Below are 461,373 nucleotides of genomic sequence, written 5' to 3'. Positions count from 1 at the left end.
GCTGGTGCTGTCGTCGTCCTCGACCCCGGCGACCATCACGTGCGAGCCGCGGGTCTTGTGCTTGTTGCCGGCGTTGCGGTCGTCGCTGCGCGGCGCGGCCGGCTTGGGCGGATGGTGCGGCGCGGTGGCCGGGCGCGGCAGCCGCGGCGCCGCGGCGCCCGCGTGCTGGCTGGCGCCGGCCGTGGCCGGCGGCGCCGACTCGGCTTCCGCCGCGACCTGCACGGCCTTGCGCTCGGCTTCCACGCGATCGCGCGCGTCCTGCTCGGACTTGCGCTTGCGCTCGATTTCCTCGGCGCGCGCGCGGTCCTGCTCGGCCAGCTTCTGCTGCTCGGCCAGATTGCGCTGCTTGGATTGCTCCAGCTTGCGCAGGATCTCGGCGCGCTCGTCATCCACCCGTCCGCCCGACGCCGTGCCCGCGCGCTCGGCGGCCAGATCCTCGGCCGTCTTCAAGTAGGTGCGCTTCTGCCGCACCTCGACGTTGACCGTGGTCTTGCTGCGACCGGCGCTGACCGTCACTTCCTGCAGCTTGCGCCGGTTCAGGGTGATCTTCTTCGGCGCGGCCTGGGCTTCTTCCTCGACCGGCTTGTCGGTCTTGCCGTGGGTACGGCGCAGGAAGCCGAGCAGCTTCATCTTTTCGGTGCTGGTCACGACCTGGTCGGGACCGCTGAACTTCATCCCGGCCTCGGCCAGTTGAACCAGCAGTTTATCGACCGGCGTGTTCACCAGTTCGGCCAGCTTGCGGATGGTGGTTTGCTGCGACATTCGGATCCTATGATCTGGTTGGCGCCCCCTCGCCGCGAGCGAAGGTAGCGCGGATTCTAAGCCCTGATCGGGTCAGGGCGGCATTCATCGCCGACTCATTCGCCGCGCTCCAACCGGGCGATCTCCTCGGCACGGGCGGCCAGGATGAGCGCAGCGGCGCGCTCCTGGTCCAGGTCCTCGATGCCGAACTCGAGGATTTCGTCGGCTGCCAGATCCGACAGGTCCTCGCTGGTGCGCACGCCATGGCCGGCCAGCGCGTAGGCGGTGGCCTCGTCCATGCCGTCCAACGACAACAGGTCCGCCGCCGGCACGCCGCTGTCGTCGCTTTCCTCGGCGGCCAGCGCCTCGTTGAGCAGCGCATCGCGCGCGCGCGCGCGCAGTTCCTCGACGATGTCCTCGTCGAAGCCTTCCACCGCCAGCAGCTCGCCGACCGGCACGTAGGCGATCTCCTCGACCGAGTTGAAGCCCTCGGCGACCAGGATCGCGGCGATCTCCTCGTCCACTTCCAGCTTGTCCATGAACAGCTGGCGGGCGACGGACTGCTCGGCCTCGGACTTGGCCGCGACCTGCTCGGCGGTCATCACATTGAGCTGCCAGCCGGTCAGGCGGCTGGCCAGACGCACGTTCTGGCCGCCCTTGCCGATCGCCTGGGCCAGGCGGTCTTCGGCCACCGCCAGGTCCATCGCGTGCTTCTCTTCGTCGACGATGATCGACTGCACCTCGGCCGGCGCCATCGCGTTGATGACGAAGTTGGCCGGGTTGTCGTTCCACAGCACGATGTCCACGCGCTCGCCGTTGAGCTCGTTGGACACCGCCTGCACGCGCGAGCCGCGCATGCCGATGCACGCGCCGATCGGATCGGTGCGGGTGTCGTGCGCCAGCACCGCGATCTTGGCACGGTCGCCCGGGTCGCGCGCGCAGGCCTTGATCTCGACCAGGCCCTGGCCCACTTCCGGCACTTCCAGCTTGAACAGCTCGATCATGAATTCCGGTGCGGCGCGGCTGATGAACAGCTGCGGGCCGCGCGGCTCCGAGCGCACCTCGGCCAGGTAGCCGCGCACGCGGTCGCCGGCGCGCAGCACGTCGCGCGGGATGCCCTTGTCCTTGGGAATGAAGGCCTCGGCGTTACCGCCCAGGTCGACGTAGATGTTGCCGCGCTCGGCGCGCTTGACCACGCCGGTGACCAGTTCGCCGACGCGGTCCTTCCATGCGTCCACCACCTGCTGGCGCTCGGCTTCGCGCACGCGCTGCACGATCACCTGCTTGGCCGCCTGCGCGGCGATGCGCCCGAAATCCGGGTTCTCGATCTGCTCTTCGATGTAGTCGCCGACGTCCACGCCCTCGGCCTCGTCAACCGCGTCCATCAGGCGGATCTGCCGGTCCGGCGATTCCATCACCACCTCGTCGGCCACCACTTCCCAGCGCCGGTAGGTCTCGTAATTGCCGTCCTTGTGATCGATGGCGACGCGGGTCAGCACGTCCTGATCGGGATAGCGCTTCTTCGCCGCCGACGCCAGGGCGGCCTCGATCGCGTCGAAGATCACCTCGCGCGGCACGCCTTTTTCGTTGGCCACCGCGTCGACTACCAGCAACAGTTCCTTGCTCATTCTTTCACTCCGCGCGCAGCCGTGTCGGCTGCCGGTTCATTGGATGGTTTCTTGTTTTTCTTGTTGGGTTTTGCGGTCTTGCCGGACGGCTTGGGGCGCTTGCCCGGCTTGGTCGGGGCCAGGCCCAGCGCCGCCCAGTCGGGCAGGATCCGCGCCTTGTCGATATTGTCGAAGTCCACCGCCAGCTCGGCGCCGTCGACCTCGAACACGATGCGGCCGGCGGCCGCGTCGACCTGGGCGATGCGCCCCTGCAGGCGGCGCCGGCCCTGCTGCGGCAGCTTCAGCACCACCTTGGCCGACTCGCCCTGGTGGCGCGCGAACTGCACTGCGGTGAACAGCGGGCGGTCCACGCCGGGCGAAGACACCTCCAGCGTGTAGTTGCCGCTGATCGGGTCCTCCACATCCAGTTGCGCCGACACTTCGCGGCTGACCCGCTCGCAATCGTCGATGTCGACGATGCGCCCAGGCTGTTCGGCCAGCGGCACGTCGATATACAGGCGCAGCGTGGCGCCGCCGGAGGCCGGCAGGTACTCCGCCCCCAGCAGTTCCAGGCCCAACGCGTCCACGGTCGGGCCCAGCAGATTCGCGATTTCGTTTGCCTTGTCGCTCACAGCCTGCCTTGCATCTGGATGAATGAAGAGCCGGTCCCGGTGGTTTCCGCGGACCCCGGAAACGACAAAGGGCCCGTTGGGCCCCTTGTCCGGTACGACTCCGGTCACGCTGGATTCCGGTTGCCAAGACGGGAACATGCGTCTTCGCGAAGCCCAGATTTCCCTATCGCAGGTAACCGCCGAAGTGGTTGCCGCCGTAGAAAAACATGGTAGCGGGGGCAGGATTTGAACCTGCGACCTTCGGGTTATGAGCCCGACGAGCTGCCAGACTGCTCCACCCCGCAGCAGAAGCGGAATTATGAAGAACCAGCGCGATGATTGCAAGCCCTGATTTTTCATCCGACCCGGCGGCGGTGCCGCCGGTCTTCGAGCGACATGATAACCGCAAGCCACCGATAGCGAAATACCGATCGCACCGCTCGACGCAGAAACGGCAACGCCGCCAGGATGGCGGCGTTGCCGCAAACAGCTTGAAAACAGCGCTTTCGCGCGCGATCAGGCCAGGTGCGCGAAGGCGCGCTGGCACCACGCCATCAGCGGGCTCCAGGCCAGGCCCAGCGCCAGCAAGCCGATCGCGTTGACCCCCAGCACCACGCCAAGCGCGCGGTCCTCGTTGCCCGGCAACGGCGCGCCGACCGGCTCGTCGAAGTACATCACCTTGATCACGCGCAGGTAGTAGAACGCGCCGATCACCGCGCACAGCACCGACAGGATCGCCAGGCCGGTCCACCACAGGTTGTCGGTCGGCACCGCGAGCACTGCGCCGAGCACCGCCAGCTTGGCCCAGAAACCCAGGAACGGCGGCACGCCGGCCAGCGAGGCCATGACGCACAGCACCAGCAGCGCCATCCACGGATTGCGCGCGTTCAGGCCCTTGAAGTCGTCGATGCGCTCGGCCTCGAAGCCCTTGCGCGACATCGCGATGATCGCGCCGAACGAGGCGGTGGACATCACCGCGTAGCAGATCGCGTAGAACAGCGCCGCCGCATAGCCGCGCTCGCCGCCGCCGGCCACGCCGAGCAACAGGAAGCCGATGTGCGAGACGGTCGAATACGCCAGCATGCGCTTGAGGTTGCTCTGCGCCAGCGCCATCAGGTTGCCGACCAGCAGCGACAGCGCGGCCAGGCCGCCGACCACCCAGTGCCACTGCCCGGCCAGCGAGCCCACGCCCACTTCCAGCAGCCGGTAGGCCATGCCGAACGCGGCCAGCTTCGAGGCCGAACTGATGAACAGCGCGACCGGCGCCGGCGCGCCCTGGTACACGTCGGGCAGCCACATGTGGAACGGCGCGGCGCCGAGCTTGAAGGCCACGCCGGCGATCATGAAGATGGTGCCGGTCAGCAGCAGGGTGCGCTCCTGACTGGTGCCGATCGCCTCGTGGATGCCGCTCAGGCTCAGCGTGCCGGTGGCGCCGTAGATCAACGACATGCCGTACAGCAGCAGGCCCGAGGCCAGCGAGCCGAGCACGATGTACTTCATCGCCGCCTCGGTGGCCATGCCGTTGTCGCGGTTCGACGCGACCAGCGCGTACGAGCACAGCGCCAGCAATTCCAGGCCCAGGTACACCATCAGCAGGCTGCCGGCCGAGACCAGGATCATCATGCCGACCGTGGCGAACAGCACCAGCACCGGGATCTCGCCCTGGTACAGCCGGCGCTCGCGCAGGTAGCTCCAGCCATAGATCAGGGTCAGCGCGCTGAGGCCGACGATCACCGTCTTCATCACGTCGGCGGCGGCGTCGCGCACGAACATGCCGTTGAACACCTCGCCCTGCCCGCCCACGCCGGCCAGCAGCATCGCGAACACCGCGACCAGGATCGCCACCGAGACGATATGGGTCCAGGCCTTGTTCCGCTCGCTGACGAACAGATCGAGCATCAGCAGGGCGAAGGCGCCGGCGGTCAGCACCAGCTCGGGGAGCAGGGGCGGCAGATCGACGGCGGTCAGGGGCAGCAGCGCAGGGGTGGTCATCATCAACTCTCTGGAATCATTTCGCTCGACGGCCCGATTACAGCTTGCTGGTGGCGATCTGCGCCGCCAGCTTTGCGATCGAGGGTTCCATCAGGTCGGTCAGCGGCTTCGGATACAGGCCCAGGACCAGCACGCCCACCGCGAACACGCCCAGCACCAGCGCCTCGCGGCCGTTGATGTCCTTCAGCTCGGCCACGTGCGCATTGGCCACCTCGCCGAAGAACACGCGCCGGTACAGCCACAGCGTGTAGGCGGCGGTGATCACCAGGGTGGTCGCCGCGGCGAAGGCCAGCAGCGGGTGCGCCTGGAAGCTGGCCATGATCACCATGAACTCGCCGACGAACCCGCTGGTGCCCGGCAGGCCGGCATTGGCCATGAAGAACAGCATCGCGAACGCGGCGAACCACGGCATCACGTTGGCCACGCCGCCGTAGTCGGCGATGCGGCGGGTATGCATGCGGTCGTAGAGCACGCCGACGCAGGAGAACATGGCGCCGGACACGAAGCCGTGCGAGATCATCTGCACCATCGCGCCCTGCAGGCCCAGGCGCGCGGCGTCGGTGCTGCCGAAGCCGACCAGGGCGAAGGCGACGAAGGCGCCCAGGGTGACGAAACCCATGTGCGCGATCGACGAATACGCGATCAGCTTCTTCATGTCGTCCTGCACCAGCGCGACCAGGCCGACGTAGATCACCGCGATCAGCGACAGCGCGATCACCAGCCCGGCCCATTCGTTGCTGGCGTCGGGCAGGATCGGCAGGTTGAAGCGCAGGAAGCCGTAACCGCCGATCTTCAGCGCGATCGCGGCCAGGATCACCGAACCGGCGGTCGGCGCCTCCACGTGCGCGTCCGGCAGCCAGGTATGCACCGGGAACATCGGCACCTTGACCGCGAAGGCGATCAGGAAGGCGAAGAACAGCCAGGTCTGCTCCTTGGAGCTCAGCGAGAGCTGGTACAGGTCGGCGAGCTGGAAGCTGCCGCCCTTCAGGTACAGGTAGATCAACCCGACCAGCATCAGCACCGAGCCGAGGAAGGTGTACAGGAAGAACTTGACCGCGGCGTAGATGCGGCGCGGGCCGCCCCAGATGCCGATGATCAGGAACATCGGGATCAGCATCGCCTCGAAGAACACGTAGAACAGCATCGCGTCAGTGGCGGCGAAGATGCCGACGGTGACGCCTTCCAGGATCAGGAACGCGGCCACGTACTGGTTGACACGCTTCTCGATCGAGGTCCAGGCGCCGATCAGCGCCAGCACCGTGACCAGCGTGGTCAGCACGATCAGCGCCACCGCGATGCCGTCGGCGCCGAGGTTGTAGCCGATGTCGTAGGCCGGGATCCACGCATGGGTCTCGACGAACTGCAGCGCGTCGCTGGCGTAGTCGAAGCCGGTGAGCAGCGGCAGGCTGAGGGCGAAGGTCAGCAACGCGACCAGCAGCGACGCCCAGCGCGCCGCCTTGGCGTCGCGCAACGCGAGGATCAGCGCGCCGCCGAGGATCGGCAGCCAGATCAGGAGAGTAAGCAGGGGCCAGTTCGACACGTGTTCTTATTCCGTACAGGTCAACGCCAGAAATGCATCAGCACGCCCAGCAGGGCAATGAGACCGATGATCATCGCGAAGGCGTAGTGATAGAGGAAACCGGATTGCGTGCGACGCAGCAGATTGGCCGCCAGGTCGATCACGCGCGCGGTGCCGTTGACCATGACGCCGTCCACGACATGCGTATCCACCGCACGCGACACCTTGCCGAGGCCGAGACCGGCGCCGGCGAAGCCGTTGATCCAGAGCTTGTCCAAACCGTACTTGTTCTCGAGGATCCACACCGGCAGCGAGAACGTCTTGCGCGCCTTCGCCGCCAGTGCCGGCTTCCACAGGTACAGGATCCAGGCCAGGGCGAAGCCGGCCAGGGTCAGGAAGAACGGCGGCTGGGTCAGGCCGTGCAGCGCGAACGCGACCGGGCCGCGGAACTCCTCGGCCAGCGCGCCGACGGTGTCGCGCGCCGGGTTGTAGAAGTCGATGATGCCGCTGAAGAAACCGACCGCCTGGCCCTTGATGGCCACCGCGGCATGGTGCCCGGCCCAATCGGTGCCAAACAGCATCGGGCCGATGGTGAAGAAGCCGATCGCGATCGACGGGATCGCCAGCAGCACCAGCGGCACCGTCACCACCCACGGCGACTCGTGCGGTTCGTGCGCGCCGTGGTGGCCATGGTCGTGGTCGTCGTGCGCCTGGTCGTGGTGCGCGTCGTGGGCATGGGCCTGCGCCTCGGCGTCGGTGCGCGCGCCGTCGTGGTGCGCGTGCGCCTCGTGCGCAGGCGCATCGCGGAAGCGTTCCTTGCCGTGGAAGGTCAGGAACAGCAGGCGGAAGCTGTAGAAACTGGTGACCAGCACGCCGCCGAGCACCGCCCAGTAGCCATAGGTCGCAATCCAGCTGTGCGATTCGTGCGCATGGTGCGCGGCCGCCTCGATGATCGTGTCCTTGGAGTAGAAGCCGGCGAAGAACGGGGTGCCGACCAGCGCCAGGGTGCCGATCACGCTGGTCCAGTAGGTGACCGGCATGTACTTGCGCAGGCCGCCCATCTTGCGCATGTCCTGCTCGTGGTGCATGCCGATGATCACCGAGCCGGCGGCCAGGAACAGCAGCGCCTTGAAGAAGGCGTGGGTCATCAGGTGGAACACCGCCGCCGAGTACGCCGACACGCCCAGCGCCACGGTCATGTAGCCCAGCTGCGACAGCGTCGAGTAGGCGACCACGCGCTTGATGTCGTTCTGCACGATGCCGATCAGGCCGGTGAAGAACGCGGTGGTGGCGCCGACGAACAGCACGAAGTCCAGCGCGGTCTGCGACAGCTCGAACAGCGGCGACATGCGCGCCACCATGAAGATGCCGGCGGTGACCATGGTCGCGGCATGGATCAGCGCCGAGATCGGGGTCGGGCCTTCCATCGAGTCCGGCAGCCACACGTGCAGCGGCACCTGCGCCGACTTGCCCATCGCGCCGATGAACAGGCAGATGCAGATGATCGTCGACACGTTCCACCGATGGCCCTGGAACAGCGACACCTGGGCCAGGCCCCCGACGGCCTCGTTGCCGAGCACGGCGGTGGCGTTGGCGAACACGGTGGAATAGTCCAGCGTGCCGAACCACAGCAGCACGCCGGCGATGCCAAGGATGAAGCCGAAGTCGCCGACGCGGTTGACCAGGAACGCCTTCATGTTGGCGAACACCGCGCTGGGGCGCTTGAACCAGAAACCGATCAGCAGGTACGAGACCAGGCCCACCGCTTCCCAGCCGAAGAACAGCTGCAGGAAGTTGTTGCTCATCACCAGGCTCAGCATCGAGAAGGTGAACAGCGAGATGTAGCTGAAGAAGCGCTGGTAGCCCGGATCGTCGGCCATGTAGCCGATGGTGTAGACGTGCACCAGCAGCGACACGAAGGTCACCACCACCATCATCATGGCGGTCAGCCGGTCGACCATGAAGCCGACGTGGGCCGAATAGTGGCCGACCTCGAAGAAGGTGTAGACGTTCTGGTTGAACGGCGCCGCGCCCTGCCCGACCAGCTGGTACAGGGTCCAGCACGACAGCGCGCAGCTGACCGCCACGCCGAGGATGGTGACGGACTGGGCGCCCTGGCGGCCGACCTGGCGGCCAAACAGGCCGGCGATGATGCTGCCGAGCAGCGGCGCAAGCACCACCGCGATCAGCAGACTCTTGGAGAGAGTGATGTCCATCTACGGGTCAGCCCTTCAGCGAATCGACTTCGGCCACGTTGATCGTGTGGCGGGTACGGAACAGCGTCACCAGGATCGCGAGGCCGATGGCGGCCTCGGCCGCGGCCACGGTCAGGATGAAGAACACGAACAGCTGGCCGGCGGCGTCGCCGAGTTCGCGCGAGAACGCCACGAAGTTGATGTTGACCGACAGCAGCATCAGCTCGATCGACATCAGCAGCACGATGACGTTCTTGCGGTTGAGGAAGATGCCGGCCAGGCTGATGCAGAACAGCACCGCGCCGAGCGCCAGCAGGTGACCCAGGGTGATCATGGCTGGCCCTCCTGCGGTGCCGGAGCCGGGGTGTGCAGCGTGGGCTTTTCGGCGTCCATCTTGACGATGCGCAAGCGGTCGCCGGCCTTGACCCGGGCCTGGTCGCCGGGATTCTGGGTCTTGATGCCGGTGCGCTTGCGCAGAGTCAGCATCACCGCCGCCACCACGGCCACGGTCAGGATGATCGCGGCGAACTCGAACGGCAGCAGGAACTGGGTGAACAGGGTCTTGGCCAGCCAGGTGATGTTGGAGGTGTCGGCGGCCTGCGCGGCGGCGTTGTCGGCCGGGAACGGGGTGGCGGTCCGCGCCTTGACCCCGATCAGGGTGACCATCTGCACCAGCATCGCCACCGCCACCACCAGCCCGACCGGCAGGTAGCGCACCCAGCCCTGGCGCAGCCGCGCGGTATCGATGTCGAGCATCATCACCACGAACAGGAACAGCACCATCACCGCGCCGACGTAGACCAGCACCAGGGTCACGCCGAGGAACTCGGCGCCCACCAGCAGCCACACGCAGGCGATGGAGAAGAAGGTCAGGATCAGGCACAGCACCGCATACACGGAGTTGCGCACGCTGATCACCGCGCCGGCGGAGACCGCGGCGATGGTGGCGAAGATCCAGAAAGCGATATTTACCCAATCCATGTCGGGACCTCAGCGGAAGGCGGCGTCGGCGGCGCGGCGCTCGGCGATCTCGGCCTCGAGCCGGTCTCCGATCGCCAGCAGCTGCGGCTTGGTGACGATGTTCTCGCCGCGGTTCTCGAAGTGGTACTCGAGCACGTGGGTTTCCACGATCGAGTCCACCGGACAGCTTTCCTCGCAGAAACCGCAGTAGATGCACTTGAACAGGTCGATGTCGTAGCGCGTGGTGCGGCGGGTGCCGTCCTCGCGCTTGGCCGAATCGATGGTGATCGCCAGCGCCGGGCACACCGCCTCGCACAGCTTGCAGGCGATGCAGCGTTCCTCGCCGTTGGGATAGCGGCGCAGCGCGTGCAGGCCGCGGAAGCGCACCGACTGCGGGAACTTCTCCATCGGGTACAGCACGGTGTACTTGGGACGGAACGTGTACTTCAGGGTCAGCCACAGGCCGCCGAGCAGCTCCAGCAGCAGCAGGCTCTTGAAGTAATGGGTGACTTTATTCATCGCTTACACGCCCTTGTGGATCACGCCGTAGAACACCATCAATGCCGTCACCGCGATCCACACGATCGTCAGCGGGATGAACACCTTCCAGCCCAGGCGCATGATCTGGTCGTAGCGGTAGCGCGGGAAGCTGGCGCGGAACCAGATGTAGGCGCTGGCGAAGAACAACACCTTCATCAGCAGCCACGGCCAGCCGCCGGTCCAGATCCAGTTGAGCCACGGCGACACGTCGGCAGTGACCCAGCCCTGGATCGGGCTCAGCCAGCCGCCCAGGAAGAAGATCGAGACCAGGAAGCTGACCAGGATCATGTTGGCGTATTCGGCCAGGAAGAACAGCGCGAACGCGCCGCCCGAGTATTCCACCATGTGCCCGGCGACGATTTCCGACTCGCCCTCGACCACGTCGAACGGCGCGCGGTTGGTCTCGGCCACGCCGGACACCCAGTACACGATGAACAGCGGGAACAGCGGCACCAGGAACCAGTCGAAGAAGCCGGAGTTGCCGGCCTGCGCGGCCACGATCGTGCTCAGGTTGAGGCTGCCGGCGGCGATCATGACCCCGACCAGGGCGAAGCCCATCGCGATCTCGTAGCTGACCACCTGCGCGGCCGAGCGCATCGCGCCCAGGAACGCGTACTTGGAATTGGAGGCCCAGCCGGCCAGGATGATGCCGTACACGCCCAGCGAGGTCATCGCCAGCAGGTACAGCAGGCCGGCGTTGGCGTTGGACAGCACCAGCTTGGCGTCGAACGGCACCACCGCCCAGGCCGCGAACGCCGGCGCCAGGGTGATCAGCGGCGCGATCACGAACATCGCCTTGTGCGAACTGCTGGGCTGGATGATTTCCTTGAACAGCAGCTTGAACACGTCGGCGAAGGCCTGGAAGATGCCCATGCCCACGTACATCGGCCCGTGGCGCACGTGCATCCAGCCGATCAGCTTGCGCTCCCAGACCACGTAGAACGCCACCGAGATGATCACCGGCATGGTGATCAGCAGGATCTTCAGCACGATCCACAGGACCACGCCGATCGCGCCCAGGCCGACGAACCACTGGTGCAGCGGATCGACCACGTTCAACAGCATCTCGTTCATGCAGCCACCACCGTTACCCGGCCGGCACCGATCGGCGCCGTCGCACCATGGCCGGATTCGATCCAGGCCACCCCTGCCGCGACACGCGGATCCAGCACCACCGGCAGCGTCGCGTTGCCGACGGCGTTGCCGACCTTGACCACCTGCCCGGCGGCCACGCCCAGTTGCGCGGCATGTTCGGGATGCAGGCGGATCGCCGGCGCGTCGTTGAGCGGATGCGACTGCAGCGCGGTCGCGCGGCGCACCACCGCATCGGTGCGGTAGATCGCCGGCGTCGCCGCCACTTCGATGCCGTCGCCGGCCGCGGCGGCCTGCGCCGAACCGCGCAGGCTCACGCTGCGCGGCTGCACGCCGGCGCGCAGGCCGGCCAGGTCGGTGAAGTCGAAGCCGGCCAGCTGCAATTCGCCGCCGAGCGCACGCAGCACCCGCCAGCCTTCGCGCGCCTGGTCCGGCAGCTTGCCGGCGGCACGCGCGAGCTGCTCGACGCCGTCCAGGTTGGTCAGCGTCGCGTCGATCTCCGGCAGCGCGCCGATCGGCAGGATCACATCGGCGACGTCGCGGGTGGAGGCGCAGGCGAAGTGGCTGAACGCCACCACCTTGGCCGCCCCCAGTGCGGCGCGCGCGGCGCCGGCGTCGGCGAAGTCCAGGCCCGGCTCGATGCCGTACAGCAGGTAGGCGCTGCGCGGCTCGGCGAACATGCCGGCCACGTCGCGCGCGCTCGGCAACACGCCCAGCCGGGTCAGGCCGAGCGCATTGGCGCCCTGCGGCACACGGCACAGCGCCGCGCCGGTGGCGGCGGCGAAGTCGCGCGCGGCGGCGCGCAGCACGGCGGCCTGCGGGTGGTTCTCGACCAGCGCGCCGACGATCAGCACCGCACGCCCGGCCGCGCCCTGCACCGCTTCGCGCAGCGCCGCATCGGCGAGCGCGGCGGCGAAGCCGGACGGAGCCACGATCTGCTTGCCCGCCTGGTCGAAGGCGAAATCGAAATCGACCGGATTGATCGAGTACACGCGCGCCTGGCGCTGCATCCGCGCCTTGCGGATGCGGGCGTGCAGCAGCGGCAGCTCATGCCGCAGGTTGCTGCCCAGCACCACGATCACGTCGGCCTGCTCGATCTGCGCCAGCGGCACCGCGAACGGCTCGGCCACGGCGGCGTCGGAGAAATCGCGGTTGCCGATGCGGTGATCCAGGTTGCCGCTGCCCAGCCCGTCGGCCAGGCGCGCCAGCAGGGCGCCTTCCTCGTTGGAGGTGGCCGGGTGCGCGAGCACGCCCAGCGCGTCGCCGCGGTGGTCGCCGAGGATCTGCGCGGCGGCGGCCAGGCCGTCGGCCCAGGACACTTCCTGCCACTGGCCATCGATCTTGCGCAACGGCCGGGTGGCGCGGTCGGCGGCATACAGGCCCTGGTGCGAATAGCGGTCGCGGTCGGACAGCCAGCACTCGTTGACCGCCTCGTTGTCGCGCGGCACGGTGCGCAGCACTTCGCCGCGGCGCACGTGCAGGAACAGGTTGGACCCCATCGCGTCGTGGTAGCCGAGCGATTCGCGCGCGGTCAGTTCCCACGGCCGCGCGCGGAACTGGAACACCTTGTTGGTCAGCGCGCCGACCGGGCACACGTCGATGACGTTGCCCGACAGCTCGGTGGTCAGCGGCTTGCCGTCATAGGTGCCGATCTGCAGGTTCTCGCCGCGGTACATGCCGCCCAGCTCGTAGGTGCCGGCGATGTCCGCGGTGAAGCGCACGCAGCGCGTGCACTGGATGCAGCGGGTCATCTCGGTGACGACCAGCGGACCGATGTCCTCGTCCGCCACCACGCGCTTGCGCTCGTTGAAGCGGCTGACCGAGCGGCCGTAGCCGAGCGAGACGTCCTGCAGTTCGCACTCGCCGCCCTGGTCGCAGATCGGGCAGTCCAGCGGGTGGTTGATCAGCAGGAATTCCATCACGCTGCGCTGGTACTTCAGTGCCTTCTCGCTGCGCGTGGTGACCTTCATGCCGTCCATCACCGGCGTCGCGCAGGCGGGCGACGGCTTCGGCGACTTCTCCACGTCGACCAGGCACATGCGGCAGTTGGCCGCGATCGGCAGCTTCTCGTGGTAGCAGAAGCGCGGGATCGGGATCCCGGCCTTGTCGGCGGCCTGGATGATCATCGAGCCTTTCGGCACGACCAGGGACTGGCCGTCGATCTCGACGGTCACGTGTCCCTCCGGCACCACGGCCGGGGTCACGCCAGGATTGTTGGGTTGCGCGCTCATGCGGCGGCTGCCTCCACCTTCTTGCCGTCAACCATCGAATGACCGTTGACGATGTAGTACTCGAATTCGTCCCAGAACTGGCGCAGGAAGCCCTGGATGGGCCACGCCGCCGCTTCGCCGAACGCGCAGATGGTGTGGCCCTCGATCTGGCCGGCCACCGTCTTCAACTGGTGCAGGTCTTCCATCGTGGCCTTGCCGGCGACGATGCGCTCGAGCACGCGGTGCATCCAGCCGGTGCCTTCGCGGCACGGGGTGCACTGGCCGCAGGATTCCTTGTGGAAGAACTGCGAGATGCGGCAGGCGAACTTGACGCAGCACACGCTGTCGTCGAGCACCACGATGGCGCCCGAGCCCAGGCCGGTGCCCAGCGCACGCAGGGTGTCGTAGTCCATCTGCAGGCCCTTGAGCTGCTCGGCCTTGAGCACCGGCATCGACACGCCGCCCGGGACCGCGCCCTTCAGCGTGCGGCCCGGCTTGAGGCCGCCGGCCATCTCCAGCAGCTCGTCGAAGGTGGTGCCCAGCGGCACCTCGAAGTTGCCGCCCTTGCGCACGCAGCCGGACACCGAGAAGATCTTCGGCCCGCCGTTCTTGGTCTTGCTCAGGCCCAGGAACCATTCCGGGCCGTTGCGGATGATCGCTGGCACGGAGGCGTAGGTCTCGGTGTTGTTGATCGTCGAGGGCTTGCCGTACAGGCCGAAATTGGCCGGGAACGGCGGCTTGTAGCGCGGCTGGCCCTTCTTGCCTTCCAGCGATTCCATCAGCGCGGTCTCTTCGCCGCAGATGTAGGCGCCGGCGCCCAGCGCGCCGTAGATGTCGATGTCCACGCCGCTGCCGAGCACGTTCTTGCCCAGCCAGCCGTTGCTGTAGGCATCGGCCAGGGCCTGCTCGAAGTGCTCGAACGGCTCGTGGTGGAACTCGCCGCGCAGGTAGTTGTAGCCCACCGTGCTGCCGGTGGCGTAGCAGGCGATGGCCATGCCCTCCACCACCGAATGCGGGTTGTAGCGCAGGATGTCGCGGTCCTTGCAGGTGCCCGGCTCGGACTCGTCCGAGTTGCACAGGATGTACTTCTGCGGCGCGCCCTTGGGCATGAACGACCACTTCAGGCCGGTCGGGAAACCGGCGCCGCCGCGGCCGCGCAGGTTCGACTGCTTGACCATCTCGATGACCTGCTCCGGCGCGATCTTCTCTTCGAGGATCTTGCGCAGCGCGGCGTAGCCACCGGTCTTGAGGTAGCTCTCGTACGACCACGGGGTGTCGTAGTGCAGCGTGGTGTACACCACCTGGTGCGGCAGCGGCGCGGGGCCGACCGGGCCGGTGGGAGCGTGGGGATGCTGTGCCATTGCCGTTACTCCAACCCGTCCAGCAGCGCGTCGACCTTGTCCTTGGTCAGGTGCTCGTGATAGTGGCCGTTGATCACCATCATCGGCGCGCCGGCGCAGCCGGCCAGGCATTCCTCTTCGCGCTTGAGGTAGACGCGGCCGTCGGCGGTGGACTGGCCGAGCTTGCAGCCGAGCTTCTTCTCCGCATGCGCGACCAGGTCCTCGGCGCCGTTGAGCCAGCAGCTGATGTTGGTGCAGAAGGCGACGTTGTTGCGGCCGACCTTCTCGGTCTCGAACATCGAGTAGAAGCTGGCGACCTCGTAGGCCCACACCGGCGGCAGCTCCAGGTACTTGGCCACGCCGGCGATCAGCTCGTCGGTCAGCCAGCCCTGGTTCTGCTCCTGCGCGGCGTGCAGGCCCTGCAGCACCGCCGAACGCTTGCGGTCCGGCGGGAACTTGGCCAGCCAGTGATCGATGTGCGCGCGCGTCTTGTCGCTCAGCACCAGCATCGGATCGACGTCGCGTGCCGCTTCGAAATTACCTGTCGCCTTCATCGGTCGACCTCACCAAACACCAGATCATAGGTACCAATCATCGCCACCACGTCGGCCAGCATGTGCCCGCGCACGATCGCGTCCATCGAGGACAGATGGGCGAAGCCGGGCGCGCGCAGGTGCACGCGGAACGGCTTGTTGGCGCCGTCGGAGGCCAGGTAGCAGCCGAACTCGCCCTTCGGCGCCTCGACCGCGCAGTAGGTCTCGCCGGCCGGCACGCAATAGCCTTCGCTGAACAGCTTGAAGTGATGGATCAAGGCTTCCATGTCGTCCTTCATCTCCGCGCGCCTGGGCGGGGCGACCTTGAAGTTCTCGACCATCACCGGGCCAGGGTTGGCCTTCAGCCACTTCACGCACTGCTGGATGATGCGGTTGGATTGGCGCATCTCGGCCACGCGCACCAGGTAGCGGTCGTAGCAGTCGCCGTTGCTGCCGACCGGGATGTCGAAATCGACCGCGTCGTACTTGGCGTAGGGCTGCTTCTTGCGCAGGTCCCACGCGATGCCCGAGCCGCGCAGCATCGCGCCGGTCATGCCCCAGGCATGGGCCTGCTCGGGGGGGATCACGCCGATGCCGACGGTGCGCTGCTTCCAGATGCGGTTGTCGGTGAGCAGGGTCTCGTACTCGTCGACCCGGCCCGGGAAGGTGCTGGTGAAGTCTTCCAGGAAGTCGAGCAGCGAGCCTTCGCGCGCGGCGTTGAGCCGCTTCAGCGCATTGCCCTTGTGCCAGCGCGATTCCTTGTACTTGGGCATGCGCTCCGGCAGGTCGCGGTAGACGCCGCCGGGCCGGTAGTAGGTCGCGTGCATGCGCGCGCCGGAGACCGCCTCGTAGCAGTCCATCAGCTCCTCGCGCTCGCGGAAGGCGTACAGCATCACCGCCATCGCGCCCAGGTCCAGGCCGTTGGAGCCGACCCACATCAGGTGGTTGAGGATGCGGGTGATCTCGTCGAACATGGTGCGGATGTACTGCGCGCGCTCCGGCGCCTCGATCCCCATCAGGGTCTCGATCGCGCGCACGTAGGCGTGCTCGTTGCACATCATCGACACGTAGTCGAGGCGGTCCATGTAGCCGATCGACTGGTTGAACGGCTTGGACTCGGCCAGCTTCTCGGTGCCGCGGTGCAGCAGGCCGATGTGCGGATCGGCGCGGACCACGGTCTCGCCGTCCATTTCCAGGATCAGGCGCAGCACGCCATGCGCGGCCGGATGCTGCGGGCCGAAGTTCATGGTGTAGTTGCGGATCTCCTGCCTGGCTTCGGCGGGGTTGCTGGCGAAGGCGTCATGCGCCTGCTGGTACTCGCTCACTTGGCGGGTTCCTTCTGTGCTTCGCCGGCGGCGGTCTGGTAGCGCGCGTCGTCGCGAATGACCCGCGGCACGCCCACCCGCGGCTCCACCGAGGTCACCGGCTCGTAGACCACGCGCTGCTTCTCTTCGTCGTAGCGCACTTCGACGTTGCCGATCAGCGGGAAATCCTTGCGGAACGGATGGCCGACGAAGCCATAGTCGGTGAGGATGCGGCGCAGGTCCGGATGGCCGGCGAAGACCACGCCGAACAGGTCGAACGCCTCGCGCTCGAACCAGTTCGCGCCCGGCCAGATGTCGGTGACCGAGGCCACCACCGGCAGGTCTTCGTTCGGCGCGTAGCAACGCACGCGCAGGCGCTGGTTGTGGCGGTAGGAGATCAGTTGCGCGAGCACCGCATAGCGCTGCAGCGGCGCCGGCAACGGCTGGATCTCGCCGGCGGCCTCGCCGCTGGGGAACTCGCCCCAGGCGAAGCGGCCCATGCCCTTGCCTTCGACGCCGCGGCTGAAGCCCTGCGACGACACGTCGGCGGTATCCCACTCGTCGCTGCCGTAACCCAGGTAGTCCACGCCGCACAGATCGGACAATTGCTCGAAACCGAACTCGTCGCGCAATGCCAGGCAGGTGGCGTGCCAGGCGTCGGCCGGCACTTCCAGGGTGACTTCGCCACGCGGAAGGGCCACGAACGTCTGGCTGCCGGGGAAACGGGCGCCGAGTCGGTCGCTGAAAAAAGATGCTTGCTCTGCCATGGGGGCTTGGCGTGCTCTTTGAGAAGAAAGAGGGATCAGCGCGCGATGGTCTGGGTTCGCCAGATCTTCTTCTGCAGCTGCAAGATGCCGTAGACCAGCGCTTCGGCGGTCGGCGGGCAGCCCGGGACATAGATGTCCACCGGCACGATGCGGTCGCAGCCGCGCACCACCGAGTACGAATAATGGTAGTAGCCGCCGCCGTTGGCGCAGCTGCCCATCGAGATGACCCACTTCGGGTCGGGCATCTGGTCGTAGACCTTGCGCAGCGCCGGCGCCATCTTGTTGACCAGGGTGCCGGCGACGATCATCACGTCGGACTGGCGCGGCGAGGGGCGGAACACCACGCCGTAGCGGTCCAGGTCCAGGCGCGCGGCGCCGGCGTGCATCATCTCCACCGCGCAGCAGGCCAGGCCGAAGGTCATCGGCCACATCGAGCCGGTGCGCGCCCAGTTCAGCAGCGCATCGACGCTGGTGGTCACGTAGCCCTTGTCGAGCAGCGGGTTCTCGCCTTCGGGGCGCAGGATGTCGTCGACCCGCCCTTCCGGGATCGGGTTGGTCATCAGGCGATCCAGGGTCTGAATCACTCCCATTCCAGCGCTCCCTTCTTCCACACGTAGATGAAACCGAGGAACAGCATGCCGACGAACAGGCCCATGGTGACCAGGGAGCGGGCGCCCAGGTCCATGAACACCTGCGTCCACGGCACGATGAAGATGATTTCCAGATCGAAGACGATGAACTGGATCGCGATCAGGTAGTAGCGCACGTCGAACTTCATGCGCGCGTCCTCGAAGGCTTCGAAGCCGCACTCGTAGGGCGAGAGCTTCTTCAAATCCGGACGCCGGGGACCAAGGAACCGTCCCACCGACATCAGCGCGACGCCGATGCCGGTGGCCACGATCAGAAACAGCAGGGTCGGCAGATATTCGGCCAGCACTCGCAATTCTCTCTTGACCTGTGCCCGCGCAGGCGCCGCGCAGGCATGGGATAGACGATATTCCGGGCAGGGACGGGACGTTCCTGCCCAGAAACCGTAGCCATACAATGGTGCCCAAGAGGGGACTCGAACCCCTACGACCTAAGTCGCTACCACCTCAAGGTAGTGCGTCTACCAATTCCGCCACCTGGGCTCGCGTGTCGCACGGCATCCCGCCGCGCAACGTATTGTAGCCGTCTTCAGTCTTTCTGCGACGGGGCAGGCGACTTTTGTTGTGCATTTTCCGGCGCCTGCTGCGCGGGCGGCGGCGCAGCGGCGGGCGCGGCCGCGGCCGGCGCCTGCGGGATCTGCAACTCGCCGGCGGGGGCGGCCGGCGCAGGCGCCGCGGCCTGCGACATCACGCCCAGGTTGGCATCGGCGGGGCGCGCGCTGTGACCGGCGTACCAGGCCATGAACAGGCTGATGGCGAAGAACACCACCGCCAGCCACTTGGTCGACTTGGACAGGAAGTTGGACGCGCCGCGCGATCCGAACACGGTGCCGGAGGCGCCCGCGCCGAAGCCCGAGCCCGCCGCCGCGCCGGAACCGCGCTGCATCAGGATCAGCGCGATCATCGCGATCGCCACCAACACGTAGACCACATTGAGGATGACCATCAGCATTTCGAAATCCGTCCGGACAGTACGACTTGGGTAGCGAGCGGCCGCCAGCGCGACGACCGTTCGGTCAACGGGCGGCCGCCGCGCACGCGATGGCCAGGAATTCCTCGGCGACCAGCGAGGCGCCGCCGACCAGCCCTCCATCGACATCCGGCTGCGCGAACAGCTCCGCGGCGTTGTCGGGCTTGACGCTGCCCCCGTACAGCAGCGGCAGCGAATCGGCGATTCTAGCATCGTGGGCGGCGACTTCGCCACGGATGAAGGCGTGCGCCGCCTGCGCCTGGGCAGGGCTGGCGGTGCGTCCGGTACCGATCGCCCACACCGGCTCATAGGCCAGCACGGCGTTGGCGAAGCCCTGCGCGCCGACCAGCGCCAGCACCGGCGCCAGCTGCGCGGCGATGACCGATTCAGTCTGACCGGCCTCGCGCTGTTGCAGGGTCTCGCCCACGCACAGGATCGGGAGCAGCCCGGCATGCAGCGCCGCGGCGAACTTGCGCGCGACCAGCTCACTGCTCTCGTGGTGATACTGGCGCCGCTCCGAATGCCCGACCAGGCCGTAGTCGGCGCCGACGTCGACCAACATCGCCGCCGACACCTCGCCGGTGTAGGCGCCCTTCTCGTTGCTGCTGACGTCCTGCGCGCCGAAATGCAGCGCACAGCCCTCGAAATCCTCGATCAGGTCGCCCAGGTACGGCAGCGGCGGCAGGATCACCACCTCCACCCCGCTGTCCGGCAAGCCCCTGCAGACTTCGTCGACGAGGGCGGTGGCGAACTGGCGATTGCCGTGCAGCTTCCAGTTTCCGGCTACGATCCTGCGGCGCATCGGCGCGTTCTCCGGCGAAAAGTGCCAAAAGGATAGCCGATGCGCGGTGCCGCCCGGCACCGCCGCCGCGCCCGCCCCCGTCCTGCCCCGCCTGCCGCCATCCCTGCGAGACCGCCATGCCCCAGTCCCCCGGCCATGCCCTGATCACCGGCGCTTCCAGCGGCATCGGCCGCGAGATCGCCCGCGAATACGCGCGCCGCGGCGTGCCGCTGATCCTCAGCGCGCGCCGCCAGGCGCTGCTGCAGGCGCTGGCCGAGGAGTTGCGCGCGCAGGTGCCGGTACAGATCCTGGTCGCCGACCTGGCCGACCCGGCGGCGCCGGCCGCACTGGTCGCCGAGTTGGAACGGCGCGGCCTGGCGGTGCGGATCCTGGTCAACAACGCTGGTTATGGCGTGCCGGGGCGCTTTCCCGCCAGCGACTGGGCGGTGCACGCCGCGTTCCTGCAGGTGATGGTCGGCGCGGTCTGCGAGCTGACCTGGCGCCTGCTGCCGGCGCTGCGCGCCAGCGGCCAGGGCCGCATCCTCAACGTGGCATCGTTCGCCGCGCTGGTGCCCGGCGCGGACGGACAGACCCTGTACGCGGCGGCGAAGAGCTTCATGCTGCGCTTCAGCGAATCGCTGGCGCTGGAGAACGCCGACCGCGGAGTGAAGGTCTGCGCGCTGTGCCCGGGCTTCACCTGGTCTGCGTTCCACGACGTGACCGGCACCCGCGAACAGATGAACAAGCTGCCGCGCTGGGCGTGGCTGCAGGCCGACGCGGTGGCGCGCGCCGGCATCGACGGCGCCGAGCACGGCCGCGTGCGGGTGGTGCCGGGCCTGTTCTACCACACGCTGCTGGGCCTGGTCGCGCTGCTGCCGGAGTCGGTGTTAAGGACCTTGATGGGCCGCAACAGCAAACGACTGCGGCCGCTGGACTGAGGCTACGGCTTCCACCCAGGCGGATCAGGCTCGACGTCTGGTGAAGGCGACAACATCTGGACCAGGTCCGGAAGCGACAATTCGTCGTGATAACAGGTATCGGGGATGACCGCGACCGCCAAGACAACATCCTGCGCCCCGCCCTTCCCGCTTGCGGTCTGCGCTAACAATCGTTCGACATAGTCGAGAAAATCCGCAGTATTGAGCCCGACCGTCGGCGACGTAGTCAACAGGCTGGAAAAGAACTGCTCCGAAAGCATCGTCGGCGGCGAAGGTTGCAACGAACAGACCTTCGTCCGATAGACCCAGAAACCGAGGTCGCGGGCATGGTTCTCGGAAAAGTGATGCGCCCGTTCGTGCATGCCCGCCGCAACCGGATCCGCGCGCAACCAGCGGCAGACCGAAGGCACGAGCGGCTTGTCGCGCTCGGCTGCAGCGCCTGCAGCGCTGTCCTTGAACTCGATCAATACCCAGTACCCACCTTGCTGGGCGATGAGGTCGGCCAGCAGCCTGCGATCGTTGCCATTGGTCGGTATCGACCGCGCCGCCATTCTGCGCCGCGCCGCCGCGGCCGACAACGCTTCGGCAAACATAACAAGAAAACCGGTCTCTTGCTGGCTCATCGAAGCTTGATCTCGCGCAACCGCTCCTCTAGATACCCCTGCGCAGTGATCGGCTCGGGATAGCGGCTGGGGTTGTCGGCGCTGACGCACGAGGGCAGCACGTCGATCAGGAAGTCCGGGTTCGGGTGCAGGAAGAACGGCACCGAGTAGCGCGGCTGGCGCGCCTGCTCGCCGGGCGGGTTGACCACGCGGTGCGTGGTCGAGGGATACACGTGGTTGGTCAGGCGCTGCAGCATGTCGCCGATGTTGACCACGATGGTGTCGGCGTCGGAGGTGAACGGCACCCACTCGCCCTGCTTGGACTTCACTTCCAGGCCGGCGGCGCTGGCGCCGACCAGCAGCGTGATCAGGTTGATGTCCTCGTGCGCGCCGGCGCGCACATTGGGCAGTGGCTCGCCAGAAGCGGCGTCGGCGGTGATCGGCGGGTAATGGATCGGGCGCAGGATCGCGTTGCCCGAATCGGTCTTGTCGGCGAAGTAGTGCTCGGGCAAGCCGATGTGCAGCGCCAGCGCCGCCAGCACGCGCGCGCCGAGCCGGTCCAGCGCCTGGTACAGGCCGTAGCCGTGCGCGCGGAAGCCGGGCACTTCGCTCGGCCACAGGTTCGGCGGCATCAGCGTGCGGTACCTGGAATCGTCCGCGATCTCGCGGCCGATGTGCCAGAACTCCTTCAGGTCGAAATGCTTGGAGCCCTTGGCGGTCTCCACGCCGAACGCGGTGTAGCCGCGCGCGCCGCCGCTGCCGGGCAGGTGGTACTTGCGCTTGGTTTCATCGGGCAGCGCGAAGAACGCCTTGAACACGTCGTAGGCGGCATCGATCTGCGCCTGCGCGATGCCGTGGTTGCGGATGCCGGCGAAGCCCCACTCGCGATAGGCCGCGCCCAGCTCGGCGACGAACGCGTCGCGGTCGCGGTCGAAGCGGGTGATGTCCAGGGTCGGAATTCGGCTCACGGGGCAAAGCTCCTGACGATGGTCGGCGCGGACCGCCGGAGCATTCCGGACGGCCGTCCGGCCATCTTGGCAGACCCGGTCGACTTCATGCCACAGCAAGACATACCCGCTAGAATCGCCGCCGCCTGACGCACTTGTACCAGGCGCACAACCCGGTCACGTCCCCCGCCAACGCCCCCTGTCGGCGGTGTCGTCGTGTTCCTGATCCGCACGGCACGTTCGCGCACCGCCGGCAGGAAGCGGCCGCCGCGCGCCTGTGCCCTGTGCCGGGCTTGCAAACGCGGCCGCACCGACACGCGTCTCAATCCTCCCGACCGAGCGGCCGCACCTGCCAGCACAGATGAACAAACCACTGAAGATATTACATACAGAGGCTGCAATGGAGATGGGCGGCCAGGAAATCTACATCTACCGGCACATGCACTGCATGCGCGCGTGCGGGCACCAGGTCCAGCTGCTGTGCCAGCCGGGCTCGCGTCTGGCGCCGCTGGCCCGCGCGGCCGGCTTCGAGGTCACCACCCTGCGCATGGGCGGGCCGTGGCGCCTGCTCACCGGCATCTGGAAGGTCTACCGGCTGGCGCGCCGACAACACTTCGACGTGGTCAACACCACCAGCCGCCGCGACACCCTGATCGCCGCGAGTGCGGCGCGTCTGGCCGGGGTCCCGCTGGTGGTGCGCTCCCGCCACCTGATGAGCGCGGTGAACTCGTTGCTCACCTACACCGTCCTGCCGCACCGCGTCATCACCGTCAGCCGCTTCGTCGGCACCCTGCTCGCCCACTATGGCGTGCCGGCCGTGCGCATCGGCGTAGTGCCGCCGGTCGCCCCGCCACCGCCCTGGCTGCAACACGATGCCGACCGCCTTGCGCACCTGCAGCAGGTCCGGCACGAAGTCCGCGCCGAACTGAGCTTGGACACCGACGCCATCGTGGTGGGCTGCGTGGCGGTGCTGCGCGCGCCCAAGGGCCACGCCGCCTTGTTCGAGGCGATCGCCCCGCTCTGTCGCGCCGACCCGCGCCTGCACCTGGTGGTGGTGGGCGACGGCGAACCGATGATGGGCCGACTGCGCGCGCTACGCGCGCGCCTGGGCCTGGACGCGCAGGTGCACCTGCTCGGCTACCGCGACGACGCCTGCCGGCTGATGAGCGGCTTCGACGTGTTCGCGCTGGCGACCGAGCGCGAGGCCGCCGGCACGGTATTCGTCGAGGCGGCGCAGGCGGGCCTGCCGGTGGTGGCCACGCGGGTCGGCGGCGTGCCGGAGATGGTGCTGGATGGCATCAACGCGGTGCTGGTGCCGCCGGGCGATGTGCCCGCGCTGCGCGATGCGCTGCGCGCGCTGGTCGATCATCCCGAGCGGCGCGCGGCGCTGGGCCAGGCGAGCTGGCAGTGGATGCAGGGCGCACATGCCTTCACCGAAACCAGCCAGGCGACCCGGACCGAGCATTACTACTACCAATGGTTGAAGGAAATGAGGAAATAGACCATGGCCCGCGCACATCGCGTCCCCGTTCCGACTTCGAGAGCCAGATCACGTGGCTGGCGCGGACCGGCTGGACCTCGCTGACGCTGGCGCAGTACGCCGACTTCCTGGCGGACAGGCCGGTGCCCAGAAAATCGATCCTGATCCTGAGATTTCCCCACATTTCTTCCCAGCGGATCAATCGCTCGCTGCATGAGCGCGTGGAAGAAGGTGCGCGCATGGCGCAATCTTCAAGGTGACCAAGCCAAAAAAGGTCGACGCCCATGCGCGCCAGCGAAGTATTGCAGAAGTGCCTGCACACCTCACTGTCCAGCATGCATGCATTGCGCGAACGCGCGTTGCTGCGTGCGGTTGAAGCGTTGTGACACGGACGCAGGGCGGTCTCAAGAATCAAGTGCAACACGTGATTTGAACGCTGCGATGTCCGCTTCCATTGCCTCGCTAGGCGTCTTCCAGCCAAGTGTCTGGCGAGGGCGAGTGTTCATCAGCAACGCGATGTGATTGAGGTATTCCTGGCTGACGGCGGATAGGTCCGCCCCCTTGGGCAGGAACTGGCGAAGTAGACCGTTGGTGTTCTCATTGCTTCCGCGCTGCCACGGTGCGTGCGGATCGGCGAACCAGACCTGGCTGTTCAACCGCTGCATCCGTTCCTCGTAGCAGGTCCGTTCCGCGGTCGTCGGGCAGGCTCTCACCCAGGAAGGCCGGCCGCTGCTTCATCTGCCGGGGAAACCCCTCGACCGCCGCCTGCGCCGTGCCACCGTCCATCCTGCACAGCACCACCAAGCGGGTCTTGCGTTCCACCAGTGCGCCCACGCATGAACGGTTGAACGCGCCTTCGATCAGGGCGCCCTCCCCATGCCCCGGCGCCCGGCGCTGCTTCACCGGGTCCGGGCCATGCACGATGCGCAGTTCCTCCGGCGCCCACGAGCGCACCGCCGCTGTCGTGCGCCTGCGACCTGGTGTGGGCTGGCCGCCTCTCCATGCATGGATCAGCGCCTTGTTCAGACCACCCCGCCGCTGCGTGTCGATCGCCGCAGCGATCCTCTCGTGGCTGACCCGCTGGCTGGAAGCGTCCGGATGCCTGTCCCGCCGTGCGGCCGCGATCTGCTGTGGCGACCAGCGCTCGTACACCAGGCGCTCATCGACGCACGGGAACAACGACGAACCTTCCAGGGGCCGGCGAGGGCGCACGCAGCGCGATCGGCGCGAGCGATAGGCCGCCGCCGCCGCGTGCGCACAGGACACCGGCCCTTGCAGACCACCGACCTGGCGGCTCGGCGTCGATGCACGGCGTCCCCACCGGCGACCGATCTTGCGCAAGCGCGTTCCTCGATCGCGCTCCACCTGCAGCACCGCGCGTTCCTCAACACGCAGATGACTGGACTGTTTGCCCAGCACAACCTCCTGCGCTCTGTGAGGTGTTGCACTTGGAACTTGAGTCCAAGCAGGCTGACACTGATCGACATCGCGCGCTCGTAGCCCGGCGCGGCTCGGGTGCGTGCGCCGCTCAAGGCATTCGACCGCCTGCTGGGCAATCGCACGTTGCACGTCGAGCGATCGGTCATCGATCGTGACATGGCGCACTGGGCGGCGCCCAGCCTGTGATCGTCATCGACTGGAGCGACCTGAAGCCGGACAAATCGTGGTGTCTGCTGCGTGCGGCCGTGCCGGTGGGCGGGCGCACGCTCACCTTAGCTGGACATGGTCGTCCCAGGAGCAGCAGGGGTCGCCTGGCGCAAAAAACGCTTCTTGCAGCAGCCGAGGACACTGATTCCAGCCAATGCCCGCCCGATCCTGGTCACCGATGCCAGATTGCGGACGCCGTGGTTCTGCGCCGTATCGGCCCTGGGCTGGTGTTGGGTTGGGCGACTGCGCGGGCGCACGCCAGTCAAGCCGCAGGACGTGCCGGATGAGGCAGGGCAATGGGTCGACAGCAGGCAATTGCATGTTTAGGCATCCAATCGTGCCTGCGGGTTACCGCCGATGCAGGCCAATCGCAGCGATCCGCTCGATTGCCGAGTAAATATCCCCCGGCAAAGCCGGGGGCTTTAGAGATGTGAGCCGCTCAAAGCGGCTGCGGGAGCGCTACGCGCCTCCCTTGTTAGGGCCACTGGACCGGCCAGCCTTTCGTAGACATCCGGACGCCATAATTGATGGCAATGACCGAGGTGTTTATGGGCAACAGCAAGCAGTACACGGATGAGTTCCGGGCCGAGGCGGTGAAGCAGGTGATCGAACGCGGCTTCACGGTGGTGGATGTGGCCTCCCGAATCGGGATTCCCAAGCACACGCTATACGGGTGGGTGCAGGCCGCCAGGAAGATGGCGCCGGCAGCCGGCGCTGCAGCGGCGTCGACCGACTCAGCGGAGATTCGCCGGCTCAAGGCCGAACTGAGGCGGGTAACCGAGGAGCGCGACATCCTAGAAAAAGCCGCCGCGTACTTTGCCAAGGGGTAAGGGCGAAGTACGCGTTCATGCGTGCGCACGTCCGGGAGTTTCGTCTGGCGACGATGTGCCGGGTGCTGGGCGTGCATCGCAGTGGTTACTAGGCCTGGCTGCGCAACGGCACCAGCGTCCGCGAACGCGAGGACCAGCGCTTGCTGGGCCTGATCAAGCACCACTGGCTGGCCAGCGGCGCGGTGTACGGCTATCGCAAGCTCACCCTGGATCTGCGTGAGGCCGGCGAGCGTTGCAGCCGTCACCGGGTGCGGCGCTTGATGAAGGCCGAAGGCTTGCGAGCGCAGGTTGGCTACGGCAGCAAGCCGCGTTAGCGGGGAGGTCCGGTCGGCGTGGTGGCGAATGTGCTCAACCGGGACTTCATTCCGCAGGCCCCGAACAAGGTCTGGGTCACGGACATCACCTATCTCCGCACCTACGAGGGCTGGCTGTTCTTGGCAGCGGTAATGGAGCTGTATTGGCGCCAGATCGTGGGTTGGGCAACCGCTTCGACAATGACCAGCGATCTGGTGCTGCAGGCACTGGTGGCAGCGGCGTGGCGGCGCAAGCCCGGTCCTGGCGTGATGGTGCACTCCGACCAGGGCTGGCAGTTCACCAGCAGCGATTGGCAGTCGTTCCTGAAGGCGCACCGGATGGTGCCGAGCATGAGCCGACGCGGGAACTGCCATGACAACGCCGTGGCCGAGAGCTTCTTCAGCGTCTTGAAGAAGGAACGTATCAAGCGTCGGATCTACCCGACACGCGCCATGGCGGCATCGGACGTGTTCGACTATATCGAGATGTTCTACAACCCGATCCGCCGGCATGGTTCCGCTGGCGGCGTGTCACCGGTAGAGTTTGAAAGGCGCTACGCGCAGAGCGGCGACTGAGTGTCTACGGAAATCTGGCCGGTCCAATTTACCGTGGGAGAACGGTCATAAGATCAGTTTTTTTACAGCCTCAACTCGACACTGGTAGGGCCAAAGGGGGCAGGTCAAGACGGACAAGGATTCGGCCGAGGCGGCGCAGAAAGAAGGCATTGAGCTACGTTGGTGAAACTGCAGCAGGCCAAGAAGGGGTTCGTGTTGTTGCCGCGGCGTTGGGTAGTGGAGCGCAGCTTTGGCTGGGTCAATCGCCTCCGGTGTCTGGCCCGCGACTACGAACGTCTGCCCGAGATGCTGGCAGGGCTGCACTTCGAGGTTTAGCAGTAAGCTGCCTTTGGCGAATGCCGTTAGTTTTCCCAAAAACGGTGGTTAATCGGGAAAGCAGCCGGTGCTGTCCCGATCATAGGCTAACCCGCGATCAGACTGGTCGTGGGATTATCGAGCAGGCTGGAAAAGCTCTATGAGCATTTGCTCGTTGTCGTGAACGAAGGCGAAACGGCTGCCGCCACTGTTGGGAACCTCGCGCGGCGGAGACACGACGTCGATGCCCTTTTCCCGCAACGCCGCGACCGTCGCATCGAGGTCGGCGACCTCGATTGCGAAATGGTTGATGCCACCGATTCGCAGGTTCGTCTCGGCTTGGCGACGCTCCGCGGCCATTGGCGTCGCTAGCTCGTTCTGGAACAACTCGATCTTCAGGTCGCCCCGACCTATGAAGGCGGCCTTCACCCCCGGCCAACCATAGGCATACAGGCGCTCGAAGCCGAGATTGTCGACATACCATTGCGTGCTAGCTTCGATATCCTTGACGACGATGCCGAGGTGATGAAACTTCGTGATCTCGGTCATTGGGACGGTTTGTCCGAATGTTGGTGGTGACATGAGCAGGCCGAGAACGATCCCGGCATATGAGAGTGTGCTGAATTTGGTCATGTGAGCTCTTTCCGGTAGCGCAGGTCTGTGAGGTCAGGAAGAAGTGCGGGAAGCACGTCGCGCATCGTGCAAGGTGTGCGGCCGAGCAGCTTTTCCAGTGTCTGGTCGGTGGCCGCGAAGTCGCCGCGTCGAGCGGCACGGAACACGCCGAGCAGCATGTTGGCGTAGAACGGGGGCATGCCGGCGGCGACCCGCGCGTTCCGCCACTCCTCGTCCGGGACGACCGTATGGCGCACGTAGCGCCCCGTGATCTCAGACGCAATGGCCGCCAGTTCCGCCATGGTCAGCACTTCCCCGGCGGTAAGCGGCTGCGTGGCGCCGCTCCAGTCCTCCTCGTCCGCGAGGATCGCCGCGTCCGCCTCCGCCAGGTCGGCACGTGCCGTCCAACTGACCGGGCCGTCCTCAGGCGTCAGCAACTCGCCCGCACTGAGATCGGCACCGATCATCTGTAGGCAGCTTTCGGCGTAGAAGCCGTGGCGTAGCGCTGTGTACGCCACCCCAGTCTCCGCAAGGTCCGCCTCGGTGGCCGCATGCTGATCGGCTGGCAGGAACGGCGATCCCGCCCGCGCGCCCATGTGGCTGGTGTAGAGAATGCGTCGGACGCCCGCATCGCGTGCAGCGCCGATCGCGGTGCGGTGAAGCTGTCGCGCCTCGTCACCAAGCTTGTCAGTGGAGACGATCAGAACCTGATCAGCGTTGGCAAAGGCTCGCTCCAGGCTGGCGGCGTCTGCGAAGTCGCCGGTGCGTATCCTGACACCGCGTTTAGCGAACTGGGAGGCCTTGCCCGGATCGCGGACGCTTACGGCGATCTGATCGGCCGATACGCGCCGCAGCAGACCGTCCACCACAGCCTTGCCGAGATGACCCCCGGCTCCTGTCACGACAATCATAATTCCTCCAATTGCCTAACGTTGTTAGGAAGTTCATGATATCATTGATAACAATAGTTTGCAATCGCCGATACCATCCAACGCAGAGCAATGATGTCGATGGGTATGGTTTAGTCACTGAAAAGGAGAGGCGTTCTTGAGCGAGGTAGAGGCCCCGGATCTGCGGGCGCGGGTGCTGGATGCAGCAACGCGCCTTATCGCCCGTGGAGGCATCGCTGCCTTGACGACGCGCGCCGTGGCGGCGGCTGCGTCGGTCCAAGCGCCCACTCTCTATCGGCTGTTTGGCGATAAGCAGGGGTTGCTGAACGCGGTTGCGGAGCACGGGCTCGCAGCGTTCCTCGCCGACAAGGCTGCCCTGCCGCCGCATCCCGATCCCGTGCAGAACCTCGCGAACGCTTGGGATAGCTACGTCGCCTTCGGTCTCGCCCACCCGACCGTCTTTGCGATCATGAACGAAGTTGGCGCCCCGACATCCGGATCACCAGCCATGCTGGCGGGCATTGCGATCCTGCACGAGCGGGTGGAGCGGATCGCGCGCGCAGGTCGGCTAAGGGTGCCAGTAGAGCGTGCGGTTGCGATGATCCATGCCGCTGGGGTCGGAACCGTCGCGACTCTGCTCGCAGTTCCCGAGGAGGCGCGCGACATGCACCTCTCACCTATGATGCGAGACGCCATTCTCGCATCTATCCTCATTGGCTCGTCGCAACAGGATCATACCGATCTCGCCTCATTGGCGATCGGCCTTCGCGCGCACGACACCGCCAAGCTGCTGACACCCGGGGAAGGATTGTTGCTGGCTGAGTTGCTCGACCGTCTCGCTCGATCCGATGAAGGGTAGAGAGCTTCCCGACCGGGAACGTGGAACAGGACAATCAAGGTCAAGCCACAACAGCTCCTGGAAAGCAGGAAGGATTTCCCAAAACCTGTTCCGGATTGCACTCTCTTACAAATGGCCGAGCGCAGATGGAGAAGTAGGACTCTGCCGAGAGGACTGAATGACCGCTTTCGGGCGTCCGCTTTATCGACTGCTGGACGCCGGACGGGGTGGAAAGCCTCCAGTCCGCTTCTAGAATGTGCGCCAAGAGATTGAGGCCGTAATGAAAGAGCGCGACACGCCGTAGCGCGCACCAGCGCGCGATGCGGGATTCCCGCAAGCAGAGCCGCGCAGCGCCGCAGGCACGAAGGCGTGAGCAACTGTCTTGAATGTCAAGCGCAGGCGGCTCGACGATATCCATACTCCAGACCAGTCTTGACATATGCCTCAATATGAAACATCATTAGTTACATGAAACGCGACAGCCGCCTGTCTTCCGTCCTGCATGCCCTTCTGCACATGGCCGAGCAGGATGGACCAGTCACTTCAGAAACCCTGGCGCAATGCCTGGGTACCAACCCCGTCGTCGTCCGGCGCACGATGGGGTATTTGCGAGAGGCAGGCATCGTGACGTCGGATCGAGGCCCCGCTGGTGGATGGCGCATCCATGCCGACCTGGGCTCTGTCACCCTTCGCCAGCTGCACGAAGCGCTGGGCGAGCCGGCCATGTTTGCCATCGGCAACCGCAACGAGACGCCGGAGTGCTTGGTCGAGCAGGCGGTGAATGCCGCACTCGAAGGTGCCTTCGCCGAAGCCGAGGCGCTGCTGCTGAAGCGGTTTTCGGAAATCACGCTCGCCGATCTGGCCGCTGACTTTGCGCGCCGGCATGCGGCGGTGCGAAGCCAAAGGCGTTGACCATGAACCATGACGTCATCGTCATCGGCGGGAGCTATGCGGGAATGGCCGCAGCCCTGCAACTGGTGCGTGCGCGCCGGGCCCTGCTGGTGATCGATGCGGGCGAGCGGCGCAACCGCTTCGCCGGCCATTCGCACGGGTTTCTCGGCCAGGATGGCGTCCCCCCCGGCGAGATCGCGGCGAACGCACGTCGCCAGCTCGAAACCTATCCGACGTTGACCTGGCTGGACGGCCGCGCCGAAGCCGTTTCAGGCCAAGTGGACGGCTTCACCGTCACAACCGCCGGAGGTGAACTGCACCGGGGCCGTCGCATCCTGCTGGCCGTCGGCGTGGCCGACCAGTTGCCTCCCATCGCCGGACTGGCCGAACGCTGGGGCAAGACGGTCTTCCATTGCCCGTACTGCCACGGCTACGAGATCGGCCAGGGCCGCATCGGCATCATTGGCACCGGCTCGATGTCGATCCATCAGGCCGAACTGCTCACAGACTGGGGCGACGTGACATTGCTCGCCAATGAGACCGTGGAACTGAGCCATGACGCCAGATTTACCTTGCGGCGTCGGGGCGTGACGATCGAGGAGGCGCCGATCGACAGGATCGAAGGGCGTGCCGATGTGGCGATGACCGATGGACGGCGGCTGCGCTTTGCAGGTCTGTTCACGGCAAGCCGCACCGATCCATCGGGCTCCCTAGCCGAAGCGATCGGCTGCAAGCTGGAAGAAACGCCCATCGGCACACAGGTGCGCACCGATGCCGAGAACAAGACTTCGGTGCCGGGCGTGTTTGCCTGCGGTGATGTGGCCCGAGTCCCCCATTCGGTGTCGCAGGCCGTGGGCAACGGCGCCATGGCCGGCCTCCAGTTGCACCGCTCGCTGCTCTGGCCAGACGCCGTACAGCCCCTGCAAGAGGAAGCGACCGTCCCATGATCTCGTTTTCCGGTTCGACCATCGTTTCCAGCTACGCCGAGAACGCCGCGCGGATGGTGCCCGGCCTGCGTGACTTGCCGAAGATGGCCGGTGCGCTGCTGGCCGAGCGTGCGCCGGCCAATGCGCACATCCTGGTGCTTGGTGCCGGCGGCGGGCTTGAGTTGAAGGGCCTCGCCGAGATGCAACCAAGCTGGCGCTTCGATGGCGTGGACCCGTCGGCCGAAATGCTCCGATTGGCCCGCACGACACTGGGGCCTCTCGCATCCCGTGCGTGCCTGCACGAAGGCTATATCGACATGGCTCCCATGGGACCGTTCGACGGTGCGACCTGCCTTCTGACACTGCACTTTCTTCCGCGGGCCGAACGACTAGAGACCTTGAAGCAGATGCAGGCGCGTCTCAAGGTCGGCGCGCCTCTGGTCGTCGTGCATCACAGCTTGCCCGACGAAGGCCCGGACCAGGACAAGTGGCTCCAGCGCAACGTTGCTTTCGCAGTCGCCTCTGGAATGCCTTCGGCGCAGGCCGAGAACATTCTGGCACTGAAGGGGCGACTGCCCGTGCTCTCGCCGGAGCAAGACGTTGATCTGCTTAACGAGGCCGGATTCACGCACATCGAATTGTTCTATTGCGCATTCACTTTCAAGGGCTGGGTCGCCCGCAGGCCATGAGCGATCGGGTCCACTCGGCCTTGTGGTGGCCCGCTGTCGCTCTCAGCATCGCTTCGAGCAGGTGTTGCCCCTTCTTTCCATGGCATGCCGGTTCTTGCCATGGCATTCAGAATGATCAGTAGCTTGCGCATGCAAGCCACGATGGCGACCTTCTTGGGCTTGCCTGCGGCCACCAGCCGCTGATAGCAGGCTCGGATCACAGGGTTGTGCCGCATAGCCACGATTGCCGCCATGTAGAGGGCGCTGCGCACCGTTGCTCGACCACCGCAGATCATGCGCTTGCCGCGTGACTGGCCCGAGTCCCGGTTCATTGGCGCGACGCCGACCAGTGAGGATATCCGCTTGGCCTTGAGCTGCCCCAATTCTGGAAGTTCGGAAATCAGCGCAACCGTTGTCGCTGGCCCAACGCCTTTGACGCTCTGCAGGAGCTTCGTCAGACTGGCTCGATACTTGGCGAGATGTGCTGCGATCCTCGCGTCGATGTCCTGAACCTGGCGCTTAAGGATGTTCATCATCTCAATGATCCCAGGCTGCACATCCGCGTGAGAGGCGTACTTGCGCTGACGTTCACTGACTTGCAAGCGTACAAGCTGCCTGCGGCGAGTCACCAGCGCATGCAGGCACTGCTGCGTCTCATCTGCCATCGGCTTGGTGAAACGATCCTGGTCTGGGCGTTTGTCGATCGCTTCGGCCAGCTCTGCCAGCATCAGGGCATCGACGCGATCCGTTTTTGCCAGTCTGCCCATCGCCTTTGCGAAGTCCCGTGCCTGCCTCGGATGGATCACCGCTGCTCGGAATCCTGCGGCTTGCAGAGCACAGGCGCAGGCAAATTGGTAGCGCCCAGTTGTGATATTGCCCCCGTATCCCAGTCACCGTCCTATTCGCAATAAAGCGCCTGGTCCATGGCTGGTTCCTGGCGCGCGCCGGTAGCCATAGCTTGGCAAATCGGTAATCTCCTGGCGCAGCTCAGCCAACAGGCTGGCATCGTCACGAGGTGTGCGATGACTGCGCCCGTCTGTCCAGCAGGTCACGCACAGCATAGGGCGCTGTCGCCAGCGTGATTGAATGAGATGGCCCAGCGCCGCCTCATCCCACCCTCAATTGCCGACGCAGAGCGGTTTCGTGCTGCCGCCTGCCCGGTTGGACCAGAGGATGCGAAATCCTCTCAACGATATGACAGGTTGTTCGAGGTGCCCTGAAGTCGCTCCCACAAGTGGCATCGCTTGGATCGAAAACGCTCTAGCGCAGCAGGCGGTACAGTAGGCAGAAGGTGGCGGCCTTGGCCAGGCCGACCCCGAACGCGATCAGCAGCGACTCACGCCGCGTCACGCACCGCCCCGGCCAGCGCATCCAGCGTGTGCTGGACCAGCGCCGCATCGTCGGCCTCGACGGTGACGCGCACCACCGGCTCGGTGCCCGACGGCCGCAGGAAGGCGCGGCCCCGGCCCTGCACCGCGGCCTGCGCCCACTGCAGCGCCTGCTGCACGCTGGCAGCCTCGACCGCCGCGCGGGCGCCGGTCTCTAGGCGCACGTTGACGGTCTTCTGCGGCACCTTGACCAGCCCGGCCAGCGCCTGGCGCAGGCCGACGCCGTCGCGCGCGAGCGCCTCGAGCACCTGCAAGGCGCTGACGATGCCGTCGCCGGTGCTGGCCCGGTCCAGGCACAGCAGATGGCCGGAGGCCTCGCCGCCCAGGATGCCGCCGCCCTCGACCAGCGCCTGATGCACGTAGCGGTCGCCGACCTTGGCACGCTGGAACGCGATCCCGAGGCGCGCCAGCGTCTGTTCCAGCCCGTAGTTGGTCATCAGCGTGCCAACCACCGGACCGCGCAGGCGGCCGCTGGCCTGCCAGCCACGCGCCAGCACGTACAGCAGGTCGTCGCCATCGACCGGATTGCCCTGGTCGTCGGCCATCAGCACGCGGTCGCCGTCGCCGTCGAAGGCGATGCCCAGCTGCGCGCCATGGCTGCGCACGTTGCCGGCGAGGTTGTCGATGTGCATCGAGCCGACCCCGGCGTTGATGTTGAGCCCGTCCGGCGCAGCGCCGATCGCGATCACCTCGGCGCCCAGTTCGCGGAACAGCAGCGGCGCGATGTGGTAGGTCGCGCCATGCGCGCAGTCCAGCACCACCTTCAGCCCACGCAGGTCGAAGCCGCGCGGCACGCTGGCCTTGCAGAACTCGATGTAGCGGCCGATCGCGTCGCGCGCGCGCATCGCCTTGCCCAGGTGCTCGGAATCCACCGTGGCGAACGGCGCGTCGAGCGCGGCTTCGATCGCGCTCTCGGTGGCGTCGTCAAGCTTCTCGCCCTCGGCGGAAAAGAACTTGATGCCGTTGTCGTAGTGCGGGTTGTGCGAGGCGCTGATGACGATGCCGGCGTCGGCGCCGAGCGTGCGGGTCAGGAACGCCACCGCCGGGGTCGGCATCGGCCCGAGCAACTGCACGTTGGCGCCGGTGGCGACCAGCCCGGCCTCCAGCGCCGACTCGAACATGTAGCCGGAAATGCGCGTGTCCTTGCCGATCACCACCGTCGGCCGGACGCCGCCGCCGGCACCGAGCACGCGGCCCAGCGCGTTGCCCAGGCGCATCACGAAATCGGCGGAAATCGCGCCCTGCCCGACCCGGCCGCGGATGCCGTCGGTGCCGAAGTAGGTGCGGGCGCTCATCGCTGCGGGACTCGGGACTCGGGACTCGAGACTCGGTCAAAAGCTGAGAAACTCAGGGATTGCGAGAAGCGCTCTCTCCTCGCGCAAAGTATCCGCCACGCCAGACCACGAGTCCCGAGTCCCGAGTCCCGAGTCCCGACACTCCGAGTCCCGACGATCACGCCACTACCTCCGTCTTGGCCGGTGCCGGCTGCCGCATCATCATCGCCAGCAGTTCGGACAGGCGCTCGCGCAGCGCGCGGCGGTCGCAGATCTGGTCGATGGCGCCATGCTCGAGCAGGAACTCCGAGCGTTGGAAGCCTTCCGGCAGGGTCTCGCGCACGGTCTGCTCGATCACCCGCGGGCCGGCGAAGCCGATCAGCGCGTGCGGTTCGGCGATGTTGATGTCGCCGAGCATGGCGAAGCTGGCCGAGACGCCGCCGGTGGTCGGATGGGTCAGCACCGAGACGTACGGCAGGCCGGCCTCGCGCAGGCGCCCGAGCGCGGCCGAGGTCTTGGCCATCTGCATCAGCGACAACAGGCCTTCCTGCATGCGCGCGCCGCCGCTGGCGGAGAAGCAAACGAACGGCGCGCCGATCCGCAGTGCGGTCTCGGCGGCCAGCGCGAAACGCTCGCCGACCACCGACCCCATCGAGCCGCCCATGAAGGCGAAGTCGAACGAGGCGGCGACCAGCGGCTGCGCCTTCAGCAGGCCCTGCATCGCGATCAGCGCGTCGTACTCGCCGGTGCTCTTCTGCGAGGCCTTGATGCGCTCGCCGTACTTCTTCTGGTCCTTAAACTTCAGCGCGTCGGTCGGGCCCAGACGCGCGCCGATCTCGGTCGGCGCGGTGTCCGGATCGAACAGCGCCGCCAGCCGCGCGCGCGCGCGGATCGCCATGTGGTGGCCGCACTTCGGGCACACCTCCAGGTTCTCCTCCAGTTCCGGCCGGTACAGCACGGCGCCGCAGTTCGGGCACTTCTCCCACAGGCCTTCGGGAACGCTGCGCTTCTTGCTGGGCGTGCTGTCGGTGCGGATGCCGGAGGGCATCAATTTGCTGAGCCAACTCATGCGGAATGACGATCCAGTCGCGCGGCCCGCCGGGCCGCCAAGGGGCGACAGTCTAGCGTGACGCTAGACATCGCGCCGCAATGCGACCGCGCGAGCCGCAGCGCCATGCCCTTGCCGCATCGCAACAATCCCGCCCTTGCGGCCGCGGCCCGGCGGCGCGCTCGGCCGCGACGAACAGTACCTTCCGTCAAGCCGACCGGGCGTCGCTGTGCGAGCGGACCATGCCGATGGGGCGGCGACCGGCGCCGACCAGATCGCCGCCGCCCGCAGACCCACGCGTTTTCACCCTGGGTCCAGCGCCTGCCGCAGCGGCGCCAGGAAGGCCAGCGCACGGTCGCGCACCTCTTGCAGGGTGCCCGCCTCGGCCAGCGCCGCGACCAGCGCGCTGCCGACCACCACGCCGTCGGCATCGGCGGCCATGGCCTTGGCGCTGGCGGCGTCCTTGATCCCGAACCCGGCCACCACCGGCACCGCGGAACGCGCGCGCAGCTGGCGCAGGCGATCGCCGGCGGCGCGGGTGTCGAGATGGTCGGCGCCGGTCACGCCGGCGAAACTGACGTAGTACAGGTAGCCGCGCGCCGCATCGCACAACCGGCCGATGCGGGCGTCGCTGGTGGTCGGCGAGGCCAGCACGATCAGGTCCAGGCCGGCCGCGGTGAAGATCGCCAGGGTCTCGGCCGATTCTTCCGGCGGCAGGTCGACCAGCAGCACGCCGTCCACGCCGGCGGCCACCGCCTCGTCGGCGAAGCGCGCGGTGCCGTGGATCTCGACCGGATTGAGGTACCCCATCAACACCACCGGCGTGGCCGCATCGTCGCGGCGGAACGCACTGACCGTCTGCAGCACGTAGGCCAGGCCGGCGCCGCGCGCCAGCGCGCGCTCGGAGCTGCGCTGGATGATGGGACCGTCGGCCATCGGGTCGGAGAACGGCACGCCGAGCTCGATCACGTCGGCGCCGGCCTCGACCAGCGCATGCATCGCCGGCAGCGTCGCCTGCAGCGACGGATCGCCGGCGGTGACGAACGGGATCAGCGCCTTGCGTCCGGCCTGGCGCAGCGCGTCGAAGCGCGCGGCGATGCGGTCCGAGGCGCGGCTCATGCGCAGCCCTCGACCAGTTGCACGGCGTCCCAGCGTCTCCAGTACCTCGATGTCACGGTGCCTTCTCCGGTTTCGTAGCGAACCGCGCGCCCGCGTTGCGGGTCGCGCCAGGTGAGATAGCGGTCGCCGGGACCGCCGCAGTGGTGCGGCTCGACGCCGTAGCCGGCGGGCAGGCGCGCGCGCGCCGCGGCCTCGCTGTCGCCGATGCGGACGCCGAACGGGCCGGGCGGCCCGGGGTCGGTGACGTCGGAGCGGGCGAAGCGGCCGTCCAGCACCCTCATCGCCACGTCCGCGGGCAGCAACCCGGCATGTGCTCGATCGGACCGTCGTCGTCGCGCTGCCAGGCCGCGCGCGGCGCCAGTTCGGCCAAGCGCTGGCCGATCCGCACCGCGCCGCTGCGATCCAACTCCGGTGCCGCCGCAGCCGCCGCTGCCAGCGCAGACGCGCACAGCAGCGCGATGGCGCCGCCGAGCCGGCACATGCCCTGCGCTTTCACAGCACCATGCCTTCGCGCGCGGCGATGGTGTGCACGTCCTTGTCGCCGCGGCCGGACAGGTTGCACAGCACCAGCGCGTCCTTGGGCAGCTCGCGCGCCAGCTTGATCGACTGCGCCACCGCATGGCTGGATTCCAGCGCGGCGAGGATGCCCTCGGTATGCGCCAGCAGGTGGAAGGCGGCCAGCGCCTCGTCGTCGGTGATGCCCTGGTAGACCGCACGGCCGCTGTCGGACAGGAACGCGTGCTCGGGGCCGACCCCCGGGTAGTCCAGGCCGGCGGAGAGCGAATGGGTCTGGATGATCTGGCCGTCGTCGTCGCAGATCACGTAGGTGCGGTTGCCGTGCAGCACGCCCGGACGGCCGGCGGCGATGGAGGCGGCGTGGCGGCCGCTGGCGATGCCGTCGCCGGCGGCTTCGGCGCCGTGGATCTTCACCCCGGGATCGTTGAGGAAGGCATGGAACAGGCCGATCGCGTTGCTGCCGCCGCCGACGCAGGCGCTGATCGCGTCCGGCAGGCGGCCGTAGTCTTCGAGCATCTGCGCGCGCGCCTCGCGGCCGACGATGGCGTTGAAGTCGCGCACCATGCGCGGATACGGATCCGGGCCGGCGACGGTGCCGATGATGTAGAAGGTGTCGCGCACGTTGGTCACCCAGTCGCGCATCGCCTCGTTCAGCGCGTCCTTGAGCGTGGCCGAACCGGAGGTCACCGGCACCACCCTGGCGCCGAGCAGCTGCATCCGGTAGACGTTGATCTTCTGCCGCTCGATGTCGGTGGCGCCCATGTACACCACACATTCCAGGCCCAGCCGCGCGGCCACCGTGGCGCTGGCCACGCCGTGCTGGCCGGCGCCGGTCTCGGCGATGATGCGGGTCTTGCCCATGCGGCCGGCCAGCAACGCCTGGCCGATGGTGTTGTTGATCTTGTGCGCGCCGGTGTGGTTCAGGTCCTCGCGCTTGAGCAGGATCTGCGCGCCGCCGACCTCGCGGCTGAGCCGCTCGGCGTGGTAGATCGGGCTGGGCCGGCCGACGTAGTGCTTCAGGTCCTTGTCGTACTCGGCGAGGAAGGCCGGGTCCTGGCGCGCCCGGTCGTAGGCCGCGGCCAGCTCCTGCAGCGGCCCGATCAGGGTCTCGGCGACGAAGCGGCCGCCATAGCGGCCGAAGTGGCCGCTGGCGTCGGGATAGGCGTGGAAGTCGCTGATGGGAACGGAAGACATGGCGATCGCAGGCAGCAGGATAGGTGCGCACTTTAGCGCGCGCGTCGCCCGGCAAAAACCGATAAAGTCTGCGCATACCCGTCAGGAAATCTCACATGTCCAGCCTGCGCCGCCTGCCTTCGCTGAACGCCTTGCGCGCGTTCGAGGCGGCCGCGCGGCTGCGCAGCGTCGGCCGCGCGGCGGCCGAACTGCACGTCACCCATGGCGCGGTCAGCCGCCAGATCCGGCTGCTGGAGGAGGAACTGGGGCTGGCGCTGCTGCAGCGCGAGGGCCGCGGCATTCGCCCGACCGCGGCCGGCGAGCGGCTGCGCGAGGCGGCCGGCGGCGCCTTCGCCCAGTTGCAGGACGCGGTGGCGGAACTGCGCCGCCCGGCGCGGCCCAGCGCGCTGGTGCTGGGTTGCCCGGGCAGCATCCTGGCGCGCTGGATGATCCCGCGCCTACAGGCGCTGCAGCGCGACCTGCCCGCACTGACCCTGCACCTGTCCGCGCACGAAGGCGAGTTTGGCGCCGACCTGGACGGCCTGGACGCCGCGCTGCTGCTCGGCCAGGCGCCATGGCCGGACGGCTGGCAGGTGCAGGTGCTGGCGCCGGAACGGATCGGCGCGGTGCTCAGCCCGGCCCTGCCGCACGCGCAGGCATTGGCGGCGAGCCCGCCGTCGGCGCTGTTGCGGCAACGTCTGCTGCACACCGCCTCGCGCCCACAGGCATGGCCGGCCTGGGCGCAGGCGCATGGCCTGGACCCGGCCGCGCTGCGCTACGGCACCGGCTTCGAGCACCTGTACTACCTGCTGGAAGCCGCGCTGGCCGGGATCGGCGTGGCGATCGCGCCGCAGCCGCTGGTCGCCGACGAACTGGTCAGCGGGCGCCTGCTGGCGCCATGGGGCTTCACCGACACCGGCGGGCAGTGGGCGCTGTGCGCGACCAGCGAACGCGACGATCCGCGCATCGACGCGCTGGCAGGCTGGCTGCGCATGCAACTGTGCTGAATCGCCGGGTGCCGCGGGAGCCGCCATGGCATCGCGCGGTGCGCGATGTCGCGCAGCCTGCCGGGACGCCGCGTGCCGCTGCCGGCCAGCCGATGCCGCGGCGGCGGGCTCAGCAGCCGTTGGCCAGTTCGTGGCAGTCGGCGCGGCGCACTTCCTCGACGAACTTGCGCATCTTGTGCCCGTCCTTGATGCCGGGCTGGCTCTCGATGCCACTGGAGACGTCGACGCCCCACGCCAGCGTCGCCACGATCGCGTCGAACACGTTGTCGGCGGTGATGCCCCCGGCGAGCAGGAACGGCCGGTGCAGGCCGGTGGGCAGGCGCGTCCAGTCGAAGGTCTTGCCGGAGCCGCCGCTCTCGCCGGGGGCATGGCTGTCGAACAGGAAGCCGGCGGCGTTCGGGTACTGCAGCTGCAGGGTGCGGGCGTTGACGTCGCTGCCGCCCATCGGCACCGCCTTCAGGTACGGCAGGTTGAAGCCGCGGCAGAAGCCGTCGTCCTCGTCGCCGTGGAACTGCAGCAGGGTCGGCCGCAACGTGCGCAGCACCTCGCGCACCTCGTCCTTGGGGTTGTCGCGGAACAGCGCGACCACGTCCACCATCGGCGCGGCCGCCTGCCGCATCGCGCGGGCTTCGGCCGGGGCCACCCGCCGCGGGCTGCCGTGCGCGAACACGAACCCTACCGAATCCACCCCAAGCTCGCCCGCCAGGCGGATGTCGCCGGCACGGGTCATGCCGCAGAACTTGATGCGGGTGCGATACAGCGTTCGATTCATAGGGTGACCTCGGCCGGAAGCTTGCAGATGGCGGGATAGAGGGGACCGACGAACGCCAGCCCCTGCGGTGGCGCGGTCGGGCCTGCGACGCGACGGTCGCGCCCGGCGAGCAGTTCGCCGATCCAGGGCACCGGCTTGTCGCCCGTTCCCACCATGATTAGGGAGCCTACGATATTGCGCACCATGTGATGAAGGAATGCATTGGCCTGGACCTGGACCTCGACGACCTCGCCGACCCGGGTCACCGCGATCGACTGCAGTTCGCGGCGCGCATGCAGCGCCTGGCACTGGATGCTGCGGAATGCGCTGAAGTCCTGTTCGCCCAGCAGCGCCTGCGCCGCGGCGTGCATCGCCTCGGCCTGCAGCGGCCGCCGTTCCCAGCTCAGCGTCTGCCGGTACAGCGCCGGGCGTACCTGGCGGTTGAGCAGGCGGTAGCGGTAGCGCCGCGCGCGCGCCGAGAACCGCGCATGGAAATCGTCCGCGGCCGGCACGCACCAGCGCACGCAGACCGAGGCCGGCAGCCGCGCGGTGGCGCCGAGCACCCAGCCGCGCGGCGCGCGCAGCGCGGCGCAATCGAAGTGCACCACCTGGCACTCGCCGTGCACGCCGGCGTCGGTGCGGCCGGCGCAGACCACGCTCACCGGCATGTCGGCCACCGACGACAGCGCCGCCTGCAGCGCCGCCTGCACGCTCGGCCCGCCGGATTCGCCGAGCTGCTGCCAGCCCTGGAATTGGCTGCCGTCGTATTCCACCCCCAATGCGTAACGCATCGCGCCCTACTCCGACACGACGCGCAACGCGGGCGCGAGCGTCCAGTGCCGTGCGTGACGGCCCGCGCGGACCCGCCGCGCCGCGTGCCGGCCGGCGGCCGCGGGCGGCCGCGGCAACGCCATGCAAGCTTGGCGGTCGGCCCCCCCGGCAGCACGCATCAGGCCAGCCGCGGCCTGGCAGCGCATCGGCGCGGCGGCAGGGTCGAAGGTGTGTTCGCGCATCGTCGCATTCCCTGTCGCGGCAGGGCGGCGACAGCGAAGCCGCCGCACGCCGCCCGCGCGTCTCAGCCCAGGCGTCCCAGCAACTGCACGGCCTCGGCACGCGCCGCCGGATCGCCACCGGCCGCCACTTCGGTCAGCAGAGTCCGCGCGGTTTCGTTGTCGCCCAAGTCCATGTAGGCCACGGCCAGCTCCAGGCGCTCGCGGCCGATCGGCGGATGGGTCGGCTCCCGCTCGGCGATCGGTTCGGCGGCGGCCGGCACATCCTCCTGATGCCAGGTCGGCTCGTGGCGTGCCGCAACCGCTGGCGCGACCGGGGTCGGCGCCAGCACCGGCGGCGGCTGCCGCCATGGCGCGTCGGCGTCGATCGGCGCCTGCGCCACGGGCGCAACCTCGGCCTCGGCATCGGGGCGCAATGCGAAGTGCGGATGCTCCGCTACCGGCACGTCGTCCGCGTCGTCGTGACGCGGCGCATGCCCGGCCAGCTTGCGCTCGAACGCCTGCTCCTGGTAAGCCTGCTCTTCGTACGCCTCGTCTTCGGCCACGTCGTGCGTGCGCTCGTCCAGTGGAGGCAGGTCCGGGGCATCCATGTGGCGATGCGCCACCACCGGCACCGCCGCGGCCAGCGCCGCCGTGTCGTCGTCGTGCCGCGGCAGCGGCGGCAACGGCGAGGGTTTGCGGCGGCGCGACAGCAGCAATGCGCCGACGCCCAGCACCAACAGCGCCAATCCGCCCCACAGCCACAGCGGCCAGCCGTTGGCCGCCGCCGGCGCGGGCTGCGCCGGGGCCTGGGTCTGCCCGGCCTGGGTCAGGCGCTTCTGCGCCGCGGCCAGGTCGCTGTCCTTCAACGCGATCAGTTGCTGCTGCTGGGACTTGAGCTTTTCCAGCTGCTCGACCCGCGAGCGCAGTTCCTGGACCTCGGCATCGCGTGCCGCGAGGTCTTCGCGCGCCTGCTGCAATTGTTGAGTCGCCACCATGTCTCCCTCATCGCCGGCACCGGTGCCGGACCTGGTTCCTGCGTTGTCGCGCTGCGCCGGCACCGCCGGCGCGATTTCCAGGCGTGCGCCGGCAGTCGCGGCCGGGCGGGCGGAAGCGTCCGTCGCATTCGCCACGGCCTGCTGCGCCTGTGCCGGCTGCGGCACCGGCACGCGCGCCTGACGCCATTGCGCGGCCTGCTCGCGGACGATGGCGGCGGCGGCGGCGGCATCGATGCTGGCCAATTCCTCCTGGCGTGGCGTGCGCAGCACCGCACCCTGTTTGAGCAGGTTGACGTTGCCGCGGATGAACGCATCCGGGTTGGCGCGCAGCAGCGCGAGCATGGTCTGGTCCAGCGAATGACCGTTGCCGCGCGCCAGCTGCCCGGCGATCTGCGACAAGGTCTGTCCGCGCTGCACCGGCGCCAACGCGTCGCCGGGCGCAGCCACCGGCGCCGGCACGCTGCGCACCGCTGCTGTCGGCGCATTCGGCGCGGCCGCCGGCGGCAACGGCGCGCTGCGGACGATGCGGTCGGACGGCAGCGCCGCGGCCGGTGCATCGATCGTCGGCGCATCGATCGCGGCGGCGGTGTTGGGCGCATCGACCAGCGCCGAGTATTCACGGATCAGCCGGCCCTGGCCCCAGTCGACCTCGATCAGGAAGCTCAGCGACGGCACCTGGACCGGCATGCGGCTGCTGACCCGGATCACCGCGCGGCCCTGGTTGGTCTGGGCGAACTGGAACTGAAGGTCGCCGACCAGCCCGTCGGGGCGCTGCAGCCCGACCCGGGCGAAGGTTGCGGGCGAGGCCAGCGCCACGCGCGCGTTCTCCAGTTCGCCGGGCTCGTTGGAAATCACCGGGATCTCGGCCAGGAACGGCTCGCCCGGCTTGGACAGCACGCGGATGTCGCCCAACCCCAGCGCCAGCGCGGCCTGGCTGCAGGCCAGCAACAGCACCGCGCACGTCGCGCGCCAGGCGCGGCGCAGACCGGCCGCAGGCGCGGTATGGCGACGAAGGCGATGGAAACTACGTGGTTGTAGGCGCATTACGCCTCGGCCCTTGGGTGTCGTGGCGTGCAATATATATGAAGCCGGGACCCGGGACCCGGGACCCGGAAGAGCAAAAGAGAATGGCAAGAGCCTGCATGCCTTGCCGTTGCACAAACCTGTCGCGGGGGCGCCCTCCACTCTCGCGTCAGCCCCCCCGGGTCCCCGGTTCCGAGTCCCGGCTACATCTTCAGCCTTCCTGCGCCACCAGTTCGGCCAGTTGCACCGCGTTGAGGGCGGCGCCCTTGCGGATGTTGTCGGAGACGATCCACAGGTTGAGGCCGCGCGGATGCGAGAGGTCCTCGCGGATGCGGCCGACGTAGACCGCGTCGTTGCCGGAGGCGTGGGTGACCGGGGTCGGATAGCCGCCGGCCTTGCGCTCGTCGACCACCTCCACGCCCGGCGCGGCGGCCAGCACGGCGCGCGCCTGCTCCACCGTCACCTTTCGGGTGGTCTCGATCGCCACCGCTTCGGAGTGGCCGTAGAACACCGGCACGCGCACCGCGGTCGGGTTCACCTGGATGCTGTCGTCGCCGAGGATCTTGCGCGTCTCCCAGACCAGCTTCATCTCTTCCTTGGTGAAGCCGTTGTCGAGGAAGTCGTCGATGTGCGGGATCAGGTTGAAGGCGATCTGCACCGGGAAGCGCTGCGGGTCGATGTCCTGGAAGTTGAGCAGCTGGCCGGTCTGCTTGCCCAGTTCCTCCAGCGCCGAGCGGCCGCCGCCGGACACCGACTGGTAGGTGGCCACGTTGATCCGCTCGATGTTGTACTCGCGATGCAGCGGCGCCAGCGCCACCAGCATCTGCATGGTCGAGCAGTTGGGATTGGCGACGATGCCGCGCGGACGCTGCTGCAGCGCCTGCGGGTTCACTTCCGACACCACCAGCGGCACGTCGTCGTCGTAGCGGAACGCGGAGGAATTGTCGATCACCACCGCGCCGGCGGCGGCGAACGTCGGCGCGTATTCCTTGGAGATGGCGCCGCCGGCGGAGAACAGCGCAATGTCCACACCGGTGGGGTCGAAGGTGGCCAGGTCGAGCACGGTGACGTTCTGGCCCTTGAATTCGACCTGGCCGCCGGCCGAGCGCTCGGAGGCCAGCGGATACAGGGTGGCGACGGGGAAATCGCGCTCGACGAGGATGGCCAGCATGGTTTCGCCGACGGCGCCGGTGGCGCCGACGACGGCGACGTTGAAACGACGGGGTTCGTTGCTCATGGGAGGGGGTTCGATCGGGTAGGAGAAAGGGAGAACAGCCGCACTGCCAGCTGGATTCGGGGAACCTCCCGAGCGCGCCGCTCAGGTCGCCGTAGGTTCCCTATCGTTTTTTGCCCGCGCCAATGCCGCCGCCGTTGCCGGCAGCCGCGATCGCGTCCAGGTTCAACGCATTCGGCGGACGCCCGGCGTCGGCGCCGATGCCCAGCGCGGCCAGCAGGTTGTCCACCGCCAGCGCCACCATCGCGCGGCGGGTCGCGTCGCTGGCGCTGCCGATGTGCGGGGTCAGCACCACCTTGCGCAGCGCCAGCAATTCCGGGCGCACCGCCGGCTCGCCTTCGTACACGTCCAGCCCGGCCGCGGCCAGGCGCCCGTGCGCGAGGGCATCTGCCAGCGCCGGCTCATCGACCAGGCCGCCGCGGGCGATGTTCACCAGCGTCGCGGTCGGCCGCATCTGCGCCAGCGCCGCGGCGTCGAGGATGTGGTGCGACTGCGCCGAATACGGCAGCACCAGCAGCAGGTGATCGGCGCGCGCCAGCAGTTCGTCGAAGCCGACGTAGTCGGCGGCGTGCGCGCGCTCCACCTCGGCCGGCAGGCGGCTGCGGTTGTGGTACAGCACGCGCATCGAGAAACCGGCGGCGCGGCGCGCGATGGCCTGGCCGATGCGGCCCATGCCGAGGATGCCCAGGGTGCTGCCGTGCACGTCGGCGCCGAGCATGGTCTGGAACGACCATTGCCGCCACTGCCCCTCGCGCAGCCAGCGCTCGGACTCGGTGATGCGCCGCGCCGCGGCCATCAGCAAGGCGAAGCCGAGGTCGGCGGTGGTCTCGGTGAGCACGTCGGGCGTGTTGCTGGCGACGATGCCGGCCGCGCTGAGCGCGTCCAGGTCCAGGTTGTTGTAGCCGACGTTGGCGATGGCGCGCAGGCGCGACGCGGCAGCGATCTCGGCCGCGCCGATGCGCTCGTTGAGCGTCACCAGCGCACCGTCCAGCGGCGCCAGGGCGGCGGCCAGCTGCGCCGGCGAATACTTGGTCACGTCCTGGGTGGTGGTCAGCGCGCAATGCGCGCTGAGCCGTGCGACGACGTCGTCGAACAGCGGCTGGCTGACCCACACCCGCGGCCTGGCGGACATCACGAAACTCCCTGCTGCCATCCATGGCGCGAAATGGTAATGCCGGCGACACCGGCCCGGCCATCCATGGCCGGGCGCTCGCAGGAACTGTGCGGCAATGCCGCGCATGGCACGTTCCCGTTCACCCAGGAATCCGCGGGGCGACGCTGCCGACGTCGCCGCACTGCGCGCGGTGGCGCAGCGCCTGGTCCATCAGCACCAGCGCCACCATCGCCTCGGCGATCGGGGTGGCGCGGATGCCGACGCAAGGATCGTGGCGGCCGGTGGTGACAACGTCCACCGCCTGCCCGTCCACGTCCACCGTGGCGCCGGGCAGGCGCAGGCTGGAAGTGGGCTTGAACGCCAGCGAGGCGACGATCGGCTGGCCGGTGGCGATGCCGCCGAGCACACCGCCGGCATGGTTGGACAGGAAGCCGTCCGGCGCGATCAGGTCGCGGTGCTCGGTGCCCTGCTGGGTCACCGCGGCGAAACCGTCGCCGATCTCCACGCCCTTGACCGCGTTGATGCTCATCAGCGCCGCGGCCAGTTCGCCGTCGAGCTTGCCGTAGATCGGCTCGCCCCAGCCCGGCGGCACGCCGTCGGCGACCACGGTGACCTTGGCGCCGATCGAATCGCCGGACTTGCGCAGCGCGTCCATGTAGCGTTCCAGCTCCGGCACCTGCGCCGCGTGCGGCCAGAAGAACGCATTGTCCTCCACCGCGTCCCAGGCGAAGCCCTGCGGCAGCAGCGGCCCGAGTTGGGACAGGTAGCCGCGCACGCGCACGCCGTAGCGCTGCGCCAGCCACTTCTTGGCGACGACGCCGGCGGCCACGCGCATCGTGGTCTCGCGCGCCGAGGAGCGGCCGCCGCCGCGCGGGTCGCGGATGCCGTACTTCTGCCAGTAGCTGTAGTCGGCATGGCCCGGGCGGAACTGGCGGGCGATGTCGGTGTAGTCCTTGCTGCGCTGGTCGGTGTTGCGGATCAGCAGGCCGATCGGGGTGCCGGTGGTGCGGCCCGCATAGACCCCGGACAGGATCTCGACCGCGTCGGCCTCGCGCCGCGCCGAGGTGTGGCGGCTTTTGCCGGTGGCGCGGCGCTGCAGGTCGTGGGCGAACGCGTCGGCGTCGAGCTCCAGCCCCGGCGGGCAACCGTCGATCACGCAGCCGATCGCCGGCCCGTGCGATTCGCCGAAGGTGGTGACGGTCAGCAGGGTGCCGAAGCTGTTCGCGCTCATGGCCGCCGGCTCACCGGCCCGCGGCCAGTTCGGCGATGCGCGCACGGTGCGCGACCAGTTCGCGGGCGTCCACCGCGAAGATGCCCATCTGCCCGACCTTGAACTCGACCCAGGCCAATTCCACGTCCGGCAGCAACTGCACCAGCGCGCGCTCGGATTCGCCGACCTCGCAGATCAGCAGGCCGTCCTCGCTCAGGTGCGCCGGCGCGTCGCGCAGGATCTTCAGCGCCAGGTCCAGGCCGTCGTCGCCGGCGCGCAGGCCCAGTTCCGGCTCGTGCGCGTACTCGGGCGGCAGCGCGTCGGTCTCGGCGTGGGTGACGTACGGTGGGTTGGTCACGATCAGTTCGTAGCGGCGGCCCTCCAGCCCGGCGAACAGGTCCGACCTGACCAGCGCGACGTTGTGGGCCAGCAACCGCGCCTTGTTCTCGGCGGCCAGCGCCAGCGCGTCGTCGCTGATGTCGGCCGCGTCCACCTGCCAGTTCGGGTTGTAGTGGGCCATCGCGATGGCGATGCAGCCCGAGCCGGTGCACAGGTCCAGCGCGCGATCGACGTGGCGCCCGGCCAGCCATGGCTCGAAACCGGCCTCGATCAGCTCGGCGATCGGCGAGCGCGGCACCAGCGCGCGCGCGTCGCTCTTGAAGCTGAGTCCGGCGAACCAGGCCTCGCCGGTCAGGTAGGCGGCGGGAATGCGCTCGGCGATGCGGCGCTCGAACAGCGCCAGCACCTGCGCCTTCTCCGGCGTGGTCACGCGCGCGCCGCCGTAGGCCGGGCCCAGGTCGTGCGGCAGGTGCAGCGCATGCAGCACCAGTTGCGTGGCTTCGTCCAGGGCGTTGTCGTAGCTGTGGCCAAAGCTCAGTTCGGCGGCGTTGAAACGGCTGCTGCCGTAGCGGATCAGATCGATGATCGTGTGGAGTTCGGCGGCCGCGTCGGCAGTCATGGCAACAGGCAAGGCGATTCGGCCCCCGATTATAGAGGCCCGACCGCTATCATGAGCGTTCGTTGCAAGGGAAATCAGTATGTTCAACCAAAACTTCGGCATCGTCCTGGTGGTCGCGCTGGCCGCCGGCCTGGGCTTGCTGCTGGCCCAGAAGCACGTCGGCGGCGGCGCTTCGGCGTGGCCGGACACCCGTACCGTGCGCCTATACCCGCAACCGCGCGCCCTGCCCGACTTCCACCTGCGCCAGTCCGACAGCACGCCGCTGGTCCCCGGCGAGCTGAAAGGCCACTGGACGCTGGTGTTCCTGGGTTTCACCGCATGCCCGGACGTCTGCCCGACCACCCTGGCCGAGCTGGCCCGGGCGCAGCGGCAATGGGCATCGATCCCCGACGCGCTGCGCCCGCGGGTGCTGTTCATCTCGGTCGATCCCGAGCGCGACACGCCGTCGCGGCTGGGCGCCTACGCCCACGGCTTCCACCAGGACACCCTCGCCGCCACCGCCGACGTGCCGGAGCTGGAACGCTTCGCCACTGCGCTGGGCTTCGTGTTCCAGAAGGTGCCCGGCAAGCATTTCCAAGAAAACCCCAAGGACTACAGCATGGACCACTCCGCCGCGATCGCGGTGCTCGACCCGCAAGGCCGCCAGGCCGGGCTGATCCGTCCGCCGTTCGAGCCGGCGGCGATCGCCGCCGACCTGCAGGCGCTGACCGAGGCGACCGCGCCATGAGCCTGCTGACCACGCTGACCTACGTCTTGCCGCACCGGCTGCTGTCCTCGCTGGCGCGGCGCCTGGCCTACTCGTCGCGGCCGGGGCTGAAGCAATGGCTGATCGACACCGTGATGCGCCGCTTCGGGGTGGACCTGACCGAGGCCGCCGAGCCCGATCCGCGCGCCTATCCGACCTTCAACGCCTTCTTCACCCGGGCGCTGCGGCCGGGCGCGCGCATCGCCGCTCCCGATCCGCAGGCGCTGCTGATGCCGGCCGACGGCCGCATCAGCCAGCTCGGCCCGATCCAGGACGGCCACATCTTCCAGGCCAAGGGCCAGGCGTTCACCGCCGCCGAGCTGCTCGGCGACGAAGCCGCGGCGGCGCCGTTCGCGAACGGCCTGTACGCCACCGTGTACCTGTCCCCGCGCGACTACCACCGCGTGCACATGCCCTGGACCGGCACCCTGCGCGAGACCGTGCACGTGCCGGGGCGGCTGTTCAGCGTCGGTCCGGACGCGGTGCGCGCCGTGCCGCGGCTGTTCGCGCGCAACGAGCGCCTGGTCTGCCATTTCGACACCGACTTCGGCCCGATGGCCTCGGTGATGGTCGGCGCGCTGCTGGTCTCCGGCGTCGAAACGGTGTGGAGCGGCGTGGAGATCCCGCGCTACGGCGAGCGCCTCACCCGCAAGGACTGGCGCGGCAAGGGCATCGTGCTGGAGCGGTTCGCGGAGATGGCGCGCTTCAACTATGGCTCCACCGTGATCGTGCTGCTGCCGCCAGGCGTAGCGCAGCTGGATCCGGGGCTGGCGGCGGAAACCGCGGTCCGGCTCGGTCAGGCGCTGGCCAGGCGGCTGCAGGGCTGACGCGCGGCGGCGCCACGGACGCACAGGCGCCTTCCTTGTCCTGCGGCGCGGCGCACTTCAACTACGGCTCCACGGTGATCGTGCTGCTGCGGCCAGCCGCGGCGACGCTCGATCCAGGCTGGGCGGCGGAAACGCCGGTCAGGCTCGGTGTAACGCTGGGCACACAGGCGCTCCCTCCAACGTCGCGGGTGTTGGGGCGGCAACAGCGCGCGCCGGCGGCCTTGCACTCCCGGTGCTGCCGTACCCTCACCCCTACCCCTACCCCGACGGGAGAGGGAAATCTTCGCTTTTGATCTGCGGCGCGGCGGGACCATCGCGACGCGTTGCGTGCGCCACACGCCCCCTTCTCCCGGTGGGAGAAGGGCGTACGGCCTACTTGTCGCAGCCGGTCATCTTCAGCGACTGGCCTGGCTTCAATGCATAGCCCGGCGCGCGCAGGCCGTTGGCCTTGGCCAATTGTTTGAGATCGCAGCTGTAGCGGTCGGCGATGCGGCCCAGCGTGTCGCCCTTGGCCACGCGGTAGCTGCGCGCCTGCTTGGGCTTGGGCTTGACCGGCGCCGGGCGCCCGGTGGCGACCGTGGTCGGCACGCCGGCCACCGGGGTCGCGTCGCCCACCGCCACGTTGCCGGTGGGATCGGCCACCGCCGGCGTGCTGCTGCGGATCGCCGCGTTGACGTCGGCGGTGATCAGCGCGCGCGCCAGGTCGGCGCGCGGGCCGCTGACGCAATAGCGGTTGTACAGGCCGACGATCTTGGTGGTGGCGTTGAGGGTGACCCCGGCCGGGATCCAGCCGTCCGGCTCGTAGCGCGGGTTGAGGTTGCGCAGCGCGCGCAGGTAGCCGTCGCGGGTGCCGTCGCTGCCCAGGCAGATGGTCAGCTCGTAGATCGTGGTCGACCTGGCCAGACGCAGCGTGGCCAGCTGCGCGTTGATCTTCGGGAACGCCACGCCGTACTGCTGCGGGTGCAGGAAGATCCAGGCCGCGGCGATCACCATCGGCACGTAGTCCTTGGTCTCGGCCGGGAACTGGTTGTACACCGAGGCCTCCCAGAAACTGCGCCCCTGCATCTGGTTGAACACGCGCGCGGCGCGGCCCTCGCCGCCGTTGTAGCCGGCCAGCGACAACTCGATGCTGCGGTTGAGCTCGGCCATGCGCTCGTTGATGTACACCGCGCTGGCCTCGGCGGCGCTGCGCGCGTCGTAGCGGGTGTCGAAGCCGGTGCCGTCCGGGCCCAGCCCGAAGCGGCGCCCGGTGGCCGGCATGAACTGCATCAGCCCGGCGGCGCCGACCCGCGAATTGGCGTGCACGCGGCCGTTGGACTCCTTGGCGATGATGCCGAACAGCAGCGCTTCCGGCAGCCCGCGCTTCTCCCATTCCGGCCACATGATCGCGCGCAGGTTCTGGTAGTTCTCGTAGCTGGTCATCAGCGACGGACGCATGTCGGTGAGCCAGCGGCGGATGCCGGCCTGCACCGCCGGGTTGTATTCGACCATCGCATCGAAGGCATGGCGCTGGTCGTTGAGCAGGCTCGCCGCGCGCGCGGCTTCCGGCACGTCGGCGGCCAGCGGGCGGATGTGGTCGGGGTCGGCCTGCAGCGGCGCGGCGTCATCGTCGGTCGCATCGGCATCGGCGGCCTCGCCTTGCGCGTCGGCCTTGGCCTTGAGCAGGCGCTTGTACGCGCCCAGGAAGGTGCCGACCTGGCAGCCGCGCTGCTTGATGCAGGCGTCGATGACGTCCTCGATGTCCTCCAGCGCCGCATCGCTTTCCTGGGCGCCCTTGGGGTCGCTGTTGCCGACCAGCACCATCGCGTCGTTGTAGCGTTTCTCGGCCGCGGCCAGGCGCTGGTCGAGTACGTCGATGGCGGCCTTGTCGCGGGCGGAGACGCGCTGGGCGTGGGCGGCAGGCGCGGCGCAGGCCAGCGCCAGGGCAGCCACGACGGGCCATCCATGGGTGAGACGGAACGAAAGAGGCATGATGGGACGCGACGACGGAAAGGCCGCAGGGTAGCCGCCGCTGTCACATCGCGGCAAGGTCGGGCGATCCCCGACACCGCGCCGGCAGAGCATCCGTTCATCGCCTCGTGCGGTCCGACCCCGCCCCGCCGGCGAGCGGGCGCCGGCGCGAACGCCTAGAATCGGCCCACCTCACCGCGGAGCTGTTCATGGACCCGATCCTGCTGGGCAAAGGCGTGACCGACGACGTCGCGGTGCTGCTGCAGCCGCGCCTGGGCAATCGCCACGGGCTGGTCGCCGGGGCCACCGGCACGGGTAAGACCGTGACCCTGATGACCCTGGCCGAAGGCTACTCGCGGATCGGCGTGCCGGTGTTCATGGCCGACGTGAAGGGCGACGTGGCCGGGCTGGCGGTGGCCGGCGACGGCAACGAGAAAGTGCTGCAGCGCGCCAGGGACATCGGCGTGGCCGACTACGCCCCGGCCGCCAACCCGGTGGTGTTCTGGGACCTGTACGGCCAGCTCGGGCACCCGGTGCGCACCACCGTCAGCGAAATGGGGCCGACCCTGCTGGCGCGGATCCTGGAGCTCAACGACACCCAGGCCGGGGTGCTCGACATCGTGTTCAAGCTGGCCGACGACCGCGGCCTGCTGCTGCTCGACCTGGACGACCTGCGCGCCCTGCTCGGCCTGGTGGTGGAGCAGCGCAAGGACGTCTCCACCGCCTACGGCCTGGTCAGCGCGCCGTCGGTGGCGGCGATCCAGCGCGCGCTGCTGCGCCTGGCGCAGGACGGCGGCGAAGGCTTCTTCGGCGAACCGGCGCTGGACCTGGCCGACCTGATGCGGGTCGGCAGCGACGACCGCGGCGTGATCGGCATCCTCGCCGCCGCGCAGCTGGTGCTCAAGCCGCGCCTGTACTCGACCTTCCTGCTGTGGCTGCTGTCGGAGCTGTTCGAGCGGCTGCCGGAAGTGGGCGACCTGGACAAGCCCAAGCTGGTGTTCGTGTTCGACGAGGCGCACCTGTTGTTCGACGACGCGCCGCCGGCGCTGGTGCAGCGCATCGAGCAGGTGGTGCGGCTGATCCGCTCCAAGGGCGTGGGCGTGTACTTCTGCTCGCAGTTCCCCGACGACGTGCCGGACGCCATCCTCGGCCAGCTCGGCAACCGCGTGCAGCACGCGCTGCGCGCCTACACCCCGCGCGACCAGAAGGCGGTGCGCACCGCCGCCGAGACCTTCGTGGCCAATCCCAAGCTGGACGTGGCCAAGGCCATTTCCCAGCTCGGCACCGGCGAGGCGCTGGTGTCGACGCTGCAGGACAAGGGTGTGCCGTCGCCGGTGCAGCAGACCCTGATCGCGCCACCGCGCTGCCGGATGGGCGCGATCTGCGAGGCCGAGCGCGCGCAGGTACGGGCCGGCAGCGTGGTCGGCCACCGCTACGACACCGCGGTCAACCGCGAGTCGGCAGCGGAACTGCTGGCGCGGCGGGTCGAGCAGGTGACGGAGAAGACCACGGCGCCGGCGGCGCGCACGCGCGCGCAGGACGATGCGCAGGACAGCGGCTTCGGCCAGGCGATCAAGGATGCGGTGTTCGGCACCAAGCGCCGCCAGGGCATGCTGGAGGCGATGGCCAAGCAGACCTCGCGCACCGTCGGCAACCGCATCGGCCAGCAGATCGTGCGCGGCATCTTCGGCAGCATCTTCGGCGGCAAGCACTGAGCGTGGCGGACGGCAAAGGCGGGCGCGCGCGCCGGCACGCGCCGCACGAGCACGGCCAACGCATTTCAACGCAGATCGATGCGCCCTTGTAGGAAGAGCCGACAAAAACGCGCTACCCCATCACCCCATGCAGCTTGGCGTACTGCAACAACATGATCGTCTTGCCGTCGGCGATCTCGCCGGACGCGACCATCGCCAGCGCAGTCTCCAGCGGCAGTTCCAACACCTCGATCTCCTCGCCCTCGGCGGCAATGCCGCCGCCCGCGCCGACCTTGTCGCGATCGAAATACTCGCCCACGAAGAAATACAGCCGTTCGGTGACCGAACCCGGGCTCATGAATGCCTCGAACACCTTGCGCACGTTCTCGATCCGGTAGCCGGTTTCCTCTTCGGTCTCCTTGCGGATGCAGGTCTGCGGATCGTGCTGGTCCAGCAGCCCGGCGCAGGCCTCGATGAGCATGCCGTCGGGATTGCCGTTGAGCAGCGTCGGCAAGCGGAACTGGCGGGTCAGCATCACCGTCTGCCTGGCGCGGCTGTAGAGCAGGATGGTGGCGCCGTTGCCGCGGTCGTAGGCCTCGCGCGACAGCGTCTGCCAGCTACCGTCGCTGCGCTGGAAATCGAAGGTGACCTTGCGCAGCACGTACCAGTTGTCGGACAGCACCTCGACCTTGCCGAGACGGACCCGCCGATTGCCTGTGACCGATGGATTCAAGCGACACTCCATGCGATGAGCCGACGCCGACAATCGCAGCGGATCGCCGCCAAGGAGTGTCGTCATTCGCCGTGGAACGGCCATTCTAGAGCACTTTCGATCCAAGTGATGCCACTTGTGGGAGCGACATCAGAGGGTGTTTACAAAATCAAGTCGTTAGCTTGCGAAGCAGGTTGCGGGCCGCGGTGAACCATGTCCATGCTTCGGATACGCACATCGAACGGTCGTGATGCATGATCAGGCGACGGGCGCGCTCATTCCAGGCATGGGAGCGTTCGATCACCCAGCGCTTGGCCAGCACCACCCGTCCCTTGGGCTCGGCCTGCACGGTGAACAGGTCTGGCTGGCGGTCGTCGATCCGCGTCCGACGTTGCGATTGGCAGGATGTCCGACCACCTGTGCCCGGAGCTTGTGGCACGGCGAAAGGGTCTGCGCACAGTGACCGGCATAGCCGCTGTCCACGCATAACGTCTGAATCGTCGGAGACTCGGCCATCGCCCAGGGGCACCAGTTGAAGGTCGCCAGCCACAACCGGATGCGGTTGGCGCGGCAGCACCGGGGCATGGTGCCCGCGCGATCGGGTGAAGCGGCCGAATGGCCGCCTCCCGCCTACATCGACGCCATCCAGCGACCGGCGATGCCCTCAGGCGGTCTGGCAGGACGCGGCAGCGGCGCCTTCGCCGCTCATCTCAATGAAATTATGAGTTGTTCGAGGCTCCCTATGGTAGTCAGCCCGATAGATGGCGTAGAGAATTTTGACAGGCCATGCCGTCCATGGCCATCGACCACCACCCCAAAGGGCGTCGCAGGCCAGCGCCTGCCGTGTCAGGTCCCAGCGATGACGTACCCTGGCGTCATCGCGAGCGGACCAACCGGTACTGGCGAGGATCACCGTAGGTGGGCCCTGCGTCTCGGTGTTGGCGCACAGGCGGCCCTCGCACAGCGTCACGTCGGCAGCGTTGTAGGCGCGCAGAAGCTCGGCGCGTAGTTGGTTGTCGCGTCTGTCCGGGCGGTACTGCATCAGCGGCCAGCCGCCGCCAGCGAGCAACAGCAGCAAGCTCCCCAACGTGACTGCGGCCCCCTTCCACAGCAGAAGGCGCTGCATGCGCTCGACGCGCTTGAGTTGGACAGCCAACGACGGCGCGCCCTCCCTGAGCAAACGGCCCGCGTGCTGTAGCCGCTTTTCAAAGCCGGCGACGGGCTCGTCGATGCCGTTCCGCACCTGCCGGATCAACGCATCGGGAACACGCTGCAGCGTCTCCTGCACCGAACGCGCGGCCGCGCCCGGCAAGGATTGCGCGACTTTTTCGAGGGGCTGTGCGAGTTGCCGTTGTTGCCGCTCCAGCTCGGCGCAGCGCCGCTCGAATTGCTCCATGAGCGTGGCGGCTTGGCTGGCCAGCGCCAGCGTGTCGCGCCGGTTCATCGTGCCTCCTGCATCCGGGCAACGCTCAGCGCGCGCGTGCTGTGTCGCGCCCCATTTCCTGCTGCTGCCTGTCCGCCTGCTGCTGCGCCTGCAAGGCTTGCTGCGCCGCCTGCTGCTGGTCCACCGTCGCGATGGCCTGGGCACGCAGGGCGCGGCCAGGTTCTTCATTGGCCAATGCCTGGGTCATCTGCCGGAACGTGGTGCGGTCGCCGCTCTGCGCCGCCGCCAGCATGCGGTCGAGAAAGGCGGCCGGGTCATCGTGCAAGGAGACGGGCGCTGCCGGCGCCGATTGCAGGCTTTCCCCCGACACGCGCAACGGCACATGCCAGCCCTGGTCCTGCGATGCGGCGCCGTGGGCCTTGGGGTCATGCAGTCGTTGCATGTGTTCGCTCCACGTCGGCACGCCAATGCTGTCACGGCCGGCGCCTGGCGCCAGCGGCCCGCGCAATGCCTCGATGCCGTCTTGCAGCAGCCCGCCCCAGCCGCGCGCCCCGAGCGTCATGCCGAGCCGCAGCGACGCCACGTCGTCGCGGTACCGGGCGATCATCGGCGCATGGTGCTGCGCCAATTGCCGCGCCGCCGGGTCCTCCAGCACCGCGTGGTGCGGCTTGCCCTGCTCGTCCTCCGGCAGCAAGTTGTTCATGCTGTGCGAGGCCATCACCAACCCGCTGGCCGCGCTCAGCGGGTTACGCACGTTCAGTCCACCGTGGTGGTGGTCGTAGCCGGCGCGCTGTAGCGTGGCGATCTCCTGGTGTGTGGCATAGAGGCGCACCTGGCCGTAGTGCTGGCTGGCGGCGCTGACCGGATCGCCCGCCATGACATGGTTGACGAGATCGTGGCCGCCCTCGGAAATGCGCCGGTGCAAGCTGACCGCGCCGTAGGCGTTGAAGGTCTCGCCCTCCAAGTCAAAGTGGTGCGCCGTCACTTGCGCCAGAGTGCCGCCCAGGGAGTGGCCGGCGACGGTGACTTCGGGAACCTTACCGTCTTTGCTGATCTTCTTTGCATACTCCAAGGCATGCTGAGTAAATTCGATGGCGTCAGCCGCCTGCGTGTTGTGACGAGTGGCCACCATGCCGCCATCGGCCAGCAAACCATCGCTTATCAACTCACGCCGGGGCTCGGTGCCACGGTGAGCGACGATCAGTTCGTTCGTATCCAGTCGCTGATAAAGGATGCCTTGATAGCCGGAAGGGCTATCCATGTAGCTGAGGCGTTTGTAAGAGGCTCCACCTATAGCAACGGGTTTACTTTTTTCTCCTGTCTCTGGCGGCTTGTAATAGGCATCAAATGCGAGCGCGGCATATTGTTTACTGGCCATGCTCATGGCGATTCCTTATGGGAAGAAAGAGTGACTTTGAAAATATTATGGCGCGCCGTTTCATTGAAATCATCAACACTTGTCCTGCCACTATCGGGGAAGTCATCCATGTCTACTTTTGGATAGCGACCCTTCCAAAAATAAGTCACTTTTGGCTCGGGGCTATAAATCTCTTTTTTGAACAACGCAGGCTCAAACCGCGTCTCGTCATGCTTGCCTGTCGCTTTCAACGCAATGCCGACGCCAGTCAACTCGAATCGGCACACGCCCTTGCCGTAATAATCCGCATCGACCATGCCATCGGCGTAGATCGTTCCCACATACGTCGTTTCATCGATTTTTTGAAAGTGGATGGGAATAACGTCCTCCTTCTGTTTTGTTGACATCCCTAATAAAGGTTCGTTTATCGGCGTACATTGCACGTGGTTGGTCATGTCATAGAACGCCGTCCCCGATACATGCGCAAACGGCCCCGGCGCATCCTCGATGGTCATGGTGATCCGGTACGCCTGCGTCGGTTGCGGGTTCTTGCGGTAGACCGGATCGCCATCGGCATCGGTCTGCTCGGTCTTGCCAGAAACAGCATTCATCGGATTGCACCCCGCCAACAGGAGAAGGAGAAGACAGCTGAAAACGGTGATTTTCATAGGCCGTGTCACGCCACCAGCGTGCGTTGCGCAGCTTGTTGGGCGGCGGGAATTGCTTCGGCCAACCGCTGGCATGCGTGCCGGATGGTGATGCGATGCATGAGCAGCGCGCCTATCAGGAACACAAACACCATGCCGACTTCAGGCACCCGTATGACGACAGGCAATGCAATCGGAAGCGCCGACGCCGCGATGGCCGGCAACAACATCAGCACCGTCACGCCGGTCACGCTGCGTATCGAGCGGCGCAACTGTTTCGATTGCGCGGTATGCTTGCCGCCGGATTGCAGGTGCTTCCTGACACGTACCGCCTGCGCTGCGAGCCTGGCCAACATGACTGCCACCGCAAAGTGCAGCAACGCGCTCAAGCCAGCTGCCCATTGCGCGAGCACGAGCGCGATGCCGCTTGACATACGGCAGGCCAGGACGGTGATGCAAGCGGTCAGCGAGACCGCCAGAATGACGGCGGTGAGCAAGCTGTAGACACGCTGGATCGCGTGTTCCCAATCCGTCTGTGGCAGCTCGGTTTTCTGCTCCATGATCCTTCTCCTTTGCGCCGTGTTCAGTTAGCGAATCGGACGGTTCGATGTGCGAGACGAACGAGGTTGTGGCGCTGCCCGGGACTGCGGAGCCCCATCGGAAAGCCCCTGTGGGCACACACGGGCATAGAGCAACGCGGAGTAGGAGTTGAAGCAGTAGGGATTGGTGACCGTGTATGTGCCGGTAGCAGGATTTACTGGCGCCCAGCAATCACTGGGAACGCCGATGGTGCAGAAGAGGAAGGGATTGTTGTTGTAGTAAGGGATGAACTCGTAGTAGCCGCCGGATTGCGCTGATGAGGACAACGCTATGCCAGACAACAGGAAGGCGGCGAACAGTCCGCGCTTTTTCATCTCCCATCTCCAAAGTTAGAATCAATACCTTTGTGCTACATGATTCGTCATTACAACGCCTACGCGAATCAGCAGCGTGCTTTTCATTCCCTAAAATCTCTGGAAAATCTGCTCCGTACAATTGGTGTAAACGACCTCGCAACTCATGTCATGGTTATTTTTCTGGCAATTCAATAAGCCATCTCGGCTGGTTTCTTCAGTAGATGGACCATGATAATAAGTGACGATTCCTAGTCCTTCTGTTTTTGGCTGTACAACCGAGACACACTGGTTTTGATAAGAAATAGCAACATGACATTTTTCTGAACTTATGCCATCGCATTTTTTTCGCGCGTCTTGTTCCGCCTCGGATTTTTTCAGTTTTCCTGTTGATACGCCAAGGTTTTCGCCACCATCAGTTGCAACGGCCCCCCACGTTTTTAGCCATTTCCCCAGAGGACGCGGTGGCGGAGCCGGCTGCTCTTGATAATACCCGGGGGGAATAGGAGCACAGGTCGCCATGTTGGAGGGATTGGCCCCTCCAGGAATTAGGCCGGGTGGACAACCCTGCTCTGCCCAAGCGTTCGCACAAAACAACGCCGCCGCCATCGGCAAAATCCAGTATGCCATATGCCTCATTATCACAATCCCTATAACCAACGATCACATTGATGGTCAATCGATCAGGCGTCCCGATCATGTTCCCGCCCCGCTTGTCCACGTGAGCCGGTTGGTAGAGACGATTGCGTTGAATCTGCGCCTGCAATTCTTTTTATCCCCGCTTGGGGCGGAAAGCTATTGCTTGCACCAGTATCTCTGTTTTCTGGCGCCTGCGGTGGCACATACGACCCCGGCGGCTGACCCTGCGGCCCTGGGCTCGATGCCGCACCGCCGCCAAAGGCCGAGAAGTGCATGAAGTTCCCCAGGTTGGCCTGCCACACCGTAGCACCAATCGTCGGCACCGTGATAATCAACAGCGTCATTACAACAGGAAGACTGCGAACAGTCCGCGATTTTTCATCTCTTATCTTCAAAGCTATAGTCAATACTTCTCAAAAATTTGCTCTGAGCAGGCTTTGTAAATAACTTTACATTCATTTCTTGGATTATCTTTTTCGCATGCTGATTTTGCAGCAGCAGCAGCCTCTTCCACTTTAGCATCTCCAACAATGTGTACATATCCGAGCAAGTTTGGCTTGCCATCAATCTGAGGCTCTCCTACGGCAACACATTGATTGAAGTAGGACAAACCAATCTTACAATCTTTCTCTCCGTGCTTTGAACAACGTGCCATTGCATCTCTTTCCGCGTCCTCTTTTGTTAGCTTTCCTTTCGATACACCGTAATTACGTTCCAGTCCCAGTGAGCCGATGGAAACCGAACCCCAAGTCCGAATCCATTTCCCCAAGGGGCGTGGTGCGGGAGCAGGCTGTTCTTGGTAATAGCCAGGAGGAATGGGAGCACAGGTCGCCATGTTGTAGGGATTACTCCCCCCAGGAATCATGCCAGGCGGACAACCTCGCTCTGCCCGAGCGTTCTCAGAAAGCACGCACAGAAAAATGCACAGCAATCTCAGTAGGTTCATGAAGATAGACCTCATCATCCTTGATGTTAGCTAATATTGCTATCTTTAGAGCCAGCTAAGCCACGTGTCCCTGGAGGTTGTGTACTTGCACCTTGCCCTCCCATTTTTGCTGTATGCGCATCAACACCAATGGCACCGCTGGTCGTCTTATTATCATTACTTGGTTGTTGTTGCGGCACATACGACCCCGGCGGCTGCCCCTGCGGCCCTGGGCTCGATGCCGCACCGCCGCCAAAGGCCGAGAAGTGCATGAAGTTCCCCAGGTTGGCCTGCCACACCGTAGCGCCAATCGTCGGCACCGTGATAATCAACAGGGTCATCAGCAGGCCGATGCCGCCCTGCTGCAACGCCTGCGAATTCAACCCTTCCGGGCTTGCCAGCGGCACGAACTTCACCAGCCAGAAGGCGGCCGCGGCCTTCGCCGTGAATTTCAGCACCATGCCCGAGACCACGGACAACAGCGACATCGAGAACAGCGTCCCGATGATGTAGAACAGCCAACGCTTGAAAAGATCCCTGGTCTGGTCGAAGGCCAGGAACAGAATGAAGATCGGTCCGATCCCGACCAGGAACGCCATGGTGAACTTGAACAGCAACAGCATCGCCCCGGCCACCATCGGCGGACTGGCCGTGCCCACTCCCGCCAGCAGGACGGCGCGTGCTTTCATCGCGATCGCCTCCGGATCGCTCGAGGTTACTCGCACCGCATCCAATGCGCTGAGTGCCAGTTGGGTGTAGGCCAGGTTCTGGTCGATCGCATCGGCCGAACCGGCATCGCGCTCTCCCGTGAACAGTTCGTGGATTTCCTTGTCCAGGTTGTCGGTCATGGCCGTGTGCAGCGAGACGCCGCTTATCCCCACCGTCGTGGCCAAGGTCACAATGAACACGATCCTGGCCGCCTTGGCGACGACTACCATCGCGTTCTCACGGGATTGGCCCGTCGCGATCCGGTACCCCACCAGCAGTACCCACAGCTGTGGTCACCGTCAGCGCGATCGCACTGACCCATTTCATCGCGCGCTGTGTCAACGCCAGGCCGAACTTGGCGATTTCGTTGCTGAAATAATCGTTGATCAACCGGAAGAAGATGAAATCGCCGATGTTCGTGTCCGCCAAGGGCTGCACCCAATGCAGCGTTGCGTGAAAGAGTCCGTCCATTGCCGCCTGCCTGTTTCAAGGTGAAGCGGAGAAGTGCTTGGGGGCTGTCAATTGGACAGAGCGGCCTTGAGGGCCACTGTCTGCACGATCTGCCCGAGCAAGTTGCCCTTGTTGCCCTCGAGGGCGCGCCGGGCCAGGCGCGACTGGTCGTCCTTGAGCGCGACGATGTAGGTGTCGTAGGCTTGCATCTGCGCCTGCCAGTAGTTCAGATCCATGGTGTTCTGCGTGGCGAAGCGCCGGACTTCGTTGTCGTTGGCGGCCAGCGCGCCTTGGCTGGTCCCCACGTTGTCGCGCTGCTTCTCCACCACGGTCTTGAACTGGTTGTTGCGATCGATCAGCCGTTTGAGCATCCGCACCGTTTCGTTGTATTGGGCGTTCTGCGCCATCACGATGCGCGCGCAGACCTTCAACTGCTCCTCGTTCAGTTTGCCCTGCATGTCGGGCGCGAGGGACTTGAATTGTTGCAGCAGCCCGGAGAGGCCGCTGGCGTTGGCGCCAGGACAACTGTCCTCCAGGCCATAGCCCTGTGGGCGTTCGGCGAAATTGTCGGCCATCGGGGATTGGCCAAGGTTCAAGCGCTGCAGTTTGATGAGTTGCTGCTGGTAATGCTGGAGTTGCTGCTGGTACTGCTTGGCTGTTTCGGCCCAGCGCTTCGCCTGCTCGGCGTATTCTTGAACTGCTTTGCCCATCGACGCCGGGTCGTTGACGAGCCACACGGCATTGGCGTTGCCGGCGAACAGCCCACCGGCGAGCAGCAGGCCGGCGGCAAGGCGTGCAAGTGCAGTGCAGGGGCGGCGTGAGGGCACGATCATGGCAGGTCTCGTCAGTCTTGGTCCGTGCAGAAGGACGGGGGTATAACAGGACGGGGCCAGGCAGGCGAGAGGGCTTGCCGGACGCAGGAGACGCAGGCGCGGGTGACATGGAGGCACTATTAGAAGCGAAAACCTTTGGTGGTCTTCGTTGGGACCAGGACAAGTCGGCAATCCGCATGAGCTGCGGCAACGTCTCGGGTTTTGCGTCTGCTGCGGCCATTGGTCTTATGTCCAGTGAGGCAGGCCGATGAGACTCTGGCACAGACACCGGCGATTTTCCAGTGCCCTGTCGTAGGGCTGACAGCGTGGGCGTGCCGTCGCGCGGCGTAACGGTCCCAGCCCCGGTCGATGTTTCGCCAGGGGTAGGGAAATTCTGACGCCAGATCGCGGCAATGCACTCACTGTGCGCTGCCGTGGTCCGCCATGGCCGGCTCGGCCGGCTATTTGTCGACCGACGATCGGTCCGGATCGCGTACCGTGGCAGCCGCCTGAGCCGCAGGCGAGCACCCTACAGGGCATAGGGACACGGTGATGCGTTACCTTCAATTAACGGTGATGGTGGCAGGACGGGTGGCGGCGGGAATCTCTGGCCGCGCGAGGGCGTGCTGTCCGGATATCGGGCACACCCCTAGCGCAAGCACGGGGCTCGGGGCCAGGCAACCGGATGCGGCAAATCTATCGGCGGTCGCGACGCTGCACGTATATGCCTTCACGCGCGATGGCATCCGCTACTTGCAGATCAACGATGCGACCGGCGACGTGCGGACCGCCATCGGATGGATCGACGGTACGCGGTGGGTCATGCCGATCGGGAGCGACGCCGATCGCACGACCATCTTGCCCGCAGGGTCCCGAGCCGATGGCACCACTGTCTACAATGGAGACGGCATCACGGTGCTGCTACAAACACTCCCCCAGGGGCGCACCTGGCTCGTCGTACCGAAACAGTGAGCGTGTCCCAACTGGCTCGGACAAGAGGAAGCTGATTTTGCGCGCATGGTGGCGCCGGTAGGCGCCGCCATGCGATTGGACGCGGCTGGCAAATTCCGCCTCGGCCTCCGTGGCGGTCCGGCTGGGGGGCTGGATGCGGATTGTTCCGGCGCAGATGGATACGGCGACACCCTGGTGCCGGCGCGTTTTCCCGATACGCGCCCTGATCGTATGTCGCGTGGCGGGCGGCAGACAGGTGACCACCCGAAGGGCGCAGCGATAGGCCGCAAGTTGAAGCCCCACGGATAAATCCATCGGCATTCCACGCAGGGCAGACTCAACTTCCAAGTGCAACACCCAACTGAGGTTAGGGTGTCGCGATGGGAAAACAGTACCGTCATTTGAGTCCAGAGGAGCGCGCGGTGCTGCAGGTCGAGCGTGATCAGGGAACGAGCTTGCGCGCCGTCGGTGGGCGCCTTGGGCGCAGCCCTTCGACGCTGAGCCGCGAGGTTCGGCGACTGGCCGCTCCGGTGTCCTCGGCAAACGCCGCGGCAGCGGGGTATCGGCTGCGACGGCAACGCAGCGTCAAACCGCGCCGTTTGATCGACGCAACTGCCTTGAGCAGCACCAGCAGCAGCGTGACCAGCGGAAAATTCTCCCGCGACAGCGGCTTGTGCAACGGCAGGATCAGCATCGAACGACGTCCGTGTGGATGGCCGCGCCAGCTTCGGCCATCGCCTGCGCGTGCGCGTGCGCGTGCGCAAGGCTGATGCACGCGCTAGCATCGTGCCCCGCTCCACCGCAGTGCAGTACCGACCCCGATGAGCCGCTGGCGCCCCCCTGCCGAGAAGAGCACCGCCCTGATCACCGCCGAAGGCCATGCCCGGCTCAAGGCGGAGCTGGACGAGCTATGGCGCGTGCGCCGGCCGGAGGTGGTCAAGGCGCTGGCCGCGGCGGCGGCCGAGGGCGACCGTTCGGAGAACGCCGAATACACCTACCGCAAGAAGCAGCTGGGCGAGATCGACCGCCGCGTGCGCTACCTGAGCAAGCGCCTGGAGGCGCTGCGGGTGATCGACACCGCCCCGTCCGACCCGCAGGCGGTGTTCTTCGGCGCGCTGGTCGAACTGGAGGACGCCGACAGCGGCGAGCTGCTGCGCTACCGCATCGTCGGCCCCGACGAGACCGATGCCGGCCGCGGCTGGATCAGCATCGATTCGCCGCTGGCGCGGGCGCTGCTGAAGAAACGCATCGACGACGAGATCGAGGCACGGCTGCCCGGCGGCCGCCGCAGCTTCGTGGTGGTGTCGGTGCACTACGCGATGCAGTGAGCGCGCGGCCGTGCCGCACGCGTGGCCGGCGCGACCGGCGCCGCCGCGCCGCGCACGCGCTTAACAGGCGGGCATGGATAATCGGCGCCTCTCTCCTCGCCACGGGAACGCACCATGGGTCACTGGACCACGCTCGATACCGCTCACGGTCAGGTTTGTGCCTGGCGCGCCCTGCCGCAGGGCGCGCCGCGCGGCGGCCTGGTGGTCATCCAGGAGATCTTCGGAGTCAATGCCTATATCCGCGAGGTCGCCGACTTCTACGCGGCGCAGGGCTACGAAGTGCTCGCCCCCGGCCTGTTCGACCCGGTGCAGAAGGACACGCAACTGGACTACGACCAGGACGGCGTGCGCAAGGGCCTGGAACTGGTCGGCGAACTCGGCTTCGACCGCGCGCTGGACATCGTGCAGGCCGCAGCGCAAGTGCTGGCGCCGGCCGGCAAGGTCGGCACCGTCGGCTACTGCTGGGGCGGCAGCGTTGCGCTGCTGGCGGCGCTGCGGCTGGGACTGCCGTCGGTGAGCTACTACGGCGGGCGCAACACCCAGTTCCTCGGCGAGACGCCGAAGGCGCCGGTGCTGTTCCATTTCGGCGCGCAGGACGGCAGCATTCCGCCAGAGGCGGTGCAGCAGCATCGCGAGAAGCTGCCGCAGATGCAGACCTACGTGTATCCGGCCGGACACGGCTTCGACCGCCATGTCGACCCGAACCACTACGACGCCGACAGTTCCGACAGCGCGCGCCAACGCAGCCTCGCGTTCCTCGCCGAACATCTGCGCTGAGCCGTGCCGATGGGCGATTTCGAACTCGATCCGCGGTTGCAGGCCGACAGCGCGTTCGTCGCCGACGGCCCGCTGTCGCAGGTACGGCTGCTGGACGACGCGCGCTTTCCGTGGCTGCTGCTGGTGCCGCGGGTCGCCGGCGCCAGCGAGTGGATCGACCTGGACGGCGCCCAACAGCGCCTGCTGCTGGCCGAGATCAACCAGCTCTCGCAGTTGCTGCGCCGCGAACCGGGCGTGCAGAAACTCAATCTCGGCGCACTGGGCAACAACGTGCCGCAATTGCACGTGCATGTGATCGGGCGCCACGAAGGCGACGCGGCCTGGCCCGGGCCGGCATGGGGCAGCGGCCCGGCGCAGCGGCTGCCGGCCGATGCGCTGCAGACCCGTGTCGTGGCGTGGCGGCAACGGCTACGATAGGCGCCCTTTGTAGCGGAAGCCGTGTCTCCATGAAATCCAATGTGATCGCCGCCATCGTGCTGATCGTGATCGGCCTGGTGTTCCTGGCCAACAACCTGGGCTGGACCAACCTCAGCCTGGGCCGGCTGATCGCCACCTGGTGGCCGGCGATCCTGGTCGCGGTCGGCGTCGGCATGCTGTTCGGCCGCGGCAAATAGCCGGACCGGTGCCGGCCGTCGGCGCGCGGCGGCCGCACCGTGCCTCGCCCACGCCTGCGCCGGGCAGGCTCAGGTCCTGGGCAGGGTCACGCCGGTCTGGCCCTGGTACTTGCCGCCGCGGTCCCTGTAGCTGGTCTCGCACATCTCGTCGGACTCGAAGAACAGCATCTGCGCCACGCCCTCGTTGGCGTAGATGCGCGCCGGCAGCGGCGTGGTATTGCTGAATTCCAGGGTGACGTGGCCCTCCCATTCCGGCTCCAGCGGGGTCACGTTGACGATGATGCCGCAGCGCGCATAGGTGCTCTTGCCCAGGCACACCACCAGGGTGCTGCGCGGGATGCGGAAATACTCCACCGTGCGCGCCAGGGCGAAGCTGTTGGGCGGGATGATGCACACGTCCGACTCGATGTCGACGAAGCTGCCGCTGTCGAAATGCTTGGGATCGACGATGGTCGAGTTGATGTTGGTGAACACCTTGAACTCGCGCGAGCAGCGCACGTCGTAGCCGTAGCTGGAGGTGCCGTAGCTGACGATGCGCTCGCCGTTGGCCTGCTTCACCTGACCCGGCTCGTAGGGCTCGATCATGCCGTGCTGCTCGGCCATGCGGCGGATCCAGCGGTCGCTCTTGATGCTCATTGCGTATTCCTGATGCCTGTGGCGGCAGGCCGGAACCCGCCCGCCGGAAGCGCGGCCGACCCCGGAGCGGGCCGCAGTGACCACGATTCTAGCCGGTCGCGGATCGTTCGCGGCGGCGCTCAGCGCAGCGAGGCGGCAATCGGGATCGACGCGCGCGGCCGCTTGCGCAGTTCCTCGGCCAGGCGCTGCGCGGTCGCCAGATAGGCCTGCGCGGCGGCCGAGTCCGGCGCCGCCGCCACGATCGGGGTGCCGGCGTCGCCCTGCTCGCGGATCGCGATCGCCAGCGGCAGCGAACCGAGCAGCGGCACTCCGTACTGCTGCGCCATGCGCTGGCCGCCGCCCTCGCCGAACAGATGCTCGACGTGGCCGCACCGGGAACAGATATGCACCGCCATGTTCTCGACGATGCCCAGCACCGGCACCTCGACCTTCTCGAACATCTTCAGCGCCTTCTTCGCATCCAGCGTGGCGATGTCCTGCGGCGTGGTGACGATCACCGCGCCGGCGACCGGGATCTTCTGCGCCAGGGTCAGCTGGATGTCGCCGGTGCCCGGCGGCAGATCGATCAGCAGATAGTCCAGGTCGTCCCACAGCGTATCGGTGAACAACTGGGTGAGCGCCGAGGTCGCCATCGGCCCGCGCCAGATCATCGGCGTGTCCTGGTCCACCAGCAGCCCGATCGACATCGCCTCGATGCCGAACGCGCGCATCGGCTCGATCGACTTGTCGTCGGGACTGTCCGGGCGTCCGCTCAGGCCGAGCATGGCCGGCACGCTGGGACCGTAGACATCGGCATCCAGCACCCCGACCCGTGCGCCCTGGCGCTGCAGCGCCAGCGCCAGGTTCACCGCGGTGGTGGATTTGCCCACCCCGCCCTTGCCGGAGCCGATGGCGATGACGTTGCGGATCCGCGGCGGCGGCGCGAGGTTGGGCTGCACGGCGTGGGCGGGAATGCGGGGGCGGTCGGTCATCGGAAGAGCTCGCGGGGGAACGACGCCGCACGCGGGCGCACGGCAGACAAGCAGACCGGCGGCGAGCACCGGCAATGGCGCCACCGCGGGTCGACGCGGGGCATGACTATACAAGGACAGCGCGCGGGCCATGCGCCCGTGCGGGCGGCGCTTCGGCGCAACTGGCTCCGCATGCCCCGATCACGACCGTGGCCGGGGGACGCAGGACTTCCTGCCGGCAGACGCCGATGCGAGACCGGCACGCTTCCTCCGGCCTTGACCACGGCAGCACGCCAGTCGGCTTGGCAAGGCCCATTCCCCATTATGGCGAAACTCCAACACTAAACTGGTGCGGCACCAGAGCACCGACCGGACGGCTCACCAATCGCCCCACTCTCCGTCTCATCCCACTTCCCGCCGAGAAGCCATCGACCTCCACAAACATCTATTCATCTACATGACCAATTAAAGGTTCCGAATTGGTGCAAAGCAGCGTCCCCGGCACCTGCGCTGGCGCGCAACACCACGATGCGTGGGCGTTTGCCGGCCGATCGCGATAGATCCACGACCTAGACGAAAATGATGACAGCGTCGCGCAAAATTCGTTAATCCCATGTTACGTTTAAGCCGTTCGCATGGATGCGATCCCATTTCAAGGCACACGTCGTGGCACGAGGCCCCTCGCCTTATTTTTCATTTTTCGGTTTTCGGGATAGAGGAAAGATGACTGCTCGCCATACTCGTAGTTTCAAACACAGCCGCCTGAGCGCGGCGCTGGTGACTGCCATGGTCGTGCCGGTCGCGTTCGGCGCCTTCGCGCAGGACAGCGCCGGGACCAAGGCGACCGACCTGGAGAAGGTCACCGTCACCGGTTCGCTGATTCCGCAGAGCGAGATCGAGACCGCCACGCCGGTCACCACGATCTCCGCCGAAGACATCAAGGCCCGCGGTTTCAACTCGGTGGCCGACGTGCTGCAGAAGAGCTCGTTCGCGACAGGCGGCGTGCAAGGCGGACAGAGCTCGGGCACCTTTACTCAGGGCGCGAGGACGGTCAGCCTGTTCGGCCTGCCGCCGGGCTACATCAAGTACCTGATCGACGGCCGTCCGATGTCGAACTACCCGGCGCTGTACAACGGCAGCGACACCTTCAACAACATCAGCGGCATTCCGATCGACCTGGTCGACCGCATCGAGATCCTGCCGGGCGGCCAGTCGTCGCTGTACGGCTCCGACGCAATCGCCGGCGTCATCAACGTCATCCTCAAGAAGAAGCTGGACAGCTCGGTGTTCAGCATCCGCGGCGGCGGCTACTCCGAAGGCGGCGGCAGCAACTTCCGCGCGACCTTCGCCGATGGCTGGACCTCCGCCGACGGCCGCACCTCCCTCCTCGGCGGCGTGCAGTACGAGGAGAAGGACGCGATCTGGGCCTACGACCGCGACCTGACCAAGCAGTACAACACCCAGGGTTACTCGCGCCAGCTGGTCGGCCGCGACTTCGTGGTGAGCAGCCGCACCACCAGCTACAAGTTCCTCGATCCAGCCAATTGCGCGAATGTCGCCGGGCTGTTCGGCGGCACGATGGCGCTGCAGAGCCGCCCCGGATTCGGCGACGGCCTCTACTGCGGCTCGAAGTACTCGCCAGGCTACCGGACGCTGGACTCCGATCAGAAGTCTCTCCAGGCCTATGTGCACGGCACGTTCGACCTCAACGACAACGTGCAGCTGTACGGCGACGCGCTGTACAGCCATGACCAGGTCAAGTACCACTCCGGTTCCGACTTCCTATATTGGGGCACCGCTGCGGACTTCGGCTACTACTACGATACCGGGCTGCGCCAGTTGGTGAACCTGCTGCGTTCGTTCGCGCCTGAGGAAATCGGCATCAACGGATTCGACGACACGATGAGCCGCGACAAGAGCGATTCGGTACGCGTGACCTTCGGCGCGCAAGGCACACTCGGCCAGTCGGACTGGGACTACGACGCCGGCGTCGCCTACACCCAGTACAAGCTGCAAGAACGCAGCTTCGTCCTCTTCGCAGATGCCGTCGACCAGTTCTTCATCAACAAGGTGCTCGGTCCGCAGCAAGGCGTGGTCTCCGGCTACCGCGCGTATTCGCCGAATTACGCCGCGTTCTATCAGCCGATCGCGCTCGAGGAATTCGCCAGCTTCACCGGCCACACGACCAACAAGAGCAAGACATCCGACGGCATGCTGCGCCTGCAGCTGACCAATGCCAAGTTGTTCAGCCTGCCCGGTGGCGACGCGGGCCTGGCGGTGGTCGGCGAATACGGCAAACAGAAGTGGAACTACGATCCGGCCGCTGAAATCCTCAACGGCGAAGTCTGGGGGCTGACCTCGGTGGCCGGCGGCGGCGATCGCGATCGCTACGCGTTGACCTCGGAACTGCGTCTGCCTGTGTTCAATCCGTTGACCATCACCCTTGCCGGCCGCTACGACGCGTTCAAGGCCAGCGGCCGCACCATCGACAAGCCGACCTACAGCATCGGCGTGGAATACCGTCCGATCCAATCGCTGCTGCTGCGCGGCAAGTACGGCACGGCGTTCCGCGCGCCGACGCTGTCCGACTTGTACCAGGGCCAGAGCGGTTACTACAACAGCGTCGTCGATTACTACCAGTGCGCGCAGCGCGGCTACCTGCCGGGCAATACCGACAACTGCCCGGCGCTGTACTCGAGCGCGCAATTCTCCGGCACCCAGTCGGGCAATCTGGACCTGAAGCCGATCAATGCGGACGTGTGGAGCGCCGGCTTCGTGTGGTCGCCGCTCGACCGCATGGCGCTGACCGTCGACTACCTCAACTGGGACATCAGCGACGAAGTCACGCAGCAGAGCGCAAACGGACTGAGCCTGCAGGATTACCGCTGCCGAGCGGGCATCGACGACATCAATTCCGCGCTGTGCAAGCAGGCCATGTCGCAGGTGGTCCGCGACGAATTCGACGAACTCGTCAGCATCTCCACGCCCAAGATCAACGTCTCCAACCAAAAGTTGGAAGCAGTCACCGCGTCGTTCCGCTACGGCTACGACTTGGGCCGCTGGGGCGACCTGAGCACGGTGGTCAGCTACAGCGAGAACCTGCGCCACAAGTATGTCCAGTACACCGGCGACCAACCGGTCGACCTGCTCAACGATCCGTACTGGAGCACCGACCCGAAGCGCAAGGCAGACGCCTCTGTGACCTGGGAGATCGGCGACTTCTCGACCACCTGGTACGCCAACTGGTTCGACAAGACTCCCAACTATGCGGCAACGCTGAGCGCGGCAGGCTACGACGCGCCGCGCGCCGGCAAGCTGCCGTCGCACATCACCCACAACGCCAGCGTCTCCTACTCGGCGTTCGAAGGCATGGAGCTGTCGCTGATGGTGAACAACGTGTTCAACAAGATGCCGCCCTTGGACGCCTCCTACCCGGGCAGCTCGGGCTCGCCGTACAACTCGTACAACTTCGACGTGTACGGCCGCGCGTATTACCTGGAAATGCGCTACTCGTTCGGCAAGTAACAACTCGCAAGCAGGAAAAGCCCACCCGCGCCGGTGGGCTTGTTTCTTTCATCGCTTCCTGAGCAGGTGCTGCGCGAGCCGCGGCGCCTGGCTCCAGCCGCGCTGATCGAGCGCCGCACGAGCCGGCACACGAGCGCCGTTGCGCCTGGCCACGACCACGCAGATCCGAAGCGCCCCGATGGCGCTGAACGGCACGGCCGACCAAGCCAGCGCCCGAGCGCTGCGCCAGGGCATTTTCGACGCTGATATTTGCAGCCAGCGGAGTGTTGCGGGAGCGACTCCGGGTGGCCTCGCGTGGATCGAAAGTGCTCTAGGCGCACGCAAACGCCTCCCGCAGCGCACCAAGCTGGCGCTCGAAGGCGCGGCGAAGCGGCCATCGGCCACCTTGAGGAGCGCCTTTCTACAGTCCCTACGCGTTCCCCGGGCCGGCAAGCCTCGCACTGTCGGCTACGCGGGGAGCGCATGGCGGACGGGCACTGCGCCGCGGCAGGGCTGCTCGTGGCCCTGTAACGTTACACCTTAAATGTTTCGGGTTCTTGCAAGAAAATGCCACTTTGATGTTACCTGCACCGCTCATTCATGCTACGGTCAAGAAACGTGACAGGGATTGCGCGTTCTTTGAGAACGTACCGGTTCAGGAGGAGCTGCGTACTCGACAGTACCTGGGGGAATTTCATGTCAGTCGAAGCATCGACTCCCAAGCGGAGTCTTCTGGTCGTTGCTGTATCCATGGTTCTTGCCCTGTCCTTCGGACAGGCGTTCGCGCAAAACGCGACGAGCGAAACGGAACAACTGACCGAGGCGACCGGCGCAAAGGCGCACACCCTGGACAAGGTCACGGTCACCGGTTCGCGCATCAAGCGCACCGAGGTCGAGGGTCCCTTGCCGGTCACCATCATTTCCGCCGGGCAGATCGAGCGCGAAGGCTTCAACACCGTCTTCGACGCGCTGAACACCTTGACCCAGGCCTCCGGCTCGACCCAGAACGAGCTGTTCCAGGGCGGCTTCACGCCCAACGCCAGCGTCATCAACCTGCGCGGCCTGGGTCCCGGGCGGACCCTGCTGCTGATCAACGGCCGCCGCGCCGCCGACTACCCGCTGCCGTACAACGCCCAGAGCAATTTCGCCAACTTCGGCAACATTCCCGCCGCGGCGGTGGATCGGATCGAGATCCTGGCCGGCGGCGCATCGGCCATCTACGGCTCCGATGCGGTGGCCGGCGTGATCAACGTGATCCTCAAAACCAACTACGAGGGCGACCTGGTCAAGCTGCGCGGCAGCACGCTGACCCGCGGCGGCGGCGACACCGGCGACTTCCAGTGGATCGGCGGCAAGACCGGCGACCGCTGGAGCCTGACCTACGCCTTTGAATACACCGCCGGCGAGCCGCTGTTCGCCTACCAGCGCGACTTCATGGATTCCTCGCTGGACAACCCGCTGCCGCCGGCGTTCGTCGGCATCCAGCCGGCCGGCACCATGCGGGTACGGCGCCGCACCGGTTCCAGCGCCAATTCCTACTTCGCGCCTCCCGCCGGCGCCTGCGAGCAGCTGGGCGAGGAGTGGGTGCGCTGGAACTATCGCACCGCCAGCAGCACCGGCGCCATCACCAATCTCGGCCAGGCCTGCGGCACCTTCAAGGACCCGGGCTACCAGACCATCCGCAACCAGAACAACGACCTGTCCGGTTACGCCTACGGCACCTTCGACTTCGAAGGCGGCACCCAGGGCTGGGCCAGCCTGCAGGCCTGGTCCTCCGAAGCCAAGTACACCTCCGGCACCCAGTTCTGGAACGGCCGCAGCGGCGGCGCGCTATGGTTCGACCCCGGCTTCAACGCACTGGTCGACGCGCTGCGTATCTTCACCCCGCAGGAAGCCGGCGGCGTCGAGCGCCTGATGGCCAGGAACAAGGAGAAGTCCTACGACTTCGCCGCCGGCCTGCGCGGCAAATGGGCCGACCGCTTCGATTGGGACCTGACCCTGTCGCGCGCCGAGTACGAAGTGAAGGTCAAGTACCCGCGGCTGACGGCCTCGGCGATCAACGACTACTTCCTCGGACCGCAGCTGGGCACCCGCGTGGTCGGCGGCGTCAGCTATCCGGTGTACCGCCTGAACCAGCAGCGCTACTACACCGCGCTGACCCCCGAGCAGTTCTCGGCGCTGAGCACCTCGGTCGACACCGACGCCAACTCGCACGTCAACCAGGGCAGTTTCGTCGTCTCCGGCGACCTGTTCGAGTTGCCGGCCGGCGCGCTGGGCTTCGCCGCGATCCTGGAAGCCTCGCAACAGGAGTACAAGCTCAACGCCGATCCGCGCATCCTGCCCGACTACACCGGCGCCGATCGCCCGTACAACTTCACCGGCACCGGCGGCGGCGGCAAACGCGACCGCTATGCGCTGGGCCTGGAAATGTCGATCCCGATCCTGAGCACGCTCAAGGCGCACCTGGCCGGCCGGCTGGACAAATACGACGACATCACCGCCGTGGACGACGCCAAGACGTGGAACGCCGGGCTGGAATGGCGGCCGCTGGACAACCTGCTGTTGCGTGGCTCCTACTCCACCAGCTTCCGCGCGCCGGACCTGCACTACGTGTTCGCCGATCGCAGCGGTTCGTTCAGCGGCATCTTCGACACCCGTCGCTGCCTGGAAAGCGGCCGCAGCGCCGCGCAGTGTCCGGCCTCGGACAGCACGGTCAACTACAGCGCGTTCGGCGTGCGCCAGGGCACCACCGCGCTGAGCGAGGAGACCGGCAAGTCGTGGACCGCCGGCGTGGTCTGGGACGTGATGGAGGGCCTGTCGCTCACCGCCGACTACTACGACATCCGCCTGGAGAACGTGGTCGCCGACATCAGTTCCAGCTACATCCTCGACGGCGAAGCCGGCTGCACAACCGGGCTGACCCGCAACCGCAATCCGTTCACGCTGGGCGCGCCGGGTTCGGCGTTCTGCAACGACATGCTGTCGCGGGTGAGCCGCCTGAGCGCGCCGGGCACGCCGAACGATGGCCAGATCACCGAGATCCGCCGCGGCCCGATCAACCGCGCGTTCCTCGGTACCAAGGGCATCGACGCGTCGTTGGACTACCGCCTGGACACCGATCGCCTGGGCAACTTCCGCTTCCAGGTCGGCTACTCGCACACGCTGGAGCAGATGTCGAGCGAGTTCAAGGGCGATCCGATTCTCGACTACCGCGACAACCTGACCAACTTCGACTTCCGCAGCCGCATCCGCACCACCGCGACCTGGGAGAAGAACGACTGGCAGGCGGCGCTGTTCATGCTCCGCTACGGCAGCCTGCCGAACTGGCAGGAAACCGGCCGCATCGCACCGTACTTGGTGTGGAACGCGAACGTGGGCAAGAAGCTGACCGACAAGCTGATGGTCAACTTCTACGTCAACAACGTGTTCGACAAGACCCATCCGAAGGACAGCGGCTACAACACCTACCCGTACTTCTGGCGCGCCTACAGCCCGTACGGCCGCGAAGTGGCGGCGGAGTTCCAGTACCGCTTCCGCTGAGCGGCGACGCTCCAGGCAGGCAGGCGCCCGGCGATCCGGGCGCTTGCCGGGTGCACCATCGCAAAGGATCTGTTTCATGAAGCGACTTCTCGGCATCTGTGCACTGGGCATGGCCCTGCATGGCGGCGTGGCGGCAGCCGTCCCCGCTCCGCCCCTATCCGATTTCGTCAAACGCCCCACCTACAGCGCGGCCAAGATCTCCCCCGACGGCGAGTACCTGGCGCTGACCGTGGACCGCGGCGAGCAGGACGTGCTCACCGTGCTCGGCACCCGCGACCTCAAGCCGATCAAGGTCAGCGTGCTGCCCGACAACAAGAGCGTCGGCGCATTCTATTGGGCCGGCCCCCATCGCCTGCTGTTCACCGCGGTCAAGAAGGTCGGTTCGTTCGAACGGCCGTTGGGCACCGGCGAATGGTTCGCGGTCAACGCCGACGGCACGCAACCGCGCACCTTGATCGAGTACGGCACCCAGAGCGTCACCCAGCGCGGCAAGAGCGTGGGCCGCGAAGCGTTTTCGCTGCTGGACACACTGCGCGACGACGACCTCAACGTGATCATGCAGGTGCGCTATCCGCGCTCGTCCGAGGGCGCCGGCACCGAAGTGGTGATGATCGACACGCTCAGCGGACGGCGCAAATCGCTGGGCCGCGCGCCCAAGGAGAACTGCGCGATCGCGCTGGGCGCCGACAAGCTGCCCGCGTTCGCCTCGTGCCAGAGCGACAAGGACGAAAGCACCGGCTTCGACAGCCACAGCGAGGCCTACGCGCTGAAGAACGGCAAGTGGGAACTGATCAATTCCAGCAAGGCCGACGGTGCGCGCCTGGACATCGCCTGGTCGGCCGCCGACGGCAGGATCTACGCCACCCGCGACGACGGCAAGGCGCCGGGCGCGTTCGGCACCCTGGACCCGCACAGCGGCCGCTTCACCGCGCTGTTCCAGGACCAGGTCAGCGAGGTCGCACGCACCATCAACGCCACCGACGGGTCCGACGTCGCGCTGGCGGCGGTGACCGAGGCCGGCGCGCCGCAGGTCACCCTGCTCGACCAGGATCATCCCGACGCGGCGCTGTACACTCGCCTGGCTGCGGCGTTCCCGGGCCAGTACGTGGACTTCGCCAGCGCCACCCGCAACGGCGACCGCATCCTGGTCAGCGTGCGCAGCGACCAGAATCCCGGCGAGCTGTATCTCTACGAACGCGCCAGCGGCAAGGCGCGGTTCCTGATGAAGAGCCGGCCGTGGATCGACACCGCCAAGATGGCCACGATCAAGCCGATCCGCTTCACCGCGCGCGACGGCCTGGTCATTCACGGCTACCTGACCGTCCCCGCCGGCGCGCAGGCCAGGCGGCTGCCGCTGATCGTCAACGTACACGGCGGGCCGATGGGGCCGCGCGACAGCTGGGGCTTCAATCCCGAAGCGCAGATGTTCGCCAGCCATGGCTACGCCACCTTGCAGATCAATTACCGCGGCTCCGGCGGCTTCGGCAAGGCGTTCCAGGACCGCGCCTACGGGCAGTGGGACGGCGGCATCATCAACGACATCGTCGACGGGACCCAGTACGCGATCCGGCAGGGACTGGCCGACGCGTCGCGGATCTGCATCTACGGCGGCAGCTTCGGCGGCTATGCGTCGATGATGGCGCCGGTGCGCGCGCCCGGTCTGTTCCGCTGCGCGTTCGGCTATGTCGGCATGTACGACGCCAAGATCCAGCTGCGGCTCAGCGACACCAGCAAGCACGAGAGCGGCAAGCGCTACCTGCTGCGCGCGTTCGGCAGCAGCGCGGCCGAGCAGGAACGGATGTCGCCGATCAATCACGTCGCTGCGCTGACGCTGCCGATCTATCTCGCCGCCGGCGCGCGCGACGACCGCTGCCCGCCCGAGCACACCGAAGCGCTGGCCAGGGCGCTGCAGGCCGCCGGCCATCCGCCCGCGGGTGTGATCGTGCAATCCGGCGAGGGCCACGGTTTCTACAAGGAAGAGAACAACCTCAACCTGTACGGCAAGATGCTGGCGTTCTTCGATGCCCATCTGCTCGGCGCCGCGGCGCCGGCGCCGGCCGCAGCAACGCAAGCGGTTGTCGACGCGCCCTGAGTCGAGGCGCCCCCGGCGGCAAGCCGTCGCCGCTCGAAACATGTTCCGCGTTCCCGTTGCCCTGGCGCTGCCAGGGCTTTTTTTTGATGGCGTCGGATGCGCACTCAACGCCCCAGCAGCGCCATCGCCGCATTGTGCCCGGGCGCGCCGGTCACGCCGCCGCCCGGGTGGGTGCCGGAGCCGCACAGGTACAGTCCTGGGATGGCGCCACGGTAGGCGGCCTGGCCGAGCATCGGCCGCGCACTGAACAGTTGGTTGAGGCTCAGCGCACCGTGGAAGATGTCGCCGCCGACCAGGCCGAAGCTGCGCTCCAGGTCCAGCGGGGTCAGCGCCTGCCGGCCCAGCACCGAGGCGGCGAAGCCCGGCGCGTAGCGTTCGACGGTGGCGATCATCAACTCGGCAACCTCGTCGCGATGCGCGTCCCAGCTGCGCCCGTCCGGTAGCTGCGGCGCCACGTGCTGGCAGAACAGACTGGCCACGTGCCGCCCCGGCAGCGCCAGCGAAGCGTCCAGGGTGCTCGGGATCAGCAATTCGACGATCGGCGCGCGCGACCAGCCATGCTCGCGTGCGTCGCGGTAGGCGCGGTCCATGTAGTCCAGGCTCGGCGCCAGGATGATGCCGGCGGTGAGGTGGTCTCCCGGTCCCGGCAGCGCGCGGAACTCGGGCAATCGCGACAGCGCCACGTTCATCCGGAACGTGCCCGAGCCGCAGCGCCACTGGGCCATGCGCTCGCGGACGGCGGCGGGTACATGCGCCGGGTCGAGCAGGCGCTCGTACAGCAGCTTGGGATTGACGTTGGCGACGATGCGGCGCGCGTGCAGGCGCTCGCCGTGTTCGGTGACCACGCCGACCGCGCGTCCGTCCTCGACCAGGATCTCGCGCACGCCGGTGCCGGTGCGGATCTGCGCGCCGGCGGCGCGCGCCGCCGCGGCCATCGCCTGGGTGATCGCGCCCATGCCGCCGAGCGCATGGCCCCAGGCGCCCTTGACCCCGTTGCACTGCCCGAACACGTGGTGCAGCAGCACATAGGCCGAGCCAGGCGTGTACGGGCTGGCGTAGTTGCCGACGATGCCGTCGAAGCCGAACAAGGCCTTGACCGGGTCGCTCTCGAACCAGCGCTCCAGGTACTCGGCGGCGGAGATGGTGAACAGATCCAGCAGTTCCTGGCGCAGGCCGGGATCGAGCGCATGCAGGCGGCGGCCGAGGCGGCCGGCGCGCAGCAGTTCCGGCAACGCCTGCGCCCAACCGCCATCGGTGACGTTCGGCGGCGGCTGCAGCGCCAGTGCGCGCAGCACGTCGGCCATGCGTTCCAGCCGCGCCTCGTAGGCGGGCAGGCGCGCGGCGTCGCGTGCGGAGAACTTGGCCACCTGCGCCTGGGTGAGCCCGGCTCCGGCCAGCAGGTAGCGCTCGTCCGGCAGCGGCACGAAGTTGTTGCAGCGGCGCGGCACGATGCGCAGGCCGTGCGCGGCCAGGCCGAGGTCGGCGATCACCTTCGGCTGCAGCAACGACACCGTGTACGCGGCCACCGAATTGCGGAAACCGGGATGGAACTGCTCGGTGACCGCGGCGCCACCGACCACCCCGCGCCGCTCCAGCAGCGTCACCTTCCAGCCGGCCCGCGCCAGGTAGGCGGCACAGACCAGGCCGTTGTGGCCGGCGCCGACGATCAGGGCATCGCAGGGCGATTGGCGGGTCATGGCCGGCATCATAGGCCAGTCCCGCGCCGTGGCCCGCGCCGGTCCGGCGCAGGAATCCGCAGCGCTGGACGGCACGCGCGGCGGGGTGGTGCCGGCGCGCTCGCGGCCGACCGCCGCGCCCGGCCCATGACCTTCGACACCCCTGAAACCCCGGGCGGCGGCGTACAGTCTCGCCACGGCCCGTCGGGCCATTCCGTATCCACGCTGGCTTGGAGTTTCCTTGTGACCTTTCGCAATCCCCAGATGCTGATGTTGACCCTGGCCGTGAGCGCCGCGCTGAGCGGCTGTGGCAAACAAGAGCCGGCCGCGCCGGCCGCGGACGCCGCCAAGACCGAGGCCGCCGCGCCGGCCCCTGCCGCGGCGCCGGCCGACCTGAAGCTCGACGCCAGCAAGCTGCCGGCGTACAGCGCGTTCAGCACCAACGACCTGGACCCGGGCAAGAACGCCTGCGACGATTTCGCCGGCTACGTCAACGGCAAGTGGCTGGCCGCCAACGAGATTCCCAACGACCGCAGCAGCTGGGGCGCGTTCTCGATCCTGGACGAGCGCTCGGTGGCCGCGCAGCACCAGTTGGCCGAGCAGGCTGCTGCCGCCAACGCGCAGGGCGTAGAGAAGATCGTCGGCGATTTCTGGGCCTCGGGCATGGACGAAGCCAAGGTCAACGCGCAGGGCATCGCGCCGCTGCAGGCCGACCTGACCGCGATCGACGGCCTCAAGGACGGCCCGGCGGTGGCCGAGTACCTGCGCCAGAGCGCGGCCAAGGGCGAGAACGGCCTGTTCGGCTTCCGCGCCGAAGCCGACTTCAAGAACTCGTCGATGAACATGGCCTACGCGATGCAGGCCGGCCTGGGCCTGCCCGACCGCGGCTACTACTTCGATGCCGACAAGAAGGAAAAGCTGGCCGCCTACCAGGCGCACGTGGCCAAGGTGCTGGAACTGTCCGGCGTGGCGGCGGCCGACGCGGCCAAGCAGGCCAAGGACGTGGTGGCGCTGGAAACGCGGCTGGCCAAGGTCTCCAAGTCCAGCGAGCAGCTGTCGCGCGACGTCGAACTGTCCTACAACCCGATCGCCCCGGCCGCGGCCGACAAGCTGACCCCGAACTTCCCCTGGACCACGTTCTTCGAATCGCAGGGCGTGGCGGTGCCGGAGACGTTCTCGCTGGCGATTCCGGCGTTCCACCAGGAAGTGAGCAAGGCGCTGGGCGACACCGACGCGTCGGTGTGGCGCGCCTACCTGCGCTTCCACACCGTCGACAGCGCCTCGCCGTACCTGAGCGATGCGTTCGCGCAGGAAAACTTCGCGTTCTACGGCAAGGAACTCAACGGCCAGGCCGAGATGAAGCCGCGCTGGAAGCGCGTGCTGGGCAGCATCGAGGACGGCGCCGGCGAGGCGATGGGCCAGCTGTACGTCAAGGTCGCCTTCTCCCCCGATGCCAAGGCCAAGATGCAGCAGTTGGTCGAGAACCTGCGCCAGGCGCTGAAGGCGCGCATCGAGAAGCTCACCTGGATGAGCGAGGAGACCAAGGCCAAGGCCCTGGACAAGTGGAAGACCTTCACCCCGAAGATCGGCTACCCGGACAAGTGGCGCGACTACACCGGCCTGAGCACCCAGCGCGACAATTACCTGGACAACGTGCGCGCCGCCACCGCGTTCAACTACAAGTACAACCTGAGCAAGATCGGCAAGCCGGTGGACAAGACCGAGTGGGGCATGACCCCGCAGACGGTCAACGCCTACTACAACCCGCTGCAGAACGAGATCGTGTTCCCCGCGGCCATCCTGCAGCCGCCGTTCTTCGATCCCGACGCCGACGACGCGTTCAACTACGGCGGCATCGGCGCGGTGATCGGCCACGAGATGACCCACGGCTACGACGACCAGGGCGCGCGCTTCGGGCCGACCGGCAACTTCGAGAACTGGTGGACCCCGGCCGACGCCAAGAAGTTCGCCGCGCTCACCGGCAAGCTGGTCAAGCAGTTCGACGAATACAAGGTGGATGGCAAGCCGGTCAACGGCAAGCTGACCCTGGGCGAGAACATCGCCGACCTGGGCGGCCTCACCACCGCCTACGACGCGATGAAGAAGGCCACCGAGGGCAAGGACGACCCGAAGGTGGGCGGCATGACCCGCGACCAGAACTTCTTCCTCAACTGGGCCACCGGGTGGCGCACCAAGTACACCCCGCAGAACGCCATGGTGCGCCTGGCCACCGATCCGCACGCGCCGGCGCAGTTCCGCGCGATTGGCGCGCCGTCGAACCTGCCGGCCTTCGCCGCCGCGTTCCAGTGCAAGGCCGACTCGCCGATGGTGCGTGCCGGCGACCGGCAGGTCGTGATCTGGTAAGCGCAGCGCTCCACTGCGCGGGAACAGGCCCGGCATGTCCGGGCCTTTTCTTTGCGCGCTGCGCATGCGCGCCGGACGCAGCGTCTCCCGGGAGCGGCGATCGCCGCGGCGGCGGACGCCGGCCGGAACGGCACCGCGACGATGCCGCGCGACAGCCAGGCGCGCGCATGCGCATCCGTCTGAACCGGTTAGCGAGCGCGACGCATCGGCATGGACACAGCTGCGGGCCACGGCTTGTTAAACTCCGCCGACTTCAATCCTGACCGGATTCGCTCCCGATGCCCAATGCCCGTCCGCTTGCCCTCGCTGTCGCCCTCGGCCTGATCGCCCTCGCCTCCACCGCCGATGCGGCGCCCAAGAAGAAGCGCACCGCGACCAAGGCGCCCGTGGTCAGCGCCGCCTGCACCGATTTCTACGATTACGCCAATGCCGATTGGCTGAAGAGCAATCCGCTGCCGCAGACCGGCGCGGTCACCGCCCTGAGCCAGTTGTCGGTGCGCGCGCAGCAACAGCAGCGCGACCTGCTCGACGCGTCGATGCAGGCGCCGCAGAACGCGGTGCAGAAGGCACTGGGCGACTTCTGGGCCAGCGGCCTGGACGAAGCGGCGGTGGAGAAGGATGGTTCCAATCCGATCGCGCCGCTGCTCGGCCGCATCGACGCGATCAAGAAGGCCAAGGACGTGCCCGCCTCGATCGCCGCGCTGCACCAGATCGGCATCCCGGTGGCGTTCAACTTCGGCGCCGACGTCGACCTCAAGGCCCTGGACCGGCACATCGGCTACTTCATGCAAGGCGGCATGGGCCTGCCCGACCCGGCCTTCTACACCCGCACCGACGCCGACACCGTGGCGCTGATGGGCCGCTACCGCGCCTACGTCAAGCAGATCCTGACCCTGACCGGCAGCCCGGCGTCCAGCCTCGAGGCCGACGCCCAGTCGGTGCTGCAGATCGAGACCGCGCTGGCGCGCAGCGCCAAGTCGCTGGCCGGCATCAACAACCCGTTCAACAACTATGCGCCGATCTCCACCAAGGATCTGAACAAGCAGTACCGCAACCTGCAGTTGGATGCGTTCCTGAAGGCGCAGGGCGTCAACGACGACCTGGTGTCGCTGGCCGACCCGGAGATGTTCAAGCAGCTCGACGGCATGATCGCCAGCATCAAACCCGGGCAGTGGAAGGCCTACCTGCGCTGGCGCGTCGGCGACGCGATGGCGCCGTACCTATCCAAGAGCTTCCGCGACGCCAGCTTCGCGTTCCGCGGCCGCGTGCTGGAAGGCCAGACCCTGCCCGCGCCGCGCTGGGCGCAGGTGCTGGACGCGATCAACGTCGCCGCCGGCCCGATGCTGGGCCGCGAATACGTCGACCGCTACCTCGGCGCCGACACCCGCCGTCAGGCCGAAACCGTCGCCGGCCAGCTGCGCGACACCCAGATCGCCGCGCTCAAGCGCAACACCTGGCTGAGCGAGCAGGCGCGCGCCGAGGCGCAGGCCAAGCTGGCCGCGCTGAAGATCGAAGTCGGTGCGCCGCGCCGCGACCTGGACTACAGCGTGCAACCGATGGGCCGCGGCAGCTTCGGCGGCAACATGCTGATCGCCTCCACCTGGCGCCACCGCGAAGAGATGAAGCGCATCGGCAAGGGCAACGCCGACCGCCGCTGGGACGTGCTGCCACAGCAACCGGCGCTGACCTACGACATCGCCCAGAACCGCCTGATCGTCACCGCCGCGGTGCTGCAGCCGCCGGTGTTCGTCGCCGGCGGCGATGCCGCCGCACTGTACGGCGGCTACGGCGCGCTGGTCGCGCACGAACTGACCGGTGCGATCGACAGCAAGGGCAGCCTGGTCGACGCCAAGGGCGAACTGCGCGGCTGGTGGACCCCGGAAGACAAGAGCGCGTGGACTGCATTGAGCGCGCGCGCCGCGGCGCAGTACGGCGCCTACGACTTCCCCGGCGTCAAAGGCGCCAAGGTCAACGGCCAGTTGACCCAGGAAGAGGACCTGACCGACATCGGCAGCGTCGAACTGGCCTGGCAGGCCTACGCCGCGGCCCAGCCGGCCGCCGCCGATGCTGGCAAGCAGGCGTTCTACAAGGCCTGGGCCAGCCTGTGGGCCCAGCAGCTGTCGCCCAACGAAGCGGTGCAGCGCGTCACCGCCGACGTGCACGCGCCGGGCCGCTGGCGCGCCAACGGCCCGCTGGCCAACCTGCCCGCCTTCGCCGCCACCTTCACCTGCAAGGCTGGCCAGCCGATGGTGCGCAGCGACGCCGAGCAGATCCGCGTCTGGCCGTGATGGCGGCTGCTTATAGAGTAGAGAGTGGAGGTAGATTAGAGAGTGCATGCACGACGGCGCGGGCAACCGCGCCGTCGTCGCGTGTGGCGCCAGCGATCCGCGACATACCGCAACGACCGCAAGCACGGTTCTGAAGCGTCAAGATCCCCATGGGCATCGCCTCGCCCACCATCAGGCGACGGTCCGCCCTGCGACAACCCTTGATTGTGGACTTCCGAAAAACCGGTATACGATTCCCGCCGACAGGCATAGCGCCGGCCAGGGAGCGCCATGAACCACATTCGCGCCGCGTCGCTTCCGATTTTCTTCGCCATCGCACTGTGCGCCTGCGGCGGCACCGGGAACGACATGCATTCCAAGAATTCGCAGCAACTCACGAAAGATGGCGATCCGGTCTACCGGAAGAGCCCGCATCCCACCCAGGCGTACCGGATCACGATGACCATCGAGGACGCGCCGGGGCCGTTTGGGCATATATCGGGCACCGCGTTCTATGAAATGACGAACCACAGAGACTGCACTCCCATCGAACCCATTGCGGGCGTATGGAGCAAATCAAGCGAAGGCGGCATCCCGATCCATTTCCAAAAGATCAACGAGGTCACTTATGTAGCAACGATTTATGCTGATGGCATGGTGGATGCAGACTACTATGGCAAGGGCATCTGCCTGTTTGAGCTAAACGGGGCTGGAATTACACTGAGGGCCACCGGCAAGCATGAAGAGACGAGATTTCAACCATCGCTATTCAAAAAAGAAATTTATAGCTCCACACTTAAAACCACTTATTTTTGGAAGGGCGGATACCCCAGAAGCGACGTGGGAAATTATCCTGATACAGGTGAAGATGACTTGAACAAGTATGCCGAGCAAAATCGGAGCAACTTATTTCAAATAACATTGAAAACTGAAAAGGTGAATCCATGAGCCTGACCAGCCAGCAATACGCAGTACTTACGAACGATGCATATAAAAAACCGCGCGACACAGGAGAAGACAGTAAACCGGTTGACATCGGCGGAGCCTCCTACAAGCGCCTCGAATACGTGAACCGCCCTTCCGGCTACCAAGGCATCCTCTACCAGCGCGTGGATACCCGAGAACTCATCGTCATCCACCGCGGCACCGAGTTCGATCGCCAGCCGCTGCGCGACGGCGTGTACGCCGATGGCGGCATGGTCGCGACTCGCCACAATGCACAGGCCGCGGACGCCATTGCGTTCACCCAACACGCGCTGGAGTACGCAAAGCAGCAGCACATCAAGACCGGCCAGCCCACCCCCCGACGTCACCGTCGCCGGCCACTCCCTCGGCGGCGACCTGACCCAGGTCGCCGCGCACCATTTCGGCCTGAAAGGCGAGACCTTCAATGCCTACGGCGCGGTCAGCCTGGACCGGCGCATTCCAGAGGGCGGCCACGACGTCGTCAACCACGTGATGGCCGGCGATCCGGTCAGCGCCGCCAGCAAGCACTACGGCCAGGTGCGGGTCTATGCGACTCCGCAGGAGATCGCCACGCTGTAGCAGGCCGGGTACGACAACCGCAAGCGGAGTGGACGCGCGCAACCCGCCCGGTACCGCTGGAGGCTTGGCGATGAAACCCAGCCGGGGCAATGTTTCGTTCCTCGCGCGGCATGTGGTAGACGAATCGCGCAGTGACCGGTCCTGGACTTGCCCGTGTGGCAAAGGAGGAGTAGGTTTGGAATCCCTGAACTCAACCACTCCGTTCCGGGCGGCACGCAAGCTGGGTCCATCCAACTCGTAAACGATGCACTGAAGTTCTCGTCTTTGGAGAGCATCTAGACCAGGGAGTGTCATGCAACCGCTTCGGACCGCCTCGTTTCTGATCCTACTCGCCCTCTCACTGTGCGCCTGCGGCGGCACCGGGAACCACATGCACTCCAAGAATGGCCAGGACGTCGATGCCGATGGCGACCCGATCTATCGGAAGAACCCGCACCCCACGCAGGCGTACCGGATCACAATGACCATCGAGGACGCGCCGGGGCCATTTGGACATGTGGAAGCGGCAGCGTTCTATCAGATGACCAATCATCAGCAATGCACGCCCGTTGAGCCGATCGCGGGTGTCTGGCCAAAGCAGAAAGAAGATAGTATTCCTGCCGTCCTCCAGAAGATGGATGCGACAACCTATGTTGCCACAATCTATGCAGATGGCATGGTCGATGCCGACTACTATGAAAAGGGTATTTGTCAATGGGAGCTAATGGGCGTCGGCCTTTCACTAAAGGCAACTGGGAAAAAGGAAGAAACAAACTTTTCACCAAGTCTGGACAAAAAAGAAGTTCTTGGCTCAATGACAAAAACCACTTTCTTTTGGGATGGAGGTTATCCTCGCGACGAGATGGAGAATTTTCCTGATCTTGGTAACACGGATCCAAGTAAATTCAAAGAAGAACTACGCAATCAGCTTTTCAAAATCAGTTTATCTTCCAAGAAGGAAGCGCCATGAGCCTAACTTCACAACAATATGCCGACCTCGTTAATGATGGATACTTCAAACCCGACAAAACCGGACTAAACAGTCCCGCTGTCAATATTGGCAATGCACCTTACCAACGCATCGAATATATGGATCGCCCATCCGGCTACCAAGGCATCATCTACCGGAGGATGGATACGCAAGAATTCATTGTGGTCCACCGCGGCACCGAATTCGATCGCCAGCCAATGCGCGACGGTATCTACGCCGATGGCGGTATGGTCGCCACCCGCCATAACGCGCAGGCAATCGATGCCATAGAGCTGACCCGGCATGCCATTGAGATGGCAGAACGGGAAGCTAAACGCTCCGGATACAAACCCGACGTCACCGTCGCCGGCCACTCCCTCGGCGGCGACCTGACCCAGGTCGCCGCGCACCATTTCGGCCTGAAGGGCCAGACCTTCAATGCCTACGGCGCGGTCAGCCTGGACCGGCGCATTCCAGAGGGCGGCCACGACGTCGTCAACCACGTGATGGCCGGCGATCCGGTCAGCGCCGCCAGCAAGCACTACGGCCAGGTGCGGGTCTATGCGACCCCGCAGGAGATCGCCAGGCTGAGCAAATCGGGTTATGAAAACACCCACGACTCCCTGGACGCGCGCAACCCGCTGAGCGCCGCCAAAGGCCTGGTGATGGACTCGCACCGGATGCACAACTTCCTGCCTGTCGATGGCGATGGCCAACCGGACCGCTCGGTGCTTGAAGATCCAGCCGCGCGGCAGCTTGCGCAGCAGTACGCGCCGATGATCGACAAGTACCGCAACGACGTGGAGACCATGCGCAGCGGGCTGACCCTCGGGGCACGCGGCTGGCGGGGCCTGGTCGTCGACGGCATCGACACACTGCGTGGCCCAGAAGCGCCGGGCGCCGGCCGCCGCGCAATGGACGCGCCCGGTTGGTCCGAGCAGATGCGGCAACTGCACGAGCGCCGCGAACGCGACCATGCCCCGCATGGCTGGCAGGCGCCGTTGAGAGTGCCCGGCAGCGACAGCGGCACGCAGGTGCGCGAGAACTCCACGCATGCCGCGCTGCAGAATGACCCCGGCGCCTTCCTCGACCGCATGCTGGCCGCCTCGCAGAACGGCGACCGCGACCTGTTCCGGCAGATGACCCAGGAATTGGCGAACGCCGAACCCGGCCGCGCATTGCGCAACGAGGCCATCGAGACGGTGAACCAGCAGGAACAGCAGGCGGCGCAGCAAGCGATGCAGGCACAACGGCAACAGATGGAGATGCAGCAGCAGGAAACGATGCGCATGGGCGCACGCAGCCTGTAATCGTCGACACAGCAGACGCAGGAAGCACGATGACCCCACCCGATGCCCTGTCGCTGGCGAGCAAGGCCGCCGCGCTGATGGAGCAGTTCGAGCGCCGCTGCGCCGAGCTCGAGCGGCAACAGCGGCAACTCGCACAACAGCTCGAACAGGTTGCGCAAGCGTTGCCGGGCGTCCTCGCGCGTTCGGCGCAGGAGACCTTGCAGCGCGTTCCCGACACGCTGATCCGCCAGGTGCAAACCGGTATCGACCAACCGGTCGCAGGGTTCGAGAAGCGATTGCAGCAAGCCGGCCGTTCGATCGGCGAAGGCGCCCACGCATTATCGGCGCAGCTCAAGCGCATCGAACGGCTGCAGCGCAGCCTGCTGTGGAAGACCGCCGCCATCGTACTGGGCAGCCTGCTGCTGTTGCTCGCCGGAGGTGGCTGGCTGCTCGTGCAGTATCGACAGGACATCCGCGACAACCAATTGCGTGCGCAATTGCTGCGCGCCTACAACCAGGCCGACATGACCTTGTGCAAGGACCGCTTGTGCGCCAACGTCGAGTCCAACGGCGCTGTCTACGGCGATCGTCGGCAGTATCGGCTGGTACGCCCGCGCTGAGGCCAACTGCTGGCGATAGCACGGACGAAGCCGGTTGCGAGCGCCCTGCCCGAACGCTCAGCGCACGATGCGTGGCCGCGGCGGCTTGCGCTTGCCGAACGGCGGCTGCCCGCGCCAGTAGCGGATCAGCAGCCAGCCGAACAGCATGCCGCCCAGGTGCGCGAAGTGCGCCACGCCCGGCTGCCAGCCGGTGAAACCCATCACCAGTTCCAGCGCGCCGAATACGATGACGAAGGTCCGCGCCTTCATCGGGATCGGCGGGAACAGCAGCATCACCCGTTGGTTCGGGAACAGCAGGCCGAACGCCAGCAGCAGGCCGAAGATGCCGCCGGAGGCGCCCACGGTCGGATACGGCTCGCCGCCGTTGCTCACCGTCCACCAGCCCACCAGCAACTGGCACAGGCCGGCACCGGCCACGCAGACCAGGTAATAGGTCAAAAAGCGCTTGTTGCCCCAGGTCTGCTCCAGCGGGCCGCCGAACATGTACAGCGCCAGCATGTTGAACAGCAGGTGCGAGAAGCCGCCGTGCAGGAAACCGTAGGTCAGCAGTTGCCAGATCTGGAAGTTCTGCCCGGGCGAAAACGCGTCGAACTGGCCGATCGGCCACAGCATGAATGGCGCGAACGTAGCCTCGCCCAGCAGCATCTGCAGCAGGAACAACACCACATTGCCGATCAGCAGGGCTTGGGTGACGGGCGGAAGTCTGGGAAACATGGTCGTGTCCGTGGCAACTGTCGGCCATCATAGCCGTTCGCTACTGCGGCCCCCATAACGCCGCATCGAGGTCGCGCGCCGGCGTTGGGGCCCGCTTCACCCGTCCGCCCTGCACCACCACGCCTTCGGTGCGCAACCGCTGGCACTGCTCGCGGAAACCGCACGAGCCCTCAGGGAAGGCGATGCGCCCGTCGCTGCGCAGCACCCTGTGCCAGGGCAGCGTCGCATCGGCATTGCCGCCGAGCACGCGCGCGACCAGGCGCGCGCGGCCGGGCAACCCGGCCAGGTGCGCGACTTCGCCATAGCCGCGCACCTGGCCGCGCGGGATCGCCCGGATCGTCGCCAGGATGCGTGCCTGGGCCGCCGCCGAGGTCTCGGCCGCCGCGGGACCGCGCCCGCTCATGCCGGCGCGGCCGGCGCCGGCCGCGACACCACCAGCACCCCGCCCAGCACCAGCAGCGTGCCGGCGATCTGCCACGGCCCCATCGCCTCGCCCAGCAGCAGCACGCTGAGCACGATGGTCGAGACCGGGCCGAGCATGCCGATCTGCGACGCCAGGCCCGAACCGATCCGCCGCACCGCCAGCATCGTCGCCAGCACCGGCACCACCGTGCACAGCGTGCCGTTGAGCAGCGACAGTGCATACATCGGCGTGGGCAGCCGCAGGGCATGCAGCGGGCGCAGCAGCAGGAACTGGGCGATGCACAGCACGCAGGCGATCAGGCTGGCGTAGGCGGTCAGCCGCACCGCGCCGATCCGCGCCACCATCTGGCCGCTGCCGACCAGGTACAGCGCATAGGCCAGCGCGCTGCCGAACACCAGCAGGCTGCCCCAGGCGGTGCGCGCGCCGCCGACCTGCAGGTCGTGGCCGAAGGCCAGCAGCACGCCGAGATAGCTCAGCGCCAGCGCCCACAGCTGGCGGCGCTGCGGCCGGCGCCGGAACGCCAGCACGCCGATCAACAGCACCAGGGTCGGGGTCAGATACAGGATCAGCCGCTCCAGCGTGGCGGTGATATAGGCCAGGCCGAGGAAATCCAGGTAGCTGGCCAGGTAGTAGCCGAGCACGCCGAGCGCGCCGATGCGCCAGCGGTCGCCACGCTGCAGCGGTGGCGCGCGGCGCGCGGCCCACAGCGCCATCGCCGCGAAGCATGGCAGCGCCACCAGCATGCGCAGCGCCAGCAGGGTCACCGCGTCCACGCCGTAGCGGTAGCCGAGCTTGACGATGATCGCCTTGCCGGAGAACGCGATCGCGCCCGCGGCGGCAAGCAACACGCCGCCCAGGTCGGCATGCGCCGTCGCCAACGGGGCCAGAGTCGAGCGACCGGGCGCGTTCATCGCGGACCGGCACCCAGGCGGAAACGGGCATCGTGCATGCCGCCCATTCTACGGCGGCAGTGCCCTGCCCAGTGCTGCGGGCGCTGAGGTGGAACGCGGCGGCGCGACCGACGCGCAACGCGCGTGCGGGCAGCGCGCCCCGACCGGCAACCCATCGCACGCATTCGCACCGGGATTGGCACAACTGCGACAACGGCGCCAACCCGGATCTGCAGCGAATTCGATACGGCGCCCTCGGCGCGCGCAACACCGGCGGCCACTAAGATCGACCGCCGCATCCCTGCCGACTTCTCGTAACGCACCATGATTTCGCACCGATGGGTCTTGACAGCGGGATCGTCCCTAATATCCGCCCCATGGCGTGCCATCCATCGCCCGCCAGACGCACACCACCATTGCTCATGCACGGTGCAGACAAGGAACGTCGGACATCACGGCCATGCCGAGCGCAGGCATCGCCGCGGACACATCGCCGCTCCGCGCGAGGCGAAAAGCGCGACGCGGTGCACTAGGCGCAGATGCCGCGCACGATTGCGGCGCGCGCCTGTGGCTTCGCCGCCCTCCCCCTCTCCCCACCAGATTCACTGCAGAGCATCCTATTCACATGCAAGCCAAATCCGCTACCGCATCGACAAGCACCACGCCGCGGGAGGTTTCCGCCGAAGCAGCGCCCGCATCGACCCATGAAACGACTGCGCCGCCGCCGGCCGATTCGTCCTCGCCCAGCCCCTTGCTGGGGCGCGCGCCACGCCGTACCAGCGACGCCGACACACCCGTCATCGTGCCTACCCCGCCTGCGCAAACGCCTGCGCACGCAGAACCGGCAACGACCAGCGACAGCGGCCGCCAGGCGACGGCTTCGTCCCTGGCGCATGTCCGCACCGCGCTGGAGGCGGGTGCGCAGCGGGTATCCGGCGTCGTTTCGCATGCGTCCAGCCAGATTGCTTCGGCAGTGCACAGCGGCTCTTCCAACATCGCATGGGCAGCCAAAGAACTATGGATGCTGAGCGACATGCGCACCATGCTGCAGTTGCAGGCGCATGACCCCGCATTCCTGGCGATTCTGCGCGGCATCGATCCGGAGCGGCCATCGGCCCACACCTTGGCCTCGTGCCGCGAGCAAGTGCAGCAGTTGCGCAACCTGTGCGAAACGGCGCAGGATCTGCAGTCGCATTTGCGCACCGCGATCCTGGGCGACATCGGCGCGGTGGAACAGGCGCTGGACCCGCTCGAACACGGCACGCCGGCGACGGGCCGGGCACTGAAGGCACTGGTCAATCTGGTCAACGCCTGGCCGCTGTTGGTTCCCAGCCCACTGCTCGCCAATCAGACCAAGACCTTTGCCTATTCCATCGCCACCGCCACCAAGGGCGTCCTCAGCCTGTCGATGTCGGCACTGCGCTCGACCGCGGACGGCCTGCCTTTTCCGCTGGCCGGCGGCGAACTGGGCCGGGAAGCCAACGAAATGCATTTCTATGCGGCGCTGCTCAATAGCATCTTTCTTGCCACCGAACTGCCCAAGAAATATGGCTCGGAATCGGTGCGGCAGAAGGCCCAAGCGATCGACGACAGCATCTATTTCCGCTCGGGCGCCGCCGTCGCCGCCGCCGCAGTGCTGTTGACTCCGTTCGTATGGAACAACGTCAAACAGTTCGCCAGTCGGGTCGGCGAGGGCGCCATCCGCGTGGCCGCCGCCGGCGCGGAACGGGTCGGCCTGGGCAATCGGGTACAGCCGTTGCGCGCCCGGCTCAGTCCCGCCCAAATCAGCGACGAACTGCGTGGACGCTTGAACGAGATCTGGCTGCAGCTGGAGAACGGACGCGCGGCGTTCGAGCAGAGCCGCCGCGACTTCACCGGAACCGACAGCGGGCACGAACTCACCCGAACCCTCAATTCCCAGTGCACCCACTTGCTGGAAACCTTGCACGATTGCACCTCGCGCTTCAGTAGTGCATTGGGGCTGGATGGCGACACGGCGGGCATCACCAGGCACCAGACGAAGAACTCCGATTTTTCTTCCAAACTGGCATTGACCATCCTGGGCGCCGGCGTCACCGGATCCACGGTCTTCTTCATCCAGCCCGACAAGATCGGCACCGCGGATTTGGTTGCCGATTCATTGGTGGTGACCGCGGTCATGGCGCAGTCGGCCTGGAACAAACAGGCGACCCGGCAAGACGCGATGGAACGCTTCAAGTCCATGAGCGCGGTCAGCATGGTGATGGCGCTCGCGCTGGGTGCGGACAAGATCTCCAAGGCCTTCACGCCCAACGGCCTGATCGCGTCGTCCCCGACATCGCCCTATTACGCAGGTCTGATCATGTCGCTCATGTCGATGACGATGCCCGGCCCGATGGCGCGCGGCGCGGAGATGGCGATGAACTGGGGCGGAGGAAAACTCCTGGGCCTATTCAAGGGGCCTGACGGCACCGCACTGGCCACCCGCGTCGCGGAGACTGTCGAAGAGCTGCAGGAGCATGCTGCCGGGGCACAGGCGTACCGCGAAAGCCTGAGCCCCGCCAAACGGGATCAGTTCGACGCGATGACGGGAGACAACATCCTGCAGGCGATCGACAACTCGGATGCACTGCGTGCTGCCGTGTCGCCGGCGGGGTCCAGCGTGACCATCACCGAGATCGCCGAGGAAGACACGACAACGCCCCCGCCCACCCCGGCAAGCGCAGCGCACGCGCCGACGCATACGCCCTCCACGTCGGCTTAGGGTTCGCCGAGCCTGCGCGTCGTGTGCGCCCGGGATGGCGCCGGGCGCCGCTCAGCGCATCAGCACCACTTCCTCGGCCGAGGTCGGATGGATCGCCACCGTGTCCTCCAGCTGGCGCTTGGTCACGCCCAGCTTCAGCGCCACCGCGAAACCCTGCAGGATCTCGTCGGCGCCGTCGCCGAGCAGGTGGAAACCGACCACCCGCTCGTCCTCGCCGGCGCACACCAGCTTGAACAGGCTGCGCTGCGGCGAGTCGGCCAGCGCATGCAGCATCGGCCGGAAATTGCTGCGGTACACCGTCACCGCCGCGCCGTAGCGCGCCCGCGCCTGCTCCTCGCCGAGGCCGACCTGGCCCAGCGGCGGATGCGAGAACACCACGCTGGGCACGTCGGCGTAGTCCAACCGCGCCTGCGGGCGGTCGCCGAACAGGCGATCCATCAGTTTGCGCCCGGCGGCGATCGCCACCGGGGTCAGGCCGACTCTGCCGGCCACGTCGCCGATCGCGTACACCCCCGGCACATCGGTGTTCTGGTAGTCGTCGACCAGCACCTCGCACTTGGCGCCCAGCCGCACGCCCAGCGCTTCCAGGCCGATGCCCTTGCTGTTCGGGCGCCGCCCGACCGCGAAGAACACCTGGTCGACGGCCGTGCCCGGCTGCGCGTCGGCGTCGTGCAGCTGCAAGCCGTCCCGGCCGCGCCGCAACGCACCGGCGCGGTAGCCGAAATGCAGGCGCACGCCCTGGTGGCGCAGGTTCTCGCCGAGCTGCCGGGCCAGCTCCGCATCGAAGCGCTCGAGCAGGCGCTCGCCCTGCACGAACAGCTCGACGCGGCTGCCCAATGCCTGCAACAGGCCGGCCAGTTCCACCGCGATGTAGCCGCCGCCGACGATCGCCACCCGCGCCGGCGCCTCGCACAGCTTGAAGAAATCGTCCGACACCAGGCCCAGTTCGGCGCCCTCGATCGGCGGCCGCAGCGCATGCGCGCCGGTGGCGACCACCACGTGGGCGGCGCTGACCCGCACCCCGTCGCCGCACTCGACCGTATGCGCGTCCAGCAGCCGGCCGAGGTACGGAATCAGCACCACGCCATCGGCGTCCAGACGCCGCCGGTAACTGCCGTGGATGCTGCCGATATAGCCTTGGCGATGCGCCACCAGTTCCGGCCACGACAGCGTGGAGCCGGCAATGGAGAAGCCGATGCCGCGCGCCAGATCGATGCGCGCGACCAGGTCGGCGGCCAGCCACATCGCCTTCTTCGGCACGCAGCCGACGTTGACGCAGGTGCCGCCGAGTTCGTTCGGCTCCAGCACCGCCACGCGGGCGCCGAGCCCGGCGGCGCGGAACGCGGTGGCGAGGCCGCCGGAACCGCCGCCGAGTACCAGCAGGTCGTAGTCGTAGACGGCCCCGCTCACTGAAAACGCTCCACGCGGTACGGCATGGGGTCGATCGCAGGCGTCTGCCCGCACATCGGGTCGGCCATCGGTTGTCCTGTCGCGCTGCTCATGCCGATGCCGAGCATGCCATGGCCGGCCGCAAGCCAGACGTGAGGATGGCGCGGCGAACGCCCGAGCGCCGGCGCACGCTACCGGACTCCAGGATCGGTACCCGGCGGCCGGCCTGCGCCAGCGCCAGGCCGGTGGCCTGCCCGATCGCGCCGGCACCGGCGATCAGGACATCGTCTTGCGCAGGCGCGCGCATCGCGACGGCTCAGCAGGGCTCGCGGCGGCGCAGCGGCTGCCAGCGCAGATAGCTCGCCGAGCGCCACAGCCATTCCGCCGGGCCGAAGCGGAAATGCCGCAGCCACAGCAGCGACAGCGCCACCTGCAGGGCGAACAGCGCGAACGCGAACGGGATCTGCCAGGCGCGCGGCAGGCGTTCGAAATAGCCCAGGCCATAGCCGTAGAAGAGCGTGGTGCACAGCAGCGACTGCAGCAGGTAATTGCTCAAGGCCATGCGCCCGGCCGGGGCCAGCCAGCGCAGCGCGCGCGCGGCGCGCAGCAGCCAGGCGGCGTAGCCCAGCGCCATCATGCCGCTGGCCAGCGTGGCCAGCGCGAACGCCGTCGCCAGGCGCAGGTCCAGCCGTGCCGGGTCCATCCACGGCTCCAGCCGGAAGCTCAACAGCATCAGCGCCATGCCCAGCGGCAGCACGCCCCAGCGCAGCGCCGCCAGCAGCCGCGGGAAGCGCTGCGGCTGCGCGGCCAGGCCGCTGCGCACACACCACGCGCCGAGCAGGAACATACCGAAGATGGTCGGCGCGTTGAACACCAGCAGGCCCAGCGCATCGACCAGATCGCGCGCGCGCTGCGCGGTGGCCGCGGCGTAGCTGCCATGGCCGAATACCCGCCGCTGCTCGGCCAGCGCCGCGGCGGCGCGCTGCGCCTGCACGGCCATCTCCTGCTGCCAGTGCGCGTCGGCCTGCGCCACCGAGCCCACCGCGCCCATCAGCAGCGACAGCAGCGGCGCGCACAGATAGACGGCGATCCCCATCCACGGCAGCCAGCGCGTCGGCGCCTCGCGGAAGGCGAGCAGCATGAACGCCAGCAAGGCGTAACTGACCAGGATGTCGCCGGACCACAGCAGCAGCGCGTGCAACACGCCGATCAGCAGCAGCACCGCGCTGCGGCGCAGGAAGAAGCCGCCGAACTCGCGCCGCGCCGCGTCGGCGCGCTGCGCCAGCGCCGCAAAGCCCATGCCGAACAGCAACGAGAACAAGGTGTAGAACTTGCCCTGCACCAGCAGGTACACCGCCGCGTCGGCGATGCGGTCGGCGCCGCGCAGCAGCGGATCCAGCCCGGTCATCGCCTGGTCGAGCGGACCGACGAAGCCCTCGATGTTCATCAGCAAGATGCCGAGCAGCGCGAAACCGCGCAACACATCCAGGCTGGCGATGCGTTCGGCGGGCGCGACGGGCTGCAGCACGGGAGCGGAGGAAGCCAAGGCGTGAGCACCGGCGAAAGACCGGCGATTATCCATCGCCGCGGCGCGCATGCACCAAGGCGCGTGCGCGAGGTGGGCGGCGGCGCGCGGCCGGCGCGGCGCCGCTCAGCGCCGCCGGTCCGGCCGGGCGGCGGTCACCACCGGTCCCGCGCGCCGGACCGGCGCGACGCTCAATGGTGGTGGCCGCCGTCGCCGTGCACGTGGCCGTGCTCGACCTCTTCGGGCTTGGCCTCGCGCACGTCGACGATCTCCACGTCGAAATGCAGGTCCTTGCCCGCCATCGGGTGGTTGAGGTCGACATCGACCACGCTCATGCCGACCTTCTGCACGGTCACCGCGCGCTGGCCGAAGTTGGTCTGCAGCACCACCTGGCTGCCCGGCTGCAGCCTGGTCGTGCCGAAATGCTTCTTCGGCACGCGCTGGGTCAGGCCCTGGCGGTACTCGCCGTAGGCGTCCTTGGCGGCCACGTCGACGCCGAAGCTGTCGCCGGCCTGCCGGTCCAGCATCGCACTCTCCAGGCCGGGGATGATGTTGCCGTGACCGATCAGGACCACCAGCGGATCGCGGTCCCTGGACGTCTCGATCGGCGCCTGGCCGGCTTCCGAGACGGTGTAATGGAAACGGACGACACGATCTTTTTCGATCTTCATGTGCAACTCTGCGCTGTGTCTGCCGGGGCGGACGGTGTGGACGGCTTGTCGGCCGCCGGGAGCGCCGCCATGATGGCGGCCATCTGAGGTCGCGCATTATCCCGGCTCCATGCACAACAAGCCACCCGTTGCATCGCCCGCGTGGCGCCATCGCCGCGGCTGGGCCGCCTTGCTCTGCATGGCCGCGCTGGCCGCCTGCGGCCGCCAGGAGGTGCGCTCGTGGCGGCCGCCGCCGGTGGCGGTGCGCAGCTGGCCGCAGGTGGCGCCGGCCGACCCGGCCGCGGCCAACGCGGTGCTGATGCGCGCGCTGGGCCTGGTCGGCACGCCCTACCGCTACGGCGGCAATACCCCCGCGTCCGGCTTCGACTGCAGCGGCCTGGTCGCCTACGTCTACCGCGACATGCTCGACCTGCGGTTGCCGCGCACCTCGCGCGAACTGGCCGCGGTGCAAGGCCCGCGGATCGATCCGCAGCGGCTGAGCGCCGGCGACCTGGTGTTCTTCGGCAGCAGCGGCAACGTCAGCCACGTCGGCATCTATGTCGGCGAAGGCCGTTTCGTGCACGCCCCCAGCAGCGGCGGAACGGTCCGCCTGGACCACTTGGACGGGGCCTACTGGCACGACCACTACACCGGCGCCAAGCGGGTTTTGCGCTGAAGTGTGGCTCTTATCACATTATCAATCACGAAAAATTAACGTTATTTGAACTTTCTCCCGTTGTGTACAAGGCATGATCGCCCATCGTTTTATTTTCGTGATCGAAGTGTGACGACCGAAGCCAAGACATCTCCAGGCATGACCATCGCGCCTCGCCGGGCCGCCTTCCGCCTCCTCTGCACCGCCTCGCTCTGCCTTTCGGCCGTTCCGGCCCTGGCCCAGTCGGCCACGGCCGACACCGTGGTTCCCGAAGCGATCGCGCCCGTCGCGGTGCCGGCCCTGGCGTCCGCCACCGCCGCCCCGGCACCCGCGGCCGCCAGGCCGGCCGCCGTCCAGGCACCGGCACGCAGCAAGGCCGATGCCGCCGCCACCGCCACCCTGGCCGCGTTGCTCCCGCACCTGGCCGCCAACGACACCATCCCGCTGATGGACCGCTCGGCGATGTTCGCCGGCGACATCAGCCGCCTGCTGGCCAACTACGACGTGTCCCAGACCCCGCTGCGCGAAGGCGTGGTACCCGGCGGCGACAAGGTCCAGTCAGTGCTCAAGCGCGCCATGGCGCTGCTCGGCACGCCCTACCGCTGGGGCGGCGAGGACACCGAAGGCTTCGATTGCAGCGGCCTGGTCGGCTACGTGTTCCGCACCGCACTGGGCATTGAGTTGCCGCGCGTGTCGCGCGAGATGGCGCGCGAGGCCGATGCCGAACTGATCAAGGACCGCGACGCGCTGGCGCCAGGCGACCTGGTCTTCTTCGGCCGCAGGGGCCGCGTCGACCATGTCGGCCTGTACGTCGGCGAGGGACGCTTCCTGCACGCGCCTAGCCGCGGCAAGGATGTGCGCGTGGACACACTGTCCAGCGGCTACTGGAGCGCCAAGTTCATGCAGGCGCGGCGCGTGGCGATGTAAGCCGCGCGGCGCACGCCGACAAACGAAGGCCGCTGGGGACAGCGGCCTTTTTCGTTGCTGCACGGCGCCGGCCGCATGCGCACCGTGCGGGCGGCGGGCGGCTCAGGCCTGGTAGTGGGAGATGGTGTCCTCGATGCCCTTGCTCAGGTCCATCACCTTCAGCGCGTACTCGGCCAGGCGGTGGTCCTCCGGCGTGTCCGGGCGCCACGACGGCACCGGCTTCGGCTGGCCTTCCACGCCATCCAGGGCCACGAACACGATGATGCAATGGGTGCACAGCCGCGAGTCGCCGCCCATCGGGTCGCGCGCACGCACGTCGATCGCGAAATGCATGCTGGTGCTGCCGGTATAGACCAGCTTGGCGCTGACCGTGACCATGTCGCTGATCCGGATCGGCGAGACGAAGCGGATCCCGCCCACCGCCACGGTCACGCTGTAGCGTCCGCTCCAGCCCACCGCCGCGGCATAGCCGACCTGGTCGATCCACTTCATCACCACCCCGCCGTGGACCTTGCCGCCGTAGTTGACGTCGATCGGCTCGGCCAGGAATCGGAACGTCAGTTCGCGTTGCACGCCACTCATCGGGGGCTCCAGGACAGAATAAGGAGCGCCGAGTCTGCCATGGCCTGGCCTGGTCTGGCCGGTGCCGAGCGCCTGGCGTTGCCGTGGCACTACCGCGCGTTCCCGTGCTGCGTCGGACGCCGCTCGCAGGACGGCCCCGCGCCAACGCATCGGCGGCGTCCTCGATGCGCATCACATCTTAATTTGATAATGAATATTATTCGCAATACAATCGCGCCACATTCGCGGCCCGCCGTCGCCCAGGCCGCGAACCGCCCGCCCCTACCCCCACGCTGCGCGCGTCCCGCATCGTGGCGCCGTCGCCGGCGCCACGATGCGGGCGCGCCGGCCGCTCTCCGAGTGTTCATGCCGCCATGCCATTTCCGTCCTCCCCGCCGCGCAGTTTCCCTCTGTGGTCGCTCTGCCTGCTGGCCGCTCCCGCGGTCGCCCAGCACGTCGGGGCCGCCGACGAGGAACAGCTGAAACTCCTCGACACCGTATCGGTCACCAGCACCCGCGCCAGCGGCCTCAATCCGCAGACCGTGGAGGCCGGCAGCTTCCGCGGCGCTGACATCCTCGACGTGCCGTCCACGGTCAACGTGGTCACCCGCCAGGCGCTGGACCTGCAGGCCGCCGCCGGCCTCTACGACGCGGTGCGCAACACCGCCGGGGTGACCCGCCAGCAGAACGGCGGCGACACCTGGGACCAGTTGGTGATCCGCGGCATCGCGGTGGAGAACCGCACCAACTACCGGCTCAACGGCTCGATGCCGGTCATGAACTTCTCGCAGGTGCCGCTGGAGGACAAGGAACGCGTCGAGGTGCTCAAGGGCGCCTCGGCGCTGTACTACGGGTTCACCTCGCCGGCCGGGGTGATCAACTTCGTCACCAAGCGTGCCGGCGCCACGCCGGTCACCACCTTCGGGCTGACCCTGGACCAGTACGGCACTGCGGTGGGCAGCGTCGACCTGGCGCGCCGCTTCGGCGCCGAGCAGCAGGTGGGCGTGCGCGTGAACGCCGCCGGCGGTGCGCTGGGCTCGTCCCTGGACGGGGTGGACGACGGCAGCCGCCGCTTCCTCTCGGCCGCGCTGGACTGGCGCGTCAACGACCGGCTGCTGCTCAAGGGCGACGTCGAGTACGACCATCGCCGCGTCACCGAGCAGGCCGCGGTGACCCTGCCCACTGCGGTCGGCGGCGTGATCACGCTGCCGCACCCGGTCGATCCCACCCGTCTGGTCGGCCCGGACTGGGCGGACTTCGAGGCCACCACCCGCAACGCGCTGCTGCGCGCCGACTACGCGCTGGCCGACGGCTGGGCGCTGACGCTGGAGGCCGGCCACTCGGAGATGGCGCGCGACCGCCGGCTGGCGATCTTCCGCTTCGCCAACAACGCCGGCGTGGCCAGCGGCGAAGGCGCGATCCGCGGCAACCAGCAGCACCACGTGGTGGATTCGGACCTGGCGCGCGCCGAGCTGTTCGGCAGCTTCGCCACCGGCCCGGTCGAGCACGAGCTGACGCTCGGCGCCAGCCGCACCGACAAGGGCCAGGACGCGATCTACCAGAGCAACTACACCATCGCCTCGCAGAACCTGTACGCGCCGCGGGTGATCACCGCGGTCGGCTACGGCGCGCGCCCGACCACGCCCACCACCGCCGCGCTGGACACCGAGGACACCGGCCTGTACGCGGTGGACCGCATGAAGTTCGGCCCATCCTGGCAGCTGATCGCCGGCCTGCGCCACTCGCGCTACCGCAGCGACCAGGGCAGTTCGCACTACGCCGCCAGCCAGACCACGCCGATGCTGGCCGGCATCTACAAGCTGGGCGAGCGCCTGTCGTTGTACACGTCCTACGCCGAGGGCCTGGAGGAAGGCGAGGCCGCCCCGACCGGCACCGAGAACGAGAACGAGCGCCTGGCGCCGGGCATCAGCAAGCAGAAGGAGCTCGGCGTGCGCTGGCAGGCGCCGAACGGCACCCTGGTGTCGGCCGCGCTGTTCGACATCCAGCGCCCGGGCTACTACACCAACAGCAACAACGTGTTCACCGCCGACGGCGAGCAGCGCTACACCGGCATCGAACTGTCCACCCAGGGCCAGCTCACGCGCCAGCTGGGCTGGCAGACCTCGGCGCAGTGGCTGGACCCGCGCTTCGCCGGGATCGGCGCCCAGTACGACGGCAAGCTGCCCGAGAACGCCGCGCGCCGCACCGGCAGCGCGTTCCTGACCTATGCCTTCGACGCGCTGCCCGGGCTGTCGGTCAACGGCGGCGCCTACTACACCGGCCGCCGCCCGGTGAACGACCTCGACCAGGCCTGGCTCGGCGACACCACCCTGCTGAGCCTGGGCGGGCGCTACGCCACCGCGCTGTTCGGCCGCCGCACCAGCTGGCAGCTCAACCTCGACAACCTGGCCGACAAGCGCTACTGGGCCGCCGCCGGCACCCGCCTGGCGGCCGGTGCGCCGCGCACCTTCAAGTTCACCTTCAAGGTCGACCTGTGAGGCGCGGCGGCCTTGCGCTGGCGGCCGCCCTGCTCGCCTGCGCGGGCAGCGCCGCGGCCGCCCCGCCGGCGGTCGATGCCGCGTTGCCGCGCTATGCGCCCCAGGCGGTGCAGGTGGACCCGGCGGCGGAGTACCTGAGCGCCGACGGCGCCGTGCGCATCGCCGGCGCCGAGCACGTGCACGCGATCGTGGAGGGCTTCAACGCGCTGTTCGCGCGCCACCACCCCGGCGTGCGCTTCGCCAGCGCGGGCAAGGGCACCAGCAGCGCGGTGCCGCTGCTGATGTTCGGACGCACGCTGTTCGCGCCGATGGGACGGGCGATCAACCCGATCGAGCAGGTGCCCTACCGCAAGATCGTCGGCGCCGACGCGCTGGACGTCCGGGTGGCGCACACCGCCGGCAGCAGCGCCGGCGGCCTGGCCACCACCCTGGCGGTGTACGTGAACCGGCGCAACCCGCTGGCGCAGCTGAGCATGGTGCAGCTGGCGCAGGTGCTGGGCACCGGCACCCCCGGCGGCGACCTGTCGCGCTGGGGCCAGCTCGGGCTCGACGGGGACTGGCGCGACCGCCCGATCCAGCCCTATGCCACGCCGGAGTACAGCGGCTTCGGCGACGCGCTGCAGCAGCAGGTGCTGCAGGGCCGTGCGCTCGCGCCCCGCACCCGGTACGCGGCGGACAGCGCGCGCCTGCTGCAGCGGGTGGCCGACGATCCCGACGGCATCGCCGTGGCCGCGATCGGGCTGGAGAACGCGCAGGTGCGCCAGCTGCCGCTGCTCGGCCTGCACAGCGGGCGGCCGCTGGCCGGCACGCCGCAGGAGGTGGTGGACGGCGACTACCCGCTCGGCCGCTGGCTGCACTTCTACGTGCGCCGCAGCCCGGGCCGGCCGCTGGACCCGCTGGTGCGGGAGTACCTGCGGCTGGTGCTGTCGCACGAGGGCCAGACGATCATCGCCGCGCAGCCGGACGGCTACCTGCCGCTCACCGCCGCGCAGGCCCGCCACGAACGCGAGAAACTCGACCGGACGACGCCCGCCCCATGATCGCAAGAACCCTGCTTGGCCTCGCCCTGCTGGGCGCCACGGTTGCGGCCGCGGCCGCCGAACCCCCGCCCGCCTACGTGCCGCGACCGGTCGCGGCGCCGGCCGGCGCCTCCTACCTGACCGGCGACGGCGCGGTGACCATCGTCGGCAACGACGGCCTGCAGGACGTCATCGACCGGCTCGACGCGCTGTTCGTGCGCCACCATCCGCAGGTGCGGTTCGCCACCGTGATGCGCGGCTCCTCCACCGGCATGCCGGCGCTGGCGGCCGGGGCCACCCTGTTCGCGCCGCTGACCCGCGACATGTGGCCGGGCGACCGCGCCGCGTTCCGCCAGCTGCACGGCTACGACGCCACGCCGGTGCGCATCGGCTACAACGGCTACGGCCCGCGCCCGCCGCACAAGACCCCGCCGGCGGTGTACGTGCACGCCGACAACCCGCTGGCCGGGCTGACGCTGGCGCAGGTGGCGCGGATCTTCACCGACGGCCAGGACGGCGGCGACCTCGCCACCTGGTCGCAGCTGGGACTGGACGACGGCGCCTGGGCCGACCGCCGCATCCACGCCTACGGCCTGCGCGACGACGGCGGCTTCGCCACCGGGCTGCGCATCGCGCGGCTGGGCGGGCGGCCGTTCGCGCTCAAGTACGAAGCGCTGCCGTCGCGCGAGGCGGTAATCCGCGCGGTGGCCGCCGATCGATACGGCATCGGCCTGCTCGGCTGGATCGACGCCGCGGCGGTGTCCTCGCAGGTGCGCGTGCTGCCGCTGGCACAGGCGCCGGGCGAGCCGTTCCACGGGCCGGACCACGCCTCGGTGCGCCAGGGCCGCTACCCGCTGTCCGCCGCGGTGCAGTTCTACGTCGACCGCGCGCCGGACCGGCCGCTCGACCCGCTGGTCAAGGAGTACCTGCGGCTGGCGCTGTCGCGCGAAGGCCAGGCGCTGCTGGAGGCGCAGCGCGACGCGGAGGAAGGCTACGTGCCGCTCAGCGCCGAGGACCTGGCGCGCGAACGCCAGCGGCTGGAAGCGCTGTAGCGCGGCGTGCCCGGCCCGGCGCCGCAGGCGCACGCCGCACGCGGGCCGGCGCCTGGGCGAGCATCCGCGCCTGCCGGCGCGGGCGGCCTCAGCGCACCTGGCCCGAGCGGTCCACCGGCGGCTCCTCGATCCCGACGTTGCTCGACGCGGCCTCGTACACGGCGCGGTCGAGCAAGCCGGTTTCCTTCGCCACCAGCACCGGCACCAGCATCTGCCCGGTGACGTTGGTCAGCGTGCGCATCATGTCCAGGATGCGGTCGATCGCGTACAGGTAGCCGATCACTTCCAGCGGCAGGTTGGCCGCGCTCAGCACCACCGTGGCCATCACCACCGCGGTGCCGGGCACGCCGGCGGTGCCGAAGCTGCCCAGCACCGAGGCGATCAGCACCACGAAGTACTGGTTGGCGGTCAGCGGCACCCCGGTGTACTGGGCGATGAACACCGCGCACAGCGCCGGGAAGATCGCGCCGCAGCCGTCCATCTTGATGCTCGCGCCCAGCGGCACCGCGAACGCGGCGTAGTCCTTGTCGACGCCGAGATTGTGGGTGATCGAGCGCAGCGCCACCGGCATCGCGGCGAAGCTGGAGGAGCTGACGAAGGCCACCTGCATGCCCGGCGCGGCGCCGCGGAAGAACTTCCACGGGTTCAGCCCGTGCGCCAGCAACAGGCCGCTGTAGACCACCAGGACGTGGATCGCGCAGGCCAGGTACAGCGCCAGCACGAAGTTGCCGAACGGCAGCAGCTTCTCGAAGCCGTAGCTGCCGACCAGCGAGGCGATCAGGCCGAAGGTGCCGAGCGGGGTCATCTCCAGCACGAAGCGGGTCACCTGGATCATGATGTCGCTCATCTGCGCGGTGAGCTGGCGCGCCTGCGCCACGCGCTCGCCGAGCTTGACCATCGCAAAGCCGAGCAGGCCGGCGAAGAAGATCACCGGCAGGATCGAGCCGCGCCCGGCCGCCAGCACCGTCTCGCCGGCGGCGTTGGTACGGGTGCCGATGCCGGTCAGCGCGTAGAACGGATTGGACGGCACCACGTCCAGCAGCACCTGGATCGGGCTGGGCACGTCGCGCGGCTTCCAGGCGCTGTCCACGCTCAGCCCGAAGTGGCCGGCGCCGGGCTGCAGCAGCGTGCCCACGCCCAGGCCGACGCCGACCGCCAGCGCGGCGGTGAGCACGAACCACAGGAAGGTGCGCCCGCCCAGCCTGGCCACCGATTGCTGGCCGTGCAGCGAGGAGATCGCGTTGATCACCGCAAAGAACACCAGCGGCACCGCGATCATCTTGATCAGGGTCACGTACAGGTCGCCCAGCGGCCCGAACCAGGTGTCCGCCGCCGGCCCCAGCGCCCAGCCGGCCAGCGCGCCCAGCACGAAGCCGGACACCACGCGCTGCCAGAACGGAATGCGCAACCAGGCGCTCACCAATGTCATCGATGCTGTCCAGAAAATGTCGGGCTCCCGCACCATAGCGCAAGCCGGCGCGGGCGACGACGCCATGGCTGGAAAAGCGCGATGTCATCGACGTGCCTTGTCGCAGCCAGCATAATGCGGGGCACTTCGTGCCCAGGGCCCGCTCCCCGTATGCGCCACCCCGTTCCCGCCTTCGCCGTCGCCTCCACCCTGCTGCTGGCCGCCTGCGCCAGCGCCCCGCGTGCACCGTCCGCCGCCGGCATCGCCCCGATCCAGATCCCCACCGTGGTCCATCCAGGCGGCGAGACCCCCGCCTGGTGGTACCGCAGCGGCGCGGCCAAGGCGGCCAACAACGGCGCGATGCGTGGCAAGGCCAGGAACGTGATCCTGTTCCTCGGCGACGGCATGAGCCTGACCACGGTCGCCGCCGCGCGCATCCTCGACGGCCAGCGCAAGGGCGCCTCCGGCGAGGAGAACCAACTGGCGTGGGAAGCGTTCCCGGCCACCGCGCTGAGCAAGACCTACAACGTGGATTCGCAGACGCCGGACTCGGCCGGCACCATGACCTCGATCACCACCGGGGTGAAGACCCACATGGGCGCGATCGGCGTGGCCGCCGGCAAGCGCAACGCCTGCGCCGACAGCCTCGGCAAGCGGCTGCTGACCTGGCTGGAGCTGGCCGACAGCGCCGGCCTGAACACCGGCATCGTCACCACCACCCGGCTGACCCACGCCACCCCCGCGGCGACCTACGCGCACGTGCCCGAGCGCAACTGGGAAAGCGACACCGACCTGCCGGAGAAGGCGGTGGCCGAAGGCTGCCACGACATCGCCCAGCAGATGGTGAGCGCGCGCTATGGCCGCGGCCCGCAGGTGATGCTGGCCGGTGGCCGCAGCCAGTTCACCACCGTCGAGCAGCGCGATCCGGAATACGACGACAAGGTCGGCCTGCGCCTGGACGGCCGCGACCTGGTCGGCGAATGGCGCCAGCGCCATCCGCAAGGCGCCTACGTGTGGAACCGCGGGCAGCTGGAAGCGGCGCAGGACGCGCCGGCGCTGCTCGGCCTGTTCGAACCGGACCACCTGCAGTTCGACCACGACCGCGACCAGAGCGCGGCCGGCGACCCGAGCCTGGCCGAGATGACCCGCGCCGCGATCCGCACCCTGTCGCGCGGCAAGGACGGCTACGTGCTGATGGTCGAGGGCGGCCGCATCGACCATGCCCACCACGCCGGCAACGCCTACCGCGCGCTGGACGAGACCATCGCCCTGTCGCAGGCGGTGCAGGTCGCGACGGAGGCGACCTCGGCCGAGGACACGCTGATCATCGTCACCGCCGACCATTCGCACACGCTGAGCTTCGTCGGCTATCCGCAGCGCGGCAACCCGATCCTGGGCAAGGTGCGCGGCACCAGCGGCGAGGACGCCAGCAACGGCGAGCTGGCGCTGGACGGCAACGGCCAGCCGTACGCCACGCTCAGCTACGCCAACGGCCCCGGCTACACCGGCGCCAGCAACCAGCAGCCGGCCGGCGTCAAGCGCTTCCCGCACGCGCCGAGCGGCTTCGAGCCGGCCAAGGGCCGCCCCGACCTGACCCATGTCGATACCGAGCAGCCGGATTTCATGCAGGAGGCGCTGGTGCCGACCAAGGCCGAGACCCATGGCGGCGACGACGTCGGCATCTGGGCGCGCGGTCCCGGCAGCGACGCGTTCCGCGGCAGCCTGGAGGAGAACGTGATCTACCACGTGATCGTGCAGGCCACCCCGAAGCTGCGCGGCCGCCTGTGCCAGGCCGGCGCCTGCAATGGCGACGGCGTGCCAGTGGAACTGCCGAAGCCGGAAGCGTTCATGGCCGCCGCCGCGGCCACCACCACCGCCAAGTGATCCTGGCGTGGCGGCGGCGAGCGCCGGCACGACGGGCATTGGCCACACTGGCCGCGATCTGCGCCGCGGCGTCGGCCTGGGCGCAGGGCGACGGCGCCTGCGGTGAGGCGATTCGGACGCCGGCAGGGACATATCGTGCCCGGCGGCAGGGTCGGCACCGACGCGCGCCCGGCGCTGTCGCCGCGGACACTGCGGCAAGTGAAGTGCGCTTCGAAGGCGCTGGCCTGGCCGTCCTGTCCGTGCAATGAACGGTCCTGTGACGTGCGCACCGACGGCGGCAGCCTGCCGGTGATCGTGCGGGACAAGGGCCCGGACGCGTTCGCCCAAAGCCTCACCCGCGGCATCTTCAATGGCCGCATCGGCTTCTACGATCGGCAACTGCGCGAAATGGTCGCGCCTGTCCACGATTTCGCCTGGCCGTTCGCGGACGGGATCGCGCAGGTCTGCGATGGCTGCCGCCCCGGCCCGCCCGACGGCGACGCGCGCACGCCGCTGCAGGGCGGACGCTGGTACTCCATCGACCACAGCAACCGCGCAGTGCCGCCACCCTCGCGCGGAACGTGCGGGCGGGCTGCGCGCGCCACGCCCCCGACCGAGGAGGCGGCCGCCGCCTATCCGAAACCCGACGCTTCGCCGACGGCCGGCTTGGCCCTACAGTGACGCGATGAATCTCCGTTCCGACGCTGCACCGCCATCGGCCGTGAGCGCCACCCTGCCCGATCCGGCGCCGGCCGCGGTGCTGGTCGGCTTCAGCGGCGGGCTGGATTCCAGCGTGCTGCTGCATGCGCTGGCGCAGCCGCCGCACTACCGCCGTAGCGGGCTGCGCGCGGTGCACGTGCAACACGGCCTGCACGCCGATGCCGAGGCCTGGGCCGCGCACTGCGCCGGGATCTGCGCAACGCTGGCGATCCCGCTGCAGGTGCTGCGCGTGCAGGTGCCGCGCGACAGCGGCCACGGCCTGGAGGCCGCCGCGCGGCAGGCGCGGCGTGCGGCCTTCGCCCAGCTGCTGGCCCCGGGCGAGTGGCTGGCGCTGGCCCAGCACCGCGACGACCAGGCCGAGACCTTGCTGCTGCGCGCACTGCGCGCCTCCGGCCCGGACGGGCTGGCGGCGATGCAGGGCCTGCGCAGCTTCGCCCACGGCATGCTGTGGCGTCCGCTGCTGGCCCTGCCGCGCAGCGAGCTGCATGCCTATGCGCAGCGGCACGCGCTGCGCTGGATCGAAGACCCGAGCAATGCCGACCCCGGCTTCGACCGCAACTTCCTGCGCCTGCAGGTGCTACCACTGCTGCGCCAACGCTGGCCGCACGCCGCGGCCGCGCTGGCGCGCAGCGCGCAGCTGTGCGCCGAGGCCAGCGCGCTGCTGGACGACGGCGACCAGACCGCACTGGAGGCGGTACGCGAGGCCGCGGCCGCGCCGCTGTCGCTGCCGTCCCTGCGCGCGCTGCCGGCGCCGCGCCGCGCGCGCGTGCTGCGGCGGTGGGTCGTACAGTCGGGCCTGCCGCCATTGCCCGCGGCCGGCCTGGCGGCGATCGAGCGCACGCTGCTGCACGCGCGCACCGACGCGTCCGCGCAGTTCGCCTGGCACGGCGCGACGCTGCGCAGCTGGCGCGACGCGCTGTACGCCGAGCGCGACCCGCCGCCGCTGCCCACCGGCTGGCAGGCGCACTGGGACGGGAGCGCGCCGCTGGCGCTGCCCGATGGCCGTCTCCTGCGGCTGCTCGGCGACGCGCCGCGGAGATTCGATGCGCCATTGCTGGTGCGGCTGCGCCAGGGCGGCGAACGCATCCTGCTGCCCGGACGCATGCATTCGCAGGCGCTGAAGCAAGTGCTGCAGGAGCACGCGGTGCCGCCCTGGCAGCGCGCACGCCTGCCGTTGCTGCACGACGCCACGCAACTGCTGGCCGCCGGCGAGCGCATCGTGGCCGCGCCGCTGCACGCCTGGCTGCAGATGCGGCGCGCGCGGCTGGCGCTGGACGCCGCCGCCACGCCATCGTCACCTGCCTCGCATTGACCCTGCCACCGGCGCCGCGCACACTGCCGCGATGCCCAAGAAGTCCCTAGACGATGCCTCCCCGGTCGCCCGCTTCGAGCAATCGCTCGAAGCGCTGGAAGTGCTGGTGGAGAAGATGGAGACCGGCGACCTGAGCCTGGAACAGTCGCTCAGCGCCTATGAGCGCGGCGTCGGCCTGTACCGGCAGTGCCAGCAGGCGCTGGAACAGGCTGAGCTGCGCGTGCGCCTGCTCAGCGATCCGGAGCAACCCGACATCGCCGAGCCGTTCGACCCCGCGCCGCTCCATGGCGGCTGACGCCGCGTTCGCGCGCTGGCGCCAGCGCGTGGAAGCCGGCCTGGACGCGCAGCTGCCCGCCGCCGCAGCGCCGCAGCGCCTGCACGCGGCGATGCGCCACGCCACCCTCGGCGGCGGCAAGCGCATGCGCCCACTGCTGGTCTATGCCAGCGGCGCGCTGTTCGGCGCCGACGAAGCGCGGCTGGACACGCCGGCACTGGCGGTGGAACTGATCCACGCCTATTCGCTGGTCCACGACGACCTGCCGGCCATGGACGACGACACGCTGCGCCGCGGCCGCCCCACCGTGCACGTCGTCTTCGGCGAGGCCACCGCGATCCTGGCCGGCGATGCGCTGCAGAGCCTGGCGTTCGAACTGCTGGCCAGCGCCGGCAGCGCCGATGCGGCGCTGCGCGTGCGCTGGTTGCAGACCCTGGCCGAAGCTGCTGGCGCCGCCGGCATGTGCGGCGGCCAGGCGCTGGACATCGACGCCACCGGCGCGGTGCAGCCGCTGGCCGAGCTGCAGCGCATGCATGCGTTGAAGACCGGCGCGCTGATCCGCGCCAGCGTGCGCCTGGGCGCACTCGGCGGCGGCGCCGATGCCGCCGCGCAGGCGCAGCTGGACGCCTTCGCCACCGCCCTGGGCCTGGCCTTCCAGGTGCGCGACGACATCCTCGACGTCGAGGCCAGTTCCGAGCAACTTGGCAAGACCGCCGGCAAGGACGCGGCGCATGCCAAGTCCACCTACCCGGCGCTGCTCGGCATGGACGGCGCCAAGGCCAAGCTGGGCGAACTGGCCGATGCGATGCGCGCCGGCCTGCACGGCCATGGCGCGCGCGCCGACGCGCTGGCGGCGCTGGCGCGGCTGGCGGTGGACCGCTCTCACTAGAGCATTTTCGATCCAAGTGATGCCGCTTGTGGGAGCGACTCCGGGTGGCCTGAGGCCACCCGGAGTCGCTCCCACAACACTCCGCTGGCTGCAAATACCCGAGTCGAAAATGCGCCAGCGACGCGGTGCTGCCGCGGAAACGCATCCCGCATGCAGCGCTGCCGCAGGCGCGGCTTCAGCCACGACAGGTTCTATCGGCGGCAGTGCCTGCCACGACTGCAGCCGCCCCTGCAGGTTCCATGTCTGCAACGACTTGCCTGCAGGGTGCAAGCGCGTTTCGGCCGGGGCAACCGCGCACTGCCGGCCTTGCTGCGCAGTCCAGACGCGGCGGCGGCGGCGCGCGATCGGCGGGTGGGCGAGCGCGGCACGGGCCTATCGCAGAACCCCAACACCTATCTCAACGGCAGCAGCACCGGCGCGCGCTACGCCTCCTGGTTCGACGCGTACAGCGCCAGCCACTACAGCACCGCCACGTCCAACTTCGTCAGCATCGACGCGGCGATCGACCAGAACGACGGCCAGGTCACCATCAACTGCGGCCGCAGCGACAGCGCCTATGCCAACCAGCCCTACCAGATCTACGTCTGCAACGCGTTCTGAAGCGCGCCGCCGAGCGGACCGGCACCGATTCCAAGGCCGGGACGCCGGTCCACGCGATGAGCCATTTCACCGTTGTCGCCGCACCCAGGACTATGCCTATGGCCAGAGCGCGACACCGCGCCTGGCCGCCAGCGACCCGGCGCGCGGTGAAGAACGCCGACAGCCACGAGTACTTCGCCGAGAACACCCTGGCGCAGAACTGAACCAGCGGTGAAGCGCGGCGAACGCGGCGGGGTGTCGCTGCCGCGATGCTCCCGTCAGCGCCGGCGGGCGGGCGGTGGACAGCCCGGGTCGCACGTCACGCCGGCACAGGACGCTCGTGGACAACAGCAGCGCCACGGAACATGCCGATCGATACATGCATGCCGCGATCCAGCGAAGTGCCGCGCGCGCCGCAATCGGGATAGTGGGCGACGGCAGATGGCCGTCGCGCCCCTCCCACACCATCCGGCATGCGGGCGCACCGGGCGGTTCGTGAGGTCGAGGTCGGGGCGGACGCGGCAGGGAGGCGATCGAAAGCAGGCCACCGTCGGCACGCGGCTCAGCGCCTCGGCACCGTTCTTCCACCAACTCCGGCGGGTTGGCCGCAATTTGTCGCGCGCGCTCCGGCGATGCACCCAGTTCGCACGGTCCCGGTACACCCTCGGAGCACCCTTCCAGTGCATCTTCTTGTTCTTCGGACCAAGGATGACGCGCCACGCTTCCTCCCCACGGTCGGTCGCCCTCCCGCAGTCCCTCGCGGTGGTCTGCTTGCCGGTGGACTCGCACCTCCAGCAATGCGCGCGTGCCGGCGCACATGAAAAAAGCCCGGCGAACATGCCGGGCGCTTGCACATGGCGCTCCTGCGCCTACTTGATCAGGCGCAGCGCGAACGGGTAGCGGTAGGCCACGCCTTCGTTGGCCTTGATCCCGGCCAGGATGCAGAACACCAGGTTCACCACCCACACCACCGGCATCAGCAGCCCGCCGATCACGATGACGCTGAGCACCACGCAGATCACGTAGGCGATGGCGACGGTGATCTGGAAATTCAGCGCTTCCTTGGACTGGTCGTTGAGGAACGACTTGGCCGGGTTGTCCTTGTGGATCAGCCAGACGATCAGCGGCACGATGAAGCCGGCGATGATGCCCGACAGGTGGGTGATCAAGGCGACCGTGCGGTCTTCCTGCGGGCCGCTGGCGGCCGGCGGCGGCGGCGGTGCGGTCACGTTGTCGAATTCGCTCATCGGTATTCCTTTCCTTAATGGTGGTGGGTGGGCAAGGCGCTTCGCGCGCCACTCTCGGTGGGCGGCGCGAGCCTGTCAAGTTGCCGCAACGCCGAGCCACGCCGCCGCGCCGCCGTGGCTCGGAGCGGTCCGTGCCTGTCGGAACAGACGGTCCGGCGCCACCCCCTCGCTGGCGGGCCACCGCGCACCCCGGCAACCGATCCGGCGCAGGCGCGGAACCGGACGACGGCGACCGCCGCCACGCCGCGTCAGGAGTTGCCGGCCACCGTCATCCTGCCGACCAGCACCGCGCCGATGTGCACGTGCGAGCGCACGTCGATGTCGCGGCCGACCGCTTCGATGCGCTGGAACATCTCGCGCAGGTTGCCGGCGATGGTGACCTCGTCCACCGGATAGGCGATGGCGCCGTTCTCGATCCAGAAGCCGCCGGCGCCGCGCGAATAGTCGCCGGTGACCGGGTTGACGCCATTGCCCATCAGTTCGGTGACCAGCAGGCCGCGCGGGATGCCGGCGGCGATCGATGCCAGGTCGTCCGCGTTGGCCGCCACCTGCAGGTTGTGCACGCCGCCGGCGTTGGCGGTGGTCTGCAGGCCGAGCTTGCGCGCCGAGTAGCTGCCCAGCACGTAGCGCTGCAGCACGCCGCCGGCGACCAGCGGCGCGGCGCGGGTGGCCACGCCCTCGCCGTCGAAGGCGGCCGAGCGCAGCCCGCGGCGCAGGTGCGGCAATTCGTCGATCGCGAACCAGTCCGGGAACAGGCGGCTGCCGACGCTGTCGAGCAGGAAGCTGGCGCGGCGGTACAGCGCGCCGCCGGACACCGCGCCAAGCAGGTGGCCGACCAGCGAACGCGCCATCTCCGGCGCGAACAACACCGGCACCTCGCCGGTGGGCAGCGAGCGCGGCTGCAACCGGGCCACGGTGCGCTCGGCGGCGCGGCGGCCGATCGCCGCCGGCTGCTCGAGATCCTCGCGCGCCAGCGCGCTGCTGTACCAATGGTCGCGCTGCATGCCGTCGCCGTGGCCGGCGATCAGCGAGCAACCGATCGAATGGTGGGTGCTGCGCTCGCGGCCGACGAAGCCGTGCGAGTTGGCGTACACCGACAGGCTTTGGCTGCTGCCGGTGGAGGCCCCGTCGGAATTGGCCACGCGCGGGTCGGCATCGCGGCCGGCGGCCTCGCAGGCCAGGGCCAGTTCGATCGCCTCGTCCGCCTCCAGCACCCATGGATGCCAGCGGTCCAGTTCGGGCGTCTGGCGTGCCATCAGCGCCGCGTCGGCCAGTCCGGCGGCGACATCGTCCTCGGTGTAGCGGGCGATCGCGCAGGCCTGGGCGACGGTCGCCTCCAGGCTGGATTCGTGCAGGTCGGCGGTGCTGGCGCTGCCCTTGCGCTGGCCGAAGTACACGGTGACGCCGATGCCGCGGTCGCGGGTGGCCTCGACGGTTTCCACCGCGCCCAGGCGCACGTTGACGTCCAGCCCACGGTCTTCGCTGCAGCTGACCTCGGCCTGGCTGGCGCCGAGCTCGCGGGCCCGCGCCAGCAGGCGCTGGGCGATGTCGGACAAGCGCTGCAGGCGTTCCAGGCTGTCGTCGCTGCGCAGGTCGGAGATGATCGCGTTCAATGCTTTATCCTTGTTGTGCGAGTCCCTTCGCGACAGCCCGGCCATCCATGGCCGGACTTGGGATCGTGCGATTCCTTCGCAGGAGCCCGGCCATCCATGGCCGGACTTGGGATCGTGCGATTCCTTCGCAGGAGCCCGGCCATCCATGGCCGGACTTGGGATCGTGCGATTCCTTCGCAAGAGCCCGGCCATCCATGGCCGGACTTTCTAATTTGATGTTTCAGACCGATTGAGTGGTACGACGATGCGCGGACGCGACGAAGACACCGGTGAATTCCGCGGCGAAAGCCGCAGCCAGCAGCGCCGCGAGGCGCTGGAGGTGCTGACCCTGGGCGAGAAGCTGGTGGCGCTGACCCCGGCGCAGCTGGCCAGGCTGCCGGTGCCCGAATCGCTGGTCGCGCATATCGCCGACGCCAAGCGCATCACCTCGCACATCGCGCACAAGCGGCAGCTGGCGTTCCTGGCCAAGCAGATGCGCCGCGAGGACGAGCAGACCCTGGACGCGATCCGCGAGGCGATGGACGCCAACAGCGACGGCGCGCGCCGCGAAGCGGCGGCGCTGCACCGGCTCGAGGACTGGCGCGGGCGGCTGCTCGCCGACGGCGACGCGGCACTGTCCGGGCTGCTGACCGAATACCCGGGCGCCGACCGCCAACGGCTGCGCCAGCTGATCCGCAACGCTAAGGAAGAGCGGCTGAAGAACAAGCCGCCGCATGCGTATCGGGAGTTGTTCCGGGAGTTGCGGGAGTTGATATTGGCGGAGGCGGGACGCGGGAGGCGGGACGCGGGAGGCGAAGACGCCGAAGACGACGCGCTCCAGGACGACGCGCGCGACTGAGCCGCGCCGCCGGGCAAGATGGCGCCGGGCAATGGAGAACCCGACACGGCGGCGGCACCTGCGGCGATGACGGCTGGACATTACGACGGCATCGCGACAGCGGCCACCCGCGATCGCCCCCGCTTCAGCGAATCCCGAATCTCCAATCCCGGCGTCACCGCTCCGGCTCCTAGGCCGTCCCGCCCACGGTCAGCCCGTCGATCAGCAGCGACGGCTGGCCGACGCCGACCGGCACGCTCTGCCCGTCCTTGCCGCACACGCCCACGCCTTCGTCCAGCGCCAGGTCGTGGCCGATCATGCGTACCTTCTGCATCGTCTCCGGACCGTTGCCGATCAGGGTGGCGCCCTTCACCGGCGCGGTGACCCTGCCGTCCTCGATCAGGTAGGCCTCGGTCGCCGAGAACACGTACTTGCCGCTGGTGATGTCGACCTGGCCGCCGCCGAAATTGACCGCGTACAGGCCCTTCTTCACCGAGCGGATCATCTCCTGCGGATCGTGCCGGCCGGCGAGCATGTAGGTGTTGGTCATGCGCGGCATCGGCAGGTGCGCGAACGATTCGCGGCGGCCGTTGCCGGTCGGCGCCACGCCCGTCAGCCGTGCGTTCAGCGCATCCTGCATGTAGCCCACCAGCACGCCGTCCTCGATCAACGTGGTGCAATGGGTCGGGGTGCCTTCGTCGTCCACGTTCAGCGAGCCGCGGCGGCCGTCGAGGGTGCCGTCGTCGACGATGGTCACGCCCGGCGAGGCCACGCGCTGGCCAATGCGCCCGGCATAGACGCTGGTGCCCTTGCGTGCGAAGTCGCCTTCCAGGCCATGGCCGACCGCTTCGTGCAGCAGCACCCCGGGCCAGCCGGGGCCCAGCACCACCGGCATCACCCCGGCCGGCGCCGGCACCGCCTCCAAGTTCACCAACGCCTCCCGCAGCGCTTCCCTGGCGAAGACCTCGGGGCGGCCATCGGCGAACAGCGCCTCGTAACCGTAGCGGCCGCCGCCGCCGGCATGGCCGGACTCGCGGCGCCCGTCCTGCTCGACGATGACCTGCACGTTCAGCCGCACCAGCGGGCGCACGTCGGCGGCGAACACGCCGTCGCTGCGCGCCACCAGCACCGTGTCCACGCCGCCGGACAGGCCGACCATCACCTGCTGCACGCGCGGATCGGCGGCGCGCAGGAACTGGTCCAGGCGCCGCAGCATCTCGACCTTGAGGTCGTTGCCCATGCCGTCCACCGGGTCCAGTGCCGGATACAGCGCCCGCCCGCCGCCGCGCAGCAGCGACTGCGCCGGCTGCGTGCCGCCGTGGCGGGAAATGGCCCGCGCCGATTGCGCCGCGGCCAGCAGCGCATCGCGATGGATGTCGTCGGAATAGGCGAAACCGGTCTTCTCGCCGGAAATCGCGCGCACGCCCACGCCCTGCTCGATGGAATGGGCACCGTCCTTGACGATGCCGTCCTCCACGCTCCAGCTCTCGCGCCGCGAATGCTGGAAATACAGGTCGCCGAAGTCGATGCCGGGGCCGAGCAGCGTGCCGAAGGCGCGCTCCAGGCTGGTGGCGTCGAGGCCGGCGGGAAGCAACAGGCGGGTTTCGGCGAGGCTGAGGGCGTTGTCGGTCATGGGCTCAAACATGGGGGATGGGAGCGCGCAGCGCAAGCGTGGCCGGAACCGCGCGCGCAGCGATTCAGGGACTGCCGGCAGCCGCCGACGGCGCGGGCGGGCGCGAGGATTCGCGCTCGATCACCTCCACCTTCGGGTCCTTCCACGGGCCGGTGACGCGGTAGGTGCGCGCGCCGATCGCGCCCAGCGGCTTGCCCAGCACCGCGTTGGCGGCCGCACCGACCGCCGCGCCGACCGGGCCGCCGGCGACCGCGCCGACCACGGTCAGCAAGTTGCCGGATTTGGGATTGACGTCGATGGTCTGGTCGAACTGCTGCGCGCGCAGATCGGCCTGCCCGCGCACCTTGATCTCCGCGGCGGGGCCGTCGATCAGCATCGCGTCGCTGCGCGCGACGCCGTCGCCGAACTGCACCTGGCCGTCGATACGGTTGAACGCGAAGCCCTTGGAGAAGAAGTCGCGGAAATCTAACATCAGCCGGCGCGGCAGCTGCGCCACGCTGAGCAGGCCGAGCACGCGGCCAGCGCCGGGATTGAGTTCCAGCAATTGGCCGTTGCGCGCGGCCACGTCGAGCTGGCCCTGCAGCGTGGCCAGCTGGAACCCGGCCGGGTCGCCGGGCCAGGCGGCGCGCAGCGTCAGCGTGCCGTCGCCGCCGCGCAGCTGGCCGCCGTAGTCCAGGTCCTGCATCAGTGCGCCCAGGTCCTGGCTGTCCACGCTGGCGATGAGCTGGGTCCGCGCGGTGGCGCCCTTGCCGCGCCAGTCGCCGCTGATGTCGATCTTCTGCTTGTCCGAACGCAGGTGCAGCTGGTCCACGCGCAGGCCGTCGGCCAGCTTGCGGGTGCGCAGCGAGGCCACGCCGAGATTCATCGCGCCAAAGCGCAGGTCGTCCACGTCCAGCGCCAGCGCCGGGATCGAGGCCGGGTCGATCGCCTCGGCCAGCGGCCGCACCGCCGCGGCAGCCACCGCGGGCGCGGAAGCGGTCGCCGCGTCGGCTGCGCTGGCGGCCACGGCCGCCGGGGCGGCCGCCAGCGCGGCGCGCCAGTGCACTCGCGCCAGGCGGCCGCCGAGCACGCCGCCGTCCTTGCTCGGCACACTGAGCTCGCCGGCCAGCGCCGGTCCGTCCAGGTGCACCGCCACCGTGTCGGCCTGCGGCTGCAGCCGCAGGCGGGTGTTGTCGAACACGCCGCCGAGCAGCAGCAGGTGGTCGGCGAGCACGTCGATCTGGCGCAGCGGCATCGGGTCCTCGGCGCCCGGCGCGGTCGATTTGTTCGGATCCGGGCCGCTGACCAGGCCGATCCAGTCGATCGCGTTCAGCGAGCCGGTGCGTCCGCTCACGACCAGGCCGCTGCCGGGCGGGTCCTCGGCCACGTGGTCGCTGCCCATCACCACCTTGACCCCGGTCTTGCCGTTCTGGCTGCGCGCGACCAGCGCCATCAGCTTGCCGAAGGCGACCTCGATGCGCCCGCTGCCGACCGGCAGCGGCATGGCGACCGAGGTCGCCAGCGGTGCGGCCACGCCCTTGTCCATCGGCGCCGGCAGCAGCAGTTCGGTGCCGACCAGGTCCGAGTGCAGCTGCAGGCGGGTCGGCGGCTGCGCCACGCCGGCGGCGGTCTTGGGCAGGGCCACGCCGATGTTCCACCGCGAGCGGCCCTGCACGTAGGGCTTGAGCCAGGCCATTTCCGGCGCCCGATCGAGCAGTTCGTCGGCATCCACCGACACGCTCAATGCCGCCTCGAACGCCTGCTGCGGATCGCTCACGCCGTCGCCGGCACGCAGCGCCAGCTCGCCCGGATGGCCGTCCTGCAGCACCGCCAGCTTCGGCGCCTCGAATCCGGTGTCGCGGTAGTCGGCGCTGCCGCGCACGTCGTCGAAGGCCACGTCCGAGCGGCTGTCGACGATACGCGCGCCGAGCAGTTCGATCCTGCCGCGCAGGTGATGGCCGCCGACGTCGGCGCGCAGCGGCTGCAGCAGGTCGAAGCTCACCTCGGCCGGGCCGGAGGCGCTGAGCGCGTCCAGGGTGTCGCCGTAGCGCTTGCGCAGTGGACTCTCGCGCAGCATCGCCAGCAGCTTGCCGGTCTCGGCGCGGCTGCTGGCCAGCACGCCGAGCTGGCCCTGCCTGTAGTCCGGCAGCGTCGCCGACAGCCGCTCCACCGGCACCCCGCCCATCTCGCCGCGGCCATGGACCTCGAAGCCGTTGCCGAGGAAGACGACGCCGGCGTCCACCTTCTCCACTGCCGGCCATTCGCGCTGGAAACGGACCTTGGCATCCTCCAGCCGCGCGCTGGCCTCGAAGCGGCCGTTGCGGTCGACGAACGGCCACTGCTCCAGGTCGCCGGACACCAGCACATGCCCGTCGCGCAGACGCCCGCCCTGCAACGCGGCGTCCAGCCAGTCGGTGGCCGCCTTGCTCATCTTCGAATGCACCCAGAACTTCTTCGCCGCCACCACCGGCGCGTCCTGCAGGTCGGCGGCCAGGTCGATCCACGGCCGCGAGCCGTCGCTCTGGAAGCGCAGTCCACCGCGGAGGTCGGCACCGTAATCGGCGCCCTGCACGCGCAGCGCCGGCGTCGCCACACGCACCTGGTCGCCGTCGCGGAACGCCACGATGCGCCCGGCCAGGCGGATCTCGTGGACCACGCCGAACCCGCTGGGCCAGTCGAGGCGCACCGGGCTGGCGGCGTCCAGCGCCAGCTCCGCGCCCTGCGCGTCGCCATCGAAACGGCCGCGCAGCCCGCTCACCCCGGGCGCCTGCCCGACCGGCGCGAATGCCAGTTCGGCCAGGCGTCCGCGCGCATACAGTGGCCCGCCGGCACTGCCGGTCAGCGCCACCTGGGTCAGCTGCAGTCGCGGCCGCGCGGCGTACAGCCAGGCCCGCAGGCGCGGCGGCAGGCGCTCATCGAGCGCGGCCACCGCCAGCAGCGGCGCCGCATCCAGACGCTCGCCGAGCAGCGCGAAGCGGCGCCCGCCGGCCACGGTCAGCCCGTCCAGGCGCTGCAGCGGCTGCCCGGCCTGGCCGATCTGCAACCGCGGCGCATCCAGCCGCCAGCCGCCGTCGATCTGCCGCCAGCGCGCCGCAGTGCGCAGCGTGGTGAATGCGGTCTGCGGCCGGGCGCCGCCAGCGGCCAGCGCGGCGCCGCTCAAGCGCAGGTCGCGCAGGGTCGCCTCGACGCTGACCCCGACGATCCGGTGCCGCTGCAGTTGCGCCCAGCCCTGCACCTCGCCGGCACCGCCTTCGATGCGGATCCCGGCGACGTGCAGCAGTCCCGCCCAGCCGGCCAGTTCGGCCGGGCGTGCGGCCACGTAGGCCTGGCCATCACCGCGCCGGCGGTCCAGGTCGAGCATCGCGGTGAGTGGAGGCTGCTGCCGGTCGACCCAGCCCTGCGCGCCGACGCGCAGGCGGTCGCCGTCCACGCGCAGGCGCAGGTCGATCTTCGGCAACTGCGCATCCGCGCCCAGGTCGGGCGCATACACCGCGAGCCGGCCGTCGATGACCTGCAACTCGCCCAGACCCTGCAGCGCGTCGAGCGGATCGCCGCCCTGTGCGGTGGGCAGCAGGCCCTGCACCGACCAGCTGCCGTCGGCGCCGCGCAACAGGGTCAGCGCCAACCCGCGCAGGCGCAGTTCGGTGAACGAACGGCCCGGCAGCACCCCCGCGTACATCGACACCAGCACTTCGGCCTGGCCGATGCGTACCCCGTCGCCGGCGCCGATGCGCAGGCCGTCCAGGCGCAGCAACGGACCGCGCCGGGTCCAGGCGGTTTCGACCCGGTCGAACCGGATTGGCCGCCCGGCGCGCTCGCTGAGCCACGCCTGGACCTGCTGCGGATGCCGCTCCACCAACGGCAGCGCCTGGCTCAGCACCCCGACCAGCAACGCCACGCACACCAGCCCGATCGCCACCGCATAGAACGCGCAACGGCGGGCCAGGCGCAGGCGGCGGCGCAGGGGGGGGGGCATTCAGGCGGAACTCGGGACTGGGCAAGCACAAGCGCGAGCGATGCCGGGTTTCCGTGCGCGGGGACGGTCCTTGCGCCGTTGCTTTTCCGAGTCCCGAGTCCCGAGTCCCGGCCTCACAACAACACCACGTCGAACTGTTCCTGCAGGTATTGCTCATCGGCCTGGAAGCGGATGCTCTTGCCGAGGAATTCCTCCAGCTCGGCCACCGCCGAGGATTCCTCGTCGGTGATCCGCGCCACCACCTTGCTCGAGGCGATCACCAGCAGCCGCGCCGCGTCGAACTGGCGCACCGCGCGGGTGATCTCGCGGAAGATCTCGTAGGTGACGGTCTCGGCGGTCTTGATCGAACCGCGCCCGCCGCATTCCGGGCACGGCTCGGACAGCTGCCGCTCCAGGCTCTCGACGGTGCGCTTGCGGGTCATTTCCACCAGGCCCAGCGGCGAGAACTCGTACACCGTGGTCTTGGCGTGATCGCGCAACAAGGCCTTCTCCAACGTGCGCAGCACCTGGCGGCGATGCTCGGCGTCGCCCATGTCGATGAAGTCGATGATGATGATGCCGCCCAGGTTGCGCAGCCGCAGCTGCCGCGCCACTGCCTGCGCCGCCTCCAGGTTGGTGCGGAATACCGTTTCCTCCAGGTTGCGCTGGCCCAGGAACGAGCCGGTGTTGACGTCGATGGTAGTCATCGCCTCGGTCTGGTCGATGACCAGGTAGCCGCCGGACTTCAGCGGCACCTGCTTGTCCAGCGCGCGCGCGATCTCGTCCTCGACCCCATACAGGTCGAAGATCGGGCGGTCGCCGGTATACAGCTCCAGGCGCTCGGCCAGCACCGGCATGTACTTGGCCACGAACGCCTGCAGCCGTTCGAAGGTCTCGTGCGAATCGACCTTGACCTTCTCCACGTCCTTGCGGATCAGGTCGCGCACCGCGCGCAGCGGCAGGCTCAAGTCCTCGTAGATGATGCTGGCCGGAGCGCCGTCGCGGCCGCGCCGCTCGACCACGTTCCAGACCCGCGACAGGTAGGCGACGTCCTCGGCCAGCGCCTCGGCCGGCTGGCCCTCGGCATTGGTGCGGACGATGTAGCCGAAGCCGCCGTGGCTGGCGGCGAGGTCGGCCACCAGCGTCTTCAGGCGCAGCCGCTCGGCCTCGTCCTCGATCCGCGCCGACACCCCGATCACCCGCGACTGCGGCAGCAGCACCAGATAGCGCGAGGGGATGCTGATCTGCGTGGTCAGCCGTGCGCCCTTGCTGCCGATCGGATCCTTGACCACCTGCACCACGATGTCCTGGCCGTCGCGCAGCAGTTCCACGATCGGCACCGCGGCCGAGACCGGCAGCGGCGTCGCCTCCTCGGTGTCGCCGTTGGCCACCGGCGCCGGGCGCACCACGTCGTTGGCGTGCAGGAACGCGGCGCGTTCCAGCCCGACTTCGACGAATGCCGCCTGCATCCCCGGCATGACCCGCTGCACCCGGCCCTTGTAGATGTTGCCCACCACCCCGCGGCGCCAGCCGCGCTCGATGTGCAGCTCCTGCAGCATGCCGTTCTCGATGACGGCCACCCGGGTCTCGCGCGGTGTGACGTTGACCAGGATCTCCTGCGACATCAAAGCACTCCGAAGGCGCGCAGCAATTGGGAAGTCTGGTGGAGAGGCAGGCCCGTCACCCCGGAATAGCTGCCGTCCAGGCGACTGACGAAACGCTCGGCGCCGCCCTGGATCGCATACGCGCCGGCGCACCCCATCGGTTCGCCGCTGGCCACGTAGTCGGCGATGTCCCGCGCGGACAGGACGGCGAAGCTGACCTGGGTCGGCACCAGCACCACTTGCTCGCGCGCGGCCGCGACCAGCGCCACCGCGGTGATCACCTCGTGCACACGCCCGGACAGCGCCGCCAGCATCGCCGCCGCCGCGGCGGCGTCGGCCGGCTTGCCGAACACGCGGCCGTCCAGCATCACCTCGGTATCGGCGCCGAGCACCAGCGCACCCGCCGCGGCAGCCAGCTGCGCCATGCCCGCGCGGGCCTTGTCCAGCGCCACCCGGCGCACATAGGCGTACGCCATTTCGTCGGCCGCGCGCACCTCCGGCACCTCGAGATCGAGGACCCGAAACGGCACGCCCAGGCGCGTCAGCAGTTCGTTTCTGCGGGGAGAACGGGAAGCCAGGTACAGCATGGATGAAGGATAACCCGGCGGGACGACTGAACGATCGCTAATTTCGGCGCCGTGGATTCGACCCCGGCAGGGATCACGACGCGTTCATCGTCGCGGCAACACCCTCGCCCCATCTTCAAGGAGAACATCCGATGCGTGCCCTATCCGTCCGTCCGCTGCTGCTGGCCCTGACCCTCGCCCTAGGAGGCACGATGACCGCCCATGCCCAAACCGCCGCGCCGGCCTACGCCGTGCCGGCCGACGGCACCCTGCTCAACATCGCCGCGCAGGCCGAGGCCAAGCGTGCGCCGGACGTGGCGACGCTGTCGGCAGGCGTGGTCACCCAGGCCAGCGACGGCGCCGCCGCGATGCGCCAGAACGCCGAGCAGATGACCAAGGTGCTGGCCGCGGTCCGCGCCGCCGGCATCGCCGACAGGGACGTGCAGACCAGCGGCGTCAGCCTCAACCCGCAGTACAAGTACGCAGACAACCAGGCGCCGCAGATCACCGGCTACCAGGCCAGCAATACGGTCAACCTGAAGGTGCGCGACGTCGCCAAGCTCGGCAAGGTGCTGGACGCGCTGGCCGCACAGGGCGCCAACCAGATCAACGGCCCCACCTTCGAGATCGACGATCCGGAACCACTGTACGAGCAGGCCCGCGGCGATGCGCTGAAGAAGGCCCAGGTCCGCGCGCAGGCCTACGCCAAGTCACTGAGCCTGCGCGTGCGCCGCATCGTCAGCATCTCCGAGGGCGGCGGCGGCGTGCGCCCGGTGCCGATGATGCGCGCGATGGCGATGAAGGCGGAGATGGACACCCCGGTCGCGGCCGGGCAGAGCAGCGTGTCGATCAACCTGGACGTGGTGTTCGAACTGGGCAAATAGCCACACGAGCATGCCTGGCCACGACGGCGCCTGCGGGCGCCGTCGTCGTTTCCGTCTCCTGAAAAGCCAGGGGCGTTCGCCGTGCGCTGCGGAGGCCGCCATCCAGGCCAGCGGCGTCCACTTGGCACCGAGAGAAACGGGAGCGGCCGACGCGCCCCCGACACACGTCGGCGAGCGCACCGAATGTTCGAATTACTAACACTCCATTCACAAACTGTTCATTTTTTTGATAAAATTTTCTTAAATATCAATAACATTTGGATCAAGCATTCAAATTCATTGACCGACCATTGACAGGACGACTTGCTCTATTTTTGATTCAGCCACCAGTCATTGAACGCGCGACGGTGGCGCCAGAGGTCAGGACTTTTCGTCAGCTTTTCAGGAGAAAGCGCAATGAGCTTCGGTCACTATCGGCCTGCCGTGGGGCGCAACCGCGATGCCCGCCGCCACCCTCTCAAGGTCAGCCTGTTGGCACTCGCGTTGTCGGGCGCGGCCAACCTCGCCTGCGTCGACCGCGTCCACGCACAAAGCACCACCGCCGGCATCTACGGCTCGGTTCCCCCGGGCGAGAACCTGAGCATCCTGGTCCAGAGCGACACCGGCCTGAGCCGCACCGTGCAGGTGGACGCGAGCGGCCGCTACAGCATCGGTTCCCTGCCGGTGGGGACCTATACCGTCACCCTGCAGCGCGGCGGCCAGGCGCTGGAGGCCCGCAAGGGCGTCACCCTCCGCGTGAATTCGGGAACCGACGTCTCGTTCGGTGGCGCGGACGCCACCACCCTGGAAACGGTCACGGTCACCGGCGGCGGCATCGCGCGGGTGGATATCTCCACCGTGGATGCGCGCACCGTGGTCACCGCCGAGCAGCTGGCACGCCTGCCGCTGGGGCGTTCGGCCGAATCGATCGCGCTGCTGGCGCCCGGCGTCGTTCAAGGCAGCGGCTACTTCGGCAACACGGTGTCGTTCGGCGGCGCGGGCATCTCCGAAAACGCCTACTACATCAACGGTTACGGCACGGGCAATCCCCTGACCAACCTGGGCGGCGTCGGCCTTCCCTACGGCGCGATCGACCAGCAGGAGATCTATACCGGCGGCTACAGCGCCCGCTACGGACGCTCCACCGGCGGCATCATCAGCCAGGTGGGCAAGCGCGGCACCAACGCATGGCACTTCGGTGGCCAGATGCTGTGGCGGCCGGCGGCGCTGGCCAGCGAAAACAGGAACGTCTTCTATCCGGATACCGCGCCGCCCCCCGGTTACAACTACACCGACGCGACGCGGCCCGGCACCCTCTACCGCAGCCGCAAGAACGACAAGGCGTGGAAGACGGTGTACAGCGCCTACGCGGGCGGCCCACTGATCGAGGACACGCTGTTCCTGTTCCTGTCGGCGGAACAGGAAAAGAGCGAAGGTACGTCCACCAACGCCATCAATTCCGCCATCCTCGGCCGCGGACATTACGCAACCGACGAACCCAAGGTCTACGCCAAGGTCGATTGGAACATCAACGACAGCAACATCCTGGAACTGACCGGGATCAAGAGCAACTACCGCGATGGCGGCACCTACAACGCGTTCGACTACAAAACGCTGACCGAAGGCGGCCGGATCGCCGCGCTGCCGGACACGGTCAAGGTCAACGATCGCTACTACATCGGCAAGTACACCAGCTACATCACCGACCAACTGACGTTCAGCGCCACCTACGGCAAGAGCCAGCGGGACAACCAGCGCGACAATCCCAGCACCGCGCCGTTCATCTCCGGCGCAGCCAATCAGGATCCCTCCATCACCGGCGGCACTCCCATCCGCAACAACCAGACCTCCACCCAGGCCCGCGACGGCGAGAGCAAGACCCACGGCCTGCGCATCGACCTGGAGTACGTGCTGGGCGACCACACCCTGACCGCGGGTGTGGACAACATGTATTTCAACGCCGACAACGAAGGCGTCATCACCACCGGCCCGGGCTATGTCTGGACATACGCACGCTCGGCGCGGCCGAACGCGCCCATCAGTTCCGCGCTCGGCGTAGGCGCTCCGCGTGGCAATGGTTACTACGCGTACCGCACGGTCTTCACCACGGCGACGTCGATGTCCGTGAAGCAGAACGCGTATTTCGTCGAGGACAAATGGCAGATCGACGACACGCTGCTGCTGTCGCTGGGCATTCGCAACGACACGTTCACCAACGCCAACAGTGCCGGGGAGACCTATGTCGAGAGCGGCGACCAGTGGGCGCCGCGACTGGGCCTGAGCTGGGACGTGTTCGGCGATTCCTCGTTCAAGGTGTACGGCAACCTGGGGCGCTACTTCCTGGCGTTGCCCAACAGCGTGGCGATCCGCGGCGCCTCGCCTGCGACCTTCACCCGCGAATACTTCACCTACACCGGCATCGACGCCCAGGGCAACGCGACCGGCCTGACCCCGCTCGGACCGGGTCCGGTGTCCTCGAATGGCGAATTCGGCCAGGCGCCGGACGCAAAAGGCATCGCCGCGCGCGATCTGAAGTCGATGTACCAGGACGAATTCATGCTCGGCTTCGACAAGACCCTGGGCAGCGACTGGGTGACGGGCGCGAAATTCACCTACCGCAACCTGGGCGCCGCGATCGACGACGTCTGCGATCCAGCGCGCATGGAAGACAAACTGACCGCCCTCGGCATCGATCCGTCCAGCGTCGACATCCCGGGCTGCATCATCTTCAATCCCGGCGAGACCAATACATTCAGCCTGGCCAACGTCGATGGCTCCGGCCGCACCTCGCTGCGCATGACCAAGGCCGACTGGGGCTTCGACAAGGACGCCAAGCGCAAGTATCTGGCCCTGGACCTGTACCTGCAGCACCCGTTCGACGGCACGTGGGAAGGCCGCATCGACTACACCGTGTCGCACAGCTTCGGCAACACCGAAGGCCAGGTCAAATCCGACATCGGTCAGAGCGACGTGTCCAAGACCCAGGACTGGGACGCGGCGGCGCTGATGCGGTATGCGGGCGGCGACCTGGCCAACGATCGCCGCCACCAGATCAAGCTCTACGGCAGCTACCGGATCGCTCCGGAATGGATGGCCTCGGCCAGCGTGCGCATCCTGTCCGGCACGCCGAAGTCCTGCCTGGGCTACTTCAGCGCGAACGGCACCGACGAGGACTCCACCGCCGGCGACCCGGTGGGATATGGCGCGTCCTACCACAGCTGCAACGGCCAGGCATCCCGTCCAGGCGACGCGGGACGCACCCCATGGACCAGGATCGTCGACCTGGGCCTGTCCTACCGTCCCGCATTCGCGGACGACAAGCTGTCCTTCAACCTGCAGGTATTCAACCTCTTCAACGAGCGCAAGCCGGTGCAGGTGAATTCGACCTGGGAGGATTCGCCCTACACCCTGTCCAACACCTACAACATGGGACTCTTCTACACCGCGCCCCGGTACGCCCAGGTTTCGGTGTCCTACGACTACTGAGCAATGCGCCGGCGCGGTCGCCGGCGCAAGCGCACGGCCCGGCCCGCGCCGGGCTGGGTGTTTCATGACGCATCGCCACCCTTCCCGGCCGCGCGGCGATCGCTTCCGGATCGCTTCCAGTCGCGGTCGCCGATCGGGTTTTCGCTGCGGTTTTCGCTGCGCCATGCCGCGGGGCATGGCGGCGGCGGCGTGCGCCGGGATCGTCGCTTAATCCAAAGTTCACTCTTTATTCACGATAAATATACCTAGATAGCGCCCAGCCGGTGCTGAACGCCGGCTTTATTTGCCCTTGCGGCCAAAATTTGCGTGCCCTGTCCAGGAGAAGAGAGCGTGAACAGTGATATCCAACGGCGTGCGACCCGCCGCCATGTTCTTTGCGCGTCCGTAGCCGGCGTCCTCGCCGCCACCATCGCGGTACCGGCTGCCCTCGCGCAGGAGGCATCCACGCTCGACCGCATCACCGTCACCGGCTCCAACATCCCCCGCACCAACACCGAGACCCCGTCGCCGGTCCAGGTCGTCACCCGCCAGGAAATCGACCGCACCGGCAAGACCACGGTCGCCGAATACCTGCAGACGCTGACCTCCGACGGCGCCGGCTCGATTCCCAAGACCTTCGGCAACGGCTTCGCCGGCGGCGGCGCCGGCATCTCGCTGCGCGGCCTGGGCGCCGGCTCCACGCTGGTGCTGTTGAACGGCCGCCGCATGGCCACCTACGGCCTGGCCGACGACGGCCAGAAGGTCTTCACCGACCTGAGCACCATCCCGCTGGACGCGGTCGAGCGGATCGACATCCTGAAGGACGGCGCCTCGGCCATCTACGGCTCCGACGCGATCGCCGGCGTGGTCAACATCATCCTGCGCAACGATTTCGAGGGCGCGATCCTGCGCGGCTCCTACGGCATGTCCGGCGACAGCGACGGCAACGCGCGCAAGGCCACCCTGACCGCCGGCACCGGCAATCTCGCCGACGACGGCTGGAATGCCTTCTTCAGCCTGGACGTGGGCAAGACCGACGCGATCAAGATCAGCGACCGCAAGGACCGCAAGTGGATCGGCACCGGCGACACCCGCCGCTGGGGCTACGGCAACGACGCGCAGTACCTGGGCGGCGCGTTCCTCAGCAACCGTACGCGCGGCGGCGTCGGCCCGAACGGCTCGGTGTACAACAGCGCCGGCCAGTTGGTCGCCCTGCCCGGCTGCGCCGGCCTGACCACCATCCCCGGCCAGACCGACGCCACCATCCAGGCCCAGGGCTGCCTGTGGGATCCGGCCCAGCAATATCGCGACCTGAGCCCGGAAGAGAAGTACGTCAACGTGTTCGGCCGCGCCAGCTTCGCCTTCGGCGAGGGCGGCGAGATCTACACCGAGATCGGCTACTCGAAGAAGGAGACCGTGTTCTCCAACACCCCGTCCGGTGTGTCCGGCGGCTGGGGCTATCCCGAAGGCCCGGTCAACGCCAACAGTGGCCCTCGCGCCACCGTGCTCGGCCCGACCCATCTGGACAACCCGATCCAGGGCCAGGCCTCGCGCCTGCGCTACAGCGCCTGGGACGTGGGCCCGCGCGTGACCGACAACACCAACGAGTTCAACCGCTTTCTGCTCGGCGTCAAGGGCAACTGGGGCGAGTGGAGCTACGACACCGCCTATCTGCACTCGGGCACCGATCTGGTCAACAAGCGCACCGGCTACCTGCGCTTCAGCGCCGTGCAGTGCGCCCTGGGCAACCCGGCCTGCCCGGGCGGCACATGGCGGATCGGCGACAATGCCGGGCAGAACTCGCAGGCGCTGTACGACTTCATTTCGCCGACCATCAGCGCGCGCGCCAAGTCCAGCCTGGACATGTTCGACTTCAAGGTCTCGCGCAGCCTGATCGACCTACAGGGCGGTCCGCTGGGCCTGGCGCTGGGCACCGAGTGGCGCAAGACCAGCAACAGCCTGACCCCGCAGACCTACACCGACCAGGGAGACATCATCGGCCTGGGCTACTCGGCCTACGACGGCACCCAGAACGTCTATGCCGGCTATGCCGAGTTGTCGGCGCCGGTGCTGGAGCAACTGGAATTGTCGGCGGCGGTGCGCTACGACAAGTACGAGAGTGGCGACGGCAAGGCCACACCGAAGCTGGGCGTGAAATGGACCCCGGCCGACTGGATCGCCCTGCGCGCCACCTACGCCGAGGGATTCCGTGCGCCGAACCCGGCCGAGAACGGCGACGGCGGCCTGGCCGCGTTCTCCAGCGCCCGTGATCCGGTGCGCTGCGCCGCCAGCGGCAACAATGCGCAGGAATGCGCCGCGAACCAGGTGGCGATCATCACCCGTCCCAACCCGACGCTGAAGCCAGAGGAGTCCAAGAGCTACTCGATGGGCATCGTGCTGCAGCCGACCTCGACCACCTCGCTGACCGTGGACGCGTGGCAGATCAAGCGCACCAACGAGATCGCCCAGGGCAGCACCGCCGACGCGATCGCCGCCGGCAACGTGCTGCGTGACAACAACAACATCGGTGGCGTGGCCAACAGCGGCAGCATCCTGGCGGTCAACACCGCCTACGTGAACGCCAATTCCTCGCGCGTACGCGGCATCGACACGGACATCCGCCAGACCTTCGACATCGGTCCGGGCCAGCTGGAACTGGACGCACAGTGGAGCCACCTGCTCAAGTTCGAGCGCACCGAGGGCGACACCACCGTCGATTACGTCGGCACCCACGGCAACTGCGACGTGACCAACTGCATCGGCACCCCGCAGGACCGCATCAACTTCGGCACCACCTGGAAGCAGGGCGTGTGGAGCGTCAGCGGCGTGGTCAACTACATCGACAGCATCGAGAACAAGGATCGCCGCGGCGGCGACTACCTGGCGTTCTACGCGGACGGCAGCCCGGTCGAGAAGATCGCCTCGTTCACCACCTTCGACCTGTCCGGCCGCTGGGCAATGACCGAGGCATTCGAACTCAGCGCCTCGGTGCAGAACGTGTTCGACCGGATCGCCCCGCTGGACCCGACCACCTACGGTGCGGTCAACTACAACCCGCTGCACTACAGCGGCGCGGTCGGCCGCTACTTCACGCTGGGCGCGAAGTACACGTTCAACTGACCGAACGCGTTGCAACGCAACCGAGCCCGGGCGCAAGCCCGGGCTTTTTTGTTTGACGATGACTCCAGCTCGGCATTTCGCTGGACTACGTCCAAGCCCGCCACAGCAGGTTTATCAAGGACTTAGGCGCGTCCATCATATGCCGGTGCTTTCCGAAACTTGACCCGGCTTCCTCTCGCGCCGCTCCTATGTGGCTCTTGGAACCGGCTGGTTCCGAGGAGTCATCATGGCAAAGATCAAACTTGCCAAGTCCGCAGTCGATGCGGCGCAACCCCGGGCCAAGGATGTCGAGCTACGGGATACCGTGGTGCCCGGCTTCCTGTGCAAGATTACCCCGAAGGGCCGCCGGGTGTTCATGCTCCAGTATCACCCCCGATTTCACGGACACGGATGTTAGCGCCGAAGTAAAGCGACCCACCTGGGACACGATGGCGGCCTTTTGAAGGCTGCTGATGTCGGCTCAGGAGCAAGCAGTGGAGAGACGAGTGATGGCCCGCAGGGACGAGCGTGTCAGAGCGATCGCCAAGCAGTTGGACTGCTCGCGCAATACCGCGCGCAGATACCTGCGCGATCAGGACGCGCAGCGGTATGGCCCGCGTGAGCGGCGGGTGGTCTCAACCGATCGATGCAACACCGTAGTCTGATCAGGACGGAGGTGGACATCATGAGCAGAACAGTCAGGGTTTGGCGCCATTTGTCGGCAGCGGACCGTGAACAGCTATGGACGCGCTGGCAGGCGGGCGAGCCGCCGAGTGTTATCGCCAAGGTGCTTGAGCGGGATGAAGCGTTGGTTCGGTACGTCCTTCGGCAGCGCGGTGGGTTTGCGCCGCGACCGTGCAAACGAGCGGCACGAGCACTCCAGCTGGCTGAGCGCGAGGAGATCTCGCGCGGCCTGTGCCAAGGCCGTTCCCTGCGCCAGATCGCTCAGGCCTTGGGCCGGGCGGTCTCGACCATCAGTCGGGAGATCGAGCGCAACGGAGGCTGTGAGATCTACCGCGCGACACACGCCGACGAGCGCGCCTGGTCGCAAGCCAAACGGCCCAAAGCCTGCCTGCTTGCCCGCTGCGGGGTGCTTCGCCCTGGTCGCCAGCAAGCTGGCCCGTCGCTGGGCGCCGCAGCAGATCAGCGGATGGCTTGTCCGCCGTTATCCAAACAACGACAGTATGCCGGTGTCGCACGAAACCATCTATCGAAGCCTGTTCGTTCAGAGTCGCGGGGTGCTCAAGAAGCAGCTCTTGGCCCAGTTGCGCACGCGTCGACTGGTGCGTTATCCGACCGCGCAGGGACGCCACGGGAAGAGCCGCAAGGGCGCCCGCAACCTGATGATAGATGCCCTGCCGATCAGCCAGCGTCCGGCCGAGGTGGACGACCGCGCGGTACCTGGGCACTGGGAAGGCGACCTACTGATGGGCACGGTGAACACGCAAATCGCCACGCTCGTGGAGCGGCAATCGCGCTTTGTGATGTTGATCAAGCTTCCTTCGCGCGACAGTGCCACTGTGGTGGACGCGGTCGCCAAGCATATCCGGCGGTTACCTGCTCAGCTGAAAGGTTCCCTGACCTGGGATCGCGGTGCCGAAATGCACAAGCACCAGCGCTTCACCCTGGCGACAGACGTGCAGGTCTTTTTTTGCGACCCGCATAGCCCGTGGCAGCGCGGGTCAAACGAAAACACCAATGGCTTGCTCCGCCAGTATTTCCCCAAAGGACAGGACAGTAAATATCCCCCGGCAAAGCCGGGGGCTTTAGAGATGTGAGCCGCTCAAAGCGGCTGCGGGAGCGCTACGCGCCTCCCTTGTTAGGGCCACCTGAAGGTGGCCGACTACCTCAGCAACTGCAATTGGTCCAAGCGCCGATCTTCCGCCTCTTGGTTCTGGATGTATGCCCCGATCAACCCTTCATCCCGACCTACCCTCGTAACGAAGTAACCTCGCGCCCAGAAGCTCTGCCCTACAAAGTTCCGCTTCCGCTCCCCATACACCCGCGCTAGGTGGATGGCGCTCTTGCCCTTGATATAGCCCACCACCTGCGACACCGCCTACTTCGGCGGAATCTTCAACAGCATATGGACGTGATCTGGCATCAGATGGCCCTCCTCGACCCGGCTCTCCTTCTGCTCGGCCAATCGCCGGAACACCTCTCCTAGATGCTTCCTCAGACCCACATACAGTGTCTTACGGCGACACTTCGGTATGAACACAACGTGGTACAGACACTCCCACCTGGTGTGACTTAAGCTCTCAAACTCATCCATCTCGGTTCCTCCGTCTCGTGTGCTTGGCCGCTCACGTTGCGGAGTCTCCGGGATGGACTCCCGGATACGTCAAACTTCTACTGCCTCCCCGGCAGAGCCGGGGGAACTCTCAGGTTGGTTTAGTGTTAACAGGCCCTAAATCAAGCTGTTGCATCGACCGGTTGAGACCGCCCAGCACATGTCAATGGCTACCCGCAACCGGAGGACGATTTCAAGTTTTTGGAGCAGACCTACGATACCAGCGCTTATTGCTCCGAGTGTGGGGCGGGAGCAGTACAGAACGCGCCATTTCGAGTTCGAAAGTCATTGAAGTGGGGCAGGAACGTGTTTCTGAAACTCTTCTGGGTGGATGATGCATATTTCATGCTCACGCCCAGTTGGCGGGAGCATCTTGCGCTCCTGGGTGTGAGGTCTTGGCCGGTGGAAGATACGAAGGGCAATGAACTGGAAGGCATCGTCCAGTTGAAGGCCGATACCCGTGTGCCGTTGGCCATGGATGACATGCATGGAATACAATGCGAGACGTGTGGACGTAAACGCTATCATTACCACCGCCGGGGGTTCTTTCCGGCGCCTGCCGAGCGACCGGACCTACCAATCTTCCGCAGTGAACAGTACTTTGGCGCGGGCCATCAATCGTCCAATGCAATCATCGTCAACTCCAAGGTTGCGGCAGTAATCCAATCCGCCGCTCTGAGAGTCATCGAGTTGTGGCCATGTGCACCACAGGAATGAGTGTCATCGTGGCTCCGACGGAGCATTTTATGTACACGGCATTTCTCAGGTAGGCTGGCCAAACGATCCGAGTGCCACGGTTCATGACAGTGCCGGGGCGGTGCTCGGGAGTGGCAGCAGTGGCGCCACGGATGTGGGCATTGGTGTAAGAACCAGCCAGTTCGCGCTTGCCGCCAACCCCTACGGTCTCCGGATCGCTGTTGCCAATCCCCGATCCCGGCTCTCTTGACTCGACACGCGGCATGCCACAAGGTGCGCGCTGGTCTCTCCCGACCCGACACCGCCATGTCCCTGTTCCGTGCCCTGTTCGTCCTCGTCCTGCTGACCCTCAGCGGTTGCGTCAGCGCCGGCGACCACTGGGTGGAACTGGGCGGGCACCGCTACCAGGTCGAACTGGCCCAGGACGATGCGACCCGCGCGCGCGGGCTGATGTTCCGCGACCAGATGGACGCCGACCACGGCATGCTGTTCATTCACGACCGCCAGGAACCGCAGGCGTATTGGATGAAGAACACCAAGATCGCCCTGGACATCCTGTACTTCGACAGCCAGCGCAAGCTGGTGGCGCAGCAACGCGACGTGCCGCCGTGCTCGGCCGGCAACGCCTGCCCGCCCTACCCCAGCAATGCGCCGGCGCGCTACGTGCTGGAACTCAACGCCGGCCAGGCCGCACAGCTCAAGCTGCAGGACGGCGCCGAACTGCGCTTCGGCCCGGGCATCCCCAAGGCCCGCTGAGCCGCATCGGCGTCGGGAAAAGCGCCGTCGCCGTCGCGCTGAACCCGACATCGCTGTCGGGAACCACCGGACTTGATCGCGCTGCGCTTTGCGGCCAGTCTTGGGCCATGGTCGACCGACTGACATTGCCGAGCTGGAATGCCCTGGCCGCGCTGGACGACGACGCGCTGCCGCTGCTGGCCACCGCGCTGCTGATCGCGCGCGACGAGTATCCGGAACTGGACGCGGACCACTACCACACGCTGGCGCAGAGCCATGCCGAACACCTGCGCCACGAGGTGGCGATGATCGACGCATGGCCGCTGAAGATGGCCGCGATCAATCGCCACCTGTTCGAAGAACTCGGCTACAGCGGCAACCACGACGAGTACTACGACCCGCGCAACAGCTACATGAACGAGGTGTTCGAGCGCCGCCTTGGCAATCCGATCTCGCTGGCGCTGGTGCAGATGGAAGTGGCGCGGCGGCTGGACATCCCGCTCGACGGGGTGTCCTTCCCCGGGCATTTCCTGGTGCGCCTGCCGGTGGACGACGGCCTGCTGGTGATGGACCCGTTCAACGGCGGCCGCCCGCTGGCGGTGGAGGAACTGCGCGAACGCGCGCGCCCGCACCTGGGCGGCGAGACCCCGGACGACCGCGCGCTGCTGCAGATCCTCGACCCGGCACCGCACCGCGCGATCCTGATCCGGGTGCTGCGCAACCTGCATGGCGTCTATGCCGAACGCGACGAATGGGACCGCGCCGCGCGCAGCGCCGACCGCGTGCTCAAGCTGATGCCGGACCAGCCCGAAGCGCTGCGCGACCGCGGCCTGGCCTACCTGCAGATGGACTACGTGCCCGGCGCGCGCCGCGACCTGGGCCGCTATCTGCAACTGAACCCGGAAGCCAACGACGTGCTGCCGATCCGCGAACGCCTGGTGGAACTGAGCGCGCGCGGGCAGCGGATGCATTGAGTGCCGGGATTGGGGATTGGCCCATCCCCAATCCCGGCCTTCGATCAATCCATCTCCACCATCTCGAAATCGTCCTTGGTCACGCCGCAGTCGGGGCAGGTCCAGGTCTCGGGCACGTCCTCCCAGCGGGTACCGGGGGCGATGCCTTCTTCTGGCAGGCCGTCGATTTCCTTGTAGATGAAGCCGCAGACGACGCACATCCAGGTGCGGTAGGTGGTGGCGGTGGCATCGTTCATTGGATAATCGTTGGTCTGCAGGCCAGGCGGAGCAGCATTGTCCCACCCCCGCCTGCGCACCGGAAGGCTCAGCATGAACGCATCATCGCCGCCCCGCGGCGTCTATCTGATCACGCCCGACGACGCCGATGGCGCGCACCTGCTGGCGCGCGTGGCGCCGCTGCTCGGCCACGGCCCGACCTGGTTGCAGTACCGCAACAAGCGCGCCGACGCGGCGCAGCGCCTGGCCCAGGCGACCGCACTGCAGGCGCTGTGCGTGCAGGCCGGGGTGCCGCTGATCGTCAACGACGACGTGGCCCTGGCGCAGGCGGTCGGCGCCGCCGGCGTGCACCTGGGCGAGGACGACGGCGACCTGACCGCCGCGCGCGCGGCGCTCGGCGCCGATGCGCTGATCGGCGCCTCGTGCTACGACGATCCCGCCCTGGCCCGCGCCGCCGCCGCCGCCGGCGCCAGCTACGTCGCCTTCGGCGCGTTCTTCCCCTCGCGCAGCAAGCACACCACGCGCCGTGCCGACCCCGGCCTGCTGCGCGATGCCGCGACGCTGGGCTTGCCACGGGTCGCGATCGGCGGGCTGACCCCCGACAACGGCCGCGCCCTGGTCGACGCCGGAGCCGACCTGCTGGCGGTGATCGGCGGCGTGTTCGATGCGCCCGATCCGCGTGACGCGCTGGCCGCCTACCGCGCCTGCTTCGGCTAGGGCGTTTTCGACGCTGATATTTTCAGACAGCGGAGTGTTGTGGGAGCGCCTTCAGTCGCCAATCGCTCTACCTGTAAAGCTCGTCGCGACGGAAGTCGCTCCCGCAAGTTGTATCACTTGGATCGAAAGTGCAAGGCGCAGCAACGGCACGGGCAGAACCCGGCGGTGCCGGGGCGCTCGTCCCTCATCCGTTGCCGGCGGCGCCGCTGCCGGTGGCGGTGTGACGCGCGGCGGGCGATGCCGGCGCAACCCGCCGGCGCGCCGGCTTGGCTCCTGCGCGCGATGGCCGCCCGGAGATCCTGTTACAGGACCTTGCCGCTGGCGGGACGGACCCAACGACCTGCCCGGGAATGGATGTCGCGGCGACGGCGGACAGCGCCGCCGCGCCGCGTTCAGAAATCGTAGCCGAGCGTCACCCGCGCCGAGCGCGGCGCCTGGTAGGCCACCGCCTGATTCCACAGCGGATTGACCTGACCTGGATTCAACTCGGAGAACGGATAGATGTTGATCGCGGTCTGCCGGTTGGTGACGTTGAACACGTCCAGGCGCAACGCCAGCTTGCCGTCGGCGAACTTCGGCGTGTAGGTCAGGCCCAGGTCGAGCTGCGCCACCCAGCCCAGGGTGCCGTGCGAGCCCGGTGGCGACGGCTCGCCGGTGCCGGTGTCCGGGTTGTAGCAGAAGTGGTACGTACCGCCGGTGATGCTGGCATTGGCGTAGCCGACGGGGTCGCGATCGCCGGCGTCGTAGTTGGTGCCGTAGTAGTAGCCAAGACACGGCCGCGGCGCGCCGGAGATCAGGCTCACATTCGCGGAGGTGCCCCATTCTTCGGTCAGCTGGTAGACGCCGTACGCCTTGAGCTGGTGGCGGCGGTCGTTGGACTGGTTGCCGTTGAAGTGCTCCATCAGCGCCGCATGGTCCCAGCTCTGCGTGGTCGAGGTCGCCGCCTGGCCCTGGTAGCTGCCCAGCGCGCCGCCGGTGCGCCACAGGTCCGAACGCAACTGGCCTTCGGTGGTGCCGTAGCTGTGCGACCACACATAGCTCATCCTGGTGTACCAGCGGCCGTCGAACGGGCGCTCCAGGCTGAATTCCAGCGCCGAGTAGCGGCGCTGGAATTCCGGGTAGCCGCCCTGCGCGCGAGTCACGGTCAGGGCGTGGATCTGGCCGTCGGTGCCGATCACCCGGTAGGTGTTGGTCGTGCCCGGATTGACCAGCGCCGCGCTGGCGTTCCTGGTCCAGTCGATGTCCACGCCCGCCGCCTGCGCCGCGGCCACCAGGCCAGCGTTGGAGTTGTCGAGGTTGGTGTCGTCGATGCCGTCGTTGAGCCGGCGATGGGTGCCGCGCACGCCGAGCATCCAGTCGTTGGGCAGCAGCTTGGTGAAGCCGAGGATGAGCTCGTCCTGGTTCTCGCCCTTGATGTCCTCGGCCACCGCGGTGCGCACGTCGGCGAGCCGGCCGAAGCGCGAGTTGGCCGAGACCGGCGGCGCCAGTTGGGTGGCCAGGATCGGCGTGCCGTCGGCGTTGATGCCGCTATAGGTGTAGTAGGTGCTGGTGGACACCGCCGGGGTGAACAGCCCGGCCGGCGACAGCGGCAGGCCGAGGTAGTAGCGGCCGATGTTGCCGTACACCTTCAGGCTGGAATCGCCGTTGACGTCCCAGCTGAAGCCCAGCCGCGGCGCCCACTGGTTCTTCAGTTCGATGTAGGCCTGGCCGAACGGGGTGTCGTTGGTGAAGCTGTCGTTGCGCACGCCGAGCGAGAGCATCAGCCTGTCGGTGGCCTGCCAGTGGTCTTCGAGGTAGTACGCGGTCTGCCTGGCGTCGTAGGAATACAGGTTGGTGGCGATGTCGCGGGTGACGTAGTAGCCGGTGCTGCCGTAGGTGGGATCGGCCAGGCCCGGGCTGGGCACGCCGAGGCTGCCGTCCTCGGCCACCGAGGTGCTGACCCGGCCGCCGCTCTTGAGGCCATACGGATCGGTCGTGTATCCATAGGTCCAACCATAGCCGGGGCCGGAGCTGTAGGTGCCGATGTTGAGCGCCTCGCTCTTCTGGTTGTCGATGCCGACGTCGAGGCTGTGCGTACCGAGCCGCCAGTTGAGGTTGAGCCGCAGGTTGTCCTTCTTGTATTCGCGATCCGGGTCGGTGATCGAGACCACGCGTTGCGCATTGGCGATCGGCGTGCCGCCGGTATAGGCCGGATTCTGGTTGGCGACGCCGACGAGGTAAGGGCCATTGCCGGCGTCGTAGCCGATCGCGGTGAGCTTGTTGGGCAGGCTCTCCTTGCCGTACAGCGCGGTCAAGGTGACGTTGTCGCCGAAGTAGCCGGTGTACTTGCCAAGCAACAGGGCTGGACCGAACGTGTTCTTGGCTTCCCGCCCGACATAGCCGCCGACCTCGCGGTCGACGTAGTCGTAGCCGTAGAGGTTGCCGTTGGTGCGCGCCTTGTCCTGCGCGCCGGTGAATTCCAGCAGGTGGTTGTCGCCGATCTGCCAGTCGATCTTGGCGTAGGCGCGGGTCTGCTTGTAGTCGTAGCGCGTCCACGGCGCCCCGGAGATGCCGCCGGAGGTGACGCGCGCATCGGCGACGCGGGTGCCACTGGAGTCGACCTGCTCCAGGGCCAGGAAGAAGAACAGCCGGTCCTGCACCAGCGGGCCCCCGACATAGGCGCTGTAGGTGGTCTGGTCGGCGCTGGTTTCGCTCAGCGGCATGTAGTTGCCGGCGCTGTACTTGGCATTGCCCGGGTCCCAGTACATGCTGTCCTTGCGGAAATACAGATCGCGCTGCCTGGCGCTGAGGCTGTCCGGCTGCCAGATCACCGCCGCGCCGACGTGCCATGCGTTGCTGCCGCGCTTGCCGACCTGGCTGATCACCCCGCCGTTGGAACGGCCGTACTGCGCGCCATAGCCGCCGGTGAAGATTTCCTGCTGGTCGATGGCGCCGTACGGCAGGGTCAGCCCGCCCAGGCTGCTGGCCGGATCGGTGGTGTTGAAGCCGTTGAGGTAGTATGCGTTCTCGCTCGCCGCCGAGCCGCCGAAGCTGGCCAGCGAACCGCCGAGCGCGCCGTTGTCGTAGCCGCCGCTGTTGGCGACCACGCCCGGCGCCAGCAGGGCGATGGCCTCGGCGCTGCGGCCCAGCGGCAGCACCGCCAGTTGCTCGGCGGTGACCACGGTGCGGCTGTCGACGCTGGCGACGTCGATCCGGGCCACGTTGCCGGCCACCACGTTGACCGCATCCAGCGTCTGCGCCGGGCCGCCGAAGCCGACCTCGGTGCCGGCGCCGACCACCAGGGTGATGTTCTCGCGCGTCTCCACCACCTGGCCGTCGCGCTTGAGCGTGACCGTGTAGGTGCCCAGCGGCAGGTTGCCCTGCGCGTAGCGGCCGCGTTCGTCCACCTTGACCTCGCGGCTGAAGCCGCTAGTGTTGGTGATCAGCACGCTGCGCTCGCCCGCGCCCGGCGGCACGCTGCCGACGATGCTGCCGGTGGTGGACTGCGCATACCCAGTGCCGGCGGCAAGCGCCAGCGCGAGCGCCAGGGCGCTCTTGCGGAGCGTACGATTCATGCTCTCTCCCCGAAGATGAAAAGCTGTTTGTTGGCAACCCAACGAAAAATGCAGACACAACACCAGTGGCGAGCCCCCATCGGTGGCCATCCCCTCGAACACTGTGGAAATGCGCCCGTTGCATGCCCCATCACCCTTGGCTGTCAGGTCATGCGCCCCCTTGGACGCTCCGATAGTAAGCAGCCGATCACACGGCGAAGCCGGCCGCGACGGGTAGGTGCCCGGCTGGCGGGTAGGTGCGCTGCTCCCCATGGCAGGCGACATGGCGCATGCAGGCGGCAGCCGCGACAATGGGCGGCATCGCTCCGCGCCCCGGCCGACCGGCCCGGCCAGCCTCGCCCAAGGATTCGCCCGCTCATGAACCACGCCCGCTCCCACGCCCTCTTCAGCCAGGCGCAGTCGCTGATCCCGGGCGGCGTCAACTCGCCGGTCCGCGCCTTCAAGTCGGTGGGCGGCGAACCGTTCTTCGTGCAGCGCGCCGACGGCCCGTACCTGTACGACGTGGACGGCAACCGCTACATCGACTACGTCGGCTCGTGGGGTCCGATGATCGCCGGGCACAACCACCCGGCGGTGCGCGAGGCGGTGCAGCGCGCGATCGGCGACGGCTTGTCGTTCGGCGCGCCGTGCCCGGCCGAAGTGACGATGGCGCAGACCATCACCCGGCTGGTGCCCTCGTGCGAGAGGGTGCGCATGGTCAACTCCGGGACCGAGGCCACGCTGTCGGCGGTGCGCCTGGCGCGCGGCGCCACCGGGCGCAGCCGCATCGTCAAGTTCGAAGGCTGCTACCACGGCCACGGCGACTCGTTCCTGGTCAAGGCCGGCAGCGGCATGCTGACCCTGGGCGTGCCCACCTCGCCGGGCGTGCCGGCGGGGCTGAGCGAACTCACCGCCACGCTGAGCTACAACGATGCCGACGGCGCCACCGCGCTGTTCGACCGGATCGGCGGCGAGATCGCCGCGGTCATCATCGAGCCGGTGGTCGGCAACGCCAACTGCATCCCGCCGCGCGCAGGCTACCTGCAGCACCTGCGCGATCTGTGCACGCGGCACGGCGCGCTGCTGATCTTCGACGAGGTGATGACCGGCTTCCGCGTGGCCCTGGGCGGCGCGCAGGCGCACTACGGCGTGGTCCCGGACCTGACCACGTTCGGCAAGATCATCGGCGGCGGCATGCCGGTCGGCGCCTATGGCGGCCGCGCCGACCTGATGCGGCAGATCGCCCCGTCCGGGCCGATCTACCAGGCCGGCACGCTCAGCGGCAACCCGGTGGCGATGGCCGCCGGCCTGGCGATGCTGGAGCTGGTGCAGGCGCCGGGCTTCCACCAGCGCCTGGACGCGGCCACCGCCGCGCTGTGCGCCGGGCTGGAGCAGGCCGCCGCCGCCGCCGGCGTGGCGGTCACCACCAACCAGGTCGGGGCGATGTTCGGGCTGTTCTTCACCACCGAAAAGGTGGAGACCTACGCCCAGGCCACCGCCTGCGACACCGCCGCGTTCAACCGCTTCTTCCACGCCATGCTGGAGCGCGGCGTGTTCCTGGCGCCGTCGGCGTACGAGGCCGGCTTCCTGTCCAGCGCCCACGACGACGGCGTGCTGGAGGCCACCCTGGCCGCGGCGCGCGAGGCGTTCGCCGTGGTCGCCACCAGCTGAACACAAACTGAGCACCCGGTCGCGACTTTGCTTTTGTCGCGGCCGTGTCATAAGTTAAACGTTCAAGGCCAACGGACGGCATCCAGGCGGGGGCCCGTGGAATCGGCGCGGCACACGGCTTTCCGCGATCTGCGCGGCGAGCCGGCATGCGTCGCTTCCGTCCCGTCACCCGAGCCGCCAGAGGGCGCGAGGGCGACCGCTGCAGACACTCATGGCGACATGCTCAAGCCTGTCACGCTGTTGAATCCGCGTTCCCTGCCGTCCGTGCACGACAGCCCTGCCGTGCCCGACTGGGTGCTGGCCGACAAACTGGCGCCGCCGCGCTGGCGCGTGGCCGCGGTGGCGCGCGAGGCCTTGCTGCAGCACCTGGACCGCGCCGCCGACCTGCCGCTGACGCTGTTGCTGGCGCCGCCGGGTTTCGGCAAGACCACCTTGCTCGGGCAGTGGCACCAGCGCCTGCGCGAGCGCGGCGACGCCGCGGTGGCGTGGCTGTCGCTGGACGAGGACGACGCCGATCCCGGGCGCTTCCTCGCCTACCTGGCGCTGGCCGCGCGCGGCGCCGGGATCGAACTCGGCGCGCCATTGCAGGCCGCGCTGCAGCAGCATGGCCAGGACCTGGAGGTGGCGTCCACCCTGCCCGGCCTGATCCGCGCGATCCGCGCCGCGCCGAAGCGCCTGCTGATGATCCTCGACGACGACGAACGCGGCCACGCCAGCGCGCTCGACGAGGTGGTGACGCGGCTGGTCGAACATGCCGGCGGCCAGTTGCACCTGCTGCTGGCGACGCGGCGCGCACCGGCGCTGCCGCTGGCGCGCTGGGCGTTGCAGGGCCAGCTGGAACGCATCGGCGCGCGCGAACTGGCGCTGGACGAAGCCGAGACGCTGGCGCTGCTGGGACCGCAGGTGCCGGCGGCGATGGCGCGCCAGTTGCGCCGGCAGACCGAGGGTTGGGCGGTGGCGCTGCAGCTGGCCGGGCTGTGGCTGGGCGGCGACGAACGCCGCCGCGACGACCTGGGCCGTTTTTCCGGGCGCACCGCCGAGCTGGCGGCGTATCTGGCCGAACAGGTGCTCAACGACCTGGATCCGGCGTTGCGCGCGTTGCTGCTGCAGCTCTCGCCGCTGGAACGGTTCAACGCCGCGCTCGCCGACGCGGTGCGCGAGCGCGACGACAGCGGCCGCCTGCTGGAACGGCTGGCGCACTTCCAGGGCCTGCTGGTGGCGCTGGACGGCGAGCACGAATGGTTCCGCTTCCATCCGCTGTTCGCCGACTACCTGCATCAGCAGCTGGAGCGCGACACGCCCGGGCTGGCGCCGCAGCTGCACCGGCGCGCCGCGCACTGGTTCGACGCGCACGGGCAATTGCCCGAAGCGGTGCGGCACGCGGTGCGCGGCGGCGCGATCGACAGCGCCGCCGACTGCATCGCCCGCGCCGGCACCTGGCAGTTGCTGCTGCGCCACGGCACCGCGCCGATCCGTGCGCTGCTGCGCCGCTTCCCGCGCAGCAGCATCGGCGAACGGCCGGCGTTGAACCTGACCCAGGCCTACCTGCACATGAAGCTGGGCGAGTTCGCGCACGCGCAGACCCTGCTGGAACGCTTCCGCGATTTCCCCGAACACGTGCGGGCGCCGTTCGAGCGCGACTACACGGTGGTCGTCGCGTTGCTGCGCGACCTGCTCGACCAGGTCTGCGCCAACCCGCGCGGACTGGCGCAGATCGCCGCGCAGGCGGCGGCGCTGGACGAGAACGACAGCCTGGGCCGCGGCACGCTGTGGTGCATCTGCGCCACCACCGCGCTGGGCCGCGCCGATTTCGCCGGCGCCGAGCGCTATGCGCGACTGGCCGGCAGCGCGATGCAGGCCAGCGGCAGCGAGGTCGGCGCCAGCTATGCGCTGATCCACCTGGCGCAGAGCCACTACTACCGCGGCCAGCTGGAACGGGCCGAAGCCACCTGCCGGCAGGCGCTGGCCATGGCCCAGCGCCAGCAGCAGCTCGATCCCACCTTGCAGGCGGTGGGCCAATGCCTGCTGGCGCAGCTGCAATGCGAGCACGGCCGCTACGACGAGGCCGCCGATTGCCTGCAGCCGGCGCTGGGCTTCCTCGAACAGCACGACGGCTGGCTGGACGTGTATGCCGCCGGCTACGAGACCGCGCTGGTGCTGGCGCGGCAGCACGACCGCAGCGGCCGCGCCGCGCTGGACCTGCTCGACCATATCGACCGCATCGCGCATGCGCGGCATCTGGGCCGGCTCGCCGACCTGGCGCTGGCCTGGCGGCTGCACGTGCTGCTCGACCAGCCGCCCTCGCCGGCGATCGACGTGCTGGTCGCGCGCACCGGCGGCGAGGCGCGGTTCGCGCACGCGCTGGGCCAGCCGCAGGATTGGCGCTTCCTCGCCGCGCTCGGCTTCGCCCTGGCGCGCTGGCATCGCCTGGGCGGACGCACCCGCGCCGCGCTGGCGGTGCTGCAAGGCGTGGAAGCGGCCTGCATGGCCGCCGACAACCAGGTGCACCTGGCACGGGTGCGCGCGCGCATCGCGCTGGTGCTGCACGACCGCGGCGAATCCGCCGCCGCGCTGCCGTATCTGCGCCATGCGCTGCAGCACGTGGCCAGTACCCAGGCCTGGCAATGCCTACTGGAACTGGGGGTGCCGGGCAAGGCGCTGCTGCGCATGGCGCGCCAGCAGGATCCGCAGGCGGCGCCGAACACCACGCTGGCGATGACCATCCAGGCGCTGCTCGACAAGCTGCGCCACCACCAGGACAGCGGCGCCGACCTGTTCAGCGAACGCGAGCTGGAAGTGCTGGCGCTGCTGGCGCAGGGCGACGCGAACAAGCAGATCGCGCGGCGCCTGGCGCTGTCGGAGAATACGGTCAAGTTCCACCTGAAGAACCTGTACCGCAAGCTCGAAGCCGGCACCCGCGAGGCGGCGCTGGCCAGCGCGCTGCAGCGCGGGCTGCTGCAGCGCGCGCCGCCACCGGATGCGGCATTGGATTGAGTGCGACAGCATCGCAATCGCGAACGTCGTCGCTATTTTGTGGGAGCGACTTCAGTCGCGACAGGCGTGACCGAGAAAGCCTGTCGCGACTGAAGTCGCTCCTACAGGTGGAGTCGGCGCGGAACCGGCCAGTAGGCGGATCGCCCCTGTAGGAGCGGCTTCAGCCGCGACGAACGCAGCCGGCAAGTCGGAGCAGGCCGACGCGGCGCCATCATGTTCGGAAGAATCCGCAGCGGAATCGCTAGTCGCAACCGATGGCGCGGCGCGACTCAACCGAACACGAACTTGCCCTTCATCATCGCCCAGTGCCCCGGGAACGAGCAGAAGAACGTGTAGTCGCCGCCCTTGCTCAACTTGGCGGTGGAGAACTTGACCGTATCCGACTGCCCGGCGCCGATCACCTTGGTGTGCGCGATGATCCGCGCGTCGCTCTTGGGCAGGTAGTTGTCGGCCAGGCTGGAACTGGTGCCGGCATTGGCCACCGCCTGGAAGTCCGGGGTCTTGGTCAGCACCCAGTTGTGGCCCATCACCGCGGCGGTGAGCTTGCCGCTGTGCTTGAGGGTCAGCGCCACTTCGGTGCAGTCGGCGGCGACCTTGATCTGGGTCTGGTCGAAGGACATCTGGTCGGTGCCGGTGATGGTCACCGCACAGGTCTTGGCCCAGGCCGACGGCGCGAACGCGAGCGCGGCGAGGACCAGCAGGGGAAACAGCGACTTCGCTTTCAAGACGGACTCCTTGGCAGTGGGAACGGCCCAGGGTCGCGCCACGCGCCGGCATGCGCTGCGCGCGCAGCGGCGTCCCACGACTGTCTGCCTTTGCGCAAATGTTTGTCAACGACGAACGCTCGTGCACTGCAGCATCGAACGCAGCACGCCGCGCTAGGCGTTGCGGAAGAATCCATGCAGCGGATCGTGCAGCGCCAGCGGCGGCGGCGGTACCGGCAGCGGCCCGCGCTTGCCGGCCGCCACCTGCGCGAACGCGTGCTTGAACCGCGCCATCTCCGCCGCGGTGCCGACGGTGATGCGCGAACGGTTCGGCCACAGCGCCCAGCTGCGGCCGACGAACACGCCATAGGTCGCCATCGCGTCCATGAATTCCTTGGCCGGGCGCTGCACGTCGACCATGAAGCAATTGCTTTCCGAGGCGGTGCACGCATGTCCCTGCGCGGCGAGCCAGCGCACCACGTCGTTGCGGATGGCGCTGTTGAGCGCGCGCCGCTGCGGCACCAGCGCCGGGTCGCGCAGGCTGGCCAGGCCGGCGGCGACCGCGGTCACCGGCAGGCTGTTGACGCTGTAGAACTTCAGCTTGGCCAGCAGCTCCGGCCGCGCCACCGCATAACCCAGGCGGATGCCGGCCATGCCGTAGAGCTTGGAGAAAGTGCGCAGCACGATCACGTCGTCGCCGGCGGCGACGCGATCGACCATGCTGCCGGCGCTGTCGGAGAAATGCAGGTACGCCTCGTCGACCACCAGCACGCTGCCCTTGGGCTTGTGCGCCAGCGCGTAGTCCAGGTCCTTGCGCGCGGCCACCGAGCCGGTGGGATTGTTCGGGTTGCAGATGTAGAGCACCCCGGCGTTGGCGTCGGCGGCGCACATCGCCTGCACGTCGTGCGCGTCGTCCTTGCGCAGCGGGATCTTGATCACCTTGGCGCCGTTGCGCGCGGCGGCGCGCCAGCCGGACTCGAAGGTGGGATCGGCGGTGACCAGCGACGCGCTGGGCGAAGTGAACGCCAGCATGGTGTAGTCCAGCGGCTCGGTGGAACCGGCGTAGGCCATCAGGTGATCGATACCCACGCCGAGCTGGGCGGCGAGGGTCTGCAGCAATTCCAGCTGCAGTTCGCCCAGGTAGCGGCCGCCGCTGGACGCGATCGCGGCGATCGCGCGCTGCGCGGCCGGCGACGGGCCGCCGGGATATTCGTTGGCGTTGATCAACACCGGCGCCAGGTCGGCGCTGGCCGCCTGCGCCGCGCCGGACGCGGCCTGCGCCAGCCATGGCGTGCCGAGGCCGGCCGCGGCGACCAGCGCCGACTCCTTGAGGAAGGTGCGGCGCGAACGCGACGGTTGCTGCATGACGGACTCCTTGGGAAACGTGGGAAAGAAGCTACGGACGCACCGCGACCACTTCGATCTCGATGCGATACAGCGGATTGCCCAGTGCAGCGATCTGGAACGCCGAGCGCGACGGCAGGTTGGGTTGCTCGGGCGTGCCGAAGAACTGCCGGTAGCCGTCCATGAACCCGGCGAAATCCATCTTCCCGCCCAATGCCGGGTCGCCGACCAGGAACGCCTGCATCTTGACCACGTCGCGCATGCCCAGGCCCATGCCTTCCAGCTGTGCCTTGATCTGCGCCAGCACGCTGACGGTCTGCGCCTTGGTGTCGCCGTAGACGGCGGGCGAATCCTTCGGCGCGTCCGGGTCGATCGGCCGCGGCACCGCGCCGCTGAGATAGACCGTGGTCTTGCCGGCCGGGATCTCCACCGCCGCGGAAATCGGGAAGTCGCTGTTGGGAATCTTGTGGCGCACGATCTCGGCGGCGCCGGCCAGGGCGGGCAGCCACAGCGCGGCGCACAGGCCGGCACGGAACGAGCGGGAAACGAAGCAATGGCGCATGCGGAACTCCTGGCGATCGAAAAGGGAATGAAGAACGTCGCGGCTCAATGCCGCAGCGTGCGCACCTCGTCGGCGCTGAGCCTGCCGGGATAGTCGTTGCCGAACTGGCTGCGCACGTAGTGCACCACCTCGGCGACCTGCTGGTCGTTGAGCATGGCGCCGAAGCCGGGCATGCCGCCGCGGCCGTCGAGCACCATCATCGCCACGTACGGCGCCGCGGCCACCTTGGGGTTGCCGGCCAGCGGCGGATACTCGCCGCCGCCGCGCGCGCCCTGCCCGCCGGGCATGTGGCAGCCCTGGCAGATCGCCGCGTACACGGTGGCGCCGGAAGCGGTGGCGAACGTGGCCTGCGGATACAGCGGGGTGGCATCGGAACTCTGCGCCGCGGCCGGGCCGATCGCCGGCGGCAGCATCAGCGCGAGCACGGCGGCGGCGACCGCCGCGGCGAGCATCCAGTGACGATCCAGCTTCATGCGCGGGCTCCGTTGACGACGCGGCGATGCAGGCGCTCGATCGCGTCCAGCGCCGAAGTGATGGCTCCTTCCTGCCAGGCCGGGATGTACGAGGCGTGCTCACCGGCGAGCGCGATGCGGCCGTCGATCCGGCACAGGTTCTCGTAGTGCTCGGCGCGCGCGGCGTCGCTCCACACGCCGAAGCAGCCGTGGGTGAACGGCACCCGGTGCCAGCCCACGGCGATGCCGTTGTCGAATTCGCGCGGATATTGCGGATGCAGCTGGGTGCCGTACTCCACCGCCTTGGCCACGCGTTGCTGCGGCGTCATCGAGGTGAACTCGAACGCCTCCAGCCCCCACACGTAGGCGCCGAGCAGCACGCCCTTGCCGGCGCTCTGGAAGCCGGTGCTCGGATAGCCGATCAGGGTGATCGGCAGGTCGGTGTAGCTGATGCCGCCGTAGATCGCCTCGTCCTCTTCCCAGAAACGGCGCTTGAACTGCAGCCCGACCTTCACCGAGGCCGCGTAGGGCACCTGGCCGATCGCGGCGGCCATCTTCTCGCCCACCGCGAGCGGGATGCGGCTGAGGATCGACAGCGGGATCGTGCACACGCACCAGTCGGCGGTGGCCAGCTGCGCGGCGCCGGCGCGGTCCTGGTAGGCGACGCGGACCCCGCGCGCGTCCTGGTCGATGCGGGTGACCCGGGCGTCGTAGCGGATCGCATCGCCGACCGCGCGCGCGAACGCCTTGCCGATCTGGTCCATGCCGCCGACCGGCTGGAACATCGCGGTCTGCATCTCGTAGTTGTCGCCGGCCGCCAGCGTGGTCCACAGCCGCGAGCGCAGGATATCCTGGGCGCTGAACGGTTCGGAGAACTGCGGCTTGCCGGACAGGCCGCCGCCGGGATATTTGGCGAAGCCGCGGCGTTCGCTGCTCTCGCGGCCCTTGACGTAGCCGAAGTCCTTGTCCAGCGCGCCCCAGTTGCGCAGCGACTCGAGCAGGATCTCCTGGTCCTCGCGCTGCACCTGCGCATCCAGCGCGCCCTGCCGGGTGCTCTTGGCCAGCAGTTCGGCCACGTGCCCCTTGTAGTCGGCGTCGATGTCGCGAAAGCGTTGCGGCTTGCCGCCGAAGCCGTCGCGGCTGTGCAGCAGCGCATTGAAGTTGACCTGCACGAACGGTTCCAGCGCCACCCCGAACTGCTTGCAGTAGGACAGCACCGCCTTGTGGTGGTGCGGGATGCGCCACGGCCCGGGATTGAGGTACATGCCCGCGTCGAACCCGCACTGCTGCTCGAAGCCGCCCAGTTCGGTGTAGCGGTCGCCGCCGCGCAGCGTCCAGTTGCGGCCGCCGGGACGCGCGTTGTACTCGAGCACCTGCACGCGGTAGCCGGCCTTGCGCAGTTCGTAGGCCGCGGTCAGCCCGGCCAGGCCGGCGCCGAGCACCAGCACCGAGGCGCCCTTGGCGTCGCCGTCCAGCCGCGGCACGCCGGCGAAGCGCGATTCGGCCGCCAGGCCCAGGCTGTGCATCGCCTGGTACATCATCGCGCCGCCGCCGGCCAGGCCGATCCTGGCGAGCAATTGGCGGCGGGTCATGGCTTCCCTGGGTGCTGCTTGCATCGTCGACATCGCCTCGCGGATGGCAGATCGACCTTAGCCGCCGTACCGGCGGCGCGGGCCGGGTGCGGCGGGTAGGTCGCGATGGAGCGGGTAGGACGGCGGATGGCGCTGTACTGCGCGAGCGGACGCTCCGCCGGCGGACGCACCCTCACCCCAACCCCTCTCCCGGGGGGAGAGGGACTCGAGCGGGCGCCGCGCCGCTCAGAAGCGGTAAGTCAGCTTGGCGTAGTAGCGCGCGCCGAAATAGCCGATCGGGCTGCCGGTCAGGTACGGCGAGTTGTAGTAGCTGAGGTAGTTCTTCTCGAGATAGTCGTATGCCGCCGACGGGATCTTGTCGGGATAGGTGTTGAACACGTTGTCGCCGCCGACGCTGACGGTCAGCTGTTCGGTGGGCCGGAACGTCAGTTCGACATTGGTCAGCGCCATCGTGCCGATCTTCTGCTTGTAGTACGGCGCGCCGTTGACGTCGACCACGTCGAGCTGGCTCAGCACGCTGTCGGGGAAGATGTCGCCATTCCACTCGTCGTAGGGCGCCACCAGCTGGTACTGCGGCCCGTATACCGCCTCGGTCACGCGCAGGCTGAACTTGCCGACGTTGAAGGTGGCGCCCAGGTTGACCCGGTACTTGGGCGCGTTGTTCTCCAGGTTGATCAGCGTCGCCGCGCTGTACATGGTGGCGCCGCCGAGCACCTCCGGCGCCGGCTTGGCGCTGAGCACCTCGGTCTTGTTGTAGTTGGCCGCCAGCATCCAGTCGATCGAGCCCCAGTCGAACTCGGTGATGTAGTTGGTCACCCAGTCCACGCCGCTGCTACGGGTCTTGAGCGCGTTGTTGAAGATCGCCACCGAGATGTTCTGCCGCGCGGTGGCGTCGAGCGAGCCGCCCGGCGCGGCTGGATCGATGCCGCCGAGGTAGCCGAAGTCGACCAGCGCCTGGCCCAGCGCGGCGTTGTAGGCGGCATCGGGCGTGCCGTCGCCATTGGTGTCGCCCGGCTGGCCGGCCTTGGAATACTCGAAGGTGCCCACGCCGATGCGGTCGGAGATGGTGATGCGGTAGAAGTCGAGCGTGCTGTCGAAGTTCTGCATCGGCCGGAACACGAAGCCGAGGCTGTAGTTGGTGCTGGTCTCCGGCTTCAGGCTGCCGAAGCCCAGCGCCGCGGCGGCCGCGCTGTTGGGCTGCAGGGTCGGGGTGGCGCTGGTCGGGCCGACCTGCACCGCCGAGTAGTAGCCTTCCTGCAGGGTCGGCGCGCGGAAGCCGGTGCTGGCGGTGCCGCGCACCGCGAAGCTGTCGGTGAGGTCGAAGCGGGTGGTCAGCTTGCCGACCACCTTGCTGCCGAAGTCGCTGTAGTTCTCGTAGCGCCCGGCCACGTCGAGCAGCCACTTCTCGGTCGGGTTGAACACCACGTCGGCGTAGGCGGCGTAGCTGTGGCGGCTGTAGGAACCGGTGTTGAACAGCGGGTTGTAGCCGGGGAAGGAGGACGCGCCGGCGCCGTAGTACGAGGCCGGATCGCCCGGATCGATGCCGTACTGGTCGCGGCGGTATTCGATGCCGGCGTTGAAGGTCAGCGGCTGCGACAGGCCGACGTCGAAGTCGTGCGTGGCGTTGAGGTTGGTGGTCCACTGGCTGGCCCAGAACGAGCCGTCGTAGAAATCCTCGGGCGAAGAGCCGTAGTCCTGCCACAGGCTGAAATTCATCGAGTTCAGCGTGTACACGTCCATCTCGTTCTTACCGTAGCTGCTGGAGAAATCCCAGGACCAATCGGCCAGTACGCCCTTCAGCCCGGCGGTCAACTCGTAGTCGACCTCGTCGGAGGCCTCGGACGGATTGAAGCCCAGCGGATACTTGTGGCTGACTTCGCCGCTCACCGGATCGACGTAGCCGCCGTCCTGGCTGGGACGGCGGTAGTTCTCCTCCGACTGCGCGGTCTTCTTGCCGTAGCTGCCGAAGGCGTAGAACTCCAGGGTGTCGCTCAGCACCGCGCCGGAGTTGAAGAACAGCGCCTTGCGATGCACTTCCGGCGGATTGAGCCAGGCGTTGACGTTGGGGAAGCGCCCGTTGAGGGTCATGCCCTCCACGTCGTCGGCCAGGAACTCGGCCATGCTCGGATTGACCGCCGAACAGTCGGCATAGTTGGCCACGCAGTCGGCGTAGCTGTACGAACCGAGCCGGTACACGGTCTTGCGGTTCTCGACCTCGGCGCTGAGGCTGAAATACGCTGCGTCGCTGCCGAAACCGATGTTGGCACCCCACGCATCGGTGCCGCCACCGCCGTCCTTGTAGCCCGCATAGCCGGCGTCCACCTCGCCGCCCTCGTGGTTCTTCTTGAGGATGATGTTGATGACGCCGGCGATCGCGTCCGAACCGTACAGCGCCGCGGCGCCGTCGGTCAGCACTTCGACGTGATCGATCGCGGCTGCCGGAATGAACGACAGGTCGGCCGAGGCCGCGCCGGTGGTGGTGTTGACGTTGGAGGTGATGTGGCGGCGCTTGCCGTTGACCAGCACCAGGGTGTGGTTGGGCGAGAGATTGCGCAGGCTGGCGGTCAGGGTCTGGCTCGCCATGTCGTTGCCGGTCTGGTTGGCGTTGTAGGACGGCACCTGGTTGGCGATGGCGTTGATCAGGTCCGGCGCGGCCGACTGCTTGAGCATCTCCGCGCTCACCAGTTGGATCGGCGCCGGGCTGTCGGTCACCGCCATGTTGGCCTTGCGCGTGCCGGTGGAGATGACGGTGATCGCGTCCAGTGTCTTGGCCTCGCCGGCCGGCTCCTCCGCCAGCGCCGGCAGCGCCGGCGCGCCGGCCAACAGCAGCGTCAGCGTGGCCAGCGCGTGGCCGTGACGCGCAGTGCACAGTGCCGTGCACACCGATTGCGCCAGACGATCGGATTGCAAACGCTTGCTCATGTCCAAGACCCCCGAGATGACGTGGATGTGGCGTGGATGCGCACCGGTCCCCGACCGGCGGCGCCGCGATCGCGGCGTGCAGGGACCATAGCCAGCGCGCAGCGCCGGGCGATCGGATCCGGCGGGTAGGTGCGCCGCGGGCGGGTGGGTGGGGGATGACCGGCATCGCGGCGCGGGTAGCGGCGTTCGCTGCCGCGGGTACTGGATTACTCTCGGTCGCCGCTGCTTCGGACCCGCCCCATGTTCCAGCCCTACCTTTCCTGCCTGCGCCAGGCGCCGTGGCCGCGCTGACCCATACGCGCCCCTGGCTGCTGCTGCTCGACTTCGACGGCGTGCTGGCGGCCTACTCGCGCACGGCGCGCATCGCGCACCTGGCCGCCCAGTGCGGCTGCGACCCGGCGCGGGTGCGGCAGGTGCTGTTCGCCTCCGGACTGGAAACGGCCTACGACGGTGGCGACCTCGCCACCGCCGACTATCTGCACCGGCTCGGCGCGGGCCTGGGCGCGCCGGTGAGCGAAGCCGACTGGATCGCCGCGCGCGTGGCCGGCAGCCGCGGCGATCCCGGCGTGGTCGACCGCGTGCTGGCGCTGGCCGGCAGCGTCGAGATCGGCGTGCTGACCAACAACGGCGCGCTGATGGCGCAGGCGATCGCGCAGATCGTGCCGGCGCTGTTCCCGCTGCTGCACGGACGCGTGCTGTGCAGCGGCGCACTCGGCGGACGCAAGCCGCAAGCCGAGGTCTACCGGCGCGCGCTCGACCATTTCGGCGTCGCTCCGCGGCACGCCCTGTTCATCGACGACCTGTTCGTCAACGTCCGCGGCGCCCGCGCCATCGGCATGCCCGCAGAAACCGCCAGCGGCACCCGCGCCCTGCGCCGCGCCCTGGCACGGCACGGCCTGGCATAAGCACCTCGCATACGCCAACAGATCCGCCGCAGCTGAGCTGCCACGGCGGTGCCCACGGCCATTGGCTATAGCGGTTGCGGTTGCGGTTGCGGTTGCGGTTGCGGTTGCGGTTGCTGTTGCTGTTGCTGTTGCTGTTGCTGTTGCTGTTGCTGTTGCTGTTGCTCAGGATTTTGACGTTGCTCTTCGGGGTCCCCATAGAGCGCGGCGAGGTGGACGGGTACAACCCCGCAGGGGCGCCACGCAGGATGCGTGGCGTTTTCCGCTGGCACATGGATGTGCCATCGGAAAATTCCCGTCCACCTCGCGCACCCGGAGCGCAGCGGAGGGCGCGCGTCTGGGGTGTGCTTGACTAGCCTTCGGCTGTTGTAAAGCGCTTCTTTTGGTTACTTTTCTTTGCACAAGCAAAGAAAAGTGACTCGCGCAAAGCGCGAAAGCTTTGGACTTTGGCTATTGCGAACTGACCCTACCGGTAAAGCAGTTCAACGCTTGCCGACATACTCCCGCAGCGCCACGCGCAACCGCTTCAACCCCTCCGCCAACTCCTGATCCGTGATATTCAAAGAAGGCACGAACCGCAACACATCCGGCCCAGCCTGCAACGTCAACAACCCCTGCGCGGCAGCGTGATCGAGAATCGCCCCGGCCTGCCCCGCATGCGCCTGGTTCAGCACCGCGCCCAGCATCAAGCCCCGCCCGCGCACCTGCGAAAACAGCTTGAATTCCTCGTTGAGCGCGGCCAGTCCCTGCCGCAGCGCCGCCGCCTGCCGCGACACGTTCGCCGCGATCGGCGCCGAGGCCAGCTTGCGCAGCGCCACCCGCGCCACCGCCGCGGCCAGCGGATTGCCGCCGAAGGTACTGCCGTGCGCGCCGAACTGCATGGTCTCGGCGACCTTCGGCCCGGCCAGCAGCGCGCCGATCGGGAAGCCGCCGCCAAGCGCCTTGGCCAGGGTCACGATGTCCGGGGTGACGCCGTCCTGCCAGTGCGCGAACAGGGTGCCGGTGCGGCCCATGCCGCACTGGATCTCGTCCAGCAGCAGCAGCGCGCCGTGGTGGTCGCACAGCACGCGCACCTGCGCCAGGAAGCCCGGCGCGGCCGGCATCACCCCGCCCTCGCCCTGCACCGGCTCGAGCATCACCGCGGCCACGTCGCCGGCGGCCATCGCCGTCTCCAGTTGCACGATGTCGTTGAAATCCACGTAGCGGAAGCCGCCGGGCAGCGGCTCGTAGCCTTCCTGGTACTTCGGCTGCGCGGTGGCGGTGACCGCGGCCAGGGTGCGGCCGTGGAAGCTGCCGCGGAAGGTGACGATGACCCGCCGGTCCGGCGCGCGGCCCTGGCTGGCGGCCCACTTGCGCACCAGCTTGATCGCCGCCTCGTTGGCCTCGCTGCCGGAGTTGCACAGGAACACCTTGCGCGCGAAGCGCGAGGCGGCGACCAGTTCCTCGGCCAGCCGCAACGGCGGCTCGCTGTAGAACACGTTGCTGGTGTGCCACAGCTTGCCGGCCTGCTCGAGCAGCGCGGCGGTCAGGTCCGGATCGTTGTGGCCGAGTCCGCACACGGCGATGCCGGCGGACAGGTCGATGTAGTCGCGGCCTTCGTTGTCCCACACCTTGGCGCCCTGGCCGCGCTCCAGCACCAGTTGGCGCGGGCGGTAGATCGGCAGGTAGTAGTGCCGGCCCAGGGCAATGAGATCCGCGGTGCAGGAAGCGGTCATCGAGAGGAAATCCTGCGGGAAAGCGCCCCATTATAAGGCCGCCGGGGCGACGTGCCGCATGCGGCCGGCGGCGGCGGCGCGGCGAGTTCACCACCCGGCGCGCGCCCAGCGCCGGCAACCACGCCATGGCGGCGGGCACCCCCCAGGTCGGCCGGCGCCCGGGCGCGGCGCGGCGGTGCGGCCAGGAACACGAACCCGTCGGCGACCTGGCGCCAGCCCAGGCCGCGGCGGCGCCAGCGCAGCAGCGGCGGTACCACGACGCGGTCGGGGCCATGCCCGGCAGCCGCGCCAGGTCTTGCGCCAGTTGCAGCACCGTGGCCTGGTCGAGGTCGTGCACGCCCCAGGCCAGCAGCGCGACGCCGCCGCCGGCAGCCGCCTGCGCCCGCACCACCAGCCGCGCGCCGAGCCCAGCCGCCGGCCGACGCGCGGCCAATTCGTCCGCGGTGTCCGCGCACAGGCGGTGGCCGCGCAGGTAGCGACCGAAGAAATCCTGTTCGGCCAGCGTGCGGTACGGCGCGCGCGCCGGGCCGAACGCGTGCGGCAGCACCACCGGCAACCGACGTCGCGGCAGCCGGGCAGGCGCTGCACGACCGGCGCCCAGGCGCGCCGGGCCTGGTTACGTGCAGCGGCCGGCCGCAGCCACAACTGCGCGCCCACCAACGCGATCAGTAAGACCGCGGCGACGCGGCTGCGCGGGTGCGGTCCCGCCGCCTCGTACAGGCGCGCCAGCAACGCCCAGGCGAACGGCGCGGCGGTGAGCAGATCGCGCGCGGAGAACGACGGCGCGATGGCGATGCGCGCCGCGATCCCGCTCAGCCGCACGGGAACCACGGCCGGCGTCGCCGCACCGGCGGCAGTGCGGCCGCCGCGCGCGGCGCATCCTGCCCACGGCGGCGCCGGCTCACCACACGCCGGTGTTCGGCATCGATGCCCACGGCTCGGCCGGGGCCAGCGCGGCACCCTTCTGCAGCAGCTCGATCGAGATCAGGTCCGGACTGCGCACGAAGGCCATGCGCCCATCGCGCGGCGGGCGGTTGATGACGATGCCCTGCGCCTGCAGGTGCGCGCAGATGGCATAGATGTCGTCGACCTCGAACGCCAGGTGACCGAAGTTGCGCGCGCTGCCGTAGTCTTCGTCCGAGCCCCAGTTGTAGGTCAGCTCGACTTCCGCGTCCGGATTGGCCGGCGCGCCGAAGTACACCAGGGTGAACTTGCCGGCCTCGTTCTCGATGCGCCGGGTCTCGCTCAGGCCCAGGCCCTCGGTGAAGAACTTGCTGGTCTTCTGCAGATCGTGGACGCGGATCATGGCGTGCAGGTACTTCATCGCAACAACTCCAGTGGAGGGGAAATCGGCCAGGACCTGCCCGCCACGGCGCACGGCGCCCGGTGCCGCAGCAAGGTCCCGGTGGGGCGCATAGGGTAGCGCCCGCGGCGTGCAGGCCCGGGCAAGGGCGAGCGCACGGCGTGGCCCGGCGGGAGCGGCAGACCGCGCCCGCCGCGTCCCGGGCCGGCGCTGCCCGGGACCGCACTCTAGAGCACTTTCGATCCAAGTGATGTCACTCGTGGGAGCGACTTCAGTCGCGACGCGCTTTACAGCTAGAGGCCTTCGCGACTGAAAACGTCTCGGCCGTGCACCCGATCTTCCCGGCAATCGACGCGAGCGCCGCCCACGGCGAACTGTGCTCGCCTCGATGCTCCAGCACCATCCCAACTGCCCGCTCCCGCACGTCCGGGCAATACGTCACTGCCTGCTTGCTCATGAGGCCATCCTCTCAACAGTTGGAGCCTCCTGGAATCCAGGGGCGGTTCACGATCGCGGTCGCGCCTCGCCCCAGGCCATGCCGCACCCCGCCGCGCCGCGCCGCTCACTCCAGGAACAGATCCGGCAGCAACGGCTGCGCCGGGTCCAGCGCGTAGCCGGACAGATCGATCACCCCGGCCGCCGCCAGCACCTCGTCGTCGATCAGGAACTGGCTGTGGAAACCGGCCGCCGGCCGGGTCAGCACCGCGTGCGCCGCGTCGGCCATGATCTGCGGACGGCGGCCGTTGCCCGCGCTGACGCCCGGGATCATGTTCAGCGCCTCGGTGGCGATCAGCGTGCGCGGCCACAGGGCGTTGACCGCCACCCCCTGCGGGCCGAACTCCCCGGCCAGGCCCAGGGTCACGAAACTCATGCCCATCTTCGCCAGCGTATAGCCGGTATGCGGCGCCCACCATTTCGGATCCAGCGACGGCGGCGGCGCTAGGGTCAGGAGGTGCGGATTGGCGCTGCGCAGCAGATGCGGCAGGCACGCCTGCGCGCGCAGGAAGCTGCCGCGCGCATTGACCTGCTGCATCAGGTCGAAGCGCTTCATCGGCGTGTCCAGCGCACTGCGCAGCCAGATCGCGCTGGCGTTGTTGACCAGGATGTCGATGCCGCCGAACGCCGCGACCGTGGCCGCCACCGCCGCCCGCACCTGCTGCTCCTCGCGGATGTCGCATTGCAGCGCCAGGCCGCGGCCGCCGGCCGCGTCCACCGCCGCCGCCGCGCTGTGGATGGTGCCGGGCAGCTTCGGATTGGGCACCGCCGACTTGGCCACGATCGCCACGTTGGCGCCATCGCGCGCAGCGCGCAGCGCGATCGCCAGGCCGATGCCGCGCGAGGCGCCGGTGATGAACAGGGTTTTGCCGTTTAGATTCACGGGACTCGGGACTCGGGACTCGCAACAGCTTAGCCTCGTTCTGCGGCGCGCCCTGCAAATCCGCTTTTAACAGTCCCCCGTCCCGACACACTCAGGGCTTCGGCCCCTGCCCCTCGTTGTCTTCCCACTTGAGCAGGCGCCGGGTCACCACCCGGTAGAGCGGCTTGCCGGTGGCGAACCACAGTTCGCGCATCCAGGAGTGGCGCTTGAGCAGCCGCAGCTCGACCGGGGTCAGCGCCTGCCGACAGTACATGCGCTTGTGCTTGAGCAGGTGGCGCAGGTCCTCGCGCGCCAGCAGCCGCATCCAGCGCGAACGCGGCGCGCCACGCACCGCCAGCTGGAAATCGATCAGCGCCGGGCTGCCGTCCTCCAACACCAGCCAGTTGGCTTCCTTGGCCAGGTCGTTGTGCGCCACGCCACGCCGGTGCACCTGTTGCAGTAGGCGCCGCGCGGCGCGGAAGTAGGCCAGATCGCCGCGCGGCGGGCGCTGGTACATCGCGTGCCCGCCCAGATAGCTGCGGTCCAGGAAGGTGCCGTCCCAACCGCGCAGCTGCGGCGTCGCCGCCATGCCGGACAACTGCCGCAAGGCCCGCGCCTCGCGCCGCGCCAGCCACCGCGCCGGCAACCGCAGCCACCACGGCGCGGCAGTCAGGTCGCGGCGCACGAACACGCCGTCGCCGGCCTCGCGCACCAGCAGGATGCGCCCGAAGCTGTCGGACTTGAGGATCTGGCTGGAACCGGCCGGCACGCGCGTCATCACGCCAGTTTAAGCGGAACGCCATGCTCGGCCATTTATAATCCCCCAATGAATGCATCATGGATCGACGCCACGCTGGAGTGGGTCGCAGCGCATCCCCTCCTGGCCGGCGTGGTCATCTTTGCGATCGCGTTCTGCGACGCGGTCATCGTGCTGGGGGCCATCGTGCCGGCGCTGCCGCTGCTGTTCGCGATCGGCGTGCTGATCGGCCTGGGCCAGATCTCCGGCCCGTACGCGGTGGTCAGCGCCGCCCTCGGCGCCCTGGCCGGCGATGCGCTCAGCTACTGGGTCGGCCACCGCTGGGGCCACCAACTGCGCAACTACTGGCCGTTCCGGCGCTACCCGCAGTTGCTGGACCGTGGCGAAGCGATGTTCCGCCGCAATGCCTTCAAGAGCATCCTGGTGGCGCGCTACGTCGGCGCGATCCGCCCGTTCGTGCCGGCCGTGGCCGGCATGATGAAGATGCCGCTGCGCCGCTACCTGGCCGCCAGCGGCGTCGCCGCGGCGACCTGGGCGCTGCTGTTCCTGGGGCCGGGCTGGCTGCTCGGCCAGGCCTACGACGCGGTGGCCGCGGTCGCCGGGCGCCTGTTCCTGGTGCTGGGCCTGCTGGCGCTGGCGCTGGGCCTAGTCTGGGCGATCGTGCTGTACGGCTACCGCTGGTCGGCCGGGCACATCGACGCACTGGTGGCGCGCGGCCTGGACTGGTCGCACCGGCACCCGGTGCTAGGCCGCTACGCGATCGCCGTGTTCGACCCGCAGCGGCGCGAATCGGTGCCGCTGGCGATGCTGGCGGTGATGCTGCTGGCGCTGGGCTGGGGCTGGTTCGCGCTGCTGATGGTGGTGGTCGCGCACGGCGAACCGCTGCGGCTGGACCTGGCCGTGCACGACCTGATGCTGGCGCTGCGCAACCCGCTGGCCGACTATCCGATGGCCGCGCTGGCTTCGCTTGGCGATTGGCAGGTGCTGGTGCCGGCCACCACGCTCGGCCTGGGCTACCTGGCCTGGCGCCGGCGCTGGATGGCCGCGGCGCACTGGCTGGCGGCGCTGGCGTTCGGCCTGGCCCTGACCGAACTGCTCGGCACCACCGTGCACGTGGTGCGCCCGCCGGCGGCCAGCAGCGGCTTCGGCTTTCCGTCGGTGGCGGTGACCATGGCCACGATCAGCTTCGGCTTCTTCGCGGTGCTGATCGCGCGCGAGTTGCCCGGACGCTCGCGGGTCTGGCCGTACCTGCTGTCGGGCGTGCTGGTCACGCTGATCGGCTTCGCCCGCCTGTACCTGGGCGCGCACTGGCTCAGCGACGTGGTCGGCGGCATGCTGTTCGGCATCTTCTGGCTGCTGGTGCTCGGCATCGCCTACCGGCGCCGCTTCAACCGCGCGTTCTGGATGAAGCCGCTGGCGTGGCTGTTCTACGGCGGCTTCGTCGCCGCGGCCCTGTGGTACGCGCCACGCGACCTGGAGCGCAAGCTGGCCAAGTTCGAACCGTCGCCGCCGGCGGCGATGAACCTGGCGGCGAGCGCGTGGTGGCAGGACGAATGGCGGCGGCTGCCGTCGCGGCGCAACGAGTTCGACGACGACCAGCGCTGGCCGCTGGACCTGCAGGTGGCCGGGCCGCTGGCGCCGCTGCAGCGCCGGCTCGAGGCCGCCGGTTGGCGCGTGCAGCCGCAGGCCGGCTGGCAGCAAGCGCTGCAATTGCTGGACTACAAGGCGAAGGCCGAACAGGTCCCGGTGCTGCCGGCGACGCTGGACACGCAGGTGGAAGCGCTGCTGATGCTGCGCAGCGGCCCGCGCCCGGGCGAGCTCTACGCGCTGCGCCTGTGGCCGGCAGCGGCGCGGCTGCAACCGGGCGAGGTGCCGCTGTGGCTGGGCAGCGCGCAGAGCCTGCGCTACGAACGCCACTTCAACCTGATCGGGCTGTGGCGCCCGCTGCGCGGCGCCGATCCGGCGCTCAACGCGGTCACCGCCGCACTGCATGCGCTGCCCACGCGCAAGGACATGCATCGCCCGTCGGATGTGCCGGTGCTGCTGGTGCGCAGCGAGGGCGGGGCCGCCGCCGAGGCTCGGTAGCGCCTCCAGCACCATCATGCAGCGAAGCGATGCTGCACTGATCGATTCCCTGTGCGCATCCCCAATCCCGGTCCTTAGGGGATCCACCCCAGCAACTGCTCCAAGCGCTCGTGCGGATCGTCTTGCTGCAGCAGCGACAGGCGCTGGCGCTCGTCCAGCGGCAGCAGTTCGGCCAAGCGCCAGCCGACCCAGGCGGCCTGGTCGAGCAGGCGCGGGCCGGGCAACGGATACACGGCGGCGGCCTGGTCGAGGAGGCTGTCGAGCACGGTGGACAACAACGCGTGCTGCGGCCGCAGTTCGTCGTCGCTGTCCGGCGCGCGCCAGCGCACGTCGCCCACCACCAGGCCGTTGTCGCGGACGCGGCTGCGCAGCACGTGGAAGCGGCGTTCGCCGCGCAGGCTCAACACCAATACACCATCGGCGCCGACGTCGAAATCGACGATGCGCGCCTCGGTGCCGTAGGCGGCCGGCACCGCCGGCGCGCCGGTCTCTGTGCCGTCCAGGATCAGGCACACGCCGAAACCGCCGCCGCTGCGGCCGCATTCGCGTACCAGGTCCAGGTAGCGACGCTCGAACACGCGCAGCTTGATCGATGCGCCCGGCAACAGTACCGCGTGCAGCGGAAACAGCGGCAGCGTGCTGCGCGCCTGGCTCATGCGCACGCTCCGCAGCGCGGCACGGCGCTCATTGCAACGCCGCCAGGAAACGCCGCGGCGCGCCGTCGAAGCCGCCGTTGGACATGAACACCACATGGTCGCCGGCCCGCGCCTGCGCCTGCAACGCCGCCAGCAGCGCGTCCACGTCCGCCGCGGCCCGGGCCTGGCCGCGCACCGCGGCGATCACCTTGGCGGCGTCCCAGGCCAGTTCCGGCCGCTGCAGGAACACCACCGCGTCGGCGGCGTCCAGCGCCGGCGCCAGCGCCTGCGCATGCGCACCCAGCCGCATCGAGTTGCTGCGCGGCTCCATCGCCACCACGATGCGCGCCGCGCCGAGCTTGGCGCGCAGACCTTCCAGCGTGGTCCGGATCGCGGTGGGGTGGTGCGCGAAATCGTCGTAGACGGTGATGCCCTGCGCCTGCCCGATCACTTCCAGGCGCCGCTTGACGCTGCGGAACCGCGCCAGCGCCGGCATCGCCCGCCCCGGCGCCACGCCGACCGCATGCGCCGCGGCCAGCGCCGCCAGCGCGTTCATCACGTTGTGCCGGCCGAGCAGCGGCCAGCACACCTCGCCCAGTTCCCGGCCATGGTGCAGGACCGCGAAATGGCTGCCGTCGGCAGCGAGTGCACGCGCGCTCCATTCGAACGCAGGATCGAAGCCGAAGCGCTCCAGCGGCGTCCAGCAGCCCATCGCCAGCACCTCGCGCAGATGCGCATCCTCGCCGTTGACGATCAGCCGCCCGCGCCGCGGCACGGTGCGTACCAGGTGATGGAACTGGCGCTGGATCGCGGCCACGTCGGGAAAGATGTCGGCGTGGTCGTATTCGAGATTGTTGAGGACCGCCACCAGCGGCCGGTAGTGCACGAACTTGCTGCGCTTGTCGAAGAACGCGGTGTCGTACTCGTCGGCCTCGACCACGAACAGCGGCCGCTCGGCCATGGCGATGCGGTCGCCGTCCGTGGCGGCCGCCGGGCGCGGCGGCGGCGTCAGGCAGCCATGCGTGGCGCCAGCCGCAGCGCCGCCGCCCAGCCGCGCCGACACGCCGAAATCCTCGGCCACGCCACCGATCAGGAAGCCCGGCTCGCGGCCGGCGGCCTGCAGCAACCAGGTCAAAATGCTGCTGGTGGTGGTCTTGCCGTGGGTGCCGGCCACCGCCAGCGTATCGCGCCCGGGCAGCACCCGCTCGCTCAGCCACTGCGCGCCGGAGGTGTAGGCGCGGCCGGAATCCAGCACCGCCTCGACCGCGGCGTTGCCGCGCGACAGCGCGTTGCCGACGATCACCTGCTCGCAGTCGGCGCCGATGTGCCCGGGCAGGTAGCCCTGCTTCAGCGCGATGCCGAGCTGCTCCAGTTGCGTGGACATCGGCGGGTAGATCGCCTGGTCGCTGCCTTCGACGTCATGGCCGAGTTCGCGCGCCAGCGCGGCGACACCGCCCATGAACGTACCGGCGATGCCGAGAATATGGATCTTGCTCATGCAGCGATTGTCGCCGATCCCCCGACGCGCGCAAACCGGCCGTCAGTTTCGGGCAAGCAAGCGCGCGCACGATGACGGATGGATCCCCACGGTAGCTCGTCATGATCGCATTGAGCCTTGTCCTTGCCGCCCTGCTGCAACCCGCCGCCACCGTCGCCCTGCAACAGGACGATCGCGGCCGCCCCGTCATCGAGGCGCAGATCAACGACAAGGGGCCGTTCGCGATGGTGGTCGACACCGCCGCGCAGACCAGCCTGCTGGCGCCGTCGCTGGTGCAGGAGCTTGCCCTGCGCCCGTTGGAGGGCGACATGACGATCATCGGCGCGGTCGGCATGCAGACGGCCAAGATCTATCCGGTCGAACGCTTGAACGCCGGCCTGTTCGACGAGCGCCAGTTGGAAATGCTGGCGCTGCCGAACGACAGCATCACCTCGGCCAGGGGCATCATCGGAATGGAACGCTTCGCCGGATCCAAGGTGCTGTTCGACCTGACTGCCGGCACGCTGACGATCGCGCCCTCCAGCGCGGCGGCGAGCGGGCACGCGACCGTGGCCGGCACCACCGATGGCAATGGCATGCTGCATGTGCCGCTGCGGCTGGACGGGGTGAGCGTGCAGGCGCTGGTCGATACCGGGGCCGGCCGGAGCGTGGGCAACCTTGCGCTGCTCAAGGCGCTGGGCCTGCGCCAGGACGATCCGCGCGTCAAGCCGGCAGGGGAGATCCGCGGGACGGCCGATGCGGCGACAGCCGCATGGATCGTGCAATTGGAGACGGTTGCGCTGGGGCCGGTCAGGTTCCGCGACGTGCCGCTGCTGATCTCGGACATGGGCGAGGCAGGCACGCCCTCCATGCTGCTGGGCAACGACCTGCTGGGAGTGTTGCAGGGCTATGCGGTGGACTTCCCGCGCGCCGAATTGCAGATCCGGCTGCCAGCGGCGCCGGCGCCGGCCAAGCCCTGAGCGGCCACCGGCGCGGCCAGGCGACCGACGCCGGCGCACCACACCACAGGCAAGTCTACGGTGCCCGCAAGGTGTGGAAGCAACTGCTGCGGGAAGGCTGGCAGGTGGCGCGATGCACAGTGGAACGGCTGATGCGGCGGTTGGGATTGCGTGGCGTGATCGGCGACAAGGCGGTGAAGACCACGCACAGCGAAGGCGCAGCCGTGCCCGCTGGATCGGGTGAACCGGCAGTTCCAGGCCGACCGGCCGACCGCGCTGTGGGTGAGCGACTTCAGTGTGCCGCAGCAAGCGGCGTGAGAGATGAGGGTATGGCCCCTCGCCATCGGCTTGCAGGAGCAGGTGGCAAACCACCGCAAGCGGCTTGGGTCAAAAGCCCCGGTCGTGAGCGTTGCGGAAAAGGCGCCGACAGGCGTCAGGTATGAATCCGGAAGACGAACAACCGTGAACAGCCGTTCAAGCGTCGAAAGTACTCAGATGACATCGAAACCAGGGAGTGATGTTGCTCCGGGATCAGCCTGGCAGGTGCCTGCTTATGGGTCAGGCGGTGTCCGGCGTAGAGGCTGCGTGATCCGGATTCGGGCTCTTGCGTTGAAGTGCGGGAACCTTCGGTGGCGATGGCAAGGGAAAGGCGCAAGCCCGCAAGGCGAGGCCGACAGTACCGATGCGCCACCAAGGGACGGAGCGGCTCGTAGTAGCGAAGAAGTCGCTGTAATGGCGAGGGAGCGAAGGGGCCGCGTCATCTGGTCATGGTCATGGGTCAACTGCGCAAGCAGGAGGAGCCGATGGTCATGACAAAGCGGTTCGAGATTTCCAAGCAATGGGTATGGGAAGCGTATCAACGTGTAAAGGCCAATGGCGGTTCGGCTGGCATCGATCGGGAGACGATCGGGCAGTTCGAGCGTCGCCTCGGCAACCACCTGTACGTGCTTTGGAATCGCCTCAGTTCCGGCAGCTATTTCCCGCCGCCGGTCAAAGGCGTGCCGATTGCGAAGAAGTCAGGAGGCGTGCGGATGCTCGGCGTGCCCACGGTGGCCGATCGGGTGGCGCAGTCGGTGGTCAAGGATGTTCTGGAGCCGATCCTGGAGCTGTTGTTTCATCCCGATTCCTACGGCTACCGCCCCGGGCGCTCCGCGCTCGATGCGGTGACGGTGGTGCGGCGGCGGTGCTGGGATTACGACTGGGTCATCGAGTTCGATATCAAGGGATTGTTCGACAACATCGACCACGAGTTGCTGATGCGGGCGGTCAAGAAGCATTGCCAGATTCCATGGGTGCTGCTGTACATCGAGGGTTGGCTCAAGGCTCCGATGGAGATGGCAGATGGACAGCGCGTGGAACGGTCGTGCGGCACACCGCAGGGTGGTGTCGTCAGTCCGTTGCTCGCGAACCTGTTCATGCACTATGCGTTCGACCGTTGGATTGCCACGAATTTGCGCAGCGTGCGGTTCTGTCGCTACGCCGATGATGGGGTGATCCACTGCAAGAGCTAAGCGCAGGCACAGTACGTCCTGCGTAGGTTGGCCGAGCGGTTCGGTCAATGTGGGTTGGAGTTGCATCCAGAGAAGACGCGGAGGCTCACGTCCGGTTCTGCGAGGGGCTGGGGGTGAAATTCCCCCGGCCTACTCACCCGTACGTCTGGACCTGGCAAGGTTGGCTGTACGTGGCCTTCGTCATCGACGTGTACGCGCGTCGGATCGTGGGCTGGAAGGCATCGAGTTCGATGGCGACGGACTTCGTGCTCGATGCGCTGGAGCAGGCCCTGCATGCCCGGACGCGGGTCGAAAACGAGGCACTGATCCATCACAGCGACCGCAGCGTGCAATACGTCAGCATTCGCTACAGCAAACGGCTGGCCGAGGCCAGGATCGAGCCCTCGGTGGGCAGCGTCGGTGACAGCCACGAGCGCGAAGCCTGCCCTTGGGGCACAACGCGCTGGCCGAGACGATCAACGGCCTGTACAAGGCCGAGGCGATCCACCGCAGGGCATGGCGCAACCGCGAGCAGGTGGAACTGGCCATGCTGGACTGGGTGCACTGGTACCAACACAAAAACGACTGCTGGGGCCGATCGCGCACATCCCGCCAGCAGAAGCCGAAGCGGCTTACCATCGGCAGCAAGCCGGTCAGGCCGAGGCGGCCTGACTCAAACCAAACGGCCTCCAGGAAAGCCGGGGCGGTTCACACTGCCTGCGGCAGTGCGCGAACAGATGATGTTGGCCGCGTAAAAACGTGGGGAAACCTTAGCTGCCGACCCTCCAACTGGCCCTAGGACGATCAGCAACCCTGGTTGGTCCTGGGCTTATACCGGTTTTCTGTTCCACTGCGTCTCAAACCCCGCGTACTGCCGCGTGCGCCGCGTCAAAGTCAGGGCGCTTCCCAATCGTCGATCTCCTCGCAGCCTGGCGGCGCCTCCACGCGGCTGAAGGCCGCCTGCGCAGGCGCCTGCAGGTCGCGCTGATCGGCCTGTGAGGCGCCCTGAAGCTGCAGCGCAAATTTGCGCTTGTACAGGTCGTGGAATTCCTCCTTCAACTTGAAGGTGTCCGGCGTGTGGAACTGGATCTCCCAGAGCGCGCCTTCGGGGCTGCGCAGCGTGACATTGACGGCCTTGAATGCCTGCCGGTGCTTTGCGAACAGGTTGGTCAGCTTGACCCGCACATGGTTCTGATCGTCCAGCGAGGCCAGCACGCCGCGCAGGCCGTCGGTGAAGTCCTGCCGGTCCAGTACCACGCTGTAGCGCAGCATGTCGTTCACGCTGGCCGCCGCTTCTTCCAGGGTCTTGTGTTTCAAAGCCATCTGTTGCTTGAGCTTTTCCACCAGCGAACCGCGCGACTTCAGTTGATGGTGCGTTCCCTCCAGTCGCCCACGGTGGGGCTGGGCGGCGCGCGCCAGCATGTCGGTGACCGCCGGCTCCATCTCGCGGGCGCGTGTCAGCAGGGCCTGGGCCGTACGCGCGATGTCCTCGGGCCGCACGGCGCGCAGGCGCTCGGCCGGCGACGGCGGCGGGTCGATCAGGCCCGCCTGCTGCAGCGCGTGCAGCGCGTCTTGCATGACGCCCGCCGCCATCGTCGGCATGTTCTGCAGGAGCACCTTGGTCTGCTCGGCGTCGAAGCGGCCATCGTGCATGGCCCGGGCGGTCGCCTTGCCGTACGGCACGCTGAGCACCCGCTCGGCGAACGCCCGCTCGGATCGTTCGCAGGACTCCACGATCTGGGCGAACAGCGCCGTGCCGGTGTCGGATTTCAGCGCATCGGTCCCCACCTTGATCGCGATGGTGAAGAGGTTGCGCATGCTCAACTCCGGCTCGCCGGGGATGAGCCCTGGTTGCCCCTGCGGGTACTGCGTGTGCGACAACCGGCACACCGGGTAGTTGTCGAGGATGGCGTGCAGACGTGCTTCAGCATCAGGCGCGGCCACGTAGGCCTGGGCGAGCGTTGGAAACGCCTCGGCCAGCGTGTCGGGCAAGTGCGGCGCATCGGCTGAGCCAGCCGTCGCCGACTCGAGCCCAAGCAACTGCGCGTGCAACAGTTCAGCGGCTTCACGCGCCTCGGGCATGTGCGCGCGTCCGATCGCTTCGTGCGCCTGGGCGCGCAGTCCCGCCAACACCTGGGGATCCCTGAGCTGGCCTTCGAGCATCTGGCGCAATTCGTTGCGCAGGTCGCGCTCGATGCCGTCGTAAGTACCGAACATCATGTTGCGCGCCATCGCCTCGCGCAATGGGTCGGGCTGCGCCATGAAGCGCGCCGCCAGGGTGCTGGCCGCGCCCATGACTTGGCCGCCACGCTGCAGCGACATGATCTCCGACAGCCGCCCGGCCTGGTAGTGGCCGCTGTCCGGGTCGATGGCCGGCGTGGCCGTCTTCGGCGGCTTGAAGGAGCGTGGCTGGCCGCGCCGCACCTCGCGATCGGCCATCTCGCGCGCGATCAGCGCGGCCAGCCTGGGGTAGCCCGCATACACGAACGCGTCGTCGCCGTCGGTGTCCATGTTGCGCTTGCGCAGCTCCGGGATCGGCAGTGCCCCCAGACGCCCGGGCTCCACGATGTCCTTGAGCCGCAGGCTGCCGGTGCTGAGCATGTCCGGCGGCACGGCACCGCGGTCGCGCCCGGCCGTCCAGCGCGACAACGTCTTGAGATCCTCCTTGGAGCACGCCAGGTCCATGTCCGCGAACTGCGCCGGCCAGTTCTCCGGCGGCACCACGATGAGCATGCCCTTGCTGTGCAGCATCTCGGTAGCCTCGCCCGATCGGTCGTCGAAGCCGGTGTAGCTGTACTGAAGGCCGAAGCAGTGCGAGAGGAACTCGGCGGTGGCGTCGCCCTGCGCCACGGTCGCCACGCGCTCCTGCGCCACCGGCAGCAGGTTTTCCTTGTCGTAGGGCGGCTTGCCGATCAGCAAGGCGCCGCCGGCGGCGTCGAAGGCCTGGCTGCGCTCGCGCGGCAGGTGCACCTTGTCGTCGGCCGAGGGCACCGCCCGGACTCTCTGGCCCTCGTAGCCGCCGCTGGTGGCCAGCTCGTACAGCGCCAGTTGGCTCGGCTCGGGCGGCAGCGCCTGCAGCCGGCGCTGCATCGCCTCGTGCGCCTCCTGCAGCGCCGCCGCCTCGCGCGGGAAGTGCTGCAGCGCCTGCGGTGCCAGCCGCGTGGGGCCCTTGTCCTTGGCCAGAAGCTCGCGCTGCTCCTGGCTGGCCTGGCCGGCCTGCGCCGCTTCCCAGGCGCAGAAGTGCTCACGGAAGGCCGGGATGCGCAGGGCCACCTCCCGCTTCAGAAAGCCGCAGCCATCGTTGGGGCACAGCGCCAGGGGGCGCCCGTCCGCTGCGACGGGCTTGAACGGGTGCGCAGGGCCGTTGACGTCGTCGAAAAAGCCCAGGCGCAGCGTGCCCTCGACCACGTGGTCGCTCGGCACCATCTCCAGCAGCGCGCGCTGCATGCGCGACCAGTCCTCGCGCTGCGGGGCGAGCTTGGCGAGGAGCTCCATCAGGCTGCTGCCCGGCGCGGTGTCGGCATAGCGGATCGCCGGCAGCAGCGACGGCGATGCAGAGGCGCCGGCCAGCAGATGGGCCGGGCGGCTCGTGTTGCCGCGCGCGGCGCGGCTGCCGCCGAACGTGTCGAAGCGCCAGGGCTGGCCTTGGTAGGTGAGCGTGCGCGCGAGCATGAACGTTGAAATCGATCCCGGCAGCTGAACCTCCACCAGCGGCAGGCCCGTCAGCCGCGCAAACAGCGAGTAAGGCTTGTTCGTCTCGGCCGCGTTGGTCGACACTTCCTTGCCATGCAGATCGACCACGACGTGGGTCGTGCTGCCGGTGCCCGGTGCCGGCGCGACGGGCTGGCCGGGTGCCGAACGCATGCTCATGTGCCCGGCGCCCAGGTCGAAGCGGCTCGGTGGATGGGCCTGCGTGATCCTCGGCGCCTCCTTCGCCATGCGCCGGTCCAGGGCGTCGAACACCTGGTCGCCCGCCTCGATCTGCGCGATCAGATTCCAGCTCATCTCGCCGAGGTCCGCCTCGATGGCCTCGCGCGTGCGCTCCAGCGTCTGGTCGACCCATTGCGCCAGTTGCTCGCGGCGCTGGCGCAGTTCCTGGCGCGCGCCTTCGACGTGGCGCGGCTTCCATTGCCGGCTCACCATCGCGTAGGCCTTGAGCACCTGGAAGAACGTCAACGCCGGGCATCGCGTGGCGTGCTGTTCGGTCTCGGCCGATGCACGTGAGCCACCGACGGTGAGGTACAAGTCGATCTTGCGCTCTACGATCGGCTGCAACGTGTTGAACACGCGCAGGGCGTGACCCCGATGGCGAGGCGTCAGCTCAGGACTGCGGATCACCGGCAGCAGGCCCATGCACAGGTTGCCCAGCCCCTCCAGGTTCGTCTCGCGTAATCCATCCTCGCGCACGAGCGCCGCGACCCGCTCGAGCGCCGGTCGCGCCAGGGGGCGCATCTGGCGATGAAGCTGCGCCGATGAAAGGGCCTTGAAGAGCAGCGCGATTTCCGCGACCGAGGCGGACTCGAAGCGCTCGCGATGCAGCTCCAGGTGCCCGGCCAGCGCCTGCAATTTGGCGCCGCCCAAGGTCTGGAACTCGTCCTCGTCCACGCGCAGCAGGCGCGATATCGCGTTGCCCACCAGGGCGAGTGCGCGCATGTCGAACTGCTGCCATGGCAACTCGGCCGTGCCTGGGCGCTCGGCGAGCCGCAACGATGCCTGTCGACAGGCCGCCCCTCCGAGCAATTTGCTCAGCGCATTGAGCGACAAGGCCACGTGTGGCGCTCTCAGTGCTTGTCGCAAATCGTGGTCCGCCGCCAGCCGCCCGGCCAAGGCCTCCATGGCCTTCTCGCAGCTCGCGCGTCCGGGCCATTTGCTCAGGGCGTTCAATGCGTTGACCACGCCTTGCGGGTCGAGGGCGTGGCGCAAACCGCGATCGTCGGCCAACTGCGAGGCCAGCGTGCTGGCGGCCGCCTCGCAGACCGGCGTGTCGGGCCATTTGCTCAGGGCGTTCAACACGTTGGCCACGCCTTGCGGGTTGAGGGCGTGGCGCAAATCGCGATCGTCGGCCAGCCGCGAGGCCAGCGCGCGGGCGGCCGCCTCGCAGAGCGGCGTGTCGGGCCATTTGCTCAGGGCGTTCAACGCGTTGGCCACGCCTTGCGGGTTGAGGGCGTGGCACAAGTCGCGATCGTCGGCCAGCCGCGAGGCCAGCGCGCGGGCGGCCGCCTTGCAGAGCGGCGTGTCGGGCCATTTGCTCAGGGCGTTCAACGCGTTGGCCACGTGTTGCGGGTCGAGGGCCTGGCGCAAATCGGGATCGTCGGCCAGCCGCGAGGCCAGCGCGCGGGCGGCCGCCTCGCAGAGCGGCGTGTCGGGCCATTTGCTCAGGGCGTTCAAGGTGTTGGCCACGCCTTGTGGGTTGAGGGCGTGGCGCAAACCGCGATCGTCGGCCAGCCGCGAGGCCAGCGCGCGGGCGGCCGCCTCGCTGACCGGCGTGTCGGGCCATTTGCTCAGGGCGTTCAACACGTTGGCCACGTGTTGCGGGTCGAGGGCATGGCACAAACCGGGATCGTCGGCCAGCCACGAGGCCAGCCACGAGGCCAGCGCGCGGGCGGCCGCCTTGCAAAGCGGCGTGTCGGGCCATTTGCTCAGGGCGTTCAACGCGTTGGCCACGTGTTGCGGGTTGAGGGTGTGCCGCAAACCGGGATCGTCGACCAGCCGCGAGGCCAGCGCGCTGGCGGCCGCCTCGCAAGCCGGCGTGCCGGGCCATTTGCTCAGGGCGTTCAACGTGTTGGCCACGCCTTGCGGGTTGAGGGCGTGGCACAAACCGCGATCGTTGGCCAGCCGCGAGGCCAGCGCGTTGGCGGCCGCCTCGCAGATCGGCGTGCCGGTCCATTTGCTCAGGGCGTTCAACGTGTTGCCCATTTCTTGCGGGTTGAGGGCGTGGCACAAACCGCGATCGTCGACCAGCCGCGAGGCCAGCGCGCGGGCGGCCGCCTCGCAGACCGGCGTGTCGGGCCATTTGCTCAGGGCGTTCAGCGCGTTGGCCACGCCTTGCGGTTCGAGGGCGTGGCGCAAACCGCGATCGTCGGCCAGCCGCGAGGCCAGCGCGCGGGCCGCCGCCTCGCAGACCGGCGTGTCGGGCCATTTGCTCAGGGCGTTCAACGTGTTGGCCACCCCTGGCGGGTCGAGGGCGTGGCACAAACGGGGATCGTCGGCCAGCCGCGAGGCCAGCGCGCGGGCGGCCGTCTCGCAGACCGGCGTGTCGGGCCATTTGCTCAGGGCGTTCAACACGTTGCCCACTTCTTGCGGGTTGAGGGCGTGGCACAAACCGGGATCGTCGGCCAGCCGCGAGGCCAGCGCGCTGGCGGCCGCCTCGCAGACCGGCGTGTCGGGCCATTTGCTCAGGGCGTTCAACGTGTTGCCCACGCCTTGCGGGTGGAGGGCGTGGCGCAAACCGCGATCGTCGGCCAGCCGCGAGGCCAGCGCGCGGGCCGCCGCCTCGCAGGCCGCCGTGTCGGGCCATTTGCTCAGGGCGTTCAATGTGTTGCCCACGCCTTGCGGGTCGAGGGCGTGGCACAAACCGGGATCGTCGGCCAGCCGCGAGGCCAGCGCGCGGGCGGCCGCCTCGCAGACCGGCGTGTCGGGCCATTTGCTCAGGGCGTTCAACACGTTGGCCACGCCTAGCGGGTTGAGGGCGTGGCGCAAATCGCGATCGTCGGCCAGCCGCGAGGCCAGCGCGCGGGCGGCCGCCTCGCAGACCGGCGTGTCGGGCCATTTGCTCAGGGCGTTCAATGTGTTGGCCACCCCTAGCGGGTCGAGGGCGTGGCACAAACGGGGATCGTCGGCCAGCCGCGAGGCCAGCGCGTTGGCGGCCGCCTTGCAGATCGGCGTGTCGGGCCATTTGCTCAGGGCGTTCAACACGTTGCCCACTTCTTGCGGTTTGAGGGCGTGACGCAAACCGGGATCGTCGGCCAGCCGCGAGGCCAGCGCGCTGGCGGCCGTCTTGCAGATCGGCGTGTCGGGCCATTTGCACAAAGCGTTGAGCGTGTTCGCGATGTCCTGCCCATGCATCGTATGACGCAAGCGGCTGTTGCTGGCGAGCAGCGCGGCGAGCGAGTGCGCCATGGACTGGCAGTCCGGGTTATCGAACCACTTGCTGAAGGCATTGAGCGCTAGGTTGATGCCCTGCGCGTTCAGAGAATGCCGGGCCTGGCTGTCTTGCAGGTGACGTGCCAGGCGAGCCACCGCGCGTTCGCACCTGCCGCTGTCGGTGTTCTTGGCAAAGGCGTTCAGGAGTAGGGCTGGCAAGTGGCCATCCAGCCCCAACGGATCATCGGCCTGCTCCACCTGTCCGGCGATCCAGGCGATCGCCTGCATGCACGCGGGCTGGTTGGGGTGCTTGCTCAGCTTGTTGCCCACATGGGCCAGCTGTCTCAGCGAGGCACCGTCGAACCAGTCGGTCTTGTAGAGATACTGCGCCGCGAGGTCAGTGCAATGATCGAGATCGTATTGATTTACGCCTGCGGCCCGTCTTGCACTGGCAATCATCTGGAGATAGTTGTCGAGCCACTGCGCATTGGCTTGCGCGTTGGCGCCTCCATCCAGGAAAGGCAGGGCCAGCTTGCAGTCGATGCGCCGCGCCAGCTGGTTGTCCTGTGCCATGGAGATGCACAGGCGAGCATTGTGTGTCTGAGCTATCCGGCTGGGCGCACTCAACTGTCGCCGATACAGCTCTCGCTCTTCCTGCAGTCGTTTTTTTGCCGCCGGGTCAAGTTGTTGTTCGATCAGGCCAAGCGCCTCCGTCGTCAGCTCCAAGCCATGCCTTGGCCGCTGTGGCCGTCGATGCGACGACGAGGCGCTGGCGTAAGCGGGCATTCTGTCCGGGCGCCGCTCGGGCGCGGTACCGCGCCCGTCGGTGGGAATATTGCGCCGGTACGAGTGGGTCGCCGGCGGTTGCTGGGCGCGCCCGTCCCATGCGCCGCCACTTGCTCCGGTTTGCGCATTCACGGGCAAGGGCGCCCTGCACTGCGGCGCCGTCCCAGATTCATCCTGCTCTACCCGTCGCCGTTTGGGCGGCGGCCGTCGAAGCGGCGGCTCACTGCCGAGGGTGCGCGTGCTGGCCGCAACCTGCTCCCCGGCCTGCCTGAATGGCTGATCCTCTCGAGGGAGAGACCAGTTTGTGCCGGATGAGCCCGGATTGAAGTTGACGGGTGCCATCCCGCCAATTTGGTCGATCCACCTGCGAAGCGGCCTGCACGACGCGAAGTCTTCCCATCGTTGGCGAATGCGCTCGCTGCAGGTGGGCAGGCTGCACTCCACCTGCAGCTCTTCACATGCTGCGAGTGATGTAGCGGTCGTTCTTGTTAGGAAATCTCTGAACAGGCACCTCCAGATACGCGACACTAATCACCTCAGAGTGAGGAGTCATTCATGCAACTGACGTTCGGTGATGCAGAAGGGCTGGGCAAGCGCAAGCAGACCCGCCGAGAGATATTCCTGGCCAAAATGGAACAGGTGGTGCCGTGGAAGCACTTGCTCGCGTTAATCGAGCCGCACTTCAGTCGCGAAAGGCTCTACCTGTAAAGTTCGTCGCGACTGAAGTCGCTCCCACAAGTGGCATCACTTGGATCGAAAGTGCGCCAGGATCTGTCATCAATTGCTAGAATAGTGGATGCTTGTCGCCCCTTTACTCTCCGGCCCTGCAATGGCACGTCGCTACGCCCTGCGAGACGATCAATGGGATCGCATCCGCGATCTGCTTCCCGGCCGAGCCGGCCATGTCGGCGTGACTGCCAAAGACAACCGGCTGTTCGTCGAAGCCGTGCTGTACCGCTACCGAGCCGGCATCCCCTGGCGCGATCTGCCTGAGCGCTTCGGCGATTTTCGCGTGATCCACCTGCGACATAGCCGCTGGAGCCGGTCCGGCGTCTGGCACCAGGTGTTCCAGGCCTTGTCGAAAGACGCGGACAACGAGTACGCAATGATCGACAGCACCATCGTCCGGGCGCATCAGCACAGCGCCGGGGCAATAAGGGGGAGCGGCAAGCCATCGGACGCAGCCGCGGCGGACTGAGCAGCAAGATCCACGCGGTGGTCGATGCACTGGGCAATCCGCTGGCGTTTCATCTGACCGCAGGCCAGGCGTCGGATCTGGAAGGTGCAGATGCCTTGTTGCCGCCCTTGTCGGTGGGCGCCTTGCTCGCTGACCGAGCCTACGACGCCAGCGCGCGCGTCATCGAGCCGATGCAGCGACAGGGGACCCAGATCGTCATCCCCTCCCACCCAACACGCAACGTGCAACGTGACTACGACCGGGTGCTGTACAGGGATCGACACTTGATCGAGAACTTCTTTGCCAAACTCAAGCAGTACCGAGCCATTGCGACCCGATACGACAAGACCGCCTGCAACTTCCTCGGCGCCATCTACTGGGCCGCCTCCGTCATTTTACTTAATTGATGACACGCCCTAGGGAAGGTCTGAACAACTCCGGCTGATCCTGCGACAATCGCACTGAGTCCAAGGGGATGACGACGATTGCAGTTTTCTTTCGGCGACGCGGCGTACAACGGCAAGGGCAAGCAGACGCGGCGCGAGGTGTTCCTGGCGCAGATGGATCAGGTGGTGCCGTGGAATGGCCTGCTGGCGCTGATCGAGCCGCACTACCCGAAGTCGGGCCAGCCGGGGCGGCCGCCGTCCCCGCTGGAGACGATGCGGCGCATCCACTTTTTGCAGCAATGGTACGCACGGAGCAATCCGTCGGCGGAAGAAGCCCTGTAGGACACGGTGTCGATGCGCCGTTTCGCGAAGATCGGCGGCCTGGATGAGGTGCCGGAGGAGACCACGATTCTCAAGTGCCGCCACTTGCTGGAGCAGTACGATTTGGCGCGCACGCTGTTGGACCGGGTCAATGCGCATCTGTCGCGCAAGGGCCAGAGCTTGCGTGGTGGCACCATCGTGGACGCCACGATCATTGCCGCGCCCCGTTCGACCAAGAACCAGGACGGCGAGCGTGATCGGCAGATGCACCAGACCAAGAAGGGCAATCAATATTTCTTCGGGATGAAGGCGCACGTCGGGGTGGACGACGAGTCCGGCCTGGTGCACCACGTGGAATGCACGGCGGCCAACGCGGCGGACATCACGCAGGCGCCCAAGCTGCTGCACGGCAAGCAGGACACGGTGTGCGGCGACAGCGGTTACACCTGCCTGGTGGAGAAGCGCGAGGAGAGGACGAGCAAGCGCAAGCGGCGCTACCTGATCGCCGAGAAGCCCTCCAAGCTCAAGCAGATCAACAACAAGCGCGAATTGAAGTGGGCCCGACGCTGGGAGCATGCCAAGGCCAGCCTGCGAGCGAAGGTGGAACACCCGTTTCGGGTGATCAAGCGCCAGTTTGGCTACGTCAAGGTGCGCTATCGCGGCTTGGCGAAGAACACCGCGCAGGTGCTGACGCTGTTTGCGCTGTCGAACCCGTGGATGAAGCCAAAGCAGTTGATGCCTGTCGTGGGGAGGGTGTGCCTGTCACCCGGGCAATACCCCGAAAATGCGCCGGAGACGGCGAAAACCAAGGGGCTGAGTGCCGTCAGCGTGGCCGATTTGGATTGCCTCATCCTCTGACGGCGTTGATCAGACCTTCCCTAGAGCCAGCCGGGCCGCTTGAAGTCCCTGATGCCCGCCTGCTGCTGCGCGGCTTCCTGGCCGATGCTCGCCTCCAGCCAACGCCAGCTTGCCAGGGCGGCGTCGCGGTCGGGCCAACGCCCGAGGGACTCGGCCAGGGCCTCCAGCGCTTCCTGCGGGCTCTGAAAGAGGATCTCATCGTCGCCACCGCCGCTGCTCGGATGCAGCAGCTGTTGCGTCGCGGCCTGGATCAGCAAGGTCGCCTCGCCGGTGGCGCCCGATTGCGCGAACACCTGCGCGAACAGCACGCGCTGGGCCGGCGCCAGCAGCGGCATGCGCGCCAGGGTCTGCCGCAGCGCCTGCAACCCGGCGTCGTCCAGGCCGCTGCCCTGCTGCGCCAGCAGCGTGGCCAGCAACTGCACGCCATGCCCGTCCAGCGCGCCCTCCCGCAACCGGGCGCGCAGTTCCGTCGCCCGGGCCGGCAAGCCGCCGGTGGCCTGCAGGCCGGAGGCGATCAGCGCGTACAGCGGCTGGGCGCGCTGGCGCTGCGCCGTTGGCATCGCGCGCAGGTATAGGTCCAGTTCTTGCGCGACGCCCGGGTCGGCGGCGATCGCCGGCAGCAGGTCCGGCCCGTCGTTGGCCTTGGACATCGGGGTGCCACGCAGATGGCCGTCGCTGTCGTAAGGCTGGCTCAGCAGGGCAAGGCGAGTAGCTGGCGGCGCATTGCGCCAGAGCCCGCGCAGCACCTGGCGAACCTGGGCCGGTGCGCTGGCGTGGGTACGCGCCAGGGCCACGCTGCCGCCGCGCTGGCCATCGTCATCGGCAAGCGCAGCGGCGGCCTGTCCCTGGCGGATCACCGCCTGCGACAGCGCCGCCTGCGGGCGGGCCTGCTGGAAACGGCCGAACGCGGCTTCGAGCAACGCGTTGAGGTCCGGGCCCTGCGCCTGCTGGAGTTGCGCGCGCGCCTTGTTGATCAGGTCCAGCATCGCGTCGGTGTTTTCGCTGTCCAGGCCGGTGGCCGTTTCCACCCGCCTTGCGGCGTCGTCCTGGTTTGCCGCGTACAGATCCAGCACCAGCGCGGCCGCGGCGATCGACTGGTCCGGGTTGGCGTCCACGTAGGCCTGCAACCGTTGCAGGTACTGCGCCTGCCGGGCGTGCTTGAGATCGTCTTCCAGCAAACCGGCGAGATAGCCTGGGTTCGCCGGCTCGACCGCGACCAGCCGCTCCAGGTAGCGGGTGGTCGCTCGCGGCGCCGGGGCATCGTCGCCGTAGCCGGCATCGAGGACGAACTCGCGATGGAAGGCGGCGGTGGTCGCCGGGTCCGGCGCCGGGTCGGCGAAGAACGCATCGATGCGCTGCTGGCGCTGCTCGGGGAACCATTTGCTCACCAGTGCCTGCGCATAGTCGCCGGCGGCCTGGCCGGTATCGGCAGACAGCGCCTGCAGTTCGCCCAGCGCCCGGGTGCGGTCGCCGTCGAACCAGGCGCGCAAGAAGCCGGGGAAGCGGCGGCCGTCGGGATGGCGGCGGGCGATGCGCGCGGCCGCTTCCTGCAGAAGCGGACGGTTGCCCTCGTCGGCATCCAGCACCAGCAACGGAATGATCGCAAAGGCGGCGCTGCCCTGCTCGAAGTCCAGCGGGTGGTCGATCTGCGCCGCCACCACCCGCGACAGGCGGGTGCGCTGCTCGCCGGACAGCGGCTTGCGCAGCAGATCCTCCACCAGCGTGGCCTGCAGCATCGAGCGCCCCTTGCCGGCCTGGGCGGCGGCGTCGAACCGCTCCAGCAACGTCAGGCGCTGGGCGGTGTCGAAGCGCCCGACCAGGCGTTCGCCGTACTCCTGCTCCGAGGCGCGCTTGCGCACCGTGAACGGAATCGGCTGGTTGGCCTGCTCCACCAGCAGGCGCATCAGGGTGGCATCGTCCAGCAGCGCGTGGCCGACCCGCTTTTCCAGCAGCGCGTACTGGTCCGGCGCGCCGCGGTAGACGTTGAACAGGACCTGCGCCCGGAACGGCGCGGCAGCGATCGGCGCGTACACCTGCTGCAGGAACTGTTCGCGCGGCAGCTGCTCGGCGCCCTGCGCCAGCAGCACGTAAAGGGTGTCGGGACCGGGGCTGGCCTGCGCCTGCCCTGCATTGGCGGCCTGCCACGCCGCCTCGGCGGCGATGGCGTCGGCCACCAGCGCGTGCACCCGCGCCTGGTCGTTGCCGCTGGTTGCCAGCGCCAGGCTGGCGTTGCCGCTGCGCTCGGCCTGCTCGGACAGCCCGGCCCGCACCCACGCACCGGTACTGTCCGCCGCCGTCTGCGGCCCGCGCCCGGCGCGCAGCCGGCGCGTCTGGATGGCCTCGCGCACTGCCGGATCGGCGGAGAAACGCGCGATCACCGCGTCTTCGGCGCGCGCCACCGCGGCATCGTCGCCGCGGTAGGCGCCGAGTTGCTGCTGCAGCGACAGCAGCGCGCGCAGCCGCGCCTGGCGCGCGAACGGCACACTCGGGTCGGCGAGCGCCAGGGTCTGGTTCCACAGGTCCTGCAGCGCGCGCCATGCGGCGATGGCTTCCGGCGCGTCGTCGTGCCAGGTCAGCAGCAAGCCCTCCAGTAAGGCCGGCTGGAACCGCTGGCTGTCCAGCGCCACATCGTTGACCAGGCCGTTGTCCTGCAGCGGCTGGCGCAGCAGCAGGGCGCGCAGGCCGTGCCAGTACCAGTGATTGGCCTGCCCGTCGTCGTCGCGGCGCTCGCGCAGGATCGAGGTCTTCAGGATCAGCTCCGGATTGTCCTGGTCGCGCGCCAGGGCCTGGCTGTAGTTGATGAGCGCCTGCTCGACCCGGCCCTGGCTGGCGTAGCTGTCGCCCTTGAACTGGGCGACGTTGACCAGCCCGCCGAGGTCGGACATCGCGGCGAACGCGCGCTCGGCGCCCAGGGCGTCGCCGCCGGCCAGCAACGAACGGCCAAGGTCGGCGAAGAAGTCCGGCGGGAACTCGCGCTTCAGGGCGAGCAGCCGCCGGCCGTAGCGCAGCTTGCGCGCGTTGTCGCCGATCGAAGCGCCGGCCTGGCCGTCGCTGCCGTTGCTGCCGGACAGCAGCGTCACCAGTTGCCGCAGCAACAGGCCGCGCTGCTCGCCGGCCGCCGCCAGCGCGTTGTCGTAGGCGCGCAGTTGCAGTGGGAAATCGGCCTGGGCCTGGCCGAGATCGGCCAGCACCGCATACAGCGGGTAGGCGTCCGCGTCGGTGCCCAGACGGGCCAGCAGCTGCCGCTGCAGCCACGCATTGACCACTGGCGCCAGCGCCTCGCGCGGATCGCCGCGGCGCGTGGGCGCGTCGGGATCGGCCACCAGCAGCCCGCCGATGGCGTCGGCCAGTTGGATGAAGCGCGCCTGGCTGCCGCTGGCCGCCGCGGCCGCCTGCAACAGCGCCACCGCCTCCGGCACGCGCTGCTGCCGCTTGCGCAGCTCGGCCAGTTGCAACAGGTTGTCCAGCCCGTCCGGGGCCAGCACCATGGCGCGCTCGTAGGCGGCCGCCGCGGCATCGTCCAGGCCGGCGATGGCATACAGGCCGGCGGCGTACTGCACCGACTGCCCGGCGTCCGTCTCGCGCGCCTGCAACTGGGCCAGGATCGCCTGCAGGGCCTGCAGCCGGGCGGCCTCGTCGCCGGCGCCGGCGCCCGCGCGTGGCCCGCGGGCGGTGTTCAGGGCCAGCTTGCGCAGGTAGATCGCGGCGTTGTCCGGATCGGCCTTCACCAGTTCGCGCAGCACCCCATCCACCCGCGCGCCGTCGCCCAGGCGTGCGTACAGTCCGCCCAACTGCCGCAGTTGCGCGGTGCGCCCGCCGCCGCCCCGGGCGCGCGCCTGGCGCGCAACCGCTGCCTCGGCGCGCTCGGGCGCTTCCAGCGCCAGTGCCAGGGCGACCAGCAGGTCCAGGCCGGCCGCTGGCAGCGTGCCTTGCGCCTGCTGCGCCTCCAGCGCGGCGGCCAGCGGCTCCAGCTCGCCGCGGGCGCGGGCGACCTTGACGATCTGCCGTTCCAGGAACGCGCGGCGCGCCGGCAGCTGCGCCTGCGTCCACAAGGCGCGCCAGCGCGCCAGCGCCTGTTGCGAGTCGCCGGCCACCATCGCCAGCGTGGCGATGCGCACCTGCAGGTCGTAGTCCAGCGGCTGCGCGCGCGCGCGTTCCATCGCCAGCAGCACCGCCAGTGCCTGCGCGGGCTGCTGCAGGCGCTCGAAGCCGTCGGCCACCTCGGACTGCAACGGATCTGCGGCCGGCAGGCGGGCATGCAGGGCCGCCAGCAGCCGGCCGGCAGCGGCGTCATCGCCACCCGCCAGCAGGCCATCGAACGCATACAGGTCCACCGCGCCGCGGGCAGCGGCCGGCAGCGCGGCGGCGCGCAGCAGCGGCATGGCTTGATCCTGCAGGCCCATCGCGGTCATCTGCCGCGCGGCCGGCAGCAGCACCTCGGCGCGCCCGCGATTGGCGGCGAACAACTGTGCGAAGGTCGCCAGCGCTTGCGGCCGGCGCCCGGCCGCCAGTTCCTGCGCGGCCAGGCCGATGTAGGCGGCCGCAGCATGCGGCTGGCGACGGATCTCGCCGCGGTATTCGCTGGCCACTTCCTCGCTGCGGCCGGCCAGCTCCAGGATCCCGATCAGGCGCTGCCGCATGGCCGGGTCCTGGGAACGCTTGACCTGGGCGATGGCCTCGTCGAACCGGCCCAGTTCCAGCAACGCGTCCACCAGCGCCTGCTGCAGTTCCGGCTGCGGCGGCTGCCGCTGCAACCACTGCACGGCCTGCTCCATCTGCTGCGCATCGCGCCAGGCTTCCATCCACAACGCCAGCGCGTAACGGCGATCGCCGGCGTCGGCGGCCGCGTCGAAGGCGCGCCAGGCGTGGGTCCGCGCACGGCTTGCGTCCCCGCTCTGCAGCGCCCAGGCGGCGCGTTGCAGGTCGACCACCACGCCGCTGCCGGCGCTGGCCGCCGACAGCGCCAGATCGGTGCGACCCAGCATCGCCAGCAGCACCGCCATCCGTTGCCGCGCCGGCCCGGCCAGTTCCAGCGCCGCCAACGCCGGCGCGGGGTCCTTCGCCAACAGCGCCGCGTGCACCTGCAGGGTCCAGCGTGGCGCGCCCTGGCTGGCAAGGGCGGCGGCGGCATAGGCTTGCTGCGCCGCCGCCAGGTCGCCGCCGGCATCCAGCAGCGCCGCGCGCAATTGCAGCCCCGCCGCCTCCGGGCTGTCGCGCAGGCCCGCCTCGACCGTGGCCAGCGCGGCGCGGGCATCGCCCTGCCGCCACTGCTGCCATGCCTGCGCCCAGGCGGTGTGGGCGGCGGGCAGATGCCGGCCGGCCGCCGCTGCCGCTGCCGGGGCCGCGCCGAGCGGGGCGGCGCCGACCAGCAGGGCCAGCGCGAGCGCCAGGGAGAGCGAGGTGCGTTCAGCAGACATCAGCGCGGTCTCCGGAAAAACGAAGGTGTCCGCCAGGCCCAGCGACGGCACAGCAGTTCCAGCAGGTACAGGCCGATGGCCAGCAGGGCCAGCGCGCTGCGCAGGTCCAGCACGCGCCAGCCGCTCGCCGCCGGCGCGCGGCTGGTCAATGCGACCAGCCCGGGCAGCGGCAGTTGATAGCGCAGCGCGGCGGGCAGCGCGTCTGCGGCGGTCCAGGCGGGATCGGTGGCGCGCACGGCCACCCCGCCCGCGCGCAGCAGCAGGCGTGTCTGAGCGGCGGGCCGTTCGATGCGCGCGGCCAGGATGGCGGGGGTCATCGCCTGCAGCGCGATCGCCTGCTCGCCGCCGTCGGCGTCCACCGCGAGCAACCGGGTGTCGGCGGCCGTCGCCGCACCGCTGCGTTCGACCACCACCTGCAACGCGTCACCGTCGCGCGCCACCTCCAGCGCATGCGCCGGCCGCTGGCGGGCGGTCCCGGCGACCAGGCGCGCCAGCCACGGGCCGTAGCCCGGCCACGCCTCCCAGCCGCGGGTGCCGGCGCCCAGCGGTTCGGTCATCAGGCTGGTCACCCGTCCGGCGCCATGCTGCCAGCTGGCCACCACCGGCTGCGCGCCGGCCCGCGCCATGATCTGTGCGCCCTGGCGCGGCATCGCCGTGGCCAGGCCCTGCAACGGCGGCATGCCCTGCAGCGTCTGGCCCTGCCACCAGGCCTGGCCCGGCACCGCCTGCACGGCGAAGCGCCCGTTGCGGTAACCCGGCGACGGCTGCAGTTGCGGCTGCTTGAGGTTCACCTCCACCATGCTGGCATCGTTGCCCACCTGATAGAAGCGGCCGCGGCCCCAGTTCGCCAGTTCGGCCATCTTCTCCTCGCCCCCGCCCTCGCCCTCGCCCACCAGCGCGGTGGAGACGTTGATGCGGTCCTGCGCGATGTGCCGCAGCAGGCGCTGGTAGTTGTCCTCCTCCACGCCGGCATCGGTGATGATCAGCATGTGCTTGAAGCGGGTATCGGTGTTCTTCAGGCCGAAATACGCCTCCTGCACCGCCGGGAAGAGCTGGGTGCCGCCCTGCGCCTGCATCCGGCCGATGGCACGCTCGACATCGCCGGTGTTGCGCGCCGGCTGGATCGGCACCGACCACTGCCGGGCGCCGTAGAACTCCACCACGCCCACCCGGTCCTCCGGCTTGAGCCGGCGCACCGCCAGGCGCGCGATCTGCTTGGCCAGGTCCATCGGCGCGCCGGCCATCGAACCAGACGAATCGATGATGATCACCAGTGCCACGCTGGGATCGTGCAGTTGTTCCTGCGGTTGCCCGCTCACCGGCAACAGCCGCGCCAGCGGGCCGGCGCCGGCCGGATCGCGCGGAAGCGTCGAAAAGGCGCTGGCGCCGCCGCTGAAGACCAGTCCCATGCCGTCGCGGCCGACCTCCTCGGCCAGCGCGGTCTGCGCGGGGGCGGGCAGATCGATCCCGACGCCATCGAGCACCGCGATGTCCTGCCCGGCGAAGCTGGCGGCGGCGAGCGTGCCCGGCGCCTGCTGCCGCACCTTGAAGCCCTCGCCCAGCAGGCGTTGCAGGTGGGCGCCGGCGCCGGCATCGGCGGCCACGTAGAGCAGCGCGAGCGGGTCCTGCACCGCCAGCGTTCCGGTCAGGGCGCCGCCGTCGCCCTCCGCGCCGCCGCTGCGCAGCAGTACCCGCAGGCGATGAAAGCCGGCGCTCCCGGCGGGGAACTGCAACGCCACCTGGCGGGGGCCGTCCAGATCCAGCGGCGGCGAACGCACCACTTCGACGCCCTCGTACAGCAACGCAACGGATACCCCGCGCCCGCGCCCGTCCAGCCGGACCTGCGCCGTCGCCAGGCCACCGGCCCGCACCGGCGCCAGTTCCACGTCCACCAGGTGCGGGGCGCGCGGCGCCGGCGCGTCCGGCGCCATCGTCACCTTGATTCCGCGCTCCAGCAGTGCCGCCACCGCGCGCCCCCACTGCCGGTCCGGCGAGCCGCCGTCGCCCAGGTACAGCACCTGCCCGCCCGCGCCGGCCGGCAGGCGCTCCAGTGCCAGCGTCAGCGCCCGTATCGGCGACTGCTCGCCGAGCGGCAGATACTCGGCCACGTCCAGTTGCAACGGCTCACCGCCCAGTTGCAGCACGCTGCTGCGCGTGCCGGATCCGCTGGCAGCCAGGTGCCGCCGCAGTTGCTGCAGCCACGCGGCGCGCTGCGGCGGCGGCAGCGCCGCGCGCTGGTCCAGCACCACGACCTGGGCCGGCGCGCTTGCGCGCAACAACAGCGACGGCTGGGCCAGGGCGAGCGCCACGCAGGCCAGCAGCGCCGCGCGCAGCCACCGCTGCCAGCGTGGCAGCCGCGACGAGCGCCACCATAGCAGCGGCAGCAGCACCAGCAGCGCGACCGCCCAGGGCGATTGCAACACCATGTCCATCGGCATCCTCAGGGTATCCGGCCGCGCACATGCAGCCGCCATTCGACACAGCACAGCAGCAGCGCCAGCAGCAGCGCCGCGCTGGCCAGATCGCCACGCGCGAACGCGGCCGGCGCCGCGCCGCCGCGCGCGGCCGGCGTGGCGGGCGCGGCGACGCCGCGGGTGATGGCGCGGTCGAACAACCCCACCTGCAGCGGCTGGCCGGCGACCGTGTGCAGGCCGGCGGCGGGCAGCACCACGCGGTCGCCCAGCGCGCGCTCCCGCACCGCCGCGGACTGGCCCAGGCCCTGCAGCAGCAGCGCCTGCTGCAACGGCTGCCCGGCAACCGCATACGGCACCCACGGCGCCTGGTCGGCCAGCCAGTGCAGGCTGCGGTCGACGAACAGCGGCATGGCCGGCGACTGCGCAAAGCCGCCGTCGGCCGCGAACAGTTCCTGCCAGGCCTGGACTTGGCGGAACGCCCCCTGGGCCACGTCCACCCCGACCGCGCGGCCGAGTTCATCGGCGATGGCGGTGTTGCGCGCCTGATCGATGCCGAGCGCGCCGAGGTGGTCGGCGAGCGCCTGCTGCTCGGTCGCCGCGCGCACGGTGAACCGGAACGCCGGCGCACCGCCGCTGGCGGCGGCCAGCCGCAGCGCCGGAACGCCCGCGCCCGCCGCGGCGTCGGCGTCGGCGTCGGCGTCGGCGGCGACCACCAGCACCTGCGCCTGCAGCGGCGCCACCTGCTGCAGCGACGGGTCCAGCGCCAGCACGTCGCGCAATGTCGGCGGCAACGTGCCCACCACGCCGACCCGCAACCGCCTGCGCATGGGCAGCACCAGCGCGGCGGCATCGTCGGCCGCGAAATGGTCACGCTGCCGCAGCGCCACCTGCAAGGTGCCGCCGGCGGCCGGCACGTCGGTCAGCAACATGCCGGTGGCATCGTCCACCGTCCGGATCCCGGCCGGCAGCGGCCGGCCGTCGAGTCGGACGTCGAGCGCGTCGCGTCCGGGCGGCGGGCCGCCGACCGCGTCCAGCGCGACAAGCACGTCCACCGCGTCCCAGCGCCCGGACGCCGCCGGCGCCGCGCCCAGCGCCACGATGCCGCGGTTGCCGGCCAGCGGCGGCGCCAGGAACGACGCCTCCACCTGCACCCCGGCCGGCCGCGCGCCGCGCGCCGCCGCCAGCACCGGAGCGGCGCCGTAGTAATGGACCAGCGTGTCGGAACCCTCCCGGCCCGCCGACGCCAGCCAGGCCGGGAAGCCGGACGGCCGCGCCCGCGCGGCGCTGTCGCGCAACCTTGCCCGCAGCAGCGCCGTGCGCTCGTCGCCGGCCAGCAGCAGCGACGGCATCCCGTCCCCCAGCAGCACCTCGCGCTGCGCGGCCGGCCGGGCCGCGACGTCGCGTTCCAGCGCCGCGCGCGCCGCATCGAAGGCGCCGGCGCCCAGCAACCACGCCGACGCGTCCAGGTAGTACACGTGGCGACGGCCGTCGTCGGCCAATGGATTGCGCAGCCCCGCCGCGGCCAGCCACAACAACAGCACCAGCAGCAGCGACAGCAGCCAGGCCAACGGCCGCCGCCAGCGTCCGCCCAGCCGCCGCGGCGGCAGCTGGCGCACGGCCTGCTGCCACAACGTGGCGCCGGCGAGGGCGACCGGCGTCCTGCGCACCCTGAGCCGATACAACAGGGTGACCAGCGCCAGCAGCAGCGCAGCACCGACGGCCACCACCCAGGACGGGAACGTCGCGAACGTCACAACCGCAGCGCTCCGCTGCCGAACATGGCCTGCAACGGCGGCAGCACGTCCGCGGCCGCGTCGAGGCGCAACAGGCCGCCGCCGCGCCGGGCGAACGCGGCAAGGCGTTCGTTGAAGCGCGCATGCACCTGGGCATAGGCGCGCAGCAGGTCCGGCGACAGGCTCACCGGCACCGCATGGCCGGGTTCGCCATCGTCGATCAGCACCTCCCCGCGCAGGTCCGGATGCAGGTCGGGGTCGGCGTCGTGGGCGCGCGTCAGCTGTACCAGCAACACCCGGTGCGGCAACGCCTGCAGGCCGTCCAGCAGCGCCTCGACACCCGCCGGATCGAAGAAATCCGACAGCACCACCACCAGCCCGCGGCGCAGGCGGCTGGCCGCCACCTGCCGCAGCGCACCCACCAGCTGGGTGCCTCCGTGGCCCTGCAGGTCCGCCAGTTGCGTGGCCAGCCGCAGCAGGTTGGCGCGCCCGGACACCGCGCGCGCCTGCACCTGCATGGCCTCGGCGAACGTCAGCAGGCTGACCGCATCGTGCTGGGACAGCGCGATCGCCGCCAGCGCGAAGGCCGCGCGCTGCGCGGCCGGCAACCGCGCCGGCCGTTCGGCGACCATGCTGGCCGAGGCGTCCACCAGCAGGTAGACCGGCAGGTCCTGCTGCTCCTCGAACACGCGCACGAACACCCGGCCCAGGCGCTGGTAGACGTTCCAGTCGATCGCCCGCAGATCGTCGCCCATCGTGTACGGCTTGAAATCGGCGAACTCGCTGCCCTGGCCACGCGCGGTGGTGCGCTGCTCGGCCAGCCGGCCACCGCGCTGCGCCTGGGCGATGCGCAGCGACAGCGCCTGCACCGCCTCGACGAATGCCGGGTCGAACAGCGCCTGCGTGGTGGCCGTGGCCCGACTCATCCGCGCAGGCCGGCCATCACGTCGGCGACCAGGGTGTCGGCGGTGACGCCGTTGGCGTGGGCCTGGAAATTGGTGACGAGGCGATGCCGCAGGACCGGCAGCGCCACCGCGCGGATGTCCTCCTCGGCGACCGCGAAGCGGGCGCTGCGCAGCGCCCGCACCTTGGCCGCCAGCATCAGGCCCTGGATGCCGCGCGGCGACGCCCCCAGCGCCACGCTGGCGTTGACCTGGGCGGTGGCGTAGGGGCTGTTGGGCTGGGTGCCCATCACCAGCCGGATCGCGCAGCTGCGTGCGCTCTCTGGGACCGGCACCTGGCGCACGATCCCGCGCATCCGGCGCAGGGTCGCCGCGTCGGTCACCGCCGACAGCCGGACCTGGCTGCCGCTGGTGGTGCGCTCGATGATCGCGTGATAGTCCTGCTCGGTGGGATAGCCGACCACCAGCTTGAACAGGAACCGGTCCAGCTGCGCTTCCGGCAGCGGGTAGGTGCCTTCCTGGTCGACCGGGTTCTGGGTGGCCATCACGCAGAAGGGATCGGGCATGGCGATGGTGCGGCGGCCCACGGTCACCTGCTTTTCCTGCATCACCTCCAGCAGCGCCGCCTGGGTCTTGGGGGTGGCGCGGTTGATCTCGTCGGCCAGCACCAGGTTGGCCACCACCGGCCCCTGCTGGAAGGCCAGTTCGTGGCCGCCGCCCTCGCGCTCGGTGAGCACGTTGGTGCCGACGATGTCGGCCGGCATCATGTCCGGTGTGAACTGGATGCGCGAGAACGGCAGGTCCACCGCCTGGCTGATCGAGGACACCAGCATCGTCTTGCCCAGCCCGGGCACGCCCTCCAGCAGCACGTGGCCGCCGGCCATCAGCGCGGTGAGGACGCCGTCGACGACCTCGCGCTGGCCGACGATCATGCGCCCCACTTCGCCGGCGATGGCCTCGAAGACCTGGCGGAACTCGGCGGCGGCGGACCGCGCGCTGTCGGCGTCGTGCAGTTGGGTGAGGCTCATGGCTGTGATTCCTTGGTGGCGAGGTCGCCGCGCTTGCGCTGCAGCAGGAAATAGTCGCGGACCAGTTGCTGGTCCGCCGCGGAGGCCGGACGCGGGCTCGACGGCCCGCTGTCGCCGGACTGGCTGCCGCGCGCACGCGCGCCGCCGGGAGCGGCCGGCGCGCGCTGCGGCTCGCCCGGCCGGGTGATGCTGCGGACCCGGCCGCGATTGGGGGTGCCGGTCAGTTGGTCCTGCATCGGCACGCCCAGCAGCAGGCCGGTCAGGCCGCGGGTGCGTTTGAGCGCGTCCTCGCCGCCTTGCCCCTGGCCCGTGCCCCGACTCTTGTCTTGGCCATTGCCCTGGGATTGCCCTTGGTCGCCCTTCTCGCTCGGCCCCCGGCGCGGCGGCTGGCCCGGATCCTTGCCCCCCTGCGGCGGCGCCGGCGCGCCGGCGCCGGGTGGCTGCGCGGATTGCGACGACGGCGAGGATGCGGGGTTCTCATGCGCGGCCGCACCGGCCTCGGGCACCCCGTCGCTGCTGCCGTCGGTCGGCGCGGCGTCGCTGGCCGCCATCGGTGCGCCGGCCGCCTGCTGCGGCTGCGCGCCCGCCGATGGCCCCGGATGGCCGCTCGGGCGTGCGGGCGGCGGCAGCGACGCTTTGCCCTCACCGGCGCCGGCGCCGCCGGCGGTCGCGGCTGCCGGCTTGCCCGACATCCCTGCCGCCGACGCGCCCGGGCTCAGCGCCGCACCCGCCGCGCCGGCAGCGTCGGCCACGGCCTGTCGATCGCCGCCGGCGACCGCCCCTGGCCGGATCGCCGGCGGCGGCGCGGCCACCAGCGCCGGCACGTTCTGTCCCGGCCCCACGACCGCCAGCGCGGCATGGCCGGCGGGCGCCGGCGGGTGGCCGGCGATTGCACGCGCGCCCACACCCGGCGCCGGGATCGACCACGCGGCCGCCAGCGCCAGCACGGCCAGCACCGGCATGGCCATGCGCCAGCGCTGCAACGGCAGCGCGCACGCCGCGATCTCGCGCTCGCCGGCCTGCCGGGCCGGCGCCAGCCACGCCTGGGCATCGGCGATCGCCGCTGCACGGAAACCATCCCGGGCCGGCTCGGCCAGGAACTGATCGGCCGCCAGCAGGCGGTCCTGCGCACCGGCGCGGCGGTCCAGCAGGGCCAGCGCAGCGCGCCGTTGCGGACGCCAGCGCGCGCGCAGCGACAGCGGCGCACCGGCCGCCAGCAGCAACGGCGCCGCCACGCTGGCCGACAGCCACACCGCCATCGGCAGCAGTCGCCACGGTGCGCTGGCGAGCGCCAGCAGCGGCACCACCGCGCAGCCGGCCAGCGCCATGCGCAGGCCGCGCGCCCAGGCACCCCGCGCGGCCGCCCGCTGCAACAGACGCTGCCCTTGCCCGGCGAGCGCATCCAGTTGCTGGGCGAAGATGGCAGCGGCGCTGTCGGGAAGCAAAGCCATGGTCCTGGGACGCATCGATGGGGCTGACCGGCATTCCACATCACGACACTTGCATGGACCTTACACTGCTGCATGGACCTTGCCCTGCGTGGCGTTTGCCGATGCTTTCCGCCGGTGGTTGCGCGCGGCCAGGCGCGCCATGGGCATGCCAGCCCGGTGCAAGCTTGGCGTGCGTCAATTCCCCGGTCCCGCCTGGCCCGTCCCGGAGTCCGCCTTGAGCCGTCTTTCCCACTCCCTGCTCGCGGTCGCCGGACTGCTGTCCGGCGCGACCCCGGCGCCCGCGCTGGCAGCGGCGCCGCGCACTGCCGCTGCCGCCCCCGCCCGCATCGCCGCAGTGGACATCGACCACCACGTCTTCACCCTGCCCAACGGACTCACCGTGGTGGTGCACAGCAACCACAGCGTGCCCAACGTGTTCGTCGGGGTATGGTACCGGGTGGGTTCCAAGGACGAGCCGCAGGGCAAGACCGGTTTCGCCCACCTGTTCGAACACCTGATGTTCCAGGAGACGGTCAATCGCAAGGGCGAGTATTTCCTGCCGCTGGACCGGGCCGGCGCGTCGGACATGAACGGCAGCACCGACCTGGACCTGACCCGCTACTACCAGACCGTGCCGAGCAATGCGCTGGACCTGGCGCTGTGGATGGAATCGGACCGCATGGCGTGGCTGGGGCGCAGCATCACCCAGGCCGCGCTGGACGAACAACGGGCGGTGGTGAAGAACGAGAAGCGCGGCGAAGAACTCGGCGAGCAGGACCGCAGCGAGGACATCTACCGCCAGAGCTACTTCCCGCTCGGCCATCCGTACCGGCACAGCACCATCGGCTCGATGCAGGATCTGGACAACGCCTCGCTGGACGATGTGAAGACCTGGTTCCAGGACTACTACGGCGCCTCCAACGCGGTGCTGGTGCTGGCCGGCGACGTCGACCTGGACACCGCCAAGCGCAAGGTGGCGCACTACTTCGCCGATGCGCCCGCCGGCAAACCCGCCTCGCGCATGGACCAGTGGCTCCCGGACTTCGCCCAGGTCAAGCGCGACATCGTGCAGGGCGACGGCCCGCTGGCGGGCATCCGCCGCAGCTGGCCGGTCTCCGGCGACGTGCCGCGCGAACTGGCCTTGCTGCAGCTGGCCGCCGGCACCCTGGCCGGCGCCAGCGACGCCGTGCTGTGGGATCTGCTGGTGAACGATCTGCAGTTGGCGACCCAGGTCACGGCCGGCCTGTCGAGCAACCTGCTCGCCAATACGTTCTCGATCGACGTGACGCTCAGGCCCGGTGTGGACCCGGCCCGGGTGGCGCCGCTGCTGGACCGTGCGCTGGCGGCGTATTTCGCCCACGGGCCGGACAATCCGGAGCGGATGCAGGCGATCGTGGTGGGCAGCCAGAACAACCTGCTGCGGTCGCTGCAGAGCAACGCCGCGGTCGGAGCGATGCTCGCGCAGGGCCAGCTCTACCATTGCGATCCAGTCGGCGGGCTGAAACAGCTGGAGTGGGTGCGCACGGCCACCGCCGAGGACCTGCGCGTGGTCGCCGGCAAATGGCTGGACCGCCCCTATTACGAACTCGTCACCCGCCCGGCGCCGCCCAATCCGCCCGCACCCGGCCAGGTCGACCGTACCGCACCGCCGCCGCCTGGCCCGTTCACCGGCCAGGTCAGGTTCCCGGCGATCACCGAAACCACCCTGTCCAACGGCATGAAACTGGTGGTGGCCGAGCGCCGCGGCCTGCCGCTGATCGACGCCAGCCTGCAGTTCGACAGCGGCACCGAGGTCGAGCAGGGCTACGGCCAGGGCATCGCCGCGCTGGCCATGAACCTGCTGCCGCTGGGCACCGACGGGCGCGACGGCAACGCCATCACGCGGGAGATCGCGCGCATCGGGTTCTATCAGGGCTCGGCGGTGGGCGAGCGCGCGATGGGCTTCAGCTGGAACACCACCAGCAACCGCCTGGACGACAGTTTCGCGCTGGCCGCCGACCTGATCCGCCACCCGGCCTATCCGCAGGCGGAGATCGACAAGCGCCGCGCCAACGTCGCCATCGACGCCGGCTACGATGCCTACGAACGCTCGCCCATCCAGTCGGCCGGGCAGGTCTTCGCCAACGCACTGTGGGGCCGCGACCATCGCAATGGCCGCATCGTCACCCGCGCGCAGGCGCACGCCGATTTCGCCAGGCAGAACGATCGCGACGTCATCGCCCGCTTCCACGACCGCGAAATGGGCCCGGCCAACGCCACCCTGTACGTGATCGGCGACGTCACCGTCGCCGCGGCCAAGGACGCCGCCGAGCGCCGGTTCGGCGACTGGCCCCGCAACGCGCCCACGCCGCTGCCAGACCCGGCGCACGCGCCGGTCGCCGCCGCCGGCCCGCGGGTGATCCTGATCGATGCGCCGGGCGCATCGCAGAGCAGCATCGTCGCCGGCCATCTGGTCGGCGCGTTCGACCCGCACACCGCCGCCGCCGAAGCGCTGATGGGCGAGGCGCTGGGCGGCAGCTTCCACAGCCGCCTCAACATGAACCTGCGCGAGGACAAGGGCTGGACCTACGGTTTCAGCGCCGGCATCGGCAGCAACAGCCGCGGCCCGCGCCCGTTCACCGCCAGCGGCACCGTGCAGACCGACAAGACTGTCGAGGCGCTGCTGGAGATCCGCAAGGAGATCCGCGACTACATCGGCGCCCGCCCGATCGGCGCGGACGAACTGGAACGCGACCGCAGCGCCTCGATCCAGGCCATCCCGTCTGGCTTCACCACCAGCGGCGCCTTTCTGGCGTCGATGATCAACTCGCACAGCCTGGGCCTGCCCTACGACCGCGCCGAAGGGGCGATGCAGCGGCTGGCCGCGGTCGACCTGCAGCAGGTGCGCGCCCTGGCGCGCGCCACCTACCGCCCGGACCAGATGCTCTGGGTGGTGGCGGGGGACCTCAAGCGCATCGAGGCCGGCATCCGCGCCGTGGACCTGGGTCCGGTGGAAGTCCGCGATGTCTACGGCAACACGCTGCGCTGAGCCACCGCCAGCGCCCTTGGCGGCCGCTCCCTCGGTGGGCGCGTCGCCCCTTTCATCGCTCCAGGCACACCGCCCGTGCTGTCCCCTTCGGCCGCTGATCGCCGCCGTGCCGGCAGGCGCCGGACCGGCGATGCGCTGGCCGCGGTTCGCGGCCAGCGCGGCCGGCGTCTGCGCGGGAACACCGAGACCACCGCCTCGGTGCCGGAATCGATGCAGGGCAGCGTCCGCTACCGGCGTCCCGGCGGCCGCGCGCAGACCCTGCCCGCGCGGCTGCAGCGGGCGCATGCCAGGCAGGCGCCACGGGCGATCGGCCACCGCGTGCGGCCTGGCGCAATGACCTCGGTCATCGTCGGCGACCGCCGCAAGGCGCAAGCGCCGCTGCGCGCGCTGGGCTCGGGCCCGGTCCAAGCGCTGGACAGCGACGGTCGCCGCCGCGACCAGGGCTTGAGGTCGGTGCGAAGCGGCCCGTGGCGCATCGCGGCAAGGCGCACAGCCCCGGCCTTGCGCCGCTGACGGCCGGCACATCCCATCGCAACTGTATACGGCGCCCAGTCGACGGCGTGAGCGCCCGGCCGCGCGGTCAGTCCTGCAACTGCACCGGCGGGAACGCCAGGGTGAAACAGGCGCCGCCTGCCGGCGCATGGCCCGCCCGCACGCTGCCTCCGTGCAACTCGGCCACCGCCTTGACGATCGCCAGGCCGAGCCCGTGCCCGTTGCGGTTGGGCGGGAACTTGGCGAACGGCTCGAACACGGTGGGCAGCAGGTCGGCAGGGATGCCCGGGCCGGCGTCCTGCACCGAGACCTCGCCACCGGCATGCACCTCCACCCCCACCCGCCCGCCCGCCGGCGAGAAGGACATGGCGTTGTCGATCAGGTTGGCCAGGGCCACCTCGAGCAGGCCCGGATCGCCCAGCACCCGCAGCGGCAGTCCATCGCCGCGCAGTTCCAGCCGCAGCCCGCGCAACTCGGCCAGCGGCTCGCGCTCGGCGATGACCCGCCGGCAGGCCGTGGCCAGATCCACCAGGCTGTCCAGCCTGCGCACTCCGCTGATGCTCATCAGCTTGAGCAGCTGGTTGGCGAGCTTGGTCAGTCGCCCCACATCGCCGACCAACTTGTCCTTGACCGGCCCGTCGGACAGCATTTCCAGCCGGGTGCGCAGCACCGTCAGCGGCGTGCGCATCTCGTGGGCGGCGGTGGACAGGAAGAACTCGCGACGCTTCTGCGCCTCGTCCACCTTCTTGATCATCTCGTTCACCGCCTGCACCAGCGGCACCACTTCGCTGGGCAGCCCCTCCTCGGGCAGCTGGCGGTCCAGGTGCTTGGGATCGAACGAACGCGTCACCGCGGTGATGCGCCTGATCATGATCACGTTGATGCCGACGATCAGCACGAAGATCAGGAACATGCCGGCACCGGTCATGATCAGCCCACGGCTGGAATCCCAGACCCATTTCGGATAGTACCGCGCCAGGCTGGCGTCGATGTCCAGCGGCGTGCGGATCCCGGTATGCTCGTAATAGGAGAGCAGGCCATTGCAATCGAAGTAACTGAGATACCCGATGCCCTTGTCGTCCTGCAGGCTGCGGCTGGCCTGGGTGCACGCATCGGGCACCGCGCTGGTCGCGCGGGAGTCGGCCAGTGCGTCGAAATGCAGCGAGCGGAACAGCGGTTGTCCCTTGCCGCTTTGGAAGACAGCATCGCCCACGCGCACGTACCAGCGGAAATCCGGATTGCGCGCCTTGACCTGGGCCAGGAGCGGATCGCGCTCCAGCGCGATGCCGTCGGCCGGCGCGTTGCGCGCGCGATCGATGAAGTCGCTCAGCCGCATGGTGACCTCGCTGGAGGTGCTCTGCAGCGGATCGCTGGAACGCATGGGCGCGCTCTCCACCAATGGCCGGATGCCCACCCAATAGAACAGGCTGCCCAGGAACAGCAGCGCCAGCAGGGCCATCTGCCCCATCATCGACCGGTACAACCACGGCAACGCTCGCGCTTTCACTGCCTCGTCCTGGCTGGGGATGCGCACATCCGCCGCGCGAGCGGGGCCGATGCAGACGCACGGTCGAAGTGGGGCCGCCGCAGAGGCGTCGCATCCGGCTGCAGCGACGTCGCGCAGAGGGCCATACGGTTGCCGTGGCGCCCACCCCTGCGCAGCGCCGGCCGCGCGCACCGGGATCGATGTCGCGGTGCCGGCTACGTTGCCACAGCCCATGCCCGCCGCGCCAGCCGCTCATCGCATCGCCGCGGTGGGCGGCGGAACCCAAAAGGTTCGCGCAAGGTTCGTGCAAGCTTCATGACATACACATGACGTGCCGGCCGCCGCGAGGGGAAACGCGCGGCGGCCGGAAGTCCCGGAAATCCATTCCAGGCAGGGAAGTCATGCCGTCGCTGGGGACAGCGCGCAGCGCCGCGGCCGGCGCGCGGACATGTGGACGTGGGAGGCGTCCCCGACCCCGGCTGCAACGCAGGGTTTTACCAGCAATCCATCCCATTGTGCCTGGACCGAGGAGACCACCCGTTTGAATACGCATTCGTTCCCGTCGTCCGTGCTGGCGATCGCCCTGGCCACCGCCGTGTCGCCCGCCTGGGCGCAGGAGCGCGAGGGCGCAACAGCGACCGATACCGATCCTCAGGACAGCGACGCGTCCGCCGCCGCCGCCGCCGCCGCGATGCAACGCATCGAAGTGACCGGCAGCCGTCTGCAGAACGGCGACGTCACCTCGCGCCTGATCGTCATCGACCAGGAAGAGATCAAGGCGCGCGGCGTCAGCAGCGTCGAGGACCTGATCCGCACCCTGCCGCAGAACCTGGCCACCATCGGCGCCATCACCAACGAGCGCAGCAAAGGTCCGCTGCAGGACAAAGAGGGCCGGGTCAACGTCAGCACCATGGGCAGCCTGGGCGTGTCGGCCGCCAATCTGGGCGGCATGGGCGCCGGGCTTACCCTGGTCCTGGTCAACGGCCGCCGCATGGCCGGTGCGGCCGGCATCCAGCAGGGTTTCGTCAATCTCAATGGCATCCCGCTGAGCGCGGTGGAGCGCGTGGAGATCACCACCGATGGCGGCTCGTCCATCTACGGCGCCGACGCCATGGGCGGCGTGATCAACTTCATCCTGCGCCGCGACTACGTCGGCACCACGGTCAACGCGCAGTACGAGCATTCCAGCACCGATGCCGACGGCAAGCGCTTCAGCGTCTACTCCGGTTACAACTGGGGCAGCGGCAGCGTGTCGGCGACGCTGAGCCACGCCCGCAGCCGCCCCGTCAACAACTGGAAGAGCGGTTACACCACCGAGGATTACTCGGCCTACTTCAACGGCGACCCGAACTACGACTTCCGCAGTTTCTCCCGGGGCCTGCAGCCGGCGGTCTTCCCGATCAGCGAATACATCCAGGATCCGGACACCTTGATCACCACGCGCATCGATACCGCCCTGACCGTGCCGACGAGGCTGGGCCGGGCGCCGACACTGGCCGATCTGATCGTGCTCGATGCCAGCGCCAAACCCGACCGTGTGCCGGAACTGGCCGGCCCGGACGTCGAATCCAGCGCGATCAACCTGAGCTTCGAGCAGAAACTCACCGACAAGCTGACCTTCACCGCCGACGGCCTGTTCGATCGCTCCACCAATTCCCAGGAAGAGCGCTACGACCAGGGACTGGCGATCACGCTGGCCCCGGGCCAGTACTACAACCCCTTCCCGGCCTATTACGCCGGCCGCTTCAACCCCGGCACCACGGTCTACTACGATCCGCGCGCGGAGATCGCATCCGGTCGCCTGCCGACGGTGACCGTGTCCAACACCACCAAGGCATGGACTGCCAACCTCGGCCTGAGCTATGCGTTCAACGCCGACACCAAGCTCGATGCGATCTACACCACCTCGCGCACCAGCAATGTCGGCGCCAGCCGCACCTTCGGTTCGCTGGCGTTCTTACAGGCCGACCCGGGTTCGCCCAACGGCGTTCGCTGCTCCAATTTCGATCTGGACGAAAACCGCCTGAGCGGCCGTCGGCTCGAGCAGGTGCAGGCGATCGTCGCCCGCCAGTGCCAGGCGTTGACCAGCGCCGATCCGGCGCTGGCGTTCAACCCGTGGAACGACGGCACCGACAGCGCCGGCGCCGACATCAACGACTTCTACTACCTGCTCGACAACGAGGATCGCGCCTCGCGCCTGCAGAACCTGGAACTGCGCATGAGCGGCAGCGCCTTCGCATTGCCCGCCGGCCGGGTCTACTACGCGGTGGGCGCCGATTACAACGAGGATGGCATCGACAGCCGCGAAGTGCGCAACCTGTCGGTGCTGGCCACCAGCCGCGACCGCCATGCCCTGTTCGGCGAAGTCAGCATCCCGGTGTTCGGCCAGGATTTCAACTTCCCGCTGGTGCGGGCGCTGACCTTCAATCTGGCCGCGCGCCGCGACGTCTACACCAGCGAAGGCGCGGTGGGCACGGTGGACAACGTGCCCTACTCCGAGGGCGGCAAGATCCTGTTCGGCAAGAGCGAGTTCGGCAAGACCACGCCGAGCCTGGGCGCGCTGTGGGAGATCACCGACGCCCTGCGCCTGCGGGCGCGCTGGTCGCGCGGTTTCTCCGCGCCGCCGCCCACCAATCTTTTCAGCATCTACGGCACACAGGCCTCGGTCGACTATATCGACAACGATCCACTGTATACCTGCAGCACCGATTGCATCGCGCCCAATTCCAATCGCTACCAGGCCCGCAGCACCACCGCCCCGAACCCCGACCTGAAGCCGGAAACCTCGATCCAGCGCGTCTTCGGCCTGTCCTGGATGCCGCAAGGCGCGCTGGCCGGGCTGACCCTGGACGTGAACTACAACCAGTCCAAGATCAGCAATCAGTACGCGGCGTTCGGCACGCTCAGCCGCTACCTGTCCACCAGCGACCAACTGCGGCAGAGCGCGTTCTACCAACGCGACGCGACCGGCAAGGTCGTCAACGTCAACAGCACGACGTTCAACCTGCAAGGCTCCGAATACGCGTCCATCACCTACGAACTGAGCTATCTGTGGGTCAGCCGCTGGGGCAACTTCCGCCCCAAGCTCACCTGGCTGGACAACCTCAAGGCCGAAACGCGGTCGTTGCCGGGCGCGCCGGTACTGCGCAGCATCGGCACGGTGCAGGGCGTGGACGACTACAAGGTGGTGGGCGAGCTGGGCTGGCAGTATGGCGATGTCACCGCCACACTGTGGGCCTACTACACGCCCACCTACATCAACGATTACGTGCTCACGATGTATTCCGGCAGGATCGACAATCCCGATTACGCCAAGACGGTCGAATCGTTCACCACCTGCGATCTCACCGTGAGCTGGCAGCTGCGCAACGACTTGCGGCTGAACTTCGCCGGGCGCAACATCCTCGATGCCACGCCGCCGTTCGCGGTCATCCAGAGCCGGCCCTACGACACCGCGCGCTACAACCCGGCCGGACGGACCTTGTCGCTGGAAGTACAGTACGAGTTCTGACCCTCCCCCTCCCCGGTCCCGACAGGGCCGGGGCACCGCACTCCGAGGACCGCATGCGCCTGCTGCTGGTGGAAGACGAGCACGAGATCGCCACGACCCTGACCCATTTCCTGGTCAAGCAGGGCTTCGTGGTGGACCTGGCGCCCACCCTGGCCATCGCCCGCACCCTGGTGCTGGACAACGACTTCGACCTGGTCCTGCTCGATCGCCGGCTCCCCGACGGCGACGGGCTGTCCCTCATCCCCCATGCCCGCGCCCACAAGCGGCTGCAGCGTTTCATCCTGCTCACCGCGCTGGCGGACCTGGACAGCAAGGTGACCGGCCTGGAATCGGGCGCCCACGACTACATCGCAAAGCCCTTCGAGCCGCGCGAACTGCTCGCGCGCATCCGCAATGCGCTGCGTCACGAGGTGATGACCGGGCGCGAGCTCAAGCGCTTCGGACCATTGAGCTACGACGCCGACAGCCGCGCGTTCTGGATCGACGACGAGCCACTGCCGCTGCGACGCACCGAGGCCCTGGTGCTGGCGGCGCTGATGGCCCGTCCGGGCGTGCTGGTGCCGCGCGATTCCCTCGAGGCCCGCGTCTACGGCTACGACCGGCTGGTGAGTTCCAATTCGCTGGAGTCGCAGATCTCGCGCCTGCGCCGCAACATCGGCGAAAAGACCCGACGCATCCAGATCCATTCGGTACGCGGCATGGGCTACAGCCTGGTCGCGGAATGAGTGTCGGCGCGTGTCGCCGTTTCCGGTCCGCCGCGCGGGCTGTCGCATTCAGCGGATCGGATGGTCCGGCAGCGTGAACCGGCTGTCGTCGGCGTCGGCGTCGCCGCCGTCGGCCGCTGCCGCCGTGCCGCCGCGCGGCCATGATCCGGCGCCACGGTGGCATGCGGCGCACGGCCAGGGACGCGCAGCGCTACGCGCCGCCCGGCGGCAGCGCCTGCCCGCACTGCCAGGCGCTGAACCGGGTCCCGGCGCGCGCCTGGCGGCAGCGCCGACTGCGGGCGCTGCCATCGCGCACTGTCCGGCGCCGCGCCGCTGGCCTTGAGCGCGGACACCTTCGCCGCCCACCCCCAGCGCAGCGACATTACCGTTGCGGGTGGATTTCCGGGTGCCGTGGTGCGGCCCATGCCGGACCATGGCCCCGCCGTTCGACGCCGCCGCCGCCGCCGCTGGAGCCGCACATGCGCCTGGGCAAGCGGGACACGCAGGCGCCGCCGGCACCGGCGGCGCGCTTGGGCATCCGCAACATGCCGACGTTGGCCTTGCTGCGGCAGGGCCGCGAACGGGCGCGGCGCAGCGGCGCGATCGGCGGCGCCGACCGCGTGCGCTGGGCGCAGGCGCATGCCGCCAGTCCAGTGTGTGCAGTCCCGGCGCGCCGCCAGCGGCGATCTGCAGGGGGGTAAGATTTTCCCTACAGACACGGGCACGCCGGCGCATCACAATAGATCGCACAGGGGGCCGACGCCACGCGTCGGTTGCAGGCGTTCCATCAGTTCAGGCGGCAGTTTTCCGTGGAGACAGGGGCTGAGAGAACGGCGCGCGCGTGCGCTGCGTGGTGCATCGTGCTGTCGATGGGCGTGGCCGGGCAGGCTTGGGCGCAGCAGGGGGACGATCCGGCGACGCAGGCGCTATTGCGTCAGCAGGAGCGCGAGCGGGCGTTGCGCGAGCAGCAGGAAGCGCGTCCGGACGTGCGCCTGGAGCGTGCGCCGAGCGCAGGCATGGAGCGGCTGCCGCAGAACGAATCGCCGTGCTTCCGCATTGCGCGCATCGTGCTCGACGGCGCCGCGGCCGACGCCTTCCGCTGGGCGCTGAAGGCGGCCGATCCCGCGTCGGATCCGGCGACCGGGCGCTGCCTGGGCACCGACGGCATCGACCTGGTGATGAAGCGGGTGCAGAACGCGGTGGTCGCGCGCGGCTATGTGACCACGCGGGTGCTGGCCGCGCCGCAGGACCTCAACGGCGGCACGTTGCGGCTGTCGCTGGTCGCCGGGCGCGTGCATGCGATTCGCTTCACCGATCCGGGGTCGGCGCGCGCGGCGATCGCCAACGCGGTCCCCACGCGCAGCGGCGGGCTGCTGAACCTGCGCGACATCGAACAGGGCCTGGAGAACTTCCAGCGCGTGCCGACGGTGACCGCCGACATCCAGATCGCGCCGGCCGACGGCCAGGGCGCGGGCCCCGGCGAGAGCGACCTGGCGATCGCCTGGCAGCAGCGCGCGCGCGTGCGCGCCAGCCTGAGCCTGGACGATGCCGGCAGCGAGGCGACGGGCAAGCTGCAGGCCAACGCCACGCTGTCGCTGGACAACCCGCTGGGCCTCAACGAGCTGTTCTACGTCAGCCTGGGCAAGGGCGTGTTCAACGGTGGCGGCAAGCACACCGGCAGTTGGACCGCGCACTACGACGTTCCGTACGGCTACTGGTTGTTCGGCGCCACCGCCAGCGCCTACGACTACAGCCAGCGCGTGGCCGGTGCCTTCGAGCGTTACGACTACAGCGGCCGCAGCGGCAACGCCGAGGTGCGGATCGACCGCCTGCTGCTGCGCAACGCCAAGCGCAAGTCCGGTGCCTATGCCCGCGGCTGGTGGCGGCAGTCGAGGAATTTCATCGACGACACCGAGATCCAGGTGCAGCGGCGGGCGACCGCCGGCTGGGAGTTCGGCCTGACCCATCGCCAGTTCCTGGGCGCGGCCACGCTCGACGCCAGCGTCGCGTATCGACGTGGCACCGGCGCCTTCGGCGCGCTGCGCGCGCCGGAGGAACGGGCGCATGCCTTCGATCCGCGGATCCCGCTGGAAGGCACCTCGCGGATGCAACTGATCGTCGCCGATGCGCAACTGGTCGTGCCGTTCCGGTTCGGCAGCCAGCGCCTGCGCTACAGCGCGTCCTGGCGCGCGCAGTGGAACCGCACGCCGCTGGCGCCGCAGGACCGTTGGGCGATCGGCGGGCGCTACAGCGTGCGCGGCTTCGATGGCGAGCTGTCGCTCAGCGGCGAGCGCGGCTGGTGGCTGCGCAACGAACTGAGCCTGTCGGTGGGCGGCGGGCTGGAGGCCTACCTGGGCGCGGACGAGGGCCGCATCGGCGGCCCGTCGGCGCGCTGGCAGGCCGGCGACCACCTGGCCGGCATCGCGCTCGGCCTGCGCGGCGGCTGGCGGCATTTTTCGCTGGACGCTTTCGCCGGTTCGCCGCTGCGCAGGCCCGCCAACTTCCCCACCGCCTACACCACGCTCGGCTTCAGCCTCTCCTGGCACGACTGATCGCACAAAGGACAGTGACATGAATCGTCTCTACCGTCTGGTCTTCAACCGCGCGCTGCGGGTCTGGCAGGTGGCCTCGGAACTGGCGCACGCCCCGGGCGCGAACGCCGGCGCCGGCGGCGCGGCGGTGGCGCCGCCGGCGATCGCCCCGCTGCGCATGGCGGTGTGGTGCGCGCTCGGCTGGGGCGCTGTGGTCGTCAGCGCCCAGGCGCAGTCGGCCGGGCGCCTGGTCGGCGATCGCGCCGCGCCCGGCAGCGAACGTCCGGCCGTGCTGACCGCGCCCAATGGCGTACCGCTGGTCAACGTCACCACGCCCTCGGCGGCCGGCGTGTCGCGCAACCGCTATGCGCAGTTCGACGTCGGCCGCGAAGGCGCCATCCTCAACAACGCGCGCGGGCAGGCCCAGACCCAGCTCGGCGGCTGGGTGCAGGGCAATCCGTGGCTGGCCACCGGCAGCGCCAAGGTGATCCTCAACGAGGTCAACGGCCCGGCCAGCCGGCTCAACGGCTACATCGAGGTGGCCGGTCAGCGCGCCGAGGTCGTCATCGCCAACCCGGCCGGCATCCAGGTCGACGGCGGCGGCTTCCTCAACGCCAGCCGGGTGACGCTGACCACCGGCACGCCGATCCTGGCGGGCGGGTCGCTGGAAGGCTACCGGGTGAGCGGTGGCGCGATCCGGATCGAAGGCGCCGGCCTGGACACCCGCCGTGCCGACTACACCGACCTGATCAGCCGCTCGCTGCAGGTCAACGCCGGGATCTGGGCCAATGGCTTGCAGGCCAGCCTGGGCAGCAACGAGGTCGGCGCCGACCAAGGCCGGGTCGCGGCACAGGCCGCCGCCGGCCCGGCGCCGGCGTTCGCGCTGGACGTCGGCGCGCTAGGCGGCATGTTCGCCAACAAGATCTGGCTGGTCGGCAACGAAAATGGGGTCGGCGTGCGCAACGCGGGCAACATCGGCGCGCAGGCTGGCGAACTGGTGGTGACGGTCGATGGCCGGCTCGAGAACACCGGCGCGCTGCAATCGCAGCAGGACACGCGCATCAGTGCCAGCGGCGGGATCGCCAACGCCGGCACGCTCAGTGCCGCGCGCGAATTGCGCGTGGCCACGGCGGCCGATCTGGACAATCGCGGTGGCAGCTTGAACGCGCAGCGGTTGCAGATCGACGCGACGGCACTGCGTAACCAGCGCGGCAGCATCGAGCAGACCGGCGTGCAGGCGCTCGGGTTGAGCGCAGGCAGCGCGAGCAATCGCGCAGAGGGCAGCATCGGCGCAGTGGGCACTGCTTCGACCGGTGCGGGCACCGCGCCCGCGACAGGCGGCAACAACGGAAGCGGAACTCCCGATAACAGTGGCAGCAATGGAGGAAGCGGCACCGTCACGCCTCCTGGAAACGGCCAAGCGCCGGTCGTCGCCCCGCTGGCGGCGGGCGTACTGAACATCGCCGGCCTACTGGACAACGATGGCGGCCGCATCGGTGGGGGCGGCGATGTATCGGTGTCGGTCGCCAATGGCCTGGACAACAGCGGCGGCCGGCTTGGCGTGGCCGCGCTGAGCGCGCGCGGCGATCTGCTCAACCGTGCCGGCACGCTCAACGTCTCTGGCGATGCCGACCTGCAGCTCGGTGCGCTGGCCAACGATGCAGGCCGCCTCAACGTGGCGAACGCGCTACGCCTGGACACCCAATCGCTGAGCAATCGCGGCGGCGAGCTGCGCCATGGCGGTCTTGGCGCAGCGACATGGCAAGTGCGCGGACTGCTGGACAACACACGCGGCGTGCTCTCCAGCAATGCGGCGGCACTGCAGCTCGCGGCGCGGTCCGTCGCCAACGCGGGCGGCCGCATCGAACACGCAGGCACGCAGGGGCTGGCACTGGCCGCGCAGGACTGGTCCGGTGCCGGCGGCAGCATCGCCACGCTGGGCGCGCTCAGCTGGCGCGCGGGCGCGGTCGAGCATCGCAATGCCGCGTTGAGCACCACGCAGTTGACCTTGCAGGCCGGCAATTTCGACAACCGCGGCGGCTCGCTGCTGTCGACCGGGCCGCAGGCGTCCACGCTGCAGGTCGGCGGGCGTCTGGACAACGGCGATGGCGGCACCATCGCCGGCAATGGCGACCTGAGCCTGCGCGCCGGCACGCTCGGCAATGCCGGTGGTCAGATTCAACACGCCGGCACCGGCCTGCTGAGCATCGCTGCCGACGCGCTCGAAGGACGCGGTGGCCGTCTGCGCAGCAACGGTGGATTGGCCGTGACCGGCGGCGGTGTCGATCTTGCCGATGGCACCACCTCCGCGCAGCAGATCCAGATTCAAGCCGACGCACTCACCACCGCCGGCGGCAACCTTGTCTCACTGGGAAATCAGGCGCTGCAACTGACGGTGCGCGATCGCCTGGACAACCGCGACGGCAGCCTCGCCAGCAATGCCGGCGTCCGCATCGAGGCCGGATCGCTCGACAACCAACGCGGCTCGGTGCTGGCGGCCGGTCGCGAACCTGCCAGCGTGATCGTGGGCGGCAGCCTGGACAACAGCGCCGGCACGATCTCCGGCAATGGTGCGGTGTCGCTGCAAGCCGGCGCCCTCATCAATCGCGGCGGCAGCGTCCTGGCCGCCAATGGCGCGGCATTGCAGGTCCGCGCAACCACCCTGCTGGACAACCGCCAAGGCGGCCGCGTTGCCACCAGCGGCGACCTCAGCGTGCGTGCGTCCACACTGGATAACCGTGCAGGCGCGATCGAACATGCTGGCAGCGGGATGCTGAGCATTGCCGCAGATACGCTACAAGGCGCGGGCGGCAAACTGCTCAGCCTGGGCGCGTTGCAACTGCGCGGCGGCGGCTTCGATCTGGGCGCAGGCAGCACCACCCAGGCCGAGCACATCGATATAGCCGCCGACAGCCTGCGCACCGCTGGCGGCAGCCTGAGCGCGACCGGCAACGACGCCTTGAACGTGCGCTTGCGCGGGACGCTGGACAACGACGGCGGCAGCATCGCCGGCAATGGCGCGCTCGCGCTGCGGGCCGCGGCGCTGTCCAACCGTGGCGGGACCCTCACCGCTGCCGGCAGCGCCGACAGCCGCATCGAGGTCACCGGGCCACTGGACAATGCCCGTGGCCGGATCGCCAGCAACGGCACCACGCTGCACGTCGGTGCAGATCACCTGATCAATGCGGAAGGCACGCTCAGCCACTCCGGGACACAGGGCCTGGAGATCGTGGCCGCACGCGTGGATGGCAGCAAGGGCACGATCGCCAGCACCGGCGCGCTGTCCTTGACGGCCACCGATGTCGATCACCGCCAGGCGAACATCGGCGCCGACCGCGTGGACCTGCAGGTGCAGACCCTGGACAACCGCGGCGGGCGCATCGTCGCCAGCGGCAACGGCGCCAGCAACATCCACGCCACCGTCTTGAACAACGCCGGTGGCACACTCGCCGGCAATGGCGACCTGGCGCTGAACAGCACGCTGCTCGACAACACCCAAGGCACGATCCAGCACGCCGGCAGCGGCCTGCTGCAGATCGACGCGCAGACACTGACCGGCAATGCCGGCAAGCTGATCAGCAACGGCACGCTGCGCGTGACCGGTCAGCGCACCGACCTGCGCAACGCCGCCACCTCGGCACGCACCATCACGGTCGACACCGGCACCCTCACCACCGCTGGCGGCCAACTGACCGCCAGCGGCGATCAGTTGCTCAGGCTCACCGTGGGCGGCACGCTGGACAACGCGGGCGGCAGCATCGGCGGCAACGGCCTGCTGGCGCTGACTGCGCGGACGCTGATCAATGCCCGGGGAACGTTGCAGGCCGCTGGCCGCGGACATTCGGCGCTGACCATCGCACAGGCGCTGCAAAACCAGCAAGGCAAGATCCTGCTCGCCGGCGCCGGCCGCATCGATGCGGCCGGCGTCGACAACCAGGCCGGCACGCTGCACGCGGCCGGCAGCGGCTTGCAGCTGGACGTCGATGGAGTGCTCGACAACCGCGCGCAGGGCGTCGTGTCCAGCGCCGGTGCACTCACCGTGGACGCCGGCACGCTCGACAACGCGGCCGGCACCGTCGTCGCCGGTACCGACCTCGCGATCGTCACCGACAACGCGATCGGCAACAACGGCGGAACCCTCCAGGCCACAAACGCACTGCGTCTGCAAGGCGCGGGGCTTTCCAACCGTGCCGGCAGCGTGATCGGCGGCAGTGCCGTGGTCGATACGCGCGCGCAGGCGCTGGACAACACCAGCGGCACCATCGGCAGCCAGGTCGGCACACTCGACATCCGCAGCGGCGCGCTCGACAACGCCGGCGGGCGCCTGCAGTCGCGGGCCGAGCTGCTGCTGCACACCAATGGCCAATCCATCACCAATACCGGCTCGGGCGCCAACGGCGGCATCCTGGCGGGCGGCCGCCTGCAAGTGGACGGTGGCGCCCTGGACAACCGCGGCGGCGCACTGTTCGCACAAGGCGATGCGCGCGTGGCGGTGGCCAGTGTCGACAACGGCGCGGCAGGTGCGTTGAGTGCAGCGGGCAACCTCGTCTTGACCGCTGCGGCGATGAACAACGCGGGCGGCCGGCTTCAGGGCGGCCAGAACCTGGACCTCACGCTGGGTGGCGCACTCGACAACCAGGCCGGCCTGGTGGCTGCTGGCCGCTTGCTGACCTTGAACGCATCCAGCGTGGACAACCGCAACACCCGTATCGACGGCGCCGCGCTCGGCCTGCAGGCAGGGCAACTGCAGTTGCAGGCGCAGACGCTGGACAACCGGCAAGGGCAGGTCGTCACCGACGGGGCGGCCAACCTGCAGTTGGTCTCGGGACTGGACAATGCCGGCGGCCAGATCTCGTCCGGCGGCAGCCTGGACATGCGTGCCGATACGGTCGCCAACGGCGCGGGCCTGCTGCGCTCGGACGGCAACCAGCGCCTCACCGCACGCAACCTGAGCGGCGACGGCCAGGTGCATTCGCAGAACAACCTCACCCTGACCCTGCGCGAGGGCCTGACCAACACCGGCCAGATGATCGCCAACGGCACGCTGGCCATCCACACCGATGGCGACCTCGGCAACCAGGGCATCCTGCGCGCGGGCAACATCGACCTGTCCGCACGCAACGTCGACAACGCCGCCAGCGGCGAGATCACCAGCCAGGGCGTCACCCATGTCCAGACCGGCGGCCAGTTGATCAACCGCGGCCTGATCGACGGCGCGGTCACCCATCTGCAAGCGGCAACCCTGGACAACGTCGGCACCGGGCGCATCTATGGCGACCATGTCGCGATCGCCGCCGGCACGCTGCAGAACCGTGCCGAGACCATCGCCGGCGCCACCCGTGTCGCCACCGTGGCCGCACGCGAGCGCCTGGACCTGGGCGTCGGCCAACTGACCAACACCGATCGCGGCCTGATCTACAGCGATGGCGATGCCGCCATCGGCGGGGCGCTGGACGAGCATCGCCGCGCGACCGGGGTGGCACGCCAGATCGACAATCTCGGCTCCACCATCGAGGTGGCCGGCGATCTCGACCTGCAAGCCACCGCGATCAACAACCTCCGCCAGAACGTGGTGGTCACCCAGACCACCACGACCCTGGCGCCGGTGCGCCTGGACCAGCCGAACTGGCGCCACAACGGCAAGAACGCCACCTCCAACATCCGCTCGACCAGCAACTACAGCGCGTGGGAGGTCTACTACCTCAGCCCCGAGGACATCCTGGAGGACACGCCCTACCTCACCCCCGACGGGTACAGCGTGCGGCGCGCGGTCATCCGGGTCACCCCCAAGACCAGCGCCTACCTGTTCGGACGCGGCGGCCTGTACAGCGCCAGCGGCGAGCGCACGCGGCTGGATCCGCGCACCGGCACGCTGACCGTCTACTACGTCGGCCGGCGGGACCGGCAGGCCAACCCCGACCAGGTCGGCGCCGGCGCCGGCGATCCGTTCGCCGAGCTCGCCAAGATCGAACCCGGCTCGCCCACATTCCGCTACGTCAGCGACACGCTGAGGTACTCCAACACCTACGGCACCTGCACCACCAACTGCGTGCAGTTGTGGGCACAGTTCACCTACACCGATCCCGACCGCATCCTCAGCAACCCGCAGGGCACCGGCGGCGGGGGACTCGGCGACAACGAACACCATCGCATGGCCACGCGCAGCGTGGTCGAAGACGTGCTGCAGCCCGGCGCGGGTCCCGAAGCGGTGATCCATGCCGGCGGCGCCATGCGCATCGGCACCGATGCCCTGCGCAACGCCTACGCGCGCATCGCCGCCGGCGGCGACCTGGCCATCGGCGGGCTCACCCGCCAGGCCAGCGTCACCAACCTCGCCTACACGCTCTTCAGGACCCACCACTTCAGCAACGTGTCCACGGCCTACAACGGCACCACGCGCCACTGGAGCAACCCGTCGATCTCCGAGCAGATCGGCCAGGTGGGCGGCGCCATCACCAGTGGCGGCACGCTGCGCATCGACGTGGGCGACCTGAGCAACCTCAACCAGGGCCGCGACGCACCCAACGTCCAGAATGGCGCAGCGCTCGCCAACCTCAACCTGCACGGACCGCAGACCGCGCCGACCGGCACCGGCGCAGGCGCTGTGCGTGGTCCGGGCGGCCTGGCGGCCAATGCCGCCGATCGCGCCATTGCCGCAGGCACGCAGGCGGCCAGCGGTGGCAGCACCGGTACCGTCGGCAGCGTCGGCAGCAGCGGCCCGGTCAGCGGCGCGCGCGTGGTGGAGGCGGCCGGCGGTTCACCGGATCGCATCGCCATGGGCACACCCGATACACGCGCCCCCACCGGCAGCCTGTTCACGGTGAGACCCTCTGGCGGCAGCTACCTGGTCGAGACCGACCCGCGCTTCACCGACCACAAGACCTGGCTGAGTTCGGACTATCTGCTCAACCAGATGGGCCATTCCGCCGACACCCTGCAAAAACGCCTGGGCGACGGCTACTACGAACAAAAACTGGTGCGCGAGCAGATCGGCCAGCTCACCGGGCGGCGCTTCCTGGAAGGCTACAAGAGCGACGAGGCGCAGTACCAGGCGCTGCTGGAGGCTGGGGCCACCGTCGGCAAGGCCTGGAACCTGCGCCCGGGCGTGGCGCTGAGCGCAGCGCAGATGGCGCAGCTGACCAGCGACATCGTCTGGCTGGTGGAGCAGACCATCCCCCTGCCCGACGGCCGCACCACCACCGCGCTGGTGCCGCAGGTGTACCTGCGCCTGCGCCCGGGCGACCTGGACAAGGGCGGCGCGCTGCTGGCCGGCGCCAAGGTCGACCTCGCCCTGGCCGGCGGCCTGGAGAACACCGGCACCATTGCCGGACGCCAGCGGGTGTCCATCGACGCCGGACGCATCGAACACCTGGGCGGCCGCATCAGCGGCGACCAGGTGGGGCTGCGCGCGGCCAGCGACATCCGCATCGAAGGCGCCACCGTCACCGCCGTCGACGCGTTGAGCGTCCAGGCAGCCGGCAACGTCACCGTCGCCTCCACCGTGGAAACACTCACCGGCGACCACCAGGTCGCCACCACCCAGCTCGAGCGCGTCGCCGGCCTGTACGTCACCGGCAGCCATGGCCATGGCGTGCTGTCGGTGGCGGCCGGCGGCGACGTCACCCTGCAGGCCGCGCAACTGCGCAACGCCGGCACCGACGGCGTGACCCAGCTCGTGGCGGGCAACAACCTCAACCTGAGCACGCAGACGCTCTCCCACAGCACCGACACCACCGCCAACGACCGCAACGTCCAGCGCAGCCGCGAGGTCACCCACCTCGGCACCACCGTGCAGGGCGCCGGCCGCGTGGTGCTGGCCGCCGGCAACGACCTGACCCTGACCGCCGCGCAGGTCAGCGCCGGCCAGGCCCTGGCCCTGCAGGCCGGGCGCGACCTCAACAGCGCGGCGGCAGTAGACAGCAGCTCACGCGAGCGCAGCACCGTCACCAAGCGCAACGCACTGGCCACCGCGACCTACGACGAGACCGTGCGCGGCACCCAGCTCGGCGCCGGCGGCGACATCGTCATGCAAGCCGGCCGCGACCTGAGCCTGGCCTCGACCGCCGCCGCCAGCCAGACCGGCGGCATCGCCCTGGCCGCCGGCCGCGACATCGCGCTGCTGGCCACGCAAGAGCAGCATGATGCGGTGGTGGACAAGGAAGTCCGCAAGAAGGAAGCGCTGTCCGGCAAGACCGTCACCACGCACGACGAAACGCACGACCGCCTGGCGATCACCGGCTCGCTCAGCGGCGAGCAAATCTCAGTTGCGGCAGGCAACGATCTGTTGTCGCAGGGCACCCAGATCGTCGGTACCGGCGATGTGGTGCTCGCGGCCGGCAACAACCTGACCCTTGAAACGGCACAGAGCACGCATAGCGAAGCGCACGACAAGAAGACCGTGAAAACCGGCCTGTTCGGCAGCGGCGGCATCGGCGTCACCCTCGGCAAGCAGACGGTCAAGACCGAGGCCGACATCGCCGATGTGAGCCACACCGGCACCACGGTCGGTAGCCTGGCGGGCAACGTCACCCTGATCGCCGGCAACACCCTGGCGATCACCGGCAGCGACGTGCTGGCCTTGCAGGGCGACCTCACCGCCAAGGCCAAGGACATCGCCATCACCGAAGTCCATAACACGTCCAGCTACGACCAGCGCACCGCGTTCAAGCAGGGCGGCCTGTCGGTCACCTTGAGTGCGGCCGCGCTCAACCTGGCCCAGGCCGCCGTGAGCAGTGCCGACGCCGGCAAGCAGGCCGCAGGCGACCCGCGCCTGCAGGCCCTGGCCGGTGCGTCTGCCGCCTACAGCGCCTATGGCGCCGGCCGGGCCGCCAGCAGCGCGTTGGCCTCCGGCAGCGCCCAGGGCGCCGCGCAAGCGGCCAATGTCAGCATCGCCGTCACCGTGGGCGGCAGCCAGAGCCAGAGCCAGACCCAGCAGCGCAGCTCCACCGCCAAGGGCTCCACCCTGCAGGCCGGCGGCAACGTCCACCTGATCGCCACCGGCGGCGGCCAGGACAGCAAACTCCTGGTACGCGGCAGCGACGTCAAGGCTGGCAACACCCTGCTGCTGGCCGCCGACCACGACATCACCCTGGAAGCGGCACAGAACACCGTCGAGCAGCACAGCACCAGCAAGAGCAAGAGCGCGGCAGTGGGCGTGGCGGTCACCTATGGTGCCGGCGGCGCCGCCGCCGGCCTCACCGCCAGCGCCAGCGGCGCCCACGGCAAGGCCGACGGCATGGAGGTCACCCAGCGCAACAGCCACCTGTCGGCAGGCCACGCCGCCACCATCATCAGCGGCCACGACACCACGCTCAAAGGCGCCGTCCTCTCCGCCGACACGGTGCGCGCCGCCATCGGCGGCGACCTGGCCATCCAGAGCCTGCAGGACACCCGCACCTACGCCAGCCAGGACAAAGCGGTCGGCGGCAGCGTGACCGTCGGGGCAGGCGTCAGCGGCAGCGCCAGCTACAGCAGCAACCAGGTCAACGGCGACTTTGCCAGCGTCACCGAGCAGAGCGGCATCCAGGCCGGCAAGGGCGGCTTCGACCTGCGCGTGGGCGGCAACACCGACCTGAAGGGCGGCGTGATCGCCAGCGCCCCGGCGGCGGTGGCGGCCGGCACCAACCGCCTGCAGACCGGCACGCTGACGGTCAGCGACATCACCAACACCAGCCGTTACGACGCCAACGGCATCAGCCTGTCGGGCGGCTACGCTGCCGGCGGCGGCAAGACGGGCGGCGAGAAGACCCAGACGCCGCCGACCACCAACAAGGGCAGCACCTGGTCCTGGCAGAACCAGGGCAGCGGCGCGCAAGGTGCGGGTGCCGGCTATGCTAGCAAGAGCGGCAGCGACACCGCGCTGACCACCAGCGGCATCAGCGGCGGCGCGGTGGCGATCACCGACCAGGCCGGGCAGCAGGCCAGGACCGGGCAAAGCGTCCAGGACACCCTGGCCGGATTGCACCGCGACGTGCTCACCGGCGATAGCGCCAACGGCCTGGTCAAGGGTTGGGACGGGCAGAAACTGCAGCAGCAAGTCAGTGCCGGGGCCGAGATCACTGCGACGTTTGGGCAGCAGGCGGGCAAGGCGGTGGGCGACTATGCCTCGCACAAGGCATCGCAACTGCGCGCGCAGGGCAACGCGGCGGAAGCCGCCAAGTGGGACGAGGGTGGCCAATACCGCGTCGCCGCGCACACGGCGATGGGGCTATTGGGCGGTGGCGTCCAGGGCGCGCTGGGTGCGGGCGCAGGCGCCTCCGCGGCGCGGGGGCTGGATGCGATCACCAAGGATTTGCCGGAAGGGGTAAAGCAAGCCGTCGGCGCAGGTCTAGCGGCGGGCCTGGGCGCGGTCGCCGGCGGCGCCGGGGGAGCGGCCGGTGCGTTCAACGAAGACACCAACAACCGGCAGCTGCATCAGGTCGAGATCGACTGGATCAATCAAAACGCCGAGGCATTCGCGAGCCAGGAGGGCATCAGCGTCGAAGACGCGAAGCGGCGTTTGACGGTTGAAGCGGCCGCGCAGGTCGATGCGACCATCGCCAAGCAGGTTGGCCGAGACACCGTCGACACGCAGGCGCTGTATTTCCTGCACGGCAATCACAGTAGTTACGATTGGGGACAGGCGTTTCGAGCCACGGACAAGGAGTACAACGACGTCCACCAGTTTGGGACGACGCTGGCAAGAAACCCGGCGCAGTTCAAGCAGGTCTACGACGCGCTCGGCTCGGCGGGATTGAGCAAGAACACATTGCAAGAGCTCTATCACCCTGAACTGCTGGCCTACGCGTCGGCCGGGATTGGCCGGGATGGCCAGGCCATCGTCGAAAGCTTTACCGGCGATATCGGGATGGGGATCGGTATCGCGCGTCAGCTTGCACAAGGCGACACCCAAGGCGCTGGCACCGATATTGCGCTTGCGGCGCTGCCGGCGATCGTCGCCAAACCGATCGGCTTGATCGTGCGTCCTGTGGTCAAAGCCGCGGGAGAGACGCTCTGGCTGAATGGCAAGGTCATCAGCGGCAGTTGGGCGAATGCGAAGAACGAACTGACATGGATCAATCCGTTGACGGGCGCCAGAGAGGTGGTGCCGGCCACGGCGAAGGTGCATGTTGATCATATCTTGCCGAAGAATGCGATTGGAGCGATCGACGGATTCAATGATTTGCCCAAGAGCCTCAAGAACGAAATATTGAACGATCCCGCAAATCTGCAACCGATGCTGGCATCGCCGAACTGCTCCAAGGGGTGTAAGGTGGAGGGCCTTGGAGAGGGATGGAGTACGTGGAATGGGAGGCCGGTGAGTGCGGAGTATAAGAAATACTTGGATGATTCTCAGGCTGCATTCAGAGGCAAGGTTAGGCGTATTGTTGCGCGATATCGTGCGGAAGGAGAGGTCAAGTGAAACGAGGTGTTGACGAAAATAGTGTGGATTGGGAAAAAATGGGAGTTTCCGCCATTGAGTTCAATGAGGCATTTAACGGGGGCAGGTATTCACGTATCAAGGACGTTCCGGAGGGCTACGATTTCTTAAAGGAAGTGAACAAAAAAGGCATTACAAACGATGACATCGCTGGAATGCTGTCGCGCGGGAAGGATTGGGTGCTGGATCCGCTAAAGCAACTTCAGCCACAGTCATATGCTGCTTTCCAGGAAGGCTCGGGGCCGCTGCTGCTTGGAATCATGCTCATCAAGGATCTGATGAATCCCGAAGAGCCGCGTATTCCAGTTACGGTCCTTTTTTTCGATATGCATGATCGTATGGTGGAAGTGTCTCCAACATTCCCCGGTGATACGTATGAGGATGGCAACGACAGCTTCGGTTCCCTGCTCAGCCTGCCCGATGGTCTGGCAAAGTCCTGGCTGTGGCGCACCGATGGCTGGCGCATCCCGGGGCGCGTGGGCGAAAGTTACCTGGCCAATCGTCAGCTGATCGGCCATCCGTCTTCCAAATGGAAGGATGCGGACAGCTACCTGGAGACGCTCGGCAAGGGCTGGAAAAAGAAGTGGCTGCCCAAGATCGTCGAGCTGTTTCCAGATGCGGTGGAAAAAAAGGATGGCATAAAAAGAATAAAGTTCAGGTGTTTCCTGGACACCAGACCCGTCGGCGTTGGCGGTCCTGTGGGAGACCAGTTCTTCGTCTGCTCCACACGTCGGGATCAGGTGGTTTACCATGTTCACGAGGGTGATATTGGTAACCTGCGGGTATTGCACGATCCAGTGGATGCGATCGATCGCTACTGCGCGCATGTGTTGCGGCGCAATCCCGGCCAATTCGATTTTAGCCAGTGGAGCGAAACATTCATCCCATAAGGTTCGACCCTGCGCCTGGAAGGCGCCGGCCTGTCCAACCGCGGCAGCGCGGTCGGCGGCACGGTCGCGGTCGACACCCGCGCGCAGGCGCTGAACAACGCCGGCGGCACCGCGGCGAACGGATCAGCGCCGTGGCCGGCCACGACCTGCTGGCGCAAGGTGCGCAACTCGTCGGCAGCGGCAACGTGGTGCTGGCCGCCGGCCACGACCTGACCCTGGCAACGGCGCAGAGCACGCACCGCGAGGAACACGACCAGCAGGTCAAGAAATCCGGCCTGTTCGGCAGCGGCGGCATCGGCGTCACCCTCGGCAAGCAGACGGTCAAGACCGAGGCCGACATCGCCGATGTGAGCCACACCGGCACCACGGTCGGTAGCCTGGAGGGCAACGTCGCCCTGGTCGCCGGCAACACGCTGGCGATCACCGGCAGCGACGTGCTGGCCTTGCAGGGCGACCTCACCGCCAAGGCCAAGGACATCGCCATCACCGAAGTGCATGACACGTCCAGCACCGACCAGCGCACCGCGTTCAAGCAAGGCGGCTTGTCGGTCACCTTGAGCGCGGGCGCGCTCAACCTGGCCCAGGCCGCCGTGCGCAGTGCCGACGCCGGCCGGCAGGCCGCAGGCGACCCGCGCCTGCAGGCTCTGGCCGGCGCCTCGGCGGCCTACAGCGCCTATGGCGCCGGCCGGGCCGCCAGCAGTGTCATGAACGCCGACACCGCCAAGGGTGCGGCGCAGGCGGCCAATGTCAACGTCGCCGTCACCGTGGGCGGCAGCCAGAGCCAGAGCGAGACCCAGCAGCGCAGCTCCACCGCCAAGGGCTCCACGTTGCAGGCCGGTGGCACCGTCAACCTGATCGCCACCGGCGGCGGCCAGGACAGCAAACTCCTGGTGCGCGGCAGCGACATCACCGCCGGCAACACCCTGCTGCTGGCCGCCGACCACGACATCACCCTGGAAGCGGCACAGAACACCGTCGAGCAGCACAGCACCAGCAAGAGCAAGAGCGCGGCAGTGGGCGTGGCGGTCACCTATGGTGCCGGCGGCGCCGCCGCCGGCCTCACCGCCAGCGCCAGCGGCGCCCACGGCAAGGCCGACGGCATGGAGGTCACCCAGCGCAACAGCCACCTGTCGGCAGGCCACGCCGCCACCATCATCAGCGGCCACGACACCACGCTCAAAGGCGCCGTCCTCTCCGCCGACACGGTGCGCGCCGCCATCGGCGGCGACCTCAACATCCAGAGCCTGCAGGACACCCGCACCTACGCCAGCAAAGACAAATTCGCCGCCGCCGCTCAGCTCCAGCCCGCGTCCACCACGAATTCCTGCGCAGTGATCGCGCGCGATTCGTCCGAGGCCAGGAACAGCGCCATGCGCGCGATGTCCTCGGGCATCACCTTGTCCGGCAGGCACTGGTTGCGCGCCAGTTCGCGCTCGCCGGCCTCGTCCAGCCACAGCGCGATCTGGCGCTCGGTCATCACCCAACCCGGAGTCAGCACGTTGATGCGGATCCGCGTCGCGCCCAGTTCGCGCGCCAAGCCGCGGGTCAGCCCGTTCACCGAGGACTTGGCGGTGGCGTAGACCGGATAGCCGCCGGTCTTGGTCTGCCAGCCGGTGGAACCGAGGTTGATGATCGAGCCGCCGCCGAGCCGCTGCATGCCCGGCACCGCCGCCTGGATGGCGAAGAACGCGGCGCGCTGGTTGATCGCCACGCGGTGATCCCAGTACGCCGGGGTCACCGCCTCCAGCGTATGCCGGTCGTCGCTGCCGACATTGTTGAGCAGCACGTGGAAATCGCCCAGCGCGGCAGCGGCCTCGCCCAGCGCCGCCTGCAGCGCGGGCACATCGGTGACGTCGCAGCGGCGCCACCACGGCCGGCCCAGGCCGGCCGCGGCCAGCCGCTCGGCCAGCGCCGCGCTGGCCTGTTCGGCGATGTCGATGAAGGCGACCTGCGCGCCCTGTCCGGCGAACGCCTCGACCAGGGCCGCGCCGATGCCCGAGCCGCCGCCGGTGATGAAGACGCGGCGCCCGTGCAGGCTGCCGTAGGTTGCATTGCCGGTGCGGGGAGGGGCCACACTTGCCGAGTTGTCCATAGCCGTTTCGCTCTAGGTGGAGAGGTATTCTACATACGAAAAAGAATATCTTTTGGCAGATATTTGTTATTTTTCATGTATCAATATGCCCGCTAGCATCGCCAACGTAAAGTCCCCGGGCCCGGTTGCGCAGGCACCGCTCCGGGCCGACCAGGACGCGAGGATTCCGCCAGCATGGGCTCACCCACCAAACCGGTCCGCCGCAGCCAGGCGTGGTTCGGGCGCGAAGGCAAGCAAGGGTTCTACTACCGCAGCTGGCTCAAGAGCGCAGGCCACCCGCACGACATGTTCGACGGGCGCCCGGTGATCGGCATCTGCAACACCTGGTCGGAGCTGACCCCGTGCAACGGCCACCTGCGCGAACTCGCCGAGCACGTGAAGCGCGGCGTCTACGAGGCCGGCGGGTTCCCACTGGAATTCCCGGTGATGTCGCTGGGCGAGACGCAAATGCGGCCCACCGCGATGCTGTTCCGCAACCTGGCCAGCATGGACGTGGAGGAGTCGATCCGCGCCAATCCGCTGGACGGCGTGGTGCTGCTGATGGGTTGCGACAAGACCACCCCCTCGCTGCTGATGGGCGCGGCCAGCGTGGACCTGCCGACCATCGGCCTGTCCGGCGGCCCGTCGCTGTCGGGCAACTGGCGCGGGCAGCCGCTGGGCTCGGGCACCGGCGTGATCCAGATGTCGGAGATGGTCCGCGCCGGCACCCTGACCCAGGACGAGTTCGTCGAGGCCGAAGCCTGCATGCAGCGCTCCAAGGGCAGCTGCATGACCATGGGCACCGCCTCGACCATGGCCAGCATGGTCGAAGCGCTGGGCCTGTCGCTGCCGGAGAGCGCGGCCATCCCCGCCGTCGATGCGCGCCGCGCGCGGCTGGCGCGGCTCAGCGGCCGGCGCATCGTGCAGATGGTCGAGGAGGACCTGCGCATGTCGCAGGTGCTGACCCGGCGCGCGTTCGAGAACGCGATCAAGGTCAACGCCGCGATCGGCGGCTCCACCAACGCGGTGATCCACCTGCTGGCCATCGCCGGGCGCCTGGGCGTGCCGCTGCGCCTGGACGACTGGGACCAACTGGGCTCGCGGCTGCCATGCCTGGTCAACCTGAAACCGTCCGGCCAGTACCTGATGGAAGACTTCTACTACGCCGGCGGGCTGCCGGCGGTGATGCGCGAACTCGGCGCCGAACTGGACCTGGACGCCCCCACCGTCAACGGCCGCACCCTCGGCCAGAACGTGGCGCAGGCGCCGTGCTGGAACCGCGAGGTGATCCATGCGCTGGACACCCCGTTCCGCGAACACGCCGGCATCGCCGTGCTGCGCGGCAACCTCGCCCCCGACGGCGCGGTGATCAAGCCCTCGGCCGCCTCGCCGCACCTGCTGCGGCACCGCGGCCGCGCGGTGGTGTTCGAGAGCATCGAGGACATGAAGGCGCGCATCGACGACGCGGCCCTGGACATCGACGCCGACTGCATCATGGTGCTGAAAAACTGCGGCCCGCGCGGCTACCCGGGCATGGCCGAGGTCGGCAACATGCCGCTGCCGCCGAAGCTGCTGCGCGCCGGCGTCACCGACATGGTGCGCATCTCCGACGCGCGCATGAGCGGCACCGCCTACGGCACCGTGGTCCTGCACGCCTCCCCCGAGGCCGCCACCGGCGGCGCCCTGGCGCTGGTGCGCGACGGCGACATCATCGAACTGGACGTGCCCGGGCGCTCGCTGCACCTGGAGGTCAGCGACGAGGAACTGCTGCGCCGGCGCAGCCAATGGACCCCGCTGCCGCCCCCCGAGCGCGGCTGGAGCAAGCTGTACGTGGAGCACGTGCAGCAGGCCCACCTGGGCGCCGACCTGGATTTCCTGGTCGGCGGCAGCGGCGACCGCGTGGGCCGCGATTCGCACTGAATCGCGCAGGCCATCGCCCGGCACTCACGCCGGCGGTGCATGCAGATGCGCTGCCTGCGGCACGGCGCGCAACCCCGGACATGGGTCCCGCCTGGCACCGCCGACCGCGGCAGCGGCGGTGGCCGACCGGCACGCTCAACATGCAGCGAGATCCGCAAACAGGCAGCGGTCGTCTTCGGGCGGTGGATGCTGCCGCAGCATGCGTTCGGCGATCTGCAGCGGATCGCCTGCCGCCGGCGCCCGGCGTGCCGCCGCCGGATGCGCTGCCGCGCCCGGCGGGCCGTCGGCACGCGCGGTGCGCCAATCCGGCGCTTGCGGCAGCGGTCCGGCCTGCTCGAAGCGCGCGAACCGCTTGTCCGATTCCAGGATCTGGCGCACCGAGCGTGCATAGCGGTCGCGCTCGCCCGGCGTTTCGGAGTGGTAGGCCCCGACCGCCGCCCAGCTATTGCCGTACTTGTTCATCATCTGTCGCAGATGCCAGGCCGCCACGTAGGCGCTGGCGCACGGATGCATCAGCTCACGCACGGACACGCCGTAGCGGGACAGGCGCGGCAGGTGGATCGAATTGATTTGCATCTGCCCGTAGTCCACGCTGCCGTTGGCATTGTGGTGTATCGCCTGCGGCCTGCCGCGCGATTCCTGCCATGCGATGGCCTTGAGCACACGGGCGTTGACCTGCTGGTAGTCCGCGGCCTGCTCGAAGCACCCTGCATGTGCCAGCGGCGTGGCGAACCAGACCACCAGCAAGACGACTGCGCCACGCATGCGGCTACGCCCTATGCAACGCCGCCGAACCGCCGCCGGCGACGGACAACGAGGCCACACCGGCAAGCACCTCCAGGCCGACGTGCCCTTCCTGGCCGGAATCGTCGTCGGCCGCGGTCAGCACGCTGTAGCCGCTGGCACCGCCGGCGATCGACGCTCCGCCGCCCGGCGCCAGCGCCGCGAGCAGCGGCGCGGAATCGCCAGTGGCCTGCGCCCCGGTCCCGGCCTGCTCCCCGGCGTCCGCGCGCGGCGACACCGCGCTGGAGCGGCCGGCGGCCGCCCTCTGCAACAACGGATCGACCACCGGCGCGGCCACGTCCTCGGCCACCGTCGAGGCCGTGTCCTTCAGCATCTGCATCGGCTTGCGCGCCAATGCGTCGCCGGCCACCGCGCTGAACTGCGCCAGCGGCGTGCCATGCAGCACGGAGCTGGCGACATTGGCCCCGACGCTCTCGGCCACGCCTTCCGGGGTCAGGCACATGCCCACGTTGAGCGCATCGCCGGCCACCGACAGACCGTCCTTGCCCAGCCGGTCGAAGTGCCCATGCACCACGTCGCCGGCGCAACGCAGGCCGCCGCTGACCACGCCTTCGCTGGAATCGACGAACTGGTTGACGGTCTGGTCCAGGCCGTCGCGCGTGTGGTCCACGACGCCCTTGGCGCATTGGGCGAGCTTGGTCAACCCCTTGCTCAAATGCGCATCGGCCAAGCTGCCCAGGGTGAGGTCGACCATCGCGGTGCCGGCGGTCAAGGCCAGCCTGGCCTCGGCCTTGACCGTATCGGCCACCGACTGCCCGGCCTTCCCCATCTGCTTCAGGGCATCCTTGAAATCCCCGTGCAATGCATCGTCGATGGCGCCGGCGCCATGCTCCACGACGCCTTCCACGCCTTTGGCCACATTCTTCGCGGCAGATTCGACATCGTGCGCGACCTCGTGCGCGGCATGGCTGATGCCATGCCCGATCTTCTTGAAGAAACTCGAAAAACTCATCGCAACGTCCTCGCATGTTGGGGCGGACCGGTCGCGGTCCGCGGCGTTGCGGTCGACTACGCCGCTGTCGTCCAACATAGGACGATGCACGCGCGCGGCGGCGGCGGCTTACGAACCAATCGCGTCATCCGCGAAGAAACAAGCGAGCGCATCGATTGCTCGCCGCCAGCGCTGCGGTTTCTTCGCTGGCGGCGGTCCAGCTTCGTTCGGTGGCCGCCCGATCGCCGACGCGATGCCTAAGGTAGCTCACGGGCAGGACGCCCAGGCCATTGCGGCCAACCAATCGACCCTAGCCACGAGATAACAGTCATGAACATCACGCTCCCCAGCTACACGATCACCAGCAACACCGCGTCCGACAGCGCCTTTTCCAGGGACTCCAACTACGACGCCAGCCAATACAACAATTCCTCGCAACTGGACCAGATGATGGCGCTGATGATTTCCATGCTGCTGCAGATGCAGCAGAGCCAGGGCCAGACCGATGGCGCCAACAGCGCGGACGGTTCGCCGTTCACGGGCGTGGCCAACGGCAACCAGGGCGGCAACGACATCAGCAGCGAACTGATGCAGGTGCTGATGCAGTTGCTGATGCAGATGATGTCGAGGATGGGCGACGGCAACGGCATCAACGGCATCGGCCCGCAGGCGTCGTCTTCGCTCGGCATGTCGTTCAACTGAGGGTCCGCGCCTGGCTTGCACCCGCGAGCGAGGCGCCTCCGCCCGCCATTGCTCAGGGCGAGACCACATGGGGCGTCAGCAGGAATAATCGTTGCACGCTGCTGCGCTGCTTGGAGCGGTGCTGGAACAGCCGGCCCAGCACCGGCACATTGGACAGCCCGGGCACGCCGCTCACCCGGTTCTCGTCGTCGTTGCTCTCGTAGCCGGCGACCAGCAGGCTCTCGCCGTCGTTGACGAAGGCTTCGGTATTGATTTGGCTGGACGAGATCACCGGAATCTGGTCGACCGTCTGCGAGGTCAGTTGCCCATCCTCGATGTGCACGTCCAGGCGGATCTGCCTGGCGTCCGAATCCGGCACCACCGTGGGAAGCACGCGCAGCGAAACGCCGGCGGACAGCCCGTACAGGTCGGCGCTCTGGTAGCCGGCCACGCGGACGAAGAAGCGCTGCCGTTGATCCATGATCGCCTCGACGTTGTCCAGGGTCGCCACCTTCGGCGTGGAGACGATCTTGGCGCGGTTGCTCTGCTCGAGCGCCGACACCCGCGTCATCAGGAACCGCCCGGCATCGCCGAGCACGGCGGTGAGCACGCCGCCGCTGGGACTCAGGCCGTCGGACGTATCGCCCAGCCCCGGCGCGCGGTAGTCCAGCGCCGCTGCCTTGCCGTCGCCGGTCTGCAGATCCAGGTGGCGGTTGCGCAAGCGCCAGTCCACGCCGAGATCGCGCAATGCGCCGTCCTGCACCTCGATGATCGTCGCATCGATCTCCAGCAGTTGCGGGCGTGCATCCAGTCGTTCGATCAGCGAGGCGTAGCCGGCCATGCGCTCCGGGCGGTCGCGGATCACCACCGCGTTGATGCGCGGATCGGCCTGGATGTAAGGCAGGTCCGCGGCGGGGCCGGCGTCCTGGTCCGCGGCGCGCGCGGCGGCGCCGTTGCCGGTGCCGGCACTTGCCGGCGCCGCCGCGTCGGCCACCGCCCCGTTGGGCAGCGGCGGCCTGACCGGGGCCTGGGCGCCACCGCCCAGCCCGAACCAGTTGCCGGGCAGCCCCACGGCGGACGAAGCGCCGCTGCCGCCGCCACTGGAATCGATCCGCGTCACACCCGGATCACCACGCTCGCCCAGCGGGCGCATGCGCCGCTGCTCGGCGCCGGCGCCGCCATCGGCCTGCGTGGCGCCGGCGCGCCCGTACATGCCGCGCAACAAGGTGGCCAGGCCGGGGATCTGGCTGCTCTGGCCGTCGATCTGCGCGGCGCGATCGGCGGCACGGGCATAGCGCAGCGGAAACACGCGCGTCTCGGTGGCTTCGCGCAACCCGCTGCTGCGGTCCACCGAGCGCACCACCGCCGACACGGCGTCCACGTACCCCGGCGGACCGGACACGATCAGCGTGCGCACCGCCGCGTCGTAGCGGACCGGAAAGCGTCGGTCGACCACGCCCATCCGCTCCAGCGCGGCCTGTACTTCGTCGGTGCTGGCCGCGGACAGGGCCAAGGTCGCGCTGGTGACTTCGTTGCCGCCCCACACGCGCAGCACGGTGCCGTCGTAGTACCAGACGAAACCGTAGCTGGATGCCAAGGTGTCCAGGAACGTCTGCGGCAGAGTCGCGAACTTGCCACTGACCGTGCCGTTGACCTCCGGCGAGATCCAGGCCATGACCCCCTGGCTGGAAGCGAAGTCGCGCAGCACCTCCTTCAGATCCTTGTTCTCGACGGCGTACTGGAAGTTGCCGTGGCGCCATGGCACTTCCGTCGCCGTCGCCGGGCCGATGGCGGCGTGCGCGCACAGCGCCAACACCGCCGCCAGAAATGCGCGCGGGCCCTTTGCCGCGCGCAAACGATGCTGTTCCATTCTGCCTCCGGGTTAGCGCTGCAGGGTGTCGGCGGGGACTTCGTCGAACTGCTGGCGGTAGCCCTTGACCAGCGCCGAGCGGCTCACCACGCCCCAATGTTCGGCCGCCTGCAGCACCCCGCCGCAGCCGGATTCGGACAGCAATTCGTCGCGGATGCCCTGCATGCGATAGCGGCGCAGCACCTGGGTGGGCGACATGCCGGTGGCGGCCTTGAACGCCAGCTGCAAGGCACGCCCGGTCACTCCGATCTGCGCGGCCACTTCGTTGATCGACAGGTCCGGCCGATGGACGTTCTCCAGCATGTAGGCATATGCCCGGCGGTACTTGGCCGGCAGCCGGGCCGAAATGTCGTCGCTGCACGGCGTCGCGGCGCCGTACTCCAGCGATCGCGCCACCTGCACCTCGCTGCGAAGGCACTGCACCGCATCCAGGGCATAGCGGTTGTACAGGCGCAGGGCCTGCTCGGTACGCCCGGCCGCATGGCAGATCTTGGCGCGGCAGTACTCCAGCTCCAGATCCCAGCGCATCGAGGTCTGCCCGGCCACGCCGGCCAATGCACGCTCGGCCAGGTCGGCGCGTCCGGCGGCCAGCGTGGCCAGGGCCAATTCCAGCTTGGCGCCATGCCGCGGGTTGCGCCCGCCGGCAGGCGCAACGTGCGACAGCGTATCCAGGACCATATCGAAGCTTCGGACATCACCGGCGGCCATGCGCAGCAAGGCGCCGACGAATTGCAGCCGCCGCGCCAGCATCGGCATCGGCCCAGCCACCTCGGCGGTGCAGCGCTCGATCTCGTCTGCGTCGAAGGCGCCGGTCCATTTTTCGTTGCAGACCGTGACCTGCCAGAACACGTGGTCCATGAGGCGTTCGGCGCGGCGGATGCTCAGCTGCGCGAGCATGTCCAGGCGCAACGCGCGCGCGACAGGCACCAGGCGATCGCCGATCGCGCTCTCCGCCGCCGCCGCCTGGGCGCGCTCGGCGACCTGCAGCGCCAGCATGCTCTGGCCCAGATGGAAGTGCGACAGCGCCTTGCCCATCAGGCTCTCCGCGCGCAGCAGCGGATCGGCGTCGCGGTCGGCCACCAGTTGGCTGAAACAGTTCAGCGCCGCGCTGAGCCTGCGCAGGTGCAGCATCTGCCAGGCGGTATTGCGGCAGGAATGCAGCCGCAGGCAGGCGCCGTCATGGCGCATCCGTTTCTGCGCCAGGCGGTAGGCCTCCTCGGCCTCTTCCTCGTATTCCATCGTCAACAGTCCGTCGCCGATGGCGCACAGAAGGTCCGGATCGTAATCGCCATCGCCACCTTCCCGATCGCGACGACGTTGCAGATAGTGCAATGCCTGCGGCCAGGCTCCACGCAGCATCTTGCCGGAGTAATTTGGCAACGTTTCGGCATGGGCCAGGGCGGATAGCGCTGCGATATAGGTTGACAGAAACATGGCGTTGTCTCTCCGGGGGGATGAGAGTAAATGACAATAAAAACATTCGAATCAGCGAATGAAGCGGCGCTATATTATTATAGATAGACGCGCCGCGGGAATTTCTCACTTAAACTCACAGCGATGATCAAAAAATCTCATCCCTCCGAAAACGGAAATTAGTACAAAAATATATTATTCAATCATGGTGTTTTCCATGATCGAGACCGGCGAGCCGGCGTCGGTCCATTCGGCGGCAAACATCGAAATGGCGCTGGATTGGCCCATCGACGCGCTCCGCAGCGCATCGGCGCCGGCGTCACGCGGCGATCGAAAGCCTGCTCCCGCTCGGCCGACCGGGAGCAGGATCGCGTCTGCGCCGCTACGTGCCGGCCGGCGCGACCACGAACTGGCCGATCTTGGACTGGAAATGGACGAACGAGAGTTCGTCGAGCAGTTGCGAGAGGAAGACCTGGACCAGCAACGCCAGCATCAGCAACGCCAGCGCGCCACGCACCGGCTGGCTGAGGTTGGACGGTTCCAACTTCTCGGCGCTACGCGCGACCAGGCCGAAGCCGAAGTCCACGAGCACCAGGACCAGCATCACCGGCGCCGACAGCTTGACCGTCGCGACCATCATGCTGTCGGTGTTCTGCAGTACGAACTGGGCCGCCCATTGGCCGGCATCCGGCTGCAGCGTCGCCAGCGGCCACCAGCGATAGGATTCGAACACCGCACCGAGCAACGTCACCATCCCGCCCAGTACATAGAACAGCGTGATCGTGGTCCGCAGCATGGTGTTGGATACCGGCGTGCTTTGCTCGCCGTGCAACGGGTTGCTCATCTGCACGTTGTTGAAGCCGGCCAGGTCGTCGATCACCGTGCCCACGTTCTGCGCGACCCAGAAGATGCTCGATGCGGCGTAGCCGATCATCAGCCCGACGAACGCCTCCTTCCCGACCAGCGCGAACAGGGTCAGCGGATCGATCCGCGCCAGCAGGCCGGACGGCTGGCCATAGGCGACGAAGCCGCCCAGCAGATAGACCATGCCGTTGCGCGCGACGCCCGGAATGGCGTCTTCGCCGGTCGCGGGCAGCATCATGAACAGCACGAAGCAACGCACGCTGGCCAGGGTGAGCAAAACCAGCAGGGCAACGCCTTGCGCATGCAGCCAGGCCAGCGCCTGGCCGGCATCGAGCGCGTTCATCCGCGCCTCGCGCGTACACCGGCGTGCAGGCGCATGCGCGCCGCCGCGGTTTCCCCGGCCTCCTCGTCCTCGGCCAGCTCGCGCCGTTCGGCGCGCTGCCGCTCAAGGAGATCGGCGCGCATCCGGTACTGTTGCGCCTGGCGCATGTGACGGGCCCAACGCGCCCGCGCCGCCGCGACCTGTTCCTGCTGCGCGGCACAGGCCAGCTGCGCGCGTTCCAGCACCTGCTGCGCAGCGCCCAGCTGCCTGCCCAGATCCTCGCGATGGCGCTCGCCGTCCAGCCACGACGCGATGCACAGGCGCGGCGCCGCGCTCAACCAGGCCTGGCGCCGCATCTGCTCGTCGCACCGCTGCTGCAACTGCGCGTGCCGCCCCCGGCATGCCTGCACCGCGTCCTGCGCCGATTGCAGTTCGCCCAGCGCCTGGCGCAATTGCGCTTGCGCCGTTTCGCCGCGGCGGCGCTGCAGCGCCGCCAAAAAGCTCCATGGCGCGCATCGTTCACTCATGCAGCGCCTGTTGCAGTTGCCACACCGACTGCTGGAGGTCGGCGACATCGCCGGCGTCCTGCGCAAGGAAGGCGCGGATGGCATCGATGCGCAGCACCGCCTCGTCCGCCAGCGCGTCGCTGCCGGGCTTGTATTCGCCGACCTGCAACAACGGCTCGATTTCCTGATACTTGGCCAATAACCGACGCAGCCGCCCGGCCAGCTGCACATGCGCGCGATCGACGATCTGGGCCATCACCCGGCTCAGGCTGTTCAACACGTCCACCGCCGGATACTGGTTGCGCGCAGCCAGCTCGCGCGACAGCAACAGGTGGCCATCGAGCAGGCCGCGCACTTCCTCGGCCACCGGATCCGAGCCGGATTCGTCCTCGGCCAGGACCGTGTACAGCGCGGTGATCGAGCCGCGCTCGCCCATCCCGGCGCGCTCCACCAGCCGCGGCAACTCGGCGAACACCGATGGCGGGAAGCCGCGCCGCGTCGGCGGCTCCCCGCTGGCCAGGCCGATTTCGCGTTGCGCTCGCGCGAAACGGGTCAGCGAATCCATCAGCAGCAGCACGCGCAGACCACGGTCGCGGAAATGCTCGGCGATCGCGGTGCCGACATAGGCGGCCTTGGCGCGCTCCACCGCCGAACGGTCGGAGGTGGCGCACACGATCACGCTGCGCGCCATGCCCTGTTCGCCCAGGATGAACTCGATGAACTCGCGCACTTCGCGGCCGCGCTCGCCGATCAGCACGATCACGTTGACGTCGCAGCGGGTGCCGCGGGCGAACATGCCCAGCAAGGTGCTCTTGCCGACGCCGGCCGGGGCGAAGATGCCCAGGCGCTGGCCTTCGCCCACGGTCGCCAGCGCGTCCACCAGGCGGATGCCGGTGGGCAGCGGCGCATCGATGAGGCGGCGCCGCATCGGATCCGGCGCCTCGGCGTGGATCGGCACCTGCGCCTGGCAGCGCAGCGGGCCGCGGCCGTCGGCCGGCTCGCCGAGACCGTCCAGCACCCGCCCCAACAGGGTGTCTCCCACCGGCACCGACAACGGTCGCCCCTGCCCCACCACGCGGGTGCCCGCAGACAGGCCGAGCATCGCCCCGAACGGCGCCAGCAATGCCTGATCGCGCGCGAACCCGACCACCTCGGCCCGCTGCAGCAAGCGCCCGTCGGGGTGGCGCACGTCGCAGACCTCGCCGATGGTGGCGGCCAGCCCTTCCACGCGCAACAAGGTGCCCACCAGCTCGACCACCTTGCCGTAGCGCACCCCCGGGGCCAGCGCCGACAGTTCGCGCTGCAACACCCCTCGGTCCACGCTCAGCATGGCGCGTCCTGCGTTTCGCCCCCCTCGGCAACGGCGCCTGCCGCCGCGGCGTGGCCGCCCAGCACTTTGCCGAACACATTGCGCAAGCATTCCAGCTGCAGTTGCAGCCCGGTCTCGAAGATCCCGCTGTCCCACTCGCAACGGCATTCGCCGGGGGCCAGGGCCGGGCATTCGGTCACCTCCACGCGCAGCCCGCCGGCCTGCGCGACCAGCCGTTCGAAGGCCTGTTGCGCCGCCGCGCCTTCCCCGGCCGCCACCTGCACCTGCAGGAACTTCGCCTCGGCGCAGGCCTGCTCCAGCGCGCGCGCCGCCCGTCGATAGAGCGCGCCGCGGTCCTCGTCCAGGATTTTTGCGCAGGCGTCGACGATCACGTGCAGCAGGCGCTCGCGGCTGCGCAGCCATTGCGCGCATTCGTCATGCGCAGCACGTACCGCGCGCATGTTCCAGTCGCGCAAGGCGCCGCGCTTGCCGGCAGCGAAGCCGATGCGCGCAACGCGCCGGAAGCGCGCGCGGGCCGCGCTGCGCAGCCGCTGGGTCTCGCACTGCGCGGCGTGCACCAGCGCCTGCGCGTGGTTGTGCGCGCGTTCGGCGTCTTGCAGCAGCCGCGCATGCTGCTGCGCCTCGGCCCGATCCAGCTCCAGCACCGTGGCCAATTCCTCGCGCCGCACGATGTCGTCGTCGATGGCGATGTCGCTTCCCTTCCGTAACCAGATCATGCCGCGCTCTCCCCTGCCGTGTCCGGCTGCGCGACGGCGCGCCATTGCGATACGAAGTCGCGGCTGCGCGCGTCGGCCGTCAGCGCCGCATCGCCCGGGTCCACGCCGGCGCTGGCGGCGGCCAGCCGCGCCAGGCCCGGCCAGGGCCACACGCCGTCGGCCACCAGCCGGCACCAACCGTCCAGATGCCAGGCAGAGGCGTCCGCGTCGCGCGCCAGCAGCGGCATCCGCGAAGGGGCGGCTACACAACCGCGCAGCCACTGCCACACGGGCTGGCCGAGGCGCTCGGCAAACCACTGCCGCGGTGCGCGTTCGACGCAGTGGCGCAAGGCATCCAGCCGCGAATACAGCGCGCGCGCCAGCAACATGCGCCGCAGCGGCTCCGGGTCCAGCAGCGCCAGCTCGCTATCGGCATCGCCGAAGCACGCCGCCGGCAGCGCGTCCAGCCCCAGCGCGGCGACGACCGCGTCGTGCCGGCGCATCGGCGCTGCACCGGCCCAGGCCCGCCGCAGCGCCGCACCGCGGCACAACGGCGGCGGCGGGTCGGCCTGCCGCGCCAGCGCGAGTACCCGCTTCCGATAGTCCAACAGGCACTGCTCGGGCGTCGTCGTTGCGCTCATTGCACCGCGTCCGGCAACCCGGGCGGCCGCAGCCGCCGCAGCAGCGCACGCCAGCCGCCATCGCGGCGCGCGACCCACAACGCGATGGCGCCTGCCGCGGCCAGCGACAGCAACGCCAGGACCAGCGGCAACCACACCGTGCGTTCCACTGCCATGACCGCCGGCCCGGTTTCCAACAACTGCGCCGCCACCATGGTGACGCTGACGTTGTCGTAGCTGAGCCCCTCGACGCTGTGCACCACCAGGTTCTTGATGCTCGGCACCAGCGGCGCCACCTCGGTGCCGGGCCGATACTTGACGAACACCGCGGCACTGGAAGGCTTGACCATGTTCGACAGGGGATCGTTGTTGGGCAACACGATCTGCACGTCGGCCGCGACGACGCCATCGATCTGCGACAGCGTCTGCGCCAGTTGCTGCGAGATGCCGTAGATGAAACGCACCCGCTCCTCGGTGGGCGTGGAGATCAAGCCATCCTTCTTGAACATCTCGCCGAGATTGGCGTGCTTTTCCCGCGGCAAGCCGTGCGCGCGCAGCACATCCAGCGCATCGGCCAGCTGGTCTTGCGGCGCCGCCAGCGACCAGGTCTTGCCGTCGTCGGGGCTCTCCTTCTCGACGTGCACGCCCTTGCGCAGCAGCACCACCAGCATTTCGTTGGCATCGGCCTCGCTCAAGCCGCTGTACAGCGTGGCGCTGCATCCGCTCAAGCCCAGCACCAGCGCCAGCAGCAGGCACAGCCGGCGGCAAACGCCGGAATGGCACATCGCCGCGCGCCTCATTGGTTCTTGAACAAGGTCTGCACGGCAGACTTGCCGCCTTGCGCGACGGCGGTGCCGATGTTCAGCTGCGCCATCGCCACGGTCATGCGGTCCATCATCTGCATCTGCGCGGTGACCAGCTCGTTCAGGTCCATCGTCGGCGCGCGCGCGGCGAAGTCGTCGGCCTGGGCGAAGACGCTGTGCAACGCCTGGTCCTCCGCACTCACCAGCCGACCGATCGCGGTGGGATGTGCCGACAGTTGCAGTTCCGGGGCAACCCGATGGCCCTGCTGCAGCAATGCCTGGAACTGCTGCACCGACGCGGCCGATGGCGCGGCCGGCGGCGCCGCGGCGGCGCCCGCCTGCGCGACTGGCGCCACGGGGGCGATTGGCGCGATGGGAGTCATCCGGATTCTCCTCAGCCGCGCAGATAGCCGAACGTCGCGAGGTCGGCGGTCGCGCCGCTGTGCCCGCCGGCATCGGCAGCGCCGGCGCCGGTACCGTCCGCAGCGGCTTGGCGCGGCTCTGCCGACTGCCCGCTGAGCATCTTGACCAACGCCACCGCATCCGGATCGGCGTTCTCCGAGATCACCTCGTTGGCGCTGACGGTCCATTCGGAATCGCCGATGGCGAACAGGCAGCAGGCACGCAGGGCCTTGCTCATCGCCGGCGCGCCCGGCGTTCCATCCAGGCTGCGCAGCATCCGCGCCGCATCGGTGAACCGGCCGCGCTTGATCGCCAGCCACGCATCGAAGTTGTCCAACGCGGTGAGATTCGGGCGCAGCACGCGCAGTGCCGCCAGCAGCGTCTCGGCCTCGGCAAGGCAGTTCTTCTGCATGCCGACCGTAATGATCTCGATCAGTCCATTGGTCAACTCGTCTTTGGCTTGAAAGGCATGCATCGTCGTTATTCCCTGCGAGGACTTTTCAGGCGTGCAGGCTAGCGCGGCTGCGTCGCGGCGCGTGACGGGCCGGGCGAAATCCACGACGCGCCCGCGAAGCGGCGCGGCCTGTGCCGGCAACCTCGCGCTTCGCGTGCGCGGCAGGACATTCGTGGCAGGCGCCGCCTCGTCCGGCGGCTCGCCACACAATGCTTCGCCCCAGCACGGTGCTTCACGGCGATGTCCGACGAAAAGACCGAACAACCGACCGAGAAAAAGCTGCAGGACGCGCGCCGCGACGGCGAGGTGCCGTTCAGCCGGGACATCGGCATGGCCGCAAGCATGATCTGCGCGGTGCTGGCCATGCAGGTGTCCGGCGGGTGGCTCGGCGCGCATCTGCGCGCCTTGCTGCATCTGGCGCTGGACATGGGCAACACCGGCGACTACGCCGCCACGCGCCGGGGCATGCTGCTCATGGGGATCGAGGGCGCATGGCTGGCGCTCCCGCTGATACTGGCGATCGTCGCCGGGCCGCTGTGCGTCGGCCTGCTGCAGACGCGCTTCAACCTCTCGTTCAAGAAGCTCGAACCCAAGCTGGATACGTTGAATCCGGTGAACGGCACCAAGCGCATCTTTTCGGCGCGCACGCTGACCGACCTGGTCAAGATGCTGGTCAAGGCCGTGGCGATCGGCGCGGTGCTGTGGAAAGGCGTGGAGTCGCTCATGCCGCTGCTGCTGGGCACGGCCTACCTGCCGCTGCTGGACATCGCCCAGATCGGCTGGAACGTGCTGATCCGCCTGTTCGGCGTCACCTGCGTGGTGCTGCTGGTCGTCGGCGGCGTCGACCTGGGACTGCAGTACTGGCTGTTCGTCCGCGACCACCGCATGAGCAAGGACGAGGTCAAACGCGAACACAAGGACGTGGAAGGCAATCCCGAGATGAAGGGGCAACGCAAGCAGTTCGCGCACGAGCTGCTGTTCGCCGATCCGCGCGAACGCCTGTCTAAGGCCAAGGCGCTGGTGGTCAATCCGACCCACTACGCGGCGGCGATCGCCTACGTGCAGGAATTCGGCGTGCCGCAGGTCGTCGCCAAAGGCGAGGACGCCGGCGCGCTGGCGCTGCGCGAAGCGGCGCTGGCGCAAGGTCTGCCGATTATCGCCAATCCGCCGCTGGCCCGCGCGCTCTACAAGGTCGAGCTGGACGCGGCCATCCCCGAGGAACTGTTCTCGGTCGTGGCGGCCGTGCTGCACTGGGTCGACGGCCTGCAGGCGGCGCCCGACGCGGCCTCCCCCCCTTCTCACGACCCGGGACCTTCCGCATGCAATTGAGCCATGGACTGCGCTACGGCGGCGAGGCGGCGATCGCGCTGCTGGTGGTCGCCGTGGTGGCGCTGATGATCCTGCCGCTGCCGACCGCGCTGATCGACGCGCTGCTCGCGGTCAACATCGGCCTGAGCGTCACGCTGTTGATGGCCACCATGTACGCGCCGGACTCGCTGGCCCTGTCCGCGTTCCCTTCGCTGCTGCTGTTCACCACGCTGCTGCGGTTGTCGCTGAACATCGCCTCGACCAAGTCGATCCTGCTGCATGCCAATGCCGGGCACATCATCGACAGCTTCGGCAAGCTGGTGGTCGGCGGCAACCTGGTGGTCGGCCTGGTGATCTTCCTGATCATCACCACGGTGCAATTCATCGTCATCGCCAAGGGCTCCGAGCGCGTGGCCGAGGTCGGCGCGCGCTTTACCCTCGACGCGATGCCCGGCAAGCAGATGAGCATCGACGCGGACCTGCGCAACGGCAACCTCAGCGCAGACAACGCCCGCGTCAAGCGCGCACGGCTGGCGCTGGAAAGCAAGTTGCACGGCGGCATGGACGGCGCCATGAAGTTCGTCAAGGGCGACGCCATCGCCGGCCTGGTCATCACCCTGGTCAACATCGTGGCCGGCATCGTCATTGGCATCACCTACCACGGCATGAGCGCCGCCGAGGCGGCCAATCGCTTCGCGATCCTGTCGATCGGCGATGCGATGGTGTCGCAGATCGCCTCGCTGCTGATCTCGGTCTCGGCCGGCATCATGATCACCCGCGCCGGCGACGACGGCGAGGGCGGCGACAGCTCGCTCGGCGGCGACATCGGCAAACAGCTCACCCGCAGCACGCCGGCGCTGTTCTGTGCCGCCGCCATGCTGGCGTGCTTCGCCCTGGTGCCGGGCTTCCCAGCGCCGCTGTTCCTGCTGCTGGCGGCGGCGATCGCCGCCGCCGGCTATTGGCTGCGGCGGCAACGGCATGCCGCCGGCGGTCCGGTGCGCGCGCCCGTGGCCGGTGCCGCGCGGCGCGGCGGCAAGGGGCAGGCGCCGACCATCGGCGACCATGCGCCGGACTTCGCCGCGGCGTTGTCGGTACGGCTCGCACCCGAGCTGGCCGACCGCCTGCAAGCACAGACGCTCAGTCGCGCCATTGAGCACGAGCGCACCAAACTTGTCGAGGAGTTGGGGCTGCCGTTCCCGGGCGTGAGCCTGTGGCGCGCGCCGGACTTGCACACGCAGCAGTTCGAGATCCTGGTGCACGACGTGCCGCTGCAATGCGAATGCCTGGCGCCGACGACCGAACAACCGGAAGTGGAGTTGGCACGGCAGGCGACGCGCCCGCTGCGCGAACGCGCGCACCAGTTCCTGGGCCTGCAGGAAACCCAATGGGTGCTGGATCAGATCAGTGCCGACTTCCCGGGGCTGGTCGCGGAGGTGCACAAGGCGGTGCCGCTGCAGCGCAGCGCCGATGTGCTGCGGCGTCTGCTCGAGGAACGCGTCCCGATACGCAACATCAAGCTGATCCTGGAAAGCCTGGTGGTGTGGGGGCCGAAGGAGAAGGACCCGGTGCTGCTGACCGAGTACGTCCGCGGCGACCTCGGTGCGTTCCTGGCGCACCGCGCCGCTGGCGGCGCCGCGCACGTGCCGGCCGTGCTGCTGGAGCAGGCGCTGGAGCAGGCGATCCGCCAGGCGATCAAGCCGACCCCGGCCGGCAACTTCCTGACCATGGCGCCGGAAGACGCCAGGCAGCTGACCGACCGCATCGTCGCGCTGGCGGGGGAAACGCCGAACGCGCCGCTGGTGCTGGTCACCTCGATGGACATCCGCCGCTACGTGCGGCGCATGATCGAGGCACGGATCGGCTGGCTGCCGGTCCACTCCTACCAGGAGTTGAATGGCCACATCGAACTGGCGCCGGTCGGGCGCATCGGCCTGTAGCGGTGCACCGTCCGCTCCGCCCCGCCATCATCTGCGACGCCCCGCCGGTGGCGCCGGCCAGGCCGCGCCCCGTCGACGCCCACGCACGCGCGCAGTGGCTGCTGTACGGCGCCAGCCATCGCGGCGCACGCCTGGACGGCCAGCAATGCGAGGACCAGCACGCCGGCGAATGCCTGCCTGCGCCGGAGCCGTGGACTGCAGGCGGACGCGACCATGCCGAAGCGGCCGACGCGCAAGCGCACGACGCGGCGGCCGCGCCACAGGAGGCCGCGCCTGTCCTGGCCCGGCCGCCGCCGGCGACCACGGCGCATCTGCAGCGGCGCATCGCCCATGCGCTGCTGCACGACCGGCATGCGCGCCTGGCGATGCAGCGGGTCGCCGTACACGTGAGCGACTTCTGCAATGCCGCGCCGGTACGCGAGGGCGGCCCATGGGAGGCGCAACTGGATCTGCGCGAGGACGTGCTGCCGGCCACCCGCCTGTGGATGCGGCTTTCGCCTGGCTCGCTCTTACTTCGCTTCCGCTGCGGCAGCCCGCTCGCACAGCAGCTAGTGTGCAGCGGTCGACACTGCCTGCACACAGCACTGGACGCCGTCCTGCACCAGCCTTGCGCGGTGGATATAGAAGTCGTTTGACCCCTTCCCCTTCGACGCCCATGTCCAGCACACCCGCCCGCCTTTCACCGCTGCGTCCCCGCGTCCCGCACATCGCGCAATGCGCGGCGCGGCTGGCGCGCCTGCTGTGCACGCAGCCGCTGGCCGCGGCCGCGGAGCTGTCGCTGCGGCATCGGCTTTCCGCAACAGGGATTCATGCGTGCGTCGGCGTGGAGCTTGGCAATGGCGGCCGGCTGTCGCTGTGCATGGATGTGAGCGCCGACCCGGGCTTGCGCGCGCTGTTGGTCGATGGCTGCGCAGCGCAATCCGCACTGGCGGCGCTGTTGCTGGACGCGCCGCTGGCGGCGCTGCAGCGGCTCGGCCTGGGCCGGCCGCAGGTCACCGAGTTCCGTGCATGGCCGCACGCCTTGCCGCACCCCTGCGGGCCGCTGCTGGTGTTCGGCGATGCCGAGCTGCCCTTGCCCTGCGTGCCGGTGGACGCCTGCACCGACGCCGTGCAGGCGCTGGAGGCGGCGTGCACGGCCGTCGCCGCAGCGGCCGGCCCCGCGCCCTCGCTTCGGCTGTTGGCCTACCCCTGTCTGGGCGCGCGGCGCTACCCCAGCGCACGGCTGGCCTCGCTGCGCCCCGGCGACGTGCTGATCGCGCCGCTGCAACGCCGGCACGGCGGTTATCGCGCGTGGCTGTGCTGCGGCGCGGCCAGCGGCCGGCAGTGGCGGTTGCATGGCCACATAGATCGCCACACCTTTCATTTGGAGGACATCGCCGACATGAACACGGTCACCGCATCCGAACAGGTCGCCACCGCGTCCGCGCCGCGCAGCATCGACCAGGTGGACGTGCCGGTCCAACTGGAACTGGACCCATTGCTACTGCCGCTGGGCGAACTGGGCACGCTGCAGCCCGGCCATGTGCTGGAACTGAACACCTGCGTGGAAGACGCCTGCGTGCAGCTGATGGTCTATGGGCAGAGCATCGGCAGCGGCCGCTTGATCGCCGTCGGCGACCATCTCGGCGTGCAGCTGGTCAGCGTGAACGGGCGCCTGCATGCAGACGCCTGACTTCGGCACGCTGCTGCTGCTGGTCCTGTTGCTGGCGCTGCTGCCGTTCGCCGCCATGGTGGTGACGTCCTACACCAAGATCGTGGTGGTGCTGGGATTGCTGCGCAATGCCATCGGCGTGCAGCAGGTGCCGCCGAACATGGTGCTCAACGGCATCGCCCTGATCATGTCCTGCTTCGTGATGGCGCCGGTGGGCATGGAAGCGATGCGCATCGCCCGCAGCGGCGGCGGCGCCGCGCCCGGCGCCAATCAGATCGTGGTGCTGATGGACGCGGCGCGGCAGCCGTTCAGGCGCTTCCTGCTGGCGCACGCGCGCGAGCGCGAAAAAGCCTTCTTCATGCATTCGGCGCGACAGATCTGGCCCAAGGACCAGGCCGACGCGCTCAAGCCCGACGACCTGATCGTCCTCGCCCCGGCCTTCACCCTGACCGAACTCACCGATGCCTTCAGGATCGGTTTCCTGCTGTACCTGGCCTTCGTCGTGATCGACCTGGTCATCGCCAACGCACTGATGGCGCTGGGCCTGTCGCAGGTCACGCCGAACAACGTGGCGATCCCCTTCAAGCTGCTGTTGTTCGTGGCGCTCAATGGCTGGTCCACGCTGCTGCACGGCCTGATCCTGACCTACAGGTGAAGCGATGGGTGCCGACGATCTGGTCCGTTTCACATCCGATGCGCTGCTGCTATGCCTGATGGTCTCGCTGCCCGTGGTCGTGGTCGCCGCGGCCTCCGGCCTGGTGATCGCCTTCTTCCAGGCCGTGCTGTCCCTGCAGGACGCCTCGATCTCGTTCGCGTTGAAGCTGATCGTGGTCATCGTCACGTTGATCGTCGCCGCCCCCTGGGGAGCCGGCGCCGTGCTGCAGTTCGCCAAGACCATGTTCGGAGCCGCATTTCCATGATCAAGCCCAATATCGGCCGCGCCGGGTTTTCCACCTCCCCGCTCGACGTGGATTGCGTACCGACCTGCTGCGCGTCAGCGCACGGGAACGCATCGGCGGCAGAGGAGGAGACCGCCTGGCCGGGCGCCGCAGCCGCGGCGCAGTTCCCGCCGAGCTGGCGGCGCAGGCGCAAGCGATCGACCGGCAGGGACGGGCAGTTCGACGACGACGAATGGCCCGCGCCGCCGCAGGCGACGCCCGATCCGGACCAGGCGATCGATGCCGCATCGCGGCAGGCGCACGCCGGCGCCCAGCAGCAGCCGCAGCATGGGCAATCGGAGGCGCGGCACGACCATCTGGGCGGCGGCCAGCCAGGCGATGCAGCGCCGGCGGCGCCCGAGCCCGCCCACGCGGCGCATGCGCCGGCAGCGGCGGCAACGCCTTCCGGCGCCGCCTCGGCCCTGCTGGAAGAGATCCTGCAACGCTACCGCAACCAACCTGCCGAGCAGGCCCAGCCGGCGCTGGCCCGGGCGCTGTCGCAACTGCGCGACGGCGTGCTCGATCGCGCACTGCCGGCGTCATTCAGCGTCGCCGGCTGGATCCTGCTGCGCGAACACCTGTTGCGCGCCAGCCAGGCCACTGCCACGCCGGCGCCCGCGCTGCAACAGTTGCGAGCGCAGTTGGTGGACGCGGTCAGGCCAACGCCGGACATGCCGCAACCGGCCGTACAGACCTTGCACCTGCTGCTGCCGCTGCTGTTGTTGCACGCGGAACGGCCGCGTCTTCCGCGTCACCGGCAACGCGCCATCGCCATGCTCGACACCTTGTGCGCCGGCATGGGAGGAGTTCGCACATGAATGCCGAGCTTCGCGTCCTGACCGGGCGCCATGCGGGTACCCGCGTACCTTTGCCGCCAGGCAGTTACCAGCTTGGCCGCGGCGAGGATGCCGATCTGCAACTGACGGACTGGAGCGCCCCCCCGCTGATCCTGGAGATCGATGCAGATGCAAACGTACGCTACGCCAGCACGGATCCGGCCGACGCCGCACGGCCGCTGCAGCGCTTCGCGCCGGTGTGCTTCGACGCCATCGTGCTGTGCGTGGGAACCCAGGGCCAGGCATGGCCGGACGAGTTGCAACTCTTGCGCGCAGCGCTGCGACCGCAGCCCGCGCGCGGCAGCGCGGCGGCCTCCGCCGCACGGTCCACGCCGCGCAAACGGCATCTGGTCTGGACCGCGCTGGTGAGCGCGTTCGCCCTGACATTGACCGCATGGGGCTACGACGCGCCGGATACGCACGCCGGGCGCGCGGCGCCGGCCAGGATTGCACAGGCGCGGCAGGCGTTCGCCCGGCTCGGACAGACGGAACTGCGCCTGCGCGATGCCGGCGACCACGTGGAGATCGACGGAATGGTGCGCAGCGAGGCCGATGCGCAACGCGTGGAGCATTGGCTGCAAGGGCATCCGGGACCGTGGCGGATGCGCTTCGGCGTTGCCGAGACGCTGATCGAATCGATGAGCGAATCGCTGCACGAGCCGAACCTGCAGATCCGCTACCGCGGCCATGGCGTGTACGACGTCGTCGGCGCCAGCGAACACCGCGATGCGGTGGCGCGCAGGCTCGAACAACTGCGCCGCGACATGGGATCGCAGGTGGTGCGGATCGACGCCAGGCTGCGCACGCTGGACCCGCGCGATGCGTTGCCCGACACCTACGACACGGCCCTGTCGGTGGACGCACTGCACTACGTCGAGACCCCCGACGGCTCCAAGCATTTCAGCAGCTTTTCCCAATGACGACCGAAAACGCCATGTTCGAGACATTCGATTCCAGCATCGCCAACGACCTGAACACCCTGCTGCAGACGCATCGCGAGGATCCGTCCGGGCAACGCCTGGAGCAGGCCATCGCCGCGCTCGGCGAAGCCGCCGAGCGGGCGCGCCAGTGCTGGGCAACGTCCGCGGACGTACACGAGCGCAATCAGGCGCTGGTCCTGCACGAGGGGTTGCAGGCGGCCGCGGTGGTGGTCGCCCATGTCCGCGATAGCCCACCGTAACCATCCGGACGGGCTGCGGAGGCGCATGCCGCGCCGGCGCGCGGCGGTGGCTTCCAGGCGACGTCCGTCACTCCATCCCAGGCCGCTTTGGGCCTGCAACGCTCCATGCGGCGCCGCCGCTGGTCCCCACGCACAAGCGTGGCTTTCAACAACCATCCAGTCCAGGAGAAATGACATGCCCAACATTAACTCGCTTAGCAGCCACAGCCCCTCTTTCATCAACACCCTGGGAACCACCGCCAGCTCGGGCCTTTCCAGCATGAGCTCCAGCGCGCAGTACGGTGCCGCTGGAGCTGCGATCGTCGCCGACGCCGGGAAGCAGATCGCGTTGCAGAACACGATCACCACCGCGGAAAACGAGATCAACCTGAACATGGCCGTGGATCAGGTCATCAAGCAAGGCGGCACCAACGCCAAGCAGCTCGCCGGCTGATGGCTGCCAGATAACCGCGACACACGCTGGCGACGGCGGCGGGGCATCCATCGCCTGCCCCGCCGTCGCTCCCCGGCCCCCGACTTCCTTGGCGCGCCACGATGGCCCATCCGGCTTTCTCCGCGCTGATCGACGATCTGTGCGATGCGCTGGGCATGGTCCCAGCCCAACCGACCGGCGACCATTTTTCGTTCGAGAGCGGCGGGTTCCAGATCACGCTGCGCTATCCGGACCAGGCCAAGCTGGCCCAACCGGATCCGGCGATGTACATGCTGGTCGGTTTCGGCATGCTGCCGCCCGGCCGCACCTTGCAGGTCTTCCGGCTGATGCTGGAGGCCAATCTCTCCGTCTATGCGCAGGACCAGGCACAGCTGGGGCTGGAGCCGCTCAACGGCGAAGCCATCCTGATCGCACGCGTGGCGCTGGATGCCGATGTCCACGGCCATTGGCTTGCCCAGCTGGTGCTGCACTACGTGCAGCACGGCCGCTACTGGCGCGACACCATTCTCGCATGCACGGACGAAATGTACGCGGCCCTGTGCAGCGGGGACTATCTATGGATTCGCGCCTGATCCAGTGGCGCAAACCGTGCTGGAGAATGCGCTGCCGCGCCGCGCCGCGACCGGGCATGCCCGTGCGCCCCCATGCCCACGCGTGCCCCCGATACCACACAGCCACATCGCAGGGCTGAATCCATCCTGGCTAGCACCCTGTGCAAGTGGACGGAGAATGACCGCAAGATGAAGACGCATCCGGCAGTCACCGCGATTTGAGAACGGAGTATTGCTAATTTCTTGAAGTTCTCGTGATGATGCCGACGCAGGAAATGCCTGGCTCCTTGCTTGTTTCCTCCCCCGATAGCGACCCCGGTATTCGTATGCGCCAAGACATGATCGTACCCCTCGCCTGTTCCGCCTGCGCCATCGCCGCCGCGCCTTGGGCCACGTGATGACGCGCTACGCCCTGCTCAGCCGCGACCCTGCCCTCGTCGCTCAAGTCACTGAAAGCCTGCACCCCCTGTGTCCGCAACTGTGCGTGTTCACCGACGAGCTCGACGTGCTGCGCGCGCTGCGCCATTACGCCTGCGAGTTGATCCTGTTCGACGCGAACTGCGCCTCGCCGCTGGACAGCGCGGTGCTTGCCTGGCAGAACTGCCACCGCGGCCGGCCGATCCCGCTGATCGTGATCGGCCGCTTCCTGGACTGCACGGCCATTTTCGATTGGTACCGCGCCGGCGCCCTGGATGTGCTCAGCATCCCGTTCGACAACAACGAGTTGCACGTCCGCGCCACCCTGGCCACCCGCAGGCGGGACCCGGCCGCCAAGGACGACCAGCAGATCGTGCTCGGTCCCTATCGCCTGGACCGCGCCACCAGCATGACCTACCTGCACGACGAGCCGATCAAGCTGACCGCGCGCGAGTGCTGCATCGCCTGGCTGTTGTTCTCCAACCCCGGCGTGTGCCTGCGGCGCTGCCAGTTGGCCAAGACGATCTGGGGCAACAACAGCGACTTCACCGACCGCACCCTGGAGCAGCACATCTACAAGCTGCGCAAGAAGTTGCGGCTGTGCAGCAGCGGCAGCGTGCGCATCCATACCATCTACGCGCACGGCTACCGGCTGGAACTGAGCGGCGGCGACGGCGCGACCGAGTCCTCCATGCCGGCCGCGTGTGCCGGCGCCTATGCGCCTTCGCGGAATGCCCCCGCGCTCCCATCGCGGGTAGGGGCGTAGTTCCGCGCGGCCCGGCCCGGTAGCTGCGGCCAGGCCCGCGCAGCGCCGGCGCCACTGCGGCAACCGCGCCGCCGCATGCATGCGGCACCGCATCGAACCCGCCCATCCCCCAGGACGAAGGCGCCCGCGCCCGTCCACGGCGCCGGGCCGCCACTGTGTCGCCGCACGCAGCGCGGCAACGCCGGCGCGAACGTGCAAGAGCGCGCCCGTGCCGCAAGCGGCATGGTTCACACCCTTCCCCCCCCGCCGCCTCGGTGCGCTTCGCTTACATGGCATTCGCTTCGCTTGCCCCGGGTCCGGTCCCGGGGCGACGCCTTCAAATGCACATTGCGGCCGCTTCATGACGCGCCGCCTCGCAATGCCCCCTCTGTCATCCCCTGTGAACATCCCATGCCCATCCGGACCGACGCTTGCCCCTTGCCCGCCTCGCTCTACGCCTTCTTCTCGCAGATCGGCCTGCAGCTCGGTGCCGACGCTGCACTGATGCAGGCGGCCGCCGGCGGCGAACCGTTCCTGGCCCCCTGCGGGCTGCTGTGCCGCCTGCACGCCGAACCGCATGACGCGGCATGGCGTGTCTACCCCGAACTGTTACTGCCGCTGGCCGGCGTCGAACTGGGCGGCGAGGACGTCGAACGCCTGCTGGCGATCCAGGACCATGCGCTCACCGGGTACGGCTGGCGCCTGGGCCTCGCCCCCGAAGGCCTGTTGTCGTTGCGCCCGTTGTTCTATCCCGACGGTGCCGAGCAGGTCGCCGCGCACCTGGACCAAGCCCAGTTCCTGGGCCGCGCGATTCTCTCCGCGCTGCTGGAGGCGCCCCCAGCCGCACCGGCAACGGAGACGGCGCGATGAAAACGACGACGCCAGGCACCTCCAGCACCCCCTTGCTCGCGCGCTTGGCGCGCGGCGACGACGAAACGGCCACGGCGCGCGCACCCGGCACCCGGCAGCCAGCGGACGGCACCGACGCCGATCCGCTCAAGCAACTCGCATCGCCCCCTCCGCAACGGCCGCGCAGCCGCCGCGAGCAGCCGAATCCCCGGCACGTTCCAGGCGACCCATCGCTCCCGTCCGTATCGGACGCCATGGCGGAAATACGCCTGCAGATCGACCTGGAAAGCGCCGCGATCCACTCCGATCGCTCCGACCGCGCTTGGGCCACGCGCAGCGAAGCGGCGACATCGTCCTTTCACTCCGCCGTCGACTCCCCCTCGCGCCTGCAGACGTCTCCCTCGCCGTCGCGCGCGGGCCACGGGCGCGCCGAGCAAACGCCGGCGTCGCATCAAGAGTGCGCGGACCAGATACGCGACCACTTGAGCCGCTATGAGGCGACACCGGATGCGCCCGATGCAACCGAGACCCAGGCGCACCTGGAGCAGGAATACATCGACTGGGCCGCCGAGCGGCAGCTGCAGCGGCACGCGGCGTTCGGCCCGAATGGCGGCTACCGATTCAATGTCGACATGCACGCCACTGGCACCGACGCGTCGCTGCCGGTGGCCTACGAGACACTCAAGGGCTTCCTGACCTCGGCGCTGCGGGTTCCCCCCGGAAGCGCGGCAGCCGCGCAATTCGACAAACAGGTCGGCGAACTCACCTCCAAACTCGGTCCCACCGTCGCCGGCGGAGCGGTGTCCGGATTGGGCTCCGGCTTCATCGAACAAATCCTACTGAGCGCGATCGACCGCCGCGCGCGCCTGGCCAACATGCCGGCGTTCAAGCCGGTGCCGCCGACCGTGCTCAGCCCCGCGCCGGGACCGGTACAGATGGAGATCACGCCGCAAGGGCGCAAGCACTTCTGGCGGCCGCTGCGCGACCACCAGGTCTCGCACGTCGGGGCCAACGGCGACCACCCCACCCTGGATGCGTTGCAGGGTGTGGCGCACGATCGGCAACGGCAGTTGCTGCAACGGCAGAAGCTGATGGAAGGCAAGGCGGAAGCGACCTTCCTGCGCCCACTGCTGACCGGCACATTCAACGGCATACGGCGCCGCCTCAGCAGCGTGAGCACGTTGCTGTCGCCGACAAAACTGCTCGGCACCTCGATGCTCAGCGCCGGCGGCGCCGGCGCGCTCACCAGGGCGATCCTCGAGACCGGCAAGGCGCTGTCCAGGACCGGCCAGACCCAGATCGACAACCTGGTGGGCGGGAGGCAAACGGTCAACCTCTTCCGGCTGGCGCGCCTCGACGAGTCGACGGACGCGCTGCGCTGGAGCGACGCACGGCGGCTGCCCGACACCCTGCTCGACATCGCCCGGGAAGCCGGCGCGCTGGCGGCGCAGCCGTTGACCTCGCCGCGCATGGCGATGCAGGTCGCGCGCGACCTGTTGCTGCGCCATATCGGCGGCAACATCTTCACCGGCTGGGTCGCCACCGGGGGAGGCACGCTCCTGGCATCGGTGGTCAGAGGCGGCTACGGCACGCCTGCCAGCGGCGAAGCGCCGTCCTCGGCCGGCAGCGTCGTACAGCAATACGGTCAATCCTTCTCCAACGACACGGTCTGGAACTCGCTCAAAAGCGCCCTTGGCGATACCAGACAGGATCTGGCCGCCAACCTGGACAGGCGCCGCGACGACAAGCAGGCGAGCCTATGGTCGAAGGCCCTGGCCATGCAGAACCGCTTGCGACTGCAGATCAAGGCCGTGCGCCAGCCCGCCGATGGCGCGCAGGACCCCGGCCTGCAGGACGCCATCGGCGCGCTGGCGCGATCGCTGGAGCAGGGTGCAGGCATGATCGAACGCAGCGACCTGGATGCGGCGCTGGACGCGATCGAACGGGTGCTCGGCGAGCCAGGCCGCACCGATGGCGCCACCCTGGAACGACTGCGCACGCTGAAAAGCGGTGCCGGGCAGCTGCGCGCCCTGCTCGTGCAGCGCCAGGCCTTGCTCGACTGGCGCGGCGGACGCCAGCAAGCATGCGCGTAAGCCGGACGCCCGCCCATGCGCCATCGAGTGCGAACCGCCTGCGCTCCTTCTCCACCAGAAAAAGGAAAAGCCCATGCACCCTTCAAACCGGATCGCGAGCCCATCGTCCTCCACTCCGTTCGCCCTGCCGCCGCCGTCCGCGGACGCGGGAGGCGAAGGCAGCGACCGTGCCGCCGCGCCTTGCGCGCCTGCGACAGCGCCCTTTCCGCCGGCGCCGGACGGCCTGCCGCAAGCGCACCGGCCCCGCCGTCGTCGCCCATCCTCCGACGTGAGCACGGCGGTGCGATCGCACGCGAGCGACGCCGCCACGCTCCCCGGCACGCCAGGCTCCGCATCGCCTGCCTCGTACACGACCGCCCTGGACAGCACCGTCGCCAGCGACGGCGAATCGGACATCGGCTCCATCCCCACGCCTTTCGCATCCATCGACGTCTCTTCCGAACCGGATTCCGCAGCGCAGAGCGGCTACGTGCAGCGGCTCCTGGCGCACTGGCGCGATGCCGGCGCCGACGCGGGCAGATGCGCAACGACGGTCCGCGATGCGGTTTTCCATTGCATCGCGCAATCGAGCGTGGCATCGGGATTGCGCGTGTTCGCGGTCGACCGCACCTTCCTGGGCGCGGCGCTCGGGCACTTCATCCACCAGTCCACGTCGGTCGGCACCACGACCTTCCTGCGCGAGATGGGCGGCGAGGCGCTGTTCGCCGCCCTGCGCCGGCTGCCTCCGGAAGCCATAATCCCCCTGCAGGTGGCGGCCGGATCGGCGACCATGGCGCTGCATCGATTGCGGCAGAAGCGCGAGCAGCGCAATCCCGACGCCGCCGCACGCGGCTTCCACAACCTCAGCCCCGCGCAATGGAATGCGCTGTCGGCGCCGCAGCGCGATGCGAAGCGGCAGGACCAGCGCCGCTATTCCGATGCGGTCTCGACCTTGGCTCTGGCCAGCGTCGCCAGCAACATCGCCATGGGCGCGGCCGGCCCCTCCTTGGGCTATCCGGAAATGGCCGCGCGCCTGCTCGCCTCGGACCTCAAGATCGCCGCCTATGCGGTCGCGCGCGACGCGATCCAGGCCATGTTCCGCATGGTCGGCACCGCGCAACAGACCAACGGCGGCGTCAGCGGCGCGCATATCACCGCGGCCGGCCAGTTCTACTCGATGGCCAACATCATCGCCAACAACAGCGCCGCCGTCTTCGTCCCGGCGGACCTGGACCAGGCAAGGCTGGCCTTCGCCGGGCTGTCGCCGACGCTGTCCAGGATCGATTCCATCCAGACGCTGCTGCGCTCCTGCGCAATCAAGGCCACGATCAATACCCTGCTGGAGAGCGCCGACTGGATCAACGTCACCCAGGAGGAGGCCAACCAGGCCGGCACGCACCAGCACTGGGATCCGGCGCTCAAGGGCAGGCGCGAAGACCTCATGCGCGTGCTGGATCAATCGATCGCGCGCAGCGCCGCGATCGACTCCAACATATCGCTCGGCACCGCGCTGGCCCTGATCGCCGAAATGGCGGAACTGTCCTTGCCGGCCACGTCGCTGCTCAGCAACACGCTGGCCGGCGTGGCGGCGGGCATGCAATACAAGGTCATCGGTGGCACCTGGCAGGCCGAGGCGGCGGTCAGAGCCGAGGAAGACCCTCGCCGGCCGGCAAGCGAAGCCGACGAGACCAGGCCCACCTAGAGCACTTTCGATCCAAGTGATGCCACTTGTGGGAGCGACTTCAGTCGCGACAAGCTTTACAAGTAGAGCCATTCGCGACTGAAGTCGCTCCCACAACGCTTCGCTGGCCGCAAATATTCAGAGTCGAAAATGCTCTGGCCGCCGCCACGCGGTGCCGCCTGCGCGCGCCGCGCTGCCGGCGCACTCGGCGACCGGCGCATCGGCCGTGGTCCGGTCACGTCGCCACGCGGTCGGGGCACGAAGGGAGCCAGACGCCAAAGGGCGCGGCCTGGGGTTGCGCAGCCAGCGCAACCCCAGACGACGCGCGGGGCGATCCCATCGTGCTTGCAGCAAGAGCGGATGCGCTGCTGCCGGCACGCTCGGGGGAGCGCGCCGCTGCAACGTCGGGCATGCGCATTGCTCCCCTTTCCGCATGCGCCTTGCTTAACGCCGCTCACGGGACCACCGGACGCATCCTGCTGGATCGACATCCCGCGGCCGCCAGCGACAGATCGGTGGCGGCAGAACGACTCAGCGCGGCTGCAAGGGATTGCCAACCAGCTCCCCGCTGTATGCGAGGTTCTGCGACGGGTCGATCGCTGCTGAATTGATCGCATTGAAATCCCGGCGGATACTGTCGATTTCCTGGCGATAATCGTCGGCGCTCGGTTGCCCATCCGCGCCATTCAAGCTTGCCCGTACGCTCCCGAGCGTATGATCCAAATTCTGCAGCAGGGGTTGCAGCGTCGCCCGGTTGAGCGCATCCCTGCTCTCCATATCTTCAACGATCTGGTTCCTCAATTCGTTCCCCGAGTCGCACACCTGCTGCATATCGCTCCCGACCGCCTGGCCTATCTGGTTTGCCGGCACATCGTCGAGCTGCTCCTGCAGATACAGAGCTTCCATCAAAAAATCCTGTAATACCCGCTCTATCGGCACGTCGCCGCGCACCACCCGCCGACCGCCCATGAGCATGGCCTCGCCTCTCTGGTTTGCCCGCATGTCCACCAAACCAGACCGATAGCGGTGTGACAGACCGGCAATCGGCGAGCCTTGCAGCGGCAGGTCGGCAATCGGCGAGTTTTGCAGCGGCAGGTCGGCAATCGGCGAGTTTTGCAGTGAAGTCGCCTGGTAGGGATCATGCGCGTGTTGCGCCGGCGACGACGCCGGCGCTCGTAAAACGTCATCTTCCTCGTGACGCGCACTGGACCTACCGATACGACTACAACATACGATGTTTCCCATTTGTTTTCTCCTTCGTGGACATCACAACGGAAAGTCGATCGTCAAGCAGCTTGACATCGCCCGCGCCATGAAACACGAAGCTTCGGAAAGCAGCGCGAAACCGGCGGCGATCTCGGGACGAGGCAGTGGGGTGCTTGCCGAGATCCACGCCTGCCGGGCGCGCCGAGGCAGGGGTTCGCCTGTCCGCCCGGGAACTCGCCTTTGCGCGATCGGCGCATTCCCGCTCCGGCAACGCTTGGATCTTCCGTTCCTGTCCGGCATCCTGATGCGGGCCCACCATCGCAGCCACGCTCTCCTCGATCGGCAAAGCGCCGCCATTCCCACCGCGTCGGACGATCGCCCGGCCCAAGCGGCTTCCTCGCGGCCGGCCGATCGCGATCGCGCGGGGAACCGGCCCAGCCCATTGCAGGCGGGGCTCGCATCCCGCCCGCCGTCTCCCGCAGGCGCGAGCAGTTCGGGCAACGGCCGCCAGCGCCGCATGGTCAATGCATCGAACCGGGCGCCGCGAGCGCCCAACCCGCGGCCGCTCTCGCATATTCCGGACATCGCGCGCCTGCTGCAAGCGCACCAACGGCAAAATCCCGAACTCGCGGCGAGGCCGAGGGATCTGGTCGACCAGTGCAGCAGTCCGCCGCCCCGCGCAAACGACACATGATCGCCGGCACGCGGGCGCATGACGCGGCGGGGTCGGTCCGCGCCGTCACGTCATCGTTTTGTCACCTGCGCCAGCGAGTCTGACCCGCCAGGCGCCGAACGCTGACGATGACCGGCAACGCCAAACGCGCGTGGACGCAGATGTTCGCCCAGCACGGTCCGGTGCTGCGCGGTTTCTTCGTGCGCCGCGGCGCCAGCGAGGACGCCGAGGACATGGTGCAGGAGACTTACCTGCGCCTGCTGCGCGCGCACCAGCACCAGGGCGAGGCGATCGCCAATCCCGAGGCCTACCTGTACACGGTGGCGCTGAACCTGGCGCGCGAGCAGGCCGCGCGGCGCAAGCGGGCGCCGCTGCGCATCGACGAGATGGAGCAGTTCTCGCAATTGCTGGCCGCCGGGGACGACGTGGAAGACACGGCACAGCGACAGCAGCGGCAGCAGCGCCTGCAGGCCCTGCTGACCGGCTTGCCGGACCGCACCCGCGCGGTGCTGGTGATGCAGTACCGCGACGGGCTGAGCTACAGGCAGATCGCCGAACGCATGGGCGTGTCCGCGCACATGGTCAAGAAGCACGTGGTGCGCGGGCTGTCGGCGTGCCGGCGGGCGCTGGCCGACAGCGGGGAACGCTGGTGAGCGCGGCCGCCTTCCCGACCCGCAGCGCCACCGCCGAGGCCGCGCACTGGCATGCCCTGCAACGCATGCAGGCGCTGGACGCGACCCAGCAGGCGCAATTGACGGACTGGCTGACCGCCTCGCCGCAGCACCTGCGCGAATACCTGGCGGTGCTGCGCGTGGCCGGCGAACTGGGCGCTGCGTTGCGCGGCATGGACCTGGACGTGGACGCGCTGCTCGACGCCGACCGCCGCGCGGGCGCCGCTCCTGCGCCGCGCAACGTGATCGCGCTGCCGCTGGCGCTGCGGCCGGGGCCGCAAGCCGCGCCGGCATCCCCTGCGGTGCACCGGCGCAGCGCGCGCCTGCGCGGCTGGGGCCTGGGCCTGGCCGCGGCGCTGTGCGGCGTGGCGGTGCTGGCCGGCTGGGCCTGGCCGCGCACCCAGACCTACAGCACCGCGCACGGCGAGCAGCGCAGCGTGCAGCTGGCCGATCGCAGCACGGTGCATCTCAACGCGCAAAGCGCGCTGCGCGCGACCATGACCCCATGGAGCCGGCGCCTGCAGCTGCTGCGTGGCCAGGCCAGTTTCATGGCCGCGCCGGACCGGCGTCCGCTGCAGGTACGGGCCGGCGCGCTGCGGGTCGAGGACATCGGCACCACCTTCGACATCGCCCTGTACCAGAGACAGGCGCGGATCGAGGTGGCCGAAGGCCGCGTGCACGTATGGCATGCCGACCGCCAGGGACAACCGATGCTGGCCGATCTGGGCGCCGGGCAGAGCGCGCGCATCGACGCCGCCAGCGGGCGGGTCGAGCTGGGCAGCGAAGACGTCGCCGCGATGCATGCCTGGTGGCGGCGCCGCATCGTGTTCCGCGACGCGCCGCTGGCGAACGTGGCCGAGGACTTCAACCGCCTCAACCGCACGCGCCTGCTGATCGACGATGCCGCCGCCGGTGCGATGCGCCTGACCGGCAACCTGCGCGGCGACGACATCGCCTCGCTGCGCGCGTTCCTCGCCGACCAGCCGACGCTGCGCGTCAGCGCCAGCGCCGACGCCATTCGGGTCGGCAGCCGCGCTGCGCAGCCGCCGGTCGCGCGCTAGCCGCAAGCACTGCGACCATCGCGCACGCGCGTCTTGCGACGCAGGCGCGCAGCGGCGAACGGCACCCGCATTTCTGCTTACCCACACGTATCGCGTGCCGCCGCTGCGCACGCCCGGCAATGGCGCCGTATCCGTCCGAGCGTGCAGTGCGGACGCCAGGGAGAACATCCGCTCACCCTCGCCGCGCCGCACGTGTCACAGAAGATTCATCGAAAAGCGGTGCCCGATCGTCGCTGTCGATCCTCGTAGTCCAGGCACAACGCAGCATGGCGCCGTTCGCGGCGGCGCTGCGCAGCCCCTCCGCTCCCACTGGACAACGACGATGCGCCGTACCCTGTTCCTCTCCATCGCCCTCGCCCTGCATGCCGGCGCCGCCGCCGCCCAGACCACGCCCGTCGTGGTCGATGCGATTCCCGCGCAACCGCTCGCACGCGCGCTCAACACCTTGTCGCGGCAGACCGGACTGCAATTCGTCTACGCGGCGAGCGTGGCCGGCAATCCGCAGACCCGCGGCGCCCGCGCCGGCGCGGCGCCGGAACAGGCCCTGCAGCAATTGCTCGACGGCACCGGCCTGCGCTACCGCTACCTCAACCCGACCACGGTGACGATCGAGGCCGCGAGCGCGGCCAGCGACGCGGCGCAGGCGATCCCGGCCGCCACCTCCGCCGCAACACCGAGCGCAATGCCTGCGGCCGACGCACCGGTGAAGGAACTGGACAGCATCCAGGTGCTGGGCAGCTATGCCGGCAGCCTCAGCGCCGCGTTGCGCGAGAAGCGCTATGCCGACAGCGTGGTCGAGGTGATCGCCGCCGAGGACATCGGCAAGCTGCCGGCGCAGAACGTGGCCGAAGCGCTGCAGCGCGTGCCCGGCGTGTCGATCGTGCGCGATCGCGGCGAGGGCGTGTACGTGCGCGTGCGCGGCCTGGGCCCGAACTTCCAGGTGACCACGCTCAACGGCCAGACCATGGCGGTCAACGAGAACGTGCGCACCTCCGGGCAGACCGGCCGCCAGTTCCGCTACGACACGCTGCCGGCCGAACTGGTGTCCGGCCTGGACGTGATCAAGAGCCCCACCGCCGACCTGGACGAAGGCGCGATCGGCGGCATCGTCAACGTGCGCACCTTCCGCCCGCTGGAACTGGGCAAGACCCTGACCAACCTGTCGCTGGAATCGAGCCAGGCGCAACGCACCCATGCCAACGACCCGCGCGTGTCCGGCCTGTTCAACTGGGTCAACGCCGACGGCAGCTTCGGCATGCTGATCTCCGGCGCCTACGCGCAGCGCAGCCTGCGCCAGGACCGGGTCAACGAAGTGAGCTGGGACTACTACCCCAACGGCGTGCCGGGCGCGCCCGGCGCCTATTACGCACCGACCGGACTGCGCCCGACGCTGGAACTGGAGCAACGCGAGCGCACCGGCGTGGCCGCCTCGCTGCAGTGGAAACCGAGCGCGGCGTGGGAGACCAACCTGGACCTGCTCTACGCCAAGCAGACCGTGCACTACGACGAATACAGCATGGGCGTGGGCTTCGACAGCCTGGCCAAGCTGAGCAACATTCGCGTCGAGCACGGCGGCATCACCGGCTTCGACTACCGCAACGGCCAGGTGCAGATCTCGCGCGAGACCTCCGGCATCACCGACGACAACCGCAGTGCGCGCCTGTCCAGCACCTGGAGCGGCGATCGCTGGACCCTGGGCGCGGTGGCGTTCCACTCGCAGGCGCACAGCTACGATTCGGACCCGATCCGGCGCACCCGCCTGCGCAGCGGCACCAACCTGTCGATGCGCGTGGAGATGCCGCAGGCCGACGGCGACAGCGTGCCCGACTGGAGCTTCAGCAACGGCTTCGATCCGAACAACCCGGCCACCGTGGCCGGGCGCCGCCTGGAATGGCGCGAGATCGATGCGCGCGACAAGGAGGACGCGCTGCAGTTCGACGCCAAGCGCGCGCTCGACGGCGACTTCTTCCGCGACCTCAAGGTCGGCGCCAAGTACCGGCAGCGTTCGCGCAGCTACGACCGCGCCGACCTGCTGCTCAACAGCATCGCCGGCGTGCGCTTCCCGGCCGGCAACTTCACCGCGCTGCCGGTGGACGACATGCTCGCCGACGCCAACGGCACCCTGCCGCGGCAGTGGCTGGCGCCGGTCGAATCCACCTTCTGGGGCAACTGGCCGACCGCCGCGGACCTGGTCGACACGCCCAACAGCGCCGACCTGCAGAACTCCTATGAAGTGAAGGAGAAGATCGGCTCGGCCTACGCCATGGCCGATTTCGGCAGCGAACTGGCCGGCCGCGAGCTGCGCGGCAATCTCGGCGTGCGCCTGGTGCGCACCGAACAGACCACCGACGGCCACGCCGACGTCAACGGCACCGCGCAGCCGGTGCATTTCGAGCGCAGCTACAACAACGTGCTGCCGTCGTTCAACGCCGCCTGGGACGTGCGCGAGGACGTGGTGCTGCGCGGCTCCGCGGCCAAGGTCATCACCCGCCCCGACCTCACCGACCTGTCGTCCAAGCTCACCTTCAACTCCAGCGGCGAGATCCTCACCGCCAGCGGCGGCAATCCCGGGCTCAAGCCGTTCGAGGCGTGGCAGTACGACCTGACCTTCGAGTGGTACATCGACGGCACCTCGGCGCTGACCGGCGGCGTGTTCTACAAGGACATCTCCAGCTTCATCCAGACCCAGATGTCCAACCTGGTCTACCAGGGCCAGACCTATCTGCTGTCGTCCAAGACCAACGGCAGCGAGGCCAAGGTCAAGGGCGCCGAAGTGGCCTACCAGCAGGTGTTCGCCGGCCTGCCGGGGCCGCTGGACGGACTCGGCATGCAGCTCAACTACACCTGGACCGACAGCGAGGCCGGCTACCGCGACGGCACCCGCACCTTTACCGACCGCCTGGAAGGCGTGGCCAGGAACACCTACAACGCAGTGCTGTTCTACGAGAAGGGACCGCTGATGGCGCGGGTCAGCCACAGCTGGAGCGACGACATCCTCAACGCGGTCGGCACCGCCAACGTCGCCACGCTCAACAGCGACACGTTCGGCAGCCTGGACGCGAACGTGGCCTACAAGGTCGACGACACCCTGTCGGTGTTCGTCAACGCGATCAACCTCACCGGCGAGGTGCAGCGCCAGTACGTCGGCGACCACCTGTTCGGCGGCTACACCGACTACGGCCGCACCTGGTCGGTCGGCCTGCGCGCGCGCTTCTGAGCTGCGCTGCCGCGGTCGCCGCCGCCGTGCGGCGCCGCGCGCAATGGCGACAGCGTCCTGCGCGGCGCTGTCCGCGCAATGCCCGCTCGGCCGTTGCCACGGCCTGCGCCACGTCACGCCTTGCGCTCCCGTACCGCCTCTTCCGGACCATGCCGATGCCCTCGATGCCCCGCCTCACCGCCGCCGCGCTGCTCGCCCTGGCCCTGTTGCTGCCGTTCGCCGCCGCGCAGGCCGCGACCGCGACGCCGGAGACCCTGGAAAAAGTGCTGATCCTCAAGCGCCACGGCGTGCGCTCGGCGATGTCCAGCCCGGAACAGCTGGGCCGCTACTCGGCACGCCCATGGCCGCGCTTCGGCGTGCCGGCCGGACACCTGACCGAGCACGGTGCGCGCCTGGAGCAATTGTTCGGCGCCTATTACCGCGCGCTCTATGCGCCGCAGGGGCTGTTCGCCGGCGACGCCTGCGCCAGCGCCTACTACTGGGCCAACCGCACCCAGCGCACCATCGCCTCGGCGCGCGCGCTGGCCAGCACGCTGACGCCTGGTTGCGAGAACGTGGTGCACCACGTCGCCGACGGCGCATCGGATCCGCTGTTCGACGGCGCGCCGGCATTGCGCACGCCCGCCGCCCGCGCGCTGATGCGCGCGGCCATCGCCGGCCGCATCGGCGGCGACGCCGCCGCCTGGAACGCGGCGCAGCGCGATGCGATCGACACGCTGCAGCAACTGCTGTTGCAGTGTGCGCAGCGGCCATGTCCACCGCAGGCCGGTACCGGCAAGCAGCGCCTGGATGCGGTCGCCGCGCGGATGGGCGATGCCGAGGACGGGATTCCCGGCGTCGAAGGTCCGGCAGCGGCCGCCTCCGGCATCAGCGAAAGCCTGCTGATGGGCTGGGCCGACGGGCAGGACTTCGCGGCGCTCGGCTGGCATGGCCTGGACGAGGCCAGCCTGCTGCGCGCGTTCGCCCCGCACCAGGCCGAGTTCGCGCTGCGCCTGCGCGCGCCGGCGGTGGCGCGCATGGCCGGTTCGCCATTGGCCGCGCGCGTGCTGGCGACGCTGCTGCAAGGCAGCGACAGCGCAGCGCATGCCGCAGCGATCGGCGACGACGCGCGACTGGTGGTGCTGTCCGGACACGACGGCACGCTGACCCTGCTGGCCGGCATGCTCGATCTGCACTGGCAATTGCCCGGCTACCAGCCCGACCAGACCGTGGCCGGCGGCGCGCTGGTGTTCGAACGCTGGCGCCGCACCGATGGGCAACGCGTGATCCGCCTGCGCTACACCGCGCAGAGCCTGGCGCAACTGCGGCAACGGCATGCGCTGACGCCGCAGGCGCCGCCGCCGTCCGCGCCGGTGTTCATTCCCGGCTGCAGCAGCGCCACGCCGGGCTACGACTGTCCGCTGCCGACGCTGGCCGCGCTGATCGACGCGGCGATCGACCCACCGTTCCTGGGCGAATGACGCCCTGCGCACGGCCGCCGGCCGGCGCCATGGCGGCTGCATCGGCGCATCCCGCGCCGTTTGCCTGGCCATCGCGCCAGCCGCGGTTTCCCACCACCGCAAGAGGCGATTGACGATCCAGCATCGACGCACCCTCGCGCGCTTCGGCATCGGAGTGAGCCTGGCCTGTGCCTGTGCCGCGCACGCGCGATCGGACCTCGGCATGCCGAGGTCCTCACCTACAAGGTCGCCGGCCTGCCCGGGAGCCTGTCCAGCGGACATCCAGCCACCCGCACCCCGCTACCGGCATCGGCACCGCGGTCGCCACCGGCAACACAGGAGAAGCCGCCGCCAGCGCGCGCCGCCACGGCCGCTGCGCCGGCGCTACTCGCTCGCCGCTTCCAGCGCCTGCGCCAACCGCTCCACCGCGATCACGTCCATGCCCTTGACCACAGCGGTCTTCGGTGCATTGGCCTTGGGCACGATGGCGCGCTTGAAGCCGTGCGTGGCCGCTTCGCGCAGCCGGTCCTCGCCGTTGGGCACCGGGCGGATCTCGCCGGACAGGCCGACCTCGCCGAAGGCGATGGTCTTCGCCGCCAACGGCCGGTCGCGCAGCGAGGACAGCACCGCCAGCAGCACCGGCAGGTCGGCCGCGGTCTCCTGCACGCGGATGCCGCCGACCACGTTGACGAACACGTCCTGGTCGCCGACCACGATGCCGCCGTGCCGGTGCAGCACCGCCAGCAGCATCGCCAGCCGGTTCTGCTCCAGGCCCACCGCCACCCGCCGCGGATTGGACAGCGGCGAGGCATCGACCAGCGCCTGCACTTCCACCATCAGCGGCCGCGTGCCCTCGCGCGTGACCATCACGCAGCTGCCGGGCTGGTGCGCGCTGCTGCCGGACAGGAAGATCGCCGACGGGTTGGAGACTTCCTTCAGCCCTTTTTCGCCCATCGCGAACACGCCCAGCTCGTTGACCGCGCCGAAGCGGTTCTTGAACGCGCGCAGCAGGCGGAAGCGGCTGCCGCTCTCGCCTTCGAAATACAGCACCGCATCGACCATGTGCTCGAGCACGCGCGGCCCGGCGATGCCGCCTTCCTTGGTCACGTGGCCGACCAGGAACACCGCGGTGCCGGTCTCCTTGGCGTAGCGCACCAGCCGCGCCGCGCTCTCGCGCACCTGGCTGACCGAACCGGGCGCGGCGGTCAGCGATTCGGTCCACAGGGTCTGCACCGAATCGGCCACGATCAGCCTGGGGCGCGCGGTGCTGGCATGCTGCAGGATCTGCTCGATGCCGGTCTCGGCCAGCGCGTCGAGGCCCTCCAGCGGCAGGTCCAGGCGCACCGCGCGGCCGGCGACCTGGGCCAGCGATTCCTCGCCGGTCACGTACAGCACCGGCAGCGTGCCGGCCATCTTCGCCAGCGCCTGCAGCAACAGCGTCGACTTGCCGATGCCGGGGTCGCCGCCGATCAGCACCACCGCGCCTTCGACCAGGCCGCCGCCGAGCACCCGGTCGAACTCGCCGATGCCGGTGGACACGCGCGCCTGGTCGCGATGCTCCACGTCCTTGAGCGCGGTGATCTTCGGCGTCTCGGCCTTGCCGGCCCAGCCGCCGCGCCGCGCAGCGGCCGGCGCCTTGGCCGCTGCACTTTCCAGCACGATCTCGCTCAGCGAATTCCACGCCCCGCACTCGGCGCACTGGCCCTGCCACTTGGTGTATTCGGCGCCGCACTCGCCGCAGACATAGGCCGTCTTCGCCTTCGCCATCTCGCTCTTGCCCGCTGACAGAATGCGCCAGCATAGTGGCTGGCGGTCTCAAGGTCCGCGACAGGCGCAGGGAGAGGCCGGTCCGATGCCGCCCATGGCGCTGTTCCCCAGCACCGGCGTGCAGACAAGCCTGCTCTCCGCCTGTAGGAGCAGCTCCTCCGACTGCAAGCAGCCGAATCGATCTCTGCCGTCGCGCGCTCCGGCGCCGACTCGGCGCGATGCAACCGCATGGAGCCGATGGCGATGGCGTCACACCCTCCCCGGCTCAGCGCGCCTTGTACAGCGCGCTCAACCGGTCCGGCGTGCCGGCGATGCGCTCCAGGTGCGGATACTGCAGGCCGCCGTGGTAAGCGATGCGCAGCGTGTCGTAGCGGTTGCCGCGCTTGACCAGCAGTTCGATCGGCGCGCTGCCGCCCTTGGCCGCGGTGATCGCGTCCTTGATCGTGTCGGCGCTGTACTCGCGGCCGTTGACCGCGACGATGCCGTTGCCGGCGATGATGCCGGCGTCGAACGCCGGGCCGTCCCACAGCACGTCCTGCACCGCGCCCTTGTCGTCCAGGCTCAGGCCCAGCGAATAGGTCAGGCCGATGCCCTTCTTGGTCGCCTCGTAGGCCTTGACCGCCTCGTTCGGCTGGTCGGTGTAGACCAGCTTCCAGCCGCTGGCCTCGATGCCGCCGACCAACGGGCCATGGCCGTCGAGGCGGCTGCGCAGGAACCTCGCCCAGTCGTACTTGGCGATGCCGTCGAGCGTGGCGACGATGTCCTCGAAGGTATACGGGTTCACGTCCCAGGCGCCGTCGTGCATGCCGAAGAAGGCCTTGGCGAAGTCGTCGATCGAGCGCTTGCCGCCGCTCAGTTCGCGCAGCTTGGCATCGGCCTCCAGCCACAGCATCTGCCCGCCGGCATAGTAGTCCTCGCTCATCTGGTAGCTGCGATAGGCCTTGGGCCGGCGCATCGACATGGTCGGGTCGTTGGTGGTGTCCTGCAACGTCCGCCAGACCAGGCCCGGGCGGCCGCGCTGGTAGGTCGCGGCGACGTCGGCGAGCGCGTCGCGCGCCTGGTTCTGCGTCCACAGGCCCGAGCGCGCGGCCAGCACTTCGCCCCAGAACTGGGTCTGGCCCTCGTACAGCCACAGCAGGCTGTCGCCCATCGGCACGTTGAAGTTCGGCGTGGCCAGGTCCGCGCCGCGGCGGTACTTGCCGTTCCAGGAATGGTTGAACTCGTGCGGGAGCAGGTCGCGCCGGTCCCAGCTCTTGTCCCACTCGGTGAAGTAGTTGAGCGGGCCGCTGTTCTCGCTGGAGCGGTGGTGCTCCAGGCCGATGCCGCCGAGCTTCTCGGTCAGCGCCAGCAGGAACTCGTAGCGGTCGAAATGGCGCGCGCCGTAGAGCTTGTCCGTCTGCTGCACCAGCGCGGCGTGCGCCTTGATCTGCTCGGGCTTGGCGTCCAGCGACTTGGCCTCGTCGGCGAACACGTTCAGGTACACCGGCGCCTTGCCGCCGGCGTCCAGCGCGACGCGCTTGTAGTACTTGCCGGCGAACATCGGCGAATCGACCAGGTCCTCGAAGTCGATCGGCTTGAACGTCACGGTGTCGCCGACCCGCGCGGCGGTCTCCAGCGCGGTGGCGTAGCTCCAGCCCGGCGGCAGGGTCACGCTGGCCTGGGCCTTGATGTTGCGCGCGTAGTAGCCGGCCGGGTACAACGCGGTGGTGTTCCACTGCAGGTTGAGCATTTCCGGGGTCATCATCACCCGGCCCTGGCCGTCGCCCTGCGAGGACAGGAACTGGAACTCGGCGACGACCTCGCTGGCGCCCTGCGGCACCTCGACCTTGAACGCGTACACGTCTAACTGGTCACGCTTCCACGGCAGCACCTGACCGTTGGCCTTGACCACCAGCCCGGCCAGCTTGTCGATCGGCCCGGTCGGCGAGTGATTGCCGGGGATCCACTGCGGATACAGCAGGGTCAGCGGACCCGGCGCGGCCGGGATGGTGGTGCGCACGCGGAAGATGCGGTGCGTCAGGTCGGTGGCGTCGACATCGATCTTCAGCGTGCCGGCGAACGGCACGTCCTGCGGCGACGCAGTCTGCGCCGCGGCCTGGAAGGCGGCGGTGGCGGCCAGCAGCAGCGCCGCCATCCAGGCGGTGGACTTGGTCATGGGGTCTCCAGTGGGGGCGGCGGACGGGCGGCCCACAATCCTATGCCCGCCGACCGCCGAGGCGCTATGCCATTGGTCATGCCCGTCGCAATCGCCGCCTGCGCGCCCACCGGCGCGTGCGCAACACCATGCCATTGCGCACGCCCTCGACTCAACGTCCGCCCAACTGGGTGCGGTGTTCGACGATGCGCGACACCAGCCCGTACTCGACCGACTCCTCCGCCGACATCCAGCAGTCGCGCTCGATGTCGGCCTGCACCTTGTGCAGCGGCTGGCCGGTCTCGCGGGCGATGACCCGGGCGATGCGCTCGCGCGCCTTGATGATCTCGCTGGCCTGGATCGCGATGTCGCTGGCCGGCCCGCCGGCACCGCCGCTGGGTTGATGGATCAAGAACCGCGTCTGCGGCAGGCACACCCGCCGTTCGCGCGGCGCGCCCAGGAACGCGTGCGTCGCGGCGCTGCCGACCCAGCCCGAGCCGATCATGTTGACCGGCGCGCAGATGAAACGCAGCGCGTCGTGGATGGCGTCGCCGGATTCGAGATGGCCACCGGGCGAGGACACGATCATGTCGATCGGCGCGCTGGACTCCGCGTCCAGCGCCAGCAGATGGCGTACCGTCTGGCAGGCGCTGGCATCGGTGATGGTGCCGAACAGCAGCAGCGTCCGCGCGCGGAACGCCTTCTCCTCCAGGAACGCGGCGGCCGCCTGCGGGGCGGCCGCCGCAGCGGGGTGCGGATCGTCGGAAAACATCATCGGCATTTCTCCATGTATGGTGGGGTTTCCTTCCCAACGAACGACGGGGCTGCGACGTGACATCCGCGACCCACTCCCACCCCCTGGCCGACGGCGATGGACGGCGCCGGCAGTTGGTGGCCCTGGCGCAGCGCTGGCTCGGCCATGCCCAGGACGCCGAAGACCTGGTGCAGGACGCCTATCTGCGCACCGCGCAGGGTCCGCTGCCGTCCACGGCCGCGGGCCGCGACGCCTGGTTGACGACGGTGCTGCGCCACCTGTGCATCGACCGCCTGCGCCGCCGCGGACGCTACCGTGCGTTGTTGGAGCGTGCCGCGCAGGAAGACGCGCAAACGCCGACCGGCGACGCGGAAGGGCCGGCACAGCAGGCCGCGCGTGCCGAAGCGGTCGCGCAGGCGTTACTCCACCTGGTGCGCACCCTGCCTGCGGGCGACGTGGCGATGTTGCTGCTGGCGGAAGTGTTCGACTTCAGCCATGCCGAACTGGCGGTGCTGTCGGCACGCAGCGAAAGCACCTCGCGCCAGCACCTGCGCCGTTTACTGCAGCGCGTGCGCGCGGCGCTGCCCGACGCGCCCGGGCCGAGCGCCCGCGCGCCGCGCGAGGACGACGCCTGTCTGCTGGCGCTGTGCCGCCACGCCGTGCTGCACGGCGACCCGGCCGGCCTGGTCGCCACGCTGCGCGCGGCGCGGCCGCAGACGCTGCTGGCCGCGGCCCTGGCCGTCTCCGCCACGGTACCGGCGCGCGCCGCACCCGCGCCGGTCTACGCCCAGCCCCTGCAACAGCACGGGCGACTGGGCCTGCTGATCCGCGACGACGACGGCGTGCTGATCTGGCTGCCATTGTGCGAACTCGCCGACGCGCCCTGCCCGGCCTGACGTCGGGTCACGCCCGGCGGCCGCCGGCGTCGCGCGCGGCTCGCCAAAACGCCACGGGCCGCCAGTCGCCTGGCGGCCCGTGGTCTGCACGGCGGAGGTGCCCGCTCAATGCATCATGTTGACGTTGAGGTTGTGCATGACCCACAGCGAGCCAACCACCACGATGCCGATGATCAGCAGCGAGAACAGGCCCACGTGCACGTTGGAGCGCTGCTCGGCGGAGCGGTCCATGTGCAGGAAGTAGATCAGGTGCACCAGCATCTGCACCGCGGCCAGCACCGCGATGACGATGACGGTCACGCCCTTCGGGAAGGCGCCGCTCATGACCATGCCGAACGGGATCACGGTGAGGATCACCGCCATCGCGAAGCCGATCAGGTAGGACTTCAGGCCGCCGCCGTGCGAGGGCTCGGCGTGTGCGTCGGAGGAGTGGTGGTTGGCCATTACAGCGCTCCCAGCAGGTAGACGATGGTGAACACGCCGATCCAGATCACGTCCAGGAAGTGCCAGAACAGGCTCAGGCACGCCAGGCGGGTGGTGTTGCGCGGGGTCAGGCCGTTCCTGGCGATCTGAATCGCCAGCACCGCCATCCACAGCAGGCCCGAGGCCACGTGCAGGCCGTGGGTGCCGACCAGGGTGAAGAACGCGGACAGGAACGCACTGCGGCCGGGACCGGCGCCTTCGTGGATCAGGTGGTGGAACTCGTAGATTTCCATGCCCAGGAAGCCCAGGCCCAGCGCCGCGGTGACCGCCAGCCAGCCGTACAGGCCGCCCAGGCTGCGCTTGTGCGCGGAGATCATCGCCAGGCCGAAGCTCAGGCTGCTGAACAGCAGCAGGAAGGTTTCCACCAGCACGAACTTGAGGTCGAACAGTTCCTTGGCGGTGGGGCCGTCCACCGTCGCGCCGGCCAGCACCGCATAGGTCGCGAACAGGCCGGCGAAGATGAGGCAGTCGCTCATCAGGTAGACCCAGAACCCGAACACGGTGTTGCCGCCGCTGTCGGGGTGCGCGTGGTCGTCGCGGCCGTCGGCGTGGGCGGCGTGATGGTTGTCGAGCGTCGTCGAGGACATGGTTCAGACCGCCTTTGCGGCATGCGCCGCCTGTTGCTGCTCCAGCAGGGCGAAACGCCCATTCTCGATGCGTTCCACTTCCTCCGCCGGGACCCAGTAATCGACGTCGTCGTCGAACGTGCGCGCGATGAAGCTGCCGATCATGCCGACCAGGCCGATGATCGCCATCCACCAGATGTGCCAGATCAAGCCGAAACCCAGCACCACGCTGAAGGCGCCGATCCAGACCCCGGCCGCGGTGTTGCGCGGCATGTGGATCGGTTCGTACTTGGCCGGGCGCGTCCAGCCCTTGCCCTTGAGCTTGTCTTCCCAGAACTGGTCGCGGTCGTCGATGTGCGGCAGCACGGCGAAGTTGTAGAACGGCGGCGGCGAGGACGTGGCCCATTCCAGCGTGCGGCCGTCCCACGGGTCGCCGGTCAGGTCCAGGTTGTCCTTGCGCTTCCACAGGCTGTAGCCGATCTGCACCAGGTTCAGGAAGATGCCGATGCCGATGATCGCCGCGCCGGCCGCGGCCACCATCAGCCACGGCGCCCATTCCGGGTGGTTGTAGCTGTTCATGCGCCGGGTCATGCCCATGAAGCCGAGCACGTACAGCGGCATGAAGGCGATGAAGAAGCCGACGATCCAGCACCAGAAGGACGCCTTGCCCAGCGTCTCGTTGAGCTTGAAGCCGAACGCCTTCGGGAACCAGTAGGTCAGGCCGGCCAGGTAGCCGAACACCACGCCGCCGATGATCACGTTGTGGAAGTGCGCGATCAGGAACAGGCTGTTGTGCAGCACGAAGTCCACCGCCGGGATCGCCAGCATCACCCCGGTCATGCCGCCGATGGTGAAGGTGATCATGAAGCCGATCGTCCACAGCACCGGCGCGGTCATGCGCACGCGGCCGCGGAACATGGTGAACAGCCAGTTGAAGATCTTCACCCCGGTGGGGATGGAGATGATCATCGTGGTGATGCCGAAGAAGGCGTTGACGTTGGCGCCCGAGCCCATGGTGAAGAAGTGGTGCAGCCACACGATGAACGACAGCACGCCGATGCACGAGGTGGCGTAGACCATCGAGGTGTAGCCGAACAGGCGCTTGCGGCTGAAGGTGGCGATCAGCTCGGAGAAGATGCCGAACGCCGGCAGGATCAGGATGTAGACCTCCGGATGGCCCCAGATCCAGATCAGGTTGACGTACATCATGGCGTTGCCGCCGCCGTCGTTGGTGAAGAAGTGCGTGCCCAGGTAGCGGTCGGCGCCCAGCAGCGCCAGCGCCACGGTCAGGATCGGGAACGCGGCGATGATCAGGATGTTGGTGATCAGCGCGGTCCAGGTGAAGATCGGCATGCGCATCAGGGTCATGCCCGGCGTGCGCATGCGCATGATGGTCACGAAGAAGTTGATGCCGGTCAGCAAGGTGCCCAGGCCGGAGATCTGCAAGGCCCAGATGTAGTAGTCCACGCCGACGCCCGGACTGTATTCCAGCCCCGACAGCGGCGGATACGCCAGCCAGCCGGTCTGGGCGAACTCGCCCACGCCCAGCGAGATGTTGACCAGCGCCGCGCCGGCCACGAACAGCCAGAAGCTCAGCGAGTTCAGGAACGGGAAGGCCACGTCGCGCGCGCCGATCTGCAGCGGCACGATCAGGTTCAGCAGGCCGGTCATGAACGGCATGGCCATGAAGAAGATCATGATCACGCCGTGCGCGGTGAAGATCTGGTCGTAGTGGTGCGGCGGGAAGATGCCTTCGTTGCCGCCGTGCGCCATCGCCTGCTGGGTGCGCATCATCGCCGCGTCGGCGAAGCCGCGCAGCAGCATGACCAGCGCCACCACGATGTACATGACGCCGATGCGCTTGTGGTCGACCGAGGTCAGCCACTCGCGCCACAGGTAGCCCCACTGCTTGTACTTGGTGATCGCCGCCACGACCAGCAGGCCGAGCAGGCCGGCGCCGCCGAGGGCGGCCATGATGATCGGCTCGTGGTACGGAACCGCCTCGAGCGTGAGTTTGCCTAGCATCACTTGTCTCCAGAAGTGCACATGGCGACCGGCTCAGCAGCCGATGCCGGAGGGTCGTCGTGGCCTTGCATCTTGTGGCCCTTGCCCATCATGTATTTGTCGATCAGCGACTTGAACAGGCCGTCCTGCACCGACGCGTAGTAGGTCACCGGGTACTGCGCCTTGTCGTTGCGGTTGGCCGCCAGGATCTGGAACTCGGCCTGGTCCAGCGCCTTCGGCGCGGCCTTGACCTTGGCCACCCAGGCATCGAAGCCGGCGCGGTCGGTGGCGTGCGCGGCGAAGCCCATCTTCGAGAAGCCGTGGCCGCTGTAGTTGGCCGACAGCCCGAACAGCTCGCCCGGCTCGTTGGCGATCAGGTGCAGCTTGGTCTCCATGCCGGCCATCGCGTAGATCTGCGTGCCCAGATGCGGAATGAAGAACGAATTCATCACCGTGTCGGAGGTGATCTTGAAGTTCAGCGGCGTATCCACCGGGAACGCGATCTCGTTGACCGTGGCGATTCCCTGCTCCGGATAGATGAACATCCACTTCCAGTCCAGCGCCACCGCTTCGATGGTGATCGGCTTGACCTTCGAGTCCAGCGGCTTGTACGGGTCCAGCGCATGCGAGGAGCGCCAGGTCAGCACCGCCAGCACCAGGATGATCATGCACGGGATCGACCACACCACCACCTCGATCGCGGTGGAATGGGACCAGTTCGGCTCGTAGCGGGCCTTGGTGTTGGAGGCGCGGTAGCGCCAGGCGAAGGCCAGGGTCATCACGATAACCGGGATCACCACCAGCAGCATCAGCACCACCGAGGTGATCAGCAACGTCTTCTCGTCGTGGCCGATCTGTCCCTTGGGGTTGAGGATGGCCGCGTTGCAACCGGCCAGCGACAAGGCGGTCAGCAGCAACAGGCCGGAGCGCAGCGAGCGCCGGAGTTGTTTCAACGGAATCATCGAACGATCCAATTGCGTAGGGGATGCGGACCGCGCGGTAGGCGAAACGGGAGCGGCGCAGAGCGGCCTTTCCGCGTTTCCTGCGGCATCCGGCCGGCATGCGCGATCGACGACGCATTTTATGCTGCCGTGCGGCAACTGCGAAAGCCATCGACAAGACCGAGCATGCGCGCAGGCGTGTTTTTGTGTGCGACACATTGCCGCACCCGCCTGCGACGGACGGCCGCAACCGGCCGGCCGCACGCGCCGGGCACGACGGTCTCGGCGCAATCTGAGATCGGGCGAGAACCACACAGATCCTCATCGAGGCAGCGTCGTTCCCGCCACAGGCCGCCTGACAGGCGTTCGACCGGGCGGCGGCGGCTGGCCCGGCAGAGGCCCGGGCTACTGTCGCGACGCGGCCTTCTTCTGCTTGATCTGCTCGATGTAGTTGTAGATGGTGAAGCGGCTGACCCCGAGCGCCGCCGCCACCTGCTCCACGCTGTTGCGGATCAGGAACAGGCCGCGGTGCATCATCGCCTCCACCGCGTACATCTTCTCTTCCTTGTTCATCAGCGCCGGCGGCTTCATGAAGCGCTGGACCGCGTCGTCGATGATCTCCTGCATCATCGCCTCCAGGCCGACCCCGGCGGCGGGCGCCTGGCTGCGCGGCGGCTTGGGCTTGCGATGCAGCATCTGTTCCAGCCAGCCATGCGCCATCTCGAACACGGTCATGTCGGCATTGAGGCACAGCGCGGCCACCGGCAGGCCGACGCCGTCGCGGAACAGCAGCGTGGCCGAGCGCAGCTGGCGGCCGGCAGCATTGGTGGTCTGGTACGCGTCGACGATCGACCAGCTGATCGTGCCGGTGCCGGCCACGTCGCGGTAGAGCTCGCTGAAGCCGGCGTCCTCGCGCGGACCGCTGAGGATCGGGTCGCCGAGGTTGCGCCCGGACACATGGCCGTTGGCGATCGCCCGCACCGAGGACCCGGGCGCGGACAGGTCGTGCAGCACCACTTCGATGTTCTCGCCGACCACCCCGCCGAGCAGGGTCACCACCGGCTCGAGCAGCGCGAACAGGTCGCGCACCTGCACGCCCGCCCCCAGTCCCTGCGCCGGCGCCGCCTGGCCGCGCTTGCGCCTGGCGGCCGGCGCCGCGCTCTTTTTCGCTGTTGCCATCGAATCGTTCCGTCCTGAGGAATGCCCGGCGAATGCGCACCGGCCATCTTGCCGTCTGCGCCGGCAGGCGTCGAGACGGCAGCGTGCCGGCACGCAGGCGGATACGAAGATCGCGACGCGGCCTTGACATACAAATTATTTTTATATATCAACAAACTGTTTAATCAACATCGGATCGCGGCCAGGGGGTCGCCGCCGCCCATGCATCGGGCGTCCAGCCACGCTTCGCCAGGGGAAACACCGTGCTGTCCATGCCGTCCGCCAGATCGTGCTGTCGCGCCAACGCCTGGCTGCGCCCGTTCGCGGCCGCGGCGGTGCCGGTGCATGCCGACGTGCAGCTGCGCTCGGCCGGCCGCGTGGCCGTCGACGGCCACGGCACGCTGCGCTACAGGGCCGAGGCCGGCCTGCGGCCTGCTGCCGATCCACGAGGACGCGACCGGCCGACTGCTGGCGTCGGTGTTCTTCGTCGGCTACAGCGTCCAGGCCGGCGCCGGCGCGACGCGGCCGCTCACCTTCCTGTGGAACGGCGGCCCCGGCTCGAATTCCGCGCAGTTGCACATGGGCGTCGGCCCGCGCGCCTGGACGCCGCCGCGCGCCTGCCGGACTGGACGCCGGCGCAAAGCGAACGGCCGCTGGTCGACAACGCCGACAGCTGGCTGGGCGCCAGCGACCTGGTGTTCGTCGATGCGGTGGGCACCGGCTACGCCGCGCAGCGCAGGCCAGGGACCTGCCCACGCTGTACACCGCGCATGGCGATGCGGAAGTGGTCGCCGAGGCGATCCGGGTCTACCTGACCCGCCACGACGCCTGGGACCGCCCGCTGTACCTGGCCGGCGAAAGCGATGGCGTGACCCGCGCGATGCTGGTCGCCGAGGTACTGGAGCACCGCGGCATGCCGGTGCGCGGCGTGGTGCTGGTGTCCTACAACCTCGACCTGGGCACGCCGCCGGCGGCATACCCGGAAGACGCGTTGGACCTGCCGCAGTTCACCGCCGCGGCGCACTACCACCGGCTGCGCAAGGCGATGGACCAGGACCCGCAGTTGTGCGTGCTGACCCTGCGCGGCCGCTACGACGGCTGGCCCTGCGAAAGCTCGGTGGAAACCACCCGCGCCGCCGGCCCGCGCTACGCCGCGCGGGTGACCCACCTGTGCCTGCAGGGCGGGTACAGGTGGGTCACCGAAGGCACCGCCGAGTTCTATTCGCTGCTGCTGTCGCTGCGCGCCGGCGTATACGCCAAGGACGCCTTCCTGCAGGTGATCAACCACCGTGCCGACGGCTACTACGACAACCCGTTCGGCGCGCTCGACAACCGCGCCGCCGGCGAACGTTTCTGGAAGGACGCGCGCGCCCAGCGCGTGCCGTACGGCCGCGGCTTCATGTACCTGGTGAGCGTGGATGCGCAACTGCGCCAGCACGGCCGGCAAGCGCATTCGGTGGACGACCTGGTGCTGGAAGTGCTCAAGCGCCAACGCGCCGGCGAGACCATCGGCGTGCCCGAATGGCGTGCGATGGTGGTGCGCGAACTCGGCGCCGACGCCGGCGCCGCGTTCGACGCGATGGTCGCCGGCAAGCCGATCGTGCCGGCCGCCCCGGCGTTCGGCTGCTACCGCGTCGTACCGGCGCCGCATCGGCCGTTCGAACTCGGCTTCGATCGCATGCGCATGGGCGTGGTCAAGAACCTGCTGCCCGATTCCGCCGCCGCCCGTGCCGGCGTGCAGGAGAACGACCGCATCGTCGCCTACACTCCGCTCGAGCAGGTCATGGCCGACGAGCATGCTCGCATGCAGCTGAAGCTGGAGCGCGACGGCAAACCCTTGCAGGTGGACTACCTGCCGCGCAGCGCACGCGTGGACGCCTGGCGCTTCGCCGTCGATCCGGCGCTGGCCGCCCGCTGTTCGCCCTGATCCCCACCTGCCGCGCCCCCTGCCGATGAAGATGCCCCGCCACCGCTGCCTGTTCCTGGCCCTCGCCGCGGCCGCGCCCCCGGCCCTGGCCGCGACCGATGCGCCGTACGCGCTCGCCATCCACGCGCAGGCCAGCGCCGGCGAGAGCCGGATCGAGGCACTGCTGGTGGACGAAGCGATCCCGCTGCCGACCACGCCGGCCGGCGCCGTCCTGCTGGCGATGCCGCACGTGACCAGCAACGTGCCCACCGTCGCCGCCAGCGTCGGCGAGCTGGCCGCGCGCGACGATCGCGGCGCCGTGCAGCTGCGCTACCGCGACCAGGGCGAAGGCCCGGCCCGGCAGCGCCAGTGGTACGCCGAGCGCGAGGTCGCCGGCATCCTGCGCTTTTCCTACCGCGCGGCGATGACCGAAGCCCTGGCCGCGCGCGGCGCCGCGCCGCCGATCGAACTGCGCAGCGAGGAAGGCGCCTTCTCCGGCGCCGGCGCCACCTTTCTGTTGCATCCGCCAAGCGGCCAGCACGACATCGCCTTGCAGTGGGACTTGTCCGCACTGGGTACAGGCGCGCATGCCGTGAGCAGCCTGCAGGACCGCAACGCCCGCGACGTGGACATGGAAACGCTGGACAGCAGCTACTTCATGGCCGGGAAGATCGGCCTGTATCCGCAGGCGCCCGACGCCACCGGCTTCTTCTCCGCCTGGCAGGGCAGCACCCCGTTCGACGCGGCCAAACTGCTGGCCTGGACCCAGCAACTGCGCCAGCACTACCAGGCCTTCTTCGCCGTGCCGGCCACGCCGTACGGTGTGTTCCTGCGCCGCAACCGGGTCAACCCCGGCGGCGGCATGGGCATGTACAACTCCTTCGTCGTCACCTACGACGACGAGCGCGGCAACGACCCGCAACAGTTGCAACTGACCCTCGCCCACGAGATGTTCCATACCTTCCAGCCGCACATGAGCTCGCAGTACGACGGCCAAACGCTGGCCGACGCGTGGTTCAACGAAGGCATGGCGATGTTCTACCAGGCGCGCCTGCCGTTCCGCTACGGCATGATCGATGCCGACGCGTTCCTGAAGGATCTCAACTTCAGCGCCGCGCGCTACTACACCAACCTGCTCGGCAACGCGCCCAACCGCGACGTGCCCGCGAAGTTCTGGCAGGACACCCGCATCCGCACCCTGCCCTACGACCGCGGCTTCCTGTACTTCGTCAGCGTGGACGACGCCGTGCGCAAGGCCAGCGGCGGCCGCAAGTCGCTGGACGACCTGATGCTGGACATGTTGCACCGGCAGCAACGCAACAAGCGGCTCGGCATCGCCGACTGGGAAGCGGTGCTGCGCGACGCCCTGGGCGAGGCCGCGGTCGGCCAACTGCACGCCATGCTCGACGGCGCCGCGCCGCTGCCGGCCAGCGACGCCTTCGGCCCCTGCTTCGAACGCGTCTCGCAACCGATGCGCCGCTACGAGCTCGGCTTCGCCCCCGCGGTGCTGACCGAATCCCCGCGCATCGTCCGCGACCTGATCCCCGACTCGGCCGCCGCTAAGGCCGGCGTGCGCAACGGCGACGAGATCACCCGCCCGGTCGGCCAGGATCAACTGCAGGGCGAGCAGGACGGCATCCTCACCCTGCAGTTGCAGCGCGACGGCAAGCCGTTGACGGTCTCGTACAAGCCGCGCGGCGAGACCGTGCCGACGTGGCAGTGGCGTCGCAAGCAGGGCAGCGCGCAGAGCGCCTGCTCGCTGCCGGCCACCGCCCCTGCGCCATGACCGGTCGGCTCCGGCCCGGGGCGAGCGCCTGACGCGGGTCCAGCCGCCGGCGCAGGCGGGACGGACTTCACGCAGGCGCGGATCGCGGGTCTGCTAGCCTCCCGCCTCGAACCCCTGCGCAAGCGGCGCCGAGGCCATCCTGCGTATCGGCGTGGCCGAGCGGGCAAGCGAACGACAGGAGCGCGCGATGGACTTCCTGAAGATTCTCAAGTCCTTCGAGGACTTCGTCTACGAAGCGCTGATCTGGCTGATCCTGCTGCCGCAGACCCTGCTGCGCATCGTATTCAGCCCGCGCCGCATGGCCAGCTACGCCGAGCGCGAACTGGCCTCGGCCGACGACGAACAGCGCGACGAGGCGCGGACCTGGTGTCTATCTCAACTCTCTTCTGAAGCCTTGCTGGCCCTGCGGCTCAGTTGCTGAGGCTAGAAAAGAAATTCGAAACGATGATGCGAGAATTACATGACTAGACGAACTTCAAAGCAGAGAAGACTTGGCACAAACGAAAGAGTTCGTTGCGTGGCCCCATCGCGCACCAACGCTACTACACCCGACAGCTCGCCAAGGGGGTGGTACCGGGCCGTCCTTTTACGCGCCACCGAATAGATCAAAGTTGCCAAAAATTCTAAAACCAGTTGGCTCCACCATGCTGGCAGCTCGGGGTGTTACGATCACGCTACCACTAACCTGCACCAATTGCTTGTTCTCATGCGCGTGGATTGCATCAGGATATTCACTCGCCGCCAACTGAACACTGACACTGCGCTGCACTCCATTCGATAGCGTCGTGGCGACACGAATTAGACCAGCATCTTGCTCTGCCCGCCTATCTAACCGCTCAACAATTCCGATGATAGTTTCGTTCGATAGCGTGTAGGTCTGACGATAGTAATCAGCAGCAATCCGCAAATATGGCTGATGCGATGGAGGAAACTCAACGATTGTACGCGGCGAAGGGGCCAACTGATCGACCGCACTCGTATTTAAAGTAATCTCAACTGTCCGTGCGCGATCTTTTCCAGAGAATCGGGCGATAGCTTCGCAAAGATTCGCGCTTGCTCCGCACGTCAATGCCGATTCGAAGGAAATAGGATTCCGAGTCACCTGGTAGGCATCCAGAGCCTCTTTGAGGCCAAATAGTGCAGACTCCAACGTTCGGGTTGCAACACGCGCGAAATCCATCGACGGCTCGTTCTGCAATGTATCTTTACAAAAGACGTGAATCACGTAACTGCCGTGAGTCGTCTGGCCGAGACGCGCATTTTGAAGTAGCGCAGACACCAGTGCGGGCGGCCGCCCCTGATAAAGCGACCGCATTTCTATCGCAGCATTTGCCGCTGCGGAAATCAGCTCTTTGGCATTTGCATTGAGTGCGATTCCATCCTCCAACGGAATGCTTCCATCCTGAACGTCAGGATGAGCGACGCGGATTGATATAATATTATACGTACTCTCACGAATCTCTTGCGACAGCTCGCCGACATTTACTCCACTAAGAACAGCGAGCTTTTTTAGCACCTCTAGCAGCAGAAATTCTTTGTCGACAGCCTGTTCGGTTGGCAACAAAATTTCGCTGCCGCTCGCATCACCACACCTCCAAATTTCAACAAAGGCATCAGGAGCGCCGACTAAAGACCAACGTTGCGCCAAGAGATAGTCACGCAATTGGTGGAGCACAATGCTCATTATGCATCCCTCCGTTTGCTTGCAAGCGAAAGAAGGTTGGCGAGCGAAGCACTAGTCAACAGCTGCGTCAACGGGACACTGACAGTGATCGATTGCTGGTCAACTTCCGGAAGGCCCTTCAACGATACCCAATAGCAGTGTGTCCGAAGGAGCATCCCCTCCGTGACGTGCTGCGACCAGTCATCGCAGTTGCCTGGAACTTCCATAACGGCTAAATAGCGCGGGATGCTTAGCCTGACTTCTCGCAGGTCGTCATAGTTCTTTCGACTGAGCGAGAAGTTGATGTTGTCACCCACCCTTAAATCCTGGTGCGTACACTTCAGCTGAAAGCTAATCTGCGGATCACGTATCAGGCCACGAAAGTCCTTGCCAATGAACGTGATGTCGATGCTGTCATTGTCAACGGTCGGCACGGAGGAATTGATCCCCGCTTGCGCCGCCAATGCGCCGACAAAGGCCCGGTTGAATTGTTCTTTGCGCGCAGTGATATGCATCGACGTGGACACGCCCCCGTTACGCTTAGTGCCGATGACCGACAGCGAGCTATTCCGTAGCACCGCTACGCGAGCGCTAGCCCGAGCCACCCCCACAATGGTTCTACTCCAAGCCTGACTTTAACGGATCATGCGCAGCGCTGGTTGCGGGACGTGAGACTAGTTCCCGCAACGGCCACAGCTGATGACTTGCAGTTACTGGCAGTTATGAAAGAGCCGGCACTGGGCCGGCTCCGCAAGCCATTGATTTATGGTGCCGGAAATAGGAATCGAACCTACGACCTACGCATTACGAATGCGCCGCTCTACCAACTGAGCTATTCCGGCTGAACCGCGAATTCTAGGGGGGTGCCGGCCGCCGGTCAATTGATCAGGCGCAGGCGCAGTTCCTTGGGCAGGGCGAACACCATCGACTCCGGTTCGCCGGCCAGTTCGCCGACGCCGTCGGCGCCCAGTTCGCGCAGCCGCGCGATGACCCCGTCCACCAGCACCTGCGGCGCCGAGGCGCCGGCGGTCAGGCCGATGCGGCGCTTGCCGGCGACCCAGGCCGGGTCGATCTCGTCGGCGCCGTCGATCAGGTAGGACTCCACCCCATCGCGCCGCGCCAACTCGCTGAGCCGGTTGGAATTGGAGCTGTTCGGCGAGCCGACCACCAGCACCAGGTCGCACTGCCTGGCCAAGTCGCGCACCGCGTCCTGGCGGTTCTGGGTGGCGTAGCAGATGTCGTCGTTCTTCGGCCCCTGCATCGCCGGGTAGCGCGCGCGCAGCGCCTCGATGATGCCGCGGGTGTCGTCCACCGACAGCGTGGTCTGGGTGGTGTAGGCCAGGTTCTCCGGCTGCTGGATCTCCAGCGTGGCGACCTGCTCGATGTCCTCGACCAGGTAGATGCGCCCGGCGCCGCGCTCGCGGTTCCACTGGCCCATCGTGCCCTCCACCTCGGGGTGGCCGGCATGGCCGATCAGCACCACGTCGCGGCCGGCGCGGCAGTGCCGGGCCACTTCGAAATGGACCTTGGTGACCAGCGGGCAGGTCGCGTCGAACACCTTCAGCCCGCGCCGCTCGGCCTCCTGGCGCACCGCCTGGGACACGCCGTGGGCGCTGAAGATGACCGTGTTGCCGTCGGGCACTTCGTCCAGTTCTTCGACGAAGATCGCGCCGCGCTGCTTCAGATCGTCGACCACGAAGCGGTTGTGCACCACCTCGTGGCGCACGTAGATCGGCGCGCCCAGGGTCTCGATGGCGCGCTTGACGATCTCGATCGCGCGGTCGACGCCGGCGCAGAAACCGCCGGGATTGGCGAGCAGGACGTCCATAAATTAGACAGTCCGGCCATGGAGGGCCGGGCGCTTCAACAGGGAGGTTGGCATCGCATTATCCCGCTTTTCGCTTCGACTTGCCGTCGAACACGCCAAACAGGGCGATGCCCACGGCGCCGGCGACGATCGCCGAGTCGGCGATGTTGAACGAGGGCCAGTAGTGGTCGCCCACGTACCACTGGATGAAATCGACCACGTGGCCATGCAGCAGCCGGTCGATCACGTTGCCGATCGCGCCGCCGATGACCAGGGCGTACGGCAGCGCGCTGCGCCAGTCGCCGCGCGGGGTGCGCGCCAGCCACCAGGCCAGCAGGCCGCTGATGCCCATCGCCAGCGCGGTGAAGAACCACAGCTGCCAACCACCGGCCTGGCTCAGGAAGCTGAACGCGGCGCCGGTGTTGTAGGTACGGTACCAGTTCCAGAAGCCGGGGATCACCGGCACCGCGGTGAACTCGGGCAGGCTGGACAGCACCCAGGCCTTGCTCCACTGGTCCAGGCCGATCACCAGCGCGGACAGCAGCAGCCAGATCAGGGCGGAAGGGTTGGGTCGTACGGTCATGCGCGGGGTCCGCCTCGGGCAAAGGATGGGTGCAAAGGAAATCTACGCGGAACGAGGCGGTGGCGAACACCTCGCCGCGGCTCCAGCCGCGCAGGGACGGCTCAGAACCAGTGGCGCTCCTCGCCCAGCCCGTCGATGTTGCCGATGCAGCGGCCGCACAGCTCCGGGTGCGCCGGATCCATGCCCACGTCGGCGCGGTGGTGCCAGCAACGCACGCATTTCTGCTTGGCGGTGGCCTGCGCGCTGACGAAGATCTCGTCGGTGCTGGCCTCGCGCACCACCACGTCGCCGCTGATGAACAGGAAGCGCAGTTCCTCCTGCAGCGGCTGCAGCCTGGCGGCGGTCTGCGCGTCGGCGGCGACGGTGATCTCCGCCTCCAGCGCCGCGCCGATCACGCCGTTGCCGCGCATCGGCTCCAGCACCTTGGCCACCTGCTCGCGCAGCGCCAGCAGCCGCTCGAAATCGGCCGCGCTCAGCGCCGCGTCCTCCGGCAGCGGCGCCAGGCCTTCGTACCAGGTCGCGAACAGTACGTTGCCGGCATGCGCGCCGGGCAGGTAGCCCCACAGTTCGTCGGCGGTGAAACTCAGGATCGGCGCGATCCAGCGCACGAACGCCTCGGCGACATGGAACATCGCGGTCTGCGCCGAACGCCGGCCGTGCGAGTCCTCGGGCATCGTGTACAGCCGGTCCTTGGTCACGTCCAGGTACAGCGAACCCAGGTCCACGCTGCAGAAGTTGAGCAGGGCCTGCACGATCGCGGCGAAGTCGTAGCGCACGTAGGCGGCCTTGATCTGCTCCTGCACCTCGTAGGCGCGATGCACGATCCAGCGGTCCAGCGCCACCAGCTCCGGCAAGGTGCGCAGGTGCGCGGCCGGATTGAAGCCGTGCAGGTTGCCGAGCAGGAAGCGCGCGGTGTTGCGCAGGCGCCGGTAGGCGTCGGCATTGCGCTTGAGGATCTCCTGCGACAGCGACATCTCGTTGCTGTAGTCGCTGGAGGCGATCCACAGGCGCAGGATGTCCGCGCCCAGCGTCTTCATGATGTCCTGCGGCTCGATGCCGTTGCCCAGCGACTTGGACATCTTGCGGCCGTGCTCGTCCACGGTGAAGCCGTGGGTCAGGCACTGCCGGTACGGCGCCGCCTGGTCCAGCGCCACGCCGGTCAGCAGCGAGGACTGGAACCAGCCGCGGTGCTGGTCCGAGCCTTCCAGGTACAGGTCGGCCGGCTTGGGGATGCCGCGTTCGGCCAGCACCGCCTCGTGGGTGACGCCCGAATCGAACCACACGTCGAGGATGTCGGTGATCTTGTCGTACTCGGCCGCCTCCTCGCCGAGCAGTTCGCCGGCGTCGAGCGTGTACCACACGTCCACCCCGCCTTCCTCGACGCGGTCGGCGACCTGGCGCATCAGCTCGGTGCTGCGCGGATGCGGCTCGCCGGTCTCGCGATGCACGAACAGCGCGATCGGCACGCCCCAGGTGCGCTGCCGCGAGATGGTCCAGTCCGGACGCCCGGCGACCATGCCGGCGATGCGCGCCTGGCCCCAGGACGGATACCAGTGCACGCCCTCGATCGCCTGCAGCGCGTCGGCGCGCAGGTTGGCCTGCTCCATCGAGATGAACCACTGCGGGGTGGCGCGGAACGCGATCGGGGTCTTGTGCCGCCAGCAGTGCGGGTAGCTGTGCACCATGCTCGCGTGCGCCAGCAGCGCGCCGCGCGCGGCCAGCACCTCGGCGATGGCGTCGCTGGCCTTCCAGATGTGCAGCCCGGCCAGCGCCACGCCGTCGGCCGGCGGGGTCGAGGGCAGGTACACGCCGCGGCCGTCGACCGGGTTGATCTGCGCGGCGCTGTAGCGCTCGATCAGGCCGTACTGCCTGGCCGCCACATAGTCTTCCTGGCCGTGCCCGGGCGCGGTATGCACCGCGCCGGTGCCGTCCTCGTCGGAGACATGGGCGCCGAGGATCAGCGGGATGTCGCGCGCGTCGTAGAACGGATGCGCCAGCAGCTGGTGCTCCAGCGCCGCGCCGGCGGCGCGGCCGTGCACCGCCACCTCGGTCACGCCGTAGCGCTGCAGCGCACGCTCGGCCAGCGCATCGGCCAGCACCAGCCAGCGGCGGCGGCCGTCGCGCGCCGGGCCTTCGACCAGCGCGTAGACCAGGTCCGGCCCCAGCGACACCGCCAGCGAGGCCGGCAGCGTCCACGGCGTGGTGGTCCAGATCGGCACCGCGACCTCGACCTCCTCCGGCAGATCGGCGCCGAACGCGGCGGCCAGCGCCGCGCCGTCGCGCGCGGTGTAGGCCACGTCCACGGTCGGCGACTGCTTGTCGGCGTACTCGATCTCCGCCTCGGCCAGCGCCGAGCCGCAATCGAAGCACCAGTGCACCGGCTTCACGCCGCGGGTCAGGTGGCCGTTGTCGACGATCCTGGCCAGCGCACGCATCTCGTTGGCTTCGAAATGGAAGTCGAGCGTGCGGTAGGGATTGTCCCAGTCGCCGATCACGCCCAGGCGCTTGAAGTCGCGGCGCTGGATGTCGATCTGCTCGTTGGCGTACTCGCGGCACTTCTGCCGGAACTGCGCCGCGTCCAGCTTGACCCCGACCTTGCCGTACTTCTTCTCGATCGCGATCTCGATCGGCAGGCCATGGCAGTCCCAGCCCGGGATGTACGGCGCATCGAAGCCGGCCAGGTACTTGGACTTGACGATGATGTCCTTGAGGATCTTGTTGACCGCATGGCCGAGGTGGATCGCGCCGTTGGCGTACGGCGGGCCGTCGTGCAGCACGAACAGCGGCCGGCCCTGGGCGTTGTCGCGCAGCTGCGTGTACAGCCCCTCGCCTTCCCAGCGGGCCAGCGTGTCCGGCTCGCGCTTGGGCAGGTCGCCGCGCATCGGGAAGTCCGTCGCCGGCAGGTGGAGGGTGGCTTTGTAGTCCTGGGTCACGGGGATTTACCGGTTGTCTTCATTGGAGAGTCCGGGCGCAGGCGCCGCGGGCTGGTGCAAGCGGCTCGCGCCATCGGCGTCCGCGCGCGCCAGCGCCGATTCCGGCGCGGACCCGAGCAGGCGCCGGGCCAGGGCGGCGTCGCGATGCATCTGTGCGGTCAGCACCGCCAGATCGGAGAATTTTTCTTCGTCGCGCAGCTTGGCGACGAATTCCACGGCGATGTGGCGCCCGTACAGGTCGCCCTGAAAATCGAACAGGTGCGCTTCCAGCAACGGTTCCACGCCCTGCACCGTCGGCCGCGTGCCGAAGCTGGACACCGACGGCCATGGCCGCTCGCCCACCCCGTGCACCCAGGTGGCGTAGATGCCCGACAGCGCCGGCGTGCGCGGGAAACGCAGGTTGGCGGTGGGATAGCCGAGGGTGCGCCCGAGCTGCTTGCCGCGCACCACGCGACCGTCGATCGCGTACGGGCGGCCGAGCAGTTCGGCGGCATGCGCGAACGCGCCGGCCACCAGCAGTTCGCGGATGCGGGTGCTGGAGATGCGCTCCTCGCGCAGGTGCACCGGCTCGATCTCGCCGGCGGCGAAGCCCCGTTGCGCGCCCATCTCGCGCAGCAGCGCGATATCGCCGCCGCGCTTGTAGCCGAAGCGGAACGCCGGGCCGATCCACACTTCGCGCGCCTGCAGCCGATCGACCAGGGTGCGGCGCACGAAATCCTGCGCGCTCATGGCCGACAGGCACCGATCGAAGCGCAGCAGGCCGACGCTGTCGACGCCGAGCTGGTGCAGGCCTTCGACCTTGGCCCGCGCCAGGGTCAGCCGCGCCGGCGGCGCCGCCGACGCGAAGAACTCGCGCGGCAGCGGCTCGAAGCTCAACGCCACCGCCGCCACGTCCAAGGCACGGGCACGCGCCAGCGCATGGCGCACCAGCGCACGGTGGCCCAGATGCAGGCCATCGAAGGCGCCGATGCAGACCACGCTTCCCTGCGGGAACAAAGTCCCGCCCTCGACGTCTCTAAAGAGCCTGCTCATTCCTCGGTCCGAAGCGCCGGCGCAGGGCGCCGGTGGGTGATGATGCGTAACCGTCGAGTATAGCGGCTGGTGCAGCGGCCTGGGCCTGGGCCTGGGCCTGGGCCTGGGCCTGGGGCTCAAGCTCAAGCTCAAGCTCAAGCTCGGGATCGGGATCGGGATCGCGGAGAAAGAAGATAGGCCCCTCCCAAGACCGGAATCGACTCATGAAACAGCAGACGCCGGCGATGGCTGCCGATCATGCGCTGGATTCGAGCAGTATCGTCGGCCGACGCACCAAAACGTGTTCCTGGCGAGGATGGAGCGGACCGTGCCATGGCCGGCGTTATGCGCGGTGGGTCGAGCCGCGCTATCCAAAGGCTGGCAATGGCCGGCCGCCGATCGGTTTGGCACGCATGCTGCGGATGTACTTCGTGCAGCACTGGTTCGATCTGGGCGATGAGGCCTGCGAGAAAGCCCTGCTGGACAGCACGGCACTGCGGCGGCTCGTCGGGATCGGCCTAGGCCGGGAGCGCGTGCCGGACGCGACATCGCGGGCTGGAGAAGAACACGAACCGCCGCTTCGTCGTGCGGCTTGGCCAAACCTGCACCTGGCGCGCGCATGTTTGAAGAGATAGTTGCGCCTGAGGCGCAACAGCGGACCGGAGCGTCCGAAAACAGTCGGTAACAATTGTCAATCACTGACCCACGCACGTCCCGGCCCGGATACTCAGGATCACTGCCCAGCTCGACTACATGATCAGCGTCTCACTATCGTGATACCCGCCAAACTTGACCACGGCACCACCTAGTGCTATGAACACGGACATCTAAAGGAATGGAAATCTCATGACTGAGGCAAAGGCTTATCACGCTCGCCTGATTGATCCACAGAATTTGACGATTTTGGGCACATATACTTGCACTGCTGCATGCAGGCAATGCTGCTTCGAATCAAGTCCCAAAGTAGTAGGAAGGCTCAAGCGTGAAGCGCTTCTGGCTCGCATCAAGGAAGCCAAGAGCAAGTTCGAGAACCTCAAGATAGTTGTATTCAGCGGTGGCGAGGCTACGCTTCTGAAAGAGGATCTCTATGAAGCCGTTGCTTTGTGTACGAGCTTAGGACTCTTGACACGCATCGTGTCGAACGGCTCTTGGGGTAAGACAGAACGATCTGCTAATCATGTTGCCTCAAAGCTGGCTGCTTCAGGCCTCTGAGAACTCAACATCAGCACCGGAAAAGATCATCAGGAGTTTGTCTCTCAGGATTGCGTCATCAACGCGGCCCAAGCCGTCACCGGCTGCATGATTCCAACACTGATCACCGTCGAGGCTGACGAGGAAAAAAACAGGCACTATCGCCATCTGGCGTCGGATCCGCGAGTACAGAAGTTGCTCGGGGGGGATTTCTACGCATTCAGTCCAACAGTTGGATGCCCTTTCACAACGATGCCGACGAGCGCGGCCAGGAAATCGACCAAGAAAGCTTGAGAAATGGCTGCGACCAGATCTTCTCAAACGTCGTTGTCACACCTCACGACAACCTGTCTGCGTGCTGCGGGTTGACACTCGAGCACATTCCAGAGATGCGCCTTGGCTGTTGTGATGGCAGCAATATGGATGAACTCTACTACGGCCAGTCTCAAGACTTCCTCAAATTTTGGATACACACGGACGGCCCATACGCGATCATCGAAAGTGTTCTAGGCAAGGAATCCGCAAAGATCCTTGATGGCGTAGTTCATATATGCCAAGCCTGCGTAATCCTTCATAAAGATGACGAGGTAAAGCGCGCAGTGTTATCCCGTTATCAGCAGCTTGCGCCAGAGGTCATGACCAGGTTCTACCTGAAGCGAGCTCTAGGGATAGTCTGATCAACGCGGTCGGAGGATGAGGCAAGCCATATCGACCACGCCCACGGCGCTCAGACCCTCGGTTTTTCGCCGTTTCCGGCGCATTTCCGGGGTATTTCCCGGATTACAGGCACACCCTCCCCACGACAGGCAGCAACTGCTTTCGCTTCAGCCACAGGTTCGACAGCGCAAACAGCGTCAGCACTTGCGCCGTGTTCTTCGCCAGGCCGCGATAGCGCACCTTGACGTAGCCAAACTGGCGCTTGATCACCCGGAACGGATGCTCCACCTTCGCCCTCAGGCTGGCCTTGGCGTGCTCCCAGCGCTGTGCCCACTTCAATTCGCGCTTGCTCTTGATCTGCTTCAGCTTCGAGGGCTTCTCCGCGATCAGATAGCGCAGCTTGCGCTTGCTCGCCATCTCCTCGCGCTTGGCCAGCCCGGTGTAGCCGCTGTCGCCGCATACCGTGTCTTCCTTGCCGTGCAGCAGCTTGTGCGCCTGGGTGATATCTGCGGCGTTGGCCGCCGTGCATTCCAAGTGGTGCACCAGCCCGGACTCATCGTCCACGCCGATGTGCGCTTTCATCCCGAAGTAGTACTGATTGCCCTTCTTGGTCTGGTGCATTTCCGGGTCGCGCTCGCCGTTCTTGTTCTTGGTCGAGCTGGGCGCGGCAATGATCGTGGCGTCCACGATGGTGCCGCCGCGCAGGCTCTGGCCCTTGCGCGATAGGTGCGCGTTGACCCGGTTGAACAGCGTGCGCGCCAGATCGTGCGTCTCCAGCAACCGGCGGAAGTTGAGGATCGTGGTCTCGTCCGGCACCTCATCCAACCCGCCGATCCTGGCGAAACGGCGCATCGACGCCGTGTCGTACAAGGCTTCTTCCGCGCCCGGGTCGCTCAGTGCGTACCACTGCTGCAGAAAGTGGATGCGCAGCATTGTCTCCAGCGGGTACGGCTGACGGCCCGGATGGCCCGACTTCGGATAGTGCGGCGCGATCAGCGCCAGCAGGTCTTTCCACGGCACCACCTGATCCATCTCGGCCAGCAACCTTTCGCGCCGCGTCTGCTTGCGCTTGCCGTTGTACTCCGCGTCGCCGAAAGACAATTGCATCGTCGTTGTCCTGTTGGGCTTTGTACGATTGTCGCAGGATCAGAGGGAGTTGTTCAGACCATCCCTAGAAGTTTCGAGCAAAAAAAGTTCACCCATTCTAAACAAGGAAGAAGAGATCACATGAAGAGAAGGAAATTCATACAGGCTGCCCTGGTCGCCCCAGCAGCCGCCACAGCTACCGCTAGAGGCGCCAGCTCTGAAAGGCTCTATGGAACCCCGCTAAGCGTTCAGGCCGACGGGGGCCAAGCGACAGCGAGGTTCATGCTTCCGCTGTCGCAGACTGGCCTTCCAGCTGATTCGTGGGCGGAGTTGGCGCGAGTCGCGCAAGTCGTTGATCGCGTATTGACCTCTAGCGAAGAGTCGACCCGGTTCCGTGCGTCCCCAGAGAAATTCCTTCGATCCCATGGGCTCGACGGCTCTGACAGGATACTCAATAGCGAAGTCACGAGGATGCTCGCCTGCGCAAGCGACCCAGCTGTTCGGCTGACGTTAGAGAATTCAGACTGGGATGGCTCAATCAAACTCTTTAAGGCAGCGGGGCTCTTCGAGCAGCCCGACACGTCGGTGCTGACCAACCGAATCGCGACTGCGCTGCAAGGGAACTACGATGAAATTGCTAAGATTCTTCGATCAGAAGGACTGGTCACGCAAAAGGCCCAGGACCAGGCACTTCTGGAGCTCATCACCCACACGGCTGGCACCCCGACCGAAGATGACTTGGCAGCGCTCTACCATCTGACCTCCTCCGGGTGCGTCACACCGATGTTCTGCACAACTGTGACCGTTTGTGTCGCAGCCGTGACAGCTGGCGCCGCGGTTACAGCAGTGGTCTATCTGATGGTCGCGGTCGTTTCTGCAGCTGCCGTTCTTACTCAGGTCAGCACCTCTGGCAGTTCGCCACAACTCCCACAACCAGTTGAGGACCGCGGAGGTACGTTCAATGGAAGCATGACAAGGCTTGATCCGCTCTTGGTTAGGAACAGCCAGCGCGCGCTGCGGCTTGGAGCCATCCTTGGTAACTCAGAACTTCAAACACAGGTGTATCGAGACCTGATCTCACGTGAAGTGGATGCACTCATGCGCGCCATGGCCAGTGCAGGCCTCTTCGGTTTCGACGAGACCCAACTCAGAACAGCCATATCCGCGGTTCAGGCCTATTCACTCAGGGTCTCTGGACTAGCACCTCAGAGTGAGAGCCGGAGCAAGTGATGACGTTTAGATCGAAGATCGACTGGTGGTTAGCGGCCATCATGCTGGTAGTGATCGCTGCCTCTCTCGCAACTGTCATAGCTGCGTCGCATGGGCGATCCAATGGAGGCTTGCTAACTGCGGCAGCCGTCTTTGTTATAGGTACCGTATTGCCCGCTTGGCTCCTGCTTTCCACAGCCTACACCGTTGAATCAGAAGTCCTCATCGTTCGCAGCGGCCCGATCAGGCAACGTATACCGCCAGATCAGATTAGTGACATAAGTCCCTCATCAAATCCAGTTTCCAGCCCAGCCCTCTCTCTTGATCGCCTTGAAATACACCATGGCCAGAAGAGAACTCTGGTGTCCCCGAAAGACAAACAAGGGTTTATCAAGGCCATCAGAGACGCGCAAAGAGCCTTAGGGATGGTCTGAACAACTCCCTCTGATCCTGCGACAATCGTACAAAGCCCAACAGGACAACGACGATGCAATTGTCTTTCGGCGACGCGGAGTACAACGGCAAGCGCAAGCAGACGCGGCGCGAAAGGTTGCTGGCCGAGATGGATCAGGTGGTGCCGTGGAAAGACCTGCTGGCGCTGATCGCGCCGCACTATCCGAAGTCGGGCCATCCGGGCCGTCAGCCGTACCCGCTGGAGACAATGCTGCGCATCCACTTTCTGCAGCAGTGGTACGCACTGAGCGACCCGGGCGCGGAAGAAGCCTTGTACGACACGGCGTCGATGCGCCGTTTCGCCAGGATCGGCGGGTTGGATGAGGTGCCGGACGAGACCACGATCCTCAACTTCCGCCGGTTGCTGGAGACGCACGATCTGGCGCGCACGCTGTTCAACCGGGTCAACGCGCACCTATCGCGCAAGGGCCAGAGCCTGCGCGGCGGCACCATCGTGGACGCCACGATCATTGCCGCGCCCAGCTCGACCAAGAACAAGAACGGCGAGCGCGACCCGGAAATGCACCAGACCAAGAAGGGCAATCAGTACTACTTCGGGATGAAAGCGCACATCGGCGTGGACGATGAGTCCGGGCTGGTGCACCACTTGGAATGCACGGCGGCCAACGCCGCAGATATCACCCAGGCGCACAAGCTGCTGCACGGCAAGGAAGACACGGTATGCGGCGACAGCGGCTACACCGGGCTGGCCAAGCGCGAGGAGATGGCGAGCAAGCGCAAGCTGCGCTATCTGATCGCGGAGAAGCCCTCGAAGCTGAAGCAGATCAAGAGCAAGCGCGAATTGAAGTGGGCACAGCGCTGGGAGCACGCCAAGGCCAGCCTGAGGGCGAAGGTGGAGCATCCGTTCCGGGTGATCAAGCGCCAGTTTGGCTACGTCAAGGTGCGCTATCGCGGCCTGGCGAAGAACACGGCGCAAGTGCTGACGCTGTTTGCGCTGTCGAACCTGTGGCTGAAGCGAAAGCAGTTGCTGCCTGTCGTGGGGAGGGTGTGCCTGTAATCCGGGAAATACCCCGGAAATGCGCCGGAAACGGCGAAAAACCGAGGGTCTGAGCGCCGTGGGCGTGGTCGATATGGCTTGCCTCATCCTCCGACCGCGTTGATCAGACTATCCTTAGGGATGGTCTGAACAACTCCCTCTGATCCTGCGACAATCGTACAAAGCCCAACAGGACAACGACGATGCAATTGTCTTTCGGCGACGCGGAGTACAACGGCAAGCGCAAGCAGACGCGGCGCGAAAGGTTGCTGGCCGAGATGGATCAGGTGGTGCCGTGGAAAGACCTGCTGGCGCTGATCGCGCCGCACTATCCGAAGTCGGGCCATCCGGGCCGTCAGCCGTACCCGCTGGAGACAATGCTGCGCATCCACTTTCTGCAGCAGTGGTACGCACTGAGCGACCCGGGCGCGGAAGAAGCCTTGTACGACACGGCGTCGATGCGCCGTTTCGCCAGGATCGGCGGGTTGGATGAGGTGCCGGACGAGACCACGATCCTCAACTTCCGCCGGTTGCTGGAGACGCACGATCTGGCGCGCACGCTGTTCAACCGGGTCAACGCGCACCTATCGCGCAAGGGCCAGAGCCTGCGCGGCGGCACCATCGTGGACGCCACGATCATTGCCGCGCCCAGCTCGACCAAGAACAAGAACGGCGAGCGCGACCCGGAAATGCACCAGACCAAGAAGGGCAATCAGTACTACTTCGGGATGAAAGCGCACATCGGCGTGGACGATGAGTCCGGGCTGGTGCACCACTTGGAATGCACGGCGGCCAACGCCGCAGATATCACCCAGGCGCACAAGCTGCTGCACGGCAAGGAAGACACGGTATGCGGCGACAGCGGCTACACCGGGCTGGCCAAGCGCGAGGAGATGGCGAGCAAGCGCAAGCTGCGCTATCTGATCGCGGAGAAGCCCTCGAAGCTGAAGCAGATCAAGAGCAAGCGCGAATTGAAGTGGGCACAGCGCTGGGAGCACGCCAAGGCCAGCCTGAGGGCGAAGGTGGAGCATCCGTTCCGGGTGATCAAGCGCCAGTTTGGCTACGTCAAGGTGCGCTATCGCGGCTTGGCGAAGAACACCGCGCAGGTGCTGACGCTGTTTGCGCTGTCGAACCTGTGGCTGAAGCGAAAGCAGTTGCTGCCTGTCGTGGGGAGGGTGTGCCTGTAACCCGGGCAATACCCCGGAAATGCGCCGGAAACGGCGAAAAACCGAGGGTCTGAGCGCCGTGGGCGTGGTCGATATGGCTTGCCTCATCCTCCGACCGCGTTGATCAGACTATCCTTAAGGAAGGTCTGAGCAACGCCGTCAGAGGATGAGGCAATCCAAATCGGCCACGCTGACGGCACTCAGCCCCTTGGTTTTCGCCGTCTCCGGCGCATTTTCGGGGTATTGCCCGGGTTACAGGCACACCCTCCCCACGACATGCATCAACTGCTTTGGCTTCATCCACAGGTTCGACAGCGCAAACAGCGTCAGCACCTGCGCGGTGTTCTTCGCCAAGCCGCGATAGCGCACCTTGACGTAGCCAAACTGGCGCTTGATCACCCGAAACGGGTGTTCCACCTTCGCTCGCAGGCTGGCCTTGACATGCTCCCAGCGTCGGGCCCACTTCAATTCGCGCTTGTTGTTGATCTGCTTGAGCTTGGAGGGCTTCTCGGCGATCAGGTGTCGCAGGATCAGCCGGAGTTGTTCAGACCTTCCTTAAAGCAAGAAATCCCAGCAATGCCGTGCAGTCGCGCAGAATCCCGAATCCCGGGCCCTGGGCTTCACTGCTCCCGCAGATCCCGCGGCCGGAATCCCAGCGCCAGCAACGCCAGCAGGTACACCGCGCCGCCGCCGCCGACCAGCGCCAACAGGCTGCCGATGCGGTGCCACTTGTCCATCGTGGTGAAGCCCGGCAGCCAGTGCAGGCCCAGCGCCAGCACCGCGGCCATCACCGCGCAGGCCACGCCCAGCCTCAGCAGGTAGCCGGCCCAGCCCGGTCGCGGCCGGTACACCTCGGCGCGGCGCAGCCAGCGCCACAGCAGCGACAGGTTGATGTAGCTGGCCACCGCGCTGGCCAGGCCCAGCGCCAGATGCAGGCCCGGCACCGCCGCCAGCGCCGCGCGCATGCCCTGCGCGCGCAGGTCGGCCGGCACCCACAGCTGGTACAGGATGGCCAGGAACAGCAGGTTCAGCACCATGTTCGCGACCAGCGCGACCACCCCGGCGCGCACCGGGGTGCGCGTGTCCTGGCGCGAGTAGAACGCCGGCAGCAGCACCTTCAGCAGCGCGAATGCGGGCAGGCCGAAGCTCAGCCCGAACACCGACATCGCCGCCATGCGCGTGTCGAACGCGGTGAACTTGCCGTACTGGAATAGCGTGGCCACCAGCGGCTGGCTCAGCAGCATCAGCCCCAGCATCGCCGGCACCGCGATCAGCAGGGTGGCGCGCAGGCCCCAGTCCAGCGCATTGGAGAAACCGACGTGGTCGGTCTTGACGTGGTGCCGCGACAGCGCCGGCAGGATCACCGTGCCCAGCGCCACGCCGAACACGCCCAGCGGCAGTTCCAGGAAGCGGTCGGCCTGCGACAGCCAGCTCTGCGAACCGGCGAACAGGAACGAGGCGATCACCGTGTCCAGCAACAGGTTGATCTGCGCGATCGAGGAGCCGAACAGGGTCGGCACCATCAAGGTCAGCACGCGGCGCACATCCGGGTGCCGCCAGCCCCAGCACGGCAGGGTCAGCAGGTCGATGCCGCGCAGCGCCGGCAGCTGGAACAGCAGCTGCAGCACGCCGGCCACCAGCACCGCCCAGCCCATCGCCAGGATCGGCACCTCCAGCTTCGGCGCCAGCCACAGTGCGCCGGCGATCATGCACAGGTTGAGGATCACCGGGGTCAGCGCCGGCAGGCCGAAGCGGTGGAAGCTGTTCAGGGCGCCGCCGGCCAGCGCGGTCAGCGATACGAACAGCAGGAACGGGAAGGTCAGCCGCAACAGGTCCACGATCAGCCCGAACTTGACCGGATCGTCGCTGGCGCCGGGATTGAACAGCAACGCCACCTGCGGGGTGAAGATCAGCCCCAGCGCGGTGACCAGCAGCAGGATCCCGCCCAGGGTGCCGGACACCCGCGACATCAGCGCGCGCAGGTCGGCATGCGGCCGGGTTTCCTTCACCTCGGTGAACACCGGCACGAAAGCGGTGGCGAACGAACCCTCGGCGAACAGGCGGCGCAGGAAGTTGGGGATGCGGAACGCGACCCAGAACGCATCGGTGGTCGCATTGGCGCCGAAGGAGATGGTGATCGCCTGATCGCGTACCAGCCCGAGCACGCGCGAGACCAGGGTCATGCTGCTGAATGAAAGCAGCCCGCGCAGCATGCGCGGCGCGCTCATGCAGCGCCCCTCTTGACAATCGGCTTGACGCAGTTGTTTGGACGCTTCATACTCCCCCGCTTGTTTTTATCCACCACACAGCTTCCCAGGAAAACCACCACCGTGGCCAATATCAAGTCCGCCAAGAAGCGCGCCAAGCAGACCGTCGTGCGCAACGCGCGCAACACGGCTCAGCGTTCGATGCTGCGCACCGCCGTCAAGAAGGTCATCAAGGCCCTGGACGCCAACGACGCCGCCGGCGCCGAAGCCGCTTTCGCCGTGGCCCAGCCGATCCTCGACCGTTTCAGCTCGCGCGGCCTGATCCACAAGAACAAGGCTGCGCGCCACAAGAGCCGCCTGAGCGCCCGCATCAAGGCGATCAAGACCGCCGCCTGAGCGGTTGCGGTCGCTGCCGGAAGCGCCAGCACTTCCGGCACTAAGAAAAAGCCCGGCCTCGGCCGGGTTTTTCGTGCGCGCGCGATCCGATGCGGGCAGCTGCACGCCGTGCCGGCCGCCGCGCTCAGGGCGCATTGGCAGCCGCTTCCAGCGCGTCCTCGCGCTGGCGGTCGAAGAACGCCATCGCGTCCTGCATGATCGGCCAGGTGCCTTCCCGCCCCAGCGCCGAGACCAGATACCACGGCCGGGTCCAGCCGAGTTTGGCGACGACCTGCTCGGCCAGCGCGCGCGCCTGGTCCTCGAGCATCAGATCGGCCTTGTTCAGCACCAGCCAGCGCGGCTTGGCCAGCAGCTCGGCGTCGTGCTTCTCCAACTCGCGCTCGATCGCGCGCACCTGCTCGGTCGGCGACACGCCGTCCACGCCGCCCTCCATCGGCGCCAGGTCCACCAGGTGCAGCAGCAAGCGGGTGCGCTGTAGGTGGCGCAGGAACTGCGCGCCCAGGCCGGCGCCGTCGGCCGCGCCTTCGATCAGGCCGGGGATGTCGGCGATGACGAAGCTGCGATAGGCCTCGACGCTGACCACGCCCAGGTTCGGATACAGCGTGGTGAACGGATAGTCGGCGACCTTCGGCGTGGCCGCGGACACCGCGCGGATGAAGGTGCTCTTGCCGGCATTGGGGAAACCGAGCAGGCCGACGTCGGCGAGCAGCTTCAGTTCCAGCTTCAGCGTACGCGCCTCGCCTTCCTCGCCCGGCGTCGCCTTGCGCGGGGCGCGCGTCACCGAGCTCTTGAAATGCATGTTGCCCAGGCCGCCCTTGCCGCCCTGCGCGACCAGCAGGCGATCGCCATGCGCGACCAGGTCGCCGATGGTCTCGTCGGTGTCGACGTTGATCACCACGGTGCCGACCGGCACGGTGATGGCCAGATCGTCGCCGGCCTTGCCGTACATCTGCCGGCCCATGCCGTTCTCGCCGCGCTGCGCGCGGAACGTACGCTGATGGCGGAAATCGACCAGGGTGTTGAGGTTCTCGTCGGCGACCAGCCACACGCTGCCGCCGTCGCCGCCGTCGCCGCCGTCCGGGCCGCCGAGCGGAATGAACTTCTCGCGGCGGAAGCCGATGCAGCCGTTGCCGCCATTGCCGGCACCGACCTGGATTTCTGCTTCGTCGACCAACTTCATGGGATTTGGGATTCGCGATTGGGGATTGGAAAAACCACCAGATGCCGCAGTTTAGCGGCCCCGGCAAAGTACGGAGGCGACGAATCAGGGACTCGGCGGAATTGGCTTTCGCGAATTCCCACTCCCCAATCCCGATATCCCGGCCCTCCAACGAAAAACCCCGCCGAAGCGGGGCCTTCATTCAGCAAGCCTGCGCCATGTGCGCAGGCCCTGGAGGCGAAGCGCTTACGCCTCAACGGCAGCCGCTTCGGCCACCACGCTCACGGTGCGACGCTTCTTGGCGCCCTTGACCGAGAACTTGACCTTGCCGCCGACCAGCGCGAACAGGGTGTGGTCGCGGCCCAGGCCGACGCCCGAACCCGGATGGAAGCGGGTGCCGCGCTGACGCACGATGATGTTGCCGGCCTTGATCGCCTGGCCGCCGAACATCTTCACGCCCAGGTACTTCGGCTTGGAGTCGCGGCCGTTGCGCGAGGAGCCTACGCCTTTCTTGTGTGCCATGACTGCTGCTCCTTACTTCTTGTCGCCACCGGCAATGCCGGTGATCTCGATTTCGGTGTAATGCTGCCGGTGCCCCTGGCGCTTCATGTGGTGCTTGCGGCGGCGGAACTTGATGATGCGCACCTTGTCGGCGCGGCCATGGGCCACGACCTTCGCGGTGACGCTGGCGCCCTTCAGCGCATCGCCGAGCTTGATGCCGTCGCCATCGCCCAGCATCAGGATGGTGTCGAACTTGATTTCGTTGCCGGCCTCGGCCTCGAGCTTTTCCACGCGGAGCGTTTCGCCCTGCGCCACGCGGTATTGCTTGCCGCCGGTTACCAGTACTGCGTACATGACCAGACTTCCTCTGTAGTTATTGTGGTCGCCCCTGCCGTGCCTCGTCGGGCAAACAGGAGCGGAATTCTAATGGCTTCAGCAGGTCGGGGTCAAGCCCACGCTCTGCCGCGAAGGCCGCCCCGGCAACGAGCGCGATTGGCTGAACCGGCCCGCCACCACGCCGCCCGGATCCTGGCAAATCCGTCAATTGCCCCAACCTGCCAAGCTGGGTACGCTGATCGATTGCCGTCCCCCCTCTCCGCCCCCACGCTGGCCCTGGCTGACGCTCCGCCGGCACAACACGGACTCCTCATGGCGATGGATTTCATCCGCATCCGCGGCGCGCGCACGCACAACCTCAAGAACCTCGACCTCGACCTGCCGCGCGACAAGCTGATCGTGATCACCGGGCTGTCCGGCTCGGGCAAGTCGTCGCTGGCGTTCGACACCATCTACGCCGAAGGCCAGCGCCGCTACGTCGAGTCGCTGTCGGCGTACGCGCGGCAGTTCCTCAGCGTGATGGAAAAGCCCGACATCGACCACATCGAGGGCCTGTCGCCGGCGATCGCGATCGAGCAGAAGTCGACCTCGCACAATCCGCGCTCCACGGTCGGCACCATCACTGAGATCTACGACTACCTGCGCCTGCTGTACGCGCGCGTCGGCCAGCCGCGCTGCCCCGACCACGGCTATCCGCTGGAAGCGCAGACGGTCAGCCAGATGGTCGACCAGATCCTGGCGCTGGACCCGGAGCAGCGCTACATGCTGCTGGCGCCGGTGATCCGCGAGCGCAAGGGCGAGCACGCGCAGGTGTTCGAGCAGCTGCGCGCGCAGGGCTTCGTGCGCGTGCGCGTGGACGGCGAGCTGTACGAGATCGACGCGGTGCCGGCGCTGGCGCTGCGCCAGAAGCACACCATCGAGGCGGTGATCGACCGCTTCCGCCCGCGCCATGACATCAAGCAGCGCCTGGCCGAGAGCCTGGAGACCGCGTTGAAGCTCGGCGACGGCATGGTCTCGGTGCAGAGCCTGGACGCCGCCGATGCCGCACCGCAGCTGTTCTCCTCCAAGTACAGCTGCCCGGTCTGCGACTACGCGCTGCCGGAGCTGGAGCCGCGGCTGTTCTCGTTCAACGCGCCGATGGGCGCCTGCCCGAGCTGCGACGGCCTGGGCGTGACCGAGTTCTTCGATCCGGAGCGGGTGGTGGTGCATCCGGAACTGTCGCTGTCGGCCGGCGCGGTGCGCGGCTGGGACCGGCGCAACGCCTACTATTTCCAGCTGATCGCCTCGCTGGCCAAGCACTACAAGTTCGACGTGGACGCGCCGTGGCAGTCGCTGCCGGCGAGCGTGCGCCAGGCGGTGCTGTACGGCAGCGGCGACGAGACCATCACCTTCACCTACTTCACCGATGCCGGCGGCCGCACCCAGCGCAAGCACCGCTTCGAAGGCATCATCCCCAACCTGGAGCGCCGCTACCGCGAGACCGAATCGCCGGCGGTGCGCGAGGAACTGGCCAAGTACATCAGCGAGCGGCCGTGCCCGGACTGCAAGGGCGCGCGCCTGAACAAGGCCGCGCGCAACGTGTTCGTCGCCGATCGCCCACTGCCGGACCTGGTGGTGCTGCCGATCGACGAGGCGCTGCGCTTCTTCCGCCAGCTCGACCTGCCCGGCTGGCGCGGCGAGATCGCCAGCAAGATCGTCAAGGAGATCGCCGAGCGGCTCGGCTTCCTGGTCGATGTCGGGCTGGATTACCTGACCCTGGAACGCAAGGCCGACACCCTGTCCGGCGGCGAGGCCCAGCGCATCCGCCTGGCCAGCCAGATCGGCGCCGGCCTGGTCGGGGTGATGTACGTGCTCGACGAACCGTCGATCGGCCTGCACCAGCGCGACAACGAGCGCCTGCTCGGCACCCTCACCCGGCTGCGCGACCTGGGCAACACGGTGATCGTGGTCGAGCACGACGAGGACGCGATCCGCCTGGCCGACTACGTGCTGGACATCGGCCCCGGCGCCGGCGTGCACGGCGGCGAGATCGTCGGCCAGGGCACGGTGCAGGACCTGCTGAAGGCGCCGCGTTCGCTGACCGGCCAGTACCTGTCGGGCAAGCGCCGCATCGAGATCCCGGCCAAGCGGCACAAGGCCAACCCGAAGATGACCCTGCACCTGCGCGGGGCCGCAGGCAACAACCTCAAGGGCGTGGACCTGGACATCCCGGCCGGGCTGCTGACCTGCGTCACCGGCGTGTCCGGCTCGGGCAAGTCGACGCTGATCAACGACACCTTGTTCACCCTGGCCGCCAACGAGATCAACGGCGCCTCGCATGCGGTGGCGCCGTACCGCGAGATCGAGCACCTGGACCTGTTCGACAAGGTGGTGGACATCGACCAGTCGCCGATCGGCCGCACCCCACGCTCCAACCCGGCCACCTACACCGGCTTGTTCACGCCGCTGCGCGAACTGTTCGCGCAGGTGCCCGAAGCGCGCGCGCGCGGCTACTCGCCGGGCCGTTTCAGCTTCAACGTGCGCGGCGGCCGCTGCGAGGCGTGCCAGGGCGACGGCCTGATCAAGGTCGAGATGCACTTCCTGCCCGACGTGTACGTGCCCTGCGACGTGTGCCACGGCAAGCGCTACAACCGCGAGACGCTGGAGATCCTGTACAAGGGCTTCAACATCAACGACGTGCTGCAGATGACCGTCGAGGACGCGCTGAAGCTGTTCGAGCCGGTGCCGAGCATCGCGCGCAAGCTGGAGACACTGGTCGACGTGGGCCTGAGCTACATCAAGCTGGGACAGAGCGCGACCACCCTGTCCGGCGGCGAAGCGCAGCGCGTGAAGCTGTCCAAGGAACTGTCGCGGCGCGACACCGGCCGCACCCTGTACATCCTCGACGAGCCGACCACCGGCCTGCACTTCCACGACATCGAGGCGCTACTGGACGTGCTGCACAAGCTGCGCGACGAAGGCAACACGGTGGTGGTGATCGAGCACAACCTGGACGTGATCAAGACCGCGGACTGGGTGGTGGACCTGGGCCCGGAGGGCGGCCATCGCGGCGGCACCATCCTCGCCACCGGCACGCCCGAGGACATCGCCGCGCATCCGGATTCCTACACCGGCCAGTTCCTGGCCAAGCTGCTGCCCGCCGGCACCGTGGCCAAGCCGACCAAGCCGGCGGCGATGGCCAACAAGCCCGACGCGCTGCCGCCGCGCAAGCGCAAACCCGAGAAGGCCGCCAAGCAGGCGGCCAAGAAGACCACCACCAAGAGAGCCGCACGATGAGCGCATCCCCCGCCGATTCCTCCGCCACCGCGCACAAGCCGCTGGCGCGCGTGCCGATCAGCGTGCGCTGGCGCGACATGGACAGCATGGGCCACGTCAACAACGCCAAGTACGTGTCCTACCTGGAAGAAGCGCGCGTGCGCTGGCTGCTGCAGGTGGACGGCTTCTCGATGCGCAACCGCATCGCCCCGGTGGTGGCGGCGACCAACGTCAACTACCGGCGCCCGATCGTGTGGCCGAACGACATCGTGGTGGAACTGTTCGTCGAGCGCATGGGCAACAGCAGCATCACCGTCGGCCATCGCATCGTCGATCAGAAGGACGACAGCGTGCTGCATTCGGACGGCAACGTGGTGGTGGTGTGGATCGACACGCAGACCGGCAAGAGCGCGCCGCTGCCGGACGCGATCCGCGCGGCGTGTGGCTGAGGGGCCGGGACTGGGGACGCGGCGAAAGCGCCTCCCCCGGCCACCACACCGCGCACTGTAGGAGCGGCTCCGGTGGCCTCGGGCCATCAGCCGCGACAGGCATCGTCCGAAAATCCTGGCGCCGAACCGGCCGCGGCCGGAGCCGCTCCTACAGAAAAGCACAGGAGCGACGCACTCGCGACCATGCCCCCGGGTCCCCGGTCCCGACCTAAGAGCCTGTTCACGATCTTTCCCGGGTAGTGCAAACTCTGCGGATGCGAACAAAGACGTATCCGAGTGCCATGAGCCGGGAGCGGTTCGAGCAGATCCGCCCCATTCTGGAGCAGGCGCGCAAGCGCACCAAGCCACGGACCGTGGATCTGTAGGACGTGTGGTGCGCGGTGCTGTACCTGCTGCGCACCGGCTGTCAGTGGCCAGCGCTGCCCAGCGACTTCCCGAAGTGGCGCACCGTGCACTGCTACTTTGCCAAGTGGAGCGAACCAGACGATGAAGGAGTGAGCCTGCTGGAGCGGGCGCTCAAGAAATCAGGGTGGCGCGGCCCGCCAGGGACAGGGGCGCAACGCTTGCAGCACGTTCTTGATCGTGGACGCACAGAGCGTGAAGAACACGGACACGGCCGGCCAGAAGGGTTATGACGCGGGCAAGAAGGTCTCGGGGATCAAGCGTCGCATCGCCGTCGATACCCAAGGCCTGCCGCATGCGGTCGCGGTGACGACGGCGGAAGTGACCGACCGCAAAGGCGCGCTCCAATCCCTGGATCGTTGCAAGCCGAACCTGGGACACGTGCAAAGCCTGTTGTGCGATAGCGTCTATACCGCAGAACCATTCGCCGAAGGCGTACGAGAGATCCTGGGCAAGCAAGTCACGGTACAGATCGCCAAACGCAGCGAACTGCACACCTTCAAGGTCATGCCCAAGCGCTGGAGCGTCGAACGCAGCTTTGCGTGGCTGGAAAAGAACCGAAGGCTATGGAAGAACTGCGAGCGTAAGCTCAACGCCAGCTTGCAGTTCATCCACCTGGCATGCCTGACACTACTACTCAAAAGATCGTGAACAGGTTCTAAGGCTTTGCCGCCCCCACCTTCAACTCGCCCTGCACTTCGCGCCCGTCCTCCAACACGAAGCTGATCGGCAAGCGGGCGCCCTCGCGCAGCGGCTGCGCCGGCTGCATCAGCATCAGGTGCAGGCCGCCGGGCTGCAGGACGGCGTCGGCGCCGGCCGCCAGCGGCAGGCGCTCGATTTCGCGCATCTTACTGACCCCGTCCACCTGCGTGGTCTGGTGCAGGCTCACGTCGGCGAACGCCGGGCTGCGCGCCGACACCACCTCCAGCGCCTGCTTGCACGGGTTGTGCAGGCGGCCGAAACCGGCGGCCATCGGCATCGCCGCGTTCGGCGGCAGCCGAACCCAGCCGGCCTGCCATTGCGGCAAGCAGCGATCGGCCTTGGCCGCCGCAGGCGCCGCAAAGGCGGCCCCCGGCACCGACACGGCCAAGCACGCCAGCCCGACGGCCAGCCCCCGTAAGTACGCGGATGGTTTGAGTTTCATGGCTCTATGATAGCGCTCCCGCGACCCGTTGCTTTCGGATGCCTCGCATGACTTCGCTGATCCAGATCCTCGACCACGGCCCCATCCGCCAGCTGCGCCTGGTGCGCGCGCCGGTCAACGCGCTCGACACCGCCCTGTGCTGCGAACTGGCCGCGGCCATCGCGCAGGCGCAGGCCGACGCGGTGCATGCGCTGCTGCTGTCCGGCAACGAGCGCATCTTCTCCGCCGGCATGGACGTGCCGCACCTGCTCGGGCACGGCAACGACCGCGCCAAGCTGCTCGACAGCTGGCAGGCGTTCTTCGGCGCGGCGCGTGCGCTGGCCGACAGCGCCATCCCGGCGGCGGCGGCGCTGACCGGGCATGCGCCCGCCGGCGGCTGCGTGCTGGCGCTGTGCTGCGACTACCGGGTGATGGCGCGCAGCCCCGATCCTTCGCATCCGGTCACGATCGGGCTCAACGAGACCCAGGTCGGGCTGGTCGCGCCGGAAGGCATCCAGCGCCTGCTGCGGCGCGTGGTCGGCGCGCACCGCGCCGAGCGGCTGCTGGTCGCCGGCGAACTGGTCAGCGCCGAACACGCGCTGCAGATCGGCCTGGTTGACGAACTGGCCGACGCCGAACTGGTGGTCGCGCGCGCGGTGGCCTGGCTGCAGGAACTGCTGCAGCGGCCGAGGCAGCCGATGCTGCAGACCCGCGCGATCGCCCGTGCCGACCTGCGCAGGGCGCTGGCCGACGAACACATCCAGCTCGAGCGCTTCGTCGACGGCTGGCAGGCACCGGACACCCAAGCCGCGCTGCACGCGCTGGTGGCGCGGCTGGGCAAGCGCTGAGTGCCGCAGGCGGCCCGCTATAATCGCAGGCAGTCCTCGCCCAGGCCCGCCTCTTGTCCGCCAAGCCGCCCGCCCCCGTCGTGTCCGAACTGATCGAACTGCTGTCGCTGGAACGGCTGGAGGACAACCTGTTCCGCGGCCAGAGCCGCGACATCGGCACCAAGTACGTGTTCGGCGGGCAGGTGCTGGGCCAGGCGCTGTCGGCGGCGCAGGCGACGGTGGACAACGGGCGCCGCGTGCATTCGCTGCACGCCTATTTCCTGCGTGCCGGCGACATCGACCACCCCATCGTCTACGACGTGGACCGCACCCGCGACGGCGGCAGCTTCTCGGTGCGCCGGGTCACCGCGATCCAGCACGGCCAGGTGATCTTCTTCTGCGCCGCCTCGTTCCAGGAGCAGGAAGACGGCGCCACGCACCAGCTGAAGATGCCGGAAGTGCCGCAGCCGGAGGACATCGAGCCGACCCAGGCGGCGCGCCCGGAGGTGCTGGCGACGCTGCCGACCAAGGTGCAGCGCTGGCTCGCGCGCGGCGGCCCGTTCGAATTCCGCCACGTGTACCCGCGCGACGAGTTGAACCCGCCCAAGCGCCTGCCGTTCCAGCAGATGTGGCTGCGCCTGAGCGAGCCGGTGGGCGATGCGCCGGAACTGCACCAGGCACTGCTGGCCTACGCCTCGGATTTCCACCTGCTCGGCACCGCGACCTTCCCACACGGCATCAGCTACTACACGCCGAACGTGCAGATGGCCTCGCTCGACCACGCGTTGTGGTTCCACCGCCCGTTCCGCGCCGACGACTGGCTGCTGTACGCGCTGGACAGCCCCAGCGCGCAGGGCGCGCGCGGGCTGGCGCGCGGCCAGTTCTTCACCCGCGACGGGGTGCTGGTGGCCAGCACCGCGCAGGAGGGCCTGATCCGCGTGGTGCCCGACGCCTGCGCCGCGGCGCAGGTCCCGGTCAAGCGCTGAGGCGACGACGATGCGGCAGATCTTCAGCAGTCAGCGCGTGGAAACCGCCGAGGGCGTGGCCAGGCTGCTGCGCGAGCAAGGCATCGAGGTGCGGCTGAGCAACGGCCGCTCCTACCGCAGCCGGCGCAGCGGCCAGTTCAGCTACATCGAGCCGGCGGCGGCACAGGCGCAGCCCACGGTGTGGGTGGTGCATGCCGACGACCAGCCGCGCGCGCGCGCCCTGCTGCGCGAATCGGGCCTGATCGACAGCACCCGCAACGACCCGGCGCAGACGCTGCCGTACCTGAGCGAGTTCCGCTCGCAGGCGGTGCCGGACACCGGCAAGCGCTGGGCGTGGCGGATCCGCGTCGCGCTGCTGCTGGCGATCGGCGCGGTGACGCTGGTGACCGTGCTGCGTCATCGCAGCAACCCGGCGCCGGCGCCGATCACGGCGCCGGCGCACGTGCCGCAGCCGGCAGCGGATGCCGGCAACGACGACGTGCGGGTGCGGGTGCAGCCGGCGCAGCGCGGCAACTGATCTGCGCATGGCTGGGCTCGGCCTGGAGAAGCAAGGGAGTTCGACTGCGGCTTGGGCATTTCAACAGCCTGCCCTGCCCGGTTCGCCAAGACGCGCGGCATCGTCCTCGACGTCGCGCCAGCGGCGGCCGTCGTACGCCTGCAGTGGCCGGAAGCGGCGCTTGTAATCCATCTTCCGGTGGCCACGGATCCAGTAACCCAGGTACAGATGGGCCAGCCTTTCGCGCCTAGCCCATTCGATCTGGCGCAGGATCGCCAGCGTGCCCAGGCCGCGACCGGCGGCCTCCGGCGCATAGAAGGTGTACACCGCCGACAACGCCTGTTCGGTGATGTCGGTGACCGCCACGCCCAGCAATGGTCCGCGCCGGCCGTCTGCAGTGCGCTGGCGCAACTCCAGGAAGCGTCCCTGCGACCAGTCGCCGATCAGGAACTGGTCGAACTCGTGCGCACCATGGTCGTCCATGCCGCCGCCGGGGTGGCGGGTGCGCAGGTAGCGCCGGTACAGCGCCAACTGCTCGTCGCTGCGTTCGGCGGCGACGATGCGTGTATCGATGTCGACGTTGCGCGCCAGGCAGCGGCGCTGGCTGCGGTCGGGCACGAAATCGGCGACCGGGATGCGCACCGCCACGCAGGCGCGGCAGCTGTCGCAGTGCGGCCGGTAGACCAGGGCGCCGGAGCGGCGGAAGCCCCAGCCCAGGGCCAGCGGATACAGCGCACTCAGGCGCGGATCGTGCGGATCCAGCACCAGATCGCGCGCCTGCCGGTCCGGCCAGTAGCCGCATGCGTGCTGGCCGGTCTGGAACAGCCGCAGGTCGTCGCTGGCGTCGGTAGGGGTGGCCATGGCAAGAGCATAGTGCTTTGCAATCGCATCGGCCGCGACTGTCCTGTCCGCCGCATGAATTCGCCTGGCTCCTCCCGCCGCGGGACGTCGACGATCACCAAGGCGCTGCCGGCCCCGCCCGCTTGGTGTGGCCGGTTGCGCTGCGCCGGTGGCTGCCGTGCGTCTGCGCTATGCCAGCAGTGCCTTGGCCGCTGTTCCTGCACCGTCTCACGGAATCTTCCATGAATCGCCGCAATCCACTGTTCGCCCTGGCCATGCTCCCCGTGCTGTCCAGCACCGCCCATGCCGCCGATTCGCCACCTGTGGATTCAACCGCACCGGCCGCCGCCGGCGGCTTCGCCGCATTGGGCAGGAATGGCGACCGCGGCGTCGAGCGCGGCGGGGCTGCCGCCAGCCCGCACCTGGCCGAGCGCTTCGGCCGGCTCGGCAGGAACCACGATGGCAAGCTGACCGCGGACGCGTTCCCGCATCGCCATCGTCACGGCGAGCGCGGCATGCGCGGCGGCGCCGCGCTGGCCAAGCTGGACAGCGACCACGACGGCCGCATCCGCTACGCCCAGTCGCAGACCGATCCGACGTTGGCCGTGCGCTTCGCGGCGATGGACGTCGACAAAGACGACTTCGTCGATCGCCGATCGCAAATTGCGCGTCAGGCAGCATCGTGATGCCTGGTCCGTCGCGGCCGACACCGATCAGGACGGCATGCTCAGCCGCACCGAGTTCGAGGTGGCGTCGGCCAAGCGCATGATGCGCGCGCCGGGGTCGCCTCCGCGCTCGGCGCCGCCTGCATCCGGCGCGAACCGACAGCCGCGGCGCGCCATACCAGTGCGCCGAACGCCGAACGATCCAGCCCTGCGCGGCGATGCCAATGGGATTTTGGTTTACCGGTTGATGACAGCGCGCGAGCGAACCCGGAAAGATGCCGATCATGGCGCGAGGTTCCGCCTGCAGAGGACCATCGGCAATGCGGCGATCGCGAGAATCGACGACACTCCGTGATGTCGTTGCTTCATCAGCGTGTTGGGCATCCACGCTGCACCAAGCGTCTACGAAACGGGAGAAATGCCGGTGCTATAACCGGTATCACCGCATCAGACAGGAGGCGTTATGCCCGGCCCCGTCGCTCTTTCCTCGAGCCCTGTTCTGCTCGGAGGCGAGAACCGTTCCGGTACCACACTTCATCAGTATCCTGCTCGATTCGCATCCCGATCTGGTCGTCGGTCCGGAGATCGATTTCATAGAGCCTGTCGACCTCGGCCCGCACGTTGTCGCGGCGTGCGACCTGATGGATCGTGGCGATGCACGGGTGACCGGCACGACCAAGGAGTCCATCGACCCGGAGTGGTATGACGGCATGCACTTCGTCCTGCAGTGCGAGCGTTTCGGTCTTGGCCGCGACGACGTCCGCACCCTGGTGGCCGGTCTGATGGCAGAGCGCCGCAGCAATCTGACCACCTTGGAAGAGCGCTGCCTGGTCATCGACTGCATCGGTGAATTTCAACGCAGACGGACCGGAGCCCGACGCTGGGGCCTGAAGCTTCAGCGCAAGATCAAGGATATCGGCAAGTACGCCGCGATCTGGCCGCACGCGCATTTCGTCCATCTCATCCGCGACGGTCGCGATCTGACCGCTTCCCATTTCAAGACAGTTCCCGATTGGGGTTACCGGACCGTCGCGGATGCCGCGCGTGGCTGGCTGGAAGTCGTCGCCGGGCCGCGCCTGACTGCGCCTGAAGGCCGCTATCTGGAAGTGCGCTACGAAGATTTGGTCACCCACCCGCGCGCAACCATCGAGCGAATCCTGGATCACCTCGGCGTCCCGTGGCACGAGGCGGTCCTGCACAACACCGACTATTCGCACACGCTGTTCGACACCCCCAGGGGCCATCCCGCGGCGGAGGCGGCAGGCAAACCGCTGTACACCTCGCGCAATGGGCGATACCTGCAGGATCTCACGCCAAGCCAGATCGATGCGTTCGAACGCATCGCCGGGAAGGAATTGGAGAACCTGGGATACAGCCTGTCGGCGCCGAATCGCGGGTCCGCGAAATGACCCCCGATTCGAGCGCTGCAGCCCAACGGTCGCTACCGCGCAGCTTCCACCTTCTTCTTGCGGGCCAGTCGCTGTCCGTCATCGGCTCCCAGGTGACCATCCTGGCGCTACCCTTGATCGCGATCGAATTGAACGACGCAGAACCATTTGAAACCGGCGTCCTGCTCGCCTGTGGACGGGCGCCCTATCTGCTGCTGGGCCTGCTCGCGGGAGTGCTCGTCGACCGATTCCCGCACTGGCTTCTGCTGATCACGGCGAACGCGACGATGGCGCTCACCCTGGCCACGTTGCCGCTGGCGGCGTTGCCGACCGGACACATCGGCATGCCTCATCTGTACGCCGTCGCCACCTTGATAGGCACCGCCGCGGTGATCGCCGACATCGCCTTCCTGGCCTGCATACCAACCGTCGTGCGGCCCCGGCAACTGGTACAGGCGCAGAGCAGACTGGAACTGGGCCAGTCGGCAGCGCTGGTATTGGGCCTGCCGCTCGCGGGCTGGTTGATCGCCACCTTCTCTGCACCCGTCGCGATACTGGCCGACTCGGCTTCGTTTCTGCTCGCCATGGCGCTGCTCCCGTACGTGGCGATGCGGTCGGCAAGAAACACCTCGGCCTCGACCGACCACAGAGATCGCCGAACCGGCGAACGGACCGGCAGCACAGGCGGCCGCCTCCTCGGTGAAGCGGTCGAGGGCGCGTTGTTCACGCTTCGCACCTCCCGGCTGCGCGCGGCGACCTTCGCGACCGGCACGTTCATCTTCTGCTACAGCGCCTATTCCGCTGTCTTCATGCTCTACCTGACGCAGGACCTGGGACTGACCGCCGCCGCGATCGGCGCAGTCACCGGCATCGCGGCGGTAGGAAGCGTCGTGGGCGCGCTGATCGCGCGCCCGGCTGCGCGGGTACTGGGCCTGGGCCGCGTGCTCGTCGCCGCGCTGCTGACGAGCGCTGTCGGCGCGGTGCTCAACCCGGTATTGCATGCAGCGGGGTGGTTGGCGCTCGGGCTGTCGCAGTTCCTGATCTGGGCCGGGCAGCAGGTCTACAACGTCCACCAAGTCCCGATCCGCTACGCCTTGGCGCCAATGGAATTGCACGGCCGGGTGAACGCGAGCATCCGCACCGTGGTCTGGGGCCTGGCGCCCTTGGGCGCCCTGCTGGGCGGCGCCTGTGGAACATGGCTGGGGCCCAGGACCACGCTGCTGCTCAGCGGCGCGCTGATGGCCACAGCCGCCGGATGGATCATCACCTCTCCCCTGTGGGCCGTGCGCACGCCGCAGCTCGCCGAGGCTCATCTCGAACAGTCGCCCACGGCCGCCGCTTCCATTCTCCACAGATGAACCGTCATCCGACTCATTATGAAGATCACCGATCTGCCATCACTGCGTCTTTCTGCAGGCCATCTCACCGTCTGGCGGGTTTGTGGCCCGCCGATGTCCGCAGCCCAATGGGCAAGCGACCCGCGGCGTGCCTCCCATGTCCAGGAAGCGACCATCCGGTACGTGATCGAGGAGGCCGACAAGGGCGCCCTGCCGCCCTCCTGGCTGGGCTGTGCATTCGATCTGCCCGCCGAACTGGACGCGCACGCCTTCGCCGCGGCACTGCGCAGCTGGATAGATCGTCACGAGATCCTGCGCAGCCACCTCGCGGTTGCCTCGCGCTCGGCAGCGGACGGCGGTCTGCGGCGCATGACGTTGCCAGCGGCAACCGTCGACATCCATCCCAGCGCGGCTGGAGCGTTCACGGACAGCGGGGCGCTGGTCCGGTATCTGGGAGGATCTGTTCGACCGTGAGGCCGGCCCCCTGGCCTGGCCGGGATACCTCTTCGCCACCATCAGCCGCGCCGAAGCGACCACCGTCTGTGTCGCCGCCGATCACACCCTGATGGACGGTTACTCGGTCTTCCAGATCCCCTACGAGATCCACACGCTGTACGCGGCGGCGCGCGCCGCCGAGGGGTCCGTCCTGCCGCTTCCGCCCGCGCCGAGTTATCTGGATTTCGCGGAGGCCGAACGCACCGCCGCCGACGCACTGACCGCCCAGCATCCCGCCATCGTCTGCTGGCAACGCTTCGTCAGCGCGGGTGGCGGCCGCCTGCCGCCATTCCCGGTCACGGTGAGCAATGCCGATGGCGGCGCCGACGCGCAGCCAGGCGGATACATCGAACTGCTGGACGCGTCCGCCGCGCGCGCGTTCGAACGGGTCTGCCGCGATGCCGGCGGCGACTCCTTCTCCGGCCTGCTCGCCTGCTTTGCCAGGGCCAGCCGCGAAATCGCCGGCTCGCACGAATTTCGCACCATGGTCCCGTTCCACACGCACACAGGCGCCCGGCGGTCTTCCATCGGCTGGTATGTCGGAATGGGACCGGTCGCCTTCCCTTTCGAGGCGGCCGACGCTTTCGACGAGGCGGTGCGTTCCGCGGTCGCCGGCCTCAAGGGGGTGAAGGAACTGGCCCAGGTCCCGATGTCGCGCGTGATGGAACTGCTCGGCCAGCCGCTTCGCGACCCGTTCATGATCTCGTACATGGACCTGCGCCTCGTCGCCGGCGCTCGCAACTGGGCCAGGTGGCAAACCGTCGCCCTGCGCAGCCGCAGCATGGATCCCGACGAAGTATGCCTGTGGATCATGCGCACCCACAACGGCCTGTGCATCAGCTACCGCTACCCCGCCAACGACCTGGCGGGCGTCGTGGTGCCGCGCTACGTGGCCCGCACCAAGCACCTCCTCGCCTGCGTCGCGCGCACGACGCACTGGCCGCCCCCACCTTCCACCCAGCAGGAGAGGAATGTTCATGACGGACATCAGACACATTGCAGCAGCATGTCCTGAGTACTCGCGCTTCGACGTGGTTGTGGTTGGCTCAGGGCCATCGGGATCGATCGTGGCCCGAACACTTGCGGAGAAAGGCTACCATGTGGCCGTCCTGGAATATGGAGGCGTGGTTTCCCCCGGCACCATGCTCAGGCCTTATCAAGCGGCCTACAGCAATGCGTTCACTTCCAACGGCCTCGCCGACGGCAATCCCTGGACAGCGTGCTGCGTCGGTGGCGGCAGCAGTTCTATGACGCCATCATGTTCCGATACCGGCAAGCGGATCTGGCCGTCTCCCGGTATCTGACGACGGACATGGAACTCGATTGGCCCATTACGATTCAGGATCTGGAACCCTATTACTCGGAGATCGAGCAGCTTCTGGAGATCAGCGGCACCAATGGCTTCTCGTCGTATCCGGCCAGTCCGCGCGGGCTGATGTTGCGCAACGCGATGCAGGAAATTGGCATCGGATCGAAAAGTGTCCCGCTCGCGATCCGTCCACCAGGAACCAGCAAGGGGTGCGTCCGGTGTTCAGCGTGCGACGAACTGGCATGCCCGACCGACGCAAGAGCATCCGTGCTTGCGAGAAACATCCTGGACGATTCCACCATGCCGGGAAGCATCTCGGTTCTGTACGGCTGCTTCGCCAACCGCATCGAGATCCGCAGCGATGGCCGTGCCGACGCGCTCGAATGCTATGTGCCGCTTTCATCGGAGCTGATTCGGATTCCCGTGGAAAAGGTCGTCGTCTGCGCCAATGCGATACAGACGGCGGCACTGATGCTTCGCTCCAAGAGCAGACATGCGCCGAAGGGAATCGGCAACGAATCCGGCCTTGTCGGCCGGGGTCTGTCGTTCAAGATCAGCGGCCACTCCGTGGGTCTCATGGCGTCCTCGAACGCCACCCGTGGCGCATTCGCCGCGCACTGGGGGCCGCACGCGACCGTGTACACCGATGATTTCTACGAACATGGCGACGCACCATGCGGGTTCGGGGGACTCATCTACGAGTCGAATTATGCCTCCCCCGGCAAGAACGTCGGCCTTGTGCGCCTGCATTACATCGCGGGCGAAGAACCTTGGTCGCACAATCGCGTCGTGCTCGACGACGCGATCGATGCCTGCGGCGTTCCTTACATCCGCTTCGACTATGGAAACTCCGAAAACGACTGCGCGCGCATCACCTTTCTCGCCGACCGTGCCGATGACATCCTGCGCAGCATGGGCGCATCGCGCATCGAGCGAGAACTTTTCCTCAACAGAAAAGGGCGCGCCCACCTGCACGGCACGATGCGCGCCGGACCCGACCCCTCGACCTCCGTGGTGAACCGTTGCGGCAAAGTCCATGGATCCGCCAACATCTATGTAATGGATGGCTCGGTCATGAACCTCCCGGGAAACAGCAATCCGACACACACCATCATGGCCAACGCCAGGCGAATGGCCCAGTCGCTCGAATAGAGGAAATCCAAATGTCAGATCGCAGCACTGCCGGATACCTGGCCGAATGGGAGCGCGAAGCCAGGTCCTCCATCATCTTCCGTTCCGCCGAAGGGTCGGTGGCCGAAGACATCGATGGCAACCTCTACCTGGACATGACCTCATGCAGTGGCGCTTCACCCCTGGGCAGCAACCACGCCGTCTTCAAGTCCAGGCTCGCCCGGGCCATGGAGCAGGAAACCGACGTCCTGCCATCGCCGGTGAGTGCGCAACGCCAGCGGCTCGCCGGAAGAATCTCGGCGATGTTTCCCGACACCCCACGGGTGTTCTTTCTCAGAACCGGATCCTGCGCGACCGAGGCAGCGGTGCGGATCGCCCGCCATCGGACCGGACGGCCGGTGGTTCTGACCGCCGGCTTCCACGGCTGGCACGACCTGTTCCAGCAACGCCCCTAGTCCGAGGATCCGCCGGCCCAGGACCGGCACATCCTGGATTTCCAGTACGATCCTGCCATCCTGGCGCAACAGCTTGCCGAAAACACGGGGAGAGTCACAGGCATTTTCTTCACGCCCGAACCCTCGATCTTTCCTCCGCAACTGCTCCAGGAGATCTCCGGAATGGCAAAATCGCATGGAGCACTGCTGATCGTCGACGAGGTGCTGTGCGGACTCCGTTACGCCAAGGGCGGCTATTGCCGGCAGCATGGCGTGAAGGCCGATCTCATCGCGCTGGCCAAAGGGATCGCGCAGGGCACCGGCCTTTCCGCGGTCGTCGGCACCGACGATGCCATGGCGGGAGCCGACAGGGCTTATCTAGGCAATACCTATCTGCGCGAGAATCGGGCGTTCGTGGCCGGCAACCTGACCCAGGAACTCTTCGAGGAAGCAGACATCATGGCCCGCCTCGCCGAAAACGGCTCAACGCTCAAGAGGCAGTTCCAGGTTTCCTTCGAACATCACCGCGTACCTGCACTCGTCCTCGGAAGCGGCACCATGTTCGACGTCATCCTGCCTTCGCAGAAGCATGGCAGCGTCTTCGCCCAGAAATGCCTGCAGAACGGCATCTACACCGGATACCCAGGCACCTACATGAGCAATGCCTCCATGGACGAGGCATTCTTCGGCGCCTTGCAGCCGGCACTGCAGCGGGCGCTGCTCGACTACCGGAAAGAAGCGGACATGGGCGCACAGGTGACGGACACATCGATGGTCGACTACTGTGCGCAGGCGTTCCACGCCACACGCGATGCATGCCTGTCCAACAAGCATCATTGGGCATGATGCAGGAAGGCGGTCTGTGGAAGTAGCGAATGCAGCGGTGGCCGGACTCGGTCGGCCGGACCAAGCCGCCCCGCCATCGTCCGGACACGCGCCACGTGCGAAAATGCACGCATGAACCCACGCGCCCTGCTGCTTGCCCTGACCCTGCTGTGCGGCGCCTGCGCGCGCAACGGCCCCACCCCGACCAGTGCCGCACCCGCTGCGGCGCTGCGCCTGGCCACCTACAACACCTCGCTGTACTCGGACCAGGCTGGCGGGCTGATCGCCGAACTGCAGGGCGACAGCGCGCATGCGCGCAAGATCGCCGCGGTGCTGCAGCAGGTGCGCCCGGACCTGGTGCTGCTCAACGAGTTCGACTACGACGACGTGCAGCGCGCGGCCGACCTGTTCCAGCAACGCTATCTGGAAGTGGCGCAGCCCGGCGGCGGCGGCGCATTACGCTATCCGTACCGCTACCTGGCGGCGGTGAACACCGGCGTGCCCAGCGGCCTGGACCTGGACAACGACGGCAACGTCGGCGGCGCGGGCCGCGCGCACGGCAACGACGCCTGGGGCTACGGCCTGCATCCCGGCCAGTACGGCATGCTGCTGCTGTCCAGGTACCCGATCGATGCCGCCGCGGTGCGCAGCTTCCGCCTGCTGAAGTGGAGCGCGATGCCCGGCGCGCTGCGCCCGACCGATCCAGCCAGCGGCCGTGGTTTCTACGGTGACGCGGTGTGGCCGCAGTTGCGGCTGTCATCGAAGTCGCACTGGGACGTCCCGGTCCGCACCCCGCTGGGCGTGGTCCACGCGCTGGTCGCGCATCCCACGCCGCCGGTGTTCGACGGCGCGGAGAAGCGCAACGCGGCGCGCAACCACGACGAACTGCGGCTGTGGCGCGACTATCTCGGCGGCGCCGGCAGCGCCGACTGGCTGTGCGACGACGCCGGCCGCTGCGGCGGCCTGGCCGCCGACGCGCGCTTCGTGATCCTCGGCGACCTCAACAACGATCCGATCGACGGCGAAGGCCGCCACGACGCGATCCGCGCCCTGCTCGAACATCCCCGCGTGCTGCGCTACCCGGCCCCGCGCAGTGCCGGCGGCGAAGAGGCCGCGCGCGCCTATGCCGGACATGGCATTGCCCATCGCGGCCCACCGCAGCAAGTCACCGGCGACTTCGGGCCGAAGGCCGGGGCGATGCGCCTGGACTACGTGCTGCCCTCCAACGGCTTCCGCTACCTGGACGGCGGCGTGTTCTGGCCTGCCTCCAGCACGCCGGCCGCAGCGATCGCCGACGGCAGCGATCATCACCTGGTGTGGGTGGACGTGGCCGCGGCGCCGTGAAGCGGAGGCCGCTGGCGGCATTCGGCGCGCGCGGCGGCGCAGTGGCGACGGCCGGCCTCGACGCGGCAGACAAGCAGGACATTCCGGAAGGATGGTTGGCGGCCTGGAGGGCGAGCCGATGGGGGGTGGACATTCTGATGGAAGTCAACGACCGCAGGATCGGCGTGTACATGCGGGCGCATGTCACGACCAAGCAACCCCATGACCCAGGCAATCCCCGACGTTGCCATCGAAACGCCCTGATCCAAGTCTGGACCCACGCCTACTGAGACATGCAAGGAGCACCGCCATGAGCGACAAGGAGCACCCCGGCATCAGGCCGATGGACGACGAGGCCACCGTTTTCCGAATGGCGATCACGGCGGAAATTCAAGCAGCATCGCAATGGCAGTCGAATGACTATCGGAGAAGACATCATGCCGTTCGTCAATGAATCCATCTCGCCGCAGGATGCGGCCAGATACCACTTGGCGGAGATTGACGCGTAGTTCAACGGGGGAACATCTCACGTCAGTGGACCATCGACCGTGAGCGCGATATCTACCTCCGTATCCTCGCGCGCGGACGTGAAGAAGCGTTTCGCCACGAGAGCTAGTGGACGTTTTATTGGAAAGGAACCCCGCTAACGATCCGGCCGGACTTGTTGGGTGGTGATGGCAAGCCTGGGAATCCTGGTTGGTCGCATTGGCGGCTGGTCTTCCTCAACGGCAGCAATGGTTTGCCGCCGGCTTTGAAAGAGCGCAAACAGGCGATCCTGGATGACTTGAAGCAGGCGTTGTTGGCTGACGAGGATGGCCGGGTTTTTTCGGTTGATACCGATTACGCCATTACCTTGCATATGGCTGAGGAGTGCGTCCTGTGAGCGCGCCACTGACAGCTGATCAAGCAGCCGAGCTGCTGCGCAAACAACCGGCTGCCTACGACACCCGCGAGAAGTTGGGAGCGTTGGTTGAACAGGTGGAGGCAGACAGCCCGGGGCAGGTCACGGTGCTCTACAGCGGCCGGATGGGGAGGGCGCTTTCCACGGAAGACGTGGCGAAGGAGTTGGATGCGTCTGTCCAAGGCATTCGACAAAAGCCGGAAGCGTCTCACTGCCGATTCGCGGATCCCGGGTTACGCGACTCGGAGGCCAGTGGACTGCAGGCAGGATGCTTCGCGGCGATGGCAACGCTCCGCGCTCGGTGCTGCGCGTGGCGGCGGCCGACTTCGCCGGCCTGGCCCAGCGGCAGCGCGCGCGACTGGAGCGGTGCACGGCGCGATGTGGCGTTCTTACAGCGCAACGCACCTGCTGCTGCCGGATTGGTCGTGCGTGCCGTTCTGCGTCGAGGGCGCCAGCGATCGGCTGGCGCTCGGCGGCGGGACGCGGCGCAACAACCTGGCGATGGTGGAACTGGTGTGGAGCATCCGCCTGGCCGCAGCGCGGTTCGCGCCGCCGGCTTGAAGGCTAGGAATGGGAAATCGGGAGTATGGAGTCGGAACGGGCCGCGTCCGGATTCTGCGTTCTCCACTCCTTCCACGATTCAAGCATTCAGTTCGATGCTCAGCGCCGCAGCGGCATCGCGGGCGATCCGCCGCGCCTCCTCGATGCCGGCGCCGCGCGCCAGGGTCACGCCGACGCGGCGGTGGCCGTGCACGCTGGGCTTGCCGAACAGGCGCAGCGCGGTGTCCGGCATCTGCAACGCGGCGGCGACGTTGCCGAACAGCGGCACGCCTTCGCCATGCGCCAGCAGCGCGCACGAGGCCGACGGCCCGCTCTGGCGGATGACCGGGATCGGCAGGCCCAGGATCGCGCGCGCATGCAGCGCGAATTCGCTCAGTTCCTGCGAGACCAGGGTGACCAGCCCGGTGTCGTGCGGCCGCGGCGAGACTTCGCTGAACCACACCGCGTCGCCCTTGACGAACAGTTCCACGCCGAACAGGCCCCAGCCGCCGAGGTCGTCGGTGACCGCGCGCGCGATGTCCTGCGCCCGCTGCAGCGCCAGCGCCGACATCGGCTGCGGCTGCCAGCTCTCGCGGTAGTCGCCGTCCTTCTGCCAATGCCCGATCGGATCGCAGAACGACGTGCCGGCGGCATGGCGCACGGTCAGCAGGGTGATCTCGTAGTCAAAGTCGATGAAGCCTTCGACGATGCAGCGGCCGGCGCCGGCGCGGCCGCCGGTCTGCGCGTATTCCCAGGCCGGGTCGATGTCCGCTTCGCTGCGCAGCGTGCTCTGGCCCTTGCCCGAGGACGACATCACCGGCTTGACCACGCATGGCAGGCCGACCGCGGCGATCGCGGCGCAGTACTCCTCCGGCGTATCGACGAAGCGGTACGGCGAGGTCGGCAGGCCCAGCGTCTCCGCGGCCAGGCGGCGGATGCCCTCGCGGTCCATGGTCAGCCGCGCCGCGCGCGCGGTCGGGATCACCCGCTGGCCGTGCTCGCGCTCCAGCGCCACCAGCGTCTCGGTGTGGATGGCCTCGATCTCCGGCACGATCAGGTGCGGCTGCTCGCGTGCGATCAGCTCGCGCAGCGCCATCGCATCGAGCATGTCCAGCACGTGCGAACGGTGCGCCACCTGCATCGCCGGCGCATCGGCGTAGCGGTCGGCGGCGATCACCTCCACGCCGAAGCGCTGCAGTTCGATCGCGACCTCCTTGCCCAGTTCGCCCGAGCCCAGCAGCAGCACGCGGATGGCGGAAGCGGACAGCGGGGTTCCCAGGGTAGTCATGGCGGCGGCGCCTGCGCGAAGGAGAGAGGACGCCATTCTACCGGCCGCACGCCGCCGCCGATGCCGGCGGCTGCCCCGCTGGCAACCGAATATCGGGATGCTATCTTCATCGCACCAGCCTGGGACGCCGCCATGAAAGAACGCACCACCGCGCGTGCATGCCGATCGGCACGCACCGCGTGGCGCAGCCGGCATCCGCATGCCTCTGCGCGCACGGCCACGGCGGCATCGCTCACCGGGCCATGCCGCCTCGCGCCGAAGCCGAACCCGCCTTGCCGCCCGAGTTCGCCGGTGCCGGTTGCCGCAGTCGGCCAAGCGCGAACCGAGGGACGCCGCCCATGCATTCGCTGATCCCGGCTGCGGCCTACATCGACGAGGCATGGTTCGCCCGCGAGCGCGAGTGCCTGATGCGGCCGCTGTGGCAGTTCGCCGCCCCGCGCATGCTGCTGGACAAGCCCAACGCCTTCGTGCGGCGCTCGGTGTACGGGGTGGACGTGGTGGTGCAGAACTTCGACGGCGAACTGCGCGCGTTCGACAACCTGTGCCTGCATCGGCAGAACCCGCTGCAGCAGCAAGCGCAAGGCGTGCGGCCGCTGCTGTGCGGCTACCACGGCTGGCGCTACGGCGCCGACGGCGGCGTCGACAACATCCCGTTCCACGACGAGGCCTACCGCCTGCCGCCTGCCGCCGGACGCGCGCGCCTGCCTGCGGCTCAAGCGCTTTGCGGTGGCCTGCATCGGCAACCTGGTGTTCGTGAATCTTTCCGCCGATCCGATGCCGCTCCAAACGCAGTTCTCGCTGCCGGCGCTGGACATGCTGCGGAGGGCGTCGGAGCACTTCGACAACGAGGTGCTGGTGGCCACCTTCGAGGCGAACTTCAACTGGAAGCTGGCCTACGAGAACCTGCGCGACGCCCTGCACCCACGCTTCGTGCATCCGCGCACCCTGTCCCAGCAGGTGAAGTTCCAAGTGCAGATGGATCCGGCCAGCATCGCCGACGCACACCGCTATCACGCGCAAGGCAGCGCTTCGCAGGCGGAACATCTGGCGCGGCTGCGCGGTTTCAGCGGTGGCGGGCTGGACCAACCCCTGTTGTCGCCGCCACACTACGCCTGGCACGACAAGGTCGAGCGGTTCGGCAGCGACGACTGGTACCTGAACTGGCTGCTGTATCCGAATCTGCACATCGCCTCGGGGTCGGGCGGCTATTCCTTCATCATCGAGCACCACCAGCCGGTGTCCGCGCAGCGCACCGACCTTCTGGTGTATTACGTCACCGCACGCAAGAAGCACCGCTACGCGACATCCGATGCGGTGCTGCTGGCGCACCTGCAAGGTGCCGAGAAGGTGCTGCGCGAGGACATCGACATCATGGAAAGCGTGCAATCGGGGCGGCGCACCGCGCGCGGTGCTGGACGACTACGAGCATGGCAACATGCAGTTCGAACGCTGGTACATGGAGTCATGGAGAGACGGCATGTCCTCTGAGAAATACCTGATCGGCTCCGGGGCGCTGCTGCAGTGGGTGCTGGCCGCCTGGGCCGAAGCGGCGCAGCAAACCGTGCTGCACCCGGTGGACGTCGGCCAGGACCAGGACTACCGCTTCGACCTGGCAGCGCTGCCCGCGCTGGCGGCCACCGACGCGACCGCCTTCGTCGCCTGGGGATCGCAATTCCTCAATTTCCGCCGCCTCGAATTGATGGGCGAACTGAAATCGCGCGGGGTGAAGATGCCGCCGCTGATCTGCCGTGGCGCGGTGGTCGCGCCCACCGCCAGGATCGGCGAAAACTGCATGATCGGCGCCGGATCGATCGTCGGCGCGCACTGCAACATCGCGTTCAATGCCTGGATCGGGACAGCGGCCATCCTGGAACACGGGGCGAAGATCGGCGCTTCGGCCTGGATCGACGCCGGTGCCTTCATCGGCGCGGAAGCCGTCATCGGCAGCCATGCGACACTGGGGCGGCGCGTGGAGATCGCCGCGGGGGTGCGGATCGGCAAACGCTGCATCGTCGAGGTCCCCTGTTGCTACCGCAGCGACATCGCCGTCGGCACCCATCACCTGGCCACACCAGTGGTCATCCTCAACGGGTGAGCACCTGCGCCTTCGTAGTGCCCGCCCTGTCCCATATCGCGTAACAGCCTGCGCTGCATGCTGGTGTAGATATCAGAGCTGATTGGGGCACGGTCTGTCAGCGCTAAATGGCACCTCCTGCCGCGCTGAGGGCAATAGCTCCCTAGGAGCTTACGTTTGGTTCGGCTTTTAGGCTCGCGAGAACGGTCGGATAGCGTCGCGAGAGCGGCACGATGAGGTTGTGACCCAGATCGAGGCGGAAGTCTCCCGAACCGGCCGGCGTGATGCTGCGGACGTGGCATGTATTCGCCAACCAGGAACGATGCGTGCGGACGATGCCGGCTGAAGACAGCCGTGCTTCCACATGGGTCAATGACACTCGCATCAGCGGTCGTCGGCCGGCCGCCAGCATGAACTCGACATAGTTATCGGCAGCCCGGGCGGCCAGAATGTCTGTGGTCGGGGTACGGATGAGCGTCGCACCTCCTGTATGTCGAACGTCTCCGGAGCAGTCGCGACCTCGGGACAGGCAACCGCGGCATCGGGTTTCGTCAGGAACCAGAACGTCCCCGCCAGCAGCACCTAGGTCAGAACGTCCTTGCGGAACTCGTAGAGAATGATCCCCCGCGACTAGGCGTAGGTCTGTCCGGCCGCAGCAAAGATCGCCATGCGCGCCCATGTCATGAGCGCCACATGCGCCAGCGAGAACGGTATGCTGCCGGCGGCGAGGAGCGCGATCCCGTGCCAGGATGACAAACGCCGTGCCCGCCGCACAGCGAGATATATGGACGGGGCGAGAAGCAGGAGAACGACGTTGCTTGACGCTTCGACGGCAAGCACTCGCCAGAGGGGCATCGTCGCGCCACGGTTCTGCCCGTCATCAAGCGCGGTCGTCACGTTGACGAAGCAGACCAGCGCCAGAAGGCAGGCGATCACCAGCATTGCACGCTGAAAGCCGTTCGCCCCTGTACGCGCGCCGTTGCCCCCAAGCAACCGCTGGCTGCCCCGCCCCGGCTGCTGACCGGCCCAAGCCTCTCGATCGGATACTATAGTCACCTGGCATGCATGCCGGACCATCCTCCTTCCAGAGCAATCTCTTTGCCACGGATTGCCACGGAGCCTTCTATGCTGAAACGGCGAGACTTCCTGACCTCGGGTGTGGCGCTCGCCGGCGTCACCTTCATCGGCGCGCCTTGCTCCGTCATGGCTCGACAGACGAACGGCCCTGCAACGCCAGATTGGCCGGTGGCAGATGAATGGCGCACGTTGTCCCGCGCGGTCGGCGGCAGGCTTGCGCCCGTCATAGTCCCCGATGTGACCGATCCGGCGGTCACGAAACTGATGGAGAACCCCTTCTACGTTTCCGACCAGCCTGGCCTGACGCAAAGTTCCGGGTGGCTGGACGCTTGGCGATCCGCTCCCAGTAGATATGTCGTGAAAGCCGAAAGCGCGGCAGACGTGGCCGCCGCTGTCCGCTTCGCCCGATCGCACGGTGTGCGCCTCGTCGTTCGGGGAGGCGGCCACAGCTATTTCGGCGCATCCAGCGCCCCTGACTCGCTGATGATCTGGACGCGTCCGATGAACCACGTCCGCCTGCACGACGCCTTCGTGTCGGCGGGCACGGACACGCCGCCCGTCCACGCCGTTTCGCTCGGAGCCGGTTGCCTGTGGATGGATGCGTACAAGGCCGTGACCGTCGAGGGAGGACGCTACGTGCAGGGCGGGGGCTGTACCACGGTCGGGGTGGCCGGCCTCGTCCAGGGTGGCGGTTTCGGCAGCTTCTCCAAGGGGTTTGGCACGGTCGCGAGCGGCCTGCTGGAAGCGGAGATCGTCACCGCCGATGGCGAGGTCCGCGTCGTCAATGCCGTCCGGCATCCGGACCTCTTCTGGGCGATCAAGGGCGGTGGCGGGGGAACGTTCGGCGTCGTGACCCGCCTGACGCTCAAGACCCATGACCTCCCGGAACTTTTCGGGGGTGCAAAGGTCGCGATCCGTGCCAACTCCGACGCAGCCTATCGCCGGCTGCTGGCGCGCTTCGTCGCTCATTATCAGGCCAAACTCTGCAATCCGCATTGGGGTGAACAGGCACGCGCGACGCGCTCCAACACGCTTGAAATCGACATGCTCTTCCAGGGGCTGACGCTGGAGGAGGCGAACGCGGCGTGGCGCCCCTTGATGGATTTCGTTCGCGCGAACTCCGACGATTACGAAGAAACAGACCCTTTGCGCGTCATCCCCGTCCCGGCCCGCCGTTATTGGGATGCCGACTGGCTCGCCAGCAATCTGCCGGCGGATACGATCTCCCGCGACACACGTCTCGCGGCATCGCCCGGAGCGTACTGGTGGCACGGGGACGGCGAGCAGGTCGGCGCCTACTGGCTCGGTTATCAATCGACGTGGCTGCCGGCGTCCCTCCTCGACGCCGGCAATCAGGACGGCCTTGCCGAGGCGTGGTTCGCTGCAAGCCGGCACTGGTCGGTCGCCTTCCACTTCAACAAGGGGCTGGCGGGCGCCCCGCCGGAAGCCATCGCCGCGTCGCGCGACACGGCGACCAACCCGCAGATGCTGTCGGCCTTCGCCCTGGCGATTATCGCTTCCAGCACCGATGCGGCCTATCCTGGTCAGCCTCTGCCAGTGGACAAGGATGCGAGATCGCGCGCGGCCGCGATCGCGTCTGCGATCCGCGAACTTCGCAAGGTCGCGCCGGACGCCGGCACCTATGTCAACGAGTGCGACTTTCACCAGGAAAACTGGCGGCAGGCGTTCTGGGGAGCGCATGCTGCGCGCCTTGAAGCAATCAAGCGTCGCTACGACGATCAACACCTGTTCACGGTGCATCACGGTATCGGTAGCGTCTGATCGCTCCCCTTCCGATTAAGAACCTGCAACGGCAACAGGCGCTCGCGAAGCGCGCGGCGCACTGCTGCCGAATGAGCATTTCCTGCCGATCACGCTGCTTTGGTGACTGGCGCGGCAGGTTGACGCTCTAGCGTCCGCTGAACGATCCTCTTTCGGACGGGTAGATCACCATGACCGATGATTGAAAGCCAGAACCGGGAAGTGCCGAAGTCGCGAAACGGATGGCCGTGCTTCGCCGGCACCTCCATGATGCGGTGCCGCTGGGTAAGGCCGCGATCGATGTCGGCATATCGATCCGCATCGCCCGCCGCTGGCTTGCTCGCTACCGTGCTGCTGCTGGTCCGGCCGGGCTGGCGCATCCGACCCGACCGGAAGCCGGCAAGCGCACCTTTCCGCAAGAACTGGTGGCACTGGTCGAGGGCATGGCGCTGATCAAACCACCGTCATCGATCGTGACAATCCATCGCCGTCTCGCCGCCATCGTCGGCGAACTGGAATGGCGAATGCCGTCCTATGGCAGCGTGCGCGATATCGTGCGCCGGATCGATCCGGCGATGCTGACCTTTGCACATGAAGGTGCTGCTGCCTTCCGCGACAAGTTCGAGTTGGTGCATCGACACCGCACCGGACGTCCCAATGCGGTCTGGCAAGCCGATCACACCCAGCTCGATATCCTGTCCTTGATGCAGGCGGCCGCCAAGTGCGGCCGTGGCTGACGACCGTGCTGGACGATCATTCGCGCGTGATCGCAGGTTACATGGTTTTCCTCGGTGCGCCATCCGCGCTCAACACCTCGCTTGCGCTGCGACAGGCGATTTGGCGCCAGGCCGATCCGGTATGGCCGGTGTGCAGCATTCCCGATGTGCTGTGCGTCGATCACGGATCGGATTTCACCAGCCTCCACCTCGAACAGGCTGCGGCCGATCTTCGTCTCCGCCTGATTTACTCTGCCGTCGCGCGTCCACAGGGGCGCGGCAAGATCGAGCGGCTGTTCCGCACCATCGACACGGAGTTGCTGGCAGAATTGCCGGGCAATCTCCGCAACGGCAAACCCGTTTCGCCTCCTCGCCTGACGCTTCCGGGACTGAACGCCGCGATCGGCGCTTACATCGTGGCGATTTACAACGTCCGCCCGCACCGCGCGATCGGCGTACCGCCTGTGGATGCGTGGCGTGGCGATGGCTGGCTTGCCGCGGATGCCGGAAACATTGGAGGAACTGGGCTCGCTGCTGGTCATGGTCGCCAAATCTCGCATCGTCCACCGCGACGGCATCCGTTTCGAGGGGCTGCGCTATTTCAATCCTACGCTTGCCGCCTATGTCGGCGAGCCGGTGACGATCCGCTACGATCCGCGTGACGTGGGCGAGGTTCGGGTGTTCCATCGCAACGTCTTCCTGTGCCGGGCCGTCAGTCCTGACCATGCTGGCCTGAACATCATGCTCAAGGATGTCCGATCCGCCCGGCTTGCCTATCGCCGTCGCCTGCGAAGCGAGATCGGAGAGAGGAAGGCCCGCGTTGCGGACTATTTGCCCGCGATCCTGCGGCCGACCGGTTCCGGCACGGCACAAACTCCAACGCCGAAACCCGCATCTGCCACGCCCCCGAGGCCACACGGACCAAGCCGCGCCTCCGTACCTATTACGAGGGCGAGTGATGGCAGACGGCAGCGCCCGCGCCGCCAGCTTCATCTCGACGCAGGAACATCGCCGCTTCACCGAATTTGCCAACGCCGTCCGCAAGCACCGCTACATCGGCTTATGTCACGGCACAGCCGGCGTCGGCAAAACGCTGTCCGCGCGACGCTACGCACGCTGGGACGGCGCAGTCGATCTGCTCATGGCCTGGGGTGCGCGGCAACCGTCCGACCTCAAGATATATGCGGACCTCGCCCGTGCACGTACCGTGTTCTATACACCGACAGTCGGCAGCACGCTGCGCGAGCTTCGTCAGGACCTGCCCCGCCTCATCGATCGGGTCGATATCTGCATCGATCAGCATATCCGGCCCAAAGACCGGATCATCGTTTCGCCTCGCAACAAACATTCCGTCGAATTGCTGATCGTCGACGAGGCCGACCGCCTGTCCAACACGGGGCTGCAATATCTGTGTGACCTGTTCGACCGGCAGGGCATTGGCCTGATCCTGATCGCGATGCCGGGCATCGAAAAGCGGATAGAACGATACCCCCAGCTTTTCAGCCGTGTTGGCTTCGCCCACCAGCAGTACCGGCCGTTGCAGGATGAGGAGCTGACCTTCGTGCTGACACGGCGTTGGCGCGACCTCGGGCTGGCGATGGACGAAGCGGATTTCACAGACGCGCAGGCGGTCGCCACCATCGTGCAGATCACCGGCGGCAACTTCCGCTTGCTCCACCGCCTGTTCGTCCAGATCGAGCGCATCTTGCGGATTAACGGTCCGAACGCGATCACCGGCGACGTGATGGAAGCTGCACGCAGCGCCCTCGTGATCGGTGTCACTTAGCGCTGACAGACCGTGCCAATCAGCGCTGATATCTACACTGCTGGATCTGCTGATCGACCAGAACCGCTAAAGGCATACCGTCCGCGCAGGGCAAGGCACGCCTGGCCGGGATCGAGCGGCGCGTGGCCAAGGTCCGCGGGGACGGTGCCGTGGCGCGCGCCGATTCGCCGCAGGACCTGCCGGCCGCGTACTGGCGTGCATTCCATAAAATCGATCCGGTGGCCGCCGTGCTCGCCCTGCAACAGCCGGTGCTGTGGCTGCAGGGTGAGCGCGACTTCCAGGTCACCGCACCGGACTGGCAACGCTGGCAGCAGGCGCTGGGCAAGGACCCGCGCGCGCCCCTGCACCGCTATGCGCAGCTCAACCACCTCGGCATCGCCGGCAGCGGCGCGGCCATGCCGGCCGAGCACGGACAGCCCGGCCATGTCGACCCGCAGCTGATCGCCGATACCGCGCAGTGGATCCGCGCACAGCAGTGACCGCCATGCACACTCCCCACACTCCCTCCCGCGCCACGCCTGCCGCCCGCGACACCCCGCCGCCCCGCCCGGCGCCGGCCGCTGCTCGGCCTGTGGCGGCCGCTGCTGCTCGCCGCCGGGCTGGTCGCGGCAGTGGGCCTGTCCAGCCCGGACCGCGGCCATCGCCTGCACTGGGCCAGCCTGATCCTGCTGCCGGCGACCGGCACGGTGCTGAGCCTGCTGTACCTGCGCCGCGGCATCCGCCTGGATGGAGCGACCCTGCTGGTCCGCTCCAGCATGTTCACCTCGCGCACCGACGTCGTGGCGATGGACCTGGCGCGTGCGCGGGTGGTGGACCTGGCCGAACACGGCCAATTCGCGCCGACCCGCAAGACCATCGGGCTATGGCCTGCCCGGCTTCCAATCCGGCCATTTCCGCATGCGCAACGGCGCACGCGCGTTCTGCCTGCTCACCGACGCCAGCCGCGTGCTGGCGCTGCCGTTGCGCGACGGACGCTGGCGGCTGCTGAGTCCCGAGCAGCCGCGGCAACTGCTGCAGGATCTGCAACGGCTGGCCGCGCACCGCGGTTAGCCCTACCCTGTGCGGATGCGCCCCGCTCCCGCCCTGTTGCTCAATACCGAGTGCATCGAACTGCTGCCGGCCGCGCTACTGCGCGCGCGCAGCAACGCCGACGCGCGGCTGCTCGCGCAGGCGACCTGGCTGCTGCGGCGCAAGTGCGACGGCCGCTACCTCGCCGTCGCCTCCGCGCACGGCATGCACGCGCTGCTGCCGCGGCTGATGCACGAACCCGGCATCGACGCGGCACTGGACCGCCTCGACGCCCTGCCCCTGCGCCGGCAACCCGACGCCGCCGCGCTGCTGCCGCTGAGCGCCTTGCACGAACGCCTGGCCGGCCTCGGCCTGGATGCCGAGGACTACGCGCGCGGCACCGGCCTGTCGATCCAGGCCGAACCCGCCACCCTGCACGCCGCCGGCCGCGACCGTTACCGGCGCCCGCTGTGGCTGAGCGCCGGCGCCGCGCGCGCCTGGCACGCGCTGCAGCGCGCCGCCGCGCGCGACGGCGTGGTGCTGGAGGCGATCTCCGGCTACCGCAGCCACGCCTACCAACTGGGCATCTTCGCGCGCAAGTCCGCGCGCGGGCAGAGTCTGCAGCAGATCCTGCAGGTCAATGCCGCGCCCGGCTACAGCGAGCACCACAGCGGCGACGCGCTGGACATCGGCACACCGGCCGAGCCGCCGGCCGAGGAGAGCCTCGAGCGCACCGCGGCCTTCGCCTGGCTGCAGGCGCACGCCGCCGGCTTCGGCTACCGGATGAGCTATCCGCGCGGCAATCCGCACGGCATCGTCTACGAGCCCTGGCATTGGCGCTGGCATGCGCCGCCGCAGGCATGAGCCATCCAGCGCCCGGCGCTCGGCCGCCTGGCGCGCCCGGCCGCGTGCGCCCGGCCTGGCGCGGCTAAAGGCCAGGGATGCCGCTATGGTCTCGACGCAACCAGCAGATTCACGCATGGAACAGCCCCCTACTCCGCCCCTGCTGCCGGCGTGGCCGGCGCCACCGCCATAGCGCCGACGAAGCGCCCGACCACCTCCTGCGCAGCATTCGCGCCGGCTGGATCGCCGCCGCGCTGACCGCGCTCGCATCGCTGATCCTCGGCCTCGCCGCCGTGCGCCTGGGCAACGCCGCGGTCGGGATCGGCACGCTGGTGGAGAGCCTCATCTTCGCTGGCCTGGGCTACGGCATCCACCGCAAGAGCCGCGCCTGCGCAGCGGCCGTGTGTGCTACTACGCACAGGGCAAACGCCTGCTCTTCAACACCGGCAAGTTCGACGGCGCCGTGATCGCGACCATCCCGACCATCATCCACCCGCGGCACTTACCAGTACCGGCGCTGGCTGCAGCGCGAACGCCGGTTCCCGTCGGCGCAGCGCCCGCGCCTGAGCGACGATCCGCTGTTCCGGCCACCCGCGTCCGCCGCTGCGCCGACGGACGGCGCCACCGCATGGTCACGCCAGACGCAAGCGTAACGGCGCGCCGCCGTGGTCCCTGGCGACCACGGCGACGGCGACGGCGAACACCAGGTTTCCCGGCTGGAGCATTTTCGACTCTGCTATTTGCAGCCAGTGCAGTGTTCTGGGAGCGACCTCAGTCGCAAATGGCTCTACCTCTGTAAAGCTCGTCGCGACTGATGGCCCAAGGCCGCGCGGAGTCGCTCCCACGAGTGGCGTCACTTGGATCGAAAGTGCTCTAACGCCGCGCGCTGGCGGCGCCGTTCGCGGCCGCCCCAGCGCTAGGCCCGCGCGGCGCCGCTACTGCTGCGAGCGCGGTGTCGGCGCCGCCGCATCGGCGATGCGCCACAGGTAGAAGCTGGCATAACTGCGGTACGGGCCCCAACGTTCGCCGCGGGCCAGCAATTGCTTCGGGGTCGGCGCCAGCGCCAGCGTGTCCACGCGCTGGGCGCCCTTGCGCACGCCCAGGTCGTCCACCGGCAACAGGTCGGGACGGCCCAGGCGGAACAGCAGCAGCATCTCCACGGTCCAGCGGCCGATGCCGCGGATCGGCAGTAGCGCCGCGACGATCGCGTCCTGGTGCATCGTCGCCATCTGCCGCAGGCCGGGGATCTCGCCGGCCGCCTCGCGCCGCGCCAAGTCGCGCAACGCCAACGCCTTGTTGCCGGACACGCCGCAGGCGCGCAACCGGTGATCGTCGATCCGCGCCAGCGTGTCGGCGTGCAGCCGGGTGCAGCCGATCGCCGCCTCGACCCGGCCGACGATGGTCGCCGCGGCCTTGCCGCTGAGCTGCTGGAACAGGATCGCGCGGGCCAGCGCATCGACCGGGTCGAAGCGCCTGGACCAGCCCGGCTGCGGTTCGATCGGGCCGATCCGGCGCATCCACGCGCCGAGCTTGCGGTCGCGCCGGCACAGGTGGTCGTAGGCGGCCTGGGTGTCGAATCCGCGCCGATAGCGGGGCATGGGCGTCAGCGCCGCAGCGCGTCCAGCGCCCACAGCAGCCAGCCCAGCATCAGCGTCACCCCGCCAACCGGAGCCAGCCGCGTCGGCCACTGCGCCAGCGCGTTGCCGGCCAGACTGCCGGCGAACAGCAGCGTGCCGAGCAGCAACAGGCCCAGCGCGGCACGGCCGAGCAGGCGTTCGCTGCCGCGGCCGAGCGCGGCCAACGCCAGGCCGTGGCCGAACGCGTACAGCGCCGCGGTCTGCAGATGCGATTGCGCCAGCGGCGCGGCCACCGCGTGCGCGGCGTACGCGGACAGGCCGATCGCGGCGGCCGCGAGCACGCCGCCGGCGCTGGCCAGCCAGGACGGCTTGCGCGAACGACGATCGAAATTCAGCATGACGATGCTCCGTTCCGGCCGGTGTTCCGGCCCCATGAACGCAACGCGCCGCAAGAAGCGGCGCGTTGCGTGGTCACTCGTCCATCGGGGCGACGGCCTACTTGATCGCCCAGTAGATGTCGTACGCGCCTTCCGGCGAGAACGACTTGTCCACGCCGCCCTTCCAGGCTTCGTACGGACGGTCGGTCACGTCGTAGCCGCTGGTCGCGGCCCAGGCGCGGACCGCATTGCGTGCCGCATCCAGGCCCGCCATGTGGCCGCTGTAGCGGGCGAACGCGGAACGGTGCGCTTCGGTACGCAGGTAGGTGACCGGCGCGCCCTGCGGGATGGTCGGCTTCAGCGGCTCGCCGCTGGCGGCGACCGGAGTCGCGTCGACCGGGGCAGCAGGCGCGGCCGCGTCGTCCTTCTTCGCTTCCGGCTTGGCCGCCGCACCGGGCTTCGGCGCGCCGCCAGCGCGCTTGCGCACCGGCTGGGCCACGTCGAACGCGTACTTGTCGGCGCCGAAATCGGTGGTGACGATGCGCACCGGGCCGGCCGCTTCCAGGCCGTTGGCGTCCATCACCCGCTTGATCCATTCCTGGTTGTCCTTGATGGACTTCTTGATGGCCTCATTGTCGCGGTCGATGTTGCCGGCGTTGACCACCAGCAGATCCTCGGCCGGGACGTCGACGACCTTCAGGTCCTTCAACGGGGTTTCCTCGGCGCGGTAATCGACGTTCGGCACCGTGGCCAGCACGTTGCCCAGCCGCGACAGGCCCAGCTTGATGTCGTCGCCGACATGGCGGCTGACGTACAGGCCGGCGTAGCGACCGAACAGGTCCCAGCCGTACTTGACCGTGTAGTCCTGGGTGATCTTGACGTTGCGGCCGCTCTTGCCGGTCGGCTCGAGCTTGAACGACGTGGTCTTGCCGCTGCCCTTGCTCTCGTCCTCGATGCCGATGACGACCTGCTTGTTCTTTTCGGTCGACGTGATGGTCCAGCTGCCCTTACCGATGTAGCCCTCGGCGGAGGTGTAGTCCAGACGGGCGCCGACGCCGGCTTCGGGGCCGGAAAGCTTCAGCTGGATACGCGGATCGCGCAACACCAGAGGGTTCCAGTCCTTGAATCGACGCAGGCTGTTCATCGTGTCGTAGACGATGGTCATGCGCCGATTGGTCTCGACGCTCTCGGACATGTGACGCTCCGAGGGCAGCACCAGGCCGACGATGACGAACAGGCCGGCCACGATCCCCAGTGCGATCAGGAACTCGATAATACGGGTCATTCAGGAGGTCTCCGGGGCCGGTCCCACGGCCGGGTTGATGAAGCCAAGCGCGCATCCTAGCAGGCTTCGCGGCTCGTGGTCAGCCGATGGCGGCGCGCAATCGGGCATGCTGGCGAAAACGCCGCGCACAACCCCGCGGCGGCGGCGCGCGAGCGACCAGACCATTGCCGCCCGGGCAGTGGCGGACAGGCCCGTCGCCGCACCTCGCGGTGCGGGCAGGCCAGACACGGCGAGGCGTTTGCGCCGGCCCGCGGGCGACGCCGCCGGGCGCGGCGGCCAGACCAATGAGGTAATGACCCATCGGTTTGTGCACAGGTCATGCGGTTAATGTAGCGGCCTAGGTGCCATCAGGTGTCGTCATCTTCAGTGCCTGGCGGGGCCGTTGCCGGTTGCAGAAGCCGATCCAGTCGCCGATCACGCGCAGGGCACGGGCCTGGCTTTCGAATCGGTGGCGATGTGCGCATCGTTCCTTCAACGTGCCGATCACCCGCTCCACTCTCCCGTTCCGCTGCGGGCAATGCGCGGCGATGAACTCCCGCTTCCGTCCGTCGCTGCGCCCCCGGCGGGTGCAGTCCCCACGGGTGAAGACCAGGCCCTTGTCCGAGCGCAGCAGGAACCGGTCCTGGACCCGGCCCAGCATGCCGAACCGGGTGATCAAGGCCTGCTCCGGAGCGGCGGCAGCGGTACTGGCCTTGCCGGTGCGCGACAGGTGCCAGCCCAGCCGTTGCCGGGTGCGGCAGCCGCTCACCCGTGCCAGGCTTAGAGCACTTTCGACGGTAGCGCCTCGATCCGAGGACGCTGGCCCACCGGGCGCTTGCGGACCTGCCAGCCCTTGCGCTGGAAGATCCGCTGCACCGTGTGCTTGTTCATCCCCAACAGCCCGGCGAGCGTCCGCGGCACCCCGTTCCCGCATGGCCTCGCCGTCGGCCCGCTGTCGTTGCTTGAGCTGGCGCTCGTACTGCTCGCGCACCTCCTCCGGCTTGGCCCGCAGGGCGTTCTCCAAACTCCGCTTGCCCTCATCGATCCCGCCCTCGATCTCGTTGGGTGTCAGGTCGAACCGCCGGCTGGCGGCGGCCACCGTCGGCTTGCCCTGGATGATTTCCAGCACCAGCGCCGACTTGCGCCGGGCCGTCCAGCGCTTGATCTGTTCTTCGTCCATCATTTCGCCCATCGGTGTCTCCTCGGTCGAAACCAACACCTGAGCAGAAATGCAGTGGGTCATTACAGGCCCGGACCGCCTCCGGGTGCGGCACGCCTGCCGCTTCGCTCGTCGCGACTGATGGCCTGAGGCCACCCGGAGTCGCTCCTACAAGGGCGGCTCGCGCGCCCGCGAACGCCCGGCGCGCTGCGCCGGGCGGGCATCCTGCCCGTCACACCAACTGCAGCTCGAACGCCTTCAGCACCGCGCGGGTGCGGTCGCGCACGCCGAGCTTGGACAAGATGTTGGACACGTGGTTCTTGATCGTGCCCTCGGCCACGCCCAGCGAGTTGGCGATCTCCTTGTTGGAGAAGCCGCTGGCCATCAGCCGCAGGATCTCGGTTTCGCGGTCGGTCAGCGGGTCGGGCCGGTCCAGGCTGACGAAGTCGTTGCGCATGTGCTCCAGGCCCGACAGCAGGCGCTGGGTCACCGCCGGCTGCACCAACGAACCGCCGGCGGCCACCGCGCGGATCGCGCCGACCAGTTGTTCCAGCGAAACGTCCTTGAGCAAGTAGCCCTTGGCCCCGGCCTTGAGCCCGGCCAGCACCAGTTGGTCGTCGTCGAAGGTGGTCAGGATGATGGTCGGCGGCAGCATGCCGTTGCGCGACAGCATCTGCAGCGCCTCCAACCCGGACATCGCCGGCATGCGCATGTCCATCAGCACCACGTCCGGCTTCGCCTGCGGGATCAGCGCCACCGCCTGGCGGCCGTCGTTGGCCTCGGCGACCACCTCGATCCCGCCATCCAGCGCCAGCAGCGAGCGGATCCCTTGCCGCACCAGGGTTTGGTCGTCGACCAGGCAAACACGGATCATCGCAGCACTCCTTGTGGAACGGCGGGCGGCAACAACGCAGCCGCGCTCGGGACCGCGGCGCGCAGGCGAAAGCCCACACCCGGCGGCGCATCGATCTCCAGGTTGCCACCATACTGGCTCAGCCGCTCGCGCATGCCGCACAAGCCGTTGCCGGGCAGCAGGGTCGCGCAGCCGCGGCCGTCGTCGCGGGCCTGGATCACCACCAGCGGGCCCTCGCGGCGCACCTGGATCCACAGGTTGTCGGCCTGGGCGTGGCGCACCGTGTTGGTGATGATTTCCTGGGTGCAGCGCAGCAAGACATGCGCGCGCGCCGGGTCCTCGACGGTCAGCGGCTCCTCCACCTGCAGGTGGATCTGCAGCGCCGGCACCTGTTCGGCCAGCGGCCGCAAGGCGGCGGCCAGGTCGATCGCGCCGCTGTCGCGCAGCTGGCTGACCGCTTCGCGCACGTCGGTCAGCAACAGCTTGGCCAGGGTATGCGCCTGGTGCACGTGCTCCTGCGCACGGCCCTCGGTGATGTGGCCGGCCACTTCCAGGTTCAGGCTCAGCGCGGTCAGATGGTGGCCGAGCAGGTCGTGCAGTTCGCGCGAGATGCGGGTGCGTTCGTTGATCTGGGCGCTTTGAGCAAGCAGCGCGCGGGTCGCTCGCAGTTCGGCGTTGACACGACGTTGCTCATCGCGTGCACTGGCCTGCTGCTTGGCGACGTAAGCGGTAGTGAACACTAAGCCGGAAAAACCGACATACAGCAGCGCCTGTACGATCGCGAGCACAAGCGGTACGTGCATAGGTCCTGCGAACAGCGGGATGAAGGCAAGACTGCCGAGCAATATCCATGCAAGTCCTACCGGCATAGGCAACAACCACGGCAGCAAGCCAGCCAGCACCATCAACATCACACTACCGAGCGACGTCTCCGAAAAATAGCTGACTCCGATTGCACACAGCGTCATCTGGAACAAGATGACATGGTCGCGCAGCCTAGGCTCACGCATCCCGACGTCATGTGTCAGCCACCAATAGCCGACACCGAAGGCAAGAAAACACAGCAACCACGGGAGTACCGTCACCCAGACTAAGTTGTCGCCAAACTCTTTGAGGTACTCCGGATCGAAAAACAAGTTGAGCAGCCAGCACCCGACTAGCGCCCAAGTGAACATGCCGACAAATCGGAGCAAACGGATGTGGCTCAGGCGTTGTAGCATTTCCGCATCCTAGAGGACAGCCGACTCCTCCGCCTGCTCCAGAAGTCACACAAGGAAGTCATACAAGACGATAAGCGCAATTGATGCAGCTTGCCGCCATTTTTGTTGCATTCAGCCGTTTTTACGCATGTCCGCTGCAATCATGCCTCATGCCCGGGCAGACAGCATTTGAAAGACTTCCGAGGCGGCGGCTCCGTAGCCGCGCTAAAACCGGTTGCGCCTGTGGGCTCAGCCTGCGCCAAGCGTGCTCCCGCCAAGGTTGACACTGCAAACAAAACGACCAGGATCGAACGCATAAAAATATCTCTATTACAGTCCAAATGCCGCACGTGTATCATACACGATGCGTCCAATCCGCAAGGAAGCAGACCCATTGTGTAATGCCACCCATACCTGAGGTGGACGCCCTTGCATCTCAAGGATACGCCCCGTCAACCAAGAGGTAGGCACACGACTGTGCGGATGAACTTATACCCCCTCATGCTCACACATGCGACAATCCAGCTTGCGGCCCGCACTCGGCAGGTCATGCGCAGCAGCTTCCGGAGTTCCCACGAATGTCGATCGTCATCCGCGACGTGCGCGAGCACGAGCTCGATTCGGTCCTGGCCCTGAACAACAACGCCGGACTGGCGATCCTGCCGCTGGATCCGGCCAGGCTGCACCGCTTCTACGAGACCGCAGAATACTTCCGCGTCGCCGAGCGCGACGGCAACCTGGCCGGCTTCCTGGTCGGCTTCGGCGCCGACAGCGACCACGACAGCAGCAACTTCGCCTGGTTCCGCGAGCGCTACCCCGCGTTCTTCTATATCGACCGCATCGTGGTGGCCAGCCGCCGCCGCGGCGGCGGCGTCGGCCGCGCGTTCTATGCCGACGTGCAGAGCTATGCCGAGCTGCGCTACCCGCAGCTGGCCTGCGAGGTTTTCCTGGACCATGGCGCGGACGCGGCGCTGCTGTTCCACGGCAGCTTCGGTTTCCGCGAAGTGGGCCAGAACACGATGAACGAGGTGGAGGTGCGTGCCAGCATGCTGTTGAAGGATTTGTGCAGTTACGCCTGGGTCCGCGAGACCTACGGCGACCAGTTGCCCGACCTGCCCTGGGTCGGCCATGCCCGCCGCCTGCAGCGGGCGCCGCGCCTGATCGGGACCTGAGCGTGTCGTCGGTGAATCCGGATTTCGAGCAGGCAGGCGAACTGAAGATCGGCCAGGTCGGCATCGCCAACCTGCGCATCCGCACCCTGGACGTGGCGCGTCTGGCCCAGGAGATGCGCGAGCGGGTGCAGCGCGCGCCCAAGCTGTTCGGCCGCGCCGCGGTGATCATCGATTTCGGCGGCCTGGCGCAGGCGCCCGACACCGCCACCGCGCGCGCGCTGCTGGAGGGCCTGCGCGAGGCCGGCGTGCTGCCGGTGGCGCTGGCCTACGGCACCCGCGAGATCGAGCAGCTGTCCGAGGCGCTGGGCCTGCCGCTGCTGGCCAAGTTCCGCGCCCAGTACGAGCGCATCGGCGGCGGCGCCCCCGCTGCCGCGCCCGCCCCGGTGTCGCCGCCGCCCCCGCCGCCGCCCGCTCCGGCCGCGCGCCCGCAACCGGGCCGCATGCAGAAGACCGCGGTGCGCTCGGGCCAGCAGCTGTACGCGGAGAACTGCGACCTGACCGTGGTGGCCACGGTCGGCGCCGGCGCCGAGGTGATCTCCGACGGCAGCATCCACATCTACGGCAGCCTGCGCGGACGCGCGCTGGCCGGCGCACAGGGCAACACCGAGGCACGGATCTTCTGCCGCGACTTCCACGCCGAACTGGTGGCCATCGCCGGCCACTACAAGGTGCTGGACGATGTTGCCAAGGACCTGCGCGGCAAGGCCGTGCAGGTCTGGCTGGAACAGGACCAGATCAAGATCGCCGCGCAAGACTGACGCGGCCCCATCACTGAACGTATCGGGAGACATTCCTTTGGCTGAAATCATCGTAGTCACCTCCGGCAAGGGCGGCGTCGGCAAGACCACCACCAGCGCGAGCCTGGCCTGCGGGCTGGCGCGGCGCGGCAAGAAAGTCGCCGTGATCGACTTCGACGTGGGCCTACGCAACCTCGACCTGATCATGGGCTGCGAGCGCCGGGTGGTGTACGACTTCGTCAACGTGGTGCACGGCGAGGCCACGCTCAAGCAGTCGCTGATCAAGGACAAGCGCTTCGACAACCTGTTCGTGCTGGCCGCCTCGCAGACCCGCGACAAGGATGCGCTGACCCAGGACGGCGTGGAGAAGGTGCTCAAGGATCTGGCCGCCGACGGCTTCGAGTACATCGTGTGCGATTCGCCGGCCGGCATCGAGAAGGGCGCGTCCCTGGCGATGTACTTCGCCGACCGCGCGGTGGTGGTGGTCAATCCGGAAGTCTCCTCGGTGCGCGACTCGGACCGCATCATCGGCCTGCTCGACTCCAAGACCCGCAAGGCCGAGCAGGGCCAGGGCGTGCCGGCGTTCCTGCTACTGACCCGCTACAGCCCGGGCCGGGTGGAAGGCGGCGAGATGCTCAGCATCACCGACGTGGAGGAAGTGCTGGGATTGAAGGCGATCGGCGTGGTCCCCGAGTCCGGCGACGTGCTCAACGCCTCCAACAAGGGCGAGCCGGTGATCCTGGACGGCGAGTCCCCGGCCGGTCAGGCGTACGACGACGCCGTGGCCCGGATCTTGGGCGAAGATCGCCCGATGCGCTTCATCTCCGTGGAGAAGAAGGGCTTCTTCACCAAGTTGTTCGGAGGGTGAGCATGGGACTATTCGGCTTCCTCAAGACCAAGAAGAACACCGCCGAAACGGCCAAGAACCGCCTGCAGATCATCATCGCGCAGGAACGCAGCCACCGCGGCGGCCCGGATTACCTGCCGCTGCTACAGCGCGAACTGCTGGAAGTGATCAAGAAATACGTCAACATCGACGCCGACGCGGTCAAGGTGGACCTGGTCAAGGACGGCGAACACGACGTGCTCGACATCTCGGTGGCATTGCCGGAAGGGCCGACGCCCTGAGTGGCGCAGCGCGCACCGGCAGCTGATGGCGGCCGCGGCGCGCGGCTTGCGCCGTGAGCCACACGAGCTGCAGCGCATATCTGGCCATAGCGTCCCGGCGCCGGTTCGATGCATCACGCTGGCTCCTGTTTCAGACCCGCCCTTCCTCATCCGCCGCCGATGCAGACCGCCGACTCCCGCCCCGCTCCCGCCGCCCAGGTGCTGACCGTCGGCGCCATCGGCCTGGACGCGCCGCGCGCCTTGCTGGCCGGCCATGGCCTGCGCCTGCACCGGGTCGCCGACGACGCGGCGATTCCCGGCAGCTACTGGGGCGAACCGGAAGCCGGGGTGATCGCCAGCGACGTGTACGTGCGCGACGACACGCCGGTGCACTCGCTGCTGCACGAGGCCTGCCACCTGATCGTGCTGCCGCCGGAACGGCGCGCGCGGGTGCATACCGATGCCACCGATTCGGTCGAGGAAGAAGACGCCGCCTGCTACCTGCAGATCGTGCTGGCCGACGCGCTGCCCGGCGTCGGCAGCGCGCGACTGATGGCCGACATGGATGCGTGGGGCTACACGTACCGGCTGGGCTCCACCCGCGCCTGGTTCGAACAGGACGCCGAGGACGCGCGCGCCTGGCTGCTGCAGCGTGGACTGCTGCCAGAGTAAGTTCCCCCGGCAAGGCCGGAGGTACCTTCAATGCTTGCACAGCGCTGCTGCTTGCATACGTCGCGCCTCGCTCATCCTGGCAGCGGCTGCCACAGTCGCACATGCCACATGCGTGCGGCAGCTCTCACTGGCCCGCACGACGCAAGCGCCGAACCCCGGTCGGCTGCGCATCAGCGCGCGCAGCCCGGACCGCCGAAATAGAAACCGCCACTGTGCATTTCCGGCGCCAGGCCGATGCCGCTCACGCCGGTCGCCGCCGGCCCGCTGATGCCTGCCAACGCCAACGTATAGCAGGCCGGATAATCGATCGTATAGGCCGACAATCGGGTGACCGCATGCGCCGCCAGGCTGCCGTCGCGATAGAAATGATTGGCCTGGAAAGCGGCTTTGCGATAGCCAGCGGAGGCGAATGCGCCGCTGCCCATCGGGGTGCTGGGGGTGAGATCGTTGGCGTAGATTTCGCCACCTGCGCTGAAGCCCACTGCCGAACTGCCAGTCGCCAGATCGCCGGAGTACAGGTTGGCCTTGTAATAGCCGATCCAGGTCCCGTCCAACATCAGCCACCAGTTGCCGCCCGAATCGCGTTGATACTCCACGCTCATCAGCGTCTGCTTGCCGCCGCTGGCGCTGTACCGGTTCGCCACATAGGGAGTGCCCAGCACATTGCCCGAGACGACTTGCACGAAATCGCCGCACTCCAGATTGTGGCAACCGGTCGCGGTGTAGCCGTCCTGGGTGGAGTAGATGAAGGTGATCGACTTGTTACCCCAATCCCGATACGACGGCCGCAGCTGCCAACCAACTTCCAGCGTCTGCTGCAGCTGTGAGGCGCTTTCACCGAAGATCCATATCTGGCTGATCGACATGTAGTCGTTGCTCGACCGGAACGTCGGCGTCCAGATATTGAGATCCGCGCCCGCGCCACCGATCGGGCTGCCCTGGGTATCGGCGAACACGGATGCGTAATGGTGGCCGTTGGAGGCATCGGCAGCGAGGCCGGCGCGATCGTCGCGGGTCGGTTGCTTGGCCAGGAATTCGCTCAGGTTGCGCGCCTCGGCAAGATCCTCGATGCCGATACGCTCCAGCGACACGGTGCCCTCGTTACACTCTCTATTCTCGTCGCTATCTCGCTGCTTGGCCGCGACGCTGCCGGACTGTCCCGCGCTCGGCGGTAGCGCGACGCGATCCACGCCGCGCAAGCCGGGCTGCTGCAACAGCGGAATGCAGTCGAAGGCATGACCATCGGCATACAGCGTGCGCACGACAGTCAGACCGTTGTAGCGATTGTAGAGATAGCGCTGCATCTGCTCGAACGCGGCACGATCGGCCACCTTGGCCGTCGTCGGCAGCCGCTCGAACGGGAGCGCCGCATCGCGCTGGCGGAAGCGCGCGAATTCGTCGGTGACGCTGGGGAACGCGAGGTCCGCCACTCCTTGCCGGACACGCACGTCGGCGGCCTTGGCCAGCCCGATCTGCGGCACGGCAGGCGCGGCCCGCAGTGCAGGCATGACGCGATCGACATAACGATCGGAAGCGGTGTCCGCTTCCGCCGCCAGGCCCTGCTGCAGGCTGGTGGCGGCGAACGCCAGTGCCGTCAAACAGGCGGCGGCGCGCCTCTTGCGCTTCATTGAATCCACGGCACGCATCGCACACATGATGGCTCTCTAGTCACTTCGGACGAGATTGCAGCATAGGAAAGGCGATCGATCGCGGCTTGTCGCGATTCGCTGCTGTGGACGGGAAAAATGCCCAATGGCACAACCGTCGCATCGGGTAGACAAGTAGCGGCACCAACGATGTTCCCATTGCTGCACGCCGCAGGCTGGTCCGACGCGCGCGTCTGCCGGCGCGTCCGTTACCCCGCGCCAACGTCCTTCAATGCCGAGCTCAGGTCCAGCGTCGCCCGCGTGCCCTGTCCCGCGTCCGAATCCAGCCGCAGCGCCCAGCCCAGGTGCTCGCACAGGCGCGCGATCAGGTCCAGGCCGATGCCCTCGCGGCTGCCGCCGCGGGCCATGCGCATGTAGATGGCGCTGATCTCCTCCGGCGTCATGCCGTGCCCGGGGTCGTCGATGCGCACCACGCCCGGCGCCGGCATCGCGATCTGGATGCGACCCTGGTCGCTGTTCTCGATCGCGTTGCGCAGCAGGTTGCCGATCGCCGCCTGCACGATCGCCAGCGGCGCCAGCACCTTGCACGGCGGCAATGGCGCCAGGACCAGTTCCAGGTGCTTATCGGCACACAGGTGGCGATGGTCCTCGACGATGTCCGGCAGCAACTGGTCCAGGCGCACCAGATCGCTGCCGCGCGCCAGCCGCGCCGGGTCCTTGGCCAGCACCAGCAGCAGCGAGATCAGTTGCCCCACGCCGCCGGCGGTGCGGCGGATGCGCAACAGTTGGTTGCGTGCGCTGGGCGGGACGCCCGGCTGTTCCAGCGCCAGTTCGGCGGCGCCGCCGATCACCGCCACCGGCGTACGCAGTTCGTGGCTGGCGCTGTCGATGAAGGCGCGCTCGCGCTCGACGAACAGGTCGTTGCGCAACAGGTAGTCGTTCAACGCATCGGCGATCACCACCTGCTCGGCGCTGGCCCGCGGATGCACCTCGATGCGCTGGCCGGGCCGGTCCGGGCGCAGGCCGCCGATGCGCTGCGCCATGTCGGTGAGCGGCTGCACCACGCGGCCCAGGCCCCAGGCCACCAGCGTCCCGAGCAGCAGCACCGCGATCACGTTGGACAGCAGCATCCACAGCGCCAGGCTCCTCTCGTGCTTCTGCAACTCGGTGATGTCCAGCGCAAGCGCCAGGCGACGGCCGCCCACGTCCTGCACCAGTACCACCTTGTCGCGGCCTTGCAGCGGCACGTCGTCGTGCAGGCCCGGCGCCAGCGCCGCCACCGTCGGCGGCAGTGGCTGGCCGCCTTCGTCGCCGTACAGGCTCACGGTGCGGGTGTCGATCCAGCGGTAGTCCGGATCGACTGCGCTGCGCGCCAGGAAATGTTCCAGCTCGGAGCTCAGCAGCGAGTGCCAGGTCAGCTGCTCGGCCTGGTCGTTGACGATATAGCCATGCACGAACACCGCCAGCGACAACAGCGCCGCATAGCCGACCAGCCACAGGCTGACCCGCCGGCGCAGCCCGGTCCTACGCGGCATGCTCTTGCTCGTGCGGCCCCACTTCGGCGAGCCGGTAGCCGACGCGCGGCAGGGTGTGGATCAGCTTGGACGCGAACGGGCCGTCGACACTGCGCCGCAGGTCGTAGATATGCGAGCGCAGCATGTCGCCGTCCGGCGGCTCGTCGCCCCATAGCGCATGCTCCAGCCGGTCGCGGGTGACCGCGGCCGGGCTGGCCTGCATCAGCACTTCCAGCAACTTGCGGCACGCCGGGTACAGGTGCAGCAGGCGGCCGCCGCGGGTCGCCTCCAGCGTGCCCAGGTCCAGCTGCAGGTCGCCCACCCGCAACAGCTTGCTGCGGCCGCGGCCGTTGGCGCGCAGCAGCAGCGCTTCCAGCCGCACCTCCAGCTCCGGCAGCGCGAACGGCTTGGTCAGGTAGTCGTCGGCGCCGGCGCGGAAACCGGCGATCTTGTCCGGCAGCTCGTCGCGCGCGGTGAGCATGATCACCGGCACCTCGGCGTGGTGCTGCTCGCGCATGGCGCGCAGCACCTGCGGCCCGTCCAGGCGCGGCAGCATCCAGTCCAGGATCACCGCGTCGTAGCGCTGGGTGGTGACCAGGTGCAGGCCGGTGACGCCGTCCGGCGCCGCGTCCAGGGTATGGCCGCGGACCTCGAAATAGTCGAACAGGTTCGCGACCAGACTCCGGTTGTCCTCGATGACCAACAGTCGCATGGCACTCGCTCGCATTCCGGGACGACGGGATGCACCATGCTAGCGGATGTGCGTCGGAGCGCGGTCGGAATACTGCCTCTTGCAGGCCGCAGCGACGGGCCGGACCCGCCCGGCCGGCGGGTCCGCGGCGCCGTGGCCGCCCACCGCACGGCTCGTGTCCAGCCAGGCGGACCGCCGCTGCCGGACGCGATCCGTCCGCACAGTCCAGCCTGGCATCCATGCAGACCAGGCAGGCACGCCCGCTTCCGCGCCACGGCTCGGCGCAGCGAAGGGATGCGCGTCCAGGTTTCAGGAAAAAGCGGCTGCCACGCAGGCGTGCTTGTCGCTATGGTGGCTGTCCGACCACTCTCCGACACCGCTGCAGCGACCCTATGCGTTCTTCAATCGTCCCAGGCTGCGTTCGCAGAGCATGCATAGTCCATCCCTAGGCGTCCCCGCCAAGATCGCATACGACCGCAACGCACATCGCGATTTCTACCTGACCCATGCCCTGCTGCCGCTGGCCGCGGCGCTGCTGGCCAGTACCGTACTGATGGGCCTGGGCGGGGACTTCTGGTTGGCCGACCTGCTATACCGCTGGGAGGGAGGCCGCTGGGCACTGAAGAACGCCGCCTTGACCAGCGGCCTGATCCATCGCGACGGCAAGCTGCTCAGCACCGTGGCCTGGGTGGCGACGACCGGCCTGGCGGTGTGGGCCTGGCGGCGCAACGGCGGCCAGCGCTTCCGGATGCCGCTGCTTTACCTGGCCGTGGCGGTGGCCCTGGCGACCGGCATGGTGTCGCTGCTGAAGGCGGTCACGCACATGGACTGCCCCTGGGACCTGAGCCGCTATGGCGGCAGCCGTGCCTTCGTCGGGCTGTTCGAGGCGCACTCGACCGACATGCCGCGCGGCGTCTGTTTCCCCGCCGGCCACTCCAGCGCCGGCTATGCCTGGGTCGCCTTGTACTTCGTCGCGCTGGCGCTGAAGCCGGCGTGGCGCTGGCCGGCGCTCGCGGTCGGGCTTTGCGCCGGGCTGCTGTTCGGTATCGGCCAGCAACTGCGCGGCGCGCATTTCCTGTCGCACGACCTGTGGACGCTGACCGTCTGCTGGGGCGTGGCGCTCGCTCTGTATCGGGCGTTGCTGTGGCCGCCGCCGGGCTTGGCCCAATTCGTGCATCCGCCATCGTCTAACGTCAAGGAACCCCGCGCATGAGCGCCTCCTCTCTGTCGCGCCCGTCCACGATCAAACAGCAAAAGACCCGTTGGTGGGCCTATCGCCCGCTGCTGAGCAGCGAAGCGCTGGCGTTGGCGACCAGTGCGTTCTTCGCCGTGGCCTGCAACGGCATGTTCTGGCGCAGCGCGATGACCGGCCACGCCGGCGACCTGCGGCTGGGGCTGTCGCTGTTCCTGCTGCTGCTGTCGGTGCACGGGCTACTGCTCGGCCTGCTGCTGTGGCGCGGCGTGGCCAAGCCGCTGCTGACCGTGCTGCTGATCACCACCGCGTTCGCCGCGCACTACATGAACAGCTACAGCGTCTACCTGGACGCGGACATGCTGCGCAACGTGCTGGCGACCGATCACAAGGAATCGCGCGAACTGATGACGCCGGCGCTGATCGCGCCGCTGCTGTTCTACGCCGTGCTGCCGATCCTGGTGGTGTGGCGGGTGCGGCTGGTCCGGCGCACGCCGGGCAGGGCGCTGGCGATCCGCGCCGGCTTCCTGCTGGCGATGCTGGCGCTGTGCGGGGTCGGCGCGATGCTGTCGTTCCAGGATCTGTCGGCGATGATGCGCAACCACCGCGAGATCCGCTACCTGGCCACGCCGATCAACTATCTGGTCGCACTACAGCAGAACCTCAAGTCCGCCAGCCCCACGCGCAAGGCGCCGAAGCTGCCGCTGGAGCACGACGCGATCGCCACCCCGCGCGCGGCCGGCAGCAAGCCGCGGTTGCTGGTGGTGGTGCTGGGCGAAACCGCGCGCGCGCAGAACTGGGGCCTCAACGGCTACGTCCGGCAGACCACGCCGCAGCTGGCACAGCTGGGCGTGATCAACTTCCCCGACATGCATTCGTGCGGCACCAGCACCGAGGTCTCGGTGCCGTGCATGTTCTCGCCGTTCGGCCGCCACGACTACGACGAGGGCAACATCCGCAAGCACCAGTCGCTGTTGCACGTGCTCGAGCACGCCGGCATCGCCACGCTGTGGCGCGACAACCAGTCCGGCTGCAAGGGCGTGTGCGACGGCCTGGCGCTGCAGCGCCTGGACAACGCCAAGCACCCGCAACTGTGCAAGGACGGACGCTGCATGGACGAGATCCTGCTCGACGGCCTGGCCGCGCAGGTGCGCGCCAGGCCCGGCGACCGCGTGGTGGTGCTGCACCAGCTCGGCAGCCACGGCCCCAGCTACTTCGAGCGCTATCCGGCCAGCTTCCGCCGCTTCACCCCGACCTGCGACACCGCCGACCTGGGCAACTGCGACCGCGAACTGATCGCCAACGCCTACGACAACTCGCTGCTGTACACCGACCACCTGCTGGCGCGCACGGTGTCCACACTGGAGGCGATGCCCGACTACGACACGGCGATGATCTACCTGTCCGACCACGGCGAATCGCTGGGCGAGAAGGGCCTGTACCTGCATGGCGTGCCGTACGCGATCGCACCGAAGGAGCAGACCCACGTGCCGATGGTGATGTGGTTCTCGCCCGGCTTCGCCAGCGGCCGCGGCCTGGACCTGGCATGCGTGCGCGCGCGCGCGCGGCAGTACGCCGACCAGGACAACCTGTTCCCGTCGGTGCTGGGGCTGATGCAGGTCCGGACCAGGATCTACGAACGCTCGCGCGACCTGTTCGCGCCATGCCCCGGCTAGGCGGCGCCGGCGATCGCACCCGGGGACGGATCGAGCGCGCGCCGGGACGCGGCACGCCTGGCCGCACCGACGCGGGTCCGTCGGCCCTTGCGGCGGACGGGGCGGGTCACTAGCCTTCGTCGTCGCATTCACCCTCGAAGGATCCGCCGTGAACCATCGCCACCTGCTGCTCGCGCTGTGCATCGGCGCGAGCGTGCTTGCGCTGTCCGCGTGCCGCAAGGAAGCGACCACCGCAACCACCGCCGCGCCGGCGCCGGCGGCGGCCGGCGAGAGCGCCGACCAGTTCGTCGCCCGCATCAACGAGGAGTATCGGGCGCTGCTGCCGGAACTGACCTCGGCGCAGTGGCTGTCGATCACCTACATCAACGGCGACTCGGAGCGTCTGGCGTCCAAGGCCAACGAGCGCTGGCTGACCACGCTCAACGGCTGGATCGTACACGCCAAGCGCTACGCGGGCAGGCCGATGTCCGCCGACAGCGCGCGTGCGCTGCAGCTGCTGAAGCGGATGACCGCGATGCCGGCGCCGCGCGATCCGGCCAGGCTGGCCGAACTGGCCACCCTCGCATCGAAGATGGAAGGCGCCTACGGCGCGGCGGCCTATTGCACCGGCGAAGGCGAGGCGCGCCGCTGCCGGCAACTGGACGAACTGGAGGACGTGCTGCGCCGCAGCCGCGACTACGACCAGCAGCTCGATGCGTGGCAAGGCTGGCACGGCGCCGCGCGGCCGCTGCGCAAGGACTACCAGCGCTTCGTCGAACTGGTCAACCAAGGCGCGCGCGAAATGGGCTACGCCGACACCGGCGCGATGTGGCGCAGCGGCTACGACATGCCGCCAGCGCAGATCGCCGCCGAGACCGACCGGCTGTGGGCCCAGGTCGAGCCGCTGTACGCGCAACTGCACTGCTACACCCGCGGCAAGCTCGACGCCGAATACGGCAAGGACAAGGGCGAGGTCGCCGGCGGCCTGCTGCCGGCGCACCTGCTCGGCGACATGTGGCAGCAGGACTGGAGCAACCTGTGGGACCTGCTGCAGCCCTACCCCGGCGCCGGCAGCCTGGACATCACCGACACGCTGGAGAAGCAGTACCAGAGCAACCTCGGCGCGGCGCTGGCGCGGCGCAACGGCGACACCTCGCCGCAGGCGCGGTTCATGGCCCAGCGCGACGCGCAGTTGCAGAGCGCCAAGCAGATGACCGAGCGCGCGCAGGATTTCTACACCTCGCTGGCGATGCCCAAGCTGCCCGACAGCTACTGGACGCGCAGCCAGTTCATCAAGCCGCTGGACCGCAACGTGGTCTGCCACGCCAGCGCCTGGGACATGGACATGGCCGGCGACGTGCGCACCAAGATGTGCATCCAGCCGAACGAGGAAGACTTCACCACCATCCACCACGAGCTCGGGCACATCTATTACGACCTTGCCTACAACCCGCTGCCGCCGCTGTTCCAGGGCGGCGCCAACGATGGCTTCCACGAAGCGATCGGCGACACCATCGTGCTGGCGATGACGCCGCAGTACCTGCATTCGATCGGCCTGGTCGAGGCGCCGCAACGCAGCCGCGAGGCGCTGATCAACGCGCAGATGCGCATGGCGCTGGCCAAGGTGTCGTTCCTGCCGTTCGGGCTGATGCTCGACCGCTGGCGCTGGGGCGTGTTCGACGGCTCGATCGCGCCGGAGCGCTACAACCAGGCCTGGTGGGAACTGAAGGCCAAGTACCAGGGCGTGGCCCCGCCCACGCCGCGCGGCGAGGACTTCTTCGACCCCGGCGCCAAGTACCACGTGCCCGGCAACACGCCGTACACGCGCTACTTCCTGTCGCACATCCTGCAGTTCCAGTTCTACAAGGGCCTGTGCGACGCCGCGGGTTACAAAGGCCCGCTGTACGAATGCACCTTCTACGGCAACAAGGAGGCCGGGCAGAAATTCTGGTCGATGCTGCAGCGCGGCGGCAGCCAGCCGTGGCAGCTCACGCTGAAGGAATTGACCGGCAACGACAGGCTCGATGCCGGCCCGCTGCTGGAGTACTTCGCGCCGATGCAGGCATGGCTCGAGCAGCAGAACCAGGGCCGGATGTGCGGCTGGGACGCGCCCAAGGCGGCGCAGGGGCTGGTACAGCCAGCCCCCATCCTGATCACCCCCCACGCTCAGTGATCCGTCGCAGGAGCTGAGCCTTGAATGGCGCAGGCTATGATCATCAGCAGCCGTGGCGGCAGGTCATGCGCATCCACGCCGTGCAATTCCAGCCGGGCCTGTCGGTGGCCGAGTTCATCGAACGCGACGGCGCCGAGGTCGAGCGCTACCGTGCCCTGTCCCGATGGCGCTGGCCCAAGGTCGTCGCCGCCCGGTCGGTGAGGGCCGCCGTCGTGCGTGCTTCAGCCGCGCCGGGCCGCACTGCGACGCGTGCCGAGCCCGCCGCCGCCAGACCAGCTTGACCGCGGGCACGCTGCTGGAGAACACCAGGCTGGCGCTGCGCACCCGACCATGTGCTTTATGACGTCCGTTTCTAGGGGGCAGGTTCAATCATGACCTTGTGCTCTCGCGACAGAAGCCCACTCAAGGCCATCCAAAGTTGATCCGGAGCCACCGGCTTGTGCAGCAATGCAACGCCACTGGTCATCGCCTCACGCAGCCGCTCGGGGGCGGTATCGCCTGTGACCAACAGCGCGGGCACGGGGTGAGCATAATGCGCACGCAATCGGCCGATGACCTCGTCGCCCGTCTGGCGCTCGCGAAGACGATAGTCGCAAACGATGAGGTCCGGGCGGGCGATGTCGCACCGCAGGGCCTCGTCGAGGCTTTCCACCGCCACGCTTTCACACCCCCAACGGGTCAACAGTTCCTGCATGGCCAGGCGCACGGTTTCGTCATCGTCGATCACCAACAGGCGGCGGCCGTCGAGCGTGGCGGTTTTTGGCGAATTGCCCTGTTCGACGCGGTCGGAAGGCACCTCGCTCGCAAGCGGCACCGCCACCCGAAAGACGCTACCCCGGCCAAGCCTCGATACCAGGGAGAGCGGATGCTTCAAGGACTTCGCCAGGCCCTGGGCGATGGCCAATCCCAGCCCCAACCCCTTGCGGCGATCGCGCTCCGGGTTGCCCAATTGGTGGAATTCCCGAAACACTTCGCCCTGTTGGTCCGCGGCGATGCCGATCCCGGTATCGAACACTTCGATGGAGAGGCACGACCCGCGCGTGCGAGAACCGATGAGCAAACCGCCTCGATCGGTGTAGCGAATGGCATTGGCGATCAGGTTGCGCAGGATCAGTTCGAGCATGGCCGGGTCGGTCAGGACGGTCGCCTCGCTGTCGCGCGTGCGGTAGGCCAGGCCCTTGGCATCGGCCTGGGGAGCCAGTTCGCGTTCCAGTTTGTGCAGCAGGAGCTGGATGCGGCAGGGGACCGGTTTGGGCTGGATCACGCCGGCCTCGATGCGCGAGAAGTCGAGCAGGGTGTTGAGCATCTCCGTGGACGCCAGGCTGGCCGCCTTGGCGTTATCGAGCACGGACTTCTGCTGGGTGCCGGCTGGACCGCTGGACAAGGCCTCCAAGAACAATCCCAAGGCGTGAATCGGCTGCCGCAGATCGTGGCTGGCGGCCGCCAGGAAGCGCGACTTGGCCTGATTGGCCTGCTCGGCGCGCTCTCGGGCCACACTGGCGGCCTCCTTTTCCGCCTCCAGACGCTCGATCAGGGCCAGATTCTCGAAGCGAAGCGTGATGGACTCGCTCAGCGCCCGACCGATCAGGCGCGCCTGGCCGTACTGGCCAACGACATAGAGCAGACAGCAGGCGCCCATCGCTTGATAGATGAGGCTTTCCATCGACAAGAAGCGTAACCCCGTCAGCAGCAGCATCGGCAGGATGAGCGCCACGTAAAGCGAACGAATGGGTGCCAGCAGCGAGACGGCGTTGCTGCTGATGGCCGCCATCACGCCCAGCAGCATGGCCATGGCCGCCGGCGAAGTGGCTTCCTGCACCACGATCCAGCCCAGGCTTCCCCAGGCGAGCCCTTCGGCCACTTTGCCAGCGGCCATGTGCCGGGTGATGGAACGCATGTTCGCCGAGTCGATTCCCCGGCGCAGGGTCCGCTTGGCATAGATCACGACCCATAGCCGGCCGAGCACGACCGCCAGATACCACGCGCCCAACCAGCGCGCATCGACCGTGGCGGCCACCACCTGTACCACCTCATTCTCTTGGGCAGAGGTGGCGGCGAACCTCTGGCCGCTGGTCATCACAAAGACGACGACCAGCAGGGTGGCGAGCAGGAAACCGATGGGCAGGGATTGGGCGATGCCGCCCAGGACCAGCTTGAGACGCTCGGTGTAGAGGCGAGGGCCTTCCCTCACAGGATCAGGCCCAGCCGCCGCGCCGTGAAGGCCGCTTCGGCCCGACTCGATGCGCCCAGTGCCGCCAGGGTCGCCTGCACGTGCCCGCGCACGGTGTGCTCGGACAGCCCCAGCCGCCTTCCGATCATCTTGTTGGAGAGTCCCTGGCAGAGCAGGTCGAGCACTTCCGTTTGGCGGGGCGTGAGCTTGCCTCGTTCCAGGCCAGGAGGGACAGGCGCCTTGATGGGCGCGCAGGAGGCGCAGGCCAGCAACGCCGCCACCTCCTGCACCAGCCGCTCCGGGTGTTCGGTCTTGGAAATGAAGCCCACCGCGCCGCGCTGGACGGCCTGGCTGACCCGGTCGGGCACGTCGAACGCCGAGACCATCACGATGCGGGTGCCGGGCCACTTGCCCGCCAGCAGGGAAATGCCTTCCAGCCCGCTGAGCCCTTGCAACTGCATGTCGAGCAACACCAGATGGGGCGCGATGTCGTTCAAGCGCAGGGCTTGTTCGAGTGAGTCGGCCTCGTGGATAGACACCGCGTCCAGACCCGCGTCCAGCACCATGGCGATGCCGGAGCGGAACAGGCGGTGATCGTCGATGAGCAGGAGAGTTTTCATCGGGAACATCAAATACCTCTGCGATCGGCGAGGCAAGCGGCAGATACCAGTCCGGATGGACTATGTTCGCGCGCGTCGTCGACACCTAGTATGCCGCCCAGAATCTGTCGAGTGCGCGCTGCGCACCTTGCGCTCAAGAGCGCAGGGGCGGCGGCGGCGCGTCGGAACCTCGACAGAAAAGGGATGGAGCGGCCTGCCGTTGGGGATGTGGACTGTGATGACGATGGAATCGATCGTGGGAACCTGGAAGCGACCGCGTTGCACGGCGCTGGGCGTGTCGATCGGCTTGACGCTGGCCTCCATGGCCCAGGCCCAGGTGGCGCCCGCCGCCGGCGACCTGCAGCGCCAGATCGAACAGCAGATCCACACCCCCAACGTGATTCCGCCGCCCCCGCCTGCAACACCGGCGAAGCCGCTTGACCGCAGCGGTCCTGCGGTGGTCATCCGCCGGGTGGAGATCGACGGCGCCAGCCTGATTCCCGCCGCCGAACTCGCCCGCCAGTTCGAGCCCTACCTGAACCGGCCCGTGTCCCTGGGCGAGTGGCAGGCCGCGGCCCAGACCCTGGTGGGCTACTACCGCAAGCGCGGCTGGTTCGTTCGGGTGCAGTTGCCCGAACAGGACGTGAGCGCCGGTACGCTGCACATCCGTGTCGTCGAGGGTCACTTCGGCCAGCTCGACCTGCAGCCCGGTGCATCGCGCGCCCGCGCCGGCTATGTCGCCAAGGTCGTCGGGCACGGCCTGGAAGCCGGTCGACCTTACTCCGTGGACGAACTCGAGCGCGGTCTGCTGCTGGCCAACGACCTCCCCGGGGTGCGCGCCGACGGCACCCTGCGCGCCGGCCGACAGCCGGGCACCAGCGATTTGGCCCTGACCGTCGCGGACACGGCGTGGCTCAGCGGGTCGGTCGGCGCCAGCAGCTACGGCAACCGCTTCACCGGCCGTGTCCAAGCCTCCGGCAATCTGGCGCTGAACAATCTCAACGGCTATGGCGACCGTCTGCAGGTTTCCGGGCTGCTGGCCGAACGCCTCCACTACCAGGGCCTTGATTACAGTCAGCCGATCGGCCACGACGGCCTGCGCGCCCACCTCGGTTACAGCCAGGTGCATTATCGGCTGGGCGGGTCCTTTGCCGACCTCGACAGCAAGGGGCGAACGGGCACCTTGCGCGCCGGACTGGATTACCCCTTGCTGCGCAGCAGCCAGCGCAACCTCTGGCTGGGATTGGACCTGGGCCGGACGCGCCAGGAGGACGCGAGCCTGGGCGTGACCCTGCGCCGCCGCAACATCGACACCGCCACCTTGGCGCTACGTGGCGACGCGCGTGATGACTGGGGCGGCGGCGGTGTCAGCAGCGCTCTGTTCGGTCTCACCCAAGGTCAGGCCGATCTGCGCCTGCCCGGCGACCGTGCGAGAGATGCGCGTGGCGCAGGGATCGATGGCCACTTCACCTATCTGGCGCTGGACCTGCGCCGCGACCAGCGTCTGGCGCCAGCGTTCTATGCGCGCGCGCGCGCGGCCGGTCAACTGGGCCTGGACAACCTGGACTCCTCTCAGCAGTTCGGCCTCGGCGGTCCCTATGGCGTGCGCGGCTACCCGGTCAACGAGGCCAGCGGCGACAGCGGCCTGCTGGCGCAACTGGAACTGCATAGCCTGCTGCCCTGGGTCGGCCTCGCCGGCCTGGACGGCTACGCCTTCGTCGACGGCGGCCTGATCCGCCAGCACCACGCCACCTGGGCAGGCTGGGATACCGCCGACAGCGGTCGCAACAGCTACGCCCTCTACAGCGCAGGACTGGGGCTGTCCTGGGTCCATCGGCGCGGCTTCGCTTTCAACGCCGTGCTGGCCGCTCCACTGGGCAACAACCCGGGAAGCGGACACCGCAACCGCAACCAGGACGGCAGTCGCCAGGGACCGCGCGTCTGGCTGACGCTGAGCCAGGCATTTTAGGGCGCGAGCGCATCGCACCGACACGTCGGCACCATTTCATTTCAGGGGAGCACCGCATCATGTGGCAGCACGCGAGCAGCAACCGCGCCTATCGATTGGTTTGGAACCGCGCCAAAGGCATCTGGGCCGTCGCCCCTGAAACGGCCAAGGGACAGGGCAAGGCCGGCGCCTCCAGCGGCACGGTCGCCAGGGTGGCTTGCGGCTCGCGGCGGCTCCCGTGGCGCCTGGCCATCCTCGCCGGGCTGGGGCTGCTGGCGCGGCCGTCGCTGAGTTTCGCGCTCGATGCCAATGCCTTGCCCGGTGGAGGGCAGGTCGGTGCCGGCCAGGCCCAGATCACCGTCCACGGCAACCAGCTCACCGTCAATCAGAGTTCCCGGCGCGCCGTCATCGACTGGCAGCGCTTCGACGTGGGCCGGGACGCGGCCGTGCGCTTCAACCAGCCCGGCGCCGATGCGGCGACGTTGAACCGCGTCACCGGCGGCAGCCGCTCCGAGATCCTGGGCAAAATGGACGCCAACGGCCAGGTCTATCTGGTCAACGGCGCCGGGGTGCTGTTCGGCCAGAGCGCACAAGTCAACGTCGGCGGCCTGGTCGCCTCGACCTTGAACCTCACCGACCAGGACTTCCTCGCCGGCAAAGACCGCTTCACCCTCACCGACAAGAGCACCGGCGAGGTCGTCAACCAAGGCCGCATCAACGCCACGGGTGGCACCGTGGCGCTGCTCGGCGCCACGGTGCGCAACGAAGGCACCCTCACCGCCGCCGGCGGCAACGCCATCCTGGCCGCCGGCAAGGAAATCAGCTTCGCCGCCGGCGCCAACGGCCACCTGCACCTCTCCGTGGCGGCCTCGGCACTGCAACTGGCCGTGCGCAACGGCGGCGCCATCCAGGCCGACGGCGGGCAGATCGTGCTCAACGCCCAGGGGGCCAATGCGCTGGCCGCCGCCGTGGTCAGTAACACGGGTACCCTGCAGGCGCAGACCGTCGCCCAACGCGAGGGCAAGATCCTGCTGCTGGCCGATCTGGATCACGGTGGCACGACCCAGGTGGCCGGCACGCTCGACGCCCGTGCACCCACCGTCGGCAACGGCGGCTTCATCGAGACCAGCGGCACCCACGTCAAGATCGCCGAGGGCGCTCATGTCACCACCCGTGCTGCTCAAGGGCAGACCGGCACCTGGCTGATCGATCCGGCCGATTTCATCGTGGCGGCCAGCGGCGGCGACATCACCGGCGCCACGCTGTCCAGCAACCTGGACAACGGCAACGTCGTCTTGCAAAGCGACAACGGCGGCGTCCAGCCAAACGGGAACGGCGACATCTTCGTCCGGGACAATGTCGCCTGGTCCAGCGGCACCACACTGACGCTGGAAGCCCAGCGCAACATCTATATCGATGCGGCAATTACGGCGACGGGACAAAATGCAGGGCTCAAGCTCAACTACGGCGATACCCGCGGCGATATCACTGCACCGGCGGCGGCCGGTAGCGACTATCACGTGCGCGCCCCGGTCACGCTCAGCGGAACCAATGCATCCTTCGCCGTCAACGGACAGCAATACACGTTGATTCATAGCCTGGCTCAACTGGATGCGCTCGATGGAAACGTGTCGGACACTGGTCCAGTGAATTCGGTTTCCGGCTATTTCGCGCTGGCTACGTCCTTGGATGGCGGCGGGACGACTTACGGCCATTCGTTGGTTGGCGGTGGCGCTGTCCCGTTCCAAGGCACGTTTGCCGGGCTCGGCAATGTCATAAGGAACCTGACCATCTCTCGGGGGGGATTTGCCTCGAACTGGTCGGCGCTGTTTGCGGCGACCTCGGCCTCGGCCTATATCCGGGACCTGGGCGTGGCGGGTGGTGGGTCTGTTTCGGGGAATCTGTATAGCGGCGGACTGGTAGGGGAAAACAAGGGAAGAATACACAACTCATTCAGCACCCTTGATGTGAGTGCCAATAACTCAGGCGGGGGCTTGGTGGGCAACAACGAAGGGACGATCAGCAATTCCTACGCGCAGGGAACAGTGAATGGAAAGGCCGTACTGGGTGGACTAGCGGGCAGTAACCGCGGCACGATCAGCAACTCCTACAGCCTGGGCAATGTGAGTGGGGCAAACGACTCCAAGGGCTACTCCATTGGAGGACTGATCGGCATCAACGGCGGAACGGTCTCCAACGCATATTCCCTGGGCGCAGCGACAGGCACCGACGCAGGCGGATCGGTTGGAAAGAATTCCTCTCCGACCTCCAATACGTTCTACGCCACCACCCGCAGCGATGGAACCACCATCAATGCCAGCGGTGCCTATGGTGGCGCAACAGGAAAAAGCCTGGCGGAGCTGATGAGCGCGGCGACCTTTTCCTCCTGGAGCATCAACAGCGGGGGAAACCGTGGTGCAATCTGGCGCATTTACGAAGGCCACAGCACGCCGCTACTCAGCAATCTTCTTCGCCCCATTACGGTGACCGCCGGCCTGGTGGACACGTTGACCTACGACGGCCGAATCGCAGGCGGCGTACTCGGCACCTACGGTACGAGCATTGCCGGTGCAACGTTGAGCGGTACGCTCAATTACCGCAGCAGCTCGAAGAATGCGGGGATGTATACGGCCACAGACGGTAGCCTTGTCCTATCCGGCTTGTGGTCCAACCAGCAGGGCTACGATATCAGCTACGGCCAGACAGAGCTGCTCATCAACCGGGCCGACCTTACGGTGAGCGGCATCACCGCCACCAACAAGACCTACGACGGTAGGACTTCAGCTAACTTGAGCGGTGCGGCCATTGTCACTGCCTTCGGCAGCGACCAGGTCCAGGTGAGTGGCACCGGTACCGGCAGCTTCGCCGACAAGAATGTCGGCACCGGCAAAGCGGTCGTCGTCAGCGGCTTTACGCTCACTGGTACCGATGCGGGCAACTACACCCTCGTGTTGCCTACGGGTCTCACTGCCGACATCGCCAAAGCGAATCTGGCGTTGAGCGGTGTCACTGCCGCTAACAAGACCTACGACGGCACCGCCGCCGCCAACGTGAACGGCACAGCCAGCGTCGCTGCTTTCGGCAGCGACCAAGTCCAAGTGAGTGGCACCGGTACCGGCAGCTTCGCCGACAAGAATGCCGGTACCGGCAAAGCGGTCGTCGTCAGCGGCTTTACGCTCACTGGTACCGATGCGGGCAACTACACCCTCGTGTTGCCTACGGGTCTCACTGCCACCATCGCCCGCAAGGCACTGAGCATCAGCGGCAGCCGCGCCAACGGCAAGACCTACGACGGCAGCACCGCCGCCAGCATCCAGGCCGGCACCGTGGCCGGACTGGTCGGCAATGAGACGCTGGGCGTGAGCGCCAGCGGCACGTTCGACACTGCCGATGCCGGCAGTCGCACGGCCACCGCCCAATACACCCTGGCCGATGGCAGCGGCCGGGCCAGCAACTACACCCTGGCCGACACCGCCGGCCTCACCGCCACCATCGCCCGCAAGGCGCTGAGCATCGGTGGCAGCCGCGCCAACGGCAAGACCTACGACGGCAGCACCGCCGCCAGCATCCAGGCCGGCACCGTGGCCGGACTGGTCGGCAATGAGACGCTAGGTGTAAGCGCCAGCGGCACCTTCGACAATGCCAATGCCGGCACCCGCACTGCCACGGCGAGCTACGCCCTCAGTGACGGGACCGGCCGGGCCAGCAACTACACCCTGGGCGACACCACCGGCCTCACCGCCACCATCGCCCGCAAGGCGCTGAGCATCACTGGCAGCCGCGCCACCGGCAAGACCTACGACGGCACCACCACCGCCAGCATCCAGGGCGGCACCGTGGCCGGACTGGTCGGCAACGAGACGCTGGGCGTGAGCGCCAGCGGCACCTTCGACACTGCCAATGCCGGCAGTCGCACGGCCACTGCCCAATACACCCTGGCCGATGGCAGCGGCTTGGCCAGCAACTACACCCTGGCCGACACCGCCGGCCTCACCGCCACCATCGCCCGCAAGGCCTTGAGCATCACTGGCAGCCGCGCCACCGGCAAGACCTACGACGGCAGCACCGCCGCCAGCATCCAGGCCGGCACCGTGGCCGGACTGGTCGGCAATGAGACGCTGGGCGTGAGCGCCAGCGGCACGTTCGACACTGCCGATGCCGGCAGTCGCACGGCCACCGCCCAATACACTCTGGCCGATGGCAGCGGCCGGGCCAGCAACTACACCCTGGCCGACACCGCCGGCCTCACCGCCACCATCGCCCGCAAGGCGCTGAGCATCAGCGGTAGCCGCGCCACCGGCAAGACCTACGACGGCAGCACCGCCGCCAGCATCCAGGCCGGCACCGTGGCCGGACTGGTCGGCAATGAGACGCTGGGCGTGAGCGCCAGCGGCACCTTCGACACTGCCAATGCCGGCACCCGCACGGCCACTGCCCAGTACACCCTGGCCGATGGCAGCGGCTTGGCCAGCAACTACACCCTGGCCGACACCACCGGCCTCACCGCCACCATCGCCCGCAAGGCGCTGAGCATCACTGGCAGCCGTGCCGACGGCAAGACCTACGACGGCACCACCGCCGCCAGCATCCAGGCCGGCACCGTGGCCGGACTGGTCGGCAATGAGACGCTGGGCGTGAGCGCCAGCGGCACCTTCGACACTGCCAATGCCGGCAGTCGCACGGCCACTGCCCAATACACCCTGGCCGATGGCAGCGGCTTGGCCAGCAACTACACCCTGGCCGACACCGCCGGCCTCACCGCCACCATCGCCCGCAAGGCCTTGAGCATCACTGGCAGCCGCGCCACCGGCAAGACCTACGACGGCAGCACCGCCGCCAGCATCCAGGCCGGCACCGTGGCCGGACTGGTCGGCAATGAGACGCTGGGCGTGAGCGCCAGCGGCACCTTCGACACTGCCGATGCCGGCAGTCGCACGGCCACCGCCCAATACACCCTGGCCGATGGCAGCGGCCGGGCCAGCAACTACACCCTGGCCGACACCGCCGGCCTCACCGCCACCATCGCCCGCAAGGCGCTGAGCATCAGCGGTAGCCGCGCCACCGGCAAGACCTACGACGGCAGCACCACCGCCAGCATCCAGGCCGGCACCGTGGCCGGACTGGTCGGCAATGAGACGCTAGGTGTAAGCGCCAGCGGCACCTTCGACAATGCCAATGCCGGCACCCGCACTGCCACGGCGAGCTACGCCCTCAGTGACGGGACCGGCCGGGCCAGCAACTACACCCTGGGCGACACCACCGGCCTCACCGCCACCATCGCCCGCAAGGCGCTGAGCATCACTGGCAGCCGCGCCACCGGCAAGACCTACGACGGCACCACCGCCGCCAGCATCCAGGCCGGCACCGTGGCCGGACTGGTCGGCAATGAGACGCTGGGCGTGAGCGCCAGCGGCACCTTCGACACTGCCAATGCCGGCACCCGCACGGCCACTGCCCAGTACACCCTGGCCGATGGCAGCGGCTTGGCCAGCAACTACACCCTGGCCGACACCACCGGCCTCACCGCCACCATCGCCCGCAAGGCGCTGAGCATCACTGGCAGCCGTGCCGACGGCAAGACCTACGACGGCACCACCGCCGCCAGCATCCAGGCCGGCACCGTGGCCGGACTGGTCGGCAACGAGACGCTGGGCGTGAGCGCTACTGGCACGTTCGACCGTGCCGATGCCGGCACGCGCAGTGCCACCGCCCAATACACCCTGGCCGATGGCAGCGGCCGGGCCAGCAACTACACCCTGGTCGACACCGCCGGCCTCACTGCGAATATCGAACGGGCAAGGCTTGCGGTCACCACCGACGACGACCGGAGGATCGCCGATGGCCAGCCCTATGCAGGGGGCAACGGCGTGCGATTTTCGGGGTTTGTCAACGGCGAGAACGAGTCCGTGCTCGGCGGCCAGCTGCGCTACGGCGGCTCGGCCCAAGGTGCCGTGGTGCCCGGGGAATACAGCATCGTCGCGTCGGGCTTGGAGGCCGCCAATTATCGGCTGGACTACGTGGATGGGCGCCTGCTGATGATCGCACCGGCGACGGCTGGTATACCGGCGGCGGGGGACATCGAGCGGCCGCTGCGTCAGGATATCCAGGCGCGCGAAGGTTTGGCGCGGCTCGGCGCTGGTTTGAACAATGCCGCGTCACCGCAGCCAGCAATCAATCTGCCGTTGGTGGTGGCGCATGACTACATCCGCTTGGAGGAGTGATGGCAGCGAATCTTACGTGCGCCGGCAATCATTGCGCCCGTCACGATGCTGCGGCCATTGATTGGTTGAACATGGCGCGCAGGTCGTATTGCGCTGCGGCGCCTGCTCGGTCGTCGAGGTCGGATAGGGCGCGGCAAACGCCCATTCTTCATCGGACACGTCGCCCGGAGACGGCTTGCGGGATGTCGTCCGAGTACCATCGCCGCACCGACCCAAAGCTCATGACACGCGCCAAGACGATCAGTGGCGTTGGCCGGCAGGCCATGGCGATCGTCGGAACCGGTACCGTCGTCGCCCAACGCCTTGGCAGCAGGGGCGGCTGCGCAACCACCGACTCAGTCGTCGGCCAACCGCGCCCAGCGCTCGTGGTCGCGCCATACCCCGCCGATGCGCAGGTAGCGCGGCGAGTAGCCTTCGCGGCGGAAACCGACGCGCTGCACCAACGCCAGCGAGCGCGCGTTGTCCGGCTGGATGTTGGCTTCCACGCGGTGCAGGCCCAACTCGGAAAACGCATGGGCCACGCACAGCCGCAGCGCGTGGGTCATCAACCCGCGGCCCTCGCAGCCGGCCATCGCGTGATAGCCCAGGTAGGCGCTCTGGAAGCAGCCGCCGACCACCTGGCTGAAGGTGAACAGCCCGGCGACGGCGCCGCTGTCGCGCGCGCGCGCCAGCAGCGCCACGTTGCTGCCGTCCAGGGTCTGCGCGTACCAGGCGTTGAAGCCGGGCACGTCGGTGAACGGATGGGTCCACGGATGGTGCAGCGCGACGCTGGCGCGGTGCGCCTGGATCAGGGCGAGCCCATCGCGGCGCCGCACCCGCGCCAGCGACACCGCGGCGGTCGCGGCCTGGAGCGCGCTCTGGCCCATCGCCTCACCCCGGCAGCGCCGCGCTGTCGCCGCGCTGCATGGCCTGCGCGTGGCGGGCCTTGAACTCGTCGAAGCTCAACCCCCGCGCCAGCGCATCGGCGTGCGCGGCGTCCTTCAGCGCCTCCGAATACACCAGCCGCACCGGCGTGCCGGCGCGCTCGTGCAACTCTGCCGCCTGCATGATCAGCGACAGCACCTGCGCCGCGCTCTCGCTCTGCCCGGCGATGCGCCCGTCCATGCCCAGCACCCACTCGCCGTCGCGGCGCACGATGCCGGCCAGCAGTGTGCGCCGCTGGTCGCGCAGTTCGGCGTGCGGCTCGATCGGGCTGGCCACGGCGGCGGTCTCGCCGCGGTGGCGCAGGCGTTCTGCAAGCTTCTTGTGCACCTCGCGGCGCTGCTTGGACTGGATGGACATGCGGTTTCCCCGACGGTGACCCGACGACGATAGCCCAACCGCGGCGGCGCCGCTCACACCGGGTCGGACGGCTCCAGCCGCGGCACCTGGCTGCCCTGCCGCGGCAGGCGCCTGCCGCTGCGCCGCTCCCAGCGCCAGAACGCCCAGCCGAGCAGGAAGAACGCGCCCGAACCCAGCGCCAGATGGATCGGCCGCGCGCTGAGCAGCGGCGACAGCACCCCGGCCACCACCGCGTTGACCGTCAGTTGGGTGAAGGCCTGCAGCGACGAGGCCAGCCCGCGCTGGCGCGGGTACATGTCCAGCACCGCCAGCGCCAGGATCGGGAAGATCAGCGCCATGCCGACGCCGGCGACGAAAATCGGCAGCACCGCCCACGGCAGCGCGATCTGCGGCGCGATCGCGGTATAGGCGATGTTGCCGACCATCGACACGCCGCAGCATATGAAACCGATGCGCATCTGCCGCATCGGCCCGAGCCGGCCGGCCATGCGTCCGGACAGGAACGAGCCCAGGGTCATGCCGCCGATGGTGGGGATGAACAGCCAGGCGAAGTCGCGCTCGCTCAGGTGCAGCAGGTCGATGATGAACACCGGCGCCGAGGCGATGTACAGGAACACGCCGCCGAAGTTGAACGCGCCGGCCGCGGCCAGGCGCTGGAAGCGCGGATTGAACGCGATCGACACGTAGTCGCGCAATAGCCGGCGCGGCGCCAGCGAGGTGCGCGCCTGCGGCGGATGCGTCTCCGGCATCCAGCGCAGCGTGGCGACCAGCAGCAGCAGCGAGAACCCGACCAGGAACCAGAAAATGGTCGGCCAGCCGGCGCCGGTGGCCAGGATCCAGCCGCCGATGATCGGCGCGATCGCCGGGGCGATGCCGAAGATCATCGATACCTGGCTCATCAGCCGCTGCGCGTCGTGGCCGTGGTACAGGTCGCGGATCACCGCGCGGCCGACGATCATGCCCACGCCGGCAGACACTCCCTGCAGCGCGCGGAACGCCAGCAGCGTGCTCAGGTCGCGCGACAGCGCGCAGCCGGCCGAGGCCAGGACGAACACCACCAGCCCGCCGACGATCACCCGCTTGCGGCCCCAGGCATCGGACAGCGGCCCGTGCGCCAGGCCCATCAGCGCATAGGCCAGCAGGTACACGCTGACCGTCTGCTGGATCGCCACCGGATCGGCATGCAGGCGCTGCGCCAGCTGCGGGAACGCCGGGAAGATGGTGTCGATCGAGAACGGGCCGAACATCGCCAGCCCGGCCAGCAGCAGTGCCAGGCGGCGGGTCGAGATCGTCGGGAGCGTCATGCGGGGATCCTGGAAGGCCGGTCGCGCCAGCCGGGCGGCGGGCGAACGCGCGACGGCACCGCCCGGCAGGGGGACGGCGCTTGGGGAAAGGGAGTGGGGACATGATAAGCCCTGGCGGGCGCCGCGTTAAGCGGCGGCCGGGCCGGCGGCCCCAGCAGGATCGGCCACGCTGCCGAACCGGCAACCCGCCATGTTCAGCAAGCCGGTCGTGGACGCCGCCGGGACTGCCCGCACGGACGCCGTGGGCGCCGCCGGTCACGCTATACTCGCCGGGCAGCATGGTGGGAGAAGCGGGGCGACCCGCTGCCGAAGGCGCAAACGCCCGCAATCGCTCAGGCCCGATACCACCCGCACCAAGACTCTGGAGAGACCGGTCCAACCCGGCGCCGAAGGGGCACGAAGCGCAGCGCAGCCCGCCGCCGCTTCCAAACTCTCAGGCAAAAGGACAGAGGGGCATGGGGAAGACGCGCGCTTCCCGCCGGCCGTGTCCGCCGCTGCGGCGAGGGCGGCGTTCGTGCGTCCCCCGCCCTTCGTGCCCTCCTCTGCCGGACGACCGCCATGTCTCACACCCTCTCGCTGCGCGACCTCGAACACCACGCGGCCTTCGTCGAGCGCCACATCGGCCCGAACGACGCCGAGATCGCGCACATGCTGCGCACCGTCGGCCACGATTCGCTGGAGGCGCTGACCGACGCCATCGTCCCCGGCCTGATCAAGACAGGCACGGACACGTCGCCGGCCGCGCTGGCGCTGCCCGAGGCGATCACCGAAGAGGAGGCGCTGGCCAAGATCGGCGCCATCGCCGACAAGAACCAGGTGCTGCGCAGCTTCATCGGCCAGGGCTACTACGGCACTCACACGCCGAAGGTGATCCTGCGCAACATCCTCGAGAACCCGGCCTGGTACACCGCCTACACGCCGTACCAGGCGGAGATCTCGCAAGGCCGCATGGAAGCGCTGGTCAACTTCCAGACCATGTGCGCGGACCTGACCGGCATGCAGATCGCCAACGCCTCGCTGCTGGACGAGGCCACCGCCGCGGCCGAGGCGATGACCCTGGCCAAGCGCTCGGCCAAGTCCAGGTCCGGCACCTTCTTCGTGCACGATGCAGTGCATCCGCAGACCCTGGAACTGCTGCGCACCCGCGCCGAGCCGCTGGGCATCGTGCTGCGCGTGGGCACCCCGCAGGAAGCGCTGCAGGCCGAGTGCTTCGGCGTGCTGCTGCAGTACCCGGACAGCTTCGGCCAGCTGTCGATCGGCACGCTCGGCGACCACGCTGCGCTGGCAGACGCGGTGCATGCGCGCGGCGGCCTGGTCGCGGTGGCCACCGACCTGCTGGCGCTGACCCTGATCGCCGCGCCCGGCGAATGGGGCGCGGACATCGTGGTCGGCAACTCGCAGCGCTTCGGCGTGCCGTTCGGCTTCGGCGGCCCGCACGCGGCATTCATGGCCTGCCGCGACGCCTACAAGCGCTCGCTGCCGGGGCGCCTGATCGGCGTGTCGATCGACGCGGCCGGCAACCCCGCCTACCGCCTCACTCTGCAGACCCGCGAGCAGCACATCCGCCGCGAGAAGGCCACCTCCAACATCTGCACCGCGCAGGTGCTGCTGGCGGTGATGGCCGCGATGTACGCGGTCTACCACGGCCCCGCCGGGCTGACCCGCATCGCCCGGCGCACCCATCGCCTGGCCGCGATCCTGGCCGCAGCGCTGCGCACGGCCGGCGTCGAGGTCGGCGAGCGCTTCTTCGACACGCTGCACGTCAAGGCGGTCGACGCCGAGGCGATCCACGCCAGGGCGCGCGCGGCGGGCATCAACCTGCGCGCGATCGACAGCGAAGCGCTCGGCATCAGCCTGGACGAGACCAGCACGCGCGCCGACGTGGTCGCGCTGGCGCGACTGTTCGGCGTGCACGTCGACGATGCACCAGGAGGTGCGAGTGTCGCGGGAGGCAGGATGCCGGGAGCGACCATCGAGGCGCTCGACGCCGCCACCGCCGACGCCTTGCCGGAAAGCCTGCTGCGCAGCAGCCCCTTCCTGCAGCACCCGGTGTTCAACACCCACCACAGCGAGCACGAGCTGCTGCGCTACATGCGCGCGCTGGCCGACAAGGACCTGGCGATGGATCGCACCATGATCCCGCTGGGCAGTTGCACCATGAAGCTCAACGCCACCGCCGAGATGATCCCGGTGACCTGGCCGCAGTTCGGCGCGATCCACCCGCTGGCGCCCGCCGAGCAATCCACCGGCTATGCGCAGCTGATCGGCGAACTGGAAGCGATGCTGGTCGAATGCACCGGCTACGACGCGGTGAGCCTGCAGCCCAATTCCGGCGCGCAGGGCGAATACGCCGGCCTGCTGGCGATCCGCGCCTACCACCGCGCACGCGGGCAAGCGCATCGCGACATCTGCCTGATCCCCGAGTCCGCCCATGGCACCAACCCGGCCTCGGCGCAGATGTGCGGCATGAAGGTCGTGGTCACCAAGTGCGACGCCAACGGCAACGTCGACGTCGACGACATCCGCGCCCAGGCCGAGAAGTACAGCGAGCGCCTGGCCGCGCTGATGATCACCTACCCGTCCACCCACGGTGTGTTCGAGGAAGACGTGGTGGCGATCTGCGAGGCGGTGCATGCGCACGGCGGCCAGGTCTACACCGACGGCGCCAACATGAACGCGCTGGTCGGCGTGGCCAAGCCCGGCAAGTGGGGCTCGGACGTGTCGCACCTGAACCTGCACAAGACCTTCTGCATCCCGCATGGCGGCGGCGGCCCGGGCGTCGGCCCGTGCGCGGTGAAGTCGCACCTGGCGCCGTTCCTGCCGCGGACACTTCCCAGTGCCGGCATCCATGCCGGCGAAAATCAAAAAGCCGGCATCCATGGCGGCGGATTCAACTCTGGCGAAGGCGAGGTCGGCATGGTCAGCGCGGCCAGCTTCGGCTCGGCCTCGATCCTGCCGATCAGTTGGATGTACATCACCATGATGGGCAGCGCCGGCCTGCGCAAGGCGACCCAGGTCGCCCTGCTCAACGCCAACTACATCGCCAGGCGCCTGGCCCCGCACTACCGGACGCTGTACACCGGCCGCAACGGCCTGGTCGCGCACGAGTGCATCCTCGACGTGCGCCCGCTGGAGAAGGCCACCGGCATCGGCGCCGAGGACGTGGCCAAGCGCCTGATCGACTTCGGCTTCCACGCGCCGACGCTGAGCTTCCCGGTCGCCGGCACGCTGATGGTGGAGCCGACCGAGAGCGAATCGCTGCACGAGCTGGACCGCTTCATCGACGCGATGATCCAGATCCGCGAGGAGATCGCCGCGATCCAGGACGGCCGCCTGGACCGCGAGGACAACCCGCTCAAGCACGCCCCGCACACCGCCGCGCAGGTCAGCGTCAGCGAATGGACCCATGCCTACCCGCGCGAGCTGGCCGCGTTCCCGCTGCCCACGCTCAAGCAGGCCAAGTACTGGCCGCCGGTGGCGCGGGTGGACAACGTGTACGGCGACAAGCACGTGATGTGCGCGTGCATCCCGGTGGATGCGTACAAGGAGCAGGCCGACGCCTGAGGTCGCGCCCGGGCGCGCCGCGTCGCGGACCCGCGTGCGCGGGCCGGGTCTTTCGTCCCGGCGCCCTGCCGCCGGCACACGGACGCGGCGACCCGCGCGCGCCGCTCGGCGCGGGCCAGGCCTTGCGCCCGCGCGGCGTTGCGGATTTCCCGTCGCCGCACTCGCCATGGCCAGCGCCCCCGTCCCCGTCCCCGTGGCGCGACAGCCGCTGCCGTTGCAGCAGTGCGTTGTCCCGGCGTATGCGCACGATCGCGCTGATGGTCGCCCGACGACAGACCAGGCGAGGCGGCAGCGGCGAATCGGATCCGGAAACATGGCGGCGGCGCTTGCCGCCCTGCTCGCGCCGGCCGCGTGCACCCCGCGGCCCCGGCGTGGGCGCCTACACACCCTTCTCGACCGCCAGGCCGCGCTGCGCGGAGTCCAACGCAACGACCCCGGCGCGCCGTTCGGCTGCCGCGGCATGCAAGCGGCGCCGCGGCGCCGCTTGCATGCCGCCGAGCCGGTGTACCTGCTCAGCGCCCTGGGTGCGCAGCGGCACCGCTCGCTGGACACCCGCCAGCAGGCGCTGTCGCGTGCGATACAGGCCGCGTTCGCCCACACCGGCGATCCGAACGGCGCAGGGCGCCCAGCGTGGCCGCGCTCCAACGGCCACACGCCGCTGGCGCTGGCGCTGGCCGCATCGCCGTGGCCACCGGCTTCGCGCAAGTCCACCGCTGCGGCTTCCAGGGTGCGCAGGCGCGGTGAGCCCGCTGCGCCCCCGCGCGCACCCGCGCACCCGCACGGCCGCGCGCGGTCGTGCGGGTGCGCGCGAGCAACGCCGGTCAACGCGCATTGCGTAGCGTGGGACATCCCCGCTTCCCGGAGCGGCCGATGACCGTGTCCCCCGCTGCGCCCGCTCCCGTCCCGCAGGTCGCGCTGCGTGACGGACGCTTCCTGCCGGCCCTCGGCCTGGGTTCGTGGAACCTCGGCCGGCAGCGGCGCGCACCGGCGCAGGAGCGCGCCGCGTTGCGCGAGGGCCAGGCACTGGGCATGACCTGATCGATACCGCGCAGATGTAAGGCCAGGGCCGCTCGGAGCGGCTCATCGCCGAGGCGCTGGATCCCGCGCAACCGCCCTACCTGGTGTCGAAGATGCTGCCCGCGCACGCCAGTGCGCGCGGCATCGCGCGCGCCTGCGAGGCCAGCCTGGCGCGCCTGGGCGTGGCGCGACTGGACCCGTACCTGCTGCACTGGCGCGGCGGCAGCGACCTGGCCGAGGTGGTGAACGCCTTCGAGGCGCTGCGCGAGGCCGGCCGGATCGGCGGCTGGGGCCTGTCCAACTTCGACGTGGACGACATGCAGGCGCTGTGGCGAGTGGACGGCGGCGCGCGTTGCCTGGTCAACCAGGTGCTGTATCACGCCGGCAGCCGCGGCATCGAGTACGACCTGCTGCCGTGGTGCGACGCGCACGGGGTGACGGCGATGGCGTACTCGCCGCGGGGCAGCCGCGCGCTGCTCGGCCACCCCGCGCTGGAGGCGGTGGCGGCGCGCCATGGCGTCGCCGCGCCGGCGGTGGCGCTGGCCTGGGCGATCCGCAGCGGCCGGGTAATCGCCATCCCCGAATCCGGCAGCGTCGACCACGTGCGCGCCAGTGCCGCGGCGGCGAGCCTGCGGCTGGACGCCGCCGATCTCACCGAACTCGATCGCGCGTTTCCGCCGCCGCGCGCAAGGCAGCCGCTGGACGTGCTTTGATCGCGTGTCCGATCGTGTGATGCGATAACGCCCACGCGCATCGCATGCCCGCGGCGGCGTGCGCGAGCACGACGGTGCATTCACGCCACGCGGGCAAGGATCATGGGTCCAACGCCCGCATCCCGCCACCCGGAGCATTCCCATGGCCGCCAGCAAGCCCCGCACGCACGCCCCGTCCTCCGCCACGCCGCGCGGCGCCTCGCAGGAGTCGCGCGGCAGCGGCGACGAACTGCACCAGAACGCCGGCGGCGCGCATCCGCCGCTGACCACCAACCAGGGCATCCCGGTGGCGGACAACCAGAACTCGCTGCGCGCCGCCCCGCGCGGGCCGACGTTGCTGGAAGACTTCATCCTGCGCGAGAAGATCACCCACTTCGACCACGAGCGCATTCCCGAGCGCATCGTGCATGCGCGCGGCAGCGCGGTGCACGGCTACTTCGAGCTGACCAAGTCGCTGGCCAAGTACACCACCGCCAAGCTGCTGACCGAGGTCGGCGAGAAGACGCCGCTGTTCACCCGCTTCTCCACCGTCGCCGGCGGCGCCGGTTCGGTGGACACGCCGCGCGACGTGCGCGGCTTCTCGGTCAAGTTCTACACCAAGGAAGGCAACTGGGACCTGGTCGGCAACAACATCCCGGTGTTCTTCATCCAGGACGCGATCAAGTTCCCCGACCTGATCCACTCGGTGAAGATGGAGCCGGACCGCGGCTTCCCGCAGGCCGCCAGTGCGCACGACACGTTCTGGGACTTCATCTCGCTGACCCCGGAATCGCTGCACATGATCATGTGGGCGATGAGCGACCGCGCGATCCCGCGCTCGCTGCGCATGATCGAGGGCTTCGGCGTGCACAGCTTCCGCCTGATCAACGAGCACGGCGAGAGCACCTTCGTGAAGTTCCACTGGCGGCCCAAGCTCGGGCTGCAGTCCACGGTCTGGGACGAGGCAGTCAAGATCGCCGGCGCCGACCCGGACTTCCACCGCCGCGATCTGTTCGAGTCGGTGCAGCAGGGCGACTTCCCGGAATGGGAGTTCGGCGTGCAGCTGTTCACCGAGGCCGAGGCGGAGAAGTTCCCGTTCGACCATCTCGATGCGACCAAGCTGATCCCCGAGGAACTGGTGCCGCTGCGGATCGTCGGGCGCATGGTGCTGGACCGCTGGCCGGACAATTTCTTCGCCGAGACCGAGCAGGTGGCGTACTGCCCGGCCAACATCGTGCCCGGCATCGACTTCAGCAACGACCCGCTGCTGCAGGGCCGGCTGTTCTCCTACCTGGACACCCAGCTGATCCGCCTGGGCGGGCCGAACTTCCACCAGATCCCGGTCAACGCGCCCAAGTGCCCGTTCGCCAACAACCAGCGCGACGGCAAGATGCAGATGGGCCAGCCCAGGGGCCGCGTGGCCTACGAGCCGAGCTCGCTGCAGGCCGATTCGCCGCGCGAGGCGCCGCGCGGCTTCCGCAGCCACGCCACCCCGGCCGAGGACGGCGCCAAGGGCCGCATCCGCGCCGAGCGCTTCGCCGACCACTACAGCCAGGCGCGCCAGTTCTTCCGCAGCCAGACCAAGCCGGAGCAGGCGCACATCGCCTCGGCGCTGGTGTTCGAGCTGTCCAAGGTGGAGACCGCGCACGTGCGCGAGGCCGTGGTCGGCCACCTGCGCCACGTCGACCCCGGGCTGGCCCAGCGCGTGGCCGACGGCCTCGGCCTGGACGCGCTGCCGCCGGCGCCGCCGGCCACGGTGGCCCCGACCGACCAGCCGCCGTCGCCGGCGCTGCAGATCATCGGCAAGATGAAGGACACGCTCAAGGGCCGCACGGTCGGCATCCTGATCCACGACGGCTCCGACGCGGCCGCGATCAAGGCGCTGCGCAAGGCCGCCGAGGCCGCCGGCGCCACGGTGAAGATCGTCGCGCCCAAGCTAGGCGGCGCCACGCTCAGCGACGGCAAGAAGCTGCCGGCCGACGGCCAACTGGCCGGCACCCCGTCCTTCATCTTCGACGCGATCGGCGTGATCCTCTCGGCCGAGGCCGGCAAGCAGTTGAGCAAGGAGTCGGCAGCAGTGGACTTCGTCAGCAACGCGTTCGCGCACCTGAAGGCGATCGCCGCCGACGCCGGCGCGCAGCCGCTGCTGAAGGCCGGCAACGTGGCCAAGGACGCCGGGGTGCTCGACGCCGGCAACAGCAAGGGCTTCGTCGAGGCGGCCAAGACCCGCCAATGGGACCGCGAGCCGAAGCTGCGCCTGCTCGCCTGATCTGCGCCGCGCCGGCGGCATGCGCGACCCGAGCGCGCCATGTCCGCGCATGGTTCGCGCATGGCGCGGTTTTCGTTTGCGGCGGTAGCGGTCCCCGGACTGCGCCGGCAGCCGAGCGCCGTGGCCCCGCGGGATGGCCGCGGCGCCAGGCGAAGTGCCCGGTCCGCGGCCGACGCAGGTGGGCGCCGCGGCCCCGACGGCGGCGGCGCGCGCGGGCAGCGGCATCGCCCTGCCTAATTTTTCGCCATCCCTCTTGACAGTCTTGTGGCACGCGGCTGCGACAGGCTTATCCACACCCTTATGCAGATGTCATCCACACCTCTTGTGGACAACATCGGCGCCCACGCCGCGACCGACGCTGCGAGCCAAGTGATTGAAACAAAATAGAATGTGCTGGCAGCCCGTTGACAGGCGCCGAGCTGCGTCCGCACCCGTTGCTGTCCTGCAGCACTGCGCGACAAAACTTATCCCGAGGCGCGACCGCGGCGACGCCGGTTCCACGCGCACGGCTGAATGCGCAGTGCCCTGGCCGCGGGTCGCGTGTGCGCAGGGGCGTCATGAGACGGACATGGCCGCGCTTGCCGTCGCCCGGCAGCTGCCGTCCGCGAAGGCACCGGCCGCGGCGGCGCGGCGGCGAACGGTGGCCGCGCACAGCACGGCGGCCGCGCTGGGTCCGGCCAGCGGCCGCGCTGCCGCGCGCGGACCGCGCGATGGTGCAAAGCCGCCGGACAGCTCAGGCCAGCGCGTCGCCCGGCGCCGGCAACAGCGACACGGCCAGGCTGCGTTCCATCTGCTTCAGGTAATCGCTGAAGCCGCCGCGCGCGCGCGCCACGCGGCGGGCGCTGGTGACCACCACCGGCTGCGCGCGGCGCGCGATGCGCGCATGCACGCGCACCAGCGCCTCCACCAGCGCCACGTCCTCGTGCGCGGCCAGCGGCAGGAACCCGCCGCAGCGCCGGTACAGCGCGGCGCTGACGCCCAGATTGGCGCCGTGCACGTGCGGGTGGTCGTCGCTGCGGCATGCGCCGGCATGGTAGGCGTCGCGCATCGCCGTGTCGTAGTCGTCCCAATCGGTCACAGCGACGATGCCGCAGAACGCGTCGCTGGCGCAGTCCAGTTGCGCCGACAGCCAGTTCGCCGGCACCACCGAATCGGCGTCGGTGCAGGCCAGCCAGCGCGCACCGGCATCCAGCGCGGCCTGCGCCGCCGCCGCGCGCGCGCTGCCGACGTTGCCGGCGTGCAGCGCGATCGCCTGCGCCCCGTGGGCGGCGACGATCGCGGCGGTGCCGTCGCTGCACCGGTCCAGTGCGACGAACACCTGCACCACCTCGCCGCGCAGGCCGGTGCATTGCGCCGCCAGCGCCAGCGAGCGCAGGCAGGCGCCGATCAGGGCTTCCTCGTCGTGCGCCGGAACCAGGACCGCGATCACCGCAGCTGCTCCGCGGCAGCGACCGAATACGCGGTCGTGGCCCAGGCTTCGAGCAGCACGTCGTCGTCCTCGTAGCGCAGCAGCCGCGGTCGCTGCAGGCGCTGCGCCAGGCAAGCGTGCACCGCGCGCCCGCCCATGCGCGCCTGGGCGAACGGATGCAACCAGTGGCATGCGACGAGCACACCTTGCGCAGTCAGCGAATCGCGCAGGCGCTGCGCGCATTCCTGCAGCAGCGGCAACGGCAGGTAGTAGCCGACCTCGCTGAACACGATCAGGTCGAAGCGGCCCTGGGGCCAACTGCGCGGATGCTCTGCCTGCTGTACGCGCACGTGCGCGTTGCCGGCATTGCGCCGCGCGGCCAGGGCCACCGCACGCGCGGACAGGTCGGTGCCCAGCAGCGTGGCGCAGCGCGGCGCCAGCGCCGCGGTCAGCTCGCCGTTGGAACAGCCCAGTTCCCAGGCGCGCTCGAAGCGCGCGCGCGGCAGGCAAGCCAGCAACAACTCGCGCTTGCGCGCCTCGTACCAGCGTTCGCGGTAGCCGAACGGATCGTCACCGCGGTAGATGTCGGCGAAATACTGCTGGACCGGATTCATGCCAGGAAGACCTCGAAACGGCGGGCGAAGCGTTGCAGCACCTGCGGCGGCAGGATCGGCGCCGGCACCGGCGGTGGTGCCGTGCCCCGTTGCGAGGCGAAGCAGCGCAGCGCCTGTTGCTTGGCCTGCCAGTCGGCGGCGTCCAGGGTGTAGCGGACCGCGCCGTGCAGGGCCGGCTGTCGGGCATCGGCATCCAGCCAATGCCAGGCCCATACCGGGAACTCGGCCATGCGCGCGTCGCTGGCGGCGACGGCGCGGCGCACCGCGCGCGCGGTGGCCTCGTGATCCGGGTGGCCGTCGCCGCACCAGGTGGTCAGCGCCAGGTCGCCGGCGTGGAGCTGCGCATGGATGCGCTCGGCGAGCACGAACTCGCGCTGGCCGACCTGGCCGTCGGGGACGCGCAGGTGGCAGATCGCAGCGGCGTCCAGGCCCAGGCAGCGCGCCGCGGCGACCAGTTCGGCGCGGCGCACGGCGCGCAGGCGCTGCGGCGTCCAGTACGGATCGTCCGGATAGCAGGCTTCGCCGTCGGTCACCGCGATCAGGCGCACCGGCACGCGCAGCCGCCGCGCGCAGGCGACCGCACCGCCGCAGCCCAGCGCCTCGTCGTCCGGATGCGGCGACACAACCAGCAACCGCCGTGCACCGGCGATCAGATCCTCGACCCGGCGCTGCGGCAACGCCGCCAGCCATGGCGAGCGCTGCCATGCCGACTCGGGCGTGCCGTCGCCGTGGATCGGCGGCGCGGTCACAGGCGCCATGGCTGCACCTGCTCGCCCAGCGCCTGGCCCAGGGCCGCCCAATCGTGTTCGGCATGGCTCTGGCGCACGAACACGGCAAGATCGGCGCAGCGCAGCGCGTGCGCGCGATCGCTGCACAGCGGCGCCGGCCCCAGCGCGCGGCCGACCCGATCGAGCACGTCGGTCGCGGCGCGCTCCACGAACGAACGCAGCCGGATCACCGCGTGCCGGTGATCCTGGGCGGGCGCAGCGTCGATGGCCGCGGCCAGTTCGCGCAGCAGCGCGCGCGCGGCGCCGAGCTGCTGGTCGATCGCGCCCAGGTGCATGGCGGCATGCGCGTCGCGCGGCAGCTTGGGGTGCGCGCGCAGGCGCTCGGCCACCGCCGTCGCCGCGCCGAACCAGCAGGCGGCGATCCCGGCGCCGCCGTGCCAGAAGCCCGGACGCGACAGGTACCGGCCCGGCGCGCCCCGAGCGCGGTCGCAGGCACGGCGGCGAACGTCACCGGCCCGCTGACCACGCGCGCCATGCCGACCGCCGCCCACGCCTGCGCGTCGATCGCGATGCCCGGCTGGCGCAACTGCACCTGCACCAGTTGCTGGCGATCCTGGTCGTGCGCGGTGAGCAGCGCCGCGTCGACGATGCCGGCGCCCGAACACCAGGCCTTGCGGCCGTGCACCTGACCGCGCTGCGCCGTGTCGCCGCGGTAGGCCAGGCGCGCGTCCGGCGCTTCGGCCGCCCAGACCGCGAACAGCTGTGCGGGCGACGCCGGCGGCGCGCCGAGTTCGGCCAGGATCGCCTGCGCGTCGTAGTGCGCTTCCAGCACCTTGGCCAGGCACACGTCGGTGGCGGCGATCCCGGCCAGGATCCGCCAGCGCTCCAGGGTATCGCCATGGCCGGGCAGCGGCAGTTGCGGATGGCGCGCGAGCCCCTCCAGGGCGGCGCCGCGCAGCGCGCAGGCGCCACCCTGTCCGGCAGGAGCAAGCAGGTCGATCAAGGAAGTCCCTCGGAAGAGGCGGCGACAGCGCCGGCGGCGCGCGCCATACCGGCGCCGGTCACGGGGTCAGGACCACCTTGCGGCAGTCCTGCTCCTTCTTGTCGAAGACGGCATAGCCATCGGCGGCCTGCGCCAGCGGCATGTGATGGGAGATGATCTCGCCCGGCGCCAGCCGGCCTGCACCGATATGCTCCAGCAACTCCGGCATGAAGCGCTGCACGTGGGTCTGGCCCATCTTGAAGCTCAGCCCCTTGTCGAAGGCATCGCCGAACAGGAAGCCATGGATGAAGCCGGCATACACGCCGGGCACGCTGATGGTGCCGCCGCGGCGCGTGGCCGCGATGCACTGGCGCAGCGCGGTGCCGCTGCTGCCTTCCAGCTTCAGCGTGGCCATCACCGTCTCCACCGTGCTGCCCTTGGCCTCGAAGCCGACCGCGTCGATGCTCGCATCCACGCCGCGGCCGTCGGTCTGGCCGACGATGATGTCGGCCGGATCGTCGATCTCCTCGAAATTGAGCGGGAGCACGCCATAGGTCTTCTGCGCGAACTGTAGCCGGTACGGATAGCGGTCGACCATGAAAATGCGCTCGGCGCCGAGCATGCGGCAGCACGCGGCGGTCATCAGCCCCACCGGGCCTGCGCCGAAAATCGCCACCGTGCTGCCCTGGCGCACGCCGGCATTGAGCGCGGCCTGGTAGCCGGTGGGCAGGATGTCGGACAGGAACAGCACCTGTTCGTCGTGCAGCACGTCCGGCACCACCAGCGGGCCGACGTTGGCCTTGGGCACGCGCACGTACTCGGCCTGGCCGCCGGCCACGCCGCCGTACAGGTGGCTGTAGCCGAACAGCGCGGCCGGCGGGCGGATGCCCTTCTGGTTCAGCGCCGCGCCCTTGCCGGTGTTGGAGGTCTCGCAGGCGGCGTATTCGGTCAGGCGGCAGTGGAAGCACTCGCCGCAGGCGATCACGAACGGGATCACCACGCGATCGCCCTTCTTCACCCGCTGCACGTCTGGGCCGACGTCCTCGACCACGCCCATGAACTCGTGGCCCAGCACATCGCCACTGTGCAGGTCGGGAATCTTGCCGCGGTACAGGTGCAGGTCGGAACCGCAGATCGCAGTGGCGGTGACCCGCAGCACGATGTCGTCGGCCTCGATCAGCACCGGATCGGGAACGGTTTCCACGCGCACGTCTTTGGTGCCGTGATAGGTGAGTGCTTGCATCGGGGCGGGTCCTTTGGCGAGCGGCGTATGGCGCAGTGTGACCGCAAGCGCCGTGCAACCAGGGTGACCATGCGGTGAGCCCAGCGTGGCGGCGCGGCGCAGAACCGTTCGGCGCGGCGCTCGGGGAGGCAGCAGGCGCGCGTCGATCGCGTCGCTGGCGAGCATCGCCGCCAGCGCGAACGCCTCGGACTGCGGCAGGAACTCAGCGGGGTGACGCAGATCCGCGGTCCATTCCGGCAGCATCGCGGCCAGGTGCGCCAGCGCCGCCTGGATCCGCGCGTGCGTGTTCATGCCGGCGCGCGCGGCTGTCGCCATTGCACGCGATGTACCTGCCCATCCTCGGCGAGCGCGATGCGCCGGTCCTGCCGCCGCAGGCCGTCCACGCACAGGCCGCTGGCCTGGACATCCGCCTGCTCGGCGGCGTCCTGCACCAGTTCCGATGGGGTACGTGCTGGCGCCGTGGCGGTCCTGCACTTGGCAGTGCGCCCAGCCGGCCGGCACGGGCGCAACGGCAGGCTGTCGCCCTCGCGCTGCAGGCCCAGCAGCGATTCGACCAGCAACCGGTGCATCCAGCCGGCCAAGGCCGGTGTGCCAGGTCCAGCCGCCGCGTCCCACGTGCCGCGCCACGCGTAGAGATCGGTGGCCAGCGCGTAGGAGGCGACCTTGTAGCGGCCGCTGGCCGCCGCATCCAGCGCGCATCCGCGACCACGGCGACGCGGCCCCTCGCGCCCTCGCCCGCTGAAGCCGCACCGGCGCTGCATTACCATGCGGCTTCCCGCCCGCGAGTCCGCCGCCCATGCCCGACAGCCTCCACGACCTGCAGACCGCCCAGCGCGCCTTTGCCGAGGCGCGCGACTGGGGCCAGTTCCACAGCCCGCGCAACCTGGCCGCTGCGCTGGCGGTCGAGGCCGCGGAACTGCTGGAGCATTTCCAGTGGCTGGACGACGCGCAGAGCCGGCGGCTCGCCGACGACAAGAAGGCCCAGGTCGGCAGCGAGATCGCCGACGTGCTGCTGTATCTGGTACAGCTGTGCGACAAGCTGGGCATCGATCCGATCGACGCGGCGCAGCGCAAGCTGCAGGTCAACGCGGCCAGATATCCGGTGGAGCGCGCCAAGGGCCGCATCACCAAGTACACCGAACTTTGAGCCCGCGACCGCGCCGACCCGCGGCGCCGGCCGGCCGCCAGCGCATCGGTCGCCGGCCTCCACCGTCTCCCCGCCTTCAGTCCTCGGCCTTCCCGCGTGCGCGCTCGACGCCGGTCGCCTGCCTGGCCGTGCCCTTGTCCGCGGCCGCCCGCTGCGCCGCGGTCCTCCTGGCTGCCGGTTTCCCGACCGGCGAGCGCCGCGCGGCCGTCTTCGCCGCACCACCACCGGGGCTGCTGGCCGCATTCCTGGCCGCAGCCTTGCGCACGGCACCGCGCCTGGTCTGCGCGGCCTTTTTCGCCGCGGCCGAGCGGCAGGCCGCGGACCGCTTGCCCGCCGCCTGCCTGGCCTGCCTGGACAAGGCCTGCTTGCCAACGGTGGCGGTGGCGCCCTTGCTGGCGGTCTTCAGCGCCTGCTTGGCACCGCGCGAACGGGTCGGCGACGGCTTGGCGGCCGTCGCGCCCTGCGCTTCTTCCTGCGCCGCCTTGTTCCGGGTGGAGGTGGAGGCGGTCCTGGACGCACCGGTCTTGACCCCGGCGCGGCGCGCCTTGGACAAGCCGATCGCGATCGCCTGCTTGGCCGACTTCACCTGGGTCTTGCCTGCGCGGACGCGTTCGATCTCTTCGCGGACGAATGCGCCGGCCTGCGTGCTGCCGGCCTTGCCCTCGCGCTTGGCGCGCGCGGCGCGCCTGCTACTGGATTGCTCTGGCATGACGTGCTCCTGCAAGCGGCCACGGCGGCCAACGCCACGGGTGCAGCAGCGCGCCGGTAAAGATCGGGCATAGGACGAGCGAAGCCGATGTGGACGCGGCGCCGCGGCACAGGTACGGCGAATACTTCTGGATCGCCCTCTGGATCGGCGCGTGCTGCCCGTACATGGCCACGCTCACCAACAGCAGTGAAGCGAGCGCGTACGGGCGGCGCCCCGGCACCACGCTCGGCACGCCGCGCCAACGCAGGAAACACACGGTGACCAGCGCACCGACCGCCAGGCCGACGATCACCTCGGACACGCTATGTGCCCGGTCGAACGCGCGCGCGGTGGTGATCGCGGTGGCGAGCACGAAGCCGCATGCCAGCGCCAGCCGCGATGCCAGCGGCCTGCCGCTGCCGTCCGTGCCCAGCATGCAGGCCATCGGCCACACGCCCGCGGCGAGCATGGTGTGGCCGCTGATGACCCGGAAATCGATGGCGCGCCATTCCACGCCGCAGCCCGCATAGAGGATCTTGGTCGCACCGACCAGCAACGCGGCCGCGGCCAACAGCCCCAGCCATGTCCACGCGGCCCGCCACCCGGACCCGCCGATCGCCAGCCACAGGCAACAGGTCGCGGCCAACGGCAGGGTCAGCGCCGCGTCGCCGAAGTTACTGATGGCAGACCACATGGACATTCCTCTGGAATGCGCGTTGGCGCGGACGTGGGCCAGATGCATGGCATCGAACGCGAACATGGTACCGGCAACGCCGACCCCCTCCTAAAGACCGCAGCCGGCCGCCTTCGACGCGCCGACGCGCTATGGCCCGCGCCACAGCCTTCCACGCACGCGGGCCTGTTTGCGCTGCGACCGGCGACGCCCGGCTCAGCGTGCCCGGCCGCCGCACACGTGGATGCCCAGTTCGCCGGACAACGGCGTCAACCCGCATGTCAGCGCGCCCAGCACGCTGGTGATGGCGCCCGAGGAGCGCCAATCCATGCCCATCGCCACGCCCAGCGACTGGAACCAGAACGGATGCGCCAGGCGTCGCAGCAGCGCGTCGCGGCCATCGCCGTACACGATGGCCTGGCACATCACGCACCGAGCCGGGTCATGCGCTCGCCCAGCCAGTGCGGCACACGGCCGCCGCGCAAGGACAGATCAGCGCTGCCGGAACGTCGGGTCATGCCTGGGCTCCGGAGGTCACGGCGCACGCGTGCGCCTGCACGAGCCGCTGCAGCCGCGACCGGCAGCCCCGACACGTCCGGCGAGCGCCGAACACCCGTCGGCGCTGAAGCCCCGCCTACAGGATCTGGCGCAGCTTCGCCAGGCTGGACGATCCCTGCGCTTGCGCCGCCCGGCTCAGAACCCCGGACGGTAGCGCAGCGATACCGCGTGGTCGCCGCCGCGCGGGCCGAAGCGCCGGTCGTAGCCGACGCCCAGCGCGCCGGCTCTGCAGTGCCTGTCGATGCCGACGCCGAACAGTCCGCCCGACCGCGCCGGCTGCAGGTCGACCAGCGGCGCCCAGGCATCCACGCCGACGAAGCTGGCCTGCCGGTCCAGCCCCTGCGCGACCAGGGTCTGCTGCCATTCGGCATCGCCGCGCAGGGCCCAGCCGGGCCAGCCGTAACCGGCGCGCAGGCCTGCCAGCGCCTGGCAGCGCGAGGCGGCCGCGGCCGCGGCCATGAGACCGAAACCGTCGCCGCCCCGCTCGCGGAATCCGTCGCTGTCGATGCGGCTGTGGTCGGCGCCCGCATACGGCGTCAGCCACTGGCCAGGAAGCGTCCGTCGTAACGGCTGGAGGCGACGACGATGATATCGCCGAGCAGCAGGCTGCGGTCGAGCTGGCGCTGGTAGCGGCCGGTTCCCAATTGCGCCAGCGGGTAGGCGCTGCCGGCAAGCGCGCCGACATAGGCGTGGCCTTGCACCTGGCGATCCTGGCTGCGGTCCAGGCCGCCGTCGGGCCCGCCGTCGGCGTGGGTCTCGCCGAAGGCGAACCCGGCCACCGCGTGCTCGCCCAGGCGCAGGTCCTGGCCCAGCATCCAGCCGTCGGGCGCGATTGGCAGAAGCCGTTCCGAGGCAGATAATCGCTGCCAATCTTTCGTAAGGGTATGCCATGACCGAGATCGTCATCGCCGCGGCCAAGCGCACCGCCATCGGCGCGTTCCTGGGCCAGTTCAACGGCGTGCCCACGCCCGAACTCGGCGCCGCCGCCATCCGCGCCGCGCTGGAACAGTCCGGCATCGCCGGCGCCGACGTGTCGGAGGTGATCATGGGCTGCGTGCTGCCGGCCAACCTCGGCCAGGCGCCTGCGCGCCAGGCCGCACGCGCCGCCGGCGTGCCGGATGCGACCGGCGCCACCACCATCAACAAGGTCTGCGGTTCGGGCATGAAGGCGATCATGCTCGGCCACGACCTGATCAAGGCCGGCTCGGCCAGCATCGTCGTCGCCGGCGGCATGGAATCGATGAGCAACGCGCCGCACCTGCTCCCGAACTCGCGCACCGGCAACCGCTACGGCAGCTTCCAGGCGGTCGACCACATGGCCTGGGACGGCCTGACCAATCCCGACGATGGCCAAGCCATGGGCGTGTTCGGCGAGGCCACCGCGGAGAAATTCGGCTTCAGCCGCCAGGATCAGGACGCATATGCGATCGAGTCGGTGACCCGTGCACAGGCCGCGCAGCGCAGCGGCGCGTTCGATGCGGAGATCGTCCCGGTGCGCGTGGCCACGCGCAAGGGCCAGGCAGTGTACGCCAGCGACGAGCAACCGGCCAAGTCCGATATCGCCAAGATCCCCACGCTGAAGCCGGCGTTCAAGCAGGACGGCACGGTCACCGCCGCCAGTTCCTCCAGCATCTCCGACGGCGCTGCGGCCACGGTGCTGCTCAGTGCCGAGGACGCGGCCCGCCGCGGCATCGCGCCGCTGGCCCGGATCGTCGGCCATGCGACCTTCTCGCAGGCGCCGGAATGGTTCACCACGGCCCCGGTCGGCGCGATCAAGAAGCTGCTCGACCAGATCGGCTGGCGCCTGGACCAGATCGACCTGTTCGAGATCAACGAGGCGTTCGCGGTGGTGCCGATGGTGCCGATCAAGGAATTGGGCCTGGATCCTGCCAAGGTCAACGTCAACGGCGGCGCCTGCGCGCTCGGCCATCCCATCGGCGCCTCGGGCGCGCGGCTGCTGGTGACATTGCTAAACGCGTTGCGCACACGCGGCGGCGGACGCGGAATCGCGACCCTGTGCATCGGCGGCGGCGAGGCGACGGCGATCGCCATCGAGCTGATTTGATTGCGATTCACCCATGGAACACGAAAATGAATGCGCGTGCGCTTGACAGCCGACGTTGGCTCGTCATCATGGTCGGGGCGCGCAATAGCGCGTTGCCTAACTAAACGACGAGGATAGACACATCATGAGCATCAACAAGCTGCTGATCGCAATGGCCCTGGGCCTGGCCCTGGCCGCGTGCTCGAAGCAGGAGCAGGCGCAGGACGCCGCTGCTTCCGCTAACGAAGCTGCCACCGACGCGCAGGCTGCTGCCGACCAGGCTTCGGCCGCCGGTGCCGGCAACGCCGATTCCGCCCAGGCTGCTGCCGACACCGCCGCGACCGCCGCCAACACCGCTGCCGACGCTTCGCAGGCCGCTGCCGCTGCCCCGACCGACGCCGCTGCCGACAAGGCTGCCGACACCGCCAAGGCTGCGGAGAACACCGCCGCTCAGGCCAAGGATGCCGCCGAAGAAGCCAAGAAGTAATCACTTCTCGCTTCAGGCCCGTCTGAAGAAGCCGCTGGTTCGCCAGCGGCTTTTTCTTCGCCTGCGATCCGCAGGCGCACGCGAGCGCAGCATGCCCGGCCGTTGCGCCAGTGGCGGCGGCAGAGGCTGGCAGACCAGCGGCATGCCGAGCGGTGCCATTGCGCATCCTCGCCAACGCGCATGCAAACCGGTGGCGGCGCCGCGCCGGGACGCATGCCGCCATCACCCCCTCCGGCCCTGCTCCGCTGTGCGGCGGCGCGCACGGCACCTGGGGAGCAGCGGCGGCAGCCGGCTTGGCAAGGCGTTGGTGTTCCTGAACGCCGGCCCGCATCGGCCGCGTGCGTTGACACCGATTGCATGTGTGGCCGCCTAGGCTGCGCCATGACACCATCGTCGACGGAGAATCCGCATGAACAAGACTCAGCTCGTGGCCCTGCTGAGCGCTCTGGCGCTGGCGGCTTGCCAGGGTCCGGAAGCACAGCAGGCGCAGCGCGATGCCAAGATCGCCGCCGAGCAGACCGGCGAAGCGGCCAGGGAAGCCGCGGCCCGGGCCGCGCAGACCGGCCGCGAAATCGCCGCAGACGCCCGCGACGCCGCGCACCGTGCCGCCAACTCCGATGCCGTGCGGGATGCCTCGGCTGCGGCCAAGGAAGCGGCTGCCGACGCCAGCGAGGCCACCGCCAGCGCGGCGCAGAAGCTCGCCGACAAGGCCCGCGAGAACGCCGACCAGGATCCGCACAATGGCGACATAGAGAAGCGCTGAGCGCAACCGGGCGTCCGTGCCGCACGGCGCGGGCGCATTCCTGGGCCGGTCCGCCGACGACGCGCCCCATCGGCAGAACGTAATCGTCGTCACCAATGCCGGCATTCGCCGCCAGGCAGGCGCATCGCAGCCGCTACACTGAGTCGATGCCCAATTCCGCAAGCCTGCGCCGCAAGACGCGCCTTTGCCTGGTCTTTTCCGCGCTGGTCTTCGTCCTGATCGGCATCGCCGTGTTCGCCGTGGCCCAGCGCTCGATCGCGGACGCGGCGCTGGTGTCGCATACCCACCATGTGATCAACCGCATCGACGAAATCCAGGCCAGCGTGTTGGTCGCGGAATCTTCCGCGCGCGGCTATGAACTCAGCGGCAACCTCGCCTACCTGAGCAATTACCGCGATGGCGTCGAGCGCCTGCCGGGGCAGTTCGAGCGTCTGCGGGCGCTGGTCTCCGACAATCCGGTGCAGTTGGGCAATCTCGCCAGCCTGCAGAAGCTGGTCGACGCGCGCCTGACGCAGTTGCACCGACTGCTCGAGATCTACCAACGCGACGGCCTGGAGCAGCTGCGCAAAGCGATGTCGCCGGCGGTGTTCCAGAGTTCCAGTTCGGTGCGCGAGCATGTGCAGCAGATGATCGACGTGGAGAAGGGTCTGCTGGTGAGCCGCGACCTGTCCAACCGCCGCAGCGCCGATCTGCTGCGCTTGCTGGCGCTGGCCGGCATCCCGTTCGGACTGGGCAGCGTCGGCGTGGTCTACGCGCTGTTGTTCCGCGAGTTGCACAATCGAGAGGTGGCCGAACAGGCCGCGTCGGTGGCCAACGAGCGGCTCGGCGTCAGCATCGTCGAACTGGAGCGCAGCACCGCCGACCTCAACGCGCTCACCCGCTACGCCGGCCTGCTGCAGAGTTGCAAGGATCCGGAGGAGGCGCTGGCGGTGACCGCGCGCATGCTCGCAGCGCTGATGCCCGTCGCCGGCGGCCACGTCTACCTGCTGCGCGCGTCCAGGGACCGCGCCGAAGCGATCGTGAGCTGGGGCCAGGCCGCGGTGCGCAGCGAAGCGACGGTGGCGCCCGGGGACTGCTGGGCGCTGCGGCGCGACAAGACGCATTCGGTTCACGACCTGCGCCGCGATCCGGCCTGCCCGCATATCGTCGTCGACCCGCACACGGCCGCCGCCGCCGCGTGCATCCCGCTGTCGGCGCAGGGCACCCAGTTGGGCTTCGTGTTCCTGACCGGTCCCGGACCCGGGCCGTTGCCGCGCATCGCCATCGCCGAAGCCGCGGCCGAGCAGCTGTCGCTGGCGCTGAGCAACCTGCGCCTGCGTGAATCGCTGCGCCTGCAATCGATCCGCGATCCGCTCACCGGGCTGTACAACCGGCGCTATCTCGAAGAATCGCTCAACCACGAACTGGCGCGCTGCGCACGGCGCTCGATGCCGCTGTCGCTGCTGATGCTGGACGTGGACCATTTCAAGCGGTTCAATGATCTGCACGGCCACAGCGGCGGCGACAACCTGCTCGCCGCGGTCGGGCAGATGCTGGCGTCGCGGCTGCGCGGCGAGGACATCGCCTGCCGCTACGGTGGCGAGGAGTTCACCGTGATCCTGCCGGAGACCGCTCCGGAGATGGCGCTGGAGATCGCCGAACAGTTGCGCGGCGCCGCGCAGCAGATGAGCGCCACGCTGGACGGCAAGGCGCTGCCCGGGGCGACGGTCTCGATCGGGCTGGCCAGCTACTCGCGCGACGGAGTGGTCGCCACCACCCTGCTGCGCAAGGCCGATGCGGCGCTGTACCGGGCCAAGCGCAGCGGCCGCAACCGGGTGCAGCAGTTCGACCCGGCGCTGGACGGTATGGGCTGAATCGGTGCGCATCCCACGCGCCAGGCCAAATTAGAGACTAATATCACAAAATATATGCAGTAGAGCGGCGATAGTCCGCATTCCCCCGACTGGAGAGGTCCGCGCATGTCCATCTGGAAAGATCAGGGTACCCCGCGCAAGGACGGCCTGCCGCCGTCCGCCGCGCCCGCCGGCACAGCCGTGCCCGAACCGCGCCCGGCCGCCGATGCCGTGGCCGGCGGGCCCGTCGCCGCGGCCGCTCCTCCCGCCCCCGTGCGCGCCGTGCCGGCGGCGGCGAAAGAGTCGCTGATCGCCGCCGACATCACCATCGAGGGCAAGATCGAAGGTGCCGGCCACATCCGCATCGCCGGCAAGTTCAAGGGCGACGTCAATGTACAGGGCGACCTGACCATCGAGACCGGGGCCAAGCTCAGCGGCGGCGTGCGCGCCGACAAGGTGATCATCGCCGGCGAGCTGGAAGGCAACATCGAATCGGCGTCGCGGGTGGAGCTGCTGGCGTCCGGCGTGCTGATCGGCGACGTCAAGGCCGGTACGCTGACCGTGGCCGCGGGCGCGCGGATGCGCGGCCAGGCCGACTTCGGCTGGGACGACGACAAGGCCCGCAAGGGCGGCAAGCCGGCGGAGCCAGACGCCGGCGCATGAGCACGCCGCGTCCCGGTACACCGGGGGCGACCCGGACCTGTCCGCACTGCAAGGCGACGATCCTGGAAAGCGCCAGCGTCTGCCCGGCCTGCAAGCACCATCTGCGCTTCGACTCGGCGGCGCTGCAGCAATCGGCGCCGAACGCGATGGTGCCGCTGCGCGTGCACGGCACCATCCAGCCTCCCGCCGACGGCACCGCATGGGAGTACAGCGTGCTGGTGACGATCCGCAACGGCCGTGGCGAGGAGATCAAGCGGCAACTGGTCGGCGTCGGCGCAATGCTGGACGGCGAGGAGCGCAGCTTTACCCTGTCGGTGGAGGCGACCCAGGCCAAGGCCGGCGGCAGGCGCGGCACGCGGCATTGAGGCGCGGACTCGGGACTCGAACAGCCTAGCCCTCTCCCACCGGGAGAGGGGTTGGGGTGAGGGTACGGCGCGCAGCCATGCCGCACGCTTACGGCAATGCACGCGCCAGCAGTTCCTCGACCGGCACATCCGCCTCCAGCGTACCGAACGCCAGCCCGTGCGCACCGGCCAGGCGGCTGCGCACGAATGCGGCCGCGGCCGGGCTGGCGCTGCGCAGCAGCAACGCGGCCTGCAGCGCCAGCGCGAGGCGCTCGGCGAGGCGCCGCGCGGCGTACTCGTCCAGGCCGCCGTCGCCGGCCAGCGGCACGCGCAGCGCATCCAGCGCGGCATCGTAGTCCGCGCTCGCGCCGGCCGCGGTTTCCAATTCGCCCAGCAGCGCCGCCGCGCTGCCCGGCTCGCGCGCCAGCGCACGCAGCACGTCCAGGCACTGGATGTTGCCGCTGCCTTCCCAGATCGAATTCAACGGCGCCTGCCGGTACAGCCGCGGCAGGATCGATTCCTCGACATAGCCGGCACCGCCGAGGCATTCCTGCGCTTCGTTGACGAAGGCCGGCGCGCGCTTGCACAGCCAATACTTGCCCAGCGCGGTAGCGATGCGCGCGAACGCGGCTTGGACCGGATCGCGCTCGGCCGCATCCATCGCGCGCGCCACACGCAAGGCGAACGCGGTGGCGGCCTCGGACTCGATCGCCAAGTCGGCGAGCACGTTGCGCATCAACGGCTGCTCCACCAGGCGCTTGCCGAACACGAGGCGGTGCCGCGCATGATGCAGCGCCTGCGCCAGCGCCATGCGCATCTGCGCGGCGGCGGCGAGCATGCAGTCCAGCCGGGTCAGCATCACCATGCCGATGATGCGCGCCATGCCGCGCCCCTCTTCGCCGATGCGTTGCGCCCAGGCACCGGCGAATTCCACCTCACCGGACGCGTTCGACCAGTCGCCGAGCTTGTCCTTCAGCCGCATCAGGCGCAGTGCGTTGAGTTGGCCGTCGGGCAGGCGCCGCGGCAGCAGGAAGCAGCTCAGTCCGCCCGGCGCCTGCGCCAGCACCAGGAAGCCGTCGGACATCGGCGCGGAGAAGAACCACTTGTGCCCCACCAACGCGTATGCACCATCGCGGCCCAGCGGCGTGGCGACGGTGGCATTGCTGCGCACGTCCGAGCCGCCCTGCTTCTCGGTCATGCCCATGCCCAGGGTAATGCCGGCCTTGTCGACGATCGGCACGTCGCGCGGGTCGTAGTGCGGCGCGGCGGCCTTGTCCGCCCAGTCGCGCAGCGCCGCTTCCTGGCGCAACACCGCGACCGCGGCGTGGGTCATGGTCAGCGGACAGCTGGTACCGGCCTCGGCCTGGTGGTGCAGATAACTCAACGCCGCTCGGGCCACATGCGCGCCCGGCTGCGGCGTGTGCCAGGACAGGCCGGCCACGCCGTGGCGCTTGGCCGCCGCCAGCAACTGGTGGTAAGCCGGATGGAATTCGACCGTATCGATGCGGTGCCCATAGCGGTCGTGCGTGCGCAACCGCGGCCGGTCGCGGTTGGCGTCGAAGCCGAGCCGGTACAGCGTGTCGCCGGCGAGCGCGCCGTATTGCGCCAGTCGCGCGGCGAACGCGTCACCGCCCTCGCGCGCGACCGCCGCGCGCAGCACCGCATCGTCGGCCCACAGGTCGCGCGGCTCGAACGGCGGCGGCTGGTTGTCGACCACATGCGTGGCGAATGCGGGCAGGTCCCGTTGCATGCATCTGCCTCCCAGAAGCGCGTGCCGCATTGTGGCCGATCCGCGTGCGTCCCGGCGGATTCTCATCTCCTGCACACCGCCTTGGACACAGTGGCGGCCATGCCGACACCCGCTTCCCAGGACTTGGTCGTGCTGCGCCCCGAAGGGCTGTACTGCCCGGCCGGCGACTTCCATATCGATCCCTGGCGCCCGGTGCCGCGCGCGGTCATCACCCATGGCCACGGCGACCACGCCCGCGTCGGCATGGGCGAATACCACTGCGCCGCGGCGAGCCTGCCGATCCTGCGCTGGCGGCTTGGCGAACAGGCGTATCGCGCCTACGACTACGGCGAACGCTTCGCGCTCGGCGCCGCGCAGGTGTCGCTGCATCCGGCCGGGCACGTGCTCGGCTCGGCGCAGGTGCGCATCGCCGTGGACGGCGAAGTGTGGGTGGCCTCGGGCGACTACAAGCGCCAGCCCGACCCGACCTGCGCCGCGTTCGAAGTGGTGCGCTGCGATACCTTCATCAGCGAGGCCACCTTCGGCCTGCCGGTGTACCGTTGGCCGGACACCGCCGCGGTGGCGCGCGAGATCGTCGCCTGGCGCCACGAATGCGCCGCGCGCGGCGAAGCCGCGGTGCTGTTCTGCTATGCGCTGGGCAAGGCGCAGCGGGTGCTGGCCGAATTGCAGCCTTGGGACGACCAGCCGGCGTTGCTGCATGGCGCGGTCGCCGCCGGGGTGGCGGTGTACCGCGAGGCCGGGGTAGCGATGCTGGAGACGCGGCCGGTGGCGGAACTGGACAAGCGCGCCGACTACGCCGGGCAACTGGTACTGGCGCCGCCGTCGGCCGCCGGCAGTCCGTGGCTGCGCCGCTTCCGCCACGCGCAACTCGGCTTCGCCTCGGGCTGGATGCGGCTGCGCGGCAACCGCCGCCGGCGCAACTACGACCGCGGCTTCGTGGTCTCCGACCATGCCGACTGGCCGGACCTGCTGCGCACCATCGCCGAGACTGGCGCGCAGCGGGTCATCGCCACCCACGGCAACACCGACGCGATCATCCACGCGCTGAACGAACGCGGCGTGGCCGCCGAAGCGTTCCGCACCGACTACGGTGCCGAGGAATGAAGCGCTTCGCCGCGCTGTACCGGCAGCTGGACCAGAGCACCGCGACGCTGGACAAGCGCGCCGCGCTGGTCGCGTATTTCGAGCAGGCGTCGCCGGCCGACGCAGCCTGGGCGATCTGGCTGCTGTGCGGCGGCAAGCTGCGGCGCATCGCCAACACCCGCGAACTGCGCGAGTGGATCGCGCAGGAAAGCGGCCTGCCCGGCTGGCTGGTGGACGACAGCTACGACCACGTCGGCGACCTCGCCGAGACCCTGACCCTGTTGCTCGACGACCCGGCCGCGGCCTCCGACCCGGCGCCGCTGCGCGACTGGATCGAGGACCGCCTGCTGCCGGTCGCCGCGCAGGACGAGGCCGCGCGCCACGCGGCGGTGCTGGCCGGCTGGCGCAGCCTGGCCTTCGACGAGCGCCTGCTGTTCAACAAGCTGCTGACCGGCGCGCTGCGCGTGGGCGTGTCACAGCGGCTGGTGCAACAGGCGCTGGCGGCGATGTCGGGCATCGACATCGCGCGCATCGCCCAGCGCATGCTCGGCGCGTGGTCGCCGACCCCGGCCGCACTGCACGACCTGCTGTCGCAGGAGATCCTGGCCAGCGACCGCCAGCAGCCCTACCCGTTCTTCCTGGCCTCGCCGCTGGAGAACGAAGCCGCCACGCTGGGCGCGATCGGCGATTGGCAGCTGGAATGGAAATGGGACGGCATCCGCCTGCAACTGATCCGCCGCGCCGGCGAAGTGGCGCTGTGGTCGCGCGGCGAGGAACGCCTGGACGGCCGCTTCCCGGAGATCGAGGCGGCCGCGGCCGCGCTGCCGCGCGATGCGGTGATCGACGGCGAACTGCTGGGCTGGCGCGACGGCGCTGCCGCGCCGCTGCCGTTCACCGCACTGCAGACCCGCATCCAGCGGCGCAAGCCCGGTGCCAAGACGCTCGCCGACACGCCGGCGCGCATGCTCGCCTACGACCTGCTGGAACTGGACGGCGCAGACCTGCGCGAACAGCCGCTGGCGCAGCGCCGCGCGCGGTTGCAGCGCTTGCTGGAGGCGCATGCCGATCCGCGCCTGGTGCTGTCGCCGCAGGTGCAGGCCGCGAACTGGGAAGCCGCCGCGGCGCTGCGCGAGGACGCGCGCGCGCGTGGCGTGGAAGGGCTGATGCTCAAGCGCGTCACCTCGCCATACCAGTCCGGGCGCCGCCGTGGCGACTGGTGGAAGTGGAAGATCGAACCGCTGACCATCGACGCGGTGCTGCTGTACGCGCAGGCCGGCCACGGCCGCCGCAGCACGCTGTACACCGACTACACCTTCGGCCTGTGGGACGGCGCGCAACTGGTGCCGGTGGCCAAGGCGTATTCGGGCCTGGACGACGGCGAGATCCTGGCGCTGGACCGCTGGATCCGTGCGCACACCACCGAACGCTTCGGCCCGGTGCGCGCGGTGACGCCATACCATGTGTTCGAACTCGGCTTCGAGGCGGTGAACAAGAGCAGCCGGCACAAGTCCGGCATCGCGGTGCGCTTCCCGCGCATCCTGCGCTGGCGCCACGACAAGCCGTTCGCCGAGGCCGACCGGCTGGACATGTTGCAGGCGCTGGCGCGATGACCGCGCCGCAGGCGCGCAGGCGCCCGGCCGATGCGACGCTGTACGCGTGGTTCACCGCGCAGGGCTGGCAGCCGCTGCCGTTCCAGCGCGCGCTGTGGCGGCGCTACCTGGACGGTGGCTCCGGGCTGCTGCACACACCCACCGGCAGTGGCAAGACCCTGGCCGCGTTCGGCGGCCCGCTGCTGGAAGGCCTGCGCGAACAGGCCGCGCTGCAGGCGGCCGCGCGCAAGGCGCAACGCCGCGGCAAGGCCGCGCCCGGCGCGAGCACGGCCATGCCCGCGCCACGCTCGCGCCGACAGGCGCAGCGCGCACTCAAGGTGCTGTGGATCACCCCGCTGCGCGCGCTCGCCGCCGACACCCTGCGCGCGCTGCGCGAACCGGCGCAGGCGCTGGATCTGGACTGGCAGATCGGCCTGCGCACCGGCGACGCCAGCGCGCGCGACAAGCGCCTGGCGCGCAGCGGCAGGCTCGACGTGCTGGTGACCACGCCCGAATCGCTGGCGCTGCTGCTGTCCTATCCGGACACCGCGCCGCAGTTGGCCGCGCTGCGCTGCGTGATCGTCGACGAATGGCACGAACTGCTCGGCAACAAGCGCGGCGTGCTGCTGCAGTTGTGCCTGGCGCGGCTGCGCGCCTGGGCGCCGGCGCTGCGCACGTGGGGGCTGTCGGCCACGCTCGGCAACCTGGACGAGGCGCGCGACGTGCTGCTGCCGCAGGTGGCCGATGCGCCGATCGTGGCCGGGGTCAGGCCGCGCACGCTGACCCTGGAGACACTGGCCCCCGCCAGCGGCGAGCGTTTCCCGTGGGCCGGGCACCTCGGCCTGGCGCAGTTGCCGCGGGTGCTGGAAAAACTGTTCGCGGTGCGCACCAGCCTGCTGTTCACCAATACCCGCGCGCAGGCCGAACTGTGGCACCAGGCGCTGGACTCGGTGTGGCCGGAGGACGCGCGGAGCCTGGCCCTGCACCACGGCTCGCTGGATCCGGCGCTGCGCCGCGCCGCCGAGCAAGGCCTGCGCGACGGCAGCCTGCGCTGCGTGGTGGCGACCTCGAGCCTGGACCTGGGCGTGGATTTTCCCGCGGTCGACCAAGTGCTGCAGATCGGCAGCCCCAAGGGCGTGGCGCGGCTGCTGCAGCGCGCCGGCCGCGCCAGGCACCGTCCCGGCGAGGCCGGCCATGTGCTGTGCGTGCCCTCGCACGCGCTGGAACTGGTCGAGTACGCCGCCGCGCGCCGCGCCATCGCCCATGGCCACATCGAATCGCGCCCATCTCCGCGGCTGTCGCTGGACGTGCTGGCGCAGCACTGCGTGAGTTGCGCGCTGGGCGGCGGCTTCCGTGCCGATGCGCTGCTCGCCGAGGTGCGCGGCACCGCGGCGTTCGCCGCGCTCGACGCGCCGACCTGGGCCGCGGTGCTGGACTTCGTCGTGCAGGGTGGGCGCGCGCTGGTGCAATACCCGGACTATCGCAAGGTGGTGCTCGACGACGACGGCACGTACCGCGTGCACGACCGCCGCATCGCGCTGCGCCACCGGCTGTCGATCGGCACCATCACCAGCGACGGCAGCGTCGCGGTGCGCTTCCTGCGCGGCGGCCGGCTCGGTGCGGTGGAAGAGCAGTTCGTCGGTCGCCTGCGCCGCGGCGACCGCTTCCAGTTCGCCGGTCGCCTACTGGAGCTGGTGCGGCTGGAAGACATGACCGCCTACGTGCGCCTGGCCAAGGGCGGCGACGGCAGCGTGCCGAAATGGATGGGCGGGCGCATGCCCTTGTCCTCGGCCCTGGCCCGTGAAGTGGAAGCGGTGTTCGCCGAGCCGCGCGGCGAGGAGGAACTGCGCGCGCTGGCGCCGCTGCTCGGCCTGCAGCGCACCCTGTCGGCGCTGCCGTCGCCGCAGCGGCTGCTGGTGGAAAGCGTGCGCGCCCGCGATGGCCGCCACGTGTTCGTATACCCGTTCGCCGGGCGCCAGGTGCACGAAGGCCTGGCCGCGCTGCTGGCGCTGCGCTGGGGCCGGCGCCAGCGCAATACCTTCAGCTTCGCCGCCAACGACTACGGCCTGGTGCTGTCGCCGGCGCAGGACGTGGTCGCCGACGAAACCCTGCTGCGCGAACTGCTCAGCCCCGAGCGGCTGTTCGAGGACCTGCGCGAAAGCCTCAACCTGGGCGAACTGGCGCGGCGTCAGTTCCGCGAGATCGCGCGCGTGTCCGGCCTGCTGCCGCCGAGCCTGCCCGGCGGCACGCCGCGCAGCCTGCGCCAGCTGCAAGCCTCCAGCGGCCTGCTGTACGACGTGCTGAGCCGCTTCGATCCCGGGCACCTGCTGCTGGCGCAGGCCGAGCGCGAAGTGCTGCAGGGCGAAATGGAACTGACCCGGCTCGCCGCCACGCTGCACGACTGCGCCGGGCGCGACCTGGCCCTGCACGCGCCGCGCAGCCTCACCCCGCTGTCGTTCCCGCTGTGGGCCGAGAGCCTGCGCGGCCAGCTCAGCACCGAGGACTGGAAGGCGCGGGTGATGCGCGCCGCCGCGCAGCTGGAACAGCGCCATGCGCGCTGAGCTGGCCTGGACCCTGGCCGGCGAGCCGATGGCGCTGCTCGGCGCGCGCGCGCTGTACTGGCCGGCGCGCCGGCGGCTGCTGATCGCCGACCTGCACCTGGGCAAGGCCGACGTGTTCCGCCGCGCCGGCATCGGCCTGCCCAGCGGCGGCACCGCGCTGGACCTGCAACGCCTCGCCGCGCTGCTGCAGGCGCAGGCGGCACGGGAACTGTGGATCCTCGGCGACGTGCTGCACGGCGCCGCACCTGCGGCCGCCTGGCAGCGCGACTGGCGCGCCTGGCGCGAAGCGCATCCGCAACTGCGCGTGGCCGCGATCGCCGGCAATCATGACCGCACGCTGGCCACTGCCGGATTGGACATCGCCTTGCTCGGCGAGCAGGTGGAAGACGCCCCGTTCGCGCTGCGCCACGATCCGGCGCCGCACGCGCACCTGCACGTGCTGTGCGGACACCTGCATCCGCTGGCGAAGCTGCCCGGCATGCGCCAGCGCTGGCCGGCGTTCTGGCTGCGCGACGGGATGACGGTGCTGCCGGCGTTTTCGCACTTCACCGCCGGCGTGGCGCCGGTCCTGAATGCGGGCGAACGCCTGGTCGCCTGCGTCGAGGGCGCGACGCTGGCGTTGCCGGCGGCAATGAAATAACGCGCCGCTTCTGGATACACCGATCGCCCGGGAGGGGCTTCAGCCCCGACGCGTCATCGGTAACGCGTCGGGGCTGAAGCCCCTCCCACAAGGAAGCGCCGGCGCCGCGGCGTCCTGTGCTTAATGCAGTTGTTCCTGCACCGGCGCAGCCGCAGCATCCGCCAGCGCCTGCAGGAATCCGGGCGCAAGCGGCAACTTGCCGAACCAGCCGTGCTGGGTGCCGCTGAGCACGCGCAGCATGTGCCCGCGACCGCCGGGCATGCGTCCGGCCGGCAGCAGGCCGATGTCGCGCACCCGCGCCACCAGGTCGCGTTCGGACTGGAACAGCGGGGTCAGCCAGCGGCTCCAGAACTGGTAGACCGCCACGTGCGCACGGCGCTGAGCCTGGTAGCGCGCCAGCGCCGCGTCCAGGTCCGGCGCCTCGCGCAAGGCTTCGCTCAACGCCCAGGCATCCATCAGCGCCATGTTGACGCCCTGCCCCAGCTGCGGGCTCATCGAATGCGCCGCGTCGCCGGCCAGCACCAGGCGGCCGCGGCACCAGCGCTGCTGCACCGCATCGCGATAGCTGGCCCGCGCCAGCTGCGCCGGTGCGCACACCTGCGCCAGGCGCTCGCGCGCCTGCGGCCACAGCTGCGCGACCTCGTCCAGCCACGCGTCCATGCCGCGCGCCTGCCAGGCATCGAAATCGGCAGTCGGCAGGCTCCAGAAGAAACTCATGCGCGGCTCGGGATCGCCCGGGCGGGTGCCGACCGGCAGCAGGCCGATCATCTTGCGCGCGGCCACGTAGCGCTGGCGCAGTTCGTCGGCGAAGGCCCAGTCGCCGCGCGGCAGCAGGCACCACAGCGCGCCCCACGGATAGACCCGGTCCAGGCGCGTGCCCTGCACCTGCGCGCGCAGCGCCGAGGCCGAACCGTCGCTGGCGATCACCAGGTCGAACGGGCCATGCCAGCGCCCGTGCTGGTCCTGCACCCGGCGCAGGCCGTCGTCAATGGCGACGATGCGCGTGTCGCGCCGCAGTTCGGCATAGCCGTCCCACGCCTGCGCCAGCAGCGAGAACAACGCGCCGCGCTGCATGCCCAGCCCGAACAGGCGCGCATCCAGGTCGCGGTAGCGCATGTCCATCACCGCGCGGCCGCACGGCGTCTCGCCGTACAGGCGCCGCACCGGCACGCCGTGCGCCAGCGCCTGATCGAGCAGGCCGATCCGCCACAGTACCTGCAACCCCGTTGGTTGCAGCAGGAAACCGGCGCCGACCGGACCCGGCTGCGGCGCGCGTTCGAACACCTGTACCCGATGGCCGTCGCGCGCCAGCAGCAGCGCCAGGGCCTGGCCCGCCGTGCCGTAGCCGACGATGCCGATCTGCATCCGTTGCTTCATCGCATCCACTGGTTGCGGGCGCTGCCGCAGCGGCATCGCCTTCCATAAAAAAGCCCGCCGAAGCGGGGTTCAAAAAAGCACAGCCGAGCGCAGCTTCTTACTCGACAGGTGTAATACTGGAGGCCTGCGCGCCCTTCGGACCCTGGGTCACGTCATAGCTGACACGCTGTCCTTCCTGCAGGCTGCCGAAGCCCTTGGAATTGATCGCGGAGAAGTGCGCGAATACACCGGCGCTGCCGTCTTCCGGTGAAATAAAGCCAAATCCCTTGGCGTCGTTGAACTACTTGACGGTACCGTTCGGCATGGTGATGCAAGACCTTTCGCAATGAATGGGTGGTGGTTGTGCGGCATCCCGCAGCGGCGGAGTATGCAAAGCTTGCACAGTGAAGACAATCACCCGCGCGCCAGTTCGCCGATCAGCTCCGGCAACCCCGCCGCGGCCGCCTCCACGTTGGCCAGCACCTCGGCCAGGGTGATCTCCTGGGCATCGCCGCAGCCGGCGGCCCAGTTGGCCACGATCGCCAGGCACACGTAGTCCAGGCCCAGTTCGCGCGCCAGCCCTGCTTCCGGCATGCCGGTCATGCCGACCAGGTCGCAGCCGTCGCGGCGCAACCGGGCGATCTCCGCAATCGTTTCCAGGCGCGGCCCCTGGGTGGCGCCGTAGCAGCCGCCGTCGACCAGGCTGACGCCGGTCACGCGCGCAGCGGCCAGCACCTTGCTGCGCAGCATCGGCGAATACGGGTGGCCGAAGTCCACGTGCAACACCTCGCTGCCCGGCTCCTCGCTGAGCGTGGACACACGGCCCCAGGTGTAGTCGATCAACTGGTCCGGGCAGGCCAGCACGCGCGGCCCGAAGCGCTCGCCGATGCCGCCGACGGTATTGAGCGCGAGCACCCGGGCGGCACCGATTTGCTGCAGCGCCACAAGGTTTGCGCGGTAATTGATCTTGTGCGGCGGCAGCGAATGGCCCTCGCCGTGCCGGGCCAGGAACGCGACGCGCTGGCCGAGCAGCGTGCCGACGCGCACCGGGCCGGACGGGCTGCCGTAGCGGGTATCGACCTGACGGCTGTCCACGTCGTCCAGTTGCGCGAGCGTGTAGACGCCGGTGCCGCCGATCACGGCCAGTGCGATGTTGTCCATGCGGATCCTCGATCAGGAAAAGAAGCGACGCCGGCGCTCAGCGCCGGGGCAGGAACGGGCTGGCGCCTCAGTCCTTCAGCGCATAGATCGCCGGCAGGTTGCGCAGGCTTTCGTTGACGTCCATGCCGAACCCGAACACGTAGCGGTCGGGCACCTTCACGCCGGCATAGTCGGCGCTGACCCCATCCACGCAGCGGTCGTGGCGCTTGACCGCCAGCACGGCGATGCGCACGTCGGTAGCGCCCTGCTCCAGGCACCATTGGCGTACCGCCAGCAGGGTCAGGCCTTCGTCGAGGATGTCGTCGAGCAGCAGCACGCGGCGCGCGTACAGCGCGGTGGCCGGGCGGTGCTTCCACGCCAGTTCGCCGCCGACGGTCTCGCCGCGGTAGCGGGTGGCGTGCAGGTAATCCAGTTGCAGGTCCTGGCCGCGCGCGCCCAGTTCCAGCGCCAGTTGCCCGGCGAACGGCAACGCGCCGTGCATGATGGTCAGGTAGACCGGGATCTCGCCGCGGTAGTCGGCGGCGATGGCGTCGGCCATGCGCGCGATGGCCTGGTCGAGGTGCGGACGATCGACCAGCAGGTCGGCCTGGGCCAGGGCCTGGGCGATGGTGAGAGTGGACATCAGGCGGTTTTCCCGAAGGTTGCGAGCAGATGGGATTGAATGTGGCCGTAGCGGGCGTCGGCGAGCAGGCCGTCCCAGCCGAGGGCGCCGCGGCCGATCAGGCCGAGCAGCGCGGCGGTATTGAGCGGGCGGTCGCGCACCGCCTGCAACGATGCCTCGACCAGTTCGGGATGGCACACCAGGACCACGTCGCAGCCGGCATCCAGGTGCGCGGACACGCGCGCGGCGACGCCGCCGGCGGCGAACGAGGCGGCCATGCCGATGTCGTCGGAGAACACCACGCCGCGAAAGCCGAGCTCCTGGCGCAGGATCTGCTGGATCCAGCGCGACGAGTAACCGGCCGGCTCCGGCGCCACCTGCGGATAGACCACGTGCGCCATCATCACCGCATCGGCGCCGGCGGCGATGCCGGCGGCGAACGGCAGCAGGTCCTGCTCGCGCAATTCCTGCAGCGGGCGCGGATCCTCGGCGTTGTCGACATGGGTATCTTCCAGCACCGTGCCATGGCCGGGGAAGTGCTTGAGCGTGGCGGCCATGCCGACGCTGTGCATGCCGCGCACGTAGGCGGCGGTGAACGCGGCCACCACCTGCGGATCGTCGCTGAAGGCGCGGTCGCCGATCGCGCGGTTGCCACGCGCCAGGTCCACCACCGGGGCGAAGCTCAGGTCCACGCCGCTGGCGCGCACCTCGCTGGCCATCAGCCAAGCATGCTGCTCGGCCAGCGCCAGCGCCGCATCGCGGTCGCGCGCGTACAGCGCGCCGAAGCCGTGCAGCGGCGGCAGCGCGCTGTAGCCCTCGCGGAAGCGCTGCACGCGGCCGCCTTCCTGGTCCACGCAGATCAGCTGCGGCCGCGGCGCGGCGGCGCGGATCGCCGCGGTCAGTTCCACCAGCTGCGCCCTGGAGGCGAAATTGCGCTTGAACAGGACCACGCCGGCGACGGCATCGTGCTGCAGCCAGTCGCGTTCCTGTGCGGTGAGTTCGGTACCGGCGACGCCGATCGCGAGCATGCGGGGGATTCTCCTGCCAGCGCTGTTCAGCGCGCCTGGGCGGCATTGTCGCAGATGCCGGCGTCGGCGGCAGGTGGCCGCGACGGCATGCGGTGGCCAAGCCGCGGTGTGTGTCGGCCAGGTTGCCGCGCTGCGACAGCCGCTAGACGGCGCAGCCGTCGGGGCCGCGTCCGGCGCCGGCGGCAGCAGGCCGCGCAAGGTCGCGGCGAACACCTCGGGCGGCTGCGCACCCTGGATCGCGTGGCGGCCGTCGATGACGTAGGTCGGCACCGCGCGGATGCCCATCGCCTGCGCCTGCTGCAGCTGCGCCTGGATCTCGGCCAGGCCCTCGTCGCCGTCCAGCAGCGCCTGCACACGGGCCGCGGCCAGCCACAGCAACGTGCGCCGGCAGCGTGCTCCCCCGCACCTGGCCGCGATCGAAATCGAATGGCAGGCCCTCGGCGCGCGCGGTGGCCTGGGTCTGCGCCAGGATCTGCTCGGTGCGCGCCGCGCGCCGCGATGCCCTGCTGCAGCCGGCGCTTGCCGATCCGGCACCAGGGGCAGACCACGTCGGACCAGATGTCGATGCGCATGGGCGGGGATTCGGGATGGGGGATTAGCTTACTCCCCCGGTGAAACGTCTCCGGATTGGTAAAAGCATTAAGAGCGGCTAACAAAACCTACTTGAGTACTTTATCTGTGATGGCAACATTGCACGCATGGCGCGTCGCAAAGAGATCCCTGCCGCGCTGTGGAAGCGCATCGAACCGCCAATTGCGCAAGTGAAGCCTTCGCCCAAGGGCGGGCGACCGCGCATCGGCGATCAGCAGGCCCTCGACGGCATCGTCCAGGTCCTGCGCACCGGCATAAGGAAAAACGGCTTTTTGCGGTTTCGACTCGACCGTTTCCTGTGGAAGGGGGGGTCAATCGAAATTTGCCCAAACCGTTGAACCACAAGACATTCACAAACCGGAAGGCACTCCGCCAATTCGATGCCGCTGCATCCATGCATGCATGCATGCTTTTGCTCGATATCCCGTCGCATGCGTCCAAGGGCCTGATCGAGAGCCGGCCGAAGGCCGGCTCGCGCGTGCTGCCGAGGAGCCGCTGGAACCTGCTCGATCCCGAGACACTGGGCTGGGCATTCGCCGGACAGCCCAACGACACGGCCTTCATTGGCGTCCTGTTCGAGCGGCGGGCCATCGCCGAGCCCGCCGCCGCGGCGCTGGCAGCCGAGCGGCGCGACAAGACCCGCCTCAAGAGCCTGTGCGACGCCATCGCCGGCATGACGCGCCATACCTTCGCCACGGAAGCCGGCCGCACCGCGGAGCGCCACTTCCACAGCCCGATCCTGCACGCCACCGGCAACGATACGCTCATCCTGTTGAAATGCGAGTATCTGTGCCGCGGTCAGCTGGACGACGCAGTTCAACCATCGCCAGCGTGCCCTGGCCCCGCAATCCCTTTCCGACCATCACCACGCGCCCCTGCCGCTGCCAGCAATGCGATGCGATGCGAATGCTGGTGGAACTGGCGCTGGAGGATACGCCGCAGTCGATGCAGCCGTAGGCCGCATCGACTCTGCCGGTGATCCCGGGCCCGGCTCAGCGGCCCCCGGTGCGACGTTTGTTGTAGACGTCGAAGGCCACGGCGGCGAGCAGGACCAGTCCCTTGATCAGCGCCTGGTATTCGGTGCCCACGCCCAGGATCGACATGCCGTTGTTGAGCAGCCCGATGATGAGGCCGCCGATGATCGCGCCGGTCACGGTGCCGATGCCGCCCGTCACCGCGGCACCACCGATGAACACCGCGGCGATCGCATCGAGTTCGAAACCCGTGCCCGCGCTGGGGCTCGCCAAGTTCAGCTGGGCGGTGAACACCAGCCCTGCAAGGGCGGAGATGACGCCCATGTTCACGAACAGCAGGAACGTGATCCGCTTGGTCTTCACGCCCGAGAGCGCCGCCGCGCTGAGGTTGCCGCCGATCGCGTAGACGTGCCGACCGAACACCGAACGCGCCATGATCGCCGCATACGCGATGATCAGCACCCCGAGGATCACCAGGACGATCGGCGTGCCGTTGTAGCTGGCAAGCAGGAACGCCATGCAACCGATCAGGAACACCGAGAACGCCAGCTTGAGGATGAAGTACCACAGCGGCTCGGATTCGAGCCCGTACCTGTGCCGCACCGCTCGCTGGCGGAGCGAACCAGACAGCAGCACGATGGCGGCCACCGCGCCGAGGACGAGCGTCAGGGGCTCGTAGCCGCTGGTGCCGAATGCCGGCAGGAACCCCGATCCCATCCGCCGGAACGCTTCCGGGAAAGGCGAAATCTGCTGGTTCTGCAATGCGATCTGCGCGGCGCCGCGGAACAGCAACATGCCTGCCAGCGTGACGATGAACGCAGGAATCCTGAAGTAGGCGATCCAGAAGCCCTGCCATGCGCCGACCAGTCCGCCGATGACCAGGCACAGCACGACGGCGAGCGGCCAGGGAATCTGCCACTGCGTGATCATGACGCCGGCCATCGCGCCCACGAACGCCACGAGCGAGCCGACCGACAGGTCGATGTGCCCGGCGATGATCACCATGACCATGCCGATCGCCAGGATCAGGATGTAGCTGTTCTGGATGACCAGGTTGGAGACGTTGATCGGGCGCAGCGTGATGCCGCCGGTGGCGAACTGGAAGAACAGCACGATCACGATCAGGGCGCTGAACAGGCCGACCTGACGCAGCTGCCCGGTCAGGTAACGCAGCGCCATCCTGGCCGGGCTGGCCGACGGCGTCGATTCATTGGACGTTGTCACTGGCGACCTTCTCCGGTTCTCTTGTCATGTGCTGCATAAGGATCTCGGCTGTCGCCTCGGATCGTGGGACATCCGCCGTGATGCGTCCCTGGGCGAGGGTATAGATACGGTCGCAGACGCCGAGCAGCTCGGGCAGTTCCGACGAGATCATGATGATGCCCTTGCCCTCGTCGGCAAGCCGATCGATGATCGCGTAGATCTCGTACTTGGCGCCCACGTCGATGCCTCGGGTCGGCTCGTCGAGGATCAGCACGTCCGGGTCGGCATACATCCACTTGGAAAGCACGACCTTCTGCTGGTTGCCGCCCGAGAGCTTGCCGGTGATCGCATCGACACCTGGCGCCTTGATGTTGAGGCTCTTGAGGTAGCTGCCCGCCACGTTGGCTTCCTTGTAGCCGTCGACGAAGCCGAACATGTCCGCCAGCTTGCCCAGGGCCGAGCCGGAGGTATTGCGGGTGATGTCGTCGATGAGATTCAGCCCGTAGCGCTTGCGGTCCTCGGTCGCGTAGGCGACGCCGTTGCGGATCGCCTTGGGTACGCTGCTCATGTCGATCTCGACGCCGCGCTTGAACACCTTGCCGGTGATCTTCACGCCGTAACTCTTGCCGAACACGCTCATCGCCAGTTCGGTACGCCCTGCGCCCATCAGTCCGGCAATGCCGACGATCTCGCCGGCACGCACGCTGATGCTGGCGTCGGTGATGATCTGGCGGCCCACGTCGATCGGATGGAACACGTTCCAGTGCTCGATGCGCAGCAATTCCTCGCCGATCGTCGGCGTGTGCTCCGGGTAGCGGCTTTCCAACTCGCGCCCGACCATGCCCTTGATGATCCGTTCCTCGGTCACCTGGCCCACGTGCATGTCGAGGGTCTCGATGACCCGCCCATCGCGGATGATCGTGACTTCGTCCGCGATCGCCTCGATCTCGTTGAGCTTGTGGCTGATGATGATCGAGGTGATGCCCTGTTCCTGCAACTGCTTGATCAAGCCGAGCAAGTGAGCCGAGTCGGCATCGTTGAGGGCCGCCGTGGGCTCGTCGAGGATGAGCAGCTTCACCCGCTTGGACAACGCCTTGGCGATCTCCACGAGTTGCTGCTGACCCACGCCCAGATCGGTGATCTTGGTGATCGGATTGTTGTTCAGGCCCACCCGGGCAAGCAGCTTGGCCGCTTCCAGGTTGGTCTTGTTCCAGTCGATCCACCCATGGTTCTGCTGCTCATTGCCGAGGAAGATGTTCTCGGCAATGGACAGGTAGGGACTGAGCGCCAGTTCCTGATGGATGATGACGATGCCGGCGGCTTCGGAATCGTTGATGCTCTTGAAGTCGACCGGCTTGCCTTCGAAGACGATCTGTCCGTCGAACGTCCCGGCGGGGTAGACCCCGCTGAGGACTTTCATGAGCGTCGACTTGCCGGCGCCGTTCTCGCCGCAGATGGCATGGATATGACCGCTTTCGACAGCGAGCGAAACGTTCTGCAACGCCTTCACGCCGGGAAACGTCTTCGTGATGCCCTGCATCTCGAGAATGTGGCTGGTCACGTGTCCTCCGGCGCGGCTTACTGCAGCTGCGCCGGCGTGTAGTAACCACTGTCGACGAGCACCTGCTTGTAGTTGGCCTTGGTGACGACCGTCGGCTGGAACAGGTAGGTCGGGACGACCACGACCTTGTTGTTGTAGGTCTTGTCGTCATTGGTTTGCGGCTTCTTGCCGCTCAGCAGGTCGTTGGCCATCACGGCCGCCTGGTCGGCGAGCTTGCGCGTGTCCTTGTAGATCGTGGAGTATTGCTGGCCGGCGATGATCGACTTGACCGACGCGGCCTCGGCATCCTGGCCTGTGATGACCGGCAGCGGCTTCGCGGCAGTGCCGTAGCCTGCACCCTGCAGGGCGGAGATGATGCCGATCGACATGCCGTCGTACGGCGACAGCACGCCGTCGAGGTTGGCGCCGGCGGAATAGGACTTGGCGACCAGGTTCTGCATGCGGGCCTTTGCCGTTGCCGGGTCCCACTGCAGCGTGGCCGCCTGGGTGAAGCCGGTCTGGCCGCTCTTGACGACGAGGGTGCCGTCGGCGATGTAGGGCTTGAGCGTGTCCATCGCGCCGTTATAGAAGAAGGTGGCGTTGTTGTCGTCCGGGCTACCGGCGAATATCTCGACGTTGAGCGGCCCCTTCTTGTCGGTCTTCTTGCCGTCCTCGCCGAGGAGACCCAGGCCGGTGAGCAGGCTGTTGGCCTGGTCGACACCCACCTTGTAATTGTCGAACGACACGTAGTAATCGACGTTTTTGTTGCCGGTGAGCAAGCGATCGTAGGAAATGACCTTGATGCCGGCCTTTGCCGCCGCGTCGAGCTGGTCGCTGAGCGAGCCACCATCGATCGAGGCGATGACCAGCACCTTCGCGCCCTTGGTGATCATGTTGCTGACCTGCAGCACCTGCTGCGGGATCTTGTTGTCGGCGTACTCGAGGTCGACCTTGTAACCGAGTTTTTCCAGTTCTTCCTTGACGGCATTGCCGTCCTTGATCCAGCGTTCGGACACCTTGGTGGGCATGGCGACGCCGACCAGCGCGCCCTTGTTGTCGGTGGATGCGGCGGCCGTGTCGCCATTGCCGCGTCCGCCGGAGCAGGCAGCCAGCGAGAAGGCGAACCCGATGGTGGCGAGGCCGAGATACAGGTTGCGTGCGTTCACTGTGAAATACCTTTCAGTTGAGTGCTGGACGTTATGTCCATCCCTGGACAGGTAGGCAGTCATCTGAATGGCGACTCATGAACGTGCTGCAGGCAGGTCGTTCCGAAGGCTTCGTCCAGACAACAATTACTTCCGAAAATTTCTTTACCGGCGCGCGTATCATCTATTCTATATAGCTTGAGTAATAGACTATCCACGCAAACATCGCGCGTCAACGGTTGCCCCGTCTCCTTCCAAAAATCCCGCTCGCCGTGAAACATGCCGCCCCTGCGCTTCACTCGCGCGCCTGGTTCCACACCCCCCCAAACATCGACATGAGCGCACTGTACCTGAAGCGGCAGCTAAACTTCGGGCTTTCGCTGGAAGAGCCGCGCTCAGGCAAGCCGATCATGGCATCGCCCAGACGGGCAGCGATCCGTCGCCATGCAACCGCCCCACCTCGTCCTGGCCGAACGCGTACGCGGCGGCATTCGCAAAGCAGGCGGCAGTGCGCTGAAGCTCCCGGCACATCCGACCCAGGAAACCGGGCAGCGGCCCACGGCCAGCCTCGACCACAACCTCGCCTACCTGTGGCCGGTCGAAGTGCTGCAAGGCGATCCCATCGACGACGACGCCCCCATTGCCCGGCGTGGCCTGGCAGATGGGTTCGAGCAGTGCCCAATATCGATCCTAAAGGTCGTGGTGGCCAAAGGATTGCAACAACAGGCGCCAGTCATGGCGTTGGTAGCCGTTGTTCGATCGCATCCCGTTACCTGGCGACGACACTGCTTAGAGCGGCCAACAAAGCCATCTTGGCCATCATATCGATGATGGCAACATTGCAGACATGGCAAGATCCCCATCGCGCTGTGGAAGCGCATCGAGCCGCTGATTCCGCAAGTGAAGCCCTCGCCCAAAGGAGGGCGGCCACGCATCAGCTATCAACAGGCCCTCAACGGCACCGTCTATGTCTTGCGCACCGGTATCCCATGGGAGGAACTGCCTCTGGAACTGGGTACGGCAGCGGCATGACCTGCTGGCGGCGGCGTGATTGGCGCGGTGTATGGCACCGTCTGCATCGGGTCTTGCTGGCCGAACTGCGCCGGGCCGGAAAACTGGACCTGAGCCGAGCCAACCTGGATGCAGCCAGCGTGGCCTCCCACCGGGGGCTCCTACACCGGGCCAAACCCGACCGATCGCGGCAAACTCGGCAGCAAGCGGCATCTGATCGTCGATCGCAACGACGTGCCCTTGGCAGGGTGCGTCACCGGAGCCAATCGGCACGATGTGGTCGTGTTCGAGAGTTGGTCGATGCGCTGCCGCCGATCACCGGCGAGCCGGGGCGTCCACGACGCTGGCCAGGCAAGCTCCACGCCGACAAGGCCGATGACATCGACCGCTGCCGCGACCATCTCAAGCAACGCGGCATCATGGCGCGCATTGCTCGCAAAGGGATCGAGCGCAATGACCGGTTGGGCCGTCATCGCTGGGCGTCGAGCGCACCCATGCGGTTCGCAGGCATGGGCAAGCTGCGCATCCGCTTCGAACGCCGGATCGATCCCCATCTGGCGTCGCTGTCACTCGCTTGCTCCATCATCTGCCTACGGCTTCTTCCAGAGTTCTGTTCGCCGCCCCAAGAACCTGTTCACGATCTTTCCAGAGCAGTGCAGACTATGTGGATGCACAAGAAAACGTATCCAAGCGACATGAGCCGTGACCGGTTCGAACAGATCCTCCCGGTCCTGGAGCAGGCGCGCAAGCGCACCAAGCCCCGCAGCGTGGATCTGTACGGAATGTGGTGCGCAGCACTGTACCTTTTGCGAACGGGCTGCCAGTGGCGCGCCCTGCCCAGCGACTTCCCGAAGTGGCGAACGTTGCACTCGTACTTTGCCAAGTGGAGCGAACTGGACGATGAAGGAGTGAGCCTGCTGGAGCGGACGCTCAAAAAATCAGGTTGGCGTGGCCCGCGAGACACAGGAGCCGAGCGCCGACAGCACGTTCTTGATCGTGGACGCGCAGCGCGTGAAGAACGCGGACACGGCCGGCCAGAAGGGGTATGACGCCGGCAAAAAGGTGTCGGGAATCAAGCGCCGCATCGCAGTCGATACCCAAGGCTTGCCGCATGCCATCGCGGTGACAACGGCGGAGGTGACCGACCGCAAAGGTGCATTGCAAGCCCTGGGTCGCTGCAAGTCGAACTTGGGGCAAGTACAAAGCCTGCTGGGCGACAGCGGCTACACCGGAGAACCGTTCGCCGAAGGCATGCGAGAGGTTCTGGGCGAGCAGGTCACGGTACAGATCGCCAAGCGCAGTAAACTGCACACCTTCAAGATCATGCCCAAGCGCTGGATCGTCGAACGCAGTTTTGCGTGGCGGGAGAAGAACCGAAGGCTGTGGAAGAACTGCGAGCGCAAACGCAACACCAGCTTGCAGTTCATCCATCCGGCTTTCCTGGCACTACTACTCAAAAGATCGTGAATAGGTTCTTAGAGCATATTATGAACTATTGAGTATGGAAGCAGCATTGCCGAGCATGAGGATGATGAAGACCACGAAGCACCACGCCGGCGACCGCGTCGTGCTGCAGCCAGTCTCGTTCCTGTGCGGTGAGTTCGGTACCGGCGATGCCGATCGCGAGCATGCGGGGATTCCCCCTGCCAGCGCGAGTCGACACGCCTGGGCGGCATTGTCGCAGATGCGGGTACCGACGGCGGGCCGCAGCGGCGCTGCACTGCGGCCGGGACCTGTCAGGCGCTATACCGCGCAGCCGTCGGGACCGCACTCCCGGGCCGCCGCCTGCGGCGGCGGCGCGCCCTGGCAGGCCCGATCGTCGACCGCCTCGTCGGCCTCGTAGCAGACGAAGGCAAGCTTGTTGCCGTCGGGGTCGCGGACATAGGCTGCGTAGAAGCCCGGCGCATATTGCGGGCGCAGGCCCGGCTCGCCCTCGCTGGTGCCCCCATGCGCCAGCGCGGTCTCGTAGAGCGCGCGGACCAGCGCGACGCGTGGCGCGCGGAAGGCGAGCATCCCGCCATTGCCGACCGTCGCCGCCGCCTTGTCGAAGGGCTGCCCGACGCACAGGCCCGGCACGGCATAATCGTCCAGCGATCCCCACGACGCCCCGGCTTCCCCTGTCCAGCAGCGCGGCTGGCCGAGCAACTCCATGAGCGGATCGTAGAACCGCAGGGCGTGCGTCAGATCGTTGGTGCCCAGCATGGCATAAGCGAACATTCAACAGCCTCCGTTTCGGCCAAATTGCGCCCCACGGCGAAATGCGCCTCGGCCACCGCCCCGGCATCGCCCTCGCGCGCGGCCAGCCACAGCAACGCGCGCCGGCAGCGTGCTCACCCGCACCTGGCCGCGATCGAAATCGAATGGCAGGCCCTCGGCGCGCGCGGTGGCCTGGGTCTGCGCCAGGATCTGCTCGGTGCGCGCCGCGCCGCCGAACTTGGCCGCATAGCCTCGCGCAGCGGCAGCGGCAGCAGCGCGGTGCCGGCGTCGGGATCGAGCCGGCAGGGATGCCAGGGATGTCCAGCGTCGGCGCGTGCGCGCCGCGCGCCGCGATGCCCTGCTGCAGCCGGCGCTTGCCGATCCGGCACCAGGGGCAGACCACCTCGGACCAGATGTCGATGCGCATGGGCGGGGATTCGGGATTGGCAAAAGCAGTAAGCTCGATCGTCGCGCTCGACCCGCTTTTACGAATTCCCAATCCCGCATCACAGCTTGCCACAGCCCAATGGCTGGTCATCCCAGCCTTCCGGCCAGTCACAGAACGGACGCGAGGCTAGCGCCAGGTTGTAGTAGCGTGCGTCGTCGGTGACTTCGGCGCCGATCCAATCGGGCCTGGCGAAGGCCTGGTCGGCGCTGTCCAACTCGATCTCGGCGACCACCAGCCCGGCGTTGTCGCCGAGGAACTCGTCCACTTCCCACAGATGGCCCTGGTGTTGCACCAGGTGCCGGCGCTTGTCGATCAAGCCGCCCACGCACAGCGCCAGCAGCCCGCGCGCGTCGTCCAGCGGCAGCGGATATTCGAACTCCTGGCGAGTATGGCCGAGCTCGCGCGACTTGAGGTTGAGGAACGCTTCCTGCTCCTGGATGCGGACCCGCACCGAAACCTTCTGCGCGCCGCGGTCCACCGCCGCCTGATCGTTGATGTAGCCCTGCGCCATCGGGATCGTCCGATGCACCGCAGCGCGCCAGCCGTCGCCGACGACCAAGAATTTGCGTTCGATTTCTACAGGCATGGGATTGGGGATTGGAGATTCGGGATTGGTCAAAGCATAAGCCAGCGCGCAGGCCTGGCGGTCTCAAGAATCAAGTGCAACACGTGATTTGAATGCCAGGATGTCCTTCTCCAAGGCCGCCGCCAGGGTCGCCCAGGCCAATGGCTGGCGTGGCCGTGCGTTCGTTCGCTTGGCCACGCGATCGAGGTACTCCTGACGGGCCTGCGACAGGTCCACCCCGTAGGGCAGGAACTGGCGCAGCAAGCCGTTGGTGTTCTCGTTGCTGCCGCGCTGCCACGGCGCATGCGGATCGGCGAACCGGACCTGGCTGTTCAACCGCTGCATCCGTTCCTCGTAGCAGGTCCGTTCCGCGGTCGTCGGTCGGGCTCTCACCCAGGAAGGCCGGCCGCTGCTTCATCTGCCGGGGAAACCCCTCGACCGCCGCCTGCGCCGTGCCACCGTCCATCCTGCACAGCACCACCAAGCGGGTCTTGCGTTCCACCAGTGCGCCCACGCATGAACGGTTGAACGCGCCTTCGATCAGGGCGCCCTCCCCATGCCCCGGCGCCAGGCGCTGCTTCACCGGGTCCGGGCCATGCACGATGCGCAGTTCCTCCGGCGCCCACGAGCGCACCGCCGCTGTCGTGCGCCTGCCACCTGGTGTGGGCTGGCCACCTCTCCATGCATGGATCAGCGCCTTGTTCAGACCACCCCCCGCTGCGTGTCGATCGCCGCAGCGATCCTCTCGTGGCTGACCCGCTGGCTGGAAGCGTCCGGATGCCTGTCCCGCCGTGCGGCCGCGATCTGCTGTGGCGACCAGCGCTCGTACACCAGGCGCTCATCGACGCACGGGAACAACGACGAACCTTCCAGGGGCCGGCGAGGGCGCACGCAGCGCGAGCGGCGCGAGCGATAGGCCGCCGCCGCCGCGTGCGCACAGGACACCGGCCCTTGCAGACCACCGACCTGGCGGCCCAGCGTCGATGCACGGCATCCCCACCGGCGACCGATCTTGCGCAAGCGCGTTCCTCGATCGCGCTCCACCTGCAGCACCGCGCGTTCCTCAACACGCAGATGACTGGACTGTTTGCCCAGCGCAACCTCCTGCGCTCTGTGAGGTGTTGCACTGGGAACTTGAGTCTAAGCAGGGACGGGATCATCGAACACTTCCGCAGTGGACTGGGCAACGGCGGCGTCGAGGCGATGAACGCGCAGATCCAGGCCGCCAAGGCACGGGCGAAAGGCGACGCCACTGACGACAACCTGATCACGATCGGCTATCTGATGTGCGCCAAGCTCAGGCATTTGCCCCGCAATCCATGGTTGCGCCCGACGGCGGCATGATCAGCTCCGTTCCACACCGATCGCGAGAGAGCCATTTTTCTTCGAATGACGGCATTAAATCGCTTGACAGCGATTTGCACTCGGACAGCATCCTGGAGTCTCGGCCTCAATGCAGCAACGCCGCCACCGCCTCGCTGAACTGGTGGCGGGCCTGCGACGAGGCCGGGTTGCTCTGCAATTGGCGCACCGCGCGCGCCAGTCGCGCCGCGCCGACGAAGCCGCAGCTGGCCTGCAGCCGGTGCAGGTGGTTGCGCACGGCCTGCTCGTCGCTGAGCTGCAGTGCCGAGGCGACCGCGTCGCGGGTGCCCGGCAACTCGGCCAGGAACAGTTCGCGCAACGCGATCAGGTGCGAACGCTCGCCGTTGAGGGCGATCAGCGCGGCGGTCTCGTCCCAGTCCACCGCCGCCCCCGCTGCGCCGGGCGCCGCGCCGACGCGGCCACGCGCCAGCAGCCGGCGCACCGCCTGCAGCAAGTGCTCGGGGCTCAGCGGTTTCAGCAGCACTTCGGCGAAGCCGGCACCCAGCAGCTGGTCGCGAACCGGGCCGTCGGCCTCGGCGGTATGCGCCAGCGCCAGGGTGCCCGGGCGCTGCCGCCGCAGCCGTTGCAGTAGCTCGGCGCCGCTGCCGTCGGGCAAGTTGACGTCGATCAGCCACAGGTCGTGTTCCCGCGCCTGCGCGCTGGCCAGTGCGGCGGAAACGGTGTCGGCCAGATCGACCTGCGCGGGCAGGGATTCCAGCGTGACGTGGAAGAACGCGCGACTGATCGGGTCGTCCTCGACCAGCAAGAGTCGCGTCACAGGGTCCTGGGTCGATGCCATCCTGATGCCTCCATGCGGCCTGGGTGCATCTTAGCGGCTGCGATGATGCGTCGTACCACTTTGCGCCGCCGTCGCCCCGACTGCAAGCGGGTCCGTGCCGCCAGCGGCGTCGCCCCGACCGGCAGCGTGGTTGCCGGGCTCACCGCCACGGTCGCCGTGCGGCCTGGACGGGCGGTCAGTTGCCGCGGCGCCGCGCCGCTGCGGTTGCGGGCCGCGCCTGGGCGCGTCGGCAGGCCCCCTGGCGCATCTGCGACAATGGCCGCCCTTTTCCGCCCGCAGCCTGCCGCCACGTGGCCCGATCCAGAAACCGCCTAGACCGCACCCCGTTCCAGACTGATATCGCCGACCTGAGTCACGACGGTCGCGGCGTTGCCCGCCGCGCCGGCGGCAAGGTCGCTTTCGTCGCCGGCGCGTTGCCGGGCGAGACCGTCATCGCCGAGCCCACCGCGCGCAGCCGCCATTTCGACGAGGCGCGCACCCTGCAGGTGCTGCACGCCTCACCGCAGCGGGTGCCACCACGCTGCCCGCACTTCGGGGTCTGCGCCGGCTGCGTGCTGCAGCACCTGGCCGAGGACCGGCAGATCCTGGCCAAACAGCGGGTGCTGACCGAGAACCTGGAGCGGATCGGCCACGTGACCCCGCAGACGGTGTTGCCGGCGCTGTCCGGCGATCCCTGGGGCTACCGGCGCAAGGGCCGTTTCTCGGTGCGCCGGGTGGAGAAGAAGGACAAGACCCTGGTCGGCTTCCGCGAGCAGGACCCGCGCTTCGTCGCCGACCTGTCGGTGTGCCATACGGTGATCCCGCAGATCGGCTTCAAGGTGAGCGCGCTGGCCGAACTGGTCGAGAGCCTGGACGGCAAGCGCGACATCCCGCAGATCGAGTTCATCGCCGGCGATGCCGCGGTGGCACTGACCTTCCGCCACATGCAACCGCTCGGCGCGCGCGACCGGGCGGCGCTGGTGGCGTTCGCCCAGGCCCACGATTTCGCCGTCTTCCTGCAGCCGGGCGGCGTGGACAGCGTGCATCCGCTGTATCCCCAGGACGTTGCGCTGTCGTTCCGGCTGCCGCAATGGGACGTGGAGCTGGCGTTCCGCCCGCTGGACTTCATCCAGGTCAACGCCGCGCTCAACCAGAAGATGATCGTGCAGGCGCTGGCGCTGCTCGATGCGCAGGCCGGCGACCGCGTGCTCGACCTGTTCTGCGGGCTGGGTAACTTCACCCTGCCGCTGGCGCGCACGGTGTGCGAGGTGGTGGGTGTGGAGGGCGATGCCGGGCTGGTGGCGCGGGCGCGCGACAACGCGCGGCGCAACGGCCTGGACAACGCGCAGTTCTTCGCCGCCGACCTGACCCAGGACCAGCGCCAGACGCCATGGATGCACCAGGGCTTCGACAAGCTGCTGCTCGACCCACCGCGCTCCGGCGCGATCGAGGTGCTGCGGCAACTGCCGCTGGACACCTTCCAGCGCGTCGTCTACGTCAGCTGCCATCCCGGCTCGCTGGCGCGCGACGCCGGCTACCTGGTCAACGAGCAGGGCTTCGTGCTGAAGGCGGCCGGTGCGATGGACATGTTCCCGCATACCGCGCATGTGGAGAGCATCGTGGTGTTCGAGAAGCCGGGAGTGGGGATTCGGCAGTAGGGATTCGTAGGCAAGCCGGGAGTGGGGATTCGGGAGTGGGGATTCGTAATAGCGAGGCTGAGAGCCTGTTCAAAGTCTGCTCGACTTATCCGATCCTATGGAGAGCAGAGCCCGTTATCCCATTGGCATCAGCGGCGAGCCGTTCGAGCAGATCCGCGCGTTGCCTGAAGGTGCGCGCAAGAAGACCGCGCCGCGCAAGGTCGATTGGCATGAGGTGTTCTGCGCGGTGCTTGACCTGCTGCGCACCGGATGCCAATGGCGCGCTTTGCCCAGCGACTTTCCGAAGTGGCGCACGGTGCACGCGTACTTCCAGATATGGAGCGAAGTGGATGAGCGCGCCGTGAGCCTGCTGGAGCGGGCGTTAAAGAAATCGGGTTGGCGCGGCCCGCGAGAAACGGGGCGCACCGCCTGCAGCAGGTTCTTGATCCTCGACGCGCAGAGCGTGAAGAACACGGATGCTGCGGGCCGGAAGGGCGATGACGCTGGCAAGAAAGTGTCAGGCATCAAGCGTCATATCGCTGCCGATACCCAAGGATTGCCGCATGCCATCGCGGTGACGACGGCAGAGGCGACCGATCGCAAGGGTGCGCTGCCGGCGCTCCAGGGCAGCAAGCGGAGGTTGAAGCGCGTAGAAGACCTGCTCTGCGATGGCGGCCATGTCCGAGCTCCGTTTGCACGGGCAGTGCGCGAGATGTTTGGCAGGAAAGTCGAAGTGCAGATCGCAAAGCGCAACGAACTGCATGCCTTCAAGGTGATGCCCAAGCGCTGGATCGTCGAGCGCAGCTTTGCATGGCCAGAGAAGAACCGAAGGCTGTGGAAGAACTGCGAGCGCAAACGCAACGCCAGCTTGCAGTTCGTCCATCTTGCTTTCCCGGCAGTACTGCTCAAAAGACGTCCTGAGTAAATACCCCCCGGCAAAGCCGGGGGCTTTAGAGATGTGAGCCGCTCAAAGCGGCTGCGGGAGCGCTACGCGCCTCCCTTGTTAGGGCCACCTGAAGGTGGCCGACTACCTCAGCAACTGCAATTGGTCCAAGCGCCGATCTTCCGCCTCTTGGTTCTGGATGTATGCCCCGATCAACCCTTCATCCCGACCTACCCTCGTAACGAAGTAACCTCGCGCCCAGAAGCTCTGCCCTACAAAGTTCCGCTTCCGCTCCACATACACCCGCGCTAGGTGGATGGCGCTCTTGCCCTTGATATAGCCCACCACCTGCGACACCGCCTACTTCGGCGGAATCTTCAACAGCATATGGACGTGATCTGGCATCAGATGGCCCTCCTCGACCCGGCTCTCCTTCTGCTCGGCCAATCGCCGGAACACCTCTCCTAGATGCTTCCTCAGACCCACATACAGTGTCTTACGGCGACACTTCGGTATGAACACAACGTGGTACAGACACTCCCACCTGGTGTGACTTAAGGGATAGTCTGATCAACGCGGTCGGAGGATGAGGCAAGCCATATCGACCACGCCCACGGCGCTCAGACCCTCGGTTTTTCGCCGTTTCCGGCGCATTTCCGGGGTATTTCCCGGATTACAGGCACACCCTCCCCACGACAGGCAGCAACTGCTTTCGCTTCAGCCACAGGTTCGACAGCGCAAACAGCGTCAGCACTTGCGCCGTGTTCTTCGCCAGGCCGCGATAGCGCACCTTGACGTAGCCAAACTGGCGCTTGATCACCCGGAACGGATGCTCCACCTTCGCCCTCAGGCTGGCCTTGGCGTGCTCCCAGCGCTGTGCCCACTTCAATTCGCGCTTGCTCTTGATCTGCTTCAGCTTCGAGGGCTTCTCCGCGATCAGATAGCGCAGCTTGCGCTTGCTCGCCATCTCCTCGCGCTTGGCCAGCCCGGTGTAGCCGCTGTCGCCGCATACCGTGTCTTCCTTGCCGTGCAGCAGCTTGTGCGCCTGGGTGATATCTGCGGCGTTGGCCGCCGTGCATTCCAAGTGGTGCACCAGCCCGGACTCATCGTCCACGCCGATGTGCGCTTTCATCCCGAAGTAGTACTGATTGCCCTTCTTGGTCTGGTGCATTTCCGGGTCGCGCTCGCCGTTCTTGTTCTTGGTCGAGCTGGGCGCGGCAATGATCGTGGCGTCCACGATGGTGCCGCCGCGCAGGCTCTGGCCCTTGCGCGATAGGTGCGCGTTGACCCGGTTGAACAGCGTGCGCGCCAGATCGTGCGTCTCCAGCAACCGGCGGAAGTTGAGGATCGTGGTCTCGTCCGGCACCTCATCCAACCCGCCGATCCTGGCGAAACGGCGCATCGACGCCGTGTCGTACAAGGCTTCTTCCGCGCCCGGGTCGCTCAGTGCGTACCACTGCTGCAGAAAGTGGATGCGCAGCATTGTCTCCAGCGGGTACGGCTGACGGCCCGGATGGCCCGACTTCGGATAGTGCGGCGCGATCAGCGCCAGCAGGTCTTTCCACGGCACCACCTGATCCATCTCGGCCAGCAACCTTTCGCGCCGCGTCTGCTTGCGCTTGCCGTTGTACTCCGCGTCGCCGAAAGACAATTGCATCGTCGTTGTCCTGTTGGGCTTTGTACGATTGTCGCAGGATCAGAGGGAGTTGTTCAGACCATCCTAAGCTCTCAAACTCATCCATCTCGGTTTCTCCGTCTCGTGTGCTTGGCCGCTCACGTTGCGGAGTCTCCGGGATGGACTCCCGGATACGTCAAACTTCTACTGCATCCCCGGCAGAGCCGGGGGAACTCTCAGGTTGGTTTAGCCCTGACCTTCAGCCACCCGTCGCAGGATCTGCGCCGCCCTGAGTTGATGCTGCCGTCATCTGAAGACAATGAGGTGGCGTGATGAGCATCGATGCGGTGCAGTTCCAAGCGGGATTGTCGATGTCCGAGTTTTTCGCGTCCTACGGCGCCGAGGCCAAGTGCTACCGCGCTCTGTACAAATGGCGGTGGCCGCAGGGATTTCGCTGTCCCTGCTGTGCCGGGCGGGCGCGGTCGCGTTGCAAGCGTGGTGCTGCGATCTACGACCAATGCAGCGCGTGCCGGCATCGGACCCGTCTGATGGCAGGCACGCTGTTTGCCGGCGCCCAACTGCCGCTGCGCGCCTGGATGCTGGCCTTGCCCCTGTGGACCTGGACCAAAACCAATCTGGCCGCGCTGGAGCTGATGCGTCATCTGGCGGTCAACGACAAGACGGCCTGGCAGATGAAGCACAAGATCATGCAGGTCATGGCCGAGCGGCGTGTCTCACGCCGTCGCGCAAGGCAAATACGCAAGGCGGGTATCTGGCCGAAGCCGCCTACCGCTTCAATCGCAGATTCCAGTTGCGCGAGCTGCTGCTGCGACTTGCCAACGCCATGATCCATGCATGGAGAGGTGGCCAGCCCACACCAGGTGGCAGGCGCACGACAGCGGCGGTGCGCTCGTGGGCGCCGGAGGAACTGCGCATCGTGCATGGCCCGGACCCGGTGAAGCAGCGCCTGGCGCCGGGGCATGGGGAGGGCGCCCTGATCGAAGGCGCGTTCAACCGTTCATGCGTGGGCGCACTGGTGGAACGCAAGACCCGCTTGGTGGTGCTGTGCAGGATGGACGGTGGCACGGCGCAGGCGGCGGTCGAGGGGTTTCCCCGGCAGATGAAGCAGCGGCCGGCCTTCCTGGGTGAGAGCCCGACCGACGACCGCGGAACGGACCTGCTACGAGGAACGGATGCAGCGGTTGAACAGCCAGGTCCGGTTCGCCGATCCGCATGCGCCGTGGCAGCGCGGCAGCAACGAGAACACCAACGGCTTGCTGCGCCAGTTCCTGCCCTACGGGGTGGACCTGTCGCAGGCCCGTCAGGAGTACCTCGATCGCGTGGGCAAGCGAACGAACGCACGGCCGCGCCAGCCATTGGCCTGGGCGACCCTGGCGGCGGCCTTGGAGAAGGACATCCTGGCATTCAAATCACGTGTTGCACTTGATTCTTGAGACCGCCCTCCAGCGATCGATATAGCTGTCGCTGCAATCGAGCTGGGTGCGAATCTGGGCCCAGGTCAGTCCATCGGGCAGCAGCAAGATCAACCGAGCAGGGCGAGCCGAGCCGGCTCGTGCGTTGCGGGCGCTGGTTTGTCGTTGCAGTTCCATGACTTCGGTCTTGGTCAGCTTCCATTGCGCTCTCCATCGACAAAGGCGCAATGATACTTCCCTTCTAAAACGTTACGGCCCACTAGGCGCCCGCCCGCGCCGTGCCGTCTCCCTGCCGGAGCGTCGGCGTTCATGGCCGCGCCGGTCCGGCACGGACGTGCAGGCACCGGTGCCGCTATAATCGACGGCATCCATTTCGACGCCTTCCGGCCCTGGCTGGCGGGCGTCCTGCGCCTCCGGAGCTCCCATGTCGCAATACATCTACACCATGAACGGCGTCAGCAAGACGGTGCCGCCCAAGCGCCAGATCATCAAGGACATCTCGCTGTCGTTCTTCCCCGGCGCCAAGATCGGCCTGCTCGGCCTCAACGGCGCCGGCAAGTCGACGGTGCTGAAGATCATGGCCGGCGTGGACACCGACTTCAGCGGCGAAGCGCGCCCGCAGCCGGGCATCAAGGTCGGCTACCTGGCGCAGGAGCCGGAGCTGGACCCGGCCAAGACCGTGCGCGAAGCGGTCGAGGAAGGCGTCGGCGAGGTGCTGCAGGCACAGGCCGCGCTGGACAGGATCTACGAGGCCTACGCCGAGGAAGGCGCCGATTTCGACAAGCTCGCCGCCGAGCAGCAGCGCCTGGAGGCGATCCTCGCCGCCGGCGATGCGCACCTGCTCGAGCAGCAGTTGGAAGTGGCGGCCGACGCGCTGCGCCTGCCGCCGTGGGACGCGCTGATCGGCCCGCTGTCGGGCGGCGAGAAGCGCCGCGTGGCGCTGTGCCGGCTGCTGCTGCAGAAGCCGGACATGCTGCTGCTCGACGAACCGACCAACCACTTGGACGCCGAGTCCGTCGAATGGCTGGAGCAGTTCCTGGCGCGCTACACCGGCACCGTGGTGGCGGTGACCCACGACCGCTACTTCCTCGACAACGCCGCCGAGTGGATCCTGGAACTGGACCGCGGCCGCGGCATCCCGTGGAAGGGCAACTACACCGACTGGCTGATGCAGAAGGAAGAGCGCCTGAAGCAGGAGGACAACCAGGAGAAGTCGCGGCAGAAGGCGATCCAGAAGGAGCTGGAGTGGTCGCGGCAGAACGCCAAGGGCGGCCGCACCAAGGGCAAGGCGCGTCTGGCGCGCCTGGAAGAACTGCAGTCGGTCGACTACCAGCGCCGCAACGAGACCAACGAGATCTTCATCCCGCCGGGCGAGCGCCTGGGCAACGCGGTGCTCGAGTTCAAGCACGTCACCAAGAAGTTCGGCGACCGCCTGCTGATCGACGACCTCAGCTTCCTGGTGCCGTCCGGCGCCATCGTCGGCATCATCGGCCCCAACGGCGCCGGCAAGTCGACGCTGTTCAAGATGATCACCGGCAAGGAAACGCCGGACTCGGGCCAGATCGCGCTCGGGCCGACGGTGAAGCTGGCCTACGTGGACCAGAGCCGCGACAAGCTGGAGGGCAACCACAACGTGTTCCAGGAAGTCTCCGGCGGCCTGGACATCCTCAACATCAACGGCGTGGAGATCCAATCGCGCGCCTATATCGGCCGCTTCAACTTCAAGGGCCAGGACCAGCAGAAGCTGGTCGGCACCCTGTCCGGCGGCGAGCGCGGCCGCCTGCACATGGCCAAGACCCTGCTGCAGGGCGGCAACGTGTTGCTGCTCGACGAACCGTCCAACGACCTGGACATCGAGACCCTGCGCGCGCTGGAAGACGCGCTGCTGGAGTTCCCGGGCAACACCTTCGTCATCAGCCACGACCGCTGGTTCCTGGACCGCATCGCGACCCACATCCTGGCGTTCGAAGGCGACTCGCACGTGGAGTTCTTCCAGGGCAACTACCGCGAGTACGAAGCCGACAAGCGCCGCCGCATGGGCGAGGACGCCGGCCCGAAGCGGCTGCGCTTCAAGGCGCTGAAGTAAGCGGCCGCACCGCGGCCCGTGTGTGCGGTGCGATGCGGGCCGCGCTGCGCTACAACTCGTAGGACAGCACGTCCTCGAACCCGAACTTGCCGAAGTCGCGGATCCGCGACGGGTACAGCCGGCCGATCAGGTGGTCGTGCTCGTGCTGCACCACGCGCGCATGGAAGCCCTCGGCCTCGCGCACGACCGGGGCGCCGTCCGGGTCCATGCCGCGGTAGCGGATATGGCGGTAGCGCGGGATCACCGCACGCAGCCCGGGGATGGACAGGCAGCCCTCCCAGCCGTCCTCCAGATCGTCGGACAACGGCTCGAGCTGCACGTTGGCCAGCGCGGTGCGCGGCACCGGCGGCGCATCGGGATAGCGCGCGTTGCTGTCGAAGCCGAACACCATCAGTTGCAGGTCCACCGCGATCTGCGGCGCGGCCAGGCCGACGCCGCGGGCAGCGTCCATGGTCTCGAACATGTCGGCGACCAGCGCATGCAGTTGCGTGCTGCCGAAATCGCCGACCGGCGGCGCGATGCGCAGCAGGCGCTGGTCGCCCATGCGGATGATGTCGCGGATCATGTCCTGTCCCTGTCGCCGAATGCAGCGCCGATTATCCGCCGACCGGCGTGCGTCTGCAGCCTTGTGGCGGCGCGTCCGGCCGAGCCGAGCTGCTTGGCGCCAGCGTGAATTGCGGCCAGCACGCGCTTGCGGTTGTCGGGGCGTCGGGGCAGGCGCCGGGTCATATGTCACCTCCCGGCGCATCCGGCATGTCCGGCATGCGATCGACTATCGCACGCACGGCCTCCACAATCTCGTCGATTTCGAACTCCGGGCGGACTATGTCACCGAGCGCCTCACGGATCCGGTGGATACCGCACTCCCAGCGGTCCTTGCGCACGATTCTGCCGTCAGCGCGAAACTCGTAGTCGGCTGGATCGGCGTCGCGAAACTCGGGCATGCGAAAATCGCGGTCGGTTACCTGGCGGCCGGGATTATGCGTCACGACGCACCTCACCAGGCCAAGCGGTCAGCGCGACGTCGCCGCGAACGTAGAGAGGGTGGCGCGGGGCACCATGCTTCGTTGTGCCCAGGCACCAGAGGCGTGCGCCCGCGGCGGCGAACAGGCGCTCCACGGCCCGCACGCGCTCCAGCGGGGCGCCGACGCCCCAAGCGCAAACGATGTCGCCGCGCGCGCGATCGCGGCCAGGTGCTTGTCGTTGTCCGGGCCGACAGGGTCCGGATGCTCCCAGAGTGCCGCCGGATCGGTGCTGCGAAGCGCATATAGGTTGACCACCAGCAATCCGGACCGCTGCCAGCTGCGCCCAAAGCCGCGACAGCGTCGGATTGTGGGGCATCTACCGCAGCGTCCGCGGTGCTTGGGTTCCCGGCCCTCACACCAACGCGATCGACTTGTTCTTGCGTTCGGCCAGGCGCTTTTCCAGGTAGTGGATGTTCTGACCGCCGGCCTGGAAGCCCTTGTCGCGCATGATGCGCTGCTGCAACGGGATGTTGGTCTTGATCCCGTCCACCACCATCTCGCTCAGCGCCACGCGCATGCGCGCGATCGCGGTCTCGCGGTCCGGTCCGTGCACGATCAGCTTGCCGATCATCGAGTCGTAGTTCGGCGGTACCTTGTAGCCACTGTAGATGTGCGTATCCACCCGCACGCCGGGGCCGCCGGGCGGGTGGAAGCCGGTGATCAGGCCCGGGTTGGGCAGAAAGGTTTCCGGGTCCTCGGCGTTGATGCGGCATTCGATCGCGTGGCCGCGCAGCACGATGTCGCTCTGCTTGATGCTCAGCTTGTGGCCGGCGGCGATGCGCAGCTGCTCGCAGACCAGATCGATGCCGGTGATGCGCTCGGTGACCGGGTGCTCGACTTGGATGCGCGTGTTCATTTCGATGAAGTAGAAGCGGCCGTCCTCGAACAGGAACTCGAAGGTGCCGGCGCCGCGGTAGCCGATGCGCACGCAGGCGTCCACACAGACCTTGCCGATCTCGTTGCGCAACTGCTCGGTGATGCCCGGCGCCGGCGCTTCCTCCACCACCTTCTGGTGGCGGCGCTGCATCGAACAGTCGCGCTCGCCCAGGTGGATGGCGTTGCCCTGGCCGTCGGCCAGCACCTGGATCTCCACGTGGCGCGGGTTCTCCAGGAATTTCTCCATATACACCTGGTCGTTGCTGAAAGCGGCCTTGGCTTCGGACTTGGTGGTCTCGATCGCCGCCTTCAGCGCCGCCTCCGAATGCACCACGCGCATGCCGCGGCCGCCGCCGCCGCCGGCCGCCTTGATGATCACCGGGTAGCCGATCTCGCGGGCGATCTTGGTGTTGGCGACGATGTCCTCGCCCAGCGGGCCGCCGGAGCCGGGCACGCACGGCACGCCGGCGGCCTTCATCGCGCGGATCGCCTCGACCTTGTCGCCCATCAGGCGGATGGTGTCGGCCTTGGGCCCGATGAAGATGAAGCCGGACTGCTCCACGCGCTCGGCGAAGTCGGCGTTCTCCGACAGGAAGCCGTAGCCGGGATGGATGGCCTGCGCGTCGGTGACCTCGGCCGCGGCGATCAGCGCCGGGATGTTGAGGTAGCTCTCGGCCGAGGACGCCGGGCCGATGCACACCGACTCGTCGGCCATCGCCACGTGCTTGAGGTTGCGGTCCACGGTGGAATGCACCGCGACCGTGCGGATGCCGAGCGTATGGCACGCGCGCAGGATGCGCAGCGCGATTTCGCCGCGATTGGCGATGACGACTTTATCGAGCATGGGATGGGGTTCCGAACACGGGGTGTTCGGGACTCGGGACCGGGGACCCGGGACGCGCAGGAGCGTTGGGCATGTCGCGCCCGCTTTTGCTCCGGCCAGTCCCAAGCCCCGAGTCCCAAGTCCCGGCGGCCTCAGCCGATCACGAACAGCGGCTGATCGAACTCCACTGGCAGGCCGCTTTCGCTGAGGATCGCGACGATGGTGCCGGAGACGTCGGCTTCGATCGGGTTGAACATCTTCATCGCCTCGATGATCGCCAGGGTCTCGCCGGCCTTCACCGCCTGCCCGATGCTGACGAACGCCGGCTTGTCCGGCGACGGCGAGGTGTAGAAGGTGCCGACCATCGGCGCGCGCAGCACGTGGCCGTCGGGCAGGGCGCTGCCGGGCTTGGCGGCACCGCCGGTGGAGGCCTCGGTCGGCGAGCTCATCGGCATCGGCATCGGCGCGGCCGCGGCCGCGTACTGCGGCGCGCTGGCGATCATGCCCTTGGGCGTGCGCGCCAGACGCACGCTTTCCTCGCCTTCCTTGATCTCGATCTCGGCCAGATTGGATTCTTCCAGCAGGTCGATCAGCTTCTTGATTTTACGCAGATCCATAACGGCCTCTTGAGGTGAATCGGGGAAAGACCGGGCCCGCGGCCCGGCGGACTCAGACAGGATCGCGCGGCGGCGGTCGGCGCGCAGTGCAAGGGCCGGTGCGGTTCATGCGGCCGCTCCCAGCCGCGCCAGCGCCGCGTCCATCGCGTAGCGGTAGCTGTCGGCGCCGAAACCGCAGATCACCCCGACCGCGTGGTCGCTGAAATAGCTGTGGTGGCGGAACGGCTCACGGCTGTGCGGGTTGGACAGGTGGATCTCGATGAACGGGATCGCCACCGCCGCCAGCGCGTCGCGCAGCGCTACCGAGGTATGGGTGAACGCGGCCGGATTGATCAGGATGAAGGCGGTGCCGTCGCCGCGCGCGGCCTGCACCCGCTCCACCAGCGCGTGCTCGGCGTTGGACTGCAGACTGTCGAGCCGGTGCCCGGCGGCCGTGGCCTGCGCGAGCAAGGCGGCGTCGATCTGCGCCAGCGTCGTGTGCCCGTACACCCCCGGCTCGCGGGTGCCGAGCAGGTTGAGGTTGGGGCCGTGCAGCAGCAGCAGTCGCGCCATGGAGGACAAAGCAGCGGAAAGGGCCGCAGTCTGCGCGAAGCCGGCATTACTGTCCAGTTCGACGAAGTTGCGAGTGTTTTAAACGACCGTTGGGTTTGTGGCGGCCGCGATGATGCGGCGAGGACGGGTGCAAAGGCGCACGATTGCCCGCGCCGCTTGTCCCGCCGCTGTTCGAGCGTGCGGGCCAACCCGCCCGCCATGGGCGTGCTGGGGTGCGCTTGCGCGGATGGACGCGGCGCATGCCGTGGCTGGGACGCATCCGGTTTCGACCGTGAGCGAGTCTTTGTGTCGCAGAACAATGGCTGGCCTGGTGTTCTGTCCCTCAAGAAACTTATCATCGATCTGCCGGTCTTGGAGATAGCCTCATGGCAAGAGATCTCATGGCCCGCCCCGGCATCCGCACAGCACCTTCCGAAGAAGAACGCGCCCAAATGCAATCGATGCGCCGCTCGCGCTCGCTGCCGCATTCCCTGGTACGGCGCGCGCATCATCTTGCTGGCCGCCGAGGGAGCGACCAAGGCGCAGATCGCCCGACAGTGCGGCATCAGCCTGCCCATGTCACGCACTGGAAGAGACGCTAAGCCAGATACGCCCGACGCTATCTGGCCGAAGCCGCCTATGCTTCAATCGCCGATGCCATCCGAACCAGATGTTGCCGCGACTGACGACGGCGCTGATGCGCTGCAAGCCTTGCTCGGAGCCGGTTCTGCGCACGGCGAGCAATTTTCATGGTTGAGGGATAGGGCGAATCAGGAATGCCTTTTGAGGATCGCAGGGCGTGCGTGAGTCGAGCAGGCCGTCGGCGATGTGCCGTAGCTGACGCATGGCGGCGTGGGCGATCTGCTTGCCGGCCTTGCCGCGTTCGCGCAGGCGCTGCTGGCGCGCACGGACGAGCGGGGGAGGCGTCATGGCGAGCAGGGCCGGCATGCAGGGTCCAGCGCGCAGGCGCGGTGAACCGGTGCGGGCGATGCAGACCTGGCCTGGCGGGGCGGGCGCCGCACTCCTGCAAGCGCGGGTTCAGTCCGGCGAAGGCGGTGGCCCGCCGAGGCAGGGGCGAAGCGCTCCACGTTGCCACGTTCGGCCAGCATCGATGCCGCGCCCGTGTCGGCGATCCGATCGATGCTCACCAGCCGTTCGCGCTGCCCGCGCAAGGGGGCTTGGTCGATCGGGTCGTCGATGGCCCGTTCGACCTGCGCGATCGGTACCTGCAATCGGTACCTGCAACTGGCCGATGCGCTCCAGGAGCCAGTCGCGCACCACGAGCGCAGCGACGTCCAGGCGGTTGCGCTCCCTGTGCCACATCTGCTGCAGGTCGTCCCGACGCCGCACCAGCGCCTTGAGCTGCTTGAGCACGGGCGGATCGGGCTGCCAGGACCGCAACTGCTCCGGGGACGCATGCCGTCGCTGGCGATCGGCTTGGCATCTCTTGACCCGGCTGGGCTGGCTGCACACATACAGCGCCATCGGCGCCGGGTTGAGTACGTATCCGCGGCAGCCCGGTCCATGGACGAACTCGGCCAGCGCCTGGTGATACGTGCCGGTGGCTTCCATGACGATCCCGCTGTGCGCCTGCGCATGGGCCTGCAGCCACGCATGCAGAACCTGCTCGTTGGGCGGCCCGGCCTTGGTGCGATGCTGGCCATTGGCCAGGTCGATGGCCAGGTCGAAACTGCGTTGGGCGACGTCGATGCCGACGACCGGGGACATCGATTGCTCCATCGGATGAATGATCACGATCATCGCTGCGCCCGCTCCTGCCTTGTGGATGCGGGTTAGCGCCAGGGGCCGACTCTGGATACCGTTCGGACACCGCTGGGCCAGCATAGGGAGGGTGGGAGCCGATCCACAGCACAAGCTCGAAGCTTCAGGAGCGACCGCACTTCCCGCCCCTCCTGCGATGATCCGTCGGAAGACATCACGCCGTAGAGACGCCATGTCCAGGTACGAGGAGCGGCTCTGGATGGCCGCCGCGACGCTTTACCGGTGCAGCCTGGTCGCGGCTGAAGCCGCTCCTACACGTGCGGGCACGCGCTGTGGCGCCACGCCCGCGAATCGCTAGGATGGCGACCTCGCCTCCATTGCGCCCGAGGAACTACGATGTCACAGCCTCCTTCCCTGCGCCGCGCCCTGGTCACCGGCGGCAGCGGCGATCTCGGCGGCGCGATCTGCCGGCAACTGGCCGCGCAAGGGCTGCACGTGATCGTGCATGCCAACGGCAACCTCGCGCGCGCCGCCGCGGTCGTGCAGGACATCGCGGCCGCCAGCGGCAGCGCCGAAGCGGTGGCGTTCGACGTGGCCGATGCGCAGGCCAGCGCCACCGCGCTTGCGAGGCTGCTGGAGGCCGGGCCGATCCAGGCGCTGGTCAACAACGCCGGCATCCACGACGATGCGCCGATGGCCGGGATGAGCGCGGCGCAATGGCACCGGGTCATCGACGTGTCGCTGCACGGCTTCTTCAACGTGACCCAGCCGCTGCTACTGCCGATGGCGCGCACGCGCTGGGGCCGCATCGTCAGCGTGTCGTCGGTGACGGCGGTGCTCGGCAATCGCGGGCAGACCAACTACGCAGCGGCCAAGGCGGCGCTGCACGGCGCCAGCAAGTCGCTGGCGCGGGAGATGGCCAGCCGCGGGATCAGCGTCAACGTGGTCGCGCCGGGCGTCATCGAAGGTGCGATGGCCGGCGAGGCGTTCGCGCCGGAGGCGATCAAGCAGCTGGTGCCGGCCGGCCGTCCCGGCAAGGCGGACGAGGTCGCCGCGCTGGTAGGCTTCTTGTGCTCGGACGCGGCCGGCTACATCAACGGCCAGGTGATCGGCATCAACGGCGGCATGGGCTGACACCCCCTCGGCGCGGCACTTGGAATGCGGCCGGGGCGAGCTTATGGTCGGGTCATGTCCGCCATGACCGCCCCCAAGCAGCGCCCCAGCCGGATCCCGGACGGCACGGTGGCGACCGTGTCCGAACTCAAGGACCGCACCTATGCCGTGTTCACCGGGTCGGGCGTCCGCGTGGACCTGCAGGCGTTCTTCAACAGCGAGTCCGGCGCCAGGCGGTGAGCAAGGTGGCGCATAGGGTGAGGAGCCGGGTCGAGGCGAAGCCGAAGCGCACCCAGTAGCCGCGGGGGCAGGGATGCCGTTCAACCAATTGCCGTTGCCGCTGATCAGCGGCTATCTGTTCGTCACCTTCATCACTTCCTACTGGGCTTGCCGCCAGGGCAAGCAACAAGTGCCGATGGCCCCGGCGCTGGTCGGGATCCTCGCGCTGGCGGCGGCGCGGGTGCTGGCGGTGCTGCTGATGGCCACTGCGTGGGGCCGCGAGGCCGGCAGGCGCTGCATCTGGTCGCGCCGTACTCCGGCATCGGTACCGCCTTGCTCGCCTTCCTGATCTGCCTGGCGCTGCGGGTCTGGATCAACTGGTTCTGGCCGCGCGACGGGGCGGCGCTGTGGCTGTACGGCACCGACGCCTACAACAGCCTGGAGCGGCTGTTCTTCCTCAGCGTGCTGCGTGTGGAACAGGTCCGCACCCGCGATTTCGTCGTCGCGCTGGCGATCCGCATGCTGTGGCATCCGCCGCTGCGTTTGGGACGTTGACTGTCGCCGCGCGCGGCACGGGAACATGCCGGTCTGGACGCGCTGGAGACCAGCGACGGCCTGCTCGCGCCGGTGCCGGTGCTGCTGTCGCTGAAGGACCGCAAGGTCTACACGGGGTGGCTGGAATGGATTCCGCCGCTGCGCGCCGACGCGTCGCCGTACCTGCGCTTGATCCCGGTGGGGAGCGGCTACCGCGATGCGCAGACGTTGCGGGGGGTGGTGACCGAAAACTGCTCCAAGGACATCGTCTCCGGCTCCGCGCTGCCAGCAGCGGAGGTGGTCTGCACCGGCGACATCGCCAATGCCAGCCTGTTCGATCCGGACGTGTTCGATCGCTTCAGCGGCGAGCCGGCGGAGGCGGAGCGGGGCGAGCCGAAGTGGGACGACACCGCCGCGCAAGCGCCGCGCCCGCGGGCCGCCGGCGCGGAGTGAGCGCCGCCGCGCAAGCGCCGGCCGGTCGCGCAGGCATCATGCCGCGCGCGCGTACCAGGCATCGGCCAGCGAACGCCCGCCGTCCGCTGTGCCGGCGAGCAGCGCGTCCAGGCCGTGGGCGTCGATCTGCGGATGCTGCGTGCGCGCCTGGCCCAGCACTTCGCGCGCCAGCCAGCTCATCCGCGCGACGTTCTCGCGCACGCGCGCGACGAACGCCGCGTCGTCCAGCACGTCGTTCAGCGCCGCGTTGAGCTGGTGGAACCAGCCGATCGCGTACTGGTCCAGCAGCCGCCCATCGGCGTCCGGCTGATCCTGCGCCGCGTTGTGGCGGCCCCAGTCGCGCAGCAGCGCCTGCATGCCCAGGTTGAGTTCGCGCGCGCGCAGGAAGTCCTGTTTCAGCCGGCCCAGGGTGGGCAGGTCGGCGATGCGGCCGGAGAAGAACAGCGGCGCCAGCAGCGCCCAGTAGTAGGTGTAGTCCCAGATCACCTTGACCGGCATCACCTGCGCGTCGCCGAACAGCGGGTACTGATCCTGGTACAGGGTCAGGGTGTTCTCGTAGAACGAGAAGTACAGCTGCTGGTAGAGCTCGGCGTACGGTGCCAGGTTGCCCCCGGCGCGGTCGATCCCGATCAGTTCGCAGATGTAGGTGTTGGAGATGGCGATGAAGTCGCTGCCCGGCGAATAGAACGGATCCAGGAACACCCCGGCCTCGCCGGTCAGCGCCCAGCGCTGCCCGGAGAACACCTGCTTGCAGCCATGCGAGAACTTGCGCAGGAACAGGAAATCCTGCAGCGCGTGCTGGCGCTGTTCGAGCGTGCGCGCCACCTGCGGCTGGTGCTGGCGCAGCCAGTCCATCGCCTTGTCGTGGGTGTTCATCGTCTCCAGCGGATGCATCGCCGCGTCGCACACGATGCCCAGCGAATGCGCGCCGGAGGACAGCGGGATCAGCCAGAACCAGTAGCCCGGCCCGCACATGTGGTTGGTCGAGCGCCAGCGGTCCGGCGGCGTGCAGCGCTGCAGCCAGGCGACGTCCTGCGACCAGGCGTTGGGATCCACCATCCCGTCCACCCGCCACCACACCGCATTGGCCTGGTGCGCGTTGTCCTGGGCCAGGCCCAGCTTGCGCTTGAGCAGGCCGGCGCGGCCGCTGGCGTCCACCACCCAGCGCGCGCGCAGCGTCGCCGCGGCGCCGTCGCGCTCGTAGCGCACCTGGTGGTCGGCGTCGGCCAGGTCGATGCCGCGCACCGTGCAGCCGTCGACGAAGTCCACGCCGAGGGCGCGCGCGCGTTCGCCGAGGAAGTTCTCGAAGCGGCCGCGGTCGATCTGCCACGACGGCATCGGCAGCAGCTGGCTCACGCCCAGTTCGGTGCAGCGGTCGATGTCCGCGCGCCGGTCGGAGAAGAAGAAGCGGAAGCCGAACTTGCGGATCTGCTCGGTCTCCAGGTGCTCGCGCAGGCCGAGCACGTCGGCGAAGTAGTGCGCGCCGATCTCCACCGAGGATTCGCCGACCTTGAACGCGGCCTCGCGCACCGGGTGCGCACGCCGTTCCAGCACGCTGATGCGCAGCCCAGGATCGCGCTGGCGCAGCTGCAGGGCCAGGGTCAGCCCGGCCAGTCCGCCGCCGGCGATCACCACATCGGCATGCCGTTCGCTCATGTCGTTTGCTCCTTGTCCAAGGGCCTGAGCAACGCAGCAACGTCGCCGGCCGCGTCGTCGATCAGCACCGGGTTGGCGCGGACCCGGCGGTATTCGCGCAGCATCTGGCCGTACCCGCATATCTGCACGACCACGTGCGCAGTGATCTTCCACAGGTCGCGCAGCAGGCGGAAGTGGCTCTTGCGGAACTCGCCGCTCTGGTTGGCGTAGCGCGTCTCGATCGGCACCGCGACGACGCGCGCACCGGCCTGGCGCGCGGCGGAGATCAGCATCTGCGCCTCGAACACGAAGCCCTCGCCGGGCACGTTCGGCAAGGTATACACCGCCTGCGGGTACAGGCGCTGCCCGCTCTGGCTGTCGACCAGGCGGAAGCCGCAGGCCCAGGCGATGCCCCAGTCGCCGAAGTCGTTGCCGATGCGGCGGATGGTCGGCTGGCTGGCGCGCTTGCGCAGCCGCGCGCCGACGATCACACAGCCGGGATGGCGATTGGCCGCGGCCAGCAGGCGCGGGAAATCGGCGGCGCTGTGCTGGCCGTCGCCGTCCATGGTCATCACCGCCCGCGCGCCTTGGCGTTGCGCTTCGGCGAAACCGCTGCGCAGCGCGGCGCCCTTGCCGCGCCGCTGCGGGTGGCGCAGCAGCGTCACCGGCAAGTCGGCAATGCAATCGCTGGTGCCGTCGTCGGAGCCGTCGTCGACCACGATCACCCGCGGGCACTGCGCCAGCGCATCGCTCACCACGGCGCGGATGCGCAGCGATTCGTTCAGCGCCGGGATCAGGATCGCGGCATCGGCGGCGGTCAGCGCGATGCGGCTCATGCCGCCAGCTCCACCTGCAGGCAGCGGCCGCCGCCTGCGTCCAGCGTGCAGCCGGCGGCGTCCTCGGCCAGCGCATCGAACAGGGTCAGCAGCGGCGCCATCGCGTTGCCGGCGGCGTAGCGCGTCAGCGCGCCGCGGCCGGCGCCAGCCTGGCCATCGGCCAGGCGCACGCGCAGGCGCGGTTTGCCGGGCAGCGCCGCGGCGCCGAGCACCAGCGCGCCGCCGAGCAGACCATCGCTGTGCGAGATGCGTCCGAGCGCGCCGACCGAGCGGCTGTCGTAGCCGGCCAGCAGCACCGCCGCCGCGCCGGCGGCCAGCTGCGACAGCGCTTCCAGCAGGCCCTGCGCGAAGCTGGCGCGGTGCGCGCTGATCGCGGTCGCCGCGGCGGTGGCGCCGGCGCCGATGGTCCAGTAGCCGGCGGCGGCGTTGTGCACCGAGTTGTGGAACTTGGTCGGCGAGATCGCCAGCGGATCGCTGGCCAGGGTGGCGCACATGTAGTCGGTGATCGCCATGTCGCCGTGGGTGGAGGCGAACACCGACGGCAGCGTGGCCGGATCGCGGCCGGCGTCCTGGCAGGCGGCCAGCGCCGCTTCCAGCGCCACCGCCACCGTGTCCGGCGCGCGCCGCCGCTCGTTGGCCGCCAACAGCTGCGGCGCCGGCCGCGCCGGGGTCTGCACCACCGCGCCGGTGCCCGCGGCGAAGGCGCGCGCCGCCGCCCACGAGGGCAGGCCCGGGGTCCAGAAACCGATGCCTTCGATGGTCGCGGTCAACATCGGCATGCTCATGCGCGGCCGAACAGCAGCGAGCAGTTGTTGCCGCCGAAGCCGAAGGAATTGTTCATCGCGTAACGGACCTGCGCCTGTGCATTGTCGAAGCGGATCTGCGGGCCGCACTCGGGATCGGGGCGCTCGCTGTTGAGGGTGCCGGGGAGCAGGCCGTCGCGCAGCGCCAGCAGCGCGAACACCGACTCGACGATGCCGGCCGCGCCCAGCGTGTGCCCGGTCCAGGCCTTGGTCGAACTGGCATGCAAGGTGGCCGGGAACAGCGCGGCCACCGCGGCGGCCTCGATGCTGTCGTTGGCCGGGGTCGCGGTGCCGTGCAGGTTCAGATAGCCGACGTCGGCGGCATCCACGCCGGCGCGTTGCAGCGCGCCGCGCATCGCCAGCCGCGCGCCCAGCCCCTGCGGGTGCGGCGCGGACATGTGGTGCGCGTCGCTGGATTCGCCGTAGCCGCACAGCAGCGCCAGCGCCGGCGCCGCAGCGCTGGCATCGGCGCGCTCCAGCAGCGCGTAGCCGCCGGCTTCGCCCAGCGACAGGCCGACCCGGCGCACGTCGAACGGCCGGCACGGCTCCGGCGACACCAACTGCAGCGCGTTGAAGCCGAACAGCACGCTGCCGCACAGGCTGTCCACGCCGCCGACCAGGGCCGCGTCCACCACCCCGGCGGCGATCAGCCGCGCCGCCTGCGCGAATACCTTGGCGCTGGACGAGCAGGCGGTGGCGACGGTGATGCACGGGCCGCGCAGGCCACTGGCATGGCGCACGAAGTCGCCCAGCGAGTGCGGAGTGTGCACGATCGGCCGTCGCAGCTCGGCCGGGAAGCACGCGCCCTCGGCGTCCTGGTCGAGCCGGGTATAGGCCTCTTCGCTGGCGCCGATGCTGGACGTGGACGTGCCCATCACCACCGCCACCCGCTCGGCGCCGTGGCGCTGCGCGGCGGCGGCGACCGCGAGGTGCAGGCCGTCCTGCCGCAGCGCCAGCCACGCCAGGCGGTTGTTGCGGCATTCCCATTCGGCCAGCGCCGGCGGCAACGGCGAGGTCTCCAGCGCGTCCACGCGGCCGATCCAGCAAGGCAGCGGCTGCACGCCGAAATCGTTGCGGCGCAGGCCGCTGCGGCTGTCGCGCAATGCCGCGGCCTGGGCCTGCAATCCGCTGCCCAGCGCGGTGGTCGCGGTATACGCACGGATCGCGACGGGCGCCATGCGGGGCGACGGGGACGCTTCGGTCACGCGATGTTCCGTAAAGGGCGCATCGCGGGAGTATATCGGCGCAGTCGGCAATCCCGTGAAGCGTGCGCGCCCACGCTGAACGTGAACGGGTTCCCGCGCCACTCGATGCGGCCTGGGCGGCGCGCTTTCGCCGCTGGCGCATTTCCTCCACAATCGCTTGCCTTTCCACGCCAGGCGCACGCCACGGGCATGCAAGCCTACGTCTACAAAAGCCAACCCAAGCCGGACACCTATCTGTATCTCGCCAAGCGCGACGACGTCGGCTGCCTGCCGCCGGCGCTGCTGGCGTCGCTGCAGCCGCTGGCGTTCGTGCTCGAGGTGGCCTTGACCGCCGGGCGCAGCCTGGCCCGCGCCGACCCGGCAGCGGTGCGCGCCAATCTCGCCGGCTGCGGCTTCCATCTGCAATTGCCGCCGCTCCCCGACGGCCGGACCGATCGACACGATGACTGATTCCCCGTTCCGCGCGCGCGCTCCGTGGACCGCCGCCGCGCTGGGCGCGCTGCTGGCCTTGGCGGCCGGGTTCGGCCCGCTGGCGGCGGCGTTGGGCACGTGGCTGGCGCAGCCGGCGTTCGCGCTGGCGCTGTCCTGGCATCGCGGCAGCCGGCCGCGGCCGGCCAGCGTGCAGGCGCTCGGCCGCGAGCTGCTGCCGTTGCTGGCGCTGTGGGCCGGCGGGCTGGTGTTGGTCGCGCTGCTGGTGGCCTGGCCGCTGGCGGCGCTGCGCGACAGCGGCAGCCTGGCCGCGGCGCTGGCGCTGAGCGTGGCGGCCAGCGCGGCCCTGCTCGGGGTGTGGCGCACCTGGCCGCTGTGGCACGGCAGCGAATGCGCGGGCGGCGCGCTGGGGGCCCGATGGCAGGCGCTGGCGCAGCAGGACGTGCAGGCCTGGCGCGGCCTGGCGGTGGCGGCGCTGGTGCTGGCGCTGGCCGGCATCGGCGTGTTGCTGGCCTGGCCCGGGCTGCTGGCCGCCGCCGCGCGCTGGCCGCTGGCACTGGCCTATGCGCTGCTCTCGCCATTGCTGCATGCCGGGCTGCAGCGCGTGGCGCCGCCGCAGGCGCTGCCGTCGCCGCCACGGACCACTTCGGCGGACCTGTTCGCCGAACTGAGCGCCAATGCCGCGCCGCGCGAGGACGACGTACCGCCGCCGGCGGACGAGCTGCATGCGGCGCTGTACGCCGCCGCGCGTGGCGGCCGCGTCGATCGCGCGCTGCAGCTGCTGCACTCCGGCGCCGACCCGCACGCGTTGCCGACGCCGGAGTGGCGCGACCAGCGCAGCCTGCCGGTGCTGGCCGCGGTGCTGCCGGACCTGCGCCTGCTGCGCGAACTGATCGTGCGCGGGGTGGACGTCAACCAGCCGCACCTGGGCATGACCCCGCTGCTGGCCGCGACCCGCGACAGCTGGCACGGTCGCCCCGAGGCAGTGATGACCCTGCTCGCCAACGGCGCCGATCCGCGCGCCAGCGACAGCGACGGCAACACCCCGCTGCACCACGCCGCACGCAGTTCCGACCCGGGCGTGGCCGCCTTGCTGCGCGATGCCGCGGCCGAACTGGACGCGCTGAACCGCGACGGCCTGACCCCGCTGGCGGTGGCCTGCCACGTCGGCAACTGGCGCATGGCCAAGTTCCTGCTCGAGCGCGGGGCCAAGCCCGAACCGGCCGACGGCAGCCCGGTGCTGCTGGCCTCGGCCGGCACCGAGGAAGACGATCCGGCCGGCGTGCAACTGCTGCTCAAGCACAAGGCGCGGGTCGATGCGCGCGACCGCCAGCGCCGCAGCGCGCTGCACGAGGCGGCGCAGGCCGGGCACGTGGAGATCGTCGACGCGCTGCTCGGCGCTGGCGCCAACCTGGAAGCGCGCGATGCGCTGGGCCGCACGCCGTGGCTGGAAGCCGCGCGCCATGGCCGCGTCGCGGTACTCGAACACCTGTTGCCGCACAAGCCCGACCTCGCCGCCGTCGATGGCGACGGCCGCAACGCGGTGCTGCTGGCCTGCACCGCCGACCAGGTCTCGCCGGGCCTGATCCGGCGCCTGCTGGAGTTGGGCATCGCGGCCGCACAGGCGGACCAGAGCGGGCGCCGCGCGGTCGACCTGGCCGCCGAGGCCGGGCGCTGGGCGATCGTGTCCGCGCTGGACCCGGACTACCCCCTGCCGGCCGCGGTCAGCGACGGCCAGGGCGAGGTCGGCAGCGCCAGCCTGCCCGACCGGCCGCCGCTGGAACTGCTGCGCGACGGCCTGCAACGGGGCCAGCGCGACGGCCTGGCGGCGCTGGCGCGGCTGTGCGCGGCCGAGGAACTGGGCGCGCTGCTGCACGATGCGCAGCTGGCGCTGAACCCGCAGGCAGTGGACTGGCTGCTGGCGCATGACGCCGCGCCGGACGTGCTCGACGCCTGCGGCGACACGCCGCTGTTCGCGCTGCTGGCGCGCGGCGTGGACGCGGTGCCCAGCCTGCAGGCGATGCTGCGCCATGGCGTCTCGCCGGCCGGTCGCGGCGGCCTGACCCGGCTGCTCGCCGCCTGCGCCCAGCACGACCACGCCTCGCGCGCGCTGGAGCAGTTCGCATTGGACCTGCTCGAACGCGGCGCCGACCCGTTCGCGCCGTCGCCGGCCGGCGATCCGCCGCTGTCGCTGGCGGTGCGCCTGGGCTGGCTGCGCCTGCAACTGCAGTTGCTCGAACGCGGCGCCGACCGCGAGGCGCGCGACAGCCACGGCATGACCGCACTGCATCTGGCCGCCGCGCTGGGTCGCGAAGCCTCGCTGAAGCTGCTGATCCAGCAGGGCGCCTCGCCCGAAGCGCGCGCCGCCGACGGGCAGACCCCGCTGGGCGTGGCCCTGGCCAGCGGTCGCCGCGACCTGGCCGACTGGCTGGACTGGCGGACCTGGCCATTGCCGCAGCGGCCGCTGTGCGAGGCCGACCTGCCGGCCGCGGCGATGGTCGGCGACGTCGGCGCGATCGGCCGCCTGATCGACCTCGGCCTGGCCGTGGACGCGATCGACGCGCAAGGCTGCACCGCGCTGCTGCGCGCCGCCGGCGGCGGCCACGCCGCGGCGGTGGACCTGCTGCTGGCGCGCGGCGCCGACCTACAGCACGCCGCGGCCAGCGGCGCCACGCCGCTGTCGGCGGCGGTGAGCATGCGCCAGACCGGCATCGTCTCGGCCCTGCTGGACGCCGGCGCGCAGATCGAGCAGCGCCTGCCCGGCGGCGTCACCGTGCTGATGCTGGCCGGCGCGCTGGGCCTGCCGGACATCGCCGCGCGGCTGCTGGCGGCCGGCGCCGACGTGCATGCCGGCGACGCGCAGCAGCTGGCGCCGCTGCATTGCGCCGCGCTGTACGGGTTCACCGCGCGCGACAAGACCCGCCTGCTGGCGCTGCTGGACACCTTGTTGCTGGCCGGCGCCGAAGCCGACCGCAGCGCCGGCGGCGGGGTGACCCCGCTGCTGCTGCTGCTGGGCGCCCGCGCCGAGCCGGGCACCGCCTGCGAAGAGCCGGTGGTACTGGCCGGGGTGGAGCGCCTGCTCGACGAAGAGGTGAGCCTGGACGTGCAGGACCCGCGCGGCTTCGGTCCGCTGCACCTGGCCGCGCTGCACGGCCTGCCGCTGCTGGTGCAGCGCCTGCTGCGCGGCGGCGCCGACCCGGACCTGCGCGACACCCTGAACCGCCCGCCGCGCGAGATCGCGCTGATGCGCGGCTTCATCGACGTCGCCGCCCAGTTCCAGCCGCCGCTGCCGGGCGTGTCCTCGATGGCCCGGTTCCTGCGCGAGAGCCGCTGAGGGGCCCCGGTCGCGTGCCGTTGCCATGCGCCGGCGCGGGCGCACCACCGCATTGGACACGCCCCCGCGCGCCCTGCCGACCAACGCCATCGCCACGGCGCACCGCCGCGGGGAAAACACCGCGCCCACCGCCGTGGTACTTGCGGTAGCGGCCGGGCCGCGTTAGAACCGCACTCGCCGTGGAGGACCCGCGGCACCCGGGCCAGGAGGCATCGTCATGACCAGCACCACCGGCATCGCCGCGCTGCTGGCGGCCACCGACGCGCAGGGCCGGGTCGATCCATTGGCCTACGAAGCGCAACGCCTGATCCTGCGGCACCAGGGCCTGGGCAGCGTGGACGCGGCCGCACTGCTGCGCGACCTGCCGGCTGCGCCCGGGTTCACCGCCTTCGACCGCGGCGCGTTCTTCTCCGCCATCGACCGACGCCTGGACACTGCGGCGGAGCGGCAGCGCTTCGCCGCGGCGCTGGACGCGGCCAATCTCAGCGACGGCTGGCTGGAACGGCTGGGCGAACAGGTCGCCCAGGCCGGCGGCCAGGCTTACGACGGCGCCCGCAACGCGGTGCGCTGGGCCGACACCCAGGTCAGCGCCGGCCTGGCCGCGGCGCAACGCCGCACCCGCGACACGGCCGCCGACCCTGGCGCGGCGCCCGCCCTGCGCGCCGCGGCCCAGGCCGGCAGCGGTCTGGTCGGCGACGTGCAGCTAGGCCATGGCTTCGTCACCGGCGGCGCCGCACACACGCTGTCCACGCTCGGCGAGACCGTCGATCTGGTGCGCATGGCCACCCGCCTGGCCACCGACCCGAACTACCGCGACGTGGGTGGTCGGCATGGCCCGCCTCTACGCGGACGAAGTCGCCGCCGATCCGCACAAGCCGATCGACCAGGCCCGCAGCGCCGCCACGCAGGCGCTGCAGCAGTGGCAACAGGGACTGGCGCAGGCGCAGCGCGACGGGCGCGAGCGCGCGTACGTGGGCCGCGCCGCCGGCGCGGCCGGGGTGGAGATCCTGGCCACGCTGGTTCCGGCGGGCAAGCTCGGCAAGGCCGCGCGGATCATGGAGGACATCGCCCCGCGTGCGGCGGGCGAGGCGGGCGAAGGCCTGGCCGAGGCCGCGCGCGCCGGCACGCGCGGCCACACCGATGGCGCGCATGCCGCCGAGCGCCGCGCCGTCCTGTCCGGTCGCGCCGGCGCCTACGCCGAGGCACTGGAGGAAGCCGGCCCGGCCGCCCGGCGCGGCGGCGCGGCCGACCAGCCCACGCAGCAACTGCTGCGCGGGCTGGTCGGCCAGGCGCGCCAGGACGGCCACCTGGACGACCTGATCCGTGCCGCCCACGCCGCCGACAACGTCGAAGGGCTGTTGCGCAGCGGCAAACTGGCGCCGCGCGAACCCAACGCCATCCTCAAGCGCAGCCCGGACGTGTTCGACGGCAGGATCGACTTCCCGACCGCGCTGGACCACAGCATCCAGCGCGTGGACCTGGCCCGGCTCGGCACGCGCCAGCTCGGCGACATCGGCGAAGCGGTCCAGACCCATGAACTGGTGCGCCAGCGCTATACCGACATCCTCGCGATCAAGAACCGCTCCGGCCACGGCATCGATCTGGTCGGCCGCAACCCCGGCGGCGAACTGGAGTTCTTCGAGATCAAGACCTCGGCCAAGGGCATGGCGCCGGCGCAGCGGGGGGATCCGGAACAGTTCGTGGCCAAACGGATCGAACTGGCGATTCGTGCAGAAAAACACTGGGATCCAAGGAACACGATTCCCGGGTTGAAATTGGTCGCTCAGGATGTGAGCCGTAGATCGGCCCAGAGGCCGAGAACATCAACGCCAAATGGTGCAGTTGAACCTGAGCCGCACACCCGACTCGCCACGCCTGCAGATCGAGCGCACGGTGGAGCCCTGGGTCAAGCCCGCGCCGACCCTGCCGACCCCGGGCGACGCCGGCCACCCCGACCATGCCGCGTTCTAGACGATGCTGCGCACGGTGCGGGTCATGGCCGCTGGGACGCGGCGCAGAGCCGCAACATCGCGGCCAGCCTGCTGGAGGCATACAAGGCCGACCCGTTGTGCCGATCGGTGGACGCGGTGCGCATCGGCGGTAGCGCGCAGGCGCCGCTGGTGTTCGCGGTGCACTCGCCGTTCGGCGACAAGGCCCCGCACTTCCACGTGCGGGTGGGCGCCGAGCAGGCCGCGCAGCGCCCGGCGGCGGAGCGCTTCGCCCTGGTCCAGCAACTGAACCGGCAGCGGGCGCTGGCCCAGGACACCGAACAGCAGCACCTGGCCCAGCGCGGCCCGAGGATGAGTTGATGGCGACCGGCAAGGCCACGCGCGAGCTCCGCACGGACGTGCCGGCATGGCATCCCTCAGTGAAGAAGACCTTCAAGCAATGCCTTCATTTGGACTGAGCGTGCGCTCAAAGACGACGAACCTGAGCGCTGTTTCGAGAAGATACATGATTATCTGGCATCGCCAGATCCTGTGTCGGGCAAGCTTTGGCTGGATCTGAGCTGGGCCGGCCACGCCTATGCCATGCAGGCCTGCGCCCTCAGCGGCCAGGGCCGCCTGGAGGACCTGGCCCAGCCGCTGCGCTGGGCGGTGGCGATGCGCTCGATCGCGTTCCGCTTCGAGGCGGCGGTGAGCCTGGCCTGGACCACCGGGCGGCAGCCGCTGCTGCCGCTGTGGACCAGCATAATAAGGTGGCGGCCAGCGCGATGCTCTCGGACCGGGAGGCGGCCGCGGCCGGGGCGCACTTCCTGATCCTGGTCGCGCACAAGGATCAGGCCTTGAAACCGGACCAGTGGCGCCGCGACGGCTGGGGCAAGGGGACCAGCGATGCGTTCCTGATCTTGCTGTTCGCGCAGGTCTTCGGCATCCCCACCCACTACCGGCCGGTCAATCCGCTGATCCCCGAGTACCAGGCGGTGCTCGACCGGTGGCGCGGCCGCGACGAAGCGGCGTTCCGGGCCGCGATGCAGGCGGCCGCCGACTGGCGCATCACCCGCAGCAAAGGCAGCACCGAGCGCACCACCTACGAATTCGATGAAAGCTTCAATGGCGTCTACCCCGCCGAACTGCTCGCGGTGCAGGCGCTGCGCCAGCGCGAGGGCATGGCGCACGTCGACACCGGGCACTTGCTGATCGACACGCCGTGGACCATCCTGCGCGCCCTGCCCGCGTGCGCGCCGCACCCGCTGGCCGTGGCGGTGGAGCAGCGGGTGCGCCACGACTATCCGGACTTCCGCTGAGCCAGGGCGCAACAGCGCCTGCGGCGTGAATCGCAGCGCACGCGCGTCCTGCCCGCGCGGAGGCATGCCGGTGGCTGCCGCCGTCAGCTTTTGCAAACATTCGTCATGGGAGACTGCGGGATTGGTGCGTCGATTCGCACCGGTAACCGAGGAGCGGCACGAATGGCGGCGCGTATCGAAGACTATGCCATGCTCGGCAACTGCCGCAGCGCGGCGCTGGTGGACCGGCATGGATCGATCGACTGGCTGTGCCTGCCGCGCTTCGATTCCGACGCGCTGTTCGCGGCGCTGCTGGGCACCCCGGAGCACGGCCGCTGGGCGATCGCGCCGGTCGGCGCGTTCCGCAGCACCCGCCACTACCGCGACGGCAGCCTGGTGCTGGAGACCGAGTTCGAGACCGACACCGGCGCGGTGGCGGTGCTGGACTTCATGGTCGCCAGCCACGACGACGAACTGCACAACCACGTGGTGCGCATCGTGCGCGGGCTGCGCGGCCGCGTGCCGTTGCGCATGCAGCTGCAGCTGCGCTTCAACTACGGCCGCACCATTCCCTGGGTGTCGCAGCTCGACGGCGGCATCCAGGCGGTCGCCGGGCCCGACCAGATCGCGTTGCGCAGCCCGCAGGCGATGCACGGCCACGGCTTCGCCACCGAGGCGGAGTTCGCGCTGGAGGCCGGCGACAGCACCTGGTTCGTGCTCAGCCATGGCGCTTCGCACCTGGAGCTACCGCCGCCGCTGGCGCCCGAGCAGGCGCTGGCGCAGACCGAGGCGTTCTGGCATGGCTGGTCGCATCGCTGCGCGCACGCCGGTCCTTGGACCGACGCGGTGCGGCGCTCGCTGGTGGTGCTGAAGGGGCTGAGCTACCTGCCGACCGGCGCGATCGTCGCCTCGCCCACCACCTCGCTGCCGGAACGCCTGGGCGGCGAGCGCAACTGGGACTACCGCTTCTGCTGGCTGCGCGATGCGGTGTTCACCCTGACCGCGCTGCACGCCGCCGGCTACTCCGACGAGGCCGCCGCCTTCCATGGCTGGCTGCAGCGCACGGTGGCCGGTTCGCCGGACCAGTTGCAGGCGCTGTACGGCATCGGCGGCGAACGACGCATGCCCGAATGGGAAGTGGAGTGGCTGCCCGGCTACGAAGAGGCGCTGCCGGTACGCGTGGGCAACGCCGCCGCCGGCCAGTTCCAGCTCGACGTGTACGGCGAAGTGATCGCCGCCTTCCACCGCGGCCACCGCGAAGGCATGGCGACCGCGGTGCATGGCCGTTCGCTGGCGCGGCAGCTGCTCGAGGTGCTGGAGCAGCGCTGGCGCGAGCCGGACGAAGGGATCTGGGAGATCCGCGACCAGCGCCGCCACTTCGTGCATTCCAAGGTGATGGCGTGGCTGGCGTTCGACTGCGGCGCGCGCGACGGGGTCACCGACGCCGATGCCGCGCAGCGCGCGCGTTGGCGCGGGCTGGCCGACGCGGTGCATGCGCAGGTGCTGGCGCAGGGCGTGCACCGCGACGGCCATTTCGTGCAGAGCTACGGCAGCGAGCGGCTGGACGCGGCGACCCTGCTGATCCCGCTGGTCGGGTTCCTGCCGGCGGACGATCCGCGCGTGGCCGCCACCGCCGACGCGATCGCGCAGCGGCTGAGCGTCGACGGCCTGGTCGAGCGCTACCGCGCCGACGACGCCAGCGGCGACGGCCTGCCGGCAGGCGAGGGCACTTTCATCGCGTGCAGTTTCTGGCTGGTGGAGAACTACGCGCTGCTCGGCCGCGTTGCGCAGGCACGCGCACTGTTCGAGCGGCTGCTCGGGCTGTGCAACGATGTTGGCCTGCTGGCCGAGGAATACGATCCGCGCAGCGGGCGCATGCTCGGCAACTTCCCGCAGTGCTACTCGCACGTGGCATTGGTCCACGCGGCGTTGCGCCTGCATGGCTTACTCGGCGAACAGGAAACCCATTCATGAGCGATGCGACACAAGCGACTCCACCCTGCCTGATCGTGGTCTTCGGCGCGCGCGGCGACCTGACCCGGCGGCTGGTGCTGCCGGCGCTGTACAACCTGCGCCGCAGCGGCGCGCTGCCCGAGCGGTTCGCGCTGATCGGCGTGGACCATGGCGACATCAGCGAAGCCGGCTGGCGGCGCCTGCTAGGCGATGCGCTGCGCGGCCTGGTGGCCGACCGCGACGCCGAGTTCAAGGCCGACGGCCTGGACGAAGACGTCTGGAACTGGCTGCGCACGCGCCTGCACTATCTGCGCGGCGACTTCGCCGACGTGGCGACCTACCGCGCGCTGGGCGAGGTCATCGACAAGTACGACGCGCAGTACCAGACCGGTGGCAACGTGCTGTTCTACCTGGCCACCGCCGCGCGCTTCTTCGCCCCGGCAATCGAGCAGCTGGGCGCGGCCGGGCTGGTCAAGCAACGCGCCGGCGGCGGCTGGCGCCGGGTGATCGTGGAAAAGCCGTTCGGCCACGATCTGCAGAGCGCACAGGAACTCAACGCGGTCGTCGGCCGCGTGCTCGACGAGGACCAGGTGTTCCGCATCGACCATTTCCTGGGCAAGGAAACGGTGCAGAACATCCTTGCCTTCCGCTTCGCCAACGGCCTGTTCGAGCCGGTGTGGAACCGCGACCGCATCGACCACGTGCAGATCACCGCCGCCGAGACCATCGGCGTGGAAGGCCGCGGCGGCTTCTACGACCCCACCGGTTGCCTGCGCGACATGGTGCCCAACCACCTGTTCCAACTGCTGGCGATGATCGCGATGGAGCCGCCGGCGGCGTTCACGCCAGCCGCGATGCTGCGCCGGCGCGCCGAGGTGATCCAGGCGCTGCGGCCGCTGACCCCGGCCGACGTGGTGCGCGGCCAATACGCGGCCGGCGCGATCGGGCGCGACGCGGTGCCCGGCTACCGCGAGGAAGACACGGTGCCGGCCGACTCCGAGACCGAGACCTACGTGGCGATGAAGCTGCAGGTCGATACCTGGCGCTGGGCCGGCGTGCCGTTCTACCTGCGCACCGGCAAGCGCCTGCGCGAGCGCACCACCGAGATCGCGATCCGCTTCAAGCCGGCGCCGCTGGCGCCGCTGCGCAGCGCCGAGATCGGCGGCTACGGCCCCGACTGGCTGGTGCTGCACATCCAGCCCGACGAGGGCATCTCGCTGCAGTTCGACGTCAAGCGCCCGGGCGCGCGGGTCAGCCTGGCGCCGGTGCGCATGGACTTCCGCTACCGCGACTGGTTCCCGAAGGAATACACGGTCGGCTACGAGCGCCTGCTGCAGGACTGCATGCACGGCGAGGCCGGCCTGTTCCAGGACGCGACCATGGTCGAGGCCGCCTGGCGCATCGTGCAGCCGGTCCTGGACGCGTGGCAGGCCCCGGTCGACGAGGTAGCGCAGTATCCCGCCGGCAGCGCCGGCCCGGCCGCGGCCGACGCACTGCTCGCGCTCGACGGCGCGCGCGCCTGGCGCCCACTCGCGCCGGGACGGCGGCCGCCATACCGGCGCGCCGCGGAGGGCGGCGCGCAACCGGGCAAGAAGCCCAAGAGCGCCAAGCAGGCGACTCGAGGCAGGCGAGCGTCCTGAAACCCGATGCCGCGCGTGTGCGTGGACTGCGCGGCGTTGCGGCCGGCTTGGATTGCGACGTCCCCCCAATTTTGAGTAGCGCCCCGGTTTGGAGTCCAATCCCCGCCGATCAGGAGATTGGACATGAAGAAGCGTTTCAGCGAAGAACAGATCATCGGCTTCCTGCGGGAGGCTGAGACCGGCGTGGCGGTCAAAGACTTGTGCCGGCGGCACGGGTTCAGCGATGCCTCCTTATGACCTGTGGCGCAGCAAGTTTGGCGGGATGAGCGTGCCCGATGCCAAGCGCCTGAAGGATTTGGAGGCCGAGAACACGCGTTTGAAGAAGCTGCTGGCCGAGCATGTGTTTGAGAACGACCTGATCAAGGATGCCTTGCGAAAGAAGTGGTGAGCGCACCGGCGCGTCGTGCGCTGGTGCGTGATTGGAAGGACAAGGGGCTGAGCGAGCGACGGGCCCTTGCTGTGATGTGCATGAGCGCCAGCGCGCTGCGTTATACGCCGGCCCAGGACCGCAATGTGGAGCTGCGCCGGCGGATCGTGGAGCAGGCGTATCGGCACAAACGCGACGGTGTGGGAATGATCTATCTCAAGCTCCGCCAGGAGGGCTGGCTGGTGAACGACAAGCGCGTGGAACGGCTGTATCGGCAAGCGCAGTTGCAGGTGCGGCGGCGCAAGCGCAACAAGGTGCCATGGGGCGAGCGCCAACCGTTGCTCAGGCCCGAGGCCGCCAACCAGGTGTGGTCGATGGACTTGGTGTTTGATCGCACCAGCGAAGGCCGAGCGCTCAAGTGTCTGGCCATTGCCGATGATGCGACCCATGAGGCGGTCGCGATCGAGGTCGAGCGGGCCATCTCGGGGCATGGCGTGTGCCGTGTCCTGAACCGCCTGGCCGTGAGCCGCGGGCTGCCGCAGGTGATCCGCACGGACAATGGCAAGGAGTTCTGCGGCAAAGCGATGGTGGCCTGGGCACACGAAGGTGGCGTACAGCTTCGTCTGATCCAGCCAGGCAAGCCCAACCAGAACGCCTACATCGAGTCGTTCAACGGCCGCCTGCGCGAGGAGTGCCTCAACGAACACTGGTTCCCAAGCCTGCTGCATGCACGGACGATCATCGAAACCTGGCGCAGGGAGTACAACGAGGAACGGCCCAAGAACGCACTGTGCGGGCTGACGCCCGCCGCCTACGCCAAACAGCTGGCCAACACCGATATCATCAACCCCGGACTCTAAACCCTGCCGCTACTCAAGGCGGGGGGATGTCGGGAGACACTGTTCATCATCATCATATTGGAGCGTTTGGTCCAGCTCACGACACTCGCCTTAGCGAGCGCGCGAAGATTAGCCAGAATATTAAATTTGCCAAGCATCCTACTATTATCACTTCCACAGTAGCGAGAAAAAACAGAAAAAACCATGCAATGTCAACAGGCCAGCATCCACTATCTTTATTCCATCTATTGACTCAACTTTCGTTGACAACGATAGGCCAAACCTCACAATAAAATAAATGGCTCAATATATAATAGGAATAAACAAAACTATATTTTTCTTAGAGTCTTCATGCCGTGATCGAAGATAGCTGCACAAGGGGAAACCAATCCATATTGCAAACATCGCCGCGAAAAATAGATAGACGAAAAAGGCACGCAACATTACATCTTTCGGCCAAAAAAATAATTTATTAATGCCGCAAAAAAATAGAAGAAAAAGTGGCAATAAATAGGCGGAAAACCTTCATGCTACTTGCCTCCCGGCGCAAATTCTGAGCCTGACATCGTTGGATACCAAGGAGCAGCAATGTTTTGATCAACCGTTCCCCATAGTGACCTCGAAACCAGCACTTACTGCCCCTGCGGTACCCGCTTCCCGAACGATTTAGGTCGGCCCCCTTGAGTTATCAAAATTAATGGACCTGGCTTTATCCGACTTGTGATAAGTCAACAAGCAGATCACAATGAATTCCGAACTCTGGCACTGGATCCATGCCTAACATTTCTTCAAAATATTGACTTCCGCCAACATGCTCGATAGAGAAGACATAACCATTAACCGCCCAGACTTTTGAAATCAAACGCTGCGATGCGAGGTCAAGTGTCACTTTCGCAATTAGCAATTCTTCTGTCTTGTTCGGAAACGCCATAGCCGGATCAAGACGTACCTTTCCATTTCGCATGCGATAGAAATTCACTTCCACTCCATTCGGCAGGCGCTGCACCTTGTTGATTGACCCAACCTGCCTGTCCCAAAGCACTAAAACATGCACATCCAAGCGCGCCCTGACTGCATTGAGAATTAATTTCTCAAGGGCAGACAACGATGCTTTGTTGCCAAATAGGATGGATAATATCGCCCTCATTACGAACACCCACAGCCATTCGCAGCACTTGCCCCTGCCACCGCTCCACCGGCGGCAGCACCAGTATAAACGCTGGGAAGACGAACCAACTGCTGAGTTAGCCGGCTAGGCATCGGATTTAGTGCCTTCCAAGCTCTAGGCATAAATCGGTAACGATAAGGATCAGATAGGGCATGCGTTACTGTAGACACGTAATTACCGTTCCACAAAGAACGCGGGCCTCCCATCCTGTTGGGAATCCAATGCGAGAACTCCATGCCTGCCTTCTTACCTGCGGAGCGCCAGCCAGTCGCGCCGCCAGCGGCAAAGCCATACGCAATGCCTGACCACTCTCCGGCAGAGTATCCACCTGAGCACTTATTTACGGCATCGTTGGTTCCCATTTGGTCACGCACCCAATCCGTCGCACCAAACGAGATGGTGTCTCCAAATCCAGCCGCAAAATCCACCACTCCTTGATTGATCGGATCACCCCACGCCCACAGACCTAACGGATCAATATACATTGTAGGAGTGCCGTCGGCGTAGGCATACGCATTCAATCCCCCCGTCAACCCAATCGGATCCTCACTCACGAACCGCCCCCACTCCGGCCGGTAGTACCGCGCCCGGTAGTAGTACAGCCCGCTCGCGTCCTTCTCCCGACCGGTGTACTGGTACGGGTTCGTGTAGGCCGTGCTGCTCTGCGTGGTCGTGCCGTACGGGTCGTAGTCGTAGCGCTGCACGGCGTTACCCGCCGCGTTGGTCAGCAAGCGCGTGCTGCCCAGCCGATCGGTCAGCAAGTAGGTCCGCCCGCCCGTGTCGTTGCGCGCGTAGCGCTGGTCGATGCCCAGGCCGGTCAGGAGCGGGTTGACTGTGTCGCCCTGGGTCTCCTGCACCGCGTCCAGGCCGTCGTACAGGTACTGCGTGGTCGTGCCGCCCTCGGTCTTTTCGATGCGCCGGCCCAGGCCGTCGTAGCGGTAGCTGGCGATCATGGATCAATATACATGGTAGGAATACCATCAACATAGGCATACGCGTTCAATCCCCCAGCCAACCAATTCCGTCGCCAAAGGACTTTTTGCATTGATCATCGCCTAGAAAATAGTATTAACATCGAACACCCGAACAGGATAGACCCTGGCACCCACAGGAATACAGGATTGAACCCTATCAAAGGAAGAGATACAATTGAACCAACAAAGAAACCAATCGCAAAAAAGAAGAACAAATAAATCTTGATAGTGAACCCACCAAAAATTCCCGAGAAACCATCTCGTGATGAACTTATATTATGCCGCTCCCATTCAGCAAAAGACAGCCCCCCAATTATTATTACCAAATTTATGATGAGAAAAATTTCAGCGCGTCATATAGGCTGTAATTTTCATTTGAATTCCCAATCGCAACTATCATAAATATTGGTGCGACTATCCCCCTCCGAAAATGTGGAAAATCTTAATATACCAAGGAATATTAAATTTTTTCATATCCATCCCTAAAAATTATGCGTAGCCTCGAAACCGACACCTACTGTTGCTGCCATGCCCATTTTCCAACCAATCAAATTTGGATCAACTGCCGAGTCCAATCCGATTCCACCGTATTCGGTCCACACAACTCGCCCATTTTTATCCAATCTTTGAGTCCCACCGTAGCGTAAAGTGCCTCCAGCACCCACAGGTCCCATAGCTAGCGCACCCTCGGCGTATACACCAATACTATTACTTCCAGGACAGGCATGTGGATCAGGTGCACTTCCGAAAGGATCTATTGGACCGGCCAGATTTCCGTAGACACTCAGTCGCCGCTCTGCGCGTAGCGCCTTTCAAACTCTACCGGTGACACGCCGCCAGCGGAACCATGCCGGCGGATCGGGTTGTAGAACATCTCGATATAGTCGAACACGTCCGATGCCGCCATGGCGCGTGTCGGGTAGATCCGACGCTTGATACGTTCCTTCTTCAAGACGCTGAAGAAGCTCTCGGCCACGGCGTTGTCATGGCAGTTCCCGCGTCGGCTCATGCTCGGCACCATCCGGTGCGCCTTCAGGAACGACTGCCAATCGCTGCTGGTGGACTGCCAGCCCTGGTCGGAGTGCACCATCACGCCAGGACCGGGCTTGCGCCGCCACGCCGCTGCCACCAGTGCCTGCAGCACCAGATCGCTGGTCATTGTCGAAGCGGTTGCCCAACCCACGATCTGGCGCCAATACAGCTCCATTACCGCTGCCAAGAACAGCCAGCCCTCGTAGGTGCGGAGATAGGTGATGTCCGTGACCCAGACCTTGTTCGGGGCCTGCGGAATGAAGTCCCGGTTGAGCACATTCGCCACCACGCCGACCGGACCTCCCCGCTAACGCGGCTTGCTGCCGTAGCCAACCTGCGCTCGCAAGCCTTCGGCCTTCATCAAGCGCCGCACCCGGTGACGGCTGCAACGCTCGCCGGCCTCACGCAGATCCAGGGTGAGCTTGCGATAGCCGTACACCGCGCCGCTGGCCAGCCAGTGGTGCTTGATCAGGCCCAGCAAGCGCTGGTCCTCGCGTTCGCGGACGCTGGTGCCGTTGCGCAGCCAGGCCTAGTAACCACTGCGATGCACGCCCAGCACCCGGCACATCGTCGCCAGACGAAACTCCCGGACGTGCGCACGCATGAACGCGTACTTCGCCCTTACCCCTTGGCAAAGTACGCGGCGGCTTTTTCTAGGATGTCGCGCTCCTCGGTTACCCGCCTCAGTTCGGCCTTGAGCCGGCGAATCTCCGCTGAGTCGGTCGACGCCGCTGCAGCGCCGGCTGCCGGCGCCATCTTCCTGGCGGCCTGCACCCACCCGTATAGCGTGTGCTTGGGAATCCCGATTCGGGAGGCCACATCCACCACCGTGAAGCCGCGTTCGATCACCTGCTTCACCGCCTCGGCCCGGAACTCATCCGTGTACTGCTTGCTGTTGCCCATAAACACCTCGGTCATTGCCATCAATTATGGCGTCCGGATGTCTACGAAAGGCTGGCCGGTCCACCCTTCAGCCTGGTGCTCGGCATCATCATCGCACTGGTCATCGAGTCGGCTTGGCGTCAACGGTCAGTGCGGCTCGCACTCCTTGCTTTGTGCACTTGCATCTGGAACGCCACCGTCTTGCAAGTGATTATTTTATCGATCGGGTGGTTGCCGGACGAAAGCTTTCGCTACAACTCGGCCGGCGCGATTCCGCTCTGCCTCATGTTGTTATTTTTCTTCGGCGAGCGCTTCGTACTGGATCGGGAAGAATCCCAGCGCGAACAGCGCAGCGCGATTGCTCAGGAGCGCGCCCGCATTCTGCAAGACATGCACGACGGCATGGGGGATCAGTTGATCACAGCCAAGCGTCTGGCGCTCAGACCCGAGGTCGATCGTCACGACCTGGCGCTGGTGATCGACGAGTCTTTGCAGGATCTTCGCCTGATCATCGACTCGCTCGATTTGCGCGAGGGCGATCTGCTGCCGTTGTTGGGCAATTTACGTTTCAGGCTGGAACCCCGATTGGCCATGCTGGACATACGTCTGAGCTGGGAGGCGCAGCCTGTCCCTGCGTTGGAAGCCTTGAATCCGGCGGGTGCGCTGGCGATTCTGCGGATCGTGCAGGAAGCGATCAACAATGCCTTGCGCCATGCGCAGCCACACCATATTCGGCTGATGGTGTTTCCCGATGGCGCCGATGTCCTGATCCAGATCATGGACGATGGCAAAAGCTTTGCGCCGGAGCAGATACGAGCAGGACGCGGATTGACGGGGATGCGAATGCGCGCAGACAGGCTGGGTATCGTGCTGGGCATTGAAAGCTGCCCGACGACGGGAACGGTGGTGAGCTTGCGTATTCCTACCAAGCTTCACGTCTGAATCGATACCTCCGTCACTGTTGACAGGGGCGGAGGCTGGATCGGCCGACTTCGCCGCCAGAGCGTGCGCCAGCAAGCGGGGCACTGTGAATTGAGGTTAACGAAAAGCCTTGGCACACAGTTTTTTGGGCACAGGACACGTCTTGCGCTTCCAAACCGCCACCACCGCCTCGTCGCGCTCTATGGCACGGCGTTCTGGTTTTTGCGAGATTGAAGCCCATCGCGCCCCGCAGTGCCAGACGTGTACTTGGCTGAAGCGCACCCCATACGGCCGATCGATGAGCACGCCCACTCGCTTGAGCGTCCACAGCTCAGTTCCGAAACGTGGGCCATGGCGCCCTGGAGCAAGGCAGCGCGCAGCCCGTCAAGCTGTTTGCCATCGAGTTGCGCGGGCTGCCCATGCAGCGCAACGCTGCAATGCCGCCTTCATCCAGGCGCAGCCTTCCATGTGTAGGAGGTCTGGCGCGCCACGCCCACGGCCTGCGCCGCCTAGGCGGGCGTCTTGTCCGCCAGCATCAGTCGTCCTGCATGCACCCGCTTGCGTGTGGCTTCGTCCATCTTGGCCATGTACCCATCTCCCGATCAGACATTTGATCGAATAGCGTGCGACAGCGGTTTTGGTTGTCATGGGTTCCGCAATTCTCATTAGGGATAGTCTGATCAACGCGGTCGGAGGATGAGGCAAGCCATATCGACCACGCCCACGGCGCTCAGACTCTCGGTTTTTCGCCGTCTCCGGCGCATTTTCGGGGTATTGCCCGGGTTACAGGCCCACCCTCCCCACAACAGGCATCAACTGCTTTGGCTTCATCCACAGGTTCGACAGCGCAAACAGCGTCAGCACCTGCGCCGTGTTCTTCGCCAGGCCGCGATTGCGCACCTTGACGTAGCCAAACTGACGCTTGATCACCCGAAACGGATGCTCCACCTTCGCCCTCAGGCTGGCCTTGGTATGTTCCCAGCGCTCGGCCCGCTTCCGTTCGCGCTTGTTCCTGATCTGCTTCAGCTTCGAGGGCTTCTCCGCGATCAGATAGCGCAGCTTGCGCTTGCTCGCCATCTCCTCGCGCTTGGCCGGCCCGGTATAGCCGCTGTCGCCGCATACCGTGTCTTCCTTGCCGTGCAGCAGCTTGTGCGCCTGGGTGATATCTGCGGCGTTGGCCGCCGTGCATTCCACGTGGTGCACCAGCCCGGACTCATCGTCCACGCCGATGTGGGCCTTCATCCCCAAGGAGGACTGATTGCCCTTCTTGGTCTGGTGCATTTCCGGGTCGCGCTCGCCGTTCTTGTTCTTGGTCGAGCTGGGCGCGGCAATGATCGTGGCGTCCACGATGGTGCCGCCGCGCAGGCTCTGGCCCTTGCGCGACAGGTGCGCATGAATCGGGTTGAACAGCGTGCGCGCCAAATCGTGCTGCTCCAGCAACCGGCGGAAGTTGAGGATCGTGGTCTCGTCCGGCACCTCATCCAACCCGCCGATCTTGGCGAAACGGCGCATCGACACCGTGTCGTACAAGGCTTCTTCCGCCCCCGGGTCGCTCAGTGCGTACCACTGCTGCAAAAAGTGGATGCGCAGCATCGTCTCCAGCGGGTATGGCTGCCGGCCCGGATGGCCTGACTTCGGATAGTGCGGCGCGATCAGTGACAGCAGGTCCTTCCAGGGCACCACCTGATCCATCTCCGCCAGGAACACCTCGCGCCGCGTCTGCTTGCCCTTGCCGTTGTACTCCGCGTCGCCGAAAGACAATTGCATAGTCGTTGTCCCGGTGGGCTTTGTACGATTGTCGCAGGATCAGGGGGAGTTGTTCAGACCATCCCTAAAGACACACGACCGCCAGCGCACGGATCGCGCTGCGCCGCACAGATCCTGGGTTGGATGCGATCGCCCAGTCGACAGAAAACCGGCGGGCATCGCTGCCCGCCGGTCGCATAAGCGCCGAAGCGCTATTGTTTACTGCACGCAGGTGTTGACCGTGTTCTGCGCCGCGGCGTTGATGCCGCCCAGATAGGCGAAGCCTTGCGGTAGCGCCGGGCGCGCGCTGGTATTGTAGAAAGTGTTGTACAGGTCCTTGAGCGCCTGCACGTGCGCGGCGCCGCCATTGCCGCTGGTGAAGCCGGCCAGGTAGGTGATCGCGGCGATCGGGTAGGCATTGGTGATGGAGGTGTTCGGATTGACCAGGCGCACGCAGTTCTTCACCGCGGCGCTACCGTTGCCCGGCACGGCGTTGACGGTCGCGCCGTCGAGCACGCGGCCGCTCAGCAGCGACGCCATCGGCAGGTTCACCGGGGCCGGATTGCCGTTGGCGTCCCTGCCGAAGTTCTTCGGATCGAAGCTGTTCACGGTCACATACTGTGCCTGTTGCAGCAGCACCTCGCCGATGTCGGCGTAGCCCAGTGCGGCGCTGTTGCCGCGCACCGCGGTCACCACGCCGTTGTTGCTGCCGGCGCCGATCGCACGCGAGCCGTACACGCCATTGACGCCGCCTGCCGGCAGCGCCGCGTCGAAGGTCTGGTTCGGACGGAAGACGAAGCCGGACGGCACGTTGTTGCTGCCGTTGCAGGTGCGCGTCAGGTAGCTGGTGAAGGCGAAGCTGGTGCCGCTGCCGTCGGTGCGGTAGACGATCTTGATCGGGCCGCTGGTGCCGCTGCCGGCCACGCTGCTCCAGTCGCTGACCAGGCCCGAATAGATCTGGCAGATCTGCGCGGTGCTCAGGTCGAAACTGGCGGTCGGGGTGCTTTGCGGCAGCGCGATCGCCCCGGCCAGGGTCGGGACTTGGAGGATGCCAACGCGGCCGGCGTTGCCGCCATTGAGGAACGCGTTGTAGTCGGTGGTGCTGTATGGCGCATCGGTGCCGATGAAGTCCGGCGTGGCGGAAGCGGCGCTGAGGCCCGCCGGTGCGGTGCGGAAATCGTTGCAGGCCTGGTTGGCGGCGGTGCGGCCGGCCACGGTGGCCTTGCCGACGCCGCTGCCGGTCTGGCAGTACGAGACCTTGTTGCTGCTACGGTTGCTGTATGCCAGGAACACCGAGCTGCTGCCCAGCGCCACCGTGTTGGCGCCGTTGCCGGCGCTGTTGCCGGCATTGGTTGACAGGCGTGCGTTCGGGGTCACGCCGGTGTAGCTGTCGCCGACATAGGCCGGCGCCGGGAAGGTGGCACCGCCGCCATACAGGTTTTCGGCCGCCATGGCCGAGCCGGTGGACAGGGCCGCGATCGCGAGGGCGACCGCGCTGATAAGGGGCGAGATGCGAGAGGAATGGAAGGTGAGCATTTGCCTTTCTCCTTGGTGAGAAAACGACGGAATGGATCCAGGGGGAATTCTTGACCTGTAGCTGACCTGTCACGTGCTAGCGCCATCGACTGGCGCCGACAAAGGCTGTGCTCGGCAGATGATGCTGCGGCGACATCCGTCAGAAGATTTTCTTACCTGTGATGCGCGGCGTGGAATCGCGTGTTCAGTCGTGCCGCTGACATAATTTTTCCTGATTATCGCCAACTATCAGTGATCAGTCGCAGGATCTGAGTCTTGAATGACCCACGCTATGACCGCCTGGAGCCAAGGGGGCCGGTCATGAGCATCAACGCCGCGCAATTCCAGCCGGGCGTGTCGATGGCCGAGTTCATCGAACGCTATGGCGGCCAGGGCAAGTGCTACCACGCCCTGTCCCGATGGCGTTGGCCGCACGGTTTTCGCTGCCCTGCCTGGCAGGGCAGCCGGTGTTTGCGCTTCGGCCGGGCCCGGGTGCGCTGCTACGCGTGCCAAGCTTGTCACCACCAGGCCAGCCTGACCGCCGGCACGCTGCTGGAGAACACCAAGCTGCCGTTGCGCACGCGGATCGCAGAACAGGCCGCCGTTGGTGATCGCCGTGCAGACCGACGCGCCTGACCAGCCTCCCACGTTTGCGGTGATCGAACCGGTACGCGGCTTGGACGATGCCTCGCTCAAGGACTGGATTGCGCGCCGCTTGGCGCCGGAGTGCGAGGTCGACCGCGATGGCCTGGCGTGTTTCGGCCGGCTCGAAGAGGCCGGGCATGCCCACACCACGCTGCAGGCCGGGGGCGTGCGGCCACCGAAGTGCCAGGGGCGCATTGGGTCGACGTGGTGCTGGCCAATCTCAAGCGCGCGATCAGCGGGGTCTATACCCGATCCGGCAGGCCCAGTATGCCCGGCGCTACCTAGTCTTATTATGTCGCTAGATAAGGGGATTCAGGAGTGCTCCCTCAAGCAGCCTGACTCCGATCACGACGGCGATTGCCCAGCGTCACGTCGCTATCGAGTTGGTCACGTGGCGCTGAGCGCGTTGTGGGCGCGCCGCGTGGGAGGTGATTCTCGGGTAAGGCAGGTTGCACGCATCGTGACGGTTTTTTTTCGATGCGATCCGCGCAAGCGTTCGGTCACCAGATAGCGGTGTTGACAACGACACGCTCACCGTCACTTGGCCGTTGTCCTGCTTGCCGATCTCACCGCCATACGGTCGGGCCACGCCCACCGAATGCCGCCCCTTCTTGCGAAAACCCGTGTCGTCCACGATCCAGTACACATCTGCCTCCAAATCCATCCGGGACGAGACCTGCTCGCGGACCCGCGCCAACACCGCTTCATCGGACCAATCCGACTTGGCCACGAAGTGGTGCAAGGCTTGATGCCGAGCGCGCACCCGCAACGGATCCACATGCGCCGCCAAGGGTTCCACGCTCTTACGCTCCAGCGGCAGCATGCATCCGCTGCAGTCGCCGCGCAATCCCGCTGCGCGATTAGCATGACCGAGCGCACCGCACAGCGCATCCAGATACGCTGAAGAACGCACCGCGTTGCCCAATGCCACCATGACGATCCCATTGTTTCGTGGGTTATCGAAAGGATGCTTTATTTATGACACAGTAGAATCAATGGGGACATTTGTGCAATGTAATCCCTATTAATTTTTCCTGGTTAGCCCTGACCTTCAGCCAGCCGTCGCAGGATCTGCGCCGCCCTGAGTTGATGCTGCTGTCATCATGAAGACAACGAGGTGGCGTGATGAGCATCGATGCGGTGCAGTTCCAAGCGGGATTGTCGATGCCCGAGTTTTTCGCGTCCTACGGCGCCGAGGCCAAGTGTTACCGCACTCTTTACAAATGGCGGTGGCCGCAAGGGATTTCGCTGTCCCTGCTGTGCTGGGCGGGCGCGGTCGCGTTGCAAGCGTGGTGCTGCGATCTACGACCAATGCAGCGCGTGCCGGCATCGGACCCGTCTGATGGCAGGCACGCTGTTTGCCGGCGCCCAACTGCCGCTGCGCGCCTGGATGCTGGCCTTGCCCCTGTGGACCTGGACCAAAACCAATCTGGCCGCGCTGGAGCTGATGCGTCATCTGGCGGTCAACGACAAGACGGCCTGGCGGATGAAGCACAAGATCATGCAGGCCATGGCCGAGCGCGAAGCCACGCGGAAACTGTCTGGTGTTGTGCAGATCGACGATGCCTGTCTGGGCGGCGAGCGTCACGGCGGTCAGGCCGGGCGCGGATCGCAGAACGAACAATCGTTCCTGATTGCGGTGTAGACCGATGCCACCTTCACGGCGCCGAGTCGTGTGGCGATCGCGCCGGTGCGCAACTTCGACAATGCCTCGCTCACGGATTGGACTGCGCGCCGCCTGGCGCCCGAATGCGAGGTCCATACCGAGGGGCTGGCCTGCTTCCGCCGCCTGGAGGATGCCGGCCACGCGCACACCACGCCGGACGCCGGCAGAGGGCGTGCTGCAACCGAAGCGGCTGGCGCCCGCTGGGTCAATGGGGTGCCTGGCAACCTCAAACGCGCCATCCGCCGCGTGTCTCACGCCGTCGCACAAGGCAAATACGCAAGGCGGGTATCTGGCCGAAGCCGCCTACCGCTTCAATCGCAGATTCCAGTTGCGCGAGCTGCTGCTGCGACTTGCCAACGCCATGATGCGGTGCATGCCTTGTCCGCAGCCGGTTCTGCGTGCGCCTAGCAATTCCCACAACTGAGAGTCAGGGCTAATCAGGTAATTTTTCAAATTGGCTTGCATTTTAAATTCGTTCCTTCCGGGCCCTCGCCAGCCGATCCCGCACCGCCGCCCGCGCGCAGCGCCCGTGCTGCCGCAGCGAAGGCCGATTCCTCGGCAGCGTATCCCCTTGCTGCTGCTCCCGGCGCCGGCGCGGCGATGAATCGCCTGGCGCCGCTGTCGGTCCGTTGCCGTGCCGGGAGCCGCTGGTGACCAGTCCGCGCGCGCCGCCCGGCAAGCCTGCGGTCCGCCTGCTCGGCGACGACGATGCGCTAGCCTACTTGCGGATGGGCGACGGTGCCCCGGTGCTGCTGGTGCATGGCGCCCTGTGCGACTACCGCTATTGGGCGCCGCAGCTGCGCGGCCTTTGCGAGCGGTTCGATGTCGCCGCGCTGAGCCTGGGCCAGTACTTTCCGCGGCTGCAATGGTCGCTGCGGCATCGCTTCGGCTGGCGCTGGCATGCGCAGCAGGTCGCTGCGTTCGCCGCCGGCTACGGGCGACCGGTGCATCTGGTCGGGCACTCGCGCGGCGCCGCCGTGGCCTGGCAGGCCGCGCTGCAGCGCCCGGCCGCGATCGCCAGCCTCAGCCTGTTCGATCCGGGCGGGCCGCAGCCGCAGGGCCTGCCCGCGGAAGTGGCGGCGATCCGCGCGCGGGCGATCGCGTTGCTGCATGCCGGACAGGTCGAGGCGGGTCTGGAATGCTTCGTCGATTCGGTCAGCCAGCCTGGCGCTTGGGCGCGCAGCAGCGCCTCGTTCCAGCAGATGGTGTGCGACAACGCGCAGACGCTGGTCCCGCAGATCGGCGACGCGTTGCCGGCCTACGACCGCGAGCAGGCCATGGGCATGGCGGTGCCGGTGCTGCTGGTCAGCGGCGAACTGAGCCCGGCGCAGTACCGCGACAACGCCGCTGCGCTCGCCGACTGGTTGCCCGATGCGCGCCACCACGTCCTCGCCGGCGCTTCGCACGGCATGACCCTCACTCATGCGCGGCGCTGCAATGCCTTGCTGACCGAATTCGTGACGTCGACATCGGGCTGAGGCATGCGTGGTAGGTGGCTGCAGCGTGGGAAAGCGCGGCCTGACGTGGTAGTGACGCTAGCCCGCCTCGCGCAGCGCATCGCTGCCAGGCGCCAAAGACCCCGGCCGCACCGTTGCCGGTTCGCCGCGATCCAGCTGCGCCCATAGCTGATCGCCTCGGTGAGGTGGGGCGTGGCGATCGCCTCGCTGCCGTCCAGGTCGGCGATCGTGCGCGCTACGCGCACGATGCGATGCAGCGAGCGCGCCGACAGCCGCAGGCGGTCGATGGCGTGTTCCAGCAGTGCTTCGTCGCGCGGCTGCAAGCGGCAGTCGCGCAGTGTCTCGCCGTGGCCGAGCTGGCCGTTGGGACGACCGGCGCGGGTCAGTTGGCGCTGCCGTGCCTGTTCCACCCGGGCGCGCACAGCGGCGCTGCTCTCGCCGGTAGGCGCGTCGGCGCGCAGCGCCTGCGATGGCAGCCGCGGCACCTCCACGTGCAGGTCGATGCGGTCCAGCAAGGGGCCTGAAATGCGCGCGCGGTAACGGCGCACGCTGTCGGCGGTGCAGCGGCAGCGGCCGCTGGGGTCGCCGGCCCAGCCGCAGGGGCAGGGATTCATCGCCGCGATCAATTGGAAGCGTGCCGGGAACTCGGCGCTGCGGGCGGCGCGCGACACGGTGACCTGGCCCGATTCCAGCGGTTCGCGCAGGACCTCCAACGCATGCCGGTTCCATTCGGGAAGTTCGTCCAGGAACAGCACGCCGTGGTGCGCCAGCGAGATCTCGCCGGGGCGGGGCTGGGTGCCGCCGCCGACCAGCGACACCGCGCTGGCGGTGTGGTGCGGCGCACGATATGGGCGTTGCCGCCAGCGCGCCGGGTCCAGGCCGCGGCCGCTGACCGAGGCGATCGCCGCGCTTTCCAGCGCCTCGGCCTCGCTGGCGTCGGGCAGGATGCCGGGCAGGCGCGAGGCCAGCAGGGTCTTGCCGCAGCCCGGGCTGCCGATCAGCAGCAGGTGGTGGTGGCCGGCGGCGGCGATCTCCAGTGCGCGCCGCGCCTGCGCTTGCCCGCGCACGTCGCTCAGGTCGGGGAACGGCGTGGCCGCGGCCGGCAGGGCTGCGGCCGCCGGCAGGCTCTTGGCGCCGTTCAACTGCGCGCAGACGTCGAGCAGGGTGCGTGCAGTGAACGCCTGCACGTGCTGCGCCAGCGCCGCCTCGGCGCCGTTGCCGGCCGGCACGATCAGCGTGCGACCGGCCTGGGCGGCGGCCAACGCCGCCGGCAGCACGCCATCGACCGGTCGCAGTTCGCCGGTCAGGGCCAGTTCGCCGAGGAACTCGTAGTCATCCAGCGCCTGCGGGTCGAGCTGCCCGGCGGCGGCGAGGATGCCCAGTGCGATCGGCAGGTCGAAGCGGCCGCCTTCCTTGGGCAGGTCGGCGGGAGCCAGGTTGATGGTGATGCGCCGCGCCGGGAACGCGTATTGCGCGCACAGGATGGCGGCGCGCACCCGGTCGCGCGATTCGCGCACCGCCGCCTCGGGCAGGCCGACGATGTGTGTGGCCGGCAACCCGCCGGACAGATGGACCTCGACCCGGACCGGAGGCGCGAGCACCCCCGCGCGGGCACGGCTGTGCACCAGCGCCAGGCTCATGATGGCGGGCGGTCAGGCTTGCGCGGACGGTACGTCGCCACTGCGCGCCGCTTCCAGCGCGGCGACGCGGCGTTCCAGCGCTTCCAGCTTCTCGCGGGTGCGCAACAGTACCGCGCGCTGCACTTCGAACTCCTCGCGGGTGACCAGGTCGAGCTTGCCCAGCCCGGCCTGCAGCGCGCCCTTGAAGGTGCTGTGCAGTTCGTCGCGGGATTCGCGCAGGCCCGGCGGCACCAGGTCGCTGAGGCGGCGGGCGAGTTCGTCGAGGTGGTTGAGGTCGATCATGGCGATGCTCCGGCAGGTGGCCCCAGACTGCGGCACCCTGTGGTTCGGTGCCATCGGTGCCGGGCGCGGCGCGCTGTCGGAAAACTCCGGTGATGAGCGCGCGGTCATTTGAACCCGGCGGCCGGGCATCGCGCAACCGCGTTATGCTGACGCCAGTGTGATTGGAGAAAGCCGCATGAAGATGATCATGGCCGTGATCAAGCCGTTCAAGCGCGACGACGTGCGCGAAGCGCTCGCCGCGCAGGGCGTGGCCGGGATCACCGTCATCGAGGTCAAGGGCTTCGGCCGGCAGAAGGGCCACACCGACCGACGCTGTACCGCGGCGCCGAGTACGTGGTCGATTTCCTGCCCAAGGTGAAGCTGGGAGTGGCGGTCGGCAAGGACCAGGTCGAGCGCGTGCTCGAGGCGATCGTCAAGGCCGCCGGCACCGGCAAGATCGGCGACGGCAAGGTGTTCGTCTACGACCTGAGCACGGTGCTGCGGATCCGCACCGGCGAACTGGATGCGGACGCACTGTCACCCGGGCGTGGCGCCGCGGCGATGCGCGCGGTGCCGGACGCTGCCGCTGCTGGCGGCGTTGATCCTGGCCGGTGGAACGGCTGCCGGCGCTGCACCCGGACCAGCGCGAGGATCTGCCGCTGGCGACAGCGATCGCGCGATCTATTTCGTGGTCGGCGACGACGGCGAACGCGGCGCTGGGAAAGCCGGATCAACACACTGTACGCGCGGCCGATGAGCGCGTATCGCTTCGGCTTCCGTCCCGACGGCCGTTTCGACACCCTGCAGGAAACGCCACCGCCGCGCTAGCGCGCCGCATCATCGCGGGAACGCGCGTCGAGGCGCACAGGGGCCTTCGCGACACTGCCCGCGTCGCGCCCGGCGCCGTCGCGCTATCGCGCGGCGCCGGCTCTGTTCGGTGGGCAGCGCTGGCGCTGCCGCCGCCATGGGCTCATCCGGCCAGCGCTTCGGCCACGAACGGCGGCAGCACCTGGGTGCCGGTGTGCAGATGCGCGCTGTAGTAGCGCGTGGCGAACGGCTTGGCGGCCGCGTCGTCCTGGCGGAAGTCGAATCCGCCGTGCTTGCGCGCCAGGGTCACGCTCCACCAGCCGGTCGGGTAGCACGGTTGCGGGAACGGCACGGTGTGGAAGCTGGCGAAGCCGGCCTTGCCCATCTCGGTGCGCATTTCCTTGATCAGGTCCAGCAGCGCCAGCGGCGATTCGGACTGCTGGACTAGGATGCCGTCGTCCTTCAGCGCCTTGCAGCAGCTGTCGTAGAAGGCCTCGTTGAACAGACCTTCGGCCGGGCCGACCGGGTCGGTGGAGTCGACGATGACGATGTCCACGCTGCCGGCCGGGCAATTGGCCATGTAGGCGATGCCGTCGTCGAACAGCAGCTCGGCGCGCGGATCGGCATTGGACTCGCACAGTTCCGGGAAATGCTTCTCGGCCATGCGCGTGACCTGCTCGTCGATGTCGCACTGGGTGGCGCGCTCCACGCCCGGGTGCTTGAGCACCTCGCGCAGGGTGCCGCAGTCGCCGCCGCCGATGATCACCACGCGCTTGGGCGCGGCGTGGGTGAACAGCGCCGGGTGGCTGATCATCTCGTGGTAGAAGAAGTTGTCGCGCGTGGTCAGCATCACCGCGCCGTCGATCACCATCAGCTTGCCCCAGTCGGTGGTGTCGTAGATCTCGATCTTCTGGAACGGCGACTGCACCTCGTCCAGCTTGCCGGTGATGCGGTAGCCGATCGCCGAGCCGGTGGGCTGGAAGTGTTCGATGTACCAGTTGTCGTTGGCGCTCATGCAGGGGTCCTAAGAAACTGAAAAGAATGCAGGCCGTTCCTTCTCCCGCCGGGGGAGAAAGTGGCGCGAGGCGCCGGATGAGGGGAGGGCGCAGCTTCGTGCAACCGAATCGCGCGATGCCATGCCCCACCCTTCGCCGGATCATGCAGGGCGCAGCCTCGTGCACTCAACGCGGCACGGCGCCCGAACCCTCACCCGGCTCCGCTCCCGCCGGGGCGAGGGGCGTCAGGCCGGCGCGGATTGTAACGGAGCCCACGCGTAGCAGGCGTTACAATCCACGCCCTTTTTCCCGCCGAGTCCGCCCCGATGAGCGACTGGTCCCTCGACCAAGCCCGCAAGACCTATTCGATCCCGCACTGGGCCGATGGGTACTTCGACGTGGATCCGGCCGGCCGGGTGGTGGTGCGCCCACAGGGCGCCGAGGGCGTGGCGATCGCGCTGCCGGAAGTGGTGGACGCGGCGCGCGCGGCCGGCGCCAAGCTGCCGATGCTGGTGCGTTTCCCGGACATTCTCGGCGAGCGCCTGGGCAAGCTGCAGGCCGCCTTCGCCCAGGCCCAGGCCGACTGGGACTATGCCGGCGGCTATACCGCGGTGTACCCGATCAAGGTCAACCAGCATCGCGGCGTGGCCGGCACCCTGGCCGGCCACCAGGGCGAGGGCTTCGGCCTGGAAGCGGGCAGCAAGCCGGAACTGATGGCGGTGCTGGCGCTGTCGCGGCCGGGCGGGTTGATCGTGTGCAACGGCTACAAGGACCGCGAGTACATCCGCCTGGCGCTGATCGGGCGCAAGCTCGGCTTGCAGACTTTCATCGTCATCGAGAAGCCGTCGGAATTGAAGCTGGTGCTGGAAGAGGCGCGCGCGCTCGACGTGAAGCCGGGCCTGGGCGTGCGCATGCGCCTGGCCTCGCTGGGCGCGGGCAAGTGGCAGAACAGCGGCGGCGACAAGGCCAAGTTCGGGCTGTCGCCGCGGCAGGTGCTGGACCTGTGGAAGACGCTGCGCGATACCGAATACGCCCAGTCGCTGAACCTGCTGCACTTCCACATGGGCTCTCAGATCTCCAACGTGCGCGACATCGCCAACGGCATGCGCGAAGCCACGCGCTATTTCGTCGAGCTGTCCAAGCTGGGCGCCAGGATCAGCCACGTGGATGTCGGCGGCGGCCTGGGCATCGACTACGAAGGCACCCGTTCGCGCAGCTACTGCTCGATCAACTACGGCCTGCATTCCTACGCCAGCAACATCGTGCAGCCGCTGGCCAACGCCTGCGAGGAGCACGGCCTGGCGCCGCCGCGCATCGTCACCGAGTGCGGCCGCGCGATGACCGCGCACCATGCGGTGCTGATCGCCAACGTCTCGGAAGTGGAGCAGGCGCCGGAAGGGCGCGTGTCCGACGCGCGCGCCGACGAGCCGGCGGCGATCCGCCACCTGCGCGAGATCCACGACGAACTGGACGTGCGCCCGGCGGTGGAGCTGTTCCAGGAAGCGCAGCATTTCCATGCCGAAGGCCTGTCCAGCTACGCGCTGGGCCAGATCGACCTGCCGCAGCGCGCGCGCATCGACGACCTGTTCCAGGTGATCGCGCACGCGGTGCGGAAGCGCCTGAGCAGCGAGGAGAAGAGCCACCGACCGGTGCTCGACGAGCTCAACGAGCGGCTGGTGGACAAGTACTTCGTCAACTTCAGCGTGTTCGAGTCGATTCCCGACGTGTGGGCGATCGACCAGGTGTTCCCGATCCTGCCGATCGAGCGGCTGGACGAGGCGCCGGCGCGGCGCGGGGTGATCTGCGACATGACCTGCGACTCCGACGGCATGGTCAAGACCTACGTCGAGAACGAGAGCCTGGATTCCTCGCTGCCGCTGCATCCGCTGCGTCCCGGCGAGCCGTACCGGATCGGTTTCTTCCTGGTCGGCGCCTACCAGGAGATCCTCGGCGACATCCACAATCTGTTCGGCGATACCGACGCGGTGGAAGTGGCGGTGGACGGGAATGGCTACCGCATCGCGCAGCAGCGTCGCGGCGACACCACCGACGTGATGCTGGACTATGTCGGCTACCGCCTGGACGACTTGCGCGCCGCCTACGCCGAGCGGGTGGCCGTCGCGCAACTGCCGGTGGAGCAGGCGCGGGCCTTGTCGGCGGCGCTGGAAGCGGGACTGACCGGCTACACCTATCTGTCGGACGAACCGCTGGGGTGAGGATCGCGGCGCGCACGCCGCGTCGTGGCTGACATAGGTGCGATCTGCGTGCTGATCGGGTCTGTGGAGACACTGAGATTTCCAGATAAGATTGCCCGGCGGATCATCATTGCAAGGAGCGTGTCATGGCATTCAAAGGACGTCTGGTATTGGTCGGTGCTCTTCTCATCGGCGCTTCGGCGCTGATCGGCTGCAGCCAGCCACCAGCCGGGCAGGACGTTGCCTCGAAGCCGGAGCCGGCGGCGGAAAAGCTGGAAATCAACGAGATCGTTGTACGGCCTGTCGGCAAGGCTTCGGACACGCCGCTGCGTCCTGCCTTCCCGAAGGACAGGCTGGAAATTGCGTTCAAGACCAAGGGGAGCGCCGCGCGCGCGGAATTGTCGGTCAAGATGATCGCGCTGGCCGGCGGCAGAACCGTGAGGACGGACAAGGTGCGACTGAGTGCCGCGAACGCGCCAGTGCCCAGCATGTACTTCGAGCCTTCGCCTGAATGGACGCCTGGGCGTTATCTGTTCGAAGTCAGTTTGAATGGCCAGCTTGCCGGTAGCCAGGAATTGGAGATCTTTCCGGAGGACGTGGCGGAACCGGCCAGGCCCTGAGTCTTGCGCGTAGCGCTATGGCGTACTGAGTGTCCGCAGAAACGCGGCCAGTTCGCGCTGTTCTTCCACGGTCAGCTTGATCGGCTGGCCGCTGGCCAGTCCACGGTAGTACAGTTCGTGCTCGATGGCTGCTTCCAGCGTCTGGATGCTGCCATCATGCATGTAGGGTGCCGTGCGCGCGACGTTGCGCAGGCTGGGGGTCCGGAAAGCCCCCAGATCCCGCGGATCGGCAGTCACCGCGAAGCGCCCGAGTTCGGCGACGTCCGCGTCCGCCAGCACCAGCGGGCCGATCGGCTCGCCGGCTTGGTGCGCTTTCTCGACCCGTCGATGCAATGCGCGGATGTGACCGGCGATGCGCGCGAAGCCGACGCTGGCGTGATGGTACCGTCCGTCGCTGAAAGCGTTGTGCCCACCATTCGGTACGTGGCAGCCAGCGCATTGCGCTTTTCCCTGGAACAGGCGTAGGCCACGCGCGGCCTCCTCGCCGAGTGCGGCAAAATCGCCCGCGCGATGCGCGCGCTCGAACGGACTCGATGCATCGTCCAGTGATTGCAGATAGGCAGTCAGTGCGGCAGCGACATCCCCCTCTTCAACGTGTTCCCCGAACGCCTCGCGGTAGTCGGCTTGCGCAGCGATGCGCAGCAACGCAGGTGCAAGGCTGTCGTCCCCCATCTCCCTGGGGTTGCCGAATGGCTGCATCACCGCGCGCGCCAGTGTGCTCTCGCGGCCGTCCCAGAATTGCGGGCCGCGATCGGCCACGCCGATCAGGCTGGGGGCGTTGCGGGTGCCGAGGCGGCCGAACGCACCAGCCGAAACCGCGCGGCCATCGGTAAAGGCAAGCCTGGGGACATGGCAGGTCGCGCAGCTGGTGCGTCCATCCGCGCCAAGCCGCGCGTCGTTGAAAATCCGCTGACCGACGTGGACCAATCGCGCCTCGCGAGAGGCGGATTTCCGATCATCGCGTGTGCAACCTATCAATATCAGAAGAAGAAACCATGACGACGCGACGTTCGCAATGAAGCGCCCGGTTGCAAATCGCATCCCTTGTGTCCGCCTTGACAACACCCCGATCCGACTGTAAATCATCGGCCCAGGACGCGCCATGGCGGCGCTCGCAATCCACAGGGCGGCCGGATGGCCGCAAGCTCAGGGGTGAGCTGCAATGGACGTGACCGAGTGCGCGCGAACTGGCGTTGGCCGGGATTTGCCGAAGGGGCGGCGCAAGGCGACCGGATTCCGGACCCGTTTCATCGTCTGGATACTCTGCGTACTCGCTGCAGCGTTCGTGGGTCCTGCGCCAGCCACCGATTACGTACATGACGCCGATGGACGCTTGATCGCGGTCACCAACGATGCGGGCGAGTCGGCGCGCTACGTCTACGACGTCGTCGGCAACATCGTGCAGGTCGAGCGGATCGCGGCCGGCGAACTGGCCTTGTTCTCCTTCACGCCCAGGCGTGGCACCAGCGGCACCCAGGTGCGACTGCGGGGCCATGGGTTCAACACGGACCCCGCTGACAACGTGGTCCGCTTTGGCGGCGTGGTCGCCAGCGTCGCCAGTGCCAGCAGTAGCGATCTGGTCGCGGTCGTGCCTCCCGGTGCAGTCACCGGCCCAGTCTCGGTGACCGTGGGTGCGCAATCGGTCTCCAGTACCGACGCCTTCATCGTCGACGAGAGCGCACTGGCGCCGCGGATCGATCGTGTTTCCCCGCTGGTGGCCACGACTGGCGCCAGCGTCACGGTGACCGGCAAATCGCTTTACCCGCTCCGCCATCAGACGACCGTGGCGATCGGGACGCGCTCCAGTCCGATTGGCAGCGCGCAAGATGCCGCGCTCAGTTTTGTGGTGCCGCCGACGGCGGCCAGCGGCAAGGTGTCGGTGACGACCCCTTACGGCATGGCCACCAGCGCACAGGACCTGGTCGTGCTGCCGAGCGGCATCGATGCGGCCGACGTCACCTCCACCGCGCGCGTGGCCGCGGATGCGCCGGCGAGCCGCTTTTCGGTCCGGGCCACCGGAAAACAGGTGGCGGTGCTCGTGGACGCGGCGCTGGGCGAATACTTCGATGCCCAGTTCTCGGCGATCAGCGTCGCCAGTCTCGCCTACACCGTGTACGACCCGTTCAATCGCAAGGTCACCAGTGGCACCGTGACGCCGAGCAGCCCGAGCCTGCTGCTGCCGCCGGCGGACAGGGCCGGCACCTACCTGCTCCTGATCGAGCCAGTGCAGGGACCGGCGACCTGGAATCTTTCGATCGAACGCAGCAAGCCGATCGTTGCCGATGGCGATTCGTCGCCGGTGATCACCGCCATCGGCGACCAGAAGAAACGTCTCCTCTTCTCTGCGTTGCGCGATCAGCGCTTGGGACTGGGCGTCAGCGGCATCACGTTGTCCACCGGCACCTGGATGTCGGTCGCGGTGCTGAGCGGCGACGGTACTTCGGTGGCCAGCACCACCTGCCACATTTCCTACGCGGGCTGCCAGTTGAACATCCGCGCACCGCAGGCCGGTACGTACAGCGTGGTGTTCACGCCCGGCACCAGCGGCCAGGTTTTCCAACTCCAGGCCACGTTGAGCAATGACGTGTATGCCGGCCTGCAACGCGAGAAACCCCTGGATCTGGTCCTACCCAGGCGCGGCCAGAACGCCAGGCTGGCCTTCACCGCGCAGGCCGGCGACGCGCTGGCCCTGCAGGTGCTGGCGCAGACCACCCAGCCCGCCGGCACGTACGCCACCTATGCGGTCTACAAACCTGACGGAACCCTGCTGACGAGCAGCTACCTTTCCGCTTACAAATTGCTCAATCTGCCGCATCTGCCGCAAAGCGGTGAGTACGTCGTGTTCGCCGACCCCGACCACGGCGCCATGATGCACGCGCGCATCATCTTGATGGACGGCAGCGGCAACGGCACGCAGATCGACGGCGATCAAGGGCAGTTCACCACGCCGTCCGGCGGGCAGTCGGTCTATTTCAACTTCGACGTCGGCGAGGTCGGCCAGCGCCTGGGGCTGGGCATCAGCGCACTGACGCTGAGCAGTGGCAGCCATGCCTATGTCTACGTCTACCGGCCCGACGGGACTGGCCTGGCCAGCGCTGCATGCTACCAGTCCGATGATGGCTGCGATCTCGACATCCGCGCGCCGGTGGCCGGGCGCTACAGCGTGATCGTGGAGCCGGCCAGCGGCAGCCAGACGATGCAATTCAAGGCGACGCTGTCCAACGACCTGCGCGCCGACATCGCCCGCGAAGCATCGCTGCAACTGGCGATCGCCCGCCGCGGCCAGAATGCGCAGCTCTACTTCGATGCACAGGCGGGTGAAACGCTGGCCCTGCAGGTGGCAGCACAGGCCACGGTGCCGGCGGCCAGATCGGTCAGGTATCAGGTCCACAAGCCGGATGGCAGCGTGCTTGTCGAAGGCAGCAGCACCGGCTTCCAGACCTTCTTGCTGCCGACGCTCGCGGCGACGGGACGCCACCACGTCTTCGTCGATCCCGAGCAGGGCGAGACGATGGAAGCGAGAGTGACGCTGAGCGACGGCCGGCAGACCGCCTTGGCCGTGGATGGCGAGCCTGTGCATTTCGTGGCGCCCATCTCCGGACATCCGGCCTACCTGACGTTCGTCGCCACCAAGCTCGGCCAGTCTCTGGGCCTGGCGATCGGTGATATCGAACTCAGCGCCGGAACCTATCTGCAGGCCAGCGTGTACCGTCCGGACGGAACGCTGGAGGCAAGTGAGATCTGCTACCAGAGTTATGGCAGTTGCGACTTCGATATTCGTAGCACCATGGTGGGCACCTACGGCATCGTCGTCACGCCGCAGAACGCCAGCCAGTTGGCGCGCTTCACGGCGACGCTGTCCAACGACCTGCGAGGGGTGCTGCAGCGCGAAGTGCCGGCCGAACTGGCCGTGCCGCGTCGCGGTCAGAACGCACGGATGACCTTCACCGCGCAGGCCGGTGAGAACTTGGCGCTGCAGATCAGCGGGCAATCGACCGTGCCGAGCGGGCGCGGGGTGGTCTATACCCTCTACCGGCCGGATGGCAGGCTGCTGACCAGCAGCTCGGTGGATACGCATGACGATCTCAGGCTGATGAACCTGCCCGCCAGTGGGGAGTACCTGCTCTTCGTGGATCCGGGCTATGGCGCCACGATGCAGGCGCGCGTGCTGTTGACCGCCGGCAACGCTGGTGCGCCGGTGATCGATGGTGCGCACGGCAGTTTCAGCACCACCGTCGGAGGCCAGGCGACCTTCACCACGTTCGCGGTCACCGAAGTGGATCAGCGGATCGGCGTGGGGATCAGCGACCTTGTGCTGAGCAGCGGATCCTACGTCTTGGTCCAGGTGTATCGACCGGACGGCAGCAGCGTCGTCAGCGCGACCTGCTACCAGTCCAATCAAGGCTGCGATCTGAATCTGCGCGCACCGCAGGCCGGTACCTACGGCATCGTGGTGACGCCGCTGGATGCCACCCAGACGATGAAGTACAAGGTCGGCGTCAGCAACGACCTGCGCATGGCGCTGCCGCGGGAGACCTCGTTCAAGCTGGATGTGCCGCGCCGTGGCCAGAACGCGCGCTTGAGCTTCGCCGCGCAGGCCGGCCAGAGCCTGGCGCTGCAGATCGCCGGCCAGACCACGCTGCCGGCCGGCAACAGCGTCGGATATGCAGTCTACAAGCCAGACGGCGCACTGCTGGCCATCGGCAGCACCACCCACTACACCACTCTCAATATGCCGACATTGCCGGCGAGTGGAGAGTACATGGTGTTCGTCGATCCGGGCTACGGCAGCACGGTGACATCCCAACTGGTACTGACCGCCGGCAGCGGCACCGTCGTCGATGGCGATGCCGGCGAACTGTCGACCGCGCAGCCGGGACAATCGGCGTATCTGACCTTCCAGGCGACAGCGGGCCAGCTGCTCGGACTGGGCATCAGCGCGCTGTCGGTGTCGAGCGGGACGTATGTGAGCGTCTATGCCTATCGTCCCGACGGCAGCAGCGCCGACAGCACCGCCTGCATGATCTACAACGATGGTTGCGCGCTCAACATCCGCGCTGCGACCGCAGGAACCTACAGTGTGGTGGTGACGCCGCAGAGCGCCAGCCAGACCATGCGTTTCAAGGCCACGCTCTCGCAGGACCTGATTGCGAGCCTGGAACGCGACGTGCCGCTCGATCTGGCGATTTCTCGCCGGGGCCAGAACGCACGCCTGAGCTTCTCGGGGCAGGCCGGCGAGTGGCTGTCGCTGCAGATCGCAGGCCAGGCCACGGTCCCCGCAGCGCGCACCCTCTACTATCGCATCTACCGGCCCGATGGGGCGCTGCTGACCAGCACCAGCACGGCCAACTACGATGCGATCAGCCTGCCGAGCCTGCCGAGCAGTGGCAGATACACGGTGCTGGTGGATCCCGGCCAGGGCGAGACCGGCCGTGTCCGTCTCACCCTGGCATCGGGCAGCAGCACCCTGCAGGTGGATGGCGCCTCGGCCCAGGTCGCCACCGACTTCGGCGGGCAGAGCGCTTTCCTGACCTTCCAGGCCAAGGCCAACCAGCGCCTGGGCATCGGACTGGACGATCTGCGGACATCGGCCGGCAGCTACTTCTCGGCGGTCGCCTACGGGCCCGACGGTTACGTTGCCAGCACCTCGTGCCATCCACGGTCTGGCGGCTGCGAGATGGACATCGCTGCCACTGTCGCCGGAACCTACCGGCTCTACGTGACACCGCAGACGGCCGACCAGACGATCGCGTTCAAGGCGACGCTGTCGACCGACCGGGCGGCGACGCTGCGTCGGAACGCGCGCCTGCAACTCGAACTTCCTCGACAGGGCCAGAACGGCTGGCTGAGCTTCAACGGCGAGGCGGGCAAGGGCGTCACCTTGCAGATTTCCGGCCAGAGCACGATCCCGTCGGGCGGGAGCATCTATTACATGCTCTACAAGCCCGATGGCAGCGCGCTGACAGGGCTGAGCGCCACCGCCGCCCACGCATGGGAACTGCCCCCTCTGCCGGTGAGTGGCGAGTACCACGTGAGCGTGAGCCCGGCATATGGCGCCCCAGCGAGCGTGGGGTTGACCCTGCAGTAATCGTCCCTGGTTCGCGTCGATCGACGCGAGCCAGTGCATAAGGAATGGAGCAAGTGCATGGCTAGCAATCGCAAGAACTGGATGTCCGTCATGGCAGGCACGCTGTTGGGCCTGGTGGCCGCCGCCGCGGCCTCGGACCACCCGCCGGCGTCGGTGTCGGCGGGTCCAGACAATGCGCCCGTGCCGGCACCGCGCAGCGCTGCGCCAAGCGGCATCGAACAGTCCCTGCGTCTGGCCGGCGGTCAACGGCTGTCCCTGTCGTCCAGCGGCACCGAACTGCGCCTGCAGGCGACCGGCTGGGCGGCCAGCGCCCGCACCCGCACCTGGGCTCTGCCGGAGGTCCGACGCAATGCCAGCCTGACGCTGCTGCCCAGTGGCCGCGTGCTGATCTGGGGCGGCCATGGCGCGCGCGGCAATCTGCAAGAGAACGGTGTGTGGTTCGATCCGGCGCTGCGCACGCTCGAACCGGCGCTGCGCCTGCCGATGCGGCCGCGCAGCGGCCACACCGCCACCGTGCTCACCGATGGCCGTGTGCTGTTCGCCGGGGGCACCGTCGAGCAGTACCACTACGAACTGTGGAACCCCGATTCCGGCCAGTGGACATCGCTGCAAGGCGTCAAGCCGGCGGCCAAGACGCACCGTGCGACGCTCCAGGCCGACGGCCGGGTACGCCTGCTCGGCGCGGTCGCCGGCGGTGTTGGCGACGGGGCCGACCTGCTGTTCGATCCCGAGCGCGACGCGGTCGCCGCCGCCGGCGCCGTGGAGAAAACCCCGTCGCTCGCGCTCGGCCTGGCCGGTTCGATGCCGGCGCAGGGCGCCACCGACGTGGCCGTCGATGCGCGCCTGGCGTTACGGTTCTCCGAGCCGGTGCGGCTGGACGAACTCGGCGAGGCCAACGTCACCTTGTTCGGTCCTGGGGGCGCCACGGCGGTGCGCGTCGTCGCGGTGGAGAACGGCCGCCTGGCCTTCGTGAGCCCGCGCAGCCAGCTGTTCCCCGATGCGCCGTATACCTTGATGGTGGATGGCGTCAGCAGTCGGAAGGGCACGCGTCTGCCGCTGATGACGCTGGATTTCCGCACCGCCGCGCTGGCCCCCCCGCACGACGTGCGCACCCACGACGGTCGAGCGGGTCGCGAGAGCGACGCCGCCGGCCACGGCGCGGCCGGCGCCGCCAGCGACTGTGAAGGCAAGTCGCGCACGCTGGCCTTGTGCCAGCGGCAGGGACGGATGCAGGACGGCATTTGGACGCCTGGCCAGGACAACGCCGGCGAGAACTGGCGCGTGCCGGGGCGCCAGCCCGAGGCGATGCCGCTGGGCTTCATGCCGGACCTGTTCCGCGCCTGGCGCAAGACCGCGTTGACCGGCGCGGTCCTGCGCGCCGACGGCCAGCCGGTCGCCGGCGTGGCGGTCAGCATCGGCGAGCGCATCGCGCGGACCAACGGCGAAGGCCGCTTTCTGCTGTACGACGTGCCGTCCGGACGGCAGAAGGTCTATGTGGACGGCACCGCGGCCAACGCGCCCGGCGTGGAATACGGCCAGTTCGTCGTGGGCGTGGACGTGCAGCCCGGCACGCTGACCCAGGTGCCCTTCACCCTGTGGCTGCCGCGCATCGCCGCGCGCGACAAGATCAGGATCGCCTCGCCGACCAAGCGCGACCTGGTGCTGACCCATCCCGACCTGCCGGGCATGGAACTGCGCATTCCGGCCGGCACCGTGGTCCGCGATCACAAGGGCAAGATCGTGACCGAAGTGGCGATCGTGCCGACCCCGGTCAACCGCTCGCCGTATCCGCTGCCGACCAATTTCCCGATGTACTTCACCCTGCAGCCGGGCGGCGCGGTCCTGCAGGGCCTGACGCCGGAAGCGGGCCGTGGCGCGCGCGTCCACTACCCCAATTACGACCATCATCCGGCAGGCACCGCGGCGGACTTCTGGCTCTACGACGCGATGGAAGGCTGGCGTGTCTACGGCCAGGGCCGCGTCAACGCGGCCCAGACCCAGTTCGTGCCCGAGGACGGTGTGGCCTTGCGCGAGGTGGCGACCTTCGGCGCGGCGGTCAGCCCCAACGACCCGGCGCCGGAAGACGGCATGCCGCCGGATCCGCAGCAGTGCGGCGAGTGCAACGCCGGCACCGGCGCGAACGCCACCGCGGGCGATCCGATCGACCTCAGGACCGGCCGTTTCTCGTATCAGGAAACCGACATCGCGATCAACGGCAGCGTGCCGATCGTGCTGGCACGCCACTACCGGCCCACCGACCGGGTCAAGCGCGAGTTCGGCTACGGCACCTCGGCCGGCTTCGCCTACCGCCTCAGCCTGACGCGTTCCAGCTACAGCGAGTTGCAGCTGGTCTTGCCCAACGGCACGCCGCTGGTCTTCAAACAGGTCTCCGGTTCCGGCGCCTACGGCAGCTGGCGTTACGATGGCAAGCATGGCATGTCCGGTGCAACCCTGGTGACCGAGAGCAGCAACGGCTACAAGTACCGGCTGACGCTGCGCGACGGCGCGCAGATGGCGTTCGAGCCGCACAGTCCGAACCGGATCCTGTGGAGCCAGGACCGCCATGGCAACAAGACCGACTACGTCTACGACGCCGGCCGCGTCAGCCGCATCCTGTCGGCGAACGGCCGCTACCTCGATCTGGACTACGACACGCAGAACCGGATCGTCTCGGCCAGCGACATGCGGGGCACGACCTGGCGTTACGCGTACAACGCGCAGGGCCTGCTGGAAAAGGTCCTCTATCCGGACAACACCGAACGGCGTTACGCGTATCGGAGCTGGGGTGCCGGAACCGCGCAGCAGAACCGTCTGTCGACGATCCACGATCAGCGCGGCAACCGCGTGCTCCTGAACGAATACGAGGAAATGCCGTCGGCCGACGGCACGCCCACCACCACCGGTCGCGTCCTCAAACAGACGCTCGCCGACGGTGCGGTCTACCGCATCCAGTACGACCACGTCGATGGCGGTACCACCGGCACCCTGGTCACGCATCCGGACGGCAGCCAGCGCCGCGTGGTGTTCGGCAGTGGCCTGTACCCGGTCTCCGACACCTTGGCCTATGGCACCCCGCTGGCGCAGGCATACCATTTCGAGCGCGACGGGGAAGGCCGGATGACGGCGCGCATCGACCCGCTGGGCCGGCGCACCGCGTACCGCTACGACAGCGCCGGGCGCACGATCCAGATCCAGGCCCTGGCCGGCACCGCGCAGGCGCGCACCACCCGGCTGACCTACACCGCCCAGGGCGACCCGGCCTCGGTCACCGACGCGCTGGAGCGCACGACCTATTTCGGCTACACGGCGGGCTGCCTGACCGCGGTGACCGATCCGCTGGGCCAGGTGACCCGGGCGACCTGCAACGCGGCGGGCCAGCGCGTGAGCCTGACCGACGCGCTCGGCCACAGCACGGCGTTCATCTGGCGCGGCGAGGACCTGACCGGGACGACCGACGCGCTGGGCCGCACGCTGACGTTCCGCTACGACGGCCTGGGCCGGATGATCGCGACCGAGGACGCGCAGGGCAATATCACGCGTTTCGAACACGACGCGCTGGGCCGGCTGGTGAAAACGGTCGACCCGCTCGGCCACACGGTGGAGACCGGCTACGACGCCAACGGCAACGTGTCCGCGGTGCTGCTGCCGCACGGCGCGGGGGTGACCTAAGGCTACGACGCGCGCGACCGCCGGGTGAGCCGCACCGATGCGCTGGGCCAGGTGGAGCGCTGGAGCTACGATGCGATGGGCCGGGTCACTGCCTACACCGACCGGCGCGATCGCGTCACCCGCTACGCCTACGACGCCCTCGGTCGGCCGACCACCACCGGCTACCGCGGGCAGGGCGGCACGCTGACCGCCCGCTACGACGCGGGCAACCGGCGGGTGGCGCTGGCCGACAGCCAGTCCGGGACGTTGAGCTGGAGTTACGATGAGTTCGACCAGCTCATCACCGCCGACAGCCCACAGGGCACGCTCCGCTATGCCTACGATGCCGTGGGCCGTCGCACCCGCATGCAGGCAGGCACGCAGACCGAGGTGGTGTACGCCTACGACGGCGCCGATCGCCTGACCGGCCTCAGCCAGGGGAATGAAACGGTGAGCTTGGCCTACGACGCGGCCAACCGCCTGATCCGGCAGACGCTGCCGAACCAGGTGCAGAGCGTGTACAGCTACAACGCCGCCGGCCAGGTGACCGGCCTGGGCTGGGGCAAGGCCGGGCAGAGCGCCCTGGGCCGCCTGGGCTACGGCTACGACGGCAGCGGCCAACTGGTGGCGCAGACCGGCACGCACGCCCCGCAGGCGCTGCCGTCGGCCAGCGGCGACCACGGCTTCGACGACAACAACCGGCAGACCCGGGCCAACGGCGTGGGCGTGAACTACGACGCCAATGGCCACCTGCTCGACGACGGCGGCCGCCGCTACGTGTGGGACGAGCGCGAGCGGCTGAGCCAGATCCGTCAGGGCGAGACGGTGATCGCCAGCTACCGCTACGACGGCCTGGGCCGGCGCATCGAAAAGACCGAGGGCGGCACGACCACGCAGTACCTGTACGACGGCCTGGACGCGGTGCAGGAGACGCAGGGCGACACAGTCAACCCGCTCCTGACCGGCCTGGGCATCGACCAGCGCTACGCGCGCAACGACACGGGCGGGCGGACCTACTTGCTGACCGATCGGCTGGGCAGCACGCGCTTGCTGACCAACGCGGCGGGTAACGCCGTACAGCGCTACGACTACGACCCGTACGGCACGACCACGCAGAGCAGCACGGCCTACACGAACCCGTACCAGTACACCGGTCGGGAGAAGGACGCGAGCGGGCTGTACTACTACCGGGCGCGGTACTACCGGCCGGAGTGGGGGCGGTTCGTGAGTGAGGATCCGATTGGGTTGGCTGGTGGAATAAATGGGTATGGATATGTGGATCAAAATCCTATCAACTACATTGATCCGCTTGGATTGATAAAATGGACTGGAACATCAACTGGGGGAGGTGTCTCTGCTGGGGTCGGCGGTGGTTTCTATAGATTTTCTCTCGATTCGGAATGCATAAATGGCCAGCAGGGACATGCAGAAATTGTTGCCGTAGGTGCAACAATAGGTGTCGAAATAAAAGGAGTGCCTCCCTTTAGTTTAACAACGTCGAGTATTACTGTTCGGGATGAATTGAATTATATTAACCCTAACGTCATGAACGGATGGTTCTCTATGTGGAGTGCTGGTGTCACCGTAGGTGTGGGTTATGGAATTTCAATGATTCAGATTGGTGGTGATGGGGGAGCGCTGAGTCCTCCGGAACGTTCCGGCGCATACAACCCCTTTGAATCTGGTCTAAGTCGCGGCTTTGAGATAGGTGCTGGAGGTATGGTGGGCTCGTCCACCGTTGTAGATTCTTCTATTTCTAGGTGTGGCTGCAAATGATAAATTTTAAGAAAATTTCCAAGCTGATATTTGCAGCGAGTGCGATGGCGTTCGTTTTTTTAATGGTGGCTTTTTTTGTTATTTTCGTGATATTTGGTTTGGAGAGTGCTGATAAGGTTTGGGATGGGATTTATCCGATAGCCGCATGGATTTTTTCCATTTTAATTTGTTTGAAGTTTATGAGGTATATTAACCCCGCAGATAATAATGGATGACTTTTGCAATCAATTTGGATCAGCTGCTGGCACGGCCAACCGGCTGACCCGCACGACGCTGCCGAACCAGGTGCAGAGCGTGTACACCTACAACGCCGCCGGTCAGGTGACCGGGCTGGCCTGGGGCAAGGCCGAACAGACGGCCCTGGGCAGCCTGGGCTACGGCTACGACGGCAGCGGCCAACTGGTGGCGCAGACCGGCACGCACGCCCCGCAGGCGCTGCCGTCGGCCAGCGGCGACCACGGCTTCGACGACAACAACCGGCAGACCCGGGCCAACGGCGTGGGCGTGAACTACGACGCCAATGGCCACCTGCTCGACGACGGCGGCCGCCGCTACGTGTGGGACGAGCGCGAGCGGCTGAGCCAGATCCGTCAGGGCGAGACGGTGATCGCCAGCTACCGCTACGACGGCCTGGGCCGGCGCATCGAAAAGACCGAGGGCGGCACGACCACGCAGTACCTGTACGACGGCCTGGACGCGGTGCAGGAGACCCAGGGCGACACAGTCAACCCGCTCCTGACCGGCCTGGGCATCGACCAGCGCTACGCGCGCAACGACACGGGCGGGCGGACCTACTTGCTGACCGATCGGCTGGGCAGCACGCGCTTGCTGACCAACGCGGCGGGTAACGCCGTGCAGCGCTACGACTACGACCCGTACGGCACGACCACGCAGAGCAGCACGGCCTACACGAACCCGTACCAGTACACCGGTCGGGAGAAGGACGCGAGCGGGCTGTACTACTACCGGGCGCGGTACTACCGGCCGGAGTGGGGGCGGTTCGTGAGTGAGGATCCGATTGGTCTTTCTGATGGCTTCAATGTCTATGCTTATGTTGGTGGTAATCCAATTAATTTCTCCGATCCTTTCGGTCTCGCGCGCTTTGGCTTCAGACCGCTAGGTGGTGGCCAGAAGAAGTTCGCGTCTGGCGAGTCTCCTAGCGGTAATTCCAACGTTGAACGTGCGCACGAGCAGTTATGGTTTGATGATAAAAATAGTGAAAACGTGGGTTTCTTCAGTGGCGATGGCAATGGGAGTGGGTTTCAGCTCTGCGGCGAGAAAGGGCAAGTACGAAGCGATGCAGGTCATGGTCGCGGCCAGTACACATTCTTTGGTCCTATCTATGACGATGCTACGATGCGTATGGCAGTGGAGAACGTAAGTAAGGAATGGGCGAAGAAGAGCTATTGCCTGGTAGGACAGAACTGCCAAAATTTCGCAGACGAACTCCGTAAAGAATATATGCGGAAGAAAAATAAAGGAGGTAATTAATGTGTATGTCGGTTGGATTTGTATTACTTTTCTGGCTCGGCCTTCCTTGGATACTTTGGTGGGCCTCAGAGCACTGCCCGTACGGTTTGGTTTGGCTAGGATTGCACCAGTTGTATTACCTTCCATTGGCTTCCTGGTTAGGTAGCCCCTTCTTTGTAAGTGACAGTGACATCTCGTTCACTGTTGCTCCTATCGGGCGAGTGCTGATGATCGCTTTTTATCTATCCGTCGCCGCTTCGGTCATCTTCATTTGTCGATGGCGCGCCCAGAGGCATACCCGTGTGTGTCGGTGAGATGTGTGGAGCGCTGGAGCTACGATGCGCTGGGCCGGGTCACTGCCTACACCGACCGGCGCGATCGCGTCACCCGCTACGCCTACAGGGCACGCTCCGCTATGCCTACGATGCCGTGGGCCGTCGCACCTGGACCGGCCAGCCTTTCGTAGACATCCGGACGCCATAATTGATGGCAATGACCGAGGTGTTTATGGGCAACAGCAAGCAGTACACGGATGAGTTCCGGGCCGAGGCGGTGAAGCAGGTGATCGAACGCGGCTTCACGGTGGTGGATGTGGCCTCCCGAATCGGGATTCCCAAGCACACGCTATACGGGTGGGTGCAGGCCGCCAGGAAGATGGCGCCGGCAGCCGGCGCTGCAGCGGCGTCGACCGACTCAGCGGAGATTCGCCGGCTCAAGGCCGAACTGAGGCGGGTAACCGAGGAGCGCGACATCCTAGAAAAAGCCGCCGCGTACTTTGCCAAGGGGTAAGGGCGAAGTACGCGTTCATGCGTGCGCACGTCCGGGAGTTTCGTCTGGCGACGATGTGCCGGGTGCTGGGCGTGCATCGCAGTGGTTACTAGGCCTGGCTGCGCAACGGCACCAGCGTCCGCGAACGCGAGGACCAGCGCTTGCTGGGCCTGATCAAGCACCACTGGCTGGCCAGCGGCGCGGTGTACGGCTATCGCAAGCTCACCCTGGATCTGCGTGAGGCCGGCGAGCGTTGCAGCCGTCACCGGGTGCGGCGCTTGATGAAGGCCGAAGGCTTGCGAGCGCAGGTTGGCTACGGCAGCAAGCCGCGTTAGCGGGGAGGTCCGGTCGGCGTGGTGGCGAATGTGCTCAACCGGGACTTCATTCCGCAGGCCCCGAACAAGGTCTGGGTCACGGACATCACCTATCTCCGCACCTACGAGGGCTGGCTGTTCTTGGCAGCGGTAATGGAGCTGTATTGGCGCCAGATCGTGGGTTGGGCAACCGCTTCGACAATGACCAGCGATCTGGTGCTGCAGGCACTGGTGGCAGCGGCGTGGCGGCGCAAGCCCGGTCCTGGCGTGATGGTGCACTCCGACCAGGGCTGGCAGTTCACCAGCAGCGATTGGCAGTCGTTCCTGAAGGCGCACCGGATGGTGCCGAGCATGAGCCGACGCGGGAACTGCCATGACAACGCCGTGGCCGAGAGCTTCTTCAGCGTCTTGAAGAAGGAACGTATCAAGCGTCGGATCTACCCGACACGCGCCATGGCGGCATCGGACGTGTTCGACTATATCGAGATGTTCTACAACCCGATCCGCCGGCATGGTTCCGCTGGCGGCGTGTCACCGGTAGAGTTTGAAAGGCGCTACGCGCAGAGCGGCGACTGAGTGTCTACGGAAATCTGGCCGGTCCATGGTGGTAACAACTACCGGATCATCAAGCAAACCGCCACCGGGCAGATCGACAAGGCGCAGCTTGCCCTCAGCGGTGTCGCCGCAGCCAACAAGAGCTACGATGGTTCCACGACGGCTATCCTGACCGGCACCGCCCGGGTCAACGGTTTGGGCAGTGACGATGTCGCTGTGAGAAATAGTGGCACCGGGGTCTTTGCCGATAAAAATGTCGGCACGAGCAAGGACGTGACGCTAAGGATAGTCTGATCAACGCGGTCGGAGGATGAGGCAAGCCATATCGACCACGCCCACGGCGCTCAGACCCTCGGTTTTTCGCCGTTTCCGGCGCATTTCCGGGGTATTTCCCGGATTACAGGCACACCCTCCCCACGACAGGCAGCAACTGCTTTCGCTTCAGCCACAGGTTCGACAGCGCAAACAGCGTCAGCACTTGCGCCGTGTTCTTCGCCAGGCCGCGATAGCGCACCTTGACGTAGCCAAACTGGCGCTTGATCACCCGGAACGGATGCTCCACCTTCGCCCTCAGGCTGGCCTTGGCGTGCTCCCAGCGCTGTGCCCACTTCAATTCGCGCTTGCTCTTGATCTGCTTCAGCTTCGAGGGCTTCTCCGCGATCAGATAGCGCAGCTTGCGCTTGCTCGCCATCTCCTCGCGCTTGGCCAGCCCGGTGTAGCCGCTGTCGCCGCATACCGTGTCTTCCTTGCCGTGCAGCAGCTTGTGCGCCTGGGTGATATCTGCGGCGTTGGCCGCCGTGCATTCCAAGTGGTGCACCAGCCCGGACTCATCGTCCACGCCGATGTGCGCTTTCATCCCGAAGTAGTACTGATTGCCCTTCTTGGTCTGGTGCATTTCCGGGTCGCGCTCGCCGTTCTTGTTCTTGGTCGAGCTGGGCGCGGCAATGATCGTGGCGTCCACGATGGTGCCGCCGCGCAGGCTCTGGCCCTTGCGCGATAGGTGCGCGTTGACCCGGTTGAACAGCGTGCGCGCCAGATCGTGCGTCTCCAGCAACCGGCGGAAGTTGAGGATCGTGGTCTCGTCCGGCACCTCATCCAACCCGCCGATCCTGGCGAAACGGCGCATCGACGCCGTGTCGTACAAGGCTTCTTCCGCGCCCGGGTCGCTCAGTGCGTACCACTGCTGCAGAAAGTGGATGCGCAGCATTGTCTCCAGCGGGTACGGCTGACGGCCCGGATGGCCCGACTTCGGATAGTGCGGCGCGATCAGCGCCAGCAGGTCTTTCCACGGCACCACCTGATCCATCTCGGCCAGCAACCTTTCGCGCCGCGTCTGCTTGCGCTTGCCGTTGTACTCCGCGTCGCCGAAAGACAATTGCATCGTCGTTGTCCTGTTGGGCTTTGTACGATTGTCGCAGGATCAGAGGGAGTTGTTCAGACCATCCCTAAGCGGATATACCCTCGGCGGCACCGATGCCGAAAATTACACGCTGGTCATGCCGACCGGATTGAAAGCGGATATCGTGCCTCGCCAATTGACCATCACTGGTACCACTGCGCAGGACAAGACCTACGATGGCAGCACCACCGCCGGTATCCAGGCCGGCACGCTAGGCAACCTGGTGGCCGGAGAAACGCTCGGTGTAGGTGCCAGTGGCACCTTCGACAGCGCCAACGCCGGTGCCCGCACGGCCACGTCGAGATACGCCCTCAGTGACGGTACCGGTCGTGCCAGCAACTACGTCCTGGACGATACCACCGGACTAACCGCGACCATCGCCCGCCGCTCCTTGACCATCACCGGCACCACTGCCCAAGACAAGACCTATGACGGCAGCACGGCGGCCGGCATCCAGGCCGGTACGCTAGGCAACCTGGTGGCCGGTGAAACCCTCGGGGTAGACGTTAGCGGCACGTTTGACAGTGCGAACGCAGGTTTCCGCACCGTGACGGCGAGCTACGCCCTCCGCAACGGGACCGGCTTGGCCAGCAACTACGTCCTCGCCGACACCACCGGTCTGAACGCCACCATCGGCCGCCGCGCCCTGACCATCACCAGCACCACCGCCCAGGACAAGACCTACGATGGCAGCATCGCCGCTGGTATCCAGGCCGGCACGCTGGGCAACTTGGTGGCTGGAGAAACCCTCGGTGTAGACGCCAGCGGCACCTTCGACAGCGCCAATGCCGGGGCACGCACGGTAACGGCGAGATACGCTCTCAGTAACGGTACCGGTCGTGCCAGCAACTACGTTCTCGCCGACACCAGCGGCCTGAGCGCGAACATCGCCAAGCGCCAACTGACCATCACCGGCACCACTGCCCAGGACAAGACCTACGACGGCAGCACGACGGCCGGCATCCAGGCGGGTACGCTGGGCAACCTGGTGGCGGGAGAAACCCTTGGGGTAGATGCCACCGGCACCTTCGATAGCGCCAATGCCGGGGCACGCACGGCCACGTCGAGATACGCCCTCAGTGACGGTACCGGTCGTGCCAGCAACTACGTCCTCGCCGACACCAGCGGCCTGAACGCCACCATCGCCCGCCGCGCCCTGACCATCACCGGCACCACCGTCCAGGGCAAGACCTACGATGGCAGCACGGCGGCCGGTATTCAGGCCGGCACGCTAGGCAACCTGGTGGCTGGAGAAACCCTCGGGGTAGACGCCAGCGGCACCTTCGATAGCGCCAATGCCGGGGCACCTACCGCCACGGCGAGATACGTCCTCAGTGACGGCACTGGCCGTGCCAGCAACTACGTCCTCGCCGACACCACCGGGTTGAACGCCACCATCGGCCGCCGCGCCCTGACCATCACCGGCACCGCCGCCCAGGACAAGACCTACGATGGAAGCACCACCGCCGCTATCCAGGCCGGTACGCTGGGTAACCTGGTTGCCGGAGAAAGCCTGGGAGTGTCGGCCACCGGCACTTTCGACAGCGCCAATGCCGGCACCCGCACCGCCACGGCGACCTACACCCTCAGTGACGGCACCGGACGGGCCAGCAACTACGTCCTCGCGGATACGACCAGCCTGAGCGCGAACATCGCCAAAGCCCGCCTCACTGTCATCGCCAACGATGACCGCAAGATCGCGGATGGCCAGCCCTATAACGGCGGCAACGGGGCTCAGTTCATGGGATTCGTCCATGGCGAGAATGCTTCCGTGCTGGGCGGTCAGCTACGTTATGGCGGTACAGCGCAGGGTGCCAGGACAATTGGGGAGTACACCATTACGGTTGGTGGTTTGGAGACTGCCAATTATCGGCTGGACTACGTGGATGGACACCTGCTGATAAGCGCTGCGCCAACAACCGGTGTGCCGACCGCAGGCGACATCGAGCGGCCTATACGCCAGCAGATGCAGGCTCACGAGGGCTTGGCGCGGCTGGGTCATGACCTGAACAACGCCACGTTGCCAGCGCCAGCATCCACTCTTCCGCTAGTGGTGGCCCATGATTACATTCGGTTGGAAGAATGACGGCAGCTCACCGCGCAAGCAGTGGCCATTATTTTATTGATCTCGTTTTCCGCTTCAGGGGTTAGACTGAATCTGCCCCCAGAGAACGGACGCCAAGAAGCACGAGGTCAAGCGGCGTGCTTCATTTTCCTGGCGTAGTCGTTGGGCGACAGGTAGCCAAGCGCCGAGTGCAGGCGGGTGGGATTGTAGAAGCCGTGGATGTAGCGGGCGATAGCGGCGTGGGCGGCCGCCTTGGTTTCGTACACGCCGGTCGCCTCTTCGTTCTTGAGCGTGGCGAAGAAGCTCTCGGCCACGGCGTTGTGCCCCGAGGGCAGGCTGCGCGCTCCCAGCCGTTGCCCTTGCGGCTGATGCTGGGCACGAAGCCGTGCGCGGCCAAGGTCTTGCCGAAGTCGCCGCTGGCGTACTGGGCGCCGCGATCGGAGTGGAACAGCACGCCAGCACCGACCGGTGCCACCGACCAGGCGTTGAGGAAGGCTTGCTGGACCAGCGTGTCGGGCAGGCGCTCGGACAAGCTGTAGCCAAGCACTTGCCGGGTGCGCAGGTCGATGACCGTGGCCAGATACAGCCAGCCCTGGCGGGTCGGCAAGTAGGTGATGTCGCCCACCCAGGCCGGCACCGGGTTGTTCACGGCAAACTGCCGATCCAGCCGGTTCCCGGCCACCGGCCGGCCATGCCGGCTGTCGGTGCGACGTCCCCCCGCTTTCAGTAGCGGGGCTCTTTAGAGTCCGGGTTTCATCGTAGCGGCTTTGGCCGCTAGCTGTTGGGCATAGGCGGCCGGGGTCAGGTCGCCCAAGATCTTCTTCGGTCGCTCCTCAAGTCCATCGACCAGACCTGGTTGGCGGTTCCAGGCCGAAGCAACGGTTGGCGCTCGCCCAGCAGCACCTTCTTCCGCTTGCGCCGGCGCACCTGCAACCTGGCCTCCTGATACAGCCGTTCCACCCGCTTGTAGTTCACCGGCCACTGCTCCTGCCGCAGCTTCAGATAGATCATCCCGACGCCGTAGCGCTTGTACCGCTGCGCTAGCGCCAGGATCCGCTCGCGCAGCTCGACGTTGCGATCCGGACGTGGGACGTAGCGCAGCGCGCTGGCGCTCATCCGCACCACGGCCAGCGCCCGCCGCTCAGGGAGCCCGCGCTCCATCAGGTGCCGCACCAGCATCCTGCGCGCCGGTGCGGTCACCACTTTTTTCGCAGGGCGTCCTTGATGACGTCGTTCTCGAACAGCTGCTCGGCCAGCAGCTTCTTCAGCCGCGTGTTCTCCGCCTCCAGCTCCTTGAGCCGCTTGGCCTCCGGCACGCTCATGCCGCCGAACTTGCTGCGCCACAGGTAGTAGGAGGCCTCGCTGAACCCGTGCCGCCGGCACAGGTCCTTCACCGCCACGCCGGCTTCGGCCTCACGCAGGAAGCCGATGATCTGCTCTTCGGAAAAGCGCTTCTTCACGTCCAATCTCCGTCTCGTTGGGGATTGGACTCCAAATCGCCGTGCTACTCAAAACCGGGGGGACGTCGCATGGCCTCGATCGGCCTTCTCGTCAGTGTCGGTGAAAACGGGGGTGAACCCGCGGGCGGAAGGTCATGTCGGGCTCGGTCCTCGTAGGGGATGATCATCTCCTATCGAGGGGTCCACGAGAATTAGACCAGGACAGAGGCAATAAAAAATCCCCGTCCTTGCGGACGGGGATTGGGGTGTAAAGCCCCTGGCGATGACCTACTCTCGCATGGCTTGAGCCACACTACCATCGGCGCAGCTGCGTTTCACTTCCGAGTTCGGGATGGGATCGGGTGGTTCCACAGCGCTAATTTCACCAGGGAGACGGTTGGAGCGTCGCCGAGTCGCTTGCTTCGGACCTCGCACGGAAGTGCGGTGTACGAAGGAAGGCAACGGGCGCCAGCCTCTCATAGGGTGTGACGTAGCGAGCGATTGGAGAGCGATCGACGTGTGTCGTGCTAAGGGATGCTTGGAAGCACCTTGAGGTTATATGGTCAAGCCGCACGGATCATTAGTATCAGTTAGCTCAATGCATTGCTGCACTTACACACCTGACCTATCAACCACGTAGTCTCCATGGTTCCTTAAGGGGGCTTGTGCCCCGGGAAGTCTCATCTTGAGGCGCGCTTCCCGCTTAGATGCTTTCAGCGGTTATCGCTTCCGAACATAGCTACCCGGCAATGCCACTGGCGTGACAACCGGAACACCAGAGGTTCGTCCACTCCGGTCCTCTCGTACTAGGAGCAGCCCCTCTCAAACTTCCAACGCCCATGGCAGATAGGGACCGAACTGTCTCACGACGTTCTGAACCCAGCTCGCGTACCACTTTAAATGGCGAACAGCCATACCCTTGGGACCGACTACAGCCCCAGGATGTGATGAGCCGACATCGAGGTGCCAAACACCGCCGTCGATATGAACTCTTGGGCGGTATCAGCCTGTTATCCCCGGAGTACCTTTTATCCGTTGAGCGATGGCCCTTCCATACAGAACCACCGGATCACTAAGACCTACTTTCGTACCTGCTTGATCCGTCGATCTTGCAGTCAAGCACGCTTATGCCTTTGCACACAGTGCGCGATGTCCGACCGCGCTGAGCGTACCTTCGTGCTCCTCCGTTACTCTTTGGGAGGAGACCGCCCCAGTCAAACTACCCACCATACACGGTCCCCGATCCGGATCACGGACCTAGGTTAGAACGTCAAGCACGACAGGGTGGTATTTCAAGGATGGCTCCACTGCAGCTAGCGCCACAGTTTCATAGCCTCCCACCTATCCTACACAGACGAACTCAACGTTCAGTGTAAAGCTATAGTAAAGGTTCACGGGGTCTTTCCGTCTTGCCACGGGAACGCTGCATCTTCACAGCGATTTCAATTTCACTGAGTCTCGGGTGGAGACAGCGCCGCTGTCGTTACGCCATTCGTGCAGGTCGGAACTTACCCGACAAGGAATTTCGCTACCTTAGGACCGTTATAGTTACGGCCGCCGTTTACTGGGGCTTCGATCAAGAGCTTCGCCTTGCGGCTGACCCCATCAATTAACCTTCCAGCACCGGGCAGGCGTCACACCCTATACGTCCACTTTCGTGTTTGCAGAGTGCTGTGTTTTTGATAAACAGTCGCAGCGGCCTGGTTTCTGCGACCCTCTTCAGCTCTAGCTCGCATGAGCCACCAAAAAGGGTGCACCTTCTCCCGAAGTTACGGTGCCATGTTGCCTAGTTCCTTCACCCGAGTTCTCTCAAGCGCCTGAGAATTCTCATCCTACCCACCTGTGTCGGTTTACGGTACGGTCTGCGTAAGCTGAAGCTTAGGAGCTTTTCCTGGAAGCGTGGTATCAGTGACTTCGTCTAAAAGACTCGTCTCGGTGCTCGGTCTTAAAGGATCCCGGATTTGCCAAAGATCCAAACCTACCGCCTTTCCCCGGGACAACCAACGCCCGGTACACCTAACCTTCTCCGTCCCTCCATCGCACTTACGCCAGGTGCAGGAATATTAACCTGCTTCCCATCGACTACGGCTTTCGCCCTCGCCTTAGGGGCCGACTCACCCTGCGCCGATTAACGTTGCGCAAGGAAACCTTGGGCTTTCGGCGTGCGGGTTTTTCACCCGCATTATCGTTACTCATGTCAGCATTCGCACTTCCGATACCTCCAGCGGACTTCTCAATCCGCCTTCGCAGGCTTACGGAACGCTCCTCTACCGCGCATCGCTTATCGCGATGCACCCCAAGCTTCGGTTCACTGCTTAGCCCCGTTAAATCTTCCGCGCAGACCGACTCGACCAGTGAGCTATTACGCTTTCTTTAAAGGGTGGCTGCTTCTAAGCCAACCTCCTGGCTGTCTGTGCCTTTCCACATCGTTTTCCACTTAGCAGTGAATTTGGGACCTTAGCTGTGGGTCTGGGTTGTTTCCCTTTTCACGACGGACGTTAGCACCCGCCGTGTGTCTCCCATACAGTCCGTCTCGGTATTCGGAGTTTGCAATGGTTTGGTAAGTCGCGATGACCCCCTAGCCATAACAGTGCTCTACCCCCGAGAGGATACATATGAGGCGCTACCTAAATAGCTTTCG

Annotated in this window: 361 protein-coding genes, 3 tRNA genes, 2 rRNA genes, 54 pseudogenes and 1 riboswitch (2 of these 421 only partly in view); of the genes and pseudogenes, 207 read left to right on the top strand and 213 right to left on the bottom strand. The window is 68.1% G+C overall.

The genetic code is table 11. The annotated features are described in order from the left end of the window. From infB to tpiA, 21 genes are all read right to left on the bottom strand, one after another. Positions 1-762, bottom strand: partial view of a translation initiation factor IF-2 gene (gene infB, locus G4Q83_RS02250; RefSeq protein WP_128420388.1) — the start only. 1,917 nt of this gene lie to the left of the window's left edge; the window shows 762 of its 2,679 coding nt (coding positions 1-762); it begins with the start codon at positions 760-762; the stop codon falls past the left edge of the window. Positions 763-857: 95 nt separating this feature from the next. Then, positions 858-2,369, bottom strand: a complete 1,512-nt coding sequence (gene nusA, locus G4Q83_RS02245; protein ID WP_128420387.1) for a transcription termination factor NusA — start codon at positions 2,367-2,369, stop codon at positions 858-860. Then, positions 2,366-2,980, bottom strand: a complete 615-nt coding sequence (rimP, locus tag G4Q83_RS02240; protein WP_128420386.1) for a ribosome maturation factor RimP — start codon at positions 2,978-2,980, stop codon at positions 2,366-2,368. Before rimP ends, nusA begins: the two co-directional genes overlap by 4 nt. 207 nt (positions 2,981-3,187) lie before the next feature. Further along, a tRNA-Met gene (locus G4Q83_RS02235) sits at positions 3,188-3,264 on the bottom strand. A 211-nt stretch (positions 3,265-3,475) separates the two neighbouring features. Continuing rightward, entirely contained in the window at positions 3,476-4,951 is a 1,476-nt protein-coding gene (nuoN, locus tag G4Q83_RS02230; RefSeq protein WP_128420385.1) for an NADH-quinone oxidoreductase subunit NuoN, read from the bottom strand. A 37-nt stretch (positions 4,952-4,988) separates the two neighbouring features. Then, a complete protein-coding gene (locus G4Q83_RS02225) occupies positions 4,989-6,491 on the bottom strand; it encodes an NADH-quinone oxidoreductase subunit M (RefSeq protein WP_128420384.1) in 1,503 nt (500 codons plus the stop codon). Between the two features lie 20 nt (positions 6,492-6,511). Then, positions 6,512-8,686 (bottom strand): NADH-quinone oxidoreductase subunit L, encoded by a 2,175-nt coding sequence (gene nuoL, locus G4Q83_RS02220; protein ID WP_128420383.1) that lies wholly within the window; start codon positions 8,684-8,686, stop codon positions 6,512-6,514. A 7-nt stretch (positions 8,687-8,693) separates the two neighbouring features. Then, positions 8,694-8,999, bottom strand: coding sequence for an NADH-quinone oxidoreductase subunit NuoK (nuoK, locus tag G4Q83_RS02215; protein ID WP_128420382.1), 306 nt, complete (start codon positions 8,997-8,999; stop codon positions 8,694-8,696). Beyond that, complete coding sequence (locus G4Q83_RS02210; RefSeq protein WP_128420381.1) at positions 8,996-9,646, bottom strand: NADH-quinone oxidoreductase subunit J; 651 nt, start codon at positions 9,644-9,646, stop codon at positions 8,996-8,998. Before G4Q83_RS02210 ends, nuoK begins: the two co-directional genes overlap by 4 nt. A gap of 9 nt (positions 9,647-9,655) precedes the next feature. Then, complete coding sequence (gene nuoI, locus G4Q83_RS02205; RefSeq protein ID WP_003467418.1) at positions 9,656-10,144, bottom strand: NADH-quinone oxidoreductase subunit NuoI; 489 nt, start codon at positions 10,142-10,144, stop codon at positions 9,656-9,658. 3 nt (positions 10,145-10,147) lie between these two features. Then, positions 10,148-11,239, bottom strand: coding sequence for an NADH-quinone oxidoreductase subunit NuoH (gene nuoH / locus G4Q83_RS02200; RefSeq protein ID WP_128420380.1), 1,092 nt, complete (start codon positions 11,237-11,239; stop codon positions 10,148-10,150). After that, positions 11,236-13,488: an NADH-quinone oxidoreductase subunit NuoG gene (gene nuoG, locus G4Q83_RS02195; protein WP_128420379.1), complete on the bottom strand. Its 2,253-nt coding sequence runs from the start codon at positions 13,486-13,488 to the stop codon at positions 11,236-11,238. Before nuoG ends, nuoH begins: the two co-directional genes overlap by 4 nt. Next, a complete protein-coding gene (gene nuoF, locus G4Q83_RS02190; protein WP_128420378.1) occupies positions 13,485-14,828 on the bottom strand; it encodes an NADH-quinone oxidoreductase subunit NuoF in 1,344 nt (447 codons plus the stop codon). The genes nuoG and nuoF overlap by 4 nt, the downstream gene beginning before the upstream one ends. Positions 14,829-14,833: 5 nt before the next feature. After that, the gene (gene nuoE, locus G4Q83_RS02185; protein ID WP_128420377.1) at positions 14,834-15,361 is read right to left on the bottom strand and encodes an NADH-quinone oxidoreductase subunit NuoE; all 528 of its coding nucleotides are present in this window, start codon (positions 15,359-15,361) and stop codon (positions 14,834-14,836) included. After that, complete coding sequence (locus tag G4Q83_RS02180; RefSeq protein WP_128420376.1) at positions 15,358-16,665, bottom strand: NADH-quinone oxidoreductase subunit D; 1,308 nt, start codon at positions 16,663-16,665, stop codon at positions 15,358-15,360. Before G4Q83_RS02180 ends, nuoE begins: the two co-directional genes overlap by 4 nt. Further along, a complete protein-coding gene (locus G4Q83_RS02175) occupies positions 16,662-17,411 on the bottom strand; it encodes an NADH-quinone oxidoreductase subunit C (RefSeq protein ID WP_128420375.1) in 750 nt (249 codons plus the stop codon). Before G4Q83_RS02175 ends, G4Q83_RS02180 begins: the two co-directional genes overlap by 4 nt. Before the next feature lie 35 nt (positions 17,412-17,446). Next, positions 17,447-18,001: a NuoB/complex I 20 kDa subunit family protein gene (locus tag G4Q83_RS02170; RefSeq protein WP_064539336.1), complete on the bottom strand. Its 555-nt coding sequence runs from the start codon at positions 17,999-18,001 to the stop codon at positions 17,447-17,449. Next, complete coding sequence (locus G4Q83_RS02165) at positions 17,992-18,348, bottom strand: NADH-quinone oxidoreductase subunit A (protein WP_128420374.1); 357 nt, start codon at positions 18,346-18,348, stop codon at positions 17,992-17,994. The genes G4Q83_RS02170 and G4Q83_RS02165 overlap by 10 nt, the downstream gene beginning before the upstream one ends. A gap of 108 nt (positions 18,349-18,456) precedes the next feature. Next, positions 18,457-18,541 (bottom strand) — tRNA-Leu (locus tag G4Q83_RS02160). Between the two features lie 46 nt (positions 18,542-18,587). Continuing rightward, entirely contained in the window at positions 18,588-19,010 is a 423-nt protein-coding gene (gene secG / locus G4Q83_RS02155; RefSeq protein ID WP_128420373.1) for a preprotein translocase subunit SecG, read from the bottom strand. Between the two features lie 64 nt (positions 19,011-19,074). Next, the gene (tpiA, locus tag G4Q83_RS02150) at positions 19,075-19,830 is read right to left on the bottom strand and encodes a triose-phosphate isomerase (protein WP_128420372.1); all 756 of its coding nucleotides are present in this window, start codon (positions 19,828-19,830) and stop codon (positions 19,075-19,077) included. Between the two features lie 116 nt (positions 19,831-19,946). Here tpiA and G4Q83_RS02145 point away from each other — a divergent pair, with 116 nt between their 5' ends. Beyond that, positions 19,947-20,747: an SDR family NAD(P)-dependent oxidoreductase gene (locus G4Q83_RS02145; protein WP_128420371.1), complete on the top strand. Its 801-nt coding sequence runs from the start codon at positions 19,947-19,949 to the stop codon at positions 20,745-20,747. A 2-nt stretch (positions 20,748-20,749) separates the two neighbouring features. On the opposite strand, the gene G4Q83_RS02140 is transcribed toward G4Q83_RS02145, so the two are convergent. Beyond that, positions 20,750-21,370 (bottom strand): hypothetical protein, encoded by a 621-nt coding sequence (locus G4Q83_RS02140; protein ID WP_128420370.1) that lies wholly within the window; start codon positions 21,368-21,370, stop codon positions 20,750-20,752. Continuing rightward, positions 21,367-22,317, bottom strand: coding sequence for an isopenicillin N synthase family dioxygenase (locus G4Q83_RS02135; RefSeq protein ID WP_128420369.1), 951 nt, complete (start codon positions 22,315-22,317; stop codon positions 21,367-21,369). The genes G4Q83_RS02140 and G4Q83_RS02135 overlap by 4 nt, the downstream gene beginning before the upstream one ends. A gap of 340 nt (positions 22,318-22,657) precedes the next feature. Between G4Q83_RS02135 and G4Q83_RS02130 the strand changes: the two genes are divergently transcribed. Next, positions 22,658-23,797, top strand: coding sequence for a glycosyltransferase family 4 protein (locus G4Q83_RS02130; RefSeq protein ID WP_128420368.1), 1,140 nt, complete (start codon positions 22,658-22,660; stop codon positions 23,795-23,797). Then, positions 23,773-24,036 carry a hypothetical protein gene (locus G4Q83_RS02125; RefSeq protein ID WP_158255019.1) on the top strand — a complete coding sequence of 88 codons (264 nt, stop codon included), beginning with the start codon at positions 23,773-23,775 and terminating at the stop codon, positions 24,034-24,036. Before G4Q83_RS02130 ends, G4Q83_RS02125 begins: the two co-directional genes overlap by 25 nt. A 144-nt stretch (positions 24,037-24,180) precedes the next feature. Here the strand turns inward: G4Q83_RS02125 and G4Q83_RS02120 are convergent. Then, positions 24,181-24,988: pseudogene (locus G4Q83_RS02120) on the bottom strand (IS30 family transposase). A gap of 183 nt (positions 24,989-25,171) precedes the next feature. Between G4Q83_RS02120 and G4Q83_RS02115 the strand changes: the two are divergent. The 3 pseudogenes from G4Q83_RS02115 to G4Q83_RS02105 all read left to right on the top strand — a co-directional run. Beyond that, positions 25,172-25,840, top strand: a pseudogene (locus tag G4Q83_RS02115) (IS4 family transposase); the annotation flags it as partial. Positions 25,841-25,971: 131 nt separating this feature from the next. Continuing rightward, positions 25,972-27,122, top strand: a pseudogene (locus tag G4Q83_RS02110) (IS3 family transposase). 180 nt (positions 27,123-27,302) lie between these two features. Continuing rightward, positions 27,303-27,437, top strand: a pseudogene (locus tag G4Q83_RS02105) (transposase); the annotation flags it as partial. A gap of 114 nt (positions 27,438-27,551) precedes the next feature. Here G4Q83_RS02105 and G4Q83_RS02100 read toward each other — a convergent pair. Together G4Q83_RS02100 and G4Q83_RS02095 are read right to left on the bottom strand one after the other, a co-directional pair. Next, positions 27,552-28,049, bottom strand: coding sequence for a VOC family protein (locus G4Q83_RS02100; RefSeq protein WP_211288255.1), 498 nt, complete (start codon positions 28,047-28,049; stop codon positions 27,552-27,554). Next, the gene (locus G4Q83_RS02095; RefSeq protein WP_128418889.1) at positions 28,046-28,939 is read right to left on the bottom strand and encodes an SDR family oxidoreductase; all 894 of its coding nucleotides are present in this window, start codon (positions 28,937-28,939) and stop codon (positions 28,046-28,048) included. Before G4Q83_RS02095 ends, G4Q83_RS02100 begins: the two co-directional genes overlap by 4 nt. Before the next feature lie 136 nt (positions 28,940-29,075). Here G4Q83_RS02095 and G4Q83_RS02090 point away from each other — a divergent pair, with 136 nt between their 5' ends. From G4Q83_RS02090 to G4Q83_RS02075, 4 genes are all read left to right on the top strand, one after another. Further along, a complete protein-coding gene (locus tag G4Q83_RS02090; protein ID WP_128418888.1) occupies positions 29,076-29,777 on the top strand; it encodes a TetR/AcrR family transcriptional regulator in 702 nt (233 codons plus the stop codon). Between the two features lie 447 nt (positions 29,778-30,224). Then, complete coding sequence (locus tag G4Q83_RS02085; RefSeq protein ID WP_128418887.1) at positions 30,225-30,668, top strand: Rrf2 family transcriptional regulator; 444 nt, start codon at positions 30,225-30,227, stop codon at positions 30,666-30,668. A 2-nt stretch (positions 30,669-30,670) separates the two neighbouring features. Beyond that, a complete protein-coding gene (locus tag G4Q83_RS02080; RefSeq protein WP_128418886.1) occupies positions 30,671-31,594 on the top strand; it encodes an NAD(P)/FAD-dependent oxidoreductase in 924 nt (307 codons plus the stop codon). Then, positions 31,591-32,262 carry a class I SAM-dependent methyltransferase gene (locus tag G4Q83_RS02075; protein ID WP_211288254.1) on the top strand — a complete coding sequence of 224 codons (672 nt, stop codon included), beginning with the start codon at positions 31,591-31,593 and terminating at the stop codon, positions 32,260-32,262. The genes G4Q83_RS02080 and G4Q83_RS02075 overlap by 4 nt, the downstream gene beginning before the upstream one ends. A gap of 92 nt (positions 32,263-32,354) precedes the next feature. Here G4Q83_RS02075 and G4Q83_RS24390 read toward each other — a convergent pair. The 7 genes and pseudogenes from G4Q83_RS24390 to trpB form a co-directional block, all read right to left on the bottom strand. Then, positions 32,355-32,693: pseudogene (locus tag G4Q83_RS24390) on the bottom strand (transposase); the annotation flags it as partial. A gap of 189 nt (positions 32,694-32,882) precedes the next feature. Next, positions 32,883-33,047 (bottom strand): annotated as a pseudogene (locus G4Q83_RS24385) (IS110 family transposase); the annotation flags it as partial. A 530-nt stretch (positions 33,048-33,577) separates the two neighbouring features. Further along, positions 33,578-34,924 carry a phosphoglucosamine mutase gene (gene glmM, locus G4Q83_RS02065; protein WP_128418885.1) on the bottom strand — a complete coding sequence of 449 codons (1,347 nt, stop codon included), beginning with the start codon at positions 34,922-34,924 and terminating at the stop codon, positions 33,578-33,580. A 157-nt stretch (positions 34,925-35,081) separates the two neighbouring features. Then, entirely contained in the window at positions 35,082-35,972 is an 891-nt protein-coding gene (gene accD / locus G4Q83_RS02060) for an acetyl-CoA carboxylase, carboxyltransferase subunit beta (protein ID WP_128418884.1), read from the bottom strand. 282 nt (positions 35,973-36,254) lie between these two features. Further along, complete coding sequence (trpA, locus tag G4Q83_RS02055) at positions 36,255-37,070, bottom strand: tryptophan synthase subunit alpha (protein WP_128418883.1); 816 nt, start codon at positions 37,068-37,070, stop codon at positions 36,255-36,257. Then, positions 37,067-37,551: pseudogene (locus G4Q83_RS24200) on the bottom strand (cupin domain-containing protein). The gene trpA and the pseudogene G4Q83_RS24200 overlap by 4 nt, the downstream one beginning before the upstream one ends. Positions 37,552-37,562: 11 nt before the next feature. Beyond that, positions 37,563-38,780 carry a tryptophan synthase subunit beta gene (gene trpB / locus G4Q83_RS02045; protein WP_128418882.1) on the bottom strand — a complete coding sequence of 406 codons (1,218 nt, stop codon included), beginning with the start codon at positions 38,778-38,780 and terminating at the stop codon, positions 37,563-37,565. A 95-nt stretch (positions 38,781-38,875) separates the two neighbouring features. On the opposite strand from trpB, the gene G4Q83_RS02040 reads away from it, so the two are divergent. After that, positions 38,876-39,766: a LysR family transcriptional regulator gene (locus G4Q83_RS02040; RefSeq protein ID WP_128418881.1), complete on the top strand. Its 891-nt coding sequence runs from the start codon at positions 38,876-38,878 to the stop codon at positions 39,764-39,766. Positions 39,767-39,875: 109 nt separating this feature from the next. Here the strand turns inward: G4Q83_RS02040 and G4Q83_RS02035 are convergent, their stop codons facing one another. The 8 genes from G4Q83_RS02035 to prmB all read right to left on the bottom strand — a co-directional run bounded on the left by G4Q83_RS02035 (position 39,876) and on the right by prmB (position 48,043). Further along, positions 39,876-40,538, bottom strand: coding sequence for a phosphoribosylanthranilate isomerase (locus tag G4Q83_RS02035; protein WP_128418880.1), 663 nt, complete (start codon positions 40,536-40,538; stop codon positions 39,876-39,878). Then, on the bottom strand, positions 40,535-41,308 hold the full coding sequence (gene truA / locus G4Q83_RS02030) for a tRNA pseudouridine(38-40) synthase TruA (protein ID WP_128418879.1): 774 nt from the start codon (positions 41,306-41,308) through the stop codon (positions 40,535-40,537). The genes G4Q83_RS02035 and truA overlap by 4 nt, the downstream gene beginning before the upstream one ends. A 6-nt stretch (positions 41,309-41,314) precedes the next feature. Beyond that, positions 41,315-41,530, bottom strand: coding sequence for a hypothetical protein (locus G4Q83_RS02025; RefSeq protein ID WP_128418878.1), 216 nt, complete (start codon positions 41,528-41,530; stop codon positions 41,315-41,317). A 62-nt stretch (positions 41,531-41,592) separates the two neighbouring features. Continuing rightward, positions 41,593-43,548: a type IV pilus assembly protein FimV gene (locus G4Q83_RS02020; protein ID WP_465270771.1), complete on the bottom strand. Its 1,956-nt coding sequence runs from the start codon at positions 43,546-43,548 to the stop codon at positions 41,593-41,595. 190 nt (positions 43,549-43,738) lie between these two features. Continuing rightward, entirely contained in the window at positions 43,739-44,764 is a 1,026-nt protein-coding gene (locus G4Q83_RS02015; RefSeq protein ID WP_128418876.1) for an aspartate-semialdehyde dehydrogenase, read from the bottom strand. Between the two features lie 100 nt (positions 44,765-44,864). Continuing rightward, entirely contained in the window at positions 44,865-45,893 is a 1,029-nt protein-coding gene (locus G4Q83_RS02010) for a 2-hydroxyacid dehydrogenase (RefSeq protein WP_128418875.1), read from the bottom strand. A 121-nt stretch (positions 45,894-46,014) separates the two neighbouring features. Beyond that, entirely contained in the window at positions 46,015-47,106 is a 1,092-nt protein-coding gene (gene aroC / locus G4Q83_RS02005; RefSeq protein WP_128418874.1) for a chorismate synthase, read from the bottom strand. A 10-nt stretch (positions 47,107-47,116) separates the two neighbouring features. Then, positions 47,117-48,043 (bottom strand): 50S ribosomal protein L3 N(5)-glutamine methyltransferase, encoded by a 927-nt coding sequence (gene prmB / locus G4Q83_RS02000; protein ID WP_128418873.1) that lies wholly within the window; start codon positions 48,041-48,043, stop codon positions 47,117-47,119. Between the two features lie 79 nt (positions 48,044-48,122). Here prmB and G4Q83_RS01995 point away from each other — a divergent pair, with 79 nt between their 5' ends. Together G4Q83_RS01995 and asd are read left to right on the top strand one after the other, a co-directional pair. Continuing rightward, a complete protein-coding gene (locus tag G4Q83_RS01995; RefSeq protein WP_128418872.1) occupies positions 48,123-48,770 on the top strand; it encodes an SCO family protein in 648 nt (215 codons plus the stop codon). Then, positions 48,767-49,615 carry an archaetidylserine decarboxylase gene (gene asd / locus G4Q83_RS01990; RefSeq protein WP_128418871.1) on the top strand — a complete coding sequence of 283 codons (849 nt, stop codon included), beginning with the start codon at positions 48,767-48,769 and terminating at the stop codon, positions 49,613-49,615. The genes G4Q83_RS01995 and asd overlap by 4 nt, the downstream gene beginning before the upstream one ends. Positions 49,616-49,987: 372 nt before the next feature. Here asd and G4Q83_RS01985 read toward each other — a convergent pair whose 3' ends face one another. Continuing rightward, a complete protein-coding gene (locus G4Q83_RS01985) occupies positions 49,988-51,586 on the bottom strand; it encodes a transglycosylase SLT domain-containing protein (RefSeq protein ID WP_128418870.1) in 1,599 nt (532 codons plus the stop codon). 188 nt (positions 51,587-51,774) lie between these two features. Here G4Q83_RS01985 and G4Q83_RS01980 point away from each other — a divergent pair, with 188 nt between their 5' ends. Then, positions 51,775-53,280, top strand: a complete 1,506-nt coding sequence (locus G4Q83_RS01980) for a helicase HerA-like domain-containing protein (RefSeq protein ID WP_128418869.1) — start codon at positions 51,775-51,777, stop codon at positions 53,278-53,280. A 112-nt stretch (positions 53,281-53,392) separates the two neighbouring features. Here G4Q83_RS01980 and nudK read toward each other — a convergent pair whose 3' ends face one another. The 11 genes and pseudogenes from nudK to G4Q83_RS01925 form a co-directional block, all read right to left on the bottom strand. After that, entirely contained in the window at positions 53,393-53,992 is a 600-nt protein-coding gene (gene nudK / locus G4Q83_RS01975) for a GDP-mannose pyrophosphatase NudK (protein ID WP_128418868.1), read from the bottom strand. 148 nt (positions 53,993-54,140) lie between these two features. Continuing rightward, positions 54,141-54,320 (bottom strand): transposase, encoded by a 180-nt coding sequence (locus tag G4Q83_RS01970; protein ID WP_128418867.1) that lies wholly within the window; start codon positions 54,318-54,320, stop codon positions 54,141-54,143. Positions 54,321-54,846: 526 nt separating this feature from the next. After that, positions 54,847-55,415, bottom strand: a pseudogene (locus tag G4Q83_RS01965) (relaxation protein). A 25-nt stretch (positions 55,416-55,440) separates the two neighbouring features. Next, positions 55,441-56,739 (bottom strand): Tle-like phospholipase domain-containing protein, encoded by a 1,299-nt coding sequence (locus G4Q83_RS01960; RefSeq protein ID WP_128418866.1) that lies wholly within the window; start codon positions 56,737-56,739, stop codon positions 55,441-55,443. Beyond that, entirely contained in the window at positions 56,736-57,380 is a 645-nt protein-coding gene (locus tag G4Q83_RS01955) for a hypothetical protein (protein WP_128418865.1), read from the bottom strand. Before G4Q83_RS01955 ends, G4Q83_RS01960 begins: the two co-directional genes overlap by 4 nt. 8 nt (positions 57,381-57,388) lie before the next feature. Next, positions 57,389-57,919 carry a hypothetical protein gene (locus G4Q83_RS01950; RefSeq protein WP_128418864.1) on the bottom strand — a complete coding sequence of 177 codons (531 nt, stop codon included), beginning with the start codon at positions 57,917-57,919 and terminating at the stop codon, positions 57,389-57,391. Positions 57,920-57,946: 27 nt separating this feature from the next. Next, positions 57,947-58,273: a hypothetical protein gene (locus G4Q83_RS01945; RefSeq protein ID WP_128418863.1), complete on the bottom strand. Its 327-nt coding sequence runs from the start codon at positions 58,271-58,273 to the stop codon at positions 57,947-57,949. 90 nt (positions 58,274-58,363) lie between these two features. Further along, positions 58,364-58,891, bottom strand: a complete 528-nt coding sequence (locus G4Q83_RS01940) for a DUF4189 domain-containing protein (protein ID WP_128418862.1) — start codon at positions 58,889-58,891, stop codon at positions 58,364-58,366. A gap of 403 nt (positions 58,892-59,294) precedes the next feature. Next, entirely contained in the window at positions 59,295-59,837 is a 543-nt protein-coding gene (locus tag G4Q83_RS01935; protein ID WP_128418861.1) for a DUF4189 domain-containing protein, read from the bottom strand. 26 nt (positions 59,838-59,863) lie between these two features. After that, a pseudogene (locus G4Q83_RS01930) lies at positions 59,864-60,995 on the bottom strand (TrbL/VirB6 family protein). A 47-nt stretch (positions 60,996-61,042) separates the two neighbouring features. Continuing rightward, positions 61,043-61,684 (bottom strand): hypothetical protein, encoded by a 642-nt coding sequence (locus G4Q83_RS01925; protein ID WP_128418894.1) that lies wholly within the window; start codon positions 61,682-61,684, stop codon positions 61,043-61,045. A 654-nt stretch (positions 61,685-62,338) separates the two neighbouring features. Here G4Q83_RS01925 and G4Q83_RS01920 point away from each other — a divergent pair. Continuing rightward, positions 62,339-62,758, top strand: a complete 420-nt coding sequence (locus G4Q83_RS01920; protein WP_128418860.1) for a hypothetical protein — start codon at positions 62,339-62,341, stop codon at positions 62,756-62,758. Between the two features lie 359 nt (positions 62,759-63,117). Continuing rightward, a pseudogene (locus tag G4Q83_RS24380) lies at positions 63,118-63,195 on the top strand (hypothetical protein); the annotation flags it as partial. Here the strand turns inward: G4Q83_RS24380 and G4Q83_RS22855 are convergent. Continuing rightward, a complete protein-coding gene (locus G4Q83_RS22855; RefSeq protein ID WP_246432245.1) occupies positions 63,180-63,431 on the bottom strand; it encodes a hypothetical protein in 252 nt (83 codons plus the stop codon). The pseudogene G4Q83_RS24380 and the gene G4Q83_RS22855 overlap by 16 nt on opposite strands. Positions 63,432-63,558: 127 nt before the next feature. Here G4Q83_RS22855 and greB point away from each other — a divergent pair, with 127 nt between their 5' ends. The 4 genes from greB (at position 63,559) to G4Q83_RS01895 (ending at position 65,456) form a co-directional block, all read left to right on the top strand. Continuing rightward, entirely contained in the window at positions 63,559-64,065 is a 507-nt protein-coding gene (gene greB / locus G4Q83_RS01910; RefSeq protein ID WP_128418859.1) for a transcription elongation factor GreB, read from the top strand. Positions 64,066-64,179: 114 nt separating this feature from the next. Beyond that, complete coding sequence (locus G4Q83_RS01905; RefSeq protein WP_128418858.1) at positions 64,180-64,842, top strand: dienelactone hydrolase family protein; 663 nt, start codon at positions 64,180-64,182, stop codon at positions 64,840-64,842. A gap of 9 nt (positions 64,843-64,851) precedes the next feature. Beyond that, positions 64,852-65,259 carry an HIT family protein gene (locus G4Q83_RS01900; RefSeq protein ID WP_128418857.1) on the top strand — a complete coding sequence of 136 codons (408 nt, stop codon included), beginning with the start codon at positions 64,852-64,854 and terminating at the stop codon, positions 65,257-65,259. A 29-nt stretch (positions 65,260-65,288) separates the two neighbouring features. Next, the gene (locus G4Q83_RS01895) at positions 65,289-65,456 is read left to right on the top strand and encodes a LiaI-LiaF-like domain-containing protein (RefSeq protein ID WP_003467495.1); all 168 of its coding nucleotides are present in this window, start codon (positions 65,289-65,291) and stop codon (positions 65,454-65,456) included. Between the two features lie 69 nt (positions 65,457-65,525). Here the strand turns inward: G4Q83_RS01895 and dcd are convergent, their stop codons facing one another. Both dcd and apbC read right to left on the bottom strand, forming a co-directional pair. Further along, positions 65,526-66,092: a dCTP deaminase gene (gene dcd, locus G4Q83_RS01890; protein ID WP_128418856.1), complete on the bottom strand. Its 567-nt coding sequence runs from the start codon at positions 66,090-66,092 to the stop codon at positions 65,526-65,528. 119 nt (positions 66,093-66,211) lie between these two features. After that, a complete protein-coding gene (apbC, locus tag G4Q83_RS01885; RefSeq protein WP_128418855.1) occupies positions 66,212-67,063 on the bottom strand; it encodes an iron-sulfur cluster carrier protein ApbC in 852 nt (283 codons plus the stop codon). A gap of 765 nt (positions 67,064-67,828) precedes the next feature. On the opposite strand from apbC, the gene G4Q83_RS01880 reads away from it, so the two are divergent. The 3 genes from G4Q83_RS01880 to G4Q83_RS01870 all read left to right on the top strand — a co-directional run bounded on the left by G4Q83_RS01880 (position 67,829) and on the right by G4Q83_RS01870 (position 76,178). Then, the gene (locus G4Q83_RS01880) at positions 67,829-70,567 is read left to right on the top strand and encodes a TonB-dependent receptor plug domain-containing protein (protein WP_128418854.1); all 2,739 of its coding nucleotides are present in this window, start codon (positions 67,829-67,831) and stop codon (positions 70,565-70,567) included. Between the two features lie 729 nt (positions 70,568-71,296). Then, entirely contained in the window at positions 71,297-74,086 is a 2,790-nt protein-coding gene (locus tag G4Q83_RS01875; protein ID WP_246432244.1) for a TonB-dependent receptor plug domain-containing protein, read from the top strand. A 76-nt stretch (positions 74,087-74,162) separates the two neighbouring features. Continuing rightward, on the top strand, positions 74,163-76,178 hold the full coding sequence (locus G4Q83_RS01870; RefSeq protein ID WP_128418853.1) for an alpha/beta hydrolase family protein: 2,016 nt from the start codon (positions 74,163-74,165) through the stop codon (positions 76,176-76,178). Positions 76,179-76,282: 104 nt separating this feature from the next. Here G4Q83_RS01870 and G4Q83_RS01865 read toward each other — a convergent pair whose 3' ends face one another. After that, entirely contained in the window at positions 76,283-77,875 is a 1,593-nt protein-coding gene (locus G4Q83_RS01865; RefSeq protein WP_128418852.1) for a phytoene desaturase family protein, read from the bottom strand. Positions 77,876-78,118: 243 nt separating this feature from the next. On the opposite strand from G4Q83_RS01865, the gene G4Q83_RS01860 reads away from it, so the two are divergent. The 3 genes from G4Q83_RS01860 to G4Q83_RS01850 all read left to right on the top strand — a co-directional run bounded on the left by G4Q83_RS01860 (position 78,119) and on the right by G4Q83_RS01850 (position 83,433). Continuing rightward, a complete protein-coding gene (locus G4Q83_RS01860; protein ID WP_185817323.1) occupies positions 78,119-80,218 on the top strand; it encodes a M13 family metallopeptidase in 2,100 nt (699 codons plus the stop codon). Between the two features lie 278 nt (positions 80,219-80,496). After that, complete coding sequence (locus G4Q83_RS01855; RefSeq protein ID WP_128418850.1) at positions 80,497-82,506, top strand: M13 family metallopeptidase; 2,010 nt, start codon at positions 80,497-80,499, stop codon at positions 82,504-82,506. 348 nt (positions 82,507-82,854) lie between these two features. Next, complete coding sequence (locus G4Q83_RS01850) at positions 82,855-83,433, top strand: hypothetical protein (protein WP_128418893.1); 579 nt, start codon at positions 82,855-82,857, stop codon at positions 83,431-83,433. Here the strand turns inward: G4Q83_RS01850 and G4Q83_RS22850 are convergent. Further along, positions 83,397-83,738, bottom strand: coding sequence for a hypothetical protein (locus tag G4Q83_RS22850; RefSeq protein WP_246432425.1), 342 nt, complete (start codon positions 83,736-83,738; stop codon positions 83,397-83,399). The two genes, G4Q83_RS01850 and G4Q83_RS22850, sit on opposite strands and share 37 nt — an antisense overlap. On the opposite strand from G4Q83_RS22850, the pseudogene G4Q83_RS01845 reads away from it, so the two are divergent. The 4 genes and pseudogenes from G4Q83_RS01845 to G4Q83_RS01830 all read left to right on the top strand — a co-directional run. After that, positions 83,619-84,027: pseudogene (locus G4Q83_RS01845) on the top strand (DUF6792 domain-containing protein); the annotation flags it as partial. The gene G4Q83_RS22850 and the pseudogene G4Q83_RS01845 overlap by 120 nt on opposite strands. A 373-nt stretch (positions 84,028-84,400) precedes the next feature. Beyond that, positions 84,401-84,979 (top strand): hypothetical protein, encoded by a 579-nt coding sequence (locus tag G4Q83_RS01840; protein WP_128418892.1) that lies wholly within the window; start codon positions 84,401-84,403, stop codon positions 84,977-84,979. Continuing rightward, entirely contained in the window at positions 84,976-86,289 is a 1,314-nt protein-coding gene (locus G4Q83_RS01835; RefSeq protein WP_128418849.1) for a Tle-like phospholipase domain-containing protein, read from the top strand. Before G4Q83_RS01840 ends, G4Q83_RS01835 begins: the two co-directional genes overlap by 4 nt. A 29-nt stretch (positions 86,290-86,318) precedes the next feature. Further along, positions 86,319-86,888 carry a relaxation protein gene (locus G4Q83_RS01830; RefSeq protein ID WP_128418848.1) on the top strand — a complete coding sequence of 190 codons (570 nt, stop codon included), beginning with the start codon at positions 86,319-86,321 and terminating at the stop codon, positions 86,886-86,888. Between the two features lie 57 nt (positions 86,889-86,945). Here the strand turns inward: G4Q83_RS01830 and G4Q83_RS01825 are convergent, their stop codons facing one another. Genes G4Q83_RS01825 through G4Q83_RS01815 form a run of 3 tightly spaced genes read right to left on the bottom strand, consistent with a single transcriptional unit; the run spans position 86,946 to position 88,937 of the window. Beyond that, positions 86,946-87,602 carry a rhomboid family intramembrane serine protease gene (locus G4Q83_RS01825; protein WP_128418847.1) on the bottom strand — a complete coding sequence of 219 codons (657 nt, stop codon included), beginning with the start codon at positions 87,600-87,602 and terminating at the stop codon, positions 86,946-86,948. Positions 87,603-87,642: 40 nt separating this feature from the next. After that, complete coding sequence (locus G4Q83_RS01820) at positions 87,643-88,080, bottom strand: MGMT family protein (protein ID WP_386272464.1); 438 nt, start codon at positions 88,078-88,080, stop codon at positions 87,643-87,645. Next, complete coding sequence (locus G4Q83_RS01815) at positions 88,002-88,937, bottom strand: DMT family transporter (protein WP_128418845.1); 936 nt, start codon at positions 88,935-88,937, stop codon at positions 88,002-88,004. Before G4Q83_RS01815 ends, G4Q83_RS01820 begins: the two co-directional genes overlap by 79 nt. Before the next feature lie 604 nt (positions 88,938-89,541). Here G4Q83_RS01815 and xopX point away from each other — a divergent pair. Then, positions 89,542-91,659: a XopX family type III secretion system effector gene (gene xopX, locus G4Q83_RS01810; protein WP_246432243.1), complete on the top strand. Its 2,118-nt coding sequence runs from the start codon at positions 89,542-89,544 to the stop codon at positions 91,657-91,659. Between the two features lie 51 nt (positions 91,660-91,710). Here xopX and gorA read toward each other — a convergent pair whose 3' ends face one another. The 5 genes and pseudogenes from gorA to G4Q83_RS01785 all read right to left on the bottom strand — a co-directional run bounded on the left by gorA (position 91,711) and on the right by G4Q83_RS01785 (position 95,244). Continuing rightward, positions 91,711-93,069: a glutathione-disulfide reductase gene (gene gorA, locus G4Q83_RS01805; protein ID WP_128418844.1), complete on the bottom strand. Its 1,359-nt coding sequence runs from the start codon at positions 93,067-93,069 to the stop codon at positions 91,711-91,713. Further along, a pseudogene (locus G4Q83_RS01800) lies at positions 93,066-93,233 on the bottom strand (amino acid dehydrogenase); the annotation flags it as partial. The pseudogene G4Q83_RS01800 and the gene gorA, both read right to left, overlap by 4 nt. Then, positions 93,158-93,355 (bottom strand): hypothetical protein, encoded by a 198-nt coding sequence (locus tag G4Q83_RS01795; RefSeq protein WP_128418843.1) that lies wholly within the window; start codon positions 93,353-93,355, stop codon positions 93,158-93,160. The pseudogene G4Q83_RS01800 and the gene G4Q83_RS01795, both read right to left, overlap by 76 nt. 9 nt (positions 93,356-93,364) lie before the next feature. Next, positions 93,365-94,630: a DUF418 domain-containing protein gene (locus G4Q83_RS01790; RefSeq protein ID WP_170069119.1), complete on the bottom strand. Its 1,266-nt coding sequence runs from the start codon at positions 94,628-94,630 to the stop codon at positions 93,365-93,367. Positions 94,631-94,764: 134 nt separating this feature from the next. Beyond that, entirely contained in the window at positions 94,765-95,244 is a 480-nt protein-coding gene (locus tag G4Q83_RS01785; protein WP_128418841.1) for an FKBP-type peptidyl-prolyl cis-trans isomerase, read from the bottom strand. A 109-nt stretch (positions 95,245-95,353) separates the two neighbouring features. On the opposite strand from G4Q83_RS01785, the gene G4Q83_RS01780 reads away from it, so the two are divergent. Both G4Q83_RS01780 and G4Q83_RS01775 read left to right on the top strand, forming a co-directional pair. Then, the gene (locus G4Q83_RS01780) at positions 95,354-95,899 is read left to right on the top strand and encodes a C40 family peptidase (protein ID WP_386272468.1); all 546 of its coding nucleotides are present in this window, start codon (positions 95,354-95,356) and stop codon (positions 95,897-95,899) included. Positions 95,900-96,007: 108 nt separating this feature from the next. Further along, positions 96,008-96,805, top strand: a complete 798-nt coding sequence (locus G4Q83_RS01775; RefSeq protein ID WP_386272469.1) for a C40 family peptidase — start codon at positions 96,008-96,010, stop codon at positions 96,803-96,805. Between the two features lie 102 nt (positions 96,806-96,907). On the opposite strand, the gene G4Q83_RS01770 is transcribed toward G4Q83_RS01775, so the two are convergent. Beyond that, on the bottom strand, positions 96,908-97,387 hold the full coding sequence (locus G4Q83_RS01770; protein ID WP_128418839.1) for an acyl-CoA thioesterase: 480 nt from the start codon (positions 97,385-97,387) through the stop codon (positions 96,908-96,910). Positions 97,388-97,740: 353 nt separating this feature from the next. On the opposite strand from G4Q83_RS01770, the gene G4Q83_RS01765 reads away from it, so the two are divergent. From G4Q83_RS01765 to G4Q83_RS01755, 3 genes are read left to right on the top strand one after another with little or no spacing between them, the layout of a single operon-like run. After that, positions 97,741-99,864 (top strand): TonB-dependent siderophore receptor, encoded by a 2,124-nt coding sequence (locus G4Q83_RS01765; RefSeq protein WP_128418838.1) that lies wholly within the window; start codon positions 97,741-97,743, stop codon positions 99,862-99,864. After that, on the top strand, positions 99,861-100,904 hold the full coding sequence (locus tag G4Q83_RS01760) for a PstS family phosphate ABC transporter substrate-binding protein (RefSeq protein WP_128418837.1): 1,044 nt from the start codon (positions 99,861-99,863) through the stop codon (positions 100,902-100,904). The genes G4Q83_RS01765 and G4Q83_RS01760 overlap by 4 nt, the downstream gene beginning before the upstream one ends. Beyond that, positions 100,901-101,935 (top strand): PstS family phosphate ABC transporter substrate-binding protein, encoded by a 1,035-nt coding sequence (locus G4Q83_RS01755; RefSeq protein ID WP_128418836.1) that lies wholly within the window; start codon positions 100,901-100,903, stop codon positions 101,933-101,935. The genes G4Q83_RS01760 and G4Q83_RS01755 overlap by 4 nt, the downstream gene beginning before the upstream one ends. An 88-nt stretch (positions 101,936-102,023) precedes the next feature. Here G4Q83_RS01755 and G4Q83_RS01750 read toward each other — a convergent pair whose 3' ends face one another. Next, a complete protein-coding gene (locus G4Q83_RS01750) occupies positions 102,024-103,364 on the bottom strand; it encodes a dicarboxylate/amino acid:cation symporter (RefSeq protein ID WP_128418835.1) in 1,341 nt (446 codons plus the stop codon). A 150-nt stretch (positions 103,365-103,514) separates the two neighbouring features. Between G4Q83_RS01750 and G4Q83_RS01745 the strand changes: the two genes are divergently transcribed. From G4Q83_RS01745 to G4Q83_RS22840, 7 genes are all read left to right on the top strand, one after another. Then, positions 103,515-105,227: an alkaline phosphatase family protein gene (locus G4Q83_RS01745; RefSeq protein WP_128418834.1), complete on the top strand. Its 1,713-nt coding sequence runs from the start codon at positions 103,515-103,517 to the stop codon at positions 105,225-105,227. Positions 105,228-105,488: 261 nt separating this feature from the next. Next, positions 105,489-105,887: a WG repeat-containing protein gene (locus G4Q83_RS01740; RefSeq protein ID WP_185817322.1), complete on the top strand. Its 399-nt coding sequence runs from the start codon at positions 105,489-105,491 to the stop codon at positions 105,885-105,887. 40 nt (positions 105,888-105,927) lie between these two features. Continuing rightward, positions 105,928-107,238 (top strand): tRNA lysidine(34) synthetase TilS, encoded by a 1,311-nt coding sequence (tilS, locus tag G4Q83_RS01735; RefSeq protein ID WP_246432242.1) that lies wholly within the window; start codon positions 105,928-105,930, stop codon positions 107,236-107,238. Positions 107,239-107,269: 31 nt separating this feature from the next. Further along, entirely contained in the window at positions 107,270-107,533 is a 264-nt protein-coding gene (locus tag G4Q83_RS01730; RefSeq protein WP_128418832.1) for an exodeoxyribonuclease VII small subunit, read from the top strand. Further along, entirely contained in the window at positions 107,523-108,401 is an 879-nt protein-coding gene (locus G4Q83_RS01725; RefSeq protein ID WP_128418831.1) for a polyprenyl synthetase family protein, read from the top strand. The genes G4Q83_RS01730 and G4Q83_RS01725 overlap by 11 nt, the downstream gene beginning before the upstream one ends. A gap of 306 nt (positions 108,402-108,707) precedes the next feature. Then, positions 108,708-109,001: a M35 family metalloendopeptidase gene (locus G4Q83_RS22845; RefSeq protein ID WP_246432241.1), complete on the top strand. Its 294-nt coding sequence runs from the start codon at positions 108,708-108,710 to the stop codon at positions 108,999-109,001. A gap of 56 nt (positions 109,002-109,057) precedes the next feature. Further along, positions 109,058-109,204 (top strand): M35 family metalloendopeptidase, encoded by a 147-nt coding sequence (locus tag G4Q83_RS22840; RefSeq protein ID WP_246432240.1) that lies wholly within the window; start codon positions 109,058-109,060, stop codon positions 109,202-109,204. Between the two features lie 645 nt (positions 109,205-109,849). On the opposite strand, the gene G4Q83_RS01715 is transcribed toward G4Q83_RS22840, so the two are convergent. Together G4Q83_RS01715 and pmbA are read right to left on the bottom strand one after the other, a co-directional pair. After that, the gene (locus tag G4Q83_RS01715) at positions 109,850-110,227 is read right to left on the bottom strand and encodes a DUF4870 domain-containing protein (RefSeq protein WP_128418829.1); all 378 of its coding nucleotides are present in this window, start codon (positions 110,225-110,227) and stop codon (positions 109,850-109,852) included. A 248-nt stretch (positions 110,228-110,475) separates the two neighbouring features. Next, complete coding sequence (gene pmbA / locus G4Q83_RS01710) at positions 110,476-111,840, bottom strand: metalloprotease PmbA (RefSeq protein ID WP_128418828.1); 1,365 nt, start codon at positions 111,838-111,840, stop codon at positions 110,476-110,478. Positions 111,841-112,084: 244 nt separating this feature from the next. On the opposite strand from pmbA, the gene yjgA reads away from it, so the two are divergent. Then, positions 112,085-112,678: a ribosome biogenesis factor YjgA gene (yjgA, locus tag G4Q83_RS01705; RefSeq protein ID WP_128418827.1), complete on the top strand. Its 594-nt coding sequence runs from the start codon at positions 112,085-112,087 to the stop codon at positions 112,676-112,678. Positions 112,679-112,847: 169 nt separating this feature from the next. On the opposite strand, the gene tldD is transcribed toward yjgA, so the two are convergent. From tldD to G4Q83_RS01685, 4 genes are all read right to left on the bottom strand, one after another. Further along, a complete protein-coding gene (gene tldD, locus G4Q83_RS01700; RefSeq protein WP_128418826.1) occupies positions 112,848-114,290 on the bottom strand; it encodes a metalloprotease TldD in 1,443 nt (480 codons plus the stop codon). 64 nt (positions 114,291-114,354) lie between these two features. Next, entirely contained in the window at positions 114,355-118,245 is a 3,891-nt protein-coding gene (locus G4Q83_RS01695; protein WP_128418825.1) for a YhdP family protein, read from the bottom strand. 113 nt (positions 118,246-118,358) lie between these two features. Continuing rightward, complete coding sequence (rng, locus tag G4Q83_RS01690; RefSeq protein WP_128418824.1) at positions 118,359-119,849, bottom strand: ribonuclease G; 1,491 nt, start codon at positions 119,847-119,849, stop codon at positions 118,359-118,361. Beyond that, entirely contained in the window at positions 119,849-120,415 is a 567-nt protein-coding gene (locus G4Q83_RS01685; RefSeq protein WP_128418823.1) for a Maf family nucleotide pyrophosphatase, read from the bottom strand. Before G4Q83_RS01685 ends, rng begins: the two co-directional genes overlap by 1 nt. Positions 120,416-120,546: 131 nt before the next feature. Between G4Q83_RS01685 and G4Q83_RS01680 the strand changes: the two genes are divergently transcribed. From G4Q83_RS01680 to G4Q83_RS01655, 7 genes and pseudogenes are all read left to right on the top strand, one after another. Further along, on the top strand, positions 120,547-121,278 hold the full coding sequence (locus tag G4Q83_RS01680) for an SIMPL domain-containing protein (RefSeq protein ID WP_128418822.1): 732 nt from the start codon (positions 120,547-120,549) through the stop codon (positions 121,276-121,278). Positions 121,279-121,674: 396 nt separating this feature from the next. Continuing rightward, positions 121,675-124,743 carry a TonB-dependent receptor gene (locus G4Q83_RS01675; RefSeq protein WP_128418821.1) on the top strand — a complete coding sequence of 1,023 codons (3,069 nt, stop codon included), beginning with the start codon at positions 121,675-121,677 and terminating at the stop codon, positions 124,741-124,743. Between the two features lie 330 nt (positions 124,744-125,073). Continuing rightward, a complete protein-coding gene (locus tag G4Q83_RS01670) occupies positions 125,074-127,842 on the top strand; it encodes a TonB-dependent receptor (RefSeq protein WP_128418820.1) in 2,769 nt (922 codons plus the stop codon). A gap of 226 nt (positions 127,843-128,068) precedes the next feature. Further along, positions 128,069-128,239, top strand: a complete 171-nt coding sequence (locus tag G4Q83_RS01665) for a hypothetical protein (protein ID WP_425480278.1) — start codon at positions 128,069-128,071, stop codon at positions 128,237-128,239. Positions 128,240-128,294: 55 nt separating this feature from the next. Then, positions 128,295-128,465 (top strand): annotated as a pseudogene (locus G4Q83_RS01660) (IS21 family transposase); the annotation flags it as partial. Positions 128,466-128,467: 2 nt separating this feature from the next. Beyond that, positions 128,468-128,758 (top strand): annotated as a pseudogene (locus tag G4Q83_RS24375) (helix-turn-helix domain-containing protein); the annotation flags it as partial. A gap of 139 nt (positions 128,759-128,897) precedes the next feature. After that, the gene (locus G4Q83_RS01655) at positions 128,898-129,599 is read left to right on the top strand and encodes an IS30 family transposase (RefSeq protein ID WP_185817321.1); all 702 of its coding nucleotides are present in this window, start codon (positions 128,898-128,900) and stop codon (positions 129,597-129,599) included. 65 nt (positions 129,600-129,664) lie between these two features. Here the strand turns inward: G4Q83_RS01655 and tnpA (G4Q83_RS01650) are convergent. Further along, a pseudogene (gene tnpA / locus G4Q83_RS01650) lies at positions 129,665-130,096 on the bottom strand (IS200/IS605 family transposase). Positions 130,097-130,420: 324 nt separating this feature from the next. Here tnpA (G4Q83_RS01650) and G4Q83_RS01645 point away from each other — a divergent pair. The 3 genes from G4Q83_RS01645 (at position 130,421) to G4Q83_RS01635 (ending at position 132,519) form a co-directional block, all read left to right on the top strand. After that, a complete protein-coding gene (locus G4Q83_RS01645; RefSeq protein ID WP_146095453.1) occupies positions 130,421-130,831 on the top strand; it encodes a hypothetical protein in 411 nt (136 codons plus the stop codon). Between the two features lie 285 nt (positions 130,832-131,116). Next, complete coding sequence (locus G4Q83_RS01640) at positions 131,117-131,566, top strand: DUF192 domain-containing protein (protein ID WP_128421051.1); 450 nt, start codon at positions 131,117-131,119, stop codon at positions 131,564-131,566. A 38-nt stretch (positions 131,567-131,604) separates the two neighbouring features. Beyond that, complete coding sequence (locus tag G4Q83_RS01635; RefSeq protein WP_386273530.1) at positions 131,605-132,519, top strand: SirB1 family protein; 915 nt, start codon at positions 131,605-131,607, stop codon at positions 132,517-132,519. A gap of 44 nt (positions 132,520-132,563) precedes the next feature. Here G4Q83_RS01635 and G4Q83_RS01630 read toward each other — a convergent pair whose 3' ends face one another. Continuing rightward, the gene (locus G4Q83_RS01630; RefSeq protein ID WP_246432239.1) at positions 132,564-132,830 is read right to left on the bottom strand and encodes a rubredoxin; all 267 of its coding nucleotides are present in this window, start codon (positions 132,828-132,830) and stop codon (positions 132,564-132,566) included. Between G4Q83_RS01630 and thiE the strand changes: the two genes are divergently transcribed. Continuing rightward, positions 132,829-133,452: a thiamine phosphate synthase gene (gene thiE / locus G4Q83_RS01625; RefSeq protein WP_128421054.1), complete on the top strand. Its 624-nt coding sequence runs from the start codon at positions 132,829-132,831 to the stop codon at positions 133,450-133,452. The two genes, G4Q83_RS01630 and thiE, sit on opposite strands and share 2 nt — an antisense overlap. A gap of 392 nt (positions 133,453-133,844) precedes the next feature. Here thiE and G4Q83_RS01620 read toward each other — a convergent pair whose 3' ends face one another. Then, positions 133,845-137,006, bottom strand: coding sequence for a TonB-dependent receptor (locus G4Q83_RS01620; protein WP_128421055.1), 3,162 nt, complete (start codon positions 137,004-137,006; stop codon positions 133,845-133,847). Between the two features lie 357 nt (positions 137,007-137,363). Here G4Q83_RS01620 and hemL point away from each other — a divergent pair, with 357 nt between their 5' ends. Continuing rightward, a complete protein-coding gene (hemL, locus tag G4Q83_RS01615; RefSeq protein WP_128421056.1) occupies positions 137,364-138,656 on the top strand; it encodes a glutamate-1-semialdehyde 2,1-aminomutase in 1,293 nt (430 codons plus the stop codon). Positions 138,657-138,875: 219 nt separating this feature from the next. Then, positions 138,876-141,650 carry a winged helix-turn-helix domain-containing protein gene (locus G4Q83_RS01610; RefSeq protein WP_128421057.1) on the top strand — a complete coding sequence of 925 codons (2,775 nt, stop codon included), beginning with the start codon at positions 138,876-138,878 and terminating at the stop codon, positions 141,648-141,650. A 269-nt stretch (positions 141,651-141,919) separates the two neighbouring features. On the opposite strand, the gene azu is transcribed toward G4Q83_RS01610, so the two are convergent. The 6 genes from azu to G4Q83_RS01580 all read right to left on the bottom strand — a co-directional run bounded on the left by azu (position 141,920) and on the right by G4Q83_RS01580 (position 149,226). Continuing rightward, a complete protein-coding gene (gene azu / locus G4Q83_RS01605; RefSeq protein WP_246432356.1) occupies positions 141,920-142,270 on the bottom strand; it encodes an azurin in 351 nt (116 codons plus the stop codon). Positions 142,271-142,528: 258 nt separating this feature from the next. After that, positions 142,529-143,719: a pyridoxal phosphate-dependent aminotransferase gene (locus G4Q83_RS01600; protein ID WP_128421058.1), complete on the bottom strand. Its 1,191-nt coding sequence runs from the start codon at positions 143,717-143,719 to the stop codon at positions 142,529-142,531. Between the two features lie 31 nt (positions 143,720-143,750). After that, the gene (locus G4Q83_RS01595; RefSeq protein WP_128421059.1) at positions 143,751-144,260 is read right to left on the bottom strand and encodes a RidA family protein; all 510 of its coding nucleotides are present in this window, start codon (positions 144,258-144,260) and stop codon (positions 143,751-143,753) included. Between the two features lie 44 nt (positions 144,261-144,304). Then, complete coding sequence (locus G4Q83_RS01590; RefSeq protein WP_128421060.1) at positions 144,305-144,733, bottom strand: c-type cytochrome; 429 nt, start codon at positions 144,731-144,733, stop codon at positions 144,305-144,307. Further along, complete coding sequence (locus G4Q83_RS01585) at positions 144,730-146,304, bottom strand: NAD(P)/FAD-dependent oxidoreductase (RefSeq protein WP_128421061.1); 1,575 nt, start codon at positions 146,302-146,304, stop codon at positions 144,730-144,732. Before G4Q83_RS01585 ends, G4Q83_RS01590 begins: the two co-directional genes overlap by 4 nt. Before the next feature lie 225 nt (positions 146,305-146,529). Continuing rightward, complete coding sequence (locus tag G4Q83_RS01580; RefSeq protein ID WP_246432238.1) at positions 146,530-149,226, bottom strand: TonB-dependent receptor plug domain-containing protein; 2,697 nt, start codon at positions 149,224-149,226, stop codon at positions 146,530-146,532. A 287-nt stretch (positions 149,227-149,513) separates the two neighbouring features. Between G4Q83_RS01580 and G4Q83_RS01575 the strand changes: the two genes are divergently transcribed. Beyond that, positions 149,514-150,131: an HAD-IA family hydrolase gene (locus G4Q83_RS01575; RefSeq protein WP_128421384.1), complete on the top strand. Its 618-nt coding sequence runs from the start codon at positions 149,514-149,516 to the stop codon at positions 150,129-150,131. 479 nt (positions 150,132-150,610) lie between these two features. Here the strand turns inward: G4Q83_RS01575 and G4Q83_RS01570 are convergent, their stop codons facing one another. The 5 genes and pseudogenes from G4Q83_RS01570 to G4Q83_RS01550 all read right to left on the bottom strand — a co-directional run bounded on the left by G4Q83_RS01570 (position 150,611) and on the right by G4Q83_RS01550 (position 155,281). Beyond that, positions 150,611-151,843, bottom strand: coding sequence for an acetylornithine transaminase (locus G4Q83_RS01570; RefSeq protein ID WP_128421381.1), 1,233 nt, complete (start codon positions 151,841-151,843; stop codon positions 150,611-150,613). Positions 151,844-152,744: 901 nt separating this feature from the next. After that, positions 152,745-153,167 (bottom strand): VOC family protein, encoded by a 423-nt coding sequence (locus G4Q83_RS01565; RefSeq protein ID WP_128421380.1) that lies wholly within the window; start codon positions 153,165-153,167, stop codon positions 152,745-152,747. Positions 153,168-153,462: 295 nt separating this feature from the next. Continuing rightward, positions 153,463-153,603: pseudogene (locus G4Q83_RS01560) on the bottom strand (IS3 family transposase); the annotation flags it as partial. A gap of 105 nt (positions 153,604-153,708) precedes the next feature. After that, positions 153,709-154,524, bottom strand: coding sequence for an SDR family oxidoreductase (locus G4Q83_RS01555; RefSeq protein WP_128421379.1), 816 nt, complete (start codon positions 154,522-154,524; stop codon positions 153,709-153,711). Positions 154,525-154,615: 91 nt separating this feature from the next. Beyond that, a complete protein-coding gene (locus G4Q83_RS01550; protein ID WP_170069198.1) occupies positions 154,616-155,281 on the bottom strand; it encodes a protein kinase family protein in 666 nt (221 codons plus the stop codon). A gap of 48 nt (positions 155,282-155,329) precedes the next feature. Between G4Q83_RS01550 and G4Q83_RS01545 the strand changes: the two genes are divergently transcribed. Further along, positions 155,330-157,345, top strand: a complete 2,016-nt coding sequence (locus G4Q83_RS01545) for a bifunctional DedA family/phosphatase PAP2 family protein (protein WP_128421378.1) — start codon at positions 155,330-155,332, stop codon at positions 157,343-157,345. Between the two features lie 74 nt (positions 157,346-157,419). Here G4Q83_RS01545 and G4Q83_RS01540 read toward each other — a convergent pair whose 3' ends face one another. Beyond that, the gene (locus tag G4Q83_RS01540) at positions 157,420-158,001 is read right to left on the bottom strand and encodes an LON peptidase substrate-binding domain-containing protein (protein ID WP_128421377.1); all 582 of its coding nucleotides are present in this window, start codon (positions 157,999-158,001) and stop codon (positions 157,420-157,422) included. A 28-nt stretch (positions 158,002-158,029) separates the two neighbouring features. Continuing rightward, on the bottom strand, positions 158,030-159,478 hold the full coding sequence (gene mpl, locus G4Q83_RS01535) for a UDP-N-acetylmuramate:L-alanyl-gamma-D-glutamyl-meso-diaminopimelate ligase (RefSeq protein ID WP_128421376.1): 1,449 nt from the start codon (positions 159,476-159,478) through the stop codon (positions 158,030-158,032). A 101-nt stretch (positions 159,479-159,579) separates the two neighbouring features. On the opposite strand from mpl, the gene G4Q83_RS01530 reads away from it, so the two are divergent. The 4 genes and pseudogenes from G4Q83_RS01530 to G4Q83_RS01515 all read left to right on the top strand — a co-directional run. Next, a complete protein-coding gene (locus G4Q83_RS01530) occupies positions 159,580-160,437 on the top strand; it encodes an aspartyl protease family protein (RefSeq protein ID WP_128421375.1) in 858 nt (285 codons plus the stop codon). Positions 160,438-160,487: 50 nt separating this feature from the next. After that, positions 160,488-160,713 (top strand): annotated as a pseudogene (locus G4Q83_RS01525) (IS3 family transposase); the annotation flags it as partial. A 476-nt stretch (positions 160,714-161,189) separates the two neighbouring features. After that, positions 161,190-161,927 (top strand): group II intron reverse transcriptase/maturase, encoded by a 738-nt coding sequence (gene ltrA / locus G4Q83_RS01520; RefSeq protein ID WP_246432237.1) that lies wholly within the window; start codon positions 161,190-161,192, stop codon positions 161,925-161,927. A 140-nt stretch (positions 161,928-162,067) separates the two neighbouring features. Next, positions 162,068-162,578, top strand: a pseudogene (locus G4Q83_RS01515) (DDE-type integrase/transposase/recombinase); the annotation flags it as partial. A gap of 222 nt (positions 162,579-162,800) precedes the next feature. Here the strand turns inward: G4Q83_RS01515 and xopAD are convergent. Further along, positions 162,801-170,117: a XopAD/skwp family type III secretion system effector gene (gene xopAD / locus G4Q83_RS01510; protein WP_185817320.1), complete on the bottom strand. Its 7,317-nt coding sequence runs from the start codon at positions 170,115-170,117 to the stop codon at positions 162,801-162,803. Between the two features lie 213 nt (positions 170,118-170,330). Between xopAD and G4Q83_RS01505 the strand changes: the two are divergent. From G4Q83_RS01505 to G4Q83_RS01495, 3 pseudogenes are all read left to right on the top strand, one after another. After that, positions 170,331-170,459 (top strand): annotated as a pseudogene (locus G4Q83_RS01505) (IS5/IS1182 family transposase); the annotation flags it as partial. Between the two features lie 112 nt (positions 170,460-170,571). Beyond that, positions 170,572-171,359 (top strand): annotated as a pseudogene (locus G4Q83_RS01500) (IS5 family transposase). Positions 171,360-171,437: 78 nt separating this feature from the next. Further along, a pseudogene (locus tag G4Q83_RS01495) lies at positions 171,438-172,421 on the top strand (IS5 family transposase); the annotation flags it as partial. Between the two features lie 116 nt (positions 172,422-172,537). Here G4Q83_RS01495 and G4Q83_RS01490 read toward each other — a convergent pair. The 6 genes from G4Q83_RS01490 to G4Q83_RS01465 are packed head-to-tail and all read right to left on the bottom strand — an operon-like array spanning position 172,538 to position 185,462. After that, positions 172,538-177,934 carry a tetratricopeptide repeat protein gene (locus G4Q83_RS01490; protein ID WP_128421160.1) on the bottom strand — a complete coding sequence of 1,799 codons (5,397 nt, stop codon included), beginning with the start codon at positions 177,932-177,934 and terminating at the stop codon, positions 172,538-172,540. Next, complete coding sequence (locus tag G4Q83_RS01485; protein WP_221893111.1) at positions 177,934-180,372, bottom strand: VWA domain-containing protein; 2,439 nt, start codon at positions 180,370-180,372, stop codon at positions 177,934-177,936. The genes G4Q83_RS01490 and G4Q83_RS01485 overlap by 1 nt, the downstream gene beginning before the upstream one ends. 2 nt (positions 180,373-180,374) lie before the next feature. Further along, positions 180,375-182,102 (bottom strand): hypothetical protein, encoded by a 1,728-nt coding sequence (locus G4Q83_RS01480; RefSeq protein WP_128421158.1) that lies wholly within the window; start codon positions 182,100-182,102, stop codon positions 180,375-180,377. Continuing rightward, a complete protein-coding gene (locus tag G4Q83_RS01475) occupies positions 182,099-183,007 on the bottom strand; it encodes a DUF58 domain-containing protein (RefSeq protein ID WP_128421157.1) in 909 nt (302 codons plus the stop codon). The genes G4Q83_RS01480 and G4Q83_RS01475 overlap by 4 nt, the downstream gene beginning before the upstream one ends. Continuing rightward, on the bottom strand, positions 183,004-184,011 hold the full coding sequence (locus tag G4Q83_RS01470) for an AAA family ATPase (protein WP_128421156.1): 1,008 nt from the start codon (positions 184,009-184,011) through the stop codon (positions 183,004-183,006). Before G4Q83_RS01470 ends, G4Q83_RS01475 begins: the two co-directional genes overlap by 4 nt. After that, on the bottom strand, positions 184,008-185,462 hold the full coding sequence (locus G4Q83_RS01465; protein WP_158255053.1) for a hypothetical protein: 1,455 nt from the start codon (positions 185,460-185,462) through the stop codon (positions 184,008-184,010). Before G4Q83_RS01465 ends, G4Q83_RS01470 begins: the two co-directional genes overlap by 4 nt. 214 nt (positions 185,463-185,676) lie before the next feature. Between G4Q83_RS01465 and G4Q83_RS01460 the strand changes: the two genes are divergently transcribed. Beyond that, positions 185,677-188,469: a M16 family metallopeptidase gene (locus G4Q83_RS01460; protein WP_158255052.1), complete on the top strand. Its 2,793-nt coding sequence runs from the start codon at positions 185,677-185,679 to the stop codon at positions 188,467-188,469. A gap of 75 nt (positions 188,470-188,544) precedes the next feature. Further along, a complete protein-coding gene (locus G4Q83_RS01455; protein ID WP_128421153.1) occupies positions 188,545-188,982 on the top strand; it encodes a hypothetical protein in 438 nt (145 codons plus the stop codon). A gap of 67 nt (positions 188,983-189,049) precedes the next feature. On the opposite strand, the gene G4Q83_RS01450 is transcribed toward G4Q83_RS01455, so the two are convergent. Beyond that, complete coding sequence (locus G4Q83_RS01450) at positions 189,050-190,468, bottom strand: HAMP domain-containing sensor histidine kinase (protein ID WP_185817318.1); 1,419 nt, start codon at positions 190,466-190,468, stop codon at positions 189,050-189,052. Between the two features lie 520 nt (positions 190,469-190,988). Here G4Q83_RS01450 and G4Q83_RS01445 point away from each other — a divergent pair. The 7 genes and pseudogenes from G4Q83_RS01445 to G4Q83_RS01415 all read left to right on the top strand — a co-directional run. Then, the gene (locus G4Q83_RS01445; protein ID WP_211288321.1) at positions 190,989-193,958 is read left to right on the top strand and encodes a TonB-dependent receptor domain-containing protein; all 2,970 of its coding nucleotides are present in this window, start codon (positions 190,989-190,991) and stop codon (positions 193,956-193,958) included. Positions 193,959-194,011: 53 nt separating this feature from the next. Further along, positions 194,012-194,683, top strand: coding sequence for a response regulator transcription factor (locus tag G4Q83_RS01440; protein ID WP_128420965.1), 672 nt, complete (start codon positions 194,012-194,014; stop codon positions 194,681-194,683). A 458-nt stretch (positions 194,684-195,141) separates the two neighbouring features. Beyond that, positions 195,142-195,363, top strand: a complete 222-nt coding sequence (locus G4Q83_RS24370) for a YbbN family protein (RefSeq protein WP_425480307.1) — start codon at positions 195,142-195,144, stop codon at positions 195,361-195,363. Positions 195,364-195,531: 168 nt separating this feature from the next. Then, the gene (locus tag G4Q83_RS01430; protein ID WP_128420967.1) at positions 195,532-197,214 is read left to right on the top strand and encodes a ShlB/FhaC/HecB family hemolysin secretion/activation protein; all 1,683 of its coding nucleotides are present in this window, start codon (positions 195,532-195,534) and stop codon (positions 197,212-197,214) included. Positions 197,215-197,233: 19 nt separating this feature from the next. Beyond that, complete coding sequence (locus tag G4Q83_RS01425; protein WP_185817317.1) at positions 197,234-208,594, top strand: hemagglutinin repeat-containing protein; 11,361 nt, start codon at positions 197,234-197,236, stop codon at positions 208,592-208,594. Next, on the top strand, positions 208,591-209,502 hold the full coding sequence (locus tag G4Q83_RS01420; RefSeq protein WP_246432236.1) for a hypothetical protein: 912 nt from the start codon (positions 208,591-208,593) through the stop codon (positions 209,500-209,502). Before G4Q83_RS01425 ends, G4Q83_RS01420 begins: the two co-directional genes overlap by 4 nt. After that, positions 209,478-210,719 (top strand): annotated as a pseudogene (locus G4Q83_RS01415) (hemagglutinin repeat-containing protein); the annotation flags it as partial. The gene G4Q83_RS01420 and the pseudogene G4Q83_RS01415, both read left to right, overlap by 25 nt. Before the next feature lie 77 nt (positions 210,720-210,796). On the opposite strand, the gene G4Q83_RS01410 reads toward G4Q83_RS01415, so the two are convergent. Continuing rightward, positions 210,797-211,594 (bottom strand): SDR family NAD(P)-dependent oxidoreductase, encoded by a 798-nt coding sequence (locus G4Q83_RS01410; RefSeq protein WP_128421915.1) that lies wholly within the window; start codon positions 211,592-211,594, stop codon positions 210,797-210,799. A 174-nt stretch (positions 211,595-211,768) separates the two neighbouring features. Between G4Q83_RS01410 and G4Q83_RS01405 the strand changes: the two genes are divergently transcribed. Continuing rightward, complete coding sequence (locus tag G4Q83_RS01405) at positions 211,769-213,493, top strand: IlvD/Edd family dehydratase (RefSeq protein ID WP_128421914.1); 1,725 nt, start codon at positions 211,769-211,771, stop codon at positions 213,491-213,493. Between the two features lie 363 nt (positions 213,494-213,856). On the opposite strand, the pseudogene G4Q83_RS22835 reads toward G4Q83_RS01405, so the two are convergent. Beyond that, positions 213,857-214,258, bottom strand: a pseudogene (locus G4Q83_RS22835) (lytic transglycosylase domain-containing protein); the annotation flags it as partial. Positions 214,259-214,262: 4 nt separating this feature from the next. After that, positions 214,263-215,249 (bottom strand): hypothetical protein, encoded by a 987-nt coding sequence (locus G4Q83_RS01395; RefSeq protein ID WP_146095426.1) that lies wholly within the window; start codon positions 215,247-215,249, stop codon positions 214,263-214,265. A 309-nt stretch (positions 215,250-215,558) separates the two neighbouring features. On the opposite strand from G4Q83_RS01395, the gene G4Q83_RS01390 reads away from it, so the two are divergent. Then, positions 215,559-215,930 (top strand): hypothetical protein, encoded by a 372-nt coding sequence (locus G4Q83_RS01390; RefSeq protein ID WP_128419329.1) that lies wholly within the window; start codon positions 215,559-215,561, stop codon positions 215,928-215,930. Positions 215,931-215,982: 52 nt separating this feature from the next. Here G4Q83_RS01390 and sctC read toward each other — a convergent pair whose 3' ends face one another. From sctC to G4Q83_RS01340, 10 genes are all read right to left on the bottom strand, one after another. Beyond that, a complete protein-coding gene (gene sctC, locus G4Q83_RS01385; RefSeq protein ID WP_128419328.1) occupies positions 215,983-217,779 on the bottom strand; it encodes a type III secretion system outer membrane ring subunit SctC in 1,797 nt (598 codons plus the stop codon). Between the two features lie 12 nt (positions 217,780-217,791). Beyond that, positions 217,792-219,138 (bottom strand): helix-turn-helix transcriptional regulator, encoded by a 1,347-nt coding sequence (locus tag G4Q83_RS01380; protein WP_185817401.1) that lies wholly within the window; start codon positions 219,136-219,138, stop codon positions 217,792-217,794. 436 nt (positions 219,139-219,574) lie between these two features. Then, positions 219,575-220,399 (bottom strand): type III secretion system export apparatus subunit SctT, encoded by an 825-nt coding sequence (sctT, locus tag G4Q83_RS01375; RefSeq protein WP_128419326.1) that lies wholly within the window; start codon positions 220,397-220,399, stop codon positions 219,575-219,577. After that, positions 220,396-220,905: a type III secretory pathway component gene (locus tag G4Q83_RS01370; RefSeq protein WP_128419325.1), complete on the bottom strand. Its 510-nt coding sequence runs from the start codon at positions 220,903-220,905 to the stop codon at positions 220,396-220,398. Before G4Q83_RS01370 ends, sctT begins: the two co-directional genes overlap by 4 nt. Next, positions 220,898-222,214 (bottom strand): type III secretion system ATPase SctN, encoded by a 1,317-nt coding sequence (gene sctN / locus G4Q83_RS01365; protein ID WP_128419324.1) that lies wholly within the window; start codon positions 222,212-222,214, stop codon positions 220,898-220,900. The genes G4Q83_RS01370 and sctN overlap by 8 nt, the downstream gene beginning before the upstream one ends. Beyond that, positions 222,208-222,930 carry an HrpE/YscL family type III secretion apparatus protein gene (locus G4Q83_RS01360; RefSeq protein ID WP_185817316.1) on the bottom strand — a complete coding sequence of 241 codons (723 nt, stop codon included), beginning with the start codon at positions 222,928-222,930 and terminating at the stop codon, positions 222,208-222,210. The genes sctN and G4Q83_RS01360 overlap by 7 nt, the downstream gene beginning before the upstream one ends. After that, complete coding sequence (locus tag G4Q83_RS01355) at positions 222,927-223,550, bottom strand: type III secretion protein HrpB4 (protein ID WP_128419322.1); 624 nt, start codon at positions 223,548-223,550, stop codon at positions 222,927-222,929. Before G4Q83_RS01355 ends, G4Q83_RS01360 begins: the two co-directional genes overlap by 4 nt. After that, the gene (gene sctJ / locus G4Q83_RS01350; RefSeq protein ID WP_246432235.1) at positions 223,547-224,314 is read right to left on the bottom strand and encodes a type III secretion system inner membrane ring lipoprotein SctJ; all 768 of its coding nucleotides are present in this window, start codon (positions 224,312-224,314) and stop codon (positions 223,547-223,549) included. Before sctJ ends, G4Q83_RS01355 begins: the two co-directional genes overlap by 4 nt. An 11-nt stretch (positions 224,315-224,325) precedes the next feature. Beyond that, the gene (locus tag G4Q83_RS01345; protein WP_128419320.1) at positions 224,326-224,715 is read right to left on the bottom strand and encodes a type III secretion protein HrpB2; all 390 of its coding nucleotides are present in this window, start codon (positions 224,713-224,715) and stop codon (positions 224,326-224,328) included. Between the two features lie 11 nt (positions 224,716-224,726). Beyond that, positions 224,727-225,329: an HrpB1 family type III secretion system apparatus protein gene (locus G4Q83_RS01340; protein WP_246432234.1), complete on the bottom strand. Its 603-nt coding sequence runs from the start codon at positions 225,327-225,329 to the stop codon at positions 224,727-224,729. Positions 225,330-225,428: 99 nt separating this feature from the next. Here G4Q83_RS01340 and G4Q83_RS01335 point away from each other — a divergent pair, with 99 nt between their 5' ends. From G4Q83_RS01335 to G4Q83_RS22830, 15 genes are all read left to right on the top strand, one after another. After that, positions 225,429-226,517 carry an EscU/YscU/HrcU family type III secretion system export apparatus switch protein gene (locus tag G4Q83_RS01335; protein WP_128419319.1) on the top strand — a complete coding sequence of 363 codons (1,089 nt, stop codon included), beginning with the start codon at positions 225,429-225,431 and terminating at the stop codon, positions 226,515-226,517. Then, complete coding sequence (locus tag G4Q83_RS01330) at positions 226,508-228,433, top strand: FHIPEP family type III secretion protein (RefSeq protein WP_185817315.1); 1,926 nt, start codon at positions 226,508-226,510, stop codon at positions 228,431-228,433. The genes G4Q83_RS01335 and G4Q83_RS01330 overlap by 10 nt, the downstream gene beginning before the upstream one ends. A 2-nt stretch (positions 228,434-228,435) precedes the next feature. Next, a complete protein-coding gene (gene sctP / locus G4Q83_RS01325) occupies positions 228,436-229,068 on the top strand; it encodes a type III secretion system protein SctP (protein WP_128419317.1) in 633 nt (210 codons plus the stop codon). A 20-nt stretch (positions 229,069-229,088) separates the two neighbouring features. Continuing rightward, positions 229,089-230,105: a type III secretion system cytoplasmic ring protein SctQ gene (gene sctQ, locus G4Q83_RS01320; protein ID WP_128419316.1), complete on the top strand. Its 1,017-nt coding sequence runs from the start codon at positions 229,089-229,091 to the stop codon at positions 230,103-230,105. Then, positions 230,092-230,739 carry a type III secretion system export apparatus subunit SctR gene (sctR, locus tag G4Q83_RS01315; protein ID WP_128419315.1) on the top strand — a complete coding sequence of 216 codons (648 nt, stop codon included), beginning with the start codon at positions 230,092-230,094 and terminating at the stop codon, positions 230,737-230,739. Before sctQ ends, sctR begins: the two co-directional genes overlap by 14 nt. 4 nt (positions 230,740-230,743) lie before the next feature. Beyond that, positions 230,744-231,004, top strand: a complete 261-nt coding sequence (sctS, locus tag G4Q83_RS01310; protein ID WP_128419314.1) for a type III secretion system export apparatus subunit SctS — start codon at positions 230,744-230,746, stop codon at positions 231,002-231,004. Continuing rightward, positions 231,001-231,840 carry a type III secretion system export control protein gene (locus tag G4Q83_RS01305; protein WP_128419313.1) on the top strand — a complete coding sequence of 280 codons (840 nt, stop codon included), beginning with the start codon at positions 231,001-231,003 and terminating at the stop codon, positions 231,838-231,840. Before sctS ends, G4Q83_RS01305 begins: the two co-directional genes overlap by 4 nt. Further along, positions 231,837-232,778 carry an HrpD5 family protein gene (hrpD5, locus tag G4Q83_RS01300; protein WP_128419312.1) on the top strand — a complete coding sequence of 314 codons (942 nt, stop codon included), beginning with the start codon at positions 231,837-231,839 and terminating at the stop codon, positions 232,776-232,778. Before G4Q83_RS01305 ends, hrpD5 begins: the two co-directional genes overlap by 4 nt. A 14-nt stretch (positions 232,779-232,792) precedes the next feature. Beyond that, the gene (gene hrpD6, locus G4Q83_RS01295) at positions 232,793-233,038 is read left to right on the top strand and encodes an HrpD6 family protein (protein ID WP_128419311.1); all 246 of its coding nucleotides are present in this window, start codon (positions 232,793-232,795) and stop codon (positions 233,036-233,038) included. Positions 233,039-233,213: 175 nt separating this feature from the next. Next, the gene (locus G4Q83_RS01290; protein ID WP_128419310.1) at positions 233,214-233,471 is read left to right on the top strand and encodes a hypothetical protein; all 258 of its coding nucleotides are present in this window, start codon (positions 233,214-233,216) and stop codon (positions 233,469-233,471) included. A 101-nt stretch (positions 233,472-233,572) separates the two neighbouring features. Further along, a complete protein-coding gene (locus tag G4Q83_RS01285) occupies positions 233,573-234,043 on the top strand; it encodes a type III secretion system chaperone family protein (protein ID WP_246432233.1) in 471 nt (156 codons plus the stop codon). A gap of 376 nt (positions 234,044-234,419) precedes the next feature. After that, the gene (locus tag G4Q83_RS01280; protein ID WP_128419309.1) at positions 234,420-235,205 is read left to right on the top strand and encodes a winged helix-turn-helix transcriptional regulator; all 786 of its coding nucleotides are present in this window, start codon (positions 234,420-234,422) and stop codon (positions 235,203-235,205) included. Between the two features lie 417 nt (positions 235,206-235,622). Continuing rightward, entirely contained in the window at positions 235,623-236,054 is a 432-nt protein-coding gene (locus tag G4Q83_RS01275) for a hypothetical protein (RefSeq protein ID WP_246432232.1), read from the top strand. A 461-nt stretch (positions 236,055-236,515) separates the two neighbouring features. Beyond that, positions 236,516-238,126, top strand: a complete 1,611-nt coding sequence (xopF2, locus tag G4Q83_RS01270) for a type III secretion system effector XopF2 (RefSeq protein ID WP_246432231.1) — start codon at positions 236,516-236,518, stop codon at positions 238,124-238,126. After that, positions 238,044-239,807 carry a hypothetical protein gene (locus G4Q83_RS22830; protein ID WP_246432230.1) on the top strand — a complete coding sequence of 588 codons (1,764 nt, stop codon included), beginning with the start codon at positions 238,044-238,046 and terminating at the stop codon, positions 239,805-239,807. The genes xopF2 and G4Q83_RS22830 overlap by 83 nt, the downstream gene beginning before the upstream one ends. Positions 239,808-240,317: 510 nt before the next feature. Here the strand turns inward: G4Q83_RS22830 and G4Q83_RS01260 are convergent. Continuing rightward, the gene (locus G4Q83_RS01260; protein ID WP_128419307.1) at positions 240,318-241,031 is read right to left on the bottom strand and encodes a hypothetical protein; all 714 of its coding nucleotides are present in this window, start codon (positions 241,029-241,031) and stop codon (positions 240,318-240,320) included. Here G4Q83_RS01260 and G4Q83_RS01255 point away from each other — a divergent pair. The 5 genes from G4Q83_RS01255 to G4Q83_RS01235 all read left to right on the top strand — a co-directional run bounded on the left by G4Q83_RS01255 (position 241,021) and on the right by G4Q83_RS01235 (position 248,074). Further along, complete coding sequence (locus tag G4Q83_RS01255; protein WP_128419306.1) at positions 241,021-241,686, top strand: hypothetical protein; 666 nt, start codon at positions 241,021-241,023, stop codon at positions 241,684-241,686. The genes G4Q83_RS01260 and G4Q83_RS01255 overlap by 11 nt on opposite strands. A gap of 107 nt (positions 241,687-241,793) precedes the next feature. Next, entirely contained in the window at positions 241,794-242,318 is a 525-nt protein-coding gene (locus G4Q83_RS01250; RefSeq protein ID WP_128419305.1) for an RNA polymerase sigma factor, read from the top strand. Continuing rightward, a complete protein-coding gene (locus G4Q83_RS01245; protein ID WP_386272537.1) occupies positions 242,315-243,397 on the top strand; it encodes a FecR family protein in 1,083 nt (360 codons plus the stop codon). The genes G4Q83_RS01250 and G4Q83_RS01245 overlap by 4 nt, the downstream gene beginning before the upstream one ends. Before the next feature lie 322 nt (positions 243,398-243,719). Then, positions 243,720-246,614, top strand: a complete 2,895-nt coding sequence (locus G4Q83_RS01240; RefSeq protein WP_128419304.1) for a TonB-dependent receptor — start codon at positions 243,720-243,722, stop codon at positions 246,612-246,614. A 155-nt stretch (positions 246,615-246,769) separates the two neighbouring features. After that, complete coding sequence (locus G4Q83_RS01235; RefSeq protein WP_128419303.1) at positions 246,770-248,074, top strand: histidine-type phosphatase; 1,305 nt, start codon at positions 246,770-246,772, stop codon at positions 248,072-248,074. Between the two features lie 363 nt (positions 248,075-248,437). Here G4Q83_RS01235 and radA read toward each other — a convergent pair whose 3' ends face one another. From radA to G4Q83_RS01220, 3 genes are all read right to left on the bottom strand, one after another. Next, positions 248,438-249,820 carry a DNA repair protein RadA gene (gene radA, locus G4Q83_RS01230; protein WP_128419302.1) on the bottom strand — a complete coding sequence of 461 codons (1,383 nt, stop codon included), beginning with the start codon at positions 249,818-249,820 and terminating at the stop codon, positions 248,438-248,440. A 265-nt stretch (positions 249,821-250,085) separates the two neighbouring features. Further along, entirely contained in the window at positions 250,086-251,975 is a 1,890-nt protein-coding gene (locus G4Q83_RS01225; RefSeq protein ID WP_158254972.1) for a M61 family metallopeptidase, read from the bottom strand. Between the two features lie 151 nt (positions 251,976-252,126). Continuing rightward, positions 252,127-252,729: an ATP-dependent Clp protease proteolytic subunit gene (locus G4Q83_RS01220; protein WP_128419301.1), complete on the bottom strand. Its 603-nt coding sequence runs from the start codon at positions 252,727-252,729 to the stop codon at positions 252,127-252,129. Between the two features lie 56 nt (positions 252,730-252,785). On the opposite strand from G4Q83_RS01220, the gene G4Q83_RS01215 reads away from it, so the two are divergent. Beyond that, the gene (locus G4Q83_RS01215; RefSeq protein WP_128419300.1) at positions 252,786-253,604 is read left to right on the top strand and encodes an RNA polymerase sigma factor; all 819 of its coding nucleotides are present in this window, start codon (positions 252,786-252,788) and stop codon (positions 253,602-253,604) included. Positions 253,605-253,709: 105 nt separating this feature from the next. On the opposite strand, the gene cyoD is transcribed toward G4Q83_RS01215, so the two are convergent. The 5 genes from cyoD to G4Q83_RS01190 form a co-directional block, all read right to left on the bottom strand. After that, positions 253,710-254,048, bottom strand: a complete 339-nt coding sequence (gene cyoD, locus G4Q83_RS01210) for a cytochrome o ubiquinol oxidase subunit IV (RefSeq protein ID WP_128419299.1) — start codon at positions 254,046-254,048, stop codon at positions 253,710-253,712. Continuing rightward, the gene (gene cyoC, locus G4Q83_RS01205; protein WP_128419298.1) at positions 254,048-254,674 is read right to left on the bottom strand and encodes a cytochrome o ubiquinol oxidase subunit III; all 627 of its coding nucleotides are present in this window, start codon (positions 254,672-254,674) and stop codon (positions 254,048-254,050) included. Before cyoC ends, cyoD begins: the two co-directional genes overlap by 1 nt. Before the next feature lie 3 nt (positions 254,675-254,677). Next, positions 254,678-256,678: a cytochrome o ubiquinol oxidase subunit I gene (cyoB, locus tag G4Q83_RS01200; RefSeq protein ID WP_128419297.1), complete on the bottom strand. Its 2,001-nt coding sequence runs from the start codon at positions 256,676-256,678 to the stop codon at positions 254,678-254,680. After that, on the bottom strand, positions 256,678-257,619 hold the full coding sequence (cyoA, locus tag G4Q83_RS01195; protein WP_128419296.1) for a ubiquinol oxidase subunit II: 942 nt from the start codon (positions 257,617-257,619) through the stop codon (positions 256,678-256,680). The genes cyoB and cyoA overlap by 1 nt, the downstream gene beginning before the upstream one ends. A 384-nt stretch (positions 257,620-258,003) precedes the next feature. Then, positions 258,004-258,777, bottom strand: a complete 774-nt coding sequence (locus tag G4Q83_RS01190; RefSeq protein ID WP_128419295.1) for a helix-turn-helix transcriptional regulator — start codon at positions 258,775-258,777, stop codon at positions 258,004-258,006. A gap of 251 nt (positions 258,778-259,028) precedes the next feature. On the opposite strand from G4Q83_RS01190, the gene G4Q83_RS01185 reads away from it, so the two are divergent. The 4 genes from G4Q83_RS01185 to G4Q83_RS01170 all read left to right on the top strand — a co-directional run bounded on the left by G4Q83_RS01185 (position 259,029) and on the right by G4Q83_RS01170 (position 262,869). Next, positions 259,029-259,571, top strand: coding sequence for a hypothetical protein (locus tag G4Q83_RS01185; protein WP_146095425.1), 543 nt, complete (start codon positions 259,029-259,031; stop codon positions 259,569-259,571). Then, positions 259,541-260,683 (top strand): hypothetical protein, encoded by a 1,143-nt coding sequence (locus G4Q83_RS01180; protein ID WP_128419293.1) that lies wholly within the window; start codon positions 259,541-259,543, stop codon positions 260,681-260,683. The genes G4Q83_RS01185 and G4Q83_RS01180 overlap by 31 nt, the downstream gene beginning before the upstream one ends. A gap of 25 nt (positions 260,684-260,708) precedes the next feature. Beyond that, positions 260,709-262,448 (top strand): M61 family metallopeptidase, encoded by a 1,740-nt coding sequence (locus G4Q83_RS01175; protein ID WP_128419292.1) that lies wholly within the window; start codon positions 260,709-260,711, stop codon positions 262,446-262,448. 187 nt (positions 262,449-262,635) lie between these two features. Further along, positions 262,636-262,869: a hypothetical protein gene (locus G4Q83_RS01170; RefSeq protein ID WP_128419291.1), complete on the top strand. Its 234-nt coding sequence runs from the start codon at positions 262,636-262,638 to the stop codon at positions 262,867-262,869. 165 nt (positions 262,870-263,034) lie between these two features. Here G4Q83_RS01170 and G4Q83_RS01165 read toward each other — a convergent pair whose 3' ends face one another. The 7 genes from G4Q83_RS01165 to G4Q83_RS01135 form a co-directional block, all read right to left on the bottom strand. Continuing rightward, positions 263,035-264,132, bottom strand: coding sequence for a hypothetical protein (locus tag G4Q83_RS01165; protein WP_128419290.1), 1,098 nt, complete (start codon positions 264,130-264,132; stop codon positions 263,035-263,037). Next, positions 264,132-264,626, bottom strand: a complete 495-nt coding sequence (locus G4Q83_RS01160; RefSeq protein WP_128419333.1) for a DUF4365 domain-containing protein — start codon at positions 264,624-264,626, stop codon at positions 264,132-264,134. The genes G4Q83_RS01165 and G4Q83_RS01160 overlap by 1 nt, the downstream gene beginning before the upstream one ends. Before the next feature lie 251 nt (positions 264,627-264,877). Continuing rightward, positions 264,878-264,953: transfer RNA gene (locus tag G4Q83_RS01155), tRNA-Thr, on the bottom strand. Positions 264,954-264,988: 35 nt separating this feature from the next. Further along, on the bottom strand, positions 264,989-265,939 hold the full coding sequence (gene ispH / locus G4Q83_RS01150) for a 4-hydroxy-3-methylbut-2-enyl diphosphate reductase (RefSeq protein ID WP_128419289.1): 951 nt from the start codon (positions 265,937-265,939) through the stop codon (positions 264,989-264,991). A 58-nt stretch (positions 265,940-265,997) separates the two neighbouring features. Next, entirely contained in the window at positions 265,998-266,501 is a 504-nt protein-coding gene (gene lspA, locus G4Q83_RS01145) for a signal peptidase II (RefSeq protein ID WP_128419288.1), read from the bottom strand. A 101-nt stretch (positions 266,502-266,602) separates the two neighbouring features. After that, a complete protein-coding gene (gene ileS / locus G4Q83_RS01140; protein ID WP_128419287.1) occupies positions 266,603-269,434 on the bottom strand; it encodes an isoleucine--tRNA ligase in 2,832 nt (943 codons plus the stop codon). Positions 269,435-269,440: 6 nt separating this feature from the next. Continuing rightward, entirely contained in the window at positions 269,441-270,466 is a 1,026-nt protein-coding gene (locus G4Q83_RS01135) for a bifunctional riboflavin kinase/FAD synthetase (RefSeq protein WP_128419286.1), read from the bottom strand. Positions 270,467-270,669: 203 nt separating this feature from the next. Here G4Q83_RS01135 and G4Q83_RS01130 point away from each other — a divergent pair. From G4Q83_RS01130 to G4Q83_RS01120, 3 genes and pseudogenes are all read left to right on the top strand, one after another. After that, a pseudogene (locus tag G4Q83_RS01130) lies at positions 270,670-270,996 on the top strand (transposase); the annotation flags it as partial. A 295-nt stretch (positions 270,997-271,291) separates the two neighbouring features. Further along, a complete protein-coding gene (locus G4Q83_RS01125) occupies positions 271,292-271,657 on the top strand; it encodes a radical SAM protein (RefSeq protein ID WP_128419285.1) in 366 nt (121 codons plus the stop codon). A gap of 215 nt (positions 271,658-271,872) precedes the next feature. Further along, complete coding sequence (locus G4Q83_RS01120) at positions 271,873-272,313, top strand: hypothetical protein (protein WP_128419284.1); 441 nt, start codon at positions 271,873-271,875, stop codon at positions 272,311-272,313. 103 nt (positions 272,314-272,416) lie between these two features. Here G4Q83_RS01120 and G4Q83_RS01115 read toward each other — a convergent pair whose 3' ends face one another. Then, a complete protein-coding gene (locus tag G4Q83_RS01115) occupies positions 272,417-273,400 on the bottom strand; it encodes an IS5 family transposase (RefSeq protein ID WP_185817191.1) in 984 nt (327 codons plus the stop codon). Between the two features lie 450 nt (positions 273,401-273,850). Here G4Q83_RS01115 and G4Q83_RS01110 point away from each other — a divergent pair, with 450 nt between their 5' ends. The 4 genes from G4Q83_RS01110 (at position 273,851) to G4Q83_RS01095 (ending at position 277,225) form a co-directional block, all read left to right on the top strand. After that, complete coding sequence (locus G4Q83_RS01110; protein WP_158255094.1) at positions 273,851-274,609, top strand: hypothetical protein; 759 nt, start codon at positions 273,851-273,853, stop codon at positions 274,607-274,609. Beyond that, positions 274,609-275,022 carry a PH domain-containing protein gene (locus G4Q83_RS24365; RefSeq protein ID WP_128421980.1) on the top strand — a complete coding sequence of 138 codons (414 nt, stop codon included), beginning with the start codon at positions 274,609-274,611 and terminating at the stop codon, positions 275,020-275,022. The genes G4Q83_RS01110 and G4Q83_RS24365 overlap by 1 nt, the downstream gene beginning before the upstream one ends. Before the next feature lie 53 nt (positions 275,023-275,075). Further along, the gene (locus G4Q83_RS01100) at positions 275,076-276,059 is read left to right on the top strand and encodes an IS5 family transposase (protein WP_185817191.1); all 984 of its coding nucleotides are present in this window, start codon (positions 275,076-275,078) and stop codon (positions 276,057-276,059) included. Between the two features lie 182 nt (positions 276,060-276,241). Beyond that, a complete protein-coding gene (locus G4Q83_RS01095; RefSeq protein WP_185817191.1) occupies positions 276,242-277,225 on the top strand; it encodes an IS5 family transposase in 984 nt (327 codons plus the stop codon). Positions 277,226-277,456: 231 nt separating this feature from the next. Here the strand turns inward: G4Q83_RS01095 and G4Q83_RS01090 are convergent. Next, positions 277,457-277,720, bottom strand: a pseudogene (locus G4Q83_RS01090) (transposase); the annotation flags it as partial. Between the two features lie 104 nt (positions 277,721-277,824). Continuing rightward, positions 277,825-279,417, bottom strand: coding sequence for a murein biosynthesis integral membrane protein MurJ (gene murJ / locus G4Q83_RS01085; protein WP_185817400.1), 1,593 nt, complete (start codon positions 279,415-279,417; stop codon positions 277,825-277,827). A gap of 117 nt (positions 279,418-279,534) precedes the next feature. Here murJ and rpsT point away from each other — a divergent pair, with 117 nt between their 5' ends. Beyond that, positions 279,535-279,807, top strand: a complete 273-nt coding sequence (rpsT, locus tag G4Q83_RS01080; RefSeq protein WP_128421676.1) for a 30S ribosomal protein S20 — start codon at positions 279,535-279,537, stop codon at positions 279,805-279,807. Between the two features lie 124 nt (positions 279,808-279,931). On the opposite strand, the gene cgtA is transcribed toward rpsT, so the two are convergent. The 3 genes from cgtA to rplU all read right to left on the bottom strand — a co-directional run bounded on the left by cgtA (position 279,932) and on the right by rplU (position 281,821). Then, positions 279,932-280,987: an Obg family GTPase CgtA gene (gene cgtA, locus G4Q83_RS01075; protein WP_128421671.1), complete on the bottom strand. Its 1,056-nt coding sequence runs from the start codon at positions 280,985-280,987 to the stop codon at positions 279,932-279,934. 225 nt (positions 280,988-281,212) lie between these two features. Further along, entirely contained in the window at positions 281,213-281,488 is a 276-nt protein-coding gene (gene rpmA / locus G4Q83_RS01070) for a 50S ribosomal protein L27 (RefSeq protein ID WP_128421672.1), read from the bottom strand. Between the two features lie 12 nt (positions 281,489-281,500). Next, positions 281,501-281,821 carry a 50S ribosomal protein L21 gene (rplU, locus tag G4Q83_RS01065; protein WP_128421673.1) on the bottom strand — a complete coding sequence of 107 codons (321 nt, stop codon included), beginning with the start codon at positions 281,819-281,821 and terminating at the stop codon, positions 281,501-281,503. 294 nt (positions 281,822-282,115) lie between these two features. Between rplU and uvrA the strand changes: the two genes are divergently transcribed. The 3 genes and pseudogenes from uvrA (at position 282,116) to G4Q83_RS01050 (ending at position 286,560) form a co-directional block, all read left to right on the top strand. Continuing rightward, positions 282,116-285,079, top strand: a complete 2,964-nt coding sequence (gene uvrA / locus G4Q83_RS01060) for an excinuclease ABC subunit UvrA (RefSeq protein WP_128421674.1) — start codon at positions 282,116-282,118, stop codon at positions 285,077-285,079. After that, positions 285,076-285,507, top strand: a complete 432-nt coding sequence (locus G4Q83_RS01055) for an acyl-CoA thioesterase (protein WP_128421675.1) — start codon at positions 285,076-285,078, stop codon at positions 285,505-285,507. The genes uvrA and G4Q83_RS01055 overlap by 4 nt, the downstream gene beginning before the upstream one ends. Positions 285,508-285,761: 254 nt before the next feature. Further along, a pseudogene (locus tag G4Q83_RS01050) lies at positions 285,762-286,560 on the top strand (IS5 family transposase). A 7-nt stretch (positions 286,561-286,567) separates the two neighbouring features. Here G4Q83_RS01050 and G4Q83_RS01045 read toward each other — a convergent pair. Next, on the bottom strand, positions 286,568-287,053 hold the full coding sequence (locus tag G4Q83_RS01045; protein WP_128420269.1) for a copper chaperone PCu(A)C: 486 nt from the start codon (positions 287,051-287,053) through the stop codon (positions 286,568-286,570). Between the two features lie 47 nt (positions 287,054-287,100). On the opposite strand from G4Q83_RS01045, the gene G4Q83_RS01040 reads away from it, so the two are divergent. From G4Q83_RS01040 to G4Q83_RS01030, 3 genes are read left to right on the top strand one after another with little or no spacing between them, the layout of a single operon-like run. Then, entirely contained in the window at positions 287,101-287,880 is a 780-nt protein-coding gene (locus G4Q83_RS01040) for an enoyl-CoA hydratase/isomerase family protein (RefSeq protein ID WP_128420270.1), read from the top strand. Between the two features lie 53 nt (positions 287,881-287,933). Continuing rightward, complete coding sequence (gene tesB, locus G4Q83_RS01035) at positions 287,934-288,845, top strand: acyl-CoA thioesterase II (protein WP_128420271.1); 912 nt, start codon at positions 287,934-287,936, stop codon at positions 288,843-288,845. Positions 288,846-288,855: 10 nt separating this feature from the next. Next, positions 288,856-289,362: a putative signal transducing protein gene (locus G4Q83_RS01030; protein ID WP_128420272.1), complete on the top strand. Its 507-nt coding sequence runs from the start codon at positions 288,856-288,858 to the stop codon at positions 289,360-289,362. A gap of 60 nt (positions 289,363-289,422) precedes the next feature. Here the strand turns inward: G4Q83_RS01030 and G4Q83_RS01025 are convergent, their stop codons facing one another. Further along, a complete protein-coding gene (locus G4Q83_RS01025) occupies positions 289,423-290,202 on the bottom strand; it encodes an arginyltransferase (RefSeq protein ID WP_128420273.1) in 780 nt (259 codons plus the stop codon). A 179-nt stretch (positions 290,203-290,381) separates the two neighbouring features. Between G4Q83_RS01025 and G4Q83_RS01020 the strand changes: the two genes are divergently transcribed. The 15 genes from G4Q83_RS01020 to G4Q83_RS00965 all read left to right on the top strand — a co-directional run bounded on the left by G4Q83_RS01020 (position 290,382) and on the right by G4Q83_RS00965 (position 300,550). After that, entirely contained in the window at positions 290,382-290,867 is a 486-nt protein-coding gene (locus G4Q83_RS01020) for an EF-hand domain-containing protein (RefSeq protein WP_185817314.1), read from the top strand. Continuing rightward, the gene (locus tag G4Q83_RS01015) at positions 290,845-291,201 is read left to right on the top strand and encodes a hypothetical protein (protein WP_128420275.1); all 357 of its coding nucleotides are present in this window, start codon (positions 290,845-290,847) and stop codon (positions 291,199-291,201) included. Before G4Q83_RS01020 ends, G4Q83_RS01015 begins: the two co-directional genes overlap by 23 nt. Further along, positions 291,122-292,255, top strand: coding sequence for a sulfotransferase (locus tag G4Q83_RS01010; RefSeq protein WP_343068396.1), 1,134 nt, complete (start codon positions 291,122-291,124; stop codon positions 292,253-292,255). Before G4Q83_RS01015 ends, G4Q83_RS01010 begins: the two co-directional genes overlap by 80 nt. Before the next feature lie 113 nt (positions 292,256-292,368). Beyond that, positions 292,369-293,592 (top strand): MFS transporter, encoded by a 1,224-nt coding sequence (locus G4Q83_RS01005; protein ID WP_246432229.1) that lies wholly within the window; start codon positions 292,369-292,371, stop codon positions 293,590-293,592. 18 nt (positions 293,593-293,610) lie between these two features. Further along, on the top strand, positions 293,611-294,045 hold the full coding sequence (locus G4Q83_RS22450; protein WP_211288295.1) for a condensation domain-containing protein: 435 nt from the start codon (positions 293,611-293,613) through the stop codon (positions 294,043-294,045). Then, complete coding sequence (locus G4Q83_RS22445) at positions 293,972-295,081, top strand: condensation domain-containing protein (RefSeq protein ID WP_343068479.1); 1,110 nt, start codon at positions 293,972-293,974, stop codon at positions 295,079-295,081. The genes G4Q83_RS22450 and G4Q83_RS22445 overlap by 74 nt, the downstream gene beginning before the upstream one ends. Beyond that, entirely contained in the window at positions 295,038-295,370 is a 333-nt protein-coding gene (locus tag G4Q83_RS24195; protein ID WP_343068395.1) for an NAD(P)-binding protein, read from the top strand. Before G4Q83_RS22445 ends, G4Q83_RS24195 begins: the two co-directional genes overlap by 44 nt. After that, positions 295,286-296,527: a GMC oxidoreductase gene (locus G4Q83_RS00995; protein ID WP_246432228.1), complete on the top strand. Its 1,242-nt coding sequence runs from the start codon at positions 295,286-295,288 to the stop codon at positions 296,525-296,527. Before G4Q83_RS24195 ends, G4Q83_RS00995 begins: the two co-directional genes overlap by 85 nt. A gap of 11 nt (positions 296,528-296,538) precedes the next feature. After that, on the top strand, positions 296,539-296,961 hold the full coding sequence (locus G4Q83_RS22435) for an aminotransferase class III-fold pyridoxal phosphate-dependent enzyme (RefSeq protein WP_211288298.1): 423 nt from the start codon (positions 296,539-296,541) through the stop codon (positions 296,959-296,961). A 162-nt stretch (positions 296,962-297,123) separates the two neighbouring features. Further along, entirely contained in the window at positions 297,124-297,786 is a 663-nt protein-coding gene (locus G4Q83_RS22430; RefSeq protein WP_211288299.1) for an aminotransferase class III-fold pyridoxal phosphate-dependent enzyme, read from the top strand. 111 nt (positions 297,787-297,897) lie between these two features. Next, positions 297,898-299,109 carry an endonuclease/exonuclease/phosphatase family protein gene (locus G4Q83_RS00985; RefSeq protein WP_128420277.1) on the top strand — a complete coding sequence of 404 codons (1,212 nt, stop codon included), beginning with the start codon at positions 297,898-297,900 and terminating at the stop codon, positions 299,107-299,109. Beyond that, the gene (locus G4Q83_RS00980; RefSeq protein WP_158255014.1) at positions 299,106-299,378 is read left to right on the top strand and encodes a hypothetical protein; all 273 of its coding nucleotides are present in this window, start codon (positions 299,106-299,108) and stop codon (positions 299,376-299,378) included. Before G4Q83_RS00985 ends, G4Q83_RS00980 begins: the two co-directional genes overlap by 4 nt. Positions 299,379-299,398: 20 nt before the next feature. Continuing rightward, on the top strand, positions 299,399-299,542 hold the full coding sequence (locus G4Q83_RS00975; protein WP_158255015.1) for a hypothetical protein: 144 nt from the start codon (positions 299,399-299,401) through the stop codon (positions 299,540-299,542). 207 nt (positions 299,543-299,749) lie between these two features. Next, entirely contained in the window at positions 299,750-299,971 is a 222-nt protein-coding gene (locus G4Q83_RS22825; RefSeq protein ID WP_246432227.1) for a hypothetical protein, read from the top strand. 396 nt (positions 299,972-300,367) lie between these two features. Further along, positions 300,368-300,550, top strand: a complete 183-nt coding sequence (locus tag G4Q83_RS00965; RefSeq protein ID WP_246432226.1) for a hypothetical protein — start codon at positions 300,368-300,370, stop codon at positions 300,548-300,550. A 79-nt stretch (positions 300,551-300,629) separates the two neighbouring features. Here the strand turns inward: G4Q83_RS00965 and purT are convergent, their stop codons facing one another. After that, positions 300,630-301,817, bottom strand: a complete 1,188-nt coding sequence (gene purT / locus G4Q83_RS00960; protein ID WP_128420278.1) for a formate-dependent phosphoribosylglycinamide formyltransferase — start codon at positions 301,815-301,817, stop codon at positions 300,630-300,632. 158 nt (positions 301,818-301,975) lie between these two features. Between purT and G4Q83_RS24190 the strand changes: the two are divergent. The 3 genes and pseudogenes from G4Q83_RS24190 to G4Q83_RS00945 form a co-directional block, all read left to right on the top strand. Continuing rightward, positions 301,976-302,422, top strand: a pseudogene (locus G4Q83_RS24190) (Rieske 2Fe-2S domain-containing protein); the annotation flags it as partial. Between the two features lie 148 nt (positions 302,423-302,570). After that, entirely contained in the window at positions 302,571-303,305 is a 735-nt protein-coding gene (locus G4Q83_RS22815; protein ID WP_246432225.1) for an RHO alpha subunit C-terminal catalytic domain-containing protein, read from the top strand. Further along, on the top strand, positions 303,295-303,912 hold the full coding sequence (locus G4Q83_RS00945; protein WP_128420279.1) for a DapH/DapD/GlmU-related protein: 618 nt from the start codon (positions 303,295-303,297) through the stop codon (positions 303,910-303,912). The genes G4Q83_RS22815 and G4Q83_RS00945 overlap by 11 nt, the downstream gene beginning before the upstream one ends. 142 nt (positions 303,913-304,054) lie before the next feature. Here the strand turns inward: G4Q83_RS00945 and G4Q83_RS00940 are convergent, their stop codons facing one another. Both G4Q83_RS00940 and G4Q83_RS00935 read right to left on the bottom strand, forming a co-directional pair. Then, positions 304,055-304,570, bottom strand: a complete 516-nt coding sequence (locus tag G4Q83_RS00940) for a LytTR family DNA-binding domain-containing protein (RefSeq protein ID WP_128420280.1) — start codon at positions 304,568-304,570, stop codon at positions 304,055-304,057. Continuing rightward, complete coding sequence (locus G4Q83_RS00935; protein ID WP_128420281.1) at positions 304,522-304,833, bottom strand: hypothetical protein; 312 nt, start codon at positions 304,831-304,833, stop codon at positions 304,522-304,524. Before G4Q83_RS00935 ends, G4Q83_RS00940 begins: the two co-directional genes overlap by 49 nt. A gap of 183 nt (positions 304,834-305,016) precedes the next feature. Between G4Q83_RS00935 and G4Q83_RS00930 the strand changes: the two genes are divergently transcribed. The 8 genes and pseudogenes from G4Q83_RS00930 (at position 305,017) to G4Q83_RS00900 (ending at position 311,549) form a co-directional block, all read left to right on the top strand. Then, positions 305,017-306,750, top strand: a complete 1,734-nt coding sequence (locus tag G4Q83_RS00930; RefSeq protein ID WP_128420282.1) for an FAD-binding protein — start codon at positions 305,017-305,019, stop codon at positions 306,748-306,750. A 221-nt stretch (positions 306,751-306,971) separates the two neighbouring features. Then, positions 306,972-307,466 (top strand): leucine zipper domain-containing protein, encoded by a 495-nt coding sequence (locus G4Q83_RS22425; protein WP_211288300.1) that lies wholly within the window; start codon positions 306,972-306,974, stop codon positions 307,464-307,466. A gap of 447 nt (positions 307,467-307,913) precedes the next feature. Beyond that, a pseudogene (locus G4Q83_RS24360) lies at positions 307,914-308,093 on the top strand (Mu transposase C-terminal domain-containing protein); the annotation flags it as partial. 310 nt (positions 308,094-308,403) lie between these two features. Then, positions 308,404-309,231 (top strand): AAA family ATPase, encoded by an 828-nt coding sequence (locus tag G4Q83_RS00920; protein ID WP_128420283.1) that lies wholly within the window; start codon positions 308,404-308,406, stop codon positions 309,229-309,231. A gap of 122 nt (positions 309,232-309,353) precedes the next feature. Continuing rightward, entirely contained in the window at positions 309,354-309,710 is a 357-nt protein-coding gene (locus G4Q83_RS00915; protein ID WP_246432224.1) for an alpha/beta hydrolase, read from the top strand. 418 nt (positions 309,711-310,128) lie between these two features. After that, positions 310,129-310,281: a hypothetical protein gene (locus G4Q83_RS22810; protein ID WP_246432223.1), complete on the top strand. Its 153-nt coding sequence runs from the start codon at positions 310,129-310,131 to the stop codon at positions 310,279-310,281. Positions 310,282-310,296: 15 nt separating this feature from the next. Beyond that, the gene (locus G4Q83_RS00905) at positions 310,297-311,103 is read left to right on the top strand and encodes a M15 family metallopeptidase (RefSeq protein ID WP_128420284.1); all 807 of its coding nucleotides are present in this window, start codon (positions 310,297-310,299) and stop codon (positions 311,101-311,103) included. 77 nt (positions 311,104-311,180) lie between these two features. After that, positions 311,181-311,549: a hypothetical protein gene (locus tag G4Q83_RS00900; protein WP_128420285.1), complete on the top strand. Its 369-nt coding sequence runs from the start codon at positions 311,181-311,183 to the stop codon at positions 311,547-311,549. Between the two features lie 468 nt (positions 311,550-312,017). Here G4Q83_RS00900 and G4Q83_RS00895 read toward each other — a convergent pair whose 3' ends face one another. From G4Q83_RS00895 to G4Q83_RS00865, 6 genes are all read right to left on the bottom strand, one after another. Next, a complete protein-coding gene (locus G4Q83_RS00895) occupies positions 312,018-312,680 on the bottom strand; it encodes a DNA-3-methyladenine glycosylase family protein (protein ID WP_128420286.1) in 663 nt (220 codons plus the stop codon). A 5-nt stretch (positions 312,681-312,685) separates the two neighbouring features. Beyond that, a complete protein-coding gene (locus tag G4Q83_RS00890; RefSeq protein ID WP_128420287.1) occupies positions 312,686-313,057 on the bottom strand; it encodes a DUF423 domain-containing protein in 372 nt (123 codons plus the stop codon). 97 nt (positions 313,058-313,154) lie between these two features. Then, entirely contained in the window at positions 313,155-314,321 is a 1,167-nt protein-coding gene (locus G4Q83_RS00885) for a polyketide cyclase (protein WP_128420288.1), read from the bottom strand. A 337-nt stretch (positions 314,322-314,658) separates the two neighbouring features. Beyond that, the gene (locus tag G4Q83_RS24355) at positions 314,659-315,492 is read right to left on the bottom strand and encodes an integrase core domain-containing protein (protein ID WP_246432222.1); all 834 of its coding nucleotides are present in this window, start codon (positions 315,490-315,492) and stop codon (positions 314,659-314,661) included. 199 nt (positions 315,493-315,691) lie between these two features. Beyond that, positions 315,692-316,333 carry a response regulator gene (locus G4Q83_RS00870; protein ID WP_128420289.1) on the bottom strand — a complete coding sequence of 214 codons (642 nt, stop codon included), beginning with the start codon at positions 316,331-316,333 and terminating at the stop codon, positions 315,692-315,694. Then, complete coding sequence (locus G4Q83_RS00865) at positions 316,330-317,532, bottom strand: sensor histidine kinase (protein WP_128420290.1); 1,203 nt, start codon at positions 317,530-317,532, stop codon at positions 316,330-316,332. Before G4Q83_RS00865 ends, G4Q83_RS00870 begins: the two co-directional genes overlap by 4 nt. A 557-nt stretch (positions 317,533-318,089) precedes the next feature. On the opposite strand from G4Q83_RS00865, the gene G4Q83_RS00860 reads away from it, so the two are divergent. The 5 genes from G4Q83_RS00860 to G4Q83_RS00840 all read left to right on the top strand — a co-directional run bounded on the left by G4Q83_RS00860 (position 318,090) and on the right by G4Q83_RS00840 (position 321,199). Beyond that, positions 318,090-318,683 (top strand): GNAT family N-acetyltransferase, encoded by a 594-nt coding sequence (locus tag G4Q83_RS00860; RefSeq protein WP_128420291.1) that lies wholly within the window; start codon positions 318,090-318,092, stop codon positions 318,681-318,683. Positions 318,684-318,685: 2 nt separating this feature from the next. Continuing rightward, positions 318,686-319,441: a septum site-determining protein MinC gene (gene minC, locus G4Q83_RS00855; protein WP_185817313.1), complete on the top strand. Its 756-nt coding sequence runs from the start codon at positions 318,686-318,688 to the stop codon at positions 319,439-319,441. 37 nt (positions 319,442-319,478) lie between these two features. After that, positions 319,479-320,288 carry a septum site-determining protein MinD gene (gene minD / locus G4Q83_RS00850; protein WP_128421047.1) on the top strand — a complete coding sequence of 270 codons (810 nt, stop codon included), beginning with the start codon at positions 319,479-319,481 and terminating at the stop codon, positions 320,286-320,288. A 2-nt stretch (positions 320,289-320,290) separates the two neighbouring features. Then, positions 320,291-320,548 carry a cell division topological specificity factor MinE gene (gene minE, locus G4Q83_RS00845; protein ID WP_128421046.1) on the top strand — a complete coding sequence of 86 codons (258 nt, stop codon included), beginning with the start codon at positions 320,291-320,293 and terminating at the stop codon, positions 320,546-320,548. A 159-nt stretch (positions 320,549-320,707) separates the two neighbouring features. Further along, on the top strand, positions 320,708-321,199 hold the full coding sequence (locus tag G4Q83_RS00840) for a hypothetical protein (RefSeq protein ID WP_128421045.1): 492 nt from the start codon (positions 320,708-320,710) through the stop codon (positions 321,197-321,199). 170 nt (positions 321,200-321,369) lie between these two features. Here G4Q83_RS00840 and G4Q83_RS00835 read toward each other — a convergent pair whose 3' ends face one another. From G4Q83_RS00835 to G4Q83_RS00825, 3 genes are all read right to left on the bottom strand, one after another. Next, on the bottom strand, positions 321,370-322,854 hold the full coding sequence (locus G4Q83_RS00835) for a neprosin family prolyl endopeptidase (protein WP_128421044.1): 1,485 nt from the start codon (positions 322,852-322,854) through the stop codon (positions 321,370-321,372). A 200-nt stretch (positions 322,855-323,054) separates the two neighbouring features. Continuing rightward, positions 323,055-324,341: a sensor histidine kinase gene (locus G4Q83_RS00830; RefSeq protein WP_128421043.1), complete on the bottom strand. Its 1,287-nt coding sequence runs from the start codon at positions 324,339-324,341 to the stop codon at positions 323,055-323,057. Next, positions 324,331-325,032 carry a response regulator transcription factor gene (locus tag G4Q83_RS00825; RefSeq protein ID WP_128421042.1) on the bottom strand — a complete coding sequence of 234 codons (702 nt, stop codon included), beginning with the start codon at positions 325,030-325,032 and terminating at the stop codon, positions 324,331-324,333. The genes G4Q83_RS00830 and G4Q83_RS00825 overlap by 11 nt, the downstream gene beginning before the upstream one ends. 409 nt (positions 325,033-325,441) lie before the next feature. On the opposite strand from G4Q83_RS00825, the gene G4Q83_RS00820 reads away from it, so the two are divergent. The 4 genes from G4Q83_RS00820 (at position 325,442) to G4Q83_RS00805 (ending at position 330,312) form a co-directional block, all read left to right on the top strand. Then, on the top strand, positions 325,442-326,224 hold the full coding sequence (locus G4Q83_RS00820) for a phosphatase PAP2 family protein (RefSeq protein ID WP_128421041.1): 783 nt from the start codon (positions 325,442-325,444) through the stop codon (positions 326,222-326,224). Next, positions 326,221-327,879 carry a phosphoethanolamine transferase gene (locus G4Q83_RS00815; RefSeq protein WP_128421040.1) on the top strand — a complete coding sequence of 553 codons (1,659 nt, stop codon included), beginning with the start codon at positions 326,221-326,223 and terminating at the stop codon, positions 327,877-327,879. The genes G4Q83_RS00820 and G4Q83_RS00815 overlap by 4 nt, the downstream gene beginning before the upstream one ends. 148 nt (positions 327,880-328,027) lie before the next feature. Continuing rightward, entirely contained in the window at positions 328,028-330,031 is a 2,004-nt protein-coding gene (locus tag G4Q83_RS00810; RefSeq protein ID WP_128421039.1) for a M2 family metallopeptidase, read from the top strand. 20 nt (positions 330,032-330,051) lie between these two features. Beyond that, complete coding sequence (locus tag G4Q83_RS00805; protein ID WP_128421038.1) at positions 330,052-330,312, top strand: hypothetical protein; 261 nt, start codon at positions 330,052-330,054, stop codon at positions 330,310-330,312. A 71-nt stretch (positions 330,313-330,383) separates the two neighbouring features. On the opposite strand, the gene G4Q83_RS00800 is transcribed toward G4Q83_RS00805, so the two are convergent. Beyond that, positions 330,384-332,222 carry an ATP-binding response regulator gene (locus tag G4Q83_RS00800; protein WP_211288327.1) on the bottom strand — a complete coding sequence of 613 codons (1,839 nt, stop codon included), beginning with the start codon at positions 332,220-332,222 and terminating at the stop codon, positions 330,384-330,386. Beyond that, positions 332,219-332,830 (bottom strand): response regulator, encoded by a 612-nt coding sequence (locus G4Q83_RS00795; protein ID WP_221893108.1) that lies wholly within the window; start codon positions 332,828-332,830, stop codon positions 332,219-332,221. The genes G4Q83_RS00800 and G4Q83_RS00795 overlap by 4 nt, the downstream gene beginning before the upstream one ends. Before the next feature lie 46 nt (positions 332,831-332,876). Between G4Q83_RS00795 and G4Q83_RS00790 the strand changes: the two genes are divergently transcribed. Both G4Q83_RS00790 and G4Q83_RS00785 read left to right on the top strand, forming a co-directional pair. After that, complete coding sequence (locus tag G4Q83_RS00790; RefSeq protein WP_158255048.1) at positions 332,877-334,769, top strand: ShlB/FhaC/HecB family hemolysin secretion/activation protein; 1,893 nt, start codon at positions 332,877-332,879, stop codon at positions 334,767-334,769. 59 nt (positions 334,770-334,828) lie between these two features. Then, the gene (locus G4Q83_RS00785; RefSeq protein ID WP_185817312.1) at positions 334,829-340,969 is read left to right on the top strand and encodes a YDG domain-containing protein; all 6,141 of its coding nucleotides are present in this window, start codon (positions 334,829-334,831) and stop codon (positions 340,967-340,969) included. 335 nt (positions 340,970-341,304) lie between these two features. On the opposite strand, the gene G4Q83_RS00780 is transcribed toward G4Q83_RS00785, so the two are convergent. Genes G4Q83_RS00780 through G4Q83_RS00770 form a run of 3 tightly spaced genes read right to left on the bottom strand, consistent with a single transcriptional unit; the run spans position 341,305 to position 343,554 of the window. After that, entirely contained in the window at positions 341,305-341,835 is a 531-nt protein-coding gene (locus G4Q83_RS00780) for a GNAT family N-acetyltransferase (protein ID WP_128419536.1), read from the bottom strand. Between the two features lie 4 nt (positions 341,836-341,839). Next, positions 341,840-342,250, bottom strand: a complete 411-nt coding sequence (locus G4Q83_RS00775) for a hypothetical protein (protein WP_128419535.1) — start codon at positions 342,248-342,250, stop codon at positions 341,840-341,842. Positions 342,251-342,303: 53 nt separating this feature from the next. Continuing rightward, complete coding sequence (locus tag G4Q83_RS00770; RefSeq protein WP_128419534.1) at positions 342,304-343,554, bottom strand: multidrug effflux MFS transporter; 1,251 nt, start codon at positions 343,552-343,554, stop codon at positions 342,304-342,306. A 351-nt stretch (positions 343,555-343,905) separates the two neighbouring features. After that, a riboswitch (glycine riboswitch) is annotated at positions 343,906-344,013 on the top strand. A 99-nt stretch (positions 344,014-344,112) separates the two neighbouring features. Here G4Q83_RS00770 and gcvP point away from each other — a divergent pair. Then, a complete protein-coding gene (gene gcvP / locus G4Q83_RS00765; protein ID WP_128419533.1) occupies positions 344,113-347,118 on the top strand; it encodes an aminomethyl-transferring glycine dehydrogenase in 3,006 nt (1,001 codons plus the stop codon). A gap of 379 nt (positions 347,119-347,497) precedes the next feature. On the opposite strand, the gene G4Q83_RS00760 is transcribed toward gcvP, so the two are convergent. Continuing rightward, positions 347,498-347,716, bottom strand: a complete 219-nt coding sequence (locus G4Q83_RS00760) for a hypothetical protein (protein WP_128419532.1) — start codon at positions 347,714-347,716, stop codon at positions 347,498-347,500. Between the two features lie 272 nt (positions 347,717-347,988). Between G4Q83_RS00760 and G4Q83_RS00755 the strand changes: the two are divergent. Further along, positions 347,989-348,848 (top strand): annotated as a pseudogene (locus tag G4Q83_RS00755) (aldo/keto reductase). Between the two features lie 142 nt (positions 348,849-348,990). Next, the gene (locus G4Q83_RS00750; RefSeq protein WP_128419531.1) at positions 348,991-351,096 is read left to right on the top strand and encodes a catalase; all 2,106 of its coding nucleotides are present in this window, start codon (positions 348,991-348,993) and stop codon (positions 351,094-351,096) included. Between the two features lie 733 nt (positions 351,097-351,829). Here G4Q83_RS00750 and G4Q83_RS00745 read toward each other — a convergent pair. From G4Q83_RS00745 to G4Q83_RS00720, 7 genes are all read right to left on the bottom strand, one after another. After that, entirely contained in the window at positions 351,830-352,525 is a 696-nt protein-coding gene (locus G4Q83_RS00745; RefSeq protein ID WP_128419530.1) for a glycosyltransferase family 2 protein, read from the bottom strand. Then, positions 352,522-353,118: a methyltransferase gene (locus G4Q83_RS00740; protein ID WP_128419529.1), complete on the bottom strand. Its 597-nt coding sequence runs from the start codon at positions 353,116-353,118 to the stop codon at positions 352,522-352,524. Before G4Q83_RS00740 ends, G4Q83_RS00745 begins: the two co-directional genes overlap by 4 nt. Then, a complete protein-coding gene (locus G4Q83_RS00735; protein WP_128419528.1) occupies positions 353,115-353,876 on the bottom strand; it encodes a PIG-L deacetylase family protein in 762 nt (253 codons plus the stop codon). Before G4Q83_RS00735 ends, G4Q83_RS00740 begins: the two co-directional genes overlap by 4 nt. After that, on the bottom strand, positions 353,864-354,076 hold the full coding sequence (locus G4Q83_RS22800) for a hypothetical protein (RefSeq protein WP_246432221.1): 213 nt from the start codon (positions 354,074-354,076) through the stop codon (positions 353,864-353,866). Before G4Q83_RS22800 ends, G4Q83_RS00735 begins: the two co-directional genes overlap by 13 nt. After that, positions 354,073-354,849, bottom strand: coding sequence for a hypothetical protein (locus tag G4Q83_RS22795; RefSeq protein ID WP_246432220.1), 777 nt, complete (start codon positions 354,847-354,849; stop codon positions 354,073-354,075). The genes G4Q83_RS22800 and G4Q83_RS22795 overlap by 4 nt, the downstream gene beginning before the upstream one ends. A 58-nt stretch (positions 354,850-354,907) precedes the next feature. Beyond that, positions 354,908-356,071: a zinc-dependent alcohol dehydrogenase gene (locus G4Q83_RS00725; protein WP_128419541.1), complete on the bottom strand. Its 1,164-nt coding sequence runs from the start codon at positions 356,069-356,071 to the stop codon at positions 354,908-354,910. Between the two features lie 287 nt (positions 356,072-356,358). Next, positions 356,359-356,832 (bottom strand): hypothetical protein, encoded by a 474-nt coding sequence (locus tag G4Q83_RS00720; protein WP_246432219.1) that lies wholly within the window; start codon positions 356,830-356,832, stop codon positions 356,359-356,361. Positions 356,833-356,867: 35 nt separating this feature from the next. On the opposite strand from G4Q83_RS00720, the gene G4Q83_RS00715 reads away from it, so the two are divergent. After that, complete coding sequence (locus tag G4Q83_RS00715; RefSeq protein WP_128419527.1) at positions 356,868-357,218, top strand: nucleotide pyrophosphohydrolase; 351 nt, start codon at positions 356,868-356,870, stop codon at positions 357,216-357,218. Between the two features lie 202 nt (positions 357,219-357,420). Here the strand turns inward: G4Q83_RS00715 and G4Q83_RS00710 are convergent. The 5 genes and pseudogenes from G4Q83_RS00710 to G4Q83_RS23980 all read right to left on the bottom strand — a co-directional run. After that, positions 357,421-357,927, bottom strand: a pseudogene (locus G4Q83_RS00710) (DUF6496 domain-containing protein); the annotation flags it as partial. Then, a complete protein-coding gene (locus tag G4Q83_RS00705) occupies positions 357,908-358,666 on the bottom strand; it encodes a phosphatase PAP2 family protein (protein ID WP_246432218.1) in 759 nt (252 codons plus the stop codon). The gene G4Q83_RS00705 and the pseudogene G4Q83_RS00710, both read right to left, overlap by 20 nt. Before the next feature lie 132 nt (positions 358,667-358,798). Then, a pseudogene (locus G4Q83_RS00700) lies at positions 358,799-359,097 on the bottom strand (DUF763 domain-containing protein); the annotation flags it as partial. A 175-nt stretch (positions 359,098-359,272) separates the two neighbouring features. After that, a complete protein-coding gene (locus G4Q83_RS23985) occupies positions 359,273-359,644 on the bottom strand; it encodes an autotransporter domain-containing protein (RefSeq protein WP_281402002.1) in 372 nt (123 codons plus the stop codon). A gap of 29 nt (positions 359,645-359,673) precedes the next feature. Then, a complete protein-coding gene (locus G4Q83_RS23980; protein WP_281401987.1) occupies positions 359,674-359,952 on the bottom strand; it encodes an autotransporter domain-containing protein in 279 nt (92 codons plus the stop codon). Between the two features lie 74 nt (positions 359,953-360,026). Here G4Q83_RS23980 and G4Q83_RS00690 point away from each other — a divergent pair, with 74 nt between their 5' ends. The 6 genes from G4Q83_RS00690 to G4Q83_RS00665 all read left to right on the top strand — a co-directional run bounded on the left by G4Q83_RS00690 (position 360,027) and on the right by G4Q83_RS00665 (position 365,291). After that, positions 360,027-361,202, top strand: coding sequence for a thiolase family protein (locus G4Q83_RS00690; protein WP_128419526.1), 1,176 nt, complete (start codon positions 360,027-360,029; stop codon positions 361,200-361,202). 124 nt (positions 361,203-361,326) lie between these two features. Next, positions 361,327-361,668, top strand: a complete 342-nt coding sequence (locus tag G4Q83_RS00685; protein WP_128419525.1) for a hypothetical protein — start codon at positions 361,327-361,329, stop codon at positions 361,666-361,668. 409 nt (positions 361,669-362,077) lie between these two features. Then, positions 362,078-362,431 carry a hypothetical protein gene (locus G4Q83_RS00680; protein WP_128419524.1) on the top strand — a complete coding sequence of 118 codons (354 nt, stop codon included), beginning with the start codon at positions 362,078-362,080 and terminating at the stop codon, positions 362,429-362,431. A 146-nt stretch (positions 362,432-362,577) separates the two neighbouring features. Further along, the gene (locus tag G4Q83_RS00675) at positions 362,578-364,284 is read left to right on the top strand and encodes a diguanylate cyclase (RefSeq protein WP_128419523.1); all 1,707 of its coding nucleotides are present in this window, start codon (positions 362,578-362,580) and stop codon (positions 364,282-364,284) included. 105 nt (positions 364,285-364,389) lie between these two features. Beyond that, entirely contained in the window at positions 364,390-364,926 is a 537-nt protein-coding gene (locus G4Q83_RS00670; RefSeq protein ID WP_128419522.1) for a bactofilin family protein, read from the top strand. After that, positions 364,923-365,291 carry a hypothetical protein gene (locus tag G4Q83_RS00665; RefSeq protein WP_128419521.1) on the top strand — a complete coding sequence of 123 codons (369 nt, stop codon included), beginning with the start codon at positions 364,923-364,925 and terminating at the stop codon, positions 365,289-365,291. Before G4Q83_RS00670 ends, G4Q83_RS00665 begins: the two co-directional genes overlap by 4 nt. Positions 365,292-365,379: 88 nt before the next feature. Here G4Q83_RS00665 and G4Q83_RS00660 read toward each other — a convergent pair whose 3' ends face one another. After that, entirely contained in the window at positions 365,380-367,020 is a 1,641-nt protein-coding gene (locus G4Q83_RS00660) for an acyl-CoA dehydrogenase family protein (protein WP_128419520.1), read from the bottom strand. Positions 367,021-367,119: 99 nt separating this feature from the next. Between G4Q83_RS00660 and G4Q83_RS00655 the strand changes: the two genes are divergently transcribed. Genes G4Q83_RS00655 through pdeM form a run of 4 tightly spaced genes read left to right on the top strand, consistent with a single transcriptional unit; the run spans position 367,120 to position 372,893 of the window. Then, positions 367,120-368,124, top strand: a complete 1,005-nt coding sequence (locus G4Q83_RS00655) for a ligase-associated DNA damage response exonuclease (protein WP_128419519.1) — start codon at positions 367,120-367,122, stop codon at positions 368,122-368,124. After that, positions 368,121-369,713 (top strand): ATP-dependent DNA ligase, encoded by a 1,593-nt coding sequence (locus G4Q83_RS00650; protein ID WP_128419518.1) that lies wholly within the window; start codon positions 368,121-368,123, stop codon positions 369,711-369,713. Before G4Q83_RS00655 ends, G4Q83_RS00650 begins: the two co-directional genes overlap by 4 nt. Beyond that, complete coding sequence (locus tag G4Q83_RS00645; RefSeq protein WP_128419517.1) at positions 369,710-372,253, top strand: ligase-associated DNA damage response DEXH box helicase; 2,544 nt, start codon at positions 369,710-369,712, stop codon at positions 372,251-372,253. The genes G4Q83_RS00650 and G4Q83_RS00645 overlap by 4 nt, the downstream gene beginning before the upstream one ends. Further along, a complete protein-coding gene (pdeM, locus tag G4Q83_RS00640; RefSeq protein ID WP_128419516.1) occupies positions 372,243-372,893 on the top strand; it encodes a ligase-associated DNA damage response endonuclease PdeM in 651 nt (216 codons plus the stop codon). The genes G4Q83_RS00645 and pdeM overlap by 11 nt, the downstream gene beginning before the upstream one ends. Positions 372,894-373,013: 120 nt before the next feature. On the opposite strand, the gene G4Q83_RS00635 is transcribed toward pdeM, so the two are convergent. The 6 genes and pseudogenes from G4Q83_RS00635 to G4Q83_RS00610 form a co-directional block, all read right to left on the bottom strand. Then, the gene (locus tag G4Q83_RS00635) at positions 373,014-374,270 is read right to left on the bottom strand and encodes an FAD-dependent oxidoreductase (protein ID WP_170069145.1); all 1,257 of its coding nucleotides are present in this window, start codon (positions 374,268-374,270) and stop codon (positions 373,014-373,016) included. Between the two features lie 97 nt (positions 374,271-374,367). Further along, the gene (locus tag G4Q83_RS00630) at positions 374,368-374,523 is read right to left on the bottom strand and encodes a cold-shock protein (protein WP_246432355.1); all 156 of its coding nucleotides are present in this window, start codon (positions 374,521-374,523) and stop codon (positions 374,368-374,370) included. Positions 374,524-374,663: 140 nt separating this feature from the next. Then, positions 374,664-375,410 carry an S-methyl-5'-thioinosine phosphorylase gene (locus G4Q83_RS00625; protein WP_170069144.1) on the bottom strand — a complete coding sequence of 249 codons (747 nt, stop codon included), beginning with the start codon at positions 375,408-375,410 and terminating at the stop codon, positions 374,664-374,666. A 67-nt stretch (positions 375,411-375,477) separates the two neighbouring features. After that, entirely contained in the window at positions 375,478-376,032 is a 555-nt protein-coding gene (locus G4Q83_RS00620; RefSeq protein ID WP_128419514.1) for a hypoxanthine-guanine phosphoribosyltransferase, read from the bottom strand. Then, on the bottom strand, positions 376,032-377,039 hold the full coding sequence (gene nagZ, locus G4Q83_RS00615; protein ID WP_128419539.1) for a beta-N-acetylhexosaminidase: 1,008 nt from the start codon (positions 377,037-377,039) through the stop codon (positions 376,032-376,034). Before nagZ ends, G4Q83_RS00620 begins: the two co-directional genes overlap by 1 nt. A gap of 135 nt (positions 377,040-377,174) precedes the next feature. After that, positions 377,175-377,611: pseudogene (locus G4Q83_RS00610) on the bottom strand (DsbA family oxidoreductase); the annotation flags it as partial. Positions 377,612-377,737: 126 nt separating this feature from the next. On the opposite strand from G4Q83_RS00610, the pseudogene G4Q83_RS00605 reads away from it, so the two are divergent. Both G4Q83_RS00605 and G4Q83_RS00600 read left to right on the top strand, forming a co-directional pair. Beyond that, positions 377,738-377,887 (top strand): annotated as a pseudogene (locus G4Q83_RS00605) (transposase); the annotation flags it as partial. Positions 377,888-378,036: 149 nt separating this feature from the next. Further along, the gene (locus G4Q83_RS00600; protein ID WP_211288274.1) at positions 378,037-378,609 is read left to right on the top strand and encodes an FCD domain-containing protein; all 573 of its coding nucleotides are present in this window, start codon (positions 378,037-378,039) and stop codon (positions 378,607-378,609) included. A gap of 13 nt (positions 378,610-378,622) precedes the next feature. Here the strand turns inward: G4Q83_RS00600 and mmsB are convergent, their stop codons facing one another. From mmsB to chvE, 3 genes are read right to left on the bottom strand one after another with little or no spacing between them, the layout of a single operon-like run. Further along, the gene (mmsB, locus tag G4Q83_RS00595) at positions 378,623-379,828 is read right to left on the bottom strand and encodes a multiple monosaccharide ABC transporter permease (protein ID WP_221893107.1); all 1,206 of its coding nucleotides are present in this window, start codon (positions 379,826-379,828) and stop codon (positions 378,623-378,625) included. Then, complete coding sequence (gene mmsA / locus G4Q83_RS00590) at positions 379,812-381,368, bottom strand: multiple monosaccharide ABC transporter ATP-binding protein (RefSeq protein WP_128419512.1); 1,557 nt, start codon at positions 381,366-381,368, stop codon at positions 379,812-379,814. Before mmsA ends, mmsB begins: the two co-directional genes overlap by 17 nt. 17 nt (positions 381,369-381,385) lie before the next feature. Beyond that, positions 381,386-382,513, bottom strand: a complete 1,128-nt coding sequence (chvE, locus tag G4Q83_RS00585) for a multiple monosaccharide ABC transporter substrate-binding protein (protein ID WP_281401986.1) — start codon at positions 382,511-382,513, stop codon at positions 381,386-381,388. Positions 382,514-382,936: 423 nt separating this feature from the next. Between chvE and G4Q83_RS23975 the strand changes: the two genes are divergently transcribed. The 3 genes and pseudogenes from G4Q83_RS23975 to G4Q83_RS00570 all read left to right on the top strand — a co-directional run bounded on the left by G4Q83_RS23975 (position 382,937) and on the right by G4Q83_RS00570 (position 384,970). Continuing rightward, positions 382,937-383,323 (top strand): hypothetical protein, encoded by a 387-nt coding sequence (locus G4Q83_RS23975; protein ID WP_211288273.1) that lies wholly within the window; start codon positions 382,937-382,939, stop codon positions 383,321-383,323. A 24-nt stretch (positions 383,324-383,347) separates the two neighbouring features. Then, positions 383,348-384,117: pseudogene (locus G4Q83_RS00575) on the top strand (IS5 family transposase); the annotation flags it as partial. Between the two features lie 54 nt (positions 384,118-384,171). After that, positions 384,172-384,970, top strand: a protein-coding gene (locus G4Q83_RS00570; RefSeq protein WP_128419537.1) for an IS5 family transposase whose coding sequence is annotated in 2 segments (ribosomal slippage) — positions 384,172-384,443 and positions 384,442-384,970 — 801 coding nt in all. Because the reading frame shifts where the segments join, the coding sequence is not laid out codon by codon here. Positions 384,971-384,995: 25 nt separating this feature from the next. Here G4Q83_RS00570 and G4Q83_RS00565 read toward each other — a convergent pair. From G4Q83_RS00565 to G4Q83_RS24350, 5 genes and pseudogenes are all read right to left on the bottom strand, one after another. Beyond that, positions 384,996-385,133 carry a hypothetical protein gene (locus G4Q83_RS00565; RefSeq protein ID WP_170069143.1) on the bottom strand — a complete coding sequence of 46 codons (138 nt, stop codon included), beginning with the start codon at positions 385,131-385,133 and terminating at the stop codon, positions 384,996-384,998. 113 nt (positions 385,134-385,246) lie between these two features. Beyond that, the gene (locus tag G4Q83_RS00560) at positions 385,247-385,720 is read right to left on the bottom strand and encodes a VOC family protein (RefSeq protein WP_128419510.1); all 474 of its coding nucleotides are present in this window, start codon (positions 385,718-385,720) and stop codon (positions 385,247-385,249) included. A gap of 2 nt (positions 385,721-385,722) precedes the next feature. Continuing rightward, a pseudogene (locus G4Q83_RS22785) lies at positions 385,723-386,126 on the bottom strand (DsbA family protein); the annotation flags it as partial. Positions 386,127-386,205: 79 nt separating this feature from the next. Continuing rightward, positions 386,206-386,733, bottom strand: coding sequence for a CYTH domain-containing protein (locus tag G4Q83_RS00555; protein WP_128419509.1), 528 nt, complete (start codon positions 386,731-386,733; stop codon positions 386,206-386,208). A 63-nt stretch (positions 386,734-386,796) separates the two neighbouring features. Further along, positions 386,797-387,807: pseudogene (locus tag G4Q83_RS24350) on the bottom strand (IS30 family transposase). Here G4Q83_RS24350 and G4Q83_RS24345 point away from each other — a divergent pair. Next, positions 387,787-387,915: pseudogene (locus G4Q83_RS24345) on the top strand (hypothetical protein); the annotation flags it as partial. The pseudogenes G4Q83_RS24350 and G4Q83_RS24345 sit on opposite strands and share 21 nt — an antisense overlap. After that, a complete protein-coding gene (locus tag G4Q83_RS24340; RefSeq protein WP_425509779.1) occupies positions 387,916-388,056 on the top strand; it encodes a hypothetical protein in 141 nt (46 codons plus the stop codon). 106 nt (positions 388,057-388,162) lie between these two features. Here the strand turns inward: G4Q83_RS24340 and G4Q83_RS00540 are convergent, their stop codons facing one another. Next, positions 388,163-388,879: an Hpt domain-containing response regulator gene (locus G4Q83_RS00540; RefSeq protein ID WP_386273542.1), complete on the bottom strand. Its 717-nt coding sequence runs from the start codon at positions 388,877-388,879 to the stop codon at positions 388,163-388,165. A 284-nt stretch (positions 388,880-389,163) separates the two neighbouring features. Between G4Q83_RS00540 and rlmD the strand changes: the two genes are divergently transcribed. Together rlmD and G4Q83_RS00530 are read left to right on the top strand one after the other, a co-directional pair. Next, the gene (rlmD, locus tag G4Q83_RS00535) at positions 389,164-390,510 is read left to right on the top strand and encodes a 23S rRNA (uracil(1939)-C(5))-methyltransferase RlmD (protein WP_128419507.1); all 1,347 of its coding nucleotides are present in this window, start codon (positions 389,164-389,166) and stop codon (positions 390,508-390,510) included. Between the two features lie 97 nt (positions 390,511-390,607). After that, positions 390,608-391,414 carry an IS5 family transposase gene (locus G4Q83_RS00530; RefSeq protein ID WP_185817310.1) on the top strand — a complete coding sequence of 269 codons (807 nt, stop codon included), beginning with the start codon at positions 390,608-390,610 and terminating at the stop codon, positions 391,412-391,414. Between the two features lie 102 nt (positions 391,415-391,516). Here the strand turns inward: G4Q83_RS00530 and tnpA (G4Q83_RS00525) are convergent. Both tnpA (G4Q83_RS00525) and G4Q83_RS00520 read right to left on the bottom strand, forming a co-directional pair. Beyond that, positions 391,517-391,906 (bottom strand): annotated as a pseudogene (gene tnpA, locus G4Q83_RS00525) (IS200/IS605 family transposase). A gap of 139 nt (positions 391,907-392,045) precedes the next feature. Beyond that, positions 392,046-393,029 carry an IS5 family transposase gene (locus G4Q83_RS00520; protein WP_185817191.1) on the bottom strand — a complete coding sequence of 328 codons (984 nt, stop codon included), beginning with the start codon at positions 393,027-393,029 and terminating at the stop codon, positions 392,046-392,048. Between the two features lie 290 nt (positions 393,030-393,319). Here G4Q83_RS00520 and G4Q83_RS00515 point away from each other — a divergent pair. The 3 genes and pseudogenes from G4Q83_RS00515 to ettA all read left to right on the top strand — a co-directional run. Beyond that, positions 393,320-393,730 (top strand): annotated as a pseudogene (locus tag G4Q83_RS00515) (transposase); the annotation flags it as partial. A gap of 116 nt (positions 393,731-393,846) precedes the next feature. Then, positions 393,847-394,441 (top strand): annotated as a pseudogene (locus G4Q83_RS24335) (IS30 family transposase); the annotation flags it as partial. A 403-nt stretch (positions 394,442-394,844) separates the two neighbouring features. Beyond that, complete coding sequence (gene ettA, locus G4Q83_RS00505) at positions 394,845-396,506, top strand: energy-dependent translational throttle protein EttA (RefSeq protein ID WP_128420436.1); 1,662 nt, start codon at positions 394,845-394,847, stop codon at positions 396,504-396,506. Between the two features lie 49 nt (positions 396,507-396,555). Here the strand turns inward: ettA and G4Q83_RS00500 are convergent, their stop codons facing one another. The 6 genes and pseudogenes from G4Q83_RS00500 to aroQ form a co-directional block, all read right to left on the bottom strand. Continuing rightward, positions 396,556-397,071 carry a peptide deformylase gene (locus tag G4Q83_RS00500; RefSeq protein ID WP_128420435.1) on the bottom strand — a complete coding sequence of 172 codons (516 nt, stop codon included), beginning with the start codon at positions 397,069-397,071 and terminating at the stop codon, positions 396,556-396,558. 160 nt (positions 397,072-397,231) lie between these two features. Next, complete coding sequence (locus tag G4Q83_RS00495) at positions 397,232-397,495, bottom strand: hypothetical protein (protein ID WP_211288304.1); 264 nt, start codon at positions 397,493-397,495, stop codon at positions 397,232-397,234. Further along, positions 397,485-397,786 (bottom strand): annotated as a pseudogene (locus G4Q83_RS00490) (DUF1643 domain-containing protein). The gene G4Q83_RS00495 and the pseudogene G4Q83_RS00490 overlap by 11 nt, the downstream one beginning before the upstream one ends. A 97-nt stretch (positions 397,787-397,883) precedes the next feature. Next, a complete protein-coding gene (gene accC, locus G4Q83_RS00485) occupies positions 397,884-399,251 on the bottom strand; it encodes an acetyl-CoA carboxylase biotin carboxylase subunit (protein WP_128420434.1) in 1,368 nt (455 codons plus the stop codon). Positions 399,252-399,382: 131 nt separating this feature from the next. Further along, positions 399,383-399,847, bottom strand: a complete 465-nt coding sequence (accB, locus tag G4Q83_RS00480) for an acetyl-CoA carboxylase biotin carboxyl carrier protein (protein ID WP_128420433.1) — start codon at positions 399,845-399,847, stop codon at positions 399,383-399,385. A 105-nt stretch (positions 399,848-399,952) separates the two neighbouring features. Further along, positions 399,953-400,399: a type II 3-dehydroquinate dehydratase gene (aroQ, locus tag G4Q83_RS00475; RefSeq protein WP_128420432.1), complete on the bottom strand. Its 447-nt coding sequence runs from the start codon at positions 400,397-400,399 to the stop codon at positions 399,953-399,955. A gap of 584 nt (positions 400,400-400,983) precedes the next feature. On the opposite strand from aroQ, the pseudogene G4Q83_RS00470 reads away from it, so the two are divergent. After that, positions 400,984-401,135: pseudogene (locus tag G4Q83_RS00470) on the top strand (IS1595 family transposase); the annotation flags it as partial. Here G4Q83_RS00470 and G4Q83_RS22770 read toward each other — a convergent pair. Continuing rightward, on the bottom strand, positions 401,126-401,326 hold the full coding sequence (locus G4Q83_RS22770) for a hypothetical protein (RefSeq protein WP_246432217.1): 201 nt from the start codon (positions 401,324-401,326) through the stop codon (positions 401,126-401,128). The pseudogene G4Q83_RS00470 and the gene G4Q83_RS22770 overlap by 10 nt on opposite strands. 90 nt (positions 401,327-401,416) lie before the next feature. Continuing rightward, entirely contained in the window at positions 401,417-402,139 is a 723-nt protein-coding gene (locus tag G4Q83_RS00465; protein WP_246432216.1) for an IS110 family transposase, read from the bottom strand. 357 nt (positions 402,140-402,496) lie between these two features. Here G4Q83_RS00465 and fabG point away from each other — a divergent pair, with 357 nt between their 5' ends. The 5 genes from fabG (at position 402,497) to G4Q83_RS00440 (ending at position 404,419) form a co-directional block, all read left to right on the top strand. Then, positions 402,497-403,234 carry a 3-oxoacyl-ACP reductase FabG gene (fabG, locus tag G4Q83_RS00460; RefSeq protein WP_128420431.1) on the top strand — a complete coding sequence of 246 codons (738 nt, stop codon included), beginning with the start codon at positions 402,497-402,499 and terminating at the stop codon, positions 403,232-403,234. Positions 403,235-403,288: 54 nt separating this feature from the next. Then, a complete protein-coding gene (locus G4Q83_RS00455; RefSeq protein ID WP_185817308.1) occupies positions 403,289-403,453 on the top strand; it encodes a hypothetical protein in 165 nt (54 codons plus the stop codon). 73 nt (positions 403,454-403,526) lie between these two features. Further along, positions 403,527-403,781 (top strand): hypothetical protein, encoded by a 255-nt coding sequence (locus G4Q83_RS00450; protein ID WP_128420430.1) that lies wholly within the window; start codon positions 403,527-403,529, stop codon positions 403,779-403,781. Further along, the gene (locus G4Q83_RS00445; RefSeq protein WP_128420429.1) at positions 403,766-403,987 is read left to right on the top strand and encodes a hypothetical protein; all 222 of its coding nucleotides are present in this window, start codon (positions 403,766-403,768) and stop codon (positions 403,985-403,987) included. Before G4Q83_RS00450 ends, G4Q83_RS00445 begins: the two co-directional genes overlap by 16 nt. Before the next feature lie 78 nt (positions 403,988-404,065). After that, positions 404,066-404,419 carry a hypothetical protein gene (locus G4Q83_RS00440; protein WP_185817307.1) on the top strand — a complete coding sequence of 118 codons (354 nt, stop codon included), beginning with the start codon at positions 404,066-404,068 and terminating at the stop codon, positions 404,417-404,419. Between the two features lie 36 nt (positions 404,420-404,455). Here G4Q83_RS00440 and G4Q83_RS00435 read toward each other — a convergent pair whose 3' ends face one another. Genes G4Q83_RS00435 through G4Q83_RS00420 form a run of 4 tightly spaced genes read right to left on the bottom strand, consistent with a single transcriptional unit; the run spans position 404,456 to position 408,871 of the window. Continuing rightward, complete coding sequence (locus tag G4Q83_RS00435; protein ID WP_128420427.1) at positions 404,456-406,075, bottom strand: NAD(P)/FAD-dependent oxidoreductase; 1,620 nt, start codon at positions 406,073-406,075, stop codon at positions 404,456-404,458. Beyond that, the gene (locus G4Q83_RS00430; protein ID WP_128420426.1) at positions 406,072-406,890 is read right to left on the bottom strand and encodes a glycosyltransferase family 2 protein; all 819 of its coding nucleotides are present in this window, start codon (positions 406,888-406,890) and stop codon (positions 406,072-406,074) included. Before G4Q83_RS00430 ends, G4Q83_RS00435 begins: the two co-directional genes overlap by 4 nt. Further along, positions 406,887-407,663 (bottom strand): beta-ketoacyl synthase chain length factor, encoded by a 777-nt coding sequence (locus G4Q83_RS00425; RefSeq protein ID WP_128420425.1) that lies wholly within the window; start codon positions 407,661-407,663, stop codon positions 406,887-406,889. Before G4Q83_RS00425 ends, G4Q83_RS00430 begins: the two co-directional genes overlap by 4 nt. 8 nt (positions 407,664-407,671) lie before the next feature. Continuing rightward, positions 407,672-408,871, bottom strand: a complete 1,200-nt coding sequence (locus G4Q83_RS00420; RefSeq protein WP_128420437.1) for a beta-ketoacyl-[acyl-carrier-protein] synthase family protein — start codon at positions 408,869-408,871, stop codon at positions 407,672-407,674. A 216-nt stretch (positions 408,872-409,087) separates the two neighbouring features. Here G4Q83_RS00420 and G4Q83_RS00415 point away from each other — a divergent pair, with 216 nt between their 5' ends. Both G4Q83_RS00415 and G4Q83_RS00410 read left to right on the top strand, forming a co-directional pair. Next, a complete protein-coding gene (locus G4Q83_RS00415; RefSeq protein ID WP_128420424.1) occupies positions 409,088-409,348 on the top strand; it encodes a YcgL domain-containing protein in 261 nt (86 codons plus the stop codon). Beyond that, positions 409,341-412,661: an ankyrin repeat domain-containing protein gene (locus tag G4Q83_RS00410; protein WP_128420423.1), complete on the top strand. Its 3,321-nt coding sequence runs from the start codon at positions 409,341-409,343 to the stop codon at positions 412,659-412,661. The genes G4Q83_RS00415 and G4Q83_RS00410 overlap by 8 nt, the downstream gene beginning before the upstream one ends. 703 nt (positions 412,662-413,364) lie before the next feature. On the opposite strand, the gene G4Q83_RS23970 is transcribed toward G4Q83_RS00410, so the two are convergent. Then, on the bottom strand, positions 413,365-413,493 hold the full coding sequence (locus G4Q83_RS23970; protein ID WP_281401985.1) for a hypothetical protein: 129 nt from the start codon (positions 413,491-413,493) through the stop codon (positions 413,365-413,367). Here G4Q83_RS23970 and G4Q83_RS00405 point away from each other — a divergent pair. The 6 genes and pseudogenes from G4Q83_RS00405 (at position 413,492) to G4Q83_RS00385 (ending at position 420,707) form a co-directional block, all read left to right on the top strand. Further along, a complete protein-coding gene (locus G4Q83_RS00405; RefSeq protein WP_246432215.1) occupies positions 413,492-414,970 on the top strand; it encodes a hypothetical protein in 1,479 nt (492 codons plus the stop codon). The genes G4Q83_RS23970 and G4Q83_RS00405 overlap by 2 nt on opposite strands. A gap of 171 nt (positions 414,971-415,141) precedes the next feature. After that, positions 415,142-415,420 carry a hypothetical protein gene (locus tag G4Q83_RS22765; protein ID WP_246432214.1) on the top strand — a complete coding sequence of 93 codons (279 nt, stop codon included), beginning with the start codon at positions 415,142-415,144 and terminating at the stop codon, positions 415,418-415,420. Then, positions 415,375-415,908: a hypothetical protein gene (locus G4Q83_RS22760; RefSeq protein ID WP_246432213.1), complete on the top strand. Its 534-nt coding sequence runs from the start codon at positions 415,375-415,377 to the stop codon at positions 415,906-415,908. Before G4Q83_RS22765 ends, G4Q83_RS22760 begins: the two co-directional genes overlap by 46 nt. 162 nt (positions 415,909-416,070) lie before the next feature. Next, the gene (locus G4Q83_RS00395) at positions 416,071-417,861 is read left to right on the top strand and encodes a glycoside hydrolase family 15 protein (RefSeq protein WP_170069165.1); all 1,791 of its coding nucleotides are present in this window, start codon (positions 416,071-416,073) and stop codon (positions 417,859-417,861) included. Next, positions 417,858-419,471: pseudogene (gene zwf, locus G4Q83_RS00390) on the top strand (glucose-6-phosphate dehydrogenase); the annotation flags it as partial. The gene G4Q83_RS00395 and the pseudogene zwf, both read left to right, overlap by 4 nt. A gap of 132 nt (positions 419,472-419,603) precedes the next feature. Next, positions 419,604-420,707 (top strand): annotated as a pseudogene (locus G4Q83_RS00385) (IS3 family transposase). A gap of 688 nt (positions 420,708-421,395) precedes the next feature. On the opposite strand, the gene G4Q83_RS00380 reads toward G4Q83_RS00385, so the two are convergent. The 3 genes and pseudogenes from G4Q83_RS00380 to G4Q83_RS00370 form a co-directional block, all read right to left on the bottom strand. Beyond that, a complete protein-coding gene (locus G4Q83_RS00380) occupies positions 421,396-421,791 on the bottom strand; it encodes a hypothetical protein (RefSeq protein ID WP_128420421.1) in 396 nt (131 codons plus the stop codon). Positions 421,792-421,832: 41 nt separating this feature from the next. After that, complete coding sequence (locus G4Q83_RS22755; protein WP_246432211.1) at positions 421,833-422,807, bottom strand: RHS repeat-associated core domain-containing protein; 975 nt, start codon at positions 422,805-422,807, stop codon at positions 421,833-421,835. Between the two features lie 805 nt (positions 422,808-423,612). Next, a pseudogene (locus tag G4Q83_RS00370) lies at positions 423,613-424,763 on the bottom strand (IS3 family transposase). A 75-nt stretch (positions 424,764-424,838) separates the two neighbouring features. Between G4Q83_RS00370 and G4Q83_RS00365 the strand changes: the two are divergent. After that, positions 424,839-425,684, top strand: a complete 846-nt coding sequence (locus G4Q83_RS00365) for a sensor histidine kinase (protein ID WP_185817306.1) — start codon at positions 424,839-424,841, stop codon at positions 425,682-425,684. A gap of 120 nt (positions 425,685-425,804) precedes the next feature. Here G4Q83_RS00365 and G4Q83_RS22750 read toward each other — a convergent pair. From G4Q83_RS22750 to G4Q83_RS00350, 3 genes and pseudogenes are all read right to left on the bottom strand, one after another. Next, a pseudogene (locus G4Q83_RS22750) lies at positions 425,805-426,250 on the bottom strand (winged helix-turn-helix domain-containing protein); the annotation flags it as partial. Between the two features lie 196 nt (positions 426,251-426,446). Beyond that, positions 426,447-427,430, bottom strand: a complete 984-nt coding sequence (locus G4Q83_RS00355) for an IS5 family transposase (protein ID WP_128421805.1) — start codon at positions 427,428-427,430, stop codon at positions 426,447-426,449. A gap of 198 nt (positions 427,431-427,628) precedes the next feature. Continuing rightward, positions 427,629-428,945, bottom strand: coding sequence for a PstS family phosphate ABC transporter substrate-binding protein (locus G4Q83_RS00350; RefSeq protein WP_128421806.1), 1,317 nt, complete (start codon positions 428,943-428,945; stop codon positions 427,629-427,631). A gap of 300 nt (positions 428,946-429,245) precedes the next feature. Here G4Q83_RS00350 and G4Q83_RS22745 point away from each other — a divergent pair. Next, positions 429,246-429,853 (top strand): annotated as a pseudogene (locus G4Q83_RS22745) (transposase); the annotation flags it as partial. 230 nt (positions 429,854-430,083) lie between these two features. Here the strand turns inward: G4Q83_RS22745 and G4Q83_RS00340 are convergent. Further along, positions 430,084-430,503, bottom strand: a pseudogene (locus G4Q83_RS00340) (transposase); the annotation flags it as partial. Between the two features lie 191 nt (positions 430,504-430,694). Between G4Q83_RS00340 and G4Q83_RS00335 the strand changes: the two are divergent. Further along, positions 430,695-431,659, top strand: a pseudogene (locus G4Q83_RS00335) (IS1595 family transposase). Positions 431,660-431,885: 226 nt separating this feature from the next. Further along, positions 431,886-432,713 (top strand): alpha/beta fold hydrolase, encoded by an 828-nt coding sequence (locus G4Q83_RS00330; RefSeq protein ID WP_185817305.1) that lies wholly within the window; start codon positions 431,886-431,888, stop codon positions 432,711-432,713. A 57-nt stretch (positions 432,714-432,770) separates the two neighbouring features. Here G4Q83_RS00330 and G4Q83_RS00325 read toward each other — a convergent pair. Continuing rightward, positions 432,771-434,332, bottom strand: a pseudogene (locus G4Q83_RS00325) (YifB family Mg chelatase-like AAA ATPase). 12 nt (positions 434,333-434,344) lie between these two features. After that, entirely contained in the window at positions 434,345-434,614 is a 270-nt protein-coding gene (gene ubiK, locus G4Q83_RS00320) for a ubiquinone biosynthesis accessory factor UbiK (RefSeq protein ID WP_128421114.1), read from the bottom strand. 175 nt (positions 434,615-434,789) lie between these two features. On the opposite strand from ubiK, the pseudogene G4Q83_RS00315 reads away from it, so the two are divergent. Next, positions 434,790-435,130: pseudogene (locus G4Q83_RS00315) on the top strand (P-II family nitrogen regulator); the annotation flags it as partial. Positions 435,131-435,563: 433 nt separating this feature from the next. Here G4Q83_RS00315 and speE read toward each other — a convergent pair. Continuing rightward, complete coding sequence (gene speE / locus G4Q83_RS00310) at positions 435,564-436,415, bottom strand: polyamine aminopropyltransferase (protein ID WP_128421115.1); 852 nt, start codon at positions 436,413-436,415, stop codon at positions 435,564-435,566. Between the two features lie 306 nt (positions 436,416-436,721). Between speE and speA the strand changes: the two genes are divergently transcribed. Further along, complete coding sequence (gene speA, locus G4Q83_RS00305) at positions 436,722-438,611, top strand: arginine decarboxylase (protein ID WP_128421116.1); 1,890 nt, start codon at positions 436,722-436,724, stop codon at positions 438,609-438,611. Between the two features lie 125 nt (positions 438,612-438,736). Further along, positions 438,737-439,210, top strand: coding sequence for a hypothetical protein (locus G4Q83_RS00300; protein WP_128421117.1), 474 nt, complete (start codon positions 438,737-438,739; stop codon positions 439,208-439,210). A gap of 15 nt (positions 439,211-439,225) precedes the next feature. On the opposite strand, the gene G4Q83_RS00295 is transcribed toward G4Q83_RS00300, so the two are convergent. After that, positions 439,226-440,251 carry a cytochrome-c peroxidase gene (locus G4Q83_RS00295; RefSeq protein ID WP_158255050.1) on the bottom strand — a complete coding sequence of 342 codons (1,026 nt, stop codon included), beginning with the start codon at positions 440,249-440,251 and terminating at the stop codon, positions 439,226-439,228. A 121-nt stretch (positions 440,252-440,372) separates the two neighbouring features. Between G4Q83_RS00295 and G4Q83_RS00290 the strand changes: the two genes are divergently transcribed. The 6 genes and pseudogenes from G4Q83_RS00290 to G4Q83_RS00260 all read left to right on the top strand — a co-directional run bounded on the left by G4Q83_RS00290 (position 440,373) and on the right by G4Q83_RS00260 (position 454,123). Then, complete coding sequence (locus G4Q83_RS00290; protein ID WP_128421119.1) at positions 440,373-445,298, top strand: IPT/TIG domain-containing protein; 4,926 nt, start codon at positions 440,373-440,375, stop codon at positions 445,296-445,298. A gap of 57 nt (positions 445,299-445,355) precedes the next feature. Continuing rightward, positions 445,356-448,967 (top strand): DUF6531 domain-containing protein, encoded by a 3,612-nt coding sequence (locus G4Q83_RS23965; RefSeq protein WP_249027557.1) that lies wholly within the window; start codon positions 445,356-445,358, stop codon positions 448,965-448,967. A gap of 24 nt (positions 448,968-448,991) precedes the next feature. Then, positions 448,992-450,722: an RHS repeat domain-containing protein gene (locus G4Q83_RS23960; protein WP_281401984.1), complete on the top strand. Its 1,731-nt coding sequence runs from the start codon at positions 448,992-448,994 to the stop codon at positions 450,720-450,722. Positions 450,723-450,929: 207 nt separating this feature from the next. Then, positions 450,930-452,213: an RHS repeat domain-containing protein gene (locus tag G4Q83_RS00275; protein ID WP_185817304.1), complete on the top strand. Its 1,284-nt coding sequence runs from the start codon at positions 450,930-450,932 to the stop codon at positions 452,211-452,213. 486 nt (positions 452,214-452,699) lie between these two features. Further along, positions 452,700-453,850: pseudogene (locus G4Q83_RS00265) on the top strand (IS3 family transposase). Further along, a complete protein-coding gene (locus G4Q83_RS00260) occupies positions 453,851-454,123 on the top strand; it encodes a YDG domain-containing protein (protein ID WP_128422025.1) in 273 nt (90 codons plus the stop codon). A gap of 103 nt (positions 454,124-454,226) precedes the next feature. Here G4Q83_RS00260 and G4Q83_RS00255 read toward each other — a convergent pair whose 3' ends face one another. Next, the gene (locus G4Q83_RS00255) at positions 454,227-455,210 is read right to left on the bottom strand and encodes an IS5 family transposase (protein WP_185817191.1); all 984 of its coding nucleotides are present in this window, start codon (positions 455,208-455,210) and stop codon (positions 454,227-454,229) included. A gap of 49 nt (positions 455,211-455,259) precedes the next feature. Between G4Q83_RS00255 and G4Q83_RS00250 the strand changes: the two genes are divergently transcribed. Beyond that, positions 455,260-457,314, top strand: coding sequence for a beta strand repeat-containing protein (locus G4Q83_RS00250; protein WP_128421942.1), 2,055 nt, complete (start codon positions 455,260-455,262; stop codon positions 457,312-457,314). A gap of 107 nt (positions 457,315-457,421) precedes the next feature. Here the strand turns inward: G4Q83_RS00250 and G4Q83_RS22735 are convergent, their stop codons facing one another. From G4Q83_RS22735 to G4Q83_RS00225, 5 genes and pseudogenes are all read right to left on the bottom strand, one after another. Further along, positions 457,422-457,607 (bottom strand): IS3 family transposase, encoded by a 186-nt coding sequence (locus tag G4Q83_RS22735; RefSeq protein WP_185817229.1) that lies wholly within the window; start codon positions 457,605-457,607, stop codon positions 457,422-457,424. A 98-nt stretch (positions 457,608-457,705) separates the two neighbouring features. Next, positions 457,706-457,918, bottom strand: a pseudogene (locus G4Q83_RS24330) (DDE-type integrase/transposase/recombinase); the annotation flags it as partial. A 197-nt stretch (positions 457,919-458,115) separates the two neighbouring features. Further along, positions 458,116-458,753: pseudogene (locus G4Q83_RS00235) on the bottom strand (transposase); the annotation flags it as partial. A 254-nt stretch (positions 458,754-459,007) separates the two neighbouring features. Then, positions 459,008-459,122: ribosomal RNA gene (rrf, locus tag G4Q83_RS00230) — 5S ribosomal RNA — on the bottom strand. 169 nt (positions 459,123-459,291) lie between these two features. Continuing rightward, positions 459,292-461,373 (bottom strand): 23S ribosomal RNA (locus G4Q83_RS00225); it runs 798 nt beyond the window's last position.

Source organism: Xanthomonas theicola, from assembly GCF_014236795.1.
GTDB classification, from domain to species: Bacteria; Pseudomonadota; Gammaproteobacteria; order Xanthomonadales; family Xanthomonadaceae; genus Xanthomonas_A; species Xanthomonas_A theicola.
Note: the sequence above shows the minus strand (reverse complement) of the source record. Positions and strands in the feature narration are given on the sequence as shown.

Excerpts from the sequence above, each read along its gene's own strand:
- nusA (WP_128420387.1), bottom strand. The coding sequence starts at position 2,369 with ATGAGCAAGGAACTGTTGCTGGTAGTCGACGCGGTGGCCAACGAAAAA.
- nuoN (WP_128420385.1), bottom strand. The coding sequence starts at position 4,951 with ATGACCACCCCTGCGCTGCTGCCCCTGACCGCCGTCGATCTGCCGCCC.
- nuoL (WP_128420383.1), bottom strand. The coding sequence starts at position 8,686 with ATGGACATCACTCTCTCCAAGAGTCTGCTGATCGCGGTGGTGCTTGCG.
- nuoK (WP_128420382.1), bottom strand. The coding sequence starts at position 8,999 with ATGATCACCCTGGGTCACCTGCTGGCGCTCGGCGCGGTGCTGTTCTGC.
- G4Q83_RS02210 (WP_128420381.1), bottom strand. The coding sequence starts at position 9,646 with ATGGATTGGGTAAATATCGCTTTCTGGATCTTCGCCACCATCGCCGCG.
- nuoI (WP_003467418.1), bottom strand. The coding sequence starts at position 10,144 with ATGAATAAAGTCACCCATTACTTCAAGAGCCTGCTGCTGCTGGAGCTG.
- nuoH (WP_128420380.1), bottom strand. The coding sequence starts at position 11,239 with ATGAACGAGATGCTGTTGAACGTGGTCGATCCGCTGCACCAGTGGTTC.
- nuoG (WP_128420379.1), bottom strand. The coding sequence starts at position 13,488 with ATGAGCGCGCAACCCAACAATCCTGGCGTGACCCCGGCCGTGGTGCCG.
- nuoF (WP_128420378.1), bottom strand. The coding sequence starts at position 14,828 with ATGGCACAGCATCCCCACGCTCCCACCGGCCCGGTCGGCCCCGCGCCG.
- nuoE (WP_128420377.1), bottom strand. The coding sequence starts at position 15,361 with ATGAAGGCGACAGGTAATTTCGAAGCGGCACGCGACGTCGATCCGATG.
- G4Q83_RS02175 (WP_128420375.1), bottom strand. The coding sequence starts at position 17,411 with ATGGCAGAGCAAGCATCTTTTTTCAGCGACCGACTCGGCGCCCGTTTC.
- G4Q83_RS02170 (WP_064539336.1), bottom strand. The coding sequence starts at position 18,001 with ATGGGAGTGATTCAGACCCTGGATCGCCTGATGACCAACCCGATCCCG.
- secG (WP_128420373.1), bottom strand. The coding sequence starts at position 19,010 with ATGCTGATGGTCATCCTCAATGTGGTCTACGTGTTGGTGGCGATCGCG.
- tpiA (WP_128420372.1), bottom strand. The coding sequence starts at position 19,830 with ATGCGCCGCAGGATCGTAGCCGGAAACTGGAAGCTGCACGGCAATCGC.
- G4Q83_RS02145 (WP_128420371.1), top strand. The coding sequence starts at position 19,947 with ATGCCCCAGTCCCCCGGCCATGCCCTGATCACCGGCGCTTCCAGCGGC.
- G4Q83_RS02140 (WP_128420370.1), bottom strand. The coding sequence starts at position 21,370 with ATGAGCCAGCAAGAGACCGGTTTTCTTGTTATGTTTGCCGAAGCGTTG.
- G4Q83_RS02130 (WP_128420368.1), top strand. The coding sequence starts at position 22,658 with ATGAACAAACCACTGAAGATATTACATACAGAGGCTGCAATGGAGATG.
- G4Q83_RS02125 (WP_158255019.1), top strand. The coding sequence starts at position 23,773 with ATGGTTGAAGGAAATGAGGAAATAGACCATGGCCCGCGCACATCGCGT.
- G4Q83_RS02100 (WP_211288255.1), bottom strand. The coding sequence starts at position 28,049 with ATGACCAAATTCAGCACACTCTCATATGCCGGGATCGTTCTCGGCCTG.
- G4Q83_RS02095 (WP_128418889.1), bottom strand. The coding sequence starts at position 28,939 with ATGATTGTCGTGACAGGAGCCGGGGGTCATCTCGGCAAGGCTGTGGTG.
- G4Q83_RS02085 (WP_128418887.1), top strand. The coding sequence starts at position 30,225 with ATGAAACGCGACAGCCGCCTGTCTTCCGTCCTGCATGCCCTTCTGCAC.
- G4Q83_RS02080 (WP_128418886.1), top strand. The coding sequence starts at position 30,671 with ATGAACCATGACGTCATCGTCATCGGCGGGAGCTATGCGGGAATGGCC.
- G4Q83_RS02075 (WP_211288254.1), top strand. The coding sequence starts at position 31,591 with ATGATCTCGTTTTCCGGTTCGACCATCGTTTCCAGCTACGCCGAGAAC.
- glmM (WP_128418885.1), bottom strand. The coding sequence starts at position 34,924 with ATGAGCGCCCGCACCTACTTCGGCACCGACGGCATCCGCGGCCGGGTC.
- accD (WP_128418884.1), bottom strand. The coding sequence starts at position 35,972 with ATGAGTTGGCTCAGCAAATTGATGCCCTCCGGCATCCGCACCGACAGC.
- trpA (WP_128418883.1), bottom strand. The coding sequence starts at position 37,070 with ATGAGCCGCGCCTCGGACCGCATCGCCGCGCGCTTCGACGCGCTGCGC.
- trpB (WP_128418882.1), bottom strand. The coding sequence starts at position 38,780 with ATGTCTTCCGTTCCCATCAGCGACTTCCACGCCTATCCCGACGCCAGC.
- G4Q83_RS02040 (WP_128418881.1), top strand. The coding sequence starts at position 38,876 with ATGTCCAGCCTGCGCCGCCTGCCTTCGCTGAACGCCTTGCGCGCGTTC.
- G4Q83_RS02035 (WP_128418880.1), bottom strand. The coding sequence starts at position 40,538 with ATGAATCGAACGCTGTATCGCACCCGCATCAAGTTCTGCGGCATGACC.
- truA (WP_128418879.1), bottom strand. The coding sequence starts at position 41,308 with ATGCGTTACGCATTGGGGGTGGAATACGACGGCAGCCAATTCCAGGGC.
- G4Q83_RS02025 (WP_128418878.1), bottom strand. The coding sequence starts at position 41,530 with ATGCGCGAACACACCTTCGACCCTGCCGCCGCGCCGATGCGCTGCCAG.
- G4Q83_RS02020 (WP_465270771.1), bottom strand. The coding sequence starts at position 43,548 with ATGCGCCTACAACCACGTAGTTTCCATCGCCTTCGTCGCCATACCGCG.
- G4Q83_RS02015 (WP_128418876.1), bottom strand. The coding sequence starts at position 44,764 with ATGAGCAACGAACCCCGTCGTTTCAACGTCGCCGTCGTCGGCGCCACC.
- G4Q83_RS02010 (WP_128418875.1), bottom strand. The coding sequence starts at position 45,893 with ATGTCCGCCAGGCCGCGGGTGTGGGTCAGCCAGCCGCTGTTCGACGAC.
- aroC (WP_128418874.1), bottom strand. The coding sequence starts at position 47,106 with ATGAGCGCGAACAGCTTCGGCACCCTGCTGACCGTCACCACCTTCGGC.
- prmB (WP_128418873.1), bottom strand. The coding sequence starts at position 48,043 with ATGACTGCCGACGCGGCCGCCGAACTCCACACGATCATCGATCTGATC.
- G4Q83_RS01995 (WP_128418872.1), top strand. The coding sequence starts at position 48,123 with ATGTTCAACCAAAACTTCGGCATCGTCCTGGTGGTCGCGCTGGCCGCC.
- asd (WP_128418871.1), top strand. The coding sequence starts at position 48,767 with ATGAGCCTGCTGACCACGCTGACCTACGTCTTGCCGCACCGGCTGCTG.
- G4Q83_RS01985 (WP_128418870.1), bottom strand. The coding sequence starts at position 51,586 with ATGCCTCTTTCGTTCCGTCTCACCCATGGATGGCCCGTCGTGGCTGCC.
- G4Q83_RS01980 (WP_128418869.1), top strand. The coding sequence starts at position 51,775 with ATGGACCCGATCCTGCTGGGCAAAGGCGTGACCGACGACGTCGCGGTG.
- G4Q83_RS01960 (WP_128418866.1), bottom strand. The coding sequence starts at position 56,739 with ATGAGCATGGCCAGTAAACAATATGCCGCGCTCGCATTTGATGCCTAT.
- G4Q83_RS01955 (WP_128418865.1), bottom strand. The coding sequence starts at position 57,380 with ATGAAAATCACCGTTTTCAGCTGTCTTCTCCTTCTCCTGTTGGCGGGG.
- G4Q83_RS01950 (WP_128418864.1), bottom strand. The coding sequence starts at position 57,919 with ATGGAGCAGAAAACCGAGCTGCCACAGACGGATTGGGAACACGCGATC.
- G4Q83_RS01945 (WP_128418863.1), bottom strand. The coding sequence starts at position 58,273 with ATGAAAAAGCGCGGACTGTTCGCCGCCTTCCTGTTGTCTGGCATAGCG.
- G4Q83_RS01940 (WP_128418862.1), bottom strand. The coding sequence starts at position 58,891 with ATGAGGCATATGGCATACTGGATTTTGCCGATGGCGGCGGCGTTGTTT.
- G4Q83_RS01935 (WP_128418861.1), bottom strand. The coding sequence starts at position 59,837 with ATGAACCTACTGAGATTGCTGTGCATTTTTCTGTGCGTGCTTTCTGAG.
- G4Q83_RS01925 (WP_128418894.1), bottom strand. The coding sequence starts at position 61,684 with ATGGGCAAAGCAGTTCAAGAATACGCCGAGCAGGCGAAGCGCTGGGCC.
- G4Q83_RS01920 (WP_128418860.1), top strand. The coding sequence starts at position 62,339 with ATGCGTTACCTTCAATTAACGGTGATGGTGGCAGGACGGGTGGCGGCG.
- G4Q83_RS22855 (WP_246432245.1), bottom strand. The coding sequence starts at position 63,431 with ATGCTGATCCTGCCGTTGCACAAGCCGCTGTCGCGGGAGAATTTTCCG.
- greB (WP_128418859.1), top strand. The coding sequence starts at position 63,559 with ATGAGCCGCTGGCGCCCCCCTGCCGAGAAGAGCACCGCCCTGATCACC.
- G4Q83_RS01905 (WP_128418858.1), top strand. The coding sequence starts at position 64,180 with ATGGGTCACTGGACCACGCTCGATACCGCTCACGGTCAGGTTTGTGCC.
- G4Q83_RS01900 (WP_128418857.1), top strand. The coding sequence starts at position 64,852 with ATGGGCGATTTCGAACTCGATCCGCGGTTGCAGGCCGACAGCGCGTTC.
- G4Q83_RS01895 (WP_003467495.1), top strand. The coding sequence starts at position 65,289 with ATGAAATCCAATGTGATCGCCGCCATCGTGCTGATCGTGATCGGCCTG.
- dcd (WP_128418856.1), bottom strand. The coding sequence starts at position 66,092 with ATGAGCATCAAGAGCGACCGCTGGATCCGCCGCATGGCCGAGCAGCAC.
- apbC (WP_128418855.1), bottom strand. The coding sequence starts at position 67,063 with ATGACCGACCGCCCCCGCATTCCCGCCCACGCCGTGCAGCCCAACCTC.
- G4Q83_RS01880 (WP_128418854.1), top strand. The coding sequence starts at position 67,829 with ATGGTCGTGCCGGTCGCGTTCGGCGCCTTCGCGCAGGACAGCGCCGGG.
- G4Q83_RS01875 (WP_246432244.1), top strand. The coding sequence starts at position 71,297 with ATGGTTCTTGCCCTGTCCTTCGGACAGGCGTTCGCGCAAAACGCGACG.
- G4Q83_RS01870 (WP_128418853.1), top strand. The coding sequence starts at position 74,163 with ATGAAGCGACTTCTCGGCATCTGTGCACTGGGCATGGCCCTGCATGGC.
- G4Q83_RS01865 (WP_128418852.1), bottom strand. The coding sequence starts at position 77,875 with ATGACCCGCCAATCGCCCTGCGATGCCCTGATCGTCGGCGCCGGCCAC.
- G4Q83_RS01860 (WP_185817323.1), top strand. The coding sequence starts at position 78,119 with ATGCTGATGTTGACCCTGGCCGTGAGCGCCGCGCTGAGCGGCTGTGGC.
- G4Q83_RS01855 (WP_128418850.1), top strand. The coding sequence starts at position 80,497 with ATGCCCAATGCCCGTCCGCTTGCCCTCGCTGTCGCCCTCGGCCTGATC.
- G4Q83_RS01850 (WP_128418893.1), top strand. The coding sequence starts at position 82,855 with ATGCATTCCAAGAATTCGCAGCAACTCACGAAAGATGGCGATCCGGTC.
- G4Q83_RS01840 (WP_128418892.1), top strand. The coding sequence starts at position 84,401 with ATGCACTCCAAGAATGGCCAGGACGTCGATGCCGATGGCGACCCGATC.
- G4Q83_RS01835 (WP_128418849.1), top strand. The coding sequence starts at position 84,976 with ATGAGCCTAACTTCACAACAATATGCCGACCTCGTTAATGATGGATAC.
- G4Q83_RS01830 (WP_128418848.1), top strand. The coding sequence starts at position 86,319 with ATGACCCCACCCGATGCCCTGTCGCTGGCGAGCAAGGCCGCCGCGCTG.
- G4Q83_RS01825 (WP_128418847.1), bottom strand. The coding sequence starts at position 87,602 with ATGTTTCCCAGACTTCCGCCCGTCACCCAAGCCCTGCTGATCGGCAAT.
- G4Q83_RS01815 (WP_128418845.1), bottom strand. The coding sequence starts at position 88,937 with ATGAACGCGCCCGGTCGCTCGACTCTGGCCCCGTTGGCGACGGCGCAT.
- xopX (WP_246432243.1), top strand. The coding sequence starts at position 89,542 with ATGCAAGCCAAATCCGCTACCGCATCGACAAGCACCACGCCGCGGGAG.
- G4Q83_RS01795 (WP_128418843.1), bottom strand. The coding sequence starts at position 93,355 with ATGCGCGCGCCTGCGCAAGACGATGTCCTGATCGCCGGTGCCGGCGCG.
- G4Q83_RS01790 (WP_170069119.1), bottom strand. The coding sequence starts at position 94,630 with ATGGATAATCGCCGGTCTTTCGCCGGTGCTCACGCCTTGGCTTCCTCC.
- G4Q83_RS01785 (WP_128418841.1), bottom strand. The coding sequence starts at position 95,244 with ATGAAGATCGAAAAAGATCGTGTCGTCCGTTTCCATTACACCGTCTCG.
- G4Q83_RS01780 (WP_386272468.1), top strand. The coding sequence starts at position 95,354 with ATGCACAACAAGCCACCCGTTGCATCGCCCGCGTGGCGCCATCGCCGC.
- G4Q83_RS01770 (WP_128418839.1), bottom strand. The coding sequence starts at position 97,387 with ATGAGTGGCGTGCAACGCGAACTGACGTTCCGATTCCTGGCCGAGCCG.
- G4Q83_RS01765 (WP_128418838.1), top strand. The coding sequence starts at position 97,741 with ATGCCATTTCCGTCCTCCCCGCCGCGCAGTTTCCCTCTGTGGTCGCTC.
- G4Q83_RS01755 (WP_128418836.1), top strand. The coding sequence starts at position 100,901 with ATGATCGCAAGAACCCTGCTTGGCCTCGCCCTGCTGGGCGCCACGGTT.
- G4Q83_RS01750 (WP_128418835.1), bottom strand. The coding sequence starts at position 103,364 with ATGACATTGGTGAGCGCCTGGTTGCGCATTCCGTTCTGGCAGCGCGTG.
- G4Q83_RS01745 (WP_128418834.1), top strand. The coding sequence starts at position 103,515 with ATGCGCCACCCCGTTCCCGCCTTCGCCGTCGCCTCCACCCTGCTGCTG.
- G4Q83_RS01730 (WP_128418832.1), top strand. The coding sequence starts at position 107,270 with ATGCCCAAGAAGTCCCTAGACGATGCCTCCCCGGTCGCCCGCTTCGAG.
- G4Q83_RS01725 (WP_128418831.1), top strand. The coding sequence starts at position 107,523 with ATGGCGGCTGACGCCGCGTTCGCGCGCTGGCGCCAGCGCGTGGAAGCC.
- G4Q83_RS22840 (WP_246432240.1), top strand. The coding sequence starts at position 109,058 with ATGAGCCATTTCACCGTTGTCGCCGCACCCAGGACTATGCCTATGGCC.
- G4Q83_RS01715 (WP_128418829.1), bottom strand. The coding sequence starts at position 110,227 with ATGAGCGAATTCGACAACGTGACCGCACCGCCGCCGCCGCCGGCCGCC.
- yjgA (WP_128418827.1), top strand. The coding sequence starts at position 112,085 with ATGCGCGGACGCGACGAAGACACCGGTGAATTCCGCGGCGAAAGCCGC.
- tldD (WP_128418826.1), bottom strand. The coding sequence starts at position 114,290 with ATGACCGACAACGCCCTCAGCCTCGCCGAAACCCGCCTGTTGCTTCCC.
- G4Q83_RS01695 (WP_128418825.1), bottom strand. The coding sequence starts at position 118,245 with ATGCCCCCCCCCCTGCGCCGCCGCCTGCGCCTGGCCCGCCGTTGCGCG.
- rng (WP_128418824.1), bottom strand. The coding sequence starts at position 119,849 with ATGTCGCAGGAGATCCTGGTCAACGTCACACCGCGCGAGACCCGGGTG.
- G4Q83_RS01685 (WP_128418823.1), bottom strand. The coding sequence starts at position 120,415 with ATGCTGTACCTGGCTTCCCGTTCTCCCCGCAGAAACGAACTGCTGACG.
- G4Q83_RS01680 (WP_128418822.1), top strand. The coding sequence starts at position 120,547 with ATGCGTGCCCTATCCGTCCGTCCGCTGCTGCTGGCCCTGACCCTCGCC.
- G4Q83_RS01675 (WP_128418821.1), top strand. The coding sequence starts at position 121,675 with ATGAGCTTCGGTCACTATCGGCCTGCCGTGGGGCGCAACCGCGATGCC.
- G4Q83_RS01665 (WP_425480278.1), top strand. The coding sequence starts at position 128,069 with ATGGCAAAGATCAAACTTGCCAAGTCCGCAGTCGATGCGGCGCAACCC.
- G4Q83_RS01640 (WP_128421051.1), top strand. The coding sequence starts at position 131,117 with ATGTCCCTGTTCCGTGCCCTGTTCGTCCTCGTCCTGCTGACCCTCAGC.
- thiE (WP_128421054.1), top strand. The coding sequence starts at position 132,829 with ATGAACGCATCATCGCCGCCCCGCGGCGTCTATCTGATCACGCCCGAC.
- G4Q83_RS01630 (WP_246432239.1), bottom strand. The coding sequence starts at position 132,830 with ATGCTGAGCCTTCCGGTGCGCAGGCGGGGGTGGGACAATGCTGCTCCG.
- G4Q83_RS01620 (WP_128421055.1), bottom strand. The coding sequence starts at position 137,006 with ATGAATCGTACGCTCCGCAAGAGCGCCCTGGCGCTCGCGCTGGCGCTT.
- hemL (WP_128421056.1), top strand. The coding sequence starts at position 137,364 with ATGAACCACGCCCGCTCCCACGCCCTCTTCAGCCAGGCGCAGTCGCTG.
- G4Q83_RS01610 (WP_128421057.1), top strand. The coding sequence starts at position 138,876 with ATGCTCAAGCCTGTCACGCTGTTGAATCCGCGTTCCCTGCCGTCCGTG.
- azu (WP_246432356.1), bottom strand. The coding sequence starts at position 142,270 with ATGTCCTTCGACCAGACCCAGATCAAGGTCGCCGCCGACTGCACCGAA.
- G4Q83_RS01600 (WP_128421058.1), bottom strand. The coding sequence starts at position 143,719 with ATGCAGCAACCGTCGCGTTCGCGCCGCACCTTCCTCAAGGAGTCGGCG.
- G4Q83_RS01595 (WP_128421059.1), bottom strand. The coding sequence starts at position 144,260 with ATGCGCCATTGCTTCGTTTCCCGCTCGTTCCGTGCCGGCCTGTGCGCC.
- G4Q83_RS01590 (WP_128421060.1), bottom strand. The coding sequence starts at position 144,733 with ATGAAGCTGGATCGTCACTGGATGCTCGCCGCGGCGGTCGCCGCCGCC.
- G4Q83_RS01585 (WP_128421061.1), bottom strand. The coding sequence starts at position 146,304 with ATGACCCGCCGCCAATTGCTCGCCAGGATCGGCCTGGCCGGCGGCGGC.
- G4Q83_RS01580 (WP_246432238.1), bottom strand. The coding sequence starts at position 149,226 with ATGAGCAAGCGTTTGCAATCCGATCGTCTGGCGCAATCGGTGTGCACG.
- G4Q83_RS01570 (WP_128421381.1), bottom strand. The coding sequence starts at position 151,843 with ATGACCGCTTCCTGCACCGCGGATCTCATTGCCCTGGGCCGGCACTAC.
- G4Q83_RS01565 (WP_128421380.1), bottom strand. The coding sequence starts at position 153,167 with ATGAAGTACCTGCACGCCATGATCCGCGTCCACGATCTGCAGAAGACC.
- G4Q83_RS01550 (WP_170069198.1), bottom strand. The coding sequence starts at position 155,281 with ATGACGCGCGTGCCGGCCGGTTCCAGCCAGATCCTCAAGTCCGACAGC.
- G4Q83_RS01545 (WP_128421378.1), top strand. The coding sequence starts at position 155,330 with ATGAATGCATCATGGATCGACGCCACGCTGGAGTGGGTCGCAGCGCAT.
- G4Q83_RS01540 (WP_128421377.1), bottom strand. The coding sequence starts at position 158,001 with ATGAGCCAGGCGCGCAGCACGCTGCCGCTGTTTCCGCTGCACGCGGTA.
- mpl (WP_128421376.1), bottom strand. The coding sequence starts at position 159,478 with ATGAGCAAGATCCATATTCTCGGCATCGCCGGTACGTTCATGGGCGGT.
- G4Q83_RS01530 (WP_128421375.1), top strand. The coding sequence starts at position 159,580 with ATGATCGCATTGAGCCTTGTCCTTGCCGCCCTGCTGCAACCCGCCGCC.
- ltrA (WP_246432237.1), top strand. The coding sequence starts at position 161,190 with ATGGGTCAACTGCGCAAGCAGGAGGAGCCGATGGTCATGACAAAGCGG.
- xopAD (WP_185817320.1), bottom strand. The coding sequence starts at position 170,117 with ATGGCACCCGTCAACTTCAATCCGGGCTCATCCGGCACAAACTGGTCT.
- G4Q83_RS01490 (WP_128421160.1), bottom strand. The coding sequence starts at position 177,934 with ATGTCTGCTGAACGCACCTCGCTCTCCCTGGCGCTCGCGCTGGCCCTG.
- G4Q83_RS01485 (WP_221893111.1), bottom strand. The coding sequence starts at position 180,372 with ATGCCGATGGACATGGTGTTGCAATCGCCCTGGGCGGTCGCGCTGCTG.
- G4Q83_RS01475 (WP_128421157.1), bottom strand. The coding sequence starts at position 183,007 with ATGAGTCGGGCCACGGCCACCACGCAGGCGCTGTTCGACCCGGCATTC.
- G4Q83_RS01470 (WP_128421156.1), bottom strand. The coding sequence starts at position 184,011 with ATGAGCCTCACCCAACTGCACGACGCCGACAGCGCGCGGTCCGCCGCC.
- G4Q83_RS01465 (WP_158255053.1), bottom strand. The coding sequence starts at position 185,462 with ATGGCTTTGCTTCCCGACAGCGCCGCTGCCATCTTCGCCCAGCAACTG.
- G4Q83_RS01440 (WP_128420965.1), top strand. The coding sequence starts at position 194,012 with ATGCGCCTGCTGCTGGTGGAAGACGAGCACGAGATCGCCACGACCCTG.
- G4Q83_RS24370 (WP_425480307.1), top strand. The coding sequence starts at position 195,142 with ATGCGCCTGGGCAAGCGGGACACGCAGGCGCCGCCGGCACCGGCGGCG.
- G4Q83_RS01430 (WP_128420967.1), top strand. The coding sequence starts at position 195,532 with ATGGGCGTGGCCGGGCAGGCTTGGGCGCAGCAGGGGGACGATCCGGCG.
- G4Q83_RS01425 (WP_185817317.1), top strand. The coding sequence starts at position 197,234 with ATGAATCGTCTCTACCGTCTGGTCTTCAACCGCGCGCTGCGGGTCTGG.
- G4Q83_RS01410 (WP_128421915.1), bottom strand. The coding sequence starts at position 211,594 with ATGGACAACTCGGCAAGTGTGGCCCCTCCCCGCACCGGCAATGCAACC.
- G4Q83_RS01405 (WP_128421914.1), top strand. The coding sequence starts at position 211,769 with ATGGGCTCACCCACCAAACCGGTCCGCCGCAGCCAGGCGTGGTTCGGG.
- G4Q83_RS01395 (WP_146095426.1), bottom strand. The coding sequence starts at position 215,249 with ATGAGTTTTTCGAGTTTCTTCAAGAAGATCGGGCATGGCATCAGCCAT.
- G4Q83_RS01390 (WP_128419329.1), top strand. The coding sequence starts at position 215,559 with ATGAACATCACGCTCCCCAGCTACACGATCACCAGCAACACCGCGTCC.
- sctC (WP_128419328.1), bottom strand. The coding sequence starts at position 217,779 with ATGGAACAGCATCGTTTGCGCGCGGCAAAGGGCCCGCGCGCATTTCTG.
- G4Q83_RS01380 (WP_185817401.1), bottom strand. The coding sequence starts at position 219,138 with ATGCTGCGTGGAGCCTGGCCGCAGGCATTGCACTATCTGCAACGTCGT.
- sctT (WP_128419326.1), bottom strand. The coding sequence starts at position 220,399 with ATGAACGCGCTCGATGCCGGCCAGGCGCTGGCCTGGCTGCATGCGCAA.
- G4Q83_RS01370 (WP_128419325.1), bottom strand. The coding sequence starts at position 220,905 with ATGAGTGAACGATGCGCGCCATGGAGCTTTTTGGCGGCGCTGCAGCGC.
- sctN (WP_128419324.1), bottom strand. The coding sequence starts at position 222,214 with ATGCTGAGCGTGGACCGAGGGGTGTTGCAGCGCGAACTGTCGGCGCTG.
- G4Q83_RS01360 (WP_185817316.1), bottom strand. The coding sequence starts at position 222,930 with ATGATCTGGTTACGGAAGGGAAGCGACATCGCCATCGACGACGACATC.
- G4Q83_RS01355 (WP_128419322.1), bottom strand. The coding sequence starts at position 223,550 with ATGAGCGCAACGACGACGCCCGAGCAGTGCCTGTTGGACTATCGGAAG.
- sctJ (WP_246432235.1), bottom strand. The coding sequence starts at position 224,314 with ATGTGCCATTCCGGCGTTTGCCGCCGGCTGTGCCTGCTGCTGGCGCTG.
- G4Q83_RS01345 (WP_128419320.1), bottom strand. The coding sequence starts at position 224,715 with ATGACTCCCATCGCGCCAATCGCCCCCGTGGCGCCAGTCGCGCAGGCG.
- G4Q83_RS01335 (WP_128419319.1), top strand. The coding sequence starts at position 225,429 with ATGTCCGACGAAAAGACCGAACAACCGACCGAGAAAAAGCTGCAGGAC.
- G4Q83_RS01330 (WP_185817315.1), top strand. The coding sequence starts at position 226,508 with ATGCAATTGAGCCATGGACTGCGCTACGGCGGCGAGGCGGCGATCGCG.
- sctQ (WP_128419316.1), top strand. The coding sequence starts at position 229,089 with ATGTCCAGCACACCCGCCCGCCTTTCACCGCTGCGTCCCCGCGTCCCG.
- sctR (WP_128419315.1), top strand. The coding sequence starts at position 230,092 with ATGCAGACGCCTGACTTCGGCACGCTGCTGCTGCTGGTCCTGTTGCTG.
- sctS (WP_128419314.1), top strand. The coding sequence starts at position 230,744 with ATGGGTGCCGACGATCTGGTCCGTTTCACATCCGATGCGCTGCTGCTA.
- G4Q83_RS01305 (WP_128419313.1), top strand. The coding sequence starts at position 231,001 with ATGATCAAGCCCAATATCGGCCGCGCCGGGTTTTCCACCTCCCCGCTC.
- hrpD5 (WP_128419312.1), top strand. The coding sequence starts at position 231,837 with ATGAATGCCGAGCTTCGCGTCCTGACCGGGCGCCATGCGGGTACCCGC.
- hrpD6 (WP_128419311.1), top strand. The coding sequence starts at position 232,793 with ATGTTCGAGACATTCGATTCCAGCATCGCCAACGACCTGAACACCCTG.
- G4Q83_RS01290 (WP_128419310.1), top strand. The coding sequence starts at position 233,214 with ATGCCCAACATTAACTCGCTTAGCAGCCACAGCCCCTCTTTCATCAAC.
- G4Q83_RS01285 (WP_246432233.1), top strand. The coding sequence starts at position 233,573 with ATGGCCCATCCGGCTTTCTCCGCGCTGATCGACGATCTGTGCGATGCG.
- G4Q83_RS01280 (WP_128419309.1), top strand. The coding sequence starts at position 234,420 with ATGACGCGCTACGCCCTGCTCAGCCGCGACCCTGCCCTCGTCGCTCAA.
- G4Q83_RS01255 (WP_128419306.1), top strand. The coding sequence starts at position 241,021 with ATGTTTCCCATTTGTTTTCTCCTTCGTGGACATCACAACGGAAAGTCG.
- G4Q83_RS01260 (WP_128419307.1), bottom strand. The coding sequence starts at position 241,031 with ATGGGAAACATCGTATGTTGTAGTCGTATCGGTAGGTCCAGTGCGCGT.
- G4Q83_RS01250 (WP_128419305.1), top strand. The coding sequence starts at position 241,794 with ATGACCGGCAACGCCAAACGCGCGTGGACGCAGATGTTCGCCCAGCAC.
- G4Q83_RS01240 (WP_128419304.1), top strand. The coding sequence starts at position 243,720 with ATGCGCCGTACCCTGTTCCTCTCCATCGCCCTCGCCCTGCATGCCGGC.
- G4Q83_RS01235 (WP_128419303.1), top strand. The coding sequence starts at position 246,770 with ATGCCCTCGATGCCCCGCCTCACCGCCGCCGCGCTGCTCGCCCTGGCC.
- radA (WP_128419302.1), bottom strand. The coding sequence starts at position 249,820 with ATGGCGAAGGCGAAGACGGCCTATGTCTGCGGCGAGTGCGGCGCCGAA.
- G4Q83_RS01225 (WP_158254972.1), bottom strand. The coding sequence starts at position 251,975 with ATGACCAAGTCCACCGCCTGGATGGCGGCGCTGCTGCTGGCCGCCACC.
- G4Q83_RS01220 (WP_128419301.1), bottom strand. The coding sequence starts at position 252,729 with ATGATGTTTTCCGACGATCCGCACCCCGCTGCGGCGGCCGCCCCGCAG.
- cyoD (WP_128419299.1), bottom strand. The coding sequence starts at position 254,048 with ATGGCCAACCACCACTCCTCCGACGCACACGCCGAGCCCTCGCACGGC.
- cyoC (WP_128419298.1), bottom strand. The coding sequence starts at position 254,674 with ATGTCCTCGACGACGCTCGACAACCATCACGCCGCCCACGCCGACGGC.
- cyoB (WP_128419297.1), bottom strand. The coding sequence starts at position 256,678 with ATGCTAGGCAAACTCACGCTCGAGGCGGTTCCGTACCACGAGCCGATC.
- cyoA (WP_128419296.1), bottom strand. The coding sequence starts at position 257,619 with ATGATTCCGTTGAAACAACTCCGGCGCTCGCTGCGCTCCGGCCTGTTG.
- G4Q83_RS01190 (WP_128419295.1), bottom strand. The coding sequence starts at position 258,777 with ATGGCAACAGCGAAAAAGAGCGCGGCGCCGGCCGCCAGGCGCAAGCGC.
- G4Q83_RS01185 (WP_146095425.1), top strand. The coding sequence starts at position 259,029 with ATGCCGTCCGCCAGATCGTGCTGTCGCGCCAACGCCTGGCTGCGCCCG.
- G4Q83_RS01175 (WP_128419292.1), top strand. The coding sequence starts at position 260,709 with ATGAAGATGCCCCGCCACCGCTGCCTGTTCCTGGCCCTCGCCGCGGCC.
- G4Q83_RS01170 (WP_128419291.1), top strand. The coding sequence starts at position 262,636 with ATGGACTTCCTGAAGATTCTCAAGTCCTTCGAGGACTTCGTCTACGAA.
- G4Q83_RS01165 (WP_128419290.1), bottom strand. The coding sequence starts at position 264,132 with ATGAGCATTGTGCTCCACCAATTGCGTGACTATCTCTTGGCGCAACGT.
- G4Q83_RS01160 (WP_128419333.1), bottom strand. The coding sequence starts at position 264,626 with ATGCATATCACTGCGCGCAAAGAACAATTCAACCGGGCCTTTGTCGGC.
- ispH (WP_128419289.1), bottom strand. The coding sequence starts at position 265,939 with ATGGACGTCCTGCTCGCCAATCCCGGCGGTTTCTGCGCCGGCGTCGAC.
- lspA (WP_128419288.1), bottom strand. The coding sequence starts at position 266,501 with ATGACCGTACGACCCAACCCTTCCGCCCTGATCTGGCTGCTGCTGTCC.
- G4Q83_RS01135 (WP_128419286.1), bottom strand. The coding sequence starts at position 270,466 with ATGAGCAGGCTCTTTAGAGACGTCGAGGGCGGGACTTTGTTCCCGCAG.
- G4Q83_RS01125 (WP_128419285.1), top strand. The coding sequence starts at position 271,292 with ATGACTGAGGCAAAGGCTTATCACGCTCGCCTGATTGATCCACAGAAT.
- G4Q83_RS01120 (WP_128419284.1), top strand. The coding sequence starts at position 271,873 with ATGCCCTTTCACAACGATGCCGACGAGCGCGGCCAGGAAATCGACCAA.
- G4Q83_RS01115 (WP_185817191.1), bottom strand. The coding sequence starts at position 273,400 with ATGCAATTGTCTTTCGGCGACGCGGAGTACAACGGCAAGCGCAAGCAG.
- G4Q83_RS01110 (WP_158255094.1), top strand. The coding sequence starts at position 273,851 with ATGCTCGCCTGCGCAAGCGACCCAGCTGTTCGGCTGACGTTAGAGAAT.
- G4Q83_RS24365 (WP_128421980.1), top strand. The coding sequence starts at position 274,609 with ATGACGTTTAGATCGAAGATCGACTGGTGGTTAGCGGCCATCATGCTG.
- G4Q83_RS01100 (WP_185817191.1), top strand. The coding sequence starts at position 275,076 with ATGCAATTGTCTTTCGGCGACGCGGAGTACAACGGCAAGCGCAAGCAG.
- G4Q83_RS01095 (WP_185817191.1), top strand. The coding sequence starts at position 276,242 with ATGCAATTGTCTTTCGGCGACGCGGAGTACAACGGCAAGCGCAAGCAG.
- murJ (WP_185817400.1), bottom strand. The coding sequence starts at position 279,417 with ATGCTGCGCGGGCTGCTTTCATTCAGCAGCATGACCCTGGTCTCGCGC.
- cgtA (WP_128421671.1), bottom strand. The coding sequence starts at position 280,987 with ATGAAGTTGGTCGACGAAGCAGAAATCCAGGTCGGTGCCGGCAATGGC.
- rpmA (WP_128421672.1), bottom strand. The coding sequence starts at position 281,488 with ATGGCACACAAGAAAGGCGTAGGCTCCTCGCGCAACGGCCGCGACTCC.
- rplU (WP_128421673.1), bottom strand. The coding sequence starts at position 281,821 with ATGTACGCAGTACTGGTAACCGGCGGCAAGCAATACCGCGTGGCGCAG.
- uvrA (WP_128421674.1), top strand. The coding sequence starts at position 282,116 with ATGGCGATGGATTTCATCCGCATCCGCGGCGCGCGCACGCACAACCTC.
- G4Q83_RS01055 (WP_128421675.1), top strand. The coding sequence starts at position 285,076 with ATGAGCGCATCCCCCGCCGATTCCTCCGCCACCGCGCACAAGCCGCTG.
- G4Q83_RS01045 (WP_128420269.1), bottom strand. The coding sequence starts at position 287,053 with ATGAAACTCAAACCATCCGCGTACTTACGGGGGCTGGCCGTCGGGCTG.
- G4Q83_RS01040 (WP_128420270.1), top strand. The coding sequence starts at position 287,101 with ATGACTTCGCTGATCCAGATCCTCGACCACGGCCCCATCCGCCAGCTG.
- G4Q83_RS01030 (WP_128420272.1), top strand. The coding sequence starts at position 288,856 with ATGCGGCAGATCTTCAGCAGTCAGCGCGTGGAAACCGCCGAGGGCGTG.
- G4Q83_RS01025 (WP_128420273.1), bottom strand. The coding sequence starts at position 290,202 with ATGGCCACCCCTACCGACGCCAGCGACGACCTGCGGCTGTTCCAGACC.
- G4Q83_RS01010 (WP_343068396.1), top strand. The coding sequence starts at position 291,122 with ATGCCGATCATGGCGCGAGGTTCCGCCTGCAGAGGACCATCGGCAATG.
- G4Q83_RS22450 (WP_211288295.1), top strand. The coding sequence starts at position 293,611 with ATGAAGATCACCGATCTGCCATCACTGCGTCTTTCTGCAGGCCATCTC.
- G4Q83_RS24195 (WP_343068395.1), top strand. The coding sequence starts at position 295,038 with ATGTTCATGACGGACATCAGACACATTGCAGCAGCATGTCCTGAGTAC.
- G4Q83_RS22435 (WP_211288298.1), top strand. The coding sequence starts at position 296,539 with ATGTCAGATCGCAGCACTGCCGGATACCTGGCCGAATGGGAGCGCGAA.
- G4Q83_RS22430 (WP_211288299.1), top strand. The coding sequence starts at position 297,124 with ATGGCAAAATCGCATGGAGCACTGCTGATCGTCGACGAGGTGCTGTGC.
- G4Q83_RS00985 (WP_128420277.1), top strand. The coding sequence starts at position 297,898 with ATGAACCCACGCGCCCTGCTGCTTGCCCTGACCCTGCTGTGCGGCGCC.
- G4Q83_RS00975 (WP_158255015.1), top strand. The coding sequence starts at position 299,399 with ATGAGCGACAAGGAGCACCCCGGCATCAGGCCGATGGACGACGAGGCC.
- G4Q83_RS00965 (WP_246432226.1), top strand. The coding sequence starts at position 300,368 with ATGTGGCGTTCTTACAGCGCAACGCACCTGCTGCTGCCGGATTGGTCG.
- purT (WP_128420278.1), bottom strand. The coding sequence starts at position 301,817 with ATGACTACCCTGGGAACCCCGCTGTCCGCTTCCGCCATCCGCGTGCTG.
- G4Q83_RS00945 (WP_128420279.1), top strand. The coding sequence starts at position 303,295 with ATGTCCTCTGAGAAATACCTGATCGGCTCCGGGGCGCTGCTGCAGTGG.
- G4Q83_RS00940 (WP_128420280.1), bottom strand. The coding sequence starts at position 304,570 with ATGGGCGCGCATGGCGATCTTTGCTGCGGCCGGACAGACCTACGCCTA.
- G4Q83_RS00935 (WP_128420281.1), bottom strand. The coding sequence starts at position 304,833 with ATGCTGGTGATCGCCTGCCTTCTGGCGCTGGTCTGCTTCGTCAACGTG.
- G4Q83_RS00930 (WP_128420282.1), top strand. The coding sequence starts at position 305,017 with ATGCTGAAACGGCGAGACTTCCTGACCTCGGGTGTGGCGCTCGCCGGC.
- G4Q83_RS22425 (WP_211288300.1), top strand. The coding sequence starts at position 306,972 with ATGGCCGTGCTTCGCCGGCACCTCCATGATGCGGTGCCGCTGGGTAAG.
- G4Q83_RS00920 (WP_128420283.1), top strand. The coding sequence starts at position 308,404 with ATGGCAGACGGCAGCGCCCGCGCCGCCAGCTTCATCTCGACGCAGGAA.
- G4Q83_RS22810 (WP_246432223.1), top strand. The coding sequence starts at position 310,129 with ATGCGCAACGGCGCACGCGCGTTCTGCCTGCTCACCGACGCCAGCCGC.
- G4Q83_RS00905 (WP_128420284.1), top strand. The coding sequence starts at position 310,297 with ATGCGCCCCGCTCCCGCCCTGTTGCTCAATACCGAGTGCATCGAACTG.
- G4Q83_RS00900 (WP_128420285.1), top strand. The coding sequence starts at position 311,181 with ATGCCGCTATGGTCTCGACGCAACCAGCAGATTCACGCATGGAACAGC.
- G4Q83_RS00895 (WP_128420286.1), bottom strand. The coding sequence starts at position 312,680 with ATGCCCCGCTATCGGCGCGGATTCGACACCCAGGCCGCCTACGACCAC.
- G4Q83_RS00890 (WP_128420287.1), bottom strand. The coding sequence starts at position 313,057 with ATGCTGAATTTCGATCGTCGTTCGCGCAAGCCGTCCTGGCTGGCCAGC.
- G4Q83_RS00885 (WP_128420288.1), bottom strand. The coding sequence starts at position 314,321 with ATGACCCGTATTATCGAGTTCCTGATCGCACTGGGGATCGTGGCCGGC.
- G4Q83_RS24355 (WP_246432222.1), bottom strand. The coding sequence starts at position 315,492 with ATGGGCGAAATGATGGACGAAGAACAGATCAAGCGCTGGACGGCCCGG.
- G4Q83_RS00870 (WP_128420289.1), bottom strand. The coding sequence starts at position 316,333 with ATGATCCGTGTTTGCCTGGTCGACGACCAAACCCTGGTGCGGCAAGGG.
- G4Q83_RS00865 (WP_128420290.1), bottom strand. The coding sequence starts at position 317,532 with ATGCTACAACGCCTGAGCCACATCCGTTTGCTCCGATTTGTCGGCATG.
- G4Q83_RS00860 (WP_128420291.1), top strand. The coding sequence starts at position 318,090 with ATGTCGATCGTCATCCGCGACGTGCGCGAGCACGAGCTCGATTCGGTC.
- minE (WP_128421046.1), top strand. The coding sequence starts at position 320,291 with ATGGGACTATTCGGCTTCCTCAAGACCAAGAAGAACACCGCCGAAACG.
- G4Q83_RS00840 (WP_128421045.1), top strand. The coding sequence starts at position 320,708 with ATGCAGACCGCCGACTCCCGCCCCGCTCCCGCCGCCCAGGTGCTGACC.
- G4Q83_RS00835 (WP_128421044.1), bottom strand. The coding sequence starts at position 322,854 with ATGTGTGCGATGCGTGCCGTGGATTCAATGAAGCGCAAGAGGCGCGCC.
- G4Q83_RS00830 (WP_128421043.1), bottom strand. The coding sequence starts at position 324,341 with ATGCCGCGTAGGACCGGGCTGCGCCGGCGGGTCAGCCTGTGGCTGGTC.
- G4Q83_RS00825 (WP_128421042.1), bottom strand. The coding sequence starts at position 325,032 with ATGCGACTGTTGGTCATCGAGGACAACCGGAGTCTGGTCGCGAACCTG.
- G4Q83_RS00820 (WP_128421041.1), top strand. The coding sequence starts at position 325,442 with ATGCATAGTCCATCCCTAGGCGTCCCCGCCAAGATCGCATACGACCGC.
- G4Q83_RS00815 (WP_128421040.1), top strand. The coding sequence starts at position 326,221 with ATGAGCGCCTCCTCTCTGTCGCGCCCGTCCACGATCAAACAGCAAAAG.
- G4Q83_RS00795 (WP_221893108.1), bottom strand. The coding sequence starts at position 332,830 with ATGTTCCCGATGAAAACTCTCCTGCTCATCGACGATCACCGCCTGTTC.
- G4Q83_RS00790 (WP_158255048.1), top strand. The coding sequence starts at position 332,877 with ATGGACTATGTTCGCGCGCGTCGTCGACACCTAGTATGCCGCCCAGAA.
- G4Q83_RS00785 (WP_185817312.1), top strand. The coding sequence starts at position 334,829 with ATGTGGCAGCACGCGAGCAGCAACCGCGCCTATCGATTGGTTTGGAAC.
- G4Q83_RS00780 (WP_128419536.1), bottom strand. The coding sequence starts at position 341,835 with ATGGGCCAGAGCGCGCTCCAGGCCGCGACCGCCGCGGTGTCGCTGGCG.
- G4Q83_RS00775 (WP_128419535.1), bottom strand. The coding sequence starts at position 342,250 with ATGTCCATCCAGTCCAAGCAGCGCCGCGAGGTGCACAAGAAGCTTGCA.
- G4Q83_RS00770 (WP_128419534.1), bottom strand. The coding sequence starts at position 343,554 with ATGACGCTCCCGACGATCTCGACCCGCCGCCTGGCACTGCTGCTGGCC.
- gcvP (WP_128419533.1), top strand. The coding sequence starts at position 344,113 with ATGTCTCACACCCTCTCGCTGCGCGACCTCGAACACCACGCGGCCTTC.
- G4Q83_RS00750 (WP_128419531.1), top strand. The coding sequence starts at position 348,991 with ATGGCCGCCAGCAAGCCCCGCACGCACGCCCCGTCCTCCGCCACGCCG.
- G4Q83_RS00740 (WP_128419529.1), bottom strand. The coding sequence starts at position 353,118 with ATGAATCCGGTCCAGCAGTATTTCGCCGACATCTACCGCGGTGACGAT.
- G4Q83_RS00735 (WP_128419528.1), bottom strand. The coding sequence starts at position 353,876 with ATGGCGCCTGTGACCGCGCCGCCGATCCACGGCGACGGCACGCCCGAG.
- G4Q83_RS00725 (WP_128419541.1), bottom strand. The coding sequence starts at position 356,071 with ATGCAAGCACTCACCTATCACGGCACCAAAGACGTGCGCGTGGAAACC.
- G4Q83_RS00720 (WP_246432219.1), bottom strand. The coding sequence starts at position 356,832 with ATGCAGCGCCGGTGCGGCTTCAGCGGGCGAGGGCGCGAGGGGCCGCGT.
- G4Q83_RS00715 (WP_128419527.1), top strand. The coding sequence starts at position 356,868 with ATGCCCGACAGCCTCCACGACCTGCAGACCGCCCAGCGCGCCTTTGCC.
- G4Q83_RS00705 (WP_246432218.1), bottom strand. The coding sequence starts at position 358,666 with ATGTTCGCGTTCGATGCCATGCATCTGGCCCACGTCCGCGCCAACGCG.
- G4Q83_RS23980 (WP_281401987.1), bottom strand. The coding sequence starts at position 359,952 with ATGCTGGGCCAGGACCTGCGCCTGGGCGAGCACGCGGTGGCCGGGTTC.
- G4Q83_RS00690 (WP_128419526.1), top strand. The coding sequence starts at position 360,027 with ATGACCGAGATCGTCATCGCCGCGGCCAAGCGCACCGCCATCGGCGCG.
- G4Q83_RS00685 (WP_128419525.1), top strand. The coding sequence starts at position 361,327 with ATGAGCATCAACAAGCTGCTGATCGCAATGGCCCTGGGCCTGGCCCTG.
- G4Q83_RS00680 (WP_128419524.1), top strand. The coding sequence starts at position 362,078 with ATGAACAAGACTCAGCTCGTGGCCCTGCTGAGCGCTCTGGCGCTGGCG.
- G4Q83_RS00675 (WP_128419523.1), top strand. The coding sequence starts at position 362,578 with ATGCCCAATTCCGCAAGCCTGCGCCGCAAGACGCGCCTTTGCCTGGTC.
- G4Q83_RS00670 (WP_128419522.1), top strand. The coding sequence starts at position 364,390 with ATGTCCATCTGGAAAGATCAGGGTACCCCGCGCAAGGACGGCCTGCCG.
- G4Q83_RS00665 (WP_128419521.1), top strand. The coding sequence starts at position 364,923 with ATGAGCACGCCGCGTCCCGGTACACCGGGGGCGACCCGGACCTGTCCG.
- G4Q83_RS00660 (WP_128419520.1), bottom strand. The coding sequence starts at position 367,020 with ATGCAACGGGACCTGCCCGCATTCGCCACGCATGTGGTCGACAACCAG.
- G4Q83_RS00655 (WP_128419519.1), top strand. The coding sequence starts at position 367,120 with ATGCCGACACCCGCTTCCCAGGACTTGGTCGTGCTGCGCCCCGAAGGG.
- G4Q83_RS00650 (WP_128419518.1), top strand. The coding sequence starts at position 368,121 with ATGAAGCGCTTCGCCGCGCTGTACCGGCAGCTGGACCAGAGCACCGCG.
- G4Q83_RS00645 (WP_128419517.1), top strand. The coding sequence starts at position 369,710 with ATGACCGCGCCGCAGGCGCGCAGGCGCCCGGCCGATGCGACGCTGTAC.
- pdeM (WP_128419516.1), top strand. The coding sequence starts at position 372,243 with ATGCGCGCTGAGCTGGCCTGGACCCTGGCCGGCGAGCCGATGGCGCTG.
- G4Q83_RS00635 (WP_170069145.1), bottom strand. The coding sequence starts at position 374,270 with ATGAAGCAACGGATGCAGATCGGCATCGTCGGCTACGGCACGGCGGGC.
- G4Q83_RS00625 (WP_170069144.1), bottom strand. The coding sequence starts at position 375,410 with ATGGACAACATCGCACTGGCCGTGATCGGCGGCACCGGCGTCTACACG.
- G4Q83_RS00620 (WP_128419514.1), bottom strand. The coding sequence starts at position 376,032 with ATGTCCACTCTCACCATCGCCCAGGCCCTGGCCCAGGCCGACCTGCTG.
- nagZ (WP_128419539.1), bottom strand. The coding sequence starts at position 377,039 with ATGCTCGCGATCGGCGTCGCCGGTACCGAACTCACCGCACAGGAACGC.
- G4Q83_RS00600 (WP_211288274.1), top strand. The coding sequence starts at position 378,037 with ATGCTTTTGCTCGATATCCCGTCGCATGCGTCCAAGGGCCTGATCGAG.
- G4Q83_RS23975 (WP_211288273.1), top strand. The coding sequence starts at position 382,937 with ATGCAACCGCCCCACCTCGTCCTGGCCGAACGCGTACGCGGCGGCATT.
- G4Q83_RS00565 (WP_170069143.1), bottom strand. The coding sequence starts at position 385,133 with ATGCTCGCGATCGGCATCGCCGGTACCGAACTCACCGCACAGGAACGA.
- G4Q83_RS00560 (WP_128419510.1), bottom strand. The coding sequence starts at position 385,720 with ATGTTCGCTTATGCCATGCTGGGCACCAACGATCTGACGCACGCCCTG.
- G4Q83_RS00555 (WP_128419509.1), bottom strand. The coding sequence starts at position 386,733 with ATGCCTGTAGAAATCGAACGCAAATTCTTGGTCGTCGGCGACGGCTGG.
- G4Q83_RS24340 (WP_425509779.1), top strand. The coding sequence starts at position 387,916 with ATGAACGCGCAGATCCAGGCCGCCAAGGCACGGGCGAAAGGCGACGCC.
- G4Q83_RS00530 (WP_185817310.1), top strand. The coding sequence starts at position 390,608 with ATGGAGAGCAGAGCCCGTTATCCCATTGGCATCAGCGGCGAGCCGTTC.
- G4Q83_RS00520 (WP_185817191.1), bottom strand. The coding sequence starts at position 393,029 with ATGCAATTGTCTTTCGGCGACGCGGAGTACAACGGCAAGCGCAAGCAG.
- ettA (WP_128420436.1), top strand. The coding sequence starts at position 394,845 with ATGTCGCAATACATCTACACCATGAACGGCGTCAGCAAGACGGTGCCG.
- G4Q83_RS00500 (WP_128420435.1), bottom strand. The coding sequence starts at position 397,071 with ATGATCCGCGACATCATCCGCATGGGCGACCAGCGCCTGCTGCGCATC.
- accC (WP_128420434.1), bottom strand. The coding sequence starts at position 399,251 with ATGCTCGATAAAGTCGTCATCGCCAATCGCGGCGAAATCGCGCTGCGC.
- accB (WP_128420433.1), bottom strand. The coding sequence starts at position 399,847 with ATGGATCTGCGTAAAATCAAGAAGCTGATCGACCTGCTGGAAGAATCC.
- aroQ (WP_128420432.1), bottom strand. The coding sequence starts at position 400,399 with ATGGCGCGACTGCTGCTGCTGCACGGCCCCAACCTCAACCTGCTCGGC.
- G4Q83_RS22770 (WP_246432217.1), bottom strand. The coding sequence starts at position 401,326 with ATGCCGGCCCTGCTCGCCATGACGCCTCCCCCGCTCGTCCGTGCGCGC.
- G4Q83_RS00465 (WP_246432216.1), bottom strand. The coding sequence starts at position 402,139 with ATGATCGTGATCATTCATCCGATGGAGCAATCGATGTCCCCGGTCGTC.
- fabG (WP_128420431.1), top strand. The coding sequence starts at position 402,497 with ATGTCACAGCCTCCTTCCCTGCGCCGCGCCCTGGTCACCGGCGGCAGC.
- G4Q83_RS00455 (WP_185817308.1), top strand. The coding sequence starts at position 403,289 with ATGTCCGCCATGACCGCCCCCAAGCAGCGCCCCAGCCGGATCCCGGAC.
- G4Q83_RS00450 (WP_128420430.1), top strand. The coding sequence starts at position 403,527 with ATGCCGTTCAACCAATTGCCGTTGCCGCTGATCAGCGGCTATCTGTTC.
- G4Q83_RS00435 (WP_128420427.1), bottom strand. The coding sequence starts at position 406,075 with ATGAGCGAACGGCATGCCGATGTGGTGATCGCCGGCGGCGGACTGGCC.
- G4Q83_RS00430 (WP_128420426.1), bottom strand. The coding sequence starts at position 406,890 with ATGAGCCGCATCGCGCTGACCGCCGCCGATGCCGCGATCCTGATCCCG.
- G4Q83_RS00425 (WP_128420425.1), bottom strand. The coding sequence starts at position 407,663 with ATGTTGACCGCGACCATCGAAGGCATCGGTTTCTGGACCCCGGGCCTG.
- G4Q83_RS00420 (WP_128420437.1), bottom strand. The coding sequence starts at position 408,871 with ATGGCGCCCGTCGCGATCCGTGCGTATACCGCGACCACCGCGCTGGGC.
- G4Q83_RS00415 (WP_128420424.1), top strand. The coding sequence starts at position 409,088 with ATGCAAGCCTACGTCTACAAAAGCCAACCCAAGCCGGACACCTATCTG.
- G4Q83_RS00410 (WP_128420423.1), top strand. The coding sequence starts at position 409,341 with ATGACTGATTCCCCGTTCCGCGCGCGCGCTCCGTGGACCGCCGCCGCG.
- G4Q83_RS00405 (WP_246432215.1), top strand. The coding sequence starts at position 413,492 with ATGGCCCGCCTCTACGCGGACGAAGTCGCCGCCGATCCGCACAAGCCG.
- G4Q83_RS23970 (WP_281401985.1), bottom strand. The coding sequence starts at position 413,493 with ATGCCGACCACCCACGTCGCGGTAGTTCGGGTCGGTGGCCAGGCGGGT.
- G4Q83_RS22760 (WP_246432213.1), top strand. The coding sequence starts at position 415,375 with ATGCTCTCGGACCGGGAGGCGGCCGCGGCCGGGGCGCACTTCCTGATC.
- G4Q83_RS00395 (WP_170069165.1), top strand. The coding sequence starts at position 416,071 with ATGGCGGCGCGTATCGAAGACTATGCCATGCTCGGCAACTGCCGCAGC.
- G4Q83_RS22755 (WP_246432211.1), bottom strand. The coding sequence starts at position 422,807 with ATGATCGCCAGCTACCGCTACGACGGCCTGGGCCGGCGCATCGAAAAG.
- G4Q83_RS00355 (WP_128421805.1), bottom strand. The coding sequence starts at position 427,430 with ATGCAATTGTCTTTCGGCGACGCGGAGTACAACGGCAAGGGCAAGCAG.
- G4Q83_RS00350 (WP_128421806.1), bottom strand. The coding sequence starts at position 428,945 with ATGCTCACCTTCCATTCCTCTCGCATCTCGCCCCTTATCAGCGCGGTC.
- ubiK (WP_128421114.1), bottom strand. The coding sequence starts at position 434,614 with ATGATCGACCTCAACCACCTCGACGAACTCGCCCGCCGCCTCAGCGAC.
- speE (WP_128421115.1), bottom strand. The coding sequence starts at position 436,415 with ATGAGCGCCAACGACAACTGGTACATCGAACACTTCCAGCCCACCGGC.
- speA (WP_128421116.1), top strand. The coding sequence starts at position 436,722 with ATGAGCGACTGGTCCCTCGACCAAGCCCGCAAGACCTATTCGATCCCG.
- G4Q83_RS00300 (WP_128421117.1), top strand. The coding sequence starts at position 438,737 with ATGGCATTCAAAGGACGTCTGGTATTGGTCGGTGCTCTTCTCATCGGC.
- G4Q83_RS00295 (WP_158255050.1), bottom strand. The coding sequence starts at position 440,251 with ATGCGATTTGCAACCGGGCGCTTCATTGCGAACGTCGCGTCGTCATGG.
- G4Q83_RS00290 (WP_128421119.1), top strand. The coding sequence starts at position 440,373 with ATGGACGTGACCGAGTGCGCGCGAACTGGCGTTGGCCGGGATTTGCCG.
- G4Q83_RS23965 (WP_249027557.1), top strand. The coding sequence starts at position 445,356 with ATGGCTAGCAATCGCAAGAACTGGATGTCCGTCATGGCAGGCACGCTG.
- G4Q83_RS00275 (WP_185817304.1), top strand. The coding sequence starts at position 450,930 with ATGGATGACTTTTGCAATCAATTTGGATCAGCTGCTGGCACGGCCAAC.
- G4Q83_RS00255 (WP_185817191.1), bottom strand. The coding sequence starts at position 455,210 with ATGCAATTGTCTTTCGGCGACGCGGAGTACAACGGCAAGCGCAAGCAG.